The following is a 461373-nucleotide window of genomic DNA, read 5'->3' on the forward strand; positions in this document are numbered from 1 at the left end:
CAAAGAAGGTACAGGTTTAGGTTTGTCGATTACCCACGATATAATCAAGGCGCACAAAGGCAGCTTAGCCATTATATCTCAGGAGGGAGACTTTACACGATTTGAAATTTCATTACCACTCATACCAGCTAAATCATGATAAAAATTTTAATAGTCGATGACGAACGAGACGTAGAATTACTTTTTCGCCAGAAGTTCAGAAAAGAAGTCCGCAGTGGCGCATTGGAACTAGCCTTTGCTTTTTCGGGTGATGAAGCGCTGAGGTTGCTTGATAGCGAGCATCCCCCAGAGGTGGTTTATGTATTTTCAGACATCAATATGCCTGGAATGACAGGACTGGAACTGTTGGAAAAAATTAAAAGCCAATTTCCATCTATCAATGTGAGTATGATCTCAGCGTATGGAGATACGGAGAATTTTAAAAAAGCAATGGACTCTGGAGCAAAGGAGTTCTTTACCAAACCGATTGATTTTGATTCACTTAGAAAAGAAATCGGTCTAATTATCAACCAAGGATAGATCAATAAACTATGTCTAAGATACTAGTAGTGGACGATGAGGCAGATTTGGAAGTTCTTATCACTCAGAAGTTCAGACGAAAGATTCGAGCAGGTGAATACAATTTTGTATTTGCACTGAATGGTCGTGAGGCATTAGAAATAATGCAAGAACAACCCGATATCGACATGATCCTAAGTGACATCAATATGCCGGAAATGGACGGGCTGACCTTACTCACCAAAGTAAAGGAGCAGCATCCCCTACTCAAATCCGTGATAATTTCTGCTTACGGAGATCTGGAAAATATCCGTACCGCAATGAATAGAGGGGCATTTGACTTCATCACTAAACCTGTCGATTTTCAGGATTTGGAGATTACTATTGAAAAAACACTCCAGCATATCCATCAGATCAAGTCTAATATCACAGCACTGAAGGAAAATAATATCCTGAAAATGTATGTGGATGAGACGGTGCTGAACTTCATGGTAGGCAAGGAATTAGAGACGTCTTTGATGGAGAACGAGACGGTAGAAGCTACCGTGGCATTTGTGGATCTTTGCGGCTTCACCAAAATATCAGAAAATGAAGAGCCGAATGTGGTGGTCCCACTACTGAATGAATATTTCGACCTAATGGTGCGCGAAATCATCGATCAAAAAGGAGCCGTGGACAAATTCATTGGAGATGCGGTAATGGCAGTGTTCAAAGGAGAAGATCAGGTGGAAAGAGCTTTGAAAGCCTGCATAGCAATCCGAGACAAAATGAACGCTATGCCTATGTATTCTGTCCAATCAAACTTCAGCCCAAAGGTCTCCATAGGATTGAATTCTGGAGAGATGGTATCAGGCAATATCGGCTCCCGTTCCTTGAAAAGGCTAGATTACACGGTGATTGGAGATGCCGTGAACGTAGCCTCCAGGCTCCAAAATGCCGCCTCACCAGGCCAAATTCTAATTCTCGAAAAATGTACCACAGGAATTACAGACAAGTTCACTTTCCAGAATCTAGGAGAATTCACGCTTAAAAATAAAGCTAAGCCAGTGTCGGTTCTCGAGGTTGTAAAATAGTCCAAACGGATTGCATCTTCGCTGCCCTATACCTTACTTCACTGCGTGAAAAATAATCTGATCACGGCGATTTCATTTTCTAAGCTGCTGACATTTCAGAAAATCTCTAACTATTTGCTGTTAGCAAGTTCGTTTCAGCTTTCTAGAATAGTAGGCCGTCCTATCCTTTGGGGTCATCCAACTACTCTTTCCATAGAACCCACCACCAGCTGCAACTTAAGGTGTCCAGAATGTCCTTCCGGATTGAGAGAGTTTTCGCGACCTACGGGAATGCTTCAAGAGCAACTTTTCAAGAAAACAATAGATCAAGTACAAGGACATCTCACCTGGCTACATTTATATTTTCAGGGCGAACCTTTCCTGAACCCTCGCTTTTTGAAGATGGTAGCTTATGCTGATTCCAAAGGTATTTTCACCTCCACTTCTACAAACGCCCACTACTTGAAAGAGAAACAGGTAGCCGAGGTACTCCAAAGTGGGCTGAAACAGTTGATTGTCTCAATGGATGGAATCACTCAGGAAATCTATGAAAAATACCGCGTAGGCGGTCAGCTGGAAAAAGTACAGGAAGGAATCCAATTACTCTTGTCCCAAAGAAAAAAATCCAAACAAGATTTCCCGCGTGTTGTATTGCAGTTTTTGGTCACAGGACAAAATGAACACCAACTTCCGGAATTGAAGCGATGGGCTGAGAAAATGCAGGTGGATGAGCTGCAACTGAAAACTACGCAGATCTATGATTTTGAAAATGGTTCTGAACTCATACCCGCTGATTTGGGCTATTCCAGATATATACCAACAGGTAATGGCAAATGGAAACTGAAGAAAAAACTACAGAACAAATGCTGGAGGATGTGGCAAGGGGCAGTTTCTACATGGGACGGAAAGATCGTGCCTTGCTGTTTTGACAAGGACGCTGAGTATGTCATGGGCGAATTGAATTCTCAATCCCTTGCTTCAATCTGGTCTTCACCTCCCTACCAAAACTTCAGAAAACAATTGCTCAACGATAGAACTCAGATCGAAATTTGTAGAAATTGTACGGAGTGAGTATAAAAGTCATAGCGTAAGAACTTAGCTTTTTGGAACTATATTTGGTAGAATTAAGAAATTCATGGATTTTTAATCTCCATCTTTGTCCCTGATTCACCTAGGACTCCATTTTCTATATGATTTCAATTATACGATTTACCTACTTTTTCATATTTCTAGCCTTTATGGGCTGTCTAGTTCCTGAAGCTATAGCGCAGGAAATGAATGAAGCCGACAAAATTAAAGTCGATCAGCTTTCTGACGTTCAGATCCAAGACCTATTAGACCGAGCTTATGATGCCGGACTCTCCAAGGCTGAGTTTCTCAAAGCATTGGAACTTCAAGGAATGCCACCAAGCGAAGTGGCGAAAATGAGAGTTCGAATCAACGAACAAGAAGAATCCGGCCGAAGCACCAAAATCTCCAAGCGTGATGCGCGTGAACAGGAAGATATGGATGAAATTGCTCTTGGGATGTTTCAATTCTCGGATTATAGCCCACAGATCGCTGACCCGAATGAAATCTTTGGCACCTCCCTTTTTTATCAAAAAAACAGACGTTTGAGCTTCGAGCCTAGCCTGAATCAAGCCACTCCAAAGAGCTATGTGTTGGGCCCAGGTGACTTGATCTATGTAGATATCTACGGGCAATCTGAGCAATATTATGAAGCCACTGTAAACCCTGACGGGTTCGTACTTTTGGACAATATCGGGCCTGTGAATGTGTCAGGAAAGTCTATCGAAGAGGCTACAGGAATTCTGAAAAATAGAATTGGGAAATACTATACCGGGCTCCTGGGAAGCAATCCCACTACCTTTCTTCAGGTAACTTTAGGGAATGTTGGATCTATAAAAGTTAACATTCTAGGGGAAGTTCGCCTTCCAGGCACCTTTACGCTGAGTGCTTTTTCCACTGTTTTCAATGCGCTCTATGCAGCAGGAGGACCGTCTGAAAATGGCTCCATGCGAAAAATCAAATTGATGCGAAACAGCAAGCAAATCGCAGAAATCGATGTGTATGATTTGCTGATAAACGGCACTGCCCAACTAGACCTGAAGCTTCAGGATCAGGATGTAATCCTTGTCCCTCCCTATATTTCTCACGTCAAAATCACTGGAGAAGTAAAGCGGCCGATGGTTTTCGAGGCCACAGAAAATGATAATTTCTCTGATCTTTTGCGATACGCTGGTGGATTTACAGATCAGGCATTCAGGGACCGGGTGGCGATTTCAAGAATCACCGGCAATCAACGTTCGGTATCCGACGTCTATCAGAATCAGTTTGACATGTTCCTACTGAAAGGAGGCGATGAAATCACCGTGCAGCGCATCCTAGATCGCTATTCCAACCGGGTGCAGATCAAAGGCGCTGTCTATAGAGCGGGTACTTTTGCTTTGGAAGAAGGGCTTACACTGTCACAATTGGTGAAAAATGCTGAGGGGCTTCGGGGCGATGCTTACACTACACAAGCAAGTATTCTTCGCACCAAAAATGACCTGAGCACAGAAATGATTCAGGTAAATCTTAAAGATGTACTTGATGGAACAGCAGCAGATATTCTCCTCCAAAGGGAAGATGTAGTCCGCATCGCCAGTATCTATGACATCAATAACGAGCAATATGTACAGATCCTAGGTGAGGTAAAACGGCCAGGAACTTACCCCTTTTCTGCTGAAATGAAGGTGGAAGATCTCATCGTGATGGCCGGTGGCTTTCAGGAATCAGCGAATTCCCAAGACATAGAAATCGCCAGAAGATTAGAAGATTCGGACTTAGGAACATTAGCAGATATCATTCCTACTCAGGTAAAACCTGACTTGGGCTACAATCCAGATTCCCCTTCTCTAGTGCCTTTTGACCAGGTGATCGTAAGAAAGAAAGCCAGTTTTACCATGCAAAAATTAGTAGCAGTGGAAGGACAGGTCAATTCTCCTGGAATCTTCGCTATCCAAAGCAGTGGTGAGCGCATTTCTGACCTGGTGAAAAGATCAGGCGGTCTGAATCAATTTGCATACGCTAAAGGAGCTACACTTATCCGTCGTACGGAGTTTTTCAATACAGAATCTGAGCAAATACGCCGCCAACGAAATCTGGAAGGCCTGCAAATGAAACTGGCAGAAGATCCAAGTAACTCAGAAGCTCAGGCGGAATTGCTTCAGCGCCTATTGAATGATTCTCCTAAAGCGATTTCTCCTGTGGACAATCAACTGGCTCAGACCAAGAAAGAGTCTTTGGATCAAATAGCCTCCGAAACCCCCGGCTTTGCTGTGAAACTGAAAGAAACAGAAGCTGTAGCGATAGATTTGGAGGAAATACTTAGAAACCCTGGCTCTGAAGATGATATTCTTTTGGAAGAAGGTGATATTCTCTCTGTTCCCAAGCTGTTTCAGACGGTAAGAATGCGTGGCGATGTAGTCTATCCAACTACCCTTCGTCATGAATCAGGCAGAAGTTTGAAGCACTACATCAATGGGGCCGGTGGATTTGAGCGTCGCGCCAATAGAAAGCAAACTTACGTGGTATATGCCAATGGGGCGGTGAAGCGCACCAAAGGATTTTTAGGCATAAGAAATTATCCTCCGGTAGAACCTGGTGCGGAAGTCATCGTGCCAACCAAAGGTCCAAAAGTACCACTTCGACTTGGCGAAATCGTGGGCATCACCACCGGGCTAGCCACGCTGGGATTAGTCATTTCACAAATCAACTGGTAATGGCAGGATCAAAGCATTTCACAGAGAATCAATTCACGATCAAGGAAGTCATTCAAAACTTCTCCAGTTGGATCTCTTATTTCATTTCCCAATGGAAAATCCTTGTCTTAGCCGGAGTTGTAGGAGCAGGATTGGGGGCGATGGTTTCAATTTTTAAAAAGCCTGTATTTGTAGCTACGACTTCATTCGTGTTAGAGGATGGGGACTCAGGAGGAATGGGCAGTATGTCTGGCTTAGCTTCATTAGTGGGAGTGAACTTAGGATCCATGGGCGGAACTAGCGGACTCTTTCAGGGAGATAACATCATGGAGCTGTACCGCTCTGAGCGCATGTTGGATGAGGCTTTATTGAGTCCTTTTGATGAGAATCAACTTCTAATTGACCGATTTATTGCATTTGAAGAAATTGACAAAAAGTGGGCCTCCAAGGTGGATATTGCGGAGATGGACTTTTCTGTACCCAGAGAAAATTTCACAATAGCCCAAGATTCTGTAGTGAAAGAAGTTGCGCAGTTGGTACGTGAAAATCAGCTTTCAGTGGCCAAACCGGACAGGAAGCTTACCATTATCCAGGTTTCGGTTTATTCCAAAGATGAGGCTTACGCCAAAGTATTCAACGAACGACTGGTGGAAAATGTAAATGAGTTTTACCGAGAAACCAAAACCAAAAAAACGAGCGAAAACCTCTCCATCCTACAATCCCAGGCAGACAGCGTACGCAAAATATTAGATGAGAGCATAGGTGCTTTTGCCTCAGCGACTGACCGTGTGCCCAATGCGAACCCGCTACTTTCTTCTGCAACAATAGAAACAAAAAAGCGTCAAATCGATGTGCAAGCCACGGGAGCCGTCTATGAGGAAGTGGTCAAAAATCTGGAAATTGCAAAGGTCAATCATCGCAACAATTCTCCTTTGATTCAAATCATCGATTCACCTAGATTCCCTTTGGAACGCTCTGAGATTCGTCTGGTAAAAGGGATGGTTTATGGCGGCGTGATCTTGGGAATGTTCGCTATCGCAGGACTTTATTTCCGAAGGCTATACCAAAAGCATGTGAAGGAAAGCTAACTACCAGCTGCCATGCTAGAAAAACTCGGGCTAATACCTATAGGTGATATCATCAAAAATAAATCCATCCAGAATTTTCTGTTTCTGGCGATTATTCAGTCCTCCAATATTCTGATCACCATCATATCCATGCCGCTGCTGATCCAGGGAATTGGAGTCGATCAATTCGGGCTGGTGAATCTTGCGCTCTCTATTATTGTCCTGCTGAATATTATGGTTGGGTTTGGGTATAATCTGAGTGCTCCACGTGAGGTGGCTATCAATCAAAACGACAATACCGCACTCTCTCATCTCCTTTCCAATATTTTTTCTGCCAAAATCCTACTCGCTGCTTTTGCCAGCTTATTGATTTTGGTTGGAGTATTTGGATTGAATCTTTTCAAAGAATACCAGATCATCCTCGTCTATTCCGCATTACTTCTGTTTTCAGAGGCAACTTTACCCCTTTGGTTTTTTCAGGGGATGGAGAAAATGAAGCTTGTCAGCATAGCGAATATCTTCAGCAAGCTTCTTTTCCTGATGGGAATTGTCTTGTTTATCCACAGTCCTGAAATGAGTAAATGGGTGAATTTCATGATGGGATTCACCGGCTTGATGATCAATTTGTTTCTGTTGGCCTACATCCACACCTTTTTGCAAATCCGCTTTTATAGGCCACAGTTCTCTGCGATTTGGGGCAGTCTGAAAGAGAATAGTTTGTTTTTCTTCAGCAATCTGACTGGCTACTTTTCCGTCAATGGTGGGTTAATCATTTTTAGTTTTTTTGCGGGAGCTGAGACCCTGGGAATGTACAGTCTGGCAGAACGCGTAGTGATGGTTTTGCGTCTTTTCCCGGCAATTATTATCCAAGCGATTTTCCCCAATGCTTCCAAACTTTACAAAAAGGACTCACACTCTTTTTATCGATTTCTGAAGCTAGTATATATCCGAGTTTTGATCGGAGGTGCTCTCATCGCGCTTTCAGCTTATTTTGCTGCACCTTGGATTATTCGCGTGCTTTCCAGGTCAGAATTGAGTGAGTCCGTGATGTATTTGCAGCTTTTATCTCCTCTTTTGTTTCTCTCGTGTTTGAACATTCCCAATATTAGTATGATGTTGGTGGCAGACCTGAAGAAATTGCTTTTCAAAGCTAGTTGGATGATGTGCCTGTATATGGTGGTCGTCACTACTGTGCTAACTTACTATTTCGGCGGCAATGGACTTTGTTTCGGCATTTTATCCACAGAAATTGTAGGCTATATCATCTGCATGGTGCTTTTGCGAACCCAAAATCCTACGCTCTTCCATGGCTTTTACTCATGATCCATCTGTTGCAATAATCCTGGTAAACTGGAATGGGTATGCATTCACGGCTGCCTGTTTGCGCTCGCTCAGATTGGTGGATTTCCCTGATTTTAAAGTAATTCTGGTTGATAATGGATCCGAAAATCAAGAGGGAAAAAAGCTAAAAGAAGAATTTTCTGAGATTGAGCTAATCGAGACCCATTCAAATTTAGGGTTTGCAGGAGGAAATAATGTTGGCATCAGGAGAGCACTGCAAGATGGTTTTTCGCATGTGATGCTGTTGAATAACGATACGGAGGTAGAGCCGGATTTTTTGGGTCTAATGCTTCTAAAATTCAATGGAAAATCCACCTTAGGCATTGTTCAGCCTTTGATTTTTTTCCTTCATGAGAAAACAAAAATCTGGAGCGCTGGAGGTAGTTGGAAACCTTGGTCCTGTAGAGCAATCACACGCGGAGACAGGAAGGAGAATGCGCAATACCAAGCGCAAGATGGGGAACTAGACTGGGCGACGGGTTGCTGCATGCTTATTTCGCGAGAGGCATTGAAGGAAGTTGGCTTACTCAACGAATCCTATTTCACCTATTTTGAGGATGTGGAATGGTCTCTTCGCTTTATTGAAAAAGGGTATAGCATCGAATTGGCTGCTGATGCGGTGATTTATCATGAAGCCGGCGCTTCATCAAAGAAAAAGCATGCGGAGGGGACTTTGAGTGCTACGGTATTTTATTTCCATGTTCGCAATCAGTTTTTTCTAGTTCGCTCCCAGGCAAAAGGTCTTCAGATTCTCCTAGCTTCGTCTTATCATCTTTCCCGGTTTCTACTCTGGATAGGTTATTTTTGTGCCAGGGGTAGGTTCAACAAGCTAAAAGCAGTGGCCAGAGGAATAAGAGATGGCTGGAGATTACCCTTGCAAAAAGCAGAAGTATGGGAGTAATATTTTTCATTTTAATCGCATTTTCAGTAGCGGCTGGATTTCTCTGGACGCTTCAGGAAATGATTTTCAAAGGAAAATGGACCTACTTTATCTTTTTTCTAGCTGCATTTCTGCCGTTTTACATCACCACGCTTAGTGTTACATTTTTGGCAACTGGCTCGGCGGCGATTGTGAGTTTATTCCAGATTAGCAAAGAGTTGATCGTACTAATAGCAGGGTTGGTTTTTGTGATTTATCAGAAAAAAATATTCAGCTATCCCTTAAGAATGCAAGCAACCGATTGGTTTATGCTAGCATTTATTGGTTTGGCTCTGATCTTCCTATTTCTCCCCATAGGTCAGGCGAGTTTTACCAACAAGGCATTGTACTTCAAGAGTATTTTGATCCCGAGCCTGATTTATTTACTGGGGCGAAACACGCCATTCGGAGACCTCGAACTGAAGTCTTTATTTCAGATTATTTTTATCATAGCCATAGGTGCTTTTTTGATGAATCTGGTGGAAAATTACCTCCTGAACGCCCACCTGCAACAGTTTACAGGATACGCGCTTTTCAATCAAGAAATCAATGACATAGAGCCGCAGGGAAATTACAACCTGACTTGGACCTTCGAAACAACCAATGCCATGAAGCGTTTGGGAAGTTTTTTCTCAGACCCGCTGGAGCTGGCCAGTTCTGTGTTGATGGGCTTTGCAGCTGGATTGATTTGGTTTTTGACTTCCGAGAGAGACCAGCAATGGAAGTATTTACTCGTGATGCTTTGCTGCATCGGCAGTTTGGTGTTTGCATCCTCCCGAGCATCGTTCGCAGCATTTTTCCTGATGATTTTTTTCGTGGCTTTGGTTTTCAAGCTTTATAAGTTGATCGGCATTGGAATCTTGAGTTTGCTACTATTTGTAGGGTATGTGATATTCTTTGCCCCGGAGGATTTCTACTTCTACGTGGTGGATACCTTGACACTTGCGGATTCATCGAGCGTCGGGCATGTGGTCGAGTGGGTGCTGGCCTTGAACTCCATGGTCACAAATCCCATGGGAATTGGCCTGGCGATGAGCGGGAATTTCGGCTCTGTGACTGATGAATTGCGAGTGGGAGGAGAAAATCAATTTCTCATTTATGGAGTGCAGCTGGGTTGGATGGGTATGTTTTTGTACATCGCTACACTGTTCTCCGGTATTTGGACGTCGATTTATGTATTTAAAAATTCTGAGAATCTGAATCTGGCAAGAATGGCCTTCGTAGCTGGCACGGTCAAAGCTGGTTTGTTGCTTCCACTTTTCACAGCAAATGTAGAGATCTACACCTACGTATCCTGGGTTTCTTGGTGGATGGTAGGACTAAGTGTGCGGGAATATTCCAGACTACAACTGGAAGCTTTCAGGGAAGAATTAGCAATTTAATGGTATGATTTTATATAGAAGTTGCCCACTATGCGGGTCTGAGAGTCTCAAAGGTTTTGCGATAGATACGCAAAGGAAAGGCCCACATATCTCCAGGGTACAGTGCAGAAGTTGCGAGTTGGTTTTTGCTAATCCTATGGCGGACAGTCAGGAATTGGCTGAGTACTATACCAATTATTACGAGAAAGATCATTACGAGTCTGTTGATTATAAGAATCTGATCATAAATCACTTTCAACGAATTTCTAAGCTAACTGAGGACGAAATAAAGCAAGAGGCTAAGTTCCTCAAGAGGTTAAAGAGCGAATCCAAATTTCTGGATGTTGGTTGTGGTTTAGGGTTAGGTTTGGCTTACGCAAATCAGCTGAACTGCGAGCTTTATGCGACAGAATTTGATATAGGGGCACTGGAATTTGTGAAAGATCATTATCCAGTAAGCACATTTCAAGGGGATATATGGGAGGCGAAGTACCCAGAAAATCACTTTGACTTTATCCACATTTCTCATGTGATAGAGCATGTACTCAACCCAAAGGGTTATATCGCTGAGATGAAGCGGATATTAAAGCCGGGGGGATTTTTGGCTATCGGTACTCCGAATATGTCAAGTAATCTATATCGTTTTCATCGCTGGTCGAAAATGGTACGCATGGATATACCTGATGTGATCGATGGGCTGGAGCATACGTTTATTTTTCCCAAAAAGCTGCTTAGAAGTGTGTGCGAGGAGCAAAAGTTAGAAGTGGTGGAGCAATTCACGCACAATTTTGGCGAGAAGTTGAGCAATCTGATTCAATATAAAATGCCGCTTAAGAAAAAACTCAATAGGCTGATTCAAAATGCTTTTCAGGTGAATCAGTGGATTGTGTGTAGGAAGTAGTACCTGCTATTTGACCTGTGAAAACTAGTGATTCACCGAGTTAGGTTTAACTTTGAGTAAATGACTGATTATGACAGAAATTACCTCAACAATTCTAGAATAAAAGTTAAAATTCTTAATGGAGTTGATCAAACAGCTCGATTTGGAATTGGCAGGATCTAATGAGATACCCGAAGAGCATAAAGAAATAGTCCGCAAAAGAATTCAGATTCTTCAAAATTACTTGCTTGGGCAGAGGTGAGAAAAGATTTAAAATATAATGACTTTTGAATTGCTCCTAGAACCCTCTGCCAAAGAGGATATCCAGCAAACAATTAATTTTTATGAAGAAAAGACAAAGAGGTTAGGCAAGAAATTTGAACTAGAACTTCATCACTATTTCCAGTTATTATAAACCAATCCTTTTTTCCAAATCAGATATGACTCAGTTCGCTGCTCGCCTCTGAATAAATTTCCTTTTATGATTCATTACACATTAAGCGAGGAATATAGAAAGGTGGTGATTAGAGGCATATTTCACACTGCTAGAGATCCGCAAGATTGGAAATTTCGCTAAACTGACAGAAGAATCCACCAAATGAAAGTTCTCCTCGATCTACAATACCTCAATGTCGCCACCACAGGCATCAAAACCTACATGATGGAACTGGCGCATGCTGCAATTGCCCATCCACATCCGGACATTGAGTGGGTTTTCTCCCATGATCCCATAACCCAAAGTGCTGATCAGACTTTCAAAGGGACACAGACTAAGATCCAACGATTGAATTATCACTTGGATTACTTTCGGTGGAAAGAATTTCAACTACCTGACCTAGTCAAAAAGCATCAGCCAGATGTACTCATTTGTCCAGATTTTGTCTCGCCGGCGGCGAGCTTATCTTGTCGGAGATTAACTGTCATTCACGATGCATTTTTCTGGCAAATGCCTCAGAATTACCCCAAATGGTGGAGAACTTACTTTCTCAGTCTTATCCGGAAAGGGTTGAAGGAGAACACAGAAATCATCACCACCACAGAATATTCCAGAAAATCCCTCTATTCTTACCTGAAGAAAATCTATCCAATGACCGTAATCTATCAAGCTCCAAAACAGCTTTCAAATGGGATGGATTCGATGTATTTGGAAGAAATCGGTCTTCAGAAGGATGGCTATTTTCTGCATATAGGCACTTTTGATAAGCGTAAAAACCTCCCATTGCTTGTTCGGGCTTTTGCACAGTTCCTCAAAAAAACCAAGCGAGAGTTCAAGCTGGTCTTAGCTGGTGGAGCAGGCCAAAGTTCTCAGATGAACGACTTCCCAGTTGTGGAGAATCTCATCAAAACCCTTGGATTACAGGGAAAAGTGCTACAACCTGGCTACGTAAGTGACAGCCGGGTGAAAAGTCTCTATAAAAATGCTTTTGCCTATGTATTCCCTTCAGAGAACGAAGGCTTTGGAATACCTATACTAGAAGCGATGGGCATGGGAATTCCCGTTATTCATTCGGATCAGCCTGCGCTGATGGAAGTTGCCGGAGATGCTGGGCTTTCCTTCCAGACTGGAGATCAGCATGATTTGATGGAAAAAATGATACTTTTGGACTCCAATCAAGATCAAGTAAAACTAATGATCAACAAGGGTTTGGAGCAAGCCACAAAGTTTTCATCTCAGAAATTTATTGAGGGTTTTCACCAAGTCATCCTTCAAAACTAGCAACCGAATACCAATTGACAGTTCTCTTCCTCAATAGCTCTTCAGACTTGTATGGATCTTCCAGAATTCTGATAGAAGTGGTGAAAATTTATAAGAATGCTGGTCTGACACCCGTGGTGGTCATGTCAGAATCCGGTCCATTACAATCCCATTTAACTGACTTAGGAGTAATCGTTCGGATTCAAAATCTCGGCATCTTACGGCGTAAATATGTCAGCCCTTCGGGAGTGGTGAATAGGTTAGTGAAAAATTTCAAAGCTTATAGATTTTTAGACCAGCTCCATCGGGAATTCAAGTTTGACTTGGTCTATTCCAATACGCTGGCCGTAGTAGTAGGCGCGCAATGGGCCAAATGGAACAACCTTCCGCACTGTTGGCACATTCATGAGATGCTTCTTGGCTCATCGCCTTTGGTCAAGCTCCTGACGCGAATGCTGGACAATACCACCCCAGCTCCCATTGTTGTGTCTGAGGCGGTGAAAAAATTATGGGAAAAGCGGCTAACCAAGTCAACCCCAAGAGTTATCCACAACGGCTTGCCTTATGATAATTTCCTCAATGCGCCAGAAATCAGTCTTCAAAAGCTTTCTATCCCCGAAAACAGCCTAATCATTACCATGGTGGGAAGAATAAATCCAGGCAAGGGGCAACTGTTTTTTTTACAACTAGCCAAAGAAATTCTAGCGTCTTATCCACATTGTCATTTCGTTTTGATAGGAGATCCCTATCCAGGATATGAAAGTATCGCGATAGAAATAGAAAATTTTATCACTGAAAATAAGCTGGAAAAGCAGGTCAGCAATCTGGGTTTCAGAGAAGATGTAGCCTCCATTTTGAAAATCACAGATATTTTTGTCCTACCTTCTATCCTGCCGGATTCCTTACCCACAGTTATTCTAGAAGCCATGGCCTCCGGATGTCCGGTGGTAGCAACTCGCTCGGGCGGTGCTGAGGAGATGGTTCTGGATGGAAAAACTGGCTACTTAATTCCAATAAACGAGTTGGATCAAGGCGTAAATGCACTAATTAAGTTAATTTTGGAGCCAGAATTAAGAGAAGCGTTCGGCAAAGCTGGGAGAAATCGAGTTCTGGAAAATTTCAGCTTAGAGAGTTTTAAAACAAACATTGAAAACCATTTATGGCAGCAACTAAGAAAAAACTAAAAGTAGCCATAATGGGGGCCAAAGGTTATCCCTACGTGTACGGAGGATATGATACCATGGTCAAGGAGCTGGGTGAGCGCCTGGTAAAAAAAGGCGTCCACGTGCGAGTTTACAATCATCGGGCACTTTTTCCTCAAAAACCCAGATTCGTGAACGGGATAGAGTGTATCTACACACCGGCGATCGAATCCAAGCAATTGACGCAGCTCTCGCATAGTTTCTTTTCGATGCTCCACGCTTGCTTTTCCGATGTGGATGTGATTTTTGTGGTAAACTCAGCCAATGGCCCTTTTGGATTGATCTCTCGGATATTTAGAAAGAAGACAGTAATCAACGTAGATGGTTTGGAGTGGCTTCGCCCAAAGTGGAAGGGACTTGGCGGTAAGTACTTTTTCTGGGCTTCTAAATTGGCTACCCGATATTATGATCAATTGATCAATGATTCGGATGAAATGCAGCGAGTTTACAAGGAATTATTCAACGCAGAGTCTAAGGTGATCGCTTATGGAGCAAACCCCAGAGCCGATGTGGAAGCTGATCACATCGAAAAATGGGGTATGAAATCGCGAGACTATTTTCTGATCGTAGGCAGGCTGATCCCAGACAATAATGCAGATCTGATCATAGAAGGTTTTTTAAAATCAGACTCCTCCCGCAAGCTGGTCATAGTGGGAGATGTACCCTTTGATGATGAATATGCGACAGTATTAAAAAATAAAGAGGATGAAAGGCTGTTGTTTCTGGGCTATGTCACAGACCAAAATGAATTGGCCGCGTGGTACTCCCATTGTTTTGCCTACTTCCATGGTCACGAATACGGCGGAACGAACCCGGCGATGCTCAAAGCACTCGGGTTTGGTTGCGCTATTTTGGCTCTGGATACACCTTTTAATCAAGAAATGCTTCAAAACGGTAAGCATGGCTGGTATTTCAAAAAGACAACTGAATCAGTTCAGGATATAGTGGAAGCCGCAGAAAGTAGCACTGAGCGCATGGCATATTTTCGAAGCACTGCGCGGGAAGGCCTCACTCAGCGGTACAATTGGGAATTTGTGACTGATCAGTATTTGGAGGTATTTCAGGATTTGTCAGGAAAAAAAGTTTCCCAGATTCCTCCTGAGAAACCCAAATTGGAGAAAGTAGAAAATTGAAAAAAACCATTTCGAGCGAACTTTTAAATCTATATTCACCTTCTAATGCTATAACTTTTAACCCTAAAAATTTTCAGCTATGATCAGAAAAGCAACCGCCGTATGGCAAGGAACAGGTAAAGATGGCAAAGGTAAGTTGACCACGCCAAGTTCTGTACTAGACAAAACCCAATATTCATTTGGATCCAGATTTGAGAATGGGGTCGGTACTAATCCTGAAGAATTAATCGCTGCTGCTCATGCAGGATGCTTCGCGATGAAATTGAGCTTCAACCTACAGGAAGCAGAGTACACAGCAGAAGAATTAGATGTCACTGCAAACATCACATTTGAAGATGGCGTACTAAGCAAATCTCACTTGGTACTAAAGGCAAAAGTAGATGGGATCTCTCAGTCTAAATTTGATGAATTAGTGAAAGATGCTGAGAAAAATTGTCCGATTTCCAAAGTACTGAATTTGGAGATCAGCGTAGAAAGTACGTTGAATTAAGTGGCAAAATTTAAGACTTAAAAACGGCGCTTTGTTTCTATTCAAAGCGCCGTTTTTATTACCGTAATTTTAACTTACCAATCCACAACTTTGTCATTCAATTACCATCTTCTCTTTTTCCAGCTCTCCTGTTGCTCAGGATTTAGAAAGGTCCAGGCGATAAATCTACTTTTCTTATTGCCAAGTGTCATATCGTAAATCTTACGATCAGCAACTCGCGCTTTTTTCAATGCCAAAATGAGCTCTTTCACATGCTCCTCTTTCGATACAATCGAGGTAAACCAAAAGCAATTGTATTTGTACGTGATACTTTCTCGGATCATCTTTTGAATAAAAGCTGACTCTCCGCCTTCACACCAGAGCTCGTTGGACTTTCCTCCGAAATTCAGAGTAAGCTTCTTCCCAACTTTTCCTTTAAGGTTTTTCACTTTTCTGCTGCTTGCAGCTTCTGCCGCAGCTTGCGACTCGTGAAAAGGTGGATTACAAATCACCGCGTCAAAGACATCGTCTGACTTGATGATTCCCGCCAGGATCTCCTTGGGATTCTCTTGAAGTCTCAAGGTCACTTTCCCTCGAAATTGAGGATTTGCATAAAGATTCTCCTGTGCAGCATCCAAGGCTATTTCGTCTATCTCCGAGCCTATAAAACTCCAACCATAAATCGAGTTTCCAAGCATTGGATAGATACAATTTGCGCCTGTACCTATATCCAAGATTTTAATTTCTTCCCCATTTTGAAGCTTTTCCCCATTGCTTTTAGCTAGCAAATCAGCCACATGATGAAGGTAGTCTGCTCTGCCAGGAATAGGCGGACAAAGGTATCCATCTGGAATATCCCAGGATGAAATCTTATAAAAGTGCCTAAGTAAAGCCCGATTAAGCTCTTTGACAGCGTTAGGGTCAGCAAAATCAATACTCAAATCTCCGTATTTATTTTCTCCGACGAATTTACCCAACTCCGGCTGGGTGCCAATTAAGCTTGGAAAATCATAACGCTCGCGATGGGCATTACGAGGATGAAGGGCCGTTTTGGTAGTATTTTTCTCTTTCACATCAATTCAATCTGGCACAAAGATAAGCAGCTAGGCCGAATGATGATTTTTTTCTCCCTATTGCATAAATCAGCTTGGAGAACTAGCACTCAAAAAAGTTCGATGGATTGGATCTCCAGACGAAAAGACTGTGGCTTTTTGTTGCCGATTAAAAATGCCATTTCTTCGATCTTTTCTTTATCGAAATTGGGGATAGATAGATTTCTTCCCCGATAGGCTGGATACATCGCTGATAGCTGAATATCTATCGTTTCCCATCCCCCAGACGTCTGGAAGTCAGCGATATAGGAATGACGATCGTTGGCGCTTGCTTTTACGCGAAACTGATAGCTACTTCCATCTCCCTTCAATCTGATTTTTATGGTTTTCCTAGCTTGAACCTGAAAGGTAGCTCTGTGTCTGACGGAAGAAAACCCTCCGTTATTCTCTAAGGATACTGTCCCTTCAAACACGCCATTTCCTTCCTTAGATATGCTAAAGGATCCATCAGACCTTCCGCCCATCACTACATCATCGACAATTCTCCAATCTGAAGGCGAGGAATTTTTGTCAAACTGATAGAGCATAAGCGAAACGGAAAATAAAGTCATTAAGAGTGTAGCTTTCACACCTTATAAAAGCTGTGAGATTCAAAATTGTTTGGAAACTAGGGTAGTTAATCCACCTCAAAAATCAACTTCATCGTAATCGAAGCAGTTTTGTTTTTGTCGGCGGTGTTGAATGTTCCGCCCCAAGAATAGTCTTCGCCGGAGTTTTGGCCAGTGATCTGAAAGATCCCCATATTGGCTGAGATCAGATCGCCGAGGTCACCTTTGGAGTTTTCGGCGATTCGCTCGGCTCGGATGCGGGCATCTTCTGTGGCCTTGGCGATCATCTCCAGTTTGAGAGATTCCAACTCAGTGTAATAATATCTAGGCTGCTGTGAGTAGAAGGCTATTCCCTGATTCAGCAGCTCAGTGATCTCACGGGAGATTTTCTCTACTTTTTCTACATCGGTAGATTCGATTTTTAAGGATTGATTCAAAGTATATCCATCAAAAGTTTGTCCTAGGTAGCGGCCATCGTTGGAATAATTCTGCTGATATTTTGGATTGGTATTTACTGCGTTGAAGATCAACTTCTCAGCGGGAATACCATTGGAAATTAAATAGTCTGATACCAGTTTGCGGTCTTTTTCCAGATCAGCATAGGCAGATTTCAGATCGAAGCTTTCCCGGCTGAAGTTTCCCTCCCACACGACTAAGTCAGAAGTGAAATTGCTTTCTCCCAGACCTGTGACATTGATTGTGCCTTGAGGCCGGTTTCGGTTGATAATAGCGTTTCCCAATACGATAGATGCAATGACGATCGCAACGGCGAAAAGAATAGCGGACAGATTTTTTTTCATGGTATTTAAAAATTAGTGATTTGCTGGAAAAGTTAACAAATAACCCGCCAAGAAGCAGGTTAAGGTATAAGATTCAGGGATTTTAAGATTTAATAGACTCTTTGCTTAAACTCCTGATCTTTTGGATTTTCCAAATCAATCAAATAGCCATTGACAACCGCATATTTTCTCAGTCCGTCCTTCTCCAAAAAGAAATTGGTGGGTTCTCCCGTTTTCCATCCTGAGGAGAATGATTCAGTACTTTTCAACACTAAAATTGGAAGGCTATGAAGATCGCCTTTTACTCCATTCTTTACTTTCACTGCCAAATATCCTTGCTTCAAAAGCTCTAATGTCTTCGCCTTATCTATAGCAGATACCGACTCAAAAGCAGTTTCATATACTTTTCCCTCCACGTACTTTAACCCAGAGGCATCAAATTCCTCCAGTCCATAGTACACCTGAAGGTCTCCCAGATCATCCACCGAAGCAGACATGTAATAGGTATTGCCAACTGTCATATCCCTTCTTCTGATTCCCAGATCTACTGGGTAATATTTGCCGTTAACTGGTACCTGAACTTCATTGATCAGCAAATCGACCAATTGCAGGTCATTATCAGGAATCTCGAAATACTGATCCACGGTGTATCGCTCGTAGCTTTTAGTGGCGATTTGTTCTAATGCATTCAGGATAATCATAAAGTTCAGCTGACGAATGAATTGCTTTTCCGGGTCATTTGGATATCCTCCAGACTCAATCAAAATCGTACTCGTTCCCCATTTGGTGATGTTGTCCCCAAAGGCCCTCGGCTCAAAGGCATCATCATATCTTCCCACATGGCCCGGTACCACTTCCTGTAGTATTTCGTTCATTCCTACGATGGTTTGCATCGCTTTAATCCGTACGGCATTGATATCCGTAGCATAGTTATAGGCCGGTGCCAAAACGGAAATCGTAGCTTGTTTTGGCGTACCAGATGCATTGTAATAGATCTGCTGATCGTGGAGATTAAAACCGAATTCAGGATCAAAGTCATCCCGCACTGCTTTCAAAATGACTGCCTCAGGAGATATTTGGGAGATTGCATCTCTATTCAAATCTATATCCAACGCATTCCTGCGCTTGAATTGTTCGGCTCCATCGGGATTAATCATGGGGATGAATTTAAGATGGAGAGTAGATCTTAAAAGCGTACGCAGTTCATCGTAATCATCTCCGCTGCCCGCCAAGAAATTAAACAAATCAAAAAGGGACATGGTAGCCGTGCTTTCATTTCCATGCATTTGGGACCAGAGCATGACTTTCGTCTTGCCATCCCCCCAATCCAAACTCGAAATGCTTCTTCCCTCCACAGATTCCCCTAGCTTTTTCACCTCAAAACTAGCTGAATGCTGCTGAATCAAAGGCTGAAGGTCTGCATGCTTAAACCTGCGATGCGTAATAGCACCTTCCTCATACTTCGAATAGGCATCCTCCAGCCGAGCGGGGGAGGTAGAAGTTGAAGTTGAGATATTTGCTGTTTTACAACTAACTACTGAAATCAAAAACAGCAAAAACAAGCTGATTGAGCATTTGGAATTGGCTTTCATAATTATTTCTATTTACCTTCAATAAAATGTAATACTACCTATCAATCAAGGGAAATACACGTTATTTTTGCCTTAAATCGAATAATCTCCAAATGAAATTATCCTATCAAGTAGTCGATCTCCCACTTAAACACACCTTCACTATTGCTCATCAAAGTCGTGATGTTCAAGATACCATCATCGTAAAACTGCAAGATGAAGCATTTTATGGATTAGGAGAATCTACTACCAATCCATTTTACGGCATGACGATTACTAATATGTCGGAATGTTTAGAGAAAATCAGACCTATCGTCGAAAAAGGTGATTGGGAGACTCCGGAGCAACTCTGGGAACTGGGCAGAGAAGTCTTTAAGGAAAATCCTTTTGCCCAATGTGCACTGGACATGGCTGCTTGGGACATTTATTCCAAAAAGCAAGGGAAAAAATTATACGAGCATCTGGGATTGAATCCTGCTACTATTCCGACTACGAATTTTACGATTGGGATAGATACGCTGGAGAAAATGGTGTCGAAAATGAAAGAGGTTCACTGGCCTATTTATAAAATCAAACTGGGTACTTCGGATGACTTGGCGATCATTCGTGAATTGAGAAAACATACGGATGCTGTTTTTAGAATAGATGCCAATTGTGCCTGGACGGCTGAGCAAGCCATTAACTATTCGGTGGAGTTGGAGAAATTAGGTGTAGAATTCATGGAGCAGCCACTTGGAAAAGACGATTTGGAGGGCATGAAAGAAGTGTACAAACACAGCAAATTACAGGTGATCGCCGATGAAAGCTGTATCGTAGAATCTGACGTGAAGAAATGTCATGGCCTATTTCATGGAGTAAATGTGAAGCTGGTAAAAGCTGGCGGAATCACTCCAGGTCTCAGAATGATCCATGAAGCCAAAAAGTTGGGAATGAAAACCATGGTCGGATGCATGACCGAATCATCTGTGGGAATTACTGCTATCGCCCACATCGCTCCACTCTTAGATTATGTGGATATGGATGGCGCAATGCTACTTTCCAAAGATCCGGCAAAAGGCGTGGTCATTACCACCGATAAAGTGACATTTCCTGAAGGAGATGGAATCGGGGCTGAAATGGTTATTTGAGTTATGAGACTTTAGACGTTAGTATCAAGATAGTAGAATCAAGATTCCAGAACCGAGAAACTAGGGTCAATACTTAAGAACAAGTATGTTGAAGTCGATCAATAAATTGAGATAGTTTGCTTGTTAAGATCAGGGCTGAAAGCCCCGAATAACTTAACCCAGCTCAATAGGGCTGGGTTTATAATGAGAAAATCTTTCCTGCAAGCTCTGAAGGAGCGAAATAATGCAGCATCCCTTCTAACCCAAAAAGCCAGCGCGACTTACATCACGCTGGCTTTTTTTGAAGATTCAATTATATGCTCAGCAACACCGAACATCGGTCACCAAACATCCAATAACTAGTTAGCCCTCACTCACGATCAACTTAAACCCTTCACCGTGAACGGTAATGATCTGTACATTTGGATCATCTTTTAGAATCTTTCGGATCTTGCTCAAATACACATCCATGCTTCGAGCATTGAAATAACTGTCGTCACCCCAGATTTGCTTTAGCGCATGACTTCGGTTGACCAAGCTATTGATCTCTGAGGCAAGTAGGCGAATCAATTCATTCTCTTTGGAGGTAAGCTTATGGCGTCCCTTAGGACCGTCCAGGTATTGTTCATCATAATGCAGAACAAAACCTCCAAATGAATAGACCTTTAGAGGATTGACATCCTCGCTTTTGTGGGTTCTTCTCAAAATAGCGTTCACACGAAGCAACAATTCTTCCATGCTGAAAGGCTTGGTCAGGTAATCGTCAGCGCCAATTTTGAGACCTTCTATGATATCATCCTTTTGGTTTTTGGCAGTGAGAAAAAGAATCGGAAGGTTTTCTTCTACTTTCTTAATTTCCTTAGCCAGCGTAAACCCATCTTTTTTAGGCATCATGATATCTAATAAGCAAAGGTCATATTTACCCTTTTTATACTTATTCCAACCTTCCTCCCCATCACGGCAAAGCGTAGGCTCATACCCTTTCATTTCCAGATATTCCTTGAGGATGTCTCCCAAATTTGGATCGTCTTCGACCACTAATAGTTTCGCTTTACTCATTGTTTCTTTGGTAAGTTTATGGTGAATGAGCTTCCTTTTCCAAGTTCGCTACTTACTTTTATTTCGCCTTTGTGCGCTTCCAACATGGTTTTGACATAGGAAAGTCCCAGACCAAAACCTTTGACATCATGCACGTTGCCAGTAGGAACACGATAGAATTTATCAAAAATTTTCCGCTGGGCATCCTTATTCATCCCTATTCCTTCATCGGTAATGGTAATATAGACCTGATCAGCGTCATCTTTGGCTTCAATTCTGATAGTTGGAGCATCAGGCGAATACTTATTTGCGTTGTCCAGCAAATTGTTAAATATATGAGTCAAGTGAAATAAATCACCTTGGATCATAGGCTCATTCAGCTCATTGACAAAAATGATTTGCCCACCTTTCTTCTCTACTTGCAGCCCAAAATGATCTACCGTAGTTTCCAGAATCTCAGCTAAGTTCACCGCCTCAATTTTCAGTTTGAAGTCTTTCTTATCCAACGCGGCAGCTTGAAGAACGTTTTCCACTTGAGAAACCAAGCGTTTATTTTCGTCTTTGATAATCCCCAAATACCTTGCCCTGAATTTATCCTGACTAGAAAGCTCAGGATCTTGGAGTGCCTCTACTGCCAGACTCACCGTAGCTAGTGGAGTCTTGAATTCATGGGTCATGTTATTGATAAAGTCGTTCTTGGTATCCGAAAGGGCTTTTTGCCGGATGATCACCTTGATCGCATAGATAAAACACGAGATAATAACTGCTATAAAGAGTATGGAGCTAGAAATGGGAAGCCAGACTTCACGGATCACGTGATTTCTTTTCTCCGGAAAGTACAGGTAGAGGTAATTGTTTTTACCAAGTATATCGTTGGGGAAAAGCTTAGCCTGTATGCCCTTTTGCACCAAAGTAAACTGTTCCTTGACGTTGCCAATAGGCATAATCAACCCGTCCTCTTTCATCAGCCCGAGCTCAAAATCTTCTAAGATATTCTGCTCAAGCAAATACCCTTTGAGCAATTTCCTTACCTGCGCAGTATCTAATCTATCGAGAATCGCCTGCTGACCAGCAGCCATCTCTTCCCACATTTTATTGAAAAACTCGATCTTCCGATTGGCTTTTGCGATTTTTTCTATGGCATCGGGATTCAAGTTTAATTCAGGAAATCCATACTGGAAATTTTGTTGTGAAGCTACCGGCCTACGCTGTTTAGACGATTTTTCTACTCTATCTAAGTATTCATATTGTCGCTGCTTTTCCTGTAGCAACACTTCCATTTCATCGGGTGTAAAAATCTCTGAGGCCACCTCAGCAGTCATGTAAGTGAAAAAGGTTTCTAGATCATCCAACACATTTTTATCTACCCCGCGGGACTCCAGAATTCTCTTAAACGTAGGGCTAACCTTAGGTGCAGATTCCTGAAAAATAGTATCCACTAAAGAAGGTCTAGTTCCTGTATTAGGTCTCGATCTATATTGAATTTCCAAGGGATCAATTTTCTCAAACAATGACTTCTGAACAGCTGAATCCTGATACAAGAAGCTGTAGATCATATCAGAATTCTCCCCTTTTTCTAATTGCTCTATCGTCCCATTCAGTGCTTGGAGCACATTTTGGTCAAAGCGCTCACTGTTGATGCGTATAGCATTGGTCACCCAGTAGAATTGAAATCCCATCAAACCAAAGCTAGCCAGGGACATCAAAACGACTATTAGAATGATGTTACTTTTCGACATGATACAAATTTAAACCTATAATCAGGTCAGATGGAGGGCTTAACAATATTTAACCGCAATAAAGTAATGGAAGTGTAGGTCTGTTTCGGCTTCGTCTTTTATATTTATGGCCAAGAATAGCGTTTTCTTAATTACACTTATAACGCATGAAAATAGGGGGCAGCTGCCTCCTATTTTTGTTATTTGGCTATCTTTGCCCCCAAATCTCAGCTCATGACCTCACCTCATCATCCTATTCAAATCCAAGAAGTAAGCCTTCAGTCCATCGCTCAAGAATTCGGAACTCCAGTCTATGTATATGATGGAGAAAAAATAGTAAACCAAATCAAATCCCTGCAAGCTGCTTTTGCTACAGTTCCTCTGAAGATAAAATACGCTACCAAAGCGCTATCAAACATCAGCATTTTGAAGCTGGTAAAAAAGACTGGAGAAGGCATAGATGCAGTTTCAATTGAAGAAGTGAGGATAGGTATGCTTGCTGGTTTTGAAGCTTCGGAGATCATGTACACGCCTAGTGGAGTAAATTTCAAAGAAGTGCAGGAAGCAGTCGAATTGGGCGTCATGGTCAATCTTGATAGTATTTCGCTCATGGAAGATTTCGGTGCTTTATATGGAGGCACAGTTGCAGCTTGTATTCGAATCAACCCGCACATCATGGCTGGCGGAAATGCAAAAATTTCAGTCGGCCATAGTCAGAGTAAGTTTGGGATATCTATTCAGCAGCTCCCAGAGATTCTGGATGTAGTAGAAAAATACAAGATCAAGATCGTAGGTCTTCATATTCATACCGGATCTGATATATTGGATGCAGAGGTCTTCCTGAAAGGCGGAAACGTGCTTTTTGAGGCAGCCATGAGTTTCCCGGATCTGAAATTTTTGGATTTTGGAGGAGGGTTCAAAGTCGCTTACAAGGCTGGCGATCCGGCTACAGATATGGAAGAAGTTGGGACTAAAGTATCAGCCGCTTTCAATGAGTTCTGCGAGAAATATGGCAGAAAATTAGAGCTGTGGATCGAACCGGGCAAATTTCTAGTAAGTGAATCAGGATATCTCATTGTAGAAGCTACTGTAGTGAAAAATACGCCTCAACTCACATTTGTGGGAGTAGATTCTGGGCTAAATCACCTGATCAGACCGATGATGTATGACGCATTTCATGACGTTTACAATCTAAGCAATCCGGCTGGAGAGCCGAAGCCTTACCACGTCGTAGGGTATATCTGTGAAACTGACACTCTAGCCAAAGACCGCATGCTGGCTTCTGTCTCTAAGGGAGACCTATTGGTATTCAAGAATGCCGGAGCCTATGGAATCAGCATGTCCTCCAATTACAACTCAAGGTTGAGACCTGCCGAAGTATTGATCTGGGAGGGAAAAGCTCACTTAATCCGAAAGCGTGAGGAATTTGAAGACCTGATTAAAAATCAGGTAGTTATCGCTATTTAATTTCCTAATACCGCTCCAAAATTTCCTTTGGTATAATTATTGAACAATCCACCGTCAAATTGATCCTGTGCTTTTGCGCTCATTTCAATTAAAATAGATTTGAAATTTCCTTGATTGAAAGCCCCAATCATAAGCCCTAGTAGTTTCAAATCGTTAATTCATACTTATATAACCTTTGCCACTTTACTAATTCATAAATTTGTAAGGTGATGTGGCGTAGTTGTTTATGTTTAGGAAAATAATTGGTGTATTCATTACTGTTGGGGCTTTTTGTTGCATTTTTTCAACTGCAAAAGCTCAGGATACCCAGTATTCTCAATTCTATGCCGCACCTTTATATTTGAATCCAGCTTTGACAGGAGCGAGTGAACTTACCCGTGTAGGTGTCAATTATCGAAATCAATGGCCGGGCCTTGACCAAAGTTTCAACTCCTATTCTGCTTACATTGATCACTACATCTTTGACTACAACAGCGGTATTGGACTGATTTTCAATGGTAGTCAGGAAAGTATGGCTAATCTTTCGACCAATGAAATAGGCCTATCTTATGCCTATCGACTAAAACTAAGTGAATCCAATTTTTTCCGGATTGGCGGAATGGTCAGCTACATGCAACGTGATGCCTTATTCTCAGATTTAGTTTTTGGAACCCAGATAGATATCATCAACGGCACAATAGACGGCATCACAGATGAGCTCAATGGAATCCCTATCGACAGTCGTTACAGCTTTGTAGATTATAGCGTGGGCGGGATGTTTTACTCCAATAGAATTTGGCTAGGTGTATCAGCACACCACCTCTCCGAACCCAATACATCTTTTGTGGATGGTCAGATCTCCAAGTTACCCATGAAGCTATCTGCCCAAGGTGGTATCAAATTCGATCTGGGTGGAGGTTCTAGAAACTACTTCACTCACGATTTTGCTGAACGATCGGTCTCATTTGCCTTCAATTACAAACAGCAAGACCCATTCAACCAGTTGGACGTAGGAGCGCAATTCTATTTCGAACCAGTAGTACTTGGAGTTTGGTACCGAGGGCTTCCCACCAAAAATGAACTTCCAAATAATGAGTCGTTCATTGGGTTAGTTGGCCTTTCATTGGAAAGCGGACTTGACATAGGATATTCCTACGATGTGACTATTTCAAAATTAGGACTGAAAAACAGTGGTGGGGCACACGAAATTTCCCTGACTTATTCATTTTTATGGGGAGATGCTAAAAGTAGGAATCAGCGAGGAAGAGTTATTCCTTGCTTTAAGTACTAGCCATCCTAAAAAATCGCCCTATTTCTGAAAATATTTTTCAGAAAATTTAAAGTTTTTTTTGCAGCCTGATCTACAGGCTTTTTGATTTTATATCAACAAAAAAGTATCATTTCATACCTTTTTTGATTATGGTAATATTTTGGGAAAAATAATACTTTTTCTATATGCTATTCGTTTTGGCAGCTTCTTTCACCCGTCTTGCTTTTAAGAATATTTCTATACTTATTTCGCAATACTGCATAAATCTAAGAATATCATTTTGTTGTATTTGATATACATAAAATATTATTCTTAAAAATGAAATGCAGTAATCTTGATTTGTATTACAAATTAAGAAAGTTGAAAAGTCACCCCGCTTCCAACTCTTCTCGAATAATTGAAAAAGGTATATAAGACATATTCCCTAATGATCCTCTCTCTGCTTTGGAGTGTGATGAATTCAGCTACAGCCCAAGATGGTTCGGCTAAAGATGTATGGGCTTTGGAAAATGACCGAGTTACCTCTTTAAGCAGGATTACTGTAGCTGTATCTGGCAAACTTGCACTTTGCTCACATAGCGAGAAAGGAAGTATAATCCTAGATGTCCAAGGTGGTGTCGAGCCCTATACTTACCGCTGGAATACTTCGCAAACTACCAAGGATCGAACCGACCTGTTTGCTGGCACCTACACCGTAGAGATCACCGATGCCACTGGAACTATGCATGTGGAAAGAATTGTGGTGCAACCACCCTATCCTTTAATCCTTGAACCACTTCAAAAAATAGATGCTACCTGCGGGTCAGGAAATGATGGTTCTGCAAAAATAAAAGTAAAAATAGGTCGCGGTGAGCCCTATCAGATCTCTTGGAGTAATGGGCTCAAAGATACGTGGGAAGCCAACAATCTAGCTCCGGGAGTTTACTCTGTCACTGTAGCAGACAAGTTTAACTGCGATGTGACCACTACCTTCGAAATCAAAGCGGCCTCAGAAGGTATTCAAGTGACTGAGTCGATCCAAGACTTAGGATGCTCAGGACAAAATAATGGCTCTATTAAGTTAGCACTCAACGGAGGCCAAGCCCCTTTCACTTACCAATGGAGCAATGGAGCCACTTCCAAAGACCTTCTCAATATTGCAGCCGGTAGCTACAGTGTTTTAATAAAAGACCAGACAGGCTGTTCTTATCAGGCTGCTTATGTAGTCAAAGCATCTACTGCACTCGGGATTAAAGAAACGATCAAATCAGAAAGCTGTGCGGGCGCAGGAAATGGAGAAATCCAACTAAGCGTGCAAGGTGGCACGGCACCTTACACTTATAAGTGGAATACCGGACATACTTCGGCTAAGCTTGGAAGCCTAACAGCAGGCGCATATTCCGTGACTGTGATTGATGCAGCAGGATGTTCTATAGACCGACAGTTCACCATCGGAACTACTTCAGCGCTAGCGATAGAAGTGATCAATCAAACTGATGCAAAATGCACAGGCACAAATTCTGGAAGCCTAATCCTAGGAGTAAAAGGCGCTGCTGGAAAATATACAGCTAAATGGCTAGATGACCCTGCTGCAGGACTTCACAGAGAAAATCTATCCGCTGGTACCTATCAGCTAGCTGTTTCTGATGACAGTGGATGTCAGGTGACCAAATCATTTTCTATTCAGGAATCTCAAGCGTTGCAGGCTAAAATCGAAACTGCTTTGGACGTGGATTGCTCAATAGGTACAATCACCGGGGTAGCATGGGTTACCATCCAAGGAGGCAGCCAACCTTATCGAATCACCTGGAATTCCGGTCAGAATGATACGCGAGAAATCAATTATTCGACGTCGGGAAACCTCAAAGTCAACGTCACAGATGCACTAGGCTGTATTACTCAGGCTGAGGTACGAGTAGATTTCCCTACCCAGATCAATAAAGCTGGAAGACTGGATTTTGAGTACAGAAAGCTTGAAATCAGCTCCGAGCCAGCAGTACAAGTAGATGAAGAAATTATTTTTGAAAGTGTTATTTCAGAGGAATTCATAGGCTGGGAATGGACATTCGGTGATGGTAATACCTCTAAGGATAAAGACCCAATCCATACGTTCATAGCTCCAGGAACATTTGAAGTCACTCTTACAGCTTACGACATCTACGGCTGTTCCAGTATCGAGAAAAACACCATTCAAGTAAATTCACCCCTAGAGTTTATCACCATACCTAATGCTTTTACCCCAAATGGAGACGGCTTGAACGACACGTTTATCCCCAAGCTCAGAGCTGTTTCCGATTTCTCCATGGCTATTTTCAATACCTGGGGAGAAAAAATGTACTTCACCTCTAGCCTCGAGACTTCAGGCTGGGATGGAACTCACCAAGGTCAGGAATCGCCCCCTGGCAATTACCTCTACCAAATCACCTACCGCTCCAGTGAAGGTGTGCAAGTCACCAAAACTGGAGGAGTCACCCTAATACGATAGAAAATGAAACATGTGTATTTGCTTATTACCCTGAGCATTCTATGCCTAAATCTGAGTGCGCAGGACATCCAATATTCCCAGTTCTACGCCGCTCCTTTGTATCTAAATCCCGCCATGACGGGCGCTTCTGAGATGACTCAAATCGGTGTCAATTACAGAAACCAATGGCCTGGCTTAGATCAATCATTCAACTCCTACTCTGTCTATGCGGATCATTACATCTTCAGCGCCAATAGTGGAGTGGGGCTTATCGTCAATCGCTCTGATCAAAGCATGGCAAATCTGAGCATGACCGAAATCGGCGCGACTTACTCTTATAGAATGAGACTAGGCTTCCGCTCCTTCTTAAGAATGGGTGGTCAGGTGAGCTACATGGATCGAGATGCCTATTTTGGAGATCTGGTTTTTGGAAGCCAAATCGACGATCAGACCGGTGCAGTAGGTGGGACTAGCGGAGAAAATCTGGGTGAAGGCATAGGACATCAGTTTATGGATTACAGTTTCGGGATGATGTATAATAATGAAAATGTCTGGTTTGGACTGGCAGGCCATCACCTTACTCAGCCCAACATGTCGTTTGTAGATGGGGGAGAAAGCAAACTACCACTCAAACTATCTGCTCATGGAGGTGTCAAATTTGACCTTTCAGGAGGTACTTCCACCAGCTTTTTGAACGATAGAAGCGGTACTCGGGAACTTACACTCGCTTTCAATTACAAAAATCAGCGCTCATTCTCCCAACTTGATATGGGTGCTCAGGTGAATCTGCAGCCTATAGTGTTGGGTGTTTGGTACAGAGGCATACCAGTACAAAAAGACGAACTACCTAACCACGAGGCGATCATCGGGCTAATCGGAATCTCACTTGGGGGTGGGCTAGACGTAGGATATAGTCATGACTTCACACTCTCCTCCCTAGGCAATGCCAACACAGGCGGAGCACACGAAATCAGTTTACGCTACAGCTTCCTCGCTACCAATAAAAGAGGAGCCGGCAGAACAACCTCCATGCCTTGCTTTAAGTATTGATCAAAACAAAGTGGTACCAAAAGGGCTTTTAATTCAAAGCCCTTTTTTTATGCCTAAAACTTTACGACTCATTCTCGGAGATCAACTGAACTCAAACCATTCCTGGTTTAAGGAAACTGACCCATCAGTGACCTATCTCATGCTAGAAATGAGACAGGAAACGGATTACGTTTCACATCATATCCAGAAAGTAGTGGCTTTTTTTCTAAGCATGAGAAATTTTGCGGAGCAGCTCAAGTCTGAGGGCCACGAGGTAAACTATGTGAAGCTAGATCAAGATGAAAACACCCAGGCATTGGATAAAATGATCTATGCTATGGTAGAGGAACATCAATTTAGTCAGTTTGAATACCAACTACCTGATGAATACAGGCTGGATCAGCAGTTAAAGACGATAGCTGCAAACCTGTCCATCCCATGCAGAAGTGTAGATTCTGAGCATTTTCTCACTGAGCGAGAATATGTCAAAGATTTTTTCCATGGTAAAAAAACCTTTCTGATGGAGAGTTTTTACCAACAAATGCGGAAGGACTTTAGCATCCTCATGGACGGTAAGGAGCCCACTGAAGGCAAGTGGAATTTTGATCATGAAAATAGAGCTGCATTAAAAGACAAGCGATTGTTGAGAAAGGCAAAAGTTCATCCCAAGCCAGTCTCTGATCTCATGGAAATGATAAAAAAAGCCGAAATCAAAACCATCGGAAAGCTGAATGAGGACGAGTTTGACTGGCCCTGCTCCCGTGAGGAAAGTCTGGAAGTATTGGATCATTTTTGCTCTCATCTTCTAATTCATTTTGGTGATTATCAAGATGCGCTGACTACTTGGGACCCTTTTCTCTTTCATTCCAGATTGAGCTTTGCTATGAATACCAAAATGCTTTCCCCGCTGGAAGTAGTGCAAAAGGTAGAAGCATATTGGAAGTCCCATCAGGATACGATAGATATCTCACAGGCAGAAGGTTTTATTCGTCAGGTGATTGGATGGCGGGAATACATGAGAGGTATCTATTGGGCGAAAATGCCTGACTTTGCAGAACTCAACTTTTTCGATCATCAGCGAGCATTACCGAAATGGTTTTGGACCGGCAAAACCAAGATGAAATGTCTAAGCCACTCCATCGGACAATCGTTGGATTTGGCTTACGCCCATCACATTCAGCGGTTGATGGTAATTGGGAATTTTGCATTGCTCGCCGGAATCCATCCGGATGAGGTAGATAGCTGGTATCTGGGAATTTATATCGATGCTATCGAGTGGGTGGAGATTACAAATACCCGCGGTATGAGCCAGTTTGCTGATGGAGGAATCGTGGGAACCAAGCCGTACGTTTCTTCCGCAAATTACATCAAAAAGCAAGGCAACTATTGCACTCATTGCGCATATGATCCCAATAAAAAAATCGGAGATGGCGCCTGTCCTTTCAACAGTCTGTATTGGCACTTCTACGATGGTAATCGTGAAAAGCTGGAAAAAAATCCTCGCATAGGAATGGCCTATCGCACGCTCGAAAAGATGAAAGACAAAGATGAAATCCTGAAGCAGGCAGAGCACTACTTGAACAACCTGAACGAACTGTAAGGTAGCACTTCAGAAGTTAGGCCGTCCTATACGTATTTTAGACAGATCATCTTCATTTATTCTAGCTTCCTAGGAGGTTTTTCTATAGTTCAGAATTGCCCAGGTGTTGAAGAAAAAGGCAAAACCAATCATTATCAGGATGTGCTTCGAAATATCCAGAAAACCAGATCCCTTCAATACTACCATTCGCATCACTTCTATGAAATACGTAAGCGGATTGGCGTAGGCGACTACCTGTGCCCAGTCTGGCATGCTGTCTATAGGTGTAAATAATCCACTCATCAGCAAGAAAATCATGATGATAAAAAACGCCACAGACATGGCCTGCTGCTGCGTATCACTGAAAGTGGAGATAAGCAATCCCAGTCCCAAAAGTGCCACCAGATAGATGGATAAAAATCCATAAAGAAGCAATACGCTGCCCAGCGGAACGATACCATACAAAAGCCGGGAAACGAAGAATAGTCCAATACTAAAAATCACTACCCCGATAATCCAAAATGGCAGCAATTTCCCGATGATGAATTGGTACTTTTTGATAGGAGTTACATTGATCTGCTCTATAGTTCCCACTTCTTTTTCCTTTACAATATTCAGCGCTGACATATATCCCGCCACCATCGTCACCAGAAACGCCAAAATCCCCGGCACCATGAAAAACCGGTAATTCATATACGGATTAAACCAATTAGAGGAAGCCACCTCTAGTTGAGGAATAGGATTAAATCGAGTAGGGTCAAGCCACAGCAGACGGACTTCAGCATTGTAATTTTGGATGATTTGATTGAGGTATGCACCACCCAGATTGGCCTTTGTTCCATTGATGGCATTGACCGCGATGAAGAGTTTTTCGCTGTTTTCCCGTAGAAGATTTCGTTCAAAACCCACAGGAATCTCCAGAATCAGGTCCGACTTTTCATCTTCGATCTGCTGAAAAGCCGCTTCAAAAGAATCCCCAAAATCCGCCAATACAAAATATCCTGAAGCGGTGATCTTAGAAATCAGCTGCCGAGAGTAGGGACTTCTATCATGATCGACTATGGAAATATTGATGTTTTTGATTTCATAATCTGCTGCCAATGGCATCACGATAAGCTGAATCAGCGGCATGGCAAAAATCATAGGAAGCAGAGATTTATTCCTGAAAATCTGCTTAAACTCCTTTCTGAGCAGGAAAATTAAAGTTCTCATGCGAGTCTGATTTTGAATTTTTTGAAACTCACAAAGAGGAAAAAGGCAGTCATTCCGACTAAAATCAGGGTTTCTTTCCATATCGCTGAAAAACCTAAACCCTTGATCATTATCGATTTCACGATGAGGTAATACCATTTGCTCGGAACCACATTAGAAATAATGCGGAGCGGCAAAGGCATATTCTCTATGGGAAACATAAACCCAGTAAAAAGCATCGTAGGTATCATCATCCCCATCAGTGAAAGAAGCATCGCAGTCTGCTGAGAATCTGTGCTGTTGGAAATTAAAAGACCTAGTGAAAGTGCCGCTATGATAAGCAGACTACTCTCTGCATAGAAGAGAACATAGCTACCCTCAAACGGCATGTCCATCAAGTAAATAGAGAGTAATAAGATCACCGTCAGATTCACGAGAGAGAGCACAAAATAGGGCACAGCCTTGGAGATAATCACCAAAAACGGATTGAAAGGAGATACCAGCAGAACCTCCATTGTTCCATTCTCCTTTTCCCGTACGATGGAGATAGAAGTCATCAATACGCAGACAAGCACTAGAACTAAGGCCATCACACCAGGCACAAAGTTCGTGGCGCCTTTCAATTCCGGATTGTAAAGCATTCGTATTTCTGCTTGGATCTGATAGGGAAGTGGTGCTTCATTCACACGCTCTAGCTGATAATCCCGGACGATGTTCGTTACATAATTGGTCAGTGAATTGGCTTTATTTGGATCAGAAGCGTCTGCAATGACTTGGATCTGAGCGGTATTTTGTGCCAAAAGATCTGAATTGAAATTGGCTGGGAAAACTACCGCGAGATTTATTTTTCCTTTCTTGAAAGCCGCCTCGATCTCCCGGTGACTCATCAGCGCACTTTGAAGCTCAAACTGATCACTCGCAGCTAACTTCTGCGTAATTTCCTTCGAGGCGGCATCATTCACATAATCCACCACTACTATGTTGGAATCCTTGATCTCATTGGTCAACGCAAATCCAAAAAGCATAATCTGAGCGATGGGTAAACCAAATAGCATAAGCAGCGTCTTCCGGTCTCGAAAAACGTGGTAGAACTCTTTTTTTACGAAAGTGAAAAACTGTTTCATTTAGTTATACTTAGTCTAGAATGGTCATATAGCCTGTCCTGATTATCCTTCGGAAGAATCTCTCATCGTTGGATTTTCCCATTGTTTCACGTTTGAATCATGCCTGTCTGCCACAGGCAGGCTCGATTTCATATCAATCTGCTTTTCGCTTGGCACCGCGAGCCAGTTCAAAGAAAACCTCGTCCATGGAGGCTGCCTGGTAGGCTTTTTTGAGATTAGCTGGAGTATCCAGAGCCTTCATTTCCCCATCCACCATCATCGAGATCCGGTTGCAATATTCTGCTTCATCCATGTAGTGTGTGGTCACGAAGATCGTGATCCCTCGATTGGAAGCTTCGTAGATCAAATCCCAAAACTGCCTCCGAGTCACAGGATCCACACCGCCCGTGGGCTCATCGAGAAAGACAATTTTCGGATCGTGAATAATCGCCACAGAAAAAGCAAGCTTCTGCTTCCAGCCCAGTGGAAGCGACCCCACCAGCTTTTTACTTTCCGCTTGCAGCCCCAATAATTCTATCAAATGCTCGCTTTTATCCTTAATCTCCTGATCGGATAAGCCATAAATCCCTCCAAAAAATTGAATATTTTCTATCACGGTCAGGTCTTCATACAGGGAAAATTTCTGACTCATGTAGCCGATGTTCGCCTTGATCTTTTCCGCTTCCCTATAAATATCAAAACCCGCAATCGTAGCCTCGCCTGAGGTGGGTGTGGACAGACCACAAAGCATTCGCATGGCGGTGGTTTTCCCAGCTCCATTTGCTCCTAGAAATCCGAAAATTTCCCCCTCATACACTTCGAAGCTAATCGAGTCTGTAGCTATGAAATCCCCAAATTTCTTGGTAAGCTTATCCGTTTTGATGACTACATTTTTCATATGTCTATATTTTTTTCCAATGGCCATATAGCCTGTCCCGATTTTTCATCGGGAGAATCTCGCATCGTCATAATCATCCCAGTGTGTGACGTTATTCGTCATGCCTGTCTGCCTCAGGCAGGCTCGATTTCATATCAGTGACTCATTAATTGGATAAAACAATCCTCTATCGTAGGCGTGATTGCTTTGAATTCAAGCTCATTATGCCCTAAGCTTTCCAAAGTTTTCAGGAGCAATTGCTGGTTTGCTAAAGAATACTTTTTGAAGGTGAGATGATGAAATTCCCCGAAGGCAAAGCAGTTTTTGACCAGATTGTGCTTGCGCAAATCTTCCAGCAACTCACTCATTTTATCTGATTTTCCTGCGAAAAGTGGCTCTGGATAAGCCCTAATAATTGCCTCTGGCGTATCTATTGACATGATTTCTCCATCTTGAATCAGGGCGATTCGTTCACAGAGCGTAGCCTCATCCATGTAAGGCGTCGAAACCAAAATTGTAATTCCCTGCGCTTTCAGACGCTTCAGCATATCCCAAAACTCCTTACGGGAAACGGTATCGACTCCAGTAGTCGGCTCGTCTAGAAACAATACCGAAGGCCGATGGATCAAGGCACAACATAAGGCCAACTTCTGTTTCATCCCTCCAGACAGCTTACCTGCTCTACGATTTTTGAACGGCTCGATCTGAACATAAATCTCCCGGATCAAGTCGTAGTTTTCTTCCACTGTCGTGTTGAAAAGCGTCGCGAAGAAATTCAAATTTTCCTCCACCGTAAGATCTTGATAGAGTGAAAACTTACCCGGCATATAGCCCACCTGCTTTCGTATGGCTTTGTAGTCATTCACCACATCCAGGCCATTGACACTTGCTACGCCTGCGTCAGGAATCAGGAGTGTGGTGAGCATTCGGAAAATACTGGTTTTTCCTGCCCCATCTGGACCGATCAGCCCAAAAAGTTCGCCTTTTTTGACTTCAAAGGATACCTGCTTCACTGCCGTTAGTGTACCCTTATTGTAGGTTTTGGATATGTTGTGGAGGGTGACCATGGTTGTTATTGAAAATTAATTTCCCCATACATGCCGATTTTGAATCTGCCGTCATTCGGTACATTTACCTTGACGGCATAGACCATGTTGGCGCGTTCATCCTTGGTCTGAATGGTCTTGGGGGTAAACTCAGCTTTGTCATTTATCCAGGAAATACTTCCTACCGTTTGGTCAAAACCGCCTGTTCCGTTATCTGTATGAACAGTCACTTGCTGGCCAATCTTCACCTGCGATAGTTGATTTCCACTGATGTAAACACGAAGAATTAGTGTAGATAAATCGGCAATTTTATAGAGAGGCTTGCCTGGAGCAGTCATTTCATTTTCCTCCGCATATTTGACTAGTACTGTCCCGGCTACTGGATTGATGATTTTACTTTTCTCTAACTGATCATTGAGCTGTGCTATCTGCACTTCCATCGGGGTTGCGTCATTGCTGATTCCCTGGGTAGATAGATTCAGCGTGGATTTCTGGGCTTGGATCTGGGCTTTGATCACCTCCACCTGAGCCGAAGCATCGTCCAATTGCTTGGGCGTTGCGGCATCTGCCTTCACGAGATTACTAAGACGAGCCTGCTCTCGCTCGGCAGTTTTCAGCTGCTCATTTAGAGCTGCAAGCTGCAGGGAGATATTGGGTTTGCGACCTGTCAAGGCTTTAATTTGAGCTTCCAGCTGCCTCTTTTGCAGAAAAATCTGGATACTATCCACATAACCTATGAATTGACCGGGCTGCAACACTTGGCCTTCTTCTATCCCAAATTCTTTGATCGTGCCGGCGGTCTGAGATGATATGATCGTCTCATCCGCCTCAAAAGACCCGGAAGCATCGAAGGTTTGTTCTTCGGTACAGCCTAGTAAAGCCGCACCTAGTGTAATGGCAAAAAGGAGTGAGTTTATAGATTTCATAGGGCTAGCTTTTTTAATTTCCAGAAGTGAGTTGATATGAATATTGAGCCATCAGAAGCTGAACTTTGTGCAGGATAAGGTCTTGATTTGCCTGATCTGCCGCGTTGACGTAGGTTAGGTAGTCGTTGCTTGTCAGTGTGCCGTATTCGAGCTGAGCACTAGCAGAGTTTTTAACCGATTCACGAAGCATTACTATCTCCTGATCCGTCTGCATCAGTCGGATGTATTTATTGATATCCTGTTGTTTTTGGCTGAGGGTAATAGTGGTATTAAGGAGAAAAGTCTCCTGAAGCAAGTCTATGGAAGTAGAGCTTAGGTCAAGTAGTTCTCGCTCGCGCCTGGAGGTATAAAAACTCGATATGTTCCAGTTCAGCCTCACTCCACCGAGATAGAACAATTCGAAGTCATTACTCAGGAAATTCAACCCCGGACGTCCATATCCACCCTGAACAAATAAATTGATTTTTGGAATGCTTCGATTTGAAATCAACTGATTTTGAATCACTAAGGACTGTTTTTGACTTTGGTAGAAAGCTAACTCCGGACGGTTAATTTCCTGAACCATTGGCTTTGGGGCTGGTCGGATGAGGGTGGTTTGGGAAGAGATAGGCTGCCCTATAAATAGGGACAACATCTCAGCATAGCCATTTCTAGTGTATTGAAGCTCAATAGACTTTTGATCTACGCGGAGAAGTTCAGCCTTGAGAACATCTACAGCTGAGCGTAGAGCAGTGCCATTTTCCACTGCAGCGCTGGTTTTCTTGATTCCTGTTTGTATATCTTTTTTGAGCAAATCAGTCTGTAGCACTTGCTGATCTATCAGCATCATGCCGAAGAAGAGTTGGTTGATTCGCTCCTTCACTTGATACAGTTGGACTTCCAGCTGTTTAGCCTGAGTTTCCGAATTTGCCTGAATGAGTGCTTTCTGATTTTTGATCATAGGCCCATCAGTGAGTGACTGAGAGATCTCTCCATAAACTTTGTACTGATCTTTTGCCAAAGGCTGAATTACCACATTGGGAATATCTATCGGCAAGCCGGTTACATCTGATTGATAAGTGGCTTGTCCGCTGACGCTGAGTTGAGGTAGATTGCCTTTTCCGGCATTTTCTATGGAGTAGTCACTACTGAGTTGGATCAGTTCCAGCTGATTGATGAGGGGATAATTCTCTAGAGCTAACTCCTGACATTGTTCCAAAGTCAACGTCTGAGATTTGACCTGGGAAAGAGATGCTATGGAAAGCAGAAGTATCAGGGATATAGGAGTAATAATGGATAGCTTCATAGTTTTCATTTTTTAATCAAATGATTAATTTCGGTTCAAAAAAAATCAAGGCGTCAAAAAAGACTTGATCCAATCAGGAATGATAGTTTTTCGTTCTTGCATAAGCGATTCAAACTCCGCCTGATCTATAGCTCCTATTCCTTTGATCATAGGGCTGGCTACAAAAGGAAAGACGGTCATTCCCAGCAGATTCATGATAAATTGAAGGGGATGAATTGGTTTGATTCGCTTGGCTTCTATCTCTTCCTTGAGTTGCTTCATAAATACCGAGTCAAGAAATACCTTTTTGGCGCCAGTTTTTTTGATTAGTTCTTCAGGATGATTTCTAAGTTCACTCAAGATAAAAATTGGAATGTTTGGGTTTGCCGACAGATTATCAATATAATTTTCGACTATTCGCCTGATTTTCTCTTCAAAATCTGTCGTCGGATCATTAAACACGGAGTGAAGTGATCTAAAGAAAACCTCCAAACTCTCCGTCATAATGAGATCAAAAAGTTTTTCCTTACTTCTGAAATAGTAATTTAAGAGTGCCAAATTAATCCCCGAAGCTTCAGCAATATCCCGCGTACGAGTGCCAGCAAAGCCCTTTTGATGAAAAATCACGCGTGCTGCATTCTTAATTTTCTCCTCAGTGGAACTGTCTTTTACTTCCTTTGCCATCTTTATCTAGTTCTCTTGACGCAAATTAAAGAATGCAAAATCTATAAATCAAGTGTTTTAATAAAAAGATTTAAACACTTGATTAATTCTTAATAAGAGAATTTTCCTGAAAATTTCATCCTGTCTAATCTTAAAAGAAAAGCTGATGCAAATACCTGCCTGGGAAAAAAGTGAAGCCTCCGGCAATGATGATTCCGCTGAGGTATAGAATTACCATCTTGCGTTGATGTTCTTTGATTTTACCCCTTCGGACAGCCAAAAAAGCGGTAGGAACCGTCCAGAGTACAATGCCCGACAGAAGATGTAAATATCCAAAATGTCCTAAAAATTGTGGTCCCACCCCAGCAGGAATCAGTAAAGCTATCAAAGCAGTAGCCATCATCAAGATCATGTATAAACCGCCAAGCTTCCGGTGTATGGCTCCTCCCTTTTGCGCAGCTAATAAATACCCGCCGAGAAAAATACAAGGAACCACCGTGAGCAAGTGGAAATACATTAAAGTCTCGTAGGTCATGTGTTAGTTTTGTGAAAGCTACCTATCAAGGCCTTGAATTCCAATTCCAACCTACCGAACCCAGCAAAAAGAAATTGGAAGAATTCTCGGTATTCACTCCCAGATTGAATCCACTTGGGGCTTTGAGCCACCTTCCTTCCAGTCGAAAGAGAAAACTATCGCCTAGCCTGTAGTCAGCATTTAGAGACAAACCATTAGTTTGGATTCCTTCAGTCACGTTGCTCGCTGCGATGGCCTGAAATGGATCATGATAGTATTCGTACCGGATGGCCGAGGCAAATTTTCCAGAAAACTCCTTCTGCAAAATCACTGAAGTTCCCCACCAGTCTCTGGAAGGTTCTGTTTCCAGCGTTCGAGTACCCACATCGAATCCAGCTATGAGATTCCATCCCCCATCCAACTGAAAGTTTCCATAAACATTACTGAAATAAAGCATCGTTCCAGCTTCGAGACCTTGATCTGTCCCTAGGAAAGTACTCCAGTTGAGGATGAGCTTTTCACTAGGAGAAAAAGTAGCTTGCGTACCAAACGAAGGCCGATTTTTACCGGGAATAGATTGAATCCTTTGCCAGCCATTCAGGTAAAGAAACGCAAAATACCACCGCTCATCTCGCTGCCAACTCAGCTGAACTCCAGTCTCAAAATAGGGGCTATTCTCTGCGATGAGGGATCTTGAAAGGGTAAGATTGTCACTAGACACGGCACTTTCAAAACCAATATGAGACGGCAAAACCCCTGCTTTGAGCCAGATTGATCTATCCGAGTCGAGCGCATAACCCACATTCGCTTCATGAATCCAACGCAGTGCTTTTGGCTCAGCACTATAATTATCTTCAGCATAAGTCCCCTGCTGCAAGCCTAGATTTGCCTGAAACCTGCCCGCATCATAGCCTACTTTGACCAGGGCTAGGTTTACCGCCAATTTAGTATTGCGGTTGTGATTGTACATAAAAGGAAATCGCTCACCACCCTTGGGCTCCGTGAAATCATAACCATAATACACATCTAGGAAACTTGATACGGAAAATGGAGACTTTCTTGGCGCAGCTTCCTGCGAAAAACCTGATAGGTTCACACAGACTATTGCCATCGCTAGCAGCATCCATCGCTTAGAAAACCTATTAGCCACGCTTATCCTTGAAATTGAGCAAGTACATTTTTGCATAACTAATCGACTAAAGGAAATTATAAGATTGTCGAATATAGTGGATCAGCTTAGGTGACAGTTCCTCCAAAGTCGAAATCCTAAAATGATTTTCAAACTTCTTGGAAACTTGTACTGATTTATGAAAAGGCGGGCAGAGTTGTTGTTCTTTCGAATAAAATTGAAGTTCAAGAAATTTGCTTTTGGGCCTGATGACCAGGAAAGTCTGCCGATGTACAAACATAATTGCATTGGCGGTATTGCTAACTATCACATCATCCCAGTCATATACTTCAGCCAGTAGTTTGTCAAAGACAAATTCCAATTCCATGGGTTTACCTTCGAAAAGAGTGCTCAGATCTGCTTTGATGCAGATGTGCCACTGATTTTCTTTTTTCAAATCACGGTCACAAAGTGGGCATGTCCACATATAGCTGGAGTTAGGAGGTAGAATCTATTCCGATTTTTTCTCAGTAGAATTCAAGGATACTCGGGATTTTGGGAGACTTTCTGGATAATTTTTTTGAATAAATTCCACCATTTTTTCTCGGACATAGACACGTAAATCCCAAGCAGTTGGTGAATTTTTGGCTGATACCAAGATGCGGATTTCCACTGTGAATTCCTTAGCGTCGGTCACTTGCAAGACTTTGGCTTTTTTATCCCACAGATCAGTCAATTCCAAAATCCTATCCAACTCCGCCCGAAGTGCTTCAAAAGAAATTGAATAATCGGTATGGATAAAAACAGATCCAATGATATCAGAAGTGGTCCTAGTCCAATTTTGGAATGGTTTCTCCAAAAAATACGTAGAAGGCAAAACCAACCTTCGCTGATCCCATAGCCTGACCACCACATAGTTCAGATTAATCTCCTCTATCCAGCCCCATTCGCCTTCCACTACCACGGCATCCTCCAATCTGAACGGCTGAGTGATGGCTATTTGCACACCGGCGATGAGCGTACCTATGGCTTTCTGCGCGGAAAAACCGATAATAATCCCAGCTACGCCTGCGGAAGCAAATAGTCCTACCCCGATCTGACGGATGGATTCAAAGGAAATCAAAATCAATCCCATACCTAGCACGATGACGATGAAATTGACAACTTTCTCCAGCACGTTGATCTGGGTGTACACTTTTCGTGCTTTGAGATTATCCTCCTTATTGATGTCGTACTGTTTCAGCAGTGTCTTCTTGCCTATTTTGGTCAATACCAACAAACACCAAGTGAAGCCACAGATAATCAAAACGGTGTTCACGTGCGGAAGATAGCTTAGCGGACCTTCCCAGGATTTGGCTTCCTCACCAAAATACAACTTGGTGATACTTAGCAGCAGCGTGACTACCAATGGAAAAATAAGTCGAGTAAATAGATTCATAGGTTAGAATGTAATCTCCTTAAAAAACAAAAATCTACCCAACAATCAAAGTTTGCTTAGTGGGAAGTTGGATGGATGAGACTGGCATTTTTTCTACAGAAAATAGAAAAAACGAAGGAGGCCAGCTTCCTAGGTCTGCGAATACACCCAACTTGAGATACTTGAAATAAGAACGTAATTCTACTGTAGAAGTCGCCGAATAAAAATATCGCGACCACTAATGATATTCAGATCATTAGAATTCATCCAAGTAGGAAGTGTAAAATTAATTCTACACTATATGATGGATTTCCGTTCCGATTAATCTTCGCAGGGTACGGGCTTCAAGGCCATGTCGTGATCAAAGTCCAGAGAATCTATATTGACCTGAACTGGAATACCATCCACCGACTTCATTTCTCCATAGCCTTCTTTCCAACCTTCCTCGGTGTTTTTAAATACTACTTGACGCTTTGAATTTACACCTTCGGCCATGAATGTATATTCAGCGATAAGAAGATCATCTCGTAGTTCTCCTTCGATTGTCCCACTGTTTCTATCTTTTTCGTAGATGGAATAGGCTAATGTTCCTGTGACATTGGTCCCATCCACATGCGTGGTCATAAGGACAGTATCCTTTTCCCCAAAATACTGAAAGCACTCCGTGTTGATGGCTTCCAGTTGTTCTTCATCTGGGGAAAATGCTACTTCAATTGGGGTGTCTTTCTTTGGACCATTGCATGATGCCAATATAATAGCTGCTGTCAAAAGCGTGTATAGGGTTTTCATAGCTGTTTTTCAGTTGATTGTCCCTATATAGAATCAAAAAGGCCTCCAAAGGCTGGTAGCCTTAAGTTAAAATGAAAAGTAAAGAGAAGCTTATTTTTCAGGCATTCCATCTTCCATCCACTTAAAGAAAACAGCTAATTCTTCCTGACTAAGGGCAGGCTTTTTTAGCTTATGTGGCATGAATCCTTTTTCGGAAGTGTCCCTCTGTGTCCTATCCAATATATCGTCTATCCTTGAGAGAACACGATCATAGGTATCTAATTGATCCTTTTCTCCTTCAGGATAATGGCATGGGGTGCAATGAGCAAGCATGATTGGTTGAATGTCCTTGTCATAGGTGACCAAAGCAAGCTCATTCTTCGAAGCTTTTTTAGAACTTCTACATGATTTACGCGATGACACTGAAGGCTCCGATTAGCTGTAAGTAGTTTAACTTATATGAAGTTAAACTACTGAAGTTTTAATTACACAGTTTCTTCTAGTTGAAAATCCTACCTAGACGCTCGTAATTAGTCCCCGATCCACTCTGCCACGAAGAGATTAGTGTCTCTTGTTCCGCCGTTGTTTCGATTGGAGGCAAAAACCAGGTATTTGCCATCATTGGAGAAAACAGGGAAGGCATCGAAAGTGCCGTCATTTGTTATTTTGGTAAGACCTGTACCATCCAGATTAATCATAAATAGATTGAATGGAAATCCTCTTTCGGTCTGATGATTGGAAGCGAAAATGATTTTTTCACCCGAAGGATGAAAGAAAGGAGCCCAATTTGCCTTACCCAAATCTGTCAATTTACGGGCATCTGTACCGTCGGCATTAGCCACATAAAGCTCCATGCTCGTAGGCATCACCAAGCCTTCGCCTAGAAGATCTTTGTACTCCTTGATCTCTTCAGGAGTTTGTGGTCTGGATGCTCTCCAAATTAGCTTGCTGCCATCCGGTGAGAAAAACGCCCCACCATCATATCCCAAATCTGAGGTGATTTGACGAACGTCAGTCCCGTCCAGGTTCATCGTGAAAAGCTCCAGATCTCCAGTTCGCATGGATGTGAAAACCATTCGGTCACCCTTTGGAGATACGGTAGCTTCGGCATCATAACCAGGTTCCGAGGTGAGCTGAGCCAATTGATTTCCCTCAAGATCTGCGGTGAAAATATCGAAGGAATCATAAATTGGCCACACATATTTCCCATCCGTTCTCGCCGCTGGTGGAGCTGGACAGTCTTCACCCCCCAAGTGAGTAGAAGCATAGACGATCGTTTGATCCGGTAGAAAATAGGCACAGGTGGTTCTACCAAGGCCAGTGCTGAGGAGTTGAGGCTTGTTATTTTTCAAATCATCAGCTCTCCAGTCCACATAGAAAATCTGATCACATTCATTATCCCAGCCGGCATAGTCTGATTGGAAAACCAACATGGAATCATCAAATGACCAATATGCTTCGGCGTTATTTCCTCCGAAAGTCAATTGCTTGATATTTTTCAGGTATTTCATTTCCTCTGGCTGAAGCAAAAGGGAATCCGAAGCGGAGTGAACGTCCTCAGTGGTTGACTCTTCAGTTTCTGTTTTGGGGCTACAGGCAAAGGCCGCAAGGAAGGTTAACAGTACAAGTGATCTCATTATTCTAATTAGAATGGTTATAAATTGCTGGGCGAAGATACCGATTATTATCTTTGACAAAACAAGTTAGATCCATGAAAAACAAAAGCAATTACTTCCTCCTACTTGCAGGGGGAATCCTATTTACATTCAGTTGTAATCAGGCTCCCACGGATGCGGAGCTTTTGCAGAACTTAAAGTCAGATGTCATTTATTTGGCTGCAGATGACCTGGGCGGAAGAGCCATTGGCACGCAAGGAGAGCAAAAAGCTGCGGATTATCTGGCCGCTGAGTTTGAAGAAGCAGGCTTGGAGCCAAAGGGAACTGATGGATTTATGCAAGAATTTAAAGTGTCCAAACCTACCAATCCACATGAGGAAGCCCTAATCGGCACTGATGGTGAGGGCGTCACAGGAAGAAATGTGATCGGTTTTATTGACAACAAATCGGAGAATACGATTGTAATCGGTGCTCACTTTGATCACTTAGGGATGGGATCTGAAGGTTCTCTTCATCGCGGAGACTCAGCCATTCACAATGGGGCGGACGATAATGCCAGCGGAACGGCTGCTTTGGTAGCTTTAGCGAAAATTCTGAAACATGAAGAACATAAAAGCAATTTTCTGTTTATTGCTTTTTCGGGTGAGGAAAATGGCCTCTGGGGTTCCAATTATTTTGTGAAAAACCCGACTATTGATCTTGCCTCGGTTAACTACATGATCAATATGGATATGGTTGGTCGATTGAATGAGGAAAAAACCTTAGCAATCAACGGTGTTGGCACCAGCCCTAGCTTTGTTCCTGCTTTAGATTTAGCCAATGCCGATAGTTTGAAATTAGTGACCTCAGAATCTGGTGTAGGTCCATCAGATCACACGTCTTTTTACCTTCAGGATTTACCAGTTCTTCACTTTTTCACCGGTCAGCATGAGGATTATCACAAGCCTACAGATGATTCAGAGTTGATCAACTACGAGGGATTATTGCTCGTGGTAAAATACATCGACCGCTTAATAGATCAATTGGATCAGGAGCCAAAACTGGCTTTTACCAAAACCAAGGATTCCTCCGGAGACTCTCCTCGATTTACTGTTTCCCTAGGTGTTGTTCCTGACTATCTCTATGATGGAAAAGGTATGCGTATCGATGGGGTGTCTGAGGACAAGCCTGGACAAGCTGCTGGGCTTATGAAAGGTGACGTAGTTATTCAAATGGGGGATTCTACCATTGTAGATATGATGAGCTACATGCGGGCGCTGAGTTCTTTTCAGAAAGGAGATGAGACATTGATTGGCTACATGAGAAGTGGAGAGAAAAAAGAAGCCAAGGTTGTCTTCTAAGAGCTAAGAAGCTGGAATTTAGTATCAAGAGAATGTAGAATAAAACCCCGGAGTCCCTCATCGATCTCGGGGTTTTATTTTGCATTCATGCCTGCGCTAGAAGGCTCTGAAATCTCTTTCCAAGCAAATGTTTAATCAATAGGATTCGCTTTCACTCCCTCAAAAGTCATTTTGATTGGTTTGATGGTACCGTTCTCGTTAAATTCCATTACATCGATGGCTGTCACTCGATGATCACGACCCTCATTAGGTATGGGTCTGCGGTGATAGATCATGTACCACTCATCACTGCCAGGCTTGCGAAAGGCCGAATTGTGACCAGCCCCCGTCGCTACGGTGGTGTCGGACTCCAATATGGTGCCGATGCGATTCCATGGTCCGGTGATCTGATCCGACATGGCGTAAGCTACTTTGTAGCTGTCATTTCCCCAGCCTCCCTCAGACCACATGAAGTAATACTTTCCATTTCTGATAAATACAAAAGGGCCTTCTACATAGCCTTCTGGAGTGATTTCGTGGAATAGCTCTCCATCCTCCCAAGGTTCAAATCCTGTGAAATCCGCATTCAACTTGCCGATATTGCAGTGGCTCCAGCCTCCGTAAAGCATGTAGTACGTGCCATCAGTGTCCTTGAAGACAAACTGATCGATAGGCTGAGCACCATTATAGAAGTCTGAAAGGAGAGGCTTGCCGAGATGATCCTTGAATGGTCCTGCAGGACTATCTGCTACAGCCACGCCGATTCCGCCAAAGTGATTGATGTCATTGTTCGGATCGTAGCCAGGTCGCTCGGGAGTCAGCGGGTCATTTGCTGCGAAAAAGAAGTAGTATTTGCCGTCCTTTTCTATGGCAGCCGGAGCCCACATCGCTTGTCTAGCCCAAGTGATTTCTTGGTTTGTCAAGATGTTTTCGTGCTTTTCCCAAGTGACTAGGTCTTTGGAAGAAAAGGCATCGAAGTGAAGCTGATCTTCGAATGCCGCCGAAAAAGTGGGATAAATCCAATACTCATCTCCAAATACAATTCCTTCCGGATCTGCATACCATCCTTCGAAAATCGGGTTGCCGGAGAGTTTTGGGGCTTCTTCTACTTTTGTTTCAGAAGGAGCGGAGCAAGCAAAGGCGATACAAATAGCAATTGCGATAAGTAATAGGTTTGATTTCATGGTGTGATTTTGAGTTGGGTGGGAAATTACAAAGCGCTTAATAGAAGTATATACCTGACCCTAAAAAATTCAATTTTTTCAAGCAATTAGAAAAACTGATCCAATTAGAAATGCTAATCGGCTCATGATATTAAATTTTATGAGCCGAATAAGCCGTATATTCGGCTCATGCCTTACAATTGGGAGTTTACACATTGGCCAGAATTTACGTTTGAACAGGATGTCTTATCAAAGCATCAGTTAGAATTCCTGCTTAAAACGGGGGAGTTGACAGGTGTGCTTAAAGGAATCGCATCTTCGGATCATACTGAATTACTCTTGGAGACTATGGCAATGGAGGCGATGAAGACTTCTCAGCTTGAGGGCGAGCTTCTCAGTAGGCATGATGTGATGAGCTCGGTTAAGAAAAATCTTGGTATCCATGAGGATCAAACGCTCTTCATCAAGGATCACAGAGCAAAAGGTATCGCCAAGTTGATGGTAAATGTGCGCACCACTTTCTCCGAAAAACTAACAATCGATACACTTTTTGACTGGCACCAAATGCTCATGGAAGGAAATCGCTATATCAATGCCGGAGCATGGCGTAGCGATAGCTCCCCTTTGCAGGTGGTCTCGGGAGCCATAGGCCAAGAAACTGTACATTTCGAAGCGCCATCTTCCAGTCGCGTTCCTGAAGAGATGGATGCCTTTATCCGTTGGTTTAACGAAACGGCACCGGCCGGCACAAAGGCGATGCTAAATCCAATACTTCGAGCAGGAATCGTGCATTTGTATTTTGAAAGTATTCACCCATTTGAAGACGGCAATGGCCGAATTGGTCGCGCTTTAGCAGAAAAAGCGATACATCAAGGCTTGGGATATACCACACTGATCAGTATCTCAGGAGTCCTAGAAAAGCAAAAAAACGCTTACTATTCTTCCCTATCTACAGCGCAAAAAAGTCTCGATATCACAGATTGGCTTCGGTATTTTGGAGAGATCGTGCTGATCGCGCAGCAGGATGCTTTGATGCGGATAGACTTTACGATAAAGAAAACACGGTTTTTTGATCGATGGGAAGCCCAGCTGAATGAGCGTCAACTCAAAGTCATTGCCCGAATTCTAGCCGAAGGTCCGTCAGGTTTTGAAGGAGGAATGACAGCTAAGAAATACATCGCTAGTACGAAAACTTCCAAAGCAACTGCTACTCGGGACTTACAGGCTTTGGTAGAACTAGGCATCTTTTTGCCACAAGGAGGCGGGAGAAGTGTGAGTTATGAGCTGAAGCTTTAGCCATCGAACTATGGAAAAATTGGAAGATTGGAAAATTGATCTTAGTAGTAAGTCCGCTCGGGGCAGTCATTTTTTCCCATCGGCACTCCCCAAAAGGGTTTTTCTCCTATCTTTGTGCCTGCTTTTGAGGAGGATGTTTCCTTGATTGCGTGAGGGATAGAAGCGGCATCCCGCTACCCGATGTAATCGGGACGGGATATAGCGGATAGCCCGACCCCGGCTTTTTCAGACGGGGGCACGCCCAAAAATAAATTATCACCTACTTGCCCTTAAGAAAGGATACAGTGAAGACATATCAGGAATTTAAACAAGTGGATTATCCCGAAATCGGGGAATCTGTATTGAAGTACTGGAAAGAAAACCAGATTTTCGAGCAATCAGTAGCCAACCGTGACGGTGCGGAGACATTTACTTTTTTCGAGGGTCCGCCTTCGGCAAATGGAACTCCGGGAATTCACCATGTGATGGCACGTGCAATCAAGGATGTTTTCTGTAGATACAAAACCCTCCAAGGCTTCCAAGTGAAGCGAAAAGGCGGTTGGGATACGCACGGCTTGCCTGTGGAGCTACAGGTGGAGAAGGAATTGGGTATCACTAAGGAAGATATCGGAAAGAAGATTTCTGTAGAAGAATACAACCAAAAGTGTCGCGAGACGGTCATGCGATTCAAGGATCAGTGGGATGACATGACTGAGAAAATCGGCTATTGGGTGGATTTGGATGATCCTTACATCACTTTTGAGCCGAAGTACATCGAGTCAGTATGGAGCTTGCTGAAGAAGCTTTACGAGAAAGAGCTGATTTACAAAGGCTATACCATTCAGCCGTATTCTCCCGCTGCAGGAACAGGTTTGAGTTCGCACGAATTGAACCAACCTGGAACCTACAAGGATGTCAAAGACACTTCCATCACCGCTCAGTTTAAGCTGAAAGGTGCCGAAAACACCTATATCCTGGCTTGGACGACTACTCCATGGACTTTGCCTGCCAACTCAGCTTTGGCAATAGGCGAGAATCTGGATTATGTGAAAGTGAAGACTTTCAATCCATATACCTACGATGCTTGCATGGTGATTTTGGCGAAAGCCAGAATGAACGCCTACCTAAACCCTAAAGCTGCGGAGCTGAAGCTGGAAGACTACAAAGCTGGTGACAAATTGATTCCTTTCGAAGTAATGGAGGAATTCAAAGGAAAAACCATGCTGGGTTGGGAATATGAGCAATTGTTTCCGATAGCAGGTCTGGAGCTTGCTCATCCAGCTTTTACGGTGATTTCTGGTGATTATGTGACTACCGAAGATGGTACAGGCATCGTTCACCTGGCAAAAGCTTTCGGTGCGGATGACTTTAGAACTTTGGCACAAAATAACGTGCCTGGTGTCTTCGTAAAAGATGAGCAAGGAAAGGATCTTCCGATTGTAGATAAGCAGGGTAAATTCATCACGCTAGTGGGTGAGTTCCTGGTAGAAAAAGTAGCTGAACATGGAATCACTTCCCATAAGGTATATGGTGCGGATGATTTCTATGTGAAAAACTACACAGAAGATGATGAGGACGCTGCGGACTTTAAGAGTACCGATGTGATCATCTCGATCATCCTGAAGAATGAAAATAAAGCCTTTAAGGTTGAGAAATACGAGCACAGCTACCCACATTGCTGGAGAACTGACAAGCCGGTACTTTACTATCCGATGGATAGCTGGTTTATCAAAACCACCGCTTACAAGGATAGATTAGTAGAGCTTAACAAGACGATCAACTGGAAGCCTGAAGCTACTGGAACGGGTCGCTTTGGCAATTGGCTGGAGAACTTGGTGGACTGGAACTTGAGTAGATCAAGATTCTGGGGCACACCACTTCCGATCTGGAGAACGGAGGATGGAAGCGAAGAGCGTTGCATAGGATCTATCGCTGAGCTAGAAAAAGCAATTGAGGAATCAATCGCCAAAGGCTTTATGGAGAAATCACCCTATGAAGGCAAAGAATTGGATCTTCACCGTCCGTATGTGGATGATGTGATCTTGGTTTCTTCTACCGGTGAAAAGATGGTTCGTGAATCAGATTTGATCGACGTATGGTTTGATTCTGGTGCGATGCCGTATGCGCAGTGGCATTATCCATTCGAAAATGAGGACATTTTCAACGCCAATTATCCAGCGGATTACATTGCAGAAGGAGTGGATCAGACACGTGGTTGGTTCTTCACACTGCATGCGATTTCCGTAATGCTATTTGATAGCGTGGCTTTCAAAAATGTCATTGCTAACGGACTTGTGCTGGACAAAAACGGCAACAAAATGTCCAAACGCCTAGGCAACGCAGTAGATCCTTTCAAAACGATGAAAGAATACGGTCCAGATGCGGTGCGTTGGTACATGCTCAGCAATGCCAATCCATGGGACAACCTGAAATTCAATCTGGATGGAGTCACTGAAGTGCAGCGTCGCTTCTTTGGCACACTTCAGAACACCTATAATTTCTTTGCGCTCTACGCAAATCTGGATGCTTTTGTCTATGACAAATCCAAAGCGATTCCAGTCGCAAAGCGTGCTGAGCTAGATCAGTGGATCGTTTCCAAGCTTCAGTCCTTAATCGCTGAAGTGGAAGAAGCGATGGATACTTACGATGCTACTAAAGCTACCCGTGCGATCATGAGCTTCACCGTGGATCAGCTTTCCAACTGGTACGTGCGACTGGCGAGAAAACGATTCTGGAGAGGCGATATGAATGCGGATAAGCAGGCAGCATACGAGACTTTGTACGAATCATTGCTTACCCTGTCTCAGCTGATGTCTTCATTTGCGCCATTCTATTCTGATTGGTTGTACCAAAACCTGACTGAATCAGGATCTGATGCCAAAGCCTCTGTGCATTTGACGGATTGGGTAGCAGCGGATACTAGTTTGATCAACAAAGATCTGGAAGAAAGCATGGAGCTTTCGCAGACTATTTCTTCTTTGGTTCACTCGCTGAGAAAGAAGGAGAAAATGAAAGTTCGTCAGCCTTTGCAGCGTATTCTGATTCCAATTTTGAAGGAGAAAACCAAAGCTCAGATTTTGCATTTGGAAGAACTGATCAAGTCTGAGGTAAATATTAAAGATATTGAGTTCATAGATGATGCTTCCGGTATCTTGGTGAAAAATGTGAAGCCAAACCTCCCTGTTCTTGGCAAAAAACTAGGCCCAAAAATGCGCTTTGTCGTAGCAGCTATTAATAACTGGGGACAAGCTGAAATCGCTGAAATTGAGAGAAATGGAAAGATTCTGGTCGATCTGGAAGGCGAAGGCTTCGAGCTGAATTTAGAGGAAGTATTGATCTCCTCAGAAGATATCCCTGGCTGGTCAGTGGCTTCTGATCAGGGCGTGACCGTAGCGCTTGATGTGACACTTTCCGACGACCTGAAGCAGGAAGGTGTAGCAAGAGATCTTGTAAACCGTATCCAGAATCTGCGAAAAGACATGGGTCTCGAAGTGCAAGATAAGATTAACATCAAAATCGCTGATGATAATGAGTTGGTGAAAAATGCACTGGGATCTTTTGGGGAATATATCCAAACTGAAGTACAAGCGTTGAAACTAGAGCTTTCCTCAGATTTGGAAGGTGCGTCTGTATTGGACATGGATGATTTTGAACTCGCTGTATTGGTAAAAAAAGCCTAACAGCAAATCGTATAAAATGAATAAATACCTGAAATATTTCGGCATTGCCTTGCTAGTAATCGCAATAGACCAAGCGGTAAAAATGTTGGTTCATTTTCAGATGGACTTTGGTTCACCTGGACAGATCCCCATCTTCGGAGACTGGTTTAAGTTGCATTACACCACCAACCCTGGAATGGCATTCGGTATGGAATTGGGGTCAGAGTATGGTAAGTTGCTTTTGACATCCTTCCGTCTAGTAGCGATGTGTGGGATTGGGTATTACCTATATCACATCATTGAGAAGAAACAACCAAGTCTATATATAGTATGTATAGCGATGATTCTCGGCGGAGCAATCGGCAATTTAATTGACTCTGTATTCTATGGAGTATGGTTAAATAACGCTCCCTACAATGCCTCAACACCCTGGTTTCATGGACAGGTAGTAGATATGTTTTACTTTGATATTTGGGAAGGATACTTACCTGAGTGGATGCCAGTATGGGGTGGAAGTTATACTGCACTTTGGCCGATTTTCAATGTTGCTGACGCGGCTATATTTATAGGTGTTGCGATGATTTTGATGTTTCAGAGTAGATTCTTCCCTGAAAAAGAAGCGGAGCAAAAACAGTCCAAAGAGAAAGAATTAGATGAGATTTCTGAGTAAATAATAACTATAGTTAAGCAAAAGTCCCTGCGTTCAGTCCAGCTGAATTCAGGGACTTTTCTTTTAAGAAAGGAGAAAATTGCCCTAAATGATTGATTTAAGCGGTATTTTTTGTAATTTTCAACTTGCTTTTCCCTTTTTTGGGATATCTAACCCCGACTTTGCTTTCTTTTGCTTAACCCCGAGCCGAAAGTTTTGTCATTCTGAAAATATATATGATAGTTGATGCTGATAAGCCTTTTCAGTTAGTTTATTCAATTTACAGCCACGAATACCTAGGCCTTCTGATAGAATCCTTTGTAGTACAGCTTGATTCTCAAGGAAGACTTTCTTTAGCCTTCCAAAATATAAGTTCTGCTAATGCAAGTGAGTTTGATTCTGGAATGGATAAGACGGATTATGATTTGATCAAAATCATGGATTCAATGAATCCTGAGGTGGTGGTGAAGCCATTTATTAAGCGCGGAAATATTCGTCCTAAACAATATTTGGCTAAGATTTTTGACCCGAAAACGGAAGACAAGAAAACGCAGGAGGCAATAGAAGTAGTAATAGAAAAGAAGCGCTCGAAGATTATGCCCTTGCTCATTGGCAAGCGCCTTTTCGAAATGGGAAGCGATGGCTACCCTGTTTGGAAAGAAATAAAAGTAAATGCAGAGCGTGCTAGTGTGCTGTTTCACTTTCACAAAAACGAAGAAAACACCCATTACTGGCCAACGATCAAATTCAAATCTCAAAAGCTAGACTGGCAGTACAAAAATGGCTATTTCATCAGCAATGATCCGGGTTGGCTGGTCGTGGATGGAAATCTCTTTCACTTTGAAAAAGGAATAGATGGGAAGAAGCTTAAGGCTTTTTTGAACAAGAAATTCATAGTCATAGACAAGCGAATTGAGCCTAGCTATTACCGAGGTTTTATGGCCAATTTGATCTCTCAGTTTGATGTAGAAGCTGTAGGATTTGATATTAATATAGAGCGCGGCACGCCTGAGGTATTTATATACATCACTGATTTGGCTACCGCGGGATCCGGGAAAAATCTCTTTGGAGAAGAGGGTGAAAAGCTGGAGGAAGATAAAATCGTTTTTGAACTTCGATTCAAATATGGCTCGATTGACTTCCCGGTACAGACCCCCAGCTCTGAACAGCATGGAGCATCGGTGAGACTTGAGGAAGGCGATGATCACTACACGTTCTATAAAACTATCCGCAGCACCCAAAAGGAAAAAGCCTATCTCAAGATGCTTAGGGATAAAGGGTTGGAGTTTAAAATGGGTAAAGACGCGCTGCCAAAGACGGAGGCTTTTGAGTGGATAGGTGAAAATGAAGACTTCCTAGATATAGAGAAAATCAAGATCGTCCAAAAGCCTAATCCAAAAGGTAAAGTTTATAACATCGGGAAAGCCCAGATTTCTATAGAAGTCAATGAAAATATTGACTGGTTTGATGTCAAGGCACTGATCAAATTTGGGATTTACTTAGTTCCTTTTGCGAAGCTGAGGAAGATTTTGCTTCAGGGGAAAAGTGAGTTTGAACTTCCAAACGGTGAGATCGCGGTGATTCCAGCTTCTTGGTTTGTGAATTACTCCGAGCTTTTCAACTTCATGGAAGACCGAGGCGATGACAACGTGATGGTACTGCGCAAGCATCACCTCGCGCTAGCCAGGGAGATGGAGGTAGGGAATCTGGTACAGGTGACCTTGAGCAGAAAATTAGAAAGGCTAAGAGATTTTAGCTCGATAGAGGAATATGCTTTACCGGCTAATTTTGAGGGAACGCTTCGTCCGTATCAGCATGCAGGATACAATTGGCTTAGATTTCTGAATGAATTTAAGTTTGGAGGGTGCCTAGCGGATGATATGGGTCTGGGAAAAACCGTGCAGACGCTGGCCTTGCTCGCTCATGAAATGGAGGAAAATCCTGGGCTGACTTCATTGCTCGTGATGCCTACTTCATTGATTTACAACTGGGAGCTTGAGGCCAAGAAATTTACTCCAGAATTAAAAATCCTGGTTTATTCCGGAACGCAGCGTATCAAAGATCCTTGGAGATTTGGTGAGTATGATTTGGTACTCACTTCTTATGGAATCACGCGATTAGATGTAGAAGTGCTCAAAGGCTTCTATTTCAATTACATTATATTGGATGAATCCCAGGCTATCAAAAACCCGGGAAGTAATATCGCTGCAGCTGTAAACCAGCTGAAAAGCAAGCAGAAACTGATCTTGACTGGTACTCCTGTAGAAAATAGCACCATGGATCTCTGGTCACAGATGAACTTTATCAACCCAGGATTATTGGGCAATCAGAATACCTTCAAAAAACAGTTTTTGCTTCCAATAGAAAAGCAGGGAGATGTAGAAAAATCTGCCAAGCTTCATGCGATGATCAAGCCTTTTATCCTCAGAAGACTGAAAACACAGGTGGCTACGGACCTACCAGAGAAGATCACCAACGTGAAATATTCGGCCATGACGGCCTCTCAAGAGGAAGTTTACGACGAAGTGAAAAGCTATTATCGCGAGAAGATCATTACTGACATTCAGAGTACTGGTAGAAACAATCAGCAGTTTACATTGCTACGTGGCTTGACCCAACTTCGACAGATTGCAAACCATCCAAAGCTAGTTCGGGATGACTACGAAGGGGAATCCGGCAAGCTGGAGGACGTGACCTATATGCTTCAGTCCACGATTTCCGAAGGGCACAAAGTACTTGTGTTCAGTCAGTTCGTAAGGCACTTAGCTATTGTGAAGGAGTACTTGGAAGAGCAAGGAATCCCTTATGCTTACCTCGATGGCTCTACAAAAGACCGGCAAGCGCAGGTGGAGAAATTTCAAGAAAATGAAGATATCAAGGTTTTCTTAATCTCCCTCAAAGCTGGTGGCGTAGGTCTCAACCTGACCAAAGCTGAATATGTATTCTTGCTTGATCCATGGTGGAATCCTGCTGTGGAGGCTCAGGCGATAGATAGAGCGCATAGAATCGGTCAGGAGAATAAGGTCATCATCTACAAATTCATCACCCGAGGATCGGTAGAAGAGAAAATTATGGCCTTGCAAAATAGAAAGCTTGCCCTCGCAGGCGAGCTCATCAATACCGAAGAAAGCTTTATGAAGAGCTTGGGACAAGACGATATAGCAGCACTATTGGAATAAAAAATTCAGATTTTTACGAAAAGGGCAGAACGATAAACTCTGCCCTTTTTTTATTGAATTGATAGTCAATCGAATAGACAAAGGTCACATTTACTTAACCATAAATTCTCCTAGAAACCTTGTCAATAGCCCGAATATTTTTCTAAATTAAATCACCACGTACCACTACACTACCTGCGCATGCCTAGAGCCAAATCCGATAAAGATCGGAAAATCTTTGTGCTGGATACTTCGGTGATCCTCTATGCACACAACTCCATTATGAATTTTGCCGAGCACGATGTGGTCATCCCGATCACAGTGCTGGAGGAACTTGATCAATTCAAGAAAGGCAACGACACCAAGAATTTTGAGGCCCGGGAATTCATCCGACTATTGGATAAACTTTCTCAGGATCAAATGATCCACGAGTGGACTCCTCTGAACGGCAAGACCAAGGGGAATTTTAGGGTGCTGATGAACCCAGAAAACAAGATGAACGCCAATGAGATTTTTGGGGAGGAAAAAAACGACCATAAAATCTTGAATTGTGCGCTTCATCTCAAGCAGAATGAGAAGGGCAGAAAAGTAATCTTGGTCAGCAAGGATATCAATCTACGGCTAAAAGCTAAATCCCTAGACCTCTTTGCGGAAGATTACGAGACAGGCAAGATCAAAAACATCAATGAGCTCGAAAATACCGGCAAATACTTTCTTGACAATATAGACCCGACACATATTAACACCCTCTATGAGCGGGGCAGCATAGATGCCAAGACAATTTTGGGCAACAAAAAAAGACTATCCAATGCGTACTACATCATCAAAAGCGATAAGAACTCTGTATTAGCCTATTACAATTCTGACCAGGATGTATTGGAGCGAGTGGATAAGAAGCTTGCCTATAATATCAAACCGAAGAATGCAGAGCAGACCTTTGCATTACATGCCATTACGAATCCCAACATTAGATTAGTTTCAATTCAAGGAGTTGCAGGTACGGGTAAAACACTGCTGGCTTTAGCCGGAGCTTTGGAGCAAAGAAGAGAGTACAAGCAGATCTTCCTGGCTAGACCGATCGTGCCATTGAGTAATAAGGACATCGGTTATTTACCTGGTGATATCAAATCCAAGCTGAATCCCTACATGGAGCCACTTTGGGACAACCTGAAGTTTATCCAAAATCAATACAAAGAGACGGATAAGGAGTTCCAGAAGATCACCGAGCTAGTCAATCAGGAGAAGCTGGTGATACAACCTTTAGCCTATATCAGAGGTCGTTCGCTTTCCAATATCTTCTTTATCGTGGATGAAGCACAGAACTTGACTCCTCATGAGATTAAGACGATTATTTCCAGAGCTGGAGAAAACACGAAGATCATCTTCACTGGAGATGTATTTCAGATTGATACTCCGTACTTAGATTCCCAGTCGAATGGATTGTCTTATCTAATCGATCGCGTCAAAGATCATCCCCTCTATGCACATATCAAGCTAGAGAAAGGAGAAAGATCAGAGTTGGCGAATCTGGCGAATGAACTTCTCTAATTATTCATCTTTAAATCAAAAAAGCTCCGATTGGAGCTTTTTTGATTTATATTCTAACTAGATAGAGGATTAAATTACTTTTCAATCTTTTTGCTTATACACCACAGAATACTTCATTCCAGCTGAATATTTGCCTGGTTCCATGAGTACTGAAGGTTTCCGACCATCAGAGTAAAGAATATAAGTGTATTCTTCAATCTTCCCACTTACAAATGTAATATTGAAGACATTGTGAATTTCAGGATTGATATTTTCTAGGAACTTAATCCCTAGATAAATTCGCTCATCAGGATTCATTTCAATATTTTTTGAAGATAAATCAATAAAAAGTCGATTACCTAGCTTAGCTGAAACTAGATATTTCTCGGGAAAATCCTTATAGTTAGCTTCAGGAAATCCATTTACTTCTCTACTTAGCACAGGTTGTACATAAAAGCTTGATGAATCTACAGCCCAGTCATATTCAAAAAATAGCTCAAGTCCATCCAGCTTTATAGTTGATTTCTAAACCAATCACAGTGGCTTCCTTCATTTTTCCATTAGGGCCTAATACTTTTGCGCTGTTTTCTCTATGTCTCTTTGTAAAATTAGAATATACCAAAAGCTCATCAGTGGGAATAACTTCTACTTGTTCCAATTCGATTACCTCAGCCTCTTGGCACCACACTTTCAAACTCAAAAAAGTCGTTAAGAAAACGAGGGTTGAAAATTTGATCATAGATGATTATTAAATTTAAGAAGAGACAGGTCAACTGCCTCCTCTCTCTTAATATAATTGAATTACATTGTACAATCTGAAAATGTAGCACCACCTATACTCGTTCCCACAGTAATCCTAAAAAACCGCTGTTTACATATTGTACGAGTGGTTACACATGACTCTCCTCCACCAGAAACCACTGTTTCACATTCTTTGCCGAACATTATAGCATCAGCAGTTGTAGGAGCAAAAAATACTCCTGCGAAGACAAGGACAACGATGGATTCGAACCAGTAAAAAGAATCCCGCAGTTTTTGCATTTATATCGCTGCTTGCCGCCTTGCCTTCCCCACTTGATTGAGTCCAGAAAGCCACATGCCCAACACCTTTTTTTTTGACTTTTCCATAAAGCAAAACAACCTTATTGAAATAAATTTCAATAAGGTTGTTGTAAAATTCAGTAAATCAACACCTTATACGGTTTTTACCAACTATTTTTGACCATTAAATCAAAATTTCTCAATTGATTTGTAACCCCATGCCTTTAAAATTATTGTCCATCTCTGGATTTCAGGTGTTCACGAGCGTACATGAAACTGGCCTCTCGTCTAATTAATACCTTGATTGTTAGCACTTTACAATTTTGGGCCTCTTTTTGGCCTATAGCAGGTATAGAAACTAAACCAACTTCTTACTGCCATGATTACTTCCCTTATTACCCAGAAAAATATTTGTGCTGCCTTGGGCTTTGTAATGGCAATGACTATTGTTTGGAAAGCTAAAGTAGAGACGAGTCTTACCAAGCAGACTGCAGTGATAGAATATATTATACCAGCTAATACTACCGACTCTCCAGGCTATTCGAATGGAGATGCATCACTGGAATTCAAAAAAATAAGCAACGAAACTTCGATGCTTTGACAAGCTAATAGGGGAATTCCCCTCGAGCACCCTCGAAAGGGTTAATTTGGTTGAATGTTTAGTTAAGCTAAAGAGGCGGGTAATAACCCGCCTTTTTGTTTTTTAGCTTTCTGTGATGGTACTAAGTTTGGCTAGGAAACTATTGTAATATTGTCTTCCTACCTGTATAACTGCTCCAGAGTGAAGAGTAATTTCTTTCGTATTGAAACTTTCTATTTGTCCCAAATGGACAATAAATGATTTTTGCACTCGAAGAAAATATTGCGAAGGAAGAATTTCTTCAATTTCTTTCATTGACTTCCGAATGTTGTAATCTCTCTTTTTGGTGAAGATGGTAACCATATTTCCATTGGCTTCCACGTAGTAAATATCCTCGTAACGAACTCGCTCGAACGCGTTGTCTGCTTTTATAAATACAGCGTCGCTTACTAGAAAAGGACTGTCGTTGGTAACGCTAACCGCGACCGTTTCGGCGACTGGCTTAGTCCGCTTGTTGTAAAGAACAATCTCTACAATAGCATGAATGTCATTGGTATTGAAAGGCTTCACGATGAATCCCGCCGGATTTATCCGCTTTGCTCTTTCTATAATGGTCGGGTCTGAATAAGAGGTCACATAGACCAAAGGTGCATCTACCATTTGCTTCACGATCTCGCCTAGCTCGATTCCATCCTTATCGCCTTTGAGCTTGATATCCATAAATATCAAATCAGGCCGATATTTCTTTATGATTTTAATGCATTGGTTCGCTGAATTTGCAATATCAGTATTGACATACCCCAAGAGTTCTAATATTTCCTGAATATTTTCTGCAATGCTGATGTCGTCTTCGACGATTAAAATCCTCTCTTCTTTCATAAGTAGCTGGCAGATATCGCGTTTTGGGGTGGAATCAATAAATTCTGACTGCTTAGTCTATTTACTTACTAGTTACCTATTTTTTCGCTGAAATCAAATGCTTTTTTCTGGTTATGAAAAACTACAGACTCATCATTTCTTTAAATCTTGCGGCTTGTCTGCGGCTAACTTCAATTCTATCTCCGCCTTTGAGAGTGACTACTAAACCTCCATTGAACCAAGGCTCAATCCCTTCTACCCAGCCGAGATTAATGATGTGTTTTCTACTTGCCCTAAAGAACGATTTCTCATCCAATCGTTCATCCAGGGCATTCAGTGACTTATGAATCATTGGTTTGAAATTGTCAAAATAGACTTTGATGTAGTTGCCATCAGACTCAAACAACCGAACGTTGGAAAGCCTTACAAACCAGCATCTATCTCCATCTTTGACGAAAACCTGATCTTCAAGTGTAAGCTTCTTCTGGCCATGTGGGGAAGGAGTCTCTTCGCTTTTGGCAAACCCATCAATTTTTCCCTGAAGCTTGCTGATTGACTCTTCCAGACGCTTAGGCTCGATTGGTTTCAAAAGGTAATCTAACGCGTTCACTTGAAATGCCTTGAGTGCGTACTCATCATAGGCAGTAGTGAAAATTACATGTGGGACGTTGTCCAATTCTTCTAGAAGTTCGAAGCCTGTTTTTTCGGGCATTTGGATGTCCAGAAAAATAACATCAGGGTTAAGTTGCTCAATCTTTTCTTTGGCATCATCCACGTTTACCGCTTCACCTACCACTTCTACACTTTCTAGCTGATTTAAGAGGGTGATTAGCTCCTTGCGTGCTAATCTTTCATCATCAATTACTATGGCTCGCATGTTTGTTGAGTTGGTTATTCGAATGTAACTTTTTGTTTCGGGATTTTAATTTCTGTGATTACGAATTGGTTCCCGGAGTTGAAGATACGGAAGCTTGCTTTACCTCCATAAATTAGCTTAAGTCTTTGCACGGTATTGCTCAGACCATGGCCTTGTTCTTCATCAGAATTCAATGAGGGCTGATGGGTAAGTTGGCCACTATTTTTCACTTGAATATACAAATCATCGTGCAGGCCCTCCCTACACTTGATCTCGATGGTACCGCCTTTGACCAGGTTTGAAACTCCATGTTTTACACCATTTTCTACTATGGTCTGAAGCATCATCGGAGGAATTTTATAGCTATACGACTCATCCTCAATTTGATAGACAACCTGTAGCCGCTCTTCAAATCGTATGGTCTCTAGCTCTAAGTAATCTTTTACGGTATTTAGCTCATCTCCAAAATCAATGGTTTGTTTCTTATCCATCATCAGAGAAAACCTCAACATGTTGGATATTCTAGTGATGGCGGTTTTAGCTTTGTTTGGATCCTCATCTACCAATGCCCTGACACTATTTAATGCATTGAAGATAAAATGCGGGTTGAGTTGGCTCTTGAGGTGATTTAGGCGGATCTCATTGATCTTTGCTTCGTACTTCAGGGTAGTGTTATAATTATCCAAAAAATGAACCAAGAAATACATGACAAACCACAGGGCATACAATAGAATGGCTTGAAAAATATTAGCCAGGATAACTAAAATCTTGAAATCCTCAGTCGGATTTAATGTCCCAAAAGCTACATTTATTAGGATTTGAGCGACAAAGTTGGCTAATGAAAGTGCTAGAATAGAAAGAAACGATTGAAAAAAAAGCTGGCCAATGCTCAGCTTAAACCAATTGTACTTCTTGATTACATAGCGTAAAAAATGCGTGGAAATCAAGTTAGTCGCCGCCAATACAATAAATGCCCAGATCTGAACGGCAGAAACACCCTGAGAAAGATTGGCCAAGAAAATACTCACTAAGGCGAATCCACCCCATCCGAATATTTGTAGCAACCAATACAGCCTAGTTCTGTTCATTATCGCTCAAAGATAACTAACCCGATTCTCTCCTCTTTCTTATTTTGATAAAAGGAGCATACCCTTGATTATTCCCCGGCTTAGTTGTTTAATTCCATTTTGAGGAATTTACCTGTGTAGCTACTTGGCGTGGCAGCTACTTTCTCTGGAGTTCCCTGAACTACAATTGTTCCACCCTTATTTCCACCTTCTTGACCCAGATCTACAATGTAATCTGCCATTTTGATCACATCCATATTATGCTCGATAATCAAGACTGTATTTCCCTTGGTCACTAAGCCATTTACCACCAGCATCAGCAATTCTATGTCCTGAAAATGAAGTCCAGTGGTAGGTTCATCCAAGATATAGAACGTCTTTCCAGTGTCTTTCTTTGAAAGTTCAGTGGCTAGTTTGACACGCTGAGCCTCTCCGCCCGAGAGCGTAGTAGCGTGCTGGCCTAAGGTGATGTAGCCTAACCCTACGTCGTTGAGGGTTTTGATCTTTCTGAGGATTTTTGGGAGCTTATCAAAAAACTCTACTGACTGTTCTACGGTCATGTCTAGCACATCAGATATAGATTTTCCTTTGTAGCGAATCTCCAGCGTCTCCCTATTGTAGCGCTTACCTTTGCAGGTTTCACAGGGAACGTGGACATCCGGAAGAAAATCCATCTCGATCAGTTTCATTCCAGCACCCTCACAATCCTCGCATCTACCTCCCTTTACATTGAAGGAAAAACGACCTGGTTTGTAGCCTCTGATTTTCGCTTCAGGCAATTCGGTGAAAAGCGTCCTGATGTCCGAGAAAACACCGGTATAAGTAGCGGGATTAGATCTTGGAGTTCTACCAATAGGTGACTGATCCACTTCTATGACTTTATCCAAATGCTCCAGCCCCTCTACGCTTTTGTACGGCATAGGGGTTTTCTTAGAATGGTAAATATGCTGATTCAGAATAGGGTATAGTGTTTCGTGAATCAAAGTACTTTTCCCACTTCCCGATACGCCAGTAATACAGATCAAGGTTCCAAGAGGAAGATTGAGATTGATATTCTTGAGATTGTTTCCTGAAGCACCTTTTATCACCAAGGATTTTTCTTTGCCTGTTCGTCGAACCTTCGGAACTGGCAATCCGATTTTTCCTGCTAGGTATTTTGCCGTCAGGCCATCGGTTTTTAGGATATCGGCTGGCTTCCCTTCAGTCACAATCTGCCCTCCATGCCTACCAGCACCAGGCCCCATATCTAGCACATAATCAGATGCCAGCATCATATCTTTGTCGTGCTCCACCACTAACACGGAGTTGCCCAAGTCTCGCAAACTTTGAAGTGCGTGAATTAACTTTTCGTTATCCCGCTGATGAAGACCAATGCTCGGCTCATCCAAAATATAAAGCACGCCTACTAGCTGTGTACCTATCTGCGTGGCCAACCTGATCCGCTGGGCTTCCCCACCAGAAAGGGTTCGAAGCGGTCTGTTCAGGGACAAATAATCCAATCCTATATCGAGTAGAAACCCAATTCTCTTCCTTATCTCCTTCAGCACTTCTGCTGCAATCACATTTTGCTTCTCCGAGAGTCTATCCTCCAATCCCACAAACCAATCGCTCAATGAGCGAATATCCATCATCGCCAATTGGCCGATGTGAGTATTATCCAGTTTGATATGGAGAGCCTCCTGTTTGAGTCTATAGCCGTGACAATCCGGGCAGGTCTGAGAGATGGTAAACTCACTCACCCAATCCTGAATTTTGTCAGAGCTGCCTTCTTGGTATTTTTTCAAAAAATTGACAATCCCTTCGAAAGTCGTATGCCATTTGGTACCCGGATGCTTCACAGAATCTACTGCTACTTCTATTTTATCACCGTTAAGCAGGGTATCTACCACCTCTGCTGGTAGTTTTTCTATAGGAGTACTCATGCTGCACTTATAGTGCTTCAGGATGGCTTCTATTTTCTTGAAAATCCAGATATCCCGGTATTCGCCAAGGGGTGCTATTCCACCACGTGTAATACTGAGTTTAGGATCGGGGATGATACTTTCCCGGGTAATTTCCTCTGTGATTCCTAGCCCGTTACAGGTAGGACAAGCGCCATAAGGGCTATTGAAAGAAAATGTATTCGGTGCAGGTTCCTCATAAGATAGTCCAGTCTCCGGATCCATCAGGTATTTTGAGAAATGATGAATATCCCCCTTTTCGTCACGAATCATCAGTACGCCCTTGCCATGTTGTAAGGCAGACTTCAAGGATTGAGTGATACGAAAACGATCCGATTCTTCCGCCACTATCCTATCTATGACTATTTCTATATCATGGATTTTGTAGCGATCTACTTGCATTTTGGGCTGCATGTCCAATACAACTCCATCTACCCTGACTTTAGAGAAGCCCATTTTTCTTATCTGCTCAAAAAGCTCTCTGTAATGTCCTTTTCGACCTTTGACGACAGGCGCCAGAATGTAGAGTTTTTGATTTGAAAAATTAGAGAACAACAAGTCAATGATCTGATCTTCTGTCTGTCGAACCATTTTTGACCCGGTCAAATAAGAATATGCCTCGCCAGCCCTGGCATAAAGCAATCTCATGAAATCATAAATCTCTGTCACGGTACCTACGGTAGAGCGTGGATTTTTCGATGTAGTCTTTTGCTCGATGGCTATCACAGGCGACAAACCGTTGATTTTGTCCACATCTGGGCGCTCCATCCCACCGAGGAAAGATCTGGCGTAAGCCGAGAATGATTCCATGTACCGACGTTGGCCCTCGGCATAGATCGTGTCAAATGCCAGTGAACTCTTTCCACTACCACTTAGTCCTGTGATTACCACTAGCTTGTTGCGGGGAATCTTAAGGTCTAAGTTTTTGAGGTTATGCTCTCTGGCTCCAAAAATCTCTATGTATTCTTCCTTGGCAGGAGTGATTTGACTCATATTAGTGGCTGGCAATTTTAGACGGCAAAGGTACGGATTTTCATCTGCACACGGTAGTAAAGATCTATCCCTGTAACTCAAGCTGTCGGGATTAGTTCGATAAAAATGAAGCGTGGATGAAGAACCTAGCTTAACTTTTCTGGTTCATGAACAAAGAAGCTAGCGTCAAAACCTGAAAAGCAAAACCCTTTTTTGGTAGAAAGCTCAAGAAAAAGCCTGCTTCTCAAAATCACTCAGGCAACAGGATCTGGTAACTTTTACCTCGCTTACCATTCAAGTTTTTATCCCTCAACCAAGGATTATAAAGCTTCAATTCCTTGTAGTTACTTCCCTGTTTTTGCGCCCAGCTCGCAAGGTTTTTTATATCGGAGGTGACAGAAATACTCCTCATTGTTGGGTTTTTATAATAATCTGATTCTCGTAAGTAAAAACCAAACTCGGAGGGATTTTCGAAGATTACTTTGAAAGCCAAAATTCTAAACAAATACCGGCTAGTTTCATCGTTAAGAAACAAATCATAGTAATTGTCGGCAAACTGATCTTGCTGTCTTCTAGAAAATCCAGCTTGTCCCATATTGTAGCTAGCCGCCACAGCCGTCCAATCTCCAAATCTGGCGTGTGCTTTTTTCAGGTATTTTGAGGCGGCAAGAGTGGCTTTGGGTAAATGATACCGCTCGTCCACATCTTTGGATATTTCAAGACCATACTCTTTTCCTGTGGATTCCATTATTTGCCAAAAACCTTTTGCTCCTGCAGGCGAAGCCACGTTCATCAAAGCAGATTCAGCCATCGCCAGGTATTTGAAATCATCCGGAATTCCATTCTCTTTCAACGTTTCCTCTATCTCAGGAAGGAACTTGCTTGACCGCTTCATCAGCAGAATCATGTTAGATTGCCAATAAGCATTGACATAAATCTCACGTTCCAATCGTTCTCTTACATCTTCGATTTCCAGCGGGACTTTTTCTCCAGCAAAGGTTAATTCCTTCGGCAAGTCAAAAAGACGAACAGAATCCCTAGATGGCATCGGCATATTTTGAAGCAGCTGCACCTGGGCTACGCTGGGTTCTGGGGTGATTTCTGCTGGAGTTTTCCAGATAGCATACACTGCCAGCGATAGGCTGAGAAGAAGTAATAAATAGAGAGGAAGAAGTTGAGACTTATTCATGTAACAGTTTCGTCGGATTCTTTGCTTGGTGTGGGGAATTAGAAATTCGGGCTGAGCAAATACTTACTATAGAACTCATCGATCACTTGAACCGCTTCGGTAGCATCTTCTACTACAGAAAAAAGTTCTAAATCGATCTCATTGATATAATGATGGCTAAGTAGAGTCTTTCTGATCCAATCGACCAAGCCTGACCAATACTCTTTACCAACCAGTACGATAGGGAATTTGCCTATTTTATTGGTTTGTATCAATGTCAACGCTTCGAAAAACTCATCCATAGTTCCAAAACCACCTGGTAGCACGACGAACCCCTGAGAATATTTGATAAACATCACTTTGCGAACAAAGAAATAATCGAAGGTCATCAGCTTATCTCGATCAATATAAATATTGTCAAATTGCTCAAAGGGCAATACGATATTCAACCCAACGGATTTCCCGCCTTCCGAATGCGCTCCTTTGTTACCAGCCTCCATGATCCCTGGGCCTCCGCCAGTGATTACACCATAGCCGTGACGCACCAGCTTGGCAGCGATATCCTCCGCCATTTTGTAATGCTGGTGATCCCTAGGCGTCCTGGCGGACCCAAAAATTGACACGCAAGGGCCGATTTTCGCTAATTTTTCGAAGCCCTCTACAAACTCAGACATGACCTTAAAAATCACCCATGAATCAGCACTTTTGATTTCGCTCCAATCACGCTCTTTGAAAGCTAAGCGGATTTTTTCTTCTGCATTTTGATTTTCTTCGCTACTCATTTCTATCTTTTTTTTAAAGAAAACGATCTCTTTCCTGTAATGTCTAGTGATTTTACGACTATTCGATTATCTATCTGCTAATCCACTGACTTTCAATATAAAAAATAATTGCTCATGGGAATCAAACTGCTTTGACTAGTGTACTTTTGCGCACCATTTATAACGATCAAAATGAACCTTGCCCAGAAATCCCTAGCTACCCTCGCTGTATTCACTGAGCTTGAAGCAGATACGAAGCAATTTGCAGCAGAAAGCGGATTAGGTTGTTTATCATCCTGTGGCTTTTGCTGCGCAAATCCCAAAGTTCCCGCCTCACCATTAGAGTTTCTACCCTTGGCTTTTGACCTCTATGCAAAAGGATTGGCTGAATCCACGCTGGTTTTGATGGACGAAATGGAAGAAAGCGCTAGCTGTGTGATGTATAGACCCCAATCAGCAGATGGTTCAAAGGGGTTCTGTGGAAATCACAATAAAAGAGGATTAATCTGTAGATTATTTGCTGCTTCAGCACGCAAAACCAAATATGGTAAAAAAGACCTCATTATTTGTAAAATTTTGAAGGAGGCGAAGGCAGCCGAGTACCAAAATACCATTGATCGAATAAATCATGATATGGATATTCCTCTCGCTACGGCTTACTACAGCCGTTTGGACGAAATCGACCAATCCCTCTGCCAACAATTCACCATCAACGAAGCTATTGCTTTTGCCTTGGAACTTGTTTTGAGATATAAATTCTATGAAGAGCAAGAACTAGATGCAATTGCATAATTTTTTTGCTCCTACCAATTGAAGTATATTGTGTCGTATTTCAACTGTAAGTTCATATAAGCTTTTAATCATGCTGAAAATCGGAGAAATAGTACAAACTGTAAAAGGAATAGTAGAGACTAAAATAGACATGGTCAAACAAGATATCCAGGAACAATTAGCTGGAATCTTATCTCGCCTCGTTGTTTTAGTTTTAATGGGAGGTAGTCTCTTGTTGGTTTTGTTATTTATGAGTTTGTCCCTGGCTTTTTTCCTAAGTCAATACTTCGAATCTCCACATATGGGATTTTTGTTAGTTGGACTATTATATCTACTCATCTTGGTGGTTCTCTACTTGATCAGAGACAATGACACCACTCAAGATAAGATGCAGAAGGGATTGAAGGGTTTTATTTTTAGAGCTAGAATTTTCAAAAAACGCCAAGAGAATGAATAAGGATCTCAAGAAAAAAGAAGAAGAATTGGAGCAGACTTTGGCTAGGCAGTTGGAATTATTCAAAGCGGAGTCTGAAGACTGGCTCAAAATTGGTGGAGTCGTCTTAGCTGGTGGCCTGATCGCGCTAGCTATAGTAAAAACCCGAAAGGGCCGCAAAAACAAGAAAACTGAAGACGCAATTGCCGTTCTGGAAAGAGAAGGCTTGCTCACCAAAGAGATTGAGAAAAAACTCACTCAGGAATCCAAATCATCCTTTTGGCCTAGCATGGGTCAGCGCTTGTTGATTTTAGGGCTAGCTTTTGCTAAAGAAAAATTCTTACCCAATCTATTTGCAACGCAGACAGAAGATGCCAGTAGGGAAGAAAAAAGTCAGTAAAATTCTCAAAAGCTTTCACCTCAGCGGTAATAAAGGATTAGCTTGGCTGGTTGATCCTGATAAGATCAAGAATTTATTACTTTTTGAAAAAGAGTTTTCGTGGGTCAAAGATTCTACACTGGATTTAATCTTGGTGGGAGGAAGTCATCTTGCTGAAGATAATTTCAGGGAAGTAGTGATCTCTCTGAAGCGAATATCCGGCGAAATACCAGTAGTAATATTCCCAGGCTCTCGTATGCAGCTGGCACAGGAAGCGGATGGCATATTATTCCTTAGCTTAATCTCGGGTAGAAATCCCGAATATCTGATAGGCCATCAGGTGCAAGCAGCTCCACAGGTAAAAAAAATGAACCTAGAAGTATTACCCACGGCCTACATGCTAGTGAATGAAGGTGAAGTAACTAGTGTACAGTACGTAAGTCAAACAGTACCCCTACCAAACTCCAAGCCCGATCTAGCAAAAGCGACTGCATTAGCAGGACTATACATGGGTATGAAATATTTCTACCTTGATGCCGGAAGCGGGGCCAAATCTCCAGTTGCTCCAGAAGTAATCCAAGGAGTAAAGTCAGTCTCTAAAAATCCAGTGATTGTAGGTGGGGGATTGGATAGCCTAGAAAAAATAAAATTAGCCTATGCTAGTGGAGCAGACCTGGTAGTAGTAGGCAATGCTATTGAAAAAGACTCCAGCTTTTTGGCTGAAGTCTTGAATAATAAAGTGCTGTTGAATTTATCTCTACACGTTAATTAGAGATTCTCTTCTTCTCATTTTGCCGGCAGGGACACCGTACATCATCTTAAATCTGCGGCAGAAATAGGCCGTATCTTTATAGCCTACCTCTTTTCCAATATCTCGAATTGACTTTTTGGTAGTTCTCAAAAGCTCCACGGCCGCCTCCATACGTTGATACTCAATATAATCCTGAGGATTGATTCCTGTGAGCATTTTGAAGTACTGCCCCACGTAATCTTCTGATACATTCGCCACTTTAGCTAAAATCTTATTGGACAAGTCACCCCCAAGATTGGTTTTGATAAAATTGAATAAATCAATCAATCGTGGGTCTTTGAAGTAGGTAGCGTTGGTCGAAAGTTCTTCTAAAAACAACCTATTCTTCAAAATATGGCGAAGCAAGTCGATAACTAGCAATTCGGTGTGGGCTTTCAAGGCCCTTTCTTTCCCTACATTACTTACCTCTACTTCCTTCATCAGATCTTCTATGATCGTAGCAAGTCGATCATTGAACCGTATGATGAATGGTGGGATATCTAGGGAATTAAAAAAGTTAACAACATCAAAAACTTTAGACTCAAAGCCAAGAATCGAAATACAGTCATCCTCCGTACTTTTAATATCCCTGAAACTTATACTCTGTAGGTATTTTTTCTTGTTTTCCTGAAACTGATCTTTTGATATTTCTCCTTTTTTGGAGCTATTCCCAATAGTCAATTTCGTTTTCTGATCGGCAGGTAAGAAAAGCACCTCGCCTTCGTTCAAAAGCTCTTGATCCTCTCCAAATTTAAGCGTACCATGGTGTAGTAAAATAAGTGTATTATCAGATTCTACATATTCAGTCACTGTGATTGGTTTTTCTACTCGGAAATTATTTCCGCGAATAAACCTTACATTGACTGATTCGATTACCTTGTTGTAATATTCCATGAATAAGTAGTAAAAAAACGTAGGGTCAAAAATATAATTTTTCTAACGAATATTCATAGTTATTCTACCAATAGTAGCAAAAAAAGGGTGCAGCGAATCCTCGCTACACCCTTTGTACTATAAGATTAAAGTTATTTTAAGATACCTCTGGAAATTACTATTTTCTGAATCTCTGAAGTTCCTTCATAAATCTGAGTGATTTTAGCATCTCTCATCAGTCGCTCCACATGATATTCTCTAACATATCCGTACCCACCATGAATCTGTACAGCTTCTATGGTGACGTCCATAGCCACTTGGGAAGCGTATAACTTTGCCATGGCTGAGGCGTGAGAATAGTCTTCGCCCTGATCTTTCAGCCAGGCAGCTTTATATACTAAAAGCCTTGCCGCTTCAATATTCGTAGCCATATCTGCTAGTTTGAATTGAATGGCTTGATGCTGAGAGATCGTTTTGCCGAAAGTCTTTCGTTCTTTAGCATAAGCCAGTGCAAACTCATAAGCTCCTGCGGCTATTCCAAGAGCTTGAGCAGCGATGCCGATTCTTCCACCATTAAGCGTTTCCATGGCAAATTTGAACCCAAAGCCTTCCTCGCCAATACGGTTTTCTACAGGCACTTTTACATCTGTAAACATAAGTGAGGTAGTGTCAGAAGCTCTGATGCCCAGTTTGTCTTCCTTATGTCCTTGTACGAATCCTTCCCAGCCTTTCTCTACAAAAAACACTGAAATTCCCTTATGTCCTTTGCTATGATCAGTCTGAGCAAAAACTAAATAAATGTCGGCTTTAGAGCCGTTTGTAATCCAGTTTTTGGTTCCATTCAATACGTAATGATCACCATCAAGGTACGCTTCCGTCTTTTGAGAAGTAGCATCAGATCCTGCTTCAGGCTCCGAAAGGGCAAAAGCACCTAGTTTTTGACCGGATGCCAGTGGTTTTAAGTATTTTTCTTTTTGAGCTTCTGAAGCATATTTTTCAACTCCCCAACAAACCAAGGAATTGTTGACGGACATGATCACCGAAGCGGAGGCATCTATTTTCGACAGTTCTTCTATCGCAAGAACATAAGATACCGTATCCATTCCCCCTCCATTATATTTCGGATCTACCATCATTCCCATGAAGCCGAGTTCTCCCATTTTTTTGATCTCCTCAGTAGGAAATCTAGTCTCAATATCTCGTTGGATAACTTCTGGAAGTAGCTCGTTTTTAGCAAAATCTCTAGCAGCTTCTTGCACTGCGCGATGCTCTTCTGTCAATTCAAAATGCATAATATTCTATGTGGGTTTACCTTTCTGCTTGGAATATATGGCAAAAAAAGAAGAGGGGCAAAGCTTGCCCCTCTTCCAAAATGTTATTTGATCTGTATCAATCTCTATTTCCAAAAAAGACGAAAATGTAGTAAGCTAAGGTAGCCATGGAGGCCAAAGCCGCGACCACATAGGTCATTGCTGCCCATTTCAGCGCATCTTTTGACATGGTATATTCATCTGCGGTCACAATATTTCTGGTTTTGATCCAAGCCAGTGCTCTATTACTGGCGTCGAATTCTACCGGTAGGGTAACGATAGTAAATAACGTCATGATGCTATACGCTCCCACTACGATGAATCCTACCCTTTCGTAGGGCAATCCCAATGCAAAACCCCCAAATAGAGAAGCTAAAAGCACAAAATTCAGAATTTTACCCGCACTGTTTTGAAGTGGAACCAAAGTAGATCTTAGATTGAGCCATGTGTAAGAAGTAGCGTGCTGCACGGCATGGCCACACTCATGAGAAGCTACAGCAGCAGCTGCGGCATTCCTTCCATAGTACACGTCCGGACTCAAGTTGACCGTTTTATTTGCTGGATTGTAGTGGTCGGTGAGTTGTCCTTCTACCGAGAGGACCTGGACATCAGAGATGTTATTATCTGCGAGCATTAGCTTGGCGATTTCTGCTCCTGATAGATTAGCCTTCAGCGCAACTTGAGAATACTGCTTGAATTTGCTCTTGAGCTTTCTACTCACTACAAAGCCAGCTATGGCGAATACGACAACGATTAAAATAAGTATCATAATTAATTTGTTTGCAGGATTGAATACGTGTTAGACTTTTTGGGGTTGAGTTGCAGATGATATTTTCAGCATTATTAACCAACTCACAAACCCAACTATAAGTACCAATAATACTTGTGAACTATGGGAGATGACAGCGAAGATTTTAGCGTCTAATTCCGATATTCCCAACTGTATCAAAATGAAGGCCACTAGGGCGTGAAAGGTTCCAATCCCACCCTGAACAGGTGCAATCATGCCAATGCTTCCCATTACCATGACTAGTAATATTTCACCTGAGGACAAATTGGCAGTACTAGGTATGCCTAGGGCGATCGTGTACATGGTAAAGAAATAAATCACCCAAATTAAAATTGAGCTGATCCAAAAACCTACGGGATTTGATAATTTACCTATTCGCTTGAGACCTGCCAGAATCTCTCTCAGAAAATGTTGAAGCTTGTTTAGTATTCCATGATCTCGATATCTCCTAAATACATAAACTACTAGCAAAGTGAACACTACTAGGCCACCAATCACCATCGGAAGATTTGAGAGGAGTTTTTGAAATAGGAGATCTATATCAACAAGTTGACTAGAGAGATCCAGAAATAGGTCTTTTTCTACAAAAAAAGCTAATGCAATGATGGACAAGAGACCAAGGAGATCAACACTCCTTTCTACGATTACTGTCCCAAATAGGTATCCTACCGAAATCCCATTAGTGCGGGTAAGTACAGCACATCTTGCCACTTCACCGGCTCTTGGAACGAGCATATTCACAAAGTTAGCGATCATCACCGCATGATATGAACGGGTAAGAGATACCTGCTGACCTTCTTCTGTGTCTATCAAAAGAGTCCATCGCCAGCTTCTCATTAAGTAACCCATCATAGAAATCACCAGTGATACTAGCACCCAGCTCCAATTGCTGGATTTTAGTTGGTCTATGAGTGAGTCAAATGCTATATCTCTATACAAATACCAAAAAATCCAGATTGCAACTCCTAAAGAAATTGTAATCTGGAAAAATTGCCTGATGTATTTATTGCCCATTAGATGAGTTTATTTTGCTCGTCTGGAAATATCAAAACAGGTTTAAATTGTTTTGCTTCTTCTAGCTCCATCCCTGCATAAGAAATAATAATGATGATGTCTCCGACCTGAACTTTCCTTGCAGCCGGCCCATTCATGCACACCTGGCCAGAGCCTCTTTCACCTGTAATCACGTAAGTCTCTAGTCTCTCGCCATTGTTTACATTGACTATTTGGACTTTTTCATTAGCTATGAGGTTAGCTGCATCCATGAGGTCTTCATCGATGGTGATAGACCCTACATAGTGCAACTCCGCCTGAGTGATTTTAACTCGGTGGATTTTTGATTTCAGTACCTGAATTTGCATTGGTTTAATTTTGCGGCAAAACTAAGGAATAATTGGCAGGTTGTCGATTAATCTGATATCACCGAGATAAGCAGCCACACAAATTGATGATTTTTGACTTGAGTCAAATTCCTTGTACCTGTGGAAGCTCTCAGGATGGATCAATTCAAAATATTCCAACCTAGCTAAGGACATTTCCTCAAAGTTGCGATTGATTTGATTTTGCACCTGCAACCATGACCTTCCGTTTAAAAGTTCCTCGGAAGCCTGGATGAGACTTGCATACAGCACCAAAGATTGCTTCCGCTCTTCTGCAGATAGGCGAACGTTTCTGGAGGACAAAGCCAATCCGTCTTCTGCCCGCCTTGTGGAGACAATTTCTAGTTCTATGTCAAACGAGAGATCTTTCACGAGTTGCTTGATAATGGCAGTCTGCTGGAGATCTTTTTGCCCAAAAAATGCTTTATGAGGTTTTATGATATTGAAGAGTTTTGAAACTACTATCCCGACTCCGTTGAAATGGCCGGGACGAAAAGCTCCTTCTAAAACTCTTTCTAATTCTCCAAAATTTATACTTAAGCTAGGTTTTTCAGGATACATAGTATCCGTATTGGGAAGGAATACAAAGTCAGTTTTTTCTTCCCTAAGTTTAGCCAAATCCGCCTCTAGCGTAGTAGGATACTTCTCAAAATCTTCCTGATTATTGAATTGTGTTGGGTTCACAAAAATAGAAACCACCACTATATCCGATCGCAACCTGGCTTTTCTTATCAAGTCTAGGTGGCCTTCGTGAAGTGCTCCCATAGTCGGGACCAAACCTATAATTTTATTGTTTTTTAGGGAATCAAGCCAGTATTTGTTCCAATCGGCTCCAGTTTGGATTACATGCACTGGTACAGGGTTTAGAATGGGTAAATAGCGCCAAAATTATATTAATAATCAGAAAAACAAGGCCTTTCATCTTTTTTTTGTACATTTGCAAAGCTGTTTTTCACCCTAAACATTAAAATCCGATAACTATGTCCAATTTACGTATTCTCTACGTTGCAAGTGAAATCAATCCTTTTCTTGAAACTTCTCAAGTTGCCAACTTCCTAAGAGCCCTACCTCAAGCTATGCAAGAGCGCGGTATGGAGATCAGAATTTTGGTACCCAGGTTTGGACTAATCAACGAGCGAAAAAACAGATTGCATGAAGTAGTACGGTTATCAGGAATCAATATCGCAGTAGGTGATGAAGAGAAGCCATTAGTGATCAAGGTAGCTTCAATTCCAAATGCAAAAATGCAAGTTTACTTCATTGATAACGAGGATTACTTCCATAGAAAGCATGTCTTCCACGACAAGCAGAAGAAATTCTACGAGGATAATGATGAGCGAGCAATTTTCTTCTGTAAAGGAGTGATCGAGACGGTGAAGAAATTAGGATGGGCACCTGATGTAGTTCATTGTAATGACTGGATGACCAGTTTGATCCCTATGTATTTGAAGACTACCTATAAAAGCGAGCCTCTATTCAAAAACACTAAATCCGTGTTCGCGGTCTATAACAATGGATTTTCTCATACCTTTGGCGATGATTTGTTAAACAAGGTTAAGATGGTCGATATAGATGACGCTAATTTAGCACCTTTGATGAGCAAAGACTACACAGGATTTATCAAGATAGGTATGGAATATGCTGACTTGATAGTCAAAGGCGGTGAAGTTTCCGCAGAATTAAACCAACTAATCGAGGGGTTCTCAAAAGACAAAAAGTTTGAAATCAGTATTGAATCAGAATCAGAAGCACAGGCTCACGAAGAGCTCTACGATATATATACCAACCTCGCCGGTTAATCTGGCATTGGGGGCGATTATGTCCCTTTTTCTTATCAGTTCCTGTAGTGACCCTGCTACGGTAGGTATAGAGCTTGCTCCCGGAAACAACCAAATTGGTGTGGTTTTCGAAGAGTTTGAATTATCCGCTGAAGTGGTTTTGGTAGATTCTTTTAACACGACCAATCAGATAGTGCTTGTAGTGGGCGAGGAAGAAGATGATTTCTTTGGAAAAACATCTGGTCAGGCATACACCAGACTTTCATTTGATCCTAATACCCCACTACCAAAAGAAGATGCCCTGTTGGATTCGGTATTTTTCTTTATGAATGTTCGGAGCATTGATGGAAACAAGTTGGATGAAGCCAAATACTACTCCGTTCATAAACTCACTGAGCAAATACAAGACACCATTTATTACAACTTCGATAAGTTATCCTACGAAGAATCTCCAATTGCATCTGGAGAAATAATATTTGGAGAAAAATCAGATACACTAGTTTCTCTTAAGGTAACACCAGAATTTGCAGAGGAGCTCTTTACCGAGATAAAAGATGGCCTCTATTTCAACGATATATTCGTTTTTCGTGACTATATCCCTGGAGTAGTAATCAAGGGAAGAGAAGGTGATAATACAACTATTGGGTTAGGCCTGGGTACAGGTACAGGTTTGATAAGCTATTACCACTATGAAGGAGATACAGCGGCGAAAGCCTATAGTATTACTGCTAGTGTTAGACTTTCAAATGGATCAATTTCTGCGGCGAGAGGCTTTAGTAGCATTCAGAGTAATCGCAGCGGGACACCTACTCAAGTAGTAACTGAAACGAATAAGTCCTACAATGTGGGCCCTCTAGTAGGAATGAAATCAGGACTTGGTATGACGATAAAACTAGACACCAGTCCATTTGATGCGTTTTTGGATACACTTTCTGGAGTTACTTTCAATCAGGTAATTTTGGAACTAGGAGAAATAGAAGAACAGGCAGAATCACAAAAACCTCCAGTTGGTATCACCATGTATTTTACCGATTCCAGAAACGAGATTTTAGAAACTTCAACGGGGGCTAGATTATCAGTTCAAGTAGATGGAGCACCTCAAGTATTAATAAACGAAGACGGATCGGAAACCCCAAGTACGGCGAACCCTGCCGCATTAATTTATAATGCAGAAAGTAAAACTTATAGCCAATTCATTACTTCGTATGTCAATGCGTTGTTTAGAAATCAACTAACACGTAAAGATTGGCTACTGTATGCAGACTTACCTGCCTCTAATGGCGACGATTTTAAAAAGTCACTAAAGCAGTTTGTGGTGGACAAGAATAAAATCAAAGTAAAAGTTATTTACTCAAAGACAAGGTAGCACAATCGATTTCGAAGAAGTTCTGATAATCCACTTTCAATTTTAAAGGAAGTGGATTATTTTTTTTGGCATGAATGCTGTTTCTTTGCGGAAGTCAAACTTTATCTAAAGAATTTTTCAATATGTGTGGAATCGTAGCATATGTAGGGCAACAAGAAGCTCTGCCAATTATTATCAAAGGACTTCGAAGATTAGAATATAGAGGCTATGATAGTGCCGGTGTGGCACTATTGGACAACAATGGTCTAAGTATCTACAAAAAGAAGGGGAAAGTCTCCGAATTAGAGAAGCATCTAGAAGCATCTTCTGATTTAGGATCCACCATCGGCATAGGCCATACGCGCTGGGCTACTCATGGTGAGCCAAACGATGCCAATGCTCACCCACATTACTCATCTTCTGAGAAAATCGCAATGATCCACAATGGTATCATTGAAAACTATGAGGTTTTAAAGCAAGATCTACAGAAGAAAGGATACACTTTTCAATCAGATACTGATACTGAGGTTTTCATCAAATTCATTGAGGATATTCAACTGAATAATCATTGCAGCTTAGAAGAAGCACTCAGACTGGCACTCCACAAAGTAGTTGGGGCTTACGCTATCGTATTGATCAACAAAGAAGAGCCTGATACGCTTATCGCAGCGAGGAAGGGTTCTCCATTAGTCATTGGTGTTGGAGAAGATGAGTATTTCTTAGCTTCGGATGCGACGCCTATCATAGAGTACACCAATAAGGTGGTTTACTTGGACGATTTTGAAATAGCTGTAATCCGAAACAATCGCCTTCAGATAAAGACCATTGAGAACGTAGAGACCAACCCCTACATCAATCAATTGGAAATGGAACTGGAAGCCATCGAAAAAGGTGGATACGATCATTTCATGCTGAAAGAAATCTACGAGCAGCCAAAATCAATTGCTGATTGCTTAAGAGGGCGCTTAGACGCCAAATCAGGTCGCTTAGTTCTTGGTGGCTTGAGGGATTATATGAATAAATTCCAGAATGCAGAGCGAATCATTATCACCGCCTGTGGTACTTCCTGGCATGCTGGACTAGTGGCCGAATACCTATTCGAAGAGTTTGCGCGAGTGCCTGTAGAAGTAGAATATGCTTCCGAATTCAGGTATAGAAATCCTGTAGTAGGCGAAAAGGATTTTATCATCGCCATCTCCCAATCGGGTGAGACTGCTGATACGTTGGCCGCTATAGAACTAGCAAAATCCAAAGGAGCTACCATCTTTGGTGTTTGTAATGTAGTTGGATCATCCATCCCTAGAGCAACCCATGCAGGATCCTATACCCACGCAGGTCCTGAAATTGGGGTCGCTTCTACTAAAGCCTTTACAGCTCAAATCTCCGTTTTGGCTATGATGGCTCTAAAGCTAGGCTACCAAAGAGGAACTTTGCCAGAAAGTAAATATGTGCAGTTGCTACATGAACTAGAAGCAATTCCTGGAAAAGTAGAGCGCGCCTTGAAAACCAACGATGCCATTCAGTACATCGCAGGTGAATACAAGGATGTAAGAAATGCACTCTACCTAGGAAGAGGATATAATTTCCCTGTGGCATTGGAAGGAGCATTAAAGCTCAAAGAAATCTCCTACATCCACGCAGAAGGCTATCCAGCTGCAGAAATGAAACATGGGCCTATCGCTTTGATAGATGAGGAAATGCCTGTATTCTTTATTGCAACCAAGGATAGTTCTTACGAAAAAGTAGTCAGCAATATCCAAGAAGTAAAGGCTAGAAAAGGGAAAGTAATCGCAGTAGTCACCGAAGGTGATACACAAGTGAAGGCCATAGCCGACCATGTGATCGAAATACCTGAAACTCACGAGGCTTTTGCACCGCTGGTAGCAGTCGTTCCCCTCCAACTACTCTCCTATCATATCGCGGTCATGCGCGGATGCAACGTAGATCAGCCAAGGAATCTGGCCAAATCAGTTACAGTAGAATAAATAGCACAGGCTGTCCCCAATGGGCAGCCTGCTCTATTTACAGACTCCCCCAGTCCAAGACGTAAGTCCCGCCAAGTCCGCAGCACAGGCATTTCCGTAGGTTTTACCATCGCAACCACAGACGGGAACGTATTCCAAAGTACATGGACCACTTCTTATTTTTGACGTGTCGATGCAGGAATGTAGTGGTTTTTCTTCTTCGCAGCCTAGAAGGCCCAAACAGAAAATCAACAGCAGTATATTTTTGAATTTCAGCATAATCCATAGACGTTTAAATCAAGCCATGTGCTACAGTTTATAAGTTAGAAGTAGTATTCTGCCTCCGGATAAATTTCCCTATTTTTGCGCAGCGAATAAGAAACTATGCTGGACAAATTACAATCAATAAAAGAACGGTTTGAAGAAGTAGGTCAATTACTCATTTTGCCTGAATCCATGGCGGACATGAGTAAATATACCAAGCTCAACAAGGAATATAGGGAGTTAGAAAAAATTGTAAAAGTCTATGATGAGTATAGCTTAGTCCTGCAGAATATCACCAGCTCAAAGGAAGTGCTGGATAAAGAGAAAGATCCGGATTTCAGGGAAATGGCTAAGGACGAGTTGGACGAATTGAGACCTAGAAAAGAGGAACTTGAGAATGAGTTAAAGCAACTACTGATTCCGAAAGATCCTAATGACTCAAAAGATTGTATTCTGGAAATCAGAGGAGGTGCTGGCGGTGACGAGGCCTCTATTTTTGCAGGAGATCTATTCCGCATGTACCAGAGATTCTGCGAACGTGAAAATCTGAAGCTAACCGTTTTGGATTTGACTTTTGGTTCAGCTGGAGGTTATAAAGAAATTATTTCTACCATATCAGGAGGAGAGGATGTATATGGTCGGATGAAATATGAATCTGGCGTCCATCGTGTACAGCGCGTGCCGGCCACTGAGTCACAGGGGCGTGTACATACTTCCGCTGCTTCAGTAGCCGTTTTGCCAGAAATGGACGAAGTGGAAGTCACTATTGACATGAATGATGTCAGGAAAGACACGTATTGCTCCTCAGGCCCAGGTGGTCAGTCGGTGAACACCACCTATTCGGCCGTGCGATTGACACATGAGCCATCAGGGCTGATCGTGACGTGTCAGGATGAAAAATCGCAAATCAAAAACTTCGAGAAAGCACTGAGAGTGTTGCGATCTAGGCTATACGAAATCGAACTAGCCAAACACAACGATGCAGTGGGCGCTCAGCGAAAATCAATGGTAGGATCTGGCGATAGATCAGATAAAATTAGAACCTATAACTACCCTCAATCCCGAGTGACAGACCATAGAATCAACAAAACTGTGTATAACCTCCCCGAGGTAATGGATGGGCACATTGAGGACTTTATATCCGCCCTGAGATTTGCAGAAAACCTGGACCGAATGAACAACAGCGGATTAGAAGACTAGGCTGAAGATTTGTTTAAAAAGCCTTAGAATTTTATTGATTCTGAGAATAGCCTAGTATCTTGAAGAATTAACCAGCAGACTTTTATGATTATTACCGGAGAAAGAGAAATACGTCTAGTCACTTGGAATGAAGCTCATTTCCATCAACTCTATCCCTTGGCCAATAATCCCAAAATTGCCATGAACCTGAAGGATAGCTATCCTCAGCCCTACACTATCCATGATGCACGTCATTGGATAGAGCACAATCAAAAATTCAATCCGCCACAAAATTTCGCTGTGGAGTATGAAGGAAGACTGGCTGGATCGGTAGGTTCTGAAAGAGGAAAGGACGAGCTTCGTACTAATATGGAATTAGGATTTTGGATAGGAGAGCCATTCTGGGGAAAAGGTATAGCTACTGAAGCGGTAAAGCTGTACACCAAATACATTTTTGAGAAATTCGATATTGAGCGAATTTTCGCTCAAGTCTATGATTTCAATGGTCAATCGATGAATGTTCTCGAGAAAGCAGGCTATTTCCCGGAGGCCATTTTGAAGAAAGCATTTGTGAAAAACGGCAGTATTGGTGATATTTTCCAGTATGTCAACATACGTGGCGAGCAATAAAACTCATCAGCTAAGCGAATAGAATCACAGGGTATTCACTGGTGGTAATTCTTCACAAGCTTCTGCGAGATGAGTTATTACTGGATTACTACTTTTCTCACGATTACGCTGGATTCGGTATAAAGCTGGATTAGATTCATCCCTTTAGGTAAGTGTTCGATTTTCATTTCTCTCATCTCATTGCTCAGATCAATTGACCGAACAACTTGTCCAAAGGCATTGATTACTTGCAGTCGTCTGAAATTACTCCCTCCCAACTGTAAATTGATAGTGCCTGAAGAAGGGTTTGGAAATACACGAATGGTCAAATCCTCTTTCTCTGGCACTGAAGTGATCACGTTGACATTTACATCCAAAATCCTCGCTACTCCTTCGTTGCATTCGTTTTCGGCTACCACGCTAAGCTGAAAATCCCCTTCTTTTTCCCAGCGTACTTTCACCTTTTCTGTCCCTTGGCCTTGAAGAATTGTACCTGCCTGACTAGAAATTTTCCAGATGAAATTTACAGCATTTTGTAGCGGCACTTGGTATTCAGCCTCCCACAAGCCTACTTGGCTCTCACCGGCTATTGCTCCCGGCTGGGCCGGGGCTTTGTTCACCGTGATCGCTTTTTGAATGGCGGCAGCTTTACCACAAATATTCTCCTGAACGACCTTTAGCTGCTGACTTCCAGATGCATTCCATTTTACAGTGATTAAATTAGTCCCCTGGCCATCTACTATTTCCCCTCCGCTGACTTCCCAAACATAAGTTACTCCTACTAGATTGGGTAGAGAATACCGGTTAGATTCATCTAAGCAGACAGAGCCATTACCCTGTATTTGAGCTGCTGCCGGAGGAATATCTGATACAATGACCTCCATTGATGAGGTTTTGCCGTTGCCACAGAAATTCTCCATACTTACAAATACACCATTTCTGCCTGGAGTTTTCCATAGTACTTGAATCTGATCAGTTCCTTGGCCAGAAATTATTTCTCCTCCATCTACTCGCCATACCAATTGTGCTCCTGGCATTTCTGGATCCGCGATGGAATAATTGCCGATGGTTAAACATAGTTGATCTGCACCGGTAATTTCGCTTAACGCCACAGGAGGAATGCATTCATACCTCAAGATGGTACCGTCTTCCCCTGAAGCAAAGGCCACGGTGGGAGTGCCTACTGTTATACCCGTTAGATTTCTGGTAGTACCGCTCGGAATCTGAACCCAAGATTCGCCCCCATCTTTGGTTTGAATGATAAAGCCATTATCTCCAGATGCAAAACCCAAATTTCTATCCCAAAAATCCACTGAATTCAAATTTTCCGTAAAGGGAACAGTAATTTTTCTCCAGGTTTTAGCTTTGTCTTCCGATTTCAAAATAACGCCTGCATCACCTACGATCACAGAGGTACTAGAGTCAAGCTTCGCCAAAGCATTCAAGTCTTCAGTGGTTAGTTTTGGAAGATTTTCCCAAGTATTCCCCCCATTCGTCCAGCTAATCTGTCCATTATCTCCTATGGCAAATCCGATTTGAAAATCAAAAAAGGTCAGGTCTCTAAGGTTTTCGTCCGTTCTGGACTGAACTCCGTCTGCATCCCAAGTGACTCCGGAGTCGAATGATCGAGCCATGTAGCCATTTGTTCCAGTGGCATATAAGACCGAGGGCGCAAAGAGATAAAACCCAGCTATGGTATCTGCTGTCGGTGCGGTAACCTCTACCCATGTGACTCCGGCATTGCCTGTCCTGAAAATCTTTCCACCCGCACCTCCTACATATCCGAAGGAAGAATTCCAATAATCCAACCCAACGATATCAATTCCCTGTGGCAATGGTCTAGAAACAAGACTAGTAGCGCCATTGGTGGTAATAAAATCTGCTCCCCTTTCTCCTACGATATGTCCAGTTCGATCATTTTGGAAATCTATACCGGAAAAATCATTTCTAATTCCAGCCAATCGTTGCGTGTAGGAACTTCCTGCATTGGTAGAAGAAATCATATACCCATCCTGACCAACTGAAAACACAACATTGCTAGCCGGCTTAAAGGCCAGCCCCTTTAGACTTCGAGTGTTGGTAGCTCCTAAATTTGCCTTTGAAAAAGTCAGTCCTGAATTAGCCGAACGTAGCCCCGTGGCAAAATCCCCTACCACAGTAACGATCCTACTATCCAAAGGGCTGATGGCTACTTTGTGCAAGTCCGTTATCACTGAAGAAGGCTGCATAGTCCAAGTCACTCCAGCATCCGTTGTCTTTAGTATAGTCCCGCTATTTCCTACTACATAGCCTATTAAAGGCGTGGCAAAGACAATACCATTCAGATTAGCGGACAAACCGGAATTTAATTGAGACCACTTTTTGCCACCATCAGTCGTTCTCAAAAGTAAACCTTGGTTTCCAGCAATATAGGCAGTGTCTGGATTAATGGAATGGATGTCATTTAGAGGTTGACTGGTTCCAGATATGAGTTTTGACCAAGTCACACCTTTGTTTGTAGAAAGTAAAATTTCGCCGGTATTTGAGGTGGCATACATGCTAATCTCTGAGGAAATAGCTAAGCTTTTCAGGGTATTAATCGTACCCGATGCCACTTTCGCCCAAGTATTCCCACTATCCACAGTCCTTAGTATCAGCCCATTTTCCCCTACAGCAATACCCGTGTTTCTATCCCAAAATGCGACATCACGCAGTTTACCCCCCATTTCCACCTTTAGCTCCTCCCAGGTAGTTCCTCCATCTGTGGTACGAATTAGCAGGTTTTCGCCCACAGCAAAACCTACATTCTCATCTATCCAGGTAGTAGATTCCAAGTCAAGGCCCCAGCTTTGCATTCTGATCCAGCTTTGAGAAAAAAGCTGAGTACTCAGCAACATCCCGATTAAAAATAGACCAAAGGTTTTTAGCATGTACATAGTAGAATAAAACAAAAATAATTTATTTCAAGTCTTCTCAAAGAGATAATATTAGTGAATCCTTACAGAATAGGCTGAAATACCCCAGCCCTTGCCATTCTACTAGGTAGCAGATTGCTTTTTACGCTACCTATTTAATAGATTACCAAATGAACTTGTGCCCCTTTAACCAGAGGAAAAACCTACGAATTGAACCTTCTTATACTTTCAAATTAGTAGTTTTATCTAATACTAACTTCCCCACACCATGAAGCAGCTTCTATACTTTCTACTACCTTCCTTTCTTTTATTAGCATGCGGACCGCAGGAGAGAATTTCTAAAAGTGTGTTCGATGAAGTCAATAACGCTATGGAAGCCAAGAAGCTTTCAGATGCTGAAATCACCCAAGAAGCAATGATCTGGGGAGATTCCATAAGCAGTGAAGCACAAAGGCAACTAATGGAACGCCTTCAGATGGCCGTTGCTGAAAAAGGATTTGTAGGAGCTGTTGACTTCTGCCACCTGAATGCGAACCCTAGTATAAAAGAGTTAAATGACAAACATGGAGTATCGATCAGACGAACTTCTCTACGAGCTAGGAATCAAGATAATTTGCCCACAGATGATGAATTGCCCCTTTTAGAGGCATATCAATATAATTCAGAAAACAACATAGAGAATGAACCCAATATTCAGAAAATAGAAGGTGGGGAAGTTTTACTTTATACCAAAGCCATTGTGATTCCCTCAGAGTTTTGTTTGGCTTGCCATGGAGACACTAAAAGTGATATTAATGAAGAGGTCTTGAACAAGATTAACGCTCTTTATCCAGATGATTTAGCGAGGGACTTCGAGGTAGGTGAGTTGAGAGGAATGTGGTCTGTAAAACTCCCAAAAAAATCAGTCGTCAATCGCTTATAACAAACGATTGAAATGACAAGTAAAGCCTGATTTTAGCTCATTAATTAAAAATTGAAAAATTTCTAGTATTCTTTCAATTATCCCTTTTTTCTGGAAATAATACTATTTGAGTCGAAATACTCTATTATTTGACATCATTTATGTCAAAATCCAGTCACCTTTTGGCAAGAAACAGCTTGCTTTTAGAGAAGCATAGGTAGAAATTAGGTTGTTAAATTTTATTAATTACCAATAAACCCCTATGCCAATGAGAAACTTTACTCAGTTAAAGCTATTCAGCATGACATTAATTTTTTGTCTTGGACTGTTTAGCACCGCACTTGCACAGACCCGGGAGGTGTCTGGTGTAGTAATTTCTGGAGAGGATAATTTGCCTCTGCCAGGTGCCTCAATTCTAGTGAAAGGCACTACAAACGGTACTGTCACTGATATTGACGGTAAATTTGCGCTTACCGTTTCTGGACCATCAGATGTACTCGTACTATCATTTATAGGTTTTACTCAGATGGAAGTGCCTGTTGGAGACAGGAGTGTTTTCGATCTTACGTTAATGCCTGACACTAAATCCCTCGAAGAGGTAATTGTAGTAGGTTATGGCGAGCAGAAGAAGGAGACGATTACTGGGTCAGTAGCCACTGTGAAAGGTCAAGAGCTGGTAAAATCTCCTGCGCTGAACCTCTCCAACTCTATAGCAGGACGTATGGCCGGTGTAGTAGCGGTGAACAGAGGTGGCGAGCCAGGATATGATGGTTCCGGAATCAGAATTAGAGGATCAAATTCTCTGGGAAATAATAGCGCATTGGTCGTAATTGACGGAATTCCTGACAGAGCAGGTGGTTTGGAGCGTTTGAATCCCAATGACATCGAAAGCATTTCTGTTTTGAAAGATGCGTCTGCGGCGATTTATGGGTCAAGAGCAGCTAACGGCGTTATACTAGTTACTACAAAAAGAGGATCTACAGGAGCTCCTGAGTTGACTTTTCAAGCAAATCAAGGATGGGCTCAGCCTGCAGTTCTTCCAGGTCTTATCAATGCTCCAGAATATGCCAATGCGCTGAACGAATTAAATATCTATGAGCTACCTACCTCAGAGTGGGCTGCTGCTAACGAAGCGTACAAGCAAAATGGACAATACACTCGTCCAAATGGACAAGTAAGAACTGCTCCATATTCTCCTGAGCAGATAGAACTGTACAGAAATGGAACTGATCCATGGAACTACCCTGATACTGACTGGTATGGAGAAACGCTCAAAAACTGGTCTCCACAGAGCAGATATAACCTACAACTAGTAGGGGGGAGCGAAAATGTTAAGTACTTGACATCCCTCGGCTACCAAAATCAAGATGCTTATTATAGAGATGCAGCTACAGGATATAAGCAATATGACTTCCGTGTCAACCTTGACGCTAATATCAATAAGTATATGAAAGTAGGCTTGGGTATCATGGCGAGAGAGGAAGCTAGATTCTTCCCTACTGTGGGTGCTAGCGCCATTTTCCGTATGCAGATGAGAGGCAAGCCTAATCAGCCTGCATACTGGCCAAATGGCTTACCTGGACCGGATATCGAAAATGGTCAAAACCCAGTGGTAGTCACTACAAACCAGACCGGATATGATCGTGATACACGCGACTACATTCAGACCACGGGTAACTTGGAGATAAAGATTCCTGGTGTGGAAGGATTGAAATTCACTGGTACTGCAGCTATAGATAAGTACATACGTTCTACGAAAAGATGGCAAACTCCATGGACATTGTATCAAAAAGGCAATGGTTTTGAAGCCGATGGAGTAACTCCAGTCTTGGTTCCTAGCTTGAGAGGCCCTGCTGAACCTAACCTAAGTCAGTCAAGTTCTAATCAGTTGAATATACTTTTAGGTGGTGTCTTAAATTATGACAAGACCTTTAACGATGTGCACACGTTGAACGTGGTAGCTGGTGTTAACCGTGAAACTATTGAGGGAGACAACTTTAGTGCCTATAGGAGATTCTTTATATCTACTGCAATTGACCAATTATTTGCAGGTGGAGATCTACAAAAAGACAACAGTGGTGGCGCCTTCGAAAGAGCTCGTCTGAATTATTTTGGTAGAGTTGCTTACAACTATAAGGAGAAATACCTAGCCGAATTCCTTTGGAGATATGATGGTTCCTACATCTTTCCTGAAGATACAAGATTTGGATTCTTCCCTGGTTTGATGTTGGGATGGGTAGTGTCAGAAGAAAATTTCTGGAAAAATTCCTTGGGTAATACCTTTGACTTTTTCAAAGTTAGAGGCTCTTGGGGTCAATTAGGTAATGATCAGATTGGAGAATATCAATTCCTATCTACCTACGGGTTTAGCTCCTACATCATCGGTGAGACAGAATATAAAACTCTCTTTGAAACAAGAGTACCAAATAAAAACATCACCTGGGAAGTTGCCAACAATTCTAACTTAGGTTTTGAAGGTCAATTCCTACAGGGTAAAATATTCTTCGAGTTTGATTTATTTTACAACAAGCGTACTAATATACTATGGCAGAGAAATGCTTCGGTGCCTCAATCTACAGGACTTAGCCTTCCAGCAGAAAACATAGGAGAAGTGGAGAACAAGGGATTTGACTTGAATCTTGGGATTAAAGGCGGTAAAGGAGATTTCCAATATTCTGCTAGTGTAAATGGTGGATATGCTAAAAACAGCATCCTATTCTGGGATGAATCACCAGGAGCGCCAGAGTGGCAAATGTCCACAGGAAGACCAATAAATACCTTCCTGGTATATAAGTACGATGGTGTATTCCCAGATCAACAATCTATCGATGCAGAAACACTTGATTATTCAGCGATCACCAATAACCTGAGACCTGGTGATATGAAGTACCAAGATCATGACGGTGATGGTAAAATTACACCTGACGATAGGGTTCGTTTGGACAATAATAATATTCCATTATTCCAGGGTGGAATCAACTTTAATGCAAACTACAAAGGATTCGATTTGGCCATTTTATTCCAAGGTGCAGCGGGTGCTAGGCAGTTTATCTCTGCTGGAGAATCAGGAAACATTGGTAACTTCCTATCTGACATCTACGATGATAGATGGACTATTGACAATCCAAGCAGCACAGATCCAAGACTTGCTAACAGATCTGATCAATATTGGTCTGGAGGAAATACCTACTGGTTTAGAAGCTCTGATTACATCAGATTGAAAAATGTGGAGATAGGCTATAATATACCTGCAACTCTCACTCAAAAAATAGGAATCAAAAATGCGCGTTTCTATGTGAATGGCTTGAATTTACTCACATGGAGTAAAAACCAAGTATATGATCCAGAATCAGACAATTCTCTGGGTCAATATTATCCTCAAGCAAGGGTAATTAACACAGGTCTTTCTGTTTCATTTTAATTAATTGACAACATGAAAAATAATTTAAAACAAATACTATTAATCCTGACTGCTTGCTTTACGCTGCTCAGTTGTGATAATGATTTCCTAAATACAGATCCACTTGGAGAAATATCCCAAGCGGCAGTATGGACAGATCCTGCATTAGCAGATGCTTTTGTGACTGGTATCTATCAAGGTCTTGGAAATGGTGGTTTTGATGAGCAAATGCTTGCTTCTTTAACTGATGAGGCTATTTTCACGCACCCAGGTAGAGGAATCACTACCATTACAGAAGCGAGAACTAACTCCGCCGATGATGGATGGGTAAACAATACCATCTTCTGGGCGAATATGTACAGTTATATCCGCAGAGCTAACATTGCTATTGAGAATCTATCAGAACCGCAGTTTCCAAATACCAATGGGGTAGTAGATAGACTCATGGGTGAAGCAAAATTCATGAGAGCATATTATTATCATCAATTAGCAAGGTACTACGGTGGAGTTCCTCTTGTAGATCGACCTTACGGTCTGGGGGAAGAGACATACGAAACCCCACGTAATACATGGGAAGAGACGATAAACTTTATCCTAGCTGATCTAGATGATGCGGCTACTTTACTTGCAGGAAAAAATATGGCTTCAGGTAGAGCTTCCGAGCTCGCATCATTGGCTTTGAAATCGAGAGTTACGCTTTATGCGGCAAGTGATCTACATGATGGACCTACAGCAAGTGCCAAATCTTCCTTACTTGCTAGCTACCCTAATTTGGATCTGGTAGCTTATCCAAGTGGTAATAGAGTAGAAAGATGGCAGAAAGCGCAGGCTGCTGCAAAAGCTGTATTAGATAAAGGAATTGGAAATTTATATGGTCTATCCGAGCCAGTTCCCCACGCTGAGGGTATCCAAAACTACATCAACAATTCACTTTCTAGAAATGGGGGCGAAAAAGAGCTGATTTTAGGTAGATATTTCATCAATTTAAAACAAGAAAATGGTGGGCGTCAGGGTCTTTTCAATGGTCCAAACGGCTATAATAACTGGGCAGGAAATAGTCCTGTGCAACTGCTTGTCGATGATTACGAAATGATGGATGGGTCTAAGTTTGACTGGTCAAATCCTGAGCATGCAGCTGCACCTTACGAAAATAGAGATGCTCGTTTTTACGCCTCTATCTTATATGACGGAGCTCAATGGAAACCAAGGTCTTCTGCCAATCAGCCAAGAGATCCTCTAGGACAAATTCAGACGGGTACTTATGAAGTTTCCACCGCTGGAGGAGGTAAGGAAACACACTTCGGATTGGATACTAGAAATAGTCCCATCGAAGATTGGAACGGTAGTTACACAGGCTATTACACTAGAAAGTTTGTAGATCCAGACCCAGCAATTGTAGATCAAAACACTTGGCAAGAAGTGCCATGGCCAGTATTAAGATATACAGAGGCTGTATTGAACTATGTGGAAGCGTCCTTAGAGTTAGGTCAAGAAGATGAAGCTAAAGCTTGGTTAAATCAAATTAGATTTCGAGTAGGCCAGCCTGCGATTACTTCTACAGGAGATCAGTTGGTTGACGATTACCGAAATGAAAGGCGCATAGAAATGGCGTATGAAGAACAAAGATACCATGATGTACGTCGTTGGATGATTCCCGCTGAGACGATTGGTAGAAAGGCAAATATTATCAACATCATTGGTACCCTCAAACCAGGAGCAACTGTCTCAGTTTACAGATACGATCCAACTGTCTATAACTACGATTACGAAGTACAGCTTATCGATCCTGGTAAAGAGAATAGAACTTGGTTGGATAAAATCTATTTTACTCCTATCCTTAGAGACGAATTAAATAGAAACACGCTATTGGTCCAGAACCCTGGATATGATTAATCTTATCTATTCTTAATGAGTGATCTAAGCCATTCCTTTGGGGTGGCTTAGATTATTTAATATTATGAACAACCGAAATCTTACTACAGCTTTGGTTATCAGTTTGTTGCTCGTGTCTTGCTCAGAACCTGACAAGTCAACCCAACCTGGAAATTCTCCGAATCCTCCTCCTCCTCTATTTAATCGTTTGACCTCTGATCATACAGGAATCACTTTTTCAAACAGGATTGAAGAAACACTAAATCTTAATGTCCTGATGTACGAATATCTCTATAATGGTGGAGGTGTTGCCGTGGGAGATCTGAATCAAGATGGATTAGAGGATATTTATTTTTCTGCCAACGTGAGTGGCAATCAGCTTTACCTGAATCAAGGCGAGCTCAAATTTAAAGAAATTACCCAAGCTTCCGGAGTATTAGGAAGATCAGGTCCGTGGAAGACCGGAGTCGTCTTCGTCGATATCAATGGCGATGACAAATTAGACATTTATCAATGCTACTCAGGAAATTTACCTCCTGAAAAACGAACCAATCAACTTTTTGTCAATCAAGGAAATGATCAAAATGGTATTCCTATTTTTAAAGAAATGGGGGCAGAATACGGTGTAGATTCCAATTCACCAAGCACTTCAGCGAGCTTTTTCGACTTCGATCTCGATGGTGATCTGGACCTTTTTCTCCTAAATCATAACACAAAATCCATCCAAAATCAGGATGTGAATCTTACTAAAGTATTACTCAAGGAGAAGCATGAAGCCGGCTCACAACTTTTCGAAAATCAAAATGGAAAATTTGTAGAAGTCACCCAAAAAGCCGGAATCTCTTCTTCTAGTCTTTCTTATGGACTAGGTCTAGCTATTGCTGATATCAATCAGGATGGCTGGCCAGATATCTACATTGGCAATGATTACTCTATGCCCGACTACCTGTACATTAATCAAAAAAACGGCACTTTCAAAGATGAAATCCTTACACGGTTGGGACACACTTCTCACTTTTCTATGGGAAATGATATCGCAGATGTCAACAACGATGGTCTAGTTGACATTTTTACTCTTGACATGCTTCCTGAGGACAATGAGCGCCAAAAACTGCTTATGGCTCCTGATAACTTTGAGCTATTTGAACTGAACGTAAACAAGGGATTCCATCACCAATACATGAGAAATATGCTCCATGTGAATTCGGGAGATGGTACTTTTCAGGAGATAGGGCAATTGGCAGGATTATCCAATACGGACTGGAGCTGGTCCTCTCTTTTCGCTGATTTTGATAATGACGGCTGGAAAGATTTATTCATCTCCAATGGCTATTTGAGGGATTATAACAATCAGGATTTCCTGAAATACATGGATAACTATGTACAAACCTCTGGCGGCCAATTGAAGCGAGAGGATCTTCTCACTATGGTGAAGAATATGCCTTCTTCAAATTTAACCAATTACATTTTTCAGAATAGTGGAGATTTATCATTTCAAAATCAAACCGAATCTTGGGGTATAAATCAGACTTCCAACAGCAGTGGAGCAGCCTATAGTGATCTAGACAATGATGGCGACCTTGATCTCATCATCAATAACATCAACTCGCCCGCCTTTATTTACGAGAATCAAGCTGTTCAGCAAGGCGGGGGGAATTATCTCAAAGTCAAGCTCTCATCTTCATCGGCGAATTCTTCAGCTTTGGGAGCCAAAGTAGAAGTCTATTCCGATGGAAAGATTCAGGTTTCGGAGCAAAATCCCTATCGGGGATATCAGTCCTCGGTCTCCACTAAACTCCATTTTGGCCTAGGGCAATTTTCAAAAGTTGACTCTTTGCTAGTCTCTTGGCCTGGGGGAAAAGTATCCAAGGAATATGGAATTGAAGCAAATCAAACGCTGGAAATAAGTGAAAGCAACGCTGCAAAATCTTCCGCTCCAAATTTAAAATCAGCTAATTACTTTTTGAAGTTAACTACAGAGCTCGCGACTGAAAAGGGTAGAGAATTCAACGATTATAAACGACAGCCATTGCTCATCAATCCTATCTCTGAAAATGGCAAGGCGATGGTTTTCGCAGATTTTACAGGAGATGGTCTAGAGGATTTGTTCGTAGGAGCTGGGTCAAATGCTATTGCCTCACTCTATACTCAACGTGCTGGCGGATCTTTTTTGAAGCAAAACTCGGGTGCTTTTGCCTCCACTTCTCGTTCTGAGGATTCCGATGCGACAGCCTTTGATGCGAATGGGGATGGTCATTTAGACCTATTCGTGGCCAGTGGTGGAGTTTATGATTTCAATGTAGGTGATGAAGCGCTACGAGATCGACTTTACCTCAATGATGGTAAAGGAAACTTCACGATTTCTTCAGATGCTCTTCCAAATGAAGCCTTCCCAACAGGAACTGTTCAAGTTACGGACTTGAATTTTGATGGATCTCCTGATCTATTTGTAGGAGCTCGCATCAATCCAGGGCAATTCCCCACCTCCTCAGGAGGCCGAACCTGGATCAATGATGGCAATGGTAAATTCACTGATCAAACCAAGCAACTCGCGCCTACACTAATCAATTTGGGCATGGTGACTGATTCTGGAGTAGCAGATTTAGACCAGGACGGCAAGCCAGAATTGATCGTACTTGGTGAGGCAATGCCTATTCAAATCTTTTCGTTTCAAGTAAATCAATGGAAAGAATCAACTTTAAATTTCTTCGAAAAGCATGAGTTTGGTTTATGGAATGATCTCACTCTCGCCGATTGGGACGGTGATGGAATCGTGGAGATCTTGGCAGGAAACCTAGGAATTAACACCCAAATCAAAGCCAGCACTTCACAGCCAGCAGAGATCCTCTATAAAGATTTCGATTCGAATGGTTCAGTGGACGCCTTCTTGGGATATTATATACAAGGTGAAAAATACCCGGCAGCTAGTAGGGATGAGATTTTAGGCCAAGTGCTTTTCCTCAAAAAAAGATACCTGGACTTTAAGTCCTTTTCTAGCGTGAAGATGAATGAGCTCTTTACTGCACAAGAACGAAGCGGAGCGAATTCTATTTTCCTGAACCGCTTAGAGACAACTTATTTTGTGAGGAATTCAGCCGGAAAATTTGAATCAAAAACACTTCCTATCCAAGCGCAATTCTCCCCAGTCTATGCCAGCGCGGCTTTGGATATAAATGGGGATGGTAATCTAGATATGATCCTAGGAGGAAATACGGATTATGGTAAATTGTATTTTGGCAAATATGACGCAAACCATGGAGTGGTTTTGCTGGGTAACGGTAAAGGAGATTTTACTAACGCCTCAAAATCCCTAACCGGATTAAATCTTACTGGAAATATCCGAAGAATTATCGCCTCCAATCAAACGCTTTTTATCTATTTAGATCAATCGGCAGTAGGCATCTATTCTATCCATCCATCAAAAACGAACTGATTTTCAAACCCTTTCCTATTATATTTAATACGTTAGAATATTTCATTCAATATGCTAAATAAGAATTCAAAATACCTCGCGATTGGCGCATTGATGCTCATGAGTTTTGATGGAAATGATTCCAATTTTGAGTCCTACACCCAGAAAATCCCAGGCACAGAAGTGACCTTCCAAATGGCGGCAATACCCGCAGGCACTTTCATGATGGGTTCTGAAAATTCACCGAATGCCGATGAAAGACCAGCTCATGAAGTGAAAATAGCTCCATTCTGGATGGGAACGCATGAAGTGACTTGGGATGCTTTCGAGCTATTCTTGGATAAAAACTACGAGTTAGCGATTTCTGAAGGACCTATCGGTGAAATCGTCGATGGATTGACCAGACCTAGTATGCCTTATCTTGATATGACTTTTGGAATGGGAAAAGAAGGCAAGCCAGCCATCGGGATGACTCAGTACGGAGCGATTCAGTTTTGTCATTGGCTGTATCTAAAGACCGGCATTTTCTACAGACTACCTACAGAAGCAGAATGGGAATACGCAGCAAAAGCTGGTTCCACCACCCGATTTTTCTATGGAGATGATCCATCCCAGCTAGGAGAATATGCCTGGACAAAAGAAAATTCCTCCGAAACGACTCATCCAATTGGCAAAAAGAAGCCAAATCCATGGGGGCTTTATGATATCTATGGCAATGTTCTAGAGTGGACTTCTGATCAATATGACCCTGACTTTTATGCCTCATCACCAAATGATAACCCTTCAAATCCATCCAAAGAACTTTACCCAAGAGTAGTGCGCGGCGGAAGTTTCGATACCGAGGCCTCCGAATTGAGCTCTACCAAGCGCTTTGTCAGCTCAGCAGATTGGAAAAGAATCGATCCTCAGATCCCAAAAAGTCAATGGTGGTTTCCTGAAGCTCCATTCTTAGGATTAAGACTGGTTCGCCCACTTACTCCTCCTAGTCCGGAAGAAATAATGACTTACTATCAAGCCGCACCAATAACTGATTACTAACCCCTAATACCTATTCTTATGAAAATTGAAAACACACGTAGAGATTTCCTCAAAACCTCCGCATTAGTTACCGGAGGATTGGTAGCCTCTAATTTTATCTTACCGGGCGCTTATGCCGCCCCTGTAAACGAACTTAAACTTGCAGTGATTGGCTGCGGAGGTCGTGGTACTGGAGCAGCTTTCCAAGCTTTGGCCACTGGACACAACATCAAAGTCGTAGCGATGGCTGATGCTTTCAGAGACAGACTAGACACCGCTCATAAGGCATTATCAGAGAAGTACGGTGATAAAATGGCGGTTTCTGAGGAAATGAAGTTTGTGGGTTTTGATGGATATAAGGACGCAATGGCTCAGGCCGATGTAGTGATCCTAGCGACACCTCCTGGCTTCCGCCCTATGCATTTTGAAGAGGCTGTGAAGCAGGGAAAACAGGTATTTATGGAGAAACCCGTCGCTGTCGATGCTGTAGGTATCCGGAAAGTATTAAAAGCAGCTGAAGAAGCTAAAGCTAAAAAGCTAAACGTTGTGGTAGGGCTTCAGAGGCATTACCAAGCCAATTACATAGAGACCATCAAGCGTATTCACAATGGAGACATTGGAGAAATTATCAACGGACAAGTTTATTGGAATGATGGGGGAGTCTGGGTACGTGAGCGCCAGCCTGGCCAAACCGAAATGGAATATCAGATGCGAAACTGGTATTATTTCAACTGGCTATGTGGAGACCACATCAACGAGCAGCACGTCCACAACATCGATATAGCTAACTGGGTGAAACAAGGTCCGCCTGTCAAAGCAGAAGGAACTGGTGGACGCCTCGTACGCACCGGCAAGGAAAATGGGGAGATTTTTGATCACCACGTACTCACTTACACGTACGCCGATGGGTCCGTGATTCACAGTGAGTGCCGTCACTTCCCGGGAGCACAGAACAGGGTAGATGAAAGCTTCCAAGGAACAAAAGGTACTGCCTATCTCAGCGCAGGTAATTATGGAACGCTGAAAGACTGGAAAGGAAATGTACTATATGAGCATGATCGTAAGAATCAGCCCAACCCGTACCAAGTAGAGCATGATCAGCTATGGGCAGCACTTTTCAACGGAGAATATAAATTTGCCGATGCTCAAAATGCTGCAAATAGCACGATGACTGCAATTATGGGACGATATGCAACTTACTCAGGTAAGCCATTGACTTTCGACGAAGCGATAAACGGTACGATGGATTTAATGCCAGAGAAATTAGCTTGGGATGCCATGCCTAAGGTATTGCCTGGCGCAGATGGATATTATCCGCATGCTATTCCTGGAAAAACAAAAGTTGTTTGATCATGGAAAGAAGAGGATTTATAAAAAAAATAGGATTGGGAAGTACGCTTCTGGGTGTTTCTGGAGCTATTAGTATACCTTCATTTGCCGCTGGAAAAGCTGAGCCAACCTTCAATATGGATTTTGCCCCGCACTTCGGGATGTTCAAAAACTCTGCCCCAGGAGGAATAGTGGATGAGTTGAAGTTCATGGCCGACCAAGGTTTCAGATCTTTGGAAGACAACGGCATGCTCAAAAGATCTGTTGAAGATCAGACCTTAATTGGCAAAACGCTAGAATCTCTAGACATGCGCATGGGAGTCTTTGTAATAGAAGGTGGCGACAATTGGAAAACATCCCTAACCACAGGAAAACAAGAATACATTGACACCTTTGTAGATACCTGCAAGAAATCCGTGGAAGTAGCCAAGCGGGTTGGCGCAAAATGGATGACTGTAGTTCCAGGCTATTTTGAAAGAAACCTTCCCATGGGTGTTCAAACAGGGAATGTCATCGAAGCATTTAAGCGCGGAGCAGAAATATTTGAACCTCACGGGCTAGTAATGGTCATGGAACCTTTGAGTGACAATCCAGACCTTTTTCTACGTCATGCAGATCAGTCTTATATGATTTGCAAGGCTGTGGATAGCCCTTCCTGCAAGATTCTTTATGATATCTATCACATGCAGCGCAACGAAGGAAACCTGATCTCGACGATGCAAAAAACATGGGAGGAAATCGCCTACATTCAAATCGGTGATAATCCAGGCAGAAAGGAACCAGGAACAGGAGAAATCAATTATAGCAATGTATTCAAATTCATCCATGAAAAAGGATTCAAGGGTGTGATGGGGATGGAACATGGAAATGCCTCTCCTGGAGTAGAAGGGGAGAAAGCGCTGATCCAAGCCTACAGAAAAGTTGATATAGTCTGATTTGAAATAAATATGATCAAAAGTAAATTACTAGCGCTATCAGTTTTGATAGCGCTTTTTTCCTGCAAAAATTCTGAGGAGCAACTAGCAGAAAAGCCCACTGGATGGGAAATCCTCGAGACACCAGTACAGTCCTCGCTCAGAGGTCTTTCCCCTCTTACCAATGAAATAGCGTGGGCCAGTGGAAGCAATGGAACATGGCTCAGAACCATAGATGGAGGAAAAAGCTGGGATCACGGAGTAGTAGAAGGACTAGACACTGTGGATTTCAGATCCATTTATGCCTTTGACGCAATGACAGCACTCGTAGTCTCTGCTGGACAGCCAGCGGTAATTTATAAAACCACAGATGGGGGACAATCTTGGAAACTGAAGCACCAGGAAAACGAATATGCATTTCTCGATGGAATTAGCTTTTCCTCACCTACCAGAGGATTTGTAATTGGTGATCCCAACGAAGGAAAATGGACCATCCTCCAAACCGCCAATCAAGGAGATACATGGTATCCTGTAGATTCGCTGCCCGAAGCCGCGGAGGGTGAGGCAGCATTTGCGGCAAGTGCTACCTCCTTACTAGCTGAAGGGAATAGTCTTTGGATAGGTACCGGTGGCACACAGTCCAACCTTCATTTTTCGAAAGACATGGGAGCTACCTGGGAAAAGTATCCCAGCCCTTTTATTCAAGGTGAGTCTTCCCAGGGCATTTTTTCATTAACAAGTATGGGGGGGAGGAGAAATCGTCGGTGTGGGAGGTGATTATCTGAATGAAGAATGGCGTGAAGCTATAGCTGGTATGTATATTTCTAGTAAAAAAGAATGGATAATGCCCCAGCAAGCTCCAAGAGGATATAGGTCTGGGGTAGTTTACTTTCCCATGCAAAAATGGTTGATAGCAGTAGGTCCCAGCGGTTCAGATTATTCCAGTGATGGAGGAATTGCATGGGAGCCAATATCAGACGAAGGGTTTCATGCTGTTCAAATGGGTCATGCAGATGGTTCCATATGGGCATCAGGGATTAACGGAAAAATAGCTAAATTGAAGTATTAAAATCTTAAAGAGCTTAAAAAAACTCACTACTTCTAGCAAATCTACTAATTCAAAACTTACAAAAGATTTGCATATTGATGCAGTTTTGAAAACCACCTATTAGTATCTTTAAGAGAATCCTTATTACCAACTCAATCCTGAATTTTAGAAAAATGTTTGAACTTATCCCATCCATATGGCTTATCAACGGAAAATGTGTCCGACTTAAAAGAGGTGATTTTTCTACTGAAGAAGTGATTTCAAATAACCCATTGGAGATTGCTCAGGCTTTTGAATCTATAGGAATAAAGAGAATCCATCTGGTGGACTTGGATGGTGCACGTAGAGGTGAACCAAAAAATTACCATATTCTGGAAGCCATAGCTGGATATACTTCTTTGAAGGTTGATTATACCGGGGGCATCACTACGCATGGAGATGTAATCAAATGCTTTGAATTTGGAGCAGCTACGATTACCGTCAGCTCTGTAGCAGCTAATCATCCAGAGCGCCTCGAGCAATTCCTGCTTACCTATGGCCGAGAAAAAGTCAACCTAGCTGCCGATATAAATCCATCAGATAATAAAATTAAAATCAGAGGATGGCTGAAGAAAACCGAGATAGACCTTTTTGATCACATTGATTTCTTCTATGAGAGAGGCTTAAAATACCTGAAATGTTCTGATGTGTCGAGAGATGGAGTAATGGAAGGCCCTAATTTCGCTCTATTTCAAACCATCCGTGAGAAGTTTCCTGAAATTCATCTTGCTGCCAGTGGCGGTGTGAGAGGAGTGGATGACTTTAGGCGTCTTAAAGAGATGGGGGTTTCAGCAAGTGTATTTGGCAGAGCTTATTACGAAGGAATGATAACTCTGGAAGAGCTCAATGCATTTCTATTGGAGAATTAAATTACACAATCCGCAATCTTGCCGGTGCTCAAAATTTCCTTGCTCATCCGGCTCGAAGTGAGAAGATCCGTAACCGGTGCAGCCTCAATTCTAAGGTTAGACACATCCTATACTAATTTTGACACTTTATTGGGGACCAAGCGGATGTACATAAAAAAAGAGACTTGGAAAAAGTCTCTTTTTTTATGTTTATATGAATTGCCAATTAATAAAACCTCTAACACAAGGGGATAAATATACAGCGCATTCTATCTGTCCGCTAAAAATCAAATATAATCAGATGAAATTGCTTCGTTTAGTCTGCTTTGAATTTATCTACGATATAGAGGAAAATATTGAAAGATAAAGTAGATGGAACAGGCTCAACTTTTTTTCCCTCTCCACTGACACTTCCTTCTTTTTTAATAGGCTGAGCTTTCTCTCTAGTAATGATTGCCGCTGGCTGAACAGCATTGCTTGGGACGGCATGGTCCTTTAAATCCGTAGTATGGTCAACAATTGGCCGGTCTAGTGGCTTGCCATTTTCCATTTCCAATTTATCTCTTTCACTTTGCGCCAACGATTCTCCTGTAATAAAGCACAGCCCCATAGCAACTAAGCTGAAGATGGTAAGTTTTTTAAAAGGATATTTCGTTATTGTAGTCATTGTAGGAGTAAATTGTCTTCTAAAGTTTCTTCTCTTTTAAAAATGATATCTAAAATTAGGAAAAAAAACAACTATGCAAACGATTGATTACAAATATTTTGACAAAATAGAATTACGCGTAGGAACAATTTCGAGGGTTGAGCGGTCAATAAAAGCCATTAAGCCAGCTTATAAACTTTGGGTTGATTTAGGTGAGGAACTAGGGCTGAAAAAATCATCTGCACAAATCACGACAAATTACAGCCCTGAAGATTTGATTGGTCGCCAGGTTGTTTGTGTTTGCAATTTTGAACCTAGACAAATCGCTGACTTCATGTCAGAGGTTCTCGTGACCGGCTTTAGCGATGAAGAAGGCAATATTGTACTTTCTACTGTAGAGCGGCCTGTACCTAATGGAGCACGATTACACTAGATGCTTCCGGAATAAGGAAAATCTAAAGGATCGGGAAAATTAAACGTAAATCCTGTCGCGAGAATTTTTTCCCCGCAAACTAACCGATCAATTCCTAGAGTGCCGTGTACATAACTTTGAGGCGGTTCTATACCAAGGTCTAGGACATTACGCTCATATACCTCTCTTCGCTGCGGATGCTTAGGAGCTACTCCATTGTAGGTCTCATTCCAAAGCTCTTTTTCAATGATCCATTGGAGCATTCTCGCAGCATCATATCGATAGATATAATTCACACGAGTACTTCCGTTCACATTTTCTCGACCCGCAACATACTTGCCCGGGATTCTATCATCCCCTAATAAACCGCCAAATCTGACAATGGTAAGTTCTTTATCAATTGCTTTAAAAGCAGATTCCCCTTTCATCAATATGCTATTTCCTGAAGTCTCAACAGTTAAAGGCTCTTTTTCCGTGTATGCTTCGTCTCGAGGATGATCCGGATAAACCCCAGTACTTGATACAAAAATGATTTTTCGAAGGTTAGATTGATCCACCATGCTTCGCAAAAACTTCATTTGCTCCAAGTACATTTTTCCATCTGTAGAACGGGTTCTTGGAGGAATGTTAATGACTAAAACCTCTGAAGTAAAAAGCTTTTGAAATCCTATCCCCTGAGGAAATGGATCTAGCGAAAAGTGAATTGCATTAATTCCCTGGCTAATCAAGCTGGTTTGCTTAGCAGCTGTAGTAGTACTTCCTACTACCTCATGTCCGTTTCTTTGAAGCAGTTGGGCTAAGGGTAAGCCTATCCAACCAAGGCCAATTATCGAGATTTTAGTCATAGGTTTTAAAGAAAAAACCTCCCAGAAAAGGGAGGTTCGTGTTAGTTGTCTCTCTTAGGCACTGTGCCGAGTATATAATCCCAAAGAGTGGTACTCACGCCAAAGGCAACATCTGGATCTTTATAGTGGTGAATTGCATGGTGAACCCAAAGTATTTTAAAGAAATTCTTTGGTGGCTGAATCGCATGAACCAGGTAATGAATCCCCAAATAAAGTGCATAACCTAGCAAAAAGCCTGGAAGGAAATAATACGCCAAGTCACCCATTATCAATTTGAACACCAAGTACAAAATAGCTGCATAAGCCGCGCTTACAAAGGGAGGCATCGCCAATCTATACTTGTCCTTAGGATAATCATGGTGCACACCGTGCACGGTGTATTGCAATTTATCTTTGATCGGCGTATTGGGCTCCATGTGGAAAAAATGCTTGTGCATCATGTATTCCACCAGTGTAAATCCAATGTAACCCACCACAAATAAAAGGATGGCGGTACCAACTCCTACTGTGGTTCTCTGAATCCCAAAATAAATGGATACCCCGCCTAATAGGATAAACATCGCAATCGGCATCCATATAGGTGTCCTGGTCAATCTTTCGAGAATAGGGTTGGAGAACATTTGGGCTGTCCCAAAGTTGTCCGGCTTGTCTAATCTTCCTATCTTCTTCATACGCTACTAAAATAAAACTTTACTCAAAAGGGGTTAATTCTACAAAGATAATTCAAAACTGTGTTTTGTCTCTGTGATTTTGCTGACATTAATCAGCTTATCATCAAATTTGTGCCAGAGTTAATTCTATTGTCTTCTGATAATAAGCAACATAATGTGGCAGAATCATCGAAATATCAAATTCCTTCGCTCTAGCTAATGCATTTTCCTTAAAGCCTCGAAGGTTAGCATCATCCAAAATATAAAGAGCCTTTTCCTTCATCGTCTGAATGTCTCCTATCTTACAAACGAAACCGGTTACCCCGTCAATATTTAATTCAGGGATGCCGCCAGCATTTGAAGATAAGACTGGAACCTCACAGGCCATGGCTTCCAAAGCTGCCAAACCGAAGCTTTCTTTTTCCGAAGGCATCAAGAATAGATCAGCAACAGAAAGTACTTCCTCCACTGCGTCTAATTTACCTAAGAAACGTATGTCGTCGCATGTTCCTAGCTCTCTACAAAGTCGTTCCATTCTATCTCGCTCCGGACCATCGCCCACCAGCAACAGTTTGGCAGGGATTTTCTTACGCACTTCATAAAATACATGAATCACATCTTCCACCCGTTTCACCTTTCTGAAATTGGAGGTGTGAACCATCAACTTCTCGTCATTCGGACAGATCGCCAATTTGAAATGCTCTTTTTTCTGTCTCTTGAATCTATCCAAATCAATGAAGTTTGGAATCACTTCTATAGCTCGCTTAATGTCAAAAAACGCATAGGTTTCTTTCTTCAAATCCTCCGAAACTGCTGTGACGCCGTCCGATTGATTGATACTGAAAGTCACCACAGGTTCATAGCTTGGGTCTTTTCCTACCAGGGTGATATCGGTTCCATGAAGGGTAGTTACCACTGGAATCTGAATTCCCTGAGTTTTCAATATTTGCTTGGCCATGTAAGCAGCCGAAGCATGCGGGATAGCATAATGAACATGAAGAAGGTCAAGCTTTTCGTACTTTACCACACTCACCATTTTACTCGCCAAAGCCAATTCATAAGGCGCATGCTCAAATAACGGATAGCTTTTGATGTCCACTTCGTGGTAATACAAATTCTCGCTGAAAAAGTCTAAACGGGAAGGCTGCTTGTAGGTAATGAAATGAACCTCATGTCCTATTTTGGCTAATCCTTTGCCTAACTCCGTTGCTACTACTCCACTACCACCAAAAGTCGGATAGCAAACAATACCGATTTTCATAAATTTTTTAGGGCTGCTGTATAAACCTGCTTTTTAACACTCATAGACTCCCGTTTTGTTCAAATCCAAGGATATTTCTGCTATTAAACTGGGATTAAAAGCGAAACCTATTGAAGATCAATATACTAGTGATTAGTAATTTTGTGAAATAAGATGAAAAAACCCTTGGGAAAAACGAATTCTCAAGGGTTTCTTATCTCAAGCTTGTTTCAACCAAAGCTTTCAAGCTCTTCGACTATCTTCTTTGGCAAGACAATTTCAACGGCCGATCCTCCACCGTTTTTTTAGTAGTTATCCTTTTTTGCTTTCTGCTACTGCATGATGCGCTGCTCTCGCAGCAAAAGCCATGTAGGTCAAGGTGGGATTTTGAGTAGAGGTAGAAGTCATGCAGGCACCGTCAGTCACATAAACATTTGGAACAGCGTGAAGCTGGTGATTAGCATTGAGCATGGAGGTTTTAGGGTCTTTTCCCATTCGTACCCCACCCATTTCGTGAATATCGAGACCTGGCACACGATGATCGTCACGCACTGAAATATCAGTAAAGCCTGCTTTGGAGAACATCTCCGAGATTTGCTCCTGATAATCAATGATCATTTTCTCATCGTTTTCATCATAGTCCACATTGAATTTTAAGGTTGGAAGTCCGTAAGGATCGAGTTTGTTCTTCTCCAAAGCCACATAGTTGGATTCCTTTGGAATAGTCTCACCCATCATGTGAGAACCTACTCTCCAAGGTCCATCTGGCGGCATTTTGTTCAGCATACTATTTTTAAGATCCATCCCCACTCTAGCATCAGCCACGTAGCCTCCGCCTCTATAGGCACTGAATCCACCCGCATATCCACGGAGAAAATCTGTTTCCTGCTTTTTTACATTTCTAAATCGTGGAATGTATCCGCTGGTAGGGCGGCCTCCTGTAGTCATGTACTCTGTAAAACCATCATAAGAAGCACTTACGCCAGCTCGATAATTGTGAAAGGCAAAGTACTTGCCCAGAACGCCACTATCATTCCCAAGACCATTTGGAAATCTAGCAGAGGTGGAATTCATCAAAATGGCGTTAGAATTGGTCGCAGCGGCATTGATGAAGATGACCTCAGCATAGAACTCCTCCACCTCTTTGGTATGGGCATCGATTACTCTCACGCCAGTAGCCTTGCCTTTTTCCTCGTCATAAATTACAGAATGAACCACAGAATCTGGCCTCAGGGTCACATTTCCGCTTTTCAACGCCCATGGAATCGTAGAAGAATTGCTGCTAAAATACCCTCCAAAAGGACATCCACGCTGGCACAGGTTTCTATTCTGACAAGATGCTCTTCCTTGCTCGGTGAACTCCGGCCTCGACTCGTGAATGTGCGCACAGCGGGAAGAAATCATGTGTCGATCTCCTCCGTAAGCTTCTTTCAGCTTCTGTGCAAAATGCTTTTCTACGATATTCAGGTCATAAGCAGGCAAAAACTCACCATCAGGGAGTACATCCAGTCCATCGCGATTACCCGATACGCCCGCGAATTTTTCCACATGGCTGTACCATGGCGCTATGTCTTTGTATCGAATCGGCCAGTCCACTGCAAAACCATCTCTTGCCGGACCTTCAAAATCATAATCTGACCAACGCTGCACTTGTCTGGCCCAAAGCAGGGATTTCCCTCCCACCTGATAGCCTCTGATCCAGTCAAATGGCTTCTCTTGGATATAAGGTTGATCCGCATCTTTGACAAAAAAGTGCTCTGAATCTTCACCAAAGGCATAACACTTAGCTACAATTGGATTTTCGTCCAATACTTTCTGTGGCAGCTTGCCTCTATGCTTGAATTCATAGGGAAGCATGTTCGTAGTCGGGTAATCCTTGATATGCTCTACTTTTCTTCCTCTCTCCAGCAAGAGAGTTTTCACTCCCAAATCTCCAAATTCCTTGGCAGCCCAGCCTCCACTTGCACCTGACCCTACAACTATGGCTTGATAGGTACGATCTTGTTTATTTCTGATATTCAAATTAGCCATTGATGCGAGGATTTTGATTTTCTGAGATTAATGCTGCTCCATTGTATGGACCAGGGATAAGGGAATAAGGAATTATCTCGGTCTGAATGTACTCAGAAGCCATGTATCCCTGCATGGTAAGTCGCTTAGTCGTATTTAGGAAATACGATACGGCTTTATCTTTTTCCCCTTCTGGAGTTTCTGCTGCCTGCAGCTCTATCCCTGTCTGAATTAGATTTTCTTTCTCTTTAGCGCTTAGCTGATCATACTTTTTCCCGGCTGTAGCTTTAGCATAATCAGGAAAAGCCGTAAGGCCAGCACTAAAAAGCTGTTGGTTTTCTGCTGTCATACAATCATTCACCATCACGAGAATGAAATCAGGCACCTCTAATTCAAGTGCACCTTTAAGTTCTCCTGCTGGGATAATTGTATCTGATATGGATCCAAGAAGCTGTTTTTGTGAAGCAGTTACTTTGAGATTATCATAAGCTGCCAGTATATCATCTGAGCTGAAATCACAGGATGGAATGAGGGCAAGTCCACCCGAAATCAGCGCGAGATGCCTGAGGGCGATACGTCTGTTCATAGGTTTAAGGGTATTGGGTTAGTTACTTGGGGGCATAATGTAACCAAATTGCTATTTAATTGCCACTTAATTTTGAACGGCTGTCCAGAACGCCCTTTAGCCAGTTTTCACGAAGGGACAATAATTCGGCTGCTACTTCGGGATGCTCTAATTTTAGGTTTTTTGACTCAGTGCTATCCTGAGATAGATTCACGAGGTAAAGTTTATCATCCTCAGTAAACGTCAATTTCTTGGCTGGATCATGAGGATTTCCCAGGAGTTTCCACGGGCCTTTGCGCACAGCCCAAGAATTGGTAGCGACTTCTGGTTCGCCCGTCGCCCAATACATCACGTCATGTCCTGAAGCTGCATTGTTATAAATCACATCTCTCAGACTTACCCCATCGATCTCAGCGGGATTAGGAATCTCTACTTCAGCCAATTCGGCAAGGGTTGGATACCAATCTACACTTCCAGCCCATTGATTGCGTACTTGCCCTTTGGGCAAATTTCCACCAGGCCATGAGATAATCGCAGGAACCCGAATTCCACCTTCCAGCATGCTAAACTTGGCACCATTGAACGGCCCTGCATTCCCACCTCCATAGTAGGCACGCTGCTCTGTACTATGACCATGGTCTGATTGGAAAACGATAATCGTATTTTCCAACTGGCCAGTTTGCTCCAAATGATCCAATACATTGCCGATCAGTTCATCCATAGTGGATAGAAAAGCCGCATATTCTTTTCTAGGACTAGGCAAATCCTTGTAATGCTCCAACCAACTAGGTCTTCCCTGATAAGGATAGTGAGGCATATTGATCGCCCAATAGATGAAAAAGGGATCTTCGGAAGGCTGGGTAAACTTCTTTACCTCATCCACCATCAAGTCTCCAAAAAACTCGCCTGGCCTGTGTATCTCTTGATCATTTTGGTACAAGTCATGAAGATTTGGCCCGGCCCAAAAGAAGAAATGCGAGTAATTGTCGATGCAGCCTCGCTGATGACCAAAGAAATAATCAAACCCTTGTCCGTTCGGTAGTTTCTCAGGCGTATGGCCCAAATGCCACTTTCCGATGGCGGCAGTTCTATAACCAGCTGGCTCAAATAGTTCTGCCATAGTAATCTGCTCGGTAGGCATTCCTGATTTTCCTTCAGGGTCATTGTCAGGAATATCTACATTTCCATACAATCCCGCATTGTAGTTGTATTTTCCTGTGAGCAATCCAGCTCTCGAGGGTGAGCAAACTGGCGCCGCAGCGTAAAATTGGGTGAATCGAATGCCTGATGCAGCCAATCTATCGAGGTTTGGCGTAGCCAAATCTGTAGATCCATAGCTGTTCAGATCCAAGGTGCCTTGATCATCTGAAAGAATCACCAGCACATTTGGTTTGGATGAAGCGGGCGCGATAGCTGGCTCTTGTTTTTGACAAGAAGTAAGAATAACAACCGAACCTAGGAGGGTCAATAACTTATTGAACATACCGAACAGGAAAACTTGATTTTTGTAACGTTTAACTTGATTTAGCGGGTGAGTACTCCGATTTCTGCGAAAGTCGCCGGATTTCCATCCGCTGTAGTATTAGCTTTCAACCGGATAAATCGGGCCTTCAATTCTTCAAAACGAATGCTTTGCTCAATAGGACTGTTGACAATATTGGAGAATTCTCCAGAGGTAATCGTGGTGAAGGTTTTGCCGTCCTGGCTTACCTCGAAAGTAAAATTGGTGATAAATCCGCTTGGATACCTTGCCTGCATCGGCATGTAGGTAAACCCTTTAATAGCAATTGCTTCTCCCAGGTCTATCGTCAGACTGTTGTCTTTGCTTGTAAAATAGCTTCCGGAGTTTTCATCTATAGCCCTTTCGGCATTTTCCTGACCCACCTTCCAGTTTGCCTTGGCTACATCCACTTCAATTCTCACTGCCTCACTTTGCTGACCTGAACCTGGATCCACCGAAATAGCCTTTAGCGTCGCCGCTCCGTCGATCATAAAAGGTGCGGAGTATTTTGGACTAGCTGTGCTAGGCTCAGAATCATCCAGCGTATAATACACATCCATCGCTTCATCTGGCTTGGTAAGGGTGATTTCTCCAGAATTTACTCGTGAAAAAGCGGGAGCAATAAGGAGTTTTGGAGCATTATAAATTCCAACTTTTGAGATCAATGGAATATCCTTACCATCCGTGATCCGTATTCGAACCTTCGTGGTAGTCACATCTGGAAATCTCAAAATTCTCTTAAATCCAACAGTAGTTCCCTCTGCTATTTTTTCCCAGTTTCCATCCTTTTCCCGTTCCAACACGAAAGCCTTCACCCGCTGCCCTAAGTTGGTGTACTCTTGAAGCATTAGGCGATTGAAAGTAGTTTCAGCTCCGAAATCTATCGTTATTTCTCCCGTCGGTGCTCCGTCAGGGGTTGTCCAGTAGGTTTCAAAATCTTCATCGAGAACATTTTTCACCTCGTAGCCCTTTCCGCGGTCTGTATTTGCTTCGGCGATGGCGTAGGAAGCTAGGTTCACGGCAAAATCTTCTTTCACTTTATCCGCAAATTTCATGATCGCGTCCACGTCATTCTCATGAATCAAGCCCCGTGTGTCCACCGGGAAGTTGATCAGCAAAGAACTATTTCTACCTATACTCTTATAATAAATCTCCAAGAGCTGTGGTAAAGTCCGCACCTTGTGATCCTCATATTTATGGTAATACCACCCGGGACGGATAGATACATCTGCCTCTGCTGGCACCCAGTGCGTGCCGTCTTCCTGACCCGTTGCCCATTTTTCGGAGAACTCAGGCATACCGGCATAGACCGAATCCCGCATGAGATTTGACCAGGTAGTCTCGTATGCATAGCCGTGCTCATTCCCCACCCAGCGGACATCTGGTCCAGCATCAGAGAAAAGCATCGCACCGGGCTGAAGCTCACGAACCAACTCAATCGTCTCAGGCCAACCGTAGTAGCTGAATTTATCGACTTTTCTAGTTTCATTTGCTCCGCCATACCAGCCATCGCCACCGTTTGCTCCGTCAAACCAGACTTCGAAAATATCTCCATAATTGCTGAGCAATTCGGTCAGTTGATTTCTCATGTAGGTGATGTATTCCGGCTTGCCGTAATCAGGATGATTCCTGTCCCAGGGGGAATAATAGATTCCAAATTTCAATCCGTATTCCTTACAGGCTTCAGAAAGTTCCTTGATGATATCGCCTTTTCCATCTTTCCAAGGGCTATTTTTCACCGAATGCTCGGTGTATTCAGAAGGCCAAAGGACAAAACCGTCGTGATGCTTGGCTGTAATGATCAGCCCCTTCATACCAGCTTCGCTCGCTACTCTCGCCCATTGACGGGCATCCAATTCGGTCGGGTTGAATTGTTCAGGTTTTTCATCTCCAAAACCCCACTCACGATCGGAGAAAGTATTCATGTTGAAATGAATAAAGCCGTAATATTCCAACTCCTGCCATGCGATCTGACGCTCGTTTGGAACTGGTAAAACGGGTGCGGGGGGAGCAGCTTTTTCTGCACAAAAAGAGAGGGATAATATGAGGACTAGCCAGAGTGAATTTTTCATCAGAAGGGGATTAAGTCAGAATATTAGGGCTTTTGCCTGAATTTAAGAAATAGAATATGATTAATATGAATATTCGCTTTTCTACCAGTAAAGACGCAAAATTAAAATTGGACATGTCACATGTAATAATTGAAGCTACTTAGGTCATCTGGCTTCTGAACTGATAATCAGAGATTTTAAGGCGAAAGGCATCATTGCGGTTAATCAAAATGATTAATAAACACAAAGAATGAACTTTGGTGGATTGCTTTTTCGTAGTCAAACCGAAAGCTTTTACTTTGCAGCATGTATAAACTACTTACGTTGATTTTTATTTTAGTCGCAGTCGTTGCCCAGGCACAAGTCCAGTTCAGGGTGGTAGATGCAATAACCCAAGCCCCACTGGAAAATGTTCGAGTTCAAAATGAACAAGGGCAAGTCCAGTTCACAAATGCATCGGGAATTTTGGCATTCCCTAGCTCAACAGAACAGCTATTTACATTTTTCAAAACTGGCTATGCACCTCTATCAGAAAAATTTACTGCAGGTGAGTTTGTCGTTGAGCTTAGCGAAAAATCGCTTAATCTCTCTGAAATCACCGTCACAGCTTTCGAATCAGAGCGACCTCTTTTAGAACAGTCTGCAGCCATTTCACTGATTTCCGAGCGAGATTTTACCCGATTCAATGAGACATCCATCGTCAATTCTTTCAATACCAAACCAGGCATCCGAATCGAGGAACGAGCCCCTGCCAGTTACCGAATCTCCATTCGTGGGAGTTCCATTCGATCACCTTTTGGGGTGAGAAATGTCAAAGTTTACTGGAATGAAGTTCCCTTCACCGCCCCAGATGGCACTACACCATTAAATCTTCTTGACTTGAGCAACATCAGAACTGCGGAAGTAATAAAAGGTCCATCGGGAAGTATTTACGGAGCTGGAAATGGCGGGGCAATTAGTCTGAACTCCCCAGTGTTAGCTCAGGGAAACCGACTTTCGACCGAGTATTCAGCAGGAAGTTTTGGCTTAAATCGCTTCCGGATGGGACTTTCGCAGCAGATCGGTAAAGGTGGAATCGAAGCTTCATTCGTCACTCAGCAAGCAGATGGCTATCGGGAACATTCGGCTATGGATCGAAAAGTATTTCAATTGGGAAGCTTTTTCCCAGTATCAGAAAAACAGGAAATCCGTACCCAACTCTTGATTTCTGATCTGAACTACCAAATCCCTGGCGCACTGAATTCAGATCAGTTGGCGACAGATCCAACTCAAGCACGCCCTGGTTCCGTGGCTCAAAACAGTTCCATTGCACAGCAATCCGTATTCGCATCCTTCGGACATCTGTATCGTTTTTCCGAAAAAACCAGCAATACCACCACGGTTTACTTGAATACCAATGACTTTGAAAATCCTTTCATTTTGGATTATAAGAAGGAACTCGGCTTCGGTTTTGGTGGTCGAACAAAATTCACTTATGATGGAAAACTTGCAGGAAAAGACCTTAGGATAATCGCAGGTGGAGAATATCAAAGCAGTTTGACAGACGCTCAGAATTTCGGAAATGTAAATGGAGTAGCAGATACAATTCGATTTGCAGATAAATTGAGAGCCACTCAGGGTTTATTATTTCAGCAAGCAGAGTGGGATTTCGCTGAGAAATTCATCTTCACGCTTGGCCTGAGTGAAAACTTTTCCAGCTTCGAGATTGACCGACAGATCGATGCCACAGGTGGACCAACGGGAGCTCAGACTCGGACATTTGACCCGATTGTAGTACCTCGGGTAGCGCTGAATTATGGAGTCAATTCCTTTTCTTCCATTTACGCAAGCTTAAGTAGTGGATTTTCTCCACCCACGATCGATGAGGTGAGAACCAATGAGGGAAGTTTGAATTTGGATTTGGAAGCCGAAAAAGGTGTTAATTATGAATTGGGATATCGCCTTGGAAAAGGAAAATTCAATGTAGATCTGGTAGCTTATTATTTCAAACTCGATCAGACCATTACCACATTCACAAATGGTCAGGGAGTAGTCCTTTTCCAAAATGCTGGAGCGACTGATCAAAAGGGAATCGAAGCCGCATTGGATTACAGTTTGGTGAGAAATGGACTAGGTTTTATCCAGGACTTAAGTGTTGGAACGGCTTACACAGGTCAGTTTTTTACCTTTAAGGATTACAAAAAAGGAGAGAATGATTTCTCTGGCAATGAGCTGACAGGAGTGCCTGAGACGACTTTGGTTTCCAGATTAGATTTACGGACGAAACCGGGAATTTATCTGAATTTCACGCATCAGTATGTCTCCGAACTTCCGCTCAACGACGCGAACACGGTTTATCAGGAAGCTTACAATTTGGTAAATGCCAGATTCGGCTGGGTAAAAAGTTTTGCGGGAAAATGGGAATTGGAAGCCTTTGCCGGTGTGGACAATTTGCTTAATGAAAGCTACTCGCTGGGAAATGACTTGAATCCTTTCGGCGGAAGATACTATCAGCCTGCACCGACAAGGAACTGGTATGGTGGAGTGAAGGTGGCATTTTTGTATTGATAGCTAGACATTAGTAGTAAGACATAAGATTTTGCACCGCTGCGAGATTTACGTCATTGCGAGGAACGATGCAATCTGCTAGGTGAAAAGAGATTGCTTCGTTGCTCGTACCTCGTGCCTCGCAATGAGGTACTTGAGAACAAACTACTCTATCCCATCCAACTCACTCAATTCCAACCAGGTCAATTCCAATTCTTCCAATTTAGCATCGATTTCCAGCATGCGCGAGGAGATTTTCATCAATTCCTCGTGATCAGAATTTCCACCGCTGATTTTCTCGGTAAGATCAGATTTCTCTTTTTCTAATTTTGCAATCGAGGCATTCACCTCCTTAAACTCATTCTTCTGCTTAAAGCTAGCCTTTACTTTCGCAGGTGCGGCATTTGAGCTTATGGCAGAGACTTCTTGCTTCTCCTCTTTAATCTCTTTTCCCTTATCTCTAATCTCTTTGTCTCCATTCTCTTTTTCCACTTCTCTAAACTCAGAATAATTCCCAGGGAAATCAGAGATCTCTCCTTCTCCTTCGAATACAAACAAATGCTCCACCAAGCGATCCATAAAATATCGATCGTGAGAAACGATGATCAAACAGCCTGGGAAAGTATCCAAAAATTCCTCCAGCGTATTCAAGGTCATCAAATCCAGATCATTCGTAGGTTCATCCAGAATAAGGAAGTTAGGATTCTTGATCAATACCATTAGCAGCTGCAATCTTCTACGCTCACCACCGCTTAGCTTGGCGATTGGTGTATGTTGCTGCTTGGGAGGAAAACCAAACTGCGTCAAAAACTGAGAAACGGTGATCTCCGCACCTCCGGCGATGGTCACTACTTCCGCAACTTCCTTTACTATATCTATCAGTCGCTTCGTCTCGTCAAAGCTACTTTCTTCCTGTTTGTAATAACCAAAAGCAGTAGTTTGTCCGATGGAAACTTTCCCCGAATCAGGAGCAATTTGCCCGGTGATCATGTTGAGGAAAGTTGTCTTTCCAGCTCCATTTGGCCCTACTATCCCTACTCTGTCTTTCTTTTTGAAGGTATAAGAGAAATCATTTACTACTGTCTTGTCTCCAAATGCCTTGCTAATTTTTTCGATCTCAATGATTTTATTTCCTAATCGCTGAGTCGTCACGGTCAATTGAATATCTCGCTCTTCTCGTTTCTGAGAGGCTTTTTCTTTGGTTTCTTCGAAAGCATCTACGCGGTATTTAGCCTTGGTGCTTCTCGCTTTTGGCTGGCGGCGAATCCAGTCCAACTCCTTCTTGTAAAGGCTTTTCGCTTTTTCAAGCTCTATATCCTCTATTTCCATTCGCTCTTCTTTTTTGTCTAGGAAGTAGCCGTAGTTGCCTAGGTAGCGATGGACTTTGCCCTGATCAAGTTCCAGGATTTCATTGGTTACTTTTTCCAAGAAATATCGATCGTGAGTCACCATGAAAAGCGCCAAATTAGCCTTTGCCAAATAGTCTTCCAGCCATTCTATAGTTTCTAGATCGAGGTGGTTGGTAGGTTCATCTAGCAGCAACAAATCAGGTTTTTCCAAGATGGCTTTTGCCAGAGCAACCCGCTTACGCTGACCTCCTGAGAGTGTCCCAACAGGAAGATCCGTGTCATGAAGGCCCAATTTGCCAAGAACCTCTTTCACTTGGTATTCAAAATCCCAAGCCTGGAAAGCATCCATTTTCTCAAACAAAGCCGACATTTTATCCGAGTTGTCAATGCCGCGCTCAGCTTCCAGCATGGCTATGTGGTAATCTTCGATCACCTTGAGCACTTCAGAATTACTTTGGTCGAAGATGGTCTGGTAAATGCTCATTGTACCTTCAAAAACCGGGTTTTGATGCACGTAAGCCACTTTCACCTGCTGATTGGTTCCTACCTGACCTGTGTCAGGAATCTCCAAACCCATGATGATTTTCATCAGCGTGGATTTGCCCGCGCCATTGATGCCGACAAGGGCGATTTTTTGACCTTGGGAAATGCCAAAAGAGATATTGGAAAAAAGCTTGCGCTCACCGAACGCTTTACTGAGGTTTTCGACCGAAAGGTAATTCATGCCGCAAAAGTAAGGAAAAGGCAGGCAAGAAATACGTTTCTTTCAATCATGTTCTTTGGTGCTAGCTGATTACTATAATCATCTAGGGATTGAATCAGCTCAAATTGATAAGAAATACAGCTCATAATTTCGATAAAATGAGCCGTATTAGGTTTGATAAAGAACAATTGCTTAAAACAAAAACTAGTTGTTTTTAATTAACCAATTCTAATAATCTGAATCTAAAGGAGTCTTCTTCTGCCGTGGGATTAAAAGGGTTGTTGATTGAGATATACAATCCTTTTTCAGCTACAAATAAATTATTTGGCAGATATATTTCATCTTCAAAATATCGCTCTGTGATTAGATTCAAAGATTCATCAAAAACTTGGATCACAAATGGACCAGAACTCTGCCTCAATTTTATAAGCTCTTCTTCCTGTGTGATTTGTAGTGTAGGATAGGCAATCCTATAATAAACTTTTCGGTAGTCATCATATACTAAAGATTCATATCTAGATGATCCAAGAAGGTATCGTTGTGTTTCTAGTCTTGCACCATCAATTGGAAACTTTGGTAAATATTCGTCAAGATATTGGCTTTTGCCTTCAAATGTTTCAAGCTCTCCAGATTTACTTTTTTTGAAAATCCTATGATCGCCAAAAATTGAATAAACTGTGTATTCAGGATGAAAAACTATGCTCGGCTCAAATAGTTTTAGCCCCTCCGAAAGGTATTTTTCTGGATATTCTAGATCCTCCATTTTTACACTACCAGAGTTCAGATTGATAGAATATGCCATGTCTGATTTTGAAAGATCTTCCTCCGTCATTGCTCGATAATTTCCAGTGATATGAGTTTTGACCAATAGTTTACCTTTTATAAGTAGTGGAGGACTTAACGCGTATGCATTATGAACAAAAGCATTAGAATAGCGACGGGGAGCTTCATATTGGATTCTATTTTTAATATTCCCGCTCGTATCGGTAAGAGTGATTACCGAAGCTACTTGGTTAAATAAAAATATACTGTCTAAGTTATGAGGATAAATTCCAAAAATACCCCCTACACCGTTTGGACCTTCTTCCTCAAAGAAAATTTCCTTATCCTTAGTCTGTGTTTTTAAATTATAGAATTGTAATGAATTAGTTGTCCAATTTACATTTATCAATTGACCGTCATAATAGACTAAGCCCATACTAACATTTGAAGTGCTGTCGTCAATTGGAAATGATAGAATTTCTTCGGATGGCATTAGCTCAATGCTATTCACGTTTTTTGAATTTCCTTGACAGGAACAACAATAGATTGCAACAAGACTAGTAAATACTAATGTTTTTAAGGTCGTATTCATTTATTCAATAGATAATTATAAAATCGGCAAGCAATGAATGCTTGCCGAATATTAAGACAATTATACTTCAGAGTTGCAGTCATCGTCTTGACTGCAAGTTGGCGGTGGTGGACAAATCTGATTAACACAATTGTCAAATCCCTGCGTATCACAGTACTTTGTTGGGTAATATGCTTCATAACATGCCGTTGGCAATTCTTCTGCTATTGAAGCTTGGGGCATTAAAAAGGCAAAGCTTAGTGCAAATACCCCAAATCCTAAAATTAACTTCTTCATAATAATTCAATTTTTGTTAGATAGTTACCCCGTGGCCAAGAGCGGCAAATCAACTGATTCGCTAGTCCGAACATATTATTATTATTATTATTATAGTCCAAATTTCTACTCTAGAAAAAACTTAAAATGCCGAAAAATTCCCTATATAGGGTAGAAATTGCTAATTTATTAGGTGATATGCAAACCATCCACGACATTCTCAAGCTCGGAGATCCCAAACTTTACGAAGTTTGTGAGGCAGTTGAGGAGGCAGAACTTCCACATGTGAAAAAATGGGTAAAGCAACTTCACGAAGCCATGGAAGATATTCGTAAAGTCTATGGATTCGGTCGAGGGATAGCTGCTCCACAGCTGGGGATCATGAAGCGACTTTTTTACCTGAATCTCGAACGGCCTTATGTGGTCATAAATCCTGTTTTGAAAAATCTGAGTGAGGAGAAGTTCGAGCTTTGGGATGACTGCATGTCTTTTCCCAATCTCCTGGTCAAAGTTAAACGGCATCAATCCTTGACTCTGACCTATAGAGATGAAAACTGGAAGGAGCAGGAATGGGATGTTTCAGGGGCAATTTCTGAATTGATCCAACATGAATACGATCACTTAGATGGAATCCTCTGTACTATGCGGGCGATAGATGGTAAGAGTTTTAAGTGGAAGTAATCTGGCTTCTCCCATCTTGATACTCACATCTAGCTACTTGATACTTCAGAATCCCTTACCTTTGCCTCATGGAAGAAATTCAGAAAAAAGACATCCGTAAGCTCTCTCTGGCGCAGTTGGAAGAATTCTTTTTGGCTCAGGGGGATAAAAAATTCCGAGCCAAGCAGGTTTATGAATGGCTATGGAATAAGTCGCTGAAGAACTTTGATGAGATGAGCAATATCTCGCTAAGCACGCGTGAGATGCTCAAAACGCATTTTGAGATCAACCATATTCAGGTGGATCTGATGCAGCATTCCTCAGATGGGACCATCAAGAATGCAGTGAAGCTTTATGATAATAAAATCGTAGAGTCGGTGTTGATCCCTACGACCAAGCGGATTACTGCCTGCGTTTCTTCCCAAGTCGGTTGCAGTTTGGATTGCAATTTTTGTGCGACAGCCAGACTGAAGCGCATGCGAAACCTGAATCCAGATGAGATCTACGATCAGGTGGTGGCGATCAAAGACGAAGCAGAGAAATACTTTCAGCGTCCACTGACCAATATTGTATTTATGGGAATGGGTGAGCCCTTGCTCAACTATGCCAATGTGCTGGAAGCGATCGATAAAATCACCTCGCCCGAAGGACTCGGGATGGCTCCTAGGAGAATCACCCTTTCTACCGTGGGCGTAACCAAAATGATCCGCAAGCTCGCCGATGATGAAGTCCGCTTCAATCTGGCCGTCTCGCTCCACTCCGCCATCAACGAAACCCGTTCCCGCTTGATGCCTATCAACGACAGCAATCCTGTGGAGGAACTAGGAGAATCGCTGAAATACTGGTATGAAAAGACCAAGCGAAAAGTTACTTACGAATACGTGATCTGGGAAGGAATAAACGACGATGAGCGACATGCCCGAGCTTTGGCCAAATTCTGTAAAATCATCCCATCCAAAGTCAATCTGATCCAATACAACCCGATCGACGAAGGGGAATTCCGTCAGGCAAAGCAAGAAGCCGTGGATATGTACGTACGAATCCTCGAATCTCAAGGCATCATCGCTAAAGTGAGAAAATCCCGAGGTCAGGACATCGATGCCGCCTGTGGACAGCTGGCAAATAAGAATGAGGTAGGGGAATTGAGTGAAAAGTAATAGTTGCTTTCTTCCTCCAAGACTAGTAATTTCTTGATGAAATCAAACCCACTCATTTTATGAAAAAAGCTTTATTGATTTTTAGCGCCAGCATAATGCTCTCTTTTATGGCTTCTGCCCAAACACAGGAGCAGGGAAATGCGCGATTACACGGTTTTGGAGCTTATGGTTTGAGATATCAAAATTTCGGAGTAGGTGCTGGAATCGAATATTTCTTTGTGGACAAATTCGCCTTGATGCCGAGTTTCACTTTTGTTTTTCCTCAGGTGGGAAAGGAGAGTAACTTCAGTGCAGACCTACGCTATTACGTTTCAGAAGGGCCTTCCCAGTTATACTTTATGGCTGGTTATAGCCAAACTTGGCAAAATACCCAGCCAGATGGAGCTGGAACAAGACGGAATTCTAAAGGAGCTAATGTAGGAGTTGGTGCTTATATCCGATTGACAGATTTTATTGGACTTAGCACAGAATTTAGATTTCAAAGTCCCTATCCAAGAGAAGTTGGGTTTAGAGTTGGACTGGCAATTCCCCTATAGAAAAAGTATTGAATTCCAGACATAAGATTTGAGATACAAGATATTAAAGTCAATGAGCTGGATAATAAAGCCAGGATCATAAGTTGATTTGATGGTCGAGGATCGATTTCTTCGGTCTCCTGTCTTCAGTCTCCCCACTTACTTTTTCGAAAACTCAAACAATTTCCGCTTCTCTTCTTTATTCAAAGCTTCATAGCCACGATCAGCGATTTTGTCGAGTATTTGATCGATTTCCTCCTGCGTGGCGTCATCTGATGATACTTGGGTAGGTTTAGATTTAGTGCTTTTAGAAAAGGAAGAGAAACCCCCACCACCAGAAGTTTTAGATTTGCGATAGGTGACTTTTACATTGCTTTTTCTTCCTGAGAAAAGATCCTCAAAGAAAATCCCGACTTTCTGCACAGGCACTCCCCAATCGTTTCCTTTGCGCAGCTGAATAATATAAAGATAGCCCAGTAATGCACCTCCCAAATGAGCCAATTCTCCTCCAGCATTTGCACCCGCAGAATTAGCAAAAGAGAGAATAACATAGAAAATCGCGATGTATTTGATCTTCACCGGACCCAGCAAGATCAAATGAAAAGTAGTATTTGGGCTTAATGTGGCTGCTCCGACCACCACGCCAAATACGCCTGCACTTGCGCCTAGCATAAGCGAGGAATCGAGGCTAGAATTGAAATAAGGCGATATATTGTAGATCAAGACATAGAAAATAGCCCCAGCTAGTCCTCCAAGGATGTAAAGATTAGCTAGTTTTCTGCTGCCCAAAAACTGATGAATCAACTGCCCAAACCAATAGAGAAAGAGCATATTGAACAGAATATGAAATATCCCCTCGTGCAAAAACATGTAGGTAAAAATACTCCAAGGCTGCGTAGCTAATCGAGGCAGAGATGCCGGCATCATCAGATAAGAAAGTGCGGTAGAATAAAAATCACCCAAACCGCCAATGGTCATAAACACCCGAAAAATCAGCACGACGAAAAACACCAGAATATTGATGGCAATCAGCTTGAAGAGGCTGTTGTCGCTGTGCTTAAATGCGTTCCGAAGATTGTCCCAAAAGTTACCGTACATAATTAATAAAAACTGTTTCTGTCTTTTTTCCAGAAGTAAACCAAAACACCGCCAATCACCAGTCCGCTAAGGTGGGCAAAGTGGGCTACGTTGTCCAGCGGATTATTCACCAATACGTTGTAGATGGTGTAAAGGCTGTAGAATAGCACCATATATTTTGCCTTGATAGGAATCGGTGGGAAGAGTAAAAATAACTGGGTATTGGGAAAAAGCATCGCAAATGCTATCAAAACCCCAAATAATGCACCCGAAGCGCCGACCATTGGGACATTCCCCTGAATATCCAGAATAGCATCCAGGGTCTGCTTTGCCTGAGCGATTTTATTAGGATCTTCTGGATTCCGACTATAATCATCCACGAAATCAAACACGGTTGATTGGAAGAATCCTCTATTTTCCAAAACAAGTTTATTGAAGGTATCTGGATCCGGGTTACTTTGAAATGCAGCCACCTTTGCCTCCAAATTATTCATTCTGTAAGCCGTATAGCCGGAATAGAGCACTCCAGAACCGATTCCACAAACCATCCATAAAGTCAGCAATTTCTTTGGCCCCAAAAACTGCTCTAGCAAAGGCCCGAAAATCAAAAGGCCGAACATATTTCCAAATAAATGCCAGAAATCCGCATGCATAAACATGTAGGTCAGAAACTGGAAAGGCTGGAAATAGGGGCTATGAATGTAATAAAGCGCAAACCACTCACTCAACTGGGGAAAGAAAAATCGGGAAACGATCAGAAGTCCCACATTGATGATAAGTAGATTTTTGACTACCGGTGTTATATTTCTAAACATGCTATTTGCCGAAGAAGGAATGAATACTGCTTAAATCTAATTTCACGAAAGTTTTGTTCCCTCCCAATCCATAATTCGGATTTTGACAGGCAAAAAGCTGCCCTACCAGTGTTTCCATTTCCTGTGAATTCAGTTTTTGTCCTTTTTTCAAAGACGATTTACGCGCCAAAGATCGAGCTAGGTTTTCTCTGTTGTCCAGCGAAAGCTCATTTTTGAAATGCTTGTATTGTTCCAGAAGCCCTTCGAAAAGCTCCTTTTCATTTTTTACCTGAATATCTGCAGGCACACCCTGGATCAGCACGGTGTCTTTTCCAAACTCCGAAACCATAAATCCCAAGCTATGCAGCTCTGGCATAATATCCATCACCAAGGCATAATCCGAAGACCCCAGGTTGACAGTCGGAGGAAAAAGGCACTGCTGAGAAGTGCCCTGAGCATGTTTCAGCTGGCGCAAATAACGTTCGTACAGAATGCGCTCATGAGCCGTCTGCTGATCTATGATGAGAAATCCCGTGGACATCTGAGCGACGACATAGTTCAGCTCCACTTGAAAAGTCGCTCCGGTGGATTCTGTCTCTGCTGGTCTGGGAATAAATTCCGAAGCATCATCCGGATTTGCTCTGCTTCCGAAAGTCAACACCTCAGTTTCTTCTGAAGAAGTAGCCTTCTCAATAACTCGTGTTTCGTGTTGCGCTCCTTCAAAAAGCCTTTCCCAGCCAGAGGTACTGGCCTGTTTGAACTCCGGGGTATTGAAGGATTTGTAGCTGTATTCCCGATCTACCTGGGCTTTTTTCTCAGGATCTTGATCCCACTTTTCATTGAAATTCACATCCAAACTAAAGTCCAGCGATGGCACGACGTGATGCGCTCCCAAGGCTTGCTTTACCGCAGATCGAATGACCGCATAGATCGTTCGCTCGTCGTCAAACTTGATCTCGGTCTTGGTTGGATGAACATTGATATCGATATGGGAAGGGTCTATTTCTAAGAAAAGCACATAAAATGGATGCTGATCAGATTGGAGCAAACCCTCAAAAGCCGAGCTCACCGCGTGATTCAGGTAGCTACTTTTTATGAAGCGGTTGTTCACAAAGAAAAATTGCTCACCTCGGGTTTTCTTGGCATTTTCTGGTTTTCCGATGTAGCCTTTCACGGTGACATGAGGCGTTATTTCTTCACAGGGAACGAGCTGCCCTTGATAGTTTTTGCCAAAAAGCCCTATTATTCTATGACTGAGCTTACCTGGCGTAAGGCTATATACTTCCAGATCTTGCTGAAAAAGAGAAAACCCAATTTCGTTGTATGAAAGTGCTACCCGCTGAAATTCGTCCACGATGTGACGCATTTCTACAGGATTTGATTTAAGAAAATTTCTTCGTGCAGGGACGTTGTAAAATAGATTTTTCATGGAAACAGAGGTCCCTACATTTCCTGCAAAAGGCTCCTGCTTTTTCACTTCAGATCCTTCGATCTGTATCAAAGTTCCCAGTTCTGATTCCGCCTGCCGGGTCCTTAACTCCACCTGAGCTACCGCTGCGATGGACGCCAAGGCTTCCCCGCGAAAGCCAAAAGTTCGGATGGAAAAAAGATCCGAGGAGCTGCGAATTTTCGAAGTAGCATGTCGCTCAAAACTCATTCTGGCATCCGTAGCCGACATTCCCTTACCGTTGTCTATGACTTGGATGAGTTGTTTTCCGGCTTCTTTTACCACCACTTGTACTTGCGTGGCTCCAGCATCTACCGCATTTTCAAGAAGTTCTTTCAGTGCAGACGCTGGTCGTTGAACTACCTCTCCAGCTGCGATCTGGTTGGCTATCGCATCGGGAAGGAGTTGGATGATATCACTCATATTTCTTCTTGGGTTTTAGCCTGAAGAAAAAATAAATCGCAGCTATCAGCGCTACCGCATAGGCCATGTATTCGAAGATCAAAGATCCTAGGTAGATGTAGCCAAAGATTGATCCTAGGAGCACTAAAAAAATCAAGGTTCTTATCATCGCCGTTGAAGCAAATACATTTCCTCCATCTCGTTGCTTTATTCCTTTGTGCTGCGCAAAAGAGCCACGAATACCTGCTCCATAAGCACCAAAATCCTGGGAAGTTCCATTAGTTTTTTCCAACAGGCCTTGAGCTTCCAAATCCTTTTTGATCTGAGAGGTTCTCTGTACGAATTCCTCCTTCACTGGATCGTAATACCTAGGTTTGATATCAAATCTCATGGGAGCGGCAGTACGAAATACACTTGGAAGTTTCATGGCAAAATAATTTTTAATAAATACCTCACGTTAAGTAAAAGCACAAGAGAGGAATAAGTTCCAGCGTAGAGACCAGACATCAAATTTATGCGCTTTTTAAGCCTAAATGCGACTCGATCTTACCTTATCTTTTGTAACTTCAATTATCAAGGATTTTAAACCCTTCAGAGGAAGGTTACTTGAGTTAGGAATAGCGATGCGCAAAGCCAACGGCGCTTTCTCTGCCCATCGGCTCTACAAATTTATTTTAAAAGTTAAGGATTAAAAATTTACCCGGGAATGAGCAGCAAGCTTTGGAGAGTTTTGGCAATAGGATTTATAGCACTTATTTTTTCATCAGGAAAGCTCGATGAATCTATTTTGATAGAAGACCCATTGGTATCTACTAACCCTATCGAGCAGCTCAATTGGGTGGATTCGGTATTCAATAACCTGACTTTTGACGAGCGATTGGGTCAGCTATTTATGGTGGCGGCCTATTCCAATCAAGACCAAAGACATGTAGATGAAATCACTCAACTGATCCAAACAGAAAATCTTGGAGGGTTGATTTTTTTCCAAGGAGGCCCAGATCGCCAGGCTCGACTGACCAACCTATACCAAGCTCAATCCAAAACACCACTTTTCATAGCCATGGATGCCGAATGGGGTATCAGCATGCGGCTGGACTCGGTTCCCGATTTTCCCAAAGCCATGACGCTGGGAGCTGTGCAGGATGAGAAGTTGATCTATGCCATGGGCAAAGAGATGGCGCGGCAGTTCAAGGAATTGGGAATGCATATCAATTTTGCTCCGGTCGTCGATGTCAATTCCAATCCTGAAAATCCAGTAATAGGTTACCGTGCATTTGGTGGGGAAAAAGAGATAGTTGCCCAGCATGCCGTTTCCTACATGAAAGGACTTCAGGATAACGGCGTGATCGCCAATGCCAAACATTTTCCTGGTCACGGAGACACGGAGACGGACAGCCATTACTCTTTGCCGGTAATCAAAAATCCTGAGCGGCGAATCTGGGATGTGGATTTATACCCCTATGAAGCGCTTTTCAAAGAAAAGCTGATGTCTGTGATGGTAGCACATCTGAACGTACCAAGTCTGGATGACACGGGCGACATGCCGACAAGCCTTTCCAAAAAAGTGGTGACAGATTTACTCCAAAATAGGATGAACTTCCAAGGTTTGATTTTCACCGATGCGCTAAATATGAAAGGCGTAGCTATAGCAAATGCACCCGGAGAAGTGGATTTGAAGGCTTTGCTGGCGGGAAATGATGTACTTCTTTATTCTCAGGATGTGCCAAAAGCCAAAGCACTAATCAAACAAGCAGTGGCTGATGGAAAGATATCGGAAGGAGAAATTGACCGTAGAGTGAAGAAAATCTTAAAGGCAAAATATTGGGCTGGACTGAACAACTATAGGCCAATTAACACCTATGGGTTGATCGAGCGATTGGATACGCCTGGCACCGAAGTGATCATCGAGCGCCTGTATGCAGATGCCTTTACGGTAGCCACAAACAAGGATGACTTACTCCCTTTTAAGCAACTCGACCTAAAATCCTTTGCTAGTCTGACCATAGGAGACGAGGGCAAGGAATTCCAGGAGTACCTAAGCAACTACGCCAAGTTTGATCATTTCAGCATAGAGAAGGCGGCGAATGAAACCACTCACAATAACACCATCAAAAAACTGGAAGACTACGATGTGGTCGTGGTAGGCTTGATGGGCGTGACCAATAGCCCGAGAAGAAAATTTGGGGTAGCTCCCGCAGATGTGCAGTTGATCAGAGATTTGGAAAAGAGACAGAAGGTAGTGACTGTACTGTTTGGAAATGCCTATGCTGCCCAGCAACTCGAGGGACTTGGCAATGTGGTATTCGCTTACGAGAATAATCCTGTCACACAGAAATTAGCTCCGCAAGTCCTCTTCGGGGCTCGGGCTGCGAAGGGTATTTTGCCGGTAACTATCAATGAACAGTTTTCCCATGGTGTAGGCGGCTATCTGGAGCCCAGCAACCGACTCGCTTATGGCACGCCAGAGAGTGTAGGATTGGATGGGAAAATTTTGGATAAAATAGATGCAGTAGCCGAGAAAGCAATTAGAATTCAAGCTACTCCAGGTGCGAATGTACTGGTAGTGAAGGACGGGAAAGTTGTTTTCGAGCGATCTTATGGCAACCTAGAATACAAATCCAGTCCAAAGGTCAACTCCGAAACTGTGTATGATTTGGCTTCTATTACCAAAGTTTTGGCCACGACACAGGCTGTGATGTTTTTGGAGAGCCGAGGAGAGATCGATATGAAAAATTCTCTTCAGGATTACCTACCAGAGCTGAAAGGCACAAATAAGGGAAAAATGATTCTCAGTGATGTGATGGCGCATGAAGCTGGACTGGTGGCATTTATCCCATATTATGCCAGAACGGTAGAAGCTGGGCAGTGGCGAGGCGACTATTACAAACCTACTCCTTCTGTAGGATTTACACGTCCCGTTTCCAATGACATGTTTGGAATGGATGCGCTACGAGATAGCATCTGGAATTGGACGATAGAATCCAAGGTCACTCCTATCCCAAGAGGAGCTAGTAAGCATGCCTATGTATATTCTGACCTCACGATGTACCTGATGCAAGCGGTAGTGGAACGTGTGGTCAATCAGCCACTGGAATTATTCTTAGACCAGAACTTCTACGCTCCGTTGGGTCTTACCACTATGACTTTCAATCCAGCATTGAAAATGCCGATCGACAATATCGCACCGACGGAAAACGATATTACTTGGAGAAAAAGACAAGTTCAAGGCTATGTCCATGATCAGGGAGCAGCTATGTATGGAGGCGTAGCAGGCCATGCTGGACTTTTTGGCACCGCCAATGACCTAGCTGTGATGATGCAAATGATGCTTAACAAAGGTTCTTATGGAGATGTGAACTTGATCAGTCCAGAGACGATAGAGAAATTCACCAAGAATCAATCTCGTCAAAGTCGAAGAGGTTGGGGTTGGGACAAGCCCAACACTGAGGTTGGAAGTGGAGGATCTGCAGGAGATCTCGCGCCCAAATCTACTTTTGGACATACGGGATTCACAGGTACATGCGTATGGGCCGATCCGGAAAATAACCTAATTTATGTATTCCTATCCAATCGCGTGTATCCCGATATGACGAACACCAAGCTTTTGAAAGAAGGTACCCGGACGGAAATCCACGATATCATCTATGAGGCAATGGGGAAGAAGTAGCTTTTTTTATTTCGACTTTACGACCTTATTGACCTCAATTTCTTTGCTTTACAGGAAAGGTGACCCATGTGGGATGACCGATGTAGCCTAAAATTTAAACTTCACCTAATTTGTGATGCTTGTGATTTTTAGGCTCAAAAAGGCAATTTACCCAAATCTACATTTCCTCCCGAAAGGATAATCCCGACTTTTTTGCACCTGAATCTATCCTGGTTGGCCAGTAAAGCTGCCAGAGGAACTGCACATGATGGCTCGATTACGATCTTCATCCGCTCATAAATCAGGCGCATGGCATCGATGATTTGTGGATCTGTAGCTAGCAAAATATCCGAAACATAGGTTTTGATCAGTTCGAAATTCAATACTCCTAAGGAGGTTAATAATCCATCGGCAATGGTATTGGGACCTGATTGAGGAATAATCTTGCCGGCGTGAAATGACTGAAAGGCATCATCTGCACCTTGTGGTTCGGCAGCGATTACTTCTATGGAAGGATTGAGATAATGCGCTGTCAACGCCGTCCCGCCCAGCAATCCGCCTCCACCCACAGGAGCCAGGATGATATTCAGGTCATTTTGATCTTCGATAAGCTCGAGCGCACACGTTGCCTGACCCTCGATCACGTCCATAAAGTCGTATGGAGGAATGAATGTTGCACCAGTTTTTGCTACCACTTCTTCCAGCGTTGTTTCCCTCGCTTTTAGATTCGGTTCACATTCTATGATCTCTCCACCATAGCCTTTTACGGCCTTTTTCTTGATCTCAGGCGCATTGGATGGCATCACGATGTAGGCTGGGATTCCAGCAACTCTTGCCGCTCTAGCCAAAGCTGCCGCATGATTTCCACTGCTGTGTGTGGCAACTCCCTTAGCTTTCTGTGAATCGGTAAGTTTCATGACTGCATTTGCAGCTCCTCTAGCTTTGAAGGCGCCGACTTTCTGGAAGTTCTCACATTTGAAAAAAATCTCACAGCCTGCGATTTCATTAATTGCCGAAGATGTTAGAATAGGAGTTCGGTGGATAAATGGCTGAATGCGAGCGTGGGCATCTTGAATGGCTGAGAGAGAAAGGAAAGTAGTTTGCATAGATTAAAATTAGGGAGAAAAAGAGAAAGGAGATTTAGAGATTGGAGAAATAGTTAAACCACATGGAGATGATTAGTATCTTCAGGCATGAATAGCATGGAGATTGATTTTTTCCCGATAATGGGAGAAGCTTTGACTAAGGATAATACGGTGGTATTGGATTTTTCTCCTACTAATCCTGCTCTCGAATTTATTGATTTATCAAACACACAGTCTTTCAATACTTATGTTTTTGATCAGATTACGGAGCAAAATTATACGTATGGAATAGGCGGGTATTTGGAGAATCGTGCGATTTATTCCCGCAGCGAAGTTTTCGCTACAGCGGAGGCAGATTTTAGAAATATCCATTTAGGCATAGATATCTGGGCGATTTCGGGTACCTCGATCTTTGCGCCGATGGATGGAATTATCCACAGCTTTCAGGACAATGCCGGTTTTGGCAACTATGGCCCCACGATCATTTTACAGCATGAATATGAGAGAGAAATTTTCTATTCACTCTACGGACACCTTTCTCGGGCTGATTTGGAAAAATTGGAAATTGGGCAAAAAGTGAAGGCAGGGGAAAAGTTTTGTGAGATTGGTCCATATCCCGAAAACGGAGATTGGCCGCCACATCTTCACTTTCAGTTGATGTTAGATTTGATGGGAAATACTGGGGATTTTCCGGGCGTATGTTCAGTACGTGAGCTCGAAAAGTTCAAAGCTATTTGTCCAAATCCAACTATAGTTTTACGCTGCGAAGTGCTTTAAGCATTAGCGAGGGTTATCAGACGCAACCCTTCCAAGGTCAGGTTTCTGTCTATTTCCATAAAAACTTCTGCCAGAGGCGTAAGAACAGAAGAAAGACCTCCAGTGGCAATTACCTGAAACTTTTGGTTGGTTTCTTTTTCAATGGTTTCTATCATTCCTTTCACTAGTCCAGTGTATCCGTACAAAATCCCTGCTTGGATAGCATGGATGGTGTTTTGACCTAAGGCTGACTCGGGCATTTTCAATTCTACCTCCGGAAGCTTAGAGGTGTTTTGGAAAAGAGAATTGAGTGCAGTTTTCAAGCCTGGAACGATATTGACACCGATTATTTCTCCCTGGGCATTGACCACGGTAAATGTGAGCGCCGTTCCAAAATCGACTACAATCATAGACTTATGGTACTTTGAGAACCCGGCCATAACGTTGCACATCAGGTCGGTTCCGATCTCGTTTGGACGAAGGGATCTGATGGGCAGGCTATCGTAGCTGTCCGGGGAAATAAGGTAAGGCAGGGTGCCAAAGTAATTTTCACAAAACTGAAGAATCTGATCATTGATCTCAGGCACTACAGAACTGAAACCGATCTGCTTAATAGCGGAAGGATTGATGCTATGCTCCAAAAAATACAAAGGGACTTTCTTATGCAGCTGAGCCGAAAATTTATCCGCGTGGGTTTCTATACGAAAGTGATTTTTCCAACTTCCATTAGGTTGATCATAAAGTGCAAAAACCACATTTGAATTCCCTGCATCTATTGCTAAAAACATTGTTCCTCGGATTTGATTAAATTAGCCTTTTCCAAAATTAAACGGAATATTAAACTTTAGACATGTACACGCTAAGAGAAGGAAAAATCGAGGATCTTCCTCGGGTATTGGAATTGATAAATGAGTTGGCGATCTATGAGAAAGCTCCAGAGGAAGTGACCAACACCATTGAAATGATGGAAAAGGATGGGTTTGGTGAAAATCCTGTGTTTGGGACCATTCTCTGCGTAAAAGAGGAAACGTCCGAGATCATCGGCTTGGCAATTTACTATTATCGCTACAGCACCTGGAAAGGAAAGCGAATTTATTTAGAAGATCTCATCGTCACTCAGTCAGAGCGAGGGAATGGTGCCGGCAAATTGCTTTTTGATCGTATTATGGAAAAAGGAATTGAAGAAAATTGCACAGGAATGATGTGGCAAGTGCTCGATTGGAACGAGCCAGCGATCAATTTCTACAGAAAATATGGAGCAAGACTAGAAGCAGGATGGCTCAATGCTCATCTGCAAGACTATGAAATTAAGCAGATACTAGCCCAATAATTACCATTGTAATTGCATTACCTCTGGTATCAAGATATATACTACCTTAAATTAGTTACAGAGCTGATACACCTTAGAAAACAGTGAAGGCCGAGAGTATTCTCCCGGCCTTTACTATTTATAACTATCTTAAAATCTGGAAATTACCCTTTCACGCTATAATTTGGAGCTTCTCTTGTCACTGATACATCATGTGGATGCGATTCCTTCACACCAGCTGAGGTAATTTTGACGAATTTTCCATTTTTCTGAAGGTCTTCGATAGTCTGAGTACCGCAGTAACCCATACCTGCCTGAAGTCCACCAACCAATTGGTAAAGAACTTCAGAAACCAAGCCTTTGTAAGGAACTCTGCCTACGATTCCTTCTGGAACCAGCTTTTTGATATTGTCTTCTGCATCTTGGAAGTAGCGGTCTTTGGAACCGGATTCCATTGCTTCCAGCGAACCCATGCCTCTGTAGGATTTGAATTTTCTCCCTTGGAAAATGATCATTTCCCCTGGAGCTTCCTCTGTGCCTGCCAGTAAGGAGCCAATCATGATGGAACTTCCGCCCGCAGCAATTGCCTTTACCAAATCTCCAGAGTAACGAATACCACCATCAGCGATCACTGGAACTCCACGATCTTTCAATGCTTCAGCGCATTCGAATACCGCAGATAATTGAGGAACACCTACTCCGGCAATAATTCTAGTGGTACAAATAGATCCTGGACCTACACCCACCTTCACGGCGTCTGCTCCTGCATCGGCTAAGGCAATGGCTGCTTCTGGAGTTGCGATATTTCCGACGATTACTTCCAGATCAGGGAAGGCATCTTTGATTTTTCTACATGTTTCGATTACTCCTTTGGAGTGACCATGAGCCGTATCAATAGAAACAACATCGACACCAGCATTCATTAAAGCTTCTACTCGCTCTACAATATCTGCCGTCACACCAACTGCAGCGCCTACGCGAAGTCTTCCAAACTCATCTTTACATGCATTTGGCTTATCTTTTCTTTTCAAAATATCCTTGTAGGTGATTAAACCCGTAAGCTTATTTTCATCATCTACGATTGGAAGTTTCTCGATTTTGTATTCCTGAAGAATCTCTTCGGCTTGCTCAAGGGACACACCTGACTTTGCAGTGATCAGATTATCTATTGTCATGATCTCCCTAATCGGGCGCTCCTGATCTTTGATGAAGCGAAGGTCACGATTGGTGATAATGCCCTTGAGAACCTTTTTTTCATCCACTACGGGTATGCCTCCAATGCTGTATTCACGCATTATCGTCTCTGCATCTTTGACTTTGGCACTGATATGTAGCGTGATAGGATCTAGGATCATTCCCGCTTGAGAACGCTTTACTTTACGAACTTGAGCCGCTTGCTGCTCGATAGACATGTTCTTATGGACAAATCCAAGTCCCCCTTCAAGAGCGATAGCTATAGCCAATTCAGCCTCAGTGACCGTGTCCATAGCAGCGGAAACCAAAGGTATGTTTAGCCTGATTTTTTTGGTGAGTTGGGTAGAGGTATTCGTGTCGCGGGGAAGGACTTCTGAATAACCTGGTACTAGAAGCACGTCATCGTAGGTAAGCGCTTCGTAGAGGAATTTATCTGAATTTGTATTCATGGCAAATATTGGTATGTAGGAACCCTATTTGCACGTCAAAGTTAAAAACAAAATCCAATGCCAAACTAATCCAGTCCCAAATAAATTTGGAATAGTGCTCTATTTTCTTCCAAAACCAAATTTGAGGTTCTGGAATAAATTTACTTAAGCTTAAAATTCAATTTTATAGTTGAGAGATCAAATCAAAAGTTCCCCATCTAGCTAAAACGAAAATCTATTTTTCTAGCAATTTAAAATTCCTTTTCTAATGGCAATCCTCCTTCAAAAAAGGTGAATCGAACCTCAGATTCATTCTCTTGATTAGTACGATGGAAATAGATTCCTTCTTTCGCGACCATGGGTTTGGCAAAACAATCTGCAGGAATTTTAAAATGCCCCAAAAGTTCGAGGTCTTCAGATATCACATTTATCCAGTGGTATCCTCTTCTAAAATTAATTCTTTCACCAGCTTCTGGAAACCGCTCCTCCTTCTCTATCCGATAATAAAGCTTCCTGTAGGGATCCCATGTCACTTCCCAAAATTGAGCAGAACATCGAATTGCTGGAATAATGTATTTTCCAGCTTCAAATGGAGAAGGATTTATTTTTGTAGTGATGAATTTACCGGGAATACTTTTTTTCTTTTCTGTATTCGTCTTAGGATCAAAAACTATCAACTCTGATGTGAATGGAAATTGTATTAAGACATTATCTGAAGAGGTGGTCACAAAAGGTGTGTTTAACCCTTCATACAGCTTAAGACTTGATTGGTAATCTTCATTAAACTGAAACGCATGATGATCTTCCAGTTCTAAATCCGTATTCAGGAAGTAGATACCAGCTATAGTACTGGATTTTGACAAATCATAATAGGGCAATACCAGCAAATTATCTATAATGTTTGCAGATGGTACATCATTCAATGCAACGGAATATCCTTTTTTTGAATTCAGGTACTCAGTACCATCAAAATTTAAAGCTCTTCCAAATTGGTATTGTAATGTCTCGGAAAGAAAATCCGGATTTTCTTTGAAAGGGATCCTATAGAGGCTGTTTGAAGATTTGTAATATAGTTGATTACCAATTTTTGACACCCCCCCTCCCTTATTGAATAGTATGGGTTCTTGGGAAGGAAGTTTTATTTGAAATAGGGAAGTTTTGTCAGTTAAACTGAAAATATCAATCGAATGATTGGTGAAAAAGTAGCCTATGAAATAGTCATCTGTCCAGGAATTGGCAATTTCATAGGTAGAAGAGTAATTTGATTCAATAGGAATCACTAGCTGCTCTGAGCTGGTAAATTCAGTAGTAGCTTCCTTTTTCTGCGAACAAAAGCAAAATATAAGGATGGAAAGATTGATAAGTTTATTTTTCATAAAGAGAAAAATTACTTGATATTAAAATATCAAGTAATCAATGATAAAATTATTCAGGAAGAACAGGATCACAAGATTCAGGATAAATTATTAAGACCTGATTTGAAGGCCAATCCCCATCACATGCATCTACAACTGCTAAATATAGCCTGTTCTTCCTCTAAAGTACATACCAAATATGTACCACCAAAACTATCGCAATCTGGTAATCTAGCATATACCGATTGTGAAACAAAGATTGCGGTTAACGCAATAACAGTAGAAATAAAGATTTTTTTCATAATATCAAGTTAAAAAATGCCCGCTGGCCTCCACTAACTATTTATATGATTGGCAGAGGGGGGGGGGATATACGGTTGTCCTATAATGCCATGCCGAATATGGTTTTTAAAAATTTAGCCATTTTTACACTTCTTATTGGCAAATTAATTTCGCCAATTTTTGTTTGGCTTGCTCTTCTGTGTTAGTTTGACCTGAGGAAAATTGAGATCTTCCTTTGTCAATTTTTTCAAGAATAAGTAAGCGGTCCACGATCTCATCTATACTAATTTCCTCATTCATTTTTGAAATTGATTCTAATACAGCTGACTTTTTCATAGGATCACATGTTTAAGCAAATCCAGTATAGCGAAAATCTACTTTTTCTGCAGCCTTGCAATATAGAACCCATCAAAGCCACTCTCTTGTGCTAGGACTTTCTGATCCTCGATCAATGTGAAGTCTTTGCCTGCTTCGCTTTCCAAAAATTTGGCGATTTGATCCTGATTTTCTGATGGTAAAATACTGCAGGTAGCATAGACCATTTGCCCGCCTGGCTTCACCATGGATGGATAGCTTTGGAGGATTTCCTGCTGCGTTTTACGGACTTTTTCTATTGATTCTTCGCTAAGTTTCCACTTGGTATCAGGATTTCTGCGAAGTACTCCAAGTCCAGAACATGGCACGTCCAATAGCAATCTATCTGCAGTTTCCTTCATTCTTTTGATAGTCTTTGATCCTTCTATGACTTTTCGCTCAATGATAGAAACCCCATCACGACGGGCTCTCAATTTGGTCTGCTGAAGTTTCCATTCTTCCACATCCATGGAGAGAACTTTTCCTTTATTTTGCATCAAAGCAGCAATGTGAAGGGACTTCCCTCCAGCACCTGCACAGGCATCTATTACTCGCATGCCTGGTTCTACAGCTAATGCTTGAGCTACTAACTGAGAAGAGGCGTCCTGCACTTCAAACATTCCTTCTTTGAAAGCAGGATGGCGAAATACATTGGTTCGCTCATCCAGGATCAAGGCATCCGGGTAACCTTTGATAATGTGCGTATGAATATTGTCCTCAGCGAGCCTGTTTTTCAGTTGCTCACGGGTGATTTTTAGTGTATTGACACGCAAAACTACCTGTGCTTCCTGATTCAAACTGTGGATTTCGGCTTCCCATTTATCACCCAACTCTTTTTTCCCCAGATCGAAAAGCCAATCGGGAACAGACTCGAGCTTGGCTGGATCTTCGAGTTTATCGTACTTCTCTTTGATTTTATCAGGGTTGATTTTCGCAAATTCTTCCCAAGGCGGAAGGCTATGTCCCTGCATCAGCCAATAGGTCCCGAATAAATCATACGGCTCCTTACTTGGGCTCAAAAAGTTGATCAGTCTCCACCAACGCACCATTTCATAAGTAGTCTCTGCAATAAAAGAGCGATCACGCGCACCCCATTTAGGGTTAGATTTTAGTGTTCTTTCGATTACTTTGTCTGCGTATTGACCTTCTTCAAAAATGGCTGCGAGTGCAGTATGAACTCCGCGGATGGTATTGTTGTGTAACTTCATGTTCAATCATTTTTCCTCTTAAACCGCATGCAATCTCGCAGGGTAAAGAACCATCTCTTTCTATGATTCTTAAGCAGTGCTCGATGGGATGGGAAATAAATTCTGCACAAAGGTAGTTTTTCTTTCTGAGTCTGTCAGAATGAGATTTTAAAAGGGGGAAAAGACTAAACCAAATCGGATGCCATCGCGGGATACTGCGGAGCCAAAATCCTCACTTCTACCCATTTTTTCATAGATGTTGTAGTAAGGAAAGGGGCTAAAACCAGGATCTATTAGCTGTGACGAGTTGTCTTTGATGATTTGTCGTCGAAACTCAAGAAGATTGGCACGTACCTCCAAAGCCATCCAACTCGTGGCTTGGAAAGCAAAGGCAACGTCCATCCCAAATTTCCAATTGGTCTCCGCGATCGGATAAGTGATTGAAGAAGGATAAGAAATCGAGAGTGCCAAGTCGGCGTTCATGTGATTTGTAAAGCAATTGGGACAGGGAAAATAAGCTGGATAGAGCGCTATATTTCCATCTTTGCCACTTTCCTTCATCCCATAAAAAGAAAAGTTCAACGATGTTTTTGCACCCAACTTTACATTCCGACGAAGAAAAAGACCAAATCCTCTAAGGTCATTTTGAATGGACGTCTCATTAACCGTAGTGCTATAACCGACCAAGGGATAGTTGCCCATGTCATCAGGCCTATTATAATCATAAATAGGGTAACTATACTCTAAAGGTTCTGTGCCAATGCGGTAAGATTGAAAGTTCATCATCAGTCCTGCTCCCCATTTTTCATTGAAATTAAACCCTATCATAGGTCTCATACTTCCGCTTCGTTCTCTGGGAAAAGAATTGAATGCATTGCTTGGTGTTCCTTTTTGCCAATAGGAACCATCCACTTCTATCCAGAATTTAGAGTCCGTTTGAGCAAAAGTAAGGCATGAGATAAAGGTGAAAATCAGGATAAAGTATAGGTTTTTCATATGTTTAGAATTTGATCTTTAATGGCCATATGTAATCTCGCATGGTTAATAACCATACCAGTGTGTGTCGCCTGCGTCATGCCTGTCTGCCTCAGGCAGGCTCGATTTCGTAGAGAAACTGAGTTTGATATCTTTACGATTTATTTAAATAAATCGCTACAAAGCATGTCTCCCTATTCTGAATTGGCTAAAAAACTTAGCGCACAACTTTCACTCTATGATGCTCAGGAAGCAGAGAGTCTAGTAAGTTGGCTTCTAGAGCGCCATCTGGGCTTGAGAAAAGTGGATATGATGCATTTTTTGGAGGAGAAAAACTTGCCTCAAAAACTCTGGGAAGACATGGCGCGACTGAAAACCGGCGAGCCTATTCAGTATATTTTAGGAAAAGGGCCATTCTATGGAAGAGAGTTTTTCGTCAGTCCTGCAACCTTGATTCCCAGAAATGAAACCGAGGAATTGGTGCATTTGATCATCAAGGAGAATCGAAATGCTGGTTTGAAGATTTTGGACATAGGGACGGGAACGGGTTGCATTCCTATTTCCTTGGCCTTGGAGATGAATAATCCTGAGGTTTATGGAGTGGATATTTCGGAAGAAGCTTTGCAAATCGCTGAGAAAAATGGGGTTGCGCTAGCTGCGAAAGTTACTTTTAGTACATGTGATATTCTGACTCAAGTCCCAGAAGTCGCTGAATTGGATATTTTGGTTTCCAATCCGCCTTATATTCCAGAGCAGCAGAGATCAGAAATGCATAAAAATGTGCTGGATTTCGAACCTGAACTCGCGCTCTTCGTGAGTAATGAGGATCCGTTAATTTTCTACAAAAGGATCTCCGAAATAGGAAAACAACTCTTGAAGCCAAATGGTAAGCTATATTTTGAAATCAATGAGAACTATGGAAACGATGTGGCGAGCCTCATGCAAGATCTAGGATACTCGGAAGTGAGAGTTTTGAAGGATTTGAATGAGAAGGAAAGAATGGTGGCAGGAAGACGTTAATTAAGACGTAAGTAGTAGCTAGAGTGTGCTATGATAAATGTGATTCGAATAACTGAAATGTATCAATACTATTTAGGTAGAGTTGGTTCTATTGAAAATCCCAAAATATGAGTCAGAAGAAATGCCCCAATTGTGGAGAATGGTCAACTTGGACAAATAACTACGAAGATCGATGCGAGCATTGTGGAGAGAATCTATCTCCTGTAGAGTTAGATCGACACTTTAAAAAAGAGGCGGAAAAAGACCGGCAGGAAAAAGATTGGATGTTCTATATAAAGCCTGAAGATTCTGGTATCAAGAAATTCTTTAAGAAATCCGGCAACCTCTTTTATACGGTATTCATGGCTATCATGACCTTCATCATGTGGCTGATAGCAGCATTACCGGGATGATGGACATTTTCAGACATCCCATATTTATCATCGCCTCTTTGGCATTTTGGGTCAATCTATACCTGGAAAAATCCCTTGATATTTTTATCCCATACTATCATTCCTACGGAGATGATCTGATGGCTATGCCGGTGGTTTTTGGGATTTGTCTGCAGCTGATGCGATGGATTCATCCTTTGAAAACTGAACTCACTTTCAGCAAAAAGCAGCTTCTGATCGGTTTGACATATTTTTCGATCGTATTTGAAGTAGTGCTGCCTTGGCTTTCAACCACCTATAGAGCAGATCCGCTGGATGTGATTTTTTACACCATCGGAACCGGGGTTTTTTACACGTTTATGAACAAACCTGCTCTCCAACCCAAAAAATTCCCGGTGCTTTAATAGTCGTAATTCCCTCAGACACTTCCAGCATAGTCGCATAAGAAATAGGCAAAATGAGTTCGCCATTTTCATTTTTGATTTGAACGGGCATGCCTTCTTTGCCATGGATGTGAATATTTCCTTCGGCAAACCATTTTATGAAAGCTCCAGACGTAACAGGATAATACTTCCAATCCCCATCTATAATTGTAATATTGATCTGTTCAAGTTGAGCATGAAGATCCAATGCAGCGAGATGCGAAATTCCGACAAGGTGAACGGCCTTATGTTCAGTGTACAGCAAATAATCCAAACCAGTTTGCAAATCGTCCTTATCAGAACAAGTGATAAACCTCATCGGATATTGGGCCTCGAGAAGTTGTTGATTTTCTTGTTGAAACGTATCCGAAGCTAGAATGACGTCTAGTTTAATTCCCCAACTCAGCACTTGATCAAGCGCTTTTTCACTGACCATAACCGTCGGCACCCACTCCAAAAGCGGAGAAACCTGATCATAACGAATCTGATCCGCATCTAAAATTAGCACAGCAGGTTCTTGCTGTTCTTTGACAAAATGATGTGATGACATCAGGACTGGATTTTTCGATAGAACTCGAGGGAATTTCTGTAAGCCAAACCTTCCAAATCCGTTGCACTCAATTTGTCTTCCAAACTTTCGAGTAGAGATGGATATTTACTGGCATTTTCTGCCAAAGGAAAATAAAATGGAAAGCGGGCTGGATCTCCAAAATTCTTGGTATAAAAATAATCCGCTCCAAAGCAGATGGCCTTTTGTCCTCCCAACTCAAAACCGCGCAGAATATGCTCAAACAAGCGCTCCGGAACTTCAGTATCCAGGAATGCTCTCAGGAAATTCACGCCGATAATCCCGCCACGATGGATGATTTCCTTGGCAAATTCATCGGTGAGATTGCGTGGATGATTCCAGACTTCACGGAAGTTAGAATGACTGGCGATCACAGGAATATCTAGGTTATTGCTGTCGATATGATTGAGAATTCCTTCTGCCAGCATATCCGAGGTATGCGAGAGATCCACTGGAATACTTTTGCCAGCCATGTAATCCAGCAATTTTTTCCCGTCAGCCTTCAATCCAATTCCCTTGGTATAATTTCCTCCACCGAAGCGATTTTCGGTATGATGGGTGAGGCTGATGTAAGCAAGTGATCTTACTCGGTCCAAGATGAAATCGAACTGCTTGTAGATCTCATCCCAACTTGCCGTTTCATTACCAAATCCAGCAGCATTTTCTACCGACGCTTTGATTCCTACCCGGTTTTGTTTGTCCCAATTCTGCAAAAAATCTGAGCCTGCTAAGGCTAAGTCATTGGAATATTTCTGATGAAGCTCCTCAAAAATCAACGCTTGGCGAGTTGCCAAATTCATGCTTTCTGGTCTTACATCGGTGTAAATAGCCATTACTTGCATGCGGACATTTCCTTCTTGCAGCCAAGGAATAGCGCATGCTATGTCGTCTTTGGCAAAAGCATTAGCTTCAGGTAGGACTGCAAGGTAGGACAGCATATCGCAGTGCATGTCTATAATCGGGTAGTGCATAGTCTGGTGGGTTTCAAACAAAGTAAGCCAAAAAAGCCTTTGTTTTTTATACTTTTAGGCAGGATTACTTCCTAAGGATCCAGGACAATAAATAAAAATTCATTAGACAATAGTAGATATGGCTTTAGCACAACCTTTCAATTTCAAAAAATGGATAGATGAAAACAGACATCTTCTTAAGCCACCGATTGGTAATCAGCAGGTTTACAAAGGAAATGATGACTTCATCGTCATGGTCGTAGGCGGGCCAAATTCTCGAAAAGACTACCATTCCAATGAGGGCGAGGAGTTCTTCTATCAGCTGGAAGGCGATATCGTGCTAAAAGTAATCGAAGATGGAAAGCCAAAAGATATTGCCATCCGCGAAGGGGAGATTTTCCTTCTACCCGCTAAAGTTCCTCATTCTCCTCGTCGTCCGGCTAATACAATTGGTTTGGTGATCGAGCGCTACAGAAGAGCAGGAGAGGTAGATGGATTTATCTGGCACTGTGAAAACTGTGGGGAAAAGCTCTACGAGGAATTTTTTGAAGTTACGGACATTGTCACCCAGCTGCCGCCTGTGCAGGAGCGTTTTTGGGGAAATCCTGAGAACCATACTTGTAAGAATTGCGGAACGGTAATGGAGAAGTGAGGTGATGTCTAATGCCTGGTGACCGGCGCTACCAAATCCATATAGTTGAACAAATCCTAGGATGCTTTTGTCTTTAACGTGTATTACTTAAAGATTATGTTTACCCGCATGTACATCAGAAAAAGATGTGACACGGCATAATTGGATAGTAAACCCTTGAATTGAGGCCGCTTCGGTCACCCGTGATCGGTCTTCCAGCCTGTTAAGCAAAGAAAATAATGGTACTGGCGTGATTGTGATTATTCACTGAAAAATTATATAACCCCAACTATTTCAAAAATGAACTATCAATATACAGCTGATTTTGCTCGGGAGATGGATGAGAAAGATCCCCTTGCTTCCTTTAGAGATCGTTTTCTTTTCCCCAAAGTAAATGGAAAAGACGCGATCTATTTTTGTGGAAATTCCCTGGGCTTACAACCAAAATCAGCGAAAGACTATATCGCAAAAGAGCTTTCAAATTGGTCTGAAATGGCAGTAGATGGACATTTTCAGGGAGAAGATGCTTGGATGTATGCGAGGCTAAAGTCAAAACCAGCTCTATCGGACATAGTTGGAGCTCACGAACATGAGGTGGTGGCCATGAATAATCTATCGGTAAATCTTCACCTGTTGATGGTTTCATTTTACAAACCAACCAAGAAGCGATTTAAGATAATCGTCGAAGGGGGAGCTTTTCCTTCAGACCAATACATGCTCGAGACTCAGGTGAAGTTTCATGGACTAGATCCTGAAGAGGCTATCATCGAACTAATCCCTCGCGAGGGGGAGCATACGCTTCGTACCGAGGATATTTTGGCCGAAATAAGAAAGCAAGGAGATTCTCTGGCTATGGTAAATATGGCTGGTTTGCAATATTACACCGGACAGGTTTTCGATATGAAAACCATTACGGCAGCCGCTCATGAAGTAGGTGCTTATGCGGGATTTGATTTGGCGCATGCTGTTGGCAATGCTCCACTGAGCCTACACGATTGGGATGTGGATTTTGCGACTTGGTGCAGTTATAAGTATATGAATTCAGGCCCAGGCAACGTTTCTGGGGTTTTTATTCACGAGCGATTTGCAGATCGCCCTGATATGAATCGTTTTGCTGGCTGGTGGGGACATGATCAGGAGCAGCGCTTTAAGATGGAAAAAGGTTTTGTGCCCATGCATGGCGCTGACGGCTGGCAATTGTCCAATTCAGATATCATTGGATTAGCGGTACATCAAGCGTCCTTGGATATTTTTCAAGAAGCTGGAATTAAAAACCTGAGACAAAAATCAGAGCATCTCACAGGATATTTAGCTTATTTAATCGAAGAAATCAATGGAAAATCAGGGGTTTTGGAAATTATTACTCCTAAAAATCCTGCGGAAAGAGGCTGTCAGCTATCTTTGCACATTCATCGCGGAGGCAAGGCCGTATTCGATGAATGGTATAAACACGGAGTCGTAGGCGACTGGCGCAATCCAAATGTGATCCGCCTGGCACCTACTCCGCTCTATAACAGCTTCCTGGACGTATTCCGATTTGCACAAATTTTGGAACAATCTCTGAAGAAATTCGCTTAAAAGAAGCGTGGATAAAACAATCCAAATGGAAAAAAATCAAGTAACCGTATTAGGAGCCGGATTGATAGGTTCCCTAATGGCTATATACCTGAAGCGCCAAGGCTTAGAAGTCGAAGTTTTCGATAAGAGACCAGACAAGCGCAAATCAACTTTTGACGAGGGAAAAAGATCCATCAACATGGCGCTGAGTCATCGTGGCTGGAAGGCGCTAGAGGAAGTAGGACTCAAAGATAAAGTGATGCCTTTGGCTATCCCGATGTACGGTCGTCGAATTCATGACGAACATGGTGGCACAACCTTTATTTCCTATGGCAAAGAAGATCAGGCTATTTATTCCCTTTCCAGAGGCAAATTCAATGAGCTTTTGGTAGAAGAAGGAGAGCGCTTAGGCGTCCACTTTAACTTTGAGCACAAATGTCTGGATGTTGATTTCCGTAATCAAGAGATTCATTTTAAGACGCCGGAGGGCGAAAAGAAAGTCTTAGCTCCAGTTTTATTTGGGTCAGATGGGGCTTATTCTTCGCTTAGATTGGCGATGCAAAAGCAAATCCGATTCAACTATAAGCAGGAATATATCACCCACGAATACAAGGAGCTAACGATCCCAGCAACTGCCGATGGGGAATTTGCGATGGATCCCAATGCGCTGCACATCTGGCCGAGAGGTAGATTTATGCTGATTGCACTTCCAAATCCAGACAAAACATTTACCTGCACCTTATTTTTGCCGCATAGCGGAAGCAAAGTTTGCTTCGACAAAATCAATGACGAAAAGGATCTGGAGATCTTATTCTCCAACTACTTTGATGACGCCTATCAGCTGATGCCGGACTTGAAGCGGGAGTTTTTTGCCAATCCTACCTCAGCGTTGATTAACGTGGAGTGTTTTCCATGGGTGCAAGGCACGAGCTTGCTGATGGGAGATGCAAGTCATGCGATGGTTCCTTTCTATGGCCAAGGTATGAACTGTGGCTTTGAGGATTGCTCGATTTTGAATGGCTTGATTGATAAGTTTGGGACAAATTCTTGGGATTTAATATTTGAAAAATTCCAAAAAACTCGAAAAATTGACACCGATGCTATCTGCCAATTGGCGATGGAGAATTTCGAAGAAATGAGAGATTCCGTGGCTGATCCGAAATTTGTTCTTCGAAAGAAAATCGAGGCAAAACTCTACGAGCTCTATCCCAATGATTGGATACCGTTGTATTCCATGGTGACATTTACGGATATGAGGTATTCGGAAGCTTATGCACAGGGGAAACTACAGGAAGCGATCATGGATCGAGTGATGGCAGATCCGCTAATTACAGAGAATTGGAATAAACTCGACTACGAGGATATTATCTATAAAATGGAAACTGCTAAAGCGGTCTAAAAATTTTTTAGACTCCTGAAAACGAAAAAGAGAATGTTTCCATAATCATTCTCTTTTTCCCATCTGTTTAATAGATGTTAGAATCCTATAATAATTAAAAATTTAATTGGCAGTTGGTTGAACAGCTTGCTCAATATATGCTACACCATCGTGGTTCTCAATTATTTTAACACAAAGAGTGTTAGAAAAAGTGTGCATAAAAGCGTGATGGGTGGTTAATACTGCATCTTGGAAATCTTGGTCATCTTCAAGTGCCGTAATATTGAGACCTACTTCCTCGCATTCCTTTTTAGAAATATGTCTAGAATGGGATTTTTGTTCAGTGTGATTGGAGAAAGTTCCAACGATTTTCTTAACTCTCTCTTCGTCCCCATTGCACATATTGTTTTTAAGCCATTGGTAAACCATCTTTTCAGACCATTCAATTGCTTGCTTACAAGAACCTAAAAAAGTTGGGTGGTATTTACCAATAATTACTTGCCATAAGGCTGCTGATTGGGGATTACTTTTAATATCTTCTTTTGCTTGCTCAAATTCATTTAGGACCGCTTGACAAGCTAATCCTCCCATTTGTGGATCAATAGGACCAAGGTTAGAATGCTTGCCCATAACTATCTCTTTTGAAGCAAAAGCTATCATTGTTCCAGCAGACATTGATATTTGAGGAACGATAACCCTAATATCATTCCCATACATTGAAAACAAATAATCAACTAAGGATTCTGTTGCGGCTATGTCTCCTCCAGGAGTATGAAGAATTAAGTCCAAACCCTTTGTTCGATCTAGCTTATTTATTGTAAGCATGAAACCAGATTTGTCTTTGTCACTAACAGCGGTGCCTGCAATTTGGGGTTTTTGAAGCCAGCCAGAATAATAGGCAATCGTATTGCGACCTGAGATATCAGAAATCTTTTTCAAGTATTTCCTACGGACTGTATCAAGCGGATTATTATTTGGGTCTTTTTTCTGTTCTTCTTGAATTTCAATTATAACTTCATTCCAATTTGGCATAGTTTAGAAAGGAAAAATTAATGTTGTACTGCCTAAAGTCTTAACCGGAATGTAGGTGTTATCATAAATTGTAAGTTTTTTAAAATAATCACCATCTTTTTCCCATTGATTATCTACAACCACTGTATTTTCTGAGAAATTAATGATTTGATCATATTCATGTAAAAAATCATCGTTTTTACCTTTTCTCGTTTGGTTTGAATCCTTTTTCATATTTCAAATTTAATATTTTTCTAATTTCTAAGATGTGCTAATATATAAACGAATAGCAGAAACTCTTTTTTATGCCAATTTCGTATTACCTTATTTTGTTCTAACACTAAATTTAAGAAAAGGGTTAGGAGAAAAGTTTAAAATTTACCTTAATTATTCTAAAATCAATTTACTATTAAAAGTCCATATTAAGTCAAATATGTTTAATCTGCAAATTCACCTTCATTTGAATTATTTGTCAAAAACGATAAACCCTTATTCCTAGCCTCCTAATCTACAGAACAGGCCTAAACTGCCTCAGGAATCTCACATCATTCTCCGTAAATAATCGAAGATCCTTAATTTGATATTTCAGCATAGCAATTCGCTCTATACCCATACCGAAGGCAAAGCCAGTATATTTCGTAGAATCAATGCCACAGTTTTCCAACACATTCGGGTCAACCATTCCTGATCCTCCGATCTCTACCCAGCCACTGCCTTTGCAGACATTACAGCCTTTGCCGCCACAGATCAAACAGGTGATATCGATCTCTGCACTTGGCTCCGTAAAGGGGAAATAAGATGGTCTGAATCGCACTTTGGTTTCCTTGCCAAACATCTCTTTAGCGAAGTGATAAAGCGTATTCTTCAAATCAGCAAAACCAACATTTTCATCCACGTATAATCCTTCTACCTGGTGGAAAATACAATGTGCACGGGCTGAAATGGCTTCATTTCTATAAACTCTTCCTGGTGAAAGCGTACGAATCGGAGGTTTCTGATTTTCCATCACTCGTACTTGCACAGAAGAAGTATGCGTTCTAAGTGCGATATCAGGATTTTTCTGTATGAAAAAAGTATCCTGCATCTCACGGGCAGGGTGATTTTCAGGGAAGTTCAAAGCAGTGAAATTGTGCCAGTCGTCTTCGATCTCTGGACCTTCCGAAAGGTTGAATCCTATCCGCTCGAAGATCTCAATGATTCGCTGACGAGTAGCCGTCAACGGGTGAATACCTCCCAAACTTTGATTGGAAGGAGGAAGCGTCAGGTCAATGTCAGCCGTCTTGGACTTTTTAGTTCTTTGAGCAACTTTCTCGATCAGCTCTTGAAATTTCTCTTCTGCTAGTTGCTTTACGCCATTGACCAACTGTCCGTAGGCTCTCTTCTCCTCATTTGGCACTTTTCCCATGCCGGCAAAAAGCTCGCCCACCACAGATTTCTTGGAGATATACTCCATTCTGTAGGCTTCCAACTCTTCTGGGCTATTGGCATCTGCTGCTGCGATCGCGGCTTTGATTGCTTCGATTTTCTCTTGGTACATGGGATTCAAATTATTCAAGTGACAAAGCTAAGCCTTTTGAGGTCTTTTGGAAAGTCTAAAAGCTGACTTTAGCCCTAGAAAGGCTAGAAAACTAGCCTATGATAAGTCAGTTAGATCGTAAGGACAGGAGATAATACAAGGGATAAAGTTTCAATGATCTTGTAAATCCAATATCGTAATTCCTAATTTTTTTCCCCTTCACTAAATCCAGTCTTGCTAAGCCCCTCGTATCTCATCCCAAATAAAGAAACCAAAAAAAATCATCAAACTAACAAGATCATGAACATTCAAAATTTCTTCAAAGTGGCTTTCGCAGCCTTCATTTTTCTTTCTGCAAACCTAGCTTTTGCACAAATGGAAAAAACAAAAACAGTAGGTGGCGCAGAAATGTATCCTTCTAAAAACATCGTAGAAAACGCTGTGAACTCTGCCGATCACACGACATTGGTAGCCGCTGTAAAAGCAGCAGGGTTGGTAGAGACTCTTCAGGGAGCTGGTCCATTTACTGTATTTGCCCCAGATAATATGGCTTTCGAGAAACTTCCAGCTGGAACAGTTGAAACACTTTTGAAGCCAGAAAACAAAGCAACACTACAGGCTGTACTTACTTATCATGTAGTAGCTGGTAAAATGGGATCCAAAGAAATCGCTGCTGCGATCAAAAAAGGAAATGGAAAAGCGGTACTTACTACAGTTCAGGGCGGAAAATTGACTGCGTGGATGAAAGGTAAAGACCTATATATCACTGACGAAAATGGTGGAGAATCTAAAGTTACGATTGCGGATGTATGGCAGTCAAATGGTGTAATTCACTCTGTGGACACGGTGGTTCTTCCAAAAATGTAAAGTTGTTGGTCACCCAATTGTTGAGCCGACTCCGAGAGGGGTCGGCTTTTTTTTGAGGGTTTTCTTAAACCACGGAGCACAGGGAGTTTTTCGCGGAGGGCGCTAAACTGTTGTCAACCTGCTTCTCCACAAAAAAACCGACTGAATTGCTCCAGTCGGTTTGAAAATTATTTGATCTAGTAAATTTTATATGATTATCCGCTTTTCTACCTGTAAGGTGGAATAAGCAATGTATCAAATGTTAAACTAAAGAATTGAGGCCGCTTCGGTTATCGGTCTTCTAACCAGATAAGCAAGGAATATAAGGTGACTGGCATTATTGCGGATAATCATAAAATTTTAAATCGAATATCTCAAATCAATACTTACCAAGTTCTGCTTCCACCACCAGGTCTGCCACGCTCCCAAGGATTGTTAGATGGTTCTGGCTGCTTGAAATTACCTAAGATATAAGTGAAGGTCAACATGCCATAACGTGTGAGTACGTTAGTGAAAACGTCTGTGACAGACACATCAGAGATGGTTCTGGAGATGCTGTTATTCTGCTTTAGCAGATCGAAAACAACCACCTTTAGCTCTGCTTTGTTGTTTTTAGCAAATCGGTATCCCCCTTCCAAATTCCAAAGCCATATAGACTGATCAAACCCTTCGGAAAGTCCGCTGTATAAACTGTTATTCACAGTCGTTCCCATGAATAGCTTTCCTCCATTTGGAGAGTAATACAAGCGTAGGTTAGACTCTTGTACATAATAGTTATTATCCAGATTCTCTTGCAAGCTGGAGTTCACTATAGTATAAGTACCTGTAGTACTGATCGTAAAGTCCACATCTTTGCTGATGTTTGAGGTAAATGTGATACCCTGGCTCAGGTCAATATTATCATTGAGGTTTTTATCACCGTTTATGATACCAGGTGTTCTATTGAAACCAACTCTCGTGTTTAGGTTCATGTTGGTTTTTAAGCCCTTGATAGGAGCTCCATACGTAAGGAAAAATCGGCTGCTGAAATTGCCATCAAGATTGACTGGCTGACTGATTTGCCCACCTGGACGGAGCAAAATCTCGCCATTAATCAGCGTATCTTGAGAAGCGATGAACGTGCTGCTTCCTATGTAATTACTTGTAGTGGAAAGCGTTACAAACATGAAGAAGGTTCTATTATTCTTGATGTCAAACTTACCGATGTTTGCAAATATGTTATTCTGATAACTTTGAGCGAGGGTCGGATTACCTACGCTCAGGTTTAGTGGATTTTGGTTATTCACCACATTTTGAAGTTGGCTCACCGAAGGCTCATCTGTGCTCGTTCTATATCGAATACGGAAATTCATTCCTGATTCTCTATTTCTATAGCTGATACTTGCACTAGGAAGAAAATTGTTGAAATCTCTTACAAAAACTCCTTCTGTCGGGAAGAAAGCTTCATTGTCCAACTTAGCGTTTTGGTAATCCAAATTGGCACTTACATTCCATCCTGAACTATTGTAAGCATAGCCAGTTCGTATTCTTTGTGTTATGAACTTATTATTAAACTCATTACTCAAGGCAGTATCAAGTACAGAAATATTTTCATCGTTGAGTACTCGGGTTTTTTGGTCCGAGTCGGTTTTATTGTTACCGACCTGATACCCAATAGTAGCCAGAGATTTTTCACCCAGAGGCTCAGTCAAAGTTACGTTTGCTCTGTAGTTGAATCCATTGGACAGCAAATAAGTATCCTGTAGCGTAGTATCTATCTGATCTCTTCTGTAGTCCACACTTGCAGCTAGTAAGCGCGAATCATCGTCTCGATTGTTCCAAGTGGTATTGATGTCTGTGGATAAGGTTCTTCCCTTTTTATCAAACTTATACCGATAAGTGATATTGTTATTGATGTTGTAGGAAGACGTTTCCGCATTGGTGATAGAGCGGAGGGCAGAAAGCGAATCGGTAGCGTTGGCCAAAGTCAAGGCGTCTCTATCGCTAAAGGTGTTTCGAGTAGAATAATTAAAACTAGGAGTTATAACAAATGAGTTTTTCTCATTCAAGTCCGCTTCTATTCGCGCATTTGCTCTATGATTGTTGCTTTCCACTGAATTGATAAGGTTTTCCTCATAATTCTGAGTGGTTGTTTCGTTGATCACCGTCTGACGATTGGTAATTTGTCTTAGACTATTCTGCGTGTTATTGAAGAAATAACTACCAGTAAAATTCACTTTTTTACCCCATTTATCGCTGTAATTCAAGCCCATGGCATTGGTAGTGATTGTACCCACATCATTTCCTCCTTGGAAGTTACTATTTCCACCACCTCCAAAGCCACCTCTTCTGCCTCCTGAAGCATTAGCATTGACTCCAGCTAAATCATCGCTTGAGAAGTTCTGCTGGTTGATGTTGTTGAAAAGTCCAAGTACAGATATTCTTCTATCTCCGTTGAAAAAATTTGCACTTCCACCAGCACTATAGCGATCATCTGTACCATAGCCAGCATACGCTCTACCAAACTGACCGTTTTTGCTATCCTGCCTTAGAATTATATTAATCGTCTTGGTATAATTACCGTCATCAAAACCCGTCAATCTACTTTGGTCGTTCTTTTGATCCAAGACTTCTACTCTATCTATAGAACTGGCAGGTAGATTTTTCAGAGCCACACTAGGATCATTTCCAAAAAACTCACGTCCATCGACCAGGATTTTCTGTACAGTCTCTCCTTGAGCTTGAACTTGGCCATTCGTTATAGTTACTCCCGGAAGCTTTCTCACCAAGTCTTCAGCTACTGCATTTTCTTGGGTTTTGAAAGCGCTGGCATTGAAGGAAGTAGTATCGCCTCTCATTTCTCCGAGGGGACTTTGGCCTTCGATCACGACCTCACCTAGTACCTGAGCATCCTCTACTAGGGTCAACGTACCCAAATCTAATGGATCTCTGAAATTATGGATTTTGGAAATCGTGGTGTAACCAATAAACTTAACTTCTATTTTAACAGAGGGAATATTTGGTCTTACGATCTCAAATTGTCCTTTGGCATCCGTCACTGTCCCTAGAAGCAGGGAGTCGGTAACTGTTTTAACCAGTACATTAGCTCCTGCCATCGGAATTTTTGCAGCTCCGTCCATGACGGTTCCAGTGAACTTTCTTTCTGGACCATTTTGGCCTGAAGGCCGCTGTCCATAAGCTGAAGTGCCTAGTAAAAGACTAAAAATCAGTAAAATAAGTTGGTATTGTTTTTTCATAAGTGTGCAAATTTCTAGTTCTTTGACCAATTACCAATATCAAAGGTTTATTCTGCACTTAAAGAAAGATAAGAATGGGTATTCAGGCGGATAGGTGGTTTTTTTACCATTTAAAAACTTAAAAAATCTAAAGCCTTCCCATAAGGTCTGGATAGGAGATCTCATAATGGCTTACATCGTAGATGGCATCTCCGTTTTTTATCAATAAAACTTGCGGGGACTCATGAGGAACACCAAATTCCTTTGCCACCAAATCTGACAACTGACGGCTAGCGATCAAATCTAAATAATAAGGGATTACCTTCTCACTATCACCATCCTTCCATTTGCGAAGCAAACGATCTAACGACATGCTACTGATCGAGCATCTCGTACTATGCTTGAAAATCATAACCGGTTTATCTTCGCTTAGAGTTTTGATTTCCTGTATTTGGCTAGCGTCTGTGAGTTTATTCCAATTCATTTGAGTGATTTTATATTTTTGGGGCAATAGTTGTAGAAGTACTGATCTTCATTGAAAACCAAACTTCATTTATGAAAATACAGTTCCGCCGGCGATTTATAAAACTTCCAATTCCTATCCTTTTAATTGGTCTCATACTCTTTTCCTGCAAAAGCATTAATCCTGCTGTCAATCCAGGACCTGCTGCTCCTCCACCTGCTGCCAGATCCAGCGTAAATGTACCGCTGAAAATCCCCAGGGAAACCTTGAGTAATCTGCTGAATGGTCAAATCCCAACTGTACTACTTCAAGAGCAAGGACTAGATATGGGCAGTGGTATCACAGGAGATTTACAACTCAAACGTAACGGTCAAATCACTTGGTCTGCTCTGGATAGTCAAAGAATTCAACTCACCGTACCAATCAATGTACTTGGGCAGGTGGGTCTGAAACCCAAAGGACTGGGTGGGCTGTTGAAAACCAAATTACCCTTGGATGAAAATTTCTCCCCAGTTTTTGTAATTGATCCAGTAATCAATCCGAATTGGAGCATTGGAGCTGAAAACTTCGAATTAGTAGAATTGGGTGGGAATCTGGCTTTGGATATTCTAGGAATGCAAGTAGATCTCAGTGGGTTGCTGAGCAAAGAGATACAGAAATGGGGCAATCAGAATCTCAGCGGAGGCAAGGAACTTGCAAGCCTGAAAACTCTTATTGACCTGGCCTGGGCTCAGGTGGGTAGGCCTTTTGCAATAGATTGGGTAGGTGGAAATACAGCTTTTTCCATCCAACCGGAGCAGGTTATGCTCAAGGAGTTTTTTGATGCTGAGCAAAATTATAACCTCTGGCTGGGAATGGATGGAAAGATTAATTCTCATCCTGCTGAAGCCGCACCTTCCCGTGCTTTTCCACTTCCAGAACTTAGTGCTAACGCAAATTCATCGAATGAATTTCAGATGATCATGCCGCTGTCCGTATCCTATGCTACTCTTGATGAGTTGCTGGAAGAGAATATAGCGGGGAAAGTATTTCGGGTGGATAAGAAAACCACCCTAGTGCCATCCACGATAAAGACCCAGGCTTTTGGAGATTTACTGGCAGTGAGTATGAACTTTGTCGCTGAGCAGACTTCGGGCAAAACACTTAGTGGAACTCTCTTCGTGGTCGGTCAGCCTAAATATGACGCTGAAAGGCAAAGCCTGATTTTTGAGGATGTTAATTTCAAAATGGAAAGTGGGAGCTTTGGAGCACAGACGGGAGTGGGCCTGAAAAAGCGCAAAATTATCCGAAGCATTGAGTCTAAAGCAGTATTTCCAATAGGAGATTTGCTTTCAGAGAGTTTGGGGAGTATCACTGATCGGCTGGGACTAAATACGCCAATCGCAGATGTACAAGTAGCTGATCTTGAGGTGAATCTGGTCGGTTTCTACCCTATGTCAAAAGTGCTGGTAATTCATATGAAGGCCAGAGGAGCAGTCGATGTACAATGGAAATAAGTCAGAAAGCTAATTCATTTGATCAAAAAAATAGAGCCAAGAATTCAACTTCTTGGCTCTTGGTTTTACTACCTACTTTTTCCCCTCAATAATCTTGGTCACTACTTCGGGATCTAGTAGCGTACTCGTGTCTCCTAAGTTATCCACAGATCCTTCGGCTACTTTACGCAGAATCCTTCGCATAATTTTTCCTGATCTCGTTTTCGGCAAACCTGGAACGATCTGTATCTTATCCGGCTTGGCTATTGGGCCAATAATTTTAGATACCATTTCTTTAATTTCGTTGATCAAATTATCCTCCGTCCTGTTGGTCATATCACAGATCACATAGGCATAAATTCCCTGACCTTTGACTTCATGAGGATAGCCAACTACCGCTGATTCTATGACTTTCGGATGCTCATTGATCGCATTTTCTACTTCAGCGGTTCCCATTCTATGGCCTGAAACATTGATCACATCATCCACTCGGCCGAGGATTCTATAATACCCGTCATGATCACGCTTCACACCATCACCAGTGAAATACATTCCTTTATACGTTGAAAAATACGTTTGCCTGCATCGCTCATGATCGCCATAGGTAGTTCTGATCATAGACGGCCATGGAAATTTAATGCACAAATTGCCCTCTACGGAATTTCCTGTCAGTTCATTTCCCTCAGGATCTACGATACAAAGTTGGATGCCTGGAAGTGGTAAGGTAGCATAGGCAGGCTTGGTCGGGGTGATTCCGGCTATAGGCGAAACCATAATTCCTCCCGTTTCGGTTTGCCACCAGGTATCTACGATAGGGCAATTATTTTTGCCTACATGGGTATGATACCAATGCCAAGCTTCCTCATTGATTGGTTCGCCTACAGAGCCCAAAACTTTCAGGGAACTGAGGTCATATTTCAAAATAGGCTCGGTGCCATACGCTTGCAACGCTCTAATCGCAGTCGGAGCGGTGTAGAACACATTTACCTGGTGCTTTTCTACCACCGCCCAGAATCGACCAGCATCCGGAAAAGTCGGTACGCCCTCAAACATCAGCGTGGTAGCGCCAGCCAAAAGTGGCCCATAAACGATGTAAGAATGTCCCGTGATCCAGCCAATATCTGCCGTACACCAATACACATCTCCCTCAGAATACTGAAACACATTGTCAAAGGAATACTGAGAATAGACCATATAACCACCCGTGGTATGAACCACACCTTTTGGCTTGCCAGTTGACCCAGAGGTATAAAGTATAAACAGCATATCCTCGCTATCCATTTCTTCAGCAACGCACTGATCAGATTCCTCAGCCACCACCTCATGCCACCAAAAGTCACGGCCTTCTATCATCGTGACGTCTTGCTTCGTACGCTCATAGACGATCACCGTTTCTACCGATGATTTCTCCAAAGCCTCATCTACTACAGATTTGACACCTATTTTCTTATTGCCACGGTAGTTCCCATCCGAAGTCAAAATCGCCTTTGCTTCACAATCTATCACCCGATCAGCCAAGGCTGTACTGGAAAATCCTGCAAATACGACAGAATGAACAGCGCCTATTCTAGCACAGGCTAGCATAGCTATAGCCGCTTCAGGAACCATAGGCATATAAATGATCACCTTGTCGCCCTTTCCGATTCCCTTGCTTTTCAGCGCATTTGCGAAGCGATTTACTTCATGGAAAAGCTGCCGATAGGTAAGCGTTCTTCCTTCCTCATTGGGATCATTTGCCTCCCAGATAATAGCCGGTCGATCACCGATAGTGAAAAGATGACGTTCAAAAATATTCTCCGTGATGTTCAATTTTGCATTCACAAACCACTGTACGTCTGGCTCTTCGAAGTTCCATTTTAACACCTTTGACCAGCGTTTTCTCCAATAAAATGAATCGGCAATTCTCGCCCAAAATTCTTCTGGTTGGGCTACACTTTTCTGATATTCGTAGAGGTATCCGCTGAGGGTATGTATCCTGTCACTCATGATATTCTTATTTTTTATTTTCGATTTTGGGTAAAGTACTCACTAATTTAATGATCCTGGGCTGCTCCCGCACCACGAGGGATTCTAATTTCCTCCACCATATCCTGCACCTCTTGAGGAGGCGGAGGTGTGAATTGGGAGACGGTGACACACACGATGAAGTTCAAGATCATCCCTATTGATCCTATGCCTTCTGGTGAAACCCCAAACCACCAATTTGCGGCATCGTTACTTTCTGGACTGATAAATTTGAAATAAACGATATATCCTATCGTAAATACCAGACCAGTAATCATTCCAGATATGGCTCCTTCCTTGTTGATTCTGGTAGAGAAAATGCCCATGATGATCACTGGGAAAAAAGATGCTGCAGCCAAGCCAAAGGCAAAAGCAACCACCTGAGCCACAAAACCCGGCGGATTCACGCCAAAATAACCTGCCAAAATCACCGCTCCAGCTGCAGCAATTCTCGCTATTCTCAATTCTTTTTTCTCAGAAATATTAGGTTGAAAAGTCTTGAACAAATCCCTAGATACAGAGGTGGAAATAACTAACAGCAAACCCGCAGCAGTAGATAGCGCGGCCGCCATTGCTCCAGCAGCCACCAAGCCGACTACCCAGTTGGGAAGCTGAGCGATCTCCGGACTTGCCAGGACCATGATATCTCGATCTATCGTCAATTCATTGGAAGTGGGGTCGGCGACGTATTGCACTTTGCCATCTCCATTTTTATCATCGACCTTGATCAGGTCGGTTTTTTCCCAAGTGGCAATCCATGCTGGAAGGGTCGAGATCTCTTTTTCCGAAGTACTTTCTATTGTATTATAAATCCCGAAGGCTGCAATCGCCGGGGCAGTGGTATAAAGAATCGCAATAAACACAAGCGCATAGCCAGCCGATAGCCTGGCGTCTTTTACTCGTGGCACAGTGAAAAAGCGCACAATCACATGCGGCAAGCCGGCCGTCCCGACCATAAGCGCCAGCGTGATCATAAACATGTCCGTGATGCTTTTTCTCCCTGAAGTGTAAGCAGCAAAACCCAACTCAGTGAGTACTCCATCCAGTTTGTCCAGCAATGGAGTTCCATCTGCGACAGCTCCACCTAGGCCAAGTTGAGGAATTGGGTTGCCTGTAAGCTGCATAGAAATAAAAATCGCAGGAACCATGTAAGCGAAGATTAACACGCAGTATTGAGCGACTTGGGTGTAGGTGATGCCTTTCATCCCACCCAAAACTGCATAAAAGAAGACGATACACATCCCGATGATCACGCCCCATTCTATGGGTACCTCGAGGTATCTGGAAAATACGATCCCGACACCACGCATCTGCCCAGCCACATAGGTAAAGGAGATAAATAAAGCACAAATTACCGCTACAACTTTCGCAGTATTGGAGTAATAGCGATCTCCTACGAAGTCTGGAACGGTGAATTTGCCAAATTTCCGAAGATAAGGCGCAAGCAAAAGCGCTAGCAGCACATATCCTCCCGTCCAGCCCATGAGATAAACAGACCCATCGTATCCCGCGAAAGAAATAATCCCGGCCATGGAAATAAAAGAAGCGGCGGACATCCAGTCAGCGGCTGTAGCCATACCGTTGGCGAGAGGAGATACGCCTCCACCAGCTACATAAAATTCCTGAGTAGATCCAGCGCGAGTCCAGATGGCTATTCCAATATAAAGTGCAAATGATAATCCTACGAGAAGGTAGGTCCAGGTCAAGATTTCCATAGTTTTCTAGCTTAAAAAGTTATTCTTCGTCCACATCAAATTCCCTATCCAGACGATTCATTCGAACTACATAAACGAAAATCAGAATCACAAATGCGAAAATAGATCCCTGCTGCGCAAACCAAAACCCAAGTTTATAGCCTCCTAGTCTTATTTCATTGAGTTCATCCACGAAAAGAATTCCGCAGCCAAAGGAGACCACAAACCAGACGAGTAAGAGAATGAAAAGTGTTTGGAGGTTCTTTCTCCAATAAGCTTTCATTTTTTTATTTTGGGTAGGCATGTTTGGGGATTTAGGCTGAGAACACAATTATCCCTTGAAACTAGTGAATGCTACGATAGGAATGCAAGATGTTGGCAAGGAATTAATCGAATTTTTTATGGAAGTCCTGTAAATCCCCCGATATTCTTCAGATAGGCATGATGAATACTATCAATTCGAACAAAAGAGAATCCTTTGCAAAGCTTCCCATTCTAAAGGAAAAACTCTGACAAAATCGCCAGACCGGCTGCTAGGAAGCTTACCAGTAATTTATTCAACTGGAACTTGTGATGTGGACTGCTTTCGAAAAAGATGGTGGTAGAAATATGCAAAAAACCACCAGCAACTAAGCCATAAAGAATTCCTATCCCTTGTTTTTCCAGCAATCCATTTTCAAACAAAAACGAACTTGACATCATCCCGAGTGGAGACGCTAAGGCAAAAAGTGTCAATAAAAACAAGGTGGTTTTCTTACTCAAGGTACTTGAAAGCACTGCCGCCAGAGCAAAAGCCGCTGGACCTTTGTGAAGAATAATCCCAAGCAGAACAGTTTTACTATTGTGTACATGACCTAGCATTTGCTCGCCCTCATCTATCAATTCCCCATGGGAAAGTAGGGTGCCTTCGAGAAATGCATGTATAAATAAGCCAAGCATCACCGTAGTCATCGCTTTGCTGCTCTGATGCTCATGCGTATGAATGTGTCCATGCTCGATTCCGCTAGACCAAAATTCCAGCAATTGCTGAAGCAAAAATCCAATCAGGATATATAATCCCATTCGCTTGCTATCAAAGCTACTGTCAAAAAGCTCCGGTAGAATATGGAGAATGGTAATAGAGAATAGGTACGAACCAGCAAAAACAAGTACCAAACGAAAGTATTTCTCTCTGAATTTTGGCGCAAAGAACACCAATGATCCAGCGATCATGGCGGTGAGAAATAAAAGTAAAAATTTGATTTCCATTGGCATGGGTTACTTTCTTTTTCTGGTGAAAAAGAGAAAGTGATAACTCAAGCAAAGGTAATAAAATTCAATAATGTTGCATTTAAAATTAATTCTCCTGCGGGAAAGACAAGAATGGCTTCAAGCTTTCACTCGCAAAAGTCTTATATCCACCCATTCCATCGTCATAAATTAAAAAAACCTCAATCTCGGTCAAGGCAGAATCCAAGGCAATTGCTTTATCCGTCCCCATCACCATCATGGCAGTGGCATAGGCATCGGCGCTCATACAATCCTTGGCTAGCACGGTAGCACTTAGCAGGTTGTGGTTGACTGGATAACCAGTTGCGGGATTGATCGTATGAGAGATTTTCACAGAATCCCGCACATAATAATTTCTGTAATTTCCCGAAGTAGCCATCCCACGATCTTGTAGTGCGATGATACTGATCAGGTCAGTTGCATTGGCGGATTCTTCCGGACGGTTTACTCCAACTTTCCAGAGTTCTCCTTTTTCATTTGTTCCATTGGCTACGAGCTCACCGCCGATCTCGACTAGGTAGTTTGCTATTCCTTTACTTTCCAAAAAATCAGCGACTACGTCTGAACCATAGCCTTTTGCGATAGCAGAAAAATCAAGGTAAACTCCTGGTACTTTTTTGCGAAGTTGCTTCTGATCATAGTCAATTTTAGTAAACCCAACAGAGTTTAACACATTCCTAATATCTACACTGTCTTTCAGTTCAGGACCACCCGGGCCAAAGCCCCAAATATTAACTAGCGGTCCTACGGTAGGATCAAAAGCTCCATTAGTTTTTTCAAAGACAGTTTTGGAAGCTTCCAGCACAGGCAATAAATACGGCAAGTCGAAATCAATCGTATCGGACTGATTGAATCGGCTAAGTTCTGAATCTGGAATGTAGGTAGAAAGACTCTGATTGAAAACCTCCAGTAGTGAATCTACTGACGTTTGTAGATCACGGCTTTGCTCATCCAGGTAGGTGAGATTATAGGTTGTACCCATCGTCTTTCCCGAAATCACAATTTTTCCAGCCGAAGCCTCAGAAGTTTCTATTAAAGTTGACTCCGTCTTATCCCGGTTTCGCCAGGAATAGACCAGCATAACCGCAACAAGTAAGACAATAGAATAAATGATGTTTTTTCGGGCGTTTGAGCGCATGAGCTTGGGAATTTGAGGGCGAATTTAAGGCTTATTTTCCAGTTTCGCAGGGATGGAGCTGTTTCAAAAATGCAGGGGAAGGCATTCGTAATTTTCTATATTTGTGTGCCTACGGACAAACTATGAGAGAAGATTATTTGAGTGGGGAGGACGAAAGTCTCAGCCCAAAGGACAAAGATTACGAAAAAGCATTACGGCCGTTAAGCTTTGAGGATTTCACAGGACAATTTAAAATCGTGGAGAATCTGCGAGTTTTTGTTCGTGCTGCCAAAAATCGAAATGAGCCTTTAGATCACGTGCTACTGCATGGTCCTCCAGGTTTGGGTAAGACAACGCTTAGTCATATTATCGCCAACGAACTCCAAACTGGCATTAAAATCACCTCTGGTCCAGTGCTGGATAAACCTTCCGATCTGGCCGGCTTGCTGACCAATTTGGATGAGGGCGATGTGCTTTTTATAGACGAGATACACCGGCTTAATCCTATCGTAGAAGAATACCTGTATTCGGCAATGGAGGATTTCCGAATAGATATTATGTTAGATTCTGGACCAAATGCCCGTTCGGTTCAGATTTCTCTCAGTCCTTTTACACTGATCGGTGCTACCACCCGCTCAGGATTGTTGACCTCTCCACTTCGTGCACGATTCGGCATCAACTCAAGATTGGAGTATTACGATGCGAAGCTATTGACGGATATCGTCAGCCGATCTGCAAGTATTTTGCAAACGCCAATAGATGAAATCGCAGCTTATGAGATCGCAAGAAGGAGTAGGGGAACTCCAAGGATCGCAAATATGCTTTTACGCCGAACTCGGGATTTCGCTGAAGTAAAAGGAGATGGTACGATCACCTTGGAAATTTCCAAAATCGCGCTTGATGCACTCGATGTGGATGTGAATGGTCTGGACGAAATGGATAACCGAATCTTGTTGACCATTATCGAAAAGTTCAACGGCGGGCCAGTAGGTCTAAGCACCATCGCTACTGCATGCAGCGAAGAAGCCGAGACGATCGAGGAAGTTTACGAACCCTTTTTGATCCAAGAAGGCTATTTGAAGCGAACCTCTCGTGGTCGTGTGGCTACTGAACTAGCTTACAAGCATTTGAAAATAAAGCCCAATCATGGATTAGGTGGGTTGTTTGAGGGTATTTAAGATTTTAAAATTAAAAATGTAGCAATGAATATTATTAAGATGATTAATGGAAGGATTTAGAGAACTATTTCAAAGATCAGATGCAAGCGGATCTCGATCAACTATTCTTAAACCTCTAACTTGGTTTTTATCAGCTATTATTGGTGGGTTTTTATTAGCGATAAAAATGGAAAGCCACAGCTGGATATTGGTGCTTTTTGCTATAATAATTGTGATGACTATTTCAATTTTCTTTTTCGCCTACATTTACTGCCTATTCAAAGACAGGGATGCTTTAAGGAGCGAAAAATATTCTATCCAGAAAATGGCAATAGAGAAAGGTTTAGTAGGGGATAATTTAACTGGCTTGATAACTCAAGATGAAAGTTCAAAAATAAGTAAGAAAAATCTTTCAAAGGAATCTGAAAAGGGGAATTAACTATGAAAAAGAGATTTATTATTTGCTTAAATGAGTCAACTCCAGAACAAGAAAAGGTTTTTATAGAATATATTAAATCACAAAAACTTGGATGGTGGCATTGGCTAACTAATATATGGTTAATTTCAGATAGAAACGGAAAACTAGATTGCGAAATAATCAGGGATAAGGCAATGGAAGTTTTTGCTCAAGAATATGTTATTGTAATTGAGCTTAGTAGTAATCACGATACTTGGGCAGGCTATGGACCAAGTTCAGATAAGAAAAATATGTTTAAGTGGCTTGAAGAAAACTGGGAAAAACAATAATCCCAGCTAAACTCAAGGTCTTCTATAAATAAAAGAAAACCGGACGTAGAGTGGATTCTATGTCCGGATTATAAAAGTATTACCCTTCAATAATCCTATTCTTAACCGCCTTCTGCACTGCTTCGAGCTTACTATGAACCTGAAGTTTCTGATAGATATTCTCCGTGTGCTTTCGAACTGTTTTCGGAGAAATAAACAAGTTTTCGCCGATCTGATTGTAATTGAGCCCCTTTGAAGTTTGTTCCAAGATCTCGATTTCTCGCGCCGTCAACTTGATATCCTCCACTGGTTCTGAAAAATCCGGTGGATTGCGCAGAAACTTTAATGCCTTCATCGCAACGGAAGGAGTCATCGCTGCACCACCATCCAACGTGTCTTTAATTCCTTGATAAAGTGTTTTTGGATCAACTTCCTTTAGAAAATACCCATCTGCTCCTGCTTGAATGGCTTTGAAAATATGCTCATCGTCATCGAAGACAGTCAGCATAATCGTCTTGATCTGTGGGTACTTCTGTGATACCTGAGCTACTGTTTCTATTCCATTCATTTTTGGCATCTCAATATCCATTAGAATGAGATGTACATTGGAATCCTTTTCCAATTTTTCCAAAAACTCTTGTCCATCGAGCGCTGTAAATTTCACTTCCAGTTCTTCAAAAAAGGAAAGCTTTTCCAAAATGGCCTTCAGCAAAAAGCTGTTGTCTTCGGCGATAGCTATTTTTATTGACATGAGCGTAGGGTTAAATGGAGCCTAAAAGATACAAACTTGGGTTCCATGACCAAGGGTAGAATCTATTTTCAATTCCCTTCCGATTCGAGCTGCACGGTTTCTCATATTTCCCAGCCCATTTCCCAAACTTTCCTTCGTTATTCCTTTTCCGTCGTCTTCGACACAAACACGTATATGGCCGTTTTGTCGCGAAAAAACAATTTTGATATGGGTAGCTTCAGCATGCTTGATGGCATTGTTTAGCGCTTCTTGAGCCACTCTGTAGTAATTCACCCCTTCCAGAGAATTCAGAAGGATGTCATTTTCCAAGCCATCTTCCAGCTGAAGTTTAAAATCTATTTGAGGACAGGCTGTTTTTGCTTTAGTGATCAATCCAGCCAAGCGACTCTGTAGATCACCCAGACTGATATTGTCCTTGTTCATCGCCCAGATGGTATCGCGCAGTTCGTTCACGGTCTCCACAGTGAATGCCGAAATCTTATCGATTTTTCCAGCCATTTTCTCTTTACTCAATTCAAAAAATTTCAGGTTGTCCAGAGATGAAACGATGAAGGTAAGCTGGGCCCCGATGTTGTCGTGTAGATCAGAAGAAATTCTGTTGCGTTGCTCGTGCAGCTGTTTTTGAATTTCCTGCTCGGCATAGATTTGCTGTAGTTTAGCTTCTTGTTCCAGGTGTCTATTTTTAGTTTTTTGTCTATAGTAGATGAAAAAAGCTACACCCAAAATGATCAGCAGAAACACCGCGAGCAGTAAGATTTGGTTGTTTCTGTTTTTCACTAACAATTCATGCTCAACTAGTGAAGCACGGCTTTCGGCCAATTCCCGCTCCTTCGTCTGGACTTGGTATTTCGCTTCCAGTTCTCCGAGCATTTTCACACGCTCCTCTTTGAATATAGAATCCTTCAGAGTGGAGTATTGCTCCAAGTAATCCATCGCAAGCGAAAGCTCCCCCTTGGCCTTGCTAAAGCGATATTGCTCCTGCAGGTAGTCCCTCATTTTCTCGGTGGATTGGGATTCTACTACATATTTATAAGCAGAATCCATCATCATTTCCGCTTTTGAAAAGTCACGAAGTTTATAGGCAATCGTTGCCAGGTTGGTGTAATTGGCCGCCAAACTATACTGATCCTCATCTTTCTTGTTTAGACTTACAGCGGTCTGGATCCAAGTTGCCGCTTCCTTGTATTTCTCCTGTTTCAGCAGCGTATTTCCTATGTTATTAAAGGTAAAAGTGATTCTAGAACTGTCGAGCTTATCTATATTTTCAAAGATCTTGTAGTGATAAAATAGCGCAGAATCAGGTTTGTCCCAGTCATCAAAATTGATCCCAATAGCATTGAGTGAGAAAGCGATGAAAGTTGGGTTTGCCTTGCTGAAATGGGTGAGCAAGGAATGGGCTTTTTTGCCATATTCCACGCCTCTGGCATAGTCCTCCATGTCATGATAGACCACCGAGATATCTAACAGCGCATAGCCCATGTAATTACTATCCAGTCCAGCTGTAGCATTTTCTAGGCCTTTTTGGGAAAAGAACAAGGCTTGATCCCAATTACCGGAGTTTGCTTCCAACCTATTCAAACGAATGTAACAAAGGCTAACCAGGTCGTTACTCTGCTTAGGGTCCAAAAGCGCAGCACTTTTAAGAAAAGTCTCATGAGCCAGCGCGTTTTCGAAGTTTCGGTTGTACTTCTCAGCTACGAAAAAGTAATAAATCCCGCTGTCATTGGCGGTATGCAGATTTGCTTTTTCTAGCTCAAAAATAATAGCTACAGAGTCAGGATTGGAGTAGGTTCTACCAAGTCTCTTTCTCAAATCTTGTGAAAAAGAGGAAGTAGAAAGCAATAAGAAAACCAGACTAAGAGTGAAAAATCTAAGCATTTATGAGTTTTTTCTGTGAGAAAAATACAAAAAAATTGCCGTTGGCCTACTTATAACCAACGGCATCGAAAGAATTATTTTAAGAAATTTACCCGTAAATCTCTTCTAGAATCTGCGCAAGTCGTACGCTGGCAGCAATCAATCGTTCTTCTATAAGTGGCATATTTTCATAACCATAAGCATAGGAGATTTTCTTATTCTCAGGAATATTATAGACTGAAGGTCTCAATGCGACTGCTTCTGCTAGCCAGGTATCCATACCACCAGCCCTATATCCCGCGATCAAATCCTTATTCAATCGGCGGGATAGTTCATCCCCAATTTCCGAGTAGCTCATCGCTTTGCCGTCTATAATTCCGCTATCCCACACTGCATGGAGATTAGTAGCTCGCCCGAAGTACTCTACTTTCACATCGTTCCCACCGCGATCCTCACCTGTACCCACGTGAAGCGGCTGATGAATATCTTCCACCATATGAATAAGCATTTTGAGCATCTCTGCTTCTTGGGTAGGGTCCAGATTTCCAGCTTTTAGTTTATTCTTGATACGATTGATTTCAGCATAGGCATTCCCGCCTTTTTCTTGAATGGATTCTTCGTACTCTCCATTTTTGCTGGTCAAGTAGTGCCAGGAATTAGCATAGTCGTAGGAATTATCAGATTTGATTTCATCCATCCAAGTGCCACTTCTACCAATGGACATAGGATAAAGTACTTTCTCTACTTTTTTCCTAACAGATTTTTTCAATTGCTTTTCAGCCATGTAGCCAATCAAATAATGGCCAAGCTGCCCCCAAGCAAAGGACTGGGTGATAAGTAGAAATAGGAAAATAGAGGTTGTTAAGAATTTTTTCATGAGCATACGAGAAAGGAAAGAGGAAAATTACTTAGAAATGATTGGAGGAAGGTTATCGTAAGATTAAGCTTTGTCGAGCTCAGAGACGGCTAAGAAGGCCATCAAACCCGCTCCAACTTCCAAGGCATCTTCGTCGATATCGAAAGTAGGGGTATGAACGCCGGACGTGATGCCTTTGGATTCGTTTCTAGTTCCCAGTCTATAGAAACAACCTTCGACTTCCTGAGAATAGAATGCAAAATCCTCTGCCGCCATCCATATATCAAGATCTAGTACATTTTCTTGACCTAAATAGGCTACAGCTGCCTGATGGGATCTATGGGTGAGTTCCGGATCATTTTTCAAAAATGGATAGCCTTTCTTGATCTCAAAATCAACTTCTCCACCCATACCTTCGACTATTCCTTTGGCGATAGAAAGCATTTTTTCATGTGCTTTAGCCCTCCATTCCTCATCAAGTGTACGGAATGTACCTTGAATTTTGACTTCATTCGGGATCACATTAGTAGCTCCCAATGCCTCCACTCTTCCGAAAGAAAGCACGGAAGGAATCTTCGGGCTAGCGGCTCTACTCACCACTTGCTGCAAAGCTACAATCATGTGCGAAGCGATCAAAACCGGATCGATCAACGTCTCAGGCATAGCGGCATGGCCGCCTTTCCCTTTCACAGTCACGTAGATCTCATCTGCGCTAGCCATGTAAATGCCAGGTCGGAAACCAACTTTTCCTACTTCTATAAATGGCATTACGTGCTGACCGATGATTCCGTTTGGCCGTGGATTTTCTAACACCTGATCGGCGATCATCAGGGATGCGCCACCTGGAGCAACTTCTTCTCCAGGTTGAAAAATTAGTTTCACAGTACCTTCAAACTCATCTTTCAATTCATGAAGGATTTTGGCTGCGCCCAAAAGTGATGCAGTGTGTGCATCATGTCCGCAGGCATGCATGACCCCTGGTATTTGGGATTTGTAAGGTACTTCATTAGCCTCGATGATCGGCAAAGCATCCATATCAGCACGAAGTGCTATGACTCTTTTACTTGGATTTTTTCCCTCTATCAACGCGGCCCAACCCGTATTTGCTTTGGATTCAATGGTCGTAATTCCTATTTCCTGAAGTTTTTCCTTCACAAACTTAGCTGTGTTATATTCTTGATAGGAAAGTTCAGGATTAGCGTGAAGGTGACGACGATTGGCAATTACTTCATTTTTGTAGGCCGAAGCCAGTGATTTAATTTTGTCCTTCAGCATTATCTTGGTTGAGTTCATTGACGGTTTTGAATTCCTCACGCTGGAATCGATCTTGAATTATCCTAGCTGTGGGAAATTGCGTTTTTACTGCAGTGAAGCTTTTTTGTGCTTCTATTTTGTGAGCAAACTTCCCGACTTTCACCAAGTATCTTGGCTGCTCATATTGCATTTCAGGGACAAGGTCGGGGAAATTCATAGCCAGATCATCCCTAGTCTTGAATGCCTTGGCCCGGTCAATTCCTGAATAAACCAGCACTGAAAATCCATTAAAATAGGGTTCAGATTTATTTTTGCTGATAAGACTAGCTTGGACTTGATCCAATTGAGCATCGATCGCCTCAGTAGAAGCAGAAGATTCAACGAATGGTTTGGCGCTCATTTGCGCTCGGTAATCTGGGTATTTAGGAAGAGAAGCGTCTAAATTTTCCTGATAATTCGCATAGTTTGCTGCAGAACTTGAGGTCTTGCTAGTCGATTTACAACTTGCTAAAATCAATCCTAATCCTAAAATCCAGAAAACTCTCATAGTACTTTTAATTATCGATGATTACACATTTACCATCCTGCACATCTTGTTCCACACTTTTGTATTTCACGTCAGATTTGGTTGTGCCATTGGTGTATTGCACAGAGACTTTGTCATTTCTACCGTAGGCTTTTTCCGATTTTCTAGGAGCCACCACTTGTGGCGCAGGTCTTCCAGCATTAGAAGCTGCGACCGCCGCACGGTTTGCACCCGGGTTTAGCGTATTTCCTGCATCCGCTTTGGAGGCTTGTACTTGTGTCTCAGTAGGGCGAGGCGGTGCTGCGGCATGTACTTGATTTGGATCTTGCTTAGGCAAATCAGCTCTGGTCAGGAACGATATCATGTCTTCATTCAGCTTGCCGATGAATCGCTTGAACATCTCAAAGGACTCAAACTTATAGATCAATAATGGATCTTTTTGCTCATATACGGCATTTTGTACCGACTGCTTCAAGTCATCCATATCTCTTAGATGCTCTTTCCAGTTCTGGTCAATGATAGCTAGTGACACATTTTTCTCAATTGCTCTAATCAGCTCCCTACCTTCTGAAGCTATAGTAGCTTCCAGATTCACTACCACGCCTATTTGCTTCAACCCATCGGAAATAGGAACCATGATATCTTTCACAGTAGCTCCTCGCTCATCCTGAACACGCTTGAAGATCGGCAAAGCTGTATTCATCATCACGTCACTTTTCTTTTGATAGGTTTCAAAAGCGAGATTATAAAGCTCCTGCGTCAACTGACCGGCATCTTTAGATTTCAGGTCATTTTCAGAAATATTATAATCCAATCCAAGTGTAGTGAACACGTTCATCCTGAAGTCTTCTGGGTCTGTACTGGATTTCCCAATATCCACTAACCCTTCACAGACATCATAGAGAATATTCAAAATATCCAGCTCCAGTCTATCGCCTTTCAGCGCATTTCTTCTTCTTTTATAGACCACTTCTCGCTGTGAATTCATCACGTCATCGTATTCGAGTAGTCTTTTTCTTGTACCAAAGTTATTCTCCTCCACCTTGCGCTGTGCACGTTCGATAGATTTGGAAATCATGCTGTGTTGGATCACTTCACCTTCTTCCAGCCCCATTCTATCCATCAACTTAGCAATACGATCTGAACCGAAAAGTCGCATTAAGCTATCTTCCAGTGAGACAAAGAACTGGGAAGAACCCACGTCTCCTTGACGTCCGGATCTACCTCTCAGCTGTCTATCTACACGTCGTGACTCGTGACGCTCTGTGCCTATAATCGCAAGGCCGCCAGCCTTTCTAGCTTCTGGAGTCAATTTGATATCTGTACCTCGACCAGCCATATTTGTGGCGATGGTCACTGTCCCAGCCTGACCTGCGATCGCTACTACATCGGCTTCTCTCGCATGCTGCTTGGCGTTCAATACCTGGTGAGGAATCTTCTTCAAGGTCAGCATTCTGCTAAGTACCTCAGAGATTTCTACCGAAGTGGTACCCACCAAAACTGGCCTTCCAGCAGCAACTAGTTCATTGATCTCATCACCTACTGCGTTGAATTTCTCACGGACAGTTTTATACACTTTATCTTCCCGGTCAGCTCTGATGATTGGCTTGTTGGTAGGAATCACCACCACATCTAGTTTGTAGATTTCCCAGAATTCCCCGGCTTCAGTCTCTGCTGTACCAGTCATGCCAGCCAGTTTGTGGTACATTCTGAAGTAGTTTTGAAGAGTAATCGTCGCGTACGTCTGTGTGGCATCTTCCACTTTCACGTTTTCTTTCGCTTCTATCGCTTGATGTAGTCCGTCTGAATACCGGCGACCTTCCATCACACGGCCCGTCTGCTCATCGACAATTTTCACTTTGCCATCCACCAAAATATACTCGGTGTCTTTTTCGAACATGCAATAAGCCTTCAGCAGTTGATTCACTGTATGAATACGCTGGGCTTTGACGGTGTAGTCTTTGATTGCTTCTTCTTTGCGAACAAGCTTTTCGGTATCAGATACATTTTCATCTTTCTCCAGCTCGGCTATGATTACTCCAATATCTGGAAGAATGAAAAATTCCGCATTCTCATTCTTAGTAGTCATCGTCTCGATACCACGATCAGTTAGATCGACTACGTTGGTTTTTTCATCTATAGTAAACAAAAGCGGCTCGTCTGCCTCAGGCATCTGACGCTTATTGTCTTGAAGGTAGAAATTCTCCGTCTTCTGAAGGATCACTCTAACTCCCGGCTCTGATAGGTATTTGATCAAAGGCTTATACTTCGGAATGCCTCGATAAGCACGGAAAAGTGCCAGACCCCCTTCTTTTTCATTGCCGTCTGCAATCATTTTCTTGGCAGAACTCAAAAATCCCTGCACCAATTTTCTCTGTTCGTCAACCAGCGTAGAAACCCTAGGCTTCATCTCATCGAACTCATGCACATCACCTTTAGGCACTGGACCGGAGATAATCAGCGGTGTTCTCGCATCATCAATCAACACAGAATCGACCTCATCAATCATCGCAAAATGATGCTTGCCTTGCACCAAATCGCCCGCTTCCCGAGCCATATTGTCTCTCAGGTAATCGAACCCAAACTCATTATTGGTACCGTAAACGATATCCGATCGGTAAGCTTTTTTACGTCCTGCGGAGTTAGGAGTGAATTTGTCTATACAATCCACCGTCAACCCGTGGAATTCAAAAAGTGGCGCATTCCATTCGGAGTCACGCTTGGCCAGGTAATCATTCACCGTTACGATGTGAACACCTCGTCCTGCAAGGGCATTGAGGTAAGCAGGTAGAGTAGAAACCAACGTTTTACCTTCACCAGTAGCCATCTCGGCGATTTTACCTTTGTGAAGTACCATACCACCGATCAGCTGTACATCGTAGTGAACCATGTCCCAAACTACTTCAGTACCCGCAGCCATCCATTTGTTATGCCAGATAGCATCATCGCCTAGGATTTCTACATTTTGCTTGCTTGCAGAGAGTTCACGATCTCGGTCATTTGCCTTCACGACTAGTTTTCCGTTTTCCTTGAATCGTCGTGCGGTTTCCTTTACTACTGCGAAAGCTTTTGGAAGCACCTTCTCCAAAACAACCTCCAGAGCCGTATTTCTATCTTTTTCGATCTGATCTATTTGATTGAAAAGCTGATCTTTTTCATGAATAGCCTTAGCCGGCAACTCATTGACCTTGGCTCGGATCGATGAGATCTTATCATCGTATTCCTTCAGATGCTCATTGATCTCAGCTTTGATTTCCTGAGTTTTTTCACGCAATTGCTCATCACTGAGGTTTTTCAACCCTGCATAGACAGATTTAATCTGTTCTACGATCGGAAGAAGCTCCTTAATATCTCTGTCGGACTTTGTTCCAAATACTTTTGCAAGTCCTTTTGCTATTATATCTAACATGTTAGGTTATTGTATTTCACTGGTGAGGCTTCAAAATTAAGCCCTTTTTGTTATAATTGATAATAAAACCAGTCGGTAGGAATAGATCTGCTCGAGTGGTTCAAAGATTTATTTTTCCTTCAAAAACCTGCTCTGCAGGGCCGATGAGCCAGACTTCATTGAATCCTCCCGAATTGGAGGCATTAAATTTTACAGCTAATTGACCCCCAAGGGTTTTGATTTTAATTTCAGCTTTAGGCTGATCTTTTGCAAAAGCAATCGCAGCCGCGGTCACCCCAGTGCCGCAAGATAAGGTTTCATTTTCCACTCCTCTTTCATACGTACGCACGTAGATTTCCTTATCGTTTAATTTCTCGACGAAATTAACATTGGTTCCCGCAGGAGCATAAGAAGTATCATATCTGATCTTTTCGCCTTCGGCAAAAACCGGGTATTTTTCTACATCCTCTACAAAACGGATGTGATGCGGAGATCCGGTATTGACAAATAAGTCAGCGCCTTTTTCTATAATTCCTGCTACATCACCCATGAGCAAGTGTACTAATCCATCATTCAGGATAGCCTGGTGCGCTCCATCTATGGCTAGAAATGTGGTCTTTTCATCTAAAATTCCCAGAAATGCTGAAAAAGCAACTGCACATCTAGCACCGTTTCCACACATACTTTGACTGCCATCTGCATTGAAATAGATCATCTCAAAATCATAGTCTGCATGATTCCGTATCAAAATCAATCCATCAGCCCCTATACCAAACTTCCGGTCGCAAAGGGTAGAAACAAGTTCTAAATCAGAATCATCAAAGTTCTGCTCACGATCATCTATCATGACGAAGTCGTTTCCAGTACCTTGATATTTATAAAATGAGATTTCCATGAAAATTAATTGGGAACAAAAGGACAAAAACCCATCCAAGCCAATGAGAGAACGCAAACTTAAGCATCTTGTCACAAAAACAGACGTATTGTCTGATTCTCAAATCCAAATCCGACAGCAAATGGGTATTCAAAACTCCTACATTCATAAATTTCCTTGATATTTCACTCCATATTAATCCGGAAATCCGGGTCTTTTTTACTTATTTCAACTTTTCAAAAAATCAAAAAATGCAAGATCCAAAATCACTTACTTCAGTAGCTTTATTTCACGAAACCTTCAAACACCCCGTTTTGCCTTCTCCTATTATCCCTGAGAAAGTAAGATGCGATTTGCGCGTATCGCTTTTGGCTGAGGAACTGAAGGAATTGGAAGTAGCTATCGCAAATAATGACTTGGTGGAAGTGGCAGATGCTCTTTGTGATTTGCAATACGTGCTTTCAGGTGCGATTCTGGAATTTGGTTTGGGGGAAAAATTCAAGGATCTTTTCGACGAAGTGCAGCGCTCTAACATGAGCAAAGCCTGCAAAACTGAAGACGAAGCAAAAGCAACCGTTGCTCATTATAATGCAAAAGGCACAGAATGCTTCTATGAAAAAGAGGGAGATTTGTTTCTTGTTTTCCGCGAAGGAGATAGAAAAACCCTGAAATCAGTCGCTTATTCGCCTGCGAATTTGCAGGGGATTTTAGAAAAATAGTCTTGGAATTACCTTTAAAGTCCGCAATTAGGAGGTTTTTAAAACATCTCCTTTGTGCGTTTTAAGCTCGATAATTTTAGCTGGAAGATTAAAGCCAGCTTTTTCCAAGGCGATAAGTACGCTAAGGATAGCTGTGCTCTTGATGTCTTGGTCTGCAATAGTATCATCTAGTGTATCCACCCAGAAATTAATCTCAATATTCAAAGTACTTTCTGCAAGTTCGTTTACTCGTACAGTTACTTTTTTCTTCTCTTCCAAAATACCCGGAATTCCTCTAAGTGCTAGGTCTATCACTTCCATTGCACCTTTATAATCAGAGCCATAATCCAATCCCACCATAAAATCATACCTTAAGTACCCATCAATAGTAAAATTTACAAGAGGATTTTTGATCAAAATTGAATTTGGAATGAATACATCCTTACCATCCAAGGTTTTGATCTGAGTATCACGAAGGTTCAGGCTAAGCACTTGTCCACGTACTCCTCCCACATCTACAATATCCCCAACTTTGAAAGGTCTTTTAAAGGCAAGGAGAATCCCTGCCAGGAAATTTTCGCCGATGTCTTTCAGCGCAAAACCTATGATGAAGGCAGATATTCCAGCCCCGGCAAGCATTCCAGATACCACTCCGGTAAGTCCTATAATTCGGAGAATGATCATGATCCCCACTATAATCACAAGTGTGGCAAAGATTCCAGCTAGAAAATTTGCCAACAGATCATCATCCATCCTTTTGGTCAATCTTCTCTTGAGAAATATTCTGGATTTGCGAGAGAGAAAAAGAAATAAGAGCAAGGTGCCCAGCGCAATACCAAAAAGAATAAGCCAGTTCTGAACCTCAGCCCAGTCTATTGTGAAATTTTCAAAATCAATCATGATGGGCAAAATACAAAAAATAGAAGTGAGTGAATGCTCAATGTAAGGTAAAAGTTAAATTGTCATCCCCATTTTATTAATTCAAATTTGAGCGAATCAACTTAACACAAAAAGCCCCGTATCTCTACGAGGCTTTGAGTACCAGGAGCGGGAATCGAACCCGCACGGCCTTACGGCCACAAGATTTTAAGTCTTGCGTGTCTACCTATTCCACCATCCCGGCTTCATTCCGACATTCCGGAACTACTTACTTTTGACTTAAACAAGAAAGCCCTTGAATCAAGGGCTTTTTTGAGCGGGAGACGAGATTCGAACTCGCGACCCCGACCTTGGCAAGGTCGTGCTCTACCAGCTGAGCTACTCTCGCGTTGTAATAACTGGAACGTGATCCAGTTGAATTGTGGATGCAAAGGTAAGCGACAGAGAGAAAATTACAAGTCTTTCCTAGATAAATTTTAAAGAAACCTGAGTAAAACTGTTCTTTTCATTGATTTTCAAGCCTATATCAAAAGGGATAAGTTGATAATATTTTAACCATTTCTCCCACATTTCTTGCATTCAGCTTTTTGAGAATGTTTTTGCGATGGGTAGCGACAGTATTCACTGAGTTATTCAGGTCTGCTGCAATAGCCTTAGATTCCTTCCCCTCCAAAATTAAGGAAACGATCTCTTTCTCTTTTTTGGTCAATGAAACAACCTTCGTATTCGGAGAATTTTTGCTAACAAAAATTCGAGTGCCGTCCTCTTGCTGATAAGAATAATTCCAATCGTACCCTGTGGTCTTTGGAGGGGTATGAAGCTGCATAACCACATGAAGATCCATCGCAAAATTACCCGCGGCATCAATTAGGTAAGGACGAACTTTCCCCAACATCCAGCTGATTTTCTTCGTTTTTCGGTGCACCCAGCGTGTTGTGTAAGAAAATTCGAACGAATGCTTTTCGGCCAGAGTAAGTTGGTGAAAGCTGTCAAAAACTATTTTTTGAAACCGAAAAAGCTCAGACCTATCATCTGGGTGAAGCATCGCAAAGGCAGTTTCCATACCTTTGGAATGAAACATTGAAGCCGGATAACCTGTCAGTTCCTCTACATTCCCTGTGAAAAAAGCCAGGGTCAAATTTCTATAATCAAAACAAACAAACGTTAAGCCTTCACGCATCCCAATGTTCTGCGTCAAGATCTCAAGTTCCTCCATTTTCTTTTTCTCGTCAGGATATTCTTGAAATGCTTGCTCTTTCCATTCGTTGAAAAATCGAGTGAACTTATTTTGCTTTCGCAAGTCTTTGAGCAATATCTTATCCATACAAACCCACAGTTAATTTCAAATCTAATTTAACATGCATAAGTCAAACTCATTCTATTTTCTTTTTGATCTCATGTAGCTTCAAAAGTGCTTCTATAGGTGAAATCGCATTGATATCTATTCCCTCGATCAGCTCTTTTGCTTCTTTCATTTTCGGATCTAATTCGAACATACTCAGCTGATAATTGTTTTTAGGAATGGATTTGACATGCTGCTTTTGCTCTGCTACGGCTTTATCTTTTTCTAGATGAGACATGATCTCAGCTGCTCTCAGCACGATGGGATTCGGCATGCCGGCCATTTGCGCCACATGAATACCGAAGCTATGCTCACTTCCTCCAGCTTTTAACTTTCTCATGAAAATCACCTTATTTCCCACTTCCTTCACAGATACATTGAAGTTTTTGATTTTGGGAAAATCAGAGGCCAATTGGTTTAGCTCGTGATAGTGTGTAGCAAATAGGGTTTTGGCGCGGAAAGTAGGGTGATTGTGCAAATATTCCACGATCGACCAAGCAATAGAAATCCCATCATAGGTGGATGTTCCCCGGCCTATTTCATCCATTAAGACTAAACTACGATCTGATAGATTATTTAGAATACTAGCTGTCTCAGTCATCTCCACCATGAAAGTAGATTCCCCTTTGGAAAGATTATCCGAAGCTCCAACTCTAGTAAAAACCTTGTCGATAATCCCAATTCTAGCGAAAGAAGCAGGCACAAAGCTCCCCATCTGCGCCATCAACACCGTCAAAGCCGTTTGACGTAAAAGAGCGGACTTACCCGCCATATTCGGCCCTGTGATGATCATGATCTGCTGAGAATCGTGATCTAAATAAATATCATTAGGAATGTAATCCTCTCCTGGAGGCAATTGCCTTTCTATCACGGGATGGCGACCATCTTTGATTTCCAGTGTTTCCGTATCCGAAATTTTCGGTCTGGAATATCCATTAGAAAGTGCGACTTGTGCAAAAGAAAGCAACACATCCAAGGTGCCTAGCACTCTTGCGTTTTGCTGAATTTGTGTGACGTACTGCGCAGTCTCCTGCACCAATGCTAAGAAAAAACGCTGCTCAATGGCAATCATTTTATCTTCAGCATTCAGGATTTTATCCTCGTAGTCTTTAAGTTCCGGCGTGATATAACGTTCAGCATTGACGAGCGTCTGCTTGCGGATCCACTCCGCAGGCACTTTGTCTTTATGCGAATGAGTGACTTCCAGATAGTACCCAAAGACCTTGTTGAAGGCAATTTTCAATGAGGTGATCCCCGTTTTCTGAACTTCGCGCTGTTGGATCTGAACCAAAAAATCCTTGCCAGTATTGGCCAATCCACGATATTCATCCAATTCAGCATCTACGCCGTCATTGATGATGCCACCCTGGTGAGTCAGCATAGGTGCATCTTCTTTCAGCTCTTGCTCGATTTTCTCCAGCAAAAACTCGCAAGGATGTAGCTGATCAGAAAGTCGCTTCAGAGTAGGGTTCTTCTGATTTTTAAGAAGTTCCTTGATCGGAAGCGTGTTTTTCAAGGCGCGCTTAATCTGGTTTATTTCCCTTGGGTTTGCTCGACCCACGACCACTTTAGAAATTAGTCTTTCTAGGTCACCAATATGCTTCAGTGGATCGACCATTTCCTCGATTAGGGAAGGGTTTTGGTAGAAAAAATCCACTACGTTTTGACGCTCTTCGATGGCATTTTTCTCCTTAAGTGGTAGCACCATCCACTTTTTCATCATCCTAGAACCCATAGGCGTTACCGTCTGATCAAGGATATTAATTAAGGGAATTCCCCCTTCGTGCTGAGGAAAAACCAGCTCCAGATTACGGATGGTAAACTTATCCAACCAGACGTATTTCTCCTCAGCAATCCTCGAAACCGAAGAGATATGCTGTATTTCCTTATGTTCCGTTTCTTCCAAATAATACAAAATAGCCCCAGCAGCCACGATTCCAGACTGTAGCTCCTCTATCCCAAAACCTTTGAGGTTGGCTGTGCCAAAATGTGTCTTTAGCTTTTCGTAAGTGAAATCGTATTGAAATACCCAATCTTCACAGTGGAAGGTGATAAAATCATTCTTGAGTAGTTCAGAAGCAGCTTTTTTTGAAGCTTTGGAGAAAATGATTTCTGCTGGTGCAAAGCTCTGTATGAGTTTTTCTATATAAGACGCATTGCCTTCTGCACACATAAATTCCCCCGTAGAAAGGTCTAAAAATGCAATTCCGAACTTTTCCCTTCCAAAGGAAATAGACGCCAAATAGTTGTTTTTCTTAGTATCTAAGACCTGATCGTTGAAAGAAAGCCCTGGAGTCACCAATTCAGTAACCCCACGTTTTACGATTCCTTTGACAGATTTTGGATCCTCCAACTGATCACAGATCGCCACCCGGTTACCTGCACGTACCAATTTCGGCAGATAGGTGTCCAAGGAATGATGTGGAAAACCTGCCAATTCGATGTGTGAAGCTGAGCCATTTGCTCTTTTGGTCAGAACGATATCCAAAATCTTGCTTGCTCGGACAGCATCCTCTCCGAAAGTCTCATAAAAATCCCCTACCCGAAAAAGTAATAGCGCACCAGGATGCTTAGCTTTGATGGCATTGTATTGCTTCATTAAGGGCGTTTCTTTGCCGTCTTTAGACTTACTCATGGGGTATGCTTACTTTCGTACGTAATTTCGAAAACTCAATCAGGGAATAAGGTCGAAAATAAGCCATTCAAAAAGCAGAACAAAAGCCAATGAAAAAATTAAGCATGGAAGAGCTCGAAAGAGTCTCTGTCGAGGAGTATAAAGAAATGGATAAATCGCCGATTGTACTGGTTCTGGACAATGTTCGAAGCCTGAATAACGTGGGTTCTGCTTTCCGAACAGGAGATGCATTTGGTGTCGAAAAAATTTATCTCTGCGGAATTACCGGTTCCCCTCCCCATCGCGATATACAGAAAACCGCCTTGGGGGCTACTGAATCCGTGGAATGGGAATATTGCCTTAGTACTATGCTGGCGATGGAAAAACTAAAAGCATCTGACTATCAAATCTGTGCGCTAGAACAGGTAGATCGCTCAGTGATGCTTAATGATTTTGCTCCTGAAAAAGGTAAAAAATATGCCTTGGTTTTCGGTAATGAGGTTTTTGGAGTAGAAGAAGAAGTGCTCAATGCCTGTGATGCGGTACTGGAAATCCCGCAATTGGGCACTAAGCACTCCTTAAATATCTCCGTTTCGCTAGGAATAGCGGTGTGGGATCTAATGGTAAAAATGGAGCAGTTTTAGTTTTTGGCAAAACGATATCGAATACCAAAAGATCCGCGGAATAAGGAATCATCACTGAAACCTACAATTGGCGCTCCATCTATATGAAAGCCAAAATTCTTTTGATCGAAAGGATAGATATTTAACCCCACAGGAATTACTATTCCATCAAAACTGCCAACTCTCAAACCTGCACCTCCATAAAATTCAAAACTATCTGCCTTTTTAAAAATGTAGTTTGCTACCAATTCAGCAGATAGATCTTCAATATATTGGTCAGTTCCTAATCGAAATTCAGGAATAAACTTCTCTCCAAACTGGTAATTAACTCCTATAAAGGGCAGGTTACTTTGGTGAAAAGCGATAGTAGTTTGTGAAAAAGATGCCAAAGAAAAGAGGCTGAAACATGCAATAAGTACGATTTTTTTCATGTGTATAGGAGTAAGTTGTCTAAAATTTAAAATCCAAGTTCACTTAGCTTCACATGAGTTTTGATCATGTTTGAGCTCGCTTTGGCCACGATCTTACCAGAACCTTTAGTTATTACGACTTCCCAATGATTTAGGTTGGCTCCAGAACGAACTAATTTAGCCGAAACATATAATTTTTCTCCGATTTGGGCGGAAGACAAAAAGTCAACATTCAGATTGATACTAGTCATCAGGTATTCAGAACCTGTCGCAAAATTTCCCATTCCGATCACATCGTCCATCATCAGAGAGGCAACTCCTCCATGCAATATTTTTGCAGGATTGCACATTTCTGGAGTGACGGAATAAGATACTTTGATGCTATCTTTCTCAATCTCTAGGAGAGTTCCCTCCAGCCAATTACCAGCTTTGGATGGCATTTTATCCAGTTTTTTCCCCACTAATTGTCGAAACTGTTCTAAGGCTCTATTTGTCTTTTCCATTATTATTCTCGTTCATTTATCAATCTAAAATAATCACCCAAGGTAGCTTGAAGCGCATCTAGTTCTTTAGGCTCTTTCCAAATCCTCACCCAGGAGGAGTCAATTTTAATCTCAAAGTCAGCATCTGCCGCTATCCAAGGCTCAAGTTGCCTCACCTGCGCAAGAAATTGAGTGTTATTCCCATTTTCAAGCAAAAATTCCTGCGACTCTCCATCACTGGACGCTCTCAATTCAAGAGGCCAATCCACACTCTCCGGCTCTAAATATAAGTATGCCTCCTCCTTTCGGCTATTGAGGATAAGGACCAGATTCAGCAAAGGTTCTGTAGGAGAAACTGATCTATTGCCATGCCGAAAGAGCAGCATTCCTGCATCAGATCTGATTTCTCTATCATACCTAATGGCTCGCACATTCAAGAAGTATAACCGGCTAGAGGGAGATATGCGAAAAGTAAGATCATCACCGGTGTTATTCGCACGTTTGGTATTGAAAAAGGAAAGAATTAGAATCAAGCCAATAGAAATTAGACCAAAGATTTTTAGAATTTTGACCAATTCCGGAGAAAGTATATCGTTGGATTTTTGCCTTTGAGGCATAGAAATATGCTTAAAATATCAGATTTTACTCAATGTACATACGAGCCTGCATTGATATCGATGCTAGCTCCAGTCGCATGATCGGCTAAGCCCGAACAGAGAAGAGTGACCATGGGAGCGATATCTTCGGGCTTAGTCAGATCTGGCAAAGCGATATCATTTAGAGCAAATTCCTCTCCGTATGCTGACAGGATCTCTTCAGCCATATCCGTTCGTGTAAATCCAGGAGCTATCAAAAACGCCTTGATCCCTTGTTTTCCATAGTGCCTGGCGATAGATCTTGTCAAACTGACAACTGCCCCTTTGGACGCAGCATAAGCTATGTAATCAGTAGTATCACCACGAAAAGCAGCTCTGGAGGAAATATTGACTATTCGTCCATTTTGTTGCTTTAGTGCATGCTCCACAAATTCTTTACAAAGAATTCCCAGTGAAGTAGTATTCACTTGCAGTGTAAATTGCCAAATTTTGATCCAGTCCTTAGTAGGAAGGTCATCCGGAGCAGACTTTGAAATGCCGGCATTATTCACCAGACCCGAAATAGCTCCATATTTCTTAACTAATTTTGGGATGAACCCTATGACTTGGGAAGGGTCAGAAAAATCACAAGCTTCCACGAATGCTGGATTACTCAGTTCAGCCTGAAGCTTTTCCGCCTCAGTAATTCTTGAATTACAATGAATAATGACTTCAGCTCCAGAGTCTGAAAGCTGCTTTGCGATAGCTCGACCTATGCCTCGAGAAGCACCTGTGACTAGGATTCGTTGATTTTTAAGAGAAATATTCATGGAATGAGCTTGAGTTACCTTTTATTCATGGTGTAGGTTTTCAAAATAAAACTTTTCCAATTACCATTTTTCACGGATAATCAAATGCTGAATATGTGCCAAATGATGCTTGGAATGCCATTGATACATGAGTGTGACCTCAGCAAGCGGAACCGTAGCTTGGGAAGCTGGATGGAAATATGATTTTTGAAACTCTACAAAAGTCATGGAATTAAGGATTACATACCATTTGGCATGAATCAAGCGGATAAGTGAAATAGAATCAGAAACAGGTAAGGTATAATCTACCAACTCAGCCCAAGCCGCTTCATCATAAGGCTTGATCGTAGGATTGTCCTCTGTAAGTGCCCATTTGACACGCATCAAAGCATTCATGTGGCTATCGGAAAGATGATGGATTACTTGTTTGATAGTCCAACCACCAGGACGATAGGGGGTGTTCCATTGCTCCTCGGAGAAGCTCTTGGTAGTTTCTTCTAAATAAGAAGGAAAATAGCCAAGGTATTCTATGGCTTCGTTAAGGTGATTTTCTGAAATGTTTTCAGGTTTTTCGAATTTACCTATCGGGTATTTTAAAAATTCTATATCAATCATATTTAGTATCCTCCGGCTGCTATGGTAACCAAATCTACATTTTTTGCCCCATTCGCCAAAAGTACATTTGCGCAAGCACACAGGGTGGCACCCGTAGTCATCACATCATCGACTAGAAGAAAAGACTTAGTATTTACTTGCGCATAAGGAGATATCTGAAATACTTCTTCCATGTTGTCCATCCGCTGAAGACGCGATTTTTGAGTTTGAGTCTCGGTGAATTTACATCGAATCAAGGCATTAGATAATCTCACATTTAATGCTTCGCTAAGGCCCAAACCGAAATGTTCACTTTGATTATAACCTCTTCGTTTTTCTTTCACTGGGTGAAGCGGCACTGGAACGATAAAATCCCAGTTTTTAGCATAATCCTGTTGCACCAACATCTTTCCATATAAAGAGCCTAATTCGAAAGCTAGCTTAGGTTTATTCCTATATTTCAACTCATGCAGAAGTTTTTGACTATCTCCACCTTTGGTGAATTTCAAGTAAGCCATGACCATACCAACCGAGCTCAAGCCTTTCACCTTATCAGTTAAATCATTATCTACAGGCCTTAAGTGGTAACTGGTCACAGGAAGTGTACCTCGACAGATTAAACATAGGTTCAGCTCATGATCATAAAGCGTCCTGCCACACAAGAGACAATTGCGAGGAAATACCAAATCCAGAAAATCTTTCAATAAAAATAAACGCATTGCGAAATAGGCTTGTTACTATCTGCCGAGGGCAAATAGTGGTATATTTGCTATTTAATTCTTTCCTAAACAGTTAAGTTAATGAATCTCATAGAAGAATTCAACGCGTACCGTAGTCAAATGAACGACAAGATTTTGGCTGAAGACAATAAAGTAATCAAACGTATATTTAATCTTGATACGAATGCTTACGCAGAAGGAACCATTGATGTCAAATCCAAGGAAATGATGGGATTGGCCTGCTCTATGGTGTTGAGGTGTGATGACTGCGTAAAGTATCATCTAGGCAAATGCTTTGAGGTAGGTTTGACCAAGGAGCAAGTATTTGAAGTATTTTCGATTGCTACCTTAATAGGCGGAACTATTGTCATTCCTCATCTTAGAAGAGCAGCTGAATACTGGGAAACACTTGAAAATCAATAGTTTAAAATGTTCAAACGGGATCTAGACTTAGAAAAACGTTGGTCAAAATTACTAGAAGGACTGAAGGATACCATAGGTAAAAAACCTGCGGACCTAAATGGCGTACTCTTTCTTATAGGTGTTCAGGAACTTGGCCAAGGCAATAAGATATTTAGCAAAGAGCAAAAGCAAGATTTAATGCATATCGCTGTTTGCAAAGTTTTGAGCTACGATGGATTTTACCAGCTTGACTACGTAGATCAAGATGGGTGGCCTCATTGGAAATTAATAAAAGAATTACCTCATTTTGATCTGTTAGATCAGGAGAAACTCTTAAAAATCCAAGTATTAGAATATTTTGAAAAAGAATACGAAATAGTAATAGAATAGCTTGTGAAAATAGTATCCTATAATGTAAATGGCATTCGTGCTGCTATGAATAGAGGTTTTATAGATTGGCTAAAACAAGTAGAGCCAGATATAATTGGTTTACAGGAGGTTAAAGCCAATTTGGATCAGATAGATGCTACTATATTTGAAGATCTTGGATATGAAATTTATTGGTATCCAGCATTGAAAAAGGGATATAGTGGTGTAGCTATTTTGACTAAAATAAAGCCAAAATCAGTAAAATACGGAATGGAACTTTCCAAATATGACGATGAAGGAAGGATACTTCAGGCTGATTTCGAAAACTTCTCATTTCTAACAGCCTATTTTCCTTCTGGAACTACCGGCGATATTAGACAGACTTTCAAATATGAATTCTTAGACGATATCTATGGTTATGTTCAAGATCTAAGAATGACAAACCCAAATTTCATAGTAAGCGGAGATTACAATATTTGTCATAAAGCCATTGACATTCATAATCCAAAATCAAATAAGAATACTTCAGGATTCTTACCTGAAGAAAGAGCGTGGATGGATAAATTCACGGAATCAGGATTTGTAGATACCTTCCGCAAATTCAATGATCAACCAGACAATTATACTTGGTGGAGTTATAGAGCAAATTCCCGAGCAAAAAATTTGGGATGGCGGATTGACTATCACATGGCAACTACGTCTATCGAAGAGAGGATCAAAAGTGCGCATATTTTAGCTGACGCCAAACATTCAGATCATTGTCCCATTCTGATAGAAATAGAATAAAACAGTAGATACTATTCATTGAAAACATTATGATGAAAACCATAAAAATTTCTATTCCTTCTCTAATTGAGAATATAAAAGTAATTGAGAGTTTCATCGACAACGCTCGTGAAAACTTCGAAATCAATGACGATATCTACGGAAATATTATGATATCAGTAACAGAATGTATCAGTAATGCGATATTACATGGAAACCAAGGTGACAAAAATAAACTTGTCCATTTAGAATTGACACTAGAAGACGAACTGCTGTTATTCACTATTCAGGATGAGGGAGAAGGATTTGATCACAATGCGTTAAAGGATCCCACTGCACCAGAAAACATAGAAAAAATAGGAGGAAGAGGTATTTTCCTGATAAAGCATCTCTCAGATGATGTGAAATTCGAGGAGAATGGTACCAAAACAATTCTATCCTTCTACATGAATTGAGCTATGCCTATTAATTTCTTTGTTGAAGAAGTATCTTTTTCCTTAAAGGAAAAGCGAAAAAGAAAAGAATGGCTAAAGAAGCTAGCAGAAGAAGAAAATCACGTAATCAACGACTTGAATTATATTTTCTGTTCGGATGAGTATTTACATAAAATAAATATGGAATACTTAGCGCATGACACTTATACTGATATCATCACATTTGACAATTCAGAAGAGCAAGGTCATATAGAAGGGGACATATTTGTAAGTATAGAAAGGGTACTGGATAATGCAAACAATCATAATACCCAAAAAGAACAAGAGCTAAATCGTGTGATCAGTCATGGCCTTTTTCACCTGCTTGGGTATAAAGACAAAACCAAGAAGGAAGCTGAAGTGATGAGAAGGAAAGAAGAATTTGCCATAAGTTTATTTGAAAATAGTTAAACGTTCCACGTGAAACAGAATTTTTTCCAAGTGACAAATTCAAATCTGTTTCACGTGGAACACTAATAAAAAAATATAAAATGTTTCCAGTATATGACGTGATAGTAGTAGGAGCAGGGCATGCCGGATGTGAAGCTGCAAATGCAGCGGCTCAAATGGGCTCAAAAGTCCTGCTGTGCACTATGAATATGAATACAATAGCTCAAATGTCCTGCAATCCGGCAATGGGCGGTGTGGCAAAAGGGCAAATAATTAGGGAAATAGATGCGCTTGGAGGTATGTCAGGAATAATTTCTGACAAATCAATGATTCAATTCCGAATGCTAAATAGATCAAAAGGTCCTGCTATGTGGTCACCTAGATCACAGAATGATCGCATGAAATTCGCTGAAGAATGGAGGCTGGCATTGGAACAAAATCCTAATGTGGATTTCTGGCAAGAAATGATCACTGGCTTAGTGATGAAAAATGGTCAAATGAAAGGAGTCCGTACCGGTATAGGTATAGAAATACATTCAAAGAGCGTCGTGCTAACGAACGGCACCTTCTTAAATGGACTCATCCATATTGGAGAAAAACAATTTGGAGGAGGTAGAACAGGAGAAGCAGCAGCACGAGGTATAACAGAGCAATTGGTGGAATTAGGCTTCGAAGCTGGGAGAATGAAAACAGGAACCCCACCAAGAGTAGATGGTAGAAGTCTGGATTACTCCAAAATGGAAGTTCAACATGGAGATGAGAAACCGGAAAAATTCAGTTATTCCGATTCAACAAGTTCTTTAAAAGAGCAGCGAACATGCTGGATTACCTACACAAATAAAGACGTTCATTCGACTTTGGAAGAAGGTTTTGATAGATCCCCCATGTTCAATGGAAGAATTCAAGGCCTAGGACCACGTTATTGCCCTTCTATTGAGGATAAAATTAATCGTTTTGCTGAAAGAGATAGACATCAAATATTTGTAGAACCTGAAGGATGGGGTACAGTAGAAATGTATATCAACGGATTTTCGACTTCACTTCCAGAAGATATACAGTTTAAAGCTTTGAGAAAAATTGAAGGATTTGAGAATGCAAAAATGTTCAGACCTGGATATGCAATTGAATATGACTACTTCCCTCCAACTCAATTAAAACTAACCCTAGAGACTCAGCTAATTCCAAACTTGTATTTCGCCGGACAAATAAACGGCACAACTGGGTACGAAGAAGCAGCATCTCAAGGTCTAGTGGCAGGAATCAATGCTAGCTTAAAAGTTCAAGAAAAGGATCCTTTCTTACTCAATAGATCTGATGCCTATATAGGTGTCTTAATAGATGATCTTATAAATAAAGGTACAGAAGAGCCTTATAGAATGTTTACATCTCGAGCTGAATTCAGACTACTACTTCGGCAAGACAATGCAGATCTAAGATTAACTCAAAAAGGATATGATATCGGCTTAGCTTCTGAAGAGCGCTTAGAGAAAGCAAACTTTAAAAAAGAGCAAACAGCCAAACTGATAAATGATCTAAAACATAAGAAGTTCTCGCCAGAAAGCATAAACAATGGTTTGGAAGACGCAGGAACAGCTAGAATTACAGAAAAAATTTCAGCAGAAAGACTTTTGAAAAGACCACAAATAGGTCTAGACCAAATCAAAACATTTAACACTGAAATTGAAAGCTATCTTTCTAAGTATTCTAAGGAGGTATTAGATCAGGCAGAAATTCAAATCAAATACAATACCTACCTGGAGAAGGAACAGCAGATGGTAGAAAAATTAAGCAGTATGGAAAACTTCAAAATCCCCACAAATTTTGACTATAAAGCCATACCCGCACTTTCATCTGAAGGAAAACAGAAACTCTCTAAAATAAGGCCAGAAACAATGGGCCAGGCTTCAAGAATAAGTGGAGTGACACCAGCTGACTTATCTATAATCACCGTTTACCTTGGAAGATAAAATACTAGAAAAGCTAACTAAATGTCCCCTTTGTAAAAGTGGCCTTTTTCTTACTGGACAAGAAATTAAAGACCTAGCTGTAAGCCAAGAAAAATTCAGCATCTGCAACTGCACTAATTGTGGACTGAAATTTACTAACCCCAGACCTTCAGCAGAATCTATAGGGAAATATTATGATTTTCCAGAATATTTCTCACACGATGACAAGGCCACAAACCTGACACAGTTTATCTATCAAAGTGTTCGAAAATATACCATCAATCAGAAAGTAAAATTTTTGACTAGCTTAAAACCTCAAAAGGGAAAGTTCTTGGATTATGGCTGTGGCACAGCAGAACTGCTCAGCAAAGCTTCTGATAGTGGATGGAAGGTAACTGGAATAGAACCAAATGAGAAAGCTAGATCTCTTGCCAATTCAAAATTAGAAGGTAAAATACATGCCACAATTGATAAGCTTCCAAAAACTGCTTCTTTTGATATTATAACACTCTATCACGTATTAGAGCACATTCATTCATTAAGAAAAACACTAAAATTAATTATAAATCACTTAAAATCAGATGGTTATATAATTATAGCTGTGCCAAATCCTGAAAGCTATGATGCTGTAAAATATGGCGAATTTTGGGCAGGATGGGATGTACCGAGACATTTATATCATTTTAATGCTAAATCAATCGAACAGATTGGAGATATTTTTGATTTGCAACTAGTTCAAGAACTTCCCATGTATTTTGATAGCTATTATGTCTCCTTACTTTCCGAAGGCTACGCAGATCCTAACCAATCATTAGTGAAAAAATACTGGAAGGCTATAGTGGCTGGAAAAAAATCAAATCAAGAAGCAGCCAAAAGAGCAGGAAACTATTCTAGTAACTTATTCATTTTCAAAAAAAAGTGAAACACATTAATCTAATCATTGCTGTACTGATATGCCTATTAGCTAGCTCGTGTGCAAAGCAAAGCACTCCCATGGGTGGACCCGTAGATTTAGATCCTCCTAAAGTGCTAGATATGAATCCTGCTGATCAAAGCTTAAATACCAGACCAAAGGAAATTATCTTGACTTTTGATGAATACATAAAGCTTGAAAATGCAAACAAGAATATTCTAATCACTCCAAGAATTAATAAGGATGAAGTGATTTTCACCGCTATCAAAAACACGCTAGTAATAAAGCTTAATCAAGAACTAGAGGATAGCACTACCTACGTGTTTAACTTCCAAAAATCAATTCAAGATCTCTCAGAAGGGAATCCCACAGAAAATCTAAAATTAGTGTTCTCCACAGGCGAGAATATTGATAGCTTAACGTTTTCTGGAACTGTCAATTCCTATTTTCCAGGTAGAAATGATCAACTTGAGGACGCGATTGTAGGACTATATCCTATAGATGATACTACAAACGTATTCATAGCTCCCCCTTACTATTTGACACAGGTGGATTCCTTGGGCAAATTCAACATTACTAACATTAAAGCTGGTAAGTACCTTGCTTACGCCTGGAAGGATGATAACAATAGTCTTAAAGCTGAATTCAAATCTGAAGCTTTCGATTTCATCAAGGACACGATTGATATAAACCAACCTATAGAAAGAATCCAATTTAATCTGGCAAAGGGTGATCAAACACCCATAAAACTACTTAGATCATCACCCCAAGGGACAGGCTACACCCTAGTGCTAAATAAAACTCCTGTAGAAATAAAACTCGAGAACGATAAACTGGGTGAAGAGATTTTCTATTCAGTAGGAGACAAAAGAATCAATTTATATTCTAATAAAATTTCCTCAGATAGTTTGGCTATAGACCTAAGCCTAACAGATTCAGTAGGATTTAGAACAGATTCTTTGATCTATGCGAAATTTGAAGAATCAGAAAGAAGGCCTGAAAAGCTTACAGTAAGCCCAAATTCTGGCAAAAGCTTCCATCAACAACTTGACATAGAATTAACCTTCAATAAACCCATAGTTGAGATAAATTACGACTCGCTTTATTTAACCTATGACACGGCCGCTGTCATCGCAATTACGCCTGAAATGATGAGTTTCAAGGACTCATTGAGAAGGGACATACTACAGATAAATCTAAGCATTCCAGATTCCATTCCTTTTGAATTATACACCGTTAAGGCTGCAGATTCGACTTTTATGGATATAGAAGGCCAATATAATGAAGTAGAATTGTCTGCGAATTATAAAAAGCTGAAAAGGGAAACCTTAGCTGACGCCATCTCAGGAACGATTCAAGGATCGGAAGGTCCATTCATTGTAGAGCTCTTAGATAGTAAAGGAGAAATAAAAAGAGATACCTACTTAGCTACTGGAAACAAATTTACCTTCAACTTGATCGAAGCAGGCAAGTATGAAATCAGAGTGATCGAAGACAGCAATGGTAACAGAAGATGGGATCCTGCTAATTTTGAAGAGAAAAGATATGCTGAAAGAACGTTTAATTATATCGATTCAGAATCAGGAAATAAAACTATTACCATCAGAGGGGGCTGGACTATTGAAGATCTAGTGATAGATTCTACACCTAAAACCGGCAAGATTGACAGGACAAATTAATGGTGGATAAGTCACATTCCAGCTGTGGACAAGCGTGGAATACCTATCAATAACTCACTACTTATGAACCAGCCTTAATCACACATTTTCTCCAAGGCAAAGATTTGGGGAAAAGCCAACAGTTATCCACCCAAGCTAATCACACTATCCACAGCCATTTTCCCCACACCAAATACACGTACTCTAATCCACAAAAACAGAGAAATTAAAAACATTACTTCATTTCCAAAGACTTACATGTGGACAAAAAGAGGATAATCCGTGGAAAAGTGAGAAGAGATAGATTGTATTAAGTGGAGAAGATAAAAATGACTCATTTTCCACAAATCCACACTCCTAATAACCTTAACAAGGAATTTTTTTAAAAATCTATTTTACAATTAATATAAAAAGAGAGCGTGGATAACTCTTTGTATTGGCTCCATATTTTGGTAATATTATAGATACCCAAAATAAAAAAATATGAAGCCAACCAGACTTTTTGATTTGATTCCTTATCAGATCGCAACCTATGACAAGGTCATAGCGCTCTCGAAAAAGGAAAATGGAAGTTGGAAATCCTTTTCTTCAAGGGATGTAAAAGAAATAATAGACAATTTGAGTTTGGCTTTTCTGAAAACTGGAGTCTTACCAGGAGATAAAATTGCAATTATCTCTACTAATTGCCCTGAGTGGAATTTTGTTGATTTGGCCTTACAGCAGATCGGTGCTATTTCGATTCCTATGTATCCGACTATTACCGCGGCAGATTATGAGTACATTTTTGAGCATGCTGATGTCAAAATGATCTTCGTAGGAGATGGGGAGATTTATGCAAAAGCCAAAGAGGCTGCTGGAGATCGCTTGATTTATAGTTTTGAAAATTTGGAAGGAGCTATTTTTTGGGAGGACTTTCTGGCTATAGGTGTGAACGAAGATATTTTACGCTTAGAAAAAGCAAAGGAGCTAGTAAATCCAAGTGATCTTTTCACGATTATTTATACGTCAGGAACTACAGGCAGGCCAAAAGGCGTCATGCTCACCCACACCAATGTTTTGTCGAATGTGATGGCAATTGCAGAATTAATGACTCCTGAAGTCGGTAATTCCAGGGTACTTAGTTTCCTTCCCTTATGCCATATTTATGAGCGGACAGGGGCTTTCTGTTTTATGTATTTGGGTTTTTCCATTTACTATGCCGAAAGCTTAGAGACGTTAGGGGAAAATATGAAGGAAATAAAGCCGCATGCTTTCAATACCGTCCCACGTCTCTTGGAAAAAGTCTATGATAAGATTGTTGCGAAGGGATTTGAGCTGAAAGGAATTAAGAAAAGTCTTTTCTTCTGGGCGCTTAATCTTGGGTTGCAGTATGATCCTAAAAAGAAAATGGGTACCTGGTATAACATTCAATTGAATCTTGCCAATAAACTCATTTTTAGCAAATGGCGTGAAGCACTAGGCGGAGAAGTGATGCAGATCAATTCTGGAGCATCAGCTTTACAGCCTAGATTAGCACGCGTCTTTTGGGCAGCTGGGATCAAGGTCTGTGAAGGATATGGACTCACGGAGACTTCTCCGGTCGTTTCGGCCTCCATTTGTACAAATAAAGAAATGAGAATTGGATGGGTAGGAAAAATAGTGAACGATGTGAAAGTAAAAATCGCTGAGGACGGCGAGATACTCGTCCAAGGACCTAATGTAATGCAAGGTTACTACCGGCAACCTGAAATGACTGCAGAGGCTATTAAAAATGGCTGGTTTCATACCGGAGACATTGGCGAGGTAGATGGAGAGTTTTTAAAAATTACCGATAGGAAAAAAGAAATGTTCAAAACCTCCGGAGGCAAATACATAGCACCTCAGTTGATGGAAAATAAATTCAAAGAATCTACACTCATTGATCAGTTGGTGGTGATAGGTGAGAATAAGAATTACCCTTCTGCGCTTATAGTACCGAATTTCGAAGGATTAAGGGAATATTGTAAGCATAAGGAAATTCCTTATACGACTGATTCAGAAATGGTCAAAAAATCTGAGGTGGTAGAAAAATATGATCGAGAAGTAGAACAATTAAACAAGTATTTTGCGAAGTGGGAGCAAATCAAACGATTTAAACTTCTGTCAGAATCATGGGGAATTGAAACTGGAGAATTGACTCCCACGATGAAATTGAAGCGCAAGGTGATTTATCAGAAATACGAAAACTATATAGAACAACTCTACCAGGATTGATCTCATCTCTAGCTGTTCAATTCCTGTTTCCTATTTTCAATTTGTTAATTCTACTCAATTTTTTATCCACGGAAATTTATTCAATTACTGGTACTTCAGCTGCTATTTGTTACTAATTGCTTTTAATTCAGGCATTCCCTAGGTTCAAATTTGTGATGCATGCATAACTTTTTTGCGATATAGTATGCATGCATACAATATTTTTCCTATCTTGGTAATCATAATAATTGAAGCATTCTGCAGAGATGAAGAGAGAAGAGACAGTTGATTATCATATTAAAAGTGCCTGGCATGCGATCTCCAGGATGTACAATCAGCAAGCGGCTGCAGAAGATTTCACTACAGCGATAGGTTTTGTGTTGATCAATATCAACTCAAAAGAAGGTACTCCAGCTACTAAAATTGCTCCCCAGATAGGGTTGGAAACGAGAAGCCTTACTCGAATGCTGAAGACCATGGAGGAAAAGGGTTTGATTTTCAAAAAGCCAGATTTGATAGATAAGCGCTCTGTGCGTATTTATCTCACCGAGGAAGGCAAGCGAAAAAAAGCAATCTCTGTCAATACCATTCGAGAATTCAATGAGCAAGTTCGTGAAATGGTCAGTGAAGAAGATCTAGCTAATTTTTTCAGCGTTTTTGAAAAGATTCAATTAGTAATCGATCAAGTCCAGACTGATAAGGGAGTAGATATTAACAAACCAATATTTGAACTATAAACCAATATTCGCCACAACGTTTATAAAGAACAAAAGCCCAAAATTATGAATAGAACTATTAAAAAAGTTGCCGTTTTAGGTTCGGGAGTTATGGGATCCAGAATAGCCTGCCACTTTGCCAATATTGGCGTACAGGTACTTTTACTGGATATTGTACCTTTTGAACTCACCGAGCAAGAACAAAAAAAGGGACTGACTAAGGAAAACCCTGGAGTGAGAAACCGAATCGTGAATGATGCCTTGCAGAGTACGTTGAAGTCTAATCCTTCTGCTATTTATGACAAAGCATTCGCTTCAAGAATTACTACCGGTAATTTTGATGATGACCTTCCGAAAATCAAAGAGTACGATTGGGTGATCGAGGTGATTGTAGAGCGTCTGGATATCAAGCAATCGTTGTTTGAAAAGGTAGAAAAATTCCGAAAACCTGGCACGCTGATCACTTCGAATACCTCGGGAATTCCCATGCACATGATGTGTGAAGGAAGATCTGAGGACTTTCAGGAGAATTTTGTGGGTACTCACTTTTTCAATCCTCCTAGGTATTTACGCCTTTTGGAGATTATTCCCGGTCCAAAAACCAAGCCTGAAATCGTAGATTTCTTGATGGAATATGGTGATAAATTTCTCGGTAAAGAAACAGTTCTATGTAAGGATACGCCAGCATTTATAGCCAATAGAATTGGTGTGTATGCGATAATATCAGCTATGCATACCATTGAGAAAATGGGCTTAGGAGTATCAGAAGTTGATAAATTGACGGGTACATTGATCGGTAGAGCAAAGTCTGCCACGTTCAGAACTATGGATGTGGTGGGGCTAGATACTACCGTGAATGTGGCAAATAACCTTTACAAAGCGTTGCCAAACGATGAATCCAGAGAGAAATTCAAGCTACCTAAGATTGTAGAAGTTCTTTACAACAATAAGTGGTTTGGTGATAAAACAGGTCAAGGTTATTTCAAAATGATCCGTCATAAAGATGGTACCAAAGAGCTGAAAGAGTTGGATTTCAAAACGTTCGAATACAAGGATGTAGAAAAACCAAAGTTTAAAGCGCTGGAAGCGGCCAAGGAAATAGAAGATTTGAAAAAAAGAATCAAATTCTTGGTGAATTTTGAGGATAAAGCCGGAGAATTCTACCGCGCTACTTTCTATGATTTGTTTAGGTATTGCTCTAACCGTATCCCTGAGATTTCAGATGAATTGTACAGAATAGATCAGGCTGTATCCGCTGGTTTCGGCTGGGAGCTAGGTCCATTCGAAAACTGGGATTTACTCGGTGTGAAGGAAACAGTAGCTAAAATGGAAGCTGCCGGAGAAAAGCCAGCAGCGTGGGTCTATGAAATGCTGGAAGGAGGCAATGAGTCTTTCTATAAGGTAGAAAATGGCAAAAAGCATTACTACGACATTCCAAGTAAATCCTACTTAGAGGTGCCGGGAATGAATGATTTCATCATTTTGGATACCCTGAAATCTGCTGGAAAGAAAATCTGGAATAATCCGGGAGCCACAGTCTATGATATGGGCGATGACGTGATCGGACTGGAATTTCATACCAAAATGAATTCCATGGGTCAGGAAGTAATCGAAGGAATCAATACGGCCATAGGGATGGCTGAGAAGTCACATAAAGGATTGGTTATCGGAAATGAAGGAGCAAATTTCTCTGCAGGAGCCAATCTAGCTATGTTATTTATGTTTGCCGGTGATCAGGATTATGACGAGATCAATATGATGATTGCGCAGTTCCAGAATACGATGATGCGTGCTCGTTTTTCTTCAGTTCCTGTGGTAGTGGCTCCGCATAATATGGCTTTGGGCGGTGGATGTGAGCTATCTCTTCACTCTGATCACGTGCAGGCGCATGCGGAATTGTACATGGGATTGGTAGAAGTTGGCGTGGGATTGATTCCTGCCGGAGGTGGTACCAAAGAGATGACATTGAGATTCTCTAATGCCATTAACTCTGGCGATGTGGAATTGAATCAGCTACAGGAATATTTCTTAAATATCGCCATGGCTAAAGTTTCCACCTCTGCAGAAGAAGCTAGGAATCTAGGTTATTTGAGAAAATCAGACGGTATTACGCTGAATAGAAAACGTCAGTTGGCTGATGCCAAATCTAAAGTTCTTGCTATGCATGATGCAGGCTATACTCAGCCTATAGAGCAAACTAATATCAAAGTATTGGGTAAGGAATCGCTGGCATTATTTGATGCAGGAGTGACAGGCATGCAATACGGAGCATATATCTCTGAGCATGATGCGAAGATTGCCAGAAAACTAGCTTGGGTAATGTCTGGAGGGGATTTATCTCAACCGACTGAAGTTTCTGAACGATACTTACTGGACTTGGAGCGTGAAGCATTCTTGAGCTTAACTGGCGAAAAGAAAACGCTTGAAAGAATCCACAGTATCTTATTTAAAGGAAAACCACTTAGGAACTAGTACCAAGAGTTAAGTAGCAAGAATCAAGATTCAACCAAATTGATTGTCATGCATAATTTCAAGAATTTAAAAGTTTGGCAAAAGTCAGTAGAGCTGGCAGTTAAAATCTATCCTATTACTTCAGCCTTTCCAGCGTCAGAAAAGTTTGGAATGACTTCACAGATGAGACGAGCGGGAGTTTCAATCCCCTCGAATGGTGCTGAAGGAACAGCCAAATCTTCTTCAAAATCATTTTCTAACTCTCTTGAAATCAGTTTACGAGAAAGTTTCGAATTGGAAACTCAAATGATAATTGCAGAAAGAGTAAGCCTTATTTCAAATGAACTTGCTCAGGAATTAGAAGCTGATATTTCTGAAATTCAAAGAATGATAATTGGCTTTAAATCAACACTAACTTCTTAACCTCTAGATTCTTGACTCTTTTTAATCCCAAATAACTAATAAAACAACAAATAAATGGAAGCATATATAGTAAACGGATATAGATCAGCGGTAGGAAAGGCCAAAAAAGGAGGCTTCAGATTTTATCGACCGGATGATCTCGCGGCCGATGTGATCAAGCATCTAGTTGCAAATACACCAGGTTTGGAAGCTAAAATGGTGGATGACCTGATCGTGGGCAATGCAGTTCCGGAAGCGGAGCAAGGCATGCAGATGGGAAGAATGATTTCCCTACTAGCATTGGGCATAGAAAATCCAGGCTTTATCGTGAACCGTTACTGCGGTTCTGGTATCGAAGCGATTGCCTTGGCAGTGGGAAAAGTCAAAGCAGGAATGGCCGACTGCATCATCGCTGGTGGTACAGAGTCCATGTCACTTGTTCCGATGATGGGTTACAAGACAGTTTTGAACTATAAGATCGCCACTGAGCACCCTTCTTACTACCTCAGCATGGGATTAACAGCTGAGGAATTAGCGAAGGAATACGAGATCACCCGAGAAGAATCTGATGCTTTTTCTGTCAAATCTCACGAAAAAGCTATTGCGGCAATAACTGCCGGCAAATTTAAAGATGAGATAGTGCCAGTAGAAGTGGAAGAGACTTACTTGGATGAAAAAGGCAAAAAGAAAACTCGGAAGTATATAGTCGATACCGACGAAGGTCCAAGACCAGGCACTACGATGGAAGCTTTAGCAGGCTTAAAGCCAGCTTTCAAAAATGGAGGCCAGGTCACAGCTGGTAATTCCTCTCAAACTTCTGACGGCGCCGCATTCGTAGTGGTGATGTCTGAACGCCTGGTGAAAGAACTGAATCTGGAGCCTGTCGCTAGAATGATGTCCTACAGTGTAGCTGGCGTAGATCCGAGAATTATGGGAATCGGGCCGAAAGAAGCTGTTCCAAAAGCGCTGAAGCAAGCTGGACTTACGTTGAATGACATTGATTTGATCGAATTGAATGAAGCATTTGCTGCTCAAGGTCTATCTGTCATGAAAGCCTTGGATATGAATCCTGATATCGTGAATGTCAATGGTGGAGCAGTCGCACTTGGTCACCCGCTGGGATGTACTGGAGCTAAGCTTTCCATTCAGATTTTCAACGAGCTGCGCCGCCAAAATAAGAAATACGGTCTAGTCACAGCCTGCGTAGGTGGTGGCCAGGGAGTGGCGGGAGTATATGAATTATTAAAATAAGTATAAAGACCTAAGGCGCTAGACTTAAGACAATAGAATCTTGCGGTAGTCTTTTCATTAGGATTGTACCAATTCATCAATCATACACAAGTACAAAAAATGTTGAACGCAGTGATTCTTAAGTTCGATGCTCAATCGAGCTAAGTCTTTTGTCTAGCATCTATAATCTAACGTCTATAACATGGCTACAAAATCAACCCAAGGAGGAGAATTCCTCATCAAGGAGACTGATGCACAAGACATCTTTATTCCAGCAGAATTTACAGAAGAACAACGAATGATGGCTCAGGCCTGTCAGGACTTCATAGATACTGAGATCACACCACGAGCTCAGGAGATCGATAGCATGAAGGATCCCGATCTGGTGCCTTCTATTTTCAAAAAAGCCGGAGATCTTGGTCTTCTGGGAATTACCGTTCCTGAGGAATACGGAGGAATGGGGATGAGTTTCAATACTTCCATGCTGATTGCCGATATCATCGGTGCTGCAGGTTCTTTCTCTACCACCTATGGAGCGCACACAGGCATTGGTACTCTTCCAATTTTATACTATGGATCTGAAGAGCAAAAGAAAAAATACCTTCCAAAACTCGCTACCGGCGAATGGGCGGCATGTTATTGCCTGACTGAGCCAGATGCTGGCTCGGATGCGAATAGTGGAAAAACCAAAGCTACTCTTTCCGAAGATGGAAAAACTTACCATCTCAATGGACAGAAAATGTGGATTTCTAATGCTGGTTTTGCAGATCTTTTTATCGTTTTTGCCAAAATCGAAGATGATAAAAACTTGACTTGTTTTATCGTAGAGAAGTCTTTTGGCGGAATCACGATGAATGAGGAAGAGAAAAAGATGGGAATCAAAGGATCATCTACTCGTCAGGTCTTTTTCAACGACTGCCCAGTGCCATTGGAAAATATGCTTTCCGATCGTCAGAATGGATTTAAAATTGCCGTAAATATCCTGAACATAGGAAGAGTAAAGCTTGGCGCTGGAGTTCTTGGGGGCGTTCGCACAGTGACGACCAATGCTATAAAGTATTCCACAGAGCGCAAGCAATTTGGAGTAAGCATCAATTCTTTTGGAGCGATCAAATCCAAACTAGCCGAAATGGCTGCCAAATCTTACGTTGCGGAAGCGCTTTGCTACCGAGCTGGACAAGATATTGAGAACAAAATCAATGCGCTCGAAGCTGAAGGAATGGATCCTTCCGAGGCCAAATTGAAAGGAGTGGAAGCATTCGCGATTGAGTGCGCTATCGCAAAAGTGCAGTGCTCAGAAGTGCTGGATTATGTGGTCGATCAGGGAGTGCAGATTTATGGCGGTATGGGCTACTCTGCCGATGCACCCATGGAGCGCGCGTATCGTGATGCCAGAATTTCCAGGATTTATGAGGGGACTAACGAAATCAACCGTATGCTGATGGTAGGAATGCTACTCAAGCGTGCGATGAAGGGAGAAATCAACATCTTCGATCCGGCGATGGCCGTTTCCAAAGAACTTACTTCTGTGCCTTCCTTTGAGACGATTGATACATCTGAGCTTTTCGCAGCAGAAAAAGAAGTGCTTAAAAAGCTGAAGAAAGTCTTCCTTATGGTAGGTGGCAAGGCTGCCATGGTCCTTCAGGACAAAATCGAAGATGAGCAGGAAATCATGATGAATCTCGCCGATGTGATGATAGAGATCTACGCGAGTGAGTCTGCGATTCTTCGTACCGAAAAATTGGTTTCAATGAAAGGAGAAGACTCCTGCAAACACCAGATTGCAATGGCTCAGATCTACCTTTCAGAAGCAGTGGACAAGATCAATACCGCTGCCAAAGAAGCTATTGGAAGCTTCACCAAAGGAGACGAGCAGAAGGTCATGCTGATGGGATTGAAGCGCTTTACCAAAATGGAGCTTTACAATACCAAAGAGCTGAGAAGACAGATCGCTGATTACATGATCGATCAGGGAAAGTACCCATTCTAATGCTGTAATAAGTTAGGTACCTAAGCCTCCGAATTGCAAGAGTTCGGAGGCTTCTTTATTTTAACCTCGGTGGGTACAGCGTTTTCGCAGCGGGTGCAGCTGACATTTTGTTCAGGTCTTCAGGCTAGGAACTATTTCGATGCAATCTCCTGACTGTTTAAACGAGCTATTTTAGCCGCTAAATTCACATATAAGGAGTTCATAGAGATCTCTTTTACTAGTGGTTGAAAGCATTTATACTAACTTGTGGACGTTTAGTAATTCAGATTTTTACATCATATCAAACCATGCAAATCGTAGAACCTTTTAAAATCATAGGAATTACCAAAAGAACCTCAAACACCACAGGAAAAGCTGCTGAAGATTTGGGAGTGCTATGGAGAAGGTTTATTGAAGAACAGATAGGAGGGAAAATTTCTGGAAAAGTCAGTGAGGATATTTTCACGATTTACATGGAGTACGAGTCCGACTATAGAGGAGAATATACCTGTCTGATTGGCTATCAAGTGGATAGTTTGGAAATAGTCCCCAAAGGTCTGGTGGCTAAGGAATTTGATGGGGGCAAACACATCAAGTATGTAGCTCATGGAAAATTGCCGGAGGCCGTCGTCCAGACTTGGGAAGAAATCTGGTCTAAAGAAGGCGAACTTAATAGAAAATATACAGCAGATTTTGAAGTGTACGGAGCCAAATCTCAGCAAGGAGAGAATTCCGAGGTTGAGATTTTTATTGCTGTTAAATAGTTTTTTAGACTGCTTGAGTGATGAGAAATTCCCCCTACCTTAACAGAATTCAGTTACATCATTTCTCCCAATAACTATGGCTAAGCAACCAGAAGGCAAACCAAAGAACGACAAGTCTGCGGCTACCAAAACGTTAAAAGAAAAGCGTGCTGCCAAAGCCGCGAAAAAGGAAAGCAAGAAGAATAACTAGTAAAGAAACAGAGGTCAAAAGCCTCTGTTTTTTTGTGGTTAAGGTAATGTCCATAAAAACTAACAGTAGAATCATTCAGAGATTTCTGAGTTGGTCCATATTCGTCAAGTACCAAAGATTCTTCCACTAGGTTGCAGAAGCATGCTTCTTCGATGGAATAGGTACTTAACTATATAGACGTGTCATCTGCCTTAAAGCTTGTGTAAAAAATTTTTAGATCAGTCTCGACGAAGAGGTACCCCATGATCATATTTTCTGTATTCAACTCGACAGGAAACGGATATTTATATTTTAGCGCATTCACCTTACGGATACTTTTCGCTGAGTTCAATACTCCTCCCACTCCATTTCATTCATCGGGAATAGTGTACAGCTAATCTGCCACTAGGTTCCATTGATCTTATTTGCAGCGCAAAAAAATAGAGTAGCGATACTTTTGAAGCTGTAATCAAAATTATTCTGATGAAAACCATTTTAGTAATCGAAAACCATGAGTTGATGCGCTTATTTCTCGTCAACTACCTCTCCGCTGAATATGAGGTACACAGCGTCGCTTCGATCAAAGAAGCGATCACTTGGTTCAAAATCCAACAAGCCGATTTAGTATTGGCCGATTTTCCTACAAAAGAAGAGATAATGGAGATGAACATCCTACGGGCTGAGATTCAATCATCCAAAACAAACTTGGTTGTCTTGACTGACCAAGACAAAAGCGAGCAGCGAATCCAGGCTCTTCAGTGGGGAGCGAAAGATTGCCTGAGCAAACCATTCAATCCCGTGGAATTGAAACTTAGAATCCAAACTCAACTGCCAGCACAGCTCTCTTTTGGATCTCAAATCCGTCCAGTAGCTTAAAATCTAACTCTTATGAAAAAATCGCTACTTTATCTTCCCTTACTATTCATGGCTTGTGTACCCGAGCCTGATTTTGTCAAAAACCCCCAAGCAGAAACCGTCAATCAAGCGTATGGGGATTTCAATTTTAGTCTCACAGAGAATAGACAGATCAATCTAAGCTTCACTGATGAGAATGGTGTGGCTCACAAGGGCATCAAAATCGAGCTAAAACATCCAGAAACAAACCAAGTTCTTTTTAAAGGATTTACCTCCAGTACGGGTCAATTGGTATCCGAACTAGTGCTACCTACAGCTTTGGATCGAGTGGTGTTGCAAGCAAACTACATCGGTATTCCTAATCGCTTGCTGATTCCTGTGCAAAACAAGGCGATCAAACTTGATTTTAAAGGAGCAGTAAATACTGATCAAATCATTTCTTACGAGATTGATCCTAGCATAGAAACTGCTCGACTCCTAAATGCAAGAATGGAAGCCAACTTCCAAATCCAATATGCGGCTGCCTACGATAAAAATGGTGTGCCTGCTAACCTGGAGTCCAAGCTGGACTACATCTCTGCAGATGTTCTCAAAAACATCAATGCCTCTCTACCGGAATCACAGCCTGTGCCTCAGTTTCACCCAACTTATATCGCAGACGGTAAAAAAACTACCTTAGACGTGATCGAGTTGGCTGATGTTTGGCTGACTTTCGTCCACGAAGGAGCCGGCTGGAGAAATTCCATCGGATACTATACTTACCCTACCAATCAGCCTCCGCGCTCATTGAATGACATCAAGACCGTGACTATTGTTTTCCCAAATCTCTCTGCCAAAGGCAGTGGTGGCGAGCTCAAAGCTGGTCATAAGGTGAAAATTGGAAGGTTTGAACCTGGAACTTCTGTGGGAATGGTACTTCTGGCAAATGGTTGGAATGGTAATCAAGTCAAAGATTATTATCATGCCGTCTTTGCTGATAAAAATCTCAACCCGGAGCCGGACACAAAATTAAGACAGCATAATGTCTTGCTATGGGACGAGGAAAATAAGCTTTTCTTGCTTGGCTTTGAGGACGTCAGAAGGGACAATATTCCTATTCAATGTGATCAGGATTTCAATGACGCGATACTATTCGTTTCCTCTAATCCTGTGAAAGCCATCAGCACGGTAAACGTGAGTCCGGTGGATAAACCAGGAACAACAGACCGGGATGGAGATGGGATCAATGATAACCTGGATGAATATCCGGATGATAAAGACAAGGCTTATGATAGCTACTATCCTTCTGCCACGGGATTTGGATCCTTCGCTTTCGAAGACAACTGGCCTGAGATGGGAGATTATGACTTCAATGATCTGGTGGTGGACTATCAGATCAAGCAAACACATAATAGTGATAACAAGGTGGTGGAACTTCAGCCCAACTTCAAGTTCAGAGCGATAGGTGCAGGTTTCCGCAATGGTTTTGGATTCAGTACAGACTTGGCACCTTCAGATGTCAAAAGCATCACCGGTCAGCGCCTAGGTCCGAATTTGATCAAAAACTCATCTAATGGTACTGAAGCCAATCAATCTAAGGCGGTGATCATTGTCACTGACAATGTACACGAACTATTCGGAGCTCACGCTTTTGTCAATACTGATCCTTCCAACGCTACACATCAGCCAGTAGAGGTGAAATTAACCATCAAACTCACCACCCCGAAGACACGTTCCGAAATCGGATCTGCACCATACAATCCCTTCCTGATCGTATCTCAGGATCGGGGCAGGGAAGTACATTTGCCGAGCTATCCACCTACTAATCTGGCTGCTACGGAATATTTTGGTGAAGCAAATGACAATACAGATGTCTCCAAAAATCGCTACTATACCTCAAAGACCAGTTTGCCTTGGGCTATCCACACCCCGGAAAGTTTTGACTATCCTCAGGAAAAAATGGATGTGCGTAGTGGACACTTGAGATTTGACGACTGGGCCAAAAGCTCGGGCTATTCTTACATGGATTGGTACAGACCTCAGATTGGCTATAGAAATGATCAGAAATTATATAAAAAGTAAACGTTAGATCACCCGCTAACGATGACCTCGGCACTTTTGTCGAGGTCTTTTTTTGAAATGATATCCTGCAGAATGACGAAGAAAAAGATGCAGATTTTTCTCAGATCAACTCAAATGGAGCACCGCACTCATCATTTTTTGTGAAGCGTTTGATAGGTGAATACGCTTTCATTTGTGCAAAAAACCTATGCTCAAGAGAAAATGATGTTTTCGGAAATCTACTTTCTCGACATCAGAATTAATCTCCTCAAAAATTATTTTGAACTCATTTATCTAGTGATCGGCGAAATGTCCCACTTCATCGGCTAAACCACCGCATTCGCCTTATATCTCCCGCTCAGGGAGCATTCCAGCCTACTTTTGCAGCATCAATTAAGCATAGATTATGACTGCAAAACCAAAACTTCCCCTTTACAAAAGAACCTTTGACATCCTGATTTCAGGCCTTCTCCTCATCCTTCTGAGCCCACTCTTTATACTGGTCGCTATCTTGATCCGGTTGGAATCAAAAGGACCGATTTTCTACTATGCTTACCGCGTAGGCATGAATTATCACACCTTCAAATTCTATAAGTTTCGCTCCATGCGCACAGATGCAGATCGTCTGATGGATCAGCTGAAGCATCTCAACTCCTATAGCAAATCCGAGGAAGCTGACTCAATCTGGGTTCCGCTCAATAGAAGCCTGATCGTATCTGAAGCTGTAGATAAAATCCGGGTGAAGGATTCGGGCGTAATCGCTGAAAATCACTATGAATCGCTGAAAAGTGTGGCTGCAAGTCAGGCTTTCGTCAAGTTTGACAATGATCCACGAATCACCAAAGTAGGCAGATGGATCCGTAATCTCAGCATAGATGAGCTTCCCCAGCTGGTAAATATCCTCATCGGGGATATGTCATTGGTAGGAAATAGACCCCTACCTCTATATGAAGCTGAGGCTCTGACTTCGGACGAAGCCGTAGGCAGATTCATGGGACCGGCAGGATTAACTGGACTTTGGCAGGTGACTGAGCGTGGCAAAAAAGGAGTAGATGCCGCTTCTCGCTGTCAGCTGGACATCCATTATGCACAAAACTTCAACTTCTGGATGGATTTAAAAATCCTCCTCAAAACACCTTTGGCCGCCATCCAACACGAAAACGTCTAATGCGCCGTCTATTTCAATCCCTTACTTCTAGCTTAATTCGTAAGCCTGCCAGCGGCAAATTCATTCCATTTATCGATGGCCTACGATTTTTGGCTATAGTTCCGGTCATAGTTCAGCATGCCAATGAACGCTTGTTTAAATATGGTACGCTTCCGGATTTGAAGCCTCTTGAAGCACAACTTTCCTTTTTGATCTCACGGGGGACGGTAGGCGTATTTCTCTTTTTTGCGATCAGCGGTTTTGTCTTGAGCCTGCCTATTGCCAAAGTAGGCAATAGGGAAGAATATGGTTCTTATCTCAAGCGGAGACTTTATCGTATAGAGCCACCATTTCTTTTCTGGATGAGTTGCTGTGCCTTGCTTTTGCTCGTTTTGGGAAAATATCCACCTATCGAACTGCTCCGGCATTTTGCAGCGACGATCACTTACACCCATCAGCTTTTTTATCAAGACTACTCTATCATCAATCCTGTAGCCTGGTCGCTTGAGGTGGAGATTCAGTTCTATTTGCTCGCACCTTTTATAGGGGCTGCCTATTTCCACTGCCAGAAAATCGGTATGAGAAGAATAGGTCTTATGGGCTTTATACTTGGATGGATGGTTTTTCAACATACAATGGGCTGGCAAGCAGGCCCTTGGAAAGCTACGCTTCTGGGACAATTGCCACATTTTCTCATAGGCATGTTAGTGGCAGATCTTTATCACTACCCTATAGCCCGGCTGCAAAACTTCCGATTCTGGGATTTGCTTTTGCCGGTGTTTGCACTCGTGATGGCTTACTCCTGGACCGCTGAACTTTGGAAATCTATGGTTTTCGAAGTAGCACTACTGGGAATCTTTCTTTCCGCTTTCTATGGCAAACTCACCCATCGCATGCTCTCACTTTCCTGGGTTGCGATCATCGGCGGGATGTGTTATTCCATCTACCTCATTCACCTGCCTATCCTGGAGGGCTTCTATTCTTTCATCGGTAGATTCGGTCAGTGGTCGGGATATTTGGGTCAGTTGTCGATATCCCTGAGCATTGCCCTTCCGCTGCTCTTTCTTTGTAGCATCATTGCTTATCGGTGGGTGGAGCAACCTTTTATGAGAAAAGGAAAAGGAGCCAAAAAGTCAAGCTTCCTTATCAATCTCCACACGCCGAATAAAGCACAAACAGCAAACTCATGAAAAACGGGATTCTACTTGTATTCTTTATTCTTCTTAGCTTTTTGGCACCTGCACAGGATTTCCAAGGACTCACGATGGAGAGACTTCGACCTCTGGACGAACTGATCCAAGATGCCTTGGCAAATGCTCCGCTCATCGATCGACTCAGCATGGGTCAGGCTCAAAAGGAGCAGGAAATCATTCTCAACAGAAAAGCCTGGATGCAACATATCGCCCTCACCGGCGGCTATAACTATGGCAATGGCGTCATCGCAGACAATATGGCCTCGGCTACCGATAACTCGGCGGTATTTCGCACCAGCACGTTCGCCACTTACAATATGGGTATTTCGCTACGCCTGCCGATCTCCGAGTTCACCACTCAAAAGAACAAAGTGAAGATTCATCAGCTGGCGATAGAGGAGCTTGAGTACCAAAAAGAGGATTTGAGAAACGTGATTACTGAGGAAGTCATCAAGCGGTACAATTCCCTGGAGCGCGCACTCACGACCATCAAGCTACAAGCCCTCAAAGTAGAATCCGACGAAGCCGCCGTGCAGGTCACTGAGAAATATTTCAAATCAGGCACAGCCGATATCGATCAATACAGAATGGCGCTGGATATCCTCACCACGGCAAAGATCGAACTGGAAAAAACCAAAAGTGATGCTTGGTTCTACAAGCGGACCTTGGAAGAAGTAGTAGGTACAGCTATCCTTCAGTAACACATGAGCTTCACTCAAATCATCCGCCTTTTGGTGCGTTTTGCACCTTACATTCTGAGCTCTGCCATCCTTATGGCCGGTGCTACTGCTCTCATGACGATGAATTCTAAAAAAGAATACAAAAGTCATACGCTGCTCAATACCGGGCTCATCTCCGGCTACAATATCGAAAGTAACAAAGGTGACAGGATAGACTATGCCTTCACCAACAATGAGATGGAAAATCTCATCAACATTGCTAGTTCTTTTGAAACCAACAAAGAACTCTCCGCCAGAATCCTCGCCGATCTGATGCTCGCGCAGGCGAATGGTAAAAAAGTACTTTTATCCGAAAATCTACCCGAATGGTACAACCTCCTCGAGCAGATTCCTTTCAACATTGATAAATCTGATGATACCCAACAAGTATATCAGCAAATCATTGACATCGCCGAATCAGATAAAGACAACGCCATCTATCAGTTGATGCACTCTAAGAATCCAATCATGGGTCTGGAGCAATTGGAAAATCTCAAGGTGGTCCGAGAAGGAAGCTCCGATATGATCCGGATGGAATATGCCTCGATAGATCCTTATCTGAGTCAAAGGATCCTAAGCTTGCTTACAGACATTTTTATGCAAAAGCAGCAGCGGATCAAAGAAGGACAGACTGACTCGGTGATCAAGTTCTTTGAGGAGGCTACGCAAAAAACGCTTACCAGACTACAAGGAGCGGAGGATGAGCTATTGAAGTTTCGTGTGAAAAATCAAATCATCAACTATTACGAACAAACCAGATTCATCGCCGGCAACAGAGAGGAGTTGGAGAAAGAATACCAAGAGCAACTTAGAATCAAAGCCGCCTCTGAGTCAGCCCTACAGCGGGTAAATCTTGAAATCAAGGATAAGCGAGTGCTTTCTTCACTTCAAAATCAAATCGCTGAGAATCAAGGTAAGTTGGCAGACTACAATTTTGCGCTGATGGAGCTTGACCTGATCTCTGACAATCAAAAAGAAGATCCCAATCTGGGACTTCGTCAAGAACTGGAGGCAAAGATCGCTTCTCTTCGTGGAGAAGTCATGGGTGCTACCTATTCGGTGGTGGACGTGAACCAAACCTCTGATGGTCTTCCCACACAAAATCTGCTTTCCCAATGGCTCAGCTCGGTAATCACCAAGGAAGAATCTACTGCAAAGATCCAGGTAATGGATCAGCGCATGAAAGAATACGAACAGATCTATGACCGATTTGCTCCCCTGGGTTCTACCCTGAAAAGGTTGGAAAGTGAGATTGATGTAGCGGAGCGGGAATATTTGGAAAATCTCCACTCCTTCAATCAGGCCCGACTCCATAAGTATAACATGGAAATGTCTAGTAATTTGAAGGTGATAGACAAGCCATTCTATCCTGCTCAGGCAGAGAAGTCCAAAGCACTGATGTTGCTAGTGCTTTCATTCGTAGTAGGATTGGTGGTGCCAAGCGGCGTGCTGATAGGAGCTGAAGTGATGGACGGCAGTCTCAAAAGTCCCAAAAATGCTTCAGAGCAAACTGGACTGGCAGTGGCAGGTATGCTTCCGCTTTATCCCAAAAAGAAAGAAAAAAGCCCGGTTGATTTTGACACATTGGATAAGCAGGCGATGAATCTATTTCTCCAGGAGCTAAAAGTAGCCGCCAGAAATACAGAGGGAAAATGTCTGATCTCTGTTTGTAGCATTCATCCCAAGGAAGGAAAAAGTACGCTGATTGATAAAATTCAAGGTTTTATCTCTACTCATTCTCCTGCGGATCTTAGCAAGTTTGATTTCAGAGAAATACCCTCGCTCTTGAATAATCCCTACGGAGATGATCAAATCCAAGGCTCAGGTATCCATCTGCTAGTCACGAATGCTGCACGTAAGTGGACAGAAGCGGATCAGCATGCACTCAAAAATTATAAGAAATACGTAGGCAAAAAGCCTCTTCTCCTTCTCAATCGCGTGCGTACGGATATCATGGAAGACATCACCGGCGAGGTGCCTAGACGTAGAAGCTGGCTGCGTACCCGAATCAAATCCCTTTTGAGCTAACATTCCCCTGATCACATGAAGACAATTATTTGTCATAGTTTCCCTGCCTGGGATACCCCTTATATAAAATCAACGTTGGAGTTGATCACCCGCATGGCTAAGAGTCATCGGGTGATCTTCCTGGATTACAGTTATACCTTGAAAGATCTGATAGCCAATAAGCATGCACCAAAGCAGGCTTTACTTGGAAAAGCGAAGGGAAAGAGACTGATCTCAACCGATTTTGGGCAAGTGGAAGTCTATAATTCTAGACCAATGATCCCGGTAAACTGGGTGAGCAATCCCCTGCTTTTCAGAGTAATCATGATGCTGAATGCCTTTATCCAATCTTTTACCATCCAATCAATTCTGAAAACCATCGATCCAGAGGAGACAGAGTTGATCAATGCTTTCAACCCAGTTTACGGACACTTCACCGCCAAGTATTGGCAGGGATTGCCTGCCAGCTATTATTCCTACGACAACTTGGCTGCCACGCACTGGTCTGGCAAGTGGGGAGCGATCTACGAAGAGCGATTTCTAGCTGAGGTCAATCGGGTGATCGTCAGTTCCCATGGGTTGGTAGAAAAATTTCGTGGCAAACACCCGAATGTCAAATGCGTTAAAAATGGGGTGAATCTGGCGAATTTCAACCAGCCCACTACTGAGAAAACCTACTCAAAAACCATAGGCTACCTCGGTGCCTTCGATGATCGAGTAGATCTAGAACTGATGCAGCGTGTCGCTCAGGCATATCCTGACTATGCGGTGGAAATACTTGGAGAGCTGAAAATTCCCATAAAAAGTCTTCCTACAAACCTTCATTTCTTAGGTGCAAAACCTCAGGATCAGCTGAATGATTTGCTGAAAAATTGGGATGCAGCCTTGATTCCTTTCGTGAAAAATGAGTTTACTAAAAACATCTATCCCCTAAAAATCAATGAATACCTCGCTGCGGGCAAGCCTGTGATCAGTACCGACTTTGCAGATCTGGAGGAGTTCAAAGGCCTAATCAAAGTGGCTCAAACTCAAGAGGAATTTATGGAGTTGATCGCCAAAGAAATTCGATATAATAATCGGGTGAAGATCAGTAAGCGCATCTCCTTTGCCCGACAGAATAGTTGGGAAGCTCGCACCAGCCTTTTTCTTCAAGCTTTAGCCTCCTGATGGGAGGCTTTTTCATTGGTCGCTATCTCCACGTCATTCGTCTGCTTCCCCCGGTCACTCATCGGAATAAATCTCCGCTTGGGGTAAGGAGAAGTACTTTTGAGCATCAATAAGACACAAGTCAGATCTCATGGAGTTAAGTCATTCATCAAGCAAGAAGTACGGCGCCTCCCAATTCCTCAGCGGATTGGGGATCCTGATTCTGCTTGGATTTTGGGTGCTAGGCCTGGCGATGATCAAGGTGCTGGGTCTCATCGGAGCGGTATTACTATTGGGATTGCCTTTTGCGATAGCACTGCTAGCCTACTTATGGGCCCGCCCAAAAGCCGCTATTTGGATCAGTCTCATCATGGGATTCTTGATCTCTGGTGTAGGCAGATACGTAAATGCTCCTTGGGGATTGTCTATAGATATCTTGCTCTTTTTGGCCTTGGTCATCATTTTCATCAATAAGGGAATTAAGATCAACTGGAAGCTAGCCAAGACGGATTTGGTTTTTTTCTCCCTCGTTTGGATGGCCTATTTGGCACTTGAGATTTTCAATCCTGCAGGAAATGGCTTTGAAGCCTGGTTTTATGCCATGCGAGGGATAGGCTTCTATCAAGCGATGGCTGTACCCATGGTTTATCTACTTTTCCGTGAGGAGAAAGACTTTCATACTTTCCTCAATATTCTGATTATCCTATCTCTGGCCGGTACGCTTTGGGGCTTTCGCCAGCAGCTGTTTGGTGTGGATGCGGCTGAATATCGCTGGCTGTGGGACGAAAATCACCAAGACGAGCATGTCCTCCATGGCGTGTTGCGGGTATTTTCCTTCTACTCTGATGCAGGACAATTCGGCGCTTCCCAGGCCATGATGGCGATGCTGATGGGAATCTTGGCCATAGGTCCTTTTTCTATGGGCAAAAGAATCTGGTATGGAAGTCTGGCGATTGTATTCTTCCTGGGGTTTGCGATCTCTGGCACGCGAGGAGCTTTGGCAGTACCGCTTTTCGGAGGATTGGCTTATTTGATCTGCACGAGAAATTTCAAAATACTTATCGGTGGCATCAGTGCCATGGCACTTGTGTTCATTGTACTGAAGTTCACCTTTATGTTTCAGGGTGTGGAGCAGGTACGTCGGATGCGTTCAGCGCTTGATCCCGACAACCCTTCTTTGCAGGTGCGACTGGACAATCAGCGAACTTTTGGACGATACCTCGCCGATAAGCCTTTCGGTGGAGGTGTGGGAACGGCTGGATTCTGGGGAGCCCGATTCAATCCTAACTCACTGATGGCCAATACTGCTACTGACAGCTGGTATGTGAAAATTTGGGCCGAAACCGGAATTGTGGGCTTGGCTATTCACCTCAGCTTCCTCGGCTATGTACTCGGCAAAGGCGGACACATCAGCATGAATCTCAAAGACAAAACTCAAAAAACCTATGCCATGGCGATCTATGCCTGCATCGTGGGGGTGGTGTTCTCTAGTTACGGCAATCAGGTTTTTGGTCAGATGCCTACCGGCATGATCATGAACCTCGCCATTCCTTTCTTATTCCTTATTCCTTCCTGGAGCAAAAAACATTAAAATGGAACTATTCATCATCCTACTTTCAGCGATTATCCTCGCCTATCTCTTGATAAGTGCTGCCTACCAAATGATCTTGGCTATAGCCTCAAAAACTTACAAAAACAAAATCCTAACTGATAGCCAAGCGAAAATATCTCTCTTGATCTTAGTCCCTACGTATCGATCTGATGCAGCTATTCTGGAATCTACCCGAGCAAACCTCTCCCTTATTCAGTCTCTCACCCATGTCCACTACCTTATCGTAGCTGATTCTCTTCAGGAACATACGAAGCAATCCCTGAGGGAAATGGGAGCGGATGTACTGTCAGTTAGCTTTGCAAAAAGCACCAAAGTGAAGTCTATACAAGCCGCGATGACAGGAGAGCAAAGGCTGAAGGGATTTGATTCAGTGCTAATCTTAGATGCGGATAATGTGCTTCATCCGGACTTTTATCAAGCAGCAATCTCGTATAGATCCGCCGGTTTTCAGGTAATTCAGGGAGAACGTCTTCCTGCTAATCAGAATACAGGAATGGCGATTTTGGATGGCCTGTCAGAGAAGGCTAACCAAGAGATGCTTTGCAAAGGAGCCAATCAACTGGGTTTTTCAAGTAAATTAACCGGTTCGGCGATGGTGTTTGACTACAGGTTGTTTGAAGAAGTGATCGCCCAATGCACCGCGATCGGGGGCTTTGACAAGGAGCTGGAATTGCTGTTGACAGCCAAAGGTATTCCTATTCAATATGCGCCTGAGTTGGCAGTTTACGACGAAAAGGTAAGTAGCAGTGCAGATTTTGCAAAGCAGCGCGGCAGATGGCTGGAAAGCCAATACACTTTCCTTAAAAAATCAATCAAACCGGCTGTGCGTCTGGCTTTCCGCGGGAATTTTGATTATCTGCACAAAAGCCTGCAACTCGCCCTACCACCAAGAGTGCTCGCTCCGCTAGTGTTGGTTTTACTTATTCTTACTCAGGCTATTCTAGGAAATTTCCTTCTGGCAGCGGGTAGTCTTTTCACCCTCCTGCTACTTCTTGGTTCTTACCTCATCGTGATTCCTAGCGGCATGTGGAGGGGGAAAAGCACCCTCATTCTCCAGACTATGCCCAAGCTTTTCTCCGCAGGATTGAACTCCCTGACTTGGATGAAGCGCTCGAAGAAAGAGTTTTTGCATACCACACACAAGCCGATCAACTCATGATAACGGAAGGTGTGCCCTGGATTTTGCTTCTCCCACTAGCCCTGATGTTTGTGGTTTGGGGAGTAAATAGTAGCCGAGCTGAGATGGCAAAGGCCAACTCGAAATGTCAACAAAAGAAAAAATCTAAGAATTCATGAAATCCAAACTAGCTATACTCCTTATCTGCAAATCACTCCCTTGGCGATTCAAAGGTGGCATTCAGACGCATACCTGGGATCTCGCGCAGGCACTACAACAGAAAGGAAATGCAGTCACTATTCTCACTGGTGGTTCTTTTTTCAAAAAAGAAAAAACTACCCTGCTTGAAGGAATACAGATTATCGACCTGCCCTACTTTCCTGGGAGATATGTGCCGTTTATCTCCTTTCTGGCGGAGGAATTTGCTTTCAATCAGCAAGTTAAAAGCTGGGTAAATGGACATCATGCAGCGTATGATATCATTCATGCTCAGGGGCGAAGTGGATATCTTCTTTACCAAAATCCTAAACTTCATTCCAAAATCATACAGACTATTCATGGGATGACTGGAATAGAATCTGAGGCGGACTCCCAGCAAAACCTGAACACAAGACTGCATCGTTTTTTTGCTGAGAGGTGGGAAAATAGGCTGCTGCAGGTATCGAGCAAGGCCATCACTGTCAGCGAAGATCTCAAGGCGAGCGTGATCCTCCAAAATCAAAACTCCGCTTATAAAATCAATGTCATTCCCAATGGCGTGAGTCAAATGAATAACGCTAAAAGAGGTAATCAAGCACTTAATCGTTTTGTATTTGTGGGCAGACTACATCCGGTGAAGGGATTGGTTCCGCTGATTCATGCGATCGCAACATCCGAGACCAAAATCTACCTGGACATCATCGGAGAAGGTCCGCAGCGAAAAGATCTAGATCAGCTAGTGGCTGACCTGCACTTGTCTGATCAGGTCAGGTTGTTTGGAGCTTTTGACAATGCCGTCGTACAGCATTTACTACCTCATTATAAAGCGTTGGTGCTTCCCTCGATCTATGAATCCCAAGGAATCGTTTTGTTGGAAGCTAATCTCCGTGGCATTCCTGTGATCGCTTCGGATATTCCTTCGATTCGTGAGACCGTCACCTCCGGGGTAAACGGGTTGTTATGTGATCTAGCTCAGCCGGAGTCATTTGTCCTGGCCATGAAGCAGCTTATTGATAATCCTCACTACGCCAAGAAGCTCGGCGCTCAGGGCAAAGAATTAGTCCTTAGTAACTACTCCTGGAACAGCATCGCAGATCAGACCATCGCCCTTTATCATCAAATAGCTAGCTAATGAAGAAGTTTTTGAAGAGCAAAGCCTTTTCCGGAACCGTGATGGCGCTGGGCGGCCAAGCGGCATTTTTGCTTAGCAATATGATCCTGTTTTTGATCGTCGTCAGGGAGTTTTCTCAGGAGGAGTTTGGCGTTTGGGGATTATACCTGACCATCATCGCGCTGCTGGACGGCTTGCGTCAGGGGCTTTTACAGAATGGACTCACCCGCTTTCTCATACTGGAGCCGGAGAGCGAAAGAGAGATTTTAGGTTCGGGGTTGATTCTACACTTAGGCTATATACTGATAGCTTCTGCGCTGCTGGCCATTTTCGCATCTCCTATCGCTGAGTTTTGGGGTATGCCTGAGATGCGGAGCTTGCTTGAGCTTTCTATTCTGCCTCTGATGAGCATAGGTACGATACAGGGTATTTCCGTTTTATGCTTCGCAAAACACAAAAGCGCAGCTTATTTATTCCTTAATCTGGGCTATTTGCTGGCATTTGTAGCAGGTCTCGGTTTTGTTTTCTTCACAGGCGAACTTAGTCTTGCTTCTATTCTCTGGGTTCAGGGCTTTGCCTGTTTGATTCCGCTAGGTTTGTCATTGTTTTTTTCTTTGGGCAAAATCGGTCTGCCTTCCCTTCGTTGGCTAGTAGCCTTGCTTCAGTATGGGAAGTATATAGCAGGCACTAATATGTTTTCCCTGCTTTTTCAAAAGGCTGATATCTTCATGATTGGCTACTTTTTGAATCCGGCAGCGGTGGGATTGTTCCATCTTGCGACTAAGATTATTCAGTACATAGAGCTGCCTTTATCTGCACTGAGTCAGACGATTTATCCCCGATTAGCGGCTACTCATCGGTCTAATGATGTCACTCAACTTAATGCAGAATACGCCCGAGGAATACTGCTGTTATTTGTACTGTTATCTCCTGCTGCACTCTTGGTGATGGTTTTCGCTACACCAATCGTGACCCTGCTGAGTTCGGAAGATTACCTGGGTACAGTCCCTCTCTTGATGATTTTGGTTCCGGCCACACTCATCAAACCTTGGGGAAGAGTGTTCGGGTTGGCGCTGGATGCAGTAGGTAAGCCACAGGTCAACTTTCAACTTTTGGGATTCAGCTTGGCTGTAAATGTCATCTTGAATCTCATCCTGATTCAAACTTTTGGATTGATCGGAGCGGCTATCGCTACCAGCACGAGTATCGTGGTTACGATCATCCTAGGTCAGATTAGGATCAAGAAGTATATGAAGGTTTCCTCCGGCATGGGGCTGATTCATTTTGCAAAACATACACTTACTCAAAATTTTAATTTCAAAACATCATGAATTTAACCTTTGGACAAGCACAGGTATTCACAAGCAAAAGGATGACTCAATCTCCGATGCTTTCTAAGCTTTTCAATCAGATCTTCGGTTATACGAATGTGGGTAATTACGCCAGATTTACCATTTTCAAAGAGTTGATCAAAGAAATTCCTTTTTCGCAACGACCGGAAATTCTGGACTTGGGTACTGGCTATGGAGAATATGCCATCAGTATGGCGACAGCCCTGCCCAATGCGATCGTGCATGCGCTAGATATCGATGGTGAACGAATCGATACGGTCAATCAGGCGGTCAGCAAAGCGAGAATTTCCAATATCAGAACGCATCATGCTTTTTTAGAAAACACGGCTATCTCTGAGCTAGACTTTGTATTCTCAGTGGACGTATTTGAGCATATTTTGCCGGCACAGATGCCATTCAAGACGGTGCATGAGAAGCTGAAGCCGGGAGGTTATTTCTTGGTCAAAATCCCAAATGTGACTCAGCAGACCATTTTTCCAGAGCGCTATTTCGAAGAGCACCACGACTGGCTCGAGGAAGAGCATGTAGGTCAGGTATATGATCTGGATGGACTGAAAGCAAGATTTATCGAAGAAGGATTTGAAGTGATTCACGCCTCGTATTCCGACGGGATCATTTCCCGATTGGCTTGGGAATTGGCTTATTTGGGCAAAAAGGCCGGAATTATCACACAATTACTCAGCCTTCCGCTGGCGAAAGGTTTGATTCATTTGGATAGAATTTTCCATCAGAAAAAGGACGGAAACGCCATTCAGGTGATCGGAAGAAAAGTGTATCCCTAATGAACGCACCCTTAGTCAGCATCATCACAGTCAATTATAAGCAAGCGGAAGTCAGCGGTCAGCTTCTGAAAAGTCTCGCTTCGCTGAGTTATCCTCATTTAGAAGTGATTCTGGTGGACAACGAACAGGCCAATTCAGACGAGGGATTTTACAATCAACTATTCCCTGGCCTTCAAGTCATCAATTCACCAATCAATCTAGGCTTTGCAGGAGCAAATAATCTTGGAATTAAGGCAGCTAGCGGCGATTTTATTTTCTTGCTCAATAATGATACAGAAGTTGCGGACGGAGTGATCGAGCAGCTAGTGGCGGCTTTTGCGCATCCAAGTATCGGTGCCATCTCTCCCATCCTTCGCTATCACGAAAGTCCTGGCAAAATTCAGTTTGCAGGCTATACGACTATTCATCCGCTCACGGGTCGAAACGAACCCATCCGTCACAGTGATGGAGACATTTTGGCGGATACGCCCTACATACATGGAGCGGCAGTGATGATTCCTCGCCAGGTAATAGCTGCCGTGGGAGAGATGCCGGAGGAATTCTTTCTATACTATGAGGAACTGGACTGGTCGGAGCGAATTAAGGCTTTGGGCTATGAGTTGAAAGTGCTCAAATCCGTGAGTGTGCTGCACAAGGAATCGATCAGCACGGGCAAGCATTCTCCTTTGAAAGTCTATTACCAGACTAGAAACAGACTTCATTTCATGCGGAGAAACTTTGCACATGCCTGGGTTTTCACTACGTTCTTTTTACTGGTGAGTCTGCCCAAAAATGTATTGAGCTATTCGCTAAAGCATCAAAAATCACACTTGAGGGCCTTTAATCTGGGCTGGCGTCATGCCTTGCTCCAGAAGCGATTTGGATCTGTGGATCCTAAAATCCTGCTAGCAAACAGACACTGATCGATGAATACTGTCAATAATCCATCGGGAATTAGCATTGGTCGAAAGCAAAATTTTGCGCTAGTCCGCCGTGTTACTTTTACTCAAAATCAACAGCTATGGAATTTATATTTTGGCTTTCAATAGGCATCATCTTCTATACCTTTCTAGGTTACGGTGTAGTAATTACACTTTTATCGAAGCTTAAAAAGAAGAAAAAAACCTACCCTATTCTCGATGAGGAAGACCTACCGGAGGTGACACTTCTGATCGCATGCTATAATGAAGAGGAAATAGTGGCAGACAAGGTCAAAAACTCTCTGGCCCTGAATTATCCTAAAGATAGACTTCAGATCACCTTTGTCACTGATGGCACTACAGATGGTAGTTTGGATCTTTTGACACAATACCCTCAGGTAAAAATCGATCATAGCTCGGCTAGAAAAGGAAAAATCGCCGCAATCAATCGTGTAATGCCCGGCATTGCTACCCCTATTACTATTTTCACTGATGCTAACGTGATGCTGAATCCCGGTGCGATTCGTCACTTGGTGCATCACTTCCAGTCCAATCTGGTAGCTGCCGTCTCTGGGGAGAAGGTTGTGCAATCGGCTACAGCTGACAGTGCAAGCGCTTCAGGAGAAGGTTTCTACTGGAAATATGAGTCGTATCTGAAGCGAAAGGATGCAGAATGGAATACGCTGGTAGGATCTGCCGGGGAGCTGGTGGCAATCCGAACCAACCTGTATGAAGCACCGGAGCAGGATACTATCATCGAAGATTTTGTGATGACTGTAAGATTAGCTGCTCAGGGATACAAAGTAAGTTATGAACCTCAGGCGATTGCTACGGAGACTGGCTCGGCCAATGTGGAGGAAGAAGAAAAAAGAAAAATAAGGATAGCTGCTGGAGGGATTCAGGCGATTTGTAGATTGCCCGAAGCACTGAATTTATTAAATCACCCGGGACTAACTTTTCAATATCTGTCACATCGAGTGCTGCGTTGGACACTGATGCCTCTTGCGCTGGCTGCTGCGCTTGTCAGTACGGCACTGATCTATGACGAAGGGTGGATCTACGGATTGGCTCTGGCGGCTCAGATCGTATTTTATGGGACGGCGGTACTGGGATATTTCAAAAGAAATGAAGTCACTTCTAAAAAGTATTTCCACATACCTTTTTACTTCACGTTCATGCATATCAGTGTAGTGAAAGGTTGGAAAAGATATTGGAAGGGACAGCAAGCAGTGACTTGGGAAAAATCGCTGAGAGCTGCCGGAAAAATTCAAACGGCTGATTTCTAAAGTAGATTCAGCCGTTTGATAAGTGCTTCCTTATTTGCTCTCGAGATGGGGATCACTTTGTCTTCGATGAGAAGGTTTGATTCTTCGATATCTACGATTTTGGAGATATTGACGATATAGGATCGGTGAACTTTTTGGAAATTATAATTGGACAGTCGTTCCTCGGCATTTTTGATGGTCGTGTGGACGATGTAGCCTTTGGATTTGGTTTTGAAAAGTGCATAGTCACCTTTGGCTTCGATGAAGAGAATATCTTCGATTTTCACCTTCACAAGCTTATTATCCACTTTTAGAAACAAACTGTTGTCCACTATTTTAGAAATGGCAACCAGTGCTTTTTCGGCGGTTTTGAGTCGGTCAAAAGAAGCTTTTGCTATTTGGATGGCTGCGTTTACCTCCTTTACGCCAAAGGGCTTTACCAAATACCCAAAAGGGCCTTTATCCCTGGCTCGGAGCACAGTTTGATTATCTGCATAGGCGGTGGTGAAGATAAACGGAATGTCGAATTGATCACGGATGATCTCGGCAAGTTCAATCCCATCGATATCTCCGCTGATCTGAATATCTAGTAAGGCGAGGTCAGGTAAATTTGTATTGCAGATTTCTACTGCAGTATCTGCATTATCCGCTATTCCTACGATTTGATGATTAAGAATCCTCAAAATATCCTTCAAACTCTCAGAAATCAGAAGGTCATCTTCTACTACTAGGATTTTTAATTGGCTCATTTCCATGAACCAAAAGAACAAATTAAAATTAAAAAATGCGAAAAAATCTACTTGTTAGGTAAGGTAATCATAAAAATAGCTCCTTCATTAGTTTCACTAGTCACACTGATATCGCCTCCGTGCATAAGGACAAACTCCTTGACAATAGAAAGACCTAGTCCCGAACCTTGAATATTCTTCACGTTAGTAGCTCGATAGAAAGAGGAGAATAATCCTTTTTGATCCTTCTTGGGAATACCAATTCCATAATCTTTGCAGAATATCACTACATCGGAAAGTGCGCTAAAGGAAATTGTCAGTTCTGGCTCTTGGGCATCAGGAGAATATTTCAATGCATTGGACATCAGATTGGACAGCACATGTTCCATCAATTCTTTATCCATAAGGATGGGTCGTTCTACGCCGATCACTCTGAGTTGAATGCTGCGTTTGTCCTGTCTTCCTAGGCAGATTTTCTGGATGCATTGCTCCGCTAGTGCCACCAGGTCACCTGATCGCTTGGATATATCGACTTTTCCAGCTTCAATTTTACCAAGCAAGAGAATGTCGTTCATCAGGTTGGTGACTCTTCCGATTTCAGAATCGATCCGCTGGAAATATCTATCGTAGTTAGATTTCTCTTTCGGATCTGACATTTCCAACTGATAGCTAATCAAATCCACGTTTTGCTTGATCGTCGTGAGTGGCGTACGAAACTCATGAGAAGTCATAGACACAAAGCGAGATTTCAACTCATTTAGTTCGCGTTCCTTAGCCAGAGATTTTTCCATTTCGTCTTTGGATAGTTTTTCCAGCGTGATATCTCTGATAAACGCGGTGAAAAAGTGGACATCTCCCTTAGGAATAGGAATAATGCTGAGCTCTATAGGGAATTCCTCTCCATTCTTGCGCATCGCTGTGACTTCTATTCGCTGATTGAGGACAGGGCCTATTCCCGTATTAAGGTATTTGACCATTCCGTCGTGATGGGCACGGTGATGCTGAGTAGGGATAATATTGGTGGTAAGATCTGTACCGATGGCTTCGGCGGCCTTCCAGCCAAAGATTTCTTCCGCACGGGGATTCCATTCTTGAATAAGTCCTTGTTCATTGATGGTAATGATGGCGTCAAGAGCAGATTTTGTAATGGTTAGAAGTTTTTGTTCACTTTCTCTGAGTTCTCGTTCTGCTGCTTCTTGTCTTCTTTTGGCTTTGGCGTTTTTGATTCTAGAGGCTGAAAGATTAGCTATCGTCTGCAGGGATTCCAGATCCTTTGCCGTGAAGAAATCTACTTCCGGGTGTTCAGAGTTGATTACCCCGATGACTTTGTTTTCTACTTTGATCGGTACAGCTATTTCAGAGCGATATTGGTTTTGCTGAGGTAGATAGCGATGATCCAAAAAGGTATCAGTCACAAGTTCAGCTTTTCCGGTACTCGCCACTGCACCAATTATTCCCTGATCAAAATTAATCTCCAGCGGTAATTCGCCAGGATCCTCTGTGGTGTAATGGCTTGCTTTGAGCTCAAATATATTCCTGAATTCATTGAGTATGTAGATCTCAGCATTGTCAAAGCCAAAAGAGGTGACGATATGTGATACGATCTCTTGGGAAATATCCTCTACGGTATCCACCTCGAGTAGGCGGGTCACAAATTTGTTGATAGCAGAAAGGAATTGTTGACTTTCAAAAAGTTGTATTTCTTTCGATTTCCGAACAGAGATGTCCACATGTATCCCGATTGATCCGATCTGTTGACCGAGGGAATCATAAGTTGGTGCTCCTGAAATCATCGCATACAATGGTTCCCCGCTTTTGGTTAAGATTTTGGCTTCGTAAACGCTGGATTGATTGTTTTTCCTGAGCTCATGCTGCTTATTTATCTCTTCCCGCATGGCGTCATTTGTGAGGACTTGAGAGGCTACTTTTCCCATCATCTCTTCACGAGTGTAACCAGTGATCTGACACATGGCATCATTGATATAGATGATGCGCTCTTCCAGATCAACCTCGATCAGCCCAAACTGGAGATTTTGAATTATTCCTCGATACTTTTCTTCCGATTGCTTGAGTGAATTGATCGCACGAATCTTATCTGTGATAACCCGTGCCACAGCCATGATACCTTTGAGTTCGGATCCTCTATAGACCAGCTGTACATGTTGACCAAGCCAAATAGTAGCCCCTGATTCTGCAATGACTGGAAATTCGAAGTAGGTGGTCTTGGTTTCAGTGGCGAGTTGGTGGCGATAGAATGCTACGATTTTCTCCAAAAAATCTTCTCGGATGAGTTCTGTATATTTTTTCTGTAGAAGTGAGTTTCGAGAATAACCTAAAATCTCAGTAGTCCGGGAATTGACAAAAGTAAAGAATCCAAAGAGGTCCGCTTCGAAGATAATATCTTGAGCCTGCTCCACCAGGATTCTATAACGATCCATTGAAAAACTCGGAAAATCCTCTGAACGCTCATTTACTGTTCCCATGGATGAGAAAGATTTAATTTAAAAAAGACAATTAAAACTGTTTTGCAAATCAACGAATTAGACGGCGACTTGCTATTTTTTTTCGATCAATGGACATAATTCTTCGATGAATGACAAGCCCAGGGTAAGCAATTAGGTAATTCAATGAATCACCTCACTTAGCTGGAATAATCAAGGGCGCCGCAAAACGTTGATCGGGTAGCTAGTTGAAGAAGTACTTTTGACTCAACGGAACGACCCTCACTTTGAAAAATAGCTCAGGGTTATAAAAAATTTCAAAAAGCAAAGTTTCTCTAGTCCAAAATACTGGTTAAGGTTGGGGTTAAAACGGGTGAATAAGGCTTACTAAGCTACACTTTCCAGTGTCAATAGCTTCTACCTTAACAGAATTCAGTTACATCATTTCTCCCATTAACTATGGCTAAGCAACCAGAAGGCAAACCAAAGAACGACAAGTCTGCGGCTACCAAAACGTTAAAAGAAAAGCGTGCTGCCAAAGCCGCGGGAAAGGAAAGCAAGAAGAATAGCAAAAACGAAAACGGGAGCATTCAGCTCCCGCTTTTCTAATTTTTAGTTCTCATTTACCCCTGTTGTATCAGGCTTTGATGCCGGGGTACTTTTAGGAAAAAAACCTTTCAGCAATTTCTTCGCTTCATCTACTGCTTTGTCTTTTGCCAAATCAACCTGCTTCTCTAGTTCCTTTTTGGCACTATCTTGAGCCACAGCAGATTTTGTTTTTAATACTTGCTTTAGGCTATCCTGGGTAGCATTGAACTGCTCGGTGGCTGAATTTTGTAATCCCTGCACTTCACCACTCACTCTGGCTTTGAGCGCATTGGACAGGAGGGATTCGATACTATTGCCGCCAGCAAGCGATATCTTCGGAGAATTATACGTTCCTGAGAGATTCACAGCCAACGGAATCTTGGTATTCTCACTGGCATCAGCTCCTGTGATGCTAGCCAAGAGTGAGTTGGCTTGTGCACCAAATTTTCCAGCCGGAATCTGCATATTGACGAGGTAATTGATAGATCCATCAAAGCCGGCTGTGCCTTGCACATTGGCTTGGTAGTCCCAAAGCTTCACGTCAAATGGCTTCACGTCCATCACTCCATTATCGATCGTAATGGGTATAGCTATATTCTTCAATTGCAAGGTATTCGTATCCTTGAGTTTGGTCAGGCTAGTGATCCCTTCGAGGATTTTACTGTCTTTGAGTGCTGTTTCTACTACTTTAATCAATCCTTCTCCATCCAAACTGGAAAGCAAAGGCATCATGTCTTGTCCCAATTTTCCAGAAAAATTTAGCGTAGAGTTAAATCTACCAGTTAGATTTTGAGCAATTGGAGCAAAGGCCTTAATAGTGTTGAATGAGTTAAAAGCTTCCGCAATACTCAACTCTGCGATGTTCAATTTGAAGTCAAAAGCTGGAGCAGTGAGATCGCTCGGATCGTAGTTGCCAGACAAGGCAATCGTGCCTCCCATAGTCTTCATTGATGCATCAGAAAAGCTCAGAATGCCATTTTTGAGCGTCATATTTCCTTTGACCTCTTTCAAGTTCAAGTTATCATAGCGTACTTCATTAGCCGCCACAGTCATAGTGAAATCTATATCTTTTGGAAGTTCAATGACTGAAAGTTCGCTGCTGGTAGTGTCTGGAGAAGCATCTTCGCTCATCCATTCGTTGACATTGAATCGTGAGCTATTCAAAGCTAACTGGCCCTTCAGCGTACCGTTTTGACCCAAGAGATAGTCCATGTAATTGGATAATGAACCCGTGGCCTGAAGCGGGCTTTCTCCTAGTGTTGAGTTAAATTCCGTGAGCTTTATTTGCTCTGGTGTGAATTCGGCTTGGGCTTTTGAGATCTGAACCCCCTGGGGAACATCGGTGGAGGAATACCTAAAGTTGCTGATATTCATGGAGCCTCGAGTTTGCAGTTGGTTGTATTGCTTAGCTTCTACTGCAGCATAGGAACCTTGGCTAGCTATATTTGCCTGAATTCGGCCTTCCATATTCATATCTTCCATCGGGAAAATCGCCAGGATTTTTTTCAAATCCACCCCTCCTCGAATCTCACCATCCCAGATCAGTTTGTCAAAATCACGGATTTTCATGTTTCCATTGATTGCTTCACCTTCCAACTCAAAACCGAATTGGCTAAGGTTCACCAAGAAATCGGTCATGTTGCCACTTGGGTTTTGGATCGAGGCATTGACATTCAATTTTTCGATGGGAGCAGGATAATCGGTACTTTTTACATAGCCATTTGCTAAAAGCATCTTTGCATCAATCGCTGGTATAATCCCGGCTGTTGAATCGTACCTACCTTTTGCGGTAGCGTCTATGTCCAGATTTCCCTTCAGTGCGATCCCTTCAATAGGAAAAATGGAAGTCAATTCCTCGAGATTCAATTTTCCTTTCAGCGCCGCATCGATAGTATAGCTGACCAAATCTGAGAGGTATAATTTCCCAGAAATGGGATTGCTTCCGAAGTCAAGATTGAAAGTGGGGATGGAGATAGAAGTATTGTCCAGGTTGTCAGTTTCATTTTTTGCCTGAAGATCTAGATTGACATTCTTCACCGGTTTTGGAAGGTCAGGATACTGGAACATACCGTCAGCTATTTTCAGTGAGATATCAAATGCTGGAATCTTCGTTTCGTTGTAAATCCCTTTGATTTTTCCATTAAAATCCATCGTTCCTGATGTTTTCAAACTGGAAAAACTCTCTGAATAAATCCCTGGCACTAGCGATAAAATACTTTTGAACTCGTTGTCCAAGCCCTTGATTGAGATATCCATTTCTATATCGTCAGAAGGCATGGCTAGGTATCCCTGTAGATCGAAGAAGAAATCGTTCAGCTGAAAATTACCTTCTCCCAGTGTGAAGATCATTTTTCCCAAATCAATATTCAGGAGGGTTTCACCTTTGAAGGTTTTATTGGTCAGGTAGCTCACATCCTCATAGCTGACGTCGGCAATCAACGCCTCTAATTCTATAGGAAGGTCATACACATCAGCGGTGAAATCACCAGAACCTTCGGCATTGATTCCTCCAAGTGCCATGAAAAAGTCGAGTTGTCTGTCGTCATAGACGACGTTTAGGTTACTGATTTGGATCTCGTCCACTCCAATTTGGAAATTACTCGACGTCGTATCTTCTGCCGTATCCTCTGACGGGAACGTAAGGTCGTAGTTGGCTGTACCATCTTCTAGCACTTTGATGTAAAGATTTCCGCCGTTCAGATGCACGCCAGTCAACGTAGGATAATCATCAAAAAGGACGGATTTGAGATTCAAATCGATAGCAAGTTCCTGCAAGGAAACTAAGGTGTCTTTATCGAAAGGTGCATTTCCTACAATATCAAAATCCTTGATTCTGGCGGAGACATTGGGGAATCTACGAAAGAGACTTAGGCTTACGTTATCTACATCATAGATCACCTTTGCATTGACAGATTGGGCAATTTCTTGGTCAATTCGGGCAACGATTTTGTCTTTGAAAATGAAGGGGATAGCAACAGCAGCAGCTATCAAAAATATAAATACACCTAAAATGATGATCAGGGTCTTTTTCATAAATGGGTTTAAATGATCCAGTGGGGAAAATGCTTAAAATCTAGAGATTCTAGCTTGGTTTCAACTACGTATTTGATAACCTTTCAGGTTTATATACTAACAAGATTTAAGCCTTGAGGGAAAACCTGCCTGGAAAATAAATAAATGTAGGGATAGGAAAATTTATTTTGACTTATATGATTATCCGCACTAATGCCAGTCACCTTATATTCCTTGCTTATCTGGTTGGAAGACCAATGACCGAAGCGGCCTCAATTCTTAAGATGACCAAATCTTATTTTGCATTAAGCTCTTTACTGGTGTCAAAGCGGATAGACACGAATCTTTATTTATTTCTTTATTTTTCAATCAATTATTCAATCTATACTATGGAAAACGACCTTAAAATTCCGGAAAACTATCAGGCGGTCATGCCTTATCTAATCTTAAAGGGTGCAGTGACTTTTATTGACTTTGCGGAGCAAGTCTTAGATGCAAAACTCCTAATGAAAGAGGTACGGGATAATAACACCCTCATGCATGGAGAAATCAAAATCGGTGAAAGTACCGTCATGATCGCTGAGGCAACGGAGGATTACGCACCTCAGCCTGCCGGACTATTTGTCTATGTCCACGATGCAGACAAAGCCTGTGGGAAAGCCGTCTCCTTAGGAGCTGAGTTGATATTGGAAGTTTCAGATAAACCTTACGGCAGAAGTGGTGGAATAAAAGATCCCTTTGGAAACACTTGGTGGATAACCTCGGTCCATTAAGACCCAGGAAAAGAAATTCCTTTCACGCGTCGGTAAAGATTCAGGGCATATTTATCTGTCATCCCAGAGATAAAATCCACCAAGCTTCTGAGCAGGGGGTAGGGATTCACTTCTGCGCCCCAGCCTTTCAGAGGGAAGTCTGCGGGTAAGAGCCTAAGAATACTTTTGTCTTGTCCGGAGAAGTTTTCCACATCATAAAACTGATGGTAAAGTGCTTTAGAAAATACCTCTAATAAACCTTCCAAAACCTGAAAACCGGCGGCTTCTTTTTCTAAAACTACCTGAGATCTGTAGATTTTCTCCACCGATATTTCTGTGATTTTTTTCAAAGCCTTGGCCGAAGGAATGATGTCTGTGAGCGCTTTATCAAAATTTCCCTTGCACATGCTCTCCTCATAGTTGGCGAACACTTCTACACATTCTTTTATCAGTTCCCCAATCGCCAAGGCACGTAGCGCACCCAAGTTTTGAGCTTCAGTTCTAGGTTCTTTTAGTTTTTTAGGGTCAAATTTATCCTTCAATATCGGCGCGAGAAGCTTTACTGTTTCTTCAAAGCTGACTAACCCTAGGGTGCATCCATCTTCCAAGTCGATGATGCTGTAGCAAATATCATCTGCTGCTTCTACTAAGAATGCCAGTGGATGCCTATACCAGCATTCTGGGCTGGATTTCTCCATGCCTAAGACCGCGCCCATCTGTTCAAAATCAGCTAATTGATTGATAAAGAAACCGTACTTCTTCTGGCTTCTTCGTGCGATGTCCCGCTGAGCAATCATACTGGGCCGCGGATATTTGGTAAAAGCAGCGAGGGTCGCATAGGTCAATTTCAGACCAAATTGCTTCGAAACCAGCATTCTGAAGCCTTGAGCGTTGCCTTCGAAATTGCGCAAATCAGCCAATTGTTCCGTGCGTAGGTGAGATTCCCAGCATTTTCCCGAAGGATGAAACTTGAAAAAATCCGAAATAGCCTCTTCTCCAGCATGCCCAAAAGGCGGATTTCCTATGTCATGTGTCAATGCCGCTGCAGCAACAATTGCCCCTATTTCGAAAGAAGTAATGCCTGTTTTGGCTAGTTGAGGGTATTTTTCGAGGAGTATTTCCCCCGCAGATTTCCCCAGAGACCTTCCCACGCTGGAGACTTCCAAGCTATGAGTCAATCGTGTATGGACGAATGCCTGCTCAGGTAGGGGGAATACCTGCGTTTTATCCTGAAGATTTCTAAAAGGGGAGGAAAAAATGATACGATCGTAATCTACCTCAAATTCGCTTCTGCTTGCTTCCGTGGCTATAAACCCCGGATTATCTCCAAATCTGCCTCTGGATAAAAGGCGTTCCCATTTCATCATGCCCAAAAATAAGAAGGTCTTGAGACATAAAGTCGGAATTTGAGAATTTTGACAACTAAATCATGGTGTTTTTCGAATCCTATATAGATTGGCTCGATTTCCGGATTTGAAAAGATTTGGACTAAATTTACCCCGTGAAAAAACTGCATTTTTATCTATTTCCGCTTTTTGCATTTGTATTCCTGGCTTCCTGTGAAGACCCAGACGGAAGCCCAAAGGCGCTTTTGAATCTTATTTTGGTGGACAGTCCAGCCAAGTGGGATTCTGTTTTGGTAGAGATAGAAGGTGTGGATATTGAGGTTCTAACAGAAGGTAGAGACACACAAGCGCAGACTTTTTTCTTAGAGTATAAATCGGGTGATAAGAAAATAAAAATCAGTGACCTTGTTGGGGGAAATGCCCTGCTTCTAGGGAGGAGCGAATTACCAATTGGACAGATTATCAGTGCTAAAATAATTTTAGGGAATAATCACTTCATGTATTTTGACGAGAAAGAATATCTACTAACCCTAGCTGAAAGCTCTTCGAATGAAGTTTTTTTGACCACATCGCTAACTATTGAGGCTGGATTTTCCTACGATATTATACTTGACATGGATTTGGAGAAGTCGATAGTTCAAGCTTCTGAATCACCTGCCAGTTATCAACTGGATCCTACCTTTACCTTAATAAAGGGTGCCGAGACAGTTGACATTAGTGGCACATTAAAGCCTCTGGCTCTCTACCCCGCTATTTTTCTCAGCGATGGGAAGGATACCCTTTCTACTCATACGGATGCTTCGGGGAAGTATTATTTCAGAGTTCCGCCCGGATCTTATCAGATTTACTTCGATGCCAAGGATGAGCTTTACTTGGATACGGCTTATATAGAAAATTTAGTTGTAACTGAGGACAGTGTTCTCGCGCCAATTACATTTAAGAAAAAGCCCTGATGATTTCGGATGCACTTTACATGCAAAGAGCGCTTGAACTGGCGGATTTTGGTAGAGGAAAAGTAAGTCCAAATCCTATGGTCGGATGCGTGATCGTTCACGAGGACCGAATAATAGGCGAAGGCTACCATCAACACTACGGGCAAGCCCATGCCGAAGTCAACGCGGTGAATTCGGTGAAAAACCAGGATTTACTAGCAGAAGCTACAATATATGTGACACTTGAACCTTGCGCACACTTTGGTAAAACTCCTCCTTGCGCCAATCTTTTGGTAGAGAACAAAGTGAAACGAGTAGTAATCGCAGCTTTTGATTCTAATCCACTAGTAGGCGGAAAAGGAATTCAGATTCTAAAGGATGCTGGAATCGATGTACAGACAGGGCTTTTGGAAAAGGAAGCTAGATTTCAAAACAAACGCTTTTTCACCCAAATCGAAAAAAAGCGTCCTTATGTGATTTTGAAATGGGCGCAGTCAGCGGATGGATATGTAGCAAGACAAGATTATTCTTCCAAATGGATCAGCAATGCCTCCAGTCGACAGCTTGTTCATAAGTGGCGAGCCGAGGAAGATGCCATCATGGTAGGAAAGAATACCGCCAAATACGATAATCCAGCGTTGAATGTGAGGGATTGGGTAGGTAAAAACCCACTCAGAATAGTTATTGACAGCAAGCTAGAACTTTCACCTACCTTGAAATTATTTGACGAAGCCGTTCCAACGATCTGCTTTAATACGCTGAAAGCTGAGATTCGAGGCACGTTAGAATTTGTTCGGTTGAGCCCCGATTTTCAGATTGTTGATATTTTAGAAGAACTGCATCAGCGCCAGATTCAGAGTGTAATTATCGAAGGAGGAAGCTATTTGCTGAATAGGTTTTTGGCTTCTGAACTTTGGGACGAAGCTCGTGTTTTTACAAGTAGAAATAAATTTGGTAGTGGAATAGCAGCTCCTATTCCTCCTGCCCCAGTTTCTGAGACGATAGAAATCTTAGAAGATACCTTAAGAATATACCATCATGTCTGAAAGCCTTTATATTCCTGAGTCAGCGACCAAAGCTGAAAAATACGAAGCAATTTTACCACAAATTGAAGCGCTGATCACCGGTGAACCTGATCTCTATGCCAATCTTGCCAACATCTCTGCCGCTCTGAAGGAAGCATTTGGCTTCTTCTGGGTAGGATTTTACTTGGTCAAAGAGAATCAGCTAGTCTTAGGTCCCTTCCAAGGACCGATTGCATGTACGCGTATTTCGATGGGAAAAGGCGTGTGCGGAGCGGCATGGAAAGAAGGCAAAACGATGTTGGTGCCAGACGTCGATGCTTTTCCGGGGCATATCGCCTGCAGCTCAGCGTCCAAATCGGAGATCGTGGTTCCGGTATTCAAAGGCGGCTTAGTCGCCATGGTACTCGATGTGGATTCCGATCAGTTGGATGATTTTGATGCGGTGGATCAGGAATATTTGGAGAAGTTGATGGGGGTGTTGGGGTGGAAGTTGTAGGCATTCTCAGTAAATAGGCTCAATGACAAGAATCGACAAAATAACTGTGATTAACTCTTCAATTGAAAGATGTTTTGACCTAGCAAGAGACATTGATTTTCATAAACTTTCAGCACAGAAGACAAAAGAAACTGCAATTGCCGGAAAAATGGAAGGACTTTGTGAACTTGGGGATTCTGTCACTTGGAAGGCAAATCATTTCTGGTTGAGGCAACACTTATCTGTTAAGATCACAAAATTTGAGAGGCCATTTTTTTTGAAGATAAAATGATTATCGCCTTTAAATCAATGCATCACGAGCATCATTTTGAAGTTATAGATGGAGAAACGAGGATGACAGACTATTTTCACTATGAGGTTCTTTATGGGTTGGTAGGAAATCTTTTTGACATAATAGTGCTACGAAAACATATGACAGATTTTATACTTGAAAGAAACAGTTTACTAAAAGAAATTGCTGAAAGCACTTAATAATTGGTTTGACTACTCTCCCCCTCCTCTCGAAATCCCGGGACCCAGCGAAGCCGAGACCGGTAGTGACTTTTATTATACATCAATTAAACTGTCTCCTTAAAATATAGATTTTATAGTATTTCTTTAGATTTGTAGTTGCCAAATAGCTAAATAAAATATCCTATTTTTGTATATGTCTGATAAAGAGGAAATAGTAAAAGGAATTGTGGATATGGCCTCTAGGAAATATCCTAAGTCTGAATTATATCTTTTTGGCTCTCAAGCAAATGGTACTTCAAAGACATTATCAGATTATGATATTCTTGTACTATTAGACTTGGATAAGGTTCCATTAGCAAAGGAAATTGCAATTATGGACGATTTTTATGAATTAGAACTTCGTACTGGGGTAGTGATCTCTCCTATTGTATATTCCAAGAGCTATTGGAATAAGACTAGAAAATGTACTCAGCTTTTTGAAAAAATTTCTACCGATGCTATTCGTATCAAATGATTAACTCTAAAAGAGATCTCGTTGTCTATCGATTAGCTAGAGCCCATGAGACCTTCGATGATGCTCAGCTTTTGGCTGATAACAACAAGTGGAATTCAGCAATTAATAGATTGTATTATGCAGCCTTCTATGCAATATCAGCTTTAATCCTTTCGAAGAATCTTGATTCTCATACACATAATGGTGTTAAGAGTAAATTTTCGGAATTATTCGTTAAAACTGGTATAGTCGATAAAGAATATGGAAAAATATACTCTCAACTTTTCACTTGGAGGCAAAAGGGCGACTACGATGATCTATTCGACTTTGATAAAGAGACTGTATTTCCATATATAGAAAAAGTGAAAGCCTTAATTTCTGAAGTGGAAAAAATTATTGGATAACCCGCTCACAAAATTCCCGCACGATCTTCAAAGTCTCCGCTTTCCGCTCGATCATTCCTACGTGACCGGTGTTCTCAAGTTCGTGATAGTCCGTGACAGCTTCTTTGTGTTTTCGGCTTGCGTCGATTTTTACAGCGCCATCAAGCGTTCCAGCGATAAATAGTTTTGACCCAGAAAAATTAGCCAAATCTTCAAACCGTTGTTTTCTGTTTCTCATTGCTTTCGTAAAAGCTATCAAGCCCTTTAGACTAGATTTTTTAGCCTGTTCTATGGCTTGATTGATTTCTTTTGCTAGTTCTTCTCTTCTTTCCTCTGGAAAAAGTGGTGGGACAAATGAGGTGACAAATGTATCGACCCCATGCTTTTTCAAAAAAATAACCGTACGATCTCGCATGCCCTTTTTTTCATCATCATCTCCAAATGCGGTAGAATGAAAAAGGCCAACTGCTTTAAGCTTTTTGCCCATCAATTCCAAGAGTGCTAACGTTACGTATCCACCCAGAGAATGTCCGATTACGATGGGATTTTGGATAGTATTTTCTTCCATCCACTCTTCCAAAAGTACCGCTACTTCCTCCAATTGAATGGTATCTGAATGTATAGGCGAATCACCGCATCCCGGAAGATCCGGACAAATCACTCTGAATTCAGTTGACAGTTCTTCTGCAAAATTCCTCCACATGTCTCCGATTTCGCAGAAACCATGAAGCAAGACAATGGGCTGACCCTTGCCTTTTTCAAAAAAATGAAATGAGGACATGTGTTTAGAATAATTTGGAAACTTCTGCCATTTCTCGTACGGCATCCGCTATTCCCTCTGGGTCAAATCCACACGCACGGTGAAGTTCTTCTTGCTCGCCATGCTCTATAATTTCATCAGGAATACCCAGGCGCTTCACTTGCGCTTGATAGCCATGATCTATCATCCATTCGATGACAGCGGATCCGAATCCGCCCATTAGGCAGCCATCTTCTACGGTGATGATCTTTTTGAATTTGCCAAAAATCTCATGAAGAAGTTCTCCATCCAGAGGCTTCACGAATCGCATATCATACTGTGCTGGGTTTAAACCCTCTTTCTCTAATTTTTCGCAAGCTTCGACCGCGTAATTACCAATATGGCCAATGGTGAGAATTGCGACGTCTTCACCTTCTTTTACGATTCTTCCTTGACCAAGAGGAATTGCTTCCAACGGCGTTCTCCATTCTGGCATGACGCCTTTTCCTCTCGGATACCTGATAGAATATGGGCCATTATGAATAGAACCCGAATACATCATGTTTCGTAGTTCTTCCTCATTCATAGGCGCAGCCACGACCAGATTTGGCACGCAACGAAAATAGGCGATATCGTATGCGCCGTGGTGCGTAGGCCCATCGGCTCCTGCAAATCCCGCTCTATCCAAGCAAAGAACAACTGGAAGATTTTGCAGGCACACGTCATGAACGACCTGATCATAAGCCCGCTGCATGAAGGTGGAATAAATGTTACAAAAAGGAACAAGTCCTTGAGTAGCTAATCCAGCGGAGAAAGTTACCGCATGCTGCTCGGCGATGCCCACATCGAATGCTCGATTTGGCATAGCCTTCATCATGATATTCATGGATGATCCAGACGGCATAGCGGGTGTCACGCCCATGATTCTATCATCCAATTCTGCCAACTCCACCAGAGTATGGCCGAAAACATCTTGGTATTTTGGAGCTTGCGGACTGGTTGGGGTGGTTTTATGGATTTCTCCCGTGACCTTGTCAAAAGTGCCTGGGGCATGCCAGGTGGTTTGATTTCCTTTTTCTGCAGGCCCAAAACCCTTCCCTTTCATCGTGACACAATGCAGAATCTTAGGACCTGGGATATCTTTCAAATCTTTCAATACTTCTGCCAAGTGATTGACATCATGCCCATCGACTGGTCCGAAATACCGAAGATTTAAGGATTCGAAAAGGTTACTTTGATTTAGAAGTGCGGATTTGATACCACCTTCTACTTTGGAAATAACATCCTGAGCGCTTGATCCGAATTTGCTCATTTTGCCCAAAATCTTCCAAATCTCATCCTTGGCTTTGTTGTAAGTCTTGGAAGTGGTGATATCAGTAAGATATTCCTTCAAGGCACCGACGTTTGGATCTATCGCCATGCAATTGTCATTCAGGACAATTAGCAAATTGGTATCACTAACCCCTGCGTGATTCATCGCTTCAAATGCCATTCCTCCGGTCATTGACCCATCACCTATGACGGCTACATGCTGTTTTTGAGAAATACCTCTGTACTTAGAAGCTACTGCCATGCCCAATGCGGCAGAAATAGAGGTGCTGGAGTGGCCTACTCCGAAGGTATCGTATTCGCTCTCTTTTCGTTTTGGAAAACCTGAAAGGCCACCAAAGACGCGATTGGTATGAAAGCGGTCTTTTCGTTCTGTGAGGATTTTATGACCATATGCCTGATGACCTACATCCCAAACCAACTGATCTTCTGGGGTATTTAATACATAATGTAAGGCAACCGTAAGCTCAACTACTCCGAGGCTTGCGCTAAAATGACCACCATACACGGACACATTATCGATGATAAACTGTCTAAGTTCATCACAGATTTGTACCAATTTTTCCTTTGGAAACTTCTTAAGGTCAGCGGGGCTATTAATTTGGGCTAATAATTCTCCTGGTTTAATCAGCATTGCTCAGCGGTCGTGTGTTCAATGAAACATAACAATAAATATGCTTCTTTGTTTTTCTATCAAATAATTTGGCAAAGAGGCGTTGGCCTCTTTCTCCGGCCATTTCCAATTAATTTAGCTTAATTGAATATCTTTGGCTACTTACGCTGGCAAAATTAACCAATAATTTAGATATCCTTTGAGTTTCGAAATCAAATTACCTCTCTTCGAAGGTCCATTTGACCTCATGCTCTTTTTCATTGAGCGTGATGAACTGGATATTTATGATATACCTATTTCGAAGATTACCAATGACTTCCTTGATTACTTACATCATTTGGAGCAGATGGAAATGGAGGTGGCCAGTGATTTTATCCTCTTTGCCGCCACCCTGATGAAGATTAAATCACGCATGCTTCTACCCAGACCCGAGCTGAATGAGGAAGGTGAGGAGATAGACCCCCGAGAAGAATTGATCCGAAATCTCCTCGAATACAAAAAGTATAAATCTGTCATCGAAGAGCTTTCTACTATGGAGGAAGGAGTTTTGTCCAAGCACAGGCGTGGAAATATCGCTGCGGAATTGAAGGCGCTCAGCAAAGTAGATGATGTGGATGCCGAAATGCAGGATGTGGATTTGTACAAAATGCTGAAGGTTTTCCAGCGCACTATGTCCAAAATGGCTTCCCGTGTGGACGAAACCAAACACACCGTCATCCAATATCCTTATACTATTGCCCAGCAAAAGGACTTTGTGTTGGAGAAAGTCAGTTTCAAGAAAAAAGTACCTTTCGCTGAATTCATCAGCTATAAGCCCGATAAGATTTTTGTGATTTATACCTTTCTAGCCATCTTAGAATTACTTCAACTTTCCCTCGTTACTATCATCATTGGTGATGGATTCAATAACTTCTGGGTGGAAAAGACGGAGCCAATAGCAATTGCTAGCACATGAAATCGAGCATCTCACATGAGGCGATCACCCGTAAATATATTTTAGGTACGAAATTCACCCGAAGAAAAATCGGGACAGGCTATCTGGCCATACTAAGTAACTAAACAGATGAAACTGGATAATAAGAAAATCTTTCAGACACTTAATCCGAATAAAATCTGGGTACCGGTAATCATTGGTTTAGCCATTGTGTTCGGTATGTTTTATTTTGATCCCTCAGTTAATAAAGATTCTCTTAGTGGGGTTTTTGATGCCTCCATCCCTTGGATTATCCTGGCAGTAGTTGTGATTTTCTTCCGTGATGTGGGTTATGTCTATCGTATCCGAGAGGTCACTGGGCAAAAACTCACCTGGAAGCGATCCATCTATGTTATCATTCTCTGGGAGTTTGCTTCTGCTGTCACACCATCTGTAGTGGGAGGTTCTGCAGTCGCAATATTTATTCTGAACAAGGAAGGTATCAAACTAGGAAGGGCTATTGCTTTTGTGATGGTCACGGCCATTTTGGATAATTTATTCTTTGTAATCGGTGCGCCCATCATTCTGTTTTTTGCCAAAGGCAGTATTTTTCCCGAAAGCAAAGTCTTGGAGATGCAGCTTCAGAATAGCATGGAGGCCATTTTTTGGATTTCATACTCTCTCTATGCTACCTACAGCCTTATCATGGCAGCGGCATTATTCTATAGACCAAGAGTTTTCAAGTGGGTGTTGATTAAGGTATTTTCGATCAAATGGCTACGCAAATGGAAGCATGATGCGCAGGAATATGGCGACCAAATCATCGAAGCATCCAAAGAGCTTTCTGGCAAAAAATGGAATTATTGGTTGCCGATCATTGGGGCTACCATCTTCATCTGGAGCTCCAGATACCTCATGCTCAATGCACTGATTTCGGCCTTCGTGCCGTTGGCTGCGCAGGAGCATGTCATTGTTTTTGCCAGGCAGGTGATCATGTGGATCGTGATGATGATCTCACCGACTCCAGGCAGTAGCGGAACAGCTGAGTTTTTCTTTGGCCAGTTCTTCACCGAATTTCTCGGTGACTACACCTTTGTCACTAGTATTCTTTGGAGGCTTTTATCCTATTATCCGTACCTGATTTTGGGTGCATTTTTCCTCCCTAGATGGGTGAAGCAGGTTTTTTTCAAGAAAAAGAAAAAAATGAAATCGGAGCGGGATGTTTCAGAAAGTTAATCCAAAAATAATCTCGGGAATCACCGGAGCAAGTACCCTAACTGGTAATGAGGAACAGGTCATCACTCAAATCGTCATTGACTCCAGGCAAATTCTTCAAGCTGAGCACACCCTCTTCGTTGCGCTGAGAGGCGCCAAAGCCGATGGGGCAGATTTTATACCTGCACTACTACAATTGGGAGTAAGCACATTTTTGGTCTATGAGGATTTTAATGAAAATAGCTTTGAAAAAGGCTGTTTTATCAAGGTTTCCGATACACGAAGAGGCTTGCAGCTTTTGGCCAAATACCAGCGCTCCTTATTTAATAATCCCGTGGTGGGCATTACTGGAAGCAACGGGAAAACAATTGTTAAGGAATGGCTGGGGCAGATTCTTGGACAAACCTATGCTGTCGCAAAAAGCCCAAAAAGCTATAATTCGCAAGTGGGAGTACCACTTTCGATCTTTGGAATCGAATCTTACCATCAAGTAGCCATCCTCGAAGCAGGAATTTCTAAAGCGGGGGAAATGGCAGCTTTGGAAGAAATGATTCAGCCCAAACTTGGAATCTTCACCAATCTGGGAACCGCACATGAAGAAGGGTTTGAAAGTATAGAAGCTAAGCTGGAGGAGAAACTTTCTCTCTTCTCAAATGCTGAATTGTTGATTTACTGTGCCGATAATAAGGCTGTTTCTGAACGAATTGAGGTTGTTTTTCCGAAGGACAGACTAATCGGCTGGTCAGACAGCGCTGGAGCTGAGTTTACCAGATCTATAAAGCGTATGGAGAACGGCACACGCCTGATTTTGATGAAAGCGGATCTAAGTACGCATACTTTTCTAGTGCCTTTTACAGATGTGGCTTCTGTAGAAAATATCACCCATGTGATCGTAGCTGCAATGACTTTGGGCCAAGCTCCTGCAGCTATTCAGGAAGGGATCAGGCAGCTCAAATCAGTAGATATGCGGCTGACGCTGAAGCCAGGGATCAATGACTCCTTGCTTATAGACGATACGTACAATAATGATTTGGCGGGATTGAAAGTGGCGCTGGACTTTATGCAGCAGCAGCGTCCCAAACGTCGAAAAATCCTGATTTTGTCGGATCTACTTCAGCAAGGTGCCCCAGAGAAGATATATGGTGAAGTCACTGAATTGATCGAAAAATATCAGTTTGATCAGCTGCTGGGAGTAGGAAGAGAGATTTTCTTTTTGGAAAAAGAATTTCCAAAAACTTTCGTAGGCTATAGTTCCACCGATGAGCTACTAGCCAGCCTTGACCCTGAGACATTTCAAAATGACCTGATTTTGGTCACGGGAGCGAGAGTATTTGGTTTTGAAGAAGTGGTGAATCGGCTGCAGCAACGTATCCACGGGACTACCCTCGAGATTAATCTGAATGCACTGACGCACAATTATAATTTTTACAAAAAACTACTTTCTCCTAAAACCAACGTGATGGTGATGGTAAAGGCGCTTGCCTATGGAGGCGGAGCAGTGGAAATCGCCAATCAAATCCAGACAATGGGGGCAAATTACTTAGGTGTTGCATTCTCGGATGAGGGGGTAGTTTTGCGCAAGCAGGGGATCAAGCTTCCGATAATGGTCTTGAATGCCATGCAAGAGTCCTTTGGGCTGTGCAGTGAATTTGGTTTGGAGCCGGTGGTTTTTAGTCCGGAGTTTCTTGAGAGCTTGGCATCTTGGTGCACGGTGCATGGTAAAACAATGAAAATCCATCTGGATATAGACACTGGAATGCACAGGCTTGGATTTGAGAGAAAGCATTTGCGTGAGTTGAAAGCTTTGCTGTTAGCTAATCCACAGTTGGAAGTAGCGTCAATATATACCCATTTGGTCGGAGCAGACGAGGAGATTCATCGGTCATTCTCTCTAAGCCAATTGAACCAATTCACTGCGATGAAGGATGAAATACTCCAGATTTTACCCTATAAGCCGCTGATTCATGCCCTCAATTCCGCTGGAATAGTTGCTTTTCCTGACTTTCAATTTGACATGATTAGGCTGGGAATAGGTCTGTATGGCGTGGAGGTGACGGGCAAGCATGAGCAGGCTCTTCGTCCGATCAGTACGTTGAAAACGACCGTTTCTCAGGTAAAGGAGCTAGAGGCAGGCGAGACGATAGGTTATTCGCGTAAGGGGATTTTACCTTCTAAAGGAAAAATAGCGACGCTCGCTTTGGGCTATGCAGATGGCTATGACCGTAGATTCAGCAATGGAAAAGGCTATGTCTTGATCCAAGGAATAAAGGCTCCCATCGTGGGAAATGTGTGTATGGATATGTGTATGGTGGATGTGAGCGGGCTGGATGTAAAGGCCGGAGATGAGGCGATTGTATATGGAGAGAAAATCTCCCTAAAGGAGCTTGCAGATCAAATAGGAACGATTCCCTATGAACTGCTGACAAACATCAGTTCACGCGTGAAGCGGATTTATTACCTAGATTAGGTTTGGTTTTAGCTTTCAAATTTTTCTAAATTCCGACATGAAAATCACCAAAAAGCGACTGGCGCACATCGTATTTGAGTCTGATGATTGGGCTTCGAAGACCTTTGATATCGTACTCCTAGGGATGATTTTCGGGAGTATTTTTGTGGCAATTTTAGATTCTGTAGCAAGCCTTAGAGCAGCCTATGGCGAAATTTTCCTAGTTCTAGAATGGCTCTTCACTATTTTATTCACCTTTGAATATATTTTGCGTGTTTGGCTGTCCAGAAAACCCAGCGGCTATATTTTCAGCTTTTTTGGGGTGGTGGATTTACTGGCGATTTTGCCTACTTACCTCAGTTTCTTTGTGATGAACTCCCAATTGTTCACCGTGGTGAGAGCATTGCGACTTTTAAGGGTAATACGAATTTTGAAGCTTGGGCGCTATGTAGCTGAGGCAGAGTATCTCACCAAATCCCTGCGATCCAGTTCTCACAAGATTATGATTTTCATTGGTTTTGTGGTGACGATCGTGCTGATCATGGGTACGTTTATGTTTATCATTGAAGGTCCGGAGCATGGATTTACCAGCATACCGATTGGGATGTATTGGGCGATAGTGACCTTGACCACTGTAGGGTTTGGGGATATTTATCCTGTCACTCCACTGGGTCAGTTGGTTTCTTCGCTGATTATGTTGTTGGGTTATGCAATTATCGCAGTACCTACAGGGATAGTTTCTTCAGAGATGGCTTCGCAAAAGAGAAAAGATGAAAAGGAACTGGGGAATAATACCTGCCCCAAGTGTCGGTATAGCCCGATTCATTTAGCAGATAATTATTGTAAAAACTGTGGTGAAAAACTATTCTAATCGCCCAAATTCAGGAAATCCTGGATGTTTTTGATTTTCCCGAAAAGTAAAAGAATATCTTCCTCAGCAAACTGGTAATCGGGGGTGACCACTCCGATCACATTTTTGTAAGGCGTATTGATTCCAAGAAGATTTTTGCGCTGTTCGAGTTTGATGATCGTCAGGATATTGAGATAAAATTCCTTACGAATATCAGCCTCTGACACGGTCATACCCTCGTATCGCTTGGGCACTTTTACTTCTACAATGTTGTATTCATCGGATATTTCCAGGGAGTCAAGTACGCCTTTCATCTCCAAGCGTTTGGAAAGTCGATCTGCAGTTTCTTCCTCTGGATGAATGATTTCATCTACGCCTATGGCTTGTATGACGGTTTCGTGAAGATGGTTTATCGCTCGGGCAATGATTCGCTTGGATTGCAGTTGTTTGAAAATAGCGGTACTCATGATCGATGCTCCTATATCTTCTCCTATGGCGATGATCACGATGTCGGTGTCTTTGAGCGGAAGATTTTTCACAGCTGCCTGATCCGTAGCATCCATGACGATGGAGTGCGTGATGTTATCTTTAATCAACTCTATTCGACTTTCGCTAGAGTCCACTCCGATCACTTCATGACCTAGACTCGTCAAACGCTTAGCGAGATAGCCTCCAAAATTTCCTATACCTACGATTATATATTTCATTTCTTACTTGTTTACGTTATAAATACGGTCTCTTCAGGATACTTGTACCTTTGTTCACCGGTTTTTCGAACCAGAGCAACCACTATAGTGAGAGTGCCTACTCTTCCAATGAGCATGATCACCATAAGCACTAATTTACTTGCGGTGCTCAATTGAGAAGTGATGCCAAGCGTCAGCCCGACAGTGGAAAATGCACTGAAAACTTCAAAGGACACATCTATCATCGGAAGCTGAGGGTCGAATACCATGAGTAGAAAGATTCCCAATCCTATCACTAAGACTGAAAGGGAAATTACAGCAAAAGCTTTCTTCAACGTTTCATTGCTTATTTGTCTTCTAAACACCTCCACTCTGCTTTTTCCGGAAGCAATACTAAAAGTATTAAGCATAGCGATGGCAAAAGTACTTGTCTTTAACCCCCCGCCTGTAGAGCCTGGCGAAGCCCCAATCCACATCAGAAATAGGTAGATTAAGACGGTGGGTACCGCTAATTCCCGCATATCGACTGTATTGAAACCGGCTGTTCTTGGAGTTACCGCACCGAAAACTGTCGTGACAAATTTCCCATAGGGGCTTAGTCCTTCCAGCGTTGAGTTATATTCTGATATGGCATACACGACCATGCCGACCACTAGTAATATTCCAGTGGTGTAGGTCACCAACTTCGTGTTTACACTGGAAATTCGTGAGGTGTGCCGGTATTTTTCTATACCCAATAAGCTTTTTACCTGACCGACTAGTACGTGCTTCAGGTATGAATAGTAATTCAACACAACAGGAAAGCCGATTCCTCCCAGCACGATGGCCAATGCAATAACCAAATGCATGTGATAAGCCTCTCGGAATCCTTCCTCATAGAGGCCATTGCTTAGGGTAGAGAAACCTGCGTTGCAAAACGCCGAAATAGCATGAAAAAGGGAGAAGAATAACTGGTCGCCTCGCCCTGCAAAAACTGCCGGATCCGTAAAATGATAGATTAGAAATGCACAAAAGCCCTCCACCAAAACCGTAAAGGAGATGATTTTAAATAAGGTGGTGTAAATCTCATTGACGTTATTTTCATTGATGTAATCCCTGATAAACAGGCGATTTTCTATCGAGTAGCTGCCCTTGAAAAAGAAGCCGAAAAAACTCGTGAACACCATAATTCCTAGTCCACCTATTTGGAACAAAATCATAATCACCACCTGGCCAAAAAACGTGAAATCCTGCGCGGTATCCAATACGATCAACCCCGTGACACAGACCGCTGATGTCGCTGTGAACAAAGCATCAATGAAACTAATATCTCGAGTAGTAGCCTCAGGAAGACTAAGCAGACCGGTTCCGACTAAGATCATTACTACAAAGGATAGAATAAATACTAAGGAAGGGCTCAGTTTGAGTTTATTGACGGTGAGGCTGAACTTGCTCAGCTCTATGAAGAAAAGGATGATAACCAGCGCATTGACGAGGTGAAAATGTGCATTGAAATCTAGTACCTGCTGGGAGATCTCAGATCCGAAAACTTCCCATCTAATCAATGCGGTAGTGATTAGAACTAGCGAAAGCAACAATTCAAGAAGTACTCGCGCAGGGAAATAGGATTTTTCTACCAATAGCACACGTACCAAATACCCAAGCGCTATGAGTACGAGGAAGATGTTGAATAGGATGGAAGCCGTTACCTGATCCTGAGGGTTGATAGAATATCCCAAGTGATACAGCAGAATTCCAAAGGCGAAAATACTGCTGAGTTGAACTACTTTTTCCTGGATTTTAATGACCCGTTTTAGAAAAACGATATTTCGATCAGGATTGGAAAAGATTTTCAGCTTGAATTTCATGCTTCAGATTTAAACTTTGAAAGCGTTTCACTTATCCTTTTGGGATTTATTTCTAGAAAAGTTAAAAATCCCCTCTGCAGGATACAAATGAAATTTATGATCCAAATTCTGAGAGGAATATACGCTTGATTTTCCACTAAATAGATATGCCAGCAAACAGGCGAGACCCAAGAAAATGCCACTTTCATAGCCAAATAACTCCATTCCCATGACGGTGCAAGCCATCGGAGTATTCGTAGCTCCCGAGAACACTCCTACAAAACCCATCCCTGCCAGTAAAGCTAGCGGGAGCGGAATCCATGCCGAGAGGGCGTTACCTAGGGTAGCTCCAGTGAAAAACAAAGGCGTAACTTCGCCCCCTTTGAATCCAGCGCCTAGAGTGAAGCTAGTCAGCCCGGTTTTAGCCAACCAATCGTACCAGGGAAGCGGCGTCTCAAATGCTTCCACAATCCTCGGAACACCCAGTCCTATGTAGGTCGTGCTGTCCGAAAAATATACAAATCCAGCAATCAACAGTCCGCCTATGACCGGACGGAGTGGTGGGTAACTGATGAATTTGGAAAATTGGTGAGAAAAATAGTGAGTGCTTTGGGCAAATAATCTCCCGGAAAAACCAAATGCTATCCCAGCTGGAATGACCCAAAGTAGGTTGATAAAGGTGTGAGCAGGAACAAGATCGATGACATAATGGGTGTGTGGCACGCCAAATAAGAAAGCACATACCCAATGGGCAACAAATGCCGTCAAAAATGCAGGAAACAGGGATTTCCACCTGATTTCTCGATGAAGCATCCATTCTAAAGCAAAAAGTGCCCCTGCCAGCGGAGTACCAAATACTGACGCAAAACCGCCGGCTACCCCAGCGATCAAAATGATTCTTCTGTCCTCTTCATTTAGGTTGAAATAGATCGTAAGCTGATCGGCAAGAGAACCACCCATCTGTATAGCCGTACCCTCTCGACCTGCTGACCCTCCGAATAAATGTGTAAAAATCGTCCCAAAAAGCACTAGAGGAGTCATTCTGAGCGGAATTGGTTTTTCACTTTTGTAGAGTTCATCGAGCAAAAGATTGTTTCCTTTCACCGAATTTTCTCCAAATCGATAATAAGTCCAGCCGATCACAAAACCAGCAATGGGAAGAAAAGCGATAATCCATACATGAGATTCCCGATAGGCGGTAGCCCAATTCAAAGCGATCAGAAAAACGGCAGAAGCTGAGCCAGAAAGCAACCCTACCAACAGGCTTAGCACTATCCAAAGCCATGCATACCGAAAAATAGATGTGCTGTTCAAACTAGGTTTTTCAAATAGTTAGACCAAATTAGGTATAGATATTGAATTTACAGAGTCAACCCTAACCCTAAATCTCTCGAAGAAGACTAACTTATTTGAAAGCTTTGGGGTTATGCAGGTACTAAGCAGATGTTCTGCTAGTACCAGGGCAGTGTCATTTTCTTTACCTAGTAGATTTGAGAGCTGGCCATGATTGACTTTCAACTTAAGAATCGAGCTGCTTTTCTTAAACAGCTTCTCATGGAAAGTTTGACGATCATATACATCTAATTCTAATCACCCAATTATGAAAAATATACTTATTTCCGGAGGATCAGGCCTAATCGGTCAAAAAATCACGCAGCTATTAGAATTGAAAGGTTATGCTGTAGCTTGGCTAAGCAGGTCGAAGCAAGAGCAAAAATCCTTTCTTTGGGATGTGGAAGACCAAACGATAGACCCTGAAGCTGTGGAGTGGGCAGATGCAATCATCCATCTAGCTGGAGCGGGAGTTGCAGATCAGCGCTGGACTGAGGAGCGGAAGAAAGTGATTTTGGATTCGCGCGTTGATAGTACTAGGCTGCTTTATACCGCAGTAGAAAACGCCACCGACAGGCCCAATACCTTCATTTCCGCCTCAGCGGTAGGTTATTATGGGTTTGACACAGGCACCTCTTTAATGGAAGAGTCACATGTGCCAGGTTCGGATTTTCTAGCTCAGGTAGTGGTAGCTTGGGAAAATGAGGCGAAGAAAATGGAGGATTTGCACCTCCGTACGGTCATGCTGAGAATAGGCATCGTGCTGGATGCGGAAGGAGGAGCGCTTGGTGAAATGATGAAACCGCCTGTAGCTGCTCCGCTGGGTAAGGGAGATCAGTGGATGAGTTGGATTGTGATTGAGGACCTGGCCAGGATGTTTGTATTTGCGCTGGAAAAAACCACGCTGCAAGGAGTCTTCAATGCCGTGGGACCAAATCCAGCGACAAATCAACAACTCACTCAGGCTGCTGCTAAAGCTAAGGGAAAACCTTACCTAGGGATAGGAGTTCCAGGTTTTGCATTAAAGCTTTTCCTGGGGGAAATGGCCGCGATTGTTCTTGGCGGAAATCGAGTTTCCTCACAAAAGATCCAAAAAGCAGGATTTGAATTCGACTGTCCGGAGCTCAATGGTGCATTGAAGGAGATTTATAAACATTACGGAGTTTCAGGATCAAACTAAATCCTCTTCCCCCTACCAATCAAAAACCAAAGAACTGTACCCACGAGGGGTACCAATACGACGATGATAACCCATATGAGTTTATCGTTTTGGTTAGTGAACTTACTGCTCACCACATCGAAAATGGTGATCACGTAGATGATTAACCCTACGGCTCCTAGTCCGAACATATTAAGAATAAGTTGTGATTTTTGTGCTTTTTCCCATAGCCAAATAGACGATCGCGCCGATTACTTGTGCAAATAGGATAATCACGATCCAAATGATTTTCATGTTGGGATCTTTAAATTCTGAACGTAGAATATCCACCAGGCAATAAACCCAAAGGATGGTGTAGGCAAAGCCTATTAATAGAAAGAGAATACCTCCGCCTCCTATATTTTGAATAAAATTAAGTGTCATTTTGTAGTGGTTTGATGTGATGAAAAATCGGGGTTGAATCTTCTTAATTTATACTTAATACGTCTATTCATGCTCAGGTATAAGAACGTGCCCACCACAGGAACCGACAAAATCAGCAGTACCCAGATCAACTTCATGTGTTGCTCTCTGAAATCCGAGCGAATCAGATCTACCAAGGCATAAATCATAAATGCCAAATAGCCCATCATTACGATTGCTGTGCCCACTTGCCAACTCAAAAGGCCGTTACTTGGCGATATTAAATCCATGTGTTCTCTTCAGTTATTTTTACCATTGAACCAAAATAGCTTTTTTTGAGTAATCAAAATAAGAATTTAGCTGAAAGTTAACCCACCCATCACTATGAAGAAAACTCTTTTGTCTCTGCTCTTGACCTTTTTTGCGCTTTGCTCCTACGCACAGGTTGATCTAAGCTATTATTTGCCATCCGGCTATACGTACGATGAAGCTATCCCAACACCCAAGGAAATTTTGGGCTATGAAGTGGGAGAATGGCATGTGAGCCACGACCAGCTCGTGATGTACATGAAAGCCGTGGCCGAAGCTTCCGACCGAGTGACGTTCGAAGAAACGGGAAGAACTTATGAGAAAAGACCACAGGTAATGCTGACAATTTCCTCTCCTGCTAATCTGGCGAAAATAGGCCAGATCAAAGCTGACCGTAAGAAACTTCGTGATGCTGGAGCATCGGTGGATATTGCAAAAATGCCCATCGTGATGTTCATGGGATATTCTGTCCATGGCAATGAGCCGAGTGGAGCTAATGCATCTCTTCTGGCAGCCTACCATTTTGCGGCAGCAAAGGAAATAGCTGGAGACCTAGACAACATGGTGTTGCTACTTGACCCAGCGATTAACCCAGATGGACTCAATCGCTTCGCCTCTTGGGTGAATACGCACAAGTCATATAATATGAATGGCGATCCGAATAACGCGGAGTTTAATGAGGCTTGGCCACGAGGCAGAACGAACCATTATTGGTTTGATTTGAACCGTGATTGGCTGCCAGTTCAGCATCCAGAGTCCAGAAATAGAGTGCGTGTGTTCCAAGAATGGTTACCAAATATCCACTTGGATTTCCATGAGATGGGTACGAATAGCAGCTTTTTCTTCCAGCCAGGTGTACCAGCCAGAAATCACCCGCTTACCCCGCTGAAGAATTATGAATTGACCAAGAAAATAGGAACCTATCATGCGAAAGCATTGGATCAAATAGGATCTATGTATTACAGCGAGGAGGATTTTGATGATTATTACTATGGAAAAGGCTCCACCTATCCAGATGTGCAGGGTTCTATAGGGATTTTGTTTGAACAGGCGAGTTCCAGAGGACATCTTCAGGAAAGTGTAAATGGTATGTTGAGTTTTCCTTTTACCATTAGAAATCAATTTACAGCTAATCTTTCCTCTTTTCAGGCGGCAAAGGACATGCGTCAAGAACTGAATCAGTTCATGAAGGATTTCTACAAAGACATCCAAAAAGAAGTTGATTCTGATGTGAATAAAGCCTACATCTTTGGTAGTAAAGAGGACGATGCAAGAAGCTACCATTTGGCAGATTTGATCTTGCAGCATGATATCAAAGTATTCAGTCTGAATGATGACATCACTGTGAATGGCAAGGAGTTTCAAAAGGAAAATTCTTACATCGTCCCAGCTGATCAGCCGCAGTATCGACTGATCAAGGCGATGTTTGAAACGCGGAATACGTTCAAGGATAGTTTATTCTACGACATTTCGGCATGGACTTATCCAATGGCTTTCAACCTAGACTACATGGCCTTGAATAGTCAGATTTTGAATCTGGCAAGCGTAAATGAAATTACAAAAAGCTCAGTCGATTTAGCGCCAGGGAAGGTGATCGGAACTGCCGGCGCATATCAGTATGCGATGGAATGGACGGATTATTATGCTCCAAAAGCAGCCTATAAGTTGATGGAGGCAGATTTCCAGGTGAGGGTAGCTACTAATGAGTTTTCAACTGCCGATGGCAAAGTATATGGTAGAGGCACATTGCTAATCGGTAAAGGCGAAAGTGGACTGGATGATCAGGCTTTTTTCAATAAACTAGTCGAAATAGCAAAGGAATCCACGGTGGATATTTATGGGTTGACGAGTGGTTATACTGGTGGGGTGAATTTAGGTTCTCCGAATATGATGCACCTCGAAAAACCTGAAATAGCTTTGCTGGTAGAAGGTGGGGTGGATAGTTACGAGGCGGGAGAGATCTGGCATCTACTAGATCAGCGCTACGAAATGCCTATCACTTTGCTCCCGATGGACAGAATTGGTGGAAGTACACTGGATAGATATAATGTGATTTTGATGCCAGATGGCAGGTATAGCAGCCTTGGGAAATCAGGTGCCGCTACCCTCAAATCCTGGATATCGGGTGGAGGTACGCTACTTGCCAAAGGTGGAGCTCTCCAATTCCTGGCGCAGAACGAAGTGGCAAATATCAAGTTTAGAAGTGGTGCTAAACCAGATTCTGCTTTGCAGAAAAGCTATGCAGACTACGAAAACGAAAGTGGTGCGAGAGTGACTGGAGGGGCTATTTTCAAAGCTAAGCTTGATCTAACCCACCCTATTGGCTATGGTTACACCGATTCTGAAATCCACACTTTCCGAAATGATAACTTGTTCATGGAGCCGTCGGAGAATCCATATGCCAACCCACTGGTGTACACCGAAAACCCATTGGCTTCTGGCTATTTCCACCCTTCAAATCGTGCAGGAATTCAAAATGGCTCGGTGATTCAAATAGCTGGCGTAGGAAGAGGTCGCGTAGTAGCTTTCGCAGATAATATGAACTTCCGGGCCTTCTGGTTCGGGACAAATAAGCTGTATATGAATGCAATTTTCTTTGGTCAGGTGATCTCAGGTGGTACAGCGAGATAATAGTATAGATTTTCAATCCCGGGCTTCAGCTCGGGATTTTCTATTTTCAGGATATTTAACTGTTTGAACAATTTTGCGTAAGCAAGCCTACCTAACTCTAACTGCTAGTCTATGAATAATTACTCCAGATTTTTACTTGTTTCAGCTTTCTCAATTTTCAGCACTGCTGTGGTAGCTCAGGAAATGAGTTTTGAGGAATACAATCCTCCTTCTACCCTGAAAGTACCCGAGCATCCGGTGAAAAGAGCCAAGTTTCCTTTCGTGGATATTCACTCACATCAAGGCGGAGTAAATGAGCAGAAAATCGATCAGCTGATCTCAGAGATGGATGAGATCAACATGGGCGTGATGGTAAACCTCAGCGGCCGTGGCTTTGGTCGCGGAGATAGCAATACGCAGCAGGATTACATTAAGAGTATGCTAAAGGAGTTCAATACCCATGCACCGGGGAGATTTATGGTGTTTACTAATTTAAATTTTGCCGGCTTTGGTGATGAAAATTGGAGTAGAATCGCGGTGAAGGAGCTCGAGGAAGATGTGGCAGCTGGAGCTAGCGGATTGAAAATCTACAAGAGCCTTGGCCTCAATGTAACTGACGTGAATGGTAAAAGAGTACCGGTCAATCATCCAGATTTGGACCCAGTCTGGGCCAAAGCTGGCGAACTTGGCATTCCAGTTATTATTCACTCTGCCGATCCTGCCCAGTTTTGGGACCCGATGGATGCCAATAACGAGCGTTGGCTAGAACTTAAGACGCATCCCAACCGTCAGCGGGGAGCGGACAATCCGGCACCTTTTGAACAGATTATGGCTGAGCAGCACGATGTTTTTGCGAAGCATCCCAAGACTACCTTCATCAATGCACACATGGGTTGGATGGCAAATGACTTGGATGCGGCTAGTGCTCACTTAGAAAAATATCCCAATGTGAACTTCGGTATCGGAGCCGTGATTGCGGAGTTTGGCCGTCAGCCCAGACGTGCCAGGGAGTTTTTTGAGAAGTACCAGGATCGTGTTCTTTTTGGCAAGGATGCTTATAACAAGGAGGAGTTTTATACTTACTTCCGAGTGCTGGAGACTGAGGATGAGTATTTCCCTTATTACAAAAAGTACCATGCGTTTTGGGCCATGTATGGTTTGGGCCTTTCTGATGAGGTGTTGAAAAAGCTGTATTACAAAAATGCATTGCGGATTGTGCCCGGAATGGATAAGACGTTGTTTCCGGATTGATGGCCTTCCTATTTTAACCACAATGGACACAGAGGTTTCACAGAGGGCACAGAGATTTTACTCAATCGATTAAATCTTAATTTGCCCTGAAAAACCCGATTTTCAATAGGGCGAAAAATCTTTCGGCTCTACATTTTTTCAAACCCTATGTAAAGCGGCTTTACATATCTCCATCTATATGTAAAGAAAATCGAATAATCTTTACATACACCTTCTCTTATGTAAAGAAAACCCTTGCTTTCTTTACATAAGAACCTACCTTTGTAAAGAAAATTCAATAATCTTTACATATGACTTGGGTACTGACTCCTTTGCCTTACGAAGATGACTTGGAATCCAAGTCCGTCCTCAAGCAGCTTCCTGCTGCTCATGCAGCCTTGGCAGAGCTGAAAGGCTTGATTTATTCCATTCCCAATCACGAGATTTTGCTGAATACCTTGGCGATCCAAGAAGCCAAGGACAGTTCTGCCGTGGAGAATATCATCACCACGCATGATGAGCTATTCAAGTCTGACTTGGAATTTGAGTCCATGACTCCCGCGATCAAAGAAGTTCAGAATTATGTGGCGGCGATGAAGCGTGGATTCGAGTTGGTGGAGAAGAAAGGATTGCTGACCAATCAGATCATTCTAGAGATTCAGGAGACGCTTGAGGGAAATAATGCAGGATTCCGAAAGCTTCCCGGCACTGCGCTGAAAAATGCACAAACTGGCGAGACTGTCTATCTTCCTCCACAAGATCCCAATGAGATTCTTGAGTTGATGTCCAATCTGGAGCAATTTATCAATCGCCCCGAAATGAGCGATTTTGATCCGCTGGTGAAGATGGCTATCATTCACTTTCAGTTTGAAAGTATCCACCCATTCTATGATGGCAATGGACGGACAGGAAGGATTATTAATATTTTGTATCTGATTTTGGGTGGTTTGCAGAAGCTTCCAATTCTATATCTCAGTAGTCATATCATTCGAAACAAAGCGGATTATTACAGCTTGCTTCAAGGAGTCCGAGAAAATGGGGAATGGGAAAATTGGCTATCTTATATGATCACAGGAGTAGAAAATACCGCTCGGGAAACCATCATTTTGATAGAAAATCTGAAAGTGTTGATGGCTGAAATGAAGATTCAGCTTCGGGACAATTACAAGTTTTATTCTCAGGAGCTGCTGAATAATTTGTTCAAGCATCCTTATACCAAGATTGAGTTTATCGTGCGAGATATGGGCGTATCAAGAATCACTGCTGCGAACTACCTCAATAAACTCGCTGAAGATGGTGTTCTTCGAAAGGAAAAATTGGGTACGGGAAATTACTATGTTAACGAAAAATTATACGCGCTGCTTACTATAAGAACTTAGATCCTATGAGCAAAGAAATCCTGCAAAAGAAACCCAGAATCAAAGCGACGCTGAAGTATCTCGTCGTCTTGGTTCTGGTTTTGCTGGTGACGATTTTTCAAGATTACTTGAGCTCTAAGCGCAACGATTATTCATTTTATGCCTCAGAGTCTTTTCTATTCAATTTGTTTTGGATTTTGATTCTGCCGGTTACATTCCTGTTGAATAGGATTTTTAGTACTGTTTCTACCTTTTCCAAGATTCGAGAATTGTGGATAAAAAGGTTGTTGTTTATAATTCTGGCGTCCATACTTCACATAATCCTCTTTGCAGGTTTAGTGCATGTAGTTTCAGCTCTTTTCTATTCCCATACCTTCACACTCCTGAGGAATTTGGGCTACACACTTTCTGAGGATTTATATAAGTACTTGTTGATCTATTCGGTGATTGGCTTGATGCTGATCAGAAAAGTGGTGCCCGCCAAAGTAAATTCAACTGAATCGTCTCCTATAGACCAAGTAATTGTGGGTACATCAAGGAAGAAAACTGCCATCAAAACTTCAGATATTTTCTTCATCGCAGCAGAGTCTCCCTACATCGCTATTCATACGCTGGACAAAAAGCAGCTTCATTCGGCTACCTTAAAATCTATTTTGGATCAGCTAGATCCAGAGAAATTTGTCAGAATCCATAAGTCCAGCATCGTAAATCTCAGCAAAGTCGTCTCTTATAAATCCCGTCTGAATGGCGATTACGATATTCAGCTTTCCAATCAAGAGGAACTCCGACTGAGTAGAAATTATGCGGATAACTTCAAGCAACGATTTTCAGCTTTGAAAACGTCTTGACCCATTTTTTCAACGCCTTAGCGTAGTTGATTTTTCGCCCAAAGAATTTTTGTCCACCTTTTCGCAAAAAAAATATCATGGACAAAACACTTCTATTTCTGCTTCTTTTAAGTGGTTTCTCTTGTCAAGCACAAACCAAACTTTCGGATAAAATCGTCGGTGGCCCTTGCGAAGGCTGTGAAGCCATCTTCGAGTATGGTGATGAGAAACTCCTTGCAATTGATACGCTTCCGCTCTTTTTGGACAACGAGCCGAAGCTGAAAATCACTGGGATTGTATTTCATAAGGATGGGAAAACTCCCGCCTCTGATGTGATCCTTTACCTATACCATACCGACCGAACTGGTAGATATCCTAAAGCCGGAGATGAAAAAGGATGGGCGAAAAGGCATGGATCTATACGAGGTTGGGTGAAGACGGATAGGGAGGGGAATTATACTTTTTACACCTTTCGACCAAGCGCATATCCAACGGGTGAAGAACCAGAGCATATTCACCTCACGGTAAAAGAACCCGGAAAAACTGCCTATTATATGGATGATTATGTCTTTGCGGATGATCCCATTCTGACTTTGGAGAAAAGAGCCAAGCTGCCCAATCGTGGAGGCTCTGGGATTGTAAAGCCAAAGCTGGAAAATGGTGTTTGGTTGATCGAACGAGATTTAATTTTGGGCTTGAATATCCCCGATTATGAATAAGCTCTGCATCATTGGCTTAATATTCCTCTTCTGTTGTGGGGAAAGGAAATATTCGACAGAGGGGAATTCAAAGGTTTTAATACGTCCTACTGCAAATTTTCCAGACCAAAGAGTGGACACGCTACCCATTGATTTGACTAGATCTTCGATCAAGTGGAAGGGAACAAAAATGAGGGGATTGGGAAGTCATGAGGGAGAGATAGCTATCCAAAAAGGGTATCTTCTCCTCCAAAACCAGATCCTAACAGGAGGCGAAATTAGCGTGGATATGAGAAGCATCACCGTTACAGATATTCCCGCCTCTGACCCTATTCCTATCAGAAATCTCACTAATCACCTCAAAAACTCAGATTTTTTTGATGTGAATAAACACCCAGTTTCTTTTCTAAATTTTCTCTCAGTCGAAGAATTACAAAACAACAAGTTGCTGGTCGATGCCTCGCTCACGATCAAAGGAATAGCTAATCCTGTATCCTTTGAAGTAGAAAAGTTGGGTAAACACCATTTCCAAACAAGGTTACAGATTGATCGCTTTAATTGGGATATTGCTTATAGTGGGAGTTGGGTGGATCGCACCTTGGTCGATCGTGAAATAGACCTAAGCGTGGAATTAGTAGGTAAATGAGAGAATGTTTTCTTTTATTGAGGAAGAAATAATCTCAGTCTCTTTGCAACAATTTATCTACAAAAATCATAACGACGGCACTAAAGGGCCACGATTACTGGGTCAGATCATGCTTGGTGCAGGGCTAGTAGTGATACTTGTGCGACTCTTGTTTGATATGGATACTGATCCCATGAAAGTCGCCTTGGTTGGTGGTGGCGCCATTTTGATTGGGCTAATTATGAGTACCATTAAGTCGAGAATTCTCATTGATTTTGCAGGGAAAAAATACAAAGAATACCAAACTATTCTATGGTATAATATGGGGGATTGGATGGATTTGCCATTAGTCCACAAGGCAGAGATAGTCCAGCATAGTTTTCGTAAAACCTTCGTTCCAAATGGAATTACGCCGACAATGTCCGCTCAAGTGACCATTTACAAAGTTGTACTTCTTGCTGATGGAAGGAAATTTTTGGTGCTTGATTATGCCAAAGAGAAAAAAGCCGCTCTGGCTTTAGAGGAATTAAAGGAGGGCTTGGGGATTTGAAAAAAAGGGCGAAGAATCCTTCGCCCCTAAGTGCTTATAAATCCTTAAAACCTCAAGCTCAATCCCAGCATAAAGTTGGTTCCGGCCATCGGGTAATAGTAGTTTTCTGTCACCAATTCTCTTTCATTTTCTCCAGGCACAAAATAGCTAAAGGTATAGCCATTGGGCTCATACATCTCATTGAAGATGTTATTTACAAGCAGATTGAACTCCACACTTTTGAAAAATCGTGGCTGTACAGAATAGCTGATTCTTATGTCATTGGTGAAGAATGCATCGAGCGAGCGTGCATCCGAACTGCTATTGTCCAAGTACTGCTTGCTTACATATTTTCCCAGCCAATTCAGCGAGAGATTTTTCACAGGCTTGTACTCGATCATCGCAGATGCCACTGCATTCGGAGAGAGCGCAATATCCGTATCAGTATAAGTAAAGGCTACTTGGGAGAACTCTGGAGTAGTGTAGTCATCCACATATTCGGTGAACTCTTTGATTTTATTCTGGCTGAGAGCCAAATTGGCTCCCAAGGTCCAGGATTTGGATAGCTGATAAGCCGCGTCCAGCTCTATTCCTGCCCTATAGGAATCAGCTACGTTTTCACGGATACTTGCACCTACGTTGTTGATTTGTCCGGTTGGGATCAGCTGATCTTTGTAATCCATCAGATACAAGTTTGCACTGTAGGTGAAGCCACCACTTCTGGCTCTTACCCCTGCCTCAATATTATTCAATCGTTCCGGTTTAGGTAGTTGAGTGATTTCATTGTCAGTGAAATCAGCCCTTTTCGGTTCTCTATTGGCCACAGCATAGCTCGCATACCATGTTCTTCCGGAGTTTTCATAACTGATTCCCACTTTTGGATTGAAGAAGGTATAATTTTCCTTGCTATCCAGGACTCTCCCGTCTTCATTAATTCCAGAGAATGAGTAATCTATGGATCGCAACTGAAGATCTCCATATAGGCTTAGTCCTGTTGTCAGTTCTCGTGTTGCTTTTAGATATACATTTCGATCGTCTTTTACAGCAGTATTGTCGTAATAGTGATCTCGGATTTCTGTGTCACCGGCTATTCTCGCCCAGATGATTTCTCCGAAGTGATCTCCATCGTAGCGATTGGCGCCCCCACCAAATACCACATCCCAACGCCCGTCATTAGAGACATAATTTACAGAAGCTACACCGCCAAAGAAGTCATTGTCCAACCAAAGCCTTCGGATAATATCTGTATTGGTGATGGTCGAATCACCTATAGTCACGTCTGGCAATCTATACTCCGCAAAGGAATCGTCTTCCCGATATTGCTCATAATACCCACGGCCATAGGTATAATGGAGCGCGCCATTTAGCTTCCAATTGTTGCCGAGTTGTCCAGCATAGATCAGTTGGTAATGATCCTGCTGGTAGTTATCGGTTTCATTGTCGTAGGTGTAATAATTGAACGTTCTGTCATCTTCCAGTTTGGATTCAGGAAGTCCATACCAGCTTTGGTAGGTTTGTTCTTTTCCGGAAAACACATTCAATTTCAGCACGTGATTCTCTCCAAAGTATCCTGCTGACACAAAGTAAGAGCTCAGGTCAGAGAAAGCTCGATCCACATAGCCATCCGAGGTGATTTTGGAAAGGCGGGCATCCACGGCAAATCGGTTGTTTAGAAGTCCTGAACCGACTTTCACGGTATGCTTGAAGGAATTGAATGAACCTACAGAATTGTCAATTTGTGCATAGGCTTCGTCATTTCTAGTGTCCGTTTGGAAGTTCAGGCTTGCGCCAAAAGTAGCTGCACCATTGGTGGAAGTACCTACTCCACGCTGAATCTGTAGGTTATCCACAGAAGAAGCGAAGTCAGGCATATTCACCCAGAATACCCCATGAGATTCGGCATCGTTCATTGGGATGCCATTTACTGTGACATTGATTCTACTTTGGTCCGAACCTCTGATCCGCATCCCGGTATAGCCGATCCCTGCTCCTGCGTCCGAGAACGTGACTACGGAGGGAGTGAAATTCAGCAAAATCGGAATATCCTGACCAAGATTTCGTTTGGCTAGCTCTTCCTTGCTGATTTCTTGGAAAGTAGTTGGTGTACTTTGGGAAGCGCGAGTAGCCGACACGATAAACTCCTCCGTCATCAGGTCTTTGGGCTGAAGTTTGATACTGAGCTGGCCTGAATACGGCAAGGTGAGTGATTGCTTGACCGTGCCATAGCCTAGGTAAGAAACACGAAGCTCGATTACTCCTGCTTGTAGTTTGTTGATTGTGAAAAGGCCATTTTCGTCTGTGACTCCTCCTTTTCCCTGGTTTTCTGCCCAGACAGAAGCACCTACTAATGCTTCGCCAGATCCAGCATCCAACACTTTTCCGCTTAGGCTTTGCTGAGCCCAGCTTGAGATGGCGATTAGGCATAAAGCCAAGCCAAGAATTGATTTTTTCATGTGATAAATTCCCTTTCGGGAGATTGAGTGAAACATGAGAAAGCTCTAGGGAAGCCCCCCGTTAGTGTTTACCCTGAAGCAATGAAGAAATCAAAAGACAGAAGGGTACCGCTTCTGCATGCTGATCTGTTTTATTGCTACGCTTGTTCATTTCCCTTCGCCGGCATTATCCGGATCAGGTCGTATGGGTATGATCTCAGCCCGTTTTGTTAAGGCACCCCCTATGATCTATGAGCAAAGGTAATGGGGAAAAGTTGCTGCACAAATAGCGTATTGGAAATTATGCCTTTGCGATATTTATTTAAAACATTTTCTCTGTGGTATTCTCCGAGATCTCTGTCTCTCTGAGTTGAAAAAAAGTATTCTTAACACGGAAGCACAGAGCACGCGGAGGTTTCACAGAGGTTTTTTCTTTTTCCCACACAAAGTAGCTCTTCAAATAATAGTCTAATTTCAATACCGTATGTTGGTTTTCAGTTTAACCCCTTATCCATGTCTCAAATCTTTTTCCTAAATTTCTAATCAAACCTACTAACCTATGAAAATCTACAAATTGCCATCAGGAACACTTTTACAGTTTGAAAATCAAGCTTTTTTTGGCCCCGAATTAAATTGGGATGATTTACTGGCGAAAGAAAATCTGAAAGATTACCTCAATTCCGAATCCAAATCTTGGGAAGCTATTACCTCTGAAAAAGCAGATGATTTACTTTCAAAGGGAATCTTAGCTCCAATGGGAAATCAGGAAATTTGGGCTGCTGGAGTGACTTATTACCGCAGTCGAACGGCCAGAATGGAGGAGTCGCAGGATGCTGGAGGGGCAGATTTTTACGATAAAGTCTATCATGCCGATCGTCCGGAGTTATTTTTCAAAGCGACGGCCAGTCGAGTTTCAGCTCCTGGCTCGGCCGTAAATATCCGAAAAGATTCCACTTGGGATGTGCCAGAACCAGAGTTGACCTTGGTGATTTCCCCTTCTGGAAAAATCCAAGGATACACTTGCGGAAATGATATGAGCAGTCGAAGCATCGAAGGTGAAAACCCCCTCTATTTGCCGCAGGCCAAGGTGTATGCAGGTAGTGCAGCGATAGGACCCTGTCTGCTGATTACTGATGAAGCCATAGAAGTAACTGCTACTATCAACTTAGAAATCTATAGAGATGACGCGTTAGCTTTTGCTGGTGAATGTCCATTGACGCAGTTGAAACGTAAGCCAAAGGAATTGGCCGACTGGCTTTTTCGAGGGAATACCTTTCCGATTGGGTGTTTTCTGATGACGGGCACAGGGATCGTCCCAGATGACTTTACGTTAGAAGTTGGTGACAAAGTAAGAATTGGAATTGATGAGGTGGGAGTGCTGGAGAATTTCATTGAGAAGATCTAGTGTTTTAATTTCAAACCGATTTTCATCCAAATTACCTGAGCATCAGTTCCTCTTTTTTTGAGCAAACTGATGCTTTTCTTATTTTTAAAAATGACCCATTTCTTCCAGCACCAGCTTCGCTTACCGGCTTTTCCATCTGGCTATCATTTGATCACCGACAAAATCGAAGCCGCCATTCCTGAAATTGCCCAAATTCAGACGGGTTTTTTACAGGTTTTCATCCAGCACACTTCTGCAGCCTTGACCATCAATGAAAATGCGGATCCTACAGTCAGAAAAGACTTTCGAACCTTCGTAAATGAGTTAATTCCAGAGTCTTATCCACGGTTTATCCACACTGATGAAGGTCCAGATGATATGCCTGCGCACATTAAAGCCAGTTTTTTTGACAGTAGTCTTCAAATTCCCATTTCTGGTGGAAAACTCAACCTAGGAATTTGGCAGGGAATTTATCTATGCGAATTTCGGAGAAATGGTGGCAGCAGATGCTTGATTCTCACGGCATTTGGAGAGGTACAATGAAGCTAATTTTTTCCGAATATTGAATCCATTTCTCGCACTATTTTCCCTTCTCTATAAGAGTTCCAGATCTTTTCTATTTCCCCATTCGGATTGACCAAAATATAGGAGGGAAGGATCTTGATCTGATATAATCGGGACACATACCCTTCGGCATCCCATAAGTCAGTCCAGATAATCTGTTCCTTGTGCTTTTTGGAAAAATTCATCCAAATGTCTTTGGTTTTGTCATCCCAAATGGAAATCACTTCTACTTCAGAACCGTACTTTTCATAAGCTTCCTTGATTTCAGGAAGTGCCATAAAACAAGGCCCACAGCCAGAGTTAGAAAAATCCAGCAGTCTGTATTTCCCATCAAAATCCGATAGGGAAACCAATTTTCCCTTACGGCTTTCCAGCTCAAAATCAGGAGCCTGCATTCCTATTTTTAGCTTTTCAGCATCTTTGGTGAGCAAGTTGGTTTTTGTTTTGGTGTAAGGCACAATAGCCTGTAGAGACTCTGGAACTTGTGCCAGCAGTTCAGCCAACTCTTCATCTGAATAATAAGAAACAGATGATGAAAGAAATTCTAGGCCCACTGCTGTCGAAATATTATCAGCGATTAATTCCTTCCTTTTTTCCACTTCGGAATTAGCAAACTTCTCTACTAATTCATTATATGGATGATTTGGAAAGATTTTCAGTGTTGAAAAGTCTTCTATACTACCAGTAACCTGATAGGTATCGTCAAACACCCAAAAAGAGGCGCTTCCAATAATTTTACCATTCGGCTGAGTTTTAATAAATGAAACTTGAGTTGGGATTTCTGAAGAAGTTTTTAATTCAAACTCTAGCTTTTCGTCCATAAAATGTCCTTTATTATCCAGGGAAATTATATTCGTCTCCTTCTTATTTGCCTGACCAGTAAGAGTTGCGGAAACGATCGTTTCTTGAGCAAAAGATATAACAGAGACTAGGATAAAGAGCAGCGTGCTAGATGCGATTTTCATGAAGTTGAGCTAGAAGCAGTTGTCAAACTAATATAGTTTTCATTTTTTAGAATGTCAATTAATGAGACTTATCTAGTAGAGAAAGAACCTTGATTATCAATTCATTTGGGAATTGTCCGGAGCCCTCACTGAATTAGTTTACCACTGGTATAATTTAAGTTCCGCGCTGACTTCTGTACCATATTTTTGTTTGCTATTGCTTCACTATGCGGAACTATATTCCCCTTTTTCTCTTAATCCTATTTCTGTCTAATGAAACCTTAGCTCAGTCTAAGCCAAGATCGAATGCCTTCGCTTTCAAGTTGAAGGATCCGATAGTACTAGATGGAGAGTTAAATGAGGAAATTTGGGCTGATTCGGCAGGATGGAATACGGATTTTATGCAGTATTTCCCATCTGATACTTCGCTGGCAGAGGTACAGACTCGCGTGAAAATTGCCTTTGATGAAGAAAATCTCTACTTGGCGGCAATCATGGAGAATAATGAACCGCGGGAATACGTCTCTACTTCATTGCGCCGGGATTACCGGGGACAGCAAAATGATGGGATCACCTTTACATTTGATACTTTCAATGACTTAACCAATGCTTTTCAATTTGGAGTAAATCCTTACGGTGTGCAGCGCGAAGGTTTAGTAGCCAATGGTGGTACTAGATCAGAAGATCTGAGTTTGGCTTGGGATAATAAGTGGTTTTCTGAAGCTAAAGTATTGGAAGATAGCTGGCAGGTAGAGGTAATCATCCCCCTTTCTACCATCCGATTTAAGGATGGCACGCAAAATTGGAACGTCAACTTCTATAGAATTGATAGCCATGCAGGTGAGCGGAGTAGCTGGTCTCCTATTCCAAGAAATTTTTCAATTCTTTCGACGGCTTTTAACAGAAAGCTGATTTTCGAAGAACCACTAAAGAAGACCTCCGCAAACATTTCCTTGATCCCTTATATCGCAGGCAGAACATCCACAAACTACCTAGAGAATTCCAGCGAAAAATTGACACCGGCGGTAGGTGGTGATGCCAAAATAGGCATAGGTCCAGCCTTGAATTTGGATTTGACGTTCAACCCCGATTTTTCACAAGTGGAAGTGGATCAGCAAGTGACGAATTTGGATCGATTCGAGATTTTTTTCCCGGAGCGCAGGCAATTTTTTCTCGAGAATGCAGATCTCTTTGATAGTTTTGGACAGATGCGATCTCGACCGTTTTTCTCCAGAAGAATAGGAGTGGATATAGATTCGGCCACAGGCCAAAATATCCAAAGTAAAATTATCTATGGAGCCAGATTGAGCGGAAAATTAAATGAAAATTGGCGCATTGGGGTGATGAATATGCAGACTGCTACGGATGAGGAAGCAGGAATTGCAGGAAAAAATTTCTCGGTTTTGGCTATTCAGAAAAAGGTTTTTGCGAGATCAACTATAAGATTGATCTATGTGGATAAGGAGTCGCTTGCCCTCGATGAGTATCAATCACTCTTCAATCCTGAGGATTATAATCGGCTAGTGGGGCTGGATTATAACCTTAATTCTGCCAATGGTAAATGGACGGGAAAGGCGTTCTACCACCGCACATTCGAATCCCGAGAGACTGTCAAACCCTACTCTGCAAATGTTTATATGCTTTTCAGCGATATTCATTGGTCATGGAGTGCGAGCTATCAGGATATTGGCAAGGATTTCAATCCTGAAGTTGGGTTCCTTCCTAGGTCGGATTTTAAGCGTTTTAATCCTGATGTCTCCTATTTATTTTATCCCAGATCCAGCCTCATCAATAGACACGGGCCAAAGGTAGAATTTGAAGGTTATTGGAACGAGGCGATTGGAACAACAGACCGCGATATTAATCTCAGCTACACCGCTCAGTTCAACTCATTTTCGGAGATTACGCTTACCCAGCGGAATAGGTATGTGTATTTATTTAAGGATTTTGATCCGACCCGAACTGGCGGGGATAAACTCCCTGCTGGCAGTGATTACAGTACGAAGACGGTTCAGCTGGAGTATCAAAGCAATCCAAGAAATGTATTCAATGTGACCTTGCTTTCCGAGGTGGGTCAATACTACACTGGAAATATCCAGAGATTAGAGACAGTTACTGCCGTGAGAATTGGCTATAAGGCTAATATTTCGATGAATTTCAATTATGCCAGAATCCGACTCCCAGCCCCTCAAAAAGATGCTGATTTGATCTTGGTAGGACCAAGAATTGATTTGACATTTACTAAAAGTCTGTTTTGGACGACATTTGTACAGTATAATAATCAGATTGATAACCTCAATATCAACACCCGTTTGCAATGGAGATTTGCACCGGTTTCGGACTTTTTCTTAGTCTATACGGACAACTACTTTCCTGAAAGCTTTCAGCCAAAACAGCGTTCGTTAGTATTTAAGGTTAATTATTGGTTGAATCTTTAAAGTAAACAGAGGTTTCAAACTAAGCTGTCTTCTGGCAGTCTTAAAAATTATATCTGAGCTACCTAAAAGAAATTCGTATCACCTAGCTGAATACCCTTTTCAAAAATAGATTCACTTAGAATACAACCAGACTCGTGATAGACGAGTACGGTTCCATGAATAGCCCCGTCTTTGAAAGGTGTTTTTTGGGAGATCCAGCCCTCTGGATGAGGAGGATTGAAATTTTCCAAGTTGCAGTTCAAAGGAAGTCCCATCCAATCGCACACCCAAGTTCTCTTTGAAAAGGTAATCCAATCCCCTTGTTTTTTACCATTTTCGAACCAGCCAAACTCTGTTTTTTGATGACCGTTAAAAAATTCCCACTTTCCTTCTGGCTTTCCAGCTATAACTTTCCCTTTGGCGATAATTTGATGAAATTGATTCCGCCATGAGTGCTCGAATTTTCCATTCTGAAACTCTCCGATCATGCGTTTTTCTCGAGAGGAGGCCTTATTCCAAGTCGAGGATTCATCCCAAATCCGTGAACCTATACAGACAGACGTTTCATATTTTTTTGATTCATAATTGTATTTTGTGAGCACGAGGTATTCCGTATTCCTAAAAAATTTTGGATCACAATAATGTCCATATCCGATGATTACCTCTACAAACCTTTCCTCATACTCCCCTCTTATGAATTCTGCAACCTCAAATTTGGCGACATATTGATAACCTAATCCTGGAAATTTTTCTGTGTGTTGATCAATGACTGTTCCCCTGAAAACCAGATCCGCATCCACAACCTGTTTGATGGTCAAATCATCCGAAGTACTGCAGACGCATTCTGTATTCTTGGCAAAAGCTAAAGTCCAAGAACTAAAAAGTATAAAGAACAGAAAAACTTGTTTCATCGACTAGCTTCTATAGTTGCTTTTGCCCCTGTCATCAAGATTCTACGAAAACCATCTTTAGTATCGCTGCTGACTTCCTTTCCTAAAACTTTCACTTTAGAGAATTCTTCTGGAAGCTCGATAGAAATACCTGCCTTCTTTTGGGTTTGGGTGACTTCTATGATGATTTTAACCGAGTCAGAAGTAATGCTAATGTTGAGCTTGTTGTCATCGATCCAAAGATTCTCAATAGAAGCTTCTTTCCATTCTTTAGGCAAATTTGGGCGAATGTAGGTCACTCGATTTGCTACATCTCCAAAGACCCCAACCATATATAATGTCATTGGCTGAATCATTTCCCAACCAGGTTGGATATGTCTAGGCTTAGTTTCATCAAAAGTAAAAATAGTTCTATCCAGCATTTCTGGAAAACCCTGGCTCAATTCATTTAGCAAAAAATAGAGCTCTTCAGGATTCTCTATTGGAATAGGATTTATATCCCCCTTTTCAAATTGAAATAGTCCCACCTTGAACTTACTCCACTCATAAGCTTCTTGAACTTCTTTCCCGGGAATTGTGATTTTAGATGTGGACTGAAGTGAATCTACCAGCGCAAAATTCTCATCCCAATCCGTTTGGAGATCAGCACGTAGATCTACTAAAGTCTCGATCGCTGTGTACTCTCCCTGATCAGAACCTGCGATGAAAACGGGAACAAACCGCTCTTCGTTTGCTGCTAGTTCCAATGGAATCTCAAATCCAGCACTTGCTCCGTGTTTTATGATTTCTGGGGTGCAATCAGAGTTTTTTGGACTTATGGTATGGTCGGTTGAAGTTCCCCAGATTGCATACCAGTCATTCGCTTGATCCTTTGCGGTGAAGATTCCAGTCAACTCATCAAAGATAATCTGGTCAGGAGCATTGCCTCCAACTGTGCTATCCATCAGCGCACTAGGTTTCAGATCGACACTTGGCTGAAATTGAAATCGAATGTTTTTTGTGGACTTACCCACGTTCTTGATGGAATAAAGTAGGGTGATCCCAAGTTTTTCTTTGCTGATAATTTGGAGCTGACTTACTTCGAGACCTTCATTATCCAGTTGAAAAAGCTGCTTGCTAGCGAAAGGATATTTAGTAAAGGAATCAGGATTGTCCAGACAGATTGATTCAGTTTCAGTTTTAATAGCAGCGCTAAAGCCGCTAAGCAATTGTATGGTTTTCAAGCTAATTCCCTGCTGCTTTCCGCTAATCAAGATATGCTCAGTTCCCAGAGAAAAGCTAGCTGCATCATTGACAAGTAAAGAAGGCAATCTATCTAAACTATCAAAAAGAGATACCTCCTCTGATTGAGGTCCTTGGCAGGAAAGCGAGCTCAAAAGAAGGATTGGAATAGCTAAAAAGGAGTATTTCATAATGGCAGAATTTGCCTACAAAACTACATCGTTTTGCCTACTTCTCTCCAAGTCACCAATTGTACCTTATTCTTTTTCAATAGTTCACTGGCTTTTTCACTGGTAAAGAAATCATAATCCGCCTGTCTCCAAGGGGCATGATAGGTGTCATGGCCAGAAGTCACGGCATTCATTTCTTCATCATCAAATGCCAAATGGATCAGAATTACATTAAATCCAGGTTGCAGATTATTTAATGCGTCGGTATAAAAGGCCTCCATTCCAGCTTCATAATCTTTTGGCTCAGCCATAAATAGCTGATCTACCACTGGGAACTTATCCACCTGAATTCCTTCAAAAAGTGTAGCGTTCGGCTTAACGATCCCTTCAATCATTTGCTGATTGATCATCGCCGGGATGTTGAGTTCTTGGGCAATTTTCAGATAGGAAACCAAATACTCTGGCCTGCCATAAAAAATACAGCCCATATGAGAATCCAGATGTGTTGGTGTGATTCCCATTTGATTGGCAGCTTTGATTTGCGCTCGGATTTCTTTTTCCACTTCGGCAGGACTAGCATTCGCGGCTACTTGTGCGCAGTCGGGATACATGTGGCCTTTTTCATCGGCCAAACCAGGAACAGCGGTTCTTCCCGCTTCAGGTCCCCAGTTGAAATTCAACCATTCATTTGTCAATGTGATATGAATCCCAATATCCGCGTCGGGCATTTCCTTCGCCATTTCCCCAACTTCCGCAGACCAGCCCGTAGGAACCATCATGCTGGTGGAGTTCACCAGGCCTTTTTTCATGGCATCAAAAGTCGCTTTGGTTTGCGAGTGCGACACGCCCACATCATCGCCGTGAATGATGAGCAGCTTGGTGTCTTTCTCATAGCCGAGCTTTTCAGCTAGGTTTTGGGAAAAAGTGAGGGTAGGAAGAAATGCAAGTAGATGTAGAAAGAAGCGTAGGTTTTTCATCTTGGGCGATTGTTTTTCCTAAGATAAATATTCTCAGCTTTTATGTTCTTTTGATTTGATTCGGTAAACCCACTGATAGGTGAAAAAACCAACAAATACTTGAAGAATAGCAAAATAAAGCCAAGTGTCAGGCTCCTTAAGTGGTTCGAAATTAATGGTGTTATTGTAATACAGCTTGGAAATAGTCAGTGCTGCCAAGGTAGCAGGCAGGATCACTACTAGCCAAAACCTGAAGAATGATTGGTAGATAAACGGGATGATTTTTTTTGGAGCGGGACTTTTGGATTGATGCTTTTCCATTGCTTGTGGCTGTTTGCGGGGATTTCGATCAGGCATCTTTTTCATAGTTAGCCGACTTAGGCTTATACTCTTTGTAGTACATCCAAGCTCCGAAGACCAGCTGAAATATCAAGACTTTGATATAGGTAGAAGGCAACATGAAGTATTCAGACCAGTTAGACTCGCCTTTAATTAGTTGAAAAACTAGCGTGAAGATGATGCTGGCCGGTAGGATGATTGCCAGCCAGAAGTTGAAAAAGGAACGATAAACGAAAGGAGTTTTTTGTCGAGTCATAAGTTGGTAGAATTCTTCTTGGTAGTACCTAGATGATGTCTTCTATTAAGTCTGTACTTGGTGTAATAATCGATAAACGTATAAAAGACCAGGTAAAAGCAAAATTTTAGATAGAACTCTCCATCATTTATAAAATCCCATGAGACAGACCTATTGATCAAAAAGTAGGTTCCAAAAGCAAAGAAGATAACGCCCGGCAAAGTAATTTTTAACCAATACTTACTGTAGGGTGTGAGGTGTCTAATAAATCGTTCTTTTCCTTTTTCCGGATCCATCTTCTACACTAGGCTACTATTCAAATTTAAACTTTTTCAAATCAGCGGGCACCTTCTTTTTTCTCTCGGATTCGATCTGATAGAGGTAGTCTCCCAATTCTGCAAAGAAGGGAAAGCCAACAGAATCGTACTCGTAGTTGTCGTTATTGAGCGTTTCGTCATCATTCACATAGATTACAGCCGAAACAAAGAACTCGATTCCTTTTTCAAAATCCACATAATAACTAGCATCAAGTAGGTGTCCGTAGGCTTGTCCTGTTTTATTGAATATGCGGATGTTTGCCGGAAATTCTGACTTGTCATTTCCATCCAAGTAGAATTTGGAATAATTATCCCAGTATTTTTCAGCTGGATAATTTGGAAAATCGCTCTCTGCGGGCAACATACTCATGTATTTCAATAAAAACTTCCGGTGTTCTTCGTTGAGAGCAAAACGCTCCGATTCCATAAAAGACATGGGGAATATCATCCTTTCCACTACGCCGTGAAGATCAGAAAGTGCCAGTTTATTTTTGAAAGTAAAGTCCATTCCTTGAGCTACAACTGAATCTCCCCTATAATAAGCATTACCAATCGTAGGGTTATCCACATTGGAATAGACTACATCGGTGCTTCGTTCTGGTAGTTCTAGAATCACCTTTCCTGCAGAATCTACAAATCGGATGGGATTGACTATTCGATTTTCTTCAGGGCTCGCCGAGAAGCTCAGTCTATGATTGATAATCGAATTCTCCAATCCTTTTTCCTGGAGTTTTTTGTTGATATAATCTTGTCCCAATAACTCATACAGACGGTTATAAGCATCATTGTCAGAAACTAGCAAGATCTTTTTAATGTAATGCGCAATGCTTGCAAGAGAATCCTTTGCAGATAAATCTTCCAAAGCAGAAGTTTGTGATGGCCTTACTGAGTCTATCAGCATGCGAGTGTCAGCTGTCAGCCCTTCGATATTTTGCTCTTCCAGCCACTCCAAAGCAAGAATTGCTACGGGCAGCTTTACTGTGGAAGCAGGATAGAAATAGCGGGAATCATTCAGATTTACAGTGAAATCAGACAGCATCGCCGTTCCATGTTCATTGCGATCGATTTGTGTATAGATAATCTGCACCTGGTACTTATCCACATTTCCCAGTACTTTTTGAAGAACAGGATAGTTGTCCAACCCGTCTTCAAATGGTACTTTTTCTTTTGGTGAGCAGGACAGAATGATGAAAATTAGGCTTAGATATGCGTATATACTCTTCATTGGTTTGCGAGATTATGGATCACCTGAGTGAGATACATGAGGTCTTCCAATTCATGATATGCTGAGATTACGATTCTGTTTACTCTTGGACTTTCGGAGGTCGGATAAGGAAAAGAAGAAGTTAATATTCCTGCTTTTTCAAATTCCTCAACCCAATTATCTTCTGAATACACGAATGCCGGAAAATTTCTACTTCCATGTATTTGCGGAATATTGGCAGTTTCCTGCGCAAATATCCCGCAGGCATCCTCCAGCCATTTCTTTTTCTTCAGGTAGAGCTTTTCCATTTCCAAGAAAGTTTTCAGATGCGCAGGCGAACCGGGAGATGCACCTCCGAAAAGTGGCGTTGCTTTGATTTTAAGTATCTGAGATTCTTCCCCCAAGATTATTCCCGCAGGCAAACTCAATCCTTTTCCGAGTGATCCAGAAACGACCAAGTTGTAACTTGAATCAGCCCATTTTTTATAAGTCCCATAGACGCTATTTCCAAACGCCCCGAAGGCATGACTGTCATCAATCAAGAGACTTACTTCATGTTTTTGAGCTATTTCTTTTACCCAATCATAGCTATGTATCTCGCATGCAAAGGGATCAACGGCGTTGCCAATAAGGAGTATATTCCTTGGAGAAAGGCTTTCAGACTGATTTAAGCAATGCTTTTTCCATTGTGTAAAATTAAATTGGATAGCAGGGTTATAGCCGTCTGGGATAATCGCTGAGTGAGCATCCGGAGCTATCCAGATTTCCTCAGCATTTCTTGTAAGCGCCTTGCATGCAGCAATACCAGCGATGTAGCCCGAACTCAAAACGGCAGCTGCTTCTGCTCCTGATTTGGTAGCAAAATGGTTTTCGAAGTCATCAAAGACCTGAAGTCGAATCGAATTAATCCTACTTTGCCCATGATTTGCTCCCAATCGAAATAGATTTTCTGCTAACTGCTTTAGAAAAGACTGGTCTTGACCAATTCCCAGATACGAAGTTCCACTGAAATAGAGATAGTCTTTTCCTTCGAATGTGATCTTCCGACCAATTCCTGAGTCTAGGTAGTGAGGTTTCAATTCAGCAGCTTATTTGGCGAAAATCTGAGTTTCGTCCTGAAAGGATTTGAATTCCAGTGCATTTCCACAAGGATCGAGAAAGAACATCGTCGCTTGCTCGCCTACCTCCCCTTGAAAGCGGATATAGGGCTCGATTACAAACTCGATTCCATTTGATTTCAATTTATCTGCTAGTTCATGCCATTCGCCCCAAGGTAGTATTGCGCCGAAATGTCGAACGGGTACGTACTTTCCATCCACGGTATTCGTGTGTGCAAGTGCTAATTCCTCGGGCTTGATGTGAGCGGAGAGCTGATGGCCGAAGAAGTTGAAATCTATCCATTTGTCGGTGCTTCTACCGATCTCACATCCAAGAAGATCTCCATAGAAAGCGCGAGTTTCTGCAATATCCCTGATCGGGAAAGCCAGGTGAAAGGGTTTAAATTGGCTCATAATGTTTACTTTCGTTGCGTATTATTCGGTGTGAATTTAGTCGATTATTCTCTAAATAGTATGGATAAAAGGAAATCGGTATCATTGGTTTTGAGCAGCGGCGGCGCGAGAGGATTAGCGCATGTGGGCGTGATCGAGGAGCTGGAAAAGCGGGGATACCACATCGCTGAGATTGCAGGATGCTCTGCCGGAGCGCTTGTCGGTGGGATGTATGCTGCTGGAAAAATGGCTGAATTCAAGGATTGGATTTGCCATTTAGATAGGCTTGATGTATTCTCGCTGATGGATTTTACTTTTTCGAGTCGGGGATTTATCAAGGGAGAAAAAGTCTATACTGCTTTGAAAAAAGTGGTGAAGGACTGTCACATTGAGGATTTTGATATTCCCTTCAGCTGTAATGCAGTGGATTATATTACAGGTAAAGAGGTGATTTTTAGAGAAGGGAGCTTGTATGCAGCCATTCGGGCATCGGGAAGTATTCCCACTGTTTTTCAGCCTGCTCGATATCAGCGGCAGGAGTTGATCGATGGAGGAGTCCTAAATCCCGTTCCGTTGTCACTTTTGCAGCATGCGGAGGAAAATACAATCGTGGTCGTGGGTTTAAATGCTGGTGATTCTGAGTTGGTGATTACTCCAAAAAAGGATTCATCAGGCAAAAGCTATATTTCTATTCCCAAATGGGTCAAAGATTACCGTAGTAAAATGCGTAATTATTTTCCTGAGCAAGTGAAGGAAGAAAAGTCCAATTCGCTCAGTTCTATTAGTCTGATGACCCGCTCATTCGATTTGCTTCAGGATCGTTTTTCGGCTTTATTGATAGAGAAATTCCCCGTGGATATTTCCATTCAGGTAGCTAGGCATCAAGCGGGGACGTTGGAGTTTCATCGAGCGGAAGAGCTGATAGAGATCGGAAGAGCAAAAGCAATCCAAGCCTTAGACAAATGGGAAAATGAACATCTCTGAGCTCAATAAATTACTTGGCAATATTGACATCTACCTGCTGGATCAGATTCTGAAAGGGAGATTTACCAAAGACATGAAAATCCTCGATGCAGGCTGCGGTGAGGGAAGAAATGCGGTTTACTTTATTAATCAGGGCTTTCAACTTTTTGGAGTAGATCAAAACGAACTAGCGATTCAATATTGTCGCTACATGGCTAAAAGTCTGAACAAGGACTATGATGTGCATCGATTTCAGGTAGCTGGATTGGAGGAAATCCCTTTTCATAGAGAGGCATTTGATGCAGTAATCTGTTCTGCGGTGTTGCACTTTGCTGCTGATGAGGCTAATTTTTGGCAAATGATAGATGAAATGCTACGAGTATTAAAGCCTGGGGGCATATTTTGGTTTCGCATGACGACGGCTTTTGGAGGGATTTTGGAAAAAAGCAAAGATCTTGGAGGGGGAAAATATTTTCTTAATGATGGTTCTGAAAGGTTTTTATTCACTCAAGCACATCTAGAAAAACTTCATCAACTTGGATTGATATTCTTAGAAGAACCCAAAACAGTGCTGGTGCTAGAGCAAAGGGAGATGGGGGTTTTTGTGATGAAAAAAGATTTAACTACTGAATGCTGACACAATGGACTTACAGTACGCATTAGAACTAGTCGGAACCCTGGTATTCGCGATTTCTGGAGCTTTGGCCATTCGTGAGTTGGAGCATGATATGTTTGGTGCCGGTTTTACTGGTTTTATCACCGCTATCGGCGGCGGTACGCTGAGAGATATTTTGCTGGATAGCTATCCCTTGGTATGGATCAATGACGTGTATTTTCTCTACACGATTTTGCTTGGTGTCTTGGCTGCCTTTATTTTCCCCAAATTCCTAAGCAGACTTCGGAAAACTTTCTTTCTCTTCGATACCCTCGGGATCGCATTTTTCACCGTTCTGGGGGTGGAGAAAGCCCTTAGTCTTGGGATGAGACCGGAAATTGCCGCCATCATGGGGATGTTTTCGGCAGTGATGGGTGGGGTGATCCGAGATACGCTGACCAATCAAATTCCAATTTTATTCAGAAAGGAAATTTATGCTTCAGCGTGCTTGGCAGGTGCCATTGTGTATTTGATACTCAATTCTTTTGAGGTATCAAGAGATGTCAACTTATTGATTTCTATTGCAGTGATTATTTCGATAAGATTGATCTCTGTGAGGTATAAATTGAGTTTGCCGAGGTTGGACTAGGAGAATTGTCTATGCACTAGTTCAGGAATTTATGTTCAAAATTCCACCGCAAGTGCGAGTTTCTTGGTATTCCCCCGCCACTCTTGGTGTAGTGTCTCACTTACAGTATTTGAAGTCGTAGGGAAAGGAGGTGCTTCGAGGGAAAGCCAATTCATAGGTATTTTTCAGCAATTTTGCTCAAGCTTCACGAGTCAGTTAACTCACCAAAATTTCGGGATGATCACAGGTACTTCTTTTCTGTATCTCAGGTATGCCTCGCCAAATTGAATGACCAAGTTTTTTTCCTCAAAATAGATCCCAATAGGTAAATAAAGCACTAAACACCCTAAATGAATAGCTGCACTGAGTGTTCCGGCAAAAAGAAAATATCCCACAAAAATCAAAACTAAACCAGCATAGAGTGGATGGCGAACTCTGGCATAAAGCCCGGAAATCACTAATTCTTGAGCTCTTTTTGCTACAGGCGTAAATCCAAAAAACTGACTCAAGGAGTAACTTTTGCCAGACTTCATTGCGATGATTGTCCCGAATCCAGCTAGCATGTAGCCCAGATAATCAGTTAAATCTGACTTCGGGATCAAAACAGTTTTGGGAATGAGGAGGGCCTGTATCATTATTCCCATGAATAGAACCAAGGAAATTAGGCTGTAGGCCAGACGATACCATTTGTAGGCCATACCCAATTTTCCCTCCATTATTTTTTTTAACTTGGAAGCAGCCAGAATGGAATGAAGTGCATAAAATACGATCCAGCTGATAGCCAGCAATATATAATTCATTAGTCTAATTTATATTTCAGATTAACTATAGTTTTTATGAAATCGAATCTATCTGAGATCGTCACGCTTGATAAATAAAGATATTCAGCGTAATGTCCTGATAGTTATCCGTATCAGAACTCGACATTTCATTGGGCAATTGAAAGTAAATATAAACCTATAAAATTGATCCTGCCTGTGGCAAACAGGCAAGATTGAAAAGTCAAACAGTAGTATTGCTATCAGTAAGGCGAGATTCTCCCAATGTAAAATCGGGACTGGCTAGCTGACCATTATAAAAACAAGTATAAACACATGAAAATTGGAATAATCCGCGAAGGAAAAAACCCGCCTGACAAGCGCGTTCCTTTTACACCTGATCAGCTCAAAACCCTGCAGGATGAATACAATGGTCAGCTCAGTTTCCAAGTTCAATCCAGTTCTATCCGTTCATTTGCGGATGAAGAATATGCAGAAGCGGGGATAGAGATTGTGGAGGATATTTCAGATTGTGAGGTACTATTTGGAGTAAAAGAAGTGCCGGTCGATCAGCTGATAGCGGACAAAACCTATTTTTTCTTTTCTCATACGCTTAAAAAGCAACCCTATAATAGAAAGCTTCTTCAGGCTGTTTTGGAAAAAAACATCCGGCTGATCGACTATGAAGTTTTGAAGGACGAGCAGGGCAATCGTGTGGTGGCTTTTGGAAGATGGGCGGGAATAGTTGGCGCTTATAATGCTTTTTGGACTTATGGGAAAAAGACCGATCTCTTTGACCTGAAGCGTGCACAGGAGTGTGAAGACCTCCTGGATCTCCATAGTGAACTTGCCAAAGTGACTTTGCCTCCCGTGAAGATAGTCCTGACTGGCTCGGGACGAGTGGGCGGTGGGGCTAAAGAGGTGTTGCATTCCCTGAAAATCCGTGAAGTCTCGGCACATGATTTCTTACACTTGTACTACGATGAGCCAGTTTTTGTGACCTTAAGTTCTGCCGATTATTATAGAAGAAAGTCCGATGGAGGCTATGATAAGCGGGAATTCTATATGAATCCAGGTCTTTACGAAAGCCACTTTCATAAATTTGCCGAGGCAGGTGAGCTGATGATTTCGGGAGCATATTGGAATCCTGAAGCTCCTAAATTATTTGAGATGAATGCCATCGCGGCGGATGATTTTCAGCTTTCTGTGATTGCTGATATCAGCTGTGATGTAGGAGGACCCATTCCCACTACTATTTCATCCACCACTATCAGTGATCCGGTTTTTGATGTGGATAGGGAGACGGGAGAAAAACTACCGGCCTTTGGTAGCCAAACGAGTATCTCCGTGATGGCGATTGACAATTTGCCTTGCGAGCTTCCTCGAGAAGCAAGTCAAGAGTTTGGCAAGCAGCTGATTAAATGGGTTATTCCAGAGCTTTTGGAAGAAAACTCAAGTGTCCTAGAGCGCGCCACCATAGCACGCGATGGGGATCTTACTATTGAATTTATCTATTTGACAGACTTTGTAAATCATCATGAATAACCTAAATAGGTTTTTGGAATCTACTCTTCTGAGGGCTACAATGACTGCTTCAGAAGTGGAATTACTCATTAGAGAAGCTATTGAAGAGCAGTTTGTGGGCGTTTGTGTTCCACCTTTTTGGCTGAAAAAAGTGAGAAGAGAACTGGGAGAGGAAAGTATTCAGCTAGTAACCGTGATTGGGTTTCCATTCGGATATTCTGATACAGCTACGAAGGTTTTCGAAACCAAGAAGGCGATCCGCCAAGGTGCAGACGAATTGGATCTAGTCTGGTCACAGACGGCTTATCATTCCGACATGAACTGGCCAAAAATCGAACTAGCTCAAATCGCCAAGATCTGCCATGAAGAGGAAAGAATCCTAAAAGTCATCATCGAAACGGCAAACTTGAATGAGCAGCAGCTAACCGAAGCTTGCTTGATATGTGAAGACGCAGGGGCAGATTTTGTGAAAACCTCCACTGGCTATGCTTCGGCTGGTGCCAAGGTAGAAGACATCAAATTGATGAGAGAGACATTATCCTCCTCCGTAGGCATCAAAGCGAGCGGTGGAATCAAAACACTGGATTTTGCACTAGAGCTGATAAAGGCCGGTGCTGACAGGATAGGCACTAGTTCTGCCAAAGCAATTATGGATGCGTGGAGGAAAGGCTAGTCGTTGCTGAAGTAAATCAGAAAGAATGGAATGATGAAAAATGTCAGCAGGATGTAGGCAAATCCCAAGAACCTGCTTTTGACAGATTTTTTGCCCATGTATAAAGCCAAAAAAACAGGAATATTCCTCATCGTTGGGAAGGGAAGGAATAGCAAAGCTCCAATAAAATTGAAGAGAATGTGAACGATGGCGAGTGCTATGGCGGCTTCAGTTTTGTAAATGGCAGCTATCGCAGCAGTGATCGTCGTGCCTATATTGGCCCCAATGATGAAAGGAAAAGCTTTTTTCACCGAGACCTTCTTTTTGGCTACCAAAGGAACCACTAGTGAGGTAGTGACGGTACTGGACTGAACGGCCGCGGTAAAGAACGTCCCGTATATAAATGCCATGTAAGGATTTTTAAAAATCAGTTTGTTGATATCCTTAAAGCTATTGATCACGAAGGCCTTATACACCGAGGTGGAAAGGATCTTGATGGCGGCAAAGACTAGAAAAATCGAAAGGACCATTGTCACGATTGGCATGTCTAAGGAAGTAGAGATCCATTCCGTAATCGGCCTAGTGAAGACTTTATTATATACTATAGGCCCGCTGTAGGTATCATCAGGCATAAAAAAATGAGCAATAGCTATGGACATCTTGGAAAGGAAGCCAAAGTAAATCTCCAGTGGTAATAAGATCAGTACGGTGAAGATGTTAAATATATCATGCAGCATACCAGCGGAGAAGGCTCTTTTGAATTCCTTTTTGTTCATGATATAACTAAGCGATACCAGCGTAGATGTGAGTGTGGTTCCTATATTAGCACCCATCACCATAGGTACAGCCTGCTCAAGAGTCATATTTCCTGATGCAACTACCGCAACTACACTGGCAGTGACTGTGGAACTGCTCTGAATCAAGGCTGTCATGAGCAGTCCTATGAAAAGACTGATAAAAGGATTTCGGGTGGCTAGCAAGATATTCTCTGCTACCTCATTGTTCAGATGGCTCATAGCCACAGTGAGCAAGTCTATGGAAAAGATGAAAAGCATCAGCGCCACAAGCATCAGCAGATAGCTTTTAGTCTTCTTTACCTTGTTTTTTTCCAGCTCTAAGCTCTCCATCTAGTAGATTCAGAATAAAATCTGTTTTCTATTATCATCAAACTATTCAGAATATAATACGGGGAGAACTGACCCTGCTTTCCAAATTTTTGATAAAATATTGGGCAAAATTTGAAATTTTTTTGCGGAAAACAAGACGAAACTTTCTTTTAGAAGTGATATTGTGGTTACTTAACAATTTGATAACATGGATAGAAGTATAACTTCTGTAATTTTGCGCCACCGACCAAAAGCCAAGACATGGCCAAGAAAAAAATAGACCAAAACATTAATCAGGAAAAGCTTTCTAAAAGGGCTTATTCCTTGTTCGATTTTACAAAAAAGGAGAAATCATTCCTTATAGTAATCTGTGTTCTAATCTCCATTGCAGCTGTTATCACACCATATACCTATGCCGCGATGTGGTTTGGGTTTGCTCTAGCGGCCTATTCTGCAATAGCAAACGATAGTATTCAAACCATCGGTACTTTCATCGCGTCAAACCACACCAAAAAATGGTATTGGCTTTGGCTATTCATGGGCCTTATCTTTGTGGCCACTGTTTCTTATAGCTGGGTTGTTTTTAATGGCGATGTGAGTTACGAGCGATTGAGCGTACCTGGATTGGATCAGGCACCTACCAGCTTTGTTTTCCTTCAACTAGCTGCTCCGATTGTTTTATTGATAATGACTAGGCTGAGAATGCCAGTTTCTACTACTTTTTTGTTGCTGAATGTGTTTACGTACAAGGCAGGCACTATTGTCAGTGTTATGTTTAAGAGCTTTGTAGGATACTTACTCGCGTTCTCTATTGCGATAGCGGTGTGGTTTGTACTTGAGAGATTTGTCAAAAATTACCTGAAAGGAAAACCTGCTCCCTATTGGATATACTTGCAGTGGATCACTTCAGGTACGCTTTGGGCGGTTTGGATCATGCAGGATGCCGCTAATATCGCGGTGTTCTTGCCAAGACAGCTGGATGCGGTAGAGTTCTCCGTTTATGCTGGCTTTGTATTCATAGGATTAGGATTTCTATTCTATTTGAAAGGAGATAAAATCCAAGGCATTGTCAATGAGAAATCTAACGTCACGGACGTGCGTGCAGCGACGATTGTTGACTTTGTATATGCCATCATCTTATTCTACTTTAAGCTTTACAGTAACGTACCAATGAGTACCACTTGGGTATTTATAGGTTTATTGGGAGGTAGAGAAATAGCTATAGCACTTGGTAAGCATGCCAAAGCTGAGAAGAGAAATGCTTGGTTATTCAGGGCATTTAGAATGGCACGAAAAGATGTTTTCAAAGCGTTCATCGGATTGGTGGTGTCCTTGATATTGGCATTTATCATCAATGATGGCGTGAGAAACGAGATTCTAGATTTCTTTTAAGTTTTGGAAATAGAACTCTACAGCCACGAGTATTTCATGAATGAAGCGCTGAAGCAAGCTAAAATTGCTTTTGAAGAAGGCGAAATTCCTGTAGGTGCTGTCATCGTTTCCAAGAATAGAATCATAGCAAAAGCCTACAATCAAACAGAGAAGCTCAATGATGTGACTGCCCATGCAGAAATGTTGGCGATCACATCTGCTGCTAATTACATGGGTGCCAAGTATCTGAATGATTGCAGACTCTATGTGACCTTGGAACCTTGTACCATGTGCGGTGGCGCCCTTTTCTGGTCTCAGATAGGGGAAGTACACTACGGAGCAGCAGATCCAAAACGGGGATATTTGCAATGCAACCCAAGCTTACTACACCCTAAGACGAAAGTTTTTTCCGGAAGTATGGCGCTAGAATCCGAACAGCTTTTGCTGGAATTTTTTAAAAATTTGAGAAAGTAAAAGGAAATTCATCGATCTAGAACCTTTTTTTACTCGACTTGGTTGAGAGAACAGACTATAAAAATGATTTTTAACCAATCTTTTAACCTTAAAACATAAACATTATGGCTTTCGAACTTCCAGCTTTACCTTATGCCGCAACGGCTTTGGAACCACACATTGATGCAAGAACTATGGAAATCCACCATGGTAAGCATCACAACGGATACGTAACCAACCTTAACAACGCTATCGAGGGAACTGACCTAGAAGGTAAATCGCTTGAAGAGTTACTTCAAGTTGCAGGTTCTAATACCGCAGTAAGAAATAATGGTGGTGGTCATTATAACCACAGCCTATTTTGGAAAATCATGTCTCCATCTGGAGGTGGAGAGCCTACGGGTGATTTGGCAAACGCTATCAATGCTAAGTTTGTTAATTTTGAAGGATTCAAGGATGTATTCAACAAGGCTGCAGCTACTAGATTCGGTTCGGGCTGGGCATGGTTGATCCTTACCGCAGCAGGTGCGCTAGAAGTAGTCTCTACTGCAAATCAGGATAATCCTCTCATGGATGTAGCTGAAATCAAAGGAACTCCGATCATCGGACTTGATGTCTGGGAGCATGCCTACTATCTAAACTATCAGAATATGCGTCCTAATTATATTGCAGCATTCTGGAATGTGATCAACTGGGATCAGGCCAATGCAAACTATGCAGAAGCACTGAAAAAGTAAGTTTCGCAGTACATATAATAAGATCCCTGGACGTCTGTTCGGGGATTTTTTTTGTCCAAACCTGAAAATAGACTGTACGGTATCGATACAGTTCATTTTTTATGATTTAGTAAAATACCTTCTCAGAGCTAATTTGAGCACATTTCCTACCATGGCATTTATTTTTCAATAGCTGGCAAAGAATAACTCGTAACCCACATTGAAATGAAAACGACCAACTTTCTTTTTTTAACATTTTTGATTTACCTCCTAGGTGTAAGTACTCTGGCGGCTAAAGAGAGCAGCCAGATAACTGGAAAAATCACAGACCAAAGCCAAAATCCTATCCCTTATGCAAATGTGGCTTTGATAGATGTGGGCACTGGTTATCTCTTGGATGGTTCAGTATCTGACGAAAATGGCCAATTCCTTATCCAGTCTTCTAAAACGGGTACAGTAAAACTGGTAGTCTCATCTATTGGTTTTTCCCAATTTGAATCCGAAACCTTCGAGCTAAAACCTGGATTGAAAAAGGATTTTGGAACAGTGACCATACAAGATGAAATGACTGGATTAGATGAAGTCACTGTGAGATCTGCCCGGCCAGAAATCACCATCGAGGCCGACAAGACTGTCGTCAATGTGGAAGGTACCGTTATGGCCGAGGGATCAAATGCGCTGGATGTGATCGGGAGATCTCCGGGAGTGTATGTGGACCAAGACGGGATCATCAACTTGAATGGCCGTACTGGTGTTACGGTGATGATCAATGATCGCCTGACTTACATGAGTGCGTTCGATCTGGCTAACTTCCTTCGCTCCATGCCCGCTGATAACATCAAGAGCATCGAAGTGATCAATAACCCATCAGCGCGATTCGATGCTGAAGGTTCGGCAGGAGTAATCAATATCAAATTGAAGAAAAATACCGTAGATGGAGTCTTTGGAAATATTCAGGCTGGAGCACTATATAACGGCCAATGGCTTCCAAATACCGGTGTTTCCCTGAATGTGAAAAAAGGCAAGTGGAGTACTAATGCCAACTTGAATTACAACCACTACGGTAATTTCAATGATTTGGAAATTAATAGGAATTTCAGCCTTCCTGAGGGAATTTCGAATTTCATGCAGGAATCTAGAATCACCACGAGGAATAAAAATCTATTTTTCAACGGAGCAGCCAATTATGAAATCAATGAGAATCAAAACATTGCATTGAATGTGCAGGCTTCCGGCTCAGATGATAGCGATGATAATGTGTCATTGACAAATATTATCACACCAGGAGTGACTGATGTGAGCTATATAGATTCAAAAAATGATGCTTCAGGAAATGGAAGTAGGATTTTCGCCAATCTACATTATGATGCGAAGCTGGATACGATGGGTACAAAGATCAGCTCAGATGTGGATTTTACACGAATGAATACTGACAGCGAATCCTTATTGACCAATCAGGAATGGACAGGGCAAATGCCCACCGATGTGATGAATAGCCAGATTCTGACGCTGAACGATATGTATTATGATATCTTCACCGCAAAGGTTGATTTCGTAAAACCATTGAAAAATGGTAGCATTTTCGAGACAGGTGTAAAAGGAAGCTGGGTGAAATCTGACAATAACCTGGACTTAAGTAAATCCCTTGAGGAAGGCCCCTTCGTTCCAGATTCTAGTAGCAACAGATTCATTTACAATGAAAATGTGATGGCTGCTTATGCCACATACAAAGGAAAATTCTCTGATAAATTGTCCTATCAAGTAGGCCTGCGAGGCGAGCATTCGGATATCACAGGGAATTCGGTGACTTTGCAACAAGTAAATAATCAGAAGTATTTCAACTTATTTCCAAGTGCATTCGTGCAGCAAACCATCAATGACAATTACCAAATCGTCTATAATGTGAATCGTAGAATCACCAGACCAAACTATAGATTGCTGAATCCTTTCGTCTATTACATCGATCAATTGACTACAGAGACCGGCAACCCTAACCTAAAACCGCAATATTCCACAAATCTGGAAATGAATCATGTGGTAAAAGGAGCTTACCAATTCACATTGGGCTATAGCGAAACGGAGGATGCCTTTATGCAGGTTTTTGTGCAGAATGACGAAGATCGCACGACGACTACTTATACAGACAACTTTGATAAAACCCGAAATGCCAACTTCCGCGCAATCATCCCTGTGGATATTAAAGAGTGGTGGGCAACTTCCAACATGGTACAAGTGAATTACAACAGGTTCAAAACACAGATTGGAGATGATTATCTGGATGCTTCCCAGACCTCCTTTATGGTTCGATCGCAACATAATCTGACTTTGCCGCTAGGATTCAAAGTGGAGGTAATGGGTATTTACCTAGGGCCTCAGATATGGGGACAAGGTGAGATCGCCGGATTTGGATGGGTAGATGCTGGTGTGACGAAGTCTATTATGAAGGATAAAATCACGATTTCTGTGAATGGAACTGATCTATTCCGTACTCAGGTGATCAAAGCTGATGTAGATTTTGCGGATATAGATACCAATTTCCGTCAGTATAGAAGTAATCAAGGTGTGAGATTCACGCTGAAATACAATTTCTCCAAAGGAGAAAGTTTCCGGGTGAAAAATAACTCAGGAAGCTCCGAAGAGCGAGATAGATTAGATTAAGGTTGATAAACGAGTAAAAAAAACTGGGTCGTTGATCCAGTTTTTTATACTTTAATTCCACTTGATAAAGCGTGTAAAAATCCTCCTCGATCTCAGCATTTACTTTCCCCATAAACCACAGGGAACCTTCACGACTTACAAACAAGTCACCTAACTCCTCTGGGATTACAGCATCACTTAGCAATTTTCCCTCAAGATCAAGGATCTGATAGCGCATCTTATAGGTGTCTTTCATACGGGTATAGAATTCCTGCCATTCCGATTGAGACATATTTTCGCGTGAGCGAATAGCATCTTGGTCGCTATAGCCAGTTTCATACATGATTACCAGCTTATCACCTACTTTTACCAACTTCTGAATGATACCAAATGATGGGTCATAGCTGATTGCTCTTGGGTCAGCTTTCTTTGGATCCTCGCCAGTATTCAGTCTGTAGTCTGTCAGCTCCAGTGCGACTCGCTTGAGTTTGGTATAGGGGGAATCAAGCTCATAAATATTCAAAAACGGATCAATACCACTGATGACGTATAACTTGTTCTCGACTACCTCAAAAGATGCCGAAAGTGTTGATGGCTCATGCGACATGTTGTTTTGAAAAATGCTAGCAGAATCCAGGGATAGGAATTGCTCGAAAGAACCTGTCTTGGGATCAGCCCAGACTAACTGCAAATAAGTGTCATAGAACTCGGGTTGGGTCTTGTTGTACTCTCCTCGCGCAATGGATCCACTTAGAAGAATTTTGTCCCCGACAAATTGAATCTCACGCTTAGCATCAGCTCTTCCACTGAAGGGTTTTGCTTCATCTCTTGGGATTTTTTTGCTTGAAAGTAAGTTGCCAGCTAGATCGTACTCGTATGTGCCAAGCATCGAAACTACTTGGATATTTTGTGATGAGTTGAATCGGCCAGCAGCCATGGGATAGAATCCAAAGCCGTCGGGCGCATCCCTTTCTTTGCTGAACTCACCCAGAATTTTCCCCTTAAAGTCTGTACTGACAAACTTCATATTTTGTGGATCAAAAAATAGGATTTTTTCAAATCCAGGATTGACATCCATCAAGTTGAGGGTGCCTATGTAATCTATTCTGATCGAGTCAGAAATGGCTAACTCATAGGTTTCACGTTCCTGTGTACTCTCAGATTTAGGTGTTCCGCATGAGAGGATGAGTAGGAAAAACAGGGCGAAAATAGCGTGTGTAAATTTCATGCAGTGGAAAGTATGTGCAACTAATTTATTTCTCCACTAGATAAAAACCTAATCAAACCTGAGGTTTTCCCCCATTTCAACTGTAATAGTTTACTCGGTCTTTCTGATTTGCTGGGGTATTATTGGAAATGATAGAGGAAGATAAGCACGCCGGTGAATGCTGGTTTTCTTTGATCTTTGATTTCGAGCTTTACTTCCACTTCAGCTTTTACAGTTCCACGTAGATTGGCTACGTTTTTCAAGGTTGCGGCCAAGCGAACCTCGCTGTTGACCAGCACAGGATTGGCAAAACGCAGAGATTCGATCCCGTAATTGATCATCATTTTCAGATTTCTCACATCTACGATCTGCTCCCATAGATGCGGTACTATGCTTAGCGTGAGGTATCCATGCGCGATGGTATTTCCAAAGGCTCCTTCGGCTTTGGCCCGCTCAGGATCTGTGTGGATCCACTGATGATCATGGGTAGCTTTCGCGAAAATATTGATCTGTTCTTGTGTGATTTGGAAATATTCGGAAGTGCCTAGAGACTGCCCGTTGTACTTTTCAAATTCTTCAAAACTACCTATGATTACTGGAGGCATGCGCTTATTTTTTGGTATGGAGTCAAATTAGGCAAGTTTTGATGGGAATTACAAGGGAAAAAGTACCGTTAAAAACTATCGAATAGATTACCAAACTGTTGGGGCTGCTATAATTTTCAGCTTTTATTCTGCTTTCAAATTACTTACAGTTGGGCTAGGTATTATCTAGCTTTGCTCCTCTTACGCAAATCATTTTATGGGATATATTGGAACAGTATTTTAATTGATAATTTTGAGCCCAATTAGTTTCAACCAATGACAGCTTACCTACACGGATTTATCCCCGAAGAACAACAGCGCTTGATCGATCAAGCCGGTGTGCTCGAATCTCTTATTTATCCACGAATTGATTTCTCAGGCTGTAAAAAGCTGCTTGAAATAGGTTCTGGAGTGGGTGCACAGACGGCGACTTTGCTGAGGCTATTCCCGGATTTGGAGATTACTTGTGTGGATTATTCCCAAAGTCAACTGGATCGAGCCAGGCAAAACCTGGCTTTTGCTGGAGAGCGAGTGACCTTCATTTGTCAGGATGCCACCGACCTTAAGTTGGAAGGGGAATTTGATTCAGTGTTTATTTGCTGGGCGCTAGAGCATATTCCTAATGCACATCGAGTACTCGAAGGCATCAAGCCCTATCTTTTGCCGAAGGCTAAACTTTGGATTACCGAAGTATTCAATTCCAGCTTTTACTTTAACCCTCAGCTTCCTGGATTGACCTATTATTACTCCCGATACAATGCCTTTCAGGTAGCTTTGGGAGGCAACCCTGATATTGGCGCAAACCTTGGGAATTTGTTACAAAGAGCAGGATATCAGCGCATAGAATTGTTTCATGGTGGTTTTCACTTGGATCAAAGAAATGCAGAGGAACTTCAGAAAATCACCCAATACTGGAAAGGATTGATGAAAAGTGCTAGTTCGGGTATGATGGAAGAGGGATTGATCAATCATGCGGAGGTTCTAACTATGGAAAAGGACCTTGATACCATCTCTACTGATGAGAACGCTGTCTTTTTCTATCACTTTATACAGGTAAGTGCTACAGTTTAATTTTCGATTATGATAGTTTTTAAATGGATTTGGCGATTGATCTGGAAAACTACCCTGTGGTTTTTGATTATCTCTGTGGGATTGACGGTCCTTTATCGGTTTGTTCCTGTACCCATTACGCCTTTGATGGTAATTCGGGTTTTTGAGCAGGCATTTGATGAGGAAAAGGAAGTGCGTTTATACAAAGATTGGGTGCCTTTCAGTGAGATTTCCAAAAATGCGGCACAGGCGGTCTATGCCTCTGAAGATCAAAAATTTCTTGACCATAATGGGTTTGATATTGAGGCGATGGAAAAAGCGTGGGAGAACAATAAGAAAGGAAAGCGAATAAAAGGAGCGAGTACCATCACTCAGCAGACCGTTAAAAACGTGTTTTTATGGCAATCGAGAACTTATTTGAGAAAAGGATTGGAAGCATATTTTACGGTTTTAGTGGAATTGATTTGGCCCAAAGAACGGATCATGGAAGTCTATCTGAATGTGATAGAAATGGGAGATGGGATCTATGGTATCGAAGCGGCTTCTCAGGCATATTTCAATAAACCTGCTGCCAAACTCTCGCGTCAGCAAGCCGCGCTGATAGCAGCCGTTTTGCCAAATCCTAGACGATGGTCGCCAGCCAAACCTACGGGATACATCCTCAAGCGTCAAGGCTGGATTCTCAGACAGATGAATAATTTAGCGCCATTGGAAATGGGAATTTAGTCTTTGAATTTTCGCTGTTAAAATAAAATTATTTTGAGATGTAATTCGATAATCTCTAACGCGTAGATTTCTGAGAGGAGACTTTTGTTTTAGTTTTTGTTCCCAAATGAGCGCCGCAAAATTTTCTTTCAGAATCTCGAGAAATTAGACATTTCATCATACTCCAAATGCACTGCACCAAGCAAATTCGAAGCTGCCAAAACCCTCCTTTGTAGCCTTTATTTGGGGTTTAAATAATGCAAGTATTTTTTATCCACATTTTCGATAATTTATCCACACTTCCTAAAATACCTGATCTAATTTACAGTATATCAATGAGTTATAGAGCTATTTTTAAAGGTGATTTTGTGGATAATGAAGGCTAACTTGAAAAATAGCCTAAAAAATGAAGAGTAATTAAGTGGATAAACAGCCCTTCCAAATAATATTCTAAAATCAATTAATCCTGCTTTTGCTTGATTAAGCGTTTTCGGTAAGCGTTGAAGATTCTAGACTTAGATACAAAGCCTAAATACTCACCATCTTCGATTACAGGAAGATTCCAAGCACCTGATAGCTCAAATTTTTCCATAGCTTTTTGCATATTTTCAGTAGCCAATAGGATTTCCGGGGGGCTATGCATCAATTCTTTTATCAAGGTAGTTTCTTGCTTTTCTTTATCAAACATGATGTCACGAATATCATCCAAAGTAACGATTCCCCGTAGCGCCTTGTGCTCATCCACTACCGGGAAAATATTTCTCTTGGAGATTTTAACCACGCTGATTAAATCTTTCAATTTTGCCTCAGGATGGATCGGCAATAAGTCACGCTCGATGACATGGGTAATCGTAATAAGCTCTAGAAGCTCTTGGTCTTTTGACTCAGGAAGATGCCTGCCTTTTTCCTTCAGCTGTATCATGTAAAGACTGTCTTTTTGGTAGGCTGTCTTCGTGACGTAAGATATAGCTGAGACAAACATCAGCGGAATAAATAACTCATACCCTCCTGTGAGTTCTGCAATCAAGAAGATAGCTGAAAGTGGCGCATGCTGAGCACCAGCCATCACGCCACACATCGCCACCAAGGTGAAATGAGCCAGCGGTAGTGGTATTGTGAAATTGAATAGATTGCTGGAATAAGCAAAAAGAAAACCTAGAATACCTCCCACGTACAGGGAAGGAGCGAATATACCACCACTGCCTCCAGCACCTAATGTCACTGCTGAGGCTATGGGTTTTATCACGATGATGCACACTAGGAATACGATGATCACATACGGGTTTTCAATGATCGAGAAGAAGGGACTTTTCTCTAATAATTCGTTAGACTTTCCATCAATCAGGATATTCAATGTGTCATATCCCTCTCCATAGATAGGGGGAAGAAAGAATACCATAATACCGATGGCAGCACCGCCGTATAGAATTCTTAGCGTTTGGCTTTCTAAGTCCTCCATGAGTGACTCTGTCTTTTGGACGGCTTTGCTGAAATACAGGGAAACCAGCCCGCAGGCAATACCTAAAAGCAAGTAATACGGCATGTGAGATGCCTCAAAGCTCTCAGTTAATTTGAAATTGAATACGGAATCCTTGCCTATCAAGACCATCGAAGTCAAAGAACCCGTCACGGAAGCTATCAGCAAAGGAATGAAACTGGCGGTGCTGATTTCCATAAGTATTACTTCAATCACAAAAATCACTGCGCCGATTGGAGCTCCGAATATGGCGGATATCGCCGCTGCTGCCCCACAGCCCAAAAGTAACGTTCGCTTTTTGGCGTTGAGGTGTACTACAGAGCCTACATTAGATCCTATGGCAGAGCCAGTTACGAGCATTGGAGCTTCCAGGCCCACGGACCCACCAAAGCCAACCGTGATGGCTGAAGTAAACACCCGGCTGTAGGTCTTTACTCGTTTGATGATGCTTTGTTTTTTGGAAATAGTAAAAAGGATATCCGGAATGCCATGACCTCCCGTATCCTTAAAAATAAATTTGCCGACCAAATAGGCCGCCGAAATACCAATTAAAGGATAAAGGATATACAGAAAATTGGCGTATTCCTTATAGAAATCCTCCGTGAGAAAGTGTTGAATAGCGTGTACTCCTTGTTTTAAAATAACCGCAGCAAGACCAGAAAGCATACCTATTATCCCACTGAGAATGAGGATGAAGGTTTGGTTGCTCATGTTTCGGAGCCGCCATATTAAGAGCTTAGTGATAAAGTCTGATTTTCCCAAGATATTATAGAGTACTGTTCTTTACATTCTAAGGTAAGTAACAAGTGGTCCAATGAAAAATGATTACTTACTCTTGTGTGAGTTCAGTATCTAATGCTAAGGTGCATTTCAAAATAAGATTGACCGCGTTTACATAAAATTTCTGATCAATATTCTCAAATGAATCACCTGGCTTGTGGTAATCTACATGATCTTCTACTCCAAAATAAATATGTGGCACATTCGCAGAGAAGAAAGGTCCATGATCGGAGGATTGAGTCCAGTTATCACGACCGGTGTTGGGCTCGTCGTGACCAAATAGCAACTTCGGAGTTGAACCCGTAGCAGCACCTTCCAGGATAGTTTTCAGGCTAGGATTGTAATATGTCCCAGAGGCGTATAGTTCACCTTTTTCATTTCGGGAAATCATATCCATGTTAATATTTAAGACGATTTGCTCCAGTGGAAAAGGAAAATCTTTTACCAAAGCTTTGGCTCCTTGCAAACCCATCTCTTCGCCATCTAAAGCGGCAAATATCATCGAATGTTTGGGCCTGTTTTTCTTAAAATATTTTGCTAACTCTATCAAAGCAGCTGTACCAGAAGCATTGTCATCCGCGCCGTTGTAGATAGAATCACCCGCTTCAGTAGGTCTTCCGATTCCCACATGGTCATAGTGTGCAGTGATTACGATCAGTTTTTCTGATTCACTTCCAGCTACAAACCCTACTATATTTACAGCATTCTCATAAGTTTTATTTTCCCTTCTATTTTCAAAGCTAAATTCTTGCTGAAAATCTGGATACTGAGTTTCTAACTCCATACTTTTGAATTCACTTAGAATAAAAGCTCGAGCTTCAGCGTTACCTTCACTGCCTGTTTTTCTACCTTTCAGGTCATCACCTGACAAATATTCTATGTTTTCCAGTAGCGATTTGCTATCTATGCTTTGTCCATTAATCTCTTGAATTGATAAAAAGAGCAGACAACATAGGGTGGTTTTAATTGTGAGTTGCATCAAGGAAAGTATTTTGCGTTATGTATAGTGGTAAAATTAATAAGCTAAGTGGATCACACCTCTGAATTCATGAAATATTATACCCTTCTTTCTATTATTCTTTTAAGTAGTCTATCGTGTGTATGGGCGCAGGGAACTCTGCCTCAGTCCTTTTTTAATGGTAAATCAGTAGTTTTTATATCTACCGACCCAGCTGCACGACCTATCATGACCTGGGAAGAAGTAGCAGATAGCGTGCACAATTCTCTCGTCAAAGCAGGAGCAGATCCAGTTGCGTATTTTGAACTGGAGAAGGTAGCACTCTCAGAGGCTGTTCAGGCTGATTATGCCGAGTCTTTTCAGCAGCGACTTGTCAAAAATATAATTCTAGTGACTCGTCAAAAAAATCAGATGAGTATTCATGTTGGCCCTTTTTCCGAAAATCGGCAAATTATTCCCTCCACTTCATTATATGGGGTCACCGGGGAAAATATTGGAACTGTCACCACCCAGGTAGAATTGATCGGGGAAACTCAACCTTCTCAAAATCTTCTCGTGCTGGATGTGCCTGAATTTCTAAGTATTAATACGAATGAAGCTACCTCCAGCCAAAAATTTTTGGCAGCAAATCCATTAAACCTGGATGTATTCAAATTAGGCATCACTATACAAGGGTCCTCTGCTGAGACAGGATTGCTAAGTTATTTTAGATACGATATGTATGGAAAATCTCCTGAGGCTATTTTATCTGAGCAAGCTTCTCAAAAAGCAGGTTTAGAGCAAGTACTCAAGCAACACTATCCTTATCAGGTCGAATACCTCACAGAGGCAAAATCTATGCAAGAATTGATTCGCGATAGAGTACAATTTTTGCTGGTTAAGGTAGAGGGTAGAGAAGCTGATCTGATGAAAAGTATGGGGCTAGAACCGAAGGCCGGGCCCTCGGCTTCGGAGATCGTGGTGAAATATTACATCAAATTATTGGTAAGAGAAGAACTCTATATTGGGCCTCAATGGGATGCTGATCCGGATTGGAGAGTGGCGTTAACAAACTTCCTCGAAAACCTAAAAAAATAAGCCTCTCAGATGAGAGGCCTATAGCTACTTAATGATAAGGGTGATTTAAGCAACTTTTACTAGCAATGATTTTTCGTAAGTACTTGTAATATTCCTAGTCTTTAGGATAAATCAAAGGTTGTTTTTTCAATTATCCAATGATAATCAAAATTTTTTCGATTAAAAGTGACTTAAGTAAAAAAATCATCAAAATAATTCAGCTTAAAACAACTCTTTGTTTAGAAACGGAATCAAAGCCAATATAATCGCCTGATTATAATAGGTTTGTCTAGTTAAGGTTCCCTGAGTGAGAATTCCTACCGATCCACCGCTTTGCTTGGAATTTTCTTGGGCAAAAAACTGATCATCCGCAGCGCCTAGCTCCATTCCTGAGTGAATTAGCTCGGCTATAGCTTCAGGAAGATAGAATGTTGCAGTTTTTGATTTGCCATTTAAGCCTGATTTGTGTTCTATATAGATCCAGGCAAAGGCATACATTCCTCGGATATCTTCTCCCACACCCCCTTCTATCCCTACCCAATAGTCTGCTTCTGGAAAGATGTTTTTGGCATTCATTACTCTATTTCTAGCCCCTAGGTAGGTTTCATCATCGCCCATTGGCTGATCCGAAACCTGTGAGGCGGCATTGACACCATCTACTGTAAACCCCTGCGAGAATGCCTCCGAGAATGCCGTTTCGGTGCAGGCGATTTTGACGGGATTTTTGCTTCCTACGATGATTAAGGGTTTTGCTGTGGCTTGGTAATTTTGTCTTTTTGGAAAATTCATAGAAAAAAACCTAGGCGGATGCCTAGGCCATGTTTGTGAAAATTTGGTTTACGTCATCATCTTCTTCCATCTTGTCGATCATCTTGTTGATAATCTCCTCCTGCTCTTCGTCGAGTTCGGTGAGGGTAGTAGGGAATCGCTGAAAATCAGCGCTGATCACGTCAATATTTTTTTCTTCCAATACTTTTTGCATCGTACCGAAGTCTTCAAACTCCGTGTAAACGAAGATTTCTCCTTCATTTTCATCGATATCCACCAACCCAAAATCGATCAATTCGAATTCTAATTCTTCTAGATCAAATTCACCTTTTGCGAAGCGGAATACAGCTTTTCTATCGAACATAAAAACCACCGAACCGGAAGTTCCCAAAGAACCGCCAGCCTTGGAGAAGTAACTTCTCACATTAGCAACAGTCCTGTTGATGTTGTCCGTGGAAGTTTCTACCACCACCGCGATGCCGAATGGGCCATAGCCTTCATAAACGACCTCTTCATAATCTTTCTCGTCTTTATTGGAGGCACGCTTGATCGCAGCTTCGATTCTATCCTTTGGCATCTGAGCGCCTTTGGCATTCTGAATGATCGTGCGAAGTCTAGGGTTCGAGGTAGGGTCTGGTCCACCGGATTTCACCGCCATGACGATTTCTTTTCCTAGACGCGTAAAAACTTTGGACATCTTGTCCCAACGCTTGAATTTTCTTTCTTTTCTGAATTCAAATGCTCTTCCCATGAATTTTTTAGATTAAGGTGGTAAAAATAGTAAATCTTTTGATTCAGGTGGAATCTGTCAGGTCGATGTCCACTCGTCCCTTGGTTTTTGATCCGATTTGGGATCATGATTCTAAGGCCGAAAGATAGTCTGTTTGTGTAAGCATCTTATTCTACTAATTCTCGTTACCAATTTTGAAACTATCGCTGTCATGACCATTTCCACTACGCTTCCTATTCCGAATATTCCAGCTTCCACTTTTCCCAAGGTGGTAATTGTAGGCGCTGGCTTTGCGGGACTGAAACTTGCTAGAAAACTAATTAAAAAGGAATTCCAGGTGATCTTGTTAGATAAGAATAACTATCACCAGTTTCAGCCACTATTTTACCAAGTAGCTACTGCCGGATTAGAGCCAAGTGCGATATCTTTTCCGCTTCGCAAGATTTTTCACCATGCTAAAAATGTGATTTTTCGAATGGCTGAGGTGAAGTATTTTGATGCTGATCAAAAGCGATTGGTTACCGACATTGGCCACATAGATTACGATTATTTAGTACTGGCGATGGGTGGAGATACCAATTATTTTGGCTCTAAAAACATCGAATATTATGCCGCTCCCATGAAAACCGTGTCTGAGGCTCTCTATATCAGAAACAAAGTCATCTCAAACTATGAGCGAGCAATCAATATCGAAAAGGTGGAGAATCGGAAGTACCTCATGAACGTGGTCATTGTGGGCGGAGGACCTACTGGAGTGGAACTAGCGGGTGCGATGGCTGAGCTTAGGAATACTATCCTTCCCAAAGACTATCCCGAGCTGAGTTTTGCCAATATGAAAGTAGTGTTGATAGAGGGTGGACCCGAATTGCTAGGACCCATGTCCACGGAAGCTAAGTCTCATGCGCTAAAATATCTTGAAGAGCTGGGCGTAGAAGTACTTCTAAACTCCAGGGTACTGGACTACGACGGACAAATCGTGACTTTGAATGGCGATGTTTTCTTAGAAACTCAGACGCTACTCTGGGCGGCTGGTATAAAACCAAATAAAATCGATGGACTTTCCGTTGATCATTACGCCCCAAATGGTAGAATCTATGTAGATTCTCAGTCCCAAGTAAAAGATTGCCCGGGGGTTTATGCCCTAGGTGACATAAGTCTTCTCATCGAAGAAAAATATCCCAAAGGTCATCCTCAAGTAGCGCAAGTTGCATTACAACAAGCGGAGAATCTAGCTATCAATCTTATCGCCTTGCAAAAAGGTAAGCCACTCAAGCCTTTTCAATACAAAGATCTTGGATCTATGGCTACTATAGGGAAAAAGCGAGCGGTAGTTGATCTGCCTTACCTCAAGTTTCAGGGTCTTTTTGCTTGGCTTACTTGGCTATTTGTTCACCTGATGGCTATTCTTGGTGTGAAAAACCGGCTTTTTGTTTTTTTGAATTGGTCATGGAACTACCTCAGCTTCGATCCTAGCCTTCGTCTTCTTATCAAACCAAAGTACGTCCGCGAAAGTGAACGGAAAGAATTGATAGAGGAGAGATAGGGTTTTTAGATTTATTAAGAATAATTTCAAAAACCTTGGTTAAACTCATCTGACGTACCTTAGTCTAATTCATGTAACTACTAAACGATAGAAAACATGAAAAAATGGATTTATGTAACAGGACTATTGGTCTTGGTCAGCTTAAGTACCTATGCTCAGAAAAGGGGAGGAGAAAGACCAGGAGCTGAAGAAAGAGCTTCTCGCGCCACCGAGAAAATGGCAGAAGAACTTTCACTCACTGATGCTCAGAAGCAAGAGTTATTGACCATTAATGTGGAGTATGCCAAGAAAGTGGAGGCCGAAAGAAAAGCTGAAATTGAAGCCAGAAAAGCTGAAATGACTGCGAAAAGGGCTGAAATGAAGGCCCAAGATGCTAAAATACAAGCCGTATTGACAGAGGAACAGAAAGTAAAGTGGACTGAAATGAAAGCTGAACGGATCGATAATCCGCGACGTCGCAGACCAAATGCCCAAATCGAAAGTGACCCTCGAAAAGGGAAAAGAGGCGGTGGAGACCGCTAAAATCAGAAAAGCCATCCAACTAATCGGATGGCTTTCTTTTTTTTAGTCAAAGCTTCAGTTTTATCCTTCGATCTTTTCTTCCACCTGGAAGAACGATTCATCTTTCTGTGGCAGTGATGATACCCCCATTAGGAATTCATCCACTTTGACAGCTGCTTCCCTTCCTTCGGATATCGCCCAAACAACCAAGGATTGACCTCTTCTCATATCGCCTGCTAGGAATACTTTGGAATTTGAACTCTTATAATTTTTCGATTTTGGCAAAGTATTTTCCATGATTTCCACTCCAAAAGACTCAAGTAGGCCATTTTGTGTAGGACCAGTGTAGCCTATTGCCAAGAATGCCAAGTCGCAAGGAACGGTTCGCTCAGTGCCAGGGATTTCTTCGAAGACCATTCGGCCATCCTTATGTACCCATTCCAGATCCACCAGCTTCAATCCTGTTACCTGCCCGGCTTCGTTTACAGTAAACTCTTTGGTAAGTACAGAGAAGACTCGCTCAGCACCTTCCTCATGTGAGCTAGATGTGCGGAGCGTCATAGGCCATTCTGGCCAAGGATTCAAGGTGTTTCTTACTTGTGGGGGCTTAGGCAAAAGCTCAAGCTGAGTGATAGAGGCTGCTCCATGTCGATTAGACGTGCCAATACAGTCTGACCCTGTATCACCTCCGCCAATCACGAGTACATGTTTTCCTTTGGCAGAAATTGGGTTTTCTTTGATTTCACCAGATATAACTTTGTTCTGCTCACCTAGAAACTCCATCGCATAGTGAACGCCTTTTGCATCCGAACCTTTAATATTGAGTCCGCGCGGTTGGCCTGCACCTGTAGCTAGAACTACAGCATGAAAGTTCTTGAGGATATTTTCAGCCTTGATATTGAAGCCAATCTCAGTGCCACAGGAGAAGATCACGCCTTCTTGTTTCATGTATTCGATTCGACGATCGATCACCCATTTTTCCAACTTGAAATCTGGAATACCATAGCGAAGTAATCCGCCCGGCTTAGAATCTTTTTCGAATAGCGTGACCTCATGACCAGCTTGGTTCAGCTGATCAGCTGCAGCAAGTCCTGCAGGCCCAGAGCCAATCACCGCTACTGATTTCCCAGTTCTAGTTTTAGGCGGGTTTGCTTTAATCAATCCTAGCTCATAGGCTTTTTCTGCTATACTTTTCTCTATCAATTCGATCGTAACAGGATCTTTATTGATACCCAATACACAACTTGCCTCACAAGGAGCAGGACAAATTCTACCTGTAAATTCCGGGAAATTATTTGTACTGCGCAGAATTTTGATGGCTTGTTCCCATTCGTTGTTATATACCGCCTCGTTGAAATCAGGTATCACATTTCCAAGTGGGCAGCCGTTGTGGCAAAATGGAACTCCACAGTCCATGCAGCGTGCTGCTTGATTGTTTAGCTTTTCGCCTGCAAAGGGTTCATATATTTCCTTATAGTCACTGACACGTACTTTTGCATCTCTACTGGTAGGTGTCTCTCTTTTATATTTTAGAAATCCGTCTTTCGCTGCCATCTTACACCAATGATTTTGTTTGTTCTAATGCTCTTTTCTCTAGTACTGCTTTGTAATCTCTCGGAATTACCTTGATGAATTTCTCTTTCGATTTATCCCAATCCTCCAGGAAAGCTGTGCCCAAACTAGATTTGGTCAGTTTTACATGTCTTTTCAGGAATGTCTTTATTGTGTTGAAATCCTCAGCTTCCAGAATATCCACATCTACTAGTTCTGGGTTGATTTCTGTAATGTATTCCTTGAGAATATAGGCGATACCGCCACTCATTCCTGCGGCGAAGTTTCTGCCGATTTCTCCTAGGTTTACCACCAATCCCCCGGTCATGTATTCGCAGCCGTGATCGCCGATACCTTCCACTACGGTTTGTACGCCGGAGTTTCTTACACAGAATCGCTCCCCACCTTTTCCGTTGATATAGGCTTCACCTGATGTGGCGCCGTAGAAAGCTACGTTACCGATAATGATATTTTCCTCAGGGCGGAATTTGGCATTTCTGCTTGGGTAAATGATTAGTTTTCCACCAGAAAGACCTTTTCCAAAGTAATCATTGGCTTCTCCTTCTAGCTCGAAGTTGACTCCCTTGGTCAGGAACCCACCGAAAGTCTGACCTGCGGAACCAGTGAATTTGAAGTTGATGGTGTCTTCAGGCAACCCTGGACTACCGTAAATTTTGGAAATTTCATTGGACAGCATGGCTCCTACAGACCTGTCAATATTTTTGATTTGGAAGCTTCCAGAAGAAGCCATCGCTTGCTCCAATGAAGGCAGTGCGGCCTTAATCAGCTGACGATCCAACACTCTCTTCAACTCAAATTCCTGATCGATCTGCTTGTGAATACCTACATGATCTGGCACTTCTACTTTATGGAAAATAGGACTCAAATCCACTTTATCCCATTTCCAGTGATTCAAATGACCCGTAGATTGAAGCACATTGCTTTGACCTACCATCTCATCAACGGTACGGAATCCTAGCGATGCCATGATCTCACGGAGATCCTGCACGAGGAATTGGAAGTAGTTAACCACATGATCCGGATCGCCTGTGAATAGCTTTCGTAAGTCTGGATTTTGGGTAGCAATTCCGACAGGACAAGTGTTCAGGTGGCATTTTCTCATCATGATGCATCCTTCCACTACCAAAGCGGCAGTAGAAATTCCCCACTCCTCTGCACCTAATAAGGTAGCAATTGCGAGGTCACGTCCAGTTCGGAGTTGTCCGTCGGTTTGAAGCACCACTCGGCTACGCAAGTTGTTTTTGACTAGAGTCTGATGAGCTTCCGATAGTCCAAGCTCCCAAGGCAATCCAGCATGGCGGATTGAGCTAAGCGGAGATGCCCCAGTGCCTCCATCTGCTCCAGAGATCAAAATCACATCAGCCATGGCTTTTGCCACACCGGCTGCTACAGTGCCTACACCTGCTTGTGAAACTAATTTTACGTTGATCCTAGCTTTTCTATTCGCATTTTTCAAATCGAAAATCAGCTGAGCCAAATCTTCAATCGAATAAATATCGTGATGCGGTGGAGGTGAGATCAGCCCTACTCCAGGAGTGGAGTGTCTTACTCTACCGATCCAATCATCTACTTTATGACCAGGTAGCTGTCCGCCTTCGCCAGGTTTTGCTCCCTGAGCCATCTTGATCTGTAGTTCGGCAGCATTGGTTAGGTAATTACTGGTAACTCCGAATCTACCCGAAGCCACCTGCTTGATCGCTGAGCGTTCCCAGTCTCCATTTTCTTTTTTGGCAAAACGAATCTCATCTTCTCCTCCTTCACCTGAGTTACTTTTAGCACCTATTCTGTTCATGGCTATCGCCAGTGTAGCATGTGCTTCGTGAGAAATCGAGCCGAAAGACATCGCACCTGTAGCAAACCTTCGCATAATGGAAGATGCTGGTTCTACTTCGTCTATCGGAACGGAAATTCTCTTTTTGAATTCAAACAAGCCTCTTAAAGTCAAGGCATCTTTGCTTTGCTCGTTGATTTTGGATGCGAATTTCTTGTACATCCCAAAATCATTTAGGCGCGTGGATTTTTGGAGTAGGTGAATTGTCTCTGGATTGAATAGATGTTTCTCACCTCTTCTTTTCCATTGATAAACCCCGCCTTGTTCTAAGACAGGAGATTCTGTCCCGTATGCAGCTCTATGTCGTATCAAAACTTCCTCTGCCAATTCGTTGAAGGAAATCCCTGATATTCTGGATATTGTGCCTTTGAAGCATCGATCGATCACATCCGGACCAAGTCCCAATGCTTCGAAAATCTGAGCACTTTGATACGATTGAAGCGTACTGATACCCATTTTGGAGAGCACTTTCAGTAGTCCTTTACCTATGGCTGCTTGATAATTTGAGAATAGTTTTTTCTGATTTTCAGCATTAGGTAATTTACCTTGTTCAAATAAATCAAGAAGTGATTCCAATGCCATGTAAGGATTGATAGCTGAGGCTCCGTAACCAATCGCAGTTGCGAAATGATGTGTTTCTCTGATATCTCCAGATTCCAATACTAAGCCTGCACTAGTCCGGATTTTCTTCTTCACTAAGTGATGGTGGACTGCTCCTATTGCCAATAGTGATGGGATAGGCGCATATTCCTCTGTGCTGTTTCGATCAGAAATTATGATGATATTTTTGCCTTCAGCTATTGCTTTTTCTGCCTCATCACAAATCTTGTCGAGCGCTTCCAATAATCTTCCCGGTGCATGATCTGCCAAGAAAAGACTGGAAAGGGTAGCACATCTGTAGCCTTGACCTTCCATATTTGTAATTTTTTCCAGGTCTTCATTCAAAAGAACTGGTTGAGAAATATGGATTTGTCGGGTATGCTTAGGACTTTCTTCCAGGATGTTTTGCCCTTGTCCTAGTCGGGTGAAAAGCGACATCACTAATCGCTCCCTTATAGGATCTATAGGTGGGTTACTTACCTGCGCAAATAGCTGCTTGAAGTAATTAGAAATATGCTGACTTTCTTTGGAGAGCACTGCCAGTGGAGTATCTGCTCCCATGGAGCCAATCGCTTCATAGGCGGTATCTCCCATGGGACTCAATACGACTTTGAGCTCCTCGGAAGTATATCCAAAGATTGTTTGTTGTTTTTTGATATTCTTAGTGGAATAGGGATGGGCTAGCGTTTTGGGGGAATCCTCCAAGCGAAGTTTGATTCGTTGGTCCGCTACCCACTGTTCGTAAGGTTGCTTGCGGCAGATTTCTCCTTTTACTTCCTCGTCGAATAGAACGCGACCTTTTTCTAAGTCCGCCCATAGCATCCTTCCAGGACTGATTCTGCCCTTTTCCATAATTGTGGCTTCGCGAATAGGCAAAGCTCCAGCTTCCGAAGAAAGGATGAGACGCTGATCCTTTGTGATAAAATACCTCAGAGGACGAAGGCCATTTCTATCCAAAGTAGCTCCCACGGATTTGCCATCAGTGAAAAGTAAAGCAGCCGGGCCATCCCATGGTTCTACTAATGAGGCATGGAATTTATAAAATGACTTTCTCTCACGATCCATGACCTCATTATCCTGCCATGCTTCTGGCACCAGCATCATCATGGCATGTGGTAGAGATCTTCCACTCAAAGTGAGTAGCTCTACCATCGCATCTAGATTAGCAGAGTCCGACTTGTATTTGTCGGTAATAGGCATCAGTCTGGAAAGCTCCTCGTCAGTGAAATATTTCGACTTCATGAGGTTTTCCTTAGATTTCATTTTGTTCAGATTACCCTTGATCGTATTGATCTCACCATTGTGGGAAAGAAAACGGAAGGGCTGAGCTAGTCTCCAGTTTGGAAAGGTGTTGGTAGAAAAGCGAGAGTGAACTATCGCAAAGGCAGATTCTATCCTAGAGTTCTGAAGGTCTTTGTAAAAAGCCAACACCTGATCTGTACGTAGCTGTCCTTTATAGATAAGTGTCTGACTGCTCAGACTCGCAAAGTAAAAGGATTGATTTACCCCAGGAATTTTCGTGTTGATTTCGGAGGTGGAATAGTTTCTTAACACATAGAGTTTGCGCTCCAGTTCTATTCCTGTAAGGCCTTTTTTGTGTTTGACAAAAAGCTGCTCAATATTAGGCATCACTTCCAATGCTCCAGATCCAGGGACTGTTTCATCCACTGGTACAGATCTATAGCCAATCAATTCAAAATCCAATTCTTCAATCAGCTGATTGAGAAGTTCTTTAGATTTTTGGAAAAGCTGCTTATTCTTTGGAAAAAAAGTCATCCCTACACCGTAAGATCCAGCTTCTGGAAGCTCAATCTCCGTGCGGGCAGTAATGTCCTTGAGGAACTGATGCGGTACCTGAATTAACACGCCTGCACCATCGCCGGTCTTAGGATCTGATCCACGACCTCCTCGGTGCTCCATATTGCTAAGCATATATAAGGCATCACTAATCGTCTCGTGTGAGGGTACAGCACTTAGATCGACAACCGCACCTATACCGCAGGAGTCATGCTCAAACTCCGATCGATACAAACCTTCTTGCATTTTAATAGAATTTATTAGGTTCAAAATTTCCAAAAATTACAGAAAAAATTTGTCCTATTAAAATTTCGGCAACGAAATGGCCACTTTGATGCCTTATTATTTAAGAAATATAAGATTTTTGGAATTATGGTAATTTGCTTTTAGGTATAAAAATGAGAACTACTCCTGAAAAATTATAGCAGTATTTGAAGAGATAGGGTGTTTTTTGACTTAAATCCTGAAAAAAATATGAGATCCTCGAGATTTTGGGGTGAGAAAAAATAATTTTAAAAAAAATTCAATTTTTTTCTGTTGCTCATAAAATTTGCTCATCCAATCACTGCTCGTATTCTAGAGTGAAGAATAATGTTCTGAAAATACCCGCAAATTAAGAATATTATAATTTCAAGTCTTTTAGTCCGTGTGTGGTCCAAGGGTGTCCTTGTCCAAAGAATAGATATGGACTTTTACTTTTTTGATTCTACGGGCATCCACAGCAAGGATGGTAAATTCAAAATCCTGAAACTTAATCTTAGTGCCGTTTTTAGGGAATTTGGAATTAAGCTCAAGAAGCAATCCACCAAGTGATTCACTCTCCCCTTTGACATCATCAAATATCTGAGAATCCAACTCCAGCTTTTTGGAAAAGTCATTCAAGGAGACTTTACCTTCAAAAATGAAAGTCGCAGGATCGATTTCTTGGAAGAAGATATCATCGTGATCATCAAATTCATCGTTGATCTCTCCAATAATCTCTTCTATCAAATCCTCTAAGGTCACCAAACCCGAAGTTCCTCCATACTCATCCACTACGATAGCCATGTGTACGCGCTTCAGCTGAAAGTCCTTTAATAAAGTATCCACTTTCTTATTTTCTGGGACAAAGAAACTCTTTCGAATCAGCTCATTCCAGGCAAAATCCTCACCTCGTTCTATGTAAGGCAGTAGGTCTTTGATGTACAAAATACCTTGAATGCTGTCAATCGTCTCTGCATAAACAGGGATTCTGGAGTAGCCGCTTTTGTTGATTTTGTCCATCAGCTCATGGAAGTCCATCTCCATATCGATGGCAGTAATGTCCATTCGACTTTGCATGACCTGCTTCACGGTGAGTGTGCCGAAGTTTACTATGCCACGAAGAATCTCCCGCTCTTCATTGGGTGCATCTTCGGTGCTCAATTCTAAGGCCTGATTTAATTCATTGACAGACAAAGAGTAGCCTTTCTTTTCAATGCGTTTTTCCAGAAGGTTACTGAAAGCCATCAAGAAGAGGGAGATAGGTTTCAACAGCGTGCTGAAAAAAGTAATGGTAGGAGCCATGATTAGGCTGAACTCTACTTTAGCTTTGTTAGCATATACCTTAGGTACTATTTCACCGAAGAAAACAATGGCAAAAGTGATCCCTACAGTCTGTACGAGGATGATGACAATACCTGTAGCATTCGCGCCGAAAATAGACCATGTCACAAAAGTGGTGAGTGTGACTATTCCAATATTAATCAGATTATTGAGAATGAGAATTGTGCTCAGGAGCTTTTTAGGAGACTCTACTAGTCCTATTACTTTTTTGCCTCGCGTGGTATTATCTTCTTCGATATTACCTAGGTCTTCATTTGTCAGAGAAAAAAAAGCTACCTCTGAACCAGAAACCAAGGCAGAGCCAATCAATAACAGTATAAAAAGCAAACCATTTAGAAGTAGATAGCCTACCGAAGGTGAGCTAATCTGAGCGAGCAAATGGTAACTCGGATAGGGATCGTCCATGTATTAAACCGCAAAGGTTGATGCAAAATTAAAAAATTCCCCTGAAAATAGCTTCCAGGGGAATAGAATATTAAAACGGCAAATCGTCGTCTTCTGTATCAGATACCATTTCTGGAGCTTTGGGCGCTGCAGTGGGAGGTGCTGAAGCAGGTTTTTGTTGGGTTGCTTGCTGTGGAGTGCTAGTATTTCCGCTAGGAGCACCATCAGGTTTTCCTCCAAGCATAGTAAAGCTTAACACTCTGATTTTAGTACGGTAGCGGTTTTGACCTTGGTCATCTTGCCATTTGTCTGTTTTGAGTTTACCTTCTACATAGATCTGACTACCTTTTTTGAGGTATTGCTCGGCGATTTTTGCTTGAGCTCCCCACATTTCTAGGTCATGCCATTCTGTTTGCTCTACCCGTTCTCCATTCCGGTTTTTGTAGGCTTCTGTAGTAGCGATGCTAAGATTTGCCACTGCATTATCACCTTCTAAATACTTAACTTCTGGGTCTGACCCAAGATTGCCCACTAGGATTACTTTATTTACACCTGCCATAGTTTAGTTTGTTTTATAAGTTTGAAAAAATCTAATACTTGAAGGTACTCAAATCCCTTGATCGTTCAAAAAATTGACGATCAACTTTGGCTTGGCCAAATATTCAATTTGCTTTTCTTCCACTAGTAAAAAACCTTCCGTAGCACACCAATTCTCAAGGTCTGCCAAATTATCTTCTTCAATTTCCACTTTTGAAAATACAGCGTTTAGTCGTTGATGTGAGAGAATGTGTCGGTAATTTTTTGGAAAGGGTTTTAGCTGTTTAGATTTTTTCAAGGGAATCTCAAGAACTTTGTCCTGTTGATCAGCCATGGATTCACTTTGCGGAAAATCATGCAAGCCTTCCCAAATATCTCCAGATGTTCTTTTTTTCCAGACCCATTTTTCTCCACAGGTGATGACGTAATAATGGAAATGCCGCTCCCGGATCTTGACTTTATTGATTTTCACGGGAAGATCTGATACCATCGAATGAGTCAAAGCAAAACAAGAGGTCTTCAAGGGACAGAATTCGCAGTTGGGATTTTTGGGAGTACATAGACGTGCACCAAAATCCATCATCGCTTGGTTGAATTCCCCAGGCTGATCTTCAGGAATAATTTGATTGGCTAATGTTTCAAATTCCTTTTTGGCTTTGGAGCTTGCTATATCGGTTTCTATTCCGAAGTATCGGGCTAAAACACGAAAGACATTTCCATCCACGACGGCTTTCACTTCTCCATAGGCAAAGCTAGCAATGGCCGATGCAGTGTAGCTTCCAACTCCTTTTAGTTTAAGGAGGTCGTCGTATGTTTTAGGAAACACACCGCCCATATCGAACCAGATATTTTTTGCGCAAGCATGAAGATTCCTCGCCCTGCTATAATATCCCAGTCCCTGCCACAGTCTCAGGACTTCTTCCTCCGGTGCCAATGCCAAGTCTTTTACTGTAGGGTAGGCTTCCACAAAAGCATAATAATAAGGTAAACCCTGAGCCACTCGGGTTTGCTGTAGAATGATCTCAGAGAGCCATATTTTGTATGGATTTTGCGTTCCTCGCCAAGGCAAATCTCTTGGATTTTCTTTATACCAAGATATTATTTGATGTGAAAAAGCCTGATATTCAGTGGTTTTGTGGTTCATGGGTAATTAGTATCTACTGTACAAATCACGCTAATTTTTGTGAATATGTTTTTTAATTACAATGGTTGTCTTACATTTGCAGTCCCAAAAACACTTGGTTAATAGGTTGTTAAGCTTATTTCGTAATTTCTAAATTAATATTACTGTGACTAAAGCAGAAGTAATCACTAAGATTTCAGACAAGACAGGCATCCAAAAGGATGATGTGACACAAGCAATTGAGGCATTCTTCAAGGTAGTGAAGGATTCAATGGCTGATGGCGATAACATCTACGTGAGAGGATTTGGTAGCTTCATCAATAAGAAGAGAGCTAAGAAAATCGCCCGAAACATTTCCAAAAACACCGCTATTGTGATCGATGAGCATTACATCCCGGCTTTCAAGCCTTCTAAGGTGTTTGTAGAGAAAATTAAGAACAGCAAAAAAATCAAAGAATTAGCTCCTCAAGACTAAGATTGAAGAGTTTTTGACATGAAAAGATCTCAACTCATACTTATTGTACTAGGGATCATCGCAATCGGAGGATTGTATGTTCTTCCTACTGTGGTGGTGGACAACGAAAGTAAAGCGGATTCTATTTCTCAGGAAAGTGAGTCTCCTTCTTCCACCGATGCAGTGGCTATGCATGAGGCTGAGTTAAGTCCCGATCAAAGGTTACAGATCAACACGCTGAAACTTCAGATAGCAGAGACTACTTCCAAAGAAGAGGTTAAATCCTCTACAGAGGAAATAGCTGCGATCTATCAAGAACTGGGAAAGTACGATAGTGCGGGATATTACCTAAGTTTGGCGGCTGATCAGCAGTCAGACATGGACTTGGCGGAAAAGGCGGGAAAAGCTTACTATGAAGCATTCAACTTTGCCCTAGATCCAGAAAAAGTAACTTACACTGCCGAACAGACCCGAAAGTATTTAACACAGGTGCTGGATAAAGATCCCACCAGATTGGATTTGAAAACCAAAGTAGCGATGACCTATGTGTCCTCGCCCAACCCGATGCAGGGAATCACTATGCTGAGAGAAGTCTTGGAGCAGGATCCCCAGAACGAAGATGGGCTATACAACATGGGATTGCTATCTATGCAGTCAGGTCAGTATAAACTTGCCGCTGAGCGATTTGAAGAATTGATTAACTATCATCCGGATAATTTCCAAGGGCAGTTTTACCTAGCCATAAGCTATTTCGAAGCCAAACAAAATAACAAAGCGAAAGCCCAGTTTGAGAAACTAAAAATGATGACCGAAGACGAAGTCGTCCTAGAAAGCATTGACAGCTACCTCAACAAGCTATAATTTATTGTATCACTACTAAATCCAAAGACTATGCCTTGCGGAAAAAAAAGAAAAAGACATAAGATCGCTACGCACAAGCGTAAGAAGAGACTAAGAAAAAACAGACATAAGAAGAAGTAATACACTTCTTCTTATTGTCATTTGAGTACACGTTCATTTACATTATAATAAGACGAAACTTTGAGTACGGAATTGTTAATCGATTCTGCTCAAAACGGAAGTCGAATTGCCCTCCTTCAAGATAAAAGCCTGGTTGAGTTGCATTCCGAAGGGATGGACAATCAGTTTAAAGTTGGAGATATTTATCTCGGTACGGTCCGCAAAATCGTCAATGGGCTCAATGCAGCTTTCATAGACGTAGGTTATGAGAAAGACGCCTTTCTTCATTACCAGGACCTCGGGGCAAATTTCAACAGCCTGACGAAGTTCACCAAAATGGTGCGCAACAATAACTACGGCAATTACAATTTGAAGGGTTTTACGAACGAACCTGAAATCGAGAAAATTGGAAAAATCTCCAATCCACTCGCCAAAAACCAGCAAATACTGGTTCAGGTCGTCAAAGAACCCATCTCTACGAAGGGGCCTCGACTATCCTGTGAGCTCTCTCTGCCAGGTCGCTACCTCGTATTGGTTCCTTTCTCGGATTCGGTCAACGTATCCAAGAAGATCAGAAGCAATGAGGAAAGAAAACGTCTCTTAAGACTTATCAATTCTATCAAACCCGCCAATTTCGGAGTAATCATCCGAACCGTGGCAGAAGGTCAGTCCGTAAGTGACTTAGATAAAGATCTTCGCAATCTTCTCAGTAATTGGGAAGAGGGAATGGCAAAATTGCTTAAAGCCAAGAGCCGCGACAAAATAATCGGAGAGATGAGCATGGCTTCCTCACTTGTGAGAGACCTGCTCAACGAATCATTCGACGCAATCACCGTAGAAGAAGAATCTACTTACGATCAGATCAGATCCTACATCAGGACTATAGCCCCTGAAAAAGAAAAAATTGTCAAGCTTTACAACGGTAAAGCCAAGCTATTTGAAAGTTTTGGAATAGAAAAGCAGATCAAAAGCCTGTTTGGACAGACGGTCAGCCTTCCGCAAGGAGGGTATGTGATCATCGAGCACACAGAAGCCCTGCACGTCATAGACGTGAACAGTGGTAATAAGTCCAATCAGGAAAGTGACCAGGAATCAACGGCCTTAAAAACCAATCTGGTCGCTGCTAAAGAAATTGGCAGACAGCTCCGTCTCCGGGATATGGGAGGCATCATCGTAGTCGATTTTATCGATATGAAAAAGGCCGAAAACAAAAAGGCCATCTTTGAAGCGATGAATAATGAGCTTAAATCTGACAGGTCTAAGCATACTGTTTTGCCTCTGAGCAAATTTGGGCTCATGCAGATCACCAGACAGCGCGTAAGACCCGAGGTCAATATTGTGACCAAAGAGACTTGCCCAGCATGCAACGGCACCGGCAAAATTCAGGCTTCGATCCTGATCGCCGACAAGCTGGAAAGAGACGTAGATCATATGGCTACTATCCAGAATGTGAGTAAAATACAAATAGGGCTGCATCCCTACCTGCACGCATACTTCACTACAGGCATTATTAGCCGAAGAGTAAAGTGGTTTTTCAAGTATAATAAGTGGATAAAACTGATCAAAGATTCTTCCCTACCCGTGACGGAATACAGATTCTTAGATGAATCTGGAGAGGAAATCGAACTACTAGTAAAAAGCGAGACTGAATAGTCTCGCTTTTTTTTATGGAATTTTTTGAAAAGGTCTTAACCACAGAGTTCACAAAGATTTCGCAGAAAGCGCAGTTCTGAGATTTGGTTCAAGTTTATAGTTTGGTTCAAGCCTGCATGCAGTAGGTAGGTCTCCTGACTTGGATCTAAAATAGTGCAGTCTCCAGACTGCCATTCATTATTGATCAACTATTCTAATGAATTTATTTTCGAAAAGTCAATCACGGCAAAGGCAGTGACATCATCGGTTGTTTCAGAATATAGACTGACCGCATAGCCCTTTGGCGTATTAAAACCGTACATTCCCAACTCCTTGCGCTCAAATTCCAACTCTGCTTCTCGATTTAATTCCCTATCGAAAATCAACAGCCGATTTCTCTCTTGCTTTTTGTTTTCTGGTCTAGGTCCTTTCACTCGTACCCATCTTAGAATTTTATTAGCATAGCTGTCAAAATCGAGTCCGTTATATTTGCTACTGGAATGATCTGGCTGAAAGACGATGTATTCCCCATTTGGGACTGTGGTGCCTTTTTTAAACTCTAGTGATTCAGATGTTCCTGCCCATTTCCAGATTTGTTCACCATTTTTCACCACCGCTATGGAGTCTGATATCGCAAAACCTATCAGATGCTCTTCCTGATCAGCGATATAAATATGACTGAAAAGGCCCAATTGATCGTCATTCACATATTCTGAAATGGCTGCTGGATAGAGGAAATTGAAATGTGAAAAAGTGTGTTTATCTGTATTAAAGATCATTCCCCATTTATCGTAGGTTAAAAAACCTTCCATGAATACATAAGGGATATCAATGAAAATGAGCTCATTTCCAGATTTTCGAACTTTGTTATTTCCAGCAGTTGAGTAGTTTGCATATTGCCGGCTTTCACTTACCCCAGGAAAATCCCATCGATTGAGCACTCTTCCTTCAAAATCACACTTAATTAACTCCTTCTGCTGAGAAAACACATATAGACTAGTCTTATCTATGAAAGATTGAGATACGAAGGAGCCTATTCCATCAGGACCTTCCTTTTCATAACGTTGCTTTTTCAGTTGTTTTCCTTCAGGATAACTATAGACACGCAATTGGTGACTCAAAAAAGTAACTAATACCTCTCCTGAATCAGTCTTATAATAGCTGAAATTTTCCCCCAAATCTCTTGTCAGCGTATCTTTTTCCAGATACAAGGTGTCAACAATCAAGTTCTTGAGATCCAGAATAGGTATTTCTTGAGATGATTCGGAAGTGCATGATATAGAAAAAGTGCTAATCAAAAATACGATTACGAGGTGTTTTTTCATAAAGTGATGAGTACTTTGAATACATAAATTGCCTAATTCTTCCTAAAATTAGTTATCGTTTGATGAATTCGAACTTTGCCCAGTTTTGAAGCTTTTTGATTTCTGGTTTGTTTGATACCAAATCATAGCTAAGGATTAGCTTTTCCACTCGGAGGGTATGTGTGCCGCTAGGAAGATCTTCAATAAAATGTAATGATTGGTAGATTTTCTGTCCTGTCATCGGAAGGCGTACCTTACTCCATGGTACATTTTCCACCACCTCCTCATCTATGTAAAGTCGGAGTAGATCCGATGATTGATTGACCTCATGCCAGCCTAAGCTCGCTAATTGATCATTGAATTCCCTTTGGATATGATCTACCATCTTGGCATCGTCCTCATACCTAGACACCCCTAGTTGAAGCACATCATCTGATAGAACCTCCGAAGGGATAAATGCCCTGGGATACCGCTTAGTCTCGTCATGATAATCCTCAAAAATGTGAGCTTTAGAAGGCCATTCAAGTTCCTTCTCGATCAAATTGCTTTCGTTTACGAACATTGAAAAGTCCTCTACATCATTGAATATCAAAGGTGTAGCACAAAGAAATATTCCTACAGCATAGAAAAGCGTGAACCACTTCCCTAGATTACTCTGGTAGATGGCACTTATGGAATTCAAAATTGTACCTGCAAACCATTTTTTCAATTTTGACTTCTTCTTAAAAATAAAAGAACTGAAAATAATCGCTAGTAAGGTCAGTACAGTGAGTATAGCTAGCACTATAAAGGGTAAATCAAATAATACATACACAAAAATCAGTAGTCCCAAATAAATGGTGATTATCAGAAAAGTAATGAGCATAGACACCGGATAAGCAAAGGTAGTACTACAGATTCGTTCCAGTTTCAGTACCATTTCATTTGGATTCTGATAGTTGAAACCCTGCTCGCTTTTGAAAAGGCGCTGATGAATCACACCTTCTGGAAAAGCAAAACTAAGTCCAAGTAACCCTGCCCAGACAAACCTCAACGCTAAGTGAGCCACGAAAAAAATCTTAAAGACATTAACTACTGTAGTCAGATAGATTAAAATCAACCAACTCACAATATATCCTGTGCCGACTTCCTGAATTAGATAGGCTGAAAACTCATAAACTTTTGCAGGAAATACGAAAAGAAATGCAAGTGTAATACCTGAAATAATCACCTCAGGTTCCCAGCTATTTCGTTGGAGATTTTCCAGCCAGGTTAAGTCTTCTTGTTTTCTGCCGTAGTCACTTTCGTTATTCATCTCCCAAAAAATACAGTACAAAATTCGAATATCTAAATTATTGATCCAACCATTGCTTAAAATCACTTACTTTTTCCCGGCTGATCAAAATATCGGAATCTGTAGAATTCTTCAAAGTCACTTTCAGCCGACTATTTGAAAAAGCGAAAATTCCGTCGATCGCTTCCATTCTACACAGGTATTTGCGATTGATGCGGAAATATTCAGCAGGATTTACCTGAGCTTCTGTCTGCTCCAGCGTGCTATCAAGAACATATTTTTTTCCAGCCTGTGTTTGCAGAAAAGTGACTCTTTCCTCACTAAAGAAGAAGGAAATTTCCTCTATAGGTACACTTTGAATCTTCTCTCCAAATCGGACCAAAAATCTAGATTTAAACGTGTTTTTCTTTGGAGAAAGTAGCTCTTTCAAAATTTCCAGTTCAATCGTTGATTTGATTTGGTTGGTCTTATACTTATCCACAGCTCTGGAAAATTCTGCAGGATCAATGGGCTTCAATAGGTAGTCAATCGCATTCACCTGAAAGGCTTTGATCGCGTATTGATCAAAGGCAGTTGTGAAAATTATTGGTGTGGATAACTTTACCTCTTCAAAAATCTCGAAGCTCAATCCATCCGCCAATTGAATGTCGCAAAAAATCAAAGTAGGGGCAGAATTTTCACGAAGCCATTGAATGGTTTTTGTAATGGTGTCAAAATTGCCAATGATTTCCACTTCTCCAAAATGCTTCTTAATTAGCTTTATGAGCAGATTTGCTGCAGGTTTTTCGTCTTCAATTACAAGAATTTTCATGTGGATATTTCCAATATGGGTAATTTGACAGAGAACTCTTCCTTGGTTTGGCTCACTTCCATAGCCTTGTTGGAAAGTAACTCGTAGCGGAGCTTAATATTATTTAGGCCTATGCCTGTAGAAGGTTCCGATAGGTTAATTTTGGGCTGAAAAGTATTGCTAATCCACAGTTCATTCTCTTTTCTAGAAATGTGGATAAGCAGCGGTTTTTCTTCGCTTGCAATATTATGCTTGATGGCATTCTCTAGCAGCAGCTGCAGCGAAAGCGGAGGAAGAAAACCTGCGGTGGAGTCAATTTCTATGGTGTATTGAAGGCTTTCATCAAATCTTATTTTTTGCAACTCCAGGTAATTTCTTGCAAACTCCACCTCCTTACTCACCTCGATTAGTTGCTCCTTTTGAGCTTCTAGCACATACCGATAGATCTTGGATAATTTCTGAATAAAAGCTGCCGATCTATCTGCGTCTTCATAGACCAGATTGGAAAGGACGTTTAATGAGTTGAATAGAAAATGCGGATTGAGCTGATCTTTGAGAGATTGGTATTGACTCGATAGTTTTTCATTTTTGAGCTGTGCTGCTTCCAAAGCTGATTTCTTCCATTCGATCAACCAACTCCTCGTCGTGAAAATCGCCATGATGATCAGGGCGATGTACATAGGCATGATCGCAAAAGATGCCACATTTCTCCAGGGAATATTATTGAGGGTGAACTCCCCAGAAATCCAGGCATAAATAAATACAATCAGGTAAGCTACCAGAAAAGCATAGATCAAGTAGGTTCCTGTAGTCACAATCAATCTTTTGAATGGATGCGCTATCCAGGAAATTCGCTGTTCGTAATAATTCTCAACCAGATTTCCGCCAAAACTCATCGCCATGGTAATGGTAAGGGAGTATAGAAAATCCGGAATTAGACTTTTCATCCCTGCCCAACTCAGAAAACATCTAGGACAAAAAATCATCATTAGGGTTGTCGCTATTGCCACACTGATCAATAGGAACTTAGGAAATGTATTCCAAATGCCAATGCGCATTTTGTATATAGGTTCTTTAGACTGAGTCATGGAGGGAAATTTAAGTAAAAAGCTTTAAATCCTAGATTGTAGCGGTATCATCTAGAAATTAAAGCTTTTCCAGTTAAGAGGAATTATAATCTAAATCAGTTGCATTTGGCCGTCACTTGATCAGCCTGCATTTTGCCCCAAGTCGGTAGGATATATTCTTCGGTGATTTTTGCCTCCTCTTTTTTGTAAAGTTCCAAACTCATTCGAGCCATTCCACAGGCTTTCTCTGGTCCATTACCGAAAAAGTCGGCCATGCCTAATTCCATCTGGGACATCAGCGATACAGCTCTTGGGTTTTCTCTGTCTTGTTTTATGGCTTTGCCAAAGAGCTGCATTGCTTTTCCACTGAGAGATTGACCTCTACTCCCTGGATCTATACTGATCTTGCCCATCGTGATGTATCCTTCCAATGCTGTAAGTTCGGAATTGTCAGCAGAGATTTTCTGCGCTTTTTTCACCAATTCCATAGCCTCATCAAAGCTCTTGTCTTTGTCTATATCGAAGCGAAAAGCTGCTTCTGTTTTCAATAAAGCTGCGTAATATAAAGGCAACCATTCCGTGTCAGCAGCTTCGGCTATTCTCAGGAATCCGTTGGTGACTTCCTGGGATTGCTCATAAGTTCCAATTGTCTTTTTAGCTTCCAACTGCTTTTGCATAGCGGCGATGAAAGCCGGATCAGTTGCTTGCGCTACCACGATGAAGAATAGACTGAATGCGAGTGTTAGGATGTACTTGTTCATAGTATAATTGATTAAAGGTTGTTTAGATTATTAGCTGTTTTGTCTTTGGAAAAGGTTAGGAATACTCCGATAAATAAGAATCGTGGTGCGATCTGACCTTGAGGAATAGCTTCGAATATTCCTTCAGTATTAGCTTTTGGGCTGTAGGTGTAGCCAAAAACATTGTCCCGACCGAGCACATTGGTACAGGCAAGATGAATGATCACATTAGGTTTTGGTAAATAGCTCCAGGATAAACTCAAATTTTGATAGCTTTTTGTTTTTGCGTTCATATCCGAGTTATCCACATTTGGATTTGTGTAGGTATAGCCATCATTGAAGGCAAAAGAGGCACCTATGAGTGATTTGAGTGAGGGAACAAAATGCTTCACCACCACCGATAGATTATGCTTTGGAGCAAAACTAGGTTGTACTTCAGTTTGGTATTGGTTAAAGCTTCTCTTGCTATCCACAAAGCTGTAAGTGACCCAATAGTCCGTTTCCTTAAAAGTTTTCTGATCGCGGAAGAAGAAATCCATTCCTTTGGCGTGGCCTGATCCATTATTTTGAAGGGTCTGAGGATCATCCATCGTTCCCTCAAAAGTCACAAGGTTGTCGTAAGACTTATAAAAAGTCTCCGCTCTTAAAGTGAATCCATCTTTGGTAAATAGGTAGTTCAAAATCAAATGGTTTGATTCCGAATTCTGAAGATTCGTATTCAATACGCGGAAGTTTTCCACAGGTAATTGATGGAAGCTTCCTGCTGCAAAAGACAATTGCCCTTTATCGTTCAATTGATATCCTACAGATACTCGAGGATCCAACCAGCTTTCCTCAGTGAGTGAGCTTAGGCCGCCTCTTAAGCCACCTCTGAACACTAGATCTTTATTCAGATAGAAATCCCATTCCGTAAAAAGATATGTTTCTCTATCGTCAAAGTCTCTTTCCCAACCTTCATTGATCAGCTTCTCGGAAAAAAGGTGAATGAAATGCTCTATTCCAAACTTTGCTGAAAGCCGATCGGAGAAGTCTTTGATCGCAGTGCCCTTGAGGTGCATAAGCTTATTTTCCCGTTCTACTTTTATACTGTCATAAGTGATTTTATCGAAATTTCTGGAGTATGAAATTCCAGTGAAAATCATCCAGTCTTTTTTCAAAATTGTTCTCCAGTTTGCTTGTGCATAGCTGTAGTCATTTTTTAGATCAACCAAAACCCGTCGGTCTGTTCCCGGTAAAGGCTGCCAAAGTTTCATTCCTCCAGATTCTGTCCTCGCCATTACTTTGAGTAACCCGTTGTCTCCCGTTTTCTTTTGCGCAGCTACTTCTAGATCCCAGCCATTTGGCGCAGCCTCAAAGTCCACCTCTTGCTTAATCAATCCCTGATATGGCCCTAGATTAAAGTAGTTAGCACTTGCGGTGATGCTTTGCTTTTCGTTAGCCAATGTGTGAGAATAGCCGCCACCTATGCTCATTATGCTCAGATCACCCTGGCTTCGGACCGATAGGTCTTTGGTGTTCAACGCCAAAGCTGAGGAAAGTGCCTGACCATATTCAGCTGAATATCCGCCGGTGCTGAAGAATGTTCCCTTGAATAGATTGGGGTTAAAGCGGGTTCGTGTAGGCACATTTCCAGCGGTAGTTCCATAGGCATTGCCCACCCGCATGCCATCGATATAGATGCCCACTTCGCTAGCATCTCCGCCTCTGACGAACAACCTTCCATCATTCCCTACAGTACTCGTGCCTGGAAGCGTTTGAAAAGCACCCATGATATCGCCCATTGCACTTGGCGTGGTGACAATATCAAGCGGCTTCAGCACCACAGACTTGCCTTGATCGGAAGCTTCCATTGTGCCGGCTGAGATGGTTACGGCGTTCATCTCGGTAATTTCTTCTATCAAATATATAGACTGAATTTCGTTAAAGTTAGGCTTTAGTGTAAGCGCGATCTCTTGAGATTTAAACCCAAGAAACTTAAAAATCAGCACCTGATCACCTAGGTTAGCTGTTTCAAATTGATAAGTTCCATCCTGTGCACTTGATGCTCCGTCGTAGCTTCCTTTGAGTTGAATATTTGCACCGGGTAAGGCAAGTCCCTTTTCATCGAGCACTTTTCCTATGACAGTTGCTTGCGCAAAAGCTTGGGTTTGCATCAGCGTGAAGAAGATAAAAAGGAGCAGACGTGGATTCATTTTGATTCGTATTTGAATCAAATATGCCAGGAGGATTCAAGTCCAAAAATTGAATCAGTCTGAAGTGTAGGATTTGCTGACTGAAGTGTATTAATCTAAACCTGAATTTTTTGAAAAAGCAACACGAACAGGTTTACCTCACTTAAAATTGGTATTAAGTGATTTTTTATACCTTTATAAACACCCTACTATTGGATAGAAAAGAGCGTTGAATCTTATTTTGAAAATCATGAAAATTTCTGGAATGAATTTACTCCTCGGTCTGGCTTTGTTCTACTCGTGTTCCCCTACACCTGAAGTAACTGAAAAAGAGCCTTTGGAAGTCGAGGTTGTAAAATTGAAAACAGAGTCCATTACTTTGGAAAAGGACTTCGTGGCCCAAATTTATGGCAAAGTGGACATTCCTATCCGTGCCCGTGCAGAAGGTTACTTGCAGGGAATTCATTTTCAGGAGGGGAGATTGGTAAAAAAAGGAGACCTGCTATATACAGTCAATGCAGACCCATTTCAGGAGGGAGTCAATGCCGCTACCAGCGAATTAGCCTCAGCTCAGGTGAGACTGACACAGGCAGAAAATGACTTGGCTCGATACCAGCCCTTGGCCGATATGAATGCGATTTCTAAAAAGGATCTGGATGCCGCTATCGCAAATAGGGATGCCGCCAAAGCCATGGTGAGCGCAGCTAATGCCAAAGTCAGATATGAAGGGATCCAATTGGGTTATACACAAATCAAATCACCGATCGATGGATTGATCGGAAAGACCAATGCCAAAATTGGGGAATTCGTAGGTCGCGATCCCAATCCGGTTATCCTCAATGTTGTTTCCTTAATTGATTCGATTCGAGTCGAGTTTTATCTTTCCGAAAATGACTACCTCTCCATCTTCAGAGAATATCAAGAGGATCATCGAAAGCTTCAGGACAATCCGGCAACTTTAAAACTAATCCTAGCTGATGGTTCACCCTTCGATCAGACCGGAAAAGTGGATTTTATCAACCGTCAGATCGATGCCAGTTCGGGGACTATTCTAGTCCAATCTACTTTTGCCAACCCTGACCGTCTGATAAGACCGGGTCAATTTGCGCGTGTGAGAGTTCCTATCCAAAACGTCAATGAGGGAGTGCTGGTGCCTCAGCGGGCCGTGAGTGAATTTCAAGGAGGATTTTTTGTCTTTAAAGTAGGAGAAGGAAATAAACTAGTGCAGCAGCCAATCGAAATGGCAGGAAATTACCGGGATTATTTTGTGGTGAAATCTGGGTTAGCAGCTAGTGACCTAGTGGTACTACAGGCCATCCAAAAAGTCACCGCAGGACAAGAAATTACACCGAAAGAAGTGGTATTCCAATCTCAATACAAAGATTAATCCGATGAGCGAACTAGACGATTCAAAGCAGATATTCTTTGTAAGAAGGCCTATCGTTGCCATAGTGATTGCCTTATTTATGGTGATTGTGGGCGGAGTATCCATTCTAGGGCTGGCTATCGAGCAGTATCCTGACATTACTCCCCCTGTGGTACGAGTGAGCACGGCCTTCACGGGAGCTAATGCCATCAGCGTGGAGCAATCAGTAGCTTCGCCATTGGAGCAGGAAATCAACGGGGTGGAAAATATGCTCTACATGAAATCCACCAATGCCAATGATGGTACCCTTGCACTCGAGGTAACTTTTGATCTGGGTACTGACCCTGATATGAATACTGTTTTTACTCAGACTAGGGCAGCTGCGGCTACGCCAAAATTGCCTGAAGAAGTAAAAAGACTCGGTGTAAAAACTGAAAAGTCAATGCCAAATATTCTGATGTTGCTGACCCTCACCTCAGACGGAGCCTATGATCAGGAGTTTTTGGGCAATTATGGGATTATCAATGTCAAAGACCAACTTGCCCGCACCAGAGGCATAGGCAGAGTACAGGTATTGGGAGCCAGTGATTACTCCATGCGTATCTGGGTTAAGCCCGATCGCCTAGCAAAGCTTGGGATCACTATCCCGGAAATCGTGGATGCTGTACGGCAGCAAAACGTAATTGCCCCTGGTGGAAAATTTGGTGCAGAACCGGCTCCCCCAGGTACTGAGTTCACCTATACTGTCCGTCTGCCGGATCGGTTAATATCGGAGGAAGAATTTGGAAATGTGGTCATTCGCTCGGAATCGGATGGTAGTCAGATTTTTATCAAGGATGTCGCGCGCGTAGAATTAGGAGTAGAATCGTATAATGCTTTTACCAGACTGAATCAAAAGGACTGTGCCATCATTGCACTTTATCAAGCACCCGGATCCAATGCAGTAGAGCTATCATCTGTAGTACGTGAGACGATGGATGAGCTTGCCAAAGATTTTCCGGAGGGGATCAGTTATGAGGTATCATTGGACAGTACAGCACCGATCAAGGCTGGAATCTCCGAAATCATCGAAACCTTAATCATTGCCCTCTTATTGGTCGTCCTTGTTGTATTTATTTTTATCCAGGATTGGCGGGCTACGTTGATTCCCACCTTGGCTATTCCTGTTTCCCTTATTGCGGCTTTCATGGTCTTTCCTGTGTTAGGCTTTTCCATCAATACACTTTCGCTACTTGGGCTGGTTTTAGCGATTGGGATAGTCGTGGATGACGCCATCGTAGTGGTAGAGGCGGTTCAGGTTAATATGCAAAAGGGAATGAATCCTAAGACCGCCACTTCGGAAGCGATGAAGGAAGTGACGGCACCTATTATTGCCACCACATTAGTGATGGTAGCGGTGTTTGTTCCTGTAGCAGCCATGGCTGGAATCACGGGCAAACTTTATCAGCAGTTTGCGATCACAATTGCCGTTTCGGTGGTCTTCTCTTCGATCAATGCCCTGACTTTGAGTCCTGCGCTTTGTTCACTTTTATTGAAAAATTCGACTGGACCAGGAAAGGGGTTACTTGGAAGATTTTTCACAAAATTCAATACCAGTTTTGATAAAAGTACAGAAAGCTACTACGGCATGGCAAAAGTCATGGCCGGGAAACTCAAGAGAGGTTCTATTTATATCGTGCTTACGTTGGTAGCAGCGGGAATATTTGGGGCTATGGTGCCCGGAGGATTTCTACCCGAAGAAGATCAAGGCTACCTCTATGTAAATGTGCAGCTGCCCAATGCGGCTTCCATGCAGCGTACGGACGCAGTAATGAAAAAGATCGAAGCGATCGTGATGGCCCAACCTGAAACAGAATTTGCCACTGCTCTTTCCGGATTCAGTTTGTTGGCGGGATCTTACATTCCCAACACGGGCTTTATGTTTGTCACGCTGAAAGAGTGGGATGAGCGAGAGGCTACTGCGAAGGAAATGATGGAGCGACTGAATGCGATTTTCGCCCGGGAAATTCAAGAGGCTCAGGTATTCAGTTTCGGTCCACCAGCCATTCCGGGCCTTGGAAACGGCTCTGGATTTAGCATTATGATCCAGGACAAAAAAGGGCAGGATCCCACTTACCTGGCGCAAAACACCTACGCTTTTATCCAAGCAGCTCAAGCTCGACCGGAGATTGCTTCTGCGTTCACTACTTATCAGGCTACTGTTCCGCAGCGGTTTATGGAAATCAACCAAGACAAAATTCTAAAAACGGGAGTTAGACTTGGGGACGTGTATAATACGTTTGCAGCCTACCTCGGGGGTGCTTATATCAATGACTTCAATAGATTTGGGAGGCTATATAAAGCGTACGTCCAAGCTGAACCCGAATACCGGCAGAGTGAAAATGGCCTCGATCTTTTCTATGTCAAAAACAACGTTGGCGAGCCTGTTCCCATTTCGAGCTTTGTGAATGTCAAGCGAATCGCAGGACCTGACTATACCAATAGATTCAACCTGTTCCGAGCAGCTGAGGTGACAGGTTCGCCAGCCGCGGGTTATTCCTCGGCACAGGCATTAGATGCTCTGGAAGAAGTGGCAGCTGAGGTATTGCCGGATGATATGACCTACAGCTGGAATGCGATGAGCTATCAAGAGAAGAGCTCCTCAGGTCAAATCGGCATCATATTTTCCTTCTCACTCTTGTTCGTATTTCTCATTTTGGCCGCACAATATGAAAGTTGGTCTATGCCTTTTGCGATTTTGTTGGGAACTCCATTTGCGCTGTTTGGTGCATTCTTATTCCTTTATCTCGCCCGACTAATGGACGAAGCATACTTGAATAATATTTTCGCACAGATCTCTTTGGTCATGCTTATCGCGATGGCGGCAAAGAATGCTATCCTGATTGTGGAGTTTGCCAATATCAAGTTTGATGAAGGACTCAGTCTTTTCGATGCTGCGGTGGAGGCAGCTAAGCTGCGATTTAGACCAATTTTGATGACGGTTTTCTCCTTTATTCTCGGCGTGTTGCCTTTGATACTGGCATCAGGGTCTGGTGCAGAAGCTCGTAAAGTAATGGGAATGGCTTTACTTGGAGGAATAGGAGTGGCGACTTTACTAGGTTTATTTTTATACCCGATGCTGTTTGTGTTGGTGGGAAAACTTGGTAGATATGAAGAAAAAAGAGAGGCAGTTTTAAAGGTTCAGAAATCATGAGAAAGTTTGTTCTAATTTGCTTGGGAGCCTCCTTTTTATGGTCCTGTAAATCCGGTCAAAATTACCAGGGTACAGAAGTAGCTATTCCTGACCAATACCGATTAGGGGAGGACCTCGACCGACAGCAGGTACAATTGGCTAATGTCGATACCCTGAAAGTTGACTCTTTGATGAATATCAACTGGTTTGACGTTTTTAAGGATCCGGTATTGAATCAATTAGTTCAGCAGGCCTTGGACACCAATCAGGATTTGGCCATTGCCGCGGAGAATATTCAGCAAGCTCAAAGTGCACTGGTGATTCAGCGCTCGCAGATGCTTCCATCGATTGGATATTCGGCTGGAGCCAGTCGGGGAAATTTCTCGGGATTGCCCCTAGCAGCAACTCAAAACGTATTTACGGGATTTGGCTCGGTGAATTGGGAGATTGATTTCTGGGGAAAATACCGAAGACTCAATGAAGCCGCCCGCGCAAACATTATAGCGACAGAAGAAGGCTATCGCGCCACCAAACTCAGTCTGATGAGTACAGTAGCCACTTCTTATTTTCAGTTATTGGAGTACAAGCTACGTCTGGAGATTTCCAATCAGACGCTGGCACTTCGGGATAGTATGCAAACAATTATTCAGGAGCGCTTTGCGAAAGGAATTATTGCAGAAATCGATTTGAATCAGGCGCAGATCCAAACGGCTATAGCAGCAGGGAGCGTCCCGATCTGGGAGCGATTGATCGTTCAAACAGAAAATCAACTCAGTGTCTTGGTGGGAGAATTACCGCAACAAATTCCTGTGGGTGTCGAGCTGATGGATCATACCTTAGATCTGGAAATCCCGGTAGGGTTGCCAAGTCAACTGTTGGCCAGAAGACCGGATGTGCTGCTTGCAGAGCAGGAACTAATCGCTTCAAATGCCTTGGTAGGAGCAGCAAAAGCGAATCGATTGCCTAATGTTTCCCTGACAGGTTTGTTAGGCGCAGCAGGAACTGAATTGAGCAGCATGGGTTCAGCTTGGAATCTGGGTGGATCTATCTTAGGCCCCTTGTTTAATTGGGGAGCTTTGCAGCGACAGGTGGATATCGAGGAGAGTAGAACTCGGCAAGCTGTGCTGAACTATGAGCGGACTGTATTGGATGCCTTTCGGGAGGTGGAAAACACCTTGGTGAATATTAGCTCACTTCGCAAAGAATTGATAGCCAGAGAGGCCCATGTGAAGGCCGCGCTCCGCGCGATGTTTTTGTCTCAAGAGCGATACAATCAAGGCGTAACCAGCTACTTGGAATACCTGGAGTCTCAGCGTCAGGCATTTGATTCTCAATTGAATTTTGCCGGAACCAAACAGGAGCTGCTGAGTAGTTATGCACAATTGTATAAGGCACTCGGTGGGGGGTGGTGAGACTGATTTGGGGCGAGGTTTGATTGGTGTTTGTGGATGATTTTCGCCTCCGGCTAAAGTGAGGGGCTGGACAAAGAGGGAGATTTGATTTCAGAAATGGCTTTGCAGAATATCGAGTGAATGTCCTTCGCTTGACTGGAATGTGGCTTTAGCCCATTCCTCGAGATTGTGTAAATTGTAATGGGCGCTTACACCTAGCCGGATAAATTATCACATCTCGATTTGAAGACTATAGCTCGGCGATATAGATTAAATCAAAAATGTCATTCACAAAAGCCATTAACCCTGATCCGGATCATGACGGGAAAGCAAAAAATATCCATTCGTTTTTTTGATGACCGTGAGGTACGGGCCCTATGGGATGAGCAAAATGCCAAATGGTGGTTTTCAGTATTGGATATAGTCGCTGTACTTACCGACCAAGATGACTATAGCAAAACCCGAAATTACTGGAAGTACTTAAAAGCGAAACTCAAGAAAGAAAATAGTCAAGTGGTTAGTGCCACTACCCAGTTGAAATTACTTGCTCCTGATGGTAAAAAGCGCATGACCGACATGCTCGATTACGCAGGAATTATCGCATTAGGCAAGACTTTTCCAAGCACTCGGGCCAATCGATTTATCGCCTGGTTTACCTACAGCGATGAGACCATAGATGGGAAAAGCAAAACCAAGGCTTATGCTCTCTTTGAGAGCTCCTCAGCCGCTATGCCCAGCTATACAACGTGCTTGGAAGGGGGTGGTAAGACTGATTTGGGGGGAAGGCTGATTGGTGTTTGTGGATAATTTTTTCGCCTCGGGCTAAAGTGAGTGGCTAGACAAAGAGGGAGATTTGATTTCAGAAATGGTTTTGCAGATTATTGAGTAATTGCACAGATCTTTCATCCTCAAATATGGCTAAAGCTCTTTAACTTGAAAATACAATATCTCGCTTTACTATTATTAGCCGTCTTAATTACTACAACAGCAGGCAAATGAGGGTGATTACTGGCCAAAATTACTTGTACAATCTGTCCATCAATATGTTTTATAACCTCGTCAGAATTGATTTCACCAATATGAAATCTAAGTGGAAAAAACATTAATGCCTCTAACTCCTTGGCTGAATAATTCCGTGGATGTTTTAATATCGGTTTTTTGTCCATTTCAACTAAAATTTAGTACTTGAAGAATCATTGTTTTAGTCTAACCAAACTGATGAAATCCTCCAAACAAATCAGTTCTGATTGCTGGACTTCAGAATAAGTCGAAGAAATGGATTTAGGAATTACCAATTGCACAGCCTGAGCTCTCATTTCATCCGTCTGATTTTTACTGATAGCGGGTTCGAGTGTTGCTAGGTGCTTTGGGCTTATACGATCTGCTTCCGGAATTATCTGCCTCCAGCGGTCTTTAGCTGAAGTTTTTAGCCCCAGCATGGTTAGCCGTTCTGGTGGAAAAGTGGGGTTAAAATATTCAGCTTTTCCAGGAAAAAGAAAATCAGGTTTATTATTCCTTTCAGTCTTGACCCCTTTTGAATAACGGATAGAATTTTGGTCAAAAATAATGGCAAGGTGATTTTCAAAAGCATATCCTGCCCTGGATTTTCTTTTGTTCTGAACACTTAAAGAAAAACTGATAAAATCATCAACATCCAGACCATCCTGTCCAAAACCAGTTCTTAATTTTTCCTGAACCGAGTGCTTCTCGAAAGTTCTGAATAACTTTTCTTCCCACATCATCCATGAAATCAAGGCTTCATCGGGTGCCTCTATTGCCGAAACTTGATCTTTAAATGTTTTCCTAGCATACTCACTGAATATGAACGTAGATGGAAGCTTTGCTCCAAATTTGCCCAGCATATCGTTGAGATAATCCGGTTCCTCTTCCTCTATCTCTAATCCTAATGAAGAAACTATTAATTTCCCAGCAAAGCCTAGATCAGATTTTTGGTCTCCATATTCTTTGATTACAAACCTCCTTTCAGATTCCTCCAGTCCAAAAAGCCATAATAACTGGCTTTCATGGGTAGAGTCCTTCGGGCAGATGATCACCAATAATTTATCATCTGCGGTTTTTGCTATAATTACCATGTCCCCTTCCTGAGCCTTCCGCATAGGATTATTGGAACTATAATACAATCGAAATTCAGTCCTCTGAGGATGGTTTTCTCGGGCATCATACCAAGTCAAATGACCAGATTCTGATTCTTCTTTATTTTCCTCATCGGTCAGATATAAAAAATCAGTTTCAAAGGTAATTCTATCAGGTCCAAATATTTCCCGAAAACCAACTACCCCATTAAATTCATGTTGATTTGAGATTTCGGGCTGAGCTTCCACAGCACTTAATCGCTTTGCTCCCGCAGCTACAAAAAATTTTGACAGAGGATTTGACATTCGTTAATTTAAAAAGTTTCAATGATAGCTCTTCCAACATCCTCCATCAGGGGCTGAACCACAGAATTTCCAAACTGCTTGTATGCTTGTGTATCAGAAACAGGTATTTTAAACGCTTCTGGATATCCCTGAAGTCTTGCGCACTCACGAGGGGTGAGTCTTCTTGGGTTTTTGCCATCTTGAGGAATTAAAATTTCCGAACCATCTTTGTAATACCTCGCGCTCAACGTCCTTGAAATCCCATCCAGATTCACTAAACCAAAACCAAAACCATTCCCAGCAGCTTTATGCTTTGCCGCATATTTTTGCAGATAATCCCAAAGCTTATCACTCAGAGTATACTTCTCATCTACCTCTTTTTCCAAAATATCTTCTACAACCATCGGGGGATTATCAGGCATTTCTGGGAAAGAGAAATTCTCCTCTCCATTAAAGACATTTTTGTCAAATCCTACTATGATTATTCGTTCTCGATGCTGTGGTGCATAATATTTCCCATCCAATACTCTAAAATGAATATTATAATTTAGCTCCCTCAGCGTCTCAGAAATAATTTTGAAAGTATTTCCTTTATCATGTGAAATGAGATTTTTGACGTTTTCTAGTAGAATAGCTTTGGGCCTTTTATGCTTTAGGATTCTGGCTATATCAAAAAAGAGGGTGCCCTGAGTCTCATCCAAGAAACCATGGGTTCTTCCCAGAGAATTCTTCTTGGAAACTCCCGCTATGGAAAACGGTTGACATGGAAATCCTCCTGCCAAGATGTCGTGATCAGGAATTTCATTTTCATCAATTTTGGTAATGTCACCAAATGGAACTTCGCCAAAATTAGCTTCATAGGTCTTCTGAGCGTAGTGGTTCCACTCACTGGTAAAAACACATTTCCCACCTAGATTTTGAAATGCCATTCTGAAACCTCCAATACCGGCAAAGAGATCTATGAATTTGAATTGAGGATTCTCAGGAGGAGGAAAAGGAATATCCCATTTGATAGGCAGATAACCTTGATACCAAGGTTCGGCTACTGCATCCAATACAGACTCAGCATAATCAGCGGCTCCGTCATAATAATATTTGGCAGCCCCATTATCAGCACCATGCAAAAAATGTGTCAAATAGGCCAATTCGGACTGTTCAGGCTTTTTGATGTCGATCTTCAACTTCTTTTTTAATTCCGAATACTTAACTGGCATTTTGAGCAACTTCTGTGAATACTATTGAATCGATCAAATATATTGAATTCTCTTTGGAGATTAGAGCCTTTTTTATGGTTCCATAAAACCGAGACACGTATTGTCTGCGTATTCGCCGGAACAGTGTCACCCCAAATTACCCAAAATTATCTTCATACATACCCCCAGCTCTTCCTGCACCTCAAAATCCCAAAACCTCAATACTGTCCAACCTTTGGATCGATAAAATTCATTGACTTCTTGATCACGCTGCATGTTTCGTTCAATCTTGGCTATCCAGAATTCTCGGTTGGATTTAATGGCATGTTTTCTACATTCCCAGTCGTAACCGTGCCAGAAGGCACCATCTACAAATATTACGAGTTTATAAATCTTCAAACTGACATCGGGTTTGCCAAAAAGATGGTTCTTCGGGGTTTTGTACCGTATTCCTGCTTGCCATAATGCTTTCTTCAGGAGCTTTTCAGCTTTGGTCCCTTTTGATTTAATTTGGGACATATTGAAAGAACGGACTTTAGTGGTGTAAAAGCCATTGTCTTCTGAAAATTGCGGAACCGCAATTTTTGGGAGAATGTATTTTTTCGGTTTCAATTATTCTTTCTGCCTAATTCAGTTGGTTTGGTTTGACCAATTTTGACCTTGTAAGGATAGAAAGCTTGAAAAAATTCCAAGAGGCGCCACTTTTGTCACCACTGCGTTTCACTGGTAAAAAATTACCACAATAAATCAATCCAACACCAGTCCCTAGTCTTCCCTCACCACTCCCTCCCCACAGGAATCACTTTCCAATTCTGATCATAGTAAGGGGTCTGTGCATAAAACCACTGATAGATTGCGCGGGGAGATTTTGCGAAGTTAGCGTCGTTGGTTTTTTTGGACTCAAACCTAGCTTTCAAATCCGAATCTTCCGCTAGCATTTTAGCAATCAGAGGTTCCATGATGTAGGTTTCCATGTATTCGGTCTGGGTAAAGATGGTATTGAAATAGCCCCATTGGAAAAAGCTATCCACGGACTCCGGCTCCATCAATATCACTACCAATTCTCCCAAGGCCTGATCCGTGGGGATTCGAATTGATCCCGGATTCATTGTTTGTGTTCGTCTTTCGCTACCTAGTTCAAATTTCTGGACCCGCATCATCCCTTCATAAGGCTGATTGCCCATACTGTAGCTGGTGACTGTGGATAAGTCCAAGGAAATTTCTTGCGCTTCTGTCAAGGTATCGAATTTGATCCCGTGCTGTTGGACTTTGGAGATGACTGCTGTCCATTCGGCTGGAATCCAGTAGGCTTGCGGGACAGCAACCGAGAGTTCGGGTACGTCCATCAATATACTCGGAACGGATTGGGTAATTGGCTTGCCTTCCCACTTTACATATTCCGCACCCGTAATTTCGGATTTGACTATGGAAGAAGCTACGCCAAGGAATTGCATGGAGTCAGCAGGTGTATCTCTGAATTTGAATTTGACTGGAATATCTTTTTTCGGCTGATTGGAATCGGCTTTGACAGCAGCTTGCAAGGCTTCGAAATGATTTCCGAGGGATTTGATTGCTTGCTCCAAGAATACATACGTACCCAAGACCCGCTGCTTAAATGGCTTGAGGGAATGGTTTTCGATCAGGATAGATGCCATGTGACGGATGTCTCCATAGGTATGAGAAAATCTCGGACTGAAGGAGAAAGCTATATTTCCCGCAGAGAAGTCGTTGCCATTGGCTGCGAAAAGCAGAGGTCCGGGAATATGGCCCATATCCTTGAGTGCTTGATCTACTTCCGGCTGAAATGCTGTGGATAACCACTTAGAAATCTCTGGGGAATAACCACCCGAAGCTACATAGCCATAGGTGATGTCGTACTGGTAATCAGCGCCATCCGTCACGTGCACATCGATGTATAGATCGGGATCATATGCGATTATAATTTTTGCAATCGTTTTTATTCCAGCTGATTCAAGCTTGGTGAAATCTCGGTTGAGGTTCAGGTTTACGGCATTGGTTCTCCAGCCCATTTCTTTCGGACCCCGTTGATTCACGCGACCAAATTCACTTCGACGCTCATGTCCATCCACATTTAGAATTGGAATAAAGAGAATATTCGCTTTGGTCAAAAGCTCTTTTTTGTCACCCAAAGCAATATCTCGAAGGAGCATCATCCCTGCGTCTTTGCCATCGATCTCTCCGGCGTGTATTCCTGCCTGGATGAGTATTAGCGGCTTTTTGGATGTGGATAACTCCGAAGGGGAGAAGTCTTGATCCAGAGAGGCAATCAGCAAATGGATGATTCGACCTTGCTCGGATATGCCCGCATTCATCATAGAAAGATAGGCAGATTCGGCAGAGAGCTTTTCTAGCCAAGCCATTGTTTCTGTGTAAGTCGGAGATTCTAATCCATCAGAAAGTTCAAAGGGAGTTGCCCACTTATTTGATTTATCCACCAAAAGTTCTTTGCTTTTTCCATCCCAATGAAGGATCGGTGGCATACTATCCTGAGCGAAATTTGGCAAGGTAAAACTCAAGTAAAAAATAACGAGCAGCAGTGATTGGTTTAATTTCATTTGTGGGGATGTTTCTCTAAATATCGGAAGTACTTTGATAGGACGACATCATTTTGGGTTAAACTGCGATTAGTTGATTTAAATACTAAAAAAGCCCAGACTGTTGGAAGGTCCGGGCTTTAGGTATTATATAGGGTAATGCATATTAAGACTTATACATGATTTCATAGTATTCCTTTGCCATTCTGTTGCTTTCAAAGCCATCTATGACATCTTTCATCCCTTTCTCCACGATGTCATCCCACTTAGGTTTGTCATCATAATAAGTAGGCAAAATCTCATTTTCCAGCACAGACATAAGATTTTCCAGGTCAAAATGATCCTGTTCCGGAACGCTCATAGTCATGTAGTCAGCCGTAGGGACGATAAAGCTGTTTTTGCCGTGCTCAGCAAACTCGCAGATCCATCCATCGTAAGTACTGAAGTTTACCGCTCCATTCATGGCCGCTGTCATTCCCGAAGTACCGCTGGCTTCTCTAGGTACACGAGGATTATTAAGCCAGACATCAGCGGCTTGCTTGAGTCGCTTACTCAATGTCAATTCATAATCGACGCAAACCGCCACATTAGGATACTTTTTGCTTAAATGTACGAGTTGGTTGAAGGTAGAAATAGCCCCATAATCCGACGGATAGGGCTTTCCAGCCCAAATCACCTGAACAGGACGCTCAGGGTTGTTGATCAATTTTTCAAATCTGGCTAGATCTTTAGTGATCAAATCTGCTCTTTTGTACCCTGCAAAGCGTCTTGCCCAAACGATCGTCAACACATCAGGATCAAGCAATTTGCCTGTTTGATCGGCTACGATCTCGAAAGCTCTTTTTTTCAAATATTGCTTTCTGTCGTCAAAACCAGCTTTATCATCCATTTGCATGAAATGATACAGCTGCTTATCTGCCCAGTAGGTATAGTTTTGCGAGTTTGTGATTGAGGTGATTTCCGGGATATCTGTGTACTTGCTCCACATCTCTCTGCTTACTTTCCCGTGAAGTTTACTGACGCCATTCGCTTTTCTGGCAAATCGAAATGCCGCCAAACTGTGATTGAAAAGATCACCTTCCATACCAGTCAGCCATCTTACTTCGTCTAAAGAATAGCCGTTGAAATAGCCCATTTGCTCACAGAGATAGATATCATGCTTCTCGTTCCCAGCTTCTTCGGGCGTGTGTGTTGTGAACACGAGTCGCTTTTTCACTTCCTCTTTGGAGCCAAATTTTCTCATCAGGTGAAAAACTGCGCTGACGCCATGAGCTTCATTGAGATGATAGACTTCAGGATTGAAATTCAGCTCGTCCAGTAGTCTCGCTCCGCCGATTCCCAATAGAATAAACTGCGCAACTTTCGCAGCCGAATCAGAATCATACAAGCGATGGGTGATGGTTTGGCTGAGATAGTCGTTCTCTGGCAAATCTGTACTCAATAAGAACAGCGGAGCACTTTTGAATGTAGTAGGAGGAAGATACCAAGCCTTTACCCAGACAGGGTTGCCGTGGATAGTGATTTGATACTTGATCCCAGTATCCTCCAAAAAGCTATAGGTCTTTTCATACCATTCAGCCTTTAGGGTTTGGTCCTGATTTCTTCCTTGATCGTAATAGCCGTATTTCCAGAGGATGCCGATACCGATCAGGTTTTGCTTGAGTTCGTATGCGCTACGCAAATGAGAACCTGAAAGAAAACCAAGTCCGCCAGAGTAAATTTTCAGCGGTTGATGGATCGCATATTCCATGGAGAAATAGGCCACTCGCTTGGAGAATTCCTGTGCTGGAGAATAAGGAACTGTATAGTTTTTGAAATCGGTCATGAGAGAATAGTTAAGAAAAACCTAAGATAATTGAATTCAGAAAGGTGTAGCAAAAATGAGATTGGAGAATTGTAAAGAAGCAGCGGAAATTGAATAATGCACTTTCAAATGTGCAGTTTCGGCTAAAATTGCACATTCATTTGTGCAAAATGAGCAGTTTATCATCCGTTAAGGGGTAAATTAATTTAAGTCCTTCTTCTGGAGAAGCAAGATAGCAGTCACTTTGTCCTATCCTTTTTGATAAAATTCTCTTAAGACAGAGGCACAGAGCACACTGAGGTTGCACGGAGCTTATTTTAAAAATCCGAAAGTAAGTCTATCCACTGTGGTATTCTTTGTGTCCTCGGTGTCTCTGTGTTGAAAAAATTGCACAAAAAAGCATTATAGTAGCGAATGAAAAAACCGGCCACTTCTCAGCAACCGGTCATTATTCTATAATCTATTTTCTAGCTACTTATTTCTTACTACTTGCGTCTCTTACTGCCCTACCATAAAGATTGCATTACTCAACACGAGTTTTCCAGACTCCCAGAATCCTCTGAAAATCGGATCATCCACGAAGTAAACAATCTCGCCGCGACCAGCATTTTCCACGCCGATTGCAAGTGATTCGCCCATTGTGGACTTGATTTTGAACCCAATGTAACCTGTTCTATAGGCGTCGTTATTTGCGATTATTCCTGCGTTTGCTCCGTTGTTGAGGTAGGCGAATTTGCTTGAGTTATTTTTCAACGCATAGTATTTTCCTCCAGTACCATAACCAAGAGGATGTGTTTCGTCCATCGTCACTTGATAGATCGCTCCTGCCGCTCCGCTGGAAATTGCCACGCGTTCACCTTCCTGATAAGGTAAAAGTCGCTCTTCTTTTGCCAGAGAATCTAGTTTCTTTTGCGCTGCTTTTTTCTCCTCATCGCTTTCAAAAGTCTTTAGCGCAAAGCCCTCTTTGTTTGCAAATAAATTCAAGGCTCCGTCGATTGCAATTAATTTTCCACCGCCACGCACCCATTCCATTACATTTTCCTCAGCTGATTTGCTTAATCCACCACCTCGCATAGAAGGCATGATAAGGACAGTGTATTTGCTCAGATCATAACGAGCCAAATTATCTAGCTCCAAATTTACCAATGGATAGTTGAGGTCTTTCTCGAAGAAGTGCCAAATAGCCCCATAATTCAGAGAATTAGTTCCCTCTCCGCCGACTAAAGCAACCTTTGGAGCTTGGATCACGCGGATATTTGGTGAGCCAAAGTCTTTTCCTTTGTCCACATAGCCAGACATTGTAGTTGCTAAGTTCACCCCGAATTTATTGGCGATCTCACTTACTTTCTGGTCAAAATTTGGCACATACTCATTTCCGCCTTTCGTGATCATAAGTGATCCCGCTGGAAAACTTTTCCCCTCTACTTCGAAGGGAAATTCATTGTATTTCACACGAATATCTGCAGTCAAAAGAGCCGAAAGAAAAGCAGCATCTCTCGTTCCTTCCCAAGCCGCAAGGTATGCCACAGGTGTTTTGCCAGCTGAATTTGGGGTGAATGCTGGCTGCTTATATTCTCCAGCTGCATTTACTCTAGTTTCCAGTGCATAAGCTTCCAAACCATAGGCATAAGGCATAGCCCAACTCGTGATGTCGTAGGTGATGCTGTCATTCAAAGTAGGATTTGGCTCAAAAAGCACCTGCGTCAAAACGGACTTCGGCTGGTAAGCATTGATGATGATATCTTCCTCGCTTGTGGAAAAGGATTCACTTTTTCCAGAAGTATAAGAGAAGCCTTTCAAACCTGATTTAGAACCAGCTTTTCCATACTTGATTCCATTTTTATCCAGCAATTCAAGCAATTTGGCCACCTGAGCAGGATTGCTTTCGCCTTTAATCACAAAGCTTTTGTATTTGCCCTTGGGGGAAGATGCATTTTCATCGAAGAACTTCTCGAACTCCGTAAGTAGCTTGTCAGCGTTTTTGCTGGTCACTTCTGCGGCTGACATAGCTGCAGTATAATGTCCCTGTATCCTGTAGCTCAACGTAACCGTATCTCCTACAGCATCAAATCCGCCGATTCCGGCCTGACCTCCACCGCCTTGCTCGATGGTCATCCCGATCGCTCCATTGAACATCGGGTAAGAATCCCCATAGGAAGGATAAAGAATGTCGAAACGCTCCTTCGTAAAATAGAATCTTCCAGCTTCATCGAAGTAGTTAGCGGTATTTCTACCAAAGGTATCCTGAAATTCATGCTGCCAAGGTGTCAACTGCTCATGAAGTGGTTCCGCTGCCGGAGCCATATAAAAAGGATTGTTGATCCCCTGCTCGTGGAAATCTAAGTGAAGCTGCGGCATCCACTGATGGTAGAGCTTCATTCTCTGCTGGGATTCCACCTGCACTTGCCAAGCCCAATCGCGGTTTAGATCAAACAAGTAGTGATTTGCTCGCCCACCCGGCCAAGGCTCGTTGTGCTCCACAGACTGTAAATCGGGCTGTAGGGTGGTGTTCATTTTCTGATTATACCACATGGCGTAGCGATCACGGCCATCAGGATTGATCGCAGGATCGATGATGACAATCTGATTTTTTAGCCATTCCTGGGACTTGGCATTTTCTGGATTTGCGAGGGTATAAAAGGATGAAATCGCAGCTTCCATTCCCACAGACTCATTTCCGTGTACATTGAAGGACATCCAATTGATCGGAACAGCAGTCGAAGGATCTCCATCCAGCATGCCAGCTCTTTTCAGGTTGTCCGTTCTGATTTGTTCCAGATTAGCCATGTTTTCCGAACTCGAAAGTATAGCCACAATCAACGGACGCTTTTCGTTTGTTTCTCCGTATTGAACAAGTTTGACGTTAGGATTATTGGCCGCCACATGTTCAAAGTAATCTACCATTCTGTGATGAGGAGTGAAACGATCACCGGGTTTATAACCCAAAAACTGCTCTGGAGTCTGGATTTGAGCCCAAGAGCAAAGCGTGATCGAAAAAACGAATAAAGATAGGAGTAAGAGTTTTTTCATAATAACGGCGGTTTTTTTCCGAGTGAAAGTTAAGATGTTTTGTGAATTGCCTTAGCACCAATTATAAAAAGACTCTAATTCACACTTGGAAGTATTGTTTACAAATGCTCACGCCTTTATCAAACTGTAGATGGTAGCTCATTTTTGACACCTGTTCCCCTGATTGTGACAAAAGTCTCAGAACGTAGTGATTACATGTCCGTACTTTATGGTATCAAAACAATTTACCAACCCAAAAAACTATACTTATGTATTTCCAACACGTGTATGACAAATCATTAGCACAGGCAAGTTACTTTATAGGATGTCAGGCAAAGGGCGAAGCCCTCGTGATCGATGCACAGCGTGATATGGATGTTTACCTGGAAATTGCCAGGCAAAACAATATGAAGATCACACATATTGCGGAGACACATATTCACGCAGATTTCCTAAGTGGTTCTCGAGAGCTTGCCGCCGTGACTGGTGCCAAGATGTACCTTTCGGACGAAGGGCCTGCAGAATGGCAGTATGAATTTGAGCATGATGGCCTTCATCATGGCGATAAAATCAATGTGGGCAACTTGAGTTTGGAGGTGTTGCATACTCCAGGTCATACACCGGAGAGCATCTCATTTTTACTGACAGATCATCCTGCTACTGACCAGCCAGTCATGATTTTCACCGGGGACTTTGTATTTGTAGGAGATATTGGAAGACCAGACTTACTTGAAAAAGCTGCTGGACTTCTAGGAACTCAAGAGAAAGGAGCCAAACAAATGTTTGAATCTATTCAACGTTTTGCAGAGCTACCGGAATTTATTCAGGTATGGCCTGGACATGGTGCGGGATCCGCCTGTGGCAAAGCGCTTGGGGCTGTTCCAAGTTCCACTGTAGGCTATGAAAAGATCCGTAACTGGGCTTTTCAATACCCATCTGATGAAAAAGGATTTGTGGAGTATTTACTGGATGGTCAGCCTGAGCCGCCGAAGTATTTTGCGATGATGAAGCACCTCAATAAGGTCAAAAGACCCTTATTGGTGGAGGTGCCAAAGCACACAAAGCTTAGCAAGGATCAATTTCAAGCTGCATACAAGAACGGACTGAAGGTCATTGACACCAGAAATAAGGTTGAATTTGCTAAAGGGTTTTTACCAAATAGCATCAATATCCAAGGCAATAATTCCTTTTCCACCTGGGCTGGCTGGATTCTAAATTATCAGGAACAATTCATCCTGGTCGCTGAAGAAGCTCAGATGGATGATCTCACACGCAAGCTAATGCGAATTGGCTTAGACAATATCTACGGGTTTATTGACGACGTCAATGACCTAGGATTGGAGCTTCAGACTGCAGAGGTGATTGACATCGAAGAGTTCAAATCTTTGCTAGGTAAAAAAGATGTGCAGGTAGTGGACGTGAGAAGTATTAGCGAATATAATGCAGGGCATGTCAAAGGAGCCGAGCATGTTTTCGTGGGGACACTACAGGATAAGCTGGATCTACTAGCTAAGGACAAACAAGTGGTCATCCATTGTCAGAGTGGGGACAGAGCTGCCATTGCCTATTCTATATTGCGTAGAAATGGCTTTGATCAGGTAAAGAACTACTCAGCAGGAATGAAAGAGTGGTTGGAAAAAGGAAATGAAACAGTTAAAAATTAAACAATAACATTATGGGTTTTTTCTCATCACTATTCGGAACAAAAGATAACAGTAATCTCACTGAGGCAATTCAACAAGGAGCATTTCTAGTAGATGTGCGCATGCCGGGCGAGTTTGCTTCTGGCAGTGTAAAGGGAGCAGTAAACATCCCTTTAAATACCGTCGCAAGTCAATTGTCAAAATTCAAAGGCAAGAAAAACATCGTGGTATTTTGCCAAAGTGGTAACCGAAGTGCACAGGCCAAGGGGATTTTGGAACAAAATGGTGTTCCTAATGTCATCAATGGTGGCTCTTGGAGCAATGTCAACCAATGTGTAAGAGAGGTAAATTGACAAGTAAAAGGTAATTTGTAGGAAGCGCCAGTTAGGATATTTACGTTAGAACAGCCTTAGTTTACCATGAAAATCGTAAATCAAACTTTCGATTTTCATGGTAAAGGTGATTTGAAATAAGCGATTTTATATGGTTCAAGTTTTCATACCTGTCTGCCTGTATGCAGGTCAGGAGACTTGAGCTAATATGCCCAAGAAAACATCAGTGTAAAAAGGTAATTCTATCACTTATGAAATTACCTTTTTGGTGGAACCTAAGGGATTCGACCCCATGACCTCTGCTCAGTCAAAGCAGCGCTCTAAACCAACTGATCTAAGATTCCGTTTTGTGTTGGCGAATGTAGATAGTCTTAAGTTTCAAAACCTTCGAGGTTTGAAAACCTCAAAGGTTTACACAAAAGCCTCCCTCAAATACTTCGCCGTATAATTCCCCTCCTCCTTCATCATATCCTCTGGGGTTCCTTCGAAAGTCAGGTATCCTCCTTTATTTCCTCCTTCTGGCCCTAAGTCTATAACCCAATCTGCCGATTTGATGACCTCAGTGTTATGCTCGATGATGATCACCGAATGACCTTGGTCAATCAGTGCATTGATGGAGTGGAGGAGTTTTTTGATGTCGTGGAAGTGAAGTCCAGTCGTCGGTTCATCGAAGATAAATAGGATGTGATCTCCGGCTTTGGTGCCGCCTTTTCCAAGGAAAGATGCGAGTTTCACTCGTTGAGCCTCACCACCGGAAAGGGTGTTGGAGCTTTGTCCCATGCCAATATAACCTAGACCAACTTCCTGTAAGGGTTGGAGTTTATTGATGATCTGAGTTTTCCCCTTAAAGAAATCTAAGGCTTCATCGATGGTCATATTCAATACGTCAGAGATGTCCTTCTCTTTGTACTTTACGTCCAAAATCTCATTCTTAAATCGCTTGCCCTTGCAGGATTCGCAAGTGAGATGGATATCTGCCATGAACTGCATTTCTACTGTCGTGATACCTTCTCCGGCACAGTTTTCACAGCGTCCGCCATCCACATTGAAGGAGAAAAATGCTGGTTTGTAGCCTCTTTGTTTAGAAACTGGCTGTTCTGAGAAAAGCATTCTGATCGCATCGTAAGCTTTCACATAAGTTACCGGATTGGAGCGGGAAGATTTTCCTATTGGATTTTGATCCACAAATTCCACTTGGGAAATAGACTTATAGTCTCCTTCGATCTTGTCGTATTTTCCACTTTCGTCTATGACCGTTCCCAGCATTTTTCCTAGTGCAGGATATAGTACTTTTTTGATCAAGGTAGATTTACCTGAGCCGGAAACTCCGGTGACACAAGTGAGCGTGTTAAGAGGGAATTTCACAGAAATGTTCTTCAGATTGTTTTCCCGTGCACCTTTCACTGTTATAGAATCCTTCCACTTGCGATTTCCATCTTTCTGGAAGATTTGTTCCTCGCCGCGCAGGTATTTGGCGGTGTGCGTCTGTGCTGAGGTCATCAATTCTTCAATAGGCCCCTGGAAAAGCAATTCTCCACCATGAACTCCAGCATCCGGTCCTATATCTATGATCTCATCGGCAGCTTTCATTACTTTTTCCTCATGCTCCACCACGATCACCGTATTGCCCAGATCTCTTAGTGATTTCAGCACACCGATCAGTCGATCCGTATCTCTTGGGTGCAAACCGATACTTGGCTCATCCAAAATATACATAGATCCAACAAGCGCCGAACCCAAAGAAGTCGCCAACTTAATCCGCTGAAATTCTCCTCCGGAAAGGGTGGAGGTCAGTCGATTAAGTGTAAGGTAGCCCAACCCAACCTGATCCATGTATTCCAAGCGACTTTGGATTTCTTTCAGCAAGCGGTTGGCAATTTTCGCTTGATGTGGAGGAAGATCAAGGTTATTGAAAAACGGCAATGCCTCATCAATCGGCATCAGCACAATATCCTGTATGGATTTATCCTCGATTTTCACATACGATGCGTCTTTGCGGAGTCGGGTTCCTTTACAATCCGGACAAGTCGTTCTTCCTCGAAAACGAGAAAGCATCACACGGTATTGGATCTTATGGGTTTTGGTTTCTAAATCTTTGAAAAATGCGTCCAGACCTTTGAAATACTTGTTTCCAGTCCAAAGTAATGCTTTTTCTTTCTCGTTCAGATCCTCGTAAGCGCGGTGAATAGGGAAGTCAAACTCGATTCCTTTCTTCAAAAGTGGCTCCACCCAAGCGCGGGAAGATTCTCCTCGCCATGGCGCGATCGCTCCTTCGTAAACCGAAAGATCTTTCTCTGGAATCACCAAATCTGGATCGATTCCGAGGACATTTCCAAAGCCCTCGCAGGTTCTGCAGGCTCCATAGGGATTGTTGAAGGAGAAAAAGTTAACGGATGGAATTTCGAATTGCATCCCATCGAGTTCGAAGCGATCTGAAAAACTCTTCGTTTCTTGGCCTGGAATAGTGATTTTGCAATCTCCATGACCTTCGAAAAGTGCTGTCTGTACTGAGTCGGCGATTCTAAATTGATTGTCTTCATCTTCCTGATGAACAGACACTCGGTCTATCAAGATCTCATATTTTCCTTTTGGAATCTTTTTCTCCTGCAGCAAATCTTCTACAAAATACGCTTCATCGTCGATCAGAATTCGAGTATAGCCTTTTTGCAGAAGTAGTTCTAGCTCCTGATTTATCTTTCTGCCGCGCTCGAGTCGCAGTGGACAAGAGATCATGACTTTTGATCCTTCTTCGAAAGATTGTATGTAATCAACGATGTCTGTGACCGTATGATGCTTTACTTCCTTACCTGAAATGGGAGAAATGGTTTTACCCACTCTGGAGAAAAGCAATTTCAGGTAATCGTAAATCTCAGTAGTAGTCCCGACTGTGGATCTAGGGTTTTTGGTGTTAACTTTTTGCTGGATAGCGATGGCTGGAGCCACGCCTTTGATGTATTCCACGTCAGGTTTTTCCATCCTGCCAAGGAACTGGCGAGCGTATGAACTCAAGCTTTCCACATACATGCGTTGGCCTTCGGCAAAAAGTGTATCGAATGCCAGGGAGGATTTACCAGATCCCGAGAGTCCGGTGACTACCACAAATTTATTTCTGGGAATCGCGACGCTCAGGCTTTTCAGGTTGTTCACCCGGGCGTTTTTGATGATGATGAATTCTTTGGGATCGAGGTCGTCGATGTTGGTTTTCGTAGGCAAAGTGCTCAAAGTCATAGGGGACAAAGTTACGAAAGGAACAGCCAAAGTCAGGAAAAAGTTGGCAAGGTTAGAACAAAATCATCCTGTACGCTATAATCTTCCAATCTTTCAATTTTCTAATCCACTACGTAGGACAAGTACTTCCAATTAAAAATCCCTTTCTTCGCAGCATGGATTTTCAGTTTTTACTCGATGGGTTCAGAGAAGGGTTAGCGGCGATGACCTGGCTAGAAGGAGTGGCTGTGTTTTTTGGGATTGCTTCGGTGTATTACTCCATGAAAGAGAACATCTGGGTGTACCCGACGGGAATTATCTCTACGCTTATTTATGTGTGGATATGCTTGCAGTACAAGCTCTACGCCGACATGGGTATTAATGCCTATTATTTTAGCATGTCTATTTTTGGATGGTATGTTTGGACACATCCTAAGGAAGGAAAAGAAGAATTGCCAGTAACTTGGCTTAAACCTTCTGGTTGGGCGGTTTCATTAGGAATATTTGCTGTGTCTTACCTTGTGCTTGTGTATGTCTTGCTCGAGTTTACGGACAGCGATGTCCCTTATTGGGATTCATTTACCACAGCCTCGGCATTTGTAGGGATGTGGTTGATGGCCAAAAAGAAAGTGGAAAACTGGATATTTTGGATTATAACTGATTTGGTCGCCGTACCACTTTACTTCTACAAAGGATTGATTTTGACATCATTTCAATACCTATTCTTCACCGTTTTGGCTATTTTGGGGTTGATTGCATGGATCAAATCAGCGAGGAGGAATGAGTATGAAGTTCTGCTTGAGAATTGAACGAGGAATATATAGGGCTTCGACTTCGCTCAGCCTGACAACGTATGCTATTTCGCTCTTTCAGAGGTGTTCGGGGGCAAATGAATTATTAACCCAGCCCGTTAGGCTGGGCTATGGTATCTTGGGCTTTCAGCCCTATCCAAAATTGTACTTGAAAATTTTCCTTTGTGACCCTCCGCGTTGCCCTCCGTGGCCTTTGCGGTAAAAAATCTTATCAATGCCAAAACGAATCTTAATTCTAGGTCCTGAATCCACAGGGAAAAGCACCTTAGCGGAAGATCTTGCTAATCATTTCGATGAGCCTTGGGTGCCCGAGTACGCAAGGGAATACCTCGATGAACTAGGGAGAGAATACCGATATGAGGATTTGGTGAAAATCGGAAAAGGGCAGATTGCACTGGAAGACAAACTAGCGAAGAAGGCCGACCGCTACCTTTTTGTAGATACAGATCTGCGAGTTATCCACATTTGGTCGGAGCACAGATTTGGAAAAACGGACCCTTGGGTGCTGGAGCAACTTGCTAAAAGGAAATATGATTTAATCTTGCTGACAGACACAGATTTGCCCTGGACTCCCGATCCTCTGAGAGAATATCCAGAGTTGGAGATGCGTAACTATTTCCTTGATTTATATACTCAATTGGCGAATGAAAGCGGTTTCCCGTTTTACCTGATTTCAGGAAATAGGGATGAACGGCTGAGTAAAGCCGTCAAATTGCTCTAGTTTTAAGTAGTAACATCTCTCAGACATGACTCGAAATATTCTATCACTCGTCCTTTTGCTCCTAATCTTTTCCTGCCAAAAGGCTGAAGAACAAAAGCCTATTAAACCGAATGTGATCTTGATTCTTGCCGATGATTTGGGATATGGAGAGGTAGGGTACCAAGGTCAAAAGAAAATCAAAACACCGAATATTGATGCCTTGTCAGAATCAGGAATGATTTTTACCAATCACTATTCCGGTGCTCCTGTTTGTGCGCCTGCTCGATCGGTTTTGCTTACGGGCATGCACATGGGACATTCCTACATTCGCGGTAATGATGCCATGAAGGAGCGAGGCGATGTCTGGGACTACGCCAAAGCCTCTGCTGATCCGAACCTAGAAGGCCAGAGGAATTTGCCGGCAGATACCGAAACCATGAGTAAAATGCTGCAGCGAGCAGGCTATAAAACAGGGATAGTAGGAAAGTGGGGATTGGGTGCTCCACTCACTGAGGGAATTCCGAATAACCTCGGTTTTGACTATTTCTACGGATACAATTGTCAGCGATTGGCTCATAACCTATACCCGATGCATCTATGGGAGAACAAGGAAAAAATCCCGTTGAATAACGAGTTGGTGGTTCCTACCACTAAACTGGATCCAGGTGCAGATCCAACTGATCCTGCTAGCTACGCCAAATACGAGCAAAATGATTATGCCCCGGATTTGATGCATGAGAAGGCCATGAATTTTATACAGGAAAATAAGGATGAGCCATTTTTCCTTTACTATGCATCGCCGCTTCCGCATGTTCCTTTGCAGATTCCAGACGCAGATCGACAGGCGTACAGGTCTGAATTCGGTGACGAAGAGCCTTACGATGGAAAGCAGGGTTATTTTCCGAATCAATACCCAGATGCAACTTATGCGGCGATGATTACGAAGCTAGATCAGCAGATCGGTGAGATCCGAGCGAAATTGATTGAACTAGGTTTGGAGGAAAATACCATAATCATCGTCACCAGTGACAATGGTCCTACCTATACTGGTGGTGTAGATTTTGACTACTTCGAAAGCTCAGCGCCTTTCACCAATGGCTTTGGCCGAACCAAAGGTTTTCTGTACGAAGGCGGAATTCGCGTTCCGATGTTGATTAGCTGGCCAGGTACAATACAGCCAAGCACCTCTGATCATATTTCAGTTTTTTATGACATCTTCCCTACCTTGGCTGAGTTGGTAGGAGAACCTGTATCTGTGAAGTTGGATGGAAAAAGCTTCCTGCCTGAGCTGATGGGAAAGGAGCAAGAAAAGCATGAGTATTTGTATTGGGAGTTTCCGGAAACTGGCGGTCAGCAGGCCGTTCGGATGGGAAAATGGAAAGCCATCCGTCAGAATATCATCAAGGAAAATAACCTGAAAATCGAGTTGTATGATCTATCAACGGATATTTTGGAACAAAATAATGTAGCTGAGGAGCACCCGGATTTGATCAGGAAATTTGAAGAAATCATGGCAAAGGAGCATGAAACTCCCGTCGTAAGTACCTTTAGAATGTCTGCTTTGGGGGATTAAAAATTATCCTCTTTTTGGCGTCCGAAAAAAGTAAGTAAAAAGCTCACCCATCTGTATGCTATTCTCCGGAAAGCATCATGATTAGTCATTCAGAAGGCAATTCTATTCGTGGTAATTTCTACAAATCTTTCAATTTTGAAATTTTCCAATTTTGAAATCACCTTACCATTTCCCCAAAGAAAGTGTAGCAGCCTCCACGAGTCTCATCATGTCTGGATGCGCATTGTTGTTCAGAATTATAATCGTTTTGTCTTCTTCTATGAATCGTACGATGATGGTTTTGTACCCGGGATTGTCACCTGTGTGCATCACCATTTTTCCGAAGGGACTTTTGGGTTCGATCTCCCAGCCAAAGCCATAATAGCTTCGTCGCTCATTATTCAACCTGAATGGAGTAAACGCCTCCTCCATAGTTTCTTTAGAAACTAGCTTCTCGGTATTCAATGCCTGATCCCATTTCAATAAATCTGCGGCATTGCTGCTGACTCTTCCCGGACCTTTTCTTTCTCCCAGCCAAACGGTGTAATCCGATGAGTGGAAGGTGTTTGCATTGACAAAGTTTCCATTTTCGTCTTTGAGATGGCCTGCGGCAAAAGTCTGCACTTTAGCTTTTTCTTCCAGAGATCGAATATCCGTGCTTTTCATTTTAAGAGGCTGAAAAATCCATTCACGCATGAGCTCAACGAAGTCTTTTCCGGTGGCTTTCTCTACAATGCTTGCCAACAGAACATAGCCCGTGTTACTGTACTCGTATTGCTCGCCAGGATCGAAGGATTTCACAGGAGCATATTCTCGCAGATATTCTAGGATTTCGGTATTTCCATCGACTTTGCTCTTGTCCCAATGGGCATCCATGATCGCCTGATAATCTGGCAAGCCACTAGTATGTGTGAGGAGATTTCTGATGGTAATTTTCGGGTAGGGAATTTCCACGTACTTGGAAACTTGATCATCAAAGTCCAGCAATCCCTTTTCCTTGCACATCATAATCATCATAGCGGTGAATTGCTTAGAAAGCGATGCCAATTCGAAAATATCATCTTCGTGAAGTAAAATTCGCTTTTCGTAAATCCGCATTCCCATGACTTCTTTATAGAGCACTTTTCCATTTTCTGCTACCAAGATTACTCCCGAGAATCCGTCGCCTTTAGCTCGTTCTACGGCTTCCTTGAGGATTTTCTGCTGCGCAAAAGCATGAGAAATATAAGAGCCAAAAGTTATGAGGAGGATTGCGAGAAATCGGATCATGAGCGGAGGATTTGACTGGAATTTACAAAGGCTTTTGCTATTGAGCTAATATGGGGAGGAAACGAGGATGTAGGATACTGTTTTTAACCACTAAGTCCACAACGATTCCGGTATGGGCCTGGAGGTTGGATTTGATCATATAACTCCTTTTTGCTTCTGCTGTTAGATTAGCACATTAGGCAAACATGATTAAGATTTACGTTAATCGGGTTTCTAATAGTAGAAGATTCGAATGTGATTTTTGCTGATAGGGAAAAATTTCTCACTGCTGCTCGCCGCGATATCTTTAGTGGCCTCTGCGGTAAAAAACACAAAAAAAGCCACGAGTAAAATCCCGTGGCTTTTAGCATAGTAATTAGAGGTTTAAAGCTTATTCTACTCCACCCTTTCTGGTAGGAGAGCGAACAGCTGGCCATTCTGTAGGCTCACCGTCTCTTCCTAATGGAACACGTACTTCTCTAGAAACCATTTCATCTTCCTCACTTGCCATATATACCATGATGGCAGCCATGATCACGTTGTTTTGCACGTCGTCAAAAACAATTTTGTCATAGGTATCCAAGTTGGTGTGCCAGGTATAATTACCATAAGACCAGCTCAATGAACTTAATGAGAAAGCTGGAACGCCAGCTGCCACGAAGGAAGCGTAGTCAGATCCGCCACCGCCTGGATTGCCAGGGAAGGTAGTTTCGATGTCTTTAGTGATGTTTCTTGGCACTTTAGACATCCATCTGCCTAGGTATTCATAGCTGTGAACGAAACCTTGACCAGATACATTTGCCACACGTCCTGTACCGTTGTCTTGGTTGAAAAGCGCCTGGATCTTAGGCATCATTTCAGGGTGATCTTCTACGTAGCCTCTAGAGCCGTTCAAGCCTTGCTCCTCGGAACCCCAGTGTCCCACGATAATAGTTCTCTTAGGGTTAGGATATACTTTTTTCAAAACTCTCATCACTTCCATCATCATGATAGTACCTGTACCGTTATCGGTCGCACCAGTACCGCCATCCCATGAGTCAAAATGAGCAGATAGCATCACATATTCGTCAGGCTTCTCAGTTCCTTTGATTTCAGCGATTGTATTGAAAGTAGGCACCATTCCATTTTCTTTGGATTGAGCGTTGATATGGATCATCGGCTTAGTTCCGTTTTCGGCCAGACGGAAAAGCATCCCGTAGTCTTCCAAAGAAAGATCTACAGTAGGTACTATCTTGGTGGAAGCGGAGAAAATTTTATTTGCTCCGAATCCTTGAGACCAGTAAGAAGTGATAATACCAAGTGCACCGGCATCTTCTAATGCGGTAGGCAACTCTCTTCTGCCTTTACCTGTCTTTTGTAATCTATTATTCCAAGCTCTAGCTTCTGCCATGCGATCTTCTTTCATTTTGGCGAAAGATTCTTCCGTAGCAAATTCCTCCCAATTGTAATCAGGACGTCCGGTGATCTGCGGAGCAGAGATCATTACATATTTTCCTTTTACTGAGGGAAGCCATTTAGCGAAAGCATCGGCATCGGCCAAATCAGGGATGGTAACTACCTCGCCTTTGGCACCGCCTTCAGGTGAAGATGGACTCCAAGCCAATTGAGTTCCCGCTAGTGATTTAGTCCAAGGAGCCACCATATCGATATGGGTAATGCCTCTTTCCCAGCCTCTCCACTCGCCCCACTGTTCATTTCGAGCTTCGATGCCCCAGCCTTTGTACTTTTCTACAGCCCAGTCATGAGCTTGCTGCATCTGAGGGGAACCGACCAATCTTGGGCCTATACCGTCCATCAACTCATGCCCGATTTGCTTCAGTTGGGAGTTTTCTGTTTCTTCTTTGATGATCTTTTCGATCACCTCATCTTGAGCTTGGACGTTGCTACCCAACAGTAGCATCAGACCCATGCCTAATAAGTATCTCTTTTTCATGTGTATATATTTGGTTTTTTTATGGTGTACAGGCCATCTCACAAGTTTTATTCCTCGCTTAAAATTTAAGTAAGGGCATGTTTGAGACTATAGATGGTTTATTTGATTTTAAAATTATTGGTTACAACTCTGATTTCCGCACCGTTTATGGATTAGTGGGGCTTTAGACAAATTATGCTCATGAAAAATAACTGATAGAATACCACAGCGAAAGCAATCGTTAGGCAAATAGATTGATCAAATTATTTTTGAAGTATTCAGCACTTTCTTTCACACTCTGAATAGGATCGTGCGCAAAATTGCCCCCTTGCTCAAGGTAGTAATATTCCATACCTGAAAGGGAAGCATCGGGAAGGATTTTAGAATAATCGATCGAGCCATTACCCATCTCGGTATAGTCTCTACTGACCTTGTCCATGTCCTTGATGTGCCACATCACAAAACGGCCAGGGGATTTGAGAAAAAGCTCGTGGGCTGTATAGGGAGAACTATGAGCGATCCAATAGAGATCGATTTGAAGTTTGACTAGCGCTACTTCTGTGTTTTGCAAAATAATATCATAACCACTCTCACCCTTGTGATCTATAAATTCAAAATCGTGGTTGTGATAGGCAAAGCCGAGTCCTGCTTTAGTCACGCGCTCCCCGATCAGATTCAATTGCTCAGCTAGGATTTTAAATTTTTCAATCGAGCGGGATTCAGGATCTAGCCATGGCCAGGTGATGTATTTTTGACCTAATGCATGAGCTCCTTCTATGCTTTGGTCGGTGTAGCGTAACAGGTCTTCGGTTGGGCCATTGAAGTATTTGATGAAATCGTAATGACCGCTCGTGCTTTCTAAGGAGTTGTCTTCCAGGACTTTCTTAAAATCGGTAGCGGGCATACCATAGAAGTGCTTTTTTAAGCCATCATAGCCATAAGTTTCCGTGTCCTGATACCCAAAACCTGCAATGGTTTCTAGCGATTTTCTTGGATCCTCAGCCATTGGCGTACGAATGGTGAAAAGCTGAAGGCCCATTTTGTATTTTTTTGTTTTTGGGAAATTGAAACTTGAAAGTCCAAAACTGGCAGCTGAAACGGCTAGTCCTGTTTGCTTGATAAAATCTCGACGGTTTAACATGATGGGGGAATTTTAAAGAGAAATGCTTCAGCCTCTTCCGGCTGCTATTTGGATAGAGTAATCGAAATGATCGAAGGAATTAGAATTTTGCTAGTAACCTTCTACTTCAAAATAATTATGAAAAAACAGCAACTGATACTGCACAGCATCTGCCCAATATTCCCAGTTATGTGCTCCAGGACCTGTGATAAATGTATGAGGTATAGCGTTGTAGGTCAGTTTTTCGTGAAGCTTCAGATTGACTTGGTAGAAAAAATCTTCTGTACCGCAGCTGATGATCACTTTCTGTTTGTTTGGAATCAGACGATTACTTTGGTACATCACAGCGTATTCTTCCCAGCGGGCTGGATTTTCGCTTTTTGTGCCAAGGTATTTTTTGATCTCCCAGTTTTCTGGAAAAGGTCCAATATCCACTCCTCCACTGAGGCTCCCTGCTGCCCCGAAAGTCTCCTGATGACGAAAAGCCAAATACAGAGCTCCATGTCCACCCATGCTCAATCCAGTGATTGCTCTTCCTTCGCGACCGGCAATCGTACTGTATTTCTGGTCAATAAATTCTACCAATTCGCTTCCCACGTAAGTTTCATACTTTGAGTCCTCCACTTCCGGACTATCCCAATACCAGCTTCCAAAATTCCCATCAGGCGTGACGATGATCATGTCGTATTGGTCGGCATAAGCTTCTAATTGAGGGACTTTTTCTATCCAATTCTTGTAGTTGCCTGAGTATCCATGAAGCAGATAAACGACAGGGTAATCTTTTGATTGGGTGTAATCTTCAGGAGTAATGACCACCGCTTTGATCTCCTTTTGCATAGCTCGACTAAAAGTAGCGACCGTATCCACACTCGCCTGAGCTGGTAGGCAAAGCATGCATATCCATGTAAGGGTTAAGAAAAAAGGATAGTTTAATTTCATTTTGTGAGATGCTTGTATAATTGAATGTCCTAAAAATGGTGAGGAATGATTGGAATTTCTGATTTTCAGGGCAAAAAAAAGCAATTAACTTGTGTGCTTATGTCAAAATAATTCTGAAAACTGAATTTCTCTCTATGACCTCTTTACTCTCTAAGTTTACACTTTCACTTTTCGTACTTAGCTTTATTTTCTCCTGCCAGCAAAAAGTCTCCAAATTCGAAGCATTTCAAACCTCCATACAAGCTCAACTTGATTCTATTCAGGGGGATGTTGCTGTAGCTTTTATCAATTTGTCTGACCCAAGCGATAGTTTGATGATCAATGCCGACGAGGAATTCCATGCAGCAAGCACCATGAAAGTCCCAGTGATGGTTGAGCTTTTCAAGCAGCAAAATCAGGGAAAACTTAACCTAAGTGATTCAATTCTGCTGAAAAATGAATTTCGTAGCATAGTCGATAGCAGCTTGTACAGTATGGATATTAGTATAGATAGTGATGATGACAGCTATGGCAAGATCGGAACTGCAGTTGCGCTAAAGGACCTGATGTATTCAATGATTACGGTGAGCAGTAACTTGGCTACGAATGTTCTGATTGAACTCGTGGGCGCAAAAAATGTAACAGCTACCATGCGTGAGCTGAATGCTGACAAAATCCAGGTGCTGAGAGGAGTGGAGGATCAAAAAGCGTATGATTTGGGACTGAGTAATTCAACTACTGCGAAAGACCTTCTGATGATCATGAAGTCGGTTGCTGAAAATGAAGCGGGAACTGAAGCCGATTGCAAGCAGATGATCGCTATTATGCACGATCAACAATACAACGAAATTATCCCTTTCTTCCTGCCCAAGGACGTACAAGTGGCGCATAAAACGGGTTCCATCACTGGAGTTCATCATGATGCTGGAATCGTATATCTACCCGATGGACGTTCTTATGTGCTAGTTTTGCTATCCAAAAATCTGGTAGATTTCGACAAAGGCACCGAGCAATTAGCTGAAATATCGAAGATAGTGTATGAGTATGTGGTGGGTGAAAAAGAGTAAATTATTGAATAAAATTAAACTTAAGAAGAAATAAACTGAGAGAAACCATCTCTAATCAATCGCAGAACACACTGCACAGTCCTTTCTTCATCTCCTTCACGCTATAAATAAGCCATCCCGATTGCTCAGGATGGCTATTCATTTTTACTTTGTCCCAAACTTATAGATACAAGTCTGTTCGTATTTTTCGCCCGGCTCTAGAATCGTAGAAGGGAAATTCGGTTGATTCGGAGAATCTGGATAATGCTGAGTTTCTAGACAAAAGGCTGACCTTAACTCATAGACTTTTTCACCTTTTCCAGTGATCGAACCATCCAAGAAGTTGCCACTGTAGAACTGAATCGCAGGCTCAGTGGTCCACACTTCCATTTCGATTCCAGTCTGTGGTGAGGAGATCACCGCTGCCTGAGTCAGGTCATTCCCTGTTTTGTTCAGCACCCAGTTGTGGTCATATCCACCTCCGAATTTCAACTGCTCATTTTCCTGATCTATCCGTTCACCGATTTTGGTCGCGTTGGTGAAGTCGAAAGGAGTGCCATTCACTGATGCAACTTCTCCCGTCGGGATCAGCACCTCATTCACCGGAGTGTACTTGTCGGCATTTAGCTGAAGAGTATGATTCAGCACAGTTCCATTTCCAGCGCCATTTAGGTTGAAAAATGAATGGTGGGTTAGGTTAACAGGAGTGGCTTTGTTCGTTTCAGCTTCATAAGTGACTTTGAATTCATTGTCATCCGTGAGTGTGTAGATCATCTTCACTTTCAGTTCGCCCGGGAAGCCCTCTTCTCCATCTGGAGACGTATAGCTGAAGATCAGTCCATTTTCTCCAGACTTTTCTACATCCCAAATCACATAATCCATTCCTCCAGGTCCTCCATGAAGGGTCTGTCCGTTATTATTTTGAGGCAAAGTATATTCCTCACCATTAAGCGTGAATTTTCCATTGGCAATTCTATTGCCATAGCGACCTATGGCTGCGCCAAAGTATTTCTCACCGCTTGCTAGATAGCCATCCAAAGTTTCAAATCCGAGTACCACATCTACCAGATTTCCATCTTTGTCCGGAACCCAAAGATGAGTCACGCGTGCACCGAAATTGGTGACTTTCATATTCATTCCGTTGGCATTCTTAATCTCGTATGTTTCCACTTTTTGGTTTTGAAAAGTTGTACCAAAGACTTGCTCTTGCTCAGGTTCTTCTACAGATTCCTTTGATTTGGGCTCGCAGCTTACTAGGAAAACTCCCAAAACTATCGCACCTGCTGCTTTATAGAAGTGATTTATCATAGCGCTCATTTTTTATAAAGAGTGGAATGTAAGCTCTTCATCTTTGAGACATCGAATTTGATCACTTTTCGATCATAGGTCATCAGGCCATTGGTCTCTATTTCCACATCGGTGGTCTGGGTATATACTGCAGCAGAGAGTCCAGCATCTATCAATCTACCCAAATGCTCAATCAGCCCGGCGTAGCGAGCATACAATTCATCCTGGTTTTTAAAGCTCTGATAACCCCAATTGTCTTTTTGCTGCCAGACGTGACCATCCACGGGAAGGCCTAATCCTCCATACTCGCCTAAGACCAAAATATTGTCCTTACCAAAAATGCCTGGATCGGGCATTTTCGCATCAGGATAATTGTGCAAATCGATTATATCGCCGGCGATTTTTGTTCCTTCCATTTCGAAATTCCCACCACTGGCACTATTTACCAATCTTGAGGGATCATGGTTCTTAGTCCAAGCAGAGATTTCCTTGGTCTTAAATTGACCCCAAGCCTCATTGAAAGGTACCCAAACTACTATGGATGGGAAATTGTAAAAATCATCCATAATCTCTTTCCATTCCTCTTTGAAGATCGCCTCTGATTCTGGAGTTCTATCACGATCTGTCCCGCTTCCCAGCACCCCAACTTTCATCTCCCAGCCGTTGCCCATGTCTCCACTCGGCATATCCTGCCATACCAGCATTCCCATCTTATCACAGGCATGATACCAAGTGGCAGGCTCTACTTTCACATGCTTTCTGATCATATTGAATCCCATGTCCTGGGTTTTTTGGATGTCAAAAACCAACGCCTGATGACTCGGAGCGGTATATAATCCATCAGGCCACCAGCCTTGATCTAAGGGTCCGTATTGAAACAAAAACTCGCCATTCAGCATCATACGTTGAATTCCATTGTCGTCAGGAACCATGCTGATTTCTCGTAGTGCCGCATAACTCCCCACAGCATCCACTACTTTATTTCCATCAAGCAATTCTACTTTCAGATCATATAGCACTGGATTTCCAGGAGCCCAAAGCTCGGCATCTTTGATCATCAACTTAGCCGTTTCAGATGCAGAGACAGTTTGCTCAGCGAGCATCCTGCCGTCCTTCCAAGCGGATACTTTGACCTGCTGACCATCTGCTAGTCCAGTGACCTCAGGAGTTACCAGGATCTGATTACGCTCGATATTTGAGGAATTTCTTAAGCCAGAGATGTACGTATCCGGTACAGTTTCCAGCCAGACAGTCTGCCAAATACCAGTAACAGGCGTGTACCAAATCGAATGAGGATTTTTGATTTGCTTGCCCCTTGGCTGAGGGCCATCATCGGAAGGGTCCCAGACACGAACTTGAAGTGAATTGGTTTTGCTGGCAAGTTGGGAAGTGATATCGAATTCAAAAGGATCATAGCCGCCCTGATGAATCCCTATGCTTTTCCCATTTACAAAAACCTCCGTTTCCCAATCAGATGCACCAAAGTGAAGTAGTACACGGTCTTTATTCGTTTTCTTTGGAGTGGAAAAAGTCGTGTTGTACCACAATTCATTGTCCTTACCTACAGTTTTCCCTACTCCAGAAAGTGCTGATTCTACAGCAAAAGGCACCAGAATTTTTCCATCAAAATCAGTAGGAATTGCCTGACCTTTTGGCTTGATCGCATAGTCCCAGAGTCCGTTTATATTCACCCAGTTTTCACGAGTCATCTGCGGTCTTGGATATTCCTGATGGACATTTTCAGGAGTTACCTGAATCGCCCATTCGGTCATGATTTTCCCTTCCACGGGCTTGTATGAGCTTGTTTGGGCTATCGCTAGCTGCTGCGCAAAAAGCAGGCATGCGCCAAAAAGAAGAACGTTTTTCATAGGTAGAGGCTTTTAATTTGTTTCTTTGGTGAGTTGAGGAAAAGCTGTAATTCTCAGTCTGGCAGCACCCATAGGTACTAAGGTCACGTCAACTATTGGCTGATCGGAAGTTTTCGGCAGGTCTTTCAATTCACCCACCAAACCATACTGGTCAAGCTGCCATGCAGGGATCTGTCGCGCCTTGGCTACGATTTTGATCGGAACTTCCTCTAGCGTAAAAGGGAAATTCGAGGCTGGCCATTTCCCTTCTATTACTTCAAAGGAAGAGGCAGGATCATTTTCATCCACCACCAAACTGTAGTTCCAATCGGTCACTGGATGGATTTCCCATGAAGGCCACTTCTTCGTATCTGCGCCTTTTTGCCATTTGGAATCCCATTGAGCAGTTTGGTCAGAGTCTTTCTTGAGATATTTTTCTCGGATCTTCAACGAATAAGTGAGCGGACCTCGACTCACACTTATACTGTTGCTGTTTTTCTCCCAAGTCTTAGTCTGTATTTCCATCGGTAGCGTCAAGACAATTTCATCTCCTCTAGCCCATGTTCTGCTGATCTTGGCATAGCCTATTCCAGAGATATTGTCTTTTACAATTACTCCATTTACAGCTATTGAAGCTCCTTTTGCCCAAGCCGGAATGCGTAGGTATAATGGAAAATCTACGTTTTTTTCCGTGCTGATTGCAAACTTAATTTCCTCCTCGAAGGGGTAATTGGTAGTTTCTTCTATCTGCACGAGTGTGCCGTCTCCGACTTTTAATTCTACTTTACTCGCTCCATACATCGCCGCCACCACGCCGTTGTCAGGAGTAGCCATCCAGAGATTTTCGATGAAATACGGCCATCCTTGTGAGTGATTGTGCTGGCAACAGCGGGATGAAAAAGGATTCATCATCAGGAAAGGCCCTGAATTGGCGATGCCTGGCGAATGATTCTCTGCATCCAGCAATACCATATTTGGAGATGTAATGTAATGCAGTGATTTGAAATCCGGCATCACAGCTGCTGGATAGGTATTGAAGGCAACTTCCTCTGCATGATCTGCCCAGAATGGATCCCCGGTGATTCGTAACAAATGCTCGTCTGAGTTCATCTGTTCTACTATTCCGCATGTTTCTATTCCTTGGCGTGGATCTGCATATCCCGGACGAGCATTTTCATCCGAACCGAACATACCCCCAGGAACTTGGCCGAAGTGCTCTCGGATGATTTCAAAATTTTCATAGGTGGCCTTTAGATCATCCTCGTTTTTTGAGAGCAAATAATATTGAGCTGGCTCTCGAAAAGCTTGCGCGTGGTTGACATTGTGCCAATCTACCTGATCACGATACCAATCTGGAACCTCTCCGCCATCTCGAACTACATAGTAATTTTTCACCTGCTCAATAGGCAAATCCCTACCGGTCCAATTAGAGGTATTCAGATGAATTTTCTCTGCCAATTCTAGCAAAAACTCATCTCCTGTACGATTGTAAAGCCAGAAGACACTATGAAGATTGTCTCCTCCCCGCAGCCTCTGCCAGTAACCTTCCAGAAATTCCTCATCTGGTACAGTCAGCTCATATTTGAAATAATTAGTCATCAAGTTGATGACACGTTCATCTTGGGAATGCTCATAATACGATTGCAGGCAATACAGCATGATCATTTTTGCCCAAAAATCAGGATGATCTCTATCCATGATTTTCGGTCCAAAGTCTCCATTTTCACGCTGACTATTGAGCACGCTTTCGATCCAGATCATCGCCTCATCGATCATGGCCTGATCTTCCATGATATAGCCGATGTTGGCATAGCCCTTCAGCCAATAAGGGACTTCTTCCCAGCCCCATTCGCCTGTGCCATCCTTGGAAAGCCAGGCATTGTTGTCTTTTTGTAGCCAGGCGGAGATCTCACCCAGATTTCCGGTTAGACCATTTTTCTGACGGATAAGATACTCCTTCAAAAATCCCTCGGGCTTTACTGCTCCTACCGGTAGCTTGATCAGCGCACTGGGAGCCAAAGGAGCCCGATTGCTGACATAAAATTCATTACTTTTTTCAGTAGGAATTCGATCAAGCAACGTAACGGTGTTATTGGAGTCTGTTGAGTTGGAACAGGAAACTAGTAAAGCACAAAGGCTGAATCCTAGAAGTGATTTAAAGTTGGTTTTTAGCATTTTTTGCAGGTTTTGGGACGGTGAAAGTCCCTGAAATCGCAACGCCTTGCTTCAGACTAGGTTTGATCTTAGTGGTGTTTCTAGTATAGGACTTTTTCATAGTAGGTTTGGGTTGATGCTATTGAAAAACAATGAGTTCAAAGTCTAATGTAACAAGGAAATTCTAAAATCTCCTCTATTTTGGGAGTCAAAAAAATAAATCTCTACTTTTCCTATAGATTAAATCTGCTGAATGTCTAGCCATTCTTAAACGGCAGCAGTACCTGATCTTTTTGCCTTTTGCTGTGTACCAACCAAGACCAGGGTGATCTGAGGGAATGCCACTATGGCCAAATTCTAGTTTTGTTTTTCCATAGTAGTGAGGTAGGCAGGGATCGCAACCTAATTTCCCATAGCTCATTCGGATATCAGAAGACGCTTGCAAACGAGTTCATGTCATAAACAACCTTAAAAAAACTCCGGTAATTTCCCTCTAAAAAATTTTCTGATACACCTCTTCCAACTTACTCACGGCCATTATTTCGATTTTGTACTTGGTTAGATCTAGGCCTTTCACTGCATATTTGGAGACAATGATCTTTTTGAAACCTAGTTTTTCCGCTTCAGCGATCCGGTTTTCAATGCGGTGAACTGCACGTATTTCTCCTCCCAAACCCACTTCGGCAGCAAAGCAAATCTGCTCAGAAACCGGGGTGTCTTCATAGCTGGAAATCAAGGACGCACAGACCGCCAAATCCAAGGCTGGATCATCCACTCGCAGTCCTCCCGCCACATTCAAGAATACATCCTGCTGCCCAAGTCTCATTCCGCCACGCTTTTCTAGCACAGCCAGTAGCATATTCAATCGCTTGGCATCATGACCAGTGCTACTTCGCTGAGGTGTACCGTAAGTTGCTGGGCTGACGAGTGATTGGATTTCGATCAGTAGGGGACGGTTTCCCTCCATCATGGCGCCGATAGCCACGCCGTTGAGTACTTCCTCTCGCTGTGTCAATAAGATTTCAGAAGGATTAGCAACTGGGCGAAGTCCTTCCACCCGCATCTCGTATATCCCAAGTTCGTGGGTGGATCCAAAACGGTTTTTGGATGTTCGCAGTATTCTATAGCTCATGTGCCGATCTCCTTCAAACTGCAACACAGTATCCACCATATGCTCAAGGACTTTTGGTCCTGCGATGGATCCGTCTTTGGTAATATGACCAATCAGGAAAACAGGCGTTCCCGTCTCCTTGGCGAACTTCATGAGTTCGGCCGTGCACTCCCGCACTTGAGAGACTGAGCCTGCAGCTGATTCTACATACTGTGAAGTCAGGGTTTGGATGGAATCTATCACGAGCAAATCAGGCTTGAGGGCGTCGATTTGTTGGAAAATATGCTGAGTATTAGTCTCGGACAGCACGTAGCATTCAGGATTCTTTGCGGTCATTCGGTCTGCTCGCATTTTGATCTGTGCCTCAGATTCTTCTCCAGATACGTAGAGGATTTTTTTGTTTTTCAGGATCAATGCGATCTGAAGCATCAAGGTGGACTTGCCAATTCCAGGTTCTCCACCGATCAGGACCAACGAGCCCGGTACAATTCCTCCCCCCAGCACTCGATCCAATTCATCATCTCCAGTGACATATCGTGGCTGTTCTTCGTAGTTGACCTCCTGAATTTTCTTCGGAACGCTGGCTTTTTTAGTGCCTGATGAGGGAGTTTTCCAAGTCCCCTTGCCCGATTCTTCTTTTTGCACGATTTCTTCCACATAGGTATTCCATTCACCGCAGGCAGGACATTTACCCAGCCATTTTGGACTTTGTGCGCCGCAGTTTTGACAGAAGAAGGTGGTTTTTATTTTAGCCATGGGGAAGTGCGAAACGGGAAATACGATTTACTAGAGTTGAAGAACGTCAGAAGTGATTTGGGAAAGGATACTTTTTTGAAATTTCAATGAATAGTTTTGAACTCCTATGCTCTGCACATCGAAAGGTAAAATACACTCCTTTCCTAGATCTAGAATATTCAAATTTTTCAACCTTAGCATTTCAAATGAAGAACACCGAACTTCGAATAAGGAAGAACTTGATACTTGTATCTAAATGCTAGAGACTCACTAGTGCGCCTGCAACCAATCCGTACCCGTTCCCACCTCTACCTCCACAGGAACAGCCATTTTGATGGCATTGGACATCAAGCTAGGCACGTTGGCTTTTAGGATTTCCACTTCGTCTTTGTGGGCATCGAAGACCAACTCATCATGAACCTGAAGGATCATTTTGGACTTTAGTTTTTCTTTTTTCATCCATTGATGCACATCGATCATGGCCACTTTGATCAGATCGGCTGCCGAACCTTGAATGGGTGCATTGATTGCATTTCGCTCCGCAAAGCCACGCATGGTAGCATTTCGGCTATTGATATCTCTGAGGTATCTACGTCGACCAAGGATGGTTTCCACATATTCATTTGCCCGGGCTTTTTCTATGGCGCCATCCATGTATTCTTTCACGGCTGGGAATTCCTTGAAATAGGAATCAATAATCTCCTTGGCTTCACCTCTAGGAATGGATAATCTCTGAGAAAGTCCGAAAGCAGAAATGCCGTAAATAATCCCAAAATTGGCCGTCTTGGCTTTCCTACGCATATCAGAAGTCACTTCTTCCAGCGGCACTTGGAAAATCTTCGCTGCTGTAGTTGCGTGAATATCACGACCAGTTTTAAATGCTTCGATCATAGATTCATCTCCCGAGAAAGCTGCCATGATGCGCAATTCAATCTGGGAATAATCAGCTGCGAGCAAAATGTGATTTTCATCTCTTGGGACAAAAGCTTTGCGGATTTCACGCCCTCGTTCAGTCCTGATTGGAATATTCTGAAGATTTGGGTTGATAGAAGAAAGTCTTCCTGTCGCCGCTACAAACTGATTATATGTCGTGTGAACGCGTCCAGTTTTGGAATTGATCATCGTAGGAAGTGCATCCACATACGTTGACTTTAGCTTTACCATCTGGCGGAAATCCAGAATGTTTTGAATGATCTCATGATCATGAGCAAGTTTGCTCAGGACTTCTTCTCCGGTAGCATACTGCCCGGTTTTGGTCTTCTTGGCTTTTGGATCCAGCTTCAATTTATCGAAAAGTACTTCGCCCAATTGCTTTGGCGATGCCAGGTTAAAGCGAACGCCAGCCATTTCATAGACTTTGTTCTCGATCTCTTTACTTTCTTTTTCCAGCAAAAGAGACATCTCAGCTAGGCTTTCCATGTCTATTCTCACCCCTTCAAACTCCATGTCTGCGAGTACATTGATCAGCGGATTTTCTACCTCGTCAAAGAGTTTTTCGAGGCTGTTCTCCTTCAGCAAAGGATCAAATTCAGCTTTTAATCTGAGCGTGATATCGGCATCTTCAGAGGCGTACGCAGTTACTTCATCCTCATCCACATCCCGCATATTTCCCTGATTTTTGCCTTTTTTCCCAATCAAATCTGTGATAGAAACAGGATCGTAATTCAGGTATTGCTTCGCGAGCCAGTCCATAGAGTGCTTTCCATCCGCATCAATCAGGTAATGAGCAAGCATGGTATCGTAGAGAACGCCCTTTACCTCGATATCGTAATTTTTCAATACTAAAATGTCGTATTTAATATTCTGGCCTATTTTCAGGATCGCTTCATTTTCGAAAACTGGCTTTAAAAGTGCCAAAATTTTCAGTGTCTCCTCGCGGCTTTCCGGACATGGAATATAATATGCCTCACCGGTCACATAGGCGAAGGAAATTCCCACCAACTCTGCTTCCATTGGATTAACAGAAGTAGTCTCCGTGTCAAAGCAAAGCTCTTTTTGAATCTCCAAAAACTCGACAAGCTCAAGAATCTCGGCTTCGCCTTTGACTTTATGGTAGTTCTGGATATTGCTATGGATGGTATCTGGGGCTTTCTGCTCTGTGACAGTTACTGATTCTTCTTCGAATTCTATTTCTGGGGAAAAAGAGGCCGTTGGAGCCTGAGCTTCGCCAAACAGTCCTAACTGATCATTTTTCTGAATGGCTGCCTTTTTATCTGTGCCCTTGAAAACTCTGGAAGCGAGCGTTCGGAATTCCAATTCTGTGAAAATCGCCCGTACTTTCTCCTCGTCGATTCCCTCATATTTCAGGTCTTCCTTTACATACTCTATGGGCACATCGCATTTGATGGTAGCGAGTTCTTTAGATAGAATTCCCTGTGCTGCAAAATTTTCTACATTTTCCTTTTGCTTGCCTTTTAGGTCAGCTGAGTTTTTTACCAGTTCTTCCACCGTTCCGTAGGTCTTGAGGAGTTTGACGGCTGTTTTTTGACCGATTCCAGGAATTCCCGGGATGTTATCCACGGCATCTCCCATTAGTCCGAGCATATCACGTACCTGATCCACGCGCTCAATATCCCACTTAGCACAAATCTCTTTTGGCCCCATGATATCTACTCCATTGCCCATGAATGCAGGCTTATATAAGAAAATATGATCGTCCACGAGCTGCCCATAATCTTTGTCAGGGGTCATCATATAGACCGTAAAATTCTCCTTTTCCGCCTGCTTAGCTAAAGTCCCGATCACATCGTCTGCCTCATAGCCATCCAGTTCTAAGATTGGAATATTGAAGGCCCTCACTATTTCTTTTACCCAAGGAATACCCACAGCGATATCTTCAGGCTGTTCTTGGCGATTGGCTTTGTATGCTTCAAACTGTTCATGGCGGAAAGTTGGGGCATGTGTATCAAATGCCACCCCGATGTGGGTAGGTTTTTCCTTATCTATAATCTCAAGAAGGGTATTGGTGAATCCGAGCATGATGCCGGTATTCAATCCCTTGGAGTTGATCCTAGGGTTTTTGCTGAAGGCAAAATGGGCTCTGTAGATAAGTGCCATAGCATCAAGTAAAAAGAGCTTACAGGGCTGTTCTTGGGACATTTGTTTGTTTTTAGGGTTAAAAATTCAGGGCTTTTTCAGTGGGGTAAGTTACTAATTTTCTATCAGGGCTGACTCATGTTATCAGGATATCCTTTGCTACAGGACAGTCTTTGGCGGTAAAATTGATGCCTTGCCTAGCCACACCATAACTAACCTAACGATGAAAAAAGTATTCGCAATTTTAGCCGTATTTTTCTCCACACAGCTGTTGATGGCTGAGCCGGTCAATGATCCGAAAAATAAGAAAGGAGAAACTGAGCTAACAGAAGCTCAAAAGGAACGGATGACTGAGATTGAGTTGAGAGTCGAAGAAATCAAAGCAATGGACTTCTCTGAAATGAGCAAAGAAGAGATCAAGGATGTTCGTGCTGAACTTAAAGACATGAAAGAAGAGTCTAAGCGCATGGGCAACGGAGTATATATCTCTGTCGGGGCAATTATCATTATTCTTTTAATTTTGTTGCTAGTCACCTAATCAAAATTAACCATCAATCAACCAAATTTAAGGGGCTGACATTTTCATTGTCAGCCTCTTACTTTTTTATGGGTATAGGTGTTAAAAAATTTGATTATCCGCAATCTTGCCTGTCCCCAAAATTCCCTTTGTCATCCGGACAAAAGTCCGCGGATCGGCGACCGAAGCGATCTTAATTCTATAGTGTGTCAAATCCTCTTTTGCTTTTGGGCATTTTATGGTTACAAAGTGGTTATCATAAAATTAGTATGGCCAACTTCACTTAAGTCACTTGCTGAGTCTTGCTAGACTATGACTTCGATAGTCTGCCAAAGATTCAAGCAGGTTTTTCTCCTTCTCCGATCAGGAATTTTTTTACCTGAAGACCCCTTAAAAAAACCAAAATCAATGGAAAAATCCAGAGTATCTCGTTGAATATCAATTCAAAAGCTGTTCGCTTGTTCCACCCTAAATCCGGTAAAAACCCTAGGGTAAACCAGATGGCTAGGATTATTTTCCCCGCTATACCTGCGATAATAAGATATACCCAGCTGATAGGATAAAATGAACTGAAAAAGATTAGTAAACCTATCACTATTCCAAACGCCCCATAATAACCCAAATTGAGTTCAGCATTAACCTCATTTCCGCTAGCCAGCCAGGTCAACATGGCCTCTCCCATCATCCTATAAATTGCTGACCAAGCGATGGTGTACATGCCTGCCAGGAGGAGAATTCCACGAAAATGCATTGGAAATACGGGGAAAGGAGGATTTTGATCCATAAGGTTACTTATCTTGGGTAGCAGATTTTCCAGCGGAGAATCCTATTGACATTTATACAAAACTATTCAATGGAATCAAAAATCAGAGTTCAATCACGAGTTTTTATCCTGATAGGCGCGGCTGCCTGTTTAGGATTGGGTTTTTCATTTGGCAAAAAATATGGAGAAATCACCCCAGTGTCTATAGAAGGAGCGGCTGAGTTGATAGGGCTTACTTTTACCCCTGCCGAAAAAGACAGCATGATCGGCACACTCACCTCTCAGCGTAGAAAGTACGAAGGATTACGTGATGTTCAACTCGACAATTCTGTAGCCCCGGCTATGGTATTTAATCCTCTCCCGATTGGCTATACTTCAGATCAGGTTCAGGAGAAACTGGATTGGGGGTTGGCAACGCAGGTGGATTTACCTGCAAAGGAGTCCGATATAGCCTATATGCCAGTGCATCAGCTGGCAGTTTTGATCAAATCGAAGAAACTCAGTTCTGAGCGATTGACAAAAATCTACCTGAATCGGATCAAAAACTACTCAGACACACTTCAGGCTCTTATCACGCTCATGGAAGATTCGGCTTTGGCCACGGCAAAAGCGATGGATGAGGAGATTGCGCAAGGAAAATATCGCGGTCCGCTTCACGGCATTCCCTATGGCATCAAGGATCTTCTGGCAGTGAAGGGCACCAAAACTACCTGGGGAGCCATGCCCTATAAAGATCAGGAGATAGACATGACTGCCACTGTGGTGAATAAGCTCAATGATGCTGGGGCAGTTTTGGTTGGGAAATTTACCCTGGGAGCTTTGGCTATGGGGGATGTCTGGTATGGAGGAGTGACCAAAAACCCTTGGAATCTGAAACAAGGCGCTAGTGGATCTTCAGCAGGATCAGCTTCAGCGGTGAGTGCTGGATTAGTGCCCTTTGCAATCGGAACCGAGACCTTAGGCTCTATCGTTTCTCCCTCCACCCGAAATGGCGTGACAGGTTTACGTCCCACTTACGGACGAGTGAGCAAGACCGGGGCGATGGCCTTGAGCTGGTCTATGGATAAAATCGGGCCCATTTCCCGGTCTTCATTAGACAATGGCATCGTACTTTCTGTTTTGAATGGACCGGATCCTATGGACAAGAGTACCATTGCTGCGGCTTTTAATTATTCTGCGAAAAAGGATGTCAAAAAGCTGAAAGTCGGGTATTTCAAGTCATTATTTGGTGAGGATGGCGCTGGCGCAAAAAATGATGCGAAGGTCTTGGAGCTGTTGAGAAATCAAGGTTTCGAACTTCATCCTGTGGAGTTGAAAACCTCCGTCAATCCCAACTCTATAGGCATCATGCTGATGGTGGAGGGTGCGGCAGCATTCGATGAGCTGACGCGACTGGGATGGGATGATCAGTTGGTCGCTCAGCACAGGAATGCCTGGCCAAATTCGTTCCGAGCGGCACGATTCATTCCTGCGGTGGAATATATACAGGCAGCACGCCAACGCAGTATTTTGATTGAGGAGATGCATGTCATCATGAAGGATTATGATGTGATCGTAACGCCTAGTTTTGGTGGGCCTCAGCTGCAGATTACGAATCTCACAGGTCACCCGGCACTCTGCCTTCCAAACGGGTTCAACGATTCTGGCAGTCCTACCTCGATTACGCTCCTGGCCAATCTTTTTGAGGAAGAAAAGCTGGTAATGCTAGGCAACCTTATCCAGCAAAACTCTGACTGGCAAACTAAGCGCCCGCCAATGTTTGACAAATAAGCAGTTGGTTTTGCTACTAATTGATAGTTGTTGAAAGCAGTTTTACCAACTTATACTATACGCTTGATCTACTAGTAAGTCATTTGCTCACAATACAGCATAACCTTAGGCTGGTATTCTGATAAAGTTCTTTGTTAGTTGCGATTGACACATAAAAAAAGGCAAGAATTGAAGTTCAACTTCAATTCTTGCCTTTATATTTTTCTTCTCGATCAAGTTCTTAAGGAACGATACTTCCTTGGATTTTCATGTTGTTTTCATCCAAGAACCAGATCTTCTGAGTGCTCTCTATAGTGTAATGGTCGATGAGATGAGTGGAATTGTTGATATAAATCTCTGCTAATGTAGTAGAGGAGTAGAACATATTATCATCAGCGATCATGATAGAGACACTACTTACATCTTCTCCCTCATAAGTCACCTGGATATACTTTACTTTTGCTTTAGCATCAGGAAGTAGTTCATGCACTAGCTTGTCATCGGATGAGGTAGTTTGATAGGATTGCAGCATCGCACTGGTATTGATATCAGCATCCTTGAATATGGAAAGTTCTTCTTCCCAGTTTTCGATAGAATAGGTGACTTCCACCTCCTTGGCTTCCCCTTGGATATGGGAAGTTTTGGACACAGTCTTCCCGTCCGCTTTTTGGATAGTTTCCTCTATAAATCCTTTTAGATCAAAATAAGGTAGGGTCTCAGGTGTTTTGGTAGATTCCGCCACACAGGAAAAAAGCCCAAAAACTACGAGTAAGAATTTCCCTAAAGGTGTAATAGACTTCATTACACCAAAAGAATATTTCCAGTCATATCTTTTGGTTTTTCTACGCCCATCAGCTGGAGGATAGTTGGAGCCAAATCCCCCAGCTTACCGTCTGAGATGGTGAGCCTGTCGTTTTTATCCACCATGATGCATGGTACCAAATTGGTGGTATGAGCAGTATTTGGAGTTCCGTCCTCGTTGATCATCATGTCACTATTTCCGTGATCGGCGATGACGATGATGGTGTAGTCGTGAGCCAATGCGGTGGAAACAACGCTCTCTGCACAGGCATTGACGGCCTCACAAGCTCTCACAGCGGCATCAAAATCTCCCGTATGGCCGACCATATCTGCATTGGCAAAGTTGAGACAAATGAAGTCAGCACTTTTCTTTTTCAATTCGCCGTTGATTTTGGAAGCGATTTCAAAGGCGCTCATCTCCGGCTTCAGATCATAGGTGGCTACCTTCGGAGAAGGGCAGAGTAATCTGCTTTCACCTACAAATTCTTTTTCTCTTCCTCCGGAAAAAAAGAAGGTCACGTGCGGATATTTCTCTGTTTCGGCGATTCTTATCTGCTTTTTACCAGCACGTTCCAGAACTTCCCCCAAGGTATTATTCAGGTTGTCTTTTTCAAAAAGGACTTCTACACCTTTGAAGGTAGCGTCGTAATTAGTGAAGGTGACGTAATCTACATTCAGTTTTTTCATGCTGAAATCTTCAAAATCGCGCTGGGTAAGCGCTTGGGAGATTTCTCTACCTCGATCCGTTCGGAAGTTGAAGCAGATCACCAAGTCCCCGTCTTCTATCTTTGCCAACGGCTTATTATCAGCTCCAGCATGGATAATCGGTCTGATAAATTCGTCAGTGACATTATTTTCGTAGGACTTGCGCATAGAGGCTAGGATGTCTTTGGATTTTTCACCTTCTCCTTTGACCATCGCATCGTAGGCAAGCTTCACTCGCTCCCAGCGATTGTCTCTATCCATGGCATAATATCTCCCGACCACAGAGGCGATCTTACCTGTGGAGTGATTCAAGTGCTGCTGAAGATCTTCTAAGTACCCAATTCCACCTTTGGGATCGGTATCTCTGCCGTCTGTGAATGCATGTATAAATACATTCTCCATCCCATTGAATTTGGCGGCATCGCACAATCCCTTTAAATGTTCGATATGCGCATGTACCCCTCCATCAGAAAGCAAGCCCATGAAATGAGCTTTTTTATTTGCGGCTTTGGCTTTCGCAAAAGCTTCCACCAACACTGGGTGTGTATTCAGTTCTTTATTTTCTACTGCTAAATTGATTTTCACCAAATCCTGATAGACTACTCTTCCCGCTCCGATGTTCATGTGACCTACTTCGGAATTGCCCATTTGCCCTTCTGGCAAGCCCACGGCTAGGCCTGAAGCTTCTAGCTTAGCATGTGGATAGTTGGCGTAAAGGCTATCGATAAAAGGCGTTTTTGCTTTGTCTATTGCAGAAACCGACGGGTTGGTGGCGATTCCCCAGCCGTCCAAAATCATTAAAAGTACTTTCTTATCCATACCGCAAATATATTACATTTCAAGGCAAAGTTGCCCCGAAATCCCGATTAGACCAAACTTCATTGGCTGCAATTGGTAAACTCACTAATGCTGTTCATGTTTCCTTTTTTGGCTTAGTATTTGCCTAAGATGGGCAATGACCTCATTATTAAGTTTAATTGTTTCATTTTTCTTGTTTGTCCAATCTCCCCTTGTGGGAATAGCTGACGCCGATTCCATCGACACGGTTATTTCGGCCATAGATAACGGCTCTAGTGCTGATCTAGCCAAATATTTCGATTCCAGTATTTCCTTAAATGTAAACGGTCAGCAGGGAGATTATTCCAAAAATCAAGCAGAACTAGTGCTTAAAGATTTTTTCAAAAAGAATCCTTCTATGGGATTTACTTTAGTTTTTCGTAGTGAAAATAACCCGAGTTTGAGTTCCTACATCGGTGATTATCAGAGTGCACAGGGTCTTTTCAAAGTTTTCATTAAGGTGTCACAGCATGGGGCTGACTTTAAGATTTATAGCTTGGAGTTTGTGAAAGGGTAAGGGTTTAGTTAGCTGCCTAAGGAAAGAAGTAAGTGTAAATCAGATCAATGTTTTTTCCTTAAAGATAGAATTTGCGGATGGGGCATATACAGGTATTCTTCTGCAACTCAATCGGAATACTTTTTACTTGAAAGAAATTTGGGTCTGTGCGCCCGTGCGGGAGCTCCGATTGCCTATTTTTGGGCATGAAACCAACTTATCTATCTGAGGAAGCCATATCCACTTTTATAGCTTCAGCGTTTGCCGAGGATATCGGGCCAGGTGATTATTCTTCTCTTTCTTCCATCCCAGAGAATAAAACCGGCCAAGCCAAACTACTGATCAAAGGTGATGGGATACTCGCAGGGGTAGAGATGGCAGAGAAGATTTTCAAGACGTTTGATCCAGATCTGGAAGTAGAATTGCTGATAAATGATGGTGATCACGTGAAATTTGGAGACGTGGGATTGATCGTAAGAGGATCATCGATTTCCATCCTTTCTTCGGAGCGGTTGGTGTTGAATTGTATGCAGCGTATGTCTGGCATAGCTACTTTGACCCATCGCCTGACTGAAAAAATTCTTCATACCAAAGCTCGACTGATGGATACGCGCAAGACCACTCCTAATTTTCGACTTATGGAAAAATGGGCCGTGCTGATCGGTGGAGGCGTAAATCATCGCTATGCACTCTATGATATGGTGATGCTGAAAGATAATCACGTGGATTTTGCAGGAGGAATACGCCAAGCCATCACTAGCTGTAAAGCCTACTTGGAAGCAAATAATCTTGACCTAAAAATAGAGATTGAAACACGGAATCTCGATGAGGTGAAGGAAGTATTAACGGTGGGCGGAGTAGATCAGATTATGCTGGACAATATGGATTACGCTACCATGCGAGAAGCCGTTAGCTTGATTGGGGATCGATACAAGACCGAAGCTTCCGGTGGAATCACGGAGGAAACCTTGGTGGATGTTGCCGACTGTGGGGTGGATTATATTTCTATGGGTGCACTGACGCATTCTGTGAAAAGCCTGGATATCAGTCTAAAAGCCTTCTAAAAGGTAGTAGGTAGGTTTTGGCATGATTTCAGCCTAATACTATTCAAATAATCCAACTATGAAAAATATATTAATTGCCTTTGTACTCTTGACTTTTGCTGCCTGTAGTTCTAAAACCTACCCTGATACCAACTGGGATGGCAAGCAATGGACAGTGGTAGAAATATTAAATGTCCCAGTACAAACAGCCGGATCTCGAGAAGATGCGCATCTCATTTTTGATTCAAGTGAAAAAATGATGTCAGGAAACGGTGGCTGCAATAGAATTTTTGGCTCGTACGAAATTGAGAAAAAGAACTCTTTAAGGTTCGGTGAGATCGGGGCCACTAGAATGGCTTGTCAAGATTCACCTTTCGAGAATAAATTCTTGGAAGTACTTAAGTCTGTGCGTTACTATCAAGTCAATGCTGGTGAACTTCTGCTTAAAAACGGGGATAAGAAAGTTATCCTAAAGCTTCAATAGACTACAACCAGTTTTTCTTCCTAAAGAAAATCAGCATTCCAATCACCGCGGCCGTCATGCCTCCCATGACTACGAAATAGCCGTATTTCCAGTGCAACTCAGGCATATTGTCAAAATTCATCCCATAGACTCCGGCTACAAAACTTAGCGGTATAAAGATCGTGGAGATGATGGTAAGCACCTTCATGATGTTATTCATGCGGTTGGACAGGCTATTCATGTAAAGATCTAGCACACCAGATGACATGTCACGGAACACTTCCATAGTCTCTATGACTTGAATGGTGTTTTCGTAAAGATCCCGAATAAACGGCCTGGTCTCTGGACTGATTTTGTCGTCTGCGTATTTGTCGAAAGAGCCGATGACTTCACGCAAAGGATAGACAGTTCTACGAAGATCCATCATTTCGCGTCTTTGGGCATAAAGTAAGGTGAGCGTCTCATTTCCCGGCGCGGTCATAGCCTGTGATTCTAGATTTTCTATACGCTCGCCTACATTTTCCATCACAATGAAGTAATTGTCAATAACAGCATCCAACAAGGCATACAACAGGTAATCTGCTTTTCGCTGTCTTATAGCTCGCTTAGGATCTGTCAGGCGAGTGCGTACAAACTCAAAAACATCTCCTTTTTTCTCTTGAAAGGTGATTAATATTCCATCTTTGAGTACAAAACTGATTTGCTCATCGTCTATGGGAGATTCCGGTGTAGGGCATTGGATCATCTTCAGCGTCGCAAAAAGATAGTCCTCAAAAGCTTCCATTTTAGGACGCTGATCTACATTCAGAATATCCTCCATGGTTAGCTTGTGTATGCCAAAGAGTAACCCGATTTTTTCGAACAACTCTACGTCATGCAAACCAATAATGTCTATCCAAAGTACTTTTTTCTTCCGCTTTAGATATCCCTCCAGATTTTCTAGCAAAACAGTTTCTTCATAAAAATCAACTTCATCAAATGTGATTAGGTTGATTATCACTTTTTCTAACTTCTTGTCTCCTGTAAAAACTAATGCTCCTGGAGGCAATCCTACCTTATGAGTTTGCTTTTTCTTCTTCCTTTTTGGTTTAAAAAGTTTTTGTACTGCTTTAAGATTGGGAGTTTGAGGGCTCATAAGGATTTCGATGAGGTTATTTCGAATCAAGAAAATCGATATTTCTTTTTAACCCTGCAAGTTTGGTGCGCTTTACTGCTGATTTTTTAAAAATCTGTCGGAAAGTTTCCTCTGTGATTTCCTGCCAGTCCCGATTGCTAAATTCTACCAACTCTGGGTGCGGGCTGAATTTTTCTTCTTGATGAGGCTTGGCAAATCTATTCCAAGGACACACATCCTGGCAGATATCGCATCCAAAAGCCCAGTTTTCCATCTTGCCTTTGAACTCAGTCGGAATGGCATCCTTCAGCTCAATCGTCAGGTAAGAAATGCATCTGGAACCGTCTATCACACCGTTATCCACAATCGCGTCTGTGGGACAGGCATCGATGCAGGCTGTGCATGTACCGCAGTAATCCTTTGCCATCGGCGTATCCGGGGCGACTTCCAGATCAATTATCAGTTCGGATAGAAAATAAAAGCTACCCATCTCCCGGTTTAATAACAAACTGTTTTTGCCTAGCCATCCTAAGCCAGCTTTCTGCGCCCATTGCCGCTCCATGACTGGTGCGGAATCTACAAAGCCACGGCCATCGATTTCGCCGATTTCTTCGCGAAGGATTTCTAGAAATTCATTGAGTTTGTCCCGAATGACCAAATGATAATCTTCTCCATAAGCGTATTTGGCTAGTTTGATCGATTCTGAAGACTCGGACAGTTTCTTTTCTGGATAGTAATTGTAGATCAAGGAAATCACTGTTTTAGCGCCTTCTACTAATTTGGTAGGATCGAGTCTCTTGTCGAAGTGATTGGCGAGATAGCCCATCTGTCCGTTGTAATTTCGGTTCAGCCAGTCTTCCAATCTAGGCGCTTCATCCTCCAGAAAGCCAGCTTTCGCTATGCCACAAAAATCAAAACCCAGCTGCTTGGCAGTGGATTTGATGATTTGGGCATGTTTTTCGGCTGCAGTCACGGGGTAAAGATAGGGGAGTTTGGTTTAATTGAGTTCCGAATATGTTTTCAGAAATTCCCAAAAAATTTTGCTTTATTAATTTGAAAAACCTAAACTTCAAAAGTTTTTAGACATTCAACTAATCAAATTTTATGAAAGGCATTATGCCCCCCCCCAACTGCAATTTTTTGAATAGATCCAGATTATCGTTTCTTTTCCTGCTGTTTTCATTTTTATTTTTCAATTCCTGTGTGAGTGAAGAAGAACAGATTCCAATCTCCATCGAGAAGGAGTTGAGTCCAGATGAACTAGAGATAAAAAAATGGTTTGACAATAATAAGGTATGTCTTTGAAGCGAAGAGCAAAAAATACAGAAAAATTAATGGCAGTACCGTTTATATTATGACCCGAAATAAGATCGATCCTGTTTTTATTGCAGAGCGAATAGATGAACATTTGGTTAAAGTTTATGCAGGGAAATGGGTGGAAAAGATTGAATAGGTTTTGGTTTGCAGAAAATGAATTCTTAGAAAGATTTTATAAAATACAAGCATATTTATAACAAACCCGTGTTACTTTTGAAAACGACAATTACTCTCACCGTAAAAATAGAAATTGTAGCTAAAGCCAAGCTGAAGGCTGCTAACACAGAAATGTCTCTTTCAAAGATGTTTGATGAGATTTTGGAATGAGCTAGTCCAGAAGTCCAAAAAACGCCGGAGCAGGTTGCAGCTGCGCGATTTTTAGAAAGAGAAAAGAGTAGACTCCTATCAAAGCCTTAGAAATGTCAGACAAAGAACTAATACACGAACACCATGATAAAAAACATGCATAAATCTATAGTTTGGTCTGTTGTGTTATCTAGTTTGATTTTATGCTTCTCCTCTTGCATGAGCCAAGAAGAGACGATTAGCACGACGGTGATTAAATTGTCAACAGCTGTTCAAGAAGCCAAAAACTGGTTTGGCGATCAAGAGGAATTTATTGTTGAAACTGATTATATTCTTGCAAGGGGAAAATCAATAACTAAAACTATTAATTGGCAAAATGCAGTAGTTTATAACGACGAGAAAACTGTTGAAGTGGAATTAAACTACAATAACCATTGGGTGCCAGTGAGAAGAGGAGAAACTACCCAATCAGAAATCAAAGACAGGAAAAGTTTGGCTTTTTATCGTCTAATGCTCGATAAAAAAGATGATGGAGATTATGAAATCTTTTTATTAAAATATTTTCCTAATAGCGAAAATGATAACCAAAAGAGGCTTGATGTAAATAATTACTTTTCGTTGAGCAATAAATTTACCGGTGAAATATGGATGCATAACTGGGAGGAAGAATTCCTAAAAGGCTGGAAAATAGAGCATGGAAAAATTGTAAAGACCTTTTTTAAAAAATAAGTAAGTTAGATTTTCCTGATCCGCCGGGACAAAAACGACTTTAACTAGGAAGAGGGAAAAATGCCCATACTTTCTACAATAGAGTTTTTTCAAGCTCCACAATTTTCATTTTTTGGGTTGGGCTGATTTCCGCGGTGTGGAGGGAAGTGGAGACGCTTGTTGACGCTACTCAATGTTCCATCATTCTCAGCATTTCAGGCTCATCCTGATACCACTGCTTTTCAAAAGTCTCATTCACCAGCACATCTGCGATCAGCACCGACCATACCATCCACAAGACCAAAGCAGGACCGGCCAGGAACAGCAGCCAAATCAGAAACATACTTAAATTAAATTGAATTGCGGTGACAAATAGGATCAATGCGCCCGTAACTATTCCCACCACTGATAGATAGTTCTTCATCTTTTTTGGGTTTTTGCTCTTTTTATTAAACTCCTATACCCAACTGTTTGTTACCCCACTGACTGGGATAAAAGGGACCTTTATGCTACAGATCCTTTACTTTTCCGTCAATTTTATGCTTTCAAGACCTCCTGCTAAAGCTAAGGTCTTCAACCTTGCCTCTACTTGTTACTCATGAAAGGATTTAGATTTACTCAGTTTGTACCCACTCCCGATCCTGAGAAAAACACGTTCGAGAATCTACTCAATATTTTTCTCCAACTCGTCACCATGACCGGAGGAGATGTGGCGGAGGCGCTGAGTTGGCTCACCAATTTGGACAACCGCTATAACATGACCAATCCAAATTATGGCATAGGAGACTTCATCGAAGATTTGAAAAGCAAGGGCTACCTCACTGAAGAAAACCAAAAGGGCGAATTTAAGATCACCGGAAAAGCCGAGCAGACCATCCGTAAGTCAGCTTTGGAGGAGATTTTCGGCAAGCTCAAGCGGGGAAAATCCGGTCAGCACAAAACCACTCACTCCGGACAAGGCGAAGAGCGGGGCACAGACCGTCGGGCTTATGAATTTGGGGATAATCTGGATCAGATTGCCTTGACAGATTCTCTTCGAAATGCACAGGCAAATCACGGTTTTTCGGGAGATTATCTGCTTACAGAGGATGATCTGGAAGTGGTGGAAAATGAATTTCGCTCCCAGACTTCCACGGTGCTGATGATCGATATTTCACACTCTATGATTCTCTATGGAGAGGATAGAATCACCCCTGCCAAGAAGGTGGCCATGGCTTTGGCAGAACTTATAAAAACTCGATATCCTAAAGATACGCTGGATATCATCGTCTTCGGAAATGACGCCTGGCAGATTGAAATCAAGGATTTACCCTACCTGCAAGTAGGACCCTATCATACCAATACCGTTGCAGGATTAGAACTGGCAATGGATTTACTGCGAAGAAGGAAGAACCCAAACAAGCAGATTTTCATGATTACCGATGGAAAGCCTACCTGCCTGAAAGTGGGAATCAAGTATTACAAAAATGCCTTTGGGATAGACAGCAAGATCCTCAGCGAAACCCTGAAACTCGCTGCCCAATGCCGAAAACTGAAAATACCGGTGACAACTTTTATGATTGCTTCGGACCCCTATCTGAAGGAGTTTGTAAAGGAATTTACCAAAGTGAATAACGGGAATGCCTATTACAGCAGTCTGAAAGGGCTTGGCGACCTTATTTTTGAAGATTATAGACGAAACAGAACGAAACGCTTGTAAGCAATATGGACTACCAAAAACTGACACCAAAGGAACTCATCCAGATAAAAACCCTCGGCCAACTCAAAGCTTCCGGCTACCAATCAAAATCCATTAAGGAAGAACTTCGTGACAATTTGATCCTGAAGATCAAGCGCAAGGAAAATGTCTTTGAAGGCATCTGGGGCTATGAAGATACCGTGATTCCGGATATCGAGCGGGCGATACTTTCCAGACACAACATCAATTTGTTGGGACTAAGAGGACAGGCGAAAACGAGAATTGCCAGAATGATGACGCATCTTCTGGACGAGTACGTTCCTGTTGTTTTTGGCGCGGAGCTGAATGACGATCCCATGCAGCCTTTGACTTCCTTTGCCAAAGAGCTGATCGAAGAAAAAGGTGACAATACGCCAATCGGTTGGTGGCATAGAGATGATCGCTACACTGAGAAGCTGGCTACACCGGATGTATCGGTAGCCGATTTGATTGGTGACGTAGATCCGATCAAGGCTGCTACGATGAAGTTGAGTTACAATGATGAGCGGGTGATTCATTACGGCTTAGTGCCAAGATCGCATCGTTCCATATTCGTGATCAATGAGCTGCCGGATTTACAAGCTAGAATTCAGGTTGCCTTGTTCAATATCTTGCAAGAAGGCGATATTCAGATCCGTGGGTTCAAATTGAGACTGCCGCTGGATATTCAGTTTATCTTCACGGCAAACCCGGAAGATTACACGAATAGAGGAAGTATAGTCACTCCGCTGAAGGATAGAATAGAGAGTCAGATCATCACACACTATCCTAAATCCATCGAGATCGGAAGAAGAATTACCGCTCAGGAAGCGAATTTAGTAGGCAAACCGGTGGACCATATTTATGTACCCGAACTAATGAAGGACCTGATCGAGCAGATTGCGATTGAGGCCAGAGGTTCTGAGTTTGTGGATGAGAAAAGCGGTGTATCGGCGAGATTAACGATTTCTGCCTATGAAAATCTGATCTCAGCAGCAGAGCGCCGGATGTATATGAATGGAGAAAGCAATACTATGATTAGGATTGCTGATTTGATCGGAGTGATTCCAGCTATCACAGGAAAGGTGGAATTGGTCTATGAAGGTGAGCAAGAAGGTGCTGGCTTAGTAGCTTATAATCTGATCGGAAAAGCCATCCGGTCTCAATTTGTCAACTACTTCCCCTCCCCGGAGCAGAAGAAAAAGTCTAAGGAAGGAAATCCATATGTCTTGCCGCTTGCCTGGTTCGGTGAAGGAAATGAGCTGGACATCTTAGCCGCACAGTCAGATAAGGAATATAAGTCAGTGCTTCACTCGGTTCCTGGTTTGGAGGAAGTGGTGACACAGCTGGTGAAGGATTTACCTGAAAAAGAGAAGGAATTCTTCATGGAGTTTGCGCTGCATGGTTTGGCTGAATTCTCACAGCTTAGCAAAAAAGTATTGGATACAGGCTTGCAGTTTAAGGACTTGTTCAGTTCCATGTTTGATATGGGACCTGGAGAGGATGAGGACTTCGAGGAGGATGATTTATAGGATTTAGAACCGCAGAGGGCGCAAAGTTTCATTAATTGAACTTTGCGCTTTTTTGGATTTTCATTTTAACCTACAGACTCCTGTCAAGATGTGTAGATTTTGACTAAATTTGAAATAATATCAAGTTCTAAGGTATTCTTTAATAAGATGACCCAATGAAGATAAATCTTGAAAAGCAGCTTTTATATTGGCAAAGTGGCGCGGAAGAAGACTTGGAGGTAGCTGAACTACTCATTGAGAAAGAAAAATACTTACATGGTTTATTCTATTGTCATCTAGTTATAGAGAAAATATTAAAAGCTCATGTAGTTAAAACTACTGGACAATTAGCTCCAAGGTCTCATAACTTGATTTATCTATCAGAAAAATCGAAACTGTATTTAGACGATGACACATTAGATTTTTTTGGGATTCTTATGAAATATCAGTTAGAGGGGCGATATCCCGGATATAAACCCTTTGTGCCAGAAAAATAAACAGTCATAAGCTATCTAATCCAAACAAGAAACCAACTGACATGGCTCAAGGAGAAGTTATAGAACTTTTGAAAAAGTATATTGAGCTACTTAGAGCAGAAGGGATTTCTGTGAGTAAAGCATTTTTATACGGTAGTTATTCTGAAAAATCGGCAACTGATCAGAGCGATATTGATGTACTTCTTGTCTCTGATGGTTTTGAAGAATCAAATGACCTTTTAGTAGGAAAGGTATGGAGACTTACAAGTCAAATTAATTCAAGAATTGAACCTATTTTGATGGGAACTGAAAAGTATGAAAATTCTGATAATTCTCCTCTTATAGAGAAAGTGAAAGAAAGCGGAATTCAAATTGTCTAACTTTTCTAAACCCCCTTTTCACTTCAAATGCAACAAAACCAACGCTATCAAAGCTGGTAATCCCTGAATCCAGAATATTTTTTTGCTTGCGGTAAATGCTCCATAAACGCCTGCAATTAATACGCATGTAAGGAAAAACACTGCTACATAAAAAGACCATTTTTGATCCTCGATCAGCAAAGACCAAATTAAACCAGCCACCAAAAATCCGTTATACAACCCCTGATTTGCTGCGAGAACTTTTGTGTGTGGAAAAACATCTGCCGGAATTTTTCGGAACGTTTTCCGCCCAATCGTATTCCAGGCGAACATCTCAAAGTAAAGAAAATAGAGATGAAGGGCAGCTATGATAGCAATCAAAATATCAGCGAGTAGTTGCATGGTGTGATGGTTTAGGGAAAAAGATAAGCATTTGAATTCAGTTTCCAGTGTTCAGTCTCAGCTTCCAGTATTTTCCTAAGATCACTAATTTTCAAACTTGCCATAAACAGTGTTTTAAGGAAAATGAAAACTGATTAACTGCGACTGAGACCTTACCTTTGCCTCATGCCAGAATCCAACCTCCCCGCCGACTTTGAGAATCAAATGCTCGAGCTACTCGGTCAAGCCGAATTTGAGCAATTTAAACAAGCAATTAACAAACCTTCCTGCACTTCTATCCGGTTAAATTCGGCCAAAGGCTTTTCTATATCCTGGCCAAAATCTCCAATTCCATGGAGCCAAACTGGTTTTTTTCTCAAAGAGAGGCCATCTTTTACTTTGGATCCGGCCATTCATGCAGGCGCATATTATGTACAGGAAGCTTCGTCGATTTTTATAGAACATATACTCAACTCACTCGCTATTCCAAAGGGAATTTATCTAGATCTAGCAGCGGCTCCTGGCGGAAAATCTACGTTATTATCGGCCTATTTGGGCGATGAAGGAATGCTGGTTGCCAATGAAGTGATACAGCCAAGAGCACAGATTTTGAAGGAAAATATCGTCAAATGGGGCCTTGGAAATGCTGTGGTGACTAATAACGACCCTGAGCATTTTGCACCATTGGAAGGGTTTTTTGAGTTGGTTTTGGTCGATGCCCCTTGCTCTGGAGAAGGGATGTTTCGTAAGGATCCACAGGCCAGAGAGGAATGGTCGATTGACAATGTGCAGCTTTGCTCTGCTCGTCAAAAGCGAATTATGGATCAGGCAGGAGCTTTGGTGAAGGCTGATGGCTATTTGGTTTATAGCACTTGCACATTCAATGAAAGTGAAAATGAAGATATGATTCGATTTTTGACGGAAGAGTTCTCCTATGAGCCTGTTAGAATTCTACTGGTAAAAGACTGGAATATTCGTGAAACGGAAGTTCTAACTGGTGAAGGAAAGACGTTTTATGGGTATCGTTTTTTTCCGCATTTGGTAGAAGGGGAAGGGTTTTTCATCACGATTTTGAAGCGCTCAAGTGAAGCCTACATCCAGGAGCCAAAGCGTGTCAAAGACTTCAAGCACCCGTATTTGAAGGAGGTTTTCAATAACGAATCAGCTGCATTGGATGAGGAGTTGGGTTTGGATGGTACAGGAAAATACTACACGCTGAACGATTCCTATTTTAGGATTTCTAAGGTTTGGAATGTACATTTTCAAAAGATCTCTCAGCATTTAAGTCTAAAGTATTTTGGTGTGGAAATTGGTAAAAAGCAGAAAAATGATTGGATTCCTACTCATGATTGGGCGGTTTCAATTTTGCCAAAAAAGGACTTTCCTTCACATGAGCTTTCAGAAAATGATGCCATCGAGTTTTTACGTAAAAATGAGTTTGAAATAGCAGATTTACCGATAGGCTGGGTGTTGATCACTTACAAAAACCTACCGCTTGGCTGGATCAAAAATCTAGGAAATCGTGTGAACAACTACTATCCAAAGGAGTGGAGGATAAGGATGTAATGTAGAAGTAAAAGATCTGAAGTCTAAAGTATTAAGGTTTCAAACTTCCTCAAGCACAGACTCTCCAGCCGAGGCATCTCCCGAAGTCCATTGCCAAGTTTCGTAGAGGCGGATTTTGCCATTTTCTAAGATTTCAGGCTTGGATTGACAGATTCCAGTCATCAGTTCACCAGCGGCATTCACCTGATGATAGCGCATGTTGATATTTCCAGCTTCGTCCACCAATCCGATCAGATGACCTGAGACGATTTTCCCGCCAGCATATTCACAGGTCAGTAGATTACCTTTTTGGTTATAATGGAAAATTGTCTCTGCTGAGGTTTCTCCATTTTCCGTATTGCTGACTGGCCGGAAAGTTTTGTTGTTGTAATTCATAGTTAAAAGTTTTATGGTATTCGCTAATATTTATAAAAGCCAAAGCAATACGAATACAGCTTAACACTATCGAGAATGTTCACATCGGTCACCTGTCATCCAACATCTAGCCATTTGAACAAAAAGAATTAGGTTGGCTCCCACATTGAGAATCCTAATTAATGATGGCCTCATCTCACCAAAATTAAACCCTTTCGTGGAAATCCATGCCTTCACAATAAATCCTAACCAGTATCTTGTGAATTCGAATCCCAAATTTTGACTTTCCCATGAGATTTATACTTGCTACTTTCTGCCTACTCTTTTGCCTAAGTGCCAATGCTCAGATGTTTCCCCACGGAGAGAAATTCACCAGACAGGACACCCTGCGCGGGACGATCACGCCTGAGCGAGCTTGGTGGGATTTGCAGTACTATCACTTGGAAGTAAAAGTCGATCCTGAAACGAAATCTCTTTCTGGCAAAAATACCGTGCGATACAAAGTACTTGAAAATGCTAGTCGAATGCAGATTGACCTTCAAGCACCCATGAAACTGACAAAAGCGGAACAGGGTGGCGAAGAACTGGAAATCGAGCATGAGGGGAATGCCCATTTTATAACTTTGAAAGCCGATCAAACGATTGGTGAGGAGAAGGAAGTAGTACTTACTTTCTCAGGAACTCCAGTTGAGGCAGTTCGACCTCCCTGGGATGGGGGATTGACCTGGAAGACAAATAGTAATGGCTTACCTTTTATCGCAAATTCCAATCAAGGACTTGGGGCCAGCATCTGGTGGCCAAATAAGGATCACATGTATGATGAACCTGATCAAGGAGTACTTATCAGCGTGACGGTGCCAGAAAATCTCATGGATGTATCAAACGGTCGATTGATAGCAACAGATCACGACAAGACCGCCAAGACCAAAACTTATCACTGGGAAGTGAAAAACCCAATCAACAATTACGGCATTAATATCAATGTAGGCGACTATGTCCATTTCGGGGAAAAATACAAAGGAGAAAAGGGAGAGCTGGACATGGATTATTATGTGCTTCGCGAAAATCTAGACAAAGCCAAAAAGCAGTTTAAAGAAGCACCGAGAATGATGGAGGCCCTAGAACATTGGTTTGGGCCGTATCCGTTTTATGAAGACAGTTATAAATTGGTTGAAGTGCCTTACCTAGGGATGGAACATCAGAGTTCGGTGACTTATGGAAATGAATATGGAAATGGGTACTTGGGTCGTGATCTAAGTGGCACAGGTTGGGGATTGAAATTTGATTTTATCATCATCCACGAGTCGGGTCATGAGTGGTTTGCCAATAATATCACCTATCGAGACATTGCGGATATGTGGATTCATGAGGGATTCACTTCGTATTCTGAAAATTTGTTTTTGGATTATTTCTACGGAAAAGAAGCCGCTTCTGCCTATACCTTGGGTTTGAGAAAGGGAATTTCAAATGACATCCCTATCATCGGAACGTATGGAGTAAATCAGGAAGGTTCAGGTGACATGTATAACAAAGGACATAACATGCTTCACATGATCCGTCAAATCGTTAATGACGACGAGAAGTGGAGATCCATCCTAAGAGGATTGAACGCTGAGTTTTACCATAAAACTGTAACCACACGACAGATAGAAAGTTATATCTCACAGAAAGCCGGAATCGACTTGAAGCCAGTCTTTGACCAATACCTCAGGGACGTGCGTATTCCTATTTTCAGTTATTACCTGCAGGATGGCACGTTGCATTACCGCTGGGAAAATGTAATCTCGGGCTTCGATATGCCTGTGAAGATCTACGTGGATGGTAAGGAAATGAACTTGAAACCTACTCAGCGTTGGCAGTCAGTTGATGTTTCGCAGAAAAATGCCAAAATCACTGTGGATAAGGATTATTATGTGGGGACGATGAATATTTCGGGGAATTGAGTTTCTATTTAGTGTCTTCTATTCCCTAATCTTATAAATTTTCCCTTCGGTCTTGCTCATGATATAAATTGTGTTTTCAGCATCCTTACCAAATTTCAGATCCACCCGATCATTCTTTACGAGTTCTCGTAATGTCATTTCCTTTCCTTCGAAAACAACTCCCCAGCTCTGAACGGACATTTTTCCCAGTTCCTTGAGATCGGAGAAAAATAATCTGCCTGATAAAACATCTCCGAAAATAAATTTGCCTTGAAGTTTTCCGTAAGGCATTTCATATCCTGCGAAAATTGCCGCAAGCTCATCATGATCCAGCTGAATTTCTGGATAGGTGATTCCTAGATTTTCATCGCCAGCCTGTAATGAAAAAACATCTCTGAAGTTGCCATGGGGATTGATGATAAATCGCCCTTCCCGAATTGGCCAGCCATAGAAATGGCCAGCTTCAATTTTATTTAGCTCCTCTATGGAGTGCTGACCTATATCTGTAGCAAACATATTTCCAGAGGCATCCCAGAAAATTCGGTTAGGATTTCGAAAACCATACGCATATACCTCCCCTGCTTTACCTTCAACAGTTGCAAATGGATTGCTAGCTGGAATCCCATATTTCCCGTTGGTGCTATTGCTTCCTTTTGGATCGATTCTCAAAATACTGCTGTAAACACTTGTTGCTTTATTATCAGACAGGTAGGCGGCACGTTTTTCCGTGAGCCCACCGTCACCAAATCCTATATAGAGCAAACCATAATCCTCATCTCCTCTTTTGGCATGTGGATTAAAGGTCAATTCCTGCATGCCATGAGCTTGGGAAGGAATGTCTATTCTTAATACTTCTTTTTCCGTACCCGAGAAAATGCTCGCATCGGGATCGGAGGCTTTCCACTCTGTCAATACCCATTGCATGAAGACACGAATGGTGTCAGAGTAACCGAAATCCGAAGCTTTCACCTTCCCTGCATCAGTATGGGCAGTGTAGAAAATTCCGTTTTGATCAAAATCAGGATGAAAAGCAAAACTAGCCATACCTGTTGCCCACCCAGGCTTGCTGACCATGTCAGGTTTATACTCAGTGATGGGAAGGTAAAGATTCGGTTTATTGCCGAGCAATTCATAGAGTCCGACGCGTTGATCATTGACGAATAGGCGACCAGAATTGCGTTCTGCCTCCATTTTGGTCATTTTGGCCAAAGGTGCTTTGGGATCTGATGCTGGTAGCTGTGCAAAAAATTCCAGTTCCAAACGAATGCCCGAATCAGGAATGCTGTCTGGAATAGGATCCTTTAGCCCCACTTGTGCAACTGTATCCGGAAGAAGTTCGAAGGTGTGGAGGTAGCTTAAGATATCGTTCAGCTCTTGCTCCGAAAATCCCCCATACGCAGGCATGGTTGTCTTATACTTTTCCACCAAACTAACTGCTCTAGCATCGCCCGAAGCGATAATTTTTGAAGGGTCTTTAATAAACTCCCTTATCCAATCTGTGGATACATGATGGGTAACTCCACTTAGGTTTGGACCTATGCCATGCTGGTCAAAACTGTGGCAGGTACTACAGTTTGTCTCAAATAGGGATTTTCCAGCTTGAATTTGATCCACATCAGTACTGATACCTTCACCGATTTCCTGTTGCTGATTACAAGAAAAAAGTGATGTACTGATTAAAAGCGAGCGTATGAGGGTTTTTATCATTTCTAGTAAAATGTGACTTTTACACATCTCCCAAAAAAGCAAGTTTAATTTGATTTGCTATCCTGCTATATCTTTTTTGTACCAGAATGAGCAAAAAAAATCCTCCATTCAGCAAAAAGCCGCTGAATGGAGGAAATAGGATACAAGCATGAAAAGAAATAGTTTCTACCAACCCTATCTAGTTAAACGCAAGTATGCCAGTATTCAAAATTCCCTTGTTCAACCAGATAGAAGCCCGATGACCGGTGACCGATAAACCTGAATTTTTAACTTCACCAAATCCTATTTTGCTTTTGGCTCTTTACTGGTAACGAAGCGGAAATAGATGTTAATCTATTTTGAAGGTCTCATCTTCCATGTAATTAGGGTAGATTTTTCGATGTTGTTTTTTTACTTCAGCGATAAGTGCCTCACGAAACTCATGTACATTCTGACCGCTAGCTGCAGCCATAAATACCGGAGGAATTCCAGTTTTCTTTCCATACGCATCTGCCAAAGCATCAAAATCCAGGAAATCTGCCTCTTCCAGTTCTAGCTCAGTCATCTTCATGCTTTCTTCTTCGGAAGGCATAGTTTCTACCAGATCTATCTTATTGAAAACAAGTAAAATTGGCTTATCTCCAGCCTTGATTTCGTTCAATGTTTCTGTGACCACCGCGATGTGATCTTCAAAATGCGGATGAGAAATATCAACGACATGTACCAGTAAATCCGCCTCTCTAATCTCATCGAGGGTGGATTTGAAAGCTGCGATTAGGTGAGTAGGCAGTTTGCGAATAAATCCAACGGTGTCTGAAAGCAAGAAAGGGATATTCTCCAGCACTACTTTTCTAACGGTGGAGTCCACTGTTGCGAAGAGTTTGTTTTCTGCCAGAATATTAGTCTTGGTGATCAGGTTCATTAGTGTGCTTTTGCCCACATTGGTATATCCAACCACGGCTACACGTACGATTCCTTTTCTTCCTTTTCGCTGAGTTTCCCCCTGTTTTTCTATTTCACGAAGTTTCTCCTTGAGTAAGGTGATCCTTCCTCTAATGTCCCGCTTATCGGTTTCTATTTCCTTTTCTCCAGCTCCACCTCGGGTAGTGGTACCACCTCGCTGACGCTCCAGGTGAGTCCACATGTTGGTCAATCGTGGCAATAAATACTGGAATCGGGCAAGCTCTACCTGCGTTTTTGCCTGTGCGGTTTGGGCTCTTTGTAGGAAAATATCTAAGATCAACAGCGAGCGATCGTAGATTGTCACCTTGAGCTCGTTCTCTAAGTTTCTCATTTGAGAAGGAGAAAGATCATCGTCAAAGATGACCATATCGACCTCGAAATGCTTGATGTATGCCTGGATTTCCTCTAATTTGCCTGAGCCTACGAAGGTCTTGATGTCTGGCTTTTCCATTTTCTGGGTGAAGCGATAGACAGTTTTCGCACCCAGAGTTTCTGTTAGGAATGCTAATTCATCTAAGTATTCTTCCGTTTGCTGTTCGGTTTGATATTGGCGAACTACACTTACTAAGATGGCAGTTTCTTCTTTGACTGCAGTTTCGTGGAGTTTGGAAAGTTTGCGTGTATGTTTACTCATTAATTTATGGCTATGACAAAACAATGCCAAACTCTAACATTTAGTTTCCAAACTGTAGAAAAATGGCAAGTTGGGCTCTTGTTTTTTCGAATTGTTCGTTGGTATGCACTAAAGTTCAGCATATTTCCTTAGAATTGATTAGGATAGTGTTTTGAGGGGTGGTTATTTTGCCTTTTAAAGCTAAAATCAAAATTATTCCATGGCCCAAGTAATAAAAGCGCCCTTAGAAGGTGTTTTAGAGATATTTCCCAGAATTTTTGAAGATCAAAGAGGGTATTTCTTTGAGTCCTTTCGAGCCGATTGGCTGGAAGCTGCAGGAGTGACGCATGGATGGGTGCAAGACAATCAGAGCTATTCCCAACGTGGAACCGTTCGTGGTCTTCATTTCCAGCGTGGAGAATATGCGCAGGCGAAGTTGGTGCGTGTGATTCAAGGAAAAGTATTAGATGTGATCGTAGATTTGAGGAAAGATTCACCCACTTTTGGGAAAAAGTATTCTGTTATTCTCGATGGCGAAAGGAATAATCTGATGTACGTTCCTACCGGTTTTGCACACGGGTTTTCTGTACTGGAGGATGCTATTTTTGCCTATAAATGTTCTAATTATTACCATAAAGAAAGTGAGGGTGGGATACTGTGGAATGACCCGACTCTGAATATAGACTGGCAGGTCAGCGAGCCAATCACTTCTGAAAAGGATAGCGATTGGCCTACTTTGGAAGAGTTCAGACATAGTGAAGGAGGATTGTAATGGGATTTTTGGATCTGTTTAAGAAAAAATCAGAGGTGATTGAAGACCTTGACCTGAGCTGGTTGGAGGTCGATATGCATTCGCATTTAATCCCTGGAATCGACGATGGATCCAAGACTATGGAAGAATCCCTTGATCTGATCAAGAGGCTTTCTTCTTATGGCCTGCGTAAAATCATCACTACGCCACACATCATGTCGGAGTATTACCGCAATACCCCGGAGATAATCTCCATGGGTTTGGAAGATCTTCGTAAGGCAGTCCAAAAGGAAGGCATTACCATAGAAATAGAGGCGGCTGCTGAATATTACATGGATGAAATTTTCCTTGAGAAAATCAAAAATGGAGAAGAAGTTCTAAGCTTTGGAGACAATTATATTTTGGTGGAGACAGGATTTATCAATAAACCTCAGATGCTGTTGGAGACCATTTTCCAATTGGAAATGGCAGGATTTCGACCAATTTTAGCTCATCCGGAGCGGTATCAATACTTATTGTCAGACAAGGGGTTAGTACAGGACTTGAACGATAGAAACATCCTTTTTCAACTCAATTTACTTTCTCTCACTGGCTTCTATTCAAAACCTGTCAAGGATTTTGGTGAGATGCTGGTGGAATCAGGCCGCGTTAAATTTTTTGGAACTGATTGCCACAACCCACGTTATTTGGATATGTTGGAGACCTTACCCAAGTCAAAAATATACAGCAAAATCAAGCAACTCGATCTGCTCAATTCTTCTCTGTAACTAGCGGAGCAAACCAATGAATATTCTCATTACAGGTATTACAGGATTATTTGGTAGCTATCTGGCCAAGGAATTTGCTAGGCTCGGGGCTATTCATGGGTTCATCAGACCTGAATCTTCGCTCAGATTACTAGAGGATGTAGATTTTCCTATTACATGGCATAAAGGCGACCTAGCCGACATTGAGTCAATTGAAGAGGCGCTCGGAGGAATAGATTTGGTCATCCATGCTGCTGGAAAAGTGTCTTTTGATTCGCGCGATAAGGATAGTTTGCATCACATCAATGTGGACGGTACCACCAATCTCGTCAATGCTATGCTAAATACAGGAGTGAAGAAACTCCTTCACGTCAGCTCTGTGTCTGCCATTGGCAGGAGCCCCGAGTTGATGAAGCTCGATGAGAATTTCAAATGGACGGAATCTCCTCTAAATACAGATTATGGAATTTCGAAGTATCTGGCCGAATTGGAGGCATGGAGAGGCGAACAAGAAGGGTTGCAATTGATTGTAGTGAATCCATCCATTTTGCTAGGAAAAGTCAGTGATGATCGAAGTTCTACTGACCTCTATCACTACGTGCTTGAAGAAAATTCATACTATCCAAAAGGCGATCTAAATTACATCGACGTTCGTGATGCAGCTCGGCAAGCAAGAGAATTAGTAGAGCATGAAGCTTGGGGAGAGCGGTTTATTCTGAACCATGAGCGTATTTCCTATAAAATCTTCTTTGAAAAAATGGCTACGGCATTTGGTAAGAAAGCTCCTCATAAAGAAGTCAAGCCGGGTTTGCTGAATTTTGTGGTTTTTTTCAATACAATTTTCAGAAAAATAGGGCTGAGTAAAAGTCCTCTGAATAAGAAAACAGCGATGATTTCTCAGCAAAAAGTGTTTTTCGACAACACTAAGGTGACCAAGCTATTGAATTCTCACTACCGTGGCTTGGATGAAACCTTAAATTGGTCCAAGTAAACTAATTCGGTAACGTAATCGTTGCTTCTCCAACCCTACAACTGAAAGAACTTAGGTTCTCCATCGAGGAAAATAAATTTTAACAAATCGAGAGATTGAGACACCAAATTATTTGGTATCTTAAATAAACCATAACACATCCTAATGACCGGAGATCACGATCACGATTGGGAAAATGACAAGAAGCTGGTAGAGCGATTTGAAAATTCCCTGCAATCCAATCTGGACCTTTATTTCGAAGAGGAAGAATTGGAAGACATCATTAGATTTTACTTTGATCAACAAAAGTTTCTGAAGGCGCTTCGTGCTGCCGAATTCTCATTAGAACGATTTCCATTTTCGGTGGAAATTAAGTTGCTACAAGCTCAATGCTTGATTTTTAATGATGAATTGGAAGAAGGTTTGGGCATCTTGGAAAACATCAATAACATTTCCCCAAATAATGAAGAGATAATCCTTGCATTGGCAAATGCCCATATCTTGTCGGGGACAACCCAACAAGGCATAGAATTATTGGAGAATTTTCTTCCATTGGCTGAGGACAAAGCGGAAGTATATTATTCATTGGGCAATATGTATCGTGTCCAAAACAATAATGAAAAAGCAAGCTACTACTTTAAAGAAGCGGTTAAGAATCGCATCAATCACGAGGATGCGCTGTTTCAGCTGGCTATGATTACGGAGGAAGAAGGATCCTTTGATGAGATTCTAGATTTCTATCAGGAATTCATAGATCAAGATCCATACAGTGCCGGAGCTTGGTACAATTTGGGAGTGGTTTACAATAGACTTGGGCGATTTGAGGAAGCGATTAAGGCTTATGATTATGCGATTTTGATCGATGACGCCTTTGCTTCTGCCTATTTCAATCTCGGCAATGCTTTGATGAATACCCAGCAATACGAGCTGGCCTTGGAAGCTTACCAAAACACGATTAACTGTGAGGGAGCGAATGCCGAGAATTGCTGCTATATGGGTGCTGCCTATGAGAAACTAGACAAAATCGATGAGGCTTTTAAATATTTTAAGAAGTCAGCGAAGTTTGACGAGGAATACGATGACGCGTGGTTTGGTCTGGGGATGTGCATGCTGAAGAAGGAAAAATTCTTTGAAGCCATACATTATTTCAAAAAAGCCTTAAATCTTACTAAAGAAAATTCTAATTATTGGGTAGGTCTAGCCGATGCTGAATTTAACCTTGGCAATATGCAAGCCAGCTCCGAAGCCTATGAAGAAGCGATTAATTTGGAGCCTGGAATTTTGGAAACCTATGTTAATCTGGCACTTATCTATTTCGAACAGAATCGTTTTGAAGAGGCAATAGACGTCACTAAGGAAGGTATCGACGAAATGCCAGAGGAAGCAGAGCTTTATTATCGCTTAGTCGTCTATCTCATCAAAATGGGCAATTACAAAGAGGCGTTTTCAGTTTTGGAAAATGGTTTAACTTTGGACTTTGAAAAGCATACCCTCTTGTACGAGTTGATGCCTGAGCTAAAGCAACAGAAGGCCTTGTACAAGATTATTGCCCAATACCGAGAGGAGAATCTCGATTCTTAACATTAATACCCCGCTAATGAATTATGAGCTGAATAATATCCCCGTTCGTACCGAAAAGCCACGAACTACGGGATTTACCATGGCCATGGACAAAGGTCTAAGTCTGCGAGCCACTGAAGATTTTGTAGATAGTTGTTCCGATTTTGTAGATATCGTGAAGCTTGGATGGGCGACTTCTTATGTGACCAAGAACCTTAGCGAAAAGCTAGCTATCTATAAAGATGCTGGAATCCCTGTTTATTTAGGAGGAACACTTTTCGAAGCTTTTCTGGTTCGAGGCCAATTTGATGATTACAGGAAGGTGTTGGATAAATATGACCTTTCTTACGCGGAGGTTTCGGATGGCTCCATTTCTTTGAATCATGAGAAAAAATGTGAATACATATCCACGTTAGCCAAGCAAGTGACAGTCCTTTCCGAAGTAGGCTCTAAGGATGCTGCGAAGATCATTCCTCCCTATAAGTGGATTGAGCAAATGCGGACAGAGCTGGATGCAGGCGCTTGGAAAGTAATCGGTGAAGCCAGAGAAGGGGGAAACGTGGGTCTGTTCAGAGATTCTGGTGAAGTGAGACAAGGTCTGGTAGAGGAAATTCTCACACAGATTCCTGAAGAAAGAATCATCTGGGAAGCTCCTATCAAATCTCAGCAAGTGTGGTTCATCAAGCTAATCGGCGCAAATGTGAACCTTGGTAATATAAGTCCTTCGGAGGTTATTCCTTTGGAAACTATCCGACTGGGATTGAGAGGGGATACATTCGATCATTTCCTGGGAGAAATCAAATTGTAATACAACACAACTCATTACAGGCTGATTGGAATGTTCCGATCAGCCTTTATTTTTGACCAATGGATTCTATCAGAAAATATATTCTCACTTACCTGAAAGGTATGGGAATGGGGGCAGCAGACATCGTTCCGGGCGTATCGGGCGGTTCCATCGCCCTGATTACAGGAATCTACGAAGAGTTGCTTCGTAGCATCAACTCCTTCAATGGGGAGAACCTAAGATTATTACTCAAATTTGAGTTTAAGGCTTTCTTTCACGCAGTCAACGGGCCGTTTTTGCTGAGCTTATTTCTCGGGATCATGACGAGTATTTTCTCGCTTTCAAAAGTGATCACCTATATGATGGATGAGCACCCTATTCCGCTATGGTCATTTTTCTGCGGGTTAATCTTAGTGAGTGCATTTTTGATCCTGAAGGATATTAAAAAGTGGAGTATTGGAGTAGTCATCGCGCTAATCATCGGTACGGTGGCGGCGTATTTCATCACAGAATTACCACCTACCAGTAGTCCGGATGCGCTTTGGTTCACATTTTTAGCTGGAGCCATTGCTATTTGTGCGATGATTCTGCCTGGGATCAGTGGGAGTTTTATTCTTTTGATTTTGGGAAAATACGAACCGGTCTTGAACGCAGTTACTGAACGTGATTTTGTAACATTAGCTGTATTCGCGCTAGGGTGTGTCATTGGACTTCTATCGTTTAGTCGGGTGATATCTTGGTTGTTGAAAAGGTATTATTCCATCACCATAGGTTTGTTATCTGGCTTCATGTTAGGTTCGATCAATAAGCTTTGGCCATGGAAAATCGTCACAGCGTGGCGTACTTCATCGAGTGGGGAAGAGAAACCATTTTTGACAGAAAATCTTCTTCCCAATGAATATTTGGAACAGACAGGTCTCGAACCAAAATTGATGCTTGGAATCGTTGCTTTTTTGTTCGGAATTCTATTGGTTCTTGGCATTGAACGCTTCGCGGCATATCTAAAGAAATCATGAGGAAATTCGGTTTGATCGGTCATCCATTGACCCATTCTTTTTCGAAAAAGTATTTCACCGAGAAATTCGAAAAAGAAGGAATTAAAGATTGTGAATACGAGCTGTATGATATTCCCAACGCATTTGAGCTAGACGAAATTCTGAATGATGACCCCGATATCGAAGGCATAAATGTCACGATTCCGCACAAGGAAGATGTGATCGCCTTGGTTGATGATCTGGAGGAAGCCTGTGAAGAAATAGGGGCGGTCAACTGCATTCATATCAAAGACGGAGTCCGCACAGGTTACAATACAGATTACATAGGATTCAAAAATTCACTTTCTCCTTGGCTTGGTGGTGTAAAACCAAAAGCCTTGATTTTGGGAACAGGGGGAGCTTCGAAAGCAATCAAGCAGGCATTGGTAGATTTGGATATAGAGTTTTTGAGTGTTTCCCGTTCAGAGGATGCCGATCAAATCACTTATGAGGACCTTGCTGCTGATCCGGAAATCATGAAGAGTCATCATCTAATCGTGAATACTACGCCTCTCGGTACTTTTCCTAAGGAGGAAGGTATGCCTTCCATTCCATTAGAGCAGTTTTCTCCTTCACATTTTGTGTATGATCTAGTTTATAATCCTCCGGTGACTACGCTGATGAAAGCTTGCCTGGATGCTGGAGGCAAAGCGAAGAATGGACACGAAATGCTAATTCTACAGGCTGAGGCTTCGTGGGAGATCTGGAATTCTTAAAAGCTGGAAGACCGATGATGGATGACCGAAGTAGCGTAAACGCGAGTGTATGATGCAATTAACTGAAAGAAATTGGTAGAAATAAGCGATATAGAAATAGCATTAGACAAACTAATAATTCTGTTGAATGAAGACAATCAGAAAAACTGGGCTGAGTGGTTTCTTAAAGCAAAAAACGTATTAAGGGAGGATATAGAAAGCTCCGTTTCGAAGATTCTTGGTGCATATGGTGGTATGGGTTCATTTAATGACGCATACCTATCGAAAATTACTCGCAACAATGAAAATTTTTCCGCACTTAGAACTCAATTATGGTATTTGGCTATGGAAGTCAAAAGCCAACTAAGAAAAAATTAAGAATGCACGAAATACTATGTTAATATGCATTAAATCGCATTTTAAACTAACTGTTTGCCATTTAAGAAACTTTTAGCAAAACATGAAAAAAGCCATACTCATCATTCAGTGTCCCGATCAAAAGGGAATCGTCGCCGAAGTTTCAAGGTTTTTATATACCCACAATGGAAATATTCTGGAAGTAGATCAGCACGTCGATGAGGAGATGGGCATGTTTTTCATGCGAGCGGCTTGGGAATTGGATTCTTTTTCTTTGGAGAAAGATGAGATTGCTTCTCGCTTCAAATTAGAAGTTGCTGAGCGATTTCAGATGGATTTCAAACTTCATTTCAACTTCCCCAGACCAAGAATGGCGATTTTCGTCAGCAAGCTTTCCCATTGTTTGTTTGATATTTTGGGCAGACATCATGCAGGACAGCTTGAGGTTGATATTCCTTTGGTCGTTTCCAATCATGAGAGTTTGAAGAAAATCGTGGAGGCATTTGGGATTCCATTTCATCACATTCCAATTGCTTCTGAGACCAAAGCTGCTGCTGAAGCCAATCAACTAGACCTGATGAAGTCAAACCAAGTCGATTTTGTGGTACTGGCGAGATACATGCAGATCTTATCTACGGAGTTTATTCAGCATTTCCCCAATAGAATCATCAATATTCACCATTCATTTTTACCTGCTTTTGTGGGAGCTAGACCATATCATGCTGCCTACGAAAGGGGGGTGAAAATCATTGGTGCGACGGCTCACTACGTCACCGAAGAGTTGGACGCAGGTCCGATCATCGAACAGGAAGTAGCACGGGTGAGGCATCACAATTCAGTTTCCGAATTAGTTCAGATCGGTCAGGATGTGGAAAAAGTAGTGCTTTCCAAAGCCATCAAATATCACGTAGATCGCAAGGTGATGCCGATCGGAAACAAAACAGTGATCTTCTATTAAGGGATGATTTTCCTAGGAATATCCTTGGGCAAACGCGTAAGCATTTCATAGTTGACTTGTTGGGTAGATTCTGAGAAGGAAGCAACCGTTATTTCTTTTCCACCTTGCTTTCCGATTAGGATCACCTCGTCCCCGATTTTTAAATTCTTGATTTTGCTGACGTTCACGGCAATGGCGTTCATCGTCACGGTACCTACCACCTGACAATACTGCCCACTGATCAGCACCAATCCCTGATTGCTCAGTAATCGGCTATACCCATGACCATAGCCCACTGGCACTATAGCCAGACGTATATTTTCTAGCGCCATGTAGCTGTTGCCGTAGCCGACAAATTCACCAATTTTTACAGCTTTCAGGCTCATCACCGTACTTTTCCAGGTAATCAGCCTGCGCAATGGATTCTTATTTCCTTTGGGCAGGGAATTAAGCTTTGCAAAAAAGGTTTCTTTGGTTGGCCAAAACCCATATCCAGCTATTCCTATTCTTACCATATCCATGATAGTTTCGGGAAAAATAAGTGTCGCTGCCGAGCAAGCGGTATGATAAGTTTTGAAGGTTATGCTTTGAGCATTGAAATAGTTTTTGAATTCGTGATATCGAGCTATTTGGTTTTTCACGCGCACAAAGTTGCTTACGGATTCTGCTCCAGCGTAGTGGGTGCAAAGTCCTTCAATCGCAAGGTGCTCTTTATTTTCAAGGAGTATTGCTGCCAGTTTCTCCCGCTGATTCCAGTCAAAGCCAGTTCTGTGAAAACCAGTTTCCACTTCTATGTGAACCTTTGCAGGAATACCAATTTCCTTAGAAACGGAGATTGCTTTTTGCAGCCTTTCAAAATCAAATACATAGAAACTGATTCCCTTTTCGATAAGTCCAGGCAGCTCTTCCAGGTGGAGCATGCCCAGAATCATGATTTGAGAATCTTTCTTAGAATTTTCTAAAACTTCCCAAGCTTCATCCGAACTGAACGTACTAAAATGACCAATCCCGGCTCTTTCGGCGATTTCTACCATCTGCGAAATTCCATGTCCATACGCATTTCCCTTTACTACCGCAGATATGGTGGGAGTGGGACCTATTTCCGAGCGAATGTATCGGATGTTTTGCCTGTAAGCTTTGGCACTGATTTCAAGGGTGGAGGTTGCAATCATTTTATTCTGTCAATTGAAGTCAAAAAGTAAGGCTCTCTGCCCCCGTATCCCAACTCTTGATTAATTTTATTCATCTAAATTGGCACGAATGAAAAATACCTTTCAAGTTTCAGATCAAAAATCCCGCTGCCCATGGTGTCTTGGATTCGAAGAATATGTCACATATCATGATACTGAGTGGGGTGTTCCGGTTTGGGATGATCAGATTCACTTCGAATTTTTAATTCTTGAATCAGCCCAGGCAGGATTGAGTTGGGCTACTATTCTGAAGAAAAGAGAAGGCTATCGCAAAGCTTTTGCAGACTTTGACTACAAAGTCGTGGCGGAATTCCCTGAAAGCTACGTGCAGGAATTATTGCAGGATCCGGGGATTATCCGAAATGTCCTAAAAATCCGGGCAGCTATCAATAATGCCAAACGGTTTATGGAGGTACAGAAAGAGTTTGGTTCTTTTTCCAAATACATTTGGAGCTTCGTTGGTGGCAAACCCATTCAAAATCGCTTATCCTCCATGAGTGAAGCACAGGCCACTTCCAAGGAATCGGATTTACTTGCCAAAGATCTTAAGAAACGAGGGTTCAAATTCCTAGGAAGCACTACAGTCTATGCCCACATGCAAGCTACTGGTTTGGTCAATGATCACTTGGAATCTTGTTTTCGTTTTGAACAAGTTTAAACTGGTACAAAAGCGAAGAATAATAACCAGATAATTATTAGAATTGGTAATAAAACCGGTAAAGAGAATCGGATAATATAGCCAAAGAAGGAAGGCATTTTAATGCCATTCTGTTCTGCAATCGACTTCACCATGAAGTTTGGTCCATTGCCTATGTAAGTCATAGCTCCAAAGAAAACTGCCGCTAGCGATATAGCCATCAGTTCAAAAGCAGAGTCATGATATCCATCTGCAGCAAACTGACGTACTTCTTCGATATTGCCTATAGATGCGCCTTTAGAAGCCATGGCTGCGGCTAGGAAGTTTAGGTAGGTAGGAGCATTGTCCAAGAATCCTGAAAGGACTCCAGTTCCCCAATAAAGGGTATTATGTGTGATCATTGCAGCGCCCTCTGGAGATTTGGCGAAAGTGCCAACTAACTCCAATGCAGGCATCATGGTGCCAAATATTCCTACGAAGATAAATGCCACTTCACGTATGGGCTCAAAGTTGAATTCATTGCCTTTGATAGCACGTTGATCAGCAAATTTATAAGAGAAGTACGCTACAGAAAGCATGATGATTTCTCGGATAAAAGAGAATTTTTGACCGTCATAGACGATAGCTGGAACTCCTTCGATCACATTTGGGTCTAGGAATACCGAACAGATGATAATGAATAGCCATCCAAAATTCTTGATACCAATTAGCTTCATCTTATTTGAGTAGGTAGTCCCTTCCAGTTCGCCGTCATCATTGGCTCTACCAAGCTTTTTGTCAATAAAGTAGAACGCGATCGCTAGAAATGCTAAAGCTACTACCCATGCTGGCCAGTTGTGTTCCAAAGTCCAGAAGAAAGGAATGCCTTTCAAAAACCCTAAGAACAGTGGTGGATCACCGATTGGGGTCAAAGAACCACCAATATTGCTCACCATGAAGATGAAGAAGACAATATGGTAAGCTTGAATATTTCCTTTATTCAACCTGATAAATGGTCGGATCAAGAGCATGGATGCACCTGTAGTTCCGATTAGATTAGAAATCAAAGCACCGATTATCAACAATGTTACATTTGCCATCGGAGTTGCTTTTTTATCTATTTCGATTAGAATCCCTCCCGATGCAATATATAATGAGGCAAGTAACGCGATAAACTGGATGTATTCTGCTAACGCGTGGACTGGTCCATGGACATTTCCTAGCACAAATAAATAGTAGAATACGACTAGTATGGCAAAGCCTACAGCGACTTTGGGATAGTTTTTATGCCAAAAATGCTCATAAAACAAAGGGCCTGTCGCGATCATCAGTAGTAATACTACGAATGGAATGATTAGCCAAATAGGCGCTGTGTGATGCGCCTCTTCGGCATGGTCTGCCATCACTTGATCAGGATTTCCATGATCAGCTTGAGCTACATGCGTTTGCTCAGTATCAGCACTTTGCGCAAAGACAGACTGTGCTTCAAAGCCATTAAAAAATAATATTCCGAAAAGTAGAGAGAAACTAAAGATAAAATTCTTCATTAGGCTAATAGGGTAAACTAGGTAGTCTTTAACGGTTAAATTAAGCAAATTTTTGATTGTTGCTATTCAAAGGTGACTTCTGCTAAACTACAGATTTTGGCTGATATGGCACAATCAATATTTGCTATCCTGATGGAATTAATCAAAAATTAACTCCATCAGGGCATAGGCAAATAATACTTTTACACGAGTTGTGCTAGGGCTATATTAAAGGAGCTTTCTGCTATTCTAATTTTTGTTGAATTTTTAGAATAGACGTTTTTTAGTGCTTTTTCGATGGTTTGACTGACATCTGAGAAAATCGCATTATCTGTGACTTCCGCGTTGTCGCTCATCAGGTAGGCGAATACTCGAGCCATACCACAGTTGGCGATAAAATCAGGAATAACCGACACTTGCTGATCAGTCCACACACCGATCGGACCAAAGAAAATCTCCGGGTCTGCGAACGGCACATTGGCTCCACAGGATATTACTTCAAGGCCAGCCTTGACCATTCGTTCTGCTTGGTCTTTTTGGATCAATCTCGATGCTGCAGCTGGAATGAAGATTTCGCTCTTTAAATCCCATATTTTAGCATTTATTTCTTCGAAAGAAAGTTGATTCTCAGCCACAAGTTTATTCCCCTTTCTATTCAGGAAAAGCTCGCGAACTTCATCTAATGAATAACCTTCCTCATTGATCACTCCGCCATCTCTATCGATGATACCGACTATTTTCACTCCTTCTACAGCTAGAAAGCAGGCAGCTGCAGCGCCTACGTTGCCCCATCCTTGGATTACGGCACGTTTGCCTTTGATATTTCCTCCCCAGATCTGGTAATAGTGTCTGACTGCTTCAGCCACCCCAAATCCTGTAATCATATCGGCAACGGTGTATTTCTTTGGGCCATTTGGAGTGAAAAGGGGGTCTTCTAAGACCTTAGAAACTCCTTGTCTCAACTGCCCTATTTTTCTGATTTTTTCAGGTTCCGTGGCGTGAAAGTGCCCACTTACCACTCCTTCTTGCGGGTGCCACAGTCCATAAGATTCAGTGATTGGAATGACCTCATGGATTTCGTCCACATTCAGATCTCCGCCGGTGCCGTAATAATTTTTCAAAAGCGGCATCACAGCTTTGTACCAGCGGCGAAGCACTTCGTCTTTGCGGGGATCATTTGGGTCAAAATTAATCCCGGATTTTGCACCGCCTATTGCAGGACCGGAGACGGTGAATTTTACCTCCATGGTTTTAGCTAGCGATTCTACCTCGCGCTTATCTAGTCCTTTTCTCATTCGAGTGCCTCCGCCTGCAGCCCCGCCACGAAGGGAGTTGATCACTACCCAGCCTTCAGCTTCAGATTCACTGTCGCTCCATTCAAAGATGATTTCGGGTTTTCTGTTTTCAAATTTTTTGAGTAATTCCTGCATTTATCATGGGTTTATATCTAGGCAAAAATAGAAAAATAAACCAGTCTTATCACAGAAGTCTGACGGGCGGTCAGCCGTAAATCACCCCACCACATGAGTCTCTTTTGGCTCCAGTGACAGTGGCGAGGGTGTTATTTTCATTTCGCAACCGGAGTACGCCTAAAAACCCAAAGACCAAGGCTTCTTTAAATTCAATAAGTTGGGGGGATGCCAGCGTTGGATTCCATTTACCACCTAGCTGGTCTGTAAGTCGCTCTATAAAAAAAGCATTATAGGCACCGCCTCCAGTGATCAAGACTGAGGGGTTTTCTGAAGCTTGGAAATTTTTTATAATAGTGGCGATTTGAAAGGCATAATGCTCTATGAGGGTGTTCAGTTTATCCCGTTCAGATAAATCGCTGGAGGCAAGCAAGGGGATAAAATCCTTTTCTAAATCCTCGCGACCAAGTGATTTTGCATCAGTTTTGGAATAAAATGGTAAGGCATTCAAAGCTTCAAAGAGCTGAGTACTCACCTTACCTTCTCTAGCCCAAGCTCCATTTCTATCGTACTCAGCACCTAATATTTTTGCCTGAGCATTCAAAAGTAGATTGAAAGGGCAGGTGTCAAAAGCTACACGGTCACCTGAGGACTCCATGCTAATATTTGCAATCCCACCTAGATTGATGCAAAAGTCGCTTTTTGGGAAAAGGAATCGATCTCCGATAGGAACTAACGGTGCGCCTTGCCCGCCCAGCTGTACGTCATGCATGCGAAAATCATTGATGACAGGCAGTCCCGCTGCTTGATGTAAAGCCCATCCATTGCCAATCTGAAGACTAAGCCCTTTTGAGGGCTGATGAAAAACGGTATGACCGTGCGAACAGATAGCCATAGGCTGGATATCTTTCTGTAGGCAGTAATTCCGGACTTTTTCTCCCATCCATTTTCCAAAATCTACATCCAGTAGTGCCAAGTCCAACGCTGAAAGGTTGTGACAATTCTGGAGCTTTTGCCCCAGTTCAAGAGGAAATGGGATTGTAATCGCATCTAAAATCGCATAAGACCAGTGCTCCTGAAGCTCATAGCTACAATAGGCTATGTCTAGTCCGTCTCCTGAAGTGCCGGACATCAATCCGATCATTGTATAGCGAGTAGAGTTCATGGGTTAAAGTTTGTTAAGTCTCGTTCGAGCCAAAGATAATTTAACAAGGATAAAAGCCACACCTTTTTTTGAATGGCTATTTTGCGAGGCATAAAAAATAGAGCATGTCAAATCTGATCATCGATATAGGTAATACTAGAATCAAAAGCGCCCTATTTAAAGGAGATGAACTGCTTCATGAAAAGGTCTTTGAAGAGTTAGAAACTGCCTTAGGGTATTGGGAATCACTATCTTTTGACCAGTGTATAGTGAGCTCAGTGAGATGGGACCAATCGGAGCTACAGGGTTTTTTATCCTTTCCTTTTACCTTCCTGAGTCAGGAGACTAGCCTGCCAATACAGAATGCCTATGGAACTCCAGCTAGCCTGGGATTAGATCGTATAGCCGGTGCTATAGGCGCTTGGGCCATTAGGAGAGAAGGTCCCGTACTCGCGATAGACTTAGGAACTTGTATTACTTTTGATTTGATCGATGAGAATAACTCCTATTTAGGCGGAGCTATTAGTCCTGGCTTGAGTATGCGTGCCAAAGCTATGCATGACTTTACAGCAAGATTACCACTTGTTGAACTAAGCGTAAAGCCAGATGAACTGATTGGAGACAATACCATCACCTGTATGCAAATCGGAATTTGGCGTGGAATTGAATACGAATTACGCGGGCAAATCGACGCTTACTTTAAAAAATATCCTGAAATCGAGGTCTTTGTTAGTGGAGGGGATGCTCAATCTTTTGATTCATTGGCAAAAGACCTCATATTTGTAGTCCCAAATTTGGTCCTATACGGATTGAATTCTATTCTAAACCACAATGTTGAGTAAAATCAAATTGCTGGGTGTACTATTCACCCTTTTCTTAGTTAATAAAGCTCAGGCACAATCCAGTGCATCCACCTATAGTGCATTAGGTATCGGAGAGTTTAATTATTCTGGCCTTACTAATAATCAAGCAATGGGAGGACTTGGCATCAGCTTCGGTTCTGCTTGGAATCCTAATGTGGTTAATCCTGCGTTGAGCACTAAAAACATAATTTTTAATTTTGAAGCTGCGCTGAATTATAAAAAGATCGCTGCAGATAATGGCACCGAAACTTCAGATGTAGATGGAGGAGGGTTGTCCTACATTGCTTTCTCACTTCCGGTGAAAGTCAATAAAGCTACCATCGGCTTGGGATTGAACCAAGTAACTAGCGTGAACTACAATTTGCTCATCAATAGCCAAGTGAATAATGCCAATGTAGAGGCAATAAATTCAATCGAAGGAGACGGGGGAATCTCGGAGGCCTACTTATCATACGGGATGGTAATAGCTAAGAATCTCAGCATTGGAGTGACAGGTTCCTACCTTTTTGGCTCGACTATACGGACGAACCGTCTGGCACTTTTTGATGAGGAAGGAGCCCAAGTCGGGATCACTACCGAATATTATGAAAGATTAACAGTTAGCGATGTGGGCTATAAAGCGGGGCTTTACTATTTCTTTCCTTTGAACACCAAAAGCAAATTACACCTGGGTGCCATTTATCAGCATTTAGGAGATGTTAATGGAAAAGCTTTTGCCAAGCTCGCATCATTTGGCCAAGCTAGCAGGCCCGATACAGATGGAGACTTGATCGCAAATGATGAACCAGGAAGCATTTATATCCCTAATCGTATTGGATTCGGGGTTTCTTATGAAAAAAACAACAAGTTCGTGATAGGTTTGGAAGGTCAATACCAAGACTTTAAAAAGTACAAATCACTTTTAGATGACCCATTGCAATTGAAGGAAGCGATCAAAGTGGGGTTGGGATTCCAGATAGTACCAGATTATCTTAATATAGATAATGGTTTAAAACGAGGCACTTACCGCTTTGGATTGGAATTTCAGCAGACCCCATATTACTTGAACGCGACTAACATCAATGATCTTGGCATTAACTTTGGAGCCTCACTTCCTGTAAATCAACTTTCGTTAGTGAATTTCGCGGTGAAAGTAGGTCAGCGGGGAACTACAGATAATGGCCTCATCCGAGAGAATTATGTGAACTTCACGCTGGGCTTGTCATTGAATGATAACAGCTGGTTCTACAAGCGAGTATTTGAATAATAAATAAACAAACCATACGATCGAAATGATTAAATCCAACATTTAAAAACGGATTTAGACATGAAGATTAAATTGTGCCGAATTAAACCATTATGAAAATGAAAATTAAATCTAAAATCCTAGGGCTAGCTGCCCTGCTAATGGCTGGTATGGTCCAGGCTCAAGAATTTAAATTCCCATCAGATCCTGCCTTAGAGGCCAAAGCCAGAGAATTGAACGCTGCATATACCGACTACATGAATTCAGAACAATTCGTGGAAGCTACAAAGCCTTTACATTGGTTGCTAGTGAATGTACCTGAGCTTAATCCATCCATCTACCAAAATGGAACTAAAATATACGATGAGGCTTCAAAAATCACCACTGATGAAGCTCAGAAAAGAGTATATCAGGATTCTGTCATGACATTGTTTATCAAAAGAGGACAGTTATATGACGATGAAACCAAGTGGATTGAAAACAAAGCATACTATGCTTATGGATATTATAAAGATGTGGAGGAAATGTTGCCTAATGTGGTAGCAGATTTCGAAAGAGCAATTGAGTTAAATGGAGAGTTATCCTTAGCAGCTCTATATCCAGCCTATTTTGATGCTATCAGAAGAAACGATGGCTACAATGATGCTTATACTCCTGAGCAAGTGCTAGAGAAGTATGGTGAGATTCAAAAACTTTTAGCAAAAGCTGAAGCTGATGGCAAAGATGTAGCAACAGCTAAAAGTCAGATGGAGAATTTACTTGTTGCTATGGATCTCATAGACTGCGATTTCATTGAGAATACAATGGGACCTAAATTAGCTGCAGATCCAACTAATGAAGCGCTAGCTGATCAAATTTTCAACTATTCAGTACAATATAAGTGCTACAGTACTAATGCTTTCCTACAAGCTCTTGAGATCAAGCATGCAAAAGAGCCGTCTTTCTCTACTTCTCAAGTGATTGCTATGAGATACATGCAGGAAGATAATACTGCTGGAGCAGAAGAGATGTGGACACAAGCACTGAAGCTAGCTGAGAATGACATGCAAAAAGCCGATGCTCAAATGGAGCTAGCTAAAATCTATGTGAAGCAGGGTAAAAAATCTGCTGGTAGAGCAGCTGCTAAAGAAGTAGCTAACCTTGACCCTTCTAGAACTTCAGATATCTATTCCTTGATTGGGGGCATGTACATGAACTCATTCAATGATTGTAAAGGTGGCGAAAGCCGTGCGAAAGATTATTCTATCTACATCGCTGCTTACAACGCATACCAAAAAGCTGGAGATTCTTCCGGAATGGCAAATGCCAGAGCAAGATTTCCATCCAAAGAGGAGTTGTTCACTGAAGGACTTCAAGTAGGATCCACGATCAATACTGGATGCTGGATCGGTGAGACGGTTACCTTGGCAACAAGAGATTAATTCAAGAAAACTTATTTAAAAGGCAGTCTTCGGGCTGCCTTTTTTCATTTATAGCCGTAAAACTATTTTCAATTATCTTTGAGCTGTGAATAAAATTATACTATCACTTGTGATTGGCTGCATTGCTATTTTGGCGAGCTCGTGTAGGGAAGATGTGGATGCTTCTGCTATGGAGGCCTACGAAGGGCCTATCAATATGGCTGTCAATATACATCTGATACGAAGTGACTCTGCTATCGTCCGCTCAGAAATCAAAGCTCCTAAGCAACTTGATTTTGCCAACGGCAACCAGGAATTTCCCGAAGGAATTGAGATTAAAATTTTTGAAACAGACGGTCAACTTAGCACCACTATGAGAGCCGATCGAGGGTACCTTTTAAAAGAAGAAAATATTTTTAAAGGGGAAGGGAACGTCCAAGTACATAATGTGATCAAGGATCAGAAATTGCAATCCGAGGAGCTTTTTTGGGAACCAAATAAAAAGAAAATCTACACCGAGAAATTTGTGAGAGTTCAAAATGGAGGTACATTCTCCTATGGCTCGGGATTCGAAGCTGATGAAACGTTCAGCTCCTATTCGCTCAAAAATCCTAGGGATGGCCAGATAGAATTATCCGGAGATGGAATCTGATGGAGCTATTCGAACCGAGTCTCAGCCCTGAGATTGTACCTCCCTTGCTTCCATTACGCTATTTATACTATTCAGAATGAAATTAGTTGACGCTTTATTATTATCACTTTCCCTTGCATTGATGATTGTGGGTATCCATCAGACGATAACTCAGGGAGTTGGTGCTTCTTATGCTATTTTCATGTTTGCGGTAGCCTTATTATTTTGGTTCCAATATCGCAAAATGAAAAAACCTGAAGAACCTCCCACTCCTACTAGAAAGACCAAACCCCGCAAAAAGCGTAACTAATGGAAATCACCTATTTGATTTATGTACTTATTACTCTCCTATTCTCTGCCTTTTTTTCAGGGATAGAGATTGCATTTATTTCTGCCAATAAACTTCAAATAGAGCTTCAAAATAAACAAGGAGATCTGACCGGTAGATTGCTGAGTGTCTTTGTGCAGCGACCTGGCCAATTCATTGGCACTACTCTGATGGGGAATACCATCTCACTGGTACTTTACGGAATCTTCATGGCATTTCTAATGGAAGGCCCGCTGAAGGCCTGGCTACCTGAAGGGTTCAATAACGACGCGATTGTACTGGTCATTCAGACCCTGTTTTCCACTATTGTTGTATTGATTACAGCAGAGTTTTTGCCGAAAAGTCTCTTCATGCTCAATCCGAATAGCATGCTGAATTTCTTTGCATTGCCTTTTTATGTGATCTATGTTTTTTTCTACCCGGTGGTGTGGGCTGTCGTAGGGCTTTCTAGATTTTTCATCACTAAGATTCTTAGACTAGAATACAGTGAAGATAAGCCCGTATTTACGGTCACTGACCTGAATAGCTTTGTCCAGAATCACATTCATAAAGGAAAGGAAGAGGGACATGTGGAGATTGATACGAAGATTTTTGACAACGCAGTGGAATTTAAAACAGTCCGAGTGCGGGAATGCATGGTACCCCGTACGGATATCGTATCAGTGGAGGTGGAAGACGCCATAGAGGAATTGAAGCAGGTGTTCGAAGAAAGTGGACATTCCAAGGTGATTGTGTATCGGGATTCTATCGATGATGTAATTGGCTATTGCCACCAATTGGAGCTTTTCAAAAAGCCAAAAACCATAGAAGAAATTCTCACTCCGATCATCATTGCACCAGAATCTGCCTTGGCTAATGAGCTGCTTATTCAGTTTATACAAGAGAGAAAAAGTTTGGCCTTGGTGGTAGATGAGTTTGGTGGCACTTCAGGTATCGTTTCTATGGAAGATATTATTGAAGAGATTTTTGGAGAGATTGAGGATGAGTATGACTCTGATGACTTGATAGAGCAGAAAATTTCCGATCAAGAATATTTACTAAGTGCGCGTCATGAAATCGACTACCTCAATGACAAATATGGTTGGGAATTGCCGATTGGAGACTTTGAGACGCTATCAGGGCTGATTCTTTCCCTTACGGAAAATCTACCCAAGAAGGGAGAATCGATTACTTTTGAGGCTTACACCTTTACCGTAATGACCAAACAAGAACATAGAATTGAGACTGTTCGAGTGAAAATTAACACCTCCGGAATATTCTAGTTAAGCCTTTGATTCAGAATAATTTTGAATTTCGTTCTTAATGCTCTTATTTTGCGACTCTCTAAAAAAGCGTAGTAACAATAATGGCGTTAATTAAACAAATTAGACAACGAACAGGTCTGATGATCGGCGTAATTGCCGGCGGATTGATTTTATTCCTCCTTGGAGGAGATTTATTAAGCCCAAATTCCTCCCTTTTAGGCGCAAGTCAGAATATAGTAGGTGAGATCGCAGGTGAAGATATTACTTATGAAGAGTATATCGCCCGGGTGGAAGAATTCAAAATCGCAAACCAGCAAAGGACTGGAAGAGTCCCTTCTGAGGTGGAAATGTACTCGATCAGAGAGCAGGCTTGGCAATCAATGATTGTGGAGCGCGTATTCAGTGAAGAATACGAAAAGCTAGGTTTGACTATCTCAGATGCGGAATTGGTTGATATGGTTCAGGGCAAAAATATTGTTCCGGAATTGCGTCAGCAATTGGTAAATCCTCAGACAGGCCAGTTCGATAAAACTCAGCTAATTACTTTTCTTCAATCCTTAGAGACAGCAGATCCGGCGCAACAGGCGTTTTGGAATCAACAAGAGAAGCTTTTTGCAGATTCTAGGTTGAGAATCAAATATGATAATATGCTGGCGACTTCTGAGTTTGCTACGCAAGCTGAAGCTAAGCAAGAATACAAAGCCGCAAATACTATCGCAGATGCTTCTATTCTTTTTGTGCCTTTCTATGCTGTAGCGGATGAAGATGTCACCGTTTCTGACAGTGAAATGCAAACGTACTTGACTAAAAACAAAAGCAAATTCAAGTCTGGCAATTCTGCAAGCCTTGAATACGTAAGTTTCAGCATTCAGCCTAGCGGGCTAGATTCAGCAGATGTTATTTCTGAAATCAGAGAATTGACGAATGAATTGAAAAACGCTGAGAATGACTCTCTATTTGTCTTGAGAAATTCGGATGCTCCAGCTCCATTTTTGACTATCAAACCAGGTGATGAGTTACCAGCTAATCTTACAAACAATGTGGATGTGATTGAAGCAGGTCAGACTTATGGTCCTTTCATCACGGCTAACTCTACTTATGTGTCTTACAAGATCACAGATCAGTATGAAGGTACACCAAGACTTAGAGCTTCTCACATTTTATTCAGCACGGAAGGTATGGATGATGCTGCTAAAGAAGCGGTAAAGATACAGGCTGAAACTGTACTGGCGGAAGTGAAAGCTGACGACAATTTTGAAATAGCTGCTAGACAATATGGTCAGGATGGTACGGCTCAAAATGGTGGGGATCTAGGGTATTTTGCTAAGGAAGACTTCGTTACTGAGTTTGCTGAAGCGGCATACGCAGCCAAAGCTCCAGGATTACTTTCAAATCTGGTAGAGACAGAATATGGCTATCATATCGTAAAAGTGACTGAAATGCCTAAGAGCACTTATACCAAAGTGGCTTCTTTGGAACTGGAATTAGTAGCAAGTGATGCTACTAGAAATGAAGCATTCAGAAATGCAGACGCCTTCGCTGCAAATGCCGGTAACAGAAATGAGTTCACCGAAAACGCTACCTCTGAGGGTTACAGAATTTTGCAGGCAAATAATATAGATGCTAGTGCTAGAAATGTCAATAATCTTCAAAACGCCAGAGAAGTGATTCGCTGGGCATTTGCGGATGAGACTTCTACTGGTGAGGTTTCTACAGTATTTGAACTGGACAATGCTTATGTCGTAGCGACACTGGTAAGCAAAAGAGACGAAGGAGACGTAGAACTAGCAGACGTGAAAGAGCAGGTGGAAGCTCAAGTAAGAAATGAGAAAAAGGCTGAAATCATCAAGGCTGCAATAGCTGGAAAAGCTACTTTGGAAGAGATGAAGGCAGTCTATCCGAATGAGGCGTCTATCAATGAGATTCCTGATTTGAAGCTTAGCGCTAATGTTATACCTGGGGTTGGTTTTGCGCCAGCTGCTATCGGATCCATCTTTGGGGTGAATCAAGGAGAGCTGACTAAACCAATTCGTGAAGACGTTGGGGTGATTGTAGGCAAATTGAATGCTTTGACTCCTGCAGCTGAAATAGGCGACTATTCTGCTTATCAGGGTCAATTGACTCAGAATGCTTCACAGCGAACGACTTATTCTGTCATGATGGCGCTGCAAGATCTCGCAGGCGTTAAAGACTATCGATACAAATTCTTTTAATAGAATGAAACTAGATTCGGAACCCATGCCCTACAGCATGGGTTCTTTGTTTATATTCGAAAAGTAATTGTAGATCATTAGTTGAGATGGATAAAAAGGATTTTGATAAGGAAAATTTCAAGGAAAAATTAGAGGGCCATGGGGAATTTCCACAGCTATATATGTTTAAATTTATAGTTCCTAGCGGAAAAGAAGCAGAGGTAGCCGCCTTATTTCCTAAGCATGAAATAACTACCAAAGCGAGTTCTGGAGGCAAATATGTAAGTACCACCGTACAAGCCATGATGCAAAGTGCCGACCAGATCATCAAAACCTACGAGGAGGCAGCAAAAATAGAAGGATTGATCTCGCTATAAACTCACAGACCTATGTGGAAAGAAGAAGATAACAAGCTAAAGCAAACATTCAAATTCAAAGATTTTCAGGAGGCGTTTGCCTTCATGACCCGCGTGGCATTTTTGGCAGAGGCTGCACAGCATCATCCCAACTGGAGCAACGTGTACAATACTGTTGAAATAGAGTTGACCACGCATGATGAAGGAAATACGGTTACCAAAAAAGACCGAGAGCTGGCCAAAGCCATTGACGAGCTGAATGCATGAGCGAAACTGCTGTAAACTTATTTCTCGTACCTACGCCTATCGGTAATCTGAAGGATATTACGCTACGAGCTATAGAGGTCTTGAAAACTGCCGATGTGATCCTAGCGGAGGACACACGAACCAGTGGACAATTGCTCAAGTATCTGGAAATCTCTCGCCCACTGCAGAGCTATCACATTTTCAACGAGCATAAGACCGTAGAAAAACTAGTGGAGCGAATGAACCGTGGTGAAGTGTTTGCCTTGATTAGTGACGCTGGGACTCCGGCTATTTCAGATCCAGGATTTCTTTTGGTGCGCGAAGTATTGGCAGCAGGACTGGAAGTGCAGTGTCTCCCTGGAGCTACTGCATTTGTTCCTGCTTTAGTGAATAGCGGATTACCCAACGACCGGTTTGTATTCGAGGGTTTTTTGCCTCATAAAAAAGGTCGGAAAACCAGAATCGATGGACTGATCGAAGAAGTGCGCACCATTATTTTTTATGAATCACCACATCGACTATTGAAAACTTTAGGACAGCTTGCAGAGGCATTTGGAGGAGAGAGGCAAGCCTGCGTGTCCCGAGAGCTGACTAAGCTTCACGAGGAAAACGTCAGAGGTACTTTAGCTGAATTACTAGATTATTACCAAACCAATACCCTAAAAGGAGAAATCGTTCTAACAGTAGCTGGGAAGAATCCCAAAGCTTGATTTATACTACCAACCTCTATGATCTCAACAGAAAAACTCACCGTACTCCTTGAGAGAACTCAACAAATTGCCAAAGAAGCTGGCGCCTTTATCCGTAAGGAAAGACAACACTTCAACCGAGATAGAGTAGAGCACAAAGGCTTCAATGATCTAGTATCCTATGTAGATAAAGAAGCTGAGAAACTTATCGTGAATAGACTTTCCGCCATTTTGCCAGAGGCAGGTTTTATTACCGAAGAAGGAACCAATACTACCCAGGCAGAAGTCTTCAATTGGGTTATTGACCCTTTGGACGGCACGACTAATTTTATCCATGGGGTGCCGATTTTCTGTGTTAGCATCGCGTTGATGGAGCGGGATGAGGTGGTTTTGGGAGTGGTGTATGAGGTGAACCTGCACGAATGCTTCTATGCGATGAAAGGCGGCGGAGCATTTTGTAACGACACCCGAATCAGAGTTAGTGGAGCCAAGAAACTAGCTGATTCACTGATTGCAACTGGATTTCCATACAGTGATTTTGATATGCTGGATAAATACCTCGCTGCCCTGAAGTCATTGATGCAGTCATCCCATGGCGCTCGCAGACTAGGTAGCGCTGCTGCTGATTTGGTTTATGTAGCTTCGGGTCGCGTGGAGGGCTTTTTTGAATACAACCTAAATTCCTTCGACGTAGCTGCTGGAGCATTGATCGTGGAGGAAGCTGGAGGATTGGTGACAGATTTCTCTGGAGGAAGAGATTTTATTTTTGGCAGACAGATCATAGCTACCAATGAAAAAATCCACGAAGAAATTCTCGCTAATCTGAAAAAAGCTTGGGCCTGATCATCCAAGGAAATAATACCAAGCCAAAATCGTCACTAGCGAAATAGGAATACCCAGGCCAGCTAGCAGCGTGGCTAGTTTTGGCTTTAGATCATATTGGATCGCGACTATGGAACCAGTGATCATCGGTGCCATCCCGCTTTCCAACACGGTGACTTTGAATTCCAGACTGTTTTCCGGGATAAGACTTCTATAGATCAGCCAGACCATGAGCGGTGCCAGCAGTAGTCTATAGCCCATCCCAAACCAATAATACCTGGAGCTCAGTGAGTCAAAGTCCAGCGAGAACTTCAGCCCAATGGCAAATATGGCCATGGGCGCCATCGTTTTCCCTATTAGCGAGACTATCGGTATCAGAAATTCTGGAGTTTTCCAACCCACAATACTCATCACCATTGTTACCAATAAGAATCCGAAGGGAGGGAATTTCAGAATTTTCATGGGAATCGCGCGTAGGTTCCCTTCTTTGTGAGAATAGATAGAACCTACCAGAATCGATAAAGAAGAGACAAGTAAGAATGAGCCTCCCTGATCGATGAGTAGCGCGATGGGCAGAGCATCCTTTCCATAAAGCCCCTCGACGACAGGAAATCCTAAAAAGGAGGTATTGGCTAATCCAGCGACAATCACCAGACATCCAGTAGTCTGCCGATCCCAGGATAACATTTTTCCCAGAGAGCCAAAAATCAACCAAGACAGCAAAAACGTGAACCATGCTGCGGAAATAGGTAGGAGAAGATCCCAGCCCGGATCTATCTGAGGAATGTAAAGCAGTGCAAGAGCCGGGAGGACAATGTTTAAAAGATAGGCATTTACCCACTTAGTGATTTTTTCCAAGGGAAGACCAGGTCGCCTTTGTAGAAAAAGTCCCAGCATTAGGCATAAAAATGCGATGATAGCCCCTGTCATGCTATTTTTTGAAAAAACTTACCTGCTGTTAACATAAAAATAACTTCGTAAAATTGTAATTTGCTGACTATCAACATATTTTTGAGACAAATAAACCGAAAGTGTATGACTAAACTTATACCGATTTTTATCAATGGAAGAAAATGGATTCAGCTTTCACAGCTCTCCAAGGAACAGTCTTCCAAATTGAAATCCTGGATTCCTGTGAACTGCCTCAAGAAAATCACCTTTCAAGGCGTTGAATTCAGCGATTGCTTAGCTTTTGAGATTTACGAATATTGGTTTCGTACACATCAAGTTTCCGAGCAAAAACAAGCGCTTTTAGATTTTTAATCTAAGCCGTAATTTTTCCTTTTTTCTTCAAAATACCTACCCAATTCTGGGTAGAAGTCACTTTCGACTTCTGGAATTCCATCCAATATCAATTCCATATTTCCTTCCATTCCATCGGTATTCACCTGCATCCCCTCTACCAGATAGACCATGTCCTCTAGGCTCAGCGGTTCAAAACTGGACGAAGGATACAGCATGTAGTCATTGCCATAGAAGTCCACTGCTTCAAAGTGAATCTTTCGCTCCAGCCAATGTGCATAAATACTGATTTGCTCACCCCACTGACTTTCGGGATAATTCAGTTTTAGTAGGAGTACCGAAGTGGTTTCTTCGGTGAAATAGCTTTCAGGGCAGAATTTGAAATCAATCATCAGCCAAAAATAGCAATTCCTTAGAATTCAGAATTTCAATCCTTCAATTGGATTGGATAATCGGGACTTTCAGGCTATTTTTGGGCACATTTATAGGTAGGTCATAGGATTTACCTCGCATTTAATTTTGCTTTCAAACCCCTGATTATGAAAAGAGATACGCTTGTTTTCGACCTGATCAACGAAGAAGAAGACAGACAAAAGAGAGGCATAGAACTGATTGCTTCCGAAAACTTCACCAGTAAGCAAGTGATGGAAGCTGCGGGAAGCGTGCTGACCAATAAATATGCAGAAGGCCTTCCAAGCAAGCGCTACTATGGCGGATGTGAGGTGGTGGATAAGATAGAGCAATTAGCAATAGATCGTGCGAAGGAGCTTTTTGGGGCTACTTGGGTCAATGTCCAGCCTCACTCTGGAGCTCAGGCAAATGCTGCGGTATTTTTAGCTTGTTTGAAAGCAGGTGATGCGATTTTGGGATTTGACCTTTCTCACGGGGGGCACTTGACGCACGGTTCTCCAGTTAATTTTTCGGGCAAATTGTATGAGCCACATTTCTACGGAGTAGAGGAAGAGACAGGAAGAATTGACTACGATAAATTGGAAGAAAAAGCGTTAGAAGTTTCTCCAAAGATGATTATCTGTGGAGCTTCAGCATATTCAAGAGATTGGGATTATGCTCGATTGAGAGAAGTTGCAGACGAGGTAGGCGCGATTCTTTTGGCAGATATTTCTCACCCTTCAGGATTGATTGCAAAAGGACTTTTAAATGATCCATTGGAGCATTGCCATATCGTCACCACGACTACCCACAAAACCCTAAGAGGCCCAAGAGGTGGTATGATCATGATGCGTGAGGACTTTGACAATCCATGGGGATTGACTACACCAAAAGGAGAAATTCGAAAAATGTCTTCTCTTCTCGATATGGGTGTTTTCCCAGGAACCCAAGGTGGTCCGTTGGAGCATATTATCGCTGCAAAAGCGGTAGCATTTCAGGAGTGTCTTTCTGACGAATACATGCATTATGTGGTTCAGGTGAAAAAGAATGCATCCGTAATGGCCGATCAGTTCGTAAGTCTTGGATATCAAATCATCTCTGGAGGAACGGACAATCACATGATGCTCATCGATCTTAGAAATAAAGACCTTACCGGAAAAATAGCTGAAGAGACCCTTGGCAAAGTGGATATCACCATCAATAAAAATATGGTACCATTTGATACGAGATCTCCATTCGTCACTTCAGGTATGAGAATCGGTACAGCTGCAGTGACCACCCGAGGACTGAAAGAAGACGATATGATCAAGATAGTCAACCTAATTGATAAGGCGTTGACCAATCATGAGCATGAGGCCGAATTGGCCAACATCCGTAGCGAAGTAAATGCTTGGATGAATCAGTTTCCATTATACTAGAATATAGACACTACCCGTGGCGCTAGACCAATACCAAGACGAAGAGGAAGAAGGCGGAATGTCCTTTTTGGATCATTTAGAAGCATTGCGCTGGCATTTGCTCCGCTCAGTATCTGCAATTCTGATTTTGTCCGTTGCGGCTTTTTTAGCTAAAAGCTTTGTGTTCGGAATCGTAATCCTCGGGCCATCGAAGGTTGACTTTGTCACTTATAGGTGGCTATGCGAGCTCAGTGATTACGTAGGATTGCCGGCACTTTGTATAGATGAATTGCCATTTACTATCCAAAGTAGGCAGATGACAGGGCAGTTTACCATGCACATGACTTCGAGTTTTGTGGTGGGGTTCATTGCTGCTTTTCCTTTTGTATTCTGGGAAGTTTGGCGCTTTATCAGTCCGGGATTGTACGATCAGGAGCGCAATGCCGCCCGCGGAGCTGTATTCTTTGTAAGTTTATTGTTCTTCCTGGGCGCGGCATTTGGGTATTTTATCCTATCTCCGCTGTCGATTAATTTCCTGGCAAACTACCAGCTGGACCCGTCTATTCTGAATGAGTTTGACATCACTTCCTATATTTCTACACTTACCATGTTGGTGCTTGCTTCGGCAATTATGTTCCAGCTTCCGGTGGTGGTATATTTCTTAGCAATGTCCGGGCTGGTAACTTCTGGAATGCTGAAAGCCTACAGAAGGCATTCAATTGTGGTGATTCTGGTCTTGTCAGCGATAATCACTCCTCCAGATGTGATCTCTCAGATTTTGATTGCGATGCCGATTTTGGTACTCTATGAGGCGGGAATTCAGATTGCGAAGAGATTGGAAAGAAAAAGAGCTGCGAAAAAAGCTAAGGAAGAAATAGACGATGCGCTTTAAAAATAGACGTTAGACACAGGTAGTAAGTAGCAAAATTCTGGAATCAAGGTATAAAAACGATGAGACAAGATGGAGAGCCTTGCTTCGGTCTTTTAAGAAAAAATTATGGCAAAGAAAATAGCAATAGGAGGAGATCATGCGGGTTATGAATACAAAGCCAAATTGGTCAGCAAACTGGAATCACTTGGCTATGAAGTAAAGGATTTTGGTCCGTACTCAGATGCTTCTGTGGACTACCCAGATTATGTTCATCCGCTAAGTGCTGCGATTGAAGCAGGGGAGTATGAGTTAGGCATCGTGATCTGTGGCTCTGGAAATGGCGTAGCCATCACAGCCAACAAACACCAAGGTATCCGAGCTGCACTCTGCTGGAATGAGGAGCTGGCGGCTTTGTCCAGACAGCATAACAATGCAAATGTCTTAGCGCTTCCTGCTCGATTTATTTCTTATGAGTTGGCAGAAAAGCTAGCTGAGACATTTCTCACCACAGATTTTGAAGGTGGAAGACATCAGAATCGAGTGAATAAGATTGCTTGCGGATGATTCCTAACGGATGCTTATAAAAGAAGCCCATCTTGTGTGAACAAGATGGGCTTCTTTTATGTGTGAAAGGGTCGCTTTTACAAGCTTACAGTTCCATTAGCTACTTGGCTAGCCAAAATTAAGGCATTATATAAATTGGCGATTTTGCCTGATTTGGAGATTTCTGAAAAAGATTTTTCCTCTCCTTCCGGCCCACCTACCTGGACTTTTAGCGTTGGTGAGATTCCTGAGCTCATTATGATTTGTTTTACCTGTGCTGCAGTGAGCTTGGGAAAATAGGACCGTATCATAGCTGCAACCCCTGCGACTGCTGGAGCTGCCATCGAAGTTCCCCCTTGAAACTCATAGGAATCATCTGGCATGGTGGAATAAATCTCATCCCCAGGAGCAAAGATATCCACACGCTCTTTTCCATAATTAGAAAATACTGCGATCATGCCTGATCCATAGAATGGTGTCAATGCTCCAACTGTAAGGTAGTTATCCTCCAGCTCGGTCGAACTTGGAGAAGATTGATCATTTGGGAAATTGGTATTTTGTGGAGCATCTAAGTCAAGCGCATCATTCCCTGCTGCATGAACAAACAAAACATCCTTGGAAGCGGCATATTGTAATGCTTCATAAACCCATTCTGAATTTGGAGAGAATCCTTTTCCAAAACTTGCATTGATCACTTTTGCGCCGTTATCTGCTGCATATCGGATGGCCAGTGCTATGTCTTTATCGTATTCATCACCATTTGGGACAGCCCGCACAGACATGATCTGAACATTTTTGGCCACTCCATCTACTCCTTTTTTATTATTACGTGTTGCAGCTATGATTCCTGCTACGTGTGAACCATGACTTTCACCTGGATCAATAGCCTGTGGATTGCCGTTACCATAATTTCTGTCACTAATATCATAAGGATCATCGCCTACAGGGATACGTCCATTAAAGTCAACATTCAAATTATACTTGAGCTGCTCGGTGTAATACTTAATCCCCTCCTGCATCTCCTCGATGGCGAGGGGTACTGACTCTTCCAAAGTCATCACCTGCATGAGTAAACCTGCCGTTCCTTCTTCCTGTCCATTTTTTGGCTTAAATGCCTCCAGATCGGCTAAGGTGTAAGAATCCTTGCCCAAAGATTTTTTCATACTTTGATCAGCCATGCTGATTACTTGCTCTATTTGCTTGATTTGAGGTAGTGCGGCATTGGCTTCATTTAGCTTCTCATCCAATTTTGCTCGTGCAGCCTGTTGATAAGCTTCATCTCCTATTTTCAAGCGTAGGATTCGAGCAACTTCCATCTGTTCATTGTAGGATTCTCCAAGGAAATTATATCCATGGATATCATCTACATAGCCATTGCCGTCGTTATCTATTCCATCTCCGGGTTTTTCGTCGGAGTTTGTCCAAAGTACCTCTTTGATATCCTCGTGCGCTAGGTCAATCCCAGAATCAATCACCGCTACGATCACCGTTTCTCCTTTACGCTTTTTTAGAAGTTCGGAATAAGCACGATCGATGCTCATTCCCGGAATCGTGTCTTTTTGCAAATCTAAATGTCCCCAATGTTTTGCTTGCTGCTCTGTTAGTTCAGCTGTTTTTGGGCTATTGCTTGGGTAAGTAATTGGGGGAGCGGTGATTAGGGAAGAGGTGTTACATCCCATTACGATCAGGCCGATGCCTAAGCTTGCCACCAGTTTAAAATTGGATTTAATCATAGGTAAATGTAACGCCTGCTTTTAAAAAAAAGATGAAAAATTGGAAGTTAAAAAAAGTGAAGTTAGGTAGGTTCTTTTTTCAGGCGGAGGACATTACTCACCTTCAATTCTTACCCTTCTTATCTATTTTCACTTCATCCAGGGTGGCTTTTAGCCTCAGGGTTTTCCGGGAATCATGGGTTCCGTAGTCGATTTCTAGCGTTTTTTCGTATTCCTTTTCTTCTATCCATTGGGCTACCTCAGGATTGATGTAAGGTCCAATTTCGAAAAGGCTTTGGTCGGGAGCCTCGCCAATCTCTGAAACAGCTATCAGCAAATTATGTGAAGCTTCACCATTTGCAAATCCCGCACTACCCGCTCCGTTACTGACTTTATAGATGCGTATCGATAGCCATTCCTTCGAATTTTCTGCAATTAGATCAGCTTCGTTCAAAACATATATTAATCGGGTATTGTCTGACTTTGTGATTTTCAACTCACTTTGAGCAAAAACACCGCTAGTCACCAAAAACATGTGTAGGGTAAAGAGGATAGTGCTAGGTCTCATATGTTTTGGTATAGAAATTTAATCGCTTCAATTTTTCCCTTATCCTGTTGCCAAATTGACTTAGTTCTTAGGTCAAGTAGTGATCGAATCAACTTACGTTAATTTCAGTGATCCGGCTAAGGAAGTGGTTTTAAGGAGTAACTTCCTGCAGCTGTTTTGCGGTATTGGACTTCCAAAGCGGGAAATTGCCTCATTAATTTTTCGAAGTCTCCATTTGGATCCAGGACTAAGGTAGGCTTTTGCTTTTGGAGCATCTGAAAAAGCCTAGCTTTTTCCCTGAGGTCTCGCTCTTGGCCAAGGTAAAGCTTACTCAACCGATAATTGAGAAAAGGTCCGCCTAGTCTGCTGCTGAGATAAGGGGAAAGATCATCGCCTAATACTAATATATCGCCGGTATAGTTAGTCTCACTTTTTGTCACAAAGTAATCTGAATCGCTGTCTTCTAGATGCCAATACCAAAAAGCGATCGTTGGAAGGCCCAAAACAAGGAGATTGAAGGCTATTTTTGCTACGACTTCTTTTTTGGTGTTTAGGAAAAATTGTGTGATCAAGTAGGTGAGGCCAGGGATCAAAATCACCAATTGATAGGCAGCTTGCTTTTTGATAATGAAAAACTCGGCTGCAGAGAAGAGTAGCCAGATGAGGACAAGTTGCCGTTGCTTCTGCTGATTGATCGTCGAACCGCGCAAAACCGTAGCCATAAAATACCCAACTGCCGCCAGCGCTAGCGGGAATATCCCTAGGTATAACCAGCTGAGGAGTGACTGATATTCATATTTCTCAGACAGAAAAGTGAGTGGCCATATTTGAATGGCTTCCTCTAGGCCATCATTCCAAAAATAGAAAACTGAAATCAATAAAATAGGGAGAAAGTATCCCACCAAGGAAAGCATCAATTGCCGGAAGGAAAAGCTACTAATCGCGATTCCGGTAAAAATCATATAAGGGAGAAATACGATGTAATTGGGATGGAACCCTGTGGCCAATCCAGCATAAATTCCGATCAGCAAGGTGGATTCACTTGTGTCTTTCTGTAGGACAGTTTGAGAGAAAAGCTGTCCAAAAGCCAAAATCAGGAATGTACTTCCCAGTAGGGCTGGACTCAAACTAAGTAAGTCAAAAGAGAAATGGAAAAGTGCTGCCATAATGATAGCAGGTAAGTAGGTATTCACAGAAAAAGCCTTGAATTTGATCAAGATGGAGTTCCAATATAAGATCTGAAAGGAAATCAAAACCCTACCTACTAATTCATACGCAACGAGACTGCGGCCAAACAATAAATCCATGAACGTAAAGAACCCTGCCGACAATGGGCCGTTGTCATCTATGATGTCCTGATAGAGAAAATATCCTTGACCCAAGCGCTCGCCCAGCAGCATCCACATCAATTGTGGATTAGTTATTGGAAAAGGGTTTAATGTCAAATAGACAACTGTCAGCAAGAGAATGTATATTCCAATGCCGATAAGCCTGAAGGGATCATTTAATTTAAAAAAACTGAACAAGGTAAATTGGAGAAGAGTGTGTGGTTGCTTTTGCCCGAAATTAAAGCTTGCCCAACTATTTCGCTAAATTTGTACCACAAATACTTTATATGGAAAGTAAAAGACAACAAAAATATTCCAAGCTGATCCAAAAGGAGCTCGGAGATATCTTTCAAAAAGAATCTAAACACCTAGTCGGACGAGCTATGGTGACGATTACGCGTGTATTGATGAGTCCGGATTTAGGTTTGGCTAAAGTGTATGTGAGCTTTCTACTAGCTGATCCAGAATCGATGCATAAGCTGATCAATGAACACAAAAAAGATATCAGACATCAGCTAGCCAAACGGATTGGGAAATCTGTTCGTGTGATTCCAGAATTAGCCTTTTTCCTAGATGATTCAGCGGCTTATGCGCAGCACATGGATAAGGTGATCTCTAATCTGGCTATACCTCCAGCACCTGAAGAGGAAGATCAAGAAGAAGAGGATTAATCCAGCTTGCGTTGAATCTCAGTTTTTTCATAGCCAATAGATATTTTCGCAGCAAAAAAAAGCGAAACTTCATCACCATTTTGTCCAGGATCTCTATGGTAGGGGTCGCTGTGGGCACCATGGCCTTGGTGATTGTGATGTCTGTGTTCAATGGTTTGGAGGATCTGATCAGAGGACTTTTTGCCAGCTTTGATGCGGAGCTGAAGATAGAAGCTGCGGCGGGGAAGAGTTTTATGACTAATGCGGAGTGGCTGGATAGTATCAAAAACATTGAAGGTGTAGCGATACTTACTGAAGTGATCGAGGACAATGCCTTGCTCGATTACAATGGCAATCAGATGATCGGAAGGATCAAGGGAGTTTCGGATAATTTCCTAGATCAGGATAGGTTTACTAAGGGCTACTTCTGGGGAGATACCACGCTTGGGACAGCTCTGAATCCAGCAGCAATATTAGGCAGAGGCGTCGGGTTTTTCCTTTCCGTGAATCTTGACAATGTCAATGTGCCCTTGAAAATCTATTATCCGAAGGCTCCCAGAAGTGCTGCGTCTATCGATCCCTCTCAATTCTATGAATCCTCAGTCATTGATCCTGTCGCTTATTTCAGTATCGGGGATAGACAGTTTGATGATGAATATGTGATTGCTCCACTTTCATTTGTTGGGGATTTATTGATATACGGAGACAAAAGAACGGCCTTAGAAGTAAAAGTAGCAGCAGGTTCCTCTATAGCTGAAGTTCAAAAGCGGCTAAGAGCTCATCTGGGGGATGATTTTTTGGTGAAAAATGCGGATGAGCAGCATGCTGGCTTGATTCGTACCGTCAAGATGGAAAAACTATTTACCTTCCTTGCATTGACCTTCATCTTGGCCATTGCGTCTTTTAATATTTTCTTCTCACTCAGTATGCTGGCCATCGAGAAAAAGAAAGATATAGCGGTATTGAAAGCGATGGGAGCGACCGAGAAGTTGATACGCAGAATATTCCTTAAACAAGGAGCGTTGATAGCCTTCAGCGGAGCAGTGATTGGACTGGTTCTGGGCTTTGTTATCTGCTGGTTGCAGCAGGTTTTTGGCTTTGTTTCCCTTGGTATTTCATCTGCTGTCGTAGAGGCATATCCTGTCAAAATGATTTGGTCGGATTTTCTTTGGATCAGTTTAGCGATGGTGGGGATTACACTAGTAGCTTCATCGAGGCCAGCATGGATAGCTTCACAAGTGGATACGGTCAAGGAAATTTAATAGGCCAATCCAGAAGGATGTTACAGGGCTAAAGTGAGTTTCTACTCCCTTAATATAAATTTTCAAGGATAAATAAGAATGGGTGTCTGTTCTAACCAATTGAAAATCAATTGCTTTATCATATCGAAAGAATTGACTTCTTTTCCAATAAAACATATAAACTTGAATTTACACCCTAAGGCATGTTTATTGGTGACTGAAGCCATTCACCCTAGTTTGTAAATTAATTACCCAATGAAACGTATAGTATCTCCTGTCCTAATCTTAATTTTCTTATTCTCCTTTTCGTTTGGCACTATCGCTCAAGATAGCACAGAGCAAAAAGAATCTCTGGAATCTGGAACGATAGATAGCCAGTTTGAATACATCTACAACAGTTCCAATAATTTTCAAGAATATAAAGTAGTCTTGCGTACCAACTTAGATAAGCTAAAATCTAATATTTTGGACTCGATGCGTACGATGAGAGCGGAAGTTGGAGATCTTAAACTACTCATAATGAGTGAAAAAGATTCTATCAAAAACCTGAAGGACTTTTTGGCGACGGCAGAAGCTGAGAAACAGGCAGCTATAGCAGAGAAGGAGAATTTCTCCTTCCTGGGTATGGGAATCCAGAAATCTGTTTATTCGTCTTTGATGTGGATATTGGTAGCAGTACTAGCTGGAGCACTTGCGATTTTTGCGTTTCAATACGTGAGTAGTTTTAAAAAAATCCGAAAAGCTGAGAAGGAATTGGTAGAGGTACAGGAGGAATTTGACAATCACCGCAAGACCATGCTGGAAAGAGAGCGGAAGCTGAAGCGGGAGTTGGTTGATGCTCAACTGGGCAGGTAGGCGATTTTCTCCTCACTTTTCTAGCTTATTGGCTAGGAATTCTTTCCTTTCTCTCCTAGAAGTGCTGATTATTTTACATAAAAAAACTGCTCCAGCCACAAGTACGAGTCCTAAGCTGGAGGCACTGAAAAGGAAATATATCCCTAGATTAGCTACAGCGAGGCTGTAGAAGATGCTTAAGAACATTTGCTTTGCCTTCTGTTACAAAATATACTTCTGACTAGTGGTATGATTATACACGCCAAAGTATGATCCGGAGCCCTTCCTTTCTCTGATATACCAGCACATCGTCACTTAATTCCCTTTTCAACAGGCCAAATGGAAATCCTAAACCTTTCCCCTCAACTGCCGAAATCCTTATAAAAAGCGTTAAATTTGCCCTCGAAATACCAAAATCAACGAATGGCTAAGAAAAGAGGAACTGCTTTGGACGAGAGTGAAAAAAGGAAGTTGAACAAGCAGAATTTGAGTAAACTAGGAGGCATTTTTCAATTTTTAATGCCGTATAAGGGACAGTTCTTTTTAGGAATGATTTTCCTGGTTTTTTCCTCACTTACCCTTTTGACATTCCCTTTTGTAGCTGGTAAGCTCATCGATACGGCCCAAGGCACGGATTGGGTTGTCAGTGATATCAATTCGATCGCGATGATTTTGGTAGCTATTTTAGCCATTCAAAGCATTTTTTCCTTTTTCCGAGTTTGGCTTTTTGCGTTAGTTTCGGAGCGCTCCATGAGAGATATTCGATTGGCATTGTACGGCAGACTGGTGCGCCTGCCGATGACTTTTTTTGATAAGCGTAGAACTGGAGAATTGATTAGCCGCATCACCTCTGACGTGAGCCTTCTTCAGGATACCTTTTCGGTGACACTTGCAGAGCTTTTTCGTCAGGTAGTTACTCTCGTTGCAGGGGTGATTTTCTTGCTGGTCAATACGCCAAAGTTGACTTTGTTTATGCTTGCTACCTTTCCTGTGTTGGTGGTGATCGCTATGGTTTTTGGAAGATTTATTAGAAAACTCTCCAAAAGCACGCAAGATGAGCTAGCCAGCGCAAATGTGATTGTAGAAGAAACCCTGCAATCCATCAGCACAGTGAAGTCTTTTGTCGGAGAAGCTTTTGAATCTTCCCGCTACGGCTCAGGCTTGAATCGGGTGGTGACAGTAGCCTTGCGAGCGGCCAAGTATCGTGGTGCATTTATTTCCTTTATCATCTTTGCCTTGTTTGGTGGGATAGTAGCGGTGATGTGGTACGGAGCGAGCTTGGTTAGTTCTGGTGAAATGAGCGTGGGTGAGTTGGTCTCTTTTGTACTCTACACCACTTTTATAGGTGGCTCTATCGCTGGATTGGGGGATATTTATGGTCAAGTTCAAAAAGCCATTGGTTCCTCGGAGCGCGTCCTAGAAATATTGGATGAAGAGCCAGAGTCAGTTACTGGTATCAAAGGAACAAATTTTCAAGGCAAAATTACGTTCAATCAGGTGGGTTTTCATTACCCTACCCGACCTGCAATGGAAGTACTCAAAGACCTGACTTTTTATGTAAATCCTGGTGAAAAAGTCGCACTGGCGGGTCACTCTGGTGCTGGCAAATCCACGATTATTCAATTGCTGATGAGATTTTATGAGGTTCAGCACGGTTCTATTGAAGTAGATGATAGACCGTTGAATGATTGGAATTTGCAAAACCTCAGGTCTCACATAGGCATGGTTCCGCAGGAAGTTCTGCTTTTTGGTGGTTCCATTCGTGAAAATATCGCTTATGCAAAACCTGATGCCTCAGAGGAAGAGCTTATTTTGGCCGCTAAAAAAGCCAATGTTTGGCAGTTTATCTCCCAATTTCCCGAAGGGCTAGATACTAAAGTTGGCGAGCGGGGAGTGAAGCTTTCTGGTGGACAGCGTCAGCGCGTGGCGATCGCTCGGGCGATTCTGAAAGACCCCTCTATTTTGATACTCGATGAGGCCACTTCTTCTCTAGATGCCGAATCAGAATCCTTGGTGCAAGAAGCGCTGGACGAGCTGATGAAAGGAAGGACTACCATTATCATAGCGCACAGACTGGCTACTATTCGCAAAGTGGATAGGATCTATGTACTCAGCGAAGGGCAAATCGTGGAGCAAGGCAATCACTTGGATTTGCTAGGTCGTGAAGAAGGCTTCTACGCCAACTTGGTTCGACTTCAATTTGCTGATTAGGATAGATTGTGGGCTGAAATAGATTTAGTCATGCCCATAAATTTTTCCAAATACATAGATGAGCTGGGGAAAAGTAGCTGCATTTCTTTGACATTAAGCAATCGGATTTCCTCTAGGTATTGCTGTGCATGTATCGGGTCCCATTTTTGGAGTCGGCTTACTTTTGTTTTGGTCAGTAAAAAATAAAGTAAATTCTGAGGAAGGTATTGCACAAAGGGTAAGGCATAGTGCGCTTCCACTGGAAAGTACTTGTTCGGAGTTTGAATAAAATGTTTTTTTCCCACCCGGATAATCTCATTTGCCATTTTCTGTTGATTTTCCCAAGTATAAAGATGCTCTATGACCGAATTAGAAAACACTAGATCAAAACTATTGTCTTCGAATTCAGCCATATTGGTAGCATCTCCGACTACGGATTTGATCTTGGGATGATCGATTTTTTCTACACCAAGGTTGAGTAGTACAATTTCAATATTCGGCAAGGAAGGAAGACTGCTCGTATTCCAGAAATAGGCCGCTCCGCCTACGTCCAATACTCGGATGGGATCATTTTTAGAGAAATTCTGAAAAAATAAATCTTCAAAATCCTTCTGTCTTTGGCTTCTAAATTTTGCTCCTAAAGAATCAGGATTGTCGGATGGTGAAAATAAATTCGAAATAAAACTCATGAGTTGCCTAGGCGGCTTTTCGGCTAACAATTAATCACAAAAGTAATAAGCCTTGGGGATTCTTTCCTTAGTTTTGATGCTGAAATGAACCTCATTTCATAATTAGATGCAATTTCACCATTTTGAAGAGCACTGTAGCTTACTTTGGGAATTGCTTTATACTGCTTGGGATGGAAATTATTTAGAATTCAACTCTATCCTTAGGCTAATTTTTACTTCTGAATATGTCAACTAGGTTGTACAAGGCCTGTAAATTTTGTGGAGGATCCAGTCTTACTACTTTTCAAGCTAGTGAGCGGATGTTTGGTATGGGCGGTTCATTTACCTATACGGAATGTATGGACTGCAAATCCATTCAACTGGATGAGGTTCCAGATGATCTAGCGCGGTATTATCACAACTCCGACTATTATTCTTTCCTCCCGTTAGTTCCCTCTGGCTTGGCTAGACGTGTGTTTAAGAAGATTCGAATGAACTTGTTTCTAGCATCTGGTGCCAAAGTAGTAGAGCCAAGCTTTGGGTATTGGTTTAAGAAATTGGGGCCTGGTTTTCATTGGAAAATAGCCGATGTCGGCTGTGGAAACGGTCAGCTTCTGTATGAATTGTACGCGTCAGGCTTTACAGATTTGCATGGGTTTGATCCATTTATGGAGAAGGATCTTGCTGTAAATGAGCAGTTGCATCTGTGGAAAAAGCGCTTGGAAGATAGTGAGGATCAATTTGATCTCATCATGATGCATCATGCTTTTGAGCATATGGAAAGCCCTATGGAGATTCTTCAGGCTTGCTATGACAAGTTGAATGCAAAAGGGAAAGTAATCATTCGGACCCCTGTGACAGATGCGCAGGTTTGGCGAGATAAGCGCGAGTATTGGGTGCAGTTAGACGCTCCTAGGCATTTGAATATTCCTTCAGTTATGGGATTTGATACCTTGGCTAGAACTATAGGTTTTGACTTACAGGAGGTGATCTTTGATTCTTCAGCGTTTCAATTTTGGGGAACTGCGCTTTATGAAGAGGGCTTCCACTTAGATTTGAAAATGCGGGATAAGCTTTTTTCGAAACGAGAATTAGAGGCATGGGAAAAAAAAGCCCTCCACTATAATGAGGAGGGCAAAGGTGATCAGGTTTGCTTTTTTCTTACCAAATCTGATTAGACTTTGAATAATGCTTCGAAGAATCCCATGGTTTCGCCTTTTTTCTTGAAGATGAGCATAGGCAGAATATTATTGACTAAAACTAATTTTTCGGCTACACTTCCAAGAAGGATTGCCGCGGATTTTGTTTTGCCTCTGGATCCAAGCAGAATCATATCTGCTTCGATTTTTTGAGCCTCTTCTAGGAGAGCCTTGCCTTGGCCTTCACCATCATTCAGGACAAAACGACACGTTAAACCTTCGTGATTGAATTTGTGGATAAATCGGTTAAAGTCCTCCCGTGCATTTTCTTTCATGATTTCTGAGAATTCTTCGAAGGATTTGCCTGTTTTGGAATAGCCATGAGGAACTTCATAGAGGTGAACAGGAAGTAGCTCTGCACCCAATTCTTCGGAGATTCTCTCTCCAAAATCATAGATCAAATCCGTGTGATCGGAGAAATCAGAGGGGATCATGATTTTCTTAGGTAGTCCTGGAGGTCTTCTCTCCTGAAGCAACAGGACGGAGCAAGGCGCTTTTTTGGCAATGCCTTTCGCTAGGGAACCGTTGCCTTCTAGGGTTTCTTTTCGGCCCATGATGATGAGATCCACATCTTTTATTTTGGCCCATCGTAGAAATGTGTCCAACGGATGTGCTCCTTCTTCAGCAAAAACTTCAATATCCATACTCTCTGGAAAATCAAACTCTTTAAGTTTTGAAGTGATCAAGGCCTCGATTGACTCATCTCCTGGTGCCATTAATTCAGGATGATTTTTAAGAATTTCATCGGGCACCGCTAGATTTTTGGCCACATGTACGAAGTAGCACTTGTCTATTCCGAGGAACCTTAGGTACACAATTGTTTTTTTGATCAGGATATCATCCATTTCAGTCAGATCAAGGCCAATCATCGCCTTATAAAAATATTTCATAGCTAGTAGGTGTTATTTCCCCTTAATTTAAAGCTTTGATCCAGTTTATCGAATAGATTTTATGTTTTTACCCAATGATTTCCTTTTCGAGGTATTTTTGCCTGATGAAAGTGATGCAAAAGTATTTTCTGGCGATTGTCCCTGAAGGTGAGTTCCAGGATCGAGTGAAGCAGCTGAAATTAGAAATCAAAGATCGCTTCCAAGCTAAGTTTGCGCTCAAATCACCTGCACATATTACCTTGAAAATGCCCTTTGTCTATAATGAGGCGAAGGAAGATGAGTTGATCAGAAAGCTAGGCGAATTTATAGCAGGCTACAATTCGTTTAATGTGACCGTAGCTGGACTAGGGAACTTTGGAACGCGGGTGATCTACCTAGATGTAGAAGGGGAGGATGCTTTATATGTTTTGCAACGTGAATTAATTAGCTATTTCAAGAGAACATTAAAGCTTACTGACGAGTTAAGTGATCGAAATTTCCAGCCTCATATGACGGTTGCATTCAAAGATATTAAGAGAAGTCAATTTCAAAATATCTTAGCTGTCGTGGGTAAGCAGGAATTCCAGGAAGTAATTAGTGTTTCAAAAATTGTCGTTTTGAAAAAGGTATTAGGTCAATGGGAAGCCATTAATTTTTTGGAGCTAAGGTAAAAAGCGGGGATGATTGGAGAATTTATTGAGGAATATCAAAAAATAGCTTTTTTTTGAGGAACAGGTAAAAAAAATTTTATTTCAAAATAATCTATTCTACCAAATTAAAATTGATTCATTTTTTTATGGGGAAAATTAATACTCAAAATAAAAACTAAGTTTCCTGAATTGATTAACCATTTTTAAGAATAAAATATTGAGAATTCTTTTAATAGGTCGAAGAGCTCAATTTTTATAATTAATAGTTTGGGTGGTTTTAGATGAGATTGCATTTGAAAATATCTCATTTTCGAAATAAATATTTTTATAATGATACTTTTTCAAAATAATAAGCTGTTTTATGATTGTCATTCGAGATTTATAAATTGAATTTTTACAAATTTTAAGATTCTCGAAATATTATACTTCACTAGGTCATTAGGACTAGTAGTAACAGCTTTTTCAAATCAAACTTTCGGTCAATATTCGCGTCAATTATTTCTTAACATAAATGTTCAACCTATGAAGAAAGTTTTATTAACCTTTGCTTTTGCTATGCTGTCCCTCGTGACGGTGTTGGCGCAGAGCAAGACGATCACTGGTAGGGTCACTTCGGCTGAAGAGCCAGAAGGAATACCAGGTGCTAGTGTAGTAGTGAAAGGTACTGCACAAGGTGTGATCACTGATTTGGATGGAAGCTATTCTATTCAAGTTCCAGGTGACGCTACTACGCTGATTTTCAGTTTTGTTGGTTATTTGACCAAAGAAATGCCTATCGGTTCTGCTTCCATTATCAATGTGACAATGGATGTGGATGTGAAAACCCTCAACGAAGTTGTAGTGGTGGGTTACGGTACTCAAGAAAGAAGAGAAATCACAGGTTCAGTAGCATCTATTGATGCGACTGCGATAGAGAATCTTATTTCTCCTTCCTTTGAATCACAGTTGGCAGGTAGAGCGCCCGGAGTTCAAGTGACTACTCCAAGTGGTATCTTGGGTTCTGCACCTATTATCCGTATCAGAGGTGTAAACTCTCTTACTTCTAGTGCAAGTCCGCTATTTGTAATAGATGGTGTACCGATGGTAAATTCAGACAGATCAGCTGTCAACAACGCCAACCCAATGGCAAACATTAACCCTGCTGATATTGCTTCTTTTGAAGTATTGAAAGATGGATCTGCTTCTGCAATCTACGGTTCAAGAGCTGCAAACGGGGTGATTTTGATCACTACCAAAAGAGGCGCTACTGGAAAAGCTAAAGTAAACTACAGCATGACCATGGGTGTGAATGAGGCAGTAGAAACATTTGACCTACTCACTGGTGACGAATGGGTTACCATTGCAAACGAAAAGAGATCTAACGCTAATCAATCTCAACTAGCTGCTCCAGGTGTAAACACAGACTGGCAAGATCTAGTATTTAGAAGTGGATTTACGCAGCAGCACAACCTATCAATCGGTGGTGGCTCTGAATCTACCAAGTATTTCTTCTCTTTAGGCTTCACAGACCAGGAATCTCCAGTGAGACCAAATGAATTGAGCAGATATTCATTTAGAGCTAATTTGGATCACAGTATTTCCAAATCAGTGAGAGTAGGTACTTCATTATCTTATTCTTACACAGAGATTTTCGGTCTAAATAATGGTGCCAACTCACTATCTGGAGCTATTTACAATGCTACTCGTGCACTTCCTAACGTGCCTATCTATGATGAAGCAAATACTGCTTTTGATGGTTTCAATGTGACAGCCAATGGAGCTACTACTGGTTTTGGAGCTAATGCAGCTGGACCAGATAACAACATTCCAAACATCGGATTTGTGCTTCAGAACAACATCTACAGAAGCCGAACTAACCGTATAATCGGTAATGCCTATGGCGAAATAGATATCGTGACTGGTCTGACAGCTAGGTCTCAAATAGGTATCGATCTTACCTTGGCTGACGATTTCCAGTCATTGGATGCTAGACATGGTGATGGTAGAAGTTCTAATGGTAGCGTCTATATGGCTACAAACCCTGCTTATCAGTGGAACTGGCAGAACACCTTGAATTATCAGACAGTTTTTGCTGATGATCACAATTTGAACGTGACTGCAGGTCTTGAATATCAGTTTGCTAAGTTTTACGGCTTCTTTGGACAAGGAACAGATGTGTCTGATGATTATTTCAGAAGAAACAACTTGATTTCAGGATCTTATAATAATCAGTTTTCAGGTGGTAGCTATACAGAGAGAGGTTATGATTCTTACTTCGGTAGATTCAACTACTCTTTCAAAGGTAAATATCTAGCTTCTTTCACTGTAAGAAATGACGGAATCTCTGACTTGGCAGTAGAAAATCAAAGAGGAACATTCTTTGGTGGATCAGTAGGATGGAGAATTTCTGATGAAGCCTTCTTCAATTCAGACTTAATTTCTGATTTTAAATTCAGAGCATCTTATGCAGAGGTTGGTAACACAGGTATCGACTCATTTGCTGCCTATGGTGGATATAGCCCAGTTCTAGGTGGTGCAGGTGCAGGTATTGGATACAATAGAATTGCTAATGCCGACCTTCAGTGGGAAACTTCCGAGAAGTTGAACTTCGGTCTTGATATGACCATTGGAAAAGTGACTTTCTCAGCAGATTATTTCATCAATAATATTGACGGAATGATCCTAGCTGCTCCTACTGCTCCTTCATTAGGTGTACCAGGTAACAGCATCAACCAAAACGTAGGTCAGATGCAGAACAAAGGTGTTGAACTTAGAGTGTTTTCAAATGTGATCAACAGAGGTAAATTCTCTTGGGATACAGACTTCAACATTTCTTTCATCCAAAATGAGGTTACTAACTTGATCAGTCCATTGACTGGTACATATAACAGAACTGAAGTTGGAAATCCTATTGCTCAACTATACGGTGCAGTTTGGGCAGGTGTAAACCCTGCAAATGGTAACCCAATGTATGTCTCTGGTGACAATATTGTTCAGTACAACTTAGTACAGGGTAAACTTGGATTTAAGACCTATGACCCAGCCAATCCAGCTGACGTATCTACTGCCGCTCCAGGTCCTACTCAGGAATACCTAGGAAATACGCTTCCAAAATGGCAAGGAGGATGGTCAAACAACTTTAAGTTTGGCAACTTCGATGCGGAGATCTTCACTAGATTCTCAGGTGGAAACTACATTATGAATGAGTCCCTGAGAGGTCTAATGGGACAAGGATTCTCTAACAACCACGCAAGCATCCTAAACAGATGGACTGAAAGTGGTCAAGTAACAGACGTACCTAAGTTGTATTCTGGTCAAGATCAAAATATGTGGCAGAACTCAGTATCTAACTCTAGATTCGTAGAGAAAGGTGACTTTGTAAGAATCCAGAATATCGTTCTTGGATACACTGTTCCTTCTGCTGCTTTGCAATCTGCCTTTAATGGAGCAATTTCTAATGTGAGAATTTTTGGTCAGGTTCAGAATCCGTTCACTTTCACAAGCTACTCTGGCTTGGATCCTGAAGCAAACTCTTACTCTGGTCAGCTTAGCTTCGGTGTCGATTGGAACGTAGCTCCTGTGATACGTACATATACTCTCGGCGTAAACGTAGGTTTCTAATCACTCAAACCGAAAAAATATTATGAAAAAATTCGCAATAAAAAATATAAAAATGGCACTGGTTGGTGTTGCCTTTCTAGGCTTTACCAGTGCATGTGAAGTGACTGAATTGGTTCCGGCTAACTTGATACCTGATTCAGAAGCTTTTTCCACAGGTGCTCGAATTGAGTCTGCTGTTCTCGGGGTATATGAATCTGCCCAAAGAGGCTTCTATAATGGTTCCGTGCAACGTGGTTATCCTTTCGGAGCAGCCAATGTGCAACAAGGTGATATGAGAGGTGAGGATATGTATAATGATCAAGCTTTCTACGAAATCACGTATAACAATTCGTACAGCCCAGTTTCTGCTAATAACGTAGGTATGTGGATCTCTCTTTATAGAATGATCAACAGACTAAATATCATCTTAGAAAACCTAGATGATGCTGTTGCAAACGGGGTTCTCACTACTGAGGCAGGAAATGCATATAAAGGAGAAATGTTATTCTTGAGAGCTTTGGCTCACCATGAATTATTAATTCACTTTGCAAGACCTTATTCTGATGATCCTTCCTCAGCAGGTATCCCTTACAGAACTTTTGGTATAGATGACGTAACCAAAGTTCCTGATGGAGAAGCAGTACCAAGAGGAACTGTAGGAGAGGATTATACTCAATTGCTATTAGACCTAGATGCTGCGGAAGGATTCTTACCAGAAGGTGGACCATTTAGAGCTAATAAAGGTGCTGCAATTGCTTTGAAATCCAGAATCAAACTTCACATGAAAGATTGGCCTGGAGTTTTAGCTGAATACACTAAGCTGACATCAAAGTATGCTGTTACGGCTAATCCAGCTACTCCTTTCAGAGGTGGAACTAGCTCTGACAACATCTTCTCTTTCGTAAATTCAGCAGAAGCCAATCCAGGTGTGAATGGTGCATTGCCATCTATGTATGGCAATCCAAACTTAGGCGCAAGAGGCTTGGTGAAAATCAGCCCAATTATCTGGAGAGCTACTTTCTGGAAAGCAGAGGACACTAGAAGATCTCTATTAACTACTCAAAGCCCTACAGGTATCTTCACTGGCAAATACCAAGATGCCGTTACTTACACTGATCCAAACGTCATCTTGAGATTTTCAGAGGTGGTTCTCAATGCTGCTGAAGCAAATGCAAGAACTGGTAAGATGATGGAAGCGGTTACTTTGCTTAATTCAGTAAGAAGTCGTGCATTACCTGCTTCTGTACCAGCTTATACGGTTGATGGCTTAGGTAACGGATTACTTCAAGCGATCTTTGATGAGCGAAGAATAGAGTTTTTAGCAGAAGGTAGAAGATGGCCAGATATTCACAGACTTTCTGGTGAAGGGTTGATGAACGGTATTCCTTTGAAAGCTACTTCAAGATCTATTACCAATCTTACATTCTATCAAACCGCTACTATCCCGACTGACCATTCATTAGAGTATGACAGCCATCTATTTGTTTGGCCAATTCCTTTGGATGAAATTCAAACAAACAATTCTGCACCAATCCCTCAGAATCCTGGGTATTAATTCGGATTGCTTTTACTATAAAAGTCCGGCCTTTGGGTCGGACTTTTTTTGTTTCCTGCTAGTAGATGGGCCAAATAAGTGTTTTCTAATGAATTTGGCTAGACGTATCTGTTCGTCTGAGCTGGATCATGCATGTTAAGACAGAAGAATTGTCTTAAAAATGCGTAAGATTTAAGACGCGGTAAACTAATTGTTTTGAGCACTCACTTGTTTTTCAATGTACCTCTATCCTCACCTTTCCCTAGAATAATGCTTTTGGGAGAATTGGAAATAAAATACACCTGAACCACATTCTTTTGATCTGGAAACGATTCTATCAGTAAGCTGTTTTTGACGTTGATAGTATTCGGTTCGGGAAGTTTTCCGGATTCTAGGTAGAACCACGCTGCATCGTCTTCTATCTCATAGCCAAGGAACTTAAGAGGAATTGATTTCTCATTTATCCAGATTTCATTTTGCGCCCGTAAGTAGGACTCGATTTGTTTGTCAAGCTTTTCCTTGTTTGCAGGATTGAGGAAATCAATGGAGACATCATGATAGGCACTTAGAGCTATTTCCAAATCATCCCAAAAAATCTTCTGTGAAATCTCAAGTTGCTCGGTATTCTTATTCCATTTGATCTCAGTCAAACTAAGGTGAAAAGGATGGATGAATACCAGCCATCCAAGGCTGATCAAGTAGGTGTAAAACTGTGGCATTTGGTCTGACGTCGGCTGTCTTTTCTGCTAATTATCCTGTATTATTGCGCAATTTACTTCTTTAGAGGTATTTCACCCCTCCTATGAATTCATTTGAATTGTATTTCCGTTTAGGCCTGCAGCATATCCTTGATATACACGGGTATGATCACATTCTGTTTATTTTGGCCCTTTGCGCAGTTTTTATTCCACGAGATTGGCGCAAGGTGGTGATATTAGTCACAGCTTTTACGATTGGACACTCGCTAACTTTAGCTTTGGCTACTTTCAAACTAGTCAATGTGAATGCTGAGTTGATCGAATTCCTGATACCTGTCACTATCGCGATTACGGCATTTATTACGATTCTCCGACCGAAGCCTTCCTCTGGAAAGGGAACGAGCATCAATTATATTTTTGCTTTGTTCTTTGGACTGATTCATGGTCTTGGATTTTCAAACTATCTCCGAAGCTTATTAGGCAAAGAAGCTAGTATTTGGGAGCCTTTATTAGCATTCAATCTGGGACTGGAGCTAGGACAACTCGTTATAGTAGGAATATATCTGCTCGTAACGTCTATCTTAGTAGGTATTGTGGGAGTGAGTCGCAAAGAATGGACATTGGTGGTCGCATCAATGGTGTTTGGTGTGGCGCTGATGCTGATGTTAGAGACGAAATTTTGGTAGATAATATGTTTGGGGTCGGCTGACCGATGGAAAGTTGTACTTCTTTAAGTTGATTGAAAATAAATAAATGATGAGAAAAATAGTAGCACTCACAGCACTGGCAATTTCAGGGATTTTCCCTGCTTTTGCGCAGCAATCTGAGCAGAATCATGCCGAGCGCTTTGAGCAGCTTGGCCCTATGCTTCGCTCACCAAATGTTTATCGTACAGCCTCCGGAGCACCAGGTCATATGTATTGGCAGCAGCAGGCGAACTACGTGATCAACGTGGAGCTGGATGACGTCAATCAATCTATCAAAGGATCTGAGAAAGTTACCTATATCAATAACTCCCCAGATCAATTGACCTACCTCTGGGTGCAATTGGAGGAAAACCAACGTGGGCCAGATTCTGCCACTCCTAAAGCTGCCGAGAGCTCCATCAGCAATCGAATGACCCTGCGTACCATCGAGGGACTCGTGTGGGCAAACGATGATTTTGGCTACAAAGTCTTAGAGGTGAAAGATGCAAAAGGCAATCCGCTACCAGTGACAGTGAATCAGACAATGATGCGAATAGATCTTCCTGCGCCATTGAAAGCAGGTGAAAGTTTCACCTTCGGAGTTGATTGGACTTTTAATATTACCAATAGAGTAGGCTATATCTCTGGACGTCCAGGATATGAGTTTTTCGAAGAAGATGGCAATTACCTTTACACGATGGCGGAGTGGTTCCCAAGAATGGCCGTTTACTCTGACTTCGAAGGCTGGCAAAACAAGCAATTCTTGGGTTCTGGTGAATTTGCGTTGGTTTTTGGAAATTATGAAGTAAACATCACTGTGCCTGCTGACCACATGGTGGGCGCAACAGGTGAATTGCAAAATGCTAGTCAGGTGCTCTCTTCTACAGAGCTTAGCAGATGGAATACTGCTAAAAAAACCTACGATAACCCAGTGGTAATCCGTACTCAGGAAGAAGCTACTGAATTGGAGAAAAGTAAATCTGAAGCCAAGAAAACCTGGAAATTCAAAGCAGAGAATGTACGTGATTTTGCGTGGACATCTTCCCGCAAATTCATTTGGGACGCTATGGCGGTGAAGCAAGGTGGTAAAGATGTGATGGCGATGTCCTACTATGCTAAGGAAGCTAACCCACTATATGGCCAATACTCCACCAGAGTGGTCGCTCATACCATCAAATCTTACTCTGCGCATACGTTCGATTATCCCTACCCAACGGCTATCTCTGTGGAGGCGGCTAATGGCATGGAGTATCCTATGATCTGCTTTAATTATGGACGACCTGATCCTGACGGAACCTATTCTGAAGCGGTGAAAAACGGAATGATAGGAGTGATTATCCACGAAGTAGGACACAACTTCTTCCCGATGATCGTCAATTCCGACGAGCGTCAGTGGACTTGGATGGATGAAGGCTTGAACACTTTCATGCAGTTTATGGCTGAGCAAGAGTGGGATAGAAACTTTCCGTCTCGTCGCGGCCCAGCTCACATGATTGTTCCTTACATGAGAAGTGAGGTCAATACTTTGGAACCTATCATGACTAATTCTGAAAACATCATTCAGTTTGGTCCAAATGCCTATGCAAAGCCTGCCACGGCACTGAATATTCTTCGTGAAACAGTAATGGGTAGAGAGCTGTTTGATTATGCTTTCAAGGAATATGCAAGAAGATGGAAGTTCAAGCATCCTACGCCAGAGGATTTGTTCCGGACAATGGAAGATGCTTCTGCAGTCGATTTGGATTGGTTCTGGAGAGGTTGGTTCTATGGCTCTGAGCCGGTTGATATCGCTATAGAAAATGTAGCTCTTTACAAGATGGAAAACCGTACCCCTGCCGAGAGAAAAGCTGCCTTGAAAGCCGAAGCAGATCGAGAGCAAAGTTATGTTTCCAAAGAATTCAATAAGACTGATGTCAAAGAAACGGTGATTGAAGCCAACCCTGCTACTCGAGATTTCTACACTACCTATAATCCTTTTGAGGTCACGCCAGCGGACGAGGAGAGTTATAAAAAATTCATGGCTAGTCTTACTCCAAAGGAAAAAGAGCTGATGGAGAAAGATTTGAATTTCTATGAGATCACCTTCAAAAACGTCGGGGGATTGGTGATGCCGATCATTTTAGAATTTCACTATGCTGATGGTACTTCTGAGATCGACCGTATTCCTGTAGAGATCTGGAGAAAGAATGAAACTCAGGTTACGAAGGTTTTTGTGAAAGAAAAGGAAGTCACTCAAATCATTCTTGACCCAAAAAGAGAAACTGCCGATATCGATGAGTCAAGCAATTACTGGCCAAGACAATATCAGCCAACTCGCTTTGAACTGTTTAAAGGTTCGGGAGCTGCACGCGGTGCATCTACAGGAAGCAATCCGATGAAAAGAGCGAATAGCAATCCATAAATGATAAAGCCGGCGATAGTCGGCTTTTTTTACAAAAGCACATTTAATCCTAAAGCACACCGAGACTTTCTTGGAGGACGCAGCGTTGTCCTACTTCTCTTGAAGCTGGACGCGGTAGATGGGTGTCCCTAAGGCCAACTAGAATGATCTAATCTAGAATTGGTTTTTAGGATTCTCACAGAAACGCTACTTTAGAAAATTGGATGGATTTAATCTCATCAAGTTAAACCTAAAACCTAACTCAAAATGAATCTAAAAAAACTGGTGTTACGAGGATTTATCGCCTTTTGCTTTATCCTAAGTACTAATCTTTTTGCCCAAAAAAGAGATTTTTACGAACTCAGAACCTACCACATCGATACTCCAGAACAAGAGGCCATGCTGGACGATTATTTAGCCAACGCTTTTATTCCCGCCGCCCACAAGCATGGGATTTCCAAAGTGGGTGTGTTCAAACCTATAGCCTCTCAGCAAAATGCTGGCAAGGCAGTTTATCTTTTTGTGCCATTCAAGTCACTGGACGACTATGTAGCTTTGGAAGGAAAGCTGGCAAAAGATCAAACCTATCAGACTGCTGGGGCTGCCTACATCAATGCCTCACATACTAATCCTCCTTACAAGAGAATTGAAAGCTCAATACTTCAAGCGATGAGTGGACAACCGAAGTTCGCAGAGTCCAGCTTGACCAATGACAAAAAAGAAAGAGTCTATGAGATGAGAAGCTACGAAGCTGCTACTGAGCGTCTATATCAGGCAAAAGTGAAAATGTTCAACTCAGGAGAAATGGACATTTTCGAAAAATTAAACTGCAGTCCAATTTTCTATGGAGAAACAATAGCTGGAGCAAATATGCCAAACTTAGTCTATATGACAACCCATGAAAATATGGAGATTAGGGATCAGCATTGGGCTCAATTTAGGACTGATCCAGACTGGATTGGGATGAAAGATCTGCCTGAATATGCCAATACGGTTTCTCGTAATGACACGAAGTTACTCTATCCGGCAGCGTATTCAGACCTGTAATGACCTCCTGTGAAGCGTCAGGCGCGAGTTGGGTTTCTAACCACTATGGGCACGACTTTTTCACAGAGGGCGCAGGGTGTTAAGTATCCAAAAATTGTTGATTTAGCCCTAATTTTAAGCGAGCCTTGCACTAAACTAGTTAATGTAGTGAGCACAAGTGCTTCAATCTGATCACTGTTTTTCCAGACCTTGCAGGTTTTCAAAGCCTGGAAGGTCTTTTTTTTACCCATTGACTTCCCTAGCAATTCCTTCAAAAATTCTAACTCCAGTTTCAATTAGTTCATCTGGAAAATCATAGGTAGGCTCATGGAGTTGCGGGCAATTTTCTCCGGAGCCCAATCCAAACAAATACGATGGACAACTTTGACTGAAAAGCCCAAAATCCTCCGACCAGCGGAAGGGATCTGGTTTTTCTAGTATAGTAAAATCTAACTGCCTCATCGCATTTTCTGCAATCTCAGCGGCTTGAGGGTTATTTTTAGAGACTGAGAAAGATTCTACCAACCTGAATTCTACTCCGAGCTTTTCTAACTTCGCGATTCCCTGAGCCTCGGCTTTTACCCTAGCGATCAAGCTATCCAAGTCACCTTGATCGAACGCTCGGATTGTGACGCTCAAACTTGCTTTTCCTGCGCTGGTGCCAAAAGCCAAACTTCCTATCTCAGCATGGATAATCGTCACCAAAGCAAAGTTTTGGAGAGTCGCAGGTAAGGTCGGAAGCGTTTGAATCAAAAGTGAGATGGCTCGTGCAGGATTGATTCCTGCGTCGGGATGCGCCGCGTGGGAGGTTTTACCAGTTAATAAAATAGTCAATCCCGTACTTCCTGCGGCGAAAGTACCTTTACGGGTGACAAGGTGATGGAGAGGAAATCCCGGGAGATTGTGAAGTGCAAAGGCATAATCTGGCTTTATTTCTTGGAACTTCGGATCGTCTAAAATCCTTCTCGCACCTTCCCCTGTTTCCTCGGCAGGCTGGAAGAGCAAAACAACTTCGCCAGAATCAGGTTTCTGCGCAGCGAGCCTTTCTCCGAGTCCACAGAGGATTGTCATATGTCCATCATGACCACAAAGATGTGCTTTGCCTGAAGTTTGGCTTTTATAGCTTGAATTGCCCGTCTCATGAATTGGCAAGGCATCGAGTTCAGCTCTGAATAAACTTCTTGGTCCTGGATTTTTACCTTTGAAAATAAATGCAAGACCGTATCCTCCTATACTTTGGATGGTTTGATCTGGTTTTATATTTTCAAAAAAGGATAAAATCGTGTCGGCTGTACCAGATTCTTCTCCAGCGATCTCAGGATTTTGATGTAAGGTATGACGAAGGTTTACGAGTTTTAGGCTGGACATTCTTTGTGACTAATTTCAAAAGGTAAATTTCTAGGACTCAGTTGAAATCATTTTTACTAAAAAAATGAAGCTGCGATCAGGAACTATTCAGGATCACTGGCTATTTTTAGAAAATTATGATTATCCGAATTTCTACCAGTAAGGTGGAATAAGCAAGGTAGCAAATGTTAAACTAAATAATTGAGGCCGCTTCGGTCATCGGTCTTCCAACCAGCTAAGCAAGGAATAAAAGGTGACTGGCAGTACTGCGGATAATCATATAGAAAATCATTTCAACCTTCAAATCTAACGTTTATGAGCGAAGCACAAATTCAAAACTACAACGAGCAAATCCAAGCTTTGGAATCACAAATCACCGGCGACATGTTTGCTGACATGGAGGTTCGCGACAAAATCCATAACCTAAAAATGGAGCGTGACGGCGTGAAACCTACGGACTCCAGTATAGATTGCGTGGGTTGCGGTAGTTAAATCACTGACTTTGGCTAGATACTTTATACTATATAAGCCTTTCGGGGTTTTATGTCAATTTTCTGGAGAGGGGCAGACATTGGCCTCTCTTTTTGATTTTCCGAAGGAGGTATATCCAGTGGGTAGGCTCGACAAGGACTCTGAGGGTTTACTGATTATTACGGACGATAAATCCCTGAATCATCATTTGCTCAACCCTCGCTTCGGACACCAACGGACGTATTATGCGCAAGTGGAGGGAGCTCCTGACCCAGAATCCCTGAAAGCATTGATGCAGGGTGTCACTATCAATGTGGATGGTAGAGACTATAAAACCAAGCCAGCCATTGCAAAGCTAGTGGACCCCATTCCGTCACTTCCAGACCGCGATCCACCGATTCGCTACCGAGCTTCCATTCCTGATACTTGGATTTCTTTGACATTGATTGAAGGTAAAAACCGTCAGGTGCGCAAAATGACTGCTGCAATAGGGCATCCTACGCTGAGGCTTGTTCGATGGTCGATGGAGAAATTAACGATTGATAAGTTCAAAGTTGGTGAAGTACAGGAAATCGACGAGGAGACGATTTATCATAAGTTGGGTTTGACTGGATTTAAGAAAACTAATAGATGATTTTCTCGTGGCGACGCGACGGGGCGGCGATTTATAACCTTTGAGGTATTTTTTCGACCTCGAAGGTTTAATTGGTTTCTGCGGAAAAGCAAGAGTAAGGAGAGTACCGAAGAGCTAATTCAAATGAATACAGCCTTATTTCTTTGGTTCAATTTGCGAATGTTGCGCGGGAGAACTCACAGACGAAACCTTCGAGGTTTAGTAAACCTCAAAGGTTATCTACCGCTGCGTCCGCCGCGCCGTTGCGAGAAATTTTTGAGGCCTCCCTAAAATCCATCTTAAAAAATCATAAAATCCCTTTAATCGTAAGGCTTTACCGCTTCTAAGATTTAAGATTGTCCTTTGAGACAAAAACCTCTATTTTAGTCTCCGATTAAAAAGCACTCAAAGATTCAGATTCCATGCATCAGGAAAAAATAGCAGACGTAATACAGGAAGTAAAGAAAGTAGTGGTAGGCCAAGACAGAATGGTCAACAGACTTTTGATTGGACTTTTTACTAACGGACACATTCTTTTGGAAGGTGTACCGGGCTTGGCCAAGACCTTGACGGTAAACACACTTGCCAAAGTGCTTCATCTGGATTTCAACAGAATTCAGTTTACTCCGGATTTGCTTCCAGCGGATTTGATCGGTACGATGATCTACAATCCTCAGGCTGCAAGCTTCGAAGTGAAAAAAGGCCCAATCTTTTCCAATGTGATTTTGGCTGATGAGGTGAACCGTTCTCCAGCCAAAGTTCAATCTGCGCTTTTGGAAGCCATGCAGGAAAAGCAGGTGACTATAGGAGAGACTACCTACAAGCTCGATAGACCTTTCTTGGTATTGGCTACTCAAAATCCAGTGGATCAGGAAGGAACTTATCCGCTGCCAGAGGCTCAGGTGGATAGATTTATGATGAAAGTACACATCGACTATCCAAGCAAGGCAGATGAAATGGAAGTGATGCGCAGAATGGCAAACATGTCCTTCAGTTCTGAAGTGAATGCAATTCTTAGCAAAGAGGAGATTTTTGAAATTCGTAATCAGATTAATGCGGTGAAAATGGCGGAGCCATTGGAACATTACATCATAGAATTAGTATTTGCAACTAGGTTCCCTGCCCAGTACGGTCTGAAAGACGAAGCCAAATACATTCAATTTGGTGTTTCGCCACGAGCGAGTATCAACTTGAACTTGGCAGCCAAGGCGGTGGCATTCATGGATGGGCGTGATTATGTGTTGCCAGAAGACATCAAAGAAATAGCAGAAGACGTCCTAAATCACAGAATTATCCTCAACTATGAGGCAGAGGCAGACGGAATTAATACCCGAGACCTGGTAAAAATATTCTTGGAGAAAGTTCCGATTAACAAATCGGTAACATTGAAATAACTGCTTATATAGCTTAAAAAAAGGCTTTTCGAAAGAGAAGCCTTTTTTTATGCCCCTTTGTTAATCCAATATTACTTCGTGTGATTTTTAGTAAAAAAAGGGTAATTCAAAAAATTCTTTTGAGAAAGCCAATTGATCCAGCTTTGTACCATCAAATGAGGCAAACCATAATCAATTATACTATCTCAATGAAAAAGTTCAATTCCCTATTAATCTTGTTTTCAGCTATGGTGATCGGATTCACCAGCTGTATTGATGGTAATGACAAACCTATTGATCCAACAGATCCTGACAATGGAGATGTACAACTAATCAACTCCAATATCACGACTAATACGACGTGGGAAACTGGTAAAACCTATGTGCTAGGTGGTAGAATAGCTGTCACTTCAGGAAATACACTTACTATCCAGCCAGGTACTATAATTAAAGGCGAAGTAGGATCTGGCTCCAATGCTACCGCACTAATCATCGCCAGAGGAGCAAAACTAAACGCTCAAGGCACGGCGACATCTCCTATCATCTTTACTACTGTGGCGGATGAGATCATGCCGGGACAGATTTCTTCTCCAAACCTTGAGCCTAATCTTGGCGGTCTTTGGGGTGGGTTGATCATCTTAGGTAAAGCTAAAGCTTCGCTTGCAGGGGACGTGACAGAAATTCAAATAGAAGGAATTCCACCATCTGATACAAATGGACTATATGGAGGAAATGACGATGCTGATAACTCAGGCATCATCAAATATATCTCTATCAGACATGGGGGTGCCAACATCGGCGAAGGGAATGAAATCAACGGCCTCACCCTTGGTGGTGTAGGTTCTGGTACTGTAATCGAAAACGTAGAAGTGATAGCCAACCAAGACGATGGCATCGAGTGGTTTGGCGGTTCGGTAAGTGTAAAAAATGCGATTGTTTGGAATTCTGGAGATGATGGTATAGATACTGATCAGGCTTGGTCTGGTACACTTGACAATTTCATCGTAGTAGCAGGTGGAGAAACTGATCACTGCTTAGAAATCGATGGCCCTGAAGGTTCTTTTCTAGCAGGACATACAGTGAAAAATGGCACCGTCAAAGGAAATAATGTAGCTGAGTTGGGTGATTTCAGAGATGGAGCTAGAGGTACTTTTGAAAATATTTACTTCTTCAACTTTGCTGATCCTGCTACCACAGAAGGTAGAGGAGACCTTTCTCTAAGTGGTGACAAAACTTTGGCAACTTTTGCTGGGGGTTCATTGAAATTCATGAATCTTCAGGCTACTCTAGCGAGTGGTGTTGCCCTTACTTCAGTTTTCAAAAATGGAACAGCAGCTTCCGCTTCATCTGTAGCTTTAGGAGCAAACACAGTAGGAGCAAACAAAGCTGCCTTCGCTAGCACGTGGTCTTGGACTGCTGCATCAGGAGCAATTTCTGATCTTAAATAATCAATAACCTAAGGAAGGGAGAAATAACTTGCAAGGTCAGTTTCTCCCTTCTTATTAAGTTTTCCAACAATTTGCTGTATGAAAAATCAATCTACCAATCCACTAATGAAGGGATTACTGGTTTTACTTCTGCTTATACTTTCTCAAGTATTTGCAGGTTTTGTTTTTGCCCAAAGCGGTACCATTCGTGGTACGATCTTCGAAGAAGGTTCTGGAGAGCCGTTATTCGGAGTGTCAGTTCTAGTGAAAGAAACATCTACTGGAGCAGTAACAGACTTCGATGGTAAATTCGAAATCAAAGTATCTCCAGGAACTTACACTTTACAAATTTCTTACATTTCCTATTCTTCAATTAACCTCACGGAAGTAGAGGTCACAGCTGGAGAGGTCACTGTCATCGGGGATTTATTGATGGCTGAGGAAGCCTCAGACTTAGAAGCGGTGACCGTCACTGCTTCTGCGATTAGAACCACAGAATCTGCACTACTTTCTGTGAAAAGAAATGCTGCCAACCTGATCGATGGAATTTCAGCTAGCACATTCCGTCAGATAGGAGATGGTGATGCAGCTTCTGCTGTCAAACGAGTGACGGGTGTATCCATCGAAGGTGGAAAATACATCTACGTAAGAGGACTTGGCGACCGTTATACCAAAACTGTTTTGAATGGTGTGGATATTCCAGGTCTGGATCCGGATAGAAATACCATACAGATGGATATTTTTCCTACTAATGTGATTGATAACATTATCGTGTCAAAATCATTCACTGCTGATCTTCCTGCTGATTTCACAGGAGGAGTGGTGGACATTGAGACCAAAGATTTTCCTGAGGAAAAATCAATGAGATTGAGCTTAAGCGGTGGTATCAATCCATCCATGCACTTCAACTCAAATTACCTGAAATACGATGGCGGCAACACAGACTTCCTGGGATTTGATGACGGCACCAGAGCTATTCCTACAGATGGAAGAACAGATATTCCTCAGTTCGGTGATGCTGTTGGCAATCCGAACAGTCCAGCGGGACTAGAGTATCAGGAGATTCTTGGGAATTTTAATAAGACTTTGGGAGGCTTCAGAGCCAACAGTCTTATGGATGTAGGACTTAGCTTTTCCCTTGGAAATCAGATAGCTAGATCAAAAGCTACTTGGGGTTATAACTTCGCTGTGACCTACAAGAATGAGACTGAGTTCTATCAGGATGCACAATACAATCTCTACGCCAAGCCAAGAGAAGCTGATCAGACAGAACTGGAGCCTTTGGAAAGACAGCGTGGTGACTTCGGTGTGAACAACGTTTTGCTGGGAGGTCTTGCTGGTATTGCTTTGAAAACAGATCGTGCTAAATACAAGTTGAACCTGATGCATTTGCAGAATGGCGAATCAAAAGCAGGTCAGTTTAGCTTTCTCAATACTAATTTAGGTGCAAACTTTGAAGCACAGCAGTACAATCTGGAGTATAGCCAAAGAGGTTTGACGAGTATTTTACTTGCAGGTACGCATTATATCAATGGGAATGATTGGGAAATCAACTGGAAACTTGCTCCAACACGATCAACTATCTCAGATCCGGATATTCGATTCACTAGATTCAGAGAGCCTACGAATACGATCTCAACTGAAGTTGGACTTCCAGCTAGAATTTGGAGAGATTTGGAAGAATACAGCATCGTAGCAAAAGGAGATATCTCCAAAAATCTCAACCTTTTCTCAAGAGATAGCAAAGTGAAATTTGGAGGAAACTACGTTTTCAAACAGCGTGATTTCAATATCCAAAGCTTCCAGTTCGCGACGGGTAGTACAGAATTCACTGGTGATCCTAACGAAATACTACTAGAAGAGAATCTTTTCGCAGCAGACAATAGAAACGGTGTGAGATACAATGCCGATTTTATTCCAATCAATGCTAATGCGTACAACTCAATCGCTACAAATTTTGCCGGATATGCCTCATTAGAAGCCAATCCTGCCGAAAATCTAAAAGCAATTGTAGGTCTGAGAGTAGAAAAATTCAACCAATACTACACAGGAACTAACCAAACTGGTACGATAGATTTTGATCTAGTGGAGGTTTTGGATGACTTGGATTTCTTCCCAACGGTGAATTTGATTTTCAACCTAAAAGAGAATCAAAACCTACGTGCATCAGCTTCCAGAACAATTGCTAGGCCTTCTTTCAAAGAGCTCTCCTATGCAGAGATTTTGGATCCGATCACGGGTAGGACTTTTATCGGAGGACTTTATCCAGAGACTACCAATGGCGGGACTGAAGTTCTTTGGGATGGGAACCTGGTTTCTACCCGTGTAAATAACTTCGACTTAAGATGGGAAGCTTTTCAAGAAAGAGGTCAAATGTTTTCTGTGAGTGCGTTCTACAAGACCTTCGAAAAACCTATTGAAATGGTTCAGTTCCTTTCAGACCCTGGTACTTTCCAGCCTAGAAATGTGGGTAATGGAACAGTTGCAGGTTTGGAATTTGAATTCAGAAAGTCGCTGAAGTTCATTGCTCCTAGCTTAGAGAACTTCAATTGGAATACAAACGTGACTATCACCAAATCGCAAATCGAAATGTCGGAATCTGAGTTTAGATCAAGACAGCTATCGGCAAGAGAGGGACAAGTCATTGACGATACCCGCGACATGGCAGGTCAAGCGCCATACCTGATCAATACAGGATTGAGCTATAATTCTTTCTCTACGGGCTGGGAAGCTGGAGTTTTCTACAATGTGCAGGGATCTTCACTGCAATATGTAGGCTTTGGCAACAGGACAGATACGTATTCTGTACCATTCAACAGCCTAAATCTGAACATCAACAAAACCTTTGGAGCAGATGAGCGCTTGCAGGCTGGCTTTGGTGTAGAAAATATCCTGAATTCAAAGAGAGAGTTTGTCTTTGAATCTTACCAAGCTCAAGATCAGATCTTTAGTAGCTTATCTCCTGGCACAAAGATGACCTTCAGAGTAGCATTTTCATTCTAAGTTAACTTGTCATGCAATAAAAAAAGCTCCAAAAAGGAGCTTTTTTTATGTCAATTTCTGGATGATTTCAGAATGATCTGGGTACTGTTCTAGGAGTTGACCTTCTCCAAATAGCTCGAAATCCATAAAATCAAATCCTGGAGACACCACGCATGATACTAGTGCGTAGCTATTCGGCTCATCTATTGAACTTCCGAAAATTGTATGTGCCTTTACCAACTGCTGAGGCGATGAATCAACTAGATCAGATGGATGACCAAGTGAAAGCTGCTGATGTCCATTTTTACTCAAGGTATGAACGGTTAACTTACTGCCTTCATGGAAAAACCAAAGTTCATCACTTTTGATTCGATGGAATTTGGAGACGTTCTCCGAAGTGAGCAGGAAGTAAATCGCCGTAGTTAGATTTCTATGCCCTGTATTTGTCTCGGTGCTGATTTCAGATCGGTATGTCTCTGAGTAGAAGCCGCCTTCGGGGTGAGGCAGAAGGTGGAGTTTTTCTATCAAATAGGAAACCCTTTCTTGTACATGCATCTTAGTTTTCCGGATAGGAATCAATCAATATATCCACAATTCGCTCTGCAGTTTTGCCATCCCAAAGTGGTATTCCTTGATATTGCTTCCATTCTCCGTGCATGATTTTTTCCAAGTAGGGCTTAAGCTTAGCCGGGTCTGTTCCCACTAGCTCATTCGTGCCTAGGTGGATGGTTTCTGCCCGTTCGGTATTGTCACGAAGAGTGATGCATGGCACGTTCATGACTGATGCCTCCTCCGTGATTCCACCAGAATCTGTGATGACTCCCTTGGCATTTTTCACCAGATAGTTGAACTCCAAATAGCCCAATGGCTCACATAGGTGGAGGTTGGGAGCTTGGATACCTAAAGCTTGAAGGTTTTTGGCTGTGCGAGGATGCACTGGAAAAATGATAGGTAGGCCTTCTGTGCCCTCGAGGATTGCTTCAAGCATCGCTTTCAGCTTATGTTCTTGATCTACATTGGCAGGACGATGCATCGTCATGATGAAATACTGTCTAGGCTCGAGCTTTTGGAAGATTTCACCTTCTGGCTTTTGAAACCGTGGCATCTGTGCCATAAGCGTATCAATCATCGTATTGCCGACGAAGTGTATTTTTTCTTCGGCAAAACCACTTTTCCGCAGATTTTCATTGGCTATTTCGGAGGTGGTGAAAAAATGATCCGTAATGCTATCAGTCACCATTCTATTGATTTCTTCGGGCATGCTTAAGTCACCCGATCGTATTCCCCCTTCTACGTGGGCAACGTCGATTTGTAGTTTTTTGGCAGCAATCGAGCAAGAAAGCGTACTGGTGACATCTCCCACAACTAGCACAATGTCCGGACGATTTTCCAGTAGTTCCTTCTCAAAAGCGACCATAATAGCAGCGGTTTGTTCTGCCTGAGTTCCACCTCCCCCGCCTAGATTGGCGTCTGGCTCAGGGATATTGAGTTGCTCGAAAAAATCTCCCGACATCTTTTTATCGTAATGCTGTCCGGTGTGTACTAGGCGAAATTTGACTGGAATTCCCTCCTGTTGCTTTTTAATTAGTTGATGAAGGATTGGGGCAATCTTCATGAAATTAGGTCGTGCCCCCGCGACTATGGTAAAAATGGCCATTGCTTTATTTTAAGTTTACTATTGAACAGCTTCTAGCAGACAGCAAAATTCTAGCTGGGTTCCCTGCGATTAGCTGAGCTTCAAAGCTAACACTTTCCTAATTTACTTTGCCCAAAACGCGAGTTTGCGTATGGCTAATAATGGAGATTGAAGGTCTTTCTCAGCTCTCGTCGGTCAGCATTATTATTTTGTCATTGCTAAATTCAAAAATGGACCTTCCTCTTAATTTTATCTCATCTCCCTTTTTCAAACCATTGGGTAAGTCAATCGCCAAAACTGCCCAGTAATCAATCTCAATTTCTATTTTATCTGCTACGTGCTTGAAGGACAGAAGCGTTTGCTTTCTCTTTGAGAAGTAAAATTTTGTTTCTTCAGCTTGAGCAGCAAATGCTTGAATTCCCTTCAGGGTGAGCGTAGTTACTCCATCTTGAATGTTTTCAAAAAGTATGTCATCAGAGAAATTCCTGGTCATTTTTTGGATGTCAAAGCTGTTGTAGCCTTCGATGTAATTTTTGATTATCTCTTCTCTATTCTTCATTTTGGCATATATGAGTCGATTTTTTGTAGGCTGTTTTTCAAGTGGGCAAATACTACTTACCTGAAACTGACTCAAAAATAGCGTTCTTTTGGTAAGTCTGCTTTGGCCGCTTTTTTGTTTCTTTGCATCATTGTATTTTCTAACTCATTGAATTTGATGAATTATAAAAATTGGCCTAAAGAAGTGAATGCCCTTCTACTGCTCTTGGTCTTAGCTTCATTTTTCTCTTGTGCTGATACTTTGGAATCAGAGCAAGTGGTTTATTCCAATGATTTTTCGGATGCTGATCTTGCTGGTTTTGTAAATGGAAGATTTATCATTTTTGAAGGCGATACCATCGTAGGGTATTATCATAATGAGGAACTGTCAGTAACGCTGACCGGTTTGCCAAGCCACAATCTTCTTAAAGTTACACTCGATATTTTAATCCATGATACGTGGGATGGAAATACATCAGATGGAGTGAGTGGCCCAGATCAGTGGTTTTTTGGGGTGGACAATGAGGAAGTTTTCAGAACCACTTTTTCCAATACGCCTTGTGAATCCACTTACTGCCTATATCAGTCTTATCCAGATACATTTTCCCAAACCAATCGACCTAAGACTGGAGCAGTCCAAACTAATATGCCTGGTCTTTGCTTTTTCGGAACCACGCCTAATTACACCTCTCGATACAGTATTTCTAAAATTATTGAGCATAAAAATTCCGATGTGAGAATCTACATGGATTCCGATTTGGTAGCTGAGAATTCTTTTGATCCTAAATGTGATGAGTCATGGTCACTGTCAGGGATAACAGTAGAAGCGCTTATCCTGAAATGAGTATGATGACTATAAAATTTTTGAAAGGCTGTTTTGGAGCTTTGTTTCTAACTCTTCTTGGAAGTCATTTCGCCGCGGCTCAGACGGTACCTGTCGGCACTCCGGTGCTGGATGATTACCTCCGACGAGCCCAATTGCTAGGTCTTGTTGACTCTGCCTCTTCGTTTATGATTCGGCCGCTATACCCGGTGGAGGCTTTCGGAATTAGCTATGCCTTCGACTTGGATAGCTCCGTGGTGGACATGGATCAATCGAGAATCAACCGAGTTTTTGGCAAGGATAATCAAGGGAAGTTTTTGATGATGCCCGCGGTAGCTAAGTTCCAGTATAATTCTACTTATGCGTTTGGAGTGAATGATGGAGCCTTTATTCCAAATCGAGGAATTCAGACCATCCTAAGTCCCGGTGCCTATTTGGAGTATGGAGGATTTACCCTGCAATTTCAACCTGAACTCTTGATCGCCCAAAACCGAGATTATTTGGGCTTCCCGATAGAGCATCAGCTAAGCATCCTGTACTATTACGACTACATGAATCGTATAGATATGCCAGAGCAATTTGGCGAGGGTTCCTATTCTCAGTTTTACTTAGGCCAATCCAGTCTTCGTTATAATTTCAAGGAGTATTCTGTGGGTGTGTCTTCAGAAAATCTATGGTGGGGTCCTGGACGGAGAAATTCTCTTTTGCTTGGCAACAATGCTCCGGGATTTGTGCATCTGACAGCCAACACGCGCAAGCCTGTGAAGACGGGAATAGGTTCATTTGAAGGACAAGTAATTGGAGGTTTCCTGAGGTCATCTGGATTTCTGCCTCCTTGGCCTGATTACCGTATTCAAGAAAACAATGTGTTGATTCCTAAGCCTGAAAACGATAAGCGATTCTTATCTGGATTGGTTTTGACTTATCAGCCTAAATGGGTTCCGGGTCTTTTCTTAGGTTACGGATCCACGAGTCAGATGTATCAGGATGATATTTCTAGTCTTGGAGATCTTCTTCCTGTATTTAATGGTAGGAAAAAAGCTCAGAATATAGTCGATCCTATCCAAGAAAAGAGGCAACAATTCAGCTCTGGTTTTTTCAGATGGCTTAGTGCTGAGGGGCGTTTCGAATTCTACGGAGAATATGGAACTCGGGACAATGACCGTACCCTGAGTGACTTTATGATTACTCCTGAGTCAGGCCGAGCTTTTACTTTTGGATTTTCTCACTTGATGAGTTTGAAAAAACCAGGTCACTACCTACAGATCAGTTCTGAGATGACCCAAACCGGCCAAACGATCAGGGATGACATCAGAGCATTGAAAACCTGGTATATCCACGAGCATGTAGTCGAAGGTTATACCCAAAAGGGACAAGTACTCGGAGCTGGTAACGGTCCTGCAAGCAATGTGATTTTTCTTGAGTTTGCCTGGGTGAAGGAAATGAATAGGATTGGATTCCAGATGGAGCGAATTGTGTACAATAATGATTTCTATTATTACAGGTATGAAGCTTCTAAAGATTGGAGAAATAAATATGTGGATCTGGTCCCTTCATTGATTGGTGATTGGAAGTTTGGCAACGTGATGGTCAATGCTCGCTTGCAATACGTCAATACGCTAAACTATAAGTGGTATCTGGAGAACAATCCTGACCAATACTTCGTCCCTGGCTATGACCGAAAGAACTTCGTGGGTCAGGTGGGAGTGGCATATATTTTTAACTGATAAACTCATTCAATAACTTATGAAAGTAGAAAAGAACAAGGTAGTAGCCGTGTGCTATGACCTCCAAGTGGACGATGGTGAGACAGGGATGGTGCCTTATGAAAAGGTACCAGAAGACAAGCCATTTTACTTTTTATATAATGCCGGTGAGGTGTTTCCGAAGTTTGAGGAAGCACTGCTCGGCAAATCAGCCGGTGATGAATTTACCGCAGATTTGGGATTTGAAGAAGCTTATGGAGATTATATAGAAGAGAAGAAGACGATCATTCCAAAGGCAAATTTCAAAGAGAAGGGCAAAGTGAATAAAAATCTTCTTCGTATCGGAAATGTAATTCCTATGCAGGATAATAAAGGCGGACAAATCCGTGGCGAGATCACCAAAATTGATTACAAAGGAGTTCACATGGACTTCAACCCTCCGCTGGCGGGTTATGATTTGTCCTTCAAAGGTAAAATCATAGCCGTTCGGGATGCGCTGCCTGTAGAAATAGAACATGGTCATGCGCACGGTCCTGACGGACATCATCACCACTAAAAAACCTCCATGCCCTATTGCCAAATAGGGCATTTGTCGTATAGCCTCCACACATATGATTTCCTAGTTTTGGTATGATAATTCATTCTAGCCATGACTAAGGAGAATCTAATTGATTTGATTAAAAAAGCCTCACTAATAGGGTTTTTCCTTGCTTTCATGCTTTGATATGAGCTAGAAAGTAAGTTCCTCTAGGTAGGTGTCAGAAAAAGTGGAGTATTTTTAAATAGATTGTTTGGACAATTGGGGTGATTGTTGCAACGGATTAAGGCCGCCGATTAGGTGGCCATTTTTTATTTTGAGCTTGCCAATAAGTTTATCTGCTCTTCTGCTAATGCCATTAGCCCTTCTATCCGATCCGAATTATACAATTTCAGCGCTTTCTGTAATTGATTGGATGCCTGATGGAAGCTTTGCTCGTTGAAGTGCGCAATCGCGTCATTGTAATACTGCAAGCCTGCCAGCTGAGTGAGACTGACTTGTCTAAAAATGGAGTTGTCCGAAAGTGCTACTTGCGGAGCACCAATCCGCTGATTGAGGGAAGCCGGCTGAGCTGATTCCGATGCTTTGTAGCCATCAAGATAAGCAGCTACTTCCGAAGGAGCAGTGATCATGCCACCCACAGGAAGCGTACTTTCTAAAATAATGTCATTTCCCTCATGATTGACTACGATAAACACGTGGTAATCTGTTTCTACCACTTTGTAATCAAAATCATATCGATCCAAAAGCATCGCCAATGCCGCCGAAGCACTTACACAATCGAATTTTCCCTGGTCAAGCATAGCATTGAATGTGGAATGCTGCTCGTAGGTTTTGAATAGCCGCTGATGGGATTTTTGGAAAATTTGACGAAGGACATTGAGGTGTGTGCCCTTCTTTTCAAATTTCTGATCCAACTCGGATATTAGGTTAGTCCATTTCTCGTCAGAAGGAGACTTTTCTGACTGAACCGCCCTGAAAAGTAGATAGGGATTGGATTGGCCCGCTTCCCAAAACTCCTTTTCAAATTTGCTGTCAAAGGGTAAATCCTCAATAGTATCCTGAGCCTTGGCCAAAAAGCCAAAAGCAAAAATAAGGAAGTATGTGAGGAGTACTTTTTTCAACTTGGATGAAGCTAATGTTACCAAACTTACGAATCGGGTTACGTAAAGTTAACAATTTGGTAACATTAGAAATATAGCAGGCCAAAACTTAACATAGGATAGGCAAGAGATCAGTGAGCAGTACCCTTATCGAATCTCAATGAGTAAACTTTCAGTAGTGAAGAGTGGAACTTGACACTTAAAGATCGGACTGTTAGTGCTGAAGCGTGGAATCTTACTCGTGTAAGACTCCAGACTTGTGCCTTATTCAATATAGTCTTCAGACTGCCACTACAGGACATCTAGCAAGCATAAGTCTGAAGGCTTCAAGATCCCAGACCCAAACCTAGGTGCAACAGATAGGTCAGAAAACTTGAACCAGACTCTAGCTTGAATCACTGAGCCTGATTACTGAGTCTGATCACTAATTAAATGCTCAATCGCTTCTTTTATCAAGTCCATTTCAAAACCCTTGGTCATCAGGTATTGAGTGACTTTGTACTTTTTCTTAAAAAAATCAGGTTCTTGAGTACTTTCCCACTTTTTCTCAGTTCGGGTCAACAGTGTGTCGTAGTATTCCTCTGGATCTATTTCATTCAACCCTTTTTTAATGAGAGTTTCAGCTATTTCCCGCATTTTGAGTTCCATGCGGATTCTGTTTTTTCCCCATTTTTTCAGTCTGAACTTACCTCTTGCAAAAGCTCTCGCATAGCGTTCTTCGTCCAGGTATTCCTCAGCGGTGAGTTCAGCTAGCAGCTTTTCAGCCTGCTCATCTTTGATTCCTTTTTCGTAAAGCTTTCGCCGGATTTCCCAGGGACATCTCTCTTGATAGGCACAAAATGTCGTCAGCTTTTCGAAAGCTTCCTCCATGGACCAGGACTTTTTTCCCGACTCATTTAGCTTATTTTTTCCCCAACTGGACATTTTCCGTAATTTTAAACCAAATTAGAGTGAATCCCTTTTTAATCAAACCTTATTAAATTTTCAAAACTAATCATGCGTAAGAAAATCGTAGCCGGAAACTGGAAAATGAACATGACTTTCGAAGAAGGTCAGACCCTTACTTCCGAAATTTTAAATATGATGAAAGATGAGCATTCTGGTGAAGCCATCGCAGTACTCAATCCTCCTTTTCCTCATATTTTCCCAGTTAAAAAACTTATCGGTGAAGCTCGAGGCGTTTTTATCGGGGCGCAAAATTGCTCTGACAAAGAAGCCGGTGCCTATACAGGTGAAGTTTCTGCTAAGATTCTTGCATCCTTCGGTGTTCAATATGTGATCATAGGCCACTCTGAGCGCCGTGAATATTTCAAAGAAAGCAATGAAATGCTGGCTGCCAAAGTAAAACTTGCACTAGCGAATGGTCTAACTCCGATTTTCTGCTGTGGTGAATCTCTTGAAATCAGAAACGCCGGTACGCATGAGCCCAATGTGAAATTCCAATTGACAGAAGGACTTTTTGACTTAAGCCCTGAGGATTTTTCTAAAATTGTCATCGCTTATGAGCCAATCTGGGCTATCGGAACGGGAAAAACTGCTAGCTCTGAGGAGGCGCAGGACATGCATGCAGCTTTGAGAAGACATGTAGCTTCTAAATATGGCAAAGACATCGCAGACAAAACTTCCATTCTATATGGCGGTAGCTGCAATCCAAAAAATGCACAAGAGTTATTTGCCAAGCCAGATGTGGACGGTGGACTGATCGGTGGAGCTTCACTGAAGTCACGAGATTTCGTTGACATCATCAAATCTTTCTAATTAAAATGGATTACCTGGAGTTTAAGATCACCTGCCTGGAGGAATTCCAGGAAATCCTTATAGCAGAACTATCCATGATAGGCTTTGATTCCTTCCTCGAGACTGAGGAGGGAATTGATGCTTATACACTGGAGTCAGATTTCGATAGAGAGGCATTCGATGCTGTTATTTCCCAATACAAAGAGGCAGCTGAGATCCAATTGACGGAGGGGATCATGCCTAAAGTTAACTGGAACGAGGAGTGGGAGAAAAATTACGACCCCATAGAAGTAGATGAACTTGTGTATGTCAGAGCTTCTTTTCACCCGAGCAAAACTGGTTTTCAACACGAAATAGTCATTAATCCCAAAATGTCATTTGGGACTGGGCATCATGCGACGACTTTTCAGATGCTTAGACATCAGGGTCAGTTGGATCACCAAGGCAAAAGAGTGCTAGACGTAGGTTCTGGGACGGGAATTCTAGCCATCATGGCTCATCTGCTTGGGGCGAGTAAAGTTGAGGCCTTTGATATAGACGATTGGTGCGTGGAGAACGGCAATGAGAACTTTGATCTGAATGGTCTGACCACCCGCATGGGACTTGGAACCATCAGAGATGTGCAGCCTCAGGGTGAATTCGATATTGTTTTGGCTAATATCAACAAGAATATCCTGCTTGACGAAATGGCTCTTTATGCTGATTTGGTTAAAAAGGATGGTTTTTTATTACTCAGTGGATTTTACACGCAGGATATCGAGGACCTAACGGATCATGCAAAACCACTTGGTCTGACTCTGATTGCTCAGCAAAGCAAAGACAATTGGGCAGCGTTGATTTTGCAGAAAAAAGCTTGAAGACAGGAGATCAAAGACTGAAGTAACTTAACAACTTTGCCAGTTAACACCTTATAACTTTAATGACCGAACTGATTATATATGCTGCCGTTTTTGTCTTATTGATTGGACATTGTCTTATGGCGGGAAAGATGTATCGGGCGGTGCATGCGAATACTAGCTTGACCTTGCATCAGAAGAATGATTGGAAGCTCAAAGCGCTTATTTTCCCGGTTTATTTTTGGGGAAAATATAAAGAGGCTACTAGTTAGTTTTTCTGCTCTGCGCTAAACTTTTGGGCTCAATAGCCGATAATGAAACAAGTACTTTTAATTTATACTATCACAAGAAACTTAGCTTACTAAATTACCCTCATGGAGTACCTCTGGAAACAAAAGCCAAAAACCTCACAAGCTGCCATAGATCAGTTGAGCAAGGAGATCAATGTCAATCCGACATTGGCCAACATGCTGATCAATAGAGGAGTGGAGAGTTTTGAGCAGGCAAAGAGTTATTTCAGGCCATCTTTGGTTCAGCTTCATGATCCTTTTTTGATGAAGGATATGAGAGAAGCGGTAGATCGGATACAAGCAGCGATTGCTGGAGAAGAGAAGATCATGGTCTATGGGGATTACGATGTGGATGGCACCACAGCTGTTGCGCTGATGTATGGATTTCTGAAAACCTTCTACCCAGAGGTAATTTTTTATATTCCAGATCGCTACAAGGAAGGATATGGTATTTCGGAAAAGGGCGTTCGCTTTGCTGCAGAGAACGGTATTAAGCTCATAATAGCGCTCGATTGCGGGATAAAGGCTATAGCAAAAGTAGCTTTGGCGAAGGAACTTGGGGTTGATTTTATTATTTGCGATCATCATACGCCAGGCGATGAATTGCCAGCAGCAGTAGCCGTGCTGGATGCCAAGCGTAGAGATTGTGATTATCCATACAAGGAATTGAGCGGTGCAGGCGTAGGGTTCAAGCTGATCCAGGCATTAGCGATGAAGCGCGGAATCGATTCTTCGCAGCTGGACACTTACTTGGATTTGGTGGCAGTGAGCATCGCAGCGGATATAGTGCCGATCACTGGAGAAAATAGGATTCTGGCCTATTATGGACTGGATCGATTGAATAATACGCCAAGGCCAGGATTGAAGGCATTGATGCTGAGTAGTAATCTGGAAAAGGACATTGGCATAGCTGATGTGGTGTTCAAAATCGGTCCAAGGATCAATGCTTCTGGTAGGCTGGAACATGCAAAGGCTTCCGTTGAGCTTTTGATTTCTTCAGACTTGGAAGGTGCGATGGAACGAGCCAAAGTGGTGGATGAGGTGAATGCCACTCGGAGGAATTTTGACGAGAACATTACCAAGGAGGCCTTTGAGTTGATCGCATCCCGTGAGGAGTCGGTAGAGTGGAATTCCACAGTACTTTTCAAAGAAGACTGGCACAAGGGAGTAATCGGAATCGTAGCGAGTCGTTGTATTGAGAAATATTATAGACCTACGATCATTTTGACGGAGTCCAATGGAAAAGCAACCGGAAGTGCAAGGTCTGTGGTGGACTTTAATATCTACGAAGCCATCGAAGAATGTGCGGATTTGCTTGATCAATTTGGGGGACACATGTACGCAGCGGGTTTGACGCTTTCTGTGGAAAATGTCCCAGCGTTTCAGGAGAAATTTGAGGCTGTGGTGAAGAGTAGAATTCAGGAAGTTCACCGCAAGCCCGTAATAGAAGTTGACGATGAATTGTCCTTAGATCAGATTAATTACAAGTTTTATAATATCTTGAAGCAAATGGCGCCTTTTGGTCCTGGAAATACTGAACCTGTTTTCCGTATCTCAAATGTCTATGCCGAGGATGTAGCAGTGTTGAAGGACAAGCATTTAAGGTTCAAGATCGTCCAGGATGGTCAAGTTACCACACCGGTTTGTCTGGGATTTGGGATGGCAGATCGGGCAAAAGACCCTGATCTCACGACTGTAAATATGCTTCGGGGCAAAATGAGATTTGATATAGTTGCTGAAATGAGAGAAAATGTATTTCGCGATAAGAGCAGTTTGCAACTCTACGTGAAAGACATAAAATTTGATTGATATGATTCTTCGAGCTGAGCATTTAGTAAAAATCTATAAAGGGCGCCGGGTGGTGAATGACATCTCCGTGGAGGTGAGCCAAGGCGAGATAGTTGGACTTTTAGGTCCAAATGGAGCCGGCAAAACCACTTCATTTTATATGATCGTTGGGTTAATTCAACCAAACGAGGGTAAGATTTTTTTGGAAACAGAAGATATCACCAGTCGGCCTATGTACAAGAGAGCTCAGGCTGGTATAGGCTATTTGGCACAGGAGGCTTCTGTTTTTAGGAAACTTTCCGTGGAGGAAAATATCATGGCTGTCCTGGAAATGACCAAAATGCCTAAGCAAGAGCGAAAGGAAAAAGTGGAAAGCTTGCTGGAGGAATTCAGTTTGACTCACGTGCGGAAAAACCTTGGAATGGTGCTTTCAGGCGGAGAAAGAAGAAGAACAGAGATCGCCAGAGCGTTGGCGGTTGATCCCAAATTCGTCTTGTTGGATGAGCCTTTTGCCGGAGTCGATCCGATCGCTGTGGAGGAAATCCAAACTATCGTGGCAAAGCTGAAGACAAAGAATATTGGCATTTTGATCACGGATCACAATGTGAACGAAACCCTCTCAATCACCGATCGCGCTTACTTAATGTTTGAAGGGAAACTACTCAAAGCCGGAACTGCCGAGGAACTAGCCGCCGATGAGCAGGTAAGGAAAGTATATCTGGGTGCTAATTTTGAATTGAAACGAAAAGTTTTTAACTGATGGCAGTTCTCAACTCACTGATGTCCTGGCTTTTCAAAAGCAGAATAGGTCAGATCGACAAGTTCAAACAACATCCAATTGCGGTTCAGGATGCAATTTTTAAAGAGCTGATAGCATCCGGCAGAGAAACAGAATTCGGGAAGGAGCACGGTTTCTCTGAGATTCGCAGCTACGAGGATTTTGTAAACCAAGTACCGATAAGGAATTACGATTCATTCAAACCCTTCATCGACAAAGCAATGGAGGGAAATGATCTGGTACTCTGGAATACCGAGATAGAGTGGTTTGCTAAATCTTCGGGTACGACATCCAGTCGTAGCAAGTACATCCCAGTGACGCATGAGAGTCTCGAGGAATGTCATTACAAAGGCGGCAAGGACATGATTGCGATTTACATGCACAACTACCCAGATTCCAGACTTTTTGCAGGCAAGTCACTAACGATAGGAGGTACGCTCGAGCACAATCCGCTCAATCCACAAGGCACAGCCAGAGCAGGAGATATATCTGCGGTAATCATGGAAAACCTTCCATTTTGGTCATATTTTGTCAGGACTCCCTCGAAGGAAACCGCGCTGATGGGAGAGTGGGAAGCCAAAATTGAAAAGATGGCGCGCGAGACCATGGACGAAGATGTGACCTGCATGGCTGGAGTTCCTACTTGGACTATTGTACTTTTACAAAAAGTACTGGAGCTCAAGAAAGCGAAGAATATAACGGAAGTTTGGCCCAACCTGGAGGTGTTTTTTCATGGAGCGGTTGCTTTTGGACCCTATAGAAGTCTTTTCAAGGAGCTTATTCCTTCTGAAAAAATGCGTTACATGGAGACCTACAATGCATCGGAAGGTTTCTTCGGAATTCAGGATCAAAAGGATTCAGATGAGTTGTTACTCCTGTTGGATTATGGGATTTTCTATGAGTTCATTTCGATGGAAGAGTGGGAAAGCGAAAATCCAGAAGTCATTCCATTAGCTCAAGTAGAATTGGATAAAAATTACGCTTTAGTGATTACTACCAATGGTGGACTCTGGCGATACAAAATCGGAGATACGGTCAAATTCACTTCTACCGCACCTTATAGATTCAGAATATCCGGCCGTACGAAGCATTTTATCAATGCCTTTGGCGAAGAGGTGATTGTGGAAAATGCGGAGAAAGCAATTGAATTTGCTGCCGAGCGTACTCAAGCGACGATTGCCAACTTCACCGCTGCACCTGTTTATTTTGAAGGATCTGGATCCAAAGGGGCTCATGAGTGGATTATAGAATTTCAAAAAGATCCAACCGATCCAAAAGAGTTTAATCGACTTTTGGATGAACACCTACGTGAAATAAACTCGGATTATGATGCTAAGCGCCATAAAGGGCTAGCGTTGGTAGAACCTATCATACACCTTGCGCCACGAGGTCTTTTTGAAAAGTGGATGCGAAATAGAGGCAAGCTGGGAGGACAACACAAAGTGCCAAGATTATCCAACTCTCGGGAATATTTGGAGGAGATTCTAAGGATGATGAAGGAATAGCTTTTTGATTGGAAGTTAGAAAAAGTTAAATTCTAAGCTTTATTGGTAACAAGAATAAACCTAAAATTTGTATGCAGGACTTGCAATTATTTCCATTTGATTCAGATCACTCTGTCGAGTATCAAACTTCAAGATATCCTTTGATGAGGTATATGGGAAGTAAAAATAAGCTAGTTCCTTGGATTCATGAGGCTTTGAAAAGCCTAGAATTCGAATCGGCATTAGACGCATTCTCTGGATCAGGAGTTGTTTCATACCTTATGAAAGCCATGGATAAAAAAGTTTATTCAAATGACTTTTTGAATTTTTCTTCTGTAATTTCAAAAGGAGTAATAGAAAATAATACTGAGGTAATTGATTCTAATGATTTGAGGCGTTTACTTGATATGAATGCGAAGTCAGATGATTTTATTCAAAAAACATTTAAAGATATTTTTTATGACTCAGCCGACCTTCTTTTTTTGGATGCAATTTCAGCAAATATTTCTCATCTAGATTCAAAATATAAAAAAGCATTAGCCTACACTTCACTGTTCAGATCTTGCTTAAAGAAACAACCTCGTGGAGTATTTACAATTTCGGGTAATCTAGATAGATATAATGATGGTAGGAGAGATTTGAGATTATCGCTCAAAGAACATTTTGTAGAACAAGTGAAAATCTACAATGAGGTGGTTTTTGATAATCATAAAGAAAATGCTTCTTTCAACTTAAATGTTTTCGATTTCAGCAATAAAATGTATAAGCCTGACTTAGTTTATATGGATCCTCCTTATGTGCCAGCCTCTGACGATAACTGCTATGTAAAGCGATATCATTTTTTGGAAGGTCTTTCAAAATATTGGAAGGGCGAAGAGATTATGAAAAATACCAAGGTGAAGAAAATCAAGAAAAAATATACTGCATTTTCTTACAGGAAAACTGCTATTCAAGCATTTGAAGAAATGTTTGATAAGTTTTCTGATAGCACTTTAGTTTTGTCATATTCTTCAAATGCTTACCCTGATTTGGAAACACTAATTTCTATAATGAGAAATCATAAATCAGATGTTGAAGTCAAAGTTAAGCCTCATAAGTATCATTTTGGCAATCATTCGTCAGTGTCTAGATCAAACGTCAATGAGTATTTAGTGATAGGTCAAAGTTAATATGAAGAGGCACAGACAAACGAAAAGCCAGCTAGTAGAAGATTTAGGAGAAGTTTTGACCGATTGGAAAGATGCTTTTGCGATGAAATTTATTGATTATCTAAATAAATTTGAGGGAAAAGATGACTTGACAGAAGATCATCTTTTGAATTTACTGGAAGAAGATTTTGATATAGCTATTACTCTTTTTCGAATAATTCTAGAGCAATCTAAAGATGAATTTACAGAAACGTTAAAAGCTATTTTCTTTGAGAATCCTAGAGGCTATGGTAAAACATCCTTTAAGTTTAATCCTGAAGCCTATGTAAAAACGCTAAATAAACTAGGCTTAATTTCGAAAATAAATGAGATGTCTTCAAGAGCCTTTTCGTGGAAAGACATCATTCAGGAACGGTTGAAAATGGGGAGAGGAAGTGCTATCAAAGGCCAAACAAGAGGTAAAAACCTAGAAGATTTCGTAGAACTCATCGTCAAGGAGGTTTTCGGCGCATTCCAAATACGAAAAAGTTTTATTGGGTCAAATGGGCTTAGCTCTGCTAAGGCTGATTTTTGTATTCCATCAACTGAACAACCTAGTATCGTCATAGAAGTGAAAGCTTATGGGGCTACCGGCAGCAAGCAGAGTGATGTAATAGGTGACGTCCAGAAAATAATTAATGAAAAGCGTAGCGACACCTATTTTCTTCTAGTGACAGATGGAGTCACATGGACAGCTAGACTTCGGGATCTTGAAAGGTTAGTTGAATTTCAAAACTCTGGTGATATTTATCGTATTTATACTCAGAAAATGAAGCAAGAGCTACTTGAGGATTTGATTCAATTGAAAACTGAATTATTCATAGATTAGTAATGTCCCAAAATTTTTTTTAAAATCAACAAAGCCCGGCGATATCGTCGGGCTTCCTTGTTATATAGTTCAGCTTTAAGCTTTCGTAGCTTAGACTTTAAACCTCCATTCCTTTATCTCTCATCTTTTTGAACTCGTCAAATCTTCTGAAGATCGCTACTGTGAAGCCTATCAGCATCACGATCGTACCGATCCAAAGTACATTGATATAAGGCTTTACGATTGCCTTCATTACCACGTAGTCTTTTTGGTATTGATTGACCTTGAAGACAAACTTATTTTCCTCAGGCAGAATGTTTTCCAAACTAATTTTCAGGCCCAACTCATTATCAATCACAGGCAATTTACCCACCTGATTGTTTCGGATGATGAAGGTAGGCTGCAGCAATTTTTCTACGTCATAATCCAGAATTCGAAGGTTTGCCCGCACAGCTACGTCACCCTCCTGAAGTACATAGCCATCAAGTTCCTGAAGGACATCTGCCCCATCGAAATAGGTTACAAAGTCCGCTACATGGAATTGCTCGCCTGGCGCTACTTCGTAGATTTCATCTTCTTTCCAATCGGGATCTTCCGAATCATTCATCGCAGCCACATAGGTATAGAGATCCTTGTCAATGAAAATCCGCGAAGCTGGCGAAGATATCAAACCACCCATTCCCTCGTTGAACTGAGACATCGGGCTGAGCGAAAATTTCATCACTTCATTCTGGTAATATTCGATCTGGAAGTAATCATTCTCTTCTAGGACGATATCTACCTCATCACCTTTTTGGAAATAATCCTTATAATCTTCCAGAGCAAGTGCCTTGTTTACTTCACCTGTAGGCTCTAGGATTTTGGCAGGAACGTACTCAGAGATACCTTTCACTTTTTTCTGACGTCCCCGATATACCACCGTGTAGTCTTTCATCTGGGTAGGTTTATTGATCCAAAGGAGCACATGCTCTTTGTTCAACTCGTCTTCCCAGCTATTGCTGTATGTCAATCCTGACATATTGATAGAAATGGTGTCCGAATAGCCTGAGCTAAACATGATGCCTATGAGAATCATGCCTAATCCTATATGTGCCAAAGAACCGCCTGCTAGTTTGAAGCTAGATTTTTTTAGAATTTTTGCCAATATCACTGAGTTGGCAGTGATCGTAAAGGTACCCGCAACCACCACGATGATGTATTGCCAGTCGTAAACTTTGCCCAAAACTATAATCGCAGCAGAAAGCAGGAGTGAGATGATGTATGGGGTCAGAAGCGCATCTTTCAATGCTTTCTTGTCCATTTTTTGCCACCAAAAGAATTGTCCTACTGCAGTAAGCATCGCTAGCGCTACTGCAAACCAGAGTTGGAACTTGGTGTAAAACTCTACCTGATCTGCCGGAGGAGCCATATTAGATATACCGCCGAAGCTTTCCACCATCGCATTCCATGCCGGAATAGAGGTTGGAAGAATGACCTGAAAAGCCATCAAAGCCAACGTAGTTGCGCCGATGAATACCCAGAATTCACGGGAATAGACAGATGCCTCTTTCTCAGAAGTAGGGATATGTTTCCATGCTCTTACGCTAAGCACTACAGCAATCACAAGGAAGAACAGCATGTAGATCAGCAATTGACCAGATAGTCCAAGGTCGGTGAATGAGTGCACAGAAGCATCTCCCAATACACCTGATCTCACTAGGAAAGTGGCATAAAGAACTAGAATGAACGTCATGATCACCAAGACTATAGAAGTCTTGAGCGCGGTAGCACTTTTCTTGAAAGTGATCATCGTGTGGATAGATGCTACCAGAATCAACCAAGGCACATACACGGCGTTTTCAACTGGATCCCAGTTCCAGTACCCACCAAAGTTCAGTGTCACATAGGCCCAGTAAGCCCCCATGATAATTCCCATTCCCAAGATCATGGCAGAGAAAATCGCCCAAGGCAAAGCTGGACGAATCCATTCAGAGTATTTTTTGGTCACCAGTCCGCCCATCAGGAAGGCAAAAGGAACCAAGGTAGAAGCATAGCCCAAGAACAAGGTAGGAGGGTGAATCACCATCCAGATGTTTTGCAAAAGTGGATTCAATCCTGTTCCGTCTTCTGGTACAAAGTCAGGATTCATCTGGAAAATCGGCGCCTGAGTAGCATCTCTCAACAGAATAAATGGAGAACTACCGATTTTCAACTCACCGATTACCACGCCTAAGATCATGGAAACCAAGAATGCCTGCACAAGCGCAAACACGACCATTACAGGGGCTTCCCAGAATTTATTGGTAAAAATCAGGATGGTCCCTAGCACTACATTCCAGAAAATCCAAAGGATAAAGGCCCCTTCTTGACCCTCCCAGAAGCTGGAAATCATGTAGTGAACTGGTAGTGCTTCCGAACTGTGTGAATAGGCGTAGAAGTATTCGAAGCGATGATTGTAGATGATCTCAAAAAGTGAAAAAGCGATCATCACTGCGGAAACACCGTGGATAGCGAAGCTGATCCTGCTGAATCTTTTCCAGCTGGCTTTCTCAAGTTCGTTTGCTCGGAAGTACTGAAAGTAAGCGTATGCGGTAGTCAGAGCACTGACGAAGGCCACTATGGTCATGAAGTGGCCAAGATTACCGATAAAGGTATTGATCATGGATTTTATATTCTAACTGAGCTTAAACTCACATTCCTGCCGCCTGCACTTCAGTTTCCTGATATTTAGAAGGACATTTCATCAGGATTTTGTCTGCAATAAATATTTCGTCATTCTTGTATGAACCGATCACCACTACAGATTCTGAACGAGTGAAATCTGCTGGTACTGGCTCATTGTAAAAGACCTCTTGCTCCACCCCCTCGTTGTCCACGAGCATGAAAGTAAAAGAGACTTTATCCTCTCGCACGTTCAACCCAACTACTTCACCACTCGCATCTTTTTTCAGCTGACCTACCACGTGGATAGCTTTATCATCTCCGTCCTGCTTCATTTCTTTGGCAGTGGTGAAGCTTTCGTAGCTACTTGCATCACCGATGGATGTCATGATGATTACTATTGCTATCGCAATAATTCCGAGTCCGAATAAATGTCCTCTTTTCATATTAGCTAAATTTAGGAACGAAGATTTTTTTCAAGTTTGCTGATCTTTCGATCGGTACTGATTAAGTAGCCGGTGATTCCTATGAAAATGATCGCGATAACACCAACCAACACGTAGATTTTGCCATCACCGCGCATCACATCTGCCATTTCTACTGAGCTATTGGTGTAGTCAGATTCTGTGACAGCGATTTTCTCTTGTGCCAAAGCAGAAAGACTGAAAACCAGGAGCACTAGGGTTAGTAATTTTTTCATTTAATAAGTATTAATCAAGAATTAATCATACGGTCTTCAATCGTCCTCTCCACCCTACGCATTCTCACGCGCACGGTTGCTATCCAGGTTCCAAATAATGTCCAACCAATAATGGCCGGGTAGAAAACCGCACGAAGTTTAGAGTCCAAATCGTAGGCATTGAAACCTGGGTTTCCACCGTTTCCAGGGTGCAAACTATCTGTCAATCTAGGCAATACAAAGATAAGTGGGATAAAAGCCGCGAATGCGAAGATGTTGTAAATGGCTCCAATACGGGCTCTTTGCTGCGAATCAGTTAGGGAATTTCTTAGAATCAAATAGGCAAAATACATCAAGATTCCGATGGCAGCTGCATTCTGCTTGGGATCTCCACTCCAGTAGTCTCCCCAAGTATATTTGGCCCAAAGCATCCCAGTGACGATTCCTAAAACGCCAAATAGAATCGCCGCGTTGGTGAATTCTACCGCCAAGTCATCGTTTCGAAGGTCATTTGTTCGGAGGTATTTGATACTGTAATAAACTGCTACCACGAGCATCAGGATCATCCCAAACCACATGGTCACGTGGAAGTGAAGGGCACGGATGGTTTCGTTAAGGATAGGAAGTCTTGGGGCTTCCATCAGCAAGCCTGCGATAATGGTGTACAGCAGCAGGGCGATTGCAAGAATTTTCCACCAGGATTGGCGCATAGGGCAACTTTGCTAATTCAAGCGCAAAAATAAGTCATAAGTTCCTGAAAACGGTACTTTTTGCAAAGTCTTTTGAGGGGAAGTAAGATATTGGATTTACGATTTACGAAGTACGAGATTGTAAGAACTTCAAGGGGTTTTATTTAGATCTAACCTTCATTGGATGCAATCATATACTATTCAAGTTTTTCAATCTTCCAATTTTTCAATTTTCAAATCTTAAGACCTCCACAAATACGGAAACAAGATATATCCTGTCACGGCGACTATGGCATTGATCGCTAAAAGTGTGAGTAAATAATCCATACTCACGCTCCAATCTAATCCATCAAGTGCGTTTTTGGATATTCGGATAGCCATCAACAGGATCGGTATAATCACCGGAAAGCTCAGAATCGCCATTAGCGTCGCATTATTTCCTGCTTTGGAAGCTATGCCGCTGACCATCGTCAGGCTGGCTGAGAAGCCCATGGCTCCCAATACTAAATTCAGGATAAACAAACCTTGATCTCCCACGGGATTACCTAAGATCACTGAAAAAACACTATAGCCTAGAAGTGCTAAAATCAGAGTTAGTCCTGTGTTGTAGATGATCTTAGACAGGATGATCGCCTCCGGAGAAGCGATCATGTAATAGTAGAGTTGTCGGCCCTGATGCTCTTGCACAAAGCTTTTTGCCACCGCATTCACTGCTGAGAATAGAATAATGATCCAGTACAACGCATTCCATGTCGGAGAGGAAATATTTCCCTGCTTCGCTCCTACACTCAGATAGGTGATAAAAACTGCGGAAACCACATAAAGCAAAATCCCATTCAGCGCAAATTTCTGTCGCCACTCTAGCGTGACTTCCTTATGAATTAAGACGGTGATTTCTTTCCACATCGCCCAAAGGTAAGTCAGAAGTATGAAGTGAGAAATCTAAAATCGTGAAATTTCAGATTTTTCACTTTTGATTTCTGACTTTCGTTTCTGCCAAATTGACACCAAATCTCCTTTGGAACAACAGTTGCAATTCTGTGCCCGACAAACAAGTGTTTAACTAAACTAATTTATAGCCATGCAGGAAAAAGGCACGATCTCGATACATACCGAGAACATTTTCCCGATTATCAAGAAGTTTCTCTATTCTGATAACGAGATTTTTCTAAGAGAACTAGTTTCTAACGCAGTTGATGCGACGCAAAAAATCAAGCGTTTAGCGACATTAGGTCAGTACACGGGCGAACTTGGTGACACCACGGTGGAAGTGAGTTTTGACGAGAAAAAGAAAACCATCACCATCTCTGACCACGGGCTAGGGATGACTGCAGAGGAGATCAAAAAGTACATCAATCAGGTGGCTTTCTCCGGTGCAGAGGAGTTCGTAGAGAAATTCAAAGATGCCAAAGATGCTAATGAGATCATCGGTAAGTTCGGTCTAGGTTTCTATTCAGCTTTTATGGTTGCTGATACGGTAGAAATCAACACGCTTTCCTACCAAGAAGGTGCCGAAGCTGCTAAGTGGACCTGCGATGGTTCTACTTCTTTTGAAATCTCCAAAGGAAAAAGAAAAGAGCGCGGAACGGACATTATCCTTCATATCAACAAAGACTCTGAAGAATTTCTGGACAAGTGGAAGCTTCAGGGAATTTTGGATAAGTACGCGAAATTCCTTCCGGTTCCGATCAAATTTGGAACAAAAACCGAATCCGTAGAGGATGGAGTGGACGAGGAAGGCAAGAAGAAATGGAAATCTGTAGAGGTTGATAACCTCATCAATACCACTGCTCCGATCTGGACGAAGTCACCAAGTGAACTGACAGACGAAGATTATCTGAAGTTCTACAAGGAACTTTATCCAATGTCTGAGGATCCGCTTTTCTGGATTCACCTGAACGTGGATTATCCATTCAACTTGACCGGAGTGTTGTATTTCCCTAAGGTGAAAAACGAATTCGAACTTCAGAGAAATAAAATTAAGTTATTCAGCCGTCAGGTCTTCATCACTGATGAAGTGAAAGACATCGTCCCTGAGTTCCTGATGTTGCTTCATGGTGTGATCGACTCTCCGGATATTCCGCTGAACGTATCTAGAAGCTTCTTGCAAGCGGATGGAAATGTGAAGAAAATCAACTCTTACATCACCAAGAAAGTAGCAGATAAGCTTGCTGAGTTGTATAAAAAGGATAGAAAAGCATACGAAGACAAGTGGGATGATATCGGACTTTTCGTGAAATACGGAATGATCTCTGAGGATAAATTTTACGAAAAAGGTAAAGACTTCGCCTTGTTGAAAAATGCAACTGGTGAGTACTTTACCATAGAAGAATACCAGTCTAAGGTGAAGCCAAATCAAACAGATAAGAATGATCAGACGGTTATTCTTTATGCAACTGATCTAGACAAGCAAGATGGATTTATTCAGTCTGCAAATAATAAAGGCTACGATGTCTTGGTGATGAACTCACCGATCGACAGCCACTTTATCCAAAACTTGGAATCCAAGCTGGAGAAATCTCAGCTGAAGCGTGTAGATGCTGATGTGGCTGAGAAGCTGATCCAGAAGGATGGGACCTACGCCAACTTGCTGACTGAAGATCAGAGCAAGGAAGTGAAGGAAATCTTCGACAAAGCGATCAACAACAAGACCTACACGGTAGAAGTGGAAGGCTTGAGTCCTGAGGAACTTCCGGTGACGATCACTATGGAGGAATTCATGCGCAGAATGAAAGAAATGGCTGCTACTGGTGGTGGAGGAATGGGCTTCTACGGTTCACTCCCTGATGCGTATAAAGTCGCGATCAACGGTAATCACCCTGCGGTAGACAAAGTCCTGAAAGCTGAAACTGAAGAAGAGAAGATCAAAATTGCTAAGCAGTCATTTGATCTGGCCCTTCTTTCCCAAGGCTTGCTTACGGGCAAAGATCTGACTGCCTTCGTGAAGAGAAGTGTGGAATTGCTTTAAGTAGCATATAGGCCGGTTATGTCACCCTGAGCGAAGTCGAAGGGTTAACTTATTATCCCCAGCTCAACAGTTGGGGATTTTTTGATTTCAAGTTTTTCAAAAAAGATTTTTTAATTGTTGACTACTAATATTTTGTCATATGCTAAATGATTAAAATATAAAGAGTTAGAAATTGTCTTTTAGCATGAACTAAAATTGATATCATTGATCGTCAGCTCTTTAACTAATTTTTAAAAAATATTCATACTAAAATTTGCATTTGTAGATTGGGGGGGGTATGTTTAGTTCAAGTTCAATGCGCAGAGGACTTTTTAATCAATCTTTTAACTAAAATAAGAAAAATGACAGCTTCAAAAAGAGTTTTTAGTTTTGTGTTTCTAGCCTTGTTTATGCTTGGCTTCGTAGGTTCCATTAATGCTGAGGAGGAAGAAGATGGTTTCCCTTCAAATACGGGTTATTGGGTTCAAAGTGGTAATAATACCTATTACTGCGAATGGTCTTTCTTCTCTTCGGTATGCCAATCCGGGGCTACCTCCGATGGGCCTCCTGAAGAATCAGGGGATTAATTAGTATGTTTCTACCCTAGCCTTTCAAGGTTACGGTAGTTTTTTAAACTTTAAGAAATGAGGGTCTTTGGAATCGTGTCTTATTTTGCCCTATGAATATTTAGATTAATTATGATAAAAAAATACTGTTCGATCATTTTCCTTACCCTACTTTTCTCTTGTTCTGAGGATAATCAATCAGATCATGGTGGAATTTATACATCTGCATCAAATAAAATCAATTCGTCCCTTGATGTTAATTTTATAAGAAAAGATGTTGAGCCTATCATCAATGAAGAGTTGAACCATAGGTTTCAGAAGATGAGTATGGATTATTTATGGGGAGACTCAGTTTTAATTTATCCAGTTGAAAATAAAATTTACCATGTGAATATTATTTCCGGGGCATTTCGGGTTGTTGAAATACCCGAATATGAGGTAAGAAATGAGATAATATATGCTTACCCCATCAGTATGGATTCCATACTCACCATACAGCGCATGCCTCCTATTTTGATGATAAATGATTCTAAAGGGAAAGTTTTGTATAAGGAGAATTTACCATTTTTTGATTTTGATGTTGATAATTTGTGGTGGAAAACGATGAATTTGGCTCTAGATAAGGGTAGTTTCAATTATAACTTACAACCGTTAAGGTCTATTTACTATGATAAAAAGAAGAATTGGGTGTATATCCCTTTTCTCCCTGTTGATTATATTTTTTTGGATAAAGTTGAAAATGCTCAAACAATAGGTGCTTTTGATCTTGAAAAGAAAGATTGGCAGTATGGATTAGGGGCCGCCCAAGGGTTAATGAAATTTCGGGGAGACAAAAATTATACTGGAATTTTTGACCGAAATTATTTCTTGGTGAAGGGTGATACGACCTATTTGACTTATCCTATCAGTCATCATGCTTTTTTGCTAGATACAGAGTCTGGGGAATTGATTGATGAAGTAATTGCCTCACCTATAGATGCTGACGCTATTCCAGAACCAGTTGAAAAGGAGTTGGTTTCATCTAGTGATTTTGTGAGATTAAACGAATGGCAATCGGGGTCACCATTTTACAGTGAACTTGCTTACCATAAGTCTGTTAACCTCTTCTCAAGAATTTATTTTCATAAGAAGTCCGTTGTTGATGGCTTTAAAGGTTCCTATTGGGAAGATCGGAAGACAACTCTTTTGGTTTTTGATCATGATTTGAACTTGATTGAAGAAATAGATTTGGATCCAAAAGTGTTTCAATTGTGGCGGTTTATTCCTACATCAAAGGGGTATTTGGTGTCTGAAATGAATCTTCAAAGGGAATTGGAAAACTCCGATGTAATCAAGCTAGGGTATACCGCCGAGTATATACTAGATGTTTCGGACAATTGATGTTTTAAAAATACTAGGTAATTAACAATGGTATGGCTTCATACCCGTTTTTTTTGTCATATTTATTAAAGCCTAGTACCGTACTAGGGTATTACCTGAAAAAGTTTATTTTTGTCTATGCTTTCTAAAAAGACCAAATACGCCCTGCATGCCCTGACCTACCTCGGCAGACACAAAGATGAGAAGACAGTTCTGATCCAAGAAATCGCCGAGGAGCATGGGATTTCGCACAAGTTTTTGGAAAATATACTACTGGAACTGAAGAAGGCAGGCATGCTTGGTAGCAAGAAAGGGAAAGGGGGTGGCTATTACCTGATCAAAGAACCTAAAGACATTCCACTTTCTAAGGTAATCCGTTTACTTGATGGACCGATCGCTTTGCTTCCCTGTGTGAGTCTGAATTACTATGAACCCTGTGAAGAGTGTAAAAATGAGGCAGTTTGTGGGATTAATAAGGTGATGATTCAGGTGAGAGATGAGACACTTAAAATACTGGAAAACAAATCATTAGAAGATATTTTGAACAAAGAGTAAAATTTTTTACCCATAAACCCTACATATTTTATAGGGTTTATATACTTTTGTGTATTACTCTCGTAAAAACCTAGTATGATTTTAGACCAACCACTCAAAAAGCTACTCAGTAGCAAGTCCGGTAAGGACAGCAATGCTAAAAGCTTACTTAAGTCAATCTCCTGGAGAATTGTTGGGACGATTGACACGATTATCATCTCCTATTTTGTGACAGGTGAGATGGTAATGGCGATATCAATTGGTTCAGTAGAAGTATTCTCCAAGATCATTCTCTATTACTTCCACGAGAGGGTTTGGGAAAACACTCCAAAAACACAAGCTGATGACACTCAAGAAAAATATGCATGAACTTGAAGCTCAGCTTTCTCAGCTGAGTGCGCAGGATGGGTTGGCGCTAATAGCTGAACTTTTCCCAGGTAAAGTGACTTTTTCGACTTCCCTAGGTCAGGAGGATCAGGTGATCACGCAGCTGATTGCTGATGCGCATTTGCCTATCTCCATATTTTCATTGGATACCGGAAGACTGTTTCCCGAGACCTTGGATCTACTTTCCCGAACTGAAGCCAAGTATAATCAAAATATCAACGTGTATTATCCAACTACAGACTCGGTAGAAAGAGTGGTTTCTGCTATTGGTATCAACGGGTTTTATGATTCTGTTGAAAATAGAAAATCCTGCTGCTTTGTGCGTAAGGTTGAGCCACTTAGAAGGGCATTAGCTGGAAATGAAGTCTGGGTGACGGGACTTCGTGCCGAGCAATCAGCCAATCGTAGCGATATGAAGCGCATCGAATGGGATGAGGGAAATCAAATTTTGAAGTTCAATCCCTTGTTGGATTGGACATTTGAAGATATGATCAACTATATAAACGAGAAAAATATTCCATATAATCCACTTCATGACAAGGGCTTTATCAGTATTGGTTGTGCGCCTTGTACCCGAGCCATCATGGAAGGTGAAGATGCGAGAGCCGGAAGATGGTGGTGGGAAGATTCGAAGAAGGAGTGTGGCTTGCATGCGAAGTGACAGATGTTTGATGTCCGATGTCGGGTGAGGGGCTCACTTCGATATTCATGATTGAACATTCATCCTTCGGCATGAAAAATTGGAATTAAGAAATAAGATCGATGGCAGACTGAGCGAAGTCGAAGCAAATAGAAGATAAAGTTTGGAGTACAATTTCATCTCGTAAATCGTACTTCGTAAATCATAAATACCATGAACAACCTATTAATACCTAATCCAAAAGAAGCAGAATCGATTCACATCATTCGTGAAGTGGCGGCGCAGTTTGAGCGTCCGGTTTTGCTTTTTTCTGGAGGAAAAGACTCTATTACGCTGGTGAGACTGGCTCAAAAGGCTTTTTATCCAGCTAAAATCCCTTTCCCTTTGTTGCACGTGGACACCGGACATAATTTTCCTGAGACCATAGAATTCCGGGATAGATTGGTGGAAGAACTTGGATTGGAGCTGATTGTCAGAAATGTGCAGGATTCTATAGACCAAGGAAAAGTCCGTGAGGAAAAAGGCAGGTATTCCAGTAGAAACTCTCTGCAGACTACCACACTTTTAGATGCAATCGAAGAATTCAAATTCGATGCTTGTATCGGTGGAGCGAGAAGAGATGAGGAAAAGGCCAGAGCAAAAGAAAGAGTGTTCTCAGTGAGAGATGACTTTGGTCAGTGGGATGAGAAAAATCAACGTCCGGAGCTTTTTGATATGCTAAATGGTAAAATCCATAATGGACAGAATGTTCGTTGCTTCCCGATCTCAAATTGGACTGAGTTGGACGTGTGGGAGTATATCAAAACAGAAAATATTGAGATTCCATCGATCTACTTTGCGCATGAGCGAGAAGTATTCCTTCGTGATGGGTTGATCTGGACTGCCAACGAGCATGTGTTTCGTGAGGAACATGAAGAGGTTCAGGTGAAAATGGTGCGATTTAGAACGGTGGGAGACATGACTTGTACAGCCGCTGTATTCTCGGAAGCAGTTTCTCTCGACGATGTAGTGGGGGAAATTAGAAATTCTTCCATCTCCGAGCGAGGTGCCAGAATCGATGATAAGCGATCCGAAGCTGCGATGGAAACCAGGAAGAAAGTGGGATACTTCTAGAAGTAGCAACGTCATTGCGAGAAGGAGGTAAGAACGACAGCCTGTCCCGATTTTTTTTGTCGTTATGCTGCTTCTCCAGAAGCAGCATGAATTACGTCCAGCTTCTGGAGAAGCAGGACAACAGAGAAACTTAAAACTGAACAACATGTCTGAAAATAGAAAACTTATAAAAATTGCTACCGCAGGCTCTGTCGATGATGGCAAGAGCACGCTGATTGGGCGATTACTGTACGATACTAATTCACTGACAACTGATAAAATCGAAGCAATCGAGCGTAGCTCCAAGCAGCGAGGTTACGATTACCTGGATTTTTCCCTAGCTACTGATGGTCTGGTCGCTGAGCGTGAGCAAGGCATCACGATTGACGTCGCGCATATTTATTTCAATACAGAAAAGACCAATTTCATCGTAGCTGATACGCCAGGTCACGTGGAATACACGCGAAATATGGTCACTGGTGCTTCTACTTCTCAGGTTGCGATCATTTTGATAGATGCTAGAAAAGGAGTGATCGAGCAGACCTACCGTCACTTTTTCATCGCCAACTTGCTGCGTATCAGCCACGTAGTTGTAGCGATTAATAAGATGGATTTGGTAGGTTATAGTGAAGATGTCTATTTGAAAATCAAGGCGGATTTCGATGCATTGGTTGCCAAATCAGATTTCGCAGAAGATCAGATCAACTTTATTCCTGTTTCTGCACTGAAAGGTGAGAATATCGCCAGAAAGTCTGAAGAGATGTCATGGTATGTAGGAAATACCTTGTTGGATCATTTGGAAGTATTGGAGCCTAAAGATTTGGAAGAAAGTACGGCGGCCAGATTCCCAATTCAATATGTCATCCGTCCAAAGACGGAAGCCTGGCATGACTTCAGAGGTTTTTCGGGAATGCTCTATGGAGGAAGCCTGAAAGTTGGTGATGAGGTTACACTTTTGCCGTCCTTGACTACTTCCAAGATTAAAAGCATTCACTATTTCGATCAAGAGATTCAGGAAGCTGCTCCGGGGAGTTCCATTGCGATCACGCTAGAGACAGAAGTGGATTTGAGCCGAGGAGATATGATGGTCAAAAGCTCGGCAATTCCACGCAGCGAGAAGCAGATTACCGCTACGATTTGCCAAGTAAACAACAAGGCACTCACAGTAGGTAAAAAATACATTTTGCAACATGGAGTAAATCGTGTCATGGCAAAAGTAGAACAGATCGATTCCCGAATTCATACGGATTTCACTGGAGGTGAGGCTGCGCATTCGCTTAAGTTGAATGACATCGGGCGGGTACATTTACGACTAAATAAGCCGATTCATTTTGACACCTATAAGTCAAATAAATCAAATGGAAGCTTTATTCTAATCGATGAAGCAGAGTATGATACCGTTTCGGTTGGATTCATAGAATAGACCTAAAAGTGAAATATTGGATAGCGGTAAAGTAAACTTATCAACTTTCTAACCTTACCATTTTTCAACTCCGAACCTCAAAAACCTAGTAAGCCATGCAAAGTTTCAGAACAGAACTTGAAAACAATATTGTAGAACAGGATATCATCGACCTAGAAAAGAAAATTGCGCTTTTCAATGGAGGTAATATAGATGAAGAAAAATTCCGTAGCCTTCGTCTGGCGCGAGGCATCTATGGCCAGCGGCAGCCAGGTGTGCAGATGATCCGAATCAAACTGCCTTATGGTCGAGTTTCTTCGGATCAATTGCGCAGAATTTGCAAAGTTTCTGAAGAATATTCTACAGGAAGATTACATATCACTACACGTCAGGATATCCAGATTCACTACGTGAGTTTGGACCGTACGCCGCAGCTTTGGGCGGAACTGGAGCGGGATGATGTGACCATCCGTGAGGCTTGTGGTAATACCGTAAGAAATGTCACTGCTTCAGAAACAGCCGGCATCGATCCTAATGAGCCATTTGACGTAACTCCTTATGCAGATGCTACATTCAAATACTTTTTAAGAAATCCGATTTCTCAGGAAATGGGTCGTAAATTCAAGATCTCTTTTTCCTCTTCAGATGAGGATACTGGCCTTAGTTATTTGCACGATTTAGGATTTATCCCAAAAGTAAAGGTTATCGAGGGACAGGAAGTTCGTGGATTCAAGGTGATGCTTGGTGGCGGGCTTGGTTCTCAGCCACGTCATGCGGATGTATTCTCAGAGTTTGTGGAGTCAGATCAGATCATTCCTTTTGCGGAAGCTGTGATCAGAATCTTTGATCGCTATGGAGAGCGGGCAAAAAGAATGAAAGCCAGAATGAAATTCCTGATCAAGGACATTGGGTTAGATGCATTTTTGGAATTGGTGGAAAATGAGAAAAAAGCACTTCCGTTCAAGTCTTATCCTATTGATCATGAGTCTTATGATGCTGCGCAAAAACTTCCCGATGCTCCATCGGCTTCTGTAGAAGAGGAGCTAGGCTTGGACTTTGAGCATTTCAAGCTCACCAATATTTTGCCTCAAAAGCAAAAAGGCTATGTCTCTGTTGGTGTTAGAGTTCCGCTTGGGGATTTCTATACAGATCAAGCAAGAAAACTGGCGGATTTGGTAGAGAAATATGCAAGCGCAGAAGTTCGTTTTACACTTCGCCAAAACTTCCTAATCCGTGATGTTCGTGAGGATTTGGTTCCATATTTCTACAAAGAGCTGAAGGAAATCGGTTTGGCTTCAGCTGGTTATAATTCTTTGGGTGATATCACTGCTTGTCCGGGTACAGATACTTGTAACCTTGGCATTGCTAGCTCAACTGGAATTGCGGCAGAATTGGAAAAAGTGATTCTTGCTGAATATCCTCAATACCTGAAAAATCAGGATTTAGTTATCAAGATTTCAGGCTGTATGAATGCCTGTGGCCAGCACAATATGGCTCATATTGGTTTTCAGGGCATGTCCATGAAATCCGGAAAAGTTGTAATTCCTGCGCTTCAGGTACTCCTAGGAGGGGGAAATATGGGTGATGGTAATGGACGCTTTGCAGATAAAGTGACGAAAATTCCAAGTAAAAGAGGTCCTCAGGCATTGAGAATCTTACTGGATGATTTCGAAACAAATGCAAATGGTCTGGATTTCCTGAGCTACTATGACGAAAAAGGGCAGATCTATTTCTACGATTTGTTGAAAGAACTCGGTGATGCTTCTACGGTGACTCCAGCCGATTATGTGGACTGGGGAAATACTGAAGAGTATAAAATTGCCGTGGGTGTGGGTGAATGTGCCGGAGTGGTACTTGACTTGGTGGCTACCTTGCTTTTGGAAGCGAAGGAGAAAATTGATATCGCCCAAAAATGCCTGGAAGAAGGGCGCTGGTCTGATAGCATATACCATCATTACGCAGGCTTGATCAATGCCGCAAAGGCGATCTTGCTCAGCGAAAGTGTGAGCACAAATTCCTACGCAAATATCATCAAGCAATTTGACGAGGTATTTGTAGAATCTGGTAAAATTGATTTGGGAGGATCATTCTCTGAAAAAGTTTACCAGATCAATCAAAACGAACCTAATGAAGAGTTTGCAAATGCTTATGCAGCGCAGGCTTTGGAAATCTACGGATTGCTGAAAAGCTACCGTGAGGAAGAGGTGACTGCATGAAGTCCTTAGTCCAACCGAAAGTAACGCTGGTCGGAGCAGGTCCGGGTGATCCTGAATTGATCACGCTCAAAGCAGTCCTGGCACTGAATAAGGCCGATGTAGTCTTATATGATGCGCTGATTGATCCGGTTTTATTAGATCATGCACCTGATTCCGCATTAAAGGTATTTGTGGGGAAAAGAGTTGGGAAACATTCTTTGCCACAACAAGACACCAATCAACTTTGTGTCAGTTTAGCCAAAAAGCATGGACATGTGGTACGTCTTAAAGGTGGAGATCCCTTTGTCTTTGGACGGGGATCTGAAGAAATTGAATATATAGAAGCATTTGGTGTCCCTACTGAAATGATTCCCGGGATTACCTCAGCGATTGCTGTTCCAGCTTCAGCGGGCATTCCGGTGACGAAAAGAGGTGTTTCAGAAAGCTTTTGGGTGGTAACTGGCACGACTTCAGCCGGAGAACTATCAAGAGATTTAGCTTTGGCAGCACAGTCCACTGCAACTGTTGTGGTGCTGATGGGAACTAGGAAATTATCTGAGATTTCACAGGTTTATAGTAAGTTTGGAAAAGCTGATCTGCCGATAGCGATTATTCAAAGTGGTACAACTAGCGAAGAAAGGATTGTAGCTGGGTATATTTCTGATATCGTTCATAAAGCAGAGGAAGCTAAAATCGAAGCTCCGGCGATTATTATCATCGGCGAGGTAGTTCGAGAAAGCGTGAAGCTGGCTGAGGTGTATCGGGAAGCGGTAAAGTATATCCTTTGAGAGTTTTTTAAACCTCGAAGGTTTTTGTTAATATATATAGTGTACGGTGTTTAAAAGGTTTTAAACCTTCGAGGAGATTTCTCAATCTTCCCTCTCTCGAAATGACACCTCAAAAGTTATCCTAAATCACATGAACCACCTCTATCCTATTTTCTTGAAAGTGCACGAACTCAATATCCTGCTTGTGGGTGGAGGATATGTGGCGACTGAGAAATTGGAATTTTTGCTTAAATCGAGTCCTGAGGCACAAGTGACGGTGATTTCGCCGATGTTTCGTCCTGAGTTTATAGCCATGGCAGGAAAGACGGATACGGTCACCCTGATCGAAGATCGCTACCACGAAAAATACCTGGGAGGAAAGCATCTCGTGATCGGTGCGACGGATGATAAATCTGTCAATCGGCAGATCCGTGAAGAGGCCAAAGAGAGGTTTCTCCTAGTCAATATCGCCGATACGCCGGAGTTATGTGACTTTTATCTGGGTGGCATCGTGACCAAAGGCAACTTAAAGATCGCCATCAGCACCAATGGTAAATCCCCAACAGCAGCTAAGCGAATTCGCCAATTATTGGAAGATGTACTTCCGGAGGAATTGGATGAGTTGCTTAATAATCTCAATGCTTACCGTGAAACTCTCAAAGGGGATTTCGAATACAAAGTGAAAGCAATGAATGAAATTACCGAGGGGTTTATGAAGAAGCATTAAGCCAAAGATCATAATATTCATTAATCACTTAGAGGCTCGGTTTTTTATTTCCTCCAGTTCCCGTATTTTTGGGCTTTCTTAAAATACGCATTATCACTATTTATTTATGGCATATTTATTTACCTCAGAGTCTGTATCTGAGGGGCACCCAGATAAAATCGCAGATCAAATCTCTGACGCGTTAATTGACAACTTTTTAGCCTTCGACCCAAATTCCAAAGTAGCATGTGAGACGCTTGTTACGACTGGGCAGGTGTTCCTTGCTGGAGAGGTGAATTCTGACATTTACCTTGACGTGCAGAAAATCGCCCGTGACGTGATTAACAGAATCGGTTACACTAAGAGTGAGTACATGTTTGAGGGTAATTCCTGTGGTGTGCTTTCGGCGATTCACGAGCAATCTGCGGATATCAACCAAGGAGTGGATCGAGCAAATCCAGAGGAGCAAGGAGCAGGTGATCAGGGAATGATGTTTGGCTATGCAACTAGCGAAACTGAAAACTACATGCCATTGGCATTGGATTTATCTCACATGATCCTTCGGGAACTCGCAGCTTTGAGAAGAGAGAATAAGGACATCACTTACCTAAGACCAGATTCCAAAGCTCAGGTAACCATAGAATACTCTGACGATAATGTTCCGCAGCGAATTGAGGCAATTGTAGTCTCTACTCAGCACGATGATTTTGATGAGGAGGCTAAAATGCTTGCCAAAATCAAGACTGATATCATCTCTATTTTGATCCCAAGAGTGAAAGCACAGTTGAAGCCAGCGCTTCAGAAGTTGTTCACTGATGATATTAATTACCATATCAACCCAACCGGGAAGTTTGTGATCGGTGGGCCGCATGGTGACACTGGTTTGACCGGTAGAAAAATCATCGTAGATACCTACGGTGGAAAAGGTGCACATGGTGGAGGAGCTTTCTCTGGAAAAGATCCATCTAAGGTTGACCGTTCAGCAGCTTATGCTACGCGTCATATCGCGAAAAATATGGTGGCTGCGGGACTTGCAGATGAAGTTTTGGTACAGGTTTCCTATGCGATAGGAGTAGCTGAACCGATGGGTATTTATATCAATACTTACGGAACAGCTAAGGTTGATATGCACGATGGAGCAATTGCGAAGAAGATAGAGCAATTATTTGATATGCGTCCTTATGCAATTGAGCAACGCCTGAAGCTACGTAATCCTATCTATGAAGAAACGGCAGCTTATGGGCACATGGGGAGAACCAATGAAGTAGTGACTAAAACTTTCATTTCTCCATATAGAGATAAAATAGTTCTGGACGTGGAGCTTTTCACATGGGAAAAATTAGACTACGTGGATAAGATTAAATTTGCATTTGGACTATAAAAACAAAAGCTCTCGATGTAAATCGAGAGCTTTTGTTTTTTACTTCGATCTTCTAGTTTCGGTCTTCAAAACATCTCCTCGATCAGCTGAGTGTAAAACTCTTTGATCTCCATTCCTGTCGCTTTTACTTGCTGAGAAATCAAGCTCGTCTCTGTTTGTCCAGGCACGGTGTTGATCTCGATGAAGTAAAACTTCCCGGTTTCATGTTGGAGAAAGTAATCTACCCTCACGGCTCCTTTACAATTTAGTTTTTCATAGATCTTAGGAATAATTCGCTCAACTCGAGCTACTTCCTCGGCGCTTTGGCGACCAGGCGTGATTTCTTCGGTTACTCCAGGAATATATTTGGATTCAAAGTCAAAAAACTCCTTGCTGCTTACGATCTCAGTGGCTGGTAGGACGGTGATTTCTCCTTTTCCCTTAAAACTGCCGATAGAGAATTCCCGACCGGACACGAACTCTTCCACCAATACTTGTTTGTCTTCTGCAAAAGCTTTTTCCAGCGCTTCCGGAAGCTCCTCCCAAGTCTTCACCTTGGACATTCCTATGGAGCTCCCGCCATTATTTGGCTTGATGAAAAGCGGCAGAGTTAGTTCTTCTTCTATGCGTTTGAGATTTTTAGCAGAGTTTTCAAAAAGTTGGAGGGACTTAGCAATGTGAAGTTCTTCGATATCGTCCACTATGGCCTTGGTATAGCCTTTGTTCATGGTGATGGCGGAGCTCAGCTGATCGCAGGTGGTGTATGGAAGGCCGATCATATCAAAGTAGCCCGCAAGTTTTCCATCTTCGCCTGGTGAACCATGAAGGATATTGAATACACCGTCAAAGGAGATTTTCTCATCTCCTATCTTAATGCTGAAATCATTGAGATCTACAGGTATTTTTTCTCCCGAATCACTCAAATAGTGCCAGTCCTGCGGATAGATCAAGATTTTATATACCTCGTAAAGCTGACGATCGATGGTTTTTTCTACCATTGCGGCACTTTTTAGCGAGATCACAGATTCTCCGGTGTATCCACCGGTCACAAGGGCGATTTTTCTCTTCATAGGGAGTTGGAATTGACGCTACGAATTACTCGATTTTTTTGGAAGGGCGAAAAGAAATTTAAAACTTATCTCGACCAGCTTTGCTGATTAAAGAAATAATTGGTTTTTATCGCTGTGAATAACATATTTGTAGGTATTGCATTGATTTTTACAAAATTTATTTTGTATCTCTAGCTGTAGCATACTATTGCCTTCTTGCGTACTAGAGTTATTCAGACATAAATTCTATCCCCATGAGAACTATTACAAATTATTTCCCCGTGTATATTTTTATCGGTTTCATGATATTTAGTTGTGACTCTATGGAAGACCCACAATCAAGGTTATTGCCAGATTCCGTAGGTTTTGAAGGGGTTTTGCCGGATGGCAGTGATTTTGGAAATGTTGATATCAGGTCTTCCAATGGATTGACTACTTCAGGTATAAATCGAGTTTATACAGGACGACACTTCCTTTCAATCAGAAATATTGACACGGGCTGGTCTTTGGATTTGGAGACACCGGGAGTACTTTTTACCAAAGAGATTCCGGCAGAAGCACTGCAGGAAAATGATGGATCAGCGTTGAAGAACTATTTCACTGAGAATTATTCTTATGCATTGCTATTGGAAAAACTCAAAGATGAGGAACAAAAAGCATTAGCTGATGCCGATTACAATGGAATTGAAAATTTCAGAATATCATTAACTCAACAAAACGAATACTTCGCTTACCTTCAAAACACGAGCAATCCCAAGGAATCAGGCAGTGTAAGAGTGTTAAAAGTAGAAACCGGATTGGTTCAAAATACGCAGGGGCAGGATGTGCGAAAAATTGAGGTAGTGCTAGAGCTGGATCTCTTGCTTACTGCATCAGAAAGCAGCATCTCTCCTCAGATAGGATCGCTAAAGGGATTGGCTAGATTAAGGTACCGAGAAGATTTTTATCAGGGAGAGATAGAGGATTAGTTAAGAAATTATTTTACAAACATCTGTATTTTTTTCTCTGCCTTCCTTCGGGAAATAGCTATTTCTAATCCAACTTTATCTGATCCAAGTAGAACTTCATCCTTGTATGATCTCTAGGCAAAAAGTCAATTTTATCGATTTTGTCCTGTTTATGATTGTAGAAAACTTCCACGTATTCGCTATCGAGAAGGTAGAGGTTTACCTTGTGCTTGTAATACCGAATGCCTACAACGAAGGTGCCCTCGGTGTAGAGGGTGGTGATTTTTTTATGAAAAGGTAAACCCGCGAATTCTTCTTTGCTCATATTCTAATTAGGACTCCTGTTAAGGTAAGGAATTGAATCTTAGTTTTTGCCAGATAAAGGTTGATTTCTGATGGACTTCGGCTTATACTTGAAGCAACAAAAACCACTATGCTGCCCAAACAATTCCGCTCTTCAGCTTTTTTTCTAGTTTTAGGTTTGATGCTGGCCTCTTCTTGTGCATCCAAAAAGAAAATGGCAAATGAGCCTTTCAATACTGTCATTCAGACAGCTAGGAGCTATACAGGAACGCCTTATCGCTATGGAGGAACTACCCGGGCAGGCATGGATTGCTCGGCTTTGGTCTATCATTCTTTCTACTCCGTGGGAATTACGATGCCGCGAATCTCTGCTGATCAAAGCAAAATGGGAAAGAGTATTCGCGTGAGTGAAATCAAACCAGGGGATGTGTTGTTTTTTGCTACTGGCAAGAGGAAAAAGGTAGTCACTCATTCAGGGATCGTCACGGAGATCTCCAGAGGAGATGTTCGGTTCATTCATTCCTCTACTTCACTAGGAGTTTCAGAAGATTATCTGAGTAATAATTATTGGTCAAAAGCATTTTTGTTTGCCAGGCGGGTACTGGATTGATTATCAGTTTGGTGGCTTTTTGTAGCCTGTCTTCAGATAATTAATTGATCTGCGATAGATTATTTCCCAAATATCCTTTGGGGTTAGGCATTATTGGTTAATTTTGCGGTCGAATTCAAAAAGCATATCCTTTTTACATTTCAATTATCAGATGGCAAATATTGGAAAGATAACTCAAGTGATCGGGCCCGTAGTGGACGTGTCCTTCGGAGGCGGCAAGCTGCCTAACATCCTTGACGCGGTAGAAGTTACCAAAGAAAATGGCCAAGTGGTCGTAATGGAAGTTCAACAGCACTTGGGCGAAGATCGAGTGAGAACTATTGCAATGGACTCCTCTGAAGGGATGGTTCGTGGCATGGAAGTAAGAGACTTAGGCCAGCCTATTTCTGTTCCTACAGGTGAAGGCATCAAAGGTCGTCTTTTCAACGTAGTTGGGGAGCCTATAGATGGTCTTCCTGCTCTTCCAGAAGGAAAGAGACTGCCTATTCACAGATCTGCTCCTCGTTTTGAGGATCTTTCTACAGCTACAGAAGTACTTTTCACAGGTATCAAAGTAATTGACCTGATCGAGCCTTATGCAAAAGGTGGTAAGATCGGATTGTTCGGTGGTGCTGGTGTTGGTAAAACTGTATTGATCCAGGAATTGATCAACAACATTGCGAAAGCATACGCTGGTCTATCTGTATTTGCAGGTGTAGGTGAAAGGACAAGAGAAGGGAATGACTTGCTTCGTGAAATGATCGAGTCAGGCATCGTAACTTACGGTGATGACTTCGTCCACAGCCTTGAAGAGGAAGGTGGATGGGATCTTTCTAAAGTTGATTTGAAAAAGCTAGAAGACTCAAAAGCAACTTTTGTTTTCGGTCAGATGAACGAGCCTCCTGGGGCGCGTGCACGAGTTGCCTTGACAGGTTTGACTTTGGCAGAATATTATAGAGACGGTGAAGGCGATGGTGCAGGTAAAGATATTCTATTCTTTATTGACAACATCTTCCGATTCACACAGGCAGGTTCTGAAGTGTCCGCACTTCTTGGACGTATGCCATCTGCGGTAGGTTACCAGCCAACGTTGGCTACAGAGATGGGTACTATGCAAGAGCGTATTACTTCTACTAAAAACGGCTCGATTACGTCCGTTCAGGCGGTTTATGTACCTGCGGATGACTTGACGGATCCGGCTCCAGCGACAACTTTTGCTCACTTGGACGCTACTACAGTACTTTCCAGAAAGATCGCCGAGCTAGGGATTTATCCTGCGGTGGATCCGCTGGATTCTACCTCTCGTATCCTCTCTCCAGACATTTTGGGAGATGAGCATTACGGATGTGCACAGCGTGTGAAAGAGATTCTTCAGCGTTACAAAGAATTGCAGGATATCATTGCGATCTTGGGTATGGAAGAGCTTTCTGAAGAAGATAAGCAAGTGGTACACAGAGCTAGACGTGTGCAGCGTTTCCTTTCTCAGCCATTCCACGTAGCTGAGCAGTTTACAGGCTTGAAAGGTGTATTGGTAGATATTAAAGACACCATCAAAGGTTTCAACATGATTATGGACGGTGAGTTGGATCACCTTCCTGAGGGAGCTTTCAACTTAGTGGGTAGCATCGAAGATGCCATCGCTAAGGGAGAGAAAATGTTGGCTGAAGTAAGATAAATTGGTTGTTAGTTGTTGGTTGCTGGTTTTGAAAAACTAACGACCAATAACTAATAACATTTCTATAATTTACCGGAGGGTTTTATCTTTTAAAGGGAAGTCTCCAAACGATAAAAATTCCATGCATTTAGAAATCGTCACACCGGACAAAAAAGTATTTCAGGGTGAAGTATCCGAGGCCAGTTTTCCTGGCGCCAACGGATCATTTCAGGTGCTGAATAATCACGCTCCGATCGTATCGGCTTTGGCAAAGGGAACAGTTTCCTTTACTACGCCTGAAGGCAAGCAATCCATGATCGTGGATGGCGGAGTAGTGGAAGTGAAAGACAATGTAATTGTATTGCTAGCTGAGAAAGTAGTCGCTTAAGCAATTCATCTGAATAGTTAGAAAAGGTCTCCTGTGTAAATGGGAGACCTTTTTTTGGTGTAGTTGTGAGATGAGCTTTTCCAAAATTTGGAACTTTGGAAAAGGTGTGGGATTCTACCTTACTCTTCAATAGGCTTTAAGACAGCACGTTTGATGTATTTATCATCGTACTTCATCATGCTGCCTTCATAAAAATATAAGGTATCATTGACCACTCCGGCAAGCATTCCGATGTCAAGTATGCCCTTCGGGTTTTGGGTTTCATACCATTTTTTTTCCTCCTTATTAAACAGCAATAGGTGAGTAAATCGTGTCTTTTGGATCCCTCCTTCTCCAATTTTCATCCAAGTTTCAATATAAATAGCCTTCTCATCCTCATAAATAGAGTTGAAATAATGATTGTCAGGAGTCTTCGTGCTTTGCTTCTCTCCAGCCATAACGCTATTGAAATCAATGATTCTATCGGCAGACCTCAATTGGTAATTAAATACCCTGCTTGGAGGTAGATCAACATGCTCAAGCTCTTCACCTTCAGTGGAATATCGGTACAGTTTTTTGCTGTGTGGAAAGGAAAGTAAAATATTTTGGTCATAGTCGCCCATTTTCAAATAGTTAATCGCGCTCAATGACCCTTCCATGACTTTATATTCCGCTGGATATTCCATTATTGATTTTTGAATTTCTCCATTACTATCAAAGAAATAAAGGAGATTACCTGAATTTCGATAGAAATCAGGCAGATAGGCATCGTGTTTTAGGTCGTATAATTCTACCAGAAAGCCACTTTCTGTTTTTTTAAACTCTGCTCCAATTGTTCTGATGATTTTGTCTTCTGGAAGCTTTAGTCTTATTTTTTTCAAAAATTCCTGAGTCGCTACATTGAATACAAGTACTGACTGGCTTCTTTTGTCTATGATATAGACAATGGGATACTCTGAGACATCATAGGACGAAGGCATGAAAGATCCGATAGGAAAATCCCCTGAAGCAATGTTTCCTACCTGTTCGCCATTTTTACGAATAATTCCTACAGCG

At 42.2% G+C, this 461373-nt stretch carries 408 protein-coding genes, 3 tRNA genes and 1 riboswitch (2 of these 412 running past the window's edge); of the genes, 227 read left to right on the forward strand and 184 right to left on the reverse strand.

Annotated features, from left to right (window positions below; genetic code table 11):
• From ABJH64_RS06660 to ABJH64_RS06725, 14 genes are all read left to right on the forward strand, one after another.
• Window positions 1-139 carry the end of a HAMP domain-containing sensor histidine kinase gene (locus ABJH64_RS06660; RefSeq protein ID WP_348277118.1) on the forward strand. 779 nt of this gene lie to the left of the window's left edge, so the window shows 139 of its 918 coding nt (coding positions 780-918); its start codon lies off the left edge, out of view; its stop codon occupies window positions 137-139.
• Complete coding sequence (locus ABJH64_RS06665) at window positions 139-519, forward strand: response regulator (RefSeq protein WP_348277139.1); 381 nt, start codon at window positions 139-141, stop codon at window positions 517-519. Before ABJH64_RS06660 ends, ABJH64_RS06665 begins: the two co-directional genes overlap by 1 nt.
• A gap of 11 nt (window positions 520-530) precedes the next feature.
• A complete protein-coding gene (locus tag ABJH64_RS06670; RefSeq protein WP_348277119.1) occupies window positions 531-1571 on the forward strand; it encodes an adenylate/guanylate cyclase domain-containing protein in 1041 nt (346 codons plus the stop codon).
• A gap of 45 nt (window positions 1572-1616) precedes the next feature.
• Window positions 1617-2621 (forward strand): radical SAM/SPASM domain-containing protein, encoded by a 1005-nt coding sequence (locus tag ABJH64_RS06675; RefSeq protein WP_348277120.1) that lies wholly within the window; start codon window positions 1617-1619, stop codon window positions 2619-2621.
• A gap of 119 nt (window positions 2622-2740) precedes the next feature.
• The gene (locus ABJH64_RS06680; protein WP_348277121.1) at window positions 2741-5314 is read left to right on the forward strand and encodes an SLBB domain-containing protein; all 2574 of its coding nucleotides are present in this window, start codon (window positions 2741-2743) and stop codon (window positions 5312-5314) included.
• Window positions 5314-6381: an exopolysaccharide biosynthesis protein gene (locus tag ABJH64_RS06685; protein WP_348277122.1), complete on the forward strand. Its 1068-nt coding sequence runs from the start codon at window positions 5314-5316 to the stop codon at window positions 6379-6381. Before ABJH64_RS06680 ends, ABJH64_RS06685 begins: the two co-directional genes overlap by 1 nt.
• Window positions 6382-6393: 12 nt before the next feature.
• Complete coding sequence (locus ABJH64_RS06690) at window positions 6394-7683, forward strand: oligosaccharide flippase family protein (protein WP_348277123.1); 1290 nt, start codon at window positions 6394-6396, stop codon at window positions 7681-7683.
• Window positions 7667-8602: a glycosyltransferase family 2 protein gene (locus ABJH64_RS06695; RefSeq protein ID WP_348277124.1), complete on the forward strand. Its 936-nt coding sequence runs from the start codon at window positions 7667-7669 to the stop codon at window positions 8600-8602. The genes ABJH64_RS06690 and ABJH64_RS06695 overlap by 17 nt, the downstream gene beginning before the upstream one ends.
• Complete coding sequence (locus tag ABJH64_RS06700; RefSeq protein ID WP_348277125.1) at window positions 8593-10002, forward strand: O-antigen ligase domain-containing protein; 1410 nt, start codon at window positions 8593-8595, stop codon at window positions 10000-10002. Before ABJH64_RS06695 ends, ABJH64_RS06700 begins: the two co-directional genes overlap by 10 nt.
• A 136-nt stretch (window positions 10003-10138) precedes the next feature.
• Window positions 10139-10882: a class I SAM-dependent methyltransferase gene (locus ABJH64_RS06705; RefSeq protein ID WP_348277126.1), complete on the forward strand. Its 744-nt coding sequence runs from the start codon at window positions 10139-10141 to the stop codon at window positions 10880-10882.
• A 577-nt stretch (window positions 10883-11459) separates the two neighbouring features.
• Entirely contained in the window at window positions 11460-12578 is a 1119-nt protein-coding gene (locus tag ABJH64_RS06710; protein ID WP_348277127.1) for a glycosyltransferase family 1 protein, read from the forward strand.
• Window positions 12579-12592: 14 nt separating this feature from the next.
• On the forward strand, window positions 12593-13741 hold the full coding sequence (locus tag ABJH64_RS06715; RefSeq protein ID WP_348277128.1) for a glycosyltransferase family 4 protein: 1149 nt from the start codon (window positions 12593-12595) through the stop codon (window positions 13739-13741).
• On the forward strand, window positions 13717-14892 hold the full coding sequence (locus ABJH64_RS06720) for a DUF1972 domain-containing protein (protein WP_348277129.1): 1176 nt from the start codon (window positions 13717-13719) through the stop codon (window positions 14890-14892). Before ABJH64_RS06715 ends, ABJH64_RS06720 begins: the two co-directional genes overlap by 25 nt.
• Window positions 14893-14971: 79 nt before the next feature.
• Entirely contained in the window at window positions 14972-15382 is a 411-nt protein-coding gene (locus ABJH64_RS06725) for an OsmC family protein (protein ID WP_348277130.1), read from the forward strand.
• 101 nt (window positions 15383-15483) lie between these two features.
• Here ABJH64_RS06725 and rlmF read toward each other — a convergent pair whose 3' ends face one another.
• From rlmF to ABJH64_RS06745, 4 genes are all read right to left on the reverse strand, one after another.
• Window positions 15484-16434: a 23S rRNA (adenine(1618)-N(6))-methyltransferase RlmF gene (rlmF, locus tag ABJH64_RS06730; protein WP_348277131.1), complete on the reverse strand. Its 951-nt coding sequence runs from the start codon at window positions 16432-16434 to the stop codon at window positions 15484-15486.
• An 89-nt stretch (window positions 16435-16523) separates the two neighbouring features.
• Entirely contained in the window at window positions 16524-17024 is a 501-nt protein-coding gene (locus ABJH64_RS06735; RefSeq protein WP_348277132.1) for a CIA30 family protein, read from the reverse strand.
• Window positions 17025-17089: 65 nt separating this feature from the next.
• On the reverse strand, window positions 17090-17821 hold the full coding sequence (locus ABJH64_RS06740; RefSeq protein ID WP_348277133.1) for an SIMPL domain-containing protein: 732 nt from the start codon (window positions 17819-17821) through the stop codon (window positions 17090-17092).
• A gap of 89 nt (window positions 17822-17910) precedes the next feature.
• Window positions 17911-19392: a M14 family zinc carboxypeptidase gene (locus ABJH64_RS06745; RefSeq protein ID WP_348277134.1), complete on the reverse strand. Its 1482-nt coding sequence runs from the start codon at window positions 19390-19392 to the stop codon at window positions 17911-17913.
• Between the two features lie 92 nt (window positions 19393-19484).
• On the opposite strand from ABJH64_RS06745, the gene ABJH64_RS06750 reads away from it, so the two are divergent.
• Window positions 19485-20498, forward strand: a complete 1014-nt coding sequence (locus ABJH64_RS06750; protein WP_348277135.1) for a dipeptide epimerase — start codon at window positions 19485-19487, stop codon at window positions 20496-20498.
• Between the two features lie 342 nt (window positions 20499-20840).
• Here the strand turns inward: ABJH64_RS06750 and ABJH64_RS06755 are convergent, their stop codons facing one another.
• Together ABJH64_RS06755 and ABJH64_RS06760 are read right to left on the reverse strand one after the other, a co-directional pair.
• Window positions 20841-21536: a response regulator transcription factor gene (locus tag ABJH64_RS06755; protein WP_348277136.1), complete on the reverse strand. Its 696-nt coding sequence runs from the start codon at window positions 21534-21536 to the stop codon at window positions 20841-20843.
• Entirely contained in the window at window positions 21533-23254 is a 1722-nt protein-coding gene (locus ABJH64_RS06760; RefSeq protein WP_348277137.1) for a HAMP domain-containing sensor histidine kinase, read from the reverse strand. Before ABJH64_RS06760 ends, ABJH64_RS06755 begins: the two co-directional genes overlap by 4 nt.
• Window positions 23255-23467: 213 nt before the next feature.
• On the opposite strand from ABJH64_RS06760, the gene lysA reads away from it, so the two are divergent.
• The 5 genes from lysA (at window position 23468) to ABJH64_RS06785 (ending at window position 31021) form a co-directional block, all read left to right on the forward strand.
• A complete protein-coding gene (gene lysA / locus ABJH64_RS06765; RefSeq protein ID WP_348334598.1) occupies window positions 23468-24700 on the forward strand; it encodes a diaminopimelate decarboxylase in 1233 nt (410 codons plus the stop codon).
• A gap of 226 nt (window positions 24701-24926) precedes the next feature.
• Entirely contained in the window at window positions 24927-25970 is a 1044-nt protein-coding gene (locus ABJH64_RS06770; RefSeq protein WP_348276333.1) for a type IX secretion system membrane protein PorP/SprF, read from the forward strand.
• Between the two features lie 406 nt (window positions 25971-26376).
• Window positions 26377-28413 (forward strand): gliding motility-associated C-terminal domain-containing protein, encoded by a 2037-nt coding sequence (locus tag ABJH64_RS06775; RefSeq protein WP_348276332.1) that lies wholly within the window; start codon window positions 26377-26379, stop codon window positions 28411-28413.
• A gap of 3 nt (window positions 28414-28416) precedes the next feature.
• Window positions 28417-29442 carry a type IX secretion system membrane protein PorP/SprF gene (locus ABJH64_RS06780; RefSeq protein ID WP_348276331.1) on the forward strand — a complete coding sequence of 342 codons (1026 nt, stop codon included), beginning with the start codon at window positions 28417-28419 and terminating at the stop codon, window positions 29440-29442.
• Window positions 29443-29491: 49 nt separating this feature from the next.
• Entirely contained in the window at window positions 29492-31021 is a 1530-nt protein-coding gene (locus ABJH64_RS06785) for a cryptochrome/photolyase family protein (RefSeq protein WP_348276330.1), read from the forward strand.
• 69 nt (window positions 31022-31090) lie between these two features.
• Here ABJH64_RS06785 and ABJH64_RS06790 read toward each other — a convergent pair whose 3' ends face one another.
• From ABJH64_RS06790 to ABJH64_RS06855, 14 genes are all read right to left on the reverse strand, one after another.
• Window positions 31091-32212: an ABC transporter permease gene (locus ABJH64_RS06790; RefSeq protein ID WP_348276329.1), complete on the reverse strand. Its 1122-nt coding sequence runs from the start codon at window positions 32210-32212 to the stop codon at window positions 31091-31093.
• Window positions 32209-33315 (reverse strand): ABC transporter permease, encoded by a 1107-nt coding sequence (locus ABJH64_RS06795; protein WP_348276328.1) that lies wholly within the window; start codon window positions 33313-33315, stop codon window positions 32209-32211. Before ABJH64_RS06795 ends, ABJH64_RS06790 begins: the two co-directional genes overlap by 4 nt.
• Before the next feature lie 133 nt (window positions 33316-33448).
• Window positions 33449-34192, reverse strand: a complete 744-nt coding sequence (locus tag ABJH64_RS06800; protein WP_348276327.1) for an ABC transporter ATP-binding protein — start codon at window positions 34190-34192, stop codon at window positions 33449-33451.
• 134 nt (window positions 34193-34326) lie between these two features.
• Complete coding sequence (locus ABJH64_RS06805) at window positions 34327-35238, reverse strand: ABC transporter ATP-binding protein (protein WP_348276326.1); 912 nt, start codon at window positions 35236-35238, stop codon at window positions 34327-34329.
• 5 nt (window positions 35239-35243) lie between these two features.
• Window positions 35244-36143: an HlyD family efflux transporter periplasmic adaptor subunit gene (locus ABJH64_RS06810; RefSeq protein WP_348276325.1), complete on the reverse strand. Its 900-nt coding sequence runs from the start codon at window positions 36141-36143 to the stop codon at window positions 35244-35246.
• 13 nt (window positions 36144-36156) lie between these two features.
• The gene (locus ABJH64_RS06815) at window positions 36157-37428 is read right to left on the reverse strand and encodes a TolC family protein (protein ID WP_348299695.1); all 1272 of its coding nucleotides are present in this window, start codon (window positions 37426-37428) and stop codon (window positions 36157-36159) included.
• 45 nt (window positions 37429-37473) lie between these two features.
• Window positions 37474-38091: a TetR family transcriptional regulator gene (locus ABJH64_RS06820; protein ID WP_348276323.1), complete on the reverse strand. Its 618-nt coding sequence runs from the start codon at window positions 38089-38091 to the stop codon at window positions 37474-37476.
• Between the two features lie 130 nt (window positions 38092-38221).
• On the reverse strand, window positions 38222-38605 hold the full coding sequence (locus ABJH64_RS06825; RefSeq protein ID WP_348276322.1) for a DUF2306 domain-containing protein: 384 nt from the start codon (window positions 38603-38605) through the stop codon (window positions 38222-38224).
• 25 nt (window positions 38606-38630) lie between these two features.
• Complete coding sequence (locus tag ABJH64_RS06830) at window positions 38631-39734, reverse strand: porin (protein ID WP_348276321.1); 1104 nt, start codon at window positions 39732-39734, stop codon at window positions 38631-38633.
• 46 nt (window positions 39735-39780) lie between these two features.
• Window positions 39781-40179, reverse strand: coding sequence for a DUF5655 domain-containing protein (locus tag ABJH64_RS06835; RefSeq protein WP_348276320.1), 399 nt, complete (start codon window positions 40177-40179; stop codon window positions 39781-39783).
• Between the two features lie 24 nt (window positions 40180-40203).
• Window positions 40204-41130 (reverse strand): mechanosensitive ion channel family protein, encoded by a 927-nt coding sequence (locus ABJH64_RS06840; RefSeq protein WP_348276319.1) that lies wholly within the window; start codon window positions 41128-41130, stop codon window positions 40204-40206.
• Window positions 41131-41430: 300 nt separating this feature from the next.
• Complete coding sequence (locus ABJH64_RS06845) at window positions 41431-41898, reverse strand: hypothetical protein (protein WP_348276318.1); 468 nt, start codon at window positions 41896-41898, stop codon at window positions 41431-41433.
• Between the two features lie 90 nt (window positions 41899-41988).
• On the reverse strand, window positions 41989-42300 hold the full coding sequence (locus ABJH64_RS06850; protein WP_348276317.1) for a hypothetical protein: 312 nt from the start codon (window positions 42298-42300) through the stop codon (window positions 41989-41991).
• Between the two features lie 107 nt (window positions 42301-42407).
• Window positions 42408-43514 carry a hypothetical protein gene (locus tag ABJH64_RS06855; protein ID WP_348299698.1) on the reverse strand — a complete coding sequence of 369 codons (1107 nt, stop codon included), beginning with the start codon at window positions 43512-43514 and terminating at the stop codon, window positions 42408-42410.
• A 74-nt stretch (window positions 43515-43588) separates the two neighbouring features.
• On the opposite strand from ABJH64_RS06855, the gene ABJH64_RS06860 reads away from it, so the two are divergent.
• Entirely contained in the window at window positions 43589-44833 is a 1245-nt protein-coding gene (locus ABJH64_RS06860) for a M28 family peptidase (protein ID WP_348273897.1), read from the forward strand.
• A 131-nt stretch (window positions 44834-44964) separates the two neighbouring features.
• On the opposite strand, the gene ABJH64_RS06865 is transcribed toward ABJH64_RS06860, so the two are convergent.
• Window positions 44965-45996 (reverse strand): glycoside hydrolase family 43 protein, encoded by a 1032-nt coding sequence (locus tag ABJH64_RS06865; protein ID WP_348273896.1) that lies wholly within the window; start codon window positions 45994-45996, stop codon window positions 44965-44967.
• 168 nt (window positions 45997-46164) lie between these two features.
• Between ABJH64_RS06865 and ABJH64_RS06870 the strand changes: the two genes are divergently transcribed.
• The 5 genes from ABJH64_RS06870 (at window position 46165) to ABJH64_RS06890 (ending at window position 56264) form a co-directional block, all read left to right on the forward strand.
• Complete coding sequence (locus ABJH64_RS06870) at window positions 46165-47271, forward strand: Fic family protein (protein WP_348273895.1); 1107 nt, start codon at window positions 46165-46167, stop codon at window positions 47269-47271.
• 284 nt (window positions 47272-47555) lie between these two features.
• Window positions 47556-50930: an isoleucine--tRNA ligase gene (gene ileS, locus ABJH64_RS06875; protein ID WP_348273894.1), complete on the forward strand. Its 3375-nt coding sequence runs from the start codon at window positions 47556-47558 to the stop codon at window positions 50928-50930.
• A 16-nt stretch (window positions 50931-50946) separates the two neighbouring features.
• Window positions 50947-51579, forward strand: coding sequence for a lipoprotein signal peptidase (locus ABJH64_RS06880; RefSeq protein ID WP_348299700.1), 633 nt, complete (start codon window positions 50947-50949; stop codon window positions 51577-51579).
• A gap of 215 nt (window positions 51580-51794) precedes the next feature.
• Window positions 51795-54737, forward strand: coding sequence for an SNF2-related protein (locus tag ABJH64_RS06885; protein ID WP_348299702.1), 2943 nt, complete (start codon window positions 51795-51797; stop codon window positions 54735-54737).
• 180 nt (window positions 54738-54917) lie between these two features.
• Complete coding sequence (locus ABJH64_RS06890) at window positions 54918-56264, forward strand: PhoH family protein (protein WP_348334596.1); 1347 nt, start codon at window positions 54918-54920, stop codon at window positions 56262-56264.
• 81 nt (window positions 56265-56345) lie between these two features.
• Here ABJH64_RS06890 and ABJH64_RS06895 read toward each other — a convergent pair whose 3' ends face one another.
• Complete coding sequence (locus ABJH64_RS06895; protein WP_348274756.1) at window positions 56346-56684, reverse strand: hypothetical protein; 339 nt, start codon at window positions 56682-56684, stop codon at window positions 56346-56348.
• Window positions 56685-56739: 55 nt separating this feature from the next.
• On the reverse strand, window positions 56740-56982 hold the full coding sequence (locus tag ABJH64_RS06900) for a hypothetical protein (RefSeq protein ID WP_348274755.1): 243 nt from the start codon (window positions 56980-56982) through the stop codon (window positions 56740-56742).
• A gap of 681 nt (window positions 56983-57663) precedes the next feature.
• Between ABJH64_RS06900 and ABJH64_RS06905 the strand changes: the two genes are divergently transcribed.
• A complete protein-coding gene (locus ABJH64_RS06905) occupies window positions 57664-57885 on the forward strand; it encodes a hypothetical protein (protein ID WP_348274754.1) in 222 nt (73 codons plus the stop codon).
• 102 nt (window positions 57886-57987) lie between these two features.
• Here ABJH64_RS06905 and ABJH64_RS06910 read toward each other — a convergent pair whose 3' ends face one another.
• From ABJH64_RS06910 to ABJH64_RS06935, 6 genes are all read right to left on the reverse strand, one after another.
• A complete protein-coding gene (locus tag ABJH64_RS06910; protein WP_348274753.1) occupies window positions 57988-58743 on the reverse strand; it encodes a LytTR family transcriptional regulator DNA-binding domain-containing protein in 756 nt (251 codons plus the stop codon).
• A gap of 121 nt (window positions 58744-58864) precedes the next feature.
• Entirely contained in the window at window positions 58865-59599 is a 735-nt protein-coding gene (locus ABJH64_RS06915; protein WP_348274752.1) for a LytTR family transcriptional regulator DNA-binding domain-containing protein, read from the reverse strand.
• 14 nt (window positions 59600-59613) lie between these two features.
• Window positions 59614-60666 carry a histidine kinase gene (locus ABJH64_RS06920; RefSeq protein WP_348274751.1) on the reverse strand — a complete coding sequence of 351 codons (1053 nt, stop codon included), beginning with the start codon at window positions 60664-60666 and terminating at the stop codon, window positions 59614-59616.
• A gap of 80 nt (window positions 60667-60746) precedes the next feature.
• The gene (uvrA, locus tag ABJH64_RS06925) at window positions 60747-63578 is read right to left on the reverse strand and encodes an excinuclease ABC subunit UvrA (protein ID WP_348274750.1); all 2832 of its coding nucleotides are present in this window, start codon (window positions 63576-63578) and stop codon (window positions 60747-60749) included.
• A gap of 229 nt (window positions 63579-63807) precedes the next feature.
• Window positions 63808-64746, reverse strand: a complete 939-nt coding sequence (locus ABJH64_RS06930; RefSeq protein WP_348274749.1) for a lytic transglycosylase domain-containing protein — start codon at window positions 64744-64746, stop codon at window positions 63808-63810.
• A 38-nt stretch (window positions 64747-64784) separates the two neighbouring features.
• Window positions 64785-65507: a TIGR00730 family Rossman fold protein gene (locus ABJH64_RS06935; RefSeq protein WP_348274748.1), complete on the reverse strand. Its 723-nt coding sequence runs from the start codon at window positions 65505-65507 to the stop codon at window positions 64785-64787.
• 171 nt (window positions 65508-65678) lie between these two features.
• Between ABJH64_RS06935 and ABJH64_RS06940 the strand changes: the two genes are divergently transcribed.
• From ABJH64_RS06940 to ABJH64_RS06955, 4 genes are all read left to right on the forward strand, one after another.
• The gene (locus ABJH64_RS06940; RefSeq protein ID WP_348274747.1) at window positions 65679-66278 is read left to right on the forward strand and encodes a YkgJ family cysteine cluster protein; all 600 of its coding nucleotides are present in this window, start codon (window positions 65679-65681) and stop codon (window positions 66276-66278) included.
• A 70-nt stretch (window positions 66279-66348) separates the two neighbouring features.
• Entirely contained in the window at window positions 66349-66714 is a 366-nt protein-coding gene (locus ABJH64_RS06945) for a phage holin family protein (protein WP_348274746.1), read from the forward strand.
• Window positions 66707-67090, forward strand: coding sequence for a hypothetical protein (locus tag ABJH64_RS06950; protein WP_348274745.1), 384 nt, complete (start codon window positions 66707-66709; stop codon window positions 67088-67090). The genes ABJH64_RS06945 and ABJH64_RS06950 overlap by 8 nt, the downstream gene beginning before the upstream one ends.
• Entirely contained in the window at window positions 67044-67841 is a 798-nt protein-coding gene (locus tag ABJH64_RS06955; protein ID WP_348274744.1) for a geranylgeranylglyceryl/heptaprenylglyceryl phosphate synthase, read from the forward strand. Before ABJH64_RS06950 ends, ABJH64_RS06955 begins: the two co-directional genes overlap by 47 nt.
• On the opposite strand, the gene ABJH64_RS06960 is transcribed toward ABJH64_RS06955, so the two are convergent.
• From ABJH64_RS06960 to panC, 6 genes are all read right to left on the reverse strand, one after another.
• Entirely contained in the window at window positions 67827-68753 is a 927-nt protein-coding gene (locus ABJH64_RS06960; RefSeq protein WP_348274743.1) for an AraC family transcriptional regulator, read from the reverse strand. The genes ABJH64_RS06955 and ABJH64_RS06960 overlap by 15 nt on opposite strands.
• A gap of 131 nt (window positions 68754-68884) precedes the next feature.
• Window positions 68885-70024, reverse strand: coding sequence for an acyl-CoA dehydrogenase (locus ABJH64_RS06965; RefSeq protein WP_348274742.1), 1140 nt, complete (start codon window positions 70022-70024; stop codon window positions 68885-68887).
• A 97-nt stretch (window positions 70025-70121) separates the two neighbouring features.
• The gene (locus ABJH64_RS06970; protein ID WP_348299280.1) at window positions 70122-70811 is read right to left on the reverse strand and encodes a zinc metallopeptidase; all 690 of its coding nucleotides are present in this window, start codon (window positions 70809-70811) and stop codon (window positions 70122-70124) included.
• 30 nt (window positions 70812-70841) lie between these two features.
• On the reverse strand, window positions 70842-71846 hold the full coding sequence (locus tag ABJH64_RS06975) for a lysylphosphatidylglycerol synthase transmembrane domain-containing protein (protein ID WP_348275000.1): 1005 nt from the start codon (window positions 71844-71846) through the stop codon (window positions 70842-70844).
• Complete coding sequence (panD, locus tag ABJH64_RS06980) at window positions 71846-72193, reverse strand: aspartate 1-decarboxylase (RefSeq protein WP_348275001.1); 348 nt, start codon at window positions 72191-72193, stop codon at window positions 71846-71848. The genes ABJH64_RS06975 and panD overlap by 1 nt, the downstream gene beginning before the upstream one ends.
• Window positions 72194-72214: 21 nt before the next feature.
• Window positions 72215-73063, reverse strand: a complete 849-nt coding sequence (gene panC, locus ABJH64_RS06985) for a pantoate--beta-alanine ligase (protein WP_348275002.1) — start codon at window positions 73061-73063, stop codon at window positions 72215-72217.
• A gap of 128 nt (window positions 73064-73191) precedes the next feature.
• On the opposite strand from panC, the gene ABJH64_RS06990 reads away from it, so the two are divergent.
• From ABJH64_RS06990 to glmS, 3 genes are all read left to right on the forward strand, one after another.
• Window positions 73192-74010, forward strand: a complete 819-nt coding sequence (locus ABJH64_RS06990; RefSeq protein WP_348275003.1) for a glycogen/starch synthase — start codon at window positions 73192-73194, stop codon at window positions 74008-74010.
• Window positions 74011-74029: 19 nt separating this feature from the next.
• Entirely contained in the window at window positions 74030-75355 is a 1326-nt protein-coding gene (locus tag ABJH64_RS06995) for a DUF4270 family protein (protein ID WP_348275004.1), read from the forward strand.
• 122 nt (window positions 75356-75477) lie between these two features.
• The gene (glmS, locus tag ABJH64_RS07000) at window positions 75478-77319 is read left to right on the forward strand and encodes a glutamine--fructose-6-phosphate transaminase (isomerizing) (protein WP_348275005.1); all 1842 of its coding nucleotides are present in this window, start codon (window positions 75478-75480) and stop codon (window positions 77317-77319) included.
• Window positions 77320-77352: 33 nt separating this feature from the next.
• Here the strand turns inward: glmS and ABJH64_RS07005 are convergent, their stop codons facing one another.
• Entirely contained in the window at window positions 77353-77577 is a 225-nt protein-coding gene (locus tag ABJH64_RS07005) for a Kazal-type serine protease inhibitor domain-containing protein (RefSeq protein ID WP_348275006.1), read from the reverse strand.
• 105 nt (window positions 77578-77682) lie between these two features.
• Here ABJH64_RS07005 and prfA point away from each other — a divergent pair, with 105 nt between their 5' ends.
• On the forward strand, window positions 77683-78762 hold the full coding sequence (prfA, locus tag ABJH64_RS07010) for a peptide chain release factor 1 (RefSeq protein WP_348275007.1): 1080 nt from the start codon (window positions 77683-77685) through the stop codon (window positions 78760-78762).
• Window positions 78763-78846: 84 nt separating this feature from the next.
• A complete protein-coding gene (locus ABJH64_RS07015) occupies window positions 78847-79371 on the forward strand; it encodes a GNAT family protein (protein ID WP_348275008.1) in 525 nt (174 codons plus the stop codon).
• Window positions 79372-79448: 77 nt separating this feature from the next.
• Here the strand turns inward: ABJH64_RS07015 and ABJH64_RS07020 are convergent, their stop codons facing one another.
• A complete protein-coding gene (locus ABJH64_RS07020) occupies window positions 79449-82259 on the reverse strand; it encodes a YCF48-related protein (protein WP_348275009.1) in 2811 nt (936 codons plus the stop codon).
• A gap of 253 nt (window positions 82260-82512) precedes the next feature.
• Here ABJH64_RS07020 and ABJH64_RS07025 point away from each other — a divergent pair, with 253 nt between their 5' ends.
• From ABJH64_RS07025 to ABJH64_RS07070, 10 genes are all read left to right on the forward strand, one after another.
• Window positions 82513-83166, forward strand: coding sequence for a DUF3365 domain-containing protein (locus ABJH64_RS07025; protein ID WP_348275010.1), 654 nt, complete (start codon window positions 82513-82515; stop codon window positions 83164-83166).
• A 280-nt stretch (window positions 83167-83446) separates the two neighbouring features.
• Window positions 83447-86566, forward strand: coding sequence for a TonB-dependent receptor (locus tag ABJH64_RS07030; protein WP_348275011.1), 3120 nt, complete (start codon window positions 83447-83449; stop codon window positions 86564-86566).
• Between the two features lie 12 nt (window positions 86567-86578).
• Window positions 86579-88438: a RagB/SusD family nutrient uptake outer membrane protein gene (locus ABJH64_RS07035; RefSeq protein ID WP_348275012.1), complete on the forward strand. Its 1860-nt coding sequence runs from the start codon at window positions 86579-86581 to the stop codon at window positions 88436-88438.
• Window positions 88439-88502: 64 nt separating this feature from the next.
• Window positions 88503-91850, forward strand: a complete 3348-nt coding sequence (locus tag ABJH64_RS07040) for a VCBS repeat-containing protein (RefSeq protein WP_348275013.1) — start codon at window positions 88503-88505, stop codon at window positions 91848-91850.
• Window positions 91851-91943: 93 nt separating this feature from the next.
• A complete protein-coding gene (locus ABJH64_RS07045) occupies window positions 91944-92867 on the forward strand; it encodes an SUMF1/EgtB/PvdO family nonheme iron enzyme (protein WP_348275038.1) in 924 nt (307 codons plus the stop codon).
• An 18-nt stretch (window positions 92868-92885) separates the two neighbouring features.
• Complete coding sequence (locus tag ABJH64_RS07050; RefSeq protein ID WP_348275014.1) at window positions 92886-94196, forward strand: Gfo/Idh/MocA family oxidoreductase; 1311 nt, start codon at window positions 92886-92888, stop codon at window positions 94194-94196.
• A gap of 2 nt (window positions 94197-94198) precedes the next feature.
• Window positions 94199-95110 carry a TIM barrel protein gene (locus ABJH64_RS07055; RefSeq protein ID WP_348275015.1) on the forward strand — a complete coding sequence of 304 codons (912 nt, stop codon included), beginning with the start codon at window positions 94199-94201 and terminating at the stop codon, window positions 95108-95110.
• 12 nt (window positions 95111-95122) lie between these two features.
• Window positions 95123-95866: a YCF48-related protein gene (locus ABJH64_RS07060; protein WP_348275016.1), complete on the forward strand. Its 744-nt coding sequence runs from the start codon at window positions 95123-95125 to the stop codon at window positions 95864-95866.
• Between the two features lie 67 nt (window positions 95867-95933).
• Window positions 95934-96158, forward strand: coding sequence for a hypothetical protein (locus ABJH64_RS07065; protein WP_348275017.1), 225 nt, complete (start codon window positions 95934-95936; stop codon window positions 96156-96158).
• 152 nt (window positions 96159-96310) lie between these two features.
• Window positions 96311-97045, forward strand: a complete 735-nt coding sequence (locus ABJH64_RS07070) for a 1-(5-phosphoribosyl)-5-[(5-phosphoribosylamino)methylideneamino] imidazole-4-carboxamide isomerase (RefSeq protein ID WP_348275018.1) — start codon at window positions 96311-96313, stop codon at window positions 97043-97045.
• 295 nt (window positions 97046-97340) lie between these two features.
• On the opposite strand, the gene ABJH64_RS07075 is transcribed toward ABJH64_RS07070, so the two are convergent.
• Entirely contained in the window at window positions 97341-97691 is a 351-nt protein-coding gene (locus ABJH64_RS07075; RefSeq protein WP_348275019.1) for a hypothetical protein, read from the reverse strand.
• 73 nt (window positions 97692-97764) lie between these two features.
• Between ABJH64_RS07075 and ABJH64_RS07080 the strand changes: the two genes are divergently transcribed.
• Window positions 97765-98103: a tRNA-binding protein gene (locus ABJH64_RS07080; protein WP_348275020.1), complete on the forward strand. Its 339-nt coding sequence runs from the start codon at window positions 97765-97767 to the stop codon at window positions 98101-98103.
• On the opposite strand, the gene ABJH64_RS07085 is transcribed toward ABJH64_RS07080, so the two are convergent.
• The 7 genes from ABJH64_RS07085 to ABJH64_RS07115 form a co-directional block, all read right to left on the reverse strand.
• Window positions 98100-98927, reverse strand: coding sequence for an NAD(P)-binding domain-containing protein (locus ABJH64_RS07085; protein ID WP_348275021.1), 828 nt, complete (start codon window positions 98925-98927; stop codon window positions 98100-98102). The genes ABJH64_RS07080 and ABJH64_RS07085 overlap by 4 nt on opposite strands.
• Before the next feature lie 41 nt (window positions 98928-98968).
• Entirely contained in the window at window positions 98969-99598 is a 630-nt protein-coding gene (locus ABJH64_RS07090) for a sterol desaturase family protein (protein WP_348275022.1), read from the reverse strand.
• A 103-nt stretch (window positions 99599-99701) separates the two neighbouring features.
• Entirely contained in the window at window positions 99702-100838 is a 1137-nt protein-coding gene (gene bshA, locus ABJH64_RS07095; protein WP_348275023.1) for an N-acetyl-alpha-D-glucosaminyl L-malate synthase BshA, read from the reverse strand.
• Window positions 100839-101129: 291 nt separating this feature from the next.
• Window positions 101130-102848 carry a GMC family oxidoreductase gene (locus tag ABJH64_RS07100; RefSeq protein ID WP_348275024.1) on the reverse strand — a complete coding sequence of 573 codons (1719 nt, stop codon included), beginning with the start codon at window positions 102846-102848 and terminating at the stop codon, window positions 101130-101132.
• Window positions 102841-103413 carry a gluconate 2-dehydrogenase subunit 3 family protein gene (locus ABJH64_RS07105; RefSeq protein ID WP_348275025.1) on the reverse strand — a complete coding sequence of 191 codons (573 nt, stop codon included), beginning with the start codon at window positions 103411-103413 and terminating at the stop codon, window positions 102841-102843. The genes ABJH64_RS07100 and ABJH64_RS07105 overlap by 8 nt, the downstream gene beginning before the upstream one ends.
• A gap of 55 nt (window positions 103414-103468) precedes the next feature.
• The gene (locus ABJH64_RS07110) at window positions 103469-104875 is read right to left on the reverse strand and encodes a sulfatase-like hydrolase/transferase (protein ID WP_348275026.1); all 1407 of its coding nucleotides are present in this window, start codon (window positions 104873-104875) and stop codon (window positions 103469-103471) included.
• Window positions 104876-104916: 41 nt separating this feature from the next.
• Window positions 104917-106965, reverse strand: a complete 2049-nt coding sequence (locus tag ABJH64_RS07115; protein WP_348275027.1) for an alpha-L-fucosidase — start codon at window positions 106963-106965, stop codon at window positions 104917-104919.
• 285 nt (window positions 106966-107250) lie between these two features.
• On the opposite strand from ABJH64_RS07115, the gene ABJH64_RS07120 reads away from it, so the two are divergent.
• Window positions 107251-109491: a TonB-dependent receptor gene (locus ABJH64_RS07120; protein ID WP_348275028.1), complete on the forward strand. Its 2241-nt coding sequence runs from the start codon at window positions 107251-107253 to the stop codon at window positions 109489-109491.
• A gap of 144 nt (window positions 109492-109635) precedes the next feature.
• Here ABJH64_RS07120 and ABJH64_RS07125 read toward each other — a convergent pair whose 3' ends face one another.
• The 3 genes from ABJH64_RS07125 to ABJH64_RS07135 form a co-directional block, all read right to left on the reverse strand.
• A complete protein-coding gene (locus ABJH64_RS07125; protein ID WP_348275029.1) occupies window positions 109636-111543 on the reverse strand; it encodes an ABC-F family ATP-binding cassette domain-containing protein in 1908 nt (635 codons plus the stop codon).
• A 193-nt stretch (window positions 111544-111736) separates the two neighbouring features.
• Window positions 111737-112876 (reverse strand): DUF4221 family protein, encoded by a 1140-nt coding sequence (locus tag ABJH64_RS07130; protein WP_348275030.1) that lies wholly within the window; start codon window positions 112874-112876, stop codon window positions 111737-111739.
• Between the two features lie 60 nt (window positions 112877-112936).
• Window positions 112937-113152, reverse strand: coding sequence for a hypothetical protein (locus ABJH64_RS07135; RefSeq protein ID WP_348334594.1), 216 nt, complete (start codon window positions 113150-113152; stop codon window positions 112937-112939).
• Between the two features lie 177 nt (window positions 113153-113329).
• On the opposite strand from ABJH64_RS07135, the gene ABJH64_RS07140 reads away from it, so the two are divergent.
• The 3 genes from ABJH64_RS07140 to ABJH64_RS07150 all read left to right on the forward strand — a co-directional run bounded on the left by ABJH64_RS07140 (window position 113330) and on the right by ABJH64_RS07150 (window position 115484).
• Complete coding sequence (locus tag ABJH64_RS07140; protein WP_348275039.1) at window positions 113330-113812, forward strand: peptide deformylase; 483 nt, start codon at window positions 113330-113332, stop codon at window positions 113810-113812.
• 68 nt (window positions 113813-113880) lie between these two features.
• On the forward strand, window positions 113881-114948 hold the full coding sequence (rlmN, locus tag ABJH64_RS07145; protein WP_348275031.1) for a 23S rRNA (adenine(2503)-C(2))-methyltransferase RlmN: 1068 nt from the start codon (window positions 113881-113883) through the stop codon (window positions 114946-114948).
• A 59-nt stretch (window positions 114949-115007) separates the two neighbouring features.
• Window positions 115008-115484, forward strand: coding sequence for an outer membrane beta-barrel protein (locus tag ABJH64_RS07150; RefSeq protein WP_348275032.1), 477 nt, complete (start codon window positions 115008-115010; stop codon window positions 115482-115484).
• Window positions 115485-115622: 138 nt separating this feature from the next.
• On the opposite strand, the gene ABJH64_RS07155 is transcribed toward ABJH64_RS07150, so the two are convergent.
• Genes ABJH64_RS07155 through ABJH64_RS07170 form a run of 4 tightly spaced genes read right to left on the reverse strand, consistent with a single transcriptional unit; the run spans window position 115623 to window position 119610 of the window.
• On the reverse strand, window positions 115623-116561 hold the full coding sequence (locus tag ABJH64_RS07155) for a rhomboid family intramembrane serine protease (protein WP_348275033.1): 939 nt from the start codon (window positions 116559-116561) through the stop codon (window positions 115623-115625).
• Between the two features lie 2 nt (window positions 116562-116563).
• Window positions 116564-117355, reverse strand: a complete 792-nt coding sequence (locus tag ABJH64_RS07160; protein WP_348275034.1) for a rhomboid family intramembrane serine protease — start codon at window positions 117353-117355, stop codon at window positions 116564-116566.
• 1 nt (window position 117356) lies between these two features.
• On the reverse strand, window positions 117357-119204 hold the full coding sequence (mutL, locus tag ABJH64_RS07165; protein ID WP_348275035.1) for a DNA mismatch repair endonuclease MutL: 1848 nt from the start codon (window positions 119202-119204) through the stop codon (window positions 117357-117359).
• Window positions 119197-119610, reverse strand: coding sequence for a hypothetical protein (locus ABJH64_RS07170; protein WP_348275036.1), 414 nt, complete (start codon window positions 119608-119610; stop codon window positions 119197-119199). The genes mutL and ABJH64_RS07170 overlap by 8 nt, the downstream gene beginning before the upstream one ends.
• 279 nt (window positions 119611-119889) lie before the next feature.
• On the opposite strand from ABJH64_RS07170, the gene ABJH64_RS07175 reads away from it, so the two are divergent.
• Window positions 119890-122850 carry a glycoside hydrolase family 3 N-terminal domain-containing protein gene (locus ABJH64_RS07175; RefSeq protein WP_348299824.1) on the forward strand — a complete coding sequence of 987 codons (2961 nt, stop codon included), beginning with the start codon at window positions 119890-119892 and terminating at the stop codon, window positions 122848-122850.
• Window positions 122851-122984: 134 nt separating this feature from the next.
• Here ABJH64_RS07175 and ABJH64_RS07180 read toward each other — a convergent pair whose 3' ends face one another.
• Window positions 122985-123935 carry a pyridoxal-phosphate dependent enzyme gene (locus tag ABJH64_RS07180; RefSeq protein ID WP_348274099.1) on the reverse strand — a complete coding sequence of 317 codons (951 nt, stop codon included), beginning with the start codon at window positions 123933-123935 and terminating at the stop codon, window positions 122985-122987.
• Between the two features lie 96 nt (window positions 123936-124031).
• On the opposite strand from ABJH64_RS07180, the gene ABJH64_RS07185 reads away from it, so the two are divergent.
• Entirely contained in the window at window positions 124032-124691 is a 660-nt protein-coding gene (locus ABJH64_RS07185; protein ID WP_348274100.1) for a peptidoglycan DD-metalloendopeptidase family protein, read from the forward strand.
• Here the strand turns inward: ABJH64_RS07185 and ABJH64_RS07190 are convergent.
• Window positions 124688-125458 (reverse strand): type III pantothenate kinase, encoded by a 771-nt coding sequence (locus tag ABJH64_RS07190; protein ID WP_348274101.1) that lies wholly within the window; start codon window positions 125456-125458, stop codon window positions 124688-124690. The genes ABJH64_RS07185 and ABJH64_RS07190 overlap by 4 nt on opposite strands.
• A gap of 62 nt (window positions 125459-125520) precedes the next feature.
• On the opposite strand from ABJH64_RS07190, the gene ABJH64_RS07195 reads away from it, so the two are divergent.
• On the forward strand, window positions 125521-126000 hold the full coding sequence (locus ABJH64_RS07195; RefSeq protein WP_348274102.1) for a GNAT family N-acetyltransferase: 480 nt from the start codon (window positions 125521-125523) through the stop codon (window positions 125998-126000).
• A gap of 143 nt (window positions 126001-126143) precedes the next feature.
• Here ABJH64_RS07195 and guaB read toward each other — a convergent pair whose 3' ends face one another.
• The 5 genes from guaB to ABJH64_RS07220 all read right to left on the reverse strand — a co-directional run bounded on the left by guaB (window position 126144) and on the right by ABJH64_RS07220 (window position 131775).
• A complete protein-coding gene (guaB, locus tag ABJH64_RS07200; protein WP_348274103.1) occupies window positions 126144-127622 on the reverse strand; it encodes an IMP dehydrogenase in 1479 nt (492 codons plus the stop codon).
• Between the two features lie 230 nt (window positions 127623-127852).
• Window positions 127853-128977 carry a DUF4221 family protein gene (locus ABJH64_RS07205; RefSeq protein ID WP_348274104.1) on the reverse strand — a complete coding sequence of 375 codons (1125 nt, stop codon included), beginning with the start codon at window positions 128975-128977 and terminating at the stop codon, window positions 127853-127855.
• A gap of 414 nt (window positions 128978-129391) precedes the next feature.
• Complete coding sequence (locus ABJH64_RS07210; RefSeq protein ID WP_348274105.1) at window positions 129392-129574, reverse strand: hypothetical protein; 183 nt, start codon at window positions 129572-129574, stop codon at window positions 129392-129394.
• A 38-nt stretch (window positions 129575-129612) separates the two neighbouring features.
• Window positions 129613-130800, reverse strand: a complete 1188-nt coding sequence (locus ABJH64_RS07215) for a class I SAM-dependent methyltransferase (protein WP_348334747.1) — start codon at window positions 130798-130800, stop codon at window positions 129613-129615.
• 147 nt (window positions 130801-130947) lie between these two features.
• Entirely contained in the window at window positions 130948-131775 is an 828-nt protein-coding gene (locus ABJH64_RS07220; protein ID WP_348275183.1) for a hypothetical protein, read from the reverse strand.
• Between the two features lie 165 nt (window positions 131776-131940).
• Here ABJH64_RS07220 and prmC point away from each other — a divergent pair, with 165 nt between their 5' ends.
• The 3 genes from prmC to ABJH64_RS07235 all read left to right on the forward strand — a co-directional run bounded on the left by prmC (window position 131941) and on the right by ABJH64_RS07235 (window position 133549).
• Window positions 131941-132774, forward strand: a complete 834-nt coding sequence (prmC, locus tag ABJH64_RS07225; RefSeq protein WP_348275184.1) for a peptide chain release factor N(5)-glutamine methyltransferase — start codon at window positions 131941-131943, stop codon at window positions 132772-132774.
• Window positions 132775-132881: 107 nt separating this feature from the next.
• Window positions 132882-133166, forward strand: a complete 285-nt coding sequence (locus ABJH64_RS07230) for a class I tRNA ligase family protein (RefSeq protein ID WP_348275185.1) — start codon at window positions 132882-132884, stop codon at window positions 133164-133166.
• The gene (locus ABJH64_RS07235) at window positions 133139-133549 is read left to right on the forward strand and encodes a magnesium citrate secondary transporter (protein ID WP_348275186.1); all 411 of its coding nucleotides are present in this window, start codon (window positions 133139-133141) and stop codon (window positions 133547-133549) included. The genes ABJH64_RS07230 and ABJH64_RS07235 overlap by 28 nt, the downstream gene beginning before the upstream one ends.
• Here ABJH64_RS07235 and ABJH64_RS07240 read toward each other — a convergent pair.
• Window positions 133503-134117 (reverse strand): thiamine pyrophosphokinase, encoded by a 615-nt coding sequence (locus ABJH64_RS07240; protein ID WP_348275187.1) that lies wholly within the window; start codon window positions 134115-134117, stop codon window positions 133503-133505. The two genes, ABJH64_RS07235 and ABJH64_RS07240, sit on opposite strands and share 47 nt — an antisense overlap.
• Window positions 134117-135106 (reverse strand): membrane dipeptidase, encoded by a 990-nt coding sequence (locus ABJH64_RS07245; RefSeq protein ID WP_348275188.1) that lies wholly within the window; start codon window positions 135104-135106, stop codon window positions 134117-134119. The genes ABJH64_RS07240 and ABJH64_RS07245 overlap by 1 nt, the downstream gene beginning before the upstream one ends.
• Window positions 135107-135224: 118 nt before the next feature.
• Between ABJH64_RS07245 and ABJH64_RS07250 the strand changes: the two genes are divergently transcribed.
• The 3 genes from ABJH64_RS07250 to ABJH64_RS07260 all read left to right on the forward strand — a co-directional run bounded on the left by ABJH64_RS07250 (window position 135225) and on the right by ABJH64_RS07260 (window position 138672).
• Complete coding sequence (locus tag ABJH64_RS07250; RefSeq protein WP_348275189.1) at window positions 135225-135737, forward strand: 3-hydroxyanthranilate 3,4-dioxygenase; 513 nt, start codon at window positions 135225-135227, stop codon at window positions 135735-135737.
• 270 nt (window positions 135738-136007) lie between these two features.
• Window positions 136008-137294, forward strand: coding sequence for a kynureninase (kynU, locus tag ABJH64_RS07255; RefSeq protein ID WP_348275195.1), 1287 nt, complete (start codon window positions 136008-136010; stop codon window positions 137292-137294).
• A 25-nt stretch (window positions 137295-137319) separates the two neighbouring features.
• Entirely contained in the window at window positions 137320-138672 is a 1353-nt protein-coding gene (locus ABJH64_RS07260) for an NAD(P)/FAD-dependent oxidoreductase (RefSeq protein ID WP_348275190.1), read from the forward strand.
• Between the two features lie 102 nt (window positions 138673-138774).
• On the opposite strand, the gene ABJH64_RS07265 is transcribed toward ABJH64_RS07260, so the two are convergent.
• The 3 genes from ABJH64_RS07265 to pheS form a co-directional block, all read right to left on the reverse strand.
• Complete coding sequence (locus ABJH64_RS07265) at window positions 138775-139683, reverse strand: hypothetical protein (protein ID WP_348275191.1); 909 nt, start codon at window positions 139681-139683, stop codon at window positions 138775-138777.
• A gap of 3 nt (window positions 139684-139686) precedes the next feature.
• Window positions 139687-139896 (reverse strand): hypothetical protein, encoded by a 210-nt coding sequence (locus ABJH64_RS07270; protein ID WP_348275192.1) that lies wholly within the window; start codon window positions 139894-139896, stop codon window positions 139687-139689.
• Between the two features lie 274 nt (window positions 139897-140170).
• On the reverse strand, window positions 140171-141199 hold the full coding sequence (pheS, locus tag ABJH64_RS07275; RefSeq protein ID WP_348275193.1) for a phenylalanine--tRNA ligase subunit alpha: 1029 nt from the start codon (window positions 141197-141199) through the stop codon (window positions 140171-140173).
• A gap of 279 nt (window positions 141200-141478) precedes the next feature.
• Between pheS and ABJH64_RS07280 the strand changes: the two genes are divergently transcribed.
• A complete protein-coding gene (locus ABJH64_RS07280) occupies window positions 141479-142045 on the forward strand; it encodes a fasciclin domain-containing protein (protein ID WP_348275194.1) in 567 nt (188 codons plus the stop codon).
• A 365-nt stretch (window positions 142046-142410) separates the two neighbouring features.
• Here ABJH64_RS07280 and ABJH64_RS07285 read toward each other — a convergent pair whose 3' ends face one another.
• Together ABJH64_RS07285 and ytxJ are read right to left on the reverse strand one after the other, a co-directional pair.
• On the reverse strand, window positions 142411-145260 hold the full coding sequence (locus ABJH64_RS07285; RefSeq protein WP_348274789.1) for an outer membrane beta-barrel protein: 2850 nt from the start codon (window positions 145258-145260) through the stop codon (window positions 142411-142413).
• A 127-nt stretch (window positions 145261-145387) separates the two neighbouring features.
• Entirely contained in the window at window positions 145388-145723 is a 336-nt protein-coding gene (ytxJ, locus tag ABJH64_RS07290) for a bacillithiol system redox-active protein YtxJ (RefSeq protein ID WP_348274790.1), read from the reverse strand.
• Window positions 145724-145794: 71 nt separating this feature from the next.
• Here ytxJ and ABJH64_RS07295 point away from each other — a divergent pair, with 71 nt between their 5' ends.
• A complete protein-coding gene (locus tag ABJH64_RS07295) occupies window positions 145795-147198 on the forward strand; it encodes a DUF4403 family protein (RefSeq protein WP_348274791.1) in 1404 nt (467 codons plus the stop codon).
• Window positions 147199-147270: 72 nt separating this feature from the next.
• Here ABJH64_RS07295 and acs read toward each other — a convergent pair whose 3' ends face one another.
• The 5 genes from acs to ABJH64_RS07320 all read right to left on the reverse strand — a co-directional run bounded on the left by acs (window position 147271) and on the right by ABJH64_RS07320 (window position 153282).
• A complete protein-coding gene (acs, locus tag ABJH64_RS07300; protein WP_348274792.1) occupies window positions 147271-149163 on the reverse strand; it encodes an acetate--CoA ligase in 1893 nt (630 codons plus the stop codon).
• 47 nt (window positions 149164-149210) lie between these two features.
• Window positions 149211-150896: a sodium:solute symporter family protein gene (locus ABJH64_RS07305; RefSeq protein ID WP_348274793.1), complete on the reverse strand. Its 1686-nt coding sequence runs from the start codon at window positions 150894-150896 to the stop codon at window positions 149211-149213.
• Between the two features lie 19 nt (window positions 150897-150915).
• Entirely contained in the window at window positions 150916-151179 is a 264-nt protein-coding gene (locus tag ABJH64_RS07310; RefSeq protein WP_348274794.1) for a DUF4212 domain-containing protein, read from the reverse strand.
• A 191-nt stretch (window positions 151180-151370) separates the two neighbouring features.
• Window positions 151371-152123 carry a ZIP family metal transporter gene (locus ABJH64_RS07315; RefSeq protein ID WP_348299582.1) on the reverse strand — a complete coding sequence of 251 codons (753 nt, stop codon included), beginning with the start codon at window positions 152121-152123 and terminating at the stop codon, window positions 151371-151373.
• Window positions 152124-152211: 88 nt separating this feature from the next.
• Entirely contained in the window at window positions 152212-153282 is a 1071-nt protein-coding gene (locus ABJH64_RS07320) for an FAD:protein FMN transferase (RefSeq protein WP_348274796.1), read from the reverse strand.
• Window positions 153283-153404: 122 nt separating this feature from the next.
• Here ABJH64_RS07320 and ruvB point away from each other — a divergent pair, with 122 nt between their 5' ends.
• From ruvB to ABJH64_RS07335, 3 genes are read left to right on the forward strand one after another with little or no spacing between them, the layout of a single operon-like run.
• Window positions 153405-154439 carry a Holliday junction branch migration DNA helicase RuvB gene (ruvB, locus tag ABJH64_RS07325; protein ID WP_348274797.1) on the forward strand — a complete coding sequence of 345 codons (1035 nt, stop codon included), beginning with the start codon at window positions 153405-153407 and terminating at the stop codon, window positions 154437-154439.
• Between the two features lie 46 nt (window positions 154440-154485).
• On the forward strand, window positions 154486-154857 hold the full coding sequence (locus ABJH64_RS07330; protein ID WP_348274798.1) for a hypothetical protein: 372 nt from the start codon (window positions 154486-154488) through the stop codon (window positions 154855-154857).
• A gap of 2 nt (window positions 154858-154859) precedes the next feature.
• Entirely contained in the window at window positions 154860-155165 is a 306-nt protein-coding gene (locus ABJH64_RS07335; RefSeq protein ID WP_348274799.1) for a hypothetical protein, read from the forward strand.
• 79 nt (window positions 155166-155244) lie between these two features.
• Here ABJH64_RS07335 and ABJH64_RS07340 read toward each other — a convergent pair whose 3' ends face one another.
• From ABJH64_RS07340 to dapF, 7 genes are all read right to left on the reverse strand, one after another.
• On the reverse strand, window positions 155245-155895 hold the full coding sequence (locus tag ABJH64_RS07340; RefSeq protein ID WP_348274800.1) for a response regulator transcription factor: 651 nt from the start codon (window positions 155893-155895) through the stop codon (window positions 155245-155247).
• A 21-nt stretch (window positions 155896-155916) separates the two neighbouring features.
• Window positions 155917-157773 carry a sensor histidine kinase gene (locus ABJH64_RS07345; RefSeq protein WP_348274801.1) on the reverse strand — a complete coding sequence of 619 codons (1857 nt, stop codon included), beginning with the start codon at window positions 157771-157773 and terminating at the stop codon, window positions 155917-155919.
• Between the two features lie 88 nt (window positions 157774-157861).
• Window positions 157862-158629: a S1/P1 nuclease gene (locus ABJH64_RS07350; RefSeq protein ID WP_348274802.1), complete on the reverse strand. Its 768-nt coding sequence runs from the start codon at window positions 158627-158629 to the stop codon at window positions 157862-157864.
• A gap of 63 nt (window positions 158630-158692) precedes the next feature.
• Window positions 158693-159883, reverse strand: a complete 1191-nt coding sequence (locus ABJH64_RS07355; RefSeq protein WP_348274805.1) for a M20 family metallopeptidase — start codon at window positions 159881-159883, stop codon at window positions 158693-158695.
• The gene (locus ABJH64_RS07360) at window positions 159864-160409 is read right to left on the reverse strand and encodes a hypothetical protein (RefSeq protein ID WP_348274803.1); all 546 of its coding nucleotides are present in this window, start codon (window positions 160407-160409) and stop codon (window positions 159864-159866) included. Before ABJH64_RS07360 ends, ABJH64_RS07355 begins: the two co-directional genes overlap by 20 nt.
• A gap of 7 nt (window positions 160410-160416) precedes the next feature.
• Window positions 160417-163797 (reverse strand): preprotein translocase subunit SecA, encoded by a 3381-nt coding sequence (secA, locus tag ABJH64_RS07365; protein WP_348299580.1) that lies wholly within the window; start codon window positions 163795-163797, stop codon window positions 160417-160419.
• Between the two features lie 100 nt (window positions 163798-163897).
• Window positions 163898-164671, reverse strand: a complete 774-nt coding sequence (gene dapF, locus ABJH64_RS07370; protein ID WP_348275367.1) for a diaminopimelate epimerase — start codon at window positions 164669-164671, stop codon at window positions 163898-163900.
• Between dapF and ABJH64_RS07375 the strand changes: the two genes are divergently transcribed.
• Both ABJH64_RS07375 and ABJH64_RS07380 read left to right on the forward strand, forming a co-directional pair.
• Window positions 164670-164831: a hypothetical protein gene (locus ABJH64_RS07375; protein WP_348275368.1), complete on the forward strand. Its 162-nt coding sequence runs from the start codon at window positions 164670-164672 to the stop codon at window positions 164829-164831. The genes dapF and ABJH64_RS07375 overlap by 2 nt on opposite strands.
• Before the next feature lie 70 nt (window positions 164832-164901).
• A complete protein-coding gene (locus tag ABJH64_RS07380) occupies window positions 164902-165369 on the forward strand; it encodes a nucleoside triphosphate pyrophosphohydrolase family protein (RefSeq protein ID WP_348275369.1) in 468 nt (155 codons plus the stop codon).
• Between the two features lie 27 nt (window positions 165370-165396).
• Here ABJH64_RS07380 and ABJH64_RS07385 read toward each other — a convergent pair whose 3' ends face one another.
• From ABJH64_RS07385 to mutS, 5 genes are all read right to left on the reverse strand, one after another.
• Window positions 165397-166248 carry a mechanosensitive ion channel family protein gene (locus ABJH64_RS07385; protein WP_348275370.1) on the reverse strand — a complete coding sequence of 284 codons (852 nt, stop codon included), beginning with the start codon at window positions 166246-166248 and terminating at the stop codon, window positions 165397-165399.
• Window positions 166249-166387: 139 nt separating this feature from the next.
• Window positions 166388-166471 (reverse strand) — tRNA-Leu (locus ABJH64_RS07390).
• A gap of 71 nt (window positions 166472-166542) precedes the next feature.
• Window positions 166543-166615 (reverse strand) — tRNA-Gly (locus tag ABJH64_RS07395).
• Window positions 166616-166753: 138 nt separating this feature from the next.
• Window positions 166754-167551, reverse strand: coding sequence for a LuxR C-terminal-related transcriptional regulator (locus tag ABJH64_RS07400; RefSeq protein WP_348275371.1), 798 nt, complete (start codon window positions 167549-167551; stop codon window positions 166754-166756).
• A gap of 49 nt (window positions 167552-167600) precedes the next feature.
• On the reverse strand, window positions 167601-170204 hold the full coding sequence (gene mutS / locus ABJH64_RS07405; protein ID WP_348275372.1) for a DNA mismatch repair protein MutS: 2604 nt from the start codon (window positions 170202-170204) through the stop codon (window positions 167601-167603).
• Window positions 170205-170293: 89 nt separating this feature from the next.
• Here mutS and ABJH64_RS07410 point away from each other — a divergent pair, with 89 nt between their 5' ends.
• Window positions 170294-170827, forward strand: a complete 534-nt coding sequence (locus tag ABJH64_RS07410; protein WP_348275373.1) for an RNA methyltransferase — start codon at window positions 170294-170296, stop codon at window positions 170825-170827.
• On the opposite strand, the gene ABJH64_RS07415 is transcribed toward ABJH64_RS07410, so the two are convergent.
• From ABJH64_RS07415 to ABJH64_RS07440, 6 genes are read right to left on the reverse strand one after another with little or no spacing between them, the layout of a single operon-like run.
• Window positions 170824-171237 carry a hypothetical protein gene (locus ABJH64_RS07415; protein ID WP_348275374.1) on the reverse strand — a complete coding sequence of 138 codons (414 nt, stop codon included), beginning with the start codon at window positions 171235-171237 and terminating at the stop codon, window positions 170824-170826. The genes ABJH64_RS07410 and ABJH64_RS07415 overlap by 4 nt on opposite strands.
• Before the next feature lie 26 nt (window positions 171238-171263).
• On the reverse strand, window positions 171264-171719 hold the full coding sequence (locus ABJH64_RS07420; protein WP_348275375.1) for a PaaI family thioesterase: 456 nt from the start codon (window positions 171717-171719) through the stop codon (window positions 171264-171266).
• A 2-nt stretch (window positions 171720-171721) separates the two neighbouring features.
• Window positions 171722-172315, reverse strand: coding sequence for a hypothetical protein (locus ABJH64_RS07425; RefSeq protein ID WP_348275376.1), 594 nt, complete (start codon window positions 172313-172315; stop codon window positions 171722-171724).
• A 29-nt stretch (window positions 172316-172344) separates the two neighbouring features.
• Window positions 172345-173103, reverse strand: coding sequence for an SDR family oxidoreductase (locus ABJH64_RS07430; protein ID WP_348275377.1), 759 nt, complete (start codon window positions 173101-173103; stop codon window positions 172345-172347).
• Window positions 173104-173163: 60 nt separating this feature from the next.
• Window positions 173164-173697, reverse strand: a complete 534-nt coding sequence (locus tag ABJH64_RS07435; RefSeq protein WP_348275378.1) for a YfiT family bacillithiol transferase — start codon at window positions 173695-173697, stop codon at window positions 173164-173166.
• A gap of 2 nt (window positions 173698-173699) precedes the next feature.
• Window positions 173700-174395 carry a phosphoribosyltransferase family protein gene (locus ABJH64_RS07440; protein WP_348299634.1) on the reverse strand — a complete coding sequence of 232 codons (696 nt, stop codon included), beginning with the start codon at window positions 174393-174395 and terminating at the stop codon, window positions 173700-173702.
• An 81-nt stretch (window positions 174396-174476) separates the two neighbouring features.
• On the opposite strand from ABJH64_RS07440, the gene ABJH64_RS07445 reads away from it, so the two are divergent.
• From ABJH64_RS07445 to ABJH64_RS07585, 29 genes are all read left to right on the forward strand, one after another.
• A complete protein-coding gene (locus ABJH64_RS07445; RefSeq protein ID WP_348275380.1) occupies window positions 174477-174818 on the forward strand; it encodes a carboxymuconolactone decarboxylase family protein in 342 nt (113 codons plus the stop codon).
• Window positions 174819-174824: 6 nt separating this feature from the next.
• Window positions 174825-175187 (forward strand): hypothetical protein, encoded by a 363-nt coding sequence (locus tag ABJH64_RS07450; protein WP_348275381.1) that lies wholly within the window; start codon window positions 174825-174827, stop codon window positions 175185-175187.
• Between the two features lie 3 nt (window positions 175188-175190).
• Window positions 175191-175952, forward strand: a complete 762-nt coding sequence (locus ABJH64_RS07455; RefSeq protein WP_348275382.1) for an exodeoxyribonuclease III — start codon at window positions 175191-175193, stop codon at window positions 175950-175952.
• 32 nt (window positions 175953-175984) lie between these two features.
• Window positions 175985-176386 carry an ATP-binding protein gene (locus ABJH64_RS07460; protein ID WP_348275403.1) on the forward strand — a complete coding sequence of 134 codons (402 nt, stop codon included), beginning with the start codon at window positions 175985-175987 and terminating at the stop codon, window positions 176384-176386.
• A gap of 3 nt (window positions 176387-176389) precedes the next feature.
• On the forward strand, window positions 176390-176815 hold the full coding sequence (gene ybeY, locus ABJH64_RS07465; protein ID WP_348275383.1) for an rRNA maturation RNase YbeY: 426 nt from the start codon (window positions 176390-176392) through the stop codon (window positions 176813-176815).
• A gap of 80 nt (window positions 176816-176895) precedes the next feature.
• Window positions 176896-178761: a tRNA uridine-5-carboxymethylaminomethyl(34) synthesis enzyme MnmG gene (mnmG, locus tag ABJH64_RS07470; RefSeq protein ID WP_348275384.1), complete on the forward strand. Its 1866-nt coding sequence runs from the start codon at window positions 176896-176898 to the stop codon at window positions 178759-178761.
• Window positions 178751-179662, forward strand: a complete 912-nt coding sequence (locus ABJH64_RS07475; protein WP_348275385.1) for a class I SAM-dependent methyltransferase — start codon at window positions 178751-178753, stop codon at window positions 179660-179662. Before mnmG ends, ABJH64_RS07475 begins: the two co-directional genes overlap by 11 nt.
• Window positions 179663-179733: 71 nt before the next feature.
• Window positions 179734-181332, forward strand: coding sequence for an Ig-like domain-containing domain (locus ABJH64_RS07480; RefSeq protein WP_348275386.1), 1599 nt, complete (start codon window positions 179734-179736; stop codon window positions 181330-181332).
• Between the two features lie 462 nt (window positions 181333-181794).
• On the forward strand, window positions 181795-183543 hold the full coding sequence (locus ABJH64_RS07485) for a long-chain fatty acid--CoA ligase (RefSeq protein ID WP_348275387.1): 1749 nt from the start codon (window positions 181795-181797) through the stop codon (window positions 183541-183543).
• Window positions 183544-183788: 245 nt separating this feature from the next.
• Window positions 183789-184259 carry a MarR family transcriptional regulator gene (locus tag ABJH64_RS07490; RefSeq protein ID WP_348275388.1) on the forward strand — a complete coding sequence of 157 codons (471 nt, stop codon included), beginning with the start codon at window positions 183789-183791 and terminating at the stop codon, window positions 184257-184259.
• Between the two features lie 45 nt (window positions 184260-184304).
• Window positions 184305-186710, forward strand: a complete 2406-nt coding sequence (locus ABJH64_RS07495) for a 3-hydroxyacyl-CoA dehydrogenase/enoyl-CoA hydratase family protein (protein WP_348275389.1) — start codon at window positions 184305-184307, stop codon at window positions 186708-186710.
• A gap of 48 nt (window positions 186711-186758) precedes the next feature.
• Window positions 186759-187112: a four helix bundle protein gene (locus tag ABJH64_RS07500; RefSeq protein WP_348275390.1), complete on the forward strand. Its 354-nt coding sequence runs from the start codon at window positions 186759-186761 to the stop codon at window positions 187110-187112.
• Between the two features lie 54 nt (window positions 187113-187166).
• Window positions 187167-188342: an acetyl-CoA C-acyltransferase gene (locus tag ABJH64_RS07505; RefSeq protein ID WP_348275391.1), complete on the forward strand. Its 1176-nt coding sequence runs from the start codon at window positions 187167-187169 to the stop codon at window positions 188340-188342.
• Between the two features lie 181 nt (window positions 188343-188523).
• Window positions 188524-190311 (forward strand): acyl-CoA dehydrogenase family protein, encoded by a 1788-nt coding sequence (locus tag ABJH64_RS07510; RefSeq protein ID WP_348275392.1) that lies wholly within the window; start codon window positions 188524-188526, stop codon window positions 190309-190311.
• 287 nt (window positions 190312-190598) lie between these two features.
• Window positions 190599-191054 carry an effector binding domain-containing protein gene (locus ABJH64_RS07515; protein ID WP_348275393.1) on the forward strand — a complete coding sequence of 152 codons (456 nt, stop codon included), beginning with the start codon at window positions 190599-190601 and terminating at the stop codon, window positions 191052-191054.
• A gap of 652 nt (window positions 191055-191706) precedes the next feature.
• Window positions 191707-192099 carry a response regulator gene (locus ABJH64_RS07520; protein ID WP_348275394.1) on the forward strand — a complete coding sequence of 131 codons (393 nt, stop codon included), beginning with the start codon at window positions 191707-191709 and terminating at the stop codon, window positions 192097-192099.
• Window positions 192100-192111: 12 nt separating this feature from the next.
• Window positions 192112-194139, forward strand: a complete 2028-nt coding sequence (locus ABJH64_RS07525; protein WP_348275395.1) for an LruC domain-containing protein — start codon at window positions 192112-192114, stop codon at window positions 194137-194139.
• A gap of 385 nt (window positions 194140-194524) precedes the next feature.
• A complete protein-coding gene (locus ABJH64_RS07530; RefSeq protein WP_348275396.1) occupies window positions 194525-195286 on the forward strand; it encodes a sugar transferase in 762 nt (253 codons plus the stop codon).
• A complete protein-coding gene (locus tag ABJH64_RS07535; protein WP_348275397.1) occupies window positions 195286-196455 on the forward strand; it encodes an acyltransferase in 1170 nt (389 codons plus the stop codon). Before ABJH64_RS07530 ends, ABJH64_RS07535 begins: the two co-directional genes overlap by 1 nt.
• Complete coding sequence (locus tag ABJH64_RS07540; protein ID WP_348275398.1) at window positions 196452-197159, forward strand: TolC family protein; 708 nt, start codon at window positions 196452-196454, stop codon at window positions 197157-197159. The genes ABJH64_RS07535 and ABJH64_RS07540 overlap by 4 nt, the downstream gene beginning before the upstream one ends.
• A 3-nt stretch (window positions 197160-197162) precedes the next feature.
• A complete protein-coding gene (locus tag ABJH64_RS07545) occupies window positions 197163-199205 on the forward strand; it encodes a hypothetical protein (RefSeq protein WP_348275399.1) in 2043 nt (680 codons plus the stop codon).
• A 15-nt stretch (window positions 199206-199220) separates the two neighbouring features.
• A complete protein-coding gene (locus ABJH64_RS07550) occupies window positions 199221-200351 on the forward strand; it encodes a glycosyltransferase (RefSeq protein WP_348275400.1) in 1131 nt (376 codons plus the stop codon).
• A gap of 130 nt (window positions 200352-200481) precedes the next feature.
• On the forward strand, window positions 200482-201921 hold the full coding sequence (locus ABJH64_RS07555; RefSeq protein WP_348275401.1) for an O-antigen ligase family protein: 1440 nt from the start codon (window positions 200482-200484) through the stop codon (window positions 201919-201921).
• Window position 201922: 1 nt separating this feature from the next.
• On the forward strand, window positions 201923-203101 hold the full coding sequence (locus ABJH64_RS07560) for a glycosyltransferase (protein ID WP_348299307.1): 1179 nt from the start codon (window positions 201923-201925) through the stop codon (window positions 203099-203101).
• Window positions 203102-203234: 133 nt separating this feature from the next.
• Window positions 203235-204389 carry a glycosyltransferase family 4 protein gene (locus ABJH64_RS07565; RefSeq protein ID WP_348274483.1) on the forward strand — a complete coding sequence of 385 codons (1155 nt, stop codon included), beginning with the start codon at window positions 203235-203237 and terminating at the stop codon, window positions 204387-204389.
• The gene (locus tag ABJH64_RS07570) at window positions 204389-205699 is read left to right on the forward strand and encodes a flippase (protein ID WP_348274482.1); all 1311 of its coding nucleotides are present in this window, start codon (window positions 204389-204391) and stop codon (window positions 205697-205699) included. Before ABJH64_RS07565 ends, ABJH64_RS07570 begins: the two co-directional genes overlap by 1 nt.
• On the forward strand, window positions 205696-206502 hold the full coding sequence (locus ABJH64_RS07575) for a class I SAM-dependent methyltransferase (RefSeq protein WP_348299309.1): 807 nt from the start codon (window positions 205696-205698) through the stop codon (window positions 206500-206502). The genes ABJH64_RS07570 and ABJH64_RS07575 overlap by 4 nt, the downstream gene beginning before the upstream one ends.
• Entirely contained in the window at window positions 206502-207404 is a 903-nt protein-coding gene (locus ABJH64_RS07580) for a glycosyltransferase family 2 protein (protein ID WP_348277344.1), read from the forward strand. Before ABJH64_RS07575 ends, ABJH64_RS07580 begins: the two co-directional genes overlap by 1 nt.
• 98 nt (window positions 207405-207502) lie before the next feature.
• On the forward strand, window positions 207503-208687 hold the full coding sequence (locus ABJH64_RS07585) for a glycosyltransferase family 2 protein (protein WP_348277345.1): 1185 nt from the start codon (window positions 207503-207505) through the stop codon (window positions 208685-208687).
• On the opposite strand, the gene ABJH64_RS07590 is transcribed toward ABJH64_RS07585, so the two are convergent.
• Both ABJH64_RS07590 and ABJH64_RS07595 read right to left on the reverse strand, forming a co-directional pair.
• Window positions 208684-209415: a response regulator gene (locus tag ABJH64_RS07590; protein ID WP_348277346.1), complete on the reverse strand. Its 732-nt coding sequence runs from the start codon at window positions 209413-209415 to the stop codon at window positions 208684-208686. The two genes, ABJH64_RS07585 and ABJH64_RS07590, sit on opposite strands and share 4 nt — an antisense overlap.
• Window positions 209416-209462: 47 nt before the next feature.
• The gene (locus tag ABJH64_RS07595; protein ID WP_348277347.1) at window positions 209463-211877 is read right to left on the reverse strand and encodes a PAS domain S-box protein; all 2415 of its coding nucleotides are present in this window, start codon (window positions 211875-211877) and stop codon (window positions 209463-209465) included.
• Between the two features lie 417 nt (window positions 211878-212294).
• Between ABJH64_RS07595 and ABJH64_RS07600 the strand changes: the two genes are divergently transcribed.
• Window positions 212295-212444: a hypothetical protein gene (locus ABJH64_RS07600; RefSeq protein ID WP_348277348.1), complete on the forward strand. Its 150-nt coding sequence runs from the start codon at window positions 212295-212297 to the stop codon at window positions 212442-212444.
• Between the two features lie 3 nt (window positions 212445-212447).
• Here ABJH64_RS07600 and ABJH64_RS07605 read toward each other — a convergent pair whose 3' ends face one another.
• Window positions 212448-215456, reverse strand: coding sequence for an AsmA-like C-terminal region-containing protein (locus ABJH64_RS07605; RefSeq protein ID WP_348277349.1), 3009 nt, complete (start codon window positions 215454-215456; stop codon window positions 212448-212450).
• Between the two features lie 368 nt (window positions 215457-215824).
• Between ABJH64_RS07605 and ABJH64_RS07610 the strand changes: the two genes are divergently transcribed.
• Window positions 215825-216208: a VOC family protein gene (locus tag ABJH64_RS07610; protein ID WP_348277350.1), complete on the forward strand. Its 384-nt coding sequence runs from the start codon at window positions 215825-215827 to the stop codon at window positions 216206-216208.
• On the opposite strand, the gene dgt is transcribed toward ABJH64_RS07610, so the two are convergent.
• Window positions 216205-217551, reverse strand: coding sequence for a dGTP triphosphohydrolase (gene dgt / locus ABJH64_RS07615; RefSeq protein ID WP_348277395.1), 1347 nt, complete (start codon window positions 217549-217551; stop codon window positions 216205-216207). The genes ABJH64_RS07610 and dgt overlap by 4 nt on opposite strands.
• Before the next feature lie 137 nt (window positions 217552-217688).
• On the opposite strand from dgt, the gene ABJH64_RS07620 reads away from it, so the two are divergent.
• The 6 genes from ABJH64_RS07620 to ABJH64_RS07645 all read left to right on the forward strand — a co-directional run bounded on the left by ABJH64_RS07620 (window position 217689) and on the right by ABJH64_RS07645 (window position 221336).
• Complete coding sequence (locus tag ABJH64_RS07620) at window positions 217689-218486, forward strand: DUF4382 domain-containing protein (RefSeq protein WP_348277351.1); 798 nt, start codon at window positions 217689-217691, stop codon at window positions 218484-218486.
• Window positions 218486-219511: a bifunctional diaminohydroxyphosphoribosylaminopyrimidine deaminase/5-amino-6-(5-phosphoribosylamino)uracil reductase RibD gene (gene ribD / locus ABJH64_RS07625; RefSeq protein ID WP_348277352.1), complete on the forward strand. Its 1026-nt coding sequence runs from the start codon at window positions 218486-218488 to the stop codon at window positions 219509-219511. The genes ABJH64_RS07620 and ribD overlap by 1 nt, the downstream gene beginning before the upstream one ends.
• Complete coding sequence (locus tag ABJH64_RS07630; RefSeq protein ID WP_348277353.1) at window positions 219504-219986, forward strand: GAF domain-containing protein; 483 nt, start codon at window positions 219504-219506, stop codon at window positions 219984-219986. Before ribD ends, ABJH64_RS07630 begins: the two co-directional genes overlap by 8 nt.
• A 22-nt stretch (window positions 219987-220008) precedes the next feature.
• Entirely contained in the window at window positions 220009-220257 is a 249-nt protein-coding gene (locus ABJH64_RS07635; RefSeq protein WP_348277354.1) for a hypothetical protein, read from the forward strand.
• Window positions 220258-220632: 375 nt separating this feature from the next.
• The gene (locus ABJH64_RS07640; protein ID WP_348277355.1) at window positions 220633-220953 is read left to right on the forward strand and encodes a nucleotidyltransferase domain-containing protein; all 321 of its coding nucleotides are present in this window, start codon (window positions 220633-220635) and stop codon (window positions 220951-220953) included.
• A complete protein-coding gene (locus ABJH64_RS07645) occupies window positions 220950-221336 on the forward strand; it encodes a HEPN domain-containing protein (protein WP_348277356.1) in 387 nt (128 codons plus the stop codon). The genes ABJH64_RS07640 and ABJH64_RS07645 overlap by 4 nt, the downstream gene beginning before the upstream one ends.
• On the opposite strand, the gene ABJH64_RS07650 is transcribed toward ABJH64_RS07645, so the two are convergent.
• Together ABJH64_RS07650 and dxs are read right to left on the reverse strand one after the other, a co-directional pair.
• The gene (locus tag ABJH64_RS07650) at window positions 221326-222096 is read right to left on the reverse strand and encodes an alpha/beta hydrolase (protein ID WP_348277357.1); all 771 of its coding nucleotides are present in this window, start codon (window positions 222094-222096) and stop codon (window positions 221326-221328) included. The genes ABJH64_RS07645 and ABJH64_RS07650 overlap by 11 nt on opposite strands.
• A 4-nt stretch (window positions 222097-222100) precedes the next feature.
• Window positions 222101-224017 (reverse strand): 1-deoxy-D-xylulose-5-phosphate synthase, encoded by a 1917-nt coding sequence (gene dxs, locus ABJH64_RS07655; protein WP_348277358.1) that lies wholly within the window; start codon window positions 224015-224017, stop codon window positions 222101-222103.
• A 178-nt stretch (window positions 224018-224195) separates the two neighbouring features.
• On the opposite strand from dxs, the gene ABJH64_RS07660 reads away from it, so the two are divergent.
• The 4 genes from ABJH64_RS07660 to ABJH64_RS07675 all read left to right on the forward strand — a co-directional run bounded on the left by ABJH64_RS07660 (window position 224196) and on the right by ABJH64_RS07675 (window position 229441).
• Window positions 224196-224951, forward strand: a complete 756-nt coding sequence (locus ABJH64_RS07660) for a segregation/condensation protein A (protein WP_348277359.1) — start codon at window positions 224196-224198, stop codon at window positions 224949-224951.
• Window positions 224952-225059: 108 nt separating this feature from the next.
• Window positions 225060-226145: a lysylphosphatidylglycerol synthase transmembrane domain-containing protein gene (locus ABJH64_RS07665; RefSeq protein ID WP_348277360.1), complete on the forward strand. Its 1086-nt coding sequence runs from the start codon at window positions 225060-225062 to the stop codon at window positions 226143-226145.
• Window positions 226129-228591 carry a bifunctional UDP-N-acetylmuramoyl-tripeptide:D-alanyl-D-alanine ligase/alanine racemase gene (locus ABJH64_RS07670; RefSeq protein ID WP_348277361.1) on the forward strand — a complete coding sequence of 821 codons (2463 nt, stop codon included), beginning with the start codon at window positions 226129-226131 and terminating at the stop codon, window positions 228589-228591. The genes ABJH64_RS07665 and ABJH64_RS07670 overlap by 17 nt, the downstream gene beginning before the upstream one ends.
• Window positions 228592-228628: 37 nt before the next feature.
• Window positions 228629-229441 carry an ion transporter gene (locus ABJH64_RS07675; protein WP_348277362.1) on the forward strand — a complete coding sequence of 271 codons (813 nt, stop codon included), beginning with the start codon at window positions 228629-228631 and terminating at the stop codon, window positions 229439-229441.
• Here the strand turns inward: ABJH64_RS07675 and ABJH64_RS07680 are convergent.
• From ABJH64_RS07680 to ABJH64_RS07690, 3 genes are read right to left on the reverse strand one after another with little or no spacing between them, the layout of a single operon-like run.
• Window positions 229438-230127, reverse strand: coding sequence for a TrkA family potassium uptake protein (locus ABJH64_RS07680; protein WP_348277363.1), 690 nt, complete (start codon window positions 230125-230127; stop codon window positions 229438-229440). The genes ABJH64_RS07675 and ABJH64_RS07680 overlap by 4 nt on opposite strands.
• Window positions 230128-230138: 11 nt before the next feature.
• Entirely contained in the window at window positions 230139-231953 is a 1815-nt protein-coding gene (locus ABJH64_RS07685; RefSeq protein WP_348277364.1) for a potassium transporter TrkG, read from the reverse strand.
• Between the two features lie 27 nt (window positions 231954-231980).
• Window positions 231981-233246 (reverse strand): voltage-gated chloride channel family protein, encoded by a 1266-nt coding sequence (locus ABJH64_RS07690; protein WP_348277365.1) that lies wholly within the window; start codon window positions 233244-233246, stop codon window positions 231981-231983.
• 286 nt (window positions 233247-233532) lie between these two features.
• Here ABJH64_RS07690 and ABJH64_RS07695 point away from each other — a divergent pair, with 286 nt between their 5' ends.
• On the forward strand, window positions 233533-234444 hold the full coding sequence (locus ABJH64_RS07695) for a TIGR01777 family oxidoreductase (RefSeq protein WP_348277366.1): 912 nt from the start codon (window positions 233533-233535) through the stop codon (window positions 234442-234444).
• On the opposite strand, the gene ABJH64_RS07700 is transcribed toward ABJH64_RS07695, so the two are convergent.
• The 3 genes from ABJH64_RS07700 to ABJH64_RS07710 are packed head-to-tail and all read right to left on the reverse strand — an operon-like array spanning window position 234441 to window position 235115.
• Window positions 234441-234614 (reverse strand): PLDc N-terminal domain-containing protein, encoded by a 174-nt coding sequence (locus tag ABJH64_RS07700; RefSeq protein ID WP_348277367.1) that lies wholly within the window; start codon window positions 234612-234614, stop codon window positions 234441-234443. The two genes, ABJH64_RS07695 and ABJH64_RS07700, sit on opposite strands and share 4 nt — an antisense overlap.
• Before the next feature lies 1 nt (window position 234615).
• Window positions 234616-234846 carry a PLD nuclease N-terminal domain-containing protein gene (locus tag ABJH64_RS07705; RefSeq protein ID WP_348277368.1) on the reverse strand — a complete coding sequence of 77 codons (231 nt, stop codon included), beginning with the start codon at window positions 234844-234846 and terminating at the stop codon, window positions 234616-234618.
• The gene (locus ABJH64_RS07710; protein WP_348277369.1) at window positions 234843-235115 is read right to left on the reverse strand and encodes a PLD nuclease N-terminal domain-containing protein; all 273 of its coding nucleotides are present in this window, start codon (window positions 235113-235115) and stop codon (window positions 234843-234845) included. The genes ABJH64_RS07705 and ABJH64_RS07710 overlap by 4 nt, the downstream gene beginning before the upstream one ends.
• A 94-nt stretch (window positions 235116-235209) precedes the next feature.
• On the opposite strand from ABJH64_RS07710, the gene ABJH64_RS07715 reads away from it, so the two are divergent.
• From ABJH64_RS07715 to ABJH64_RS07745, 7 genes are all read left to right on the forward strand, one after another.
• A complete protein-coding gene (locus tag ABJH64_RS07715; RefSeq protein WP_348277370.1) occupies window positions 235210-237765 on the forward strand; it encodes a M14 family zinc carboxypeptidase in 2556 nt (851 codons plus the stop codon).
• 111 nt (window positions 237766-237876) lie between these two features.
• Window positions 237877-238995 (forward strand): amidohydrolase family protein, encoded by a 1119-nt coding sequence (locus tag ABJH64_RS07720; protein WP_348277371.1) that lies wholly within the window; start codon window positions 237877-237879, stop codon window positions 238993-238995.
• 290 nt (window positions 238996-239285) lie between these two features.
• A complete protein-coding gene (locus ABJH64_RS07725) occupies window positions 239286-240353 on the forward strand; it encodes a Fic family protein (protein ID WP_348277372.1) in 1068 nt (355 codons plus the stop codon).
• Window positions 240354-240358: 5 nt separating this feature from the next.
• Window positions 240359-241180 carry a LytTR family DNA-binding domain-containing protein gene (locus ABJH64_RS07730; RefSeq protein WP_348277373.1) on the forward strand — a complete coding sequence of 274 codons (822 nt, stop codon included), beginning with the start codon at window positions 240359-240361 and terminating at the stop codon, window positions 241178-241180.
• A gap of 77 nt (window positions 241181-241257) precedes the next feature.
• Window positions 241258-241878, forward strand: a complete 621-nt coding sequence (locus tag ABJH64_RS07735) for an intradiol ring-cleavage dioxygenase (RefSeq protein WP_348277374.1) — start codon at window positions 241258-241260, stop codon at window positions 241876-241878.
• A gap of 112 nt (window positions 241879-241990) precedes the next feature.
• Window positions 241991-242503 (forward strand): YceI family protein, encoded by a 513-nt coding sequence (locus ABJH64_RS07740; protein ID WP_348277375.1) that lies wholly within the window; start codon window positions 241991-241993, stop codon window positions 242501-242503.
• Window positions 242504-242546: 43 nt separating this feature from the next.
• Complete coding sequence (locus ABJH64_RS07745; protein ID WP_348299510.1) at window positions 242547-243032, forward strand: hypothetical protein; 486 nt, start codon at window positions 242547-242549, stop codon at window positions 243030-243032.
• 44 nt (window positions 243033-243076) lie between these two features.
• On the opposite strand, the gene ABJH64_RS07750 is transcribed toward ABJH64_RS07745, so the two are convergent.
• A complete protein-coding gene (locus ABJH64_RS07750) occupies window positions 243077-245464 on the reverse strand; it encodes a TonB-dependent receptor (RefSeq protein WP_348277377.1) in 2388 nt (795 codons plus the stop codon).
• 135 nt (window positions 245465-245599) lie between these two features.
• A riboswitch (TPP riboswitch) is annotated at window positions 245600-245696 on the reverse strand.
• A 306-nt stretch (window positions 245697-246002) separates the two neighbouring features.
• Between ABJH64_RS07750 and ABJH64_RS07755 the strand changes: the two genes are divergently transcribed.
• Both ABJH64_RS07755 and ABJH64_RS07760 read left to right on the forward strand, forming a co-directional pair.
• Window positions 246003-246848, forward strand: coding sequence for a fumarylacetoacetate hydrolase family protein (locus ABJH64_RS07755; RefSeq protein ID WP_348277378.1), 846 nt, complete (start codon window positions 246003-246005; stop codon window positions 246846-246848).
• A gap of 90 nt (window positions 246849-246938) precedes the next feature.
• Window positions 246939-247370 (forward strand): secondary thiamine-phosphate synthase enzyme YjbQ, encoded by a 432-nt coding sequence (locus ABJH64_RS07760; protein WP_348277379.1) that lies wholly within the window; start codon window positions 246939-246941, stop codon window positions 247368-247370.
• Between the two features lie 2 nt (window positions 247371-247372).
• On the opposite strand, the gene ABJH64_RS07765 is transcribed toward ABJH64_RS07760, so the two are convergent.
• Window positions 247373-248356 carry a redoxin domain-containing protein gene (locus ABJH64_RS07765; RefSeq protein WP_348277380.1) on the reverse strand — a complete coding sequence of 328 codons (984 nt, stop codon included), beginning with the start codon at window positions 248354-248356 and terminating at the stop codon, window positions 247373-247375.
• Between the two features lie 206 nt (window positions 248357-248562).
• Between ABJH64_RS07765 and ABJH64_RS07770 the strand changes: the two genes are divergently transcribed.
• Entirely contained in the window at window positions 248563-250773 is a 2211-nt protein-coding gene (locus ABJH64_RS07770) for a DUF5916 domain-containing protein (protein ID WP_348277381.1), read from the forward strand.
• A 62-nt stretch (window positions 250774-250835) separates the two neighbouring features.
• Here the strand turns inward: ABJH64_RS07770 and ABJH64_RS07775 are convergent, their stop codons facing one another.
• The 8 genes from ABJH64_RS07775 to ABJH64_RS07810 form a co-directional block, all read right to left on the reverse strand.
• Window positions 250836-251663, reverse strand: coding sequence for a hypothetical protein (locus ABJH64_RS07775; protein ID WP_348277382.1), 828 nt, complete (start codon window positions 251661-251663; stop codon window positions 250836-250838).
• The gene (locus tag ABJH64_RS07780; protein WP_348277383.1) at window positions 251660-253054 is read right to left on the reverse strand and encodes a hypothetical protein; all 1395 of its coding nucleotides are present in this window, start codon (window positions 253052-253054) and stop codon (window positions 251660-251662) included. The genes ABJH64_RS07775 and ABJH64_RS07780 overlap by 4 nt, the downstream gene beginning before the upstream one ends.
• Window positions 253055-253077: 23 nt before the next feature.
• Window positions 253078-254010: a polysaccharide deacetylase family protein gene (locus ABJH64_RS07785; protein ID WP_348277384.1), complete on the reverse strand. Its 933-nt coding sequence runs from the start codon at window positions 254008-254010 to the stop codon at window positions 253078-253080.
• 33 nt (window positions 254011-254043) lie between these two features.
• Window positions 254044-254355, reverse strand: coding sequence for a hypothetical protein (locus tag ABJH64_RS07790; protein WP_348277385.1), 312 nt, complete (start codon window positions 254353-254355; stop codon window positions 254044-254046).
• On the reverse strand, window positions 254339-254584 hold the full coding sequence (locus tag ABJH64_RS07795) for a hypothetical protein (protein WP_348277386.1): 246 nt from the start codon (window positions 254582-254584) through the stop codon (window positions 254339-254341). The genes ABJH64_RS07790 and ABJH64_RS07795 overlap by 17 nt, the downstream gene beginning before the upstream one ends.
• A 291-nt stretch (window positions 254585-254875) precedes the next feature.
• The gene (locus ABJH64_RS07800; RefSeq protein ID WP_348277387.1) at window positions 254876-256105 is read right to left on the reverse strand and encodes a serine hydrolase; all 1230 of its coding nucleotides are present in this window, start codon (window positions 256103-256105) and stop codon (window positions 254876-254878) included.
• On the reverse strand, window positions 256102-257163 hold the full coding sequence (locus ABJH64_RS07805; protein ID WP_348277388.1) for an aminotransferase class I/II-fold pyridoxal phosphate-dependent enzyme: 1062 nt from the start codon (window positions 257161-257163) through the stop codon (window positions 256102-256104). The genes ABJH64_RS07800 and ABJH64_RS07805 overlap by 4 nt, the downstream gene beginning before the upstream one ends.
• A 9-nt stretch (window positions 257164-257172) precedes the next feature.
• Window positions 257173-257595, reverse strand: a complete 423-nt coding sequence (locus ABJH64_RS07810; RefSeq protein ID WP_348277389.1) for a VOC family protein — start codon at window positions 257593-257595, stop codon at window positions 257173-257175.
• A gap of 60 nt (window positions 257596-257655) precedes the next feature.
• Between ABJH64_RS07810 and ABJH64_RS07815 the strand changes: the two genes are divergently transcribed.
• From ABJH64_RS07815 to ABJH64_RS07825, 3 genes are read left to right on the forward strand one after another with little or no spacing between them, the layout of a single operon-like run.
• Window positions 257656-258558 carry a patatin-like phospholipase family protein gene (locus ABJH64_RS07815; protein WP_348277390.1) on the forward strand — a complete coding sequence of 301 codons (903 nt, stop codon included), beginning with the start codon at window positions 257656-257658 and terminating at the stop codon, window positions 258556-258558.
• Window positions 258545-259174 carry a class I SAM-dependent methyltransferase gene (locus ABJH64_RS07820; RefSeq protein ID WP_348277391.1) on the forward strand — a complete coding sequence of 210 codons (630 nt, stop codon included), beginning with the start codon at window positions 258545-258547 and terminating at the stop codon, window positions 259172-259174. The genes ABJH64_RS07815 and ABJH64_RS07820 overlap by 14 nt, the downstream gene beginning before the upstream one ends.
• Window positions 259175-259178: 4 nt before the next feature.
• Window positions 259179-259781, forward strand: a complete 603-nt coding sequence (locus ABJH64_RS07825; protein ID WP_348277392.1) for a trimeric intracellular cation channel family protein — start codon at window positions 259179-259181, stop codon at window positions 259779-259781.
• A 200-nt stretch (window positions 259782-259981) separates the two neighbouring features.
• On the opposite strand, the gene ABJH64_RS07830 is transcribed toward ABJH64_RS07825, so the two are convergent.
• Window positions 259982-260560 (reverse strand): isoprenylcysteine carboxylmethyltransferase family protein, encoded by a 579-nt coding sequence (locus ABJH64_RS07830; RefSeq protein WP_348277393.1) that lies wholly within the window; start codon window positions 260558-260560, stop codon window positions 259982-259984.
• A 294-nt stretch (window positions 260561-260854) separates the two neighbouring features.
• Here ABJH64_RS07830 and ABJH64_RS07835 point away from each other — a divergent pair, with 294 nt between their 5' ends.
• Entirely contained in the window at window positions 260855-262063 is a 1209-nt protein-coding gene (locus tag ABJH64_RS07835) for an NAD(P)-dependent oxidoreductase (protein ID WP_348277394.1), read from the forward strand.
• Entirely contained in the window at window positions 262056-262715 is a 660-nt protein-coding gene (deoC, locus tag ABJH64_RS07840; RefSeq protein WP_348299490.1) for a deoxyribose-phosphate aldolase, read from the forward strand. Before ABJH64_RS07835 ends, deoC begins: the two co-directional genes overlap by 8 nt.
• Here the strand turns inward: deoC and ABJH64_RS07845 are convergent.
• Window positions 262712-263821, reverse strand: coding sequence for a Na/Pi symporter (locus tag ABJH64_RS07845; protein WP_348299488.1), 1110 nt, complete (start codon window positions 263819-263821; stop codon window positions 262712-262714). The two genes, deoC and ABJH64_RS07845, sit on opposite strands and share 4 nt — an antisense overlap.
• A gap of 240 nt (window positions 263822-264061) precedes the next feature.
• Here ABJH64_RS07845 and ABJH64_RS07850 point away from each other — a divergent pair, with 240 nt between their 5' ends.
• From ABJH64_RS07850 to ABJH64_RS07865, 4 genes are all read left to right on the forward strand, one after another.
• Window positions 264062-265192, forward strand: a complete 1131-nt coding sequence (locus ABJH64_RS07850) for a hypothetical protein (protein WP_348299487.1) — start codon at window positions 264062-264064, stop codon at window positions 265190-265192.
• A 9-nt stretch (window positions 265193-265201) separates the two neighbouring features.
• Complete coding sequence (locus ABJH64_RS07855; protein WP_348299495.1) at window positions 265202-265645, forward strand: nucleoside deaminase; 444 nt, start codon at window positions 265202-265204, stop codon at window positions 265643-265645.
• A gap of 104 nt (window positions 265646-265749) precedes the next feature.
• A complete protein-coding gene (locus tag ABJH64_RS07860; protein WP_348299486.1) occupies window positions 265750-266361 on the forward strand; it encodes a superoxide dismutase in 612 nt (203 codons plus the stop codon).
• Between the two features lie 204 nt (window positions 266362-266565).
• On the forward strand, window positions 266566-268998 hold the full coding sequence (locus ABJH64_RS07865) for a TonB-dependent receptor (RefSeq protein WP_348299484.1): 2433 nt from the start codon (window positions 266566-266568) through the stop codon (window positions 268996-268998).
• On the opposite strand, the gene ABJH64_RS07870 is transcribed toward ABJH64_RS07865, so the two are convergent.
• Complete coding sequence (locus ABJH64_RS07870) at window positions 268910-270205, reverse strand: hypothetical protein (RefSeq protein WP_348275561.1); 1296 nt, start codon at window positions 270203-270205, stop codon at window positions 268910-268912. The genes ABJH64_RS07865 and ABJH64_RS07870 overlap by 89 nt on opposite strands.
• 119 nt (window positions 270206-270324) lie before the next feature.
• Window positions 270325-270789, reverse strand: a complete 465-nt coding sequence (locus tag ABJH64_RS07875; protein WP_348275562.1) for a MaoC family dehydratase — start codon at window positions 270787-270789, stop codon at window positions 270325-270327.
• A 255-nt stretch (window positions 270790-271044) separates the two neighbouring features.
• Here ABJH64_RS07875 and ABJH64_RS07880 point away from each other — a divergent pair, with 255 nt between their 5' ends.
• Together ABJH64_RS07880 and mtgA are read left to right on the forward strand one after the other, a co-directional pair.
• Window positions 271045-271839, forward strand: coding sequence for a methyltransferase (locus tag ABJH64_RS07880; protein ID WP_348275563.1), 795 nt, complete (start codon window positions 271045-271047; stop codon window positions 271837-271839).
• A 9-nt stretch (window positions 271840-271848) separates the two neighbouring features.
• The gene (gene mtgA / locus ABJH64_RS07885) at window positions 271849-272544 is read left to right on the forward strand and encodes a monofunctional biosynthetic peptidoglycan transglycosylase (protein WP_348275564.1); all 696 of its coding nucleotides are present in this window, start codon (window positions 271849-271851) and stop codon (window positions 272542-272544) included.
• Window positions 272545-272983: 439 nt separating this feature from the next.
• Here mtgA and ABJH64_RS07890 read toward each other — a convergent pair whose 3' ends face one another.
• On the reverse strand, window positions 272984-274711 hold the full coding sequence (locus tag ABJH64_RS07890; protein ID WP_348275565.1) for a chloride channel protein: 1728 nt from the start codon (window positions 274709-274711) through the stop codon (window positions 272984-272986).
• 118 nt (window positions 274712-274829) lie between these two features.
• Window positions 274830-275759 (reverse strand): M28 family peptidase, encoded by a 930-nt coding sequence (locus tag ABJH64_RS07895; RefSeq protein ID WP_348275566.1) that lies wholly within the window; start codon window positions 275757-275759, stop codon window positions 274830-274832.
• A 69-nt stretch (window positions 275760-275828) separates the two neighbouring features.
• On the opposite strand from ABJH64_RS07895, the gene ABJH64_RS07900 reads away from it, so the two are divergent.
• Window positions 275829-276815, forward strand: a complete 987-nt coding sequence (locus ABJH64_RS07900; RefSeq protein WP_348275567.1) for an NTPase — start codon at window positions 275829-275831, stop codon at window positions 276813-276815.
• A 201-nt stretch (window positions 276816-277016) separates the two neighbouring features.
• On the opposite strand, the gene yjjX is transcribed toward ABJH64_RS07900, so the two are convergent.
• Window positions 277017-277583, reverse strand: coding sequence for an inosine/xanthosine triphosphatase (gene yjjX / locus ABJH64_RS07905; RefSeq protein WP_348275568.1), 567 nt, complete (start codon window positions 277581-277583; stop codon window positions 277017-277019).
• A gap of 22 nt (window positions 277584-277605) precedes the next feature.
• On the reverse strand, window positions 277606-278313 hold the full coding sequence (locus ABJH64_RS07910; protein WP_348275569.1) for a YebC/PmpR family DNA-binding transcriptional regulator: 708 nt from the start codon (window positions 278311-278313) through the stop codon (window positions 277606-277608).
• A 190-nt stretch (window positions 278314-278503) separates the two neighbouring features.
• Here ABJH64_RS07910 and ABJH64_RS07915 point away from each other — a divergent pair, with 190 nt between their 5' ends.
• Entirely contained in the window at window positions 278504-279835 is a 1332-nt protein-coding gene (locus tag ABJH64_RS07915; RefSeq protein ID WP_348275570.1) for an NAD(P)/FAD-dependent oxidoreductase, read from the forward strand.
• A 96-nt stretch (window positions 279836-279931) separates the two neighbouring features.
• A complete protein-coding gene (locus ABJH64_RS07920; RefSeq protein WP_348275571.1) occupies window positions 279932-280357 on the forward strand; it encodes a DUF4890 domain-containing protein in 426 nt (141 codons plus the stop codon).
• Between the two features lie 60 nt (window positions 280358-280417).
• Here ABJH64_RS07920 and ABJH64_RS07925 read toward each other — a convergent pair whose 3' ends face one another.
• The 5 genes from ABJH64_RS07925 to mutY all read right to left on the reverse strand — a co-directional run bounded on the left by ABJH64_RS07925 (window position 280418) and on the right by mutY (window position 289785).
• Window positions 280418-281890, reverse strand: a complete 1473-nt coding sequence (locus ABJH64_RS07925; protein WP_348299483.1) for a glutamate synthase subunit beta — start codon at window positions 281888-281890, stop codon at window positions 280418-280420.
• 1 nt (window position 281891) lies between these two features.
• Window positions 281892-286382 (reverse strand): glutamate synthase large subunit, encoded by a 4491-nt coding sequence (gene gltB / locus ABJH64_RS07930; protein ID WP_348275573.1) that lies wholly within the window; start codon window positions 286380-286382, stop codon window positions 281892-281894.
• Window positions 286383-286775: 393 nt separating this feature from the next.
• Window positions 286776-288125, reverse strand: a complete 1350-nt coding sequence (gene gldE, locus ABJH64_RS07935; RefSeq protein WP_348275574.1) for a gliding motility-associated protein GldE — start codon at window positions 288123-288125, stop codon at window positions 286776-286778.
• A gap of 70 nt (window positions 288126-288195) precedes the next feature.
• A complete protein-coding gene (locus tag ABJH64_RS07940; protein WP_348275575.1) occupies window positions 288196-288663 on the reverse strand; it encodes a single-stranded DNA-binding protein in 468 nt (155 codons plus the stop codon).
• A gap of 48 nt (window positions 288664-288711) precedes the next feature.
• Window positions 288712-289785 carry an A/G-specific adenine glycosylase gene (mutY, locus tag ABJH64_RS07945; protein ID WP_348275576.1) on the reverse strand — a complete coding sequence of 358 codons (1074 nt, stop codon included), beginning with the start codon at window positions 289783-289785 and terminating at the stop codon, window positions 288712-288714.
• A 145-nt stretch (window positions 289786-289930) separates the two neighbouring features.
• On the opposite strand from mutY, the gene ABJH64_RS07950 reads away from it, so the two are divergent.
• The 3 genes from ABJH64_RS07950 (at window position 289931) to ABJH64_RS07960 (ending at window position 292831) form a co-directional block, all read left to right on the forward strand.
• On the forward strand, window positions 289931-290239 hold the full coding sequence (locus ABJH64_RS07950) for an HU family DNA-binding protein (protein ID WP_086540202.1): 309 nt from the start codon (window positions 289931-289933) through the stop codon (window positions 290237-290239).
• Window positions 290240-290257: 18 nt separating this feature from the next.
• Window positions 290258-291079: a tetratricopeptide repeat protein gene (locus ABJH64_RS07955; RefSeq protein WP_348275577.1), complete on the forward strand. Its 822-nt coding sequence runs from the start codon at window positions 290258-290260 to the stop codon at window positions 291077-291079.
• A 180-nt stretch (window positions 291080-291259) separates the two neighbouring features.
• Window positions 291260-292831, forward strand: coding sequence for an Rne/Rng family ribonuclease (locus ABJH64_RS07960; protein ID WP_348275578.1), 1572 nt, complete (start codon window positions 291260-291262; stop codon window positions 292829-292831).
• A 188-nt stretch (window positions 292832-293019) separates the two neighbouring features.
• On the opposite strand, the gene ABJH64_RS07965 is transcribed toward ABJH64_RS07960, so the two are convergent.
• The 6 genes from ABJH64_RS07965 to ABJH64_RS07990 form a co-directional block, all read right to left on the reverse strand.
• On the reverse strand, window positions 293020-294135 hold the full coding sequence (locus ABJH64_RS07965) for a DUF4221 family protein (RefSeq protein WP_348275579.1): 1116 nt from the start codon (window positions 294133-294135) through the stop codon (window positions 293020-293022).
• Window positions 294136-294187: 52 nt separating this feature from the next.
• Window positions 294188-295408, reverse strand: a complete 1221-nt coding sequence (locus tag ABJH64_RS07970) for a hypothetical protein (protein WP_348275580.1) — start codon at window positions 295406-295408, stop codon at window positions 294188-294190.
• A 37-nt stretch (window positions 295409-295445) separates the two neighbouring features.
• Entirely contained in the window at window positions 295446-296198 is a 753-nt protein-coding gene (locus ABJH64_RS07975) for a LytTR family DNA-binding domain-containing protein (protein WP_348275581.1), read from the reverse strand.
• The gene (locus ABJH64_RS07980; protein WP_348275582.1) at window positions 296195-297124 is read right to left on the reverse strand and encodes a sensor histidine kinase; all 930 of its coding nucleotides are present in this window, start codon (window positions 297122-297124) and stop codon (window positions 296195-296197) included. Before ABJH64_RS07980 ends, ABJH64_RS07975 begins: the two co-directional genes overlap by 4 nt.
• A gap of 236 nt (window positions 297125-297360) precedes the next feature.
• Entirely contained in the window at window positions 297361-298005 is a 645-nt protein-coding gene (locus ABJH64_RS07985) for a hypothetical protein (protein WP_348275583.1), read from the reverse strand.
• 11 nt (window positions 298006-298016) lie between these two features.
• On the reverse strand, window positions 298017-300176 hold the full coding sequence (locus ABJH64_RS07990) for a TonB-dependent receptor (RefSeq protein WP_348275584.1): 2160 nt from the start codon (window positions 300174-300176) through the stop codon (window positions 298017-298019).
• A gap of 229 nt (window positions 300177-300405) precedes the next feature.
• Here ABJH64_RS07990 and ABJH64_RS07995 point away from each other — a divergent pair, with 229 nt between their 5' ends.
• The 4 genes from ABJH64_RS07995 to ABJH64_RS08010 all read left to right on the forward strand — a co-directional run bounded on the left by ABJH64_RS07995 (window position 300406) and on the right by ABJH64_RS08010 (window position 306891).
• Window positions 300406-301542: an efflux RND transporter periplasmic adaptor subunit gene (locus tag ABJH64_RS07995; protein ID WP_348334768.1), complete on the forward strand. Its 1137-nt coding sequence runs from the start codon at window positions 300406-300408 to the stop codon at window positions 301540-301542.
• 4 nt (window positions 301543-301546) lie between these two features.
• The gene (locus tag ABJH64_RS08000) at window positions 301547-304714 is read left to right on the forward strand and encodes an efflux RND transporter permease subunit (RefSeq protein ID WP_348275586.1); all 3168 of its coding nucleotides are present in this window, start codon (window positions 301547-301549) and stop codon (window positions 304712-304714) included.
• Window positions 304711-306105 carry an efflux transporter outer membrane subunit gene (locus ABJH64_RS08005; RefSeq protein ID WP_348275587.1) on the forward strand — a complete coding sequence of 465 codons (1395 nt, stop codon included), beginning with the start codon at window positions 304711-304713 and terminating at the stop codon, window positions 306103-306105. Before ABJH64_RS08000 ends, ABJH64_RS08005 begins: the two co-directional genes overlap by 4 nt.
• 297 nt (window positions 306106-306402) lie before the next feature.
• On the forward strand, window positions 306403-306891 hold the full coding sequence (locus ABJH64_RS08010; protein WP_348275588.1) for a BRO family protein: 489 nt from the start codon (window positions 306403-306405) through the stop codon (window positions 306889-306891).
• A 101-nt stretch (window positions 306892-306992) separates the two neighbouring features.
• Here ABJH64_RS08010 and ABJH64_RS08015 read toward each other — a convergent pair whose 3' ends face one another.
• The 7 genes from ABJH64_RS08015 to ABJH64_RS08045 form a co-directional block, all read right to left on the reverse strand.
• A complete protein-coding gene (locus ABJH64_RS08015) occupies window positions 306993-307250 on the reverse strand; it encodes a hypothetical protein (RefSeq protein WP_348299505.1) in 258 nt (85 codons plus the stop codon).
• Window positions 307251-307277: 27 nt separating this feature from the next.
• Window positions 307278-308483 carry a type II restriction endonuclease gene (locus ABJH64_RS08020; RefSeq protein ID WP_348275589.1) on the reverse strand — a complete coding sequence of 402 codons (1206 nt, stop codon included), beginning with the start codon at window positions 308481-308483 and terminating at the stop codon, window positions 307278-307280.
• An 8-nt stretch (window positions 308484-308491) separates the two neighbouring features.
• Window positions 308492-309676 (reverse strand): DNA (cytosine-5-)-methyltransferase, encoded by a 1185-nt coding sequence (dcm, locus tag ABJH64_RS08025; protein WP_348275590.1) that lies wholly within the window; start codon window positions 309674-309676, stop codon window positions 308492-308494.
• Window positions 309677-309802: 126 nt separating this feature from the next.
• On the reverse strand, window positions 309803-310267 hold the full coding sequence (locus ABJH64_RS08030) for a very short patch repair endonuclease (protein WP_348275591.1): 465 nt from the start codon (window positions 310265-310267) through the stop codon (window positions 309803-309805).
• A 164-nt stretch (window positions 310268-310431) separates the two neighbouring features.
• Window positions 310432-312231, reverse strand: a complete 1800-nt coding sequence (locus tag ABJH64_RS08035) for a M14 family metallopeptidase (RefSeq protein WP_348275592.1) — start codon at window positions 312229-312231, stop codon at window positions 310432-310434.
• 145 nt (window positions 312232-312376) lie between these two features.
• Complete coding sequence (gene glgP, locus ABJH64_RS08040; protein ID WP_348275593.1) at window positions 312377-314035, reverse strand: alpha-glucan family phosphorylase; 1659 nt, start codon at window positions 314033-314035, stop codon at window positions 312377-312379.
• Between the two features lie 477 nt (window positions 314036-314512).
• Complete coding sequence (locus tag ABJH64_RS08045) at window positions 314513-317044, reverse strand: M14 family metallopeptidase (protein ID WP_348299503.1); 2532 nt, start codon at window positions 317042-317044, stop codon at window positions 314513-314515.
• A gap of 248 nt (window positions 317045-317292) precedes the next feature.
• Between ABJH64_RS08045 and ABJH64_RS08050 the strand changes: the two genes are divergently transcribed.
• Both ABJH64_RS08050 and ABJH64_RS08055 read left to right on the forward strand, forming a co-directional pair.
• Window positions 317293-318687 carry an MBL fold metallo-hydrolase gene (locus tag ABJH64_RS08050; RefSeq protein ID WP_348276209.1) on the forward strand — a complete coding sequence of 465 codons (1395 nt, stop codon included), beginning with the start codon at window positions 317293-317295 and terminating at the stop codon, window positions 318685-318687.
• Between the two features lie 11 nt (window positions 318688-318698).
• Entirely contained in the window at window positions 318699-319019 is a 321-nt protein-coding gene (locus tag ABJH64_RS08055; RefSeq protein WP_348276208.1) for a rhodanese-like domain-containing protein, read from the forward strand.
• Between the two features lie 245 nt (window positions 319020-319264).
• Here the strand turns inward: ABJH64_RS08055 and ABJH64_RS08060 are convergent.
• Together ABJH64_RS08060 and uvrA (ABJH64_RS08065) are read right to left on the reverse strand one after the other, a co-directional pair.
• Window positions 319265-319342, reverse strand: a tRNA-Val gene (locus tag ABJH64_RS08060).
• 67 nt (window positions 319343-319409) lie between these two features.
• Window positions 319410-322226: an excinuclease ABC subunit UvrA gene (gene uvrA / locus ABJH64_RS08065; RefSeq protein WP_348276207.1), complete on the reverse strand. Its 2817-nt coding sequence runs from the start codon at window positions 322224-322226 to the stop codon at window positions 319410-319412.
• Between the two features lie 155 nt (window positions 322227-322381).
• Here uvrA (ABJH64_RS08065) and pnuC point away from each other — a divergent pair, with 155 nt between their 5' ends.
• From pnuC to ABJH64_RS08080, 3 genes are all read left to right on the forward strand, one after another.
• Window positions 322382-323014, forward strand: coding sequence for a nicotinamide riboside transporter PnuC (gene pnuC, locus ABJH64_RS08070; protein ID WP_348276206.1), 633 nt, complete (start codon window positions 322382-322384; stop codon window positions 323012-323014).
• 217 nt (window positions 323015-323231) lie between these two features.
• Window positions 323232-323738, forward strand: a complete 507-nt coding sequence (locus ABJH64_RS08075) for an ATP-binding protein (RefSeq protein ID WP_348276205.1) — start codon at window positions 323232-323234, stop codon at window positions 323736-323738.
• Between the two features lie 25 nt (window positions 323739-323763).
• A complete protein-coding gene (locus ABJH64_RS08080) occupies window positions 323764-325290 on the forward strand; it encodes an arylsulfatase (RefSeq protein WP_348276204.1) in 1527 nt (508 codons plus the stop codon).
• A gap of 162 nt (window positions 325291-325452) precedes the next feature.
• On the opposite strand, the gene ABJH64_RS08085 is transcribed toward ABJH64_RS08080, so the two are convergent.
• From ABJH64_RS08085 to ABJH64_RS08100, 4 genes are all read right to left on the reverse strand, one after another.
• Window positions 325453-326538: a serine hydrolase domain-containing protein gene (locus tag ABJH64_RS08085; RefSeq protein WP_348276203.1), complete on the reverse strand. Its 1086-nt coding sequence runs from the start codon at window positions 326536-326538 to the stop codon at window positions 325453-325455.
• Window positions 326539-326908: 370 nt separating this feature from the next.
• Entirely contained in the window at window positions 326909-328450 is a 1542-nt protein-coding gene (locus ABJH64_RS08090) for a M20/M25/M40 family metallo-hydrolase (protein WP_348276202.1), read from the reverse strand.
• A gap of 220 nt (window positions 328451-328670) precedes the next feature.
• Window positions 328671-329570 (reverse strand): TIM barrel protein, encoded by a 900-nt coding sequence (locus tag ABJH64_RS08095; protein WP_348276201.1) that lies wholly within the window; start codon window positions 329568-329570, stop codon window positions 328671-328673.
• A 90-nt stretch (window positions 329571-329660) separates the two neighbouring features.
• Window positions 329661-330488 (reverse strand): alpha/beta hydrolase family protein, encoded by an 828-nt coding sequence (locus ABJH64_RS08100; RefSeq protein ID WP_348299501.1) that lies wholly within the window; start codon window positions 330486-330488, stop codon window positions 329661-329663.
• Window positions 330489-330622: 134 nt separating this feature from the next.
• Between ABJH64_RS08100 and ABJH64_RS08105 the strand changes: the two genes are divergently transcribed.
• A complete protein-coding gene (locus ABJH64_RS08105; RefSeq protein ID WP_348275514.1) occupies window positions 330623-331534 on the forward strand; it encodes a serine hydrolase in 912 nt (303 codons plus the stop codon).
• Between the two features lie 144 nt (window positions 331535-331678).
• Here the strand turns inward: ABJH64_RS08105 and ABJH64_RS08110 are convergent, their stop codons facing one another.
• From ABJH64_RS08110 to polA, 5 genes are all read right to left on the reverse strand, one after another.
• Complete coding sequence (locus ABJH64_RS08110; protein ID WP_348299500.1) at window positions 331679-332821, reverse strand: aldose epimerase family protein; 1143 nt, start codon at window positions 332819-332821, stop codon at window positions 331679-331681.
• Window positions 332822-332826: 5 nt separating this feature from the next.
• Window positions 332827-334668, reverse strand: coding sequence for a sugar-binding domain-containing protein (locus ABJH64_RS08115; protein WP_348275512.1), 1842 nt, complete (start codon window positions 334666-334668; stop codon window positions 332827-332829).
• A gap of 12 nt (window positions 334669-334680) precedes the next feature.
• Window positions 334681-336822, reverse strand: coding sequence for a beta-L-arabinofuranosidase domain-containing protein (locus ABJH64_RS08120; RefSeq protein WP_348275511.1), 2142 nt, complete (start codon window positions 336820-336822; stop codon window positions 334681-334683).
• A 472-nt stretch (window positions 336823-337294) separates the two neighbouring features.
• Window positions 337295-338668, reverse strand: coding sequence for a DNA repair protein RadA (gene radA, locus ABJH64_RS08125; RefSeq protein WP_348275510.1), 1374 nt, complete (start codon window positions 338666-338668; stop codon window positions 337295-337297).
• Window positions 338669-338917: 249 nt separating this feature from the next.
• Window positions 338918-341746, reverse strand: a complete 2829-nt coding sequence (polA, locus tag ABJH64_RS08130; protein ID WP_348299498.1) for a DNA polymerase I — start codon at window positions 341744-341746, stop codon at window positions 338918-338920.
• Between the two features lie 160 nt (window positions 341747-341906).
• On the opposite strand from polA, the gene ABJH64_RS08135 reads away from it, so the two are divergent.
• The gene (locus ABJH64_RS08135) at window positions 341907-342221 is read left to right on the forward strand and encodes a hypothetical protein (protein ID WP_348275508.1); all 315 of its coding nucleotides are present in this window, start codon (window positions 341907-341909) and stop codon (window positions 342219-342221) included.
• 316 nt (window positions 342222-342537) lie between these two features.
• On the opposite strand, the gene ABJH64_RS08140 is transcribed toward ABJH64_RS08135, so the two are convergent.
• A complete protein-coding gene (locus ABJH64_RS08140; RefSeq protein WP_348275507.1) occupies window positions 342538-342984 on the reverse strand; it encodes a hypothetical protein in 447 nt (148 codons plus the stop codon).
• 69 nt (window positions 342985-343053) lie between these two features.
• Here ABJH64_RS08140 and ABJH64_RS08145 point away from each other — a divergent pair, with 69 nt between their 5' ends.
• Window positions 343054-344733 carry an amidase gene (locus ABJH64_RS08145; RefSeq protein ID WP_348275506.1) on the forward strand — a complete coding sequence of 560 codons (1680 nt, stop codon included), beginning with the start codon at window positions 343054-343056 and terminating at the stop codon, window positions 344731-344733.
• A gap of 220 nt (window positions 344734-344953) precedes the next feature.
• Here the strand turns inward: ABJH64_RS08145 and ABJH64_RS08150 are convergent, their stop codons facing one another.
• Both ABJH64_RS08150 and gpmI read right to left on the reverse strand, forming a co-directional pair.
• A complete protein-coding gene (locus tag ABJH64_RS08150; RefSeq protein WP_348275505.1) occupies window positions 344954-345514 on the reverse strand; it encodes a hypothetical protein in 561 nt (186 codons plus the stop codon).
• Window positions 345514-347037, reverse strand: a complete 1524-nt coding sequence (gene gpmI / locus ABJH64_RS08155; RefSeq protein ID WP_348275504.1) for a 2,3-bisphosphoglycerate-independent phosphoglycerate mutase — start codon at window positions 347035-347037, stop codon at window positions 345514-345516. Before gpmI ends, ABJH64_RS08150 begins: the two co-directional genes overlap by 1 nt.
• Before the next feature lie 136 nt (window positions 347038-347173).
• On the opposite strand from gpmI, the gene ABJH64_RS08160 reads away from it, so the two are divergent.
• The 3 genes from ABJH64_RS08160 (at window position 347174) to ABJH64_RS08170 (ending at window position 349078) form a co-directional block, all read left to right on the forward strand.
• The gene (locus ABJH64_RS08160) at window positions 347174-347572 is read left to right on the forward strand and encodes a DUF4783 domain-containing protein (protein ID WP_348275503.1); all 399 of its coding nucleotides are present in this window, start codon (window positions 347174-347176) and stop codon (window positions 347570-347572) included.
• A 185-nt stretch (window positions 347573-347757) separates the two neighbouring features.
• Entirely contained in the window at window positions 347758-348615 is an 858-nt protein-coding gene (nadC, locus tag ABJH64_RS08165) for a carboxylating nicotinate-nucleotide diphosphorylase (protein WP_348275502.1), read from the forward strand.
• Window positions 348616-348673: 58 nt separating this feature from the next.
• Window positions 348674-349078 (forward strand): META domain-containing protein, encoded by a 405-nt coding sequence (locus tag ABJH64_RS08170; protein WP_348275501.1) that lies wholly within the window; start codon window positions 348674-348676, stop codon window positions 349076-349078.
• Window position 349079: 1 nt separating this feature from the next.
• Here ABJH64_RS08170 and corA read toward each other — a convergent pair whose 3' ends face one another.
• Both corA and queG read right to left on the reverse strand, forming a co-directional pair.
• Entirely contained in the window at window positions 349080-350192 is a 1113-nt protein-coding gene (corA, locus tag ABJH64_RS08175; RefSeq protein ID WP_348275500.1) for a magnesium/cobalt transporter CorA, read from the reverse strand.
• A gap of 16 nt (window positions 350193-350208) precedes the next feature.
• Window positions 350209-351144: a tRNA epoxyqueuosine(34) reductase QueG gene (queG, locus tag ABJH64_RS08180; protein WP_348275499.1), complete on the reverse strand. Its 936-nt coding sequence runs from the start codon at window positions 351142-351144 to the stop codon at window positions 350209-350211.
• Between the two features lie 869 nt (window positions 351145-352013).
• On the opposite strand from queG, the gene ABJH64_RS08185 reads away from it, so the two are divergent.
• Complete coding sequence (locus tag ABJH64_RS08185) at window positions 352014-352523, forward strand: hypothetical protein (RefSeq protein WP_348275498.1); 510 nt, start codon at window positions 352014-352016, stop codon at window positions 352521-352523.
• Between the two features lie 169 nt (window positions 352524-352692).
• Here the strand turns inward: ABJH64_RS08185 and ABJH64_RS08190 are convergent, their stop codons facing one another.
• Window positions 352693-352926, reverse strand: a complete 234-nt coding sequence (locus tag ABJH64_RS08190) for a hypothetical protein (RefSeq protein ID WP_348275497.1) — start codon at window positions 352924-352926, stop codon at window positions 352693-352695.
• A 174-nt stretch (window positions 352927-353100) separates the two neighbouring features.
• Here ABJH64_RS08190 and ABJH64_RS08195 point away from each other — a divergent pair, with 174 nt between their 5' ends.
• The 4 genes from ABJH64_RS08195 to ABJH64_RS08210 all read left to right on the forward strand — a co-directional run bounded on the left by ABJH64_RS08195 (window position 353101) and on the right by ABJH64_RS08210 (window position 356565).
• Complete coding sequence (locus ABJH64_RS08195) at window positions 353101-354201, forward strand: VWA domain-containing protein (RefSeq protein WP_348275496.1); 1101 nt, start codon at window positions 353101-353103, stop codon at window positions 354199-354201.
• Between the two features lie 5 nt (window positions 354202-354206).
• Complete coding sequence (locus tag ABJH64_RS08200) at window positions 354207-355730, forward strand: magnesium chelatase (protein ID WP_348275495.1); 1524 nt, start codon at window positions 354207-354209, stop codon at window positions 355728-355730.
• Between the two features lie 155 nt (window positions 355731-355885).
• Window positions 355886-356206 carry a HEPN domain-containing protein gene (locus ABJH64_RS08205; RefSeq protein ID WP_348275494.1) on the forward strand — a complete coding sequence of 107 codons (321 nt, stop codon included), beginning with the start codon at window positions 355886-355888 and terminating at the stop codon, window positions 356204-356206.
• A 41-nt stretch (window positions 356207-356247) separates the two neighbouring features.
• Window positions 356248-356565 carry a nucleotidyltransferase domain-containing protein gene (locus ABJH64_RS08210; RefSeq protein ID WP_348275493.1) on the forward strand — a complete coding sequence of 106 codons (318 nt, stop codon included), beginning with the start codon at window positions 356248-356250 and terminating at the stop codon, window positions 356563-356565.
• Window positions 356566-356583: 18 nt separating this feature from the next.
• Here ABJH64_RS08210 and ABJH64_RS08215 read toward each other — a convergent pair whose 3' ends face one another.
• Window positions 356584-356946, reverse strand: coding sequence for a DUF1304 domain-containing protein (locus tag ABJH64_RS08215; RefSeq protein ID WP_348275492.1), 363 nt, complete (start codon window positions 356944-356946; stop codon window positions 356584-356586).
• 165 nt (window positions 356947-357111) lie between these two features.
• Between ABJH64_RS08215 and ABJH64_RS08220 the strand changes: the two genes are divergently transcribed.
• A complete protein-coding gene (locus ABJH64_RS08220; RefSeq protein WP_348275491.1) occupies window positions 357112-358491 on the forward strand; it encodes a tRNA/rRNA cytosine-C5-methylase in 1380 nt (459 codons plus the stop codon).
• A gap of 39 nt (window positions 358492-358530) precedes the next feature.
• Here the strand turns inward: ABJH64_RS08220 and ABJH64_RS08225 are convergent, their stop codons facing one another.
• Complete coding sequence (locus tag ABJH64_RS08225) at window positions 358531-358866, reverse strand: n-acetylglutamate synthase (protein ID WP_348275490.1); 336 nt, start codon at window positions 358864-358866, stop codon at window positions 358531-358533.
• Window positions 358867-359135: 269 nt separating this feature from the next.
• Here ABJH64_RS08225 and ABJH64_RS08230 point away from each other — a divergent pair, with 269 nt between their 5' ends.
• Window positions 359136-360788 (forward strand): M1 family metallopeptidase, encoded by a 1653-nt coding sequence (locus ABJH64_RS08230; RefSeq protein ID WP_348275489.1) that lies wholly within the window; start codon window positions 359136-359138, stop codon window positions 360786-360788.
• 18 nt (window positions 360789-360806) lie between these two features.
• On the opposite strand, the gene ABJH64_RS08235 is transcribed toward ABJH64_RS08230, so the two are convergent.
• Both ABJH64_RS08235 and hflX read right to left on the reverse strand, forming a co-directional pair.
• A complete protein-coding gene (locus ABJH64_RS08235; RefSeq protein ID WP_348275488.1) occupies window positions 360807-362474 on the reverse strand; it encodes a PQQ-dependent sugar dehydrogenase in 1668 nt (555 codons plus the stop codon).
• Between the two features lie 328 nt (window positions 362475-362802).
• A complete protein-coding gene (hflX, locus tag ABJH64_RS08240; RefSeq protein WP_348275487.1) occupies window positions 362803-364050 on the reverse strand; it encodes a GTPase HflX in 1248 nt (415 codons plus the stop codon).
• Window positions 364051-364249: 199 nt separating this feature from the next.
• On the opposite strand from hflX, the gene rfbC reads away from it, so the two are divergent.
• The 9 genes from rfbC (at window position 364250) to purU (ending at window position 371887) form a co-directional block, all read left to right on the forward strand.
• The gene (rfbC, locus tag ABJH64_RS08245; RefSeq protein WP_348275486.1) at window positions 364250-364801 is read left to right on the forward strand and encodes a dTDP-4-dehydrorhamnose 3,5-epimerase; all 552 of its coding nucleotides are present in this window, start codon (window positions 364250-364252) and stop codon (window positions 364799-364801) included.
• Window positions 364801-365547, forward strand: a complete 747-nt coding sequence (locus ABJH64_RS08250) for a CpsB/CapC family capsule biosynthesis tyrosine phosphatase (protein WP_348275485.1) — start codon at window positions 364801-364803, stop codon at window positions 365545-365547. The genes rfbC and ABJH64_RS08250 overlap by 1 nt, the downstream gene beginning before the upstream one ends.
• A gap of 16 nt (window positions 365548-365563) precedes the next feature.
• A complete protein-coding gene (locus ABJH64_RS08255; RefSeq protein ID WP_348275484.1) occupies window positions 365564-366517 on the forward strand; it encodes an NAD-dependent epimerase/dehydratase family protein in 954 nt (317 codons plus the stop codon).
• Window positions 366518-366661: 144 nt separating this feature from the next.
• Window positions 366662-368077, forward strand: a complete 1416-nt coding sequence (locus tag ABJH64_RS08260; protein ID WP_348275483.1) for a tetratricopeptide repeat protein — start codon at window positions 366662-366664, stop codon at window positions 368075-368077.
• Window positions 368078-368093: 16 nt separating this feature from the next.
• Window positions 368094-368864, forward strand: coding sequence for a phosphosulfolactate synthase (locus ABJH64_RS08265; RefSeq protein ID WP_348275482.1), 771 nt, complete (start codon window positions 368094-368096; stop codon window positions 368862-368864).
• A gap of 59 nt (window positions 368865-368923) precedes the next feature.
• Window positions 368924-369859: a DUF368 domain-containing protein gene (locus tag ABJH64_RS08270; protein ID WP_348275481.1), complete on the forward strand. Its 936-nt coding sequence runs from the start codon at window positions 368924-368926 to the stop codon at window positions 369857-369859.
• Complete coding sequence (locus ABJH64_RS08275; protein ID WP_348275480.1) at window positions 369856-370593, forward strand: shikimate dehydrogenase; 738 nt, start codon at window positions 369856-369858, stop codon at window positions 370591-370593. The genes ABJH64_RS08270 and ABJH64_RS08275 overlap by 4 nt, the downstream gene beginning before the upstream one ends.
• 72 nt (window positions 370594-370665) lie before the next feature.
• Window positions 370666-370950: a hypothetical protein gene (locus ABJH64_RS08280; protein ID WP_348275479.1), complete on the forward strand. Its 285-nt coding sequence runs from the start codon at window positions 370666-370668 to the stop codon at window positions 370948-370950.
• 82 nt (window positions 370951-371032) lie between these two features.
• Entirely contained in the window at window positions 371033-371887 is an 855-nt protein-coding gene (gene purU / locus ABJH64_RS08285) for a formyltetrahydrofolate deformylase (protein ID WP_348275478.1), read from the forward strand.
• On the opposite strand, the gene alr is transcribed toward purU, so the two are convergent.
• Entirely contained in the window at window positions 371884-373038 is a 1155-nt protein-coding gene (alr, locus tag ABJH64_RS08290; RefSeq protein ID WP_348299497.1) for an alanine racemase, read from the reverse strand. The genes purU and alr overlap by 4 nt on opposite strands.
• 88 nt (window positions 373039-373126) lie before the next feature.
• On the opposite strand from alr, the gene ABJH64_RS08295 reads away from it, so the two are divergent.
• Window positions 373127-373714 carry a DNA-3-methyladenine glycosylase I gene (locus ABJH64_RS08295; RefSeq protein WP_348274927.1) on the forward strand — a complete coding sequence of 196 codons (588 nt, stop codon included), beginning with the start codon at window positions 373127-373129 and terminating at the stop codon, window positions 373712-373714.
• Here ABJH64_RS08295 and ABJH64_RS08300 read toward each other — a convergent pair.
• From ABJH64_RS08300 to ABJH64_RS08310, 3 genes are all read right to left on the reverse strand, one after another.
• Complete coding sequence (locus ABJH64_RS08300; RefSeq protein ID WP_348274928.1) at window positions 373711-375219, reverse strand: sodium:proton antiporter; 1509 nt, start codon at window positions 375217-375219, stop codon at window positions 373711-373713. The two genes, ABJH64_RS08295 and ABJH64_RS08300, sit on opposite strands and share 4 nt — an antisense overlap.
• Before the next feature lie 182 nt (window positions 375220-375401).
• The gene (locus ABJH64_RS08305; RefSeq protein ID WP_348274929.1) at window positions 375402-376628 is read right to left on the reverse strand and encodes a Glu/Leu/Phe/Val dehydrogenase dimerization domain-containing protein; all 1227 of its coding nucleotides are present in this window, start codon (window positions 376626-376628) and stop codon (window positions 375402-375404) included.
• Window positions 376629-376698: 70 nt separating this feature from the next.
• The gene (locus ABJH64_RS08310; RefSeq protein WP_348274930.1) at window positions 376699-377772 is read right to left on the reverse strand and encodes an anhydro-N-acetylmuramic acid kinase; all 1074 of its coding nucleotides are present in this window, start codon (window positions 377770-377772) and stop codon (window positions 376699-376701) included.
• Window positions 377773-377876: 104 nt separating this feature from the next.
• Between ABJH64_RS08310 and ABJH64_RS08315 the strand changes: the two genes are divergently transcribed.
• The 11 genes from ABJH64_RS08315 (at window position 377877) to ABJH64_RS08365 (ending at window position 387768) form a co-directional block, all read left to right on the forward strand.
• Complete coding sequence (locus tag ABJH64_RS08315; RefSeq protein WP_348274931.1) at window positions 377877-378593, forward strand: type III pantothenate kinase; 717 nt, start codon at window positions 377877-377879, stop codon at window positions 378591-378593.
• Window positions 378583-379860 carry a hypothetical protein gene (locus tag ABJH64_RS08320; RefSeq protein WP_348274932.1) on the forward strand — a complete coding sequence of 426 codons (1278 nt, stop codon included), beginning with the start codon at window positions 378583-378585 and terminating at the stop codon, window positions 379858-379860. Before ABJH64_RS08315 ends, ABJH64_RS08320 begins: the two co-directional genes overlap by 11 nt.
• 98 nt (window positions 379861-379958) lie before the next feature.
• The gene (locus ABJH64_RS08325; protein ID WP_348274933.1) at window positions 379959-381260 is read left to right on the forward strand and encodes a hypothetical protein; all 1302 of its coding nucleotides are present in this window, start codon (window positions 379959-379961) and stop codon (window positions 381258-381260) included.
• An 85-nt stretch (window positions 381261-381345) separates the two neighbouring features.
• The gene (gene lptC / locus ABJH64_RS08330) at window positions 381346-381891 is read left to right on the forward strand and encodes an LPS export ABC transporter periplasmic protein LptC (RefSeq protein ID WP_348274934.1); all 546 of its coding nucleotides are present in this window, start codon (window positions 381346-381348) and stop codon (window positions 381889-381891) included.
• A 76-nt stretch (window positions 381892-381967) separates the two neighbouring features.
• Window positions 381968-382180 carry a hypothetical protein gene (locus ABJH64_RS08335; RefSeq protein WP_348274935.1) on the forward strand — a complete coding sequence of 71 codons (213 nt, stop codon included), beginning with the start codon at window positions 381968-381970 and terminating at the stop codon, window positions 382178-382180.
• Window positions 382180-383460, forward strand: a complete 1281-nt coding sequence (locus tag ABJH64_RS08340) for a hemolysin family protein (RefSeq protein ID WP_348274936.1) — start codon at window positions 382180-382182, stop codon at window positions 383458-383460. Before ABJH64_RS08335 ends, ABJH64_RS08340 begins: the two co-directional genes overlap by 1 nt.
• Before the next feature lie 83 nt (window positions 383461-383543).
• Window positions 383544-385655, forward strand: a complete 2112-nt coding sequence (locus ABJH64_RS08345; RefSeq protein WP_348274937.1) for a peptidylprolyl isomerase — start codon at window positions 383544-383546, stop codon at window positions 385653-385655.
• Between the two features lie 86 nt (window positions 385656-385741).
• Window positions 385742-386011, forward strand: coding sequence for a DUF493 family protein (locus ABJH64_RS08350; RefSeq protein ID WP_348274938.1), 270 nt, complete (start codon window positions 385742-385744; stop codon window positions 386009-386011).
• A gap of 12 nt (window positions 386012-386023) precedes the next feature.
• Window positions 386024-386257 carry a 4a-hydroxytetrahydrobiopterin dehydratase gene (locus ABJH64_RS08355; protein WP_348274939.1) on the forward strand — a complete coding sequence of 78 codons (234 nt, stop codon included), beginning with the start codon at window positions 386024-386026 and terminating at the stop codon, window positions 386255-386257.
• Window positions 386254-386946, forward strand: a complete 693-nt coding sequence (gene rsmI / locus ABJH64_RS08360) for a 16S rRNA (cytidine(1402)-2'-O)-methyltransferase (protein WP_348274940.1) — start codon at window positions 386254-386256, stop codon at window positions 386944-386946. The genes ABJH64_RS08355 and rsmI overlap by 4 nt, the downstream gene beginning before the upstream one ends.
• Window positions 386947-386964: 18 nt before the next feature.
• Window positions 386965-387768 carry an inositol monophosphatase family protein gene (locus tag ABJH64_RS08365; RefSeq protein ID WP_348274941.1) on the forward strand — a complete coding sequence of 268 codons (804 nt, stop codon included), beginning with the start codon at window positions 386965-386967 and terminating at the stop codon, window positions 387766-387768.
• On the opposite strand, the gene ABJH64_RS08370 is transcribed toward ABJH64_RS08365, so the two are convergent.
• Window positions 387769-388677, reverse strand: coding sequence for an AEC family transporter (locus ABJH64_RS08370; protein WP_348274942.1), 909 nt, complete (start codon window positions 388675-388677; stop codon window positions 387769-387771).
• 105 nt (window positions 388678-388782) lie between these two features.
• Between ABJH64_RS08370 and ABJH64_RS08375 the strand changes: the two genes are divergently transcribed.
• Window positions 388783-389010 (forward strand): hypothetical protein, encoded by a 228-nt coding sequence (locus tag ABJH64_RS08375; protein WP_348274943.1) that lies wholly within the window; start codon window positions 388783-388785, stop codon window positions 389008-389010.
• Here the strand turns inward: ABJH64_RS08375 and ABJH64_RS08380 are convergent.
• Window positions 389007-389381 carry a UDP-glucuronosyltransferase gene (locus ABJH64_RS08380; protein WP_348274944.1) on the reverse strand — a complete coding sequence of 125 codons (375 nt, stop codon included), beginning with the start codon at window positions 389379-389381 and terminating at the stop codon, window positions 389007-389009. The genes ABJH64_RS08375 and ABJH64_RS08380 overlap by 4 nt on opposite strands.
• Window positions 389382-389528: 147 nt before the next feature.
• On the opposite strand from ABJH64_RS08380, the gene glyA reads away from it, so the two are divergent.
• The 3 genes from glyA (at window position 389529) to rpiB (ending at window position 392211) form a co-directional block, all read left to right on the forward strand.
• A complete protein-coding gene (gene glyA, locus ABJH64_RS08385) occupies window positions 389529-390797 on the forward strand; it encodes a serine hydroxymethyltransferase (RefSeq protein WP_348274945.1) in 1269 nt (422 codons plus the stop codon).
• A 16-nt stretch (window positions 390798-390813) separates the two neighbouring features.
• Window positions 390814-391668 carry a twin-arginine translocase subunit TatC gene (tatC, locus tag ABJH64_RS08390; protein ID WP_348274946.1) on the forward strand — a complete coding sequence of 285 codons (855 nt, stop codon included), beginning with the start codon at window positions 390814-390816 and terminating at the stop codon, window positions 391666-391668.
• A 105-nt stretch (window positions 391669-391773) separates the two neighbouring features.
• Window positions 391774-392211, forward strand: a complete 438-nt coding sequence (gene rpiB, locus ABJH64_RS08395) for a ribose 5-phosphate isomerase B (RefSeq protein WP_348274947.1) — start codon at window positions 391774-391776, stop codon at window positions 392209-392211.
• Window positions 392212-392288: 77 nt separating this feature from the next.
• Here rpiB and ABJH64_RS08400 read toward each other — a convergent pair whose 3' ends face one another.
• The 3 genes from ABJH64_RS08400 to ABJH64_RS08410 all read right to left on the reverse strand — a co-directional run bounded on the left by ABJH64_RS08400 (window position 392289) and on the right by ABJH64_RS08410 (window position 395855).
• Window positions 392289-393923: a S8 family peptidase gene (locus ABJH64_RS08400; protein WP_348274948.1), complete on the reverse strand. Its 1635-nt coding sequence runs from the start codon at window positions 393921-393923 to the stop codon at window positions 392289-392291.
• A 103-nt stretch (window positions 393924-394026) separates the two neighbouring features.
• Window positions 394027-394470 (reverse strand): hypothetical protein, encoded by a 444-nt coding sequence (locus tag ABJH64_RS08405; protein ID WP_348274949.1) that lies wholly within the window; start codon window positions 394468-394470, stop codon window positions 394027-394029.
• Window positions 394471-394586: 116 nt separating this feature from the next.
• Window positions 394587-395855: a hypothetical protein gene (locus ABJH64_RS08410; protein WP_348274950.1), complete on the reverse strand. Its 1269-nt coding sequence runs from the start codon at window positions 395853-395855 to the stop codon at window positions 394587-394589.
• A gap of 209 nt (window positions 395856-396064) precedes the next feature.
• Between ABJH64_RS08410 and rbfA the strand changes: the two genes are divergently transcribed.
• The 4 genes from rbfA (at window position 396065) to ABJH64_RS08430 (ending at window position 400713) form a co-directional block, all read left to right on the forward strand.
• Complete coding sequence (rbfA, locus tag ABJH64_RS08415; RefSeq protein ID WP_348274951.1) at window positions 396065-396448, forward strand: 30S ribosome-binding factor RbfA; 384 nt, start codon at window positions 396065-396067, stop codon at window positions 396446-396448.
• A gap of 11 nt (window positions 396449-396459) precedes the next feature.
• A complete protein-coding gene (locus ABJH64_RS08420) occupies window positions 396460-397689 on the forward strand; it encodes an FtsX-like permease family protein (protein WP_348274952.1) in 1230 nt (409 codons plus the stop codon).
• A 234-nt stretch (window positions 397690-397923) separates the two neighbouring features.
• Window positions 397924-398523, forward strand: a complete 600-nt coding sequence (locus ABJH64_RS08425; RefSeq protein ID WP_348274953.1) for a hypothetical protein — start codon at window positions 397924-397926, stop codon at window positions 398521-398523.
• A gap of 402 nt (window positions 398524-398925) precedes the next feature.
• The gene (locus ABJH64_RS08430; RefSeq protein WP_348274954.1) at window positions 398926-400713 is read left to right on the forward strand and encodes an ABC transporter transmembrane domain-containing protein; all 1788 of its coding nucleotides are present in this window, start codon (window positions 398926-398928) and stop codon (window positions 400711-400713) included.
• Here the strand turns inward: ABJH64_RS08430 and ABJH64_RS08435 are convergent.
• Window positions 400710-401381 carry a methyltransferase domain-containing protein gene (locus ABJH64_RS08435; RefSeq protein WP_348274955.1) on the reverse strand — a complete coding sequence of 224 codons (672 nt, stop codon included), beginning with the start codon at window positions 401379-401381 and terminating at the stop codon, window positions 400710-400712. The genes ABJH64_RS08430 and ABJH64_RS08435 overlap by 4 nt on opposite strands.
• 224 nt (window positions 401382-401605) lie before the next feature.
• Between ABJH64_RS08435 and ABJH64_RS08440 the strand changes: the two genes are divergently transcribed.
• Window positions 401606-402538 (forward strand): class I SAM-dependent methyltransferase, encoded by a 933-nt coding sequence (locus tag ABJH64_RS08440; protein ID WP_348274956.1) that lies wholly within the window; start codon window positions 401606-401608, stop codon window positions 402536-402538.
• Here the strand turns inward: ABJH64_RS08440 and ABJH64_RS08445 are convergent.
• Complete coding sequence (locus ABJH64_RS08445) at window positions 402535-403449, reverse strand: universal stress protein (protein WP_348274957.1); 915 nt, start codon at window positions 403447-403449, stop codon at window positions 402535-402537. The two genes, ABJH64_RS08440 and ABJH64_RS08445, sit on opposite strands and share 4 nt — an antisense overlap.
• A gap of 113 nt (window positions 403450-403562) precedes the next feature.
• Here ABJH64_RS08445 and ABJH64_RS08450 point away from each other — a divergent pair, with 113 nt between their 5' ends.
• From ABJH64_RS08450 to ABJH64_RS08460, 3 genes are all read left to right on the forward strand, one after another.
• Window positions 403563-404099: a 2'-5' RNA ligase family protein gene (locus ABJH64_RS08450; protein WP_348274958.1), complete on the forward strand. Its 537-nt coding sequence runs from the start codon at window positions 403563-403565 to the stop codon at window positions 404097-404099.
• A 501-nt stretch (window positions 404100-404600) separates the two neighbouring features.
• Window positions 404601-407678: a TonB-dependent receptor gene (locus tag ABJH64_RS08455; RefSeq protein WP_348274959.1), complete on the forward strand. Its 3078-nt coding sequence runs from the start codon at window positions 404601-404603 to the stop codon at window positions 407676-407678.
• 22 nt (window positions 407679-407700) lie between these two features.
• A complete protein-coding gene (locus tag ABJH64_RS08460; protein ID WP_348274960.1) occupies window positions 407701-409212 on the forward strand; it encodes a RagB/SusD family nutrient uptake outer membrane protein in 1512 nt (503 codons plus the stop codon).
• A gap of 203 nt (window positions 409213-409415) precedes the next feature.
• Here ABJH64_RS08460 and ABJH64_RS08465 read toward each other — a convergent pair whose 3' ends face one another.
• Complete coding sequence (locus ABJH64_RS08465) at window positions 409416-409910, reverse strand: DUF6702 family protein (protein ID WP_348274961.1); 495 nt, start codon at window positions 409908-409910, stop codon at window positions 409416-409418.
• A gap of 83 nt (window positions 409911-409993) precedes the next feature.
• Here ABJH64_RS08465 and ABJH64_RS08470 point away from each other — a divergent pair, with 83 nt between their 5' ends.
• The 3 genes from ABJH64_RS08470 (at window position 409994) to ABJH64_RS08480 (ending at window position 414002) form a co-directional block, all read left to right on the forward strand.
• Window positions 409994-410575: a HupE/UreJ family protein gene (locus ABJH64_RS08470; RefSeq protein WP_348274962.1), complete on the forward strand. Its 582-nt coding sequence runs from the start codon at window positions 409994-409996 to the stop codon at window positions 410573-410575.
• A gap of 70 nt (window positions 410576-410645) precedes the next feature.
• Window positions 410646-412976 carry a M1 family metallopeptidase gene (locus ABJH64_RS08475; protein WP_348274996.1) on the forward strand — a complete coding sequence of 777 codons (2331 nt, stop codon included), beginning with the start codon at window positions 410646-410648 and terminating at the stop codon, window positions 412974-412976.
• 246 nt (window positions 412977-413222) lie between these two features.
• Window positions 413223-414002 carry an NIPSNAP family protein gene (locus ABJH64_RS08480; RefSeq protein ID WP_348274963.1) on the forward strand — a complete coding sequence of 260 codons (780 nt, stop codon included), beginning with the start codon at window positions 413223-413225 and terminating at the stop codon, window positions 414000-414002.
• A 222-nt stretch (window positions 414003-414224) separates the two neighbouring features.
• Here ABJH64_RS08480 and ABJH64_RS08485 read toward each other — a convergent pair whose 3' ends face one another.
• Entirely contained in the window at window positions 414225-415349 is a 1125-nt protein-coding gene (locus ABJH64_RS08485; protein ID WP_348274964.1) for an amidohydrolase, read from the reverse strand.
• Between the two features lie 294 nt (window positions 415350-415643).
• Here ABJH64_RS08485 and ABJH64_RS08490 point away from each other — a divergent pair, with 294 nt between their 5' ends.
• The 5 genes from ABJH64_RS08490 to ABJH64_RS08510 all read left to right on the forward strand — a co-directional run bounded on the left by ABJH64_RS08490 (window position 415644) and on the right by ABJH64_RS08510 (window position 422215).
• Entirely contained in the window at window positions 415644-415820 is a 177-nt protein-coding gene (locus ABJH64_RS08490; protein WP_348274965.1) for a hypothetical protein, read from the forward strand.
• A 4-nt stretch (window positions 415821-415824) separates the two neighbouring features.
• Entirely contained in the window at window positions 415825-416433 is a 609-nt protein-coding gene (locus tag ABJH64_RS08495) for a pseudouridine synthase (RefSeq protein ID WP_348274997.1), read from the forward strand.
• A 401-nt stretch (window positions 416434-416834) separates the two neighbouring features.
• On the forward strand, window positions 416835-417806 hold the full coding sequence (locus ABJH64_RS08500) for a MoxR family ATPase (protein ID WP_348274966.1): 972 nt from the start codon (window positions 416835-416837) through the stop codon (window positions 417804-417806).
• A 188-nt stretch (window positions 417807-417994) separates the two neighbouring features.
• Window positions 417995-419233: a hypothetical protein gene (locus ABJH64_RS08505; RefSeq protein ID WP_348274967.1), complete on the forward strand. Its 1239-nt coding sequence runs from the start codon at window positions 417995-417997 to the stop codon at window positions 419231-419233.
• Window positions 419234-419338: 105 nt separating this feature from the next.
• Window positions 419339-422215: a TonB-dependent receptor gene (locus ABJH64_RS08510; protein ID WP_348274998.1), complete on the forward strand. Its 2877-nt coding sequence runs from the start codon at window positions 419339-419341 to the stop codon at window positions 422213-422215.
• Between the two features lie 45 nt (window positions 422216-422260).
• Here ABJH64_RS08510 and ABJH64_RS08515 read toward each other — a convergent pair whose 3' ends face one another.
• The 3 genes from ABJH64_RS08515 to ABJH64_RS08525 all read right to left on the reverse strand — a co-directional run bounded on the left by ABJH64_RS08515 (window position 422261) and on the right by ABJH64_RS08525 (window position 424389).
• A complete protein-coding gene (locus ABJH64_RS08515; protein WP_348274968.1) occupies window positions 422261-422749 on the reverse strand; it encodes a cupin domain-containing protein in 489 nt (162 codons plus the stop codon).
• A gap of 1 nt (window position 422750) precedes the next feature.
• Complete coding sequence (gene wecB / locus ABJH64_RS08520) at window positions 422751-423851, reverse strand: UDP-N-acetylglucosamine 2-epimerase (non-hydrolyzing) (protein ID WP_348274969.1); 1101 nt, start codon at window positions 423849-423851, stop codon at window positions 422751-422753.
• Window positions 423852-424011: 160 nt separating this feature from the next.
• Window positions 424012-424389 carry a nuclear transport factor 2 family protein gene (locus ABJH64_RS08525; protein WP_348274970.1) on the reverse strand — a complete coding sequence of 126 codons (378 nt, stop codon included), beginning with the start codon at window positions 424387-424389 and terminating at the stop codon, window positions 424012-424014.
• Window positions 424390-424545: 156 nt separating this feature from the next.
• On the opposite strand from ABJH64_RS08525, the gene ABJH64_RS08530 reads away from it, so the two are divergent.
• Genes ABJH64_RS08530 through ABJH64_RS08540 form a run of 3 tightly spaced genes read left to right on the forward strand, consistent with a single transcriptional unit; the run spans window position 424546 to window position 427452 of the window.
• Window positions 424546-425211, forward strand: a complete 666-nt coding sequence (locus tag ABJH64_RS08530) for a hypothetical protein (protein WP_348274971.1) — start codon at window positions 424546-424548, stop codon at window positions 425209-425211.
• 2 nt (window positions 425212-425213) lie between these two features.
• Window positions 425214-426917 (forward strand): capsule assembly Wzi family protein, encoded by a 1704-nt coding sequence (locus ABJH64_RS08535; protein ID WP_348274972.1) that lies wholly within the window; start codon window positions 425214-425216, stop codon window positions 426915-426917.
• 19 nt (window positions 426918-426936) lie between these two features.
• Window positions 426937-427452 (forward strand): FKBP-type peptidyl-prolyl cis-trans isomerase, encoded by a 516-nt coding sequence (locus ABJH64_RS08540; RefSeq protein WP_348274973.1) that lies wholly within the window; start codon window positions 426937-426939, stop codon window positions 427450-427452.
• Window positions 427453-427745: 293 nt separating this feature from the next.
• Here ABJH64_RS08540 and ABJH64_RS08545 read toward each other — a convergent pair whose 3' ends face one another.
• Both ABJH64_RS08545 and ABJH64_RS08550 read right to left on the reverse strand, forming a co-directional pair.
• Window positions 427746-428558, reverse strand: coding sequence for a hypothetical protein (locus tag ABJH64_RS08545; RefSeq protein ID WP_348274974.1), 813 nt, complete (start codon window positions 428556-428558; stop codon window positions 427746-427748).
• Between the two features lie 387 nt (window positions 428559-428945).
• Window positions 428946-429461, reverse strand: coding sequence for a regulatory protein RecX (locus ABJH64_RS08550; protein ID WP_348274975.1), 516 nt, complete (start codon window positions 429459-429461; stop codon window positions 428946-428948).
• Between the two features lie 72 nt (window positions 429462-429533).
• On the opposite strand from ABJH64_RS08550, the gene tpiA reads away from it, so the two are divergent.
• The 8 genes from tpiA to ABJH64_RS08590 all read left to right on the forward strand — a co-directional run bounded on the left by tpiA (window position 429534) and on the right by ABJH64_RS08590 (window position 437466).
• Complete coding sequence (gene tpiA, locus ABJH64_RS08555) at window positions 429534-430295, forward strand: triose-phosphate isomerase (RefSeq protein ID WP_348274976.1); 762 nt, start codon at window positions 429534-429536, stop codon at window positions 430293-430295.
• A 5-nt stretch (window positions 430296-430300) separates the two neighbouring features.
• Window positions 430301-431131 (forward strand): 50S ribosomal protein L11 methyltransferase, encoded by an 831-nt coding sequence (gene prmA, locus ABJH64_RS08560; protein WP_348274977.1) that lies wholly within the window; start codon window positions 430301-430303, stop codon window positions 431129-431131.
• 62 nt (window positions 431132-431193) lie between these two features.
• Window positions 431194-431382: a hypothetical protein gene (locus ABJH64_RS08565; protein WP_348274978.1), complete on the forward strand. Its 189-nt coding sequence runs from the start codon at window positions 431194-431196 to the stop codon at window positions 431380-431382.
• Between the two features lie 102 nt (window positions 431383-431484).
• The gene (gene recJ, locus ABJH64_RS08570; protein ID WP_348299803.1) at window positions 431485-433209 is read left to right on the forward strand and encodes a single-stranded-DNA-specific exonuclease RecJ; all 1725 of its coding nucleotides are present in this window, start codon (window positions 431485-431487) and stop codon (window positions 433207-433209) included.
• A gap of 1 nt (window position 433210) precedes the next feature.
• Window positions 433211-433948 carry an LPS export ABC transporter ATP-binding protein gene (lptB, locus tag ABJH64_RS08575; RefSeq protein WP_348274980.1) on the forward strand — a complete coding sequence of 246 codons (738 nt, stop codon included), beginning with the start codon at window positions 433211-433213 and terminating at the stop codon, window positions 433946-433948.
• Complete coding sequence (locus tag ABJH64_RS08580; RefSeq protein ID WP_348274981.1) at window positions 433948-435471, forward strand: GH3 auxin-responsive promoter family protein; 1524 nt, start codon at window positions 433948-433950, stop codon at window positions 435469-435471. Before lptB ends, ABJH64_RS08580 begins: the two co-directional genes overlap by 1 nt.
• A gap of 71 nt (window positions 435472-435542) precedes the next feature.
• Window positions 435543-436619, forward strand: a complete 1077-nt coding sequence (locus tag ABJH64_RS08585; protein WP_348274982.1) for a DNA adenine methylase — start codon at window positions 435543-435545, stop codon at window positions 436617-436619.
• Window position 436620: 1 nt separating this feature from the next.
• Entirely contained in the window at window positions 436621-437466 is an 846-nt protein-coding gene (locus tag ABJH64_RS08590) for a DpnII family type II restriction endonuclease (protein ID WP_348274983.1), read from the forward strand.
• Between the two features lie 97 nt (window positions 437467-437563).
• On the opposite strand, the gene ccsA (ABJH64_RS08595) is transcribed toward ABJH64_RS08590, so the two are convergent.
• The 5 genes from ccsA (ABJH64_RS08595) to ABJH64_RS08615 form a co-directional block, all read right to left on the reverse strand.
• Window positions 437564-440086 (reverse strand): cytochrome c biogenesis protein CcsA, encoded by a 2523-nt coding sequence (gene ccsA / locus ABJH64_RS08595; protein ID WP_348274984.1) that lies wholly within the window; start codon window positions 440084-440086, stop codon window positions 437564-437566.
• 28 nt (window positions 440087-440114) lie between these two features.
• The gene (locus ABJH64_RS08600; protein WP_348274985.1) at window positions 440115-440531 is read right to left on the reverse strand and encodes a cytochrome c maturation protein CcmE; all 417 of its coding nucleotides are present in this window, start codon (window positions 440529-440531) and stop codon (window positions 440115-440117) included.
• Window positions 440532-440542: 11 nt separating this feature from the next.
• A complete protein-coding gene (locus ABJH64_RS08605; protein ID WP_348274986.1) occupies window positions 440543-440785 on the reverse strand; it encodes a CcmD family protein in 243 nt (80 codons plus the stop codon).
• Window positions 440786-440799: 14 nt separating this feature from the next.
• Window positions 440800-441474, reverse strand: coding sequence for a cytochrome c biogenesis protein CcsA (ccsA, locus tag ABJH64_RS08610; RefSeq protein WP_348274987.1), 675 nt, complete (start codon window positions 441472-441474; stop codon window positions 440800-440802).
• Window positions 441475-441693: 219 nt separating this feature from the next.
• Complete coding sequence (locus ABJH64_RS08615; RefSeq protein ID WP_348274988.1) at window positions 441694-442359, reverse strand: heme exporter protein CcmB; 666 nt, start codon at window positions 442357-442359, stop codon at window positions 441694-441696.
• Window positions 442360-442534: 175 nt separating this feature from the next.
• On the opposite strand from ABJH64_RS08615, the gene htpG reads away from it, so the two are divergent.
• From htpG to metK, 12 genes are all read left to right on the forward strand, one after another.
• Window positions 442535-444421, forward strand: a complete 1887-nt coding sequence (gene htpG / locus ABJH64_RS08620; RefSeq protein WP_348274989.1) for a molecular chaperone HtpG — start codon at window positions 442535-442537, stop codon at window positions 444419-444421.
• A gap of 341 nt (window positions 444422-444762) precedes the next feature.
• Complete coding sequence (locus ABJH64_RS08625; RefSeq protein WP_348274990.1) at window positions 444763-444987, forward strand: hypothetical protein; 225 nt, start codon at window positions 444763-444765, stop codon at window positions 444985-444987.
• Between the two features lie 111 nt (window positions 444988-445098).
• Window positions 445099-446346: a DUF4221 family protein gene (locus ABJH64_RS08630; protein WP_348274991.1), complete on the forward strand. Its 1248-nt coding sequence runs from the start codon at window positions 445099-445101 to the stop codon at window positions 446344-446346.
• Between the two features lie 117 nt (window positions 446347-446463).
• Entirely contained in the window at window positions 446464-446880 is a 417-nt protein-coding gene (locus ABJH64_RS08635) for an Rrf2 family transcriptional regulator (RefSeq protein WP_348274992.1), read from the forward strand.
• 75 nt (window positions 446881-446955) lie between these two features.
• Window positions 446956-447228, forward strand: a complete 273-nt coding sequence (locus ABJH64_RS08640) for a DUF2061 domain-containing protein (RefSeq protein ID WP_348274993.1) — start codon at window positions 446956-446958, stop codon at window positions 447226-447228.
• Window positions 447203-447907 (forward strand): phosphoadenylyl-sulfate reductase, encoded by a 705-nt coding sequence (locus ABJH64_RS08645; RefSeq protein WP_348274994.1) that lies wholly within the window; start codon window positions 447203-447205, stop codon window positions 447905-447907. Before ABJH64_RS08640 ends, ABJH64_RS08645 begins: the two co-directional genes overlap by 26 nt.
• Before the next feature lie 192 nt (window positions 447908-448099).
• Window positions 448100-448999, forward strand: a complete 900-nt coding sequence (cysD, locus tag ABJH64_RS08650; protein ID WP_348274995.1) for a sulfate adenylyltransferase subunit CysD — start codon at window positions 448100-448102, stop codon at window positions 448997-448999.
• A gap of 145 nt (window positions 449000-449144) precedes the next feature.
• Window positions 449145-450401, forward strand: a complete 1257-nt coding sequence (locus ABJH64_RS08655; protein WP_348299236.1) for a GTP-binding protein — start codon at window positions 449145-449147, stop codon at window positions 450399-450401.
• Window positions 450402-450496: 95 nt separating this feature from the next.
• Window positions 450497-452596 carry a nitrite reductase gene (locus ABJH64_RS08660; RefSeq protein ID WP_348274506.1) on the forward strand — a complete coding sequence of 700 codons (2100 nt, stop codon included), beginning with the start codon at window positions 450497-450499 and terminating at the stop codon, window positions 452594-452596.
• On the forward strand, window positions 452593-453363 hold the full coding sequence (cobA, locus tag ABJH64_RS08665; RefSeq protein ID WP_348274507.1) for a uroporphyrinogen-III C-methyltransferase: 771 nt from the start codon (window positions 452593-452595) through the stop codon (window positions 453361-453363). Before ABJH64_RS08660 ends, cobA begins: the two co-directional genes overlap by 4 nt.
• Before the next feature lie 130 nt (window positions 453364-453493).
• Complete coding sequence (locus tag ABJH64_RS08670) at window positions 453494-454069, forward strand: bifunctional precorrin-2 dehydrogenase/sirohydrochlorin ferrochelatase (RefSeq protein WP_348274508.1); 576 nt, start codon at window positions 453494-453496, stop codon at window positions 454067-454069.
• 106 nt (window positions 454070-454175) lie between these two features.
• A complete protein-coding gene (gene metK / locus ABJH64_RS08675; RefSeq protein ID WP_348274509.1) occupies window positions 454176-455429 on the forward strand; it encodes a methionine adenosyltransferase in 1254 nt (417 codons plus the stop codon).
• Between the two features lie 65 nt (window positions 455430-455494).
• On the opposite strand, the gene ABJH64_RS08680 is transcribed toward metK, so the two are convergent.
• A complete protein-coding gene (locus ABJH64_RS08680; RefSeq protein ID WP_348274510.1) occupies window positions 455495-456478 on the reverse strand; it encodes a D-alanine--D-alanine ligase in 984 nt (327 codons plus the stop codon).
• A gap of 233 nt (window positions 456479-456711) precedes the next feature.
• On the opposite strand from ABJH64_RS08680, the gene ABJH64_RS08685 reads away from it, so the two are divergent.
• The gene (locus tag ABJH64_RS08685) at window positions 456712-457425 is read left to right on the forward strand and encodes a hypothetical protein (protein WP_348274511.1); all 714 of its coding nucleotides are present in this window, start codon (window positions 456712-456714) and stop codon (window positions 457423-457425) included.
• Between the two features lie 64 nt (window positions 457426-457489).
• On the opposite strand, the gene ABJH64_RS08690 is transcribed toward ABJH64_RS08685, so the two are convergent.
• On the reverse strand, window positions 457490-457729 hold the full coding sequence (locus ABJH64_RS08690) for a hypothetical protein (protein ID WP_348274512.1): 240 nt from the start codon (window positions 457727-457729) through the stop codon (window positions 457490-457492).
• 108 nt (window positions 457730-457837) lie between these two features.
• On the opposite strand from ABJH64_RS08690, the gene ABJH64_RS08695 reads away from it, so the two are divergent.
• The 3 genes from ABJH64_RS08695 (at window position 457838) to atpC (ending at window position 460338) form a co-directional block, all read left to right on the forward strand.
• The gene (locus tag ABJH64_RS08695; protein ID WP_348274513.1) at window positions 457838-458317 is read left to right on the forward strand and encodes a C40 family peptidase; all 480 of its coding nucleotides are present in this window, start codon (window positions 457838-457840) and stop codon (window positions 458315-458317) included.
• Window positions 458318-458468: 151 nt separating this feature from the next.
• Window positions 458469-459971 carry a F0F1 ATP synthase subunit beta gene (gene atpD, locus ABJH64_RS08700; protein ID WP_348274514.1) on the forward strand — a complete coding sequence of 501 codons (1503 nt, stop codon included), beginning with the start codon at window positions 458469-458471 and terminating at the stop codon, window positions 459969-459971.
• 121 nt (window positions 459972-460092) lie between these two features.
• On the forward strand, window positions 460093-460338 hold the full coding sequence (gene atpC / locus ABJH64_RS08705) for an ATP synthase F1 subunit epsilon (protein WP_057936785.1): 246 nt from the start codon (window positions 460093-460095) through the stop codon (window positions 460336-460338).
• A 119-nt stretch (window positions 460339-460457) separates the two neighbouring features.
• Here the strand turns inward: atpC and ABJH64_RS08710 are convergent, their stop codons facing one another.
• On the reverse strand, window positions 460458-461373 hold the 3' portion of the coding sequence (locus ABJH64_RS08710) for a hypothetical protein (RefSeq protein WP_348274515.1). Its footprint extends 206 nt past the window's final position; 916 of the gene's 1122 nt are visible here — the last part of the coding sequence; its start codon lies off the right edge, out of view; the stop codon is at window positions 460458-460460.

The organism is Algoriphagus sp., assembly GCF_039969895.1.
In the GTDB taxonomy this organism is placed as follows: Bacteria; Bacteroidota; Bacteroidia; order Cytophagales; family Cyclobacteriaceae; genus Algoriphagus.

What these genes read in the sequence shown, in the direction of transcription:
- ABJH64_RS06685 (WP_348277122.1), top strand. Translation starts at nt 5,314, where the DNA reads ATGGCAGGATCAAAGCATTTCACAGAGAATCAATTCACGATCAAGGAA.
- ABJH64_RS08000 (WP_348275586.1), top strand. Translation starts at nt 301,547, where the DNA reads ATGAGCGAACTAGACGATTCAAAGCAGATATTCTTTGTAAGAAGGCCT.
- ABJH64_RS07435 (WP_348275378.1), bottom strand. Translation starts at nt 173,697, where the DNA reads ATGATTGATATAGAATTTTTAAAATACCCGATAGGTAAATTCGAAAAA.
- ABJH64_RS08505 (WP_348274967.1), top strand. Translation starts at nt 417,995, where the DNA reads ATGAAAAAGTTCAATTCCCTATTAATCTTGTTTTCAGCTATGGTGATC.
- metK (WP_348274509.1), top strand. Translation starts at nt 454,176, where the DNA reads ATGGCATATTTATTTACCTCAGAGTCTGTATCTGAGGGGCACCCAGAT.
- ABJH64_RS07440 (WP_348299634.1), bottom strand. Translation starts at nt 174,395, where the DNA reads ATGCGTTTATTTTTATTGAAAGATTTTCTGGATTTGGTATTTCCTCGC.
- ABJH64_RS08465 (WP_348274961.1), bottom strand. Translation starts at nt 409,910, where the DNA reads ATGCCACAGTTTTACACCTACTTGATCAGCCTTGGATGGCTGGTATTC.
- ybeY (WP_348275383.1), top strand. Translation starts at nt 176,390, where the DNA reads ATGCCTATTAATTTCTTTGTTGAAGAAGTATCTTTTTCCTTAAAGGAA.
- ABJH64_RS07150 (WP_348275032.1), top strand. Translation starts at nt 115,008, where the DNA reads ATGAAAAAAGCTTTATTGATTTTTAGCGCCAGCATAATGCTCTCTTTT.
- ABJH64_RS07250 (WP_348275189.1), top strand. Translation starts at nt 135,225, where the DNA reads ATGGCTTTAGCACAACCTTTCAATTTCAAAAAATGGATAGATGAAAAC.
- ABJH64_RS07240 (WP_348275187.1), bottom strand. Translation starts at nt 134,117, where the DNA reads ATGTCATCACATCATTTTGTCAAAGAACAGCAAGAACCTGCTGTGCTA.
- ABJH64_RS06780 (WP_348276331.1), top strand. Translation starts at nt 28,417, where the DNA reads ATGAAACATGTGTATTTGCTTATTACCCTGAGCATTCTATGCCTAAAT.
- ABJH64_RS08230 (WP_348275489.1), top strand. Translation starts at nt 359,136, where the DNA reads ATGAGATTTATACTTGCTACTTTCTGCCTACTCTTTTGCCTAAGTGCC.
- ABJH64_RS07025 (WP_348275010.1), top strand. Translation starts at nt 82,513, where the DNA reads ATGAAGCAGCTTCTATACTTTCTACTACCTTCCTTTCTTTTATTAGCA.
- ABJH64_RS07650 (WP_348277357.1), bottom strand. Translation starts at nt 222,096, where the DNA reads ATGTCCTCATTTCATTTTTTTGAAAAAGGCAAGGGTCAGCCCATTGTC.
- ABJH64_RS06775 (WP_348276332.1), top strand. Translation starts at nt 26,377, where the DNA reads ATGATCCTCTCTCTGCTTTGGAGTGTGATGAATTCAGCTACAGCCCAA.
- ABJH64_RS07100 (WP_348275024.1), bottom strand. Translation starts at nt 102,848, where the DNA reads ATGGCTAATTTGAATATCAGAAATAAACAAGATCGTACCTATCAAGCC.
- purU (WP_348275478.1), top strand. Translation starts at nt 371,033, where the DNA reads ATGAAAAAAGCCATACTCATCATTCAGTGTCCCGATCAAAAGGGAATC.
- ABJH64_RS06690 (WP_348277123.1), top strand. Translation starts at nt 6,394, where the DNA reads ATGCTAGAAAAACTCGGGCTAATACCTATAGGTGATATCATCAAAAAT.
- ABJH64_RS08375 (WP_348274943.1), top strand. Translation starts at nt 388,783, where the DNA reads ATGACTAAACTTATACCGATTTTTATCAATGGAAGAAAATGGATTCAG.
- pheS (WP_348275193.1), bottom strand. Translation starts at nt 141,199, where the DNA reads ATGTACCAAGAGAAAATCGAAGCAATCAAAGCCGCGATCGCAGCAGCA.
- ABJH64_RS06790 (WP_348276329.1), bottom strand. Translation starts at nt 32,212, where the DNA reads ATGAGAACTTTAATTTTCCTGCTCAGAAAGGAGTTTAAGCAGATTTTC.
- ABJH64_RS07735 (WP_348277374.1), top strand. Translation starts at nt 241,258, where the DNA reads ATGGACAAAACACTTCTATTTCTGCTTCTTTTAAGTGGTTTCTCTTGT.
- ABJH64_RS08435 (WP_348274955.1), bottom strand. Translation starts at nt 401,381, where the DNA reads ATGAGTTTTATTTCGAATTTATTTTCACCATCCGACAATCCTGATTCT.
- recJ (WP_348299803.1), top strand. Translation starts at nt 431,485, where the DNA reads ATGGAGTACCTCTGGAAACAAAAGCCAAAAACCTCACAAGCTGCCATA.
- ABJH64_RS07870 (WP_348275561.1), bottom strand. Translation starts at nt 270,205, where the DNA reads ATGAAATTTACACACGCTATTTTCGCCCTGTTTTTCCTACTCATCCTC.
- ABJH64_RS07765 (WP_348277380.1), bottom strand. Translation starts at nt 248,356, where the DNA reads ATGAAAATCGCATCTAGCACGCTGCTCTTTATCCTAGTCTCTGTTATA.
- ABJH64_RS07915 (WP_348275570.1), top strand. Translation starts at nt 278,504, where the DNA reads ATGACCATTTCCACTACGCTTCCTATTCCGAATATTCCAGCTTCCACT.
- ABJH64_RS07060 (WP_348275016.1), top strand. Translation starts at nt 95,123, where the DNA reads ATGATCAAAAGTAAATTACTAGCGCTATCAGTTTTGATAGCGCTTTTT.
- ABJH64_RS08005 (WP_348275587.1), top strand. Translation starts at nt 304,711, where the DNA reads ATGAGAAAGTTTGTTCTAATTTGCTTGGGAGCCTCCTTTTTATGGTCC.
- ABJH64_RS08455 (WP_348274959.1), top strand. Translation starts at nt 404,601, where the DNA reads ATGAAGAAAGTTTTATTAACCTTTGCTTTTGCTATGCTGTCCCTCGTG.
- ABJH64_RS07330 (WP_348274798.1), top strand. Translation starts at nt 154,486, where the DNA reads ATGGAAGGATTTAGAGAACTATTTCAAAGATCAGATGCAAGCGGATCT.
- ABJH64_RS08055 (WP_348276208.1), top strand. Translation starts at nt 318,699, where the DNA reads ATGGGTTTTTTCTCATCACTATTCGGAACAAAAGATAACAGTAATCTC.
- ABJH64_RS07505 (WP_348275391.1), top strand. Translation starts at nt 187,167, where the DNA reads ATGGAAGCATATATAGTAAACGGATATAGATCAGCGGTAGGAAAGGCC.
- ccsA (WP_348274984.1), bottom strand. Translation starts at nt 440,086, where the DNA reads ATGATCAATACCTTTATCGGTAATCTTGGCCACTTCATGACCATAGTG.
- ytxJ (WP_348274790.1), bottom strand. Translation starts at nt 145,723, where the DNA reads ATGAATTGGAATAAACTCACAGACGCTAGCCAAATACAGGAAATCAAA.
- ABJH64_RS07685 (WP_348277364.1), bottom strand. Translation starts at nt 231,953, where the DNA reads ATGAAATTCAAGCTGAAAATCTTTTCCAATCCTGATCGAAATATCGTT.
- ABJH64_RS06900 (WP_348274755.1), bottom strand. Translation starts at nt 56,982, where the DNA reads ATGATCAAATTTTCAACCCTCGTTTTCTTAACGACTTTTTTGAGTTTG.
- ABJH64_RS07775 (WP_348277382.1), bottom strand. Translation starts at nt 251,663, where the DNA reads ATGAAACAAGTTTTTCTGTTCTTTATACTTTTTAGTTCTTGGACTTTA.
- ABJH64_RS06845 (WP_348276318.1), bottom strand. Translation starts at nt 41,898, where the DNA reads ATGAAAACCCTATACACGCTTTTGACAGCAGCTATTATATTGGCATCA.
- ABJH64_RS06735 (WP_348277132.1), bottom strand. Translation starts at nt 17,024, where the DNA reads ATGACTTTATTTTCCGTTTCGCTTATGCTCTATCAGTTTGACAAAAAT.
- ABJH64_RS07400 (WP_348275371.1), bottom strand. Translation starts at nt 167,551, where the DNA reads ATGGATAAGATATTGCTCAAAGACTTGCGAAAGCAAAATAAGTTCACT.
- ABJH64_RS07900 (WP_348275567.1), top strand. Translation starts at nt 275,829, where the DNA reads ATGAAATATTATACCCTTCTTTCTATTATTCTTTTAAGTAGTCTATCG.
- ABJH64_RS08475 (WP_348274996.1), top strand. Translation starts at nt 410,646, where the DNA reads ATGAGAAAAATAGTAGCACTCACAGCACTGGCAATTTCAGGGATTTTC.
- ABJH64_RS07130 (WP_348275030.1), bottom strand. Translation starts at nt 112,876, where the DNA reads ATGAATACGACCTTAAAAACATTAGTATTTACTAGTCTTGTTGCAATC.
- ABJH64_RS07925 (WP_348299483.1), bottom strand. Translation starts at nt 281,890, where the DNA reads ATGGCAGCGAAAGACGGATTTCTAAAATATAAAAGAGAGACACCTACC.
- ABJH64_RS07050 (WP_348275014.1), top strand. Translation starts at nt 92,886, where the DNA reads ATGAAAATTGAAAACACACGTAGAGATTTCCTCAAAACCTCCGCATTA.
- secA (WP_348299580.1), bottom strand. Translation starts at nt 163,797, where the DNA reads ATGTTAGATATAATAGCAAAAGGACTTGCAAAAGTATTTGGAACAAAG.
- ABJH64_RS07510 (WP_348275392.1), top strand. Translation starts at nt 188,524, where the DNA reads ATGGCTACAAAATCAACCCAAGGAGGAGAATTCCTCATCAAGGAGACT.
- ABJH64_RS08160 (WP_348275503.1), top strand. Translation starts at nt 347,174, where the DNA reads ATGACCTCATTATTAAGTTTAATTGTTTCATTTTTCTTGTTTGTCCAA.
- ABJH64_RS07110 (WP_348275026.1), bottom strand. Translation starts at nt 104,875, where the DNA reads ATGTTCAATAAGTTATTGACCCTCCTAGGTTCGGTTGTTATTCTTACT.
- ABJH64_RS08600 (WP_348274985.1), bottom strand. Translation starts at nt 440,531, where the DNA reads ATGAAAAGAGGACATTTATTCGGACTCGGAATTATTGCGATAGCAATA.
- ABJH64_RS07185 (WP_348274100.1), top strand. Translation starts at nt 124,032, where the DNA reads ATGGAGATTGATTTTTTCCCGATAATGGGAGAAGCTTTGACTAAGGAT.
- ABJH64_RS08535 (WP_348274972.1), top strand. Translation starts at nt 425,214, where the DNA reads ATGATGACTATAAAATTTTTGAAAGGCTGTTTTGGAGCTTTGTTTCTA.
- ABJH64_RS08045 (WP_348299503.1), bottom strand. Translation starts at nt 317,044, where the DNA reads ATGAAAAAACTCTTACTCCTATCTTTATTCGTTTTTTCGATCACGCTT.
- ABJH64_RS08250 (WP_348275485.1), top strand. Translation starts at nt 364,801, where the DNA reads ATGGGATTTTTGGATCTGTTTAAGAAAAAATCAGAGGTGATTGAAGAC.
- ABJH64_RS07180 (WP_348274099.1), bottom strand. Translation starts at nt 123,935, where the DNA reads ATGCAAACTACTTTCCTTTCTCTCTCAGCCATTCAAGATGCCCACGCT.
- atpD (WP_348274514.1), top strand. Translation starts at nt 458,469, where the DNA reads ATGGCAAATATTGGAAAGATAACTCAAGTGATCGGGCCCGTAGTGGAC.
- ABJH64_RS07430 (WP_348275377.1), bottom strand. Translation starts at nt 173,103, where the DNA reads ATGAATATTTCTCTTAAAAATCAACGAATCCTAGTCACAGGTGCTTCT.
- ABJH64_RS06865 (WP_348273896.1), bottom strand. Translation starts at nt 45,996, where the DNA reads ATGAAATCAAACCTATTACTTATCGCAATTGCTATTTGTATCGCCTTT.
- ABJH64_RS07460 (WP_348275403.1), top strand. Translation starts at nt 175,985, where the DNA reads ATGAAAACCATAAAAATTTCTATTCCTTCTCTAATTGAGAATATAAAA.
- dapF (WP_348275367.1), bottom strand. Translation starts at nt 164,671, where the DNA reads ATGGAAATCTCATTTTATAAATATCAAGGTACTGGAAACGACTTCGTC.
- ABJH64_RS07940 (WP_348275575.1), bottom strand. Translation starts at nt 288,663, where the DNA reads ATGGCAGGTGTAAATAAAGTAATCCTAGTGGGCAATCTTGGGTCAGAC.
- ABJH64_RS07515 (WP_348275393.1), top strand. Translation starts at nt 190,599, where the DNA reads ATGCAAATCGTAGAACCTTTTAAAATCATAGGAATTACCAAAAGAACC.
- ABJH64_RS08010 (WP_348275588.1), top strand. Translation starts at nt 306,403, where the DNA reads ATGACGGGAAAGCAAAAAATATCCATTCGTTTTTTTGATGACCGTGAG.
- ABJH64_RS07895 (WP_348275566.1), bottom strand. Translation starts at nt 275,759, where the DNA reads ATGCAACTCACAATTAAAACCACCCTATGTTGTCTGCTCTTTTTATCA.
- ABJH64_RS08550 (WP_348274975.1), bottom strand. Translation starts at nt 429,461, where the DNA reads ATGTCCAGTTGGGGAAAAAATAAGCTAAATGAGTCGGGAAAAAAGTCC.
- ABJH64_RS08425 (WP_348274953.1), top strand. Translation starts at nt 397,924, where the DNA reads ATGAAACGTATAGTATCTCCTGTCCTAATCTTAATTTTCTTATTCTCC.
- mutY (WP_348275576.1), bottom strand. Translation starts at nt 289,785, where the DNA reads ATGAACCACAAAACCACTGAATATCAGGCTTTTTCACATCAAATAATA.
- ABJH64_RS08145 (WP_348275506.1), top strand. Translation starts at nt 343,054, where the DNA reads ATGGAATCAAAAATCAGAGTTCAATCACGAGTTTTTATCCTGATAGGC.
- ABJH64_RS08625 (WP_348274990.1), top strand. Translation starts at nt 444,763, where the DNA reads ATGACAGCTTCAAAAAGAGTTTTTAGTTTTGTGTTTCTAGCCTTGTTT.
- ABJH64_RS07595 (WP_348277347.1), bottom strand. Translation starts at nt 211,877, where the DNA reads ATGGGAACAGTAAATGAGCGTTCAGAGGATTTTCCGAGTTTTTCAATG.
- ABJH64_RS08170 (WP_348275501.1), top strand. Translation starts at nt 348,674, where the DNA reads ATGAAAAATATATTAATTGCCTTTGTACTCTTGACTTTTGCTGCCTGT.
- ABJH64_RS07160 (WP_348275034.1), bottom strand. Translation starts at nt 117,355, where the DNA reads ATGTTTAGAAATATAACACCGGTAGTCAAAAATCTACTTATCATCAAT.
- ABJH64_RS06920 (WP_348274751.1), bottom strand. Translation starts at nt 60,666, where the DNA reads ATGAACAGAACTAGGCTGTATTGGTTGCTACAAATATTCGGATGGGGT.
- ABJH64_RS07260 (WP_348275190.1), top strand. Translation starts at nt 137,320, where the DNA reads ATGGAAAAAAATCAAGTAACCGTATTAGGAGCCGGATTGATAGGTTCC.
- ABJH64_RS07630 (WP_348277353.1), top strand. Translation starts at nt 219,504, where the DNA reads ATGTCTGAAAGCCTTTATATTCCTGAGTCAGCGACCAAAGCTGAAAAA.
- ABJH64_RS08190 (WP_348275497.1), bottom strand. Translation starts at nt 352,926, where the DNA reads ATGAAGAACTATCTATCAGTGGTGGGAATAGTTACGGGCGCATTGATC.
- gpmI (WP_348275504.1), bottom strand. Translation starts at nt 347,037, where the DNA reads ATGGATAAGAAAGTACTTTTAATGATTTTGGACGGCTGGGGAATCGCC.
- ABJH64_RS08345 (WP_348274937.1), top strand. Translation starts at nt 383,544, where the DNA reads ATGGCGTTAATTAAACAAATTAGACAACGAACAGGTCTGATGATCGGC.
- ABJH64_RS07195 (WP_348274102.1), top strand. Translation starts at nt 125,521, where the DNA reads ATGTACACGCTAAGAGAAGGAAAAATCGAGGATCTTCCTCGGGTATTG.
- ABJH64_RS06755 (WP_348277136.1), bottom strand. Translation starts at nt 21,536, where the DNA reads ATGAGTAAAGCGAAACTATTAGTGGTCGAAGACGATCCAAATTTGGGA.
- ABJH64_RS07570 (WP_348274482.1), top strand. Translation starts at nt 204,389, where the DNA reads ATGAAGAAGTTTTTGAAGAGCAAAGCCTTTTCCGGAACCGTGATGGCG.
- htpG (WP_348274989.1), top strand. Translation starts at nt 442,535, where the DNA reads ATGCAGGAAAAAGGCACGATCTCGATACATACCGAGAACATTTTCCCG.
- rpiB (WP_348274947.1), top strand. Translation starts at nt 391,774, where the DNA reads ATGGCAAAGAAAATAGCAATAGGAGGAGATCATGCGGGTTATGAATAC.
- ABJH64_RS07600 (WP_348277348.1), top strand. Translation starts at nt 212,295, where the DNA reads ATGGCTAAGCAACCAGAAGGCAAACCAAAGAACGACAAGTCTGCGGCT.
- ABJH64_RS07175 (WP_348299824.1), top strand. Translation starts at nt 119,890, where the DNA reads ATGAGCAGCAAGCTTTGGAGAGTTTTGGCAATAGGATTTATAGCACTT.
- ABJH64_RS08075 (WP_348276205.1), top strand. Translation starts at nt 323,232, where the DNA reads ATGCCAAAACGAATCTTAATTCTAGGTCCTGAATCCACAGGGAAAAGC.
- ABJH64_RS06820 (WP_348276323.1), bottom strand. Translation starts at nt 38,091, where the DNA reads ATGGCAAAGGAAGTAAAAGACAGTTCCACTGAGGAGAAAATTAAGAAT.
- ABJH64_RS08215 (WP_348275492.1), bottom strand. Translation starts at nt 356,946, where the DNA reads ATGCAACTACTCGCTGATATTTTGATTGCTATCATAGCTGCCCTTCAT.
- ABJH64_RS06965 (WP_348274742.1), bottom strand. Translation starts at nt 70,024, where the DNA reads ATGCATTTTGAATTGACAGAAGAGCATCGCGCAGTGCAAGAAGCTGCT.
- ABJH64_RS07680 (WP_348277363.1), bottom strand. Translation starts at nt 230,127, where the DNA reads ATGAAATATATAATCGTAGGTATAGGAAATTTTGGAGGCTATCTCGCT.
- ABJH64_RS08185 (WP_348275498.1), top strand. Translation starts at nt 352,014, where the DNA reads ATGAGCCAAGAAGAGACGATTAGCACGACGGTGATTAAATTGTCAACA.
- ABJH64_RS08685 (WP_348274511.1), top strand. Translation starts at nt 456,712, where the DNA reads ATGAGAACTATTACAAATTATTTCCCCGTGTATATTTTTATCGGTTTC.
- ABJH64_RS07015 (WP_348275008.1), top strand. Translation starts at nt 78,847, where the DNA reads ATGATTATTACCGGAGAAAGAGAAATACGTCTAGTCACTTGGAATGAA.
- ABJH64_RS07045 (WP_348275038.1), top strand. Translation starts at nt 91,944, where the DNA reads ATGCTCATGAGTTTTGATGGAAATGATTCCAATTTTGAGTCCTACACC.
- ABJH64_RS07700 (WP_348277367.1), bottom strand. Translation starts at nt 234,614, where the DNA reads ATGTTCGGACTAGGAGCCGTAGGGTTAATCATCTACGTGATCACCATT.
- ABJH64_RS08085 (WP_348276203.1), bottom strand. Translation starts at nt 326,538, where the DNA reads ATGATCCGATTTCTCGCAATCCTCCTCATAACTTTTGGCTCTTATATT.
- ABJH64_RS06815 (WP_348299695.1), bottom strand. Translation starts at nt 37,428, where the DNA reads ATGAAGCTATCCATTATTACTCCTATATCCCTGATACTTCTGCTTTCC.
- rsmI (WP_348274940.1), top strand. Translation starts at nt 386,254, where the DNA reads ATGAGCGAAACTGCTGTAAACTTATTTCTCGTACCTACGCCTATCGGT.
- ABJH64_RS08540 (WP_348274973.1), top strand. Translation starts at nt 426,937, where the DNA reads ATGAAAGTAGAAAAGAACAAGGTAGTAGCCGTGTGCTATGACCTCCAA.
- ABJH64_RS07520 (WP_348275394.1), top strand. Translation starts at nt 191,707, where the DNA reads ATGAAAACCATTTTAGTAATCGAAAACCATGAGTTGATGCGCTTATTT.
- ABJH64_RS08115 (WP_348275512.1), bottom strand. Translation starts at nt 334,668, where the DNA reads ATGAAAAACGTTCTTCTTTTTGGCGCATGCCTGCTTTTTGCGCAGCAG.
- ABJH64_RS08635 (WP_348274992.1), top strand. Translation starts at nt 446,464, where the DNA reads ATGCTTTCTAAAAAGACCAAATACGCCCTGCATGCCCTGACCTACCTC.
- ABJH64_RS07190 (WP_348274101.1), bottom strand. Translation starts at nt 125,458, where the DNA reads ATGTTTTTAGCAATAGATGCAGGGAATTCAAATGTGGTTTTTGCACTT.
- ABJH64_RS08325 (WP_348274933.1), top strand. Translation starts at nt 379,959, where the DNA reads ATGAAAATTAAATCTAAAATCCTAGGGCTAGCTGCCCTGCTAATGGCT.
- ABJH64_RS08235 (WP_348275488.1), bottom strand. Translation starts at nt 362,474, where the DNA reads ATGATAAAAACCCTCATACGCTCGCTTTTAATCAGTACATCACTTTTT.
- gldE (WP_348275574.1), bottom strand. Translation starts at nt 288,125, where the DNA reads ATGGACGATCCCTATCCGAGTTACCATTTGCTCGCTCAGATTAGCTCA.
- ABJH64_RS08670 (WP_348274508.1), top strand. Translation starts at nt 453,494, where the DNA reads ATGAACCACCTCTATCCTATTTTCTTGAAAGTGCACGAACTCAATATC.
- ABJH64_RS07860 (WP_348299486.1), top strand. Translation starts at nt 265,750, where the DNA reads ATGGCTTTCGAACTTCCAGCTTTACCTTATGCCGCAACGGCTTTGGAA.
- ABJH64_RS07850 (WP_348299487.1), top strand. Translation starts at nt 264,062, where the DNA reads ATGGCCAAGAAAAAAATAGACCAAAACATTAATCAGGAAAAGCTTTCT.
- ABJH64_RS07135 (WP_348334594.1), bottom strand. Translation starts at nt 113,152, where the DNA reads ATGAAGAAGTTAATTTTAGGATTTGGGGTATTTGCACTAAGCTTTGCC.
- gltB (WP_348275573.1), bottom strand. Translation starts at nt 286,382, where the DNA reads ATGCAAGAAGGTTTGTATCGATCGGAGTTTGAGCATGACTCCTGCGGT.
- ABJH64_RS08450 (WP_348274958.1), top strand. Translation starts at nt 403,563, where the DNA reads ATGCAAAAGTATTTTCTGGCGATTGTCCCTGAAGGTGAGTTCCAGGAT.
- ABJH64_RS06800 (WP_348276327.1), bottom strand. Translation starts at nt 34,192, where the DNA reads ATGAAAAATGTAGTCATCAAAACGGATAAGCTTACCAAGAAATTTGGG.
- ABJH64_RS08135 (WP_348275508.1), top strand. Translation starts at nt 341,907, where the DNA reads ATGAAAAAAGTATTCGCAATTTTAGCCGTATTTTTCTCCACACAGCTG.
- ABJH64_RS07265 (WP_348275191.1), bottom strand. Translation starts at nt 139,683, where the DNA reads ATGCCAAATTGGAATGAAGTTATAATTGAAATTCAAGAAGAACAGAAA.
- ABJH64_RS07090 (WP_348275022.1), bottom strand. Translation starts at nt 99,598, where the DNA reads ATGAAGAAGATAGGAAGATTAGACAAGCCGGACAACTTTGGGACAGCC.
- ABJH64_RS07835 (WP_348277394.1), top strand. Translation starts at nt 260,855, where the DNA reads ATGAAAATTGGAATAATCCGCGAAGGAAAAAACCCGCCTGACAAGCGC.
- ABJH64_RS06930 (WP_348274749.1), bottom strand. Translation starts at nt 64,746, where the DNA reads ATGAATAAGTCTCAACTTCTTCCTCTCTATTTATTACTTCTTCTCAGC.
- ABJH64_RS07205 (WP_348274104.1), bottom strand. Translation starts at nt 128,977, where the DNA reads ATGAAAAATAAACTTATCAATCTTTCCATCCTTATATTTTGCTTTTGT.
- ABJH64_RS07385 (WP_348275370.1), bottom strand. Translation starts at nt 166,248, where the DNA reads ATGATTGATTTTGAAAATTTCACAATAGACTGGGCTGAGGTTCAGAAC.
- ABJH64_RS06990 (WP_348275003.1), top strand. Translation starts at nt 73,192, where the DNA reads ATGTCCAATTTACGTATTCTCTACGTTGCAAGTGAAATCAATCCTTTT.
- ABJH64_RS08090 (WP_348276202.1), bottom strand. Translation starts at nt 328,450, where the DNA reads ATGAAAAAGAGATACTTATTAGGCATGGGTCTGATGCTACTGTTGGGT.
- ABJH64_RS07605 (WP_348277349.1), bottom strand. Translation starts at nt 215,456, where the DNA reads ATGAAAAAGACCCTGATCATCATTTTAGGTGTATTTATATTTTTGATA.
- ABJH64_RS06805 (WP_348276326.1), bottom strand. Translation starts at nt 35,238, where the DNA reads ATGGTCACCCTCCACAACATATCCAAAACCTACAATAAGGGTACACTA.
- ABJH64_RS07425 (WP_348275376.1), bottom strand. Translation starts at nt 172,315, where the DNA reads ATGCCTCAAAGGCAAAAATCCAACGATATACTTTCTCCGGAATTGGTC.
- ABJH64_RS07750 (WP_348277377.1), bottom strand. Translation starts at nt 245,464, where the DNA reads ATGAAAAAATCAATTCTTGGCTTGGCTTTATGCCTAATCGCCATCTCA.
- ribD (WP_348277352.1), top strand. Translation starts at nt 218,486, where the DNA reads ATGATTTCGGATGCACTTTACATGCAAAGAGCGCTTGAACTGGCGGAT.
- ABJH64_RS07480 (WP_348275386.1), top strand. Translation starts at nt 179,734, where the DNA reads ATGGGTGGACCCGTAGATTTAGATCCTCCTAAAGTGCTAGATATGAAT.
- ABJH64_RS07350 (WP_348274802.1), bottom strand. Translation starts at nt 158,629, where the DNA reads ATGAAAAAATTCTTAACAACCTCTATTTTCCTATTTCTACTTATCACC.
- ABJH64_RS07880 (WP_348275563.1), top strand. Translation starts at nt 271,045, where the DNA reads ATGACAGCTTACCTACACGGATTTATCCCCGAAGAACAACAGCGCTTG.
- ABJH64_RS08490 (WP_348274965.1), top strand. Translation starts at nt 415,644, where the DNA reads ATGAGCGAAGCACAAATTCAAAACTACAACGAGCAAATCCAAGCTTTG.
- nadC (WP_348275502.1), top strand. Translation starts at nt 347,758, where the DNA reads ATGAAACCAACTTATCTATCTGAGGAAGCCATATCCACTTTTATAGCT.
- ABJH64_RS06740 (WP_348277133.1), bottom strand. Translation starts at nt 17,821, where the DNA reads ATGAAAAAAAATCTGTCCGCTATTCTTTTCGCCGTTGCGATCGTCATT.
- ABJH64_RS07315 (WP_348299582.1), bottom strand. Translation starts at nt 152,123, where the DNA reads ATGGAAATCAAATTTTTACTTTTATTTCTCACCGCCATGATCGCTGGA.
- ABJH64_RS08580 (WP_348274981.1), top strand. Translation starts at nt 433,948, where the DNA reads ATGGCAGTTCTCAACTCACTGATGTCCTGGCTTTTCAAAAGCAGAATA.
- ABJH64_RS07115 (WP_348275027.1), bottom strand. Translation starts at nt 106,965, where the DNA reads ATGAAAAATTCACTCTGGCTAGTCCTCATATTATCCCTCTCTTTTTGT.
- tpiA (WP_348274976.1), top strand. Translation starts at nt 429,534, where the DNA reads ATGCGTAAGAAAATCGTAGCCGGAAACTGGAAAATGAACATGACTTTC.
- ABJH64_RS07295 (WP_348274791.1), top strand. Translation starts at nt 145,795, where the DNA reads ATGAAAATACAGTTCCGCCGGCGATTTATAAAACTTCCAATTCCTATC.
- ABJH64_RS08515 (WP_348274968.1), bottom strand. Translation starts at nt 422,749, where the DNA reads ATGCATGTACAAGAAAGGGTTTCCTATTTGATAGAAAAACTCCACCTT.
- ABJH64_RS06960 (WP_348274743.1), bottom strand. Translation starts at nt 68,753, where the DNA reads ATGGAATATTACAACAAGGTAATCGAATCAGTCAATGTAAGGTTTATT.
- ABJH64_RS06890 (WP_348334596.1), top strand. Translation starts at nt 54,918, where the DNA reads ATGCCTAGAGCCAAATCCGATAAAGATCGGAAAATCTTTGTGCTGGAT.
- ABJH64_RS08220 (WP_348275491.1), top strand. Translation starts at nt 357,112, where the DNA reads ATGCCAGAATCCAACCTCCCCGCCGACTTTGAGAATCAAATGCTCGAG.
- ABJH64_RS07320 (WP_348274796.1), bottom strand. Translation starts at nt 153,282, where the DNA reads ATGCGCTCAAACGCCCGAAAAAACATCATTTATTCTATTGTCTTACTT.
- ABJH64_RS07065 (WP_348275017.1), top strand. Translation starts at nt 95,934, where the DNA reads ATGCCCCAGCAAGCTCCAAGAGGATATAGGTCTGGGGTAGTTTACTTT.
- panD (WP_348275001.1), bottom strand. Translation starts at nt 72,193, where the DNA reads ATGCAAATTCAGGTACTGAAATCAAAAATCCACCGAGTTAAAATCACT.
- ABJH64_RS07970 (WP_348275580.1), bottom strand. Translation starts at nt 295,408, where the DNA reads ATGAATAACGAAAGTGACTACGGCAGAAAACAAGAAGACTTAACCTGG.
- ABJH64_RS07525 (WP_348275395.1), top strand. Translation starts at nt 192,112, where the DNA reads ATGAAAAAATCGCTACTTTATCTTCCCTTACTATTCATGGCTTGTGTA.
- ABJH64_RS08295 (WP_348274927.1), top strand. Translation starts at nt 373,127, where the DNA reads ATGAAAAATACCTTTCAAGTTTCAGATCAAAAATCCCGCTGCCCATGG.
- ABJH64_RS07085 (WP_348275021.1), bottom strand. Translation starts at nt 98,927, where the DNA reads ATGACTAAAATCTCGATAATTGGCCTTGGTTGGATAGGCTTACCCTTA.
- ABJH64_RS07790 (WP_348277385.1), bottom strand. Translation starts at nt 254,355, where the DNA reads ATGAAAAAGATGCCTGATCGAAATCCCCGCAAACAGCCACAAGCAATG.
- prmC (WP_348275184.1), top strand. Translation starts at nt 131,941, where the DNA reads ATGTCTCCCTATTCTGAATTGGCTAAAAAACTTAGCGCACAACTTTCA.
- ABJH64_RS07760 (WP_348277379.1), top strand. Translation starts at nt 246,939, where the DNA reads ATGACCCATTTCTTCCAGCACCAGCTTCGCTTACCGGCTTTTCCATCT.
- rlmN (WP_348275031.1), top strand. Translation starts at nt 113,881, where the DNA reads ATGGAAGAAATTCAGAAAAAAGACATCCGTAAGCTCTCTCTGGCGCAG.
- ABJH64_RS07210 (WP_348274105.1), bottom strand. Translation starts at nt 129,574, where the DNA reads ATGAAAAAGTCAGCTGTATTAGAATCAATTTCAAAAATGAATGAGGAA.
- ABJH64_RS08080 (WP_348276204.1), top strand. Translation starts at nt 323,764, where the DNA reads ATGACTCGAAATATTCTATCACTCGTCCTTTTGCTCCTAATCTTTTCC.
- glmS (WP_348275005.1), top strand. Translation starts at nt 75,478, where the DNA reads ATGTGTGGAATCGTAGCATATGTAGGGCAACAAGAAGCTCTGCCAATT.
- ABJH64_RS08210 (WP_348275493.1), top strand. Translation starts at nt 356,248, where the DNA reads ATGGCTCAAGGAGAAGTTATAGAACTTTTGAAAAAGTATATTGAGCTA.
- guaB (WP_348274103.1), bottom strand. Translation starts at nt 127,622, where the DNA reads ATGAATACAAATTCAGATAAATTCCTCTACGAAGCGCTTACCTACGAT.
- ABJH64_RS06840 (WP_348276319.1), bottom strand. Translation starts at nt 41,130, where the DNA reads ATGAATCTATTTACTCGACTTATTTTTCCATTGGTAGTCACGCTGCTG.
- ABJH64_RS07155 (WP_348275033.1), bottom strand. Translation starts at nt 116,561, where the DNA reads ATGTACGGTAACTTTTGGGACAATCTTCGGAACGCATTTAAGCACAGC.
- ABJH64_RS07795 (WP_348277386.1), bottom strand. Translation starts at nt 254,584, where the DNA reads ATGACTCGACAAAAAACTCCTTTCGTTTATCGTTCCTTTTTCAACTTC.
- ABJH64_RS07310 (WP_348274794.1), bottom strand. Translation starts at nt 151,179, where the DNA reads ATGCCTACCCAAAATAAAAAAATGAAAGCTTATTGGAGAAAGAACCTC.
- ABJH64_RS08480 (WP_348274963.1), top strand. Translation starts at nt 413,223, where the DNA reads ATGAATCTAAAAAAACTGGTGTTACGAGGATTTATCGCCTTTTGCTTT.
- dgt (WP_348277395.1), bottom strand. Translation starts at nt 217,551, where the DNA reads ATGAAATGGGAACGCCTTTTATCCAGAGGCAGATTTGGAGATAATCCG.
- ABJH64_RS07730 (WP_348277373.1), top strand. Translation starts at nt 240,359, where the DNA reads ATGAGCAAAGAAATCCTGCAAAAGAAACCCAGAATCAAAGCGACGCTG.
- ABJH64_RS08695 (WP_348274513.1), top strand. Translation starts at nt 457,838, where the DNA reads ATGCTGCCCAAACAATTCCGCTCTTCAGCTTTTTTTCTAGTTTTAGGT.
- ABJH64_RS08270 (WP_348275481.1), top strand. Translation starts at nt 368,924, where the DNA reads ATGGATTCTATCAGAAAATATATTCTCACTTACCTGAAAGGTATGGGA.
- ABJH64_RS07865 (WP_348299484.1), top strand. Translation starts at nt 266,566, where the DNA reads ATGAAAACGACCAACTTTCTTTTTTTAACATTTTTGATTTACCTCCTA.
- ABJH64_RS07580 (WP_348277344.1), top strand. Translation starts at nt 206,502, where the DNA reads ATGAACGCACCCTTAGTCAGCATCATCACAGTCAATTATAAGCAAGCG.
- ABJH64_RS06885 (WP_348299702.1), top strand. Translation starts at nt 51,795, where the DNA reads ATGATAGTTGATGCTGATAAGCCTTTTCAGTTAGTTTATTCAATTTAC.
- ABJH64_RS07550 (WP_348275400.1), top strand. Translation starts at nt 199,221, where the DNA reads ATGAAGACAATTATTTGTCATAGTTTCCCTGCCTGGGATACCCCTTAT.
- deoC (WP_348299490.1), top strand. Translation starts at nt 262,056, where the DNA reads ATGAATAACCTAAATAGGTTTTTGGAATCTACTCTTCTGAGGGCTACA.
- ABJH64_RS08370 (WP_348274942.1), bottom strand. Translation starts at nt 388,677, where the DNA reads ATGACAGGGGCTATCATCGCATTTTTATGCCTAATGCTGGGACTTTTT.
- ABJH64_RS07825 (WP_348277392.1), top strand. Translation starts at nt 259,179, where the DNA reads ATGGACTTACAGTACGCATTAGAACTAGTCGGAACCCTGGTATTCGCG.
- ABJH64_RS06700 (WP_348277125.1), top strand. Translation starts at nt 8,593, where the DNA reads ATGGGAGTAATATTTTTCATTTTAATCGCATTTTCAGTAGCGGCTGGA.
- ABJH64_RS07120 (WP_348275028.1), top strand. Translation starts at nt 107,251, where the DNA reads ATGTATAAACTACTTACGTTGATTTTTATTTTAGTCGCAGTCGTTGCC.
- ABJH64_RS07450 (WP_348275381.1), top strand. Translation starts at nt 174,825, where the DNA reads ATGTTCAAACGGGATCTAGACTTAGAAAAACGTTGGTCAAAATTACTA.
- ABJH64_RS07070 (WP_348275018.1), top strand. Translation starts at nt 96,311, where the DNA reads ATGTTTGAACTTATCCCATCCATATGGCTTATCAACGGAAAATGTGTC.
- ABJH64_RS07800 (WP_348277387.1), bottom strand. Translation starts at nt 256,105, where the DNA reads ATGAAGAGTATATACGCATATCTAAGCCTAATTTTCATCATTCTGTCC.
- glgP (WP_348275593.1), bottom strand. Translation starts at nt 314,035, where the DNA reads ATGACCGATTTCAAAAACTATACAGTTCCTTATTCTCCAGCACAGGAA.
- ABJH64_RS08195 (WP_348275496.1), top strand. Translation starts at nt 353,101, where the DNA reads ATGAAAGGATTTAGATTTACTCAGTTTGTACCCACTCCCGATCCTGAG.
- prmA (WP_348274977.1), top strand. Translation starts at nt 430,301, where the DNA reads ATGGATTACCTGGAGTTTAAGATCACCTGCCTGGAGGAATTCCAGGAA.
- ABJH64_RS07075 (WP_348275019.1), bottom strand. Translation starts at nt 97,691, where the DNA reads ATGACTACAATAACGAAATATCCTTTTAAAAAACTTACCATCTTCAGC.
- ABJH64_RS08200 (WP_348275495.1), top strand. Translation starts at nt 354,207, where the DNA reads ATGGACTACCAAAAACTGACACCAAAGGAACTCATCCAGATAAAAACC.
- ABJH64_RS06975 (WP_348275000.1), bottom strand. Translation starts at nt 71,846, where the DNA reads ATGGGCAATAAATACATCAGGCAATTTTTCCAGATTACAATTTCTTTA.
- ABJH64_RS07560 (WP_348299307.1), top strand. Translation starts at nt 201,923, where the DNA reads ATGGAACTATTCATCATCCTACTTTCAGCGATTATCCTCGCCTATCTC.
- ABJH64_RS07670 (WP_348277361.1), top strand. Translation starts at nt 226,129, where the DNA reads ATGTTTCAGAAAGTTAATCCAAAAATAATCTCGGGAATCACCGGAGCA.
- ABJH64_RS07140 (WP_348275039.1), top strand. Translation starts at nt 113,330, where the DNA reads ATGCAAACCATCCACGACATTCTCAAGCTCGGAGATCCCAAACTTTAC.
- ABJH64_RS07080 (WP_348275020.1), top strand. Translation starts at nt 97,765, where the DNA reads ATGCAAACGATTGATTACAAATATTTTGACAAAATAGAATTACGCGTA.
- ABJH64_RS08105 (WP_348275514.1), top strand. Translation starts at nt 330,623, where the DNA reads ATGACCTCTTTACTCTCTAAGTTTACACTTTCACTTTTCGTACTTAGC.
- ABJH64_RS07495 (WP_348275389.1), top strand. Translation starts at nt 184,305, where the DNA reads ATGAATAGAACTATTAAAAAAGTTGCCGTTTTAGGTTCGGGAGTTATG.
- acs (WP_348274792.1), bottom strand. Translation starts at nt 149,163, where the DNA reads ATGAGTGACAGGATACATACCCTCAGCGGATACCTCTACGAATATCAG.
- ABJH64_RS07990 (WP_348275584.1), bottom strand. Translation starts at nt 300,176, where the DNA reads ATGAATCCACGTCTGCTCCTTTTTATCTTCTTCACGCTGATGCAAACC.
- ABJH64_RS08095 (WP_348276201.1), bottom strand. Translation starts at nt 329,570, where the DNA reads ATGTTAAACCGTCGAGATTTTATCAAGCAAACAGGACTAGCCGTTTCA.
- ABJH64_RS08640 (WP_348274993.1), top strand. Translation starts at nt 446,956, where the DNA reads ATGATTTTAGACCAACCACTCAAAAAGCTACTCAGTAGCAAGTCCGGT.
- ABJH64_RS08440 (WP_348274956.1), top strand. Translation starts at nt 401,606, where the DNA reads ATGTCAACTAGGTTGTACAAGGCCTGTAAATTTTGTGGAGGATCCAGT.
- ABJH64_RS06945 (WP_348274746.1), top strand. Translation starts at nt 66,349, where the DNA reads ATGCTGAAAATCGGAGAAATAGTACAAACTGTAAAAGGAATAGTAGAG.
- ABJH64_RS08020 (WP_348275589.1), bottom strand. Translation starts at nt 308,483, where the DNA reads ATGTCAAATCCTCTGTCAAAATTTTTTGTAGCTGCGGGAGCAAAGCGA.
- ABJH64_RS08365 (WP_348274941.1), top strand. Translation starts at nt 386,965, where the DNA reads ATGATCTCAACAGAAAAACTCACCGTACTCCTTGAGAGAACTCAACAA.
- ABJH64_RS08460 (WP_348274960.1), top strand. Translation starts at nt 407,701, where the DNA reads ATGAAAAAATTCGCAATAAAAAATATAAAAATGGCACTGGTTGGTGTT.
- ABJH64_RS06760 (WP_348277137.1), bottom strand. Translation starts at nt 23,254, where the DNA reads ATGTCGAAAAGTAACATCATTCTAATAGTCGTTTTGATGTCCCTGGCT.
- ABJH64_RS08315 (WP_348274931.1), top strand. Translation starts at nt 377,877, where the DNA reads ATGTCAAATCTGATCATCGATATAGGTAATACTAGAATCAAAAGCGCC.
- ABJH64_RS07030 (WP_348275011.1), top strand. Translation starts at nt 83,447, where the DNA reads ATGACATTAATTTTTTGTCTTGGACTGTTTAGCACCGCACTTGCACAG.
- ABJH64_RS08340 (WP_348274936.1), top strand. Translation starts at nt 382,180, where the DNA reads ATGGAAATCACCTATTTGATTTATGTACTTATTACTCTCCTATTCTCT.
- ABJH64_RS07890 (WP_348275565.1), bottom strand. Translation starts at nt 274,711, where the DNA reads ATGAGCAACCAAACCTTCATCCTCATTCTCAGTGGGATAATAGGTATG.
- ABJH64_RS07955 (WP_348275577.1), top strand. Translation starts at nt 290,258, where the DNA reads ATGAAAAGATCTCAACTCATACTTATTGTACTAGGGATCATCGCAATC.
- polA (WP_348299498.1), bottom strand. Translation starts at nt 341,746, where the DNA reads ATGTCCCAAGAACAGCCCTGTAAGCTCTTTTTACTTGATGCTATGGCA.
- ABJH64_RS07635 (WP_348277354.1), top strand. Translation starts at nt 220,009, where the DNA reads ATGACAAGAATCGACAAAATAACTGTGATTAACTCTTCAATTGAAAGA.
- ABJH64_RS07575 (WP_348299309.1), top strand. Translation starts at nt 205,696, where the DNA reads ATGAATTTAACCTTTGGACAAGCACAGGTATTCACAAGCAAAAGGATG.
- ABJH64_RS08100 (WP_348299501.1), bottom strand. Translation starts at nt 330,488, where the DNA reads ATGAAATTAAACTATCCTTTTTTCTTAACCCTTACATGGATATGCATG.
- ABJH64_RS08400 (WP_348274948.1), bottom strand. Translation starts at nt 393,923, where the DNA reads ATGATTAAATCCAATTTTAAACTGGTGGCAAGCTTAGGCATCGGCCTG.
- ABJH64_RS08615 (WP_348274988.1), bottom strand. Translation starts at nt 442,359, where the DNA reads ATGTGGAAAGAAATCACCGTCTTAATTCATAAGGAAGTCACGCTAGAG.
- ABJH64_RS06855 (WP_348299698.1), bottom strand. Translation starts at nt 43,514, where the DNA reads ATGAGATCACTTGTACTGTTAACCTTCCTTGCGGCCTTTGCCTGTAGC.
- dxs (WP_348277358.1), bottom strand. Translation starts at nt 224,017, where the DNA reads ATGCTGATTAAACCAGGAGAATTATTAGCCCAAATTAATAGCCCCGCT.
- ABJH64_RS07720 (WP_348277371.1), top strand. Translation starts at nt 237,877, where the DNA reads ATGAATAATTACTCCAGATTTTTACTTGTTTCAGCTTTCTCAATTTTC.
- ABJH64_RS06940 (WP_348274747.1), top strand. Translation starts at nt 65,679, where the DNA reads ATGAACCTTGCCCAGAAATCCCTAGCTACCCTCGCTGTATTCACTGAG.
- ABJH64_RS07540 (WP_348275398.1), top strand. Translation starts at nt 196,452, where the DNA reads ATGAAAAACGGGATTCTACTTGTATTCTTTATTCTTCTTAGCTTTTTG.
- ABJH64_RS07590 (WP_348277346.1), bottom strand. Translation starts at nt 209,415, where the DNA reads ATGAGCCAATTAAAAATCCTAGTAGTAGAAGATGACCTTCTGATTTCT.
- ABJH64_RS07830 (WP_348277393.1), bottom strand. Translation starts at nt 260,560, where the DNA reads ATGAATTATATATTGCTGGCTATCAGCTGGATCGTATTTTATGCACTT.
- ABJH64_RS06935 (WP_348274748.1), bottom strand. Translation starts at nt 65,507, where the DNA reads ATGAGTAGCGAAGAAAATCAAAATGCAGAAGAAAAAATCCGCTTAGCT.
- ABJH64_RS06705 (WP_348277126.1), top strand. Translation starts at nt 10,139, where the DNA reads ATGGCGGACAGTCAGGAATTGGCTGAGTACTATACCAATTATTACGAG.
- ABJH64_RS08655 (WP_348299236.1), top strand. Translation starts at nt 449,145, where the DNA reads ATGTCTGAAAATAGAAAACTTATAAAAATTGCTACCGCAGGCTCTGTC.
- ABJH64_RS07445 (WP_348275380.1), top strand. Translation starts at nt 174,477, where the DNA reads ATGAATCTCATAGAAGAATTCAACGCGTACCGTAGTCAAATGAACGAC.
- ABJH64_RS06710 (WP_348277127.1), top strand. Translation starts at nt 11,460, where the DNA reads ATGAAAGTTCTCCTCGATCTACAATACCTCAATGTCGCCACCACAGGC.
- rfbC (WP_348275486.1), top strand. Translation starts at nt 364,250, where the DNA reads ATGGCCCAAGTAATAAAAGCGCCCTTAGAAGGTGTTTTAGAGATATTT.
- mtgA (WP_348275564.1), top strand. Translation starts at nt 271,849, where the DNA reads ATGATAGTTTTTAAATGGATTTGGCGATTGATCTGGAAAACTACCCTG.
- dcm (WP_348275590.1), bottom strand. Translation starts at nt 309,676, where the DNA reads ATGCCAGTTAAGTATTCGGAATTAAAAAAGAAGTTGAAGATCGACATC.
- ABJH64_RS07220 (WP_348275183.1), bottom strand. Translation starts at nt 131,775, where the DNA reads ATGAAAAACCTATACTTTATCCTGATTTTCACCTTTATCTCATGCCTT.
- ABJH64_RS06910 (WP_348274753.1), bottom strand. Translation starts at nt 58,743, where the DNA reads ATGAAAGAAGAGAGGATTTTAATCGTCGAAGACGACATCAGCATTGCA.
- ABJH64_RS07545 (WP_348275399.1), top strand. Translation starts at nt 197,163, where the DNA reads ATGAGCTTCACTCAAATCATCCGCCTTTTGGTGCGTTTTGCACCTTAC.
- ABJH64_RS08690 (WP_348274512.1), bottom strand. Translation starts at nt 457,729, where the DNA reads ATGAGCAAAGAAGAATTCGCGGGTTTACCTTTTCATAAAAAAATCACC.
- ABJH64_RS07170 (WP_348275036.1), bottom strand. Translation starts at nt 119,610, where the DNA reads ATGAAACTTCCAAGTGTATTTCGTACTGCCGCTCCCATGAGATTTGAT.
- ABJH64_RS07565 (WP_348274483.1), top strand. Translation starts at nt 203,235, where the DNA reads ATGAAATCCAAACTAGCTATACTCCTTATCTGCAAATCACTCCCTTGG.
- ABJH64_RS07640 (WP_348277355.1), top strand. Translation starts at nt 220,633, where the DNA reads ATGTCTGATAAAGAGGAAATAGTAAAAGGAATTGTGGATATGGCCTCT.
- ABJH64_RS07910 (WP_348275569.1), bottom strand. Translation starts at nt 278,313, where the DNA reads ATGGGAAGAGCATTTGAATTCAGAAAAGAAAGAAAATTCAAGCGTTGG.
- ABJH64_RS07380 (WP_348275369.1), top strand. Translation starts at nt 164,902, where the DNA reads ATGCAAGATCCAAAATCACTTACTTCAGTAGCTTTATTTCACGAAACC.
- ABJH64_RS07355 (WP_348274805.1), bottom strand. Translation starts at nt 159,883, where the DNA reads ATGCTGAAGGACAAAATTAAATCACTGGCTTCGGCCTACAAAAATGAA.
- ABJH64_RS08355 (WP_348274939.1), top strand. Translation starts at nt 386,024, where the DNA reads ATGTGGAAAGAAGAAGATAACAAGCTAAAGCAAACATTCAAATTCAAA.
- ABJH64_RS07710 (WP_348277369.1), bottom strand. Translation starts at nt 235,115, where the DNA reads ATGGATTTAATATCGCCAAGTAACGGCCTTTTGAGTTGGCAAGTGGGC.
- ABJH64_RS07335 (WP_348274799.1), top strand. Translation starts at nt 154,860, where the DNA reads ATGAAAAAGAGATTTATTATTTGCTTAAATGAGTCAACTCCAGAACAA.
- ABJH64_RS07040 (WP_348275013.1), top strand. Translation starts at nt 88,503, where the DNA reads ATGAACAACCGAAATCTTACTACAGCTTTGGTTATCAGTTTGTTGCTC.
- ABJH64_RS07920 (WP_348275571.1), top strand. Translation starts at nt 279,932, where the DNA reads ATGAAAAAATGGATTTATGTAACAGGACTATTGGTCTTGGTCAGCTTA.
- ABJH64_RS06695 (WP_348277124.1), top strand. Translation starts at nt 7,667, where the DNA reads ATGGCTTTTACTCATGATCCATCTGTTGCAATAATCCTGGTAAACTGG.
- ABJH64_RS08405 (WP_348274949.1), bottom strand. Translation starts at nt 394,470, where the DNA reads ATGAGACCTAGCACTATCCTCTTTACCCTACACATGTTTTTGGTGACT.
- ABJH64_RS06970 (WP_348299280.1), bottom strand. Translation starts at nt 70,811, where the DNA reads ATGATACTTATTTTAATCGTTGTCGTATTCGCCATAGCTGGCTTTGTA.
- ABJH64_RS08605 (WP_348274986.1), bottom strand. Translation starts at nt 440,785, where the DNA reads ATGAAAAAATTACTAACCCTAGTGCTCCTGGTTTTCAGTCTTTCTGCT.
- ABJH64_RS07985 (WP_348275583.1), bottom strand. Translation starts at nt 298,005, where the DNA reads ATGAACAAGTACATCCTAACACTCGCATTCAGTCTATTCTTCATCGTG.
- ABJH64_RS08350 (WP_348274938.1), top strand. Translation starts at nt 385,742, where the DNA reads ATGGATAAAAAGGATTTTGATAAGGAAAATTTCAAGGAAAAATTAGAG.
- ABJH64_RS07415 (WP_348275374.1), bottom strand. Translation starts at nt 171,237, where the DNA reads ATGAAAAAAATCGTACTTATTGCATGTTTCAGCCTCTTTTCTTTGGCA.
- ABJH64_RS07555 (WP_348275401.1), top strand. Translation starts at nt 200,482, where the DNA reads ATGGAGTTAAGTCATTCATCAAGCAAGAAGTACGGCGCCTCCCAATTC.
- ABJH64_RS07755 (WP_348277378.1), top strand. Translation starts at nt 246,003, where the DNA reads ATGAAAATCTACAAATTGCCATCAGGAACACTTTTACAGTTTGAAAAT.
- ABJH64_RS08470 (WP_348274962.1), top strand. Translation starts at nt 409,994, where the DNA reads ATGAATTCATTTGAATTGTATTTCCGTTTAGGCCTGCAGCATATCCTT.
- ABJH64_RS08565 (WP_348274978.1), top strand. Translation starts at nt 431,194, where the DNA reads ATGACCGAACTGATTATATATGCTGCCGTTTTTGTCTTATTGATTGGA.
- ABJH64_RS07875 (WP_348275562.1), bottom strand. Translation starts at nt 270,789, where the DNA reads ATGCCTCCAGTAATCATAGGTAGTTTTGAAGAATTTGAAAAGTACAAC.
- lptB (WP_348274980.1), top strand. Translation starts at nt 433,211, where the DNA reads ATGATTCTTCGAGCTGAGCATTTAGTAAAAATCTATAAAGGGCGCCGG.
- ABJH64_RS07485 (WP_348275387.1), top strand. Translation starts at nt 181,795, where the DNA reads ATGAAGCCAACCAGACTTTTTGATTTGATTCCTTATCAGATCGCAACC.
- ABJH64_RS06795 (WP_348276328.1), bottom strand. Translation starts at nt 33,315, where the DNA reads ATGAAACAGTTTTTCACTTTCGTAAAAAAAGAGTTCTACCACGTTTTT.
- ABJH64_RS06720 (WP_348277129.1), top strand. Translation starts at nt 13,717, where the DNA reads ATGGCAGCAACTAAGAAAAAACTAAAAGTAGCCATAATGGGGGCCAAA.
- ABJH64_RS06785 (WP_348276330.1), top strand. Translation starts at nt 29,492, where the DNA reads ATGCCTAAAACTTTACGACTCATTCTCGGAGATCAACTGAACTCAAAC.
- ABJH64_RS08320 (WP_348274932.1), top strand. Translation starts at nt 378,583, where the DNA reads ATGTTGAGTAAAATCAAATTGCTGGGTGTACTATTCACCCTTTTCTTA.
- ABJH64_RS07035 (WP_348275012.1), top strand. Translation starts at nt 86,579, where the DNA reads ATGAAAAATAATTTAAAACAAATACTATTAATCCTGACTGCTTGCTTT.
- ABJH64_RS07530 (WP_348275396.1), top strand. Translation starts at nt 194,525, where the DNA reads ATGACTGCAAAACCAAAACTTCCCCTTTACAAAAGAACCTTTGACATC.
- prfA (WP_348275007.1), top strand. Translation starts at nt 77,683, where the DNA reads ATGCTGGACAAATTACAATCAATAAAAGAACGGTTTGAAGAAGTAGGT.
- ABJH64_RS08525 (WP_348274970.1), bottom strand. Translation starts at nt 424,389, where the DNA reads ATGAAGAATAGAGAAGAGATAATCAAAAATTACATCGAAGGCTACAAC.
- ABJH64_RS06995 (WP_348275004.1), top strand. Translation starts at nt 74,030, where the DNA reads ATGTCCCTTTTTCTTATCAGTTCCTGTAGTGACCCTGCTACGGTAGGT.
- ABJH64_RS06915 (WP_348274752.1), bottom strand. Translation starts at nt 59,599, where the DNA reads ATGCGAGCCATAGTAATTGATGATGAAAGATTAGCACGCAAGGAGCTA.
- ABJH64_RS07105 (WP_348275025.1), bottom strand. Translation starts at nt 103,413, where the DNA reads ATGAACAGACGTATCGCCCTCAGGCATCTCGCGCTGATTTCGGGTGGA.
- pnuC (WP_348276206.1), top strand. Translation starts at nt 322,382, where the DNA reads ATGGATTTTCAGTTTTTACTCGATGGGTTCAGAGAAGGGTTAGCGGCG.
- ABJH64_RS06880 (WP_348299700.1), top strand. Translation starts at nt 50,947, where the DNA reads ATGAATAAATACCTGAAATATTTCGGCATTGCCTTGCTAGTAATCGCA.
- ABJH64_RS07285 (WP_348274789.1), bottom strand. Translation starts at nt 145,260, where the DNA reads ATGAAAAAACAATACCAACTTATTTTACTGATTTTTAGTCTTTTACTA.
- corA (WP_348275500.1), bottom strand. Translation starts at nt 350,192, where the DNA reads ATGAGCCCTCAAACTCCCAATCTTAAAGCAGTACAAAAACTTTTTAAA.
- ABJH64_RS07965 (WP_348275579.1), bottom strand. Translation starts at nt 294,135, where the DNA reads ATGAAAAAACACCTCGTAATCGTATTTTTGATTAGCACTTTTTCTATA.
- ABJH64_RS08585 (WP_348274982.1), top strand. Translation starts at nt 435,543, where the DNA reads ATGCAGGACTTGCAATTATTTCCATTTGATTCAGATCACTCTGTCGAG.
- ABJH64_RS08445 (WP_348274957.1), bottom strand. Translation starts at nt 403,449, where the DNA reads ATGAAATATTTTTATAAGGCGATGATTGGCCTTGATCTGACTGAAATG.
- alr (WP_348299497.1), bottom strand. Translation starts at nt 373,038, where the DNA reads ATGATTGCAACCTCCACCCTTGAAATCAGTGCCAAAGCTTACAGGCAA.
- ABJH64_RS07055 (WP_348275015.1), top strand. Translation starts at nt 94,199, where the DNA reads ATGGAAAGAAGAGGATTTATAAAAAAAATAGGATTGGGAAGTACGCTT.
- ABJH64_RS06810 (WP_348276325.1), bottom strand. Translation starts at nt 36,143, where the DNA reads ATGAAATCTATAAACTCACTCCTTTTTGCCATTACACTAGGTGCGGCT.
- ABJH64_RS06835 (WP_348276320.1), bottom strand. Translation starts at nt 40,179, where the DNA reads ATGTGGACATGCCCACTTTGTGACCGTGATTTGAAAAAAGAAAATCAG.
- ABJH64_RS07410 (WP_348275373.1), top strand. Translation starts at nt 170,294, where the DNA reads ATGAAAAAATTAAGCATGGAAGAGCTCGAAAGAGTCTCTGTCGAGGAG.
- rbfA (WP_348274951.1), top strand. Translation starts at nt 396,065, where the DNA reads ATGGAAAGTAAAAGACAACAAAAATATTCCAAGCTGATCCAAAAGGAG.
- uvrA (WP_348276207.1), bottom strand. Translation starts at nt 322,226, where the DNA reads ATGACTTTGAGCACTTTGCCTACGAAAACCAACATCGACGACCTCGAT.
- ABJH64_RS07715 (WP_348277370.1), top strand. Translation starts at nt 235,210, where the DNA reads ATGAAGAAAACTCTTTTGTCTCTGCTCTTGACCTTTTTTGCGCTTTGC.
- radA (WP_348275510.1), bottom strand. Translation starts at nt 338,668, where the DNA reads ATGGCTAAAATAAAAACCACCTTCTTCTGTCAAAACTGCGGCGCACAA.
- ABJH64_RS07610 (WP_348277350.1), top strand. Translation starts at nt 215,825, where the DNA reads ATGGAAAACGACCTTAAAATTCCGGAAAACTATCAGGCGGTCATGCCT.
- bshA (WP_348275023.1), bottom strand. Translation starts at nt 100,838, where the DNA reads ATGAAAATCGGTATTGTTTGCTATCCGACTTTTGGTGGTAGTGGAGTA.
- ABJH64_RS06860 (WP_348273897.1), top strand. Translation starts at nt 43,589, where the DNA reads ATGAAAAACAAAAGCAATTACTTCCTCCTACTTGCAGGGGGAATCCTA.
- ABJH64_RS06825 (WP_348276322.1), bottom strand. Translation starts at nt 38,605, where the DNA reads ATGACCTACGAGACTTTAATGTATTTCCACTTGCTCACGGTGGTTCCT.
- ABJH64_RS07975 (WP_348275581.1), bottom strand. Translation starts at nt 296,198, where the DNA reads ATGAAAATTCTTGTAATTGAAGACGAAAAACCTGCAGCAAATCTGCTC.
- ABJH64_RS08305 (WP_348274929.1), bottom strand. Translation starts at nt 376,628, where the DNA reads ATGCAGGAATTACTCAAAAAATTTGAAAACAGAAAACCCGAAATCATC.
- ruvB (WP_348274797.1), top strand. Translation starts at nt 153,405, where the DNA reads ATGAGAGAAGATTATTTGAGTGGGGAGGACGAAAGTCTCAGCCCAAAG.
- ABJH64_RS08265 (WP_348275482.1), top strand. Translation starts at nt 368,094, where the DNA reads ATGAATTATGAGCTGAATAATATCCCCGTTCGTACCGAAAAGCCACGA.
- ABJH64_RS08380 (WP_348274944.1), bottom strand. Translation starts at nt 389,381, where the DNA reads ATGATTGATTTCAAATTCTGCCCTGAAAGCTATTTCACCGAAGAAACC.
- ABJH64_RS08590 (WP_348274983.1), top strand. Translation starts at nt 436,621, where the DNA reads ATGAAGAGGCACAGACAAACGAAAAGCCAGCTAGTAGAAGATTTAGGA.
- ABJH64_RS07845 (WP_348299488.1), bottom strand. Translation starts at nt 263,821, where the DNA reads ATGGAGAGCTTAGAGCTGGAAAAAAACAAGGTAAAGAAGACTAAAAGC.
- ABJH64_RS07375 (WP_348275368.1), top strand. Translation starts at nt 164,670, where the DNA reads ATGAAAATTAATTGGGAACAAAAGGACAAAAACCCATCCAAGCCAATG.
- ABJH64_RS07820 (WP_348277391.1), top strand. Translation starts at nt 258,545, where the DNA reads ATGAACATCTCTGAGCTCAATAAATTACTTGGCAATATTGACATCTAC.
- ABJH64_RS08630 (WP_348274991.1), top strand. Translation starts at nt 445,099, where the DNA reads ATGATAAAAAAATACTGTTCGATCATTTTCCTTACCCTACTTTTCTCT.
- ABJH64_RS08410 (WP_348274950.1), bottom strand. Translation starts at nt 395,855, where the DNA reads ATGTGGATGCTGCTGGGCGAGCGCTTGGGTCAAGGATATTTTCTCTAT.
- glyA (WP_348274945.1), top strand. Translation starts at nt 389,529, where the DNA reads ATGAAAAGAGATACGCTTGTTTTCGACCTGATCAACGAAGAAGAAGAC.
- ABJH64_RS08110 (WP_348299500.1), bottom strand. Translation starts at nt 332,821, where the DNA reads ATGATAAATCACTTCTATAAAGCAGCAGGTGCGATAGTTTTGGGAGTT.
- ABJH64_RS06950 (WP_348274745.1), top strand. Translation starts at nt 66,707, where the DNA reads ATGAATAAGGATCTCAAGAAAAAAGAAGAAGAATTGGAGCAGACTTTG.
- ABJH64_RS07280 (WP_348275194.1), top strand. Translation starts at nt 141,479, where the DNA reads ATGAACATTCAAAATTTCTTCAAAGTGGCTTTCGCAGCCTTCATTTTT.
- ABJH64_RS07695 (WP_348277366.1), top strand. Translation starts at nt 233,533, where the DNA reads ATGAAAAATATACTTATTTCCGGAGGATCAGGCCTAATCGGTCAAAAA.
- ABJH64_RS08310 (WP_348274930.1), bottom strand. Translation starts at nt 377,772, where the DNA reads ATGAACTCTACTCGCTATACAATGATCGGATTGATGTCCGGCACTTCA.
- ABJH64_RS07535 (WP_348275397.1), top strand. Translation starts at nt 195,286, where the DNA reads ATGCGCCGTCTATTTCAATCCCTTACTTCTAGCTTAATTCGTAAGCCT.
- ABJH64_RS08140 (WP_348275507.1), bottom strand. Translation starts at nt 342,984, where the DNA reads ATGGATCAAAATCCTCCTTTCCCCGTATTTCCAATGCATTTTCGTGGA.
- ABJH64_RS08205 (WP_348275494.1), top strand. Translation starts at nt 355,886, where the DNA reads ATGAAGATAAATCTTGAAAAGCAGCTTTTATATTGGCAAAGTGGCGCG.
- ABJH64_RS08255 (WP_348275484.1), top strand. Translation starts at nt 365,564, where the DNA reads ATGAATATTCTCATTACAGGTATTACAGGATTATTTGGTAGCTATCTG.
- uvrA (WP_348274750.1), bottom strand. Translation starts at nt 63,578, where the DNA reads ATGAGTCAAATCACTCCTGCCAAGGAAGAATACATAGAGATTTTTGGA.
- ABJH64_RS07665 (WP_348277360.1), top strand. Translation starts at nt 225,060, where the DNA reads ATGAAACTGGATAATAAGAAAATCTTTCAGACACTTAATCCGAATAAA.
- ABJH64_RS07020 (WP_348275009.1), bottom strand. Translation starts at nt 82,259, where the DNA reads ATGCTAAAAACCTTTGGTCTATTTTTAATCGGGATGTTGCTGAGTACT.
- ABJH64_RS07725 (WP_348277372.1), top strand. Translation starts at nt 239,286, where the DNA reads ATGACTTGGGTACTGACTCCTTTGCCTTACGAAGATGACTTGGAATCC.
- ABJH64_RS08430 (WP_348274954.1), top strand. Translation starts at nt 398,926, where the DNA reads ATGGCTAAGAAAAGAGGAACTGCTTTGGACGAGAGTGAAAAAAGGAAG.
- ABJH64_RS07215 (WP_348334747.1), bottom strand. Translation starts at nt 130,800, where the DNA reads ATGAAGTTACACAACAATACCATCCGCGGAGTTCATACTGCACTCGCA.
- mnmG (WP_348275384.1), top strand. Translation starts at nt 176,896, where the DNA reads ATGTTTCCAGTATATGACGTGATAGTAGTAGGAGCAGGGCATGCCGGA.
- wecB (WP_348274969.1), bottom strand. Translation starts at nt 423,851, where the DNA reads ATGGCCATTTTTACCATAGTCGCGGGGGCACGACCTAATTTCATGAAG.
- ABJH64_RS07675 (WP_348277362.1), top strand. Translation starts at nt 228,629, where the DNA reads ATGAAAATCACCAAAAAGCGACTGGCGCACATCGTATTTGAGTCTGAT.
- ABJH64_RS08150 (WP_348275505.1), bottom strand. Translation starts at nt 345,514, where the DNA reads ATGAAGTCTATTACACCTTTAGGGAAATTCTTACTCGTAGTTTTTGGG.
- ABJH64_RS08680 (WP_348274510.1), bottom strand. Translation starts at nt 456,478, where the DNA reads ATGAAGAGAAAAATCGCCCTTGTGACCGGTGGATACACCGGAGAATCT.
- atpC (WP_057936785.1), top strand. Translation starts at nt 460,093, where the DNA reads ATGCATTTAGAAATCGTCACACCGGACAAAAAAGTATTTCAGGGTGAA.
- ABJH64_RS07815 (WP_348277390.1), top strand. Translation starts at nt 257,656, where the DNA reads ATGGATAAAAGGAAATCGGTATCATTGGTTTTGAGCAGCGGCGGCGCG.
- ABJH64_RS08500 (WP_348274966.1), top strand. Translation starts at nt 416,835, where the DNA reads ATGCATCAGGAAAAAATAGCAGACGTAATACAGGAAGTAAAGAAAGTA.
- ABJH64_RS08485 (WP_348274964.1), bottom strand. Translation starts at nt 415,349, where the DNA reads ATGTCCAGCCTAAAACTCGTAAACCTTCGTCATACCTTACATCAAAAT.
- ABJH64_RS07360 (WP_348274803.1), bottom strand. Translation starts at nt 160,409, where the DNA reads ATGAGAGTTTTCTGGATTTTAGGATTAGGATTGATTTTAGCAAGTTGT.
- ABJH64_RS08275 (WP_348275480.1), top strand. Translation starts at nt 369,856, where the DNA reads ATGAGGAAATTCGGTTTGATCGGTCATCCATTGACCCATTCTTTTTCG.
- ABJH64_RS07270 (WP_348275192.1), bottom strand. Translation starts at nt 139,896, where the DNA reads ATGAAAAAGGATTCAAACCAAACGAGAAAAGGTAAAAACGATGATTTT.
- ABJH64_RS06680 (WP_348277121.1), top strand. Translation starts at nt 2,741, where the DNA reads ATGATTTCAATTATACGATTTACCTACTTTTTCATATTTCTAGCCTTT.
- ABJH64_RS06870 (WP_348273895.1), top strand. Translation starts at nt 46,165, where the DNA reads ATGCCTTACAATTGGGAGTTTACACATTGGCCAGAATTTACGTTTGAA.
- ccsA (WP_348274987.1), bottom strand. Translation starts at nt 441,474, where the DNA reads ATGCGCCAATCCTGGTGGAAAATTCTTGCAATCGCCCTGCTGCTGTAC.
- ABJH64_RS06745 (WP_348277134.1), bottom strand. Translation starts at nt 19,392, where the DNA reads ATGAAAGCCAATTCCAAATGCTCAATCAGCTTGTTTTTGCTGTTTTTG.
- ABJH64_RS07770 (WP_348277381.1), top strand. Translation starts at nt 248,563, where the DNA reads ATGCGGAACTATATTCCCCTTTTTCTCTTAATCCTATTTCTGTCTAAT.
- ABJH64_RS07305 (WP_348274793.1), bottom strand. Translation starts at nt 150,896, where the DNA reads ATGGAAATCTTGACCTGGACCTACCTTCTCGTAGGATTATCATTTGCA.
- ABJH64_RS08300 (WP_348274928.1), bottom strand. Translation starts at nt 375,219, where the DNA reads ATGAAGAATTTTATCTTTAGTTTCTCTCTACTTTTCGGAATATTATTT.
- ABJH64_RS07345 (WP_348274801.1), bottom strand. Translation starts at nt 157,773, where the DNA reads ATGCTTAGATTTTTCACTCTTAGTCTGGTTTTCTTATTGCTTTCTACT.
- ABJH64_RS08120 (WP_348275511.1), bottom strand. Translation starts at nt 336,822, where the DNA reads ATGCTAAAAACCAACTTTAAATCACTTCTAGGATTCAGCCTTTGTGCT.
- ABJH64_RS07780 (WP_348277383.1), bottom strand. Translation starts at nt 253,054, where the DNA reads ATGAAATACTCCTTTTTAGCTATTCCAATCCTTCTTTTGAGCTCGCTT.
- ABJH64_RS07995 (WP_348334768.1), top strand. Translation starts at nt 300,406, where the DNA reads ATGAAAATTTCTGGAATGAATTTACTCCTCGGTCTGGCTTTGTTCTAC.
- ABJH64_RS07585 (WP_348277345.1), top strand. Translation starts at nt 207,503, where the DNA reads ATGGAATTTATATTTTGGCTTTCAATAGGCATCATCTTCTATACCTTT.
- lysA (WP_348334598.1), top strand. Translation starts at nt 23,468, where the DNA reads ATGACCTCACCTCATCATCCTATTCAAATCCAAGAAGTAAGCCTTCAG.
- mutS (WP_348275372.1), bottom strand. Translation starts at nt 170,204, where the DNA reads ATGAGTAAGTCTAAAGACGGCAAAGAAACGCCCTTAATGAAGCAATAC.
- ABJH64_RS06905 (WP_348274754.1), top strand. Translation starts at nt 57,664, where the DNA reads ATGATTACTTCCCTTATTACCCAGAAAAATATTTGTGCTGCCTTGGGC.
- ABJH64_RS06750 (WP_348277135.1), top strand. Translation starts at nt 19,485, where the DNA reads ATGAAATTATCCTATCAAGTAGTCGATCTCCCACTTAAACACACCTTC.
- ABJH64_RS08660 (WP_348274506.1), top strand. Translation starts at nt 450,497, where the DNA reads ATGCAAAGTTTCAGAACAGAACTTGAAAACAATATTGTAGAACAGGAT.
- ABJH64_RS07785 (WP_348277384.1), bottom strand. Translation starts at nt 254,010, where the DNA reads ATGAAAAACCTACGCTTCTTTCTACATCTACTTGCATTTCTTCCTACC.
- ABJH64_RS07420 (WP_348275375.1), bottom strand. Translation starts at nt 171,719, where the DNA reads ATGGAAAAGACAAATAGAGCCTTAGAACAGTTTCGACAATTAGTGGGG.
- yjjX (WP_348275568.1), bottom strand. Translation starts at nt 277,583, where the DNA reads ATGAATTTTCCAAAAAGACAAAATTACCAAGCCACAGCAAAACCCTTA.
- ABJH64_RS07340 (WP_348274800.1), bottom strand. Translation starts at nt 155,895, where the DNA reads ATGTCAATAAAAATAGCTATCGCCGAAGACAACAGCTTTTTGCTGAAG.
- ABJH64_RS07500 (WP_348275390.1), top strand. Translation starts at nt 186,759, where the DNA reads ATGCATAATTTCAAGAATTTAAAAGTTTGGCAAAAGTCAGTAGAGCTG.
- ABJH64_RS07245 (WP_348275188.1), bottom strand. Translation starts at nt 135,106, where the DNA reads ATGCACTACCCGATTATAGACATGCACTGCGATATGCTGTCCTACCTT.
- ABJH64_RS08015 (WP_348299505.1), bottom strand. Translation starts at nt 307,250, where the DNA reads ATGGACAAAAAACCGATATTAAAACATCCACGGAATTATTCAGCCAAG.
- ABJH64_RS07005 (WP_348275006.1), bottom strand. Translation starts at nt 77,577, where the DNA reads ATGCTGAAATTCAAAAATATACTGCTGTTGATTTTCTGTTTGGGCCTT.
- ABJH64_RS07705 (WP_348277368.1), bottom strand. Translation starts at nt 234,846, where the DNA reads ATGACACTTAATTTTATTCAAAATATAGGAGGCGGAGGTATTCTCTTT.
- ABJH64_RS06670 (WP_348277119.1), top strand. Translation starts at nt 531, where the DNA reads ATGTCTAAGATACTAGTAGTGGACGATGAGGCAGATTTGGAAGTTCTT.
- ABJH64_RS08260 (WP_348275483.1), top strand. Translation starts at nt 366,662, where the DNA reads ATGACCGGAGATCACGATCACGATTGGGAAAATGACAAGAAGCTGGTA.
- ABJH64_RS08530 (WP_348274971.1), top strand. Translation starts at nt 424,546, where the DNA reads ATGAATTATAAAAATTGGCCTAAAGAAGTGAATGCCCTTCTACTGCTC.
- cobA (WP_348274507.1), top strand. Translation starts at nt 452,593, where the DNA reads ATGAAGTCCTTAGTCCAACCGAAAGTAACGCTGGTCGGAGCAGGTCCG.
- ABJH64_RS08050 (WP_348276209.1), top strand. Translation starts at nt 317,293, where the DNA reads ATGTATTTCCAACACGTGTATGACAAATCATTAGCACAGGCAAGTTAC.
- ABJH64_RS08035 (WP_348275592.1), bottom strand. Translation starts at nt 312,231, where the DNA reads ATGAAATTAAACCAATCACTGCTGCTCGTTATTTTTTACTTGAGTTTT.
- ABJH64_RS07125 (WP_348275029.1), bottom strand. Translation starts at nt 111,543, where the DNA reads ATGAATTACCTTTCGGTCGAAAACCTCAGTAAAGCGTTCGGTGAGCGC.
- ABJH64_RS06725 (WP_348277130.1), top strand. Translation starts at nt 14,972, where the DNA reads ATGATCAGAAAAGCAACCGCCGTATGGCAAGGAACAGGTAAAGATGGC.
- cysD (WP_348274995.1), top strand. Translation starts at nt 448,100, where the DNA reads ATGAACAACCTATTAATACCTAATCCAAAAGAAGCAGAATCGATTCAC.
- ABJH64_RS07490 (WP_348275388.1), top strand. Translation starts at nt 183,789, where the DNA reads ATGAAGAGAGAAGAGACAGTTGATTATCATATTAAAAGTGCCTGGCAT.
- ABJH64_RS06770 (WP_348276333.1), top strand. Translation starts at nt 24,927, where the DNA reads ATGTTTAGGAAAATAATTGGTGTATTCATTACTGTTGGGGCTTTTTGT.
- ABJH64_RS07810 (WP_348277389.1), bottom strand. Translation starts at nt 257,595, where the DNA reads ATGAGCCAATTTAAACCCTTTCACCTGGCTTTCCCGATCAGGGATATT.
- ABJH64_RS07230 (WP_348275185.1), top strand. Translation starts at nt 132,882, where the DNA reads ATGAGTCAGAAGAAATGCCCCAATTGTGGAGAATGGTCAACTTGGACA.
- hflX (WP_348275487.1), bottom strand. Translation starts at nt 364,050, where the DNA reads ATGAGTAAACATACACGCAAACTTTCCAAACTCCACGAAACTGCAGTC.
- ABJH64_RS08645 (WP_348274994.1), top strand. Translation starts at nt 447,203, where the DNA reads ATGACACTCAAGAAAAATATGCATGAACTTGAAGCTCAGCTTTCTCAG.
- ABJH64_RS08510 (WP_348274998.1), top strand. Translation starts at nt 419,339, where the DNA reads ATGAAGGGATTACTGGTTTTACTTCTGCTTATACTTTCTCAAGTATTT.
- ABJH64_RS07980 (WP_348275582.1), bottom strand. Translation starts at nt 297,124, where the DNA reads ATGAAAAGTCTAATTCCGGATTTTCTATACTCCCTTACCATTACCATG.
- ABJH64_RS08335 (WP_348274935.1), top strand. Translation starts at nt 381,968, where the DNA reads ATGAAATTAGTTGACGCTTTATTATTATCACTTTCCCTTGCATTGATG.
- ABJH64_RS08225 (WP_348275490.1), bottom strand. Translation starts at nt 358,866, where the DNA reads ATGAATTACAACAACAAAACTTTCCGGCCAGTCAGCAATACGGAAAAT.
- mutL (WP_348275035.1), bottom strand. Translation starts at nt 119,204, where the DNA reads ATGAGTGATATCATCCAACTCCTTCCCGATGCGATAGCCAACCAGATC.
- ABJH64_RS07645 (WP_348277356.1), top strand. Translation starts at nt 220,950, where the DNA reads ATGATTAACTCTAAAAGAGATCTCGTTGTCTATCGATTAGCTAGAGCC.